This window comes from Pantoea rwandensis, assembly GCF_002095475.1.
Taxonomy (GTDB): domain Bacteria; phylum Pseudomonadota; class Gammaproteobacteria; order Enterobacterales; family Enterobacteriaceae; genus Pantoea; species Pantoea rwandensis.
Map to the genome: position 1 here is coordinate 115,150 of NZ_MLFR01000001.1, position 461,373 is coordinate 576,522.

At 51.3% G+C, this 461,373-nt stretch carries 407 protein-coding genes, 21 pseudogenes and 1 riboswitch (2 of these 429 cut by a window edge); of the genes and pseudogenes, 196 read left to right on the forward strand and 232 right to left on the reverse strand.

Going from position 1 to position 461,373, the window contains the following annotated elements; all coding sequences use genetic code 11:
* The 7 genes from HA51_RS00570 to HA51_RS00595 all read left to right on the forward strand — a co-directional run.
* Positions 1–408 carry the 3' portion of a hypothetical protein gene (locus HA51_RS00570; protein WP_084931179.1) on the forward strand. It extends 135 nt beyond the left edge of the window, so the window shows 408 of its 543 coding nt (coding positions 136–543); the start codon falls outside the window, past its left edge; its stop codon occupies positions 406–408.
* A 41-nt stretch (positions 409–449) separates the two neighbouring features.
* A complete protein-coding gene (locus HA51_RS00575; protein ID WP_158087344.1) occupies positions 450–743 on the forward strand; it encodes a helix-turn-helix transcriptional regulator in 294 nt (97 codons plus the stop codon).
* Between the two features lie 203 nt (positions 744–946).
* Entirely contained in the window at positions 947–1,360 is a 414-nt protein-coding gene (locus tag HA51_RS00580; RefSeq protein ID WP_169718763.1) for a hypothetical protein, read from the forward strand.
* Positions 1,347–3,104: an ABC transporter ATP-binding protein gene (locus HA51_RS00585; RefSeq protein WP_084931182.1), complete on the forward strand. Its 1,758-nt coding sequence runs from the start codon at positions 1,347–1,349 to the stop codon at positions 3,102–3,104. The genes HA51_RS00580 and HA51_RS00585 overlap by 14 nt, the downstream gene beginning before the upstream one ends.
* A complete protein-coding gene (locus HA51_RS00590; RefSeq protein WP_084931183.1) occupies positions 3,091–4,806 on the forward strand; it encodes an ABC transporter ATP-binding protein in 1,716 nt (571 codons plus the stop codon). Before HA51_RS00585 ends, HA51_RS00590 begins: the two co-directional genes overlap by 14 nt.
* A 372-nt stretch (positions 4,807–5,178) precedes the next feature.
* Positions 5,179–5,355 (forward strand): hypothetical protein, encoded by a 177-nt coding sequence (locus HA51_RS27080; RefSeq protein WP_158087345.1) that lies wholly within the window; start codon positions 5,179–5,181, stop codon positions 5,353–5,355.
* 128 nt (positions 5,356–5,483) lie between these two features.
* Positions 5,484–5,807 carry a hypothetical protein gene (locus tag HA51_RS00595; protein WP_084931184.1) on the forward strand — a complete coding sequence of 108 codons (324 nt, stop codon included), beginning with the start codon at positions 5,484–5,486 and terminating at the stop codon, positions 5,805–5,807.
* A gap of 444 nt (positions 5,808–6,251) precedes the next feature.
* Here HA51_RS00595 and HA51_RS00605 read toward each other — a convergent pair whose 3' ends face one another.
* From HA51_RS00605 to HA51_RS00625, 5 genes are all read right to left on the reverse strand, one after another.
* On the reverse strand, positions 6,252–7,283 hold the full coding sequence (locus HA51_RS00605) for a methionine synthase (protein ID WP_084931186.1): 1,032 nt from the start codon (positions 7,281–7,283) through the stop codon (positions 6,252–6,254).
* Positions 7,284–7,310: 27 nt separating this feature from the next.
* Positions 7,311–8,288: a DUF1852 domain-containing protein gene (locus HA51_RS00610; RefSeq protein WP_084931187.1), complete on the reverse strand. Its 978-nt coding sequence runs from the start codon at positions 8,286–8,288 to the stop codon at positions 7,311–7,313.
* A 289-nt stretch (positions 8,289–8,577) separates the two neighbouring features.
* Positions 8,578–10,038 (reverse strand): MFS transporter, encoded by a 1,461-nt coding sequence (locus tag HA51_RS00615; RefSeq protein ID WP_084931188.1) that lies wholly within the window; start codon positions 10,036–10,038, stop codon positions 8,578–8,580.
* 122 nt (positions 10,039–10,160) lie between these two features.
* Positions 10,161–10,853 (reverse strand): RraA family protein, encoded by a 693-nt coding sequence (locus HA51_RS00620; protein WP_084931189.1) that lies wholly within the window; start codon positions 10,851–10,853, stop codon positions 10,161–10,163.
* A gap of 3 nt (positions 10,854–10,856) precedes the next feature.
* Positions 10,857–11,834: a hydroxyacid dehydrogenase gene (locus tag HA51_RS00625; RefSeq protein ID WP_084931190.1), complete on the reverse strand. Its 978-nt coding sequence runs from the start codon at positions 11,832–11,834 to the stop codon at positions 10,857–10,859.
* Positions 11,835–12,322: 488 nt separating this feature from the next.
* Between HA51_RS00625 and HA51_RS00630 the strand changes: the two genes are divergently transcribed.
* The 9 genes and pseudogenes from HA51_RS00630 (at position 12,323) to HA51_RS00670 (ending at position 22,114) form a co-directional block, all read left to right on the forward strand.
* Positions 12,323–12,721 (forward strand): DoxX family protein, encoded by a 399-nt coding sequence (locus HA51_RS00630; protein WP_084931191.1) that lies wholly within the window; start codon positions 12,323–12,325, stop codon positions 12,719–12,721.
* A gap of 40 nt (positions 12,722–12,761) precedes the next feature.
* Entirely contained in the window at positions 12,762–13,238 is a 477-nt protein-coding gene (locus tag HA51_RS00635) for a GlcG/HbpS family heme-binding protein (RefSeq protein ID WP_084931192.1), read from the forward strand.
* Between the two features lie 2 nt (positions 13,239–13,240).
* Positions 13,241–13,897 carry a sugar dehydrogenase complex small subunit gene (locus HA51_RS00640; protein WP_084931193.1) on the forward strand — a complete coding sequence of 219 codons (657 nt, stop codon included), beginning with the start codon at positions 13,241–13,243 and terminating at the stop codon, positions 13,895–13,897.
* Positions 13,898–13,918: 21 nt separating this feature from the next.
* Positions 13,919–15,511 carry a GMC family oxidoreductase gene (locus tag HA51_RS00645; RefSeq protein WP_084931194.1) on the forward strand — a complete coding sequence of 531 codons (1,593 nt, stop codon included), beginning with the start codon at positions 13,919–13,921 and terminating at the stop codon, positions 15,509–15,511.
* Complete coding sequence (locus HA51_RS00650; RefSeq protein WP_245840113.1) at positions 15,511–16,908, forward strand: c-type cytochrome; 1,398 nt, start codon at positions 15,511–15,513, stop codon at positions 16,906–16,908. Before HA51_RS00645 ends, HA51_RS00650 begins: the two co-directional genes overlap by 1 nt.
* A gap of 59 nt (positions 16,909–16,967) precedes the next feature.
* Positions 16,968–17,435 (forward strand): GlcG/HbpS family heme-binding protein, encoded by a 468-nt coding sequence (locus HA51_RS00655; RefSeq protein ID WP_084931195.1) that lies wholly within the window; start codon positions 16,968–16,970, stop codon positions 17,433–17,435.
* 188 nt (positions 17,436–17,623) lie between these two features.
* Positions 17,624–19,564 carry a methyl-accepting chemotaxis protein gene (locus HA51_RS00660; protein ID WP_084931196.1) on the forward strand — a complete coding sequence of 647 codons (1,941 nt, stop codon included), beginning with the start codon at positions 17,624–17,626 and terminating at the stop codon, positions 19,562–19,564.
* A 198-nt stretch (positions 19,565–19,762) separates the two neighbouring features.
* A pseudogene (locus HA51_RS00665) lies at positions 19,763–21,702 on the forward strand (methyl-accepting chemotaxis protein).
* 58 nt (positions 21,703–21,760) lie between these two features.
* A complete protein-coding gene (locus HA51_RS00670) occupies positions 21,761–22,114 on the forward strand; it encodes an MmcQ/YjbR family DNA-binding protein (RefSeq protein WP_084931197.1) in 354 nt (117 codons plus the stop codon).
* Here HA51_RS00670 and HA51_RS00675 read toward each other — a convergent pair.
* The gene (locus tag HA51_RS00675) at positions 22,098–23,096 is read right to left on the reverse strand and encodes a methyltransferase domain-containing protein (protein ID WP_084931198.1); all 999 of its coding nucleotides are present in this window, start codon (positions 23,094–23,096) and stop codon (positions 22,098–22,100) included. The genes HA51_RS00670 and HA51_RS00675 overlap by 17 nt on opposite strands.
* A 111-nt stretch (positions 23,097–23,207) precedes the next feature.
* Between HA51_RS00675 and HA51_RS00680 the strand changes: the two genes are divergently transcribed.
* Positions 23,208–24,050, forward strand: coding sequence for an AraC family transcriptional regulator (locus HA51_RS00680; protein WP_084931199.1), 843 nt, complete (start codon positions 23,208–23,210; stop codon positions 24,048–24,050).
* Here the strand turns inward: HA51_RS00680 and cybB are convergent.
* Entirely contained in the window at positions 24,047–24,586 is a 540-nt protein-coding gene (gene cybB, locus HA51_RS00685) for a cytochrome b561 (protein ID WP_084931200.1), read from the reverse strand. The genes HA51_RS00680 and cybB overlap by 4 nt on opposite strands.
* A gap of 91 nt (positions 24,587–24,677) precedes the next feature.
* Positions 24,678–25,171, reverse strand: a pseudogene (locus tag HA51_RS00690) (MarR family transcriptional regulator).
* Positions 25,172–25,292: 121 nt separating this feature from the next.
* Here HA51_RS00690 and HA51_RS00695 point away from each other — a divergent pair.
* Positions 25,293–26,441 carry an MFS transporter gene (locus HA51_RS00695; RefSeq protein ID WP_084931201.1) on the forward strand — a complete coding sequence of 383 codons (1,149 nt, stop codon included), beginning with the start codon at positions 25,293–25,295 and terminating at the stop codon, positions 26,439–26,441.
* 209 nt (positions 26,442–26,650) lie between these two features.
* Here the strand turns inward: HA51_RS00695 and tnpA are convergent, their stop codons facing one another.
* Positions 26,651–27,073 (reverse strand): IS200/IS605 family transposase, encoded by a 423-nt coding sequence (gene tnpA / locus HA51_RS00700; protein ID WP_425435678.1) that lies wholly within the window; start codon positions 27,071–27,073, stop codon positions 26,651–26,653.
* A gap of 102 nt (positions 27,074–27,175) precedes the next feature.
* On the opposite strand from tnpA, the gene HA51_RS00705 reads away from it, so the two are divergent.
* Genes HA51_RS00705 through HA51_RS00715 form a run of 3 tightly spaced genes read left to right on the forward strand, consistent with a single transcriptional unit; the run spans position 27,176 to position 29,507 of the window.
* A complete protein-coding gene (locus tag HA51_RS00705) occupies positions 27,176–28,561 on the forward strand; it encodes an RNA-guided endonuclease InsQ/TnpB family protein (RefSeq protein WP_084931202.1) in 1,386 nt (461 codons plus the stop codon).
* Between the two features lie 15 nt (positions 28,562–28,576).
* Positions 28,577–29,029 carry a DUF1543 domain-containing protein gene (locus tag HA51_RS00710; protein ID WP_084931203.1) on the forward strand — a complete coding sequence of 151 codons (453 nt, stop codon included), beginning with the start codon at positions 28,577–28,579 and terminating at the stop codon, positions 29,027–29,029.
* Positions 29,030–29,078: 49 nt separating this feature from the next.
* Complete coding sequence (locus tag HA51_RS00715; RefSeq protein ID WP_084931204.1) at positions 29,079–29,507, forward strand: nucleotide triphosphate diphosphatase NUDT15; 429 nt, start codon at positions 29,079–29,081, stop codon at positions 29,505–29,507.
* Here HA51_RS00715 and HA51_RS00720 read toward each other — a convergent pair.
* The 3 genes from HA51_RS00720 to HA51_RS00730 all read right to left on the reverse strand — a co-directional run bounded on the left by HA51_RS00720 (position 29,494) and on the right by HA51_RS00730 (position 31,164).
* Positions 29,494–29,865 (reverse strand): RidA family protein, encoded by a 372-nt coding sequence (locus HA51_RS00720; RefSeq protein WP_084931205.1) that lies wholly within the window; start codon positions 29,863–29,865, stop codon positions 29,494–29,496. The genes HA51_RS00715 and HA51_RS00720 overlap by 14 nt on opposite strands.
* Entirely contained in the window at positions 29,852–30,340 is a 489-nt protein-coding gene (locus HA51_RS00725; RefSeq protein WP_084931206.1) for a GNAT family N-acetyltransferase, read from the reverse strand. Before HA51_RS00725 ends, HA51_RS00720 begins: the two co-directional genes overlap by 14 nt.
* 74 nt (positions 30,341–30,414) lie before the next feature.
* Positions 30,415–31,164, reverse strand: coding sequence for an SDR family oxidoreductase (locus tag HA51_RS00730; protein ID WP_084931207.1), 750 nt, complete (start codon positions 31,162–31,164; stop codon positions 30,415–30,417).
* Positions 31,165–31,263: 99 nt separating this feature from the next.
* Between HA51_RS00730 and HA51_RS00735 the strand changes: the two genes are divergently transcribed.
* On the forward strand, positions 31,264–32,166 hold the full coding sequence (locus HA51_RS00735) for an AraC family transcriptional regulator (RefSeq protein WP_084931208.1): 903 nt from the start codon (positions 31,264–31,266) through the stop codon (positions 32,164–32,166).
* On the opposite strand, the gene HA51_RS00740 is transcribed toward HA51_RS00735, so the two are convergent.
* Positions 32,163–32,585 carry a DUF2000 domain-containing protein gene (locus tag HA51_RS00740; protein WP_084931209.1) on the reverse strand — a complete coding sequence of 141 codons (423 nt, stop codon included), beginning with the start codon at positions 32,583–32,585 and terminating at the stop codon, positions 32,163–32,165. The genes HA51_RS00735 and HA51_RS00740 overlap by 4 nt on opposite strands.
* A 217-nt stretch (positions 32,586–32,802) precedes the next feature.
* Between HA51_RS00740 and HA51_RS00745 the strand changes: the two genes are divergently transcribed.
* On the forward strand, positions 32,803–33,264 hold the full coding sequence (locus HA51_RS00745) for an Lrp/AsnC family transcriptional regulator (RefSeq protein ID WP_084931210.1): 462 nt from the start codon (positions 32,803–32,805) through the stop codon (positions 33,262–33,264).
* A 238-nt stretch (positions 33,265–33,502) separates the two neighbouring features.
* On the opposite strand, the gene HA51_RS00750 is transcribed toward HA51_RS00745, so the two are convergent.
* Positions 33,503–33,739 carry a hypothetical protein gene (locus tag HA51_RS00750; protein ID WP_084931211.1) on the reverse strand — a complete coding sequence of 79 codons (237 nt, stop codon included), beginning with the start codon at positions 33,737–33,739 and terminating at the stop codon, positions 33,503–33,505.
* A gap of 658 nt (positions 33,740–34,397) precedes the next feature.
* On the opposite strand from HA51_RS00750, the gene HA51_RS00755 reads away from it, so the two are divergent.
* Together HA51_RS00755 and HA51_RS00760 are read left to right on the forward strand one after the other, a co-directional pair.
* Entirely contained in the window at positions 34,398–35,666 is a 1,269-nt protein-coding gene (locus tag HA51_RS00755; protein WP_084932007.1) for an HlyD family secretion protein, read from the forward strand.
* A pseudogene (locus HA51_RS00760) lies at positions 35,659–37,784 on the forward strand (peptidase domain-containing ABC transporter). The gene HA51_RS00755 and the pseudogene HA51_RS00760 overlap by 8 nt, the downstream one beginning before the upstream one ends.
* A 45-nt stretch (positions 37,785–37,829) precedes the next feature.
* On the opposite strand, the gene HA51_RS00765 reads toward HA51_RS00760, so the two are convergent.
* Together HA51_RS00765 and HA51_RS00770 are read right to left on the reverse strand one after the other, a co-directional pair.
* Positions 37,830–39,266, reverse strand: coding sequence for an NAD(P)/FAD-dependent oxidoreductase (locus HA51_RS00765; RefSeq protein ID WP_211282877.1), 1,437 nt, complete (start codon positions 39,264–39,266; stop codon positions 37,830–37,832).
* Positions 39,267–39,592: 326 nt separating this feature from the next.
* Positions 39,593–39,952 carry a cupin domain-containing protein gene (locus HA51_RS00770; RefSeq protein ID WP_084931212.1) on the reverse strand — a complete coding sequence of 120 codons (360 nt, stop codon included), beginning with the start codon at positions 39,950–39,952 and terminating at the stop codon, positions 39,593–39,595.
* 319 nt (positions 39,953–40,271) lie between these two features.
* Between HA51_RS00770 and HA51_RS00775 the strand changes: the two genes are divergently transcribed.
* Complete coding sequence (locus HA51_RS00775; protein WP_084931213.1) at positions 40,272–41,600, forward strand: NAD(P)/FAD-dependent oxidoreductase; 1,329 nt, start codon at positions 40,272–40,274, stop codon at positions 41,598–41,600.
* Positions 41,601–41,619: 19 nt separating this feature from the next.
* Here HA51_RS00775 and HA51_RS00780 read toward each other — a convergent pair whose 3' ends face one another.
* The 3 genes from HA51_RS00780 to HA51_RS00790 all read right to left on the reverse strand — a co-directional run bounded on the left by HA51_RS00780 (position 41,620) and on the right by HA51_RS00790 (position 44,118).
* Positions 41,620–42,186, reverse strand: a complete 567-nt coding sequence (locus HA51_RS00780; RefSeq protein ID WP_084931214.1) for an NADPH-dependent FMN reductase — start codon at positions 42,184–42,186, stop codon at positions 41,620–41,622.
* Between the two features lie 109 nt (positions 42,187–42,295).
* A complete protein-coding gene (locus tag HA51_RS00785) occupies positions 42,296–42,715 on the reverse strand; it encodes a DUF3224 domain-containing protein (protein ID WP_084931215.1) in 420 nt (139 codons plus the stop codon).
* A gap of 116 nt (positions 42,716–42,831) precedes the next feature.
* Complete coding sequence (locus HA51_RS00790; RefSeq protein ID WP_084931218.1) at positions 42,832–44,118, reverse strand: methyl-accepting chemotaxis protein; 1,287 nt, start codon at positions 44,116–44,118, stop codon at positions 42,832–42,834.
* Between the two features lie 513 nt (positions 44,119–44,631).
* On the opposite strand from HA51_RS00790, the gene HA51_RS00795 reads away from it, so the two are divergent.
* Positions 44,632–44,853, forward strand: coding sequence for a hypothetical protein (locus HA51_RS00795; RefSeq protein ID WP_084931221.1), 222 nt, complete (start codon positions 44,632–44,634; stop codon positions 44,851–44,853).
* Positions 44,854–45,038: 185 nt separating this feature from the next.
* Positions 45,039–47,004 (forward strand): annotated as a pseudogene (locus HA51_RS00800) (autotransporter outer membrane beta-barrel domain-containing protein).
* Positions 47,005–47,042: 38 nt separating this feature from the next.
* Here HA51_RS00800 and HA51_RS00805 read toward each other — a convergent pair.
* The 9 genes from HA51_RS00805 to HA51_RS00845 all read right to left on the reverse strand — a co-directional run bounded on the left by HA51_RS00805 (position 47,043) and on the right by HA51_RS00845 (position 55,959).
* On the reverse strand, positions 47,043–48,314 hold the full coding sequence (locus HA51_RS00805) for a TonB-dependent receptor (protein ID WP_084931223.1): 1,272 nt from the start codon (positions 48,312–48,314) through the stop codon (positions 47,043–47,045).
* 106 nt (positions 48,315–48,420) lie between these two features.
* Positions 48,421–49,809, reverse strand: coding sequence for an FAD-binding oxidoreductase (locus HA51_RS00810; RefSeq protein ID WP_084931225.1), 1,389 nt, complete (start codon positions 49,807–49,809; stop codon positions 48,421–48,423).
* 56 nt (positions 49,810–49,865) lie between these two features.
* Positions 49,866–50,663 (reverse strand): ABC transporter permease, encoded by a 798-nt coding sequence (locus HA51_RS00815; protein ID WP_084931227.1) that lies wholly within the window; start codon positions 50,661–50,663, stop codon positions 49,866–49,868.
* Positions 50,663–51,496, reverse strand: coding sequence for an ABC transporter ATP-binding protein (locus HA51_RS00820; RefSeq protein WP_084931230.1), 834 nt, complete (start codon positions 51,494–51,496; stop codon positions 50,663–50,665). Before HA51_RS00820 ends, HA51_RS00815 begins: the two co-directional genes overlap by 1 nt.
* Positions 51,493–52,464, reverse strand: coding sequence for an ABC transporter substrate-binding protein (locus tag HA51_RS00825; RefSeq protein WP_084931232.1), 972 nt, complete (start codon positions 52,462–52,464; stop codon positions 51,493–51,495). The genes HA51_RS00820 and HA51_RS00825 overlap by 4 nt, the downstream gene beginning before the upstream one ends.
* Before the next feature lie 13 nt (positions 52,465–52,477).
* Positions 52,478–53,356 (reverse strand): creatininase family protein, encoded by an 879-nt coding sequence (locus tag HA51_RS00830; RefSeq protein ID WP_084931235.1) that lies wholly within the window; start codon positions 53,354–53,356, stop codon positions 52,478–52,480.
* A 14-nt stretch (positions 53,357–53,370) separates the two neighbouring features.
* Positions 53,371–53,826: a RidA family protein gene (locus tag HA51_RS00835; RefSeq protein ID WP_084931238.1), complete on the reverse strand. Its 456-nt coding sequence runs from the start codon at positions 53,824–53,826 to the stop codon at positions 53,371–53,373.
* Complete coding sequence (locus HA51_RS00840) at positions 53,816–55,012, reverse strand: amidohydrolase family protein (RefSeq protein WP_084931240.1); 1,197 nt, start codon at positions 55,010–55,012, stop codon at positions 53,816–53,818. The genes HA51_RS00835 and HA51_RS00840 overlap by 11 nt, the downstream gene beginning before the upstream one ends.
* Positions 55,009–55,959: a PDR/VanB family oxidoreductase gene (locus HA51_RS00845; protein ID WP_211282878.1), complete on the reverse strand. Its 951-nt coding sequence runs from the start codon at positions 55,957–55,959 to the stop codon at positions 55,009–55,011. The genes HA51_RS00840 and HA51_RS00845 overlap by 4 nt, the downstream gene beginning before the upstream one ends.
* 146 nt (positions 55,960–56,105) lie before the next feature.
* Here HA51_RS00845 and HA51_RS00850 point away from each other — a divergent pair, with 146 nt between their 5' ends.
* Both HA51_RS00850 and HA51_RS00855 read left to right on the forward strand, forming a co-directional pair.
* Positions 56,106–57,044 (forward strand): LysR family transcriptional regulator, encoded by a 939-nt coding sequence (locus HA51_RS00850; protein WP_084931244.1) that lies wholly within the window; start codon positions 56,106–56,108, stop codon positions 57,042–57,044.
* Positions 57,045–57,258: 214 nt separating this feature from the next.
* Complete coding sequence (locus HA51_RS00855; RefSeq protein WP_084931246.1) at positions 57,259–58,296, forward strand: Abi family protein; 1,038 nt, start codon at positions 57,259–57,261, stop codon at positions 58,294–58,296.
* Here HA51_RS00855 and HA51_RS00860 read toward each other — a convergent pair.
* The gene (locus tag HA51_RS00860; protein WP_139810604.1) at positions 58,293–59,633 is read right to left on the reverse strand and encodes a glycoside hydrolase family 10-like protein; all 1,341 of its coding nucleotides are present in this window, start codon (positions 59,631–59,633) and stop codon (positions 58,293–58,295) included. The two genes, HA51_RS00855 and HA51_RS00860, sit on opposite strands and share 4 nt — an antisense overlap.
* A gap of 131 nt (positions 59,634–59,764) precedes the next feature.
* Between HA51_RS00860 and HA51_RS00865 the strand changes: the two genes are divergently transcribed.
* Entirely contained in the window at positions 59,765–60,091 is a 327-nt protein-coding gene (locus tag HA51_RS00865) for a hypothetical protein (RefSeq protein ID WP_084931248.1), read from the forward strand.
* A gap of 35 nt (positions 60,092–60,126) precedes the next feature.
* Here the strand turns inward: HA51_RS00865 and gabP are convergent, their stop codons facing one another.
* Both gabP and gabT read right to left on the reverse strand, forming a co-directional pair.
* Positions 60,127–61,521, reverse strand: coding sequence for a GABA permease (gene gabP, locus HA51_RS00870; protein ID WP_084931251.1), 1,395 nt, complete (start codon positions 61,519–61,521; stop codon positions 60,127–60,129).
* A 102-nt stretch (positions 61,522–61,623) separates the two neighbouring features.
* The gene (gene gabT, locus HA51_RS00875) at positions 61,624–62,886 is read right to left on the reverse strand and encodes a 4-aminobutyrate--2-oxoglutarate transaminase (RefSeq protein ID WP_084931253.1); all 1,263 of its coding nucleotides are present in this window, start codon (positions 62,884–62,886) and stop codon (positions 61,624–61,626) included.
* 109 nt (positions 62,887–62,995) lie between these two features.
* Here gabT and pdxR (HA51_RS00880) point away from each other — a divergent pair, with 109 nt between their 5' ends.
* A complete protein-coding gene (gene pdxR / locus HA51_RS00880; RefSeq protein ID WP_211282879.1) occupies positions 62,996–64,510 on the forward strand; it encodes a MocR-like pyridoxine biosynthesis transcription factor PdxR in 1,515 nt (504 codons plus the stop codon).
* On the opposite strand, the pseudogene HA51_RS00885 reads toward pdxR (HA51_RS00880), so the two are convergent.
* Positions 64,507–65,363 (reverse strand): annotated as a pseudogene (locus HA51_RS00885) (aldo/keto reductase family oxidoreductase). The gene pdxR (HA51_RS00880) and the pseudogene HA51_RS00885 sit on opposite strands and share 4 nt — an antisense overlap.
* A 97-nt stretch (positions 65,364–65,460) precedes the next feature.
* On the opposite strand from HA51_RS00885, the gene HA51_RS00890 reads away from it, so the two are divergent.
* The gene (locus tag HA51_RS00890; protein ID WP_084931255.1) at positions 65,461–66,378 is read left to right on the forward strand and encodes a LysR family transcriptional regulator; all 918 of its coding nucleotides are present in this window, start codon (positions 65,461–65,463) and stop codon (positions 66,376–66,378) included.
* On the opposite strand, the gene HA51_RS00895 is transcribed toward HA51_RS00890, so the two are convergent.
* Positions 66,353–66,961, reverse strand: coding sequence for a TetR/AcrR family transcriptional regulator (locus HA51_RS00895; RefSeq protein WP_084931257.1), 609 nt, complete (start codon positions 66,959–66,961; stop codon positions 66,353–66,355). The genes HA51_RS00890 and HA51_RS00895 overlap by 26 nt on opposite strands.
* Before the next feature lie 128 nt (positions 66,962–67,089).
* Between HA51_RS00895 and HA51_RS00900 the strand changes: the two genes are divergently transcribed.
* Positions 67,090–67,482 (forward strand): RidA family protein, encoded by a 393-nt coding sequence (locus HA51_RS00900; protein ID WP_084931259.1) that lies wholly within the window; start codon positions 67,090–67,092, stop codon positions 67,480–67,482.
* Positions 67,483–67,517: 35 nt separating this feature from the next.
* On the opposite strand, the gene HA51_RS00905 is transcribed toward HA51_RS00900, so the two are convergent.
* The 9 genes from HA51_RS00905 to HA51_RS00945 all read right to left on the reverse strand — a co-directional run bounded on the left by HA51_RS00905 (position 67,518) and on the right by HA51_RS00945 (position 77,611).
* Positions 67,518–67,718, reverse strand: coding sequence for a hypothetical protein (locus tag HA51_RS00905; RefSeq protein ID WP_084931261.1), 201 nt, complete (start codon positions 67,716–67,718; stop codon positions 67,518–67,520).
* Positions 67,719–67,756: 38 nt separating this feature from the next.
* Positions 67,757–68,371: an ANTAR domain-containing response regulator gene (locus HA51_RS00910; protein ID WP_084931263.1), complete on the reverse strand. Its 615-nt coding sequence runs from the start codon at positions 68,369–68,371 to the stop codon at positions 67,757–67,759.
* The gene (locus tag HA51_RS00915) at positions 68,368–69,522 is read right to left on the reverse strand and encodes a transporter substrate-binding domain-containing protein (RefSeq protein ID WP_084931265.1); all 1,155 of its coding nucleotides are present in this window, start codon (positions 69,520–69,522) and stop codon (positions 68,368–68,370) included. The genes HA51_RS00910 and HA51_RS00915 overlap by 4 nt, the downstream gene beginning before the upstream one ends.
* 146 nt (positions 69,523–69,668) lie before the next feature.
* Positions 69,669–71,375, reverse strand: a complete 1,707-nt coding sequence (locus HA51_RS00920) for a nitrilase-related carbon-nitrogen hydrolase (protein ID WP_084931267.1) — start codon at positions 71,373–71,375, stop codon at positions 69,669–69,671.
* On the reverse strand, positions 71,375–72,868 hold the full coding sequence (locus HA51_RS00925; RefSeq protein ID WP_084931269.1) for a purine-cytosine permease family protein: 1,494 nt from the start codon (positions 72,866–72,868) through the stop codon (positions 71,375–71,377). The genes HA51_RS00920 and HA51_RS00925 overlap by 1 nt, the downstream gene beginning before the upstream one ends.
* Positions 72,869–73,266: 398 nt before the next feature.
* Positions 73,267–74,733: a pyridoxal phosphate-dependent decarboxylase family protein gene (locus HA51_RS00930; protein WP_084931271.1), complete on the reverse strand. Its 1,467-nt coding sequence runs from the start codon at positions 74,731–74,733 to the stop codon at positions 73,267–73,269.
* 12 nt (positions 74,734–74,745) lie between these two features.
* Positions 74,746–76,128 carry a diaminobutyrate--2-oxoglutarate transaminase gene (locus tag HA51_RS00935; RefSeq protein ID WP_084931273.1) on the reverse strand — a complete coding sequence of 461 codons (1,383 nt, stop codon included), beginning with the start codon at positions 76,126–76,128 and terminating at the stop codon, positions 74,746–74,748.
* Between the two features lie 215 nt (positions 76,129–76,343).
* On the reverse strand, positions 76,344–77,108 hold the full coding sequence (locus HA51_RS00940) for a prepilin peptidase (RefSeq protein WP_084931275.1): 765 nt from the start codon (positions 77,106–77,108) through the stop codon (positions 76,344–76,346).
* Positions 77,109–77,401: 293 nt separating this feature from the next.
* Entirely contained in the window at positions 77,402–77,611 is a 210-nt protein-coding gene (locus tag HA51_RS00945) for a hypothetical protein (RefSeq protein ID WP_084931277.1), read from the reverse strand.
* Positions 77,612–78,140: 529 nt separating this feature from the next.
* On the opposite strand from HA51_RS00945, the gene arnB reads away from it, so the two are divergent.
* From arnB to arnF, 7 genes are read left to right on the forward strand one after another with little or no spacing between them, the layout of a single operon-like run.
* Entirely contained in the window at positions 78,141–79,277 is a 1,137-nt protein-coding gene (gene arnB, locus HA51_RS00950) for a UDP-4-amino-4-deoxy-L-arabinose aminotransferase (RefSeq protein ID WP_084931278.1), read from the forward strand.
* A 5-nt stretch (positions 79,278–79,282) separates the two neighbouring features.
* Complete coding sequence (gene arnC, locus HA51_RS00955; protein WP_084931281.1) at positions 79,283–80,269, forward strand: undecaprenyl-phosphate 4-deoxy-4-formamido-L-arabinose transferase; 987 nt, start codon at positions 79,283–79,285, stop codon at positions 80,267–80,269.
* On the forward strand, positions 80,266–82,245 hold the full coding sequence (gene arnA, locus HA51_RS00960) for a bifunctional UDP-4-amino-4-deoxy-L-arabinose formyltransferase/UDP-glucuronic acid oxidase ArnA (protein ID WP_084931283.1): 1,980 nt from the start codon (positions 80,266–80,268) through the stop codon (positions 82,243–82,245). The genes arnC and arnA overlap by 4 nt, the downstream gene beginning before the upstream one ends.
* Entirely contained in the window at positions 82,242–83,126 is an 885-nt protein-coding gene (gene arnD / locus HA51_RS00965; RefSeq protein ID WP_084931285.1) for a 4-deoxy-4-formamido-L-arabinose-phosphoundecaprenol deformylase, read from the forward strand. Before arnA ends, arnD begins: the two co-directional genes overlap by 4 nt.
* Positions 83,127–83,156: 30 nt before the next feature.
* Entirely contained in the window at positions 83,157–84,818 is a 1,662-nt protein-coding gene (arnT, locus tag HA51_RS00970; RefSeq protein WP_084931287.1) for a lipid IV(A) 4-amino-4-deoxy-L-arabinosyltransferase, read from the forward strand.
* Positions 84,815–85,147 (forward strand): 4-amino-4-deoxy-L-arabinose-phosphoundecaprenol flippase subunit ArnE, encoded by a 333-nt coding sequence (gene arnE, locus HA51_RS00975; RefSeq protein WP_084931289.1) that lies wholly within the window; start codon positions 84,815–84,817, stop codon positions 85,145–85,147. The genes arnT and arnE overlap by 4 nt, the downstream gene beginning before the upstream one ends.
* On the forward strand, positions 85,144–85,518 hold the full coding sequence (gene arnF, locus HA51_RS00980; RefSeq protein WP_084931291.1) for a 4-amino-4-deoxy-L-arabinose-phosphoundecaprenol flippase subunit ArnF: 375 nt from the start codon (positions 85,144–85,146) through the stop codon (positions 85,516–85,518). The genes arnE and arnF overlap by 4 nt, the downstream gene beginning before the upstream one ends.
* A gap of 90 nt (positions 85,519–85,608) precedes the next feature.
* On the opposite strand, the gene HA51_RS00985 is transcribed toward arnF, so the two are convergent.
* Positions 85,609–86,766: an alpha-hydroxy acid oxidase gene (locus HA51_RS00985; RefSeq protein ID WP_084931292.1), complete on the reverse strand. Its 1,158-nt coding sequence runs from the start codon at positions 86,764–86,766 to the stop codon at positions 85,609–85,611.
* Positions 86,767–86,910: 144 nt separating this feature from the next.
* A complete protein-coding gene (locus HA51_RS00990; RefSeq protein WP_084931294.1) occupies positions 86,911–88,254 on the reverse strand; it encodes an MFS transporter in 1,344 nt (447 codons plus the stop codon).
* Between the two features lie 422 nt (positions 88,255–88,676).
* Here HA51_RS00990 and HA51_RS00995 point away from each other — a divergent pair, with 422 nt between their 5' ends.
* From HA51_RS00995 to iolG (HA51_RS01005), 3 genes and pseudogenes are all read left to right on the forward strand, one after another.
* Positions 88,677–90,128: a sugar porter family MFS transporter gene (locus HA51_RS00995; RefSeq protein WP_084931296.1), complete on the forward strand. Its 1,452-nt coding sequence runs from the start codon at positions 88,677–88,679 to the stop codon at positions 90,126–90,128.
* Positions 90,129–90,279: 151 nt separating this feature from the next.
* A pseudogene (locus tag HA51_RS01000) lies at positions 90,280–91,100 on the forward strand (TIM barrel protein).
* Between the two features lie 32 nt (positions 91,101–91,132).
* Positions 91,133–92,143, forward strand: a complete 1,011-nt coding sequence (gene iolG, locus HA51_RS01005; protein ID WP_084931298.1) for a bifunctional inositol 2-dehydrogenase/D-chiro-inositol 1-dehydrogenase — start codon at positions 91,133–91,135, stop codon at positions 92,141–92,143.
* Between the two features lie 16 nt (positions 92,144–92,159).
* On the opposite strand, the gene HA51_RS01010 is transcribed toward iolG (HA51_RS01005), so the two are convergent.
* The 3 genes from HA51_RS01010 to HA51_RS01020 form a co-directional block, all read right to left on the reverse strand.
* The gene (locus HA51_RS01010) at positions 92,160–93,056 is read right to left on the reverse strand and encodes an alpha/beta hydrolase (RefSeq protein WP_084931299.1); all 897 of its coding nucleotides are present in this window, start codon (positions 93,054–93,056) and stop codon (positions 92,160–92,162) included.
* A 73-nt stretch (positions 93,057–93,129) separates the two neighbouring features.
* Positions 93,130–93,477 (reverse strand): glutathione S-transferase C-terminal domain-containing protein, encoded by a 348-nt coding sequence (locus HA51_RS27720; RefSeq protein WP_139810605.1) that lies wholly within the window; start codon positions 93,475–93,477, stop codon positions 93,130–93,132.
* A gap of 146 nt (positions 93,478–93,623) precedes the next feature.
* On the reverse strand, positions 93,624–94,652 hold the full coding sequence (locus tag HA51_RS01020) for an MDR family NADP-dependent oxidoreductase (RefSeq protein WP_084931303.1): 1,029 nt from the start codon (positions 94,650–94,652) through the stop codon (positions 93,624–93,626).
* A gap of 56 nt (positions 94,653–94,708) precedes the next feature.
* Between HA51_RS01020 and HA51_RS01025 the strand changes: the two genes are divergently transcribed.
* Positions 94,709–95,347: a TetR/AcrR family transcriptional regulator gene (locus tag HA51_RS01025; protein ID WP_084931305.1), complete on the forward strand. Its 639-nt coding sequence runs from the start codon at positions 94,709–94,711 to the stop codon at positions 95,345–95,347.
* Positions 95,348–95,351: 4 nt separating this feature from the next.
* Here HA51_RS01025 and betA read toward each other — a convergent pair whose 3' ends face one another.
* The 3 genes and pseudogenes from betA to betI all read right to left on the reverse strand — a co-directional run bounded on the left by betA (position 95,352) and on the right by betI (position 99,138).
* Positions 95,352–97,031, reverse strand: coding sequence for a choline dehydrogenase (gene betA / locus HA51_RS01030; protein ID WP_084931307.1), 1,680 nt, complete (start codon positions 97,029–97,031; stop codon positions 95,352–95,354).
* 25 nt (positions 97,032–97,056) lie between these two features.
* A pseudogene (gene betB, locus HA51_RS01035) lies at positions 97,057–98,528 on the reverse strand (betaine-aldehyde dehydrogenase).
* A gap of 13 nt (positions 98,529–98,541) precedes the next feature.
* The gene (betI, locus tag HA51_RS01040) at positions 98,542–99,138 is read right to left on the reverse strand and encodes a transcriptional regulator BetI (RefSeq protein ID WP_084931310.1); all 597 of its coding nucleotides are present in this window, start codon (positions 99,136–99,138) and stop codon (positions 98,542–98,544) included.
* A 253-nt stretch (positions 99,139–99,391) separates the two neighbouring features.
* Here betI and HA51_RS01045 point away from each other — a divergent pair, with 253 nt between their 5' ends.
* Positions 99,392–101,422 (forward strand): choline transporter, encoded by a 2,031-nt coding sequence (locus HA51_RS01045; RefSeq protein WP_084931313.1) that lies wholly within the window; start codon positions 99,392–99,394, stop codon positions 101,420–101,422.
* A gap of 34 nt (positions 101,423–101,456) precedes the next feature.
* On the opposite strand, the gene HA51_RS01050 is transcribed toward HA51_RS01045, so the two are convergent.
* The gene (locus HA51_RS01050) at positions 101,457–102,875 is read right to left on the reverse strand and encodes a carbohydrate binding domain-containing protein (RefSeq protein WP_084931316.1); all 1,419 of its coding nucleotides are present in this window, start codon (positions 102,873–102,875) and stop codon (positions 101,457–101,459) included.
* A gap of 343 nt (positions 102,876–103,218) precedes the next feature.
* Here HA51_RS01050 and uvsE point away from each other — a divergent pair, with 343 nt between their 5' ends.
* Complete coding sequence (gene uvsE / locus HA51_RS01055; protein WP_084931318.1) at positions 103,219–104,178, forward strand: UV DNA damage repair endonuclease UvsE; 960 nt, start codon at positions 103,219–103,221, stop codon at positions 104,176–104,178.
* A 43-nt stretch (positions 104,179–104,221) separates the two neighbouring features.
* Here uvsE and HA51_RS01060 read toward each other — a convergent pair whose 3' ends face one another.
* The 6 genes from HA51_RS01060 to ascF form a co-directional block, all read right to left on the reverse strand.
* Positions 104,222–104,719, reverse strand: coding sequence for a hypothetical protein (locus HA51_RS01060; protein ID WP_084931321.1), 498 nt, complete (start codon positions 104,717–104,719; stop codon positions 104,222–104,224).
* Between the two features lie 186 nt (positions 104,720–104,905).
* On the reverse strand, positions 104,906–105,376 hold the full coding sequence (gene yfiB / locus HA51_RS01065) for an outer membrane lipoprotein YfiB (RefSeq protein ID WP_084931324.1): 471 nt from the start codon (positions 105,374–105,376) through the stop codon (positions 104,906–104,908).
* A complete protein-coding gene (dgcN, locus tag HA51_RS01070; RefSeq protein ID WP_084931326.1) occupies positions 105,373–106,587 on the reverse strand; it encodes a diguanylate cyclase DgcN/YfiN in 1,215 nt (404 codons plus the stop codon). The genes yfiB and dgcN overlap by 4 nt, the downstream gene beginning before the upstream one ends.
* Before the next feature lies 1 nt (position 106,588).
* Entirely contained in the window at positions 106,589–107,161 is a 573-nt protein-coding gene (yfiR, locus tag HA51_RS01075; protein WP_084931328.1) for a regulatory sequestration protein YfiR, read from the reverse strand.
* A 187-nt stretch (positions 107,162–107,348) separates the two neighbouring features.
* Positions 107,349–108,782, reverse strand: a complete 1,434-nt coding sequence (locus HA51_RS01080) for a 6-phospho-beta-glucosidase (protein WP_084931331.1) — start codon at positions 108,780–108,782, stop codon at positions 107,349–107,351.
* A 16-nt stretch (positions 108,783–108,798) separates the two neighbouring features.
* Positions 108,799–110,238 carry a PTS cellobiose/arbutin/salicin transporter subunit IIBC gene (gene ascF, locus HA51_RS01085; RefSeq protein ID WP_084931333.1) on the reverse strand — a complete coding sequence of 480 codons (1,440 nt, stop codon included), beginning with the start codon at positions 110,236–110,238 and terminating at the stop codon, positions 108,799–108,801.
* A gap of 245 nt (positions 110,239–110,483) precedes the next feature.
* Here ascF and HA51_RS01090 point away from each other — a divergent pair, with 245 nt between their 5' ends.
* From HA51_RS01090 to HA51_RS01105, 4 genes are all read left to right on the forward strand, one after another.
* Entirely contained in the window at positions 110,484–111,506 is a 1,023-nt protein-coding gene (locus HA51_RS01090; RefSeq protein ID WP_084931335.1) for a LacI family DNA-binding transcriptional regulator, read from the forward strand.
* Between the two features lie 223 nt (positions 111,507–111,729).
* Positions 111,730–113,796 (forward strand): TonB-dependent receptor, encoded by a 2,067-nt coding sequence (locus HA51_RS01095; protein ID WP_139810624.1) that lies wholly within the window; start codon positions 111,730–111,732, stop codon positions 113,794–113,796.
* Between the two features lie 9 nt (positions 113,797–113,805).
* Entirely contained in the window at positions 113,806–114,813 is a 1,008-nt protein-coding gene (locus HA51_RS01100; protein ID WP_084931339.1) for an ABC transporter substrate-binding protein, read from the forward strand.
* A 317-nt stretch (positions 114,814–115,130) separates the two neighbouring features.
* A complete protein-coding gene (locus HA51_RS01105; RefSeq protein ID WP_084931343.1) occupies positions 115,131–116,189 on the forward strand; it encodes an acyltransferase family protein in 1,059 nt (352 codons plus the stop codon).
* A gap of 38 nt (positions 116,190–116,227) precedes the next feature.
* On the opposite strand, the gene HA51_RS01110 is transcribed toward HA51_RS01105, so the two are convergent.
* Positions 116,228–116,551: an AzlD domain-containing protein gene (locus HA51_RS01110; RefSeq protein ID WP_084931347.1), complete on the reverse strand. Its 324-nt coding sequence runs from the start codon at positions 116,549–116,551 to the stop codon at positions 116,228–116,230.
* Between the two features lies 1 nt (position 116,552).
* Positions 116,553–117,293 (reverse strand): AzlC family ABC transporter permease, encoded by a 741-nt coding sequence (locus HA51_RS01115; RefSeq protein ID WP_211282880.1) that lies wholly within the window; start codon positions 117,291–117,293, stop codon positions 116,553–116,555.
* Positions 117,294–117,397: 104 nt separating this feature from the next.
* Between HA51_RS01115 and HA51_RS01120 the strand changes: the two genes are divergently transcribed.
* The 10 genes from HA51_RS01120 (at position 117,398) to HA51_RS01165 (ending at position 130,318) form a co-directional block, all read left to right on the forward strand.
* A complete protein-coding gene (locus HA51_RS01120) occupies positions 117,398–118,234 on the forward strand; it encodes a helix-turn-helix transcriptional regulator (protein ID WP_084931349.1) in 837 nt (278 codons plus the stop codon).
* Between the two features lie 14 nt (positions 118,235–118,248).
* A complete protein-coding gene (locus HA51_RS01125; RefSeq protein WP_084931350.1) occupies positions 118,249–119,301 on the forward strand; it encodes a GlxA family transcriptional regulator in 1,053 nt (350 codons plus the stop codon).
* A 378-nt stretch (positions 119,302–119,679) separates the two neighbouring features.
* Positions 119,680–120,981: a serine hydroxymethyltransferase gene (glyA, locus tag HA51_RS01130; RefSeq protein WP_084931352.1), complete on the forward strand. Its 1,302-nt coding sequence runs from the start codon at positions 119,680–119,682 to the stop codon at positions 120,979–120,981.
* Between the two features lie 41 nt (positions 120,982–121,022).
* The gene (locus HA51_RS01135; RefSeq protein WP_084931354.1) at positions 121,023–122,273 is read left to right on the forward strand and encodes a sarcosine oxidase subunit beta family protein; all 1,251 of its coding nucleotides are present in this window, start codon (positions 121,023–121,025) and stop codon (positions 122,271–122,273) included.
* Positions 122,274–122,295: 22 nt separating this feature from the next.
* Positions 122,296–122,655 carry a sarcosine oxidase subunit delta gene (locus tag HA51_RS01140; protein ID WP_084931356.1) on the forward strand — a complete coding sequence of 120 codons (360 nt, stop codon included), beginning with the start codon at positions 122,296–122,298 and terminating at the stop codon, positions 122,653–122,655.
* Entirely contained in the window at positions 122,652–125,690 is a 3,039-nt protein-coding gene (locus HA51_RS01145) for a sarcosine oxidase subunit alpha family protein (RefSeq protein WP_084931357.1), read from the forward strand. Before HA51_RS01140 ends, HA51_RS01145 begins: the two co-directional genes overlap by 4 nt.
* Entirely contained in the window at positions 125,683–126,321 is a 639-nt protein-coding gene (locus HA51_RS01150; RefSeq protein ID WP_084931359.1) for a sarcosine oxidase subunit gamma, read from the forward strand. The genes HA51_RS01145 and HA51_RS01150 overlap by 8 nt, the downstream gene beginning before the upstream one ends.
* A 102-nt stretch (positions 126,322–126,423) precedes the next feature.
* On the forward strand, positions 126,424–127,290 hold the full coding sequence (gene purU / locus HA51_RS01155; protein ID WP_084931361.1) for a formyltetrahydrofolate deformylase: 867 nt from the start codon (positions 126,424–126,426) through the stop codon (positions 127,288–127,290).
* A gap of 12 nt (positions 127,291–127,302) precedes the next feature.
* Positions 127,303–128,331: a GlxA family transcriptional regulator gene (locus tag HA51_RS01160; protein ID WP_245840115.1), complete on the forward strand. Its 1,029-nt coding sequence runs from the start codon at positions 127,303–127,305 to the stop codon at positions 128,329–128,331.
* A gap of 826 nt (positions 128,332–129,157) precedes the next feature.
* Complete coding sequence (locus tag HA51_RS01165) at positions 129,158–130,318, forward strand: YbfB/YjiJ family MFS transporter (protein ID WP_425435679.1); 1,161 nt, start codon at positions 129,158–129,160, stop codon at positions 130,316–130,318.
* Here HA51_RS01165 and HA51_RS01170 read toward each other — a convergent pair.
* Complete coding sequence (locus HA51_RS01170) at positions 130,308–131,195, reverse strand: LysR family transcriptional regulator (RefSeq protein ID WP_084931365.1); 888 nt, start codon at positions 131,193–131,195, stop codon at positions 130,308–130,310. The two genes, HA51_RS01165 and HA51_RS01170, sit on opposite strands and share 11 nt — an antisense overlap.
* Positions 131,196–131,287: 92 nt before the next feature.
* On the opposite strand from HA51_RS01170, the gene HA51_RS01175 reads away from it, so the two are divergent.
* The 5 genes from HA51_RS01175 to HA51_RS01195 all read left to right on the forward strand — a co-directional run bounded on the left by HA51_RS01175 (position 131,288) and on the right by HA51_RS01195 (position 136,998).
* Complete coding sequence (locus HA51_RS01175) at positions 131,288–132,346, forward strand: NAD(P)H-dependent flavin oxidoreductase (RefSeq protein WP_084931367.1); 1,059 nt, start codon at positions 131,288–131,290, stop codon at positions 132,344–132,346.
* A 371-nt stretch (positions 132,347–132,717) separates the two neighbouring features.
* Positions 132,718–134,235 (forward strand): BglG family transcription antiterminator, encoded by a 1,518-nt coding sequence (locus tag HA51_RS01180; RefSeq protein WP_084931369.1) that lies wholly within the window; start codon positions 132,718–132,720, stop codon positions 134,233–134,235.
* Positions 134,225–134,698, forward strand: a complete 474-nt coding sequence (locus HA51_RS01185; protein ID WP_084931371.1) for a PTS sugar transporter subunit IIA — start codon at positions 134,225–134,227, stop codon at positions 134,696–134,698. The genes HA51_RS01180 and HA51_RS01185 overlap by 11 nt, the downstream gene beginning before the upstream one ends.
* A gap of 22 nt (positions 134,699–134,720) precedes the next feature.
* Positions 134,721–136,175: a PTS fructose transporter subunit IIC gene (locus HA51_RS01190; protein ID WP_084931373.1), complete on the forward strand. Its 1,455-nt coding sequence runs from the start codon at positions 134,721–134,723 to the stop codon at positions 136,173–136,175.
* Positions 136,138–136,998 carry a ketose-bisphosphate aldolase gene (locus HA51_RS01195; RefSeq protein WP_084931374.1) on the forward strand — a complete coding sequence of 287 codons (861 nt, stop codon included), beginning with the start codon at positions 136,138–136,140 and terminating at the stop codon, positions 136,996–136,998. The genes HA51_RS01190 and HA51_RS01195 overlap by 38 nt, the downstream gene beginning before the upstream one ends.
* Before the next feature lie 42 nt (positions 136,999–137,040).
* Here HA51_RS01195 and HA51_RS01200 read toward each other — a convergent pair whose 3' ends face one another.
* Positions 137,041–137,427, reverse strand: a complete 387-nt coding sequence (locus HA51_RS01200; RefSeq protein ID WP_084931375.1) for an acyl-CoA thioesterase — start codon at positions 137,425–137,427, stop codon at positions 137,041–137,043.
* A gap of 202 nt (positions 137,428–137,629) precedes the next feature.
* Here HA51_RS01200 and HA51_RS01205 point away from each other — a divergent pair, with 202 nt between their 5' ends.
* Complete coding sequence (locus HA51_RS01205; RefSeq protein WP_084931377.1) at positions 137,630–138,886, forward strand: chloride channel protein; 1,257 nt, start codon at positions 137,630–137,632, stop codon at positions 138,884–138,886.
* On the opposite strand, the pseudogene HA51_RS01210 reads toward HA51_RS01205, so the two are convergent.
* The 6 genes and pseudogenes from HA51_RS01210 to HA51_RS01235 all read right to left on the reverse strand — a co-directional run bounded on the left by HA51_RS01210 (position 138,883) and on the right by HA51_RS01235 (position 146,534).
* A pseudogene (locus HA51_RS01210) lies at positions 138,883–139,601 on the reverse strand (dienelactone hydrolase family protein). The gene HA51_RS01205 and the pseudogene HA51_RS01210 sit on opposite strands and share 4 nt — an antisense overlap.
* A 128-nt stretch (positions 139,602–139,729) precedes the next feature.
* A complete protein-coding gene (locus HA51_RS01215) occupies positions 139,730–140,944 on the reverse strand; it encodes a multidrug effflux MFS transporter (RefSeq protein ID WP_084932030.1) in 1,215 nt (404 codons plus the stop codon).
* A gap of 63 nt (positions 140,945–141,007) precedes the next feature.
* Positions 141,008–141,745 carry an SDR family oxidoreductase gene (locus tag HA51_RS01220; protein WP_084931381.1) on the reverse strand — a complete coding sequence of 246 codons (738 nt, stop codon included), beginning with the start codon at positions 141,743–141,745 and terminating at the stop codon, positions 141,008–141,010.
* A 95-nt stretch (positions 141,746–141,840) separates the two neighbouring features.
* The gene (locus HA51_RS01225; protein WP_084931384.1) at positions 141,841–144,987 is read right to left on the reverse strand and encodes an efflux RND transporter permease subunit; all 3,147 of its coding nucleotides are present in this window, start codon (positions 144,985–144,987) and stop codon (positions 141,841–141,843) included.
* Entirely contained in the window at positions 144,987–146,147 is a 1,161-nt protein-coding gene (locus HA51_RS01230; protein ID WP_084931386.1) for an efflux RND transporter periplasmic adaptor subunit, read from the reverse strand. The genes HA51_RS01225 and HA51_RS01230 overlap by 1 nt, the downstream gene beginning before the upstream one ends.
* A gap of 36 nt (positions 146,148–146,183) precedes the next feature.
* Positions 146,184–146,534: a helix-turn-helix domain-containing protein gene (locus tag HA51_RS01235; protein WP_084931388.1), complete on the reverse strand. Its 351-nt coding sequence runs from the start codon at positions 146,532–146,534 to the stop codon at positions 146,184–146,186.
* Positions 146,535–146,866: 332 nt separating this feature from the next.
* Between HA51_RS01235 and HA51_RS01240 the strand changes: the two genes are divergently transcribed.
* A complete protein-coding gene (locus HA51_RS01240; protein WP_084931390.1) occupies positions 146,867–147,760 on the forward strand; it encodes a LysR family transcriptional regulator in 894 nt (297 codons plus the stop codon).
* A 7-nt stretch (positions 147,761–147,767) separates the two neighbouring features.
* On the opposite strand, the gene HA51_RS01245 is transcribed toward HA51_RS01240, so the two are convergent.
* Positions 147,768–148,457: a type 1 glutamine amidotransferase domain-containing protein gene (locus tag HA51_RS01245; RefSeq protein ID WP_084931392.1), complete on the reverse strand. Its 690-nt coding sequence runs from the start codon at positions 148,455–148,457 to the stop codon at positions 147,768–147,770.
* 13 nt (positions 148,458–148,470) lie between these two features.
* On the reverse strand, positions 148,471–149,895 hold the full coding sequence (locus HA51_RS01250; protein ID WP_084931394.1) for an aldehyde dehydrogenase family protein: 1,425 nt from the start codon (positions 149,893–149,895) through the stop codon (positions 148,471–148,473).
* Between the two features lie 99 nt (positions 149,896–149,994).
* On the opposite strand from HA51_RS01250, the gene HA51_RS01255 reads away from it, so the two are divergent.
* Entirely contained in the window at positions 149,995–150,906 is a 912-nt protein-coding gene (locus tag HA51_RS01255) for a LysR family transcriptional regulator (RefSeq protein WP_084931396.1), read from the forward strand.
* Positions 150,907–150,954: 48 nt separating this feature from the next.
* Here the strand turns inward: HA51_RS01255 and mqo are convergent, their stop codons facing one another.
* From mqo to HA51_RS01270, 3 genes are all read right to left on the reverse strand, one after another.
* Positions 150,955–152,601 carry a malate dehydrogenase (quinone) gene (mqo, locus tag HA51_RS01260; protein WP_084931398.1) on the reverse strand — a complete coding sequence of 549 codons (1,647 nt, stop codon included), beginning with the start codon at positions 152,599–152,601 and terminating at the stop codon, positions 150,955–150,957.
* A gap of 282 nt (positions 152,602–152,883) precedes the next feature.
* Positions 152,884–154,272 carry an APC family permease gene (locus HA51_RS01265; protein WP_084931400.1) on the reverse strand — a complete coding sequence of 463 codons (1,389 nt, stop codon included), beginning with the start codon at positions 154,270–154,272 and terminating at the stop codon, positions 152,884–152,886.
* Positions 154,273–154,421: 149 nt separating this feature from the next.
* Entirely contained in the window at positions 154,422–155,252 is an 831-nt protein-coding gene (locus HA51_RS01270; RefSeq protein ID WP_084931402.1) for a helix-turn-helix domain-containing protein, read from the reverse strand.
* 230 nt (positions 155,253–155,482) lie between these two features.
* On the opposite strand from HA51_RS01270, the gene HA51_RS01275 reads away from it, so the two are divergent.
* From HA51_RS01275 to HA51_RS01305, 7 genes and pseudogenes are all read left to right on the forward strand, one after another.
* Complete coding sequence (locus tag HA51_RS01275; protein ID WP_084931404.1) at positions 155,483–156,622, forward strand: ornithine cyclodeaminase family protein; 1,140 nt, start codon at positions 155,483–155,485, stop codon at positions 156,620–156,622.
* 27 nt (positions 156,623–156,649) lie between these two features.
* On the forward strand, positions 156,650–157,072 hold the full coding sequence (locus tag HA51_RS01280) for a RidA family protein (protein WP_084931406.1): 423 nt from the start codon (positions 156,650–156,652) through the stop codon (positions 157,070–157,072).
* A 16-nt stretch (positions 157,073–157,088) separates the two neighbouring features.
* Positions 157,089–158,392, forward strand: a pseudogene (locus tag HA51_RS01285) (NAD(P)/FAD-dependent oxidoreductase).
* Positions 158,393–158,529: 137 nt separating this feature from the next.
* Entirely contained in the window at positions 158,530–159,951 is a 1,422-nt protein-coding gene (leuC, locus tag HA51_RS01290; protein WP_084931408.1) for a 3-isopropylmalate dehydratase large subunit, read from the forward strand.
* A 1-nt stretch (position 159,952) separates the two neighbouring features.
* Positions 159,953–160,582, forward strand: coding sequence for a 3-isopropylmalate dehydratase small subunit (gene leuD, locus HA51_RS01295; RefSeq protein ID WP_084931409.1), 630 nt, complete (start codon positions 159,953–159,955; stop codon positions 160,580–160,582).
* Positions 160,575–161,489 (forward strand): alpha/beta fold hydrolase, encoded by a 915-nt coding sequence (locus HA51_RS01300; protein WP_084931413.1) that lies wholly within the window; start codon positions 160,575–160,577, stop codon positions 161,487–161,489. Before leuD ends, HA51_RS01300 begins: the two co-directional genes overlap by 8 nt.
* A gap of 30 nt (positions 161,490–161,519) precedes the next feature.
* Positions 161,520–162,479: a LysR family transcriptional regulator gene (locus tag HA51_RS01305; RefSeq protein WP_084931415.1), complete on the forward strand. Its 960-nt coding sequence runs from the start codon at positions 161,520–161,522 to the stop codon at positions 162,477–162,479.
* Between the two features lie 26 nt (positions 162,480–162,505).
* On the opposite strand, the gene HA51_RS01310 is transcribed toward HA51_RS01305, so the two are convergent.
* Entirely contained in the window at positions 162,506–162,811 is a 306-nt protein-coding gene (locus HA51_RS01310) for a YdgH/BhsA/McbA family protein (protein ID WP_045815559.1), read from the reverse strand.
* A 279-nt stretch (positions 162,812–163,090) separates the two neighbouring features.
* Positions 163,091–164,959, reverse strand: coding sequence for a low affinity potassium transporter Kup (gene kup / locus HA51_RS01315; RefSeq protein ID WP_084931417.1), 1,869 nt, complete (start codon positions 164,957–164,959; stop codon positions 163,091–163,093).
* A 351-nt stretch (positions 164,960–165,310) separates the two neighbouring features.
* Between kup and HA51_RS01320 the strand changes: the two genes are divergently transcribed.
* Complete coding sequence (locus HA51_RS01320) at positions 165,311–166,420, forward strand: SDR family oxidoreductase (RefSeq protein ID WP_084931419.1); 1,110 nt, start codon at positions 165,311–165,313, stop codon at positions 166,418–166,420.
* 120 nt (positions 166,421–166,540) lie between these two features.
* On the opposite strand, the gene HA51_RS01325 is transcribed toward HA51_RS01320, so the two are convergent.
* Complete coding sequence (locus tag HA51_RS01325) at positions 166,541–167,341, reverse strand: MetQ/NlpA family ABC transporter substrate-binding protein (protein ID WP_084931420.1); 801 nt, start codon at positions 167,339–167,341, stop codon at positions 166,541–166,543.
* Between the two features lie 403 nt (positions 167,342–167,744).
* Between HA51_RS01325 and HA51_RS01330 the strand changes: the two genes are divergently transcribed.
* Positions 167,745–167,951, forward strand: coding sequence for a hypothetical protein (locus HA51_RS01330; protein WP_139810607.1), 207 nt, complete (start codon positions 167,745–167,747; stop codon positions 167,949–167,951).
* Between the two features lie 17 nt (positions 167,952–167,968).
* On the opposite strand, the gene HA51_RS01335 is transcribed toward HA51_RS01330, so the two are convergent.
* The gene (locus tag HA51_RS01335; protein WP_245840116.1) at positions 167,969–168,544 is read right to left on the reverse strand and encodes a TetR/AcrR family transcriptional regulator; all 576 of its coding nucleotides are present in this window, start codon (positions 168,542–168,544) and stop codon (positions 167,969–167,971) included.
* Positions 168,545–168,630: 86 nt separating this feature from the next.
* Between HA51_RS01335 and HA51_RS01340 the strand changes: the two genes are divergently transcribed.
* Positions 168,631–169,527, forward strand: a complete 897-nt coding sequence (locus HA51_RS01340) for an ABC transporter six-transmembrane domain-containing protein (RefSeq protein ID WP_084931423.1) — start codon at positions 168,631–168,633, stop codon at positions 169,525–169,527.
* A 3-nt stretch (positions 169,528–169,530) separates the two neighbouring features.
* On the opposite strand, the gene HA51_RS01345 is transcribed toward HA51_RS01340, so the two are convergent.
* Positions 169,531–170,319, reverse strand: coding sequence for an MBL fold metallo-hydrolase (locus tag HA51_RS01345; RefSeq protein WP_084931424.1), 789 nt, complete (start codon positions 170,317–170,319; stop codon positions 169,531–169,533).
* Positions 170,320–170,390: 71 nt separating this feature from the next.
* Here HA51_RS01345 and HA51_RS01350 point away from each other — a divergent pair.
* Positions 170,391–170,588, forward strand: a pseudogene (locus tag HA51_RS01350) (DUF2157 domain-containing protein); the annotation flags it as partial.
* Positions 170,589–170,677: 89 nt separating this feature from the next.
* Entirely contained in the window at positions 170,678–171,745 is a 1,068-nt protein-coding gene (locus HA51_RS01355; protein WP_084931425.1) for an LLM class flavin-dependent oxidoreductase, read from the forward strand.
* Here HA51_RS01355 and HA51_RS01360 read toward each other — a convergent pair.
* Positions 171,705–172,037, reverse strand: coding sequence for a gamma-glutamylcyclotransferase family protein (locus HA51_RS01360; protein WP_084931426.1), 333 nt, complete (start codon positions 172,035–172,037; stop codon positions 171,705–171,707). The genes HA51_RS01355 and HA51_RS01360 overlap by 41 nt on opposite strands.
* A 259-nt stretch (positions 172,038–172,296) precedes the next feature.
* Here HA51_RS01360 and HA51_RS01365 point away from each other — a divergent pair, with 259 nt between their 5' ends.
* Positions 172,297–173,214, forward strand: coding sequence for an MBL fold metallo-hydrolase (locus HA51_RS01365; protein ID WP_245840117.1), 918 nt, complete (start codon positions 172,297–172,299; stop codon positions 173,212–173,214).
* Positions 173,215–173,247: 33 nt separating this feature from the next.
* On the opposite strand, the gene HA51_RS01370 is transcribed toward HA51_RS01365, so the two are convergent.
* Both HA51_RS01370 and HA51_RS01375 read right to left on the reverse strand, forming a co-directional pair.
* The gene (locus HA51_RS01370; protein ID WP_084931429.1) at positions 173,248–173,796 is read right to left on the reverse strand and encodes an RNA polymerase sigma factor; all 549 of its coding nucleotides are present in this window, start codon (positions 173,794–173,796) and stop codon (positions 173,248–173,250) included.
* A 5-nt stretch (positions 173,797–173,801) separates the two neighbouring features.
* Positions 173,802–174,233 carry a hypothetical protein gene (locus tag HA51_RS01375; protein WP_084931431.1) on the reverse strand — a complete coding sequence of 144 codons (432 nt, stop codon included), beginning with the start codon at positions 174,231–174,233 and terminating at the stop codon, positions 173,802–173,804.
* 212 nt (positions 174,234–174,445) lie between these two features.
* Here HA51_RS01375 and HA51_RS01380 point away from each other — a divergent pair.
* Positions 174,446–175,017 (forward strand): annotated as a pseudogene (locus HA51_RS01380) (flavin reductase family protein).
* A 29-nt stretch (positions 175,018–175,046) separates the two neighbouring features.
* Here HA51_RS01380 and HA51_RS01385 read toward each other — a convergent pair.
* Positions 175,047–175,490, reverse strand: a complete 444-nt coding sequence (locus HA51_RS01385) for a DUF4174 domain-containing protein (protein ID WP_084931432.1) — start codon at positions 175,488–175,490, stop codon at positions 175,047–175,049.
* A gap of 349 nt (positions 175,491–175,839) precedes the next feature.
* Between HA51_RS01385 and HA51_RS01390 the strand changes: the two genes are divergently transcribed.
* The 3 genes from HA51_RS01390 (at position 175,840) to HA51_RS01400 (ending at position 179,085) form a co-directional block, all read left to right on the forward strand.
* Entirely contained in the window at positions 175,840–176,586 is a 747-nt protein-coding gene (locus tag HA51_RS01390; RefSeq protein ID WP_139810625.1) for a carboxymuconolactone decarboxylase family protein, read from the forward strand.
* Between the two features lie 624 nt (positions 176,587–177,210).
* Entirely contained in the window at positions 177,211–178,137 is a 927-nt protein-coding gene (locus tag HA51_RS01395; RefSeq protein WP_084931434.1) for a substrate-binding domain-containing protein, read from the forward strand.
* 69 nt (positions 178,138–178,206) lie between these two features.
* On the forward strand, positions 178,207–179,085 hold the full coding sequence (locus HA51_RS01400) for a helix-turn-helix transcriptional regulator (RefSeq protein ID WP_084931436.1): 879 nt from the start codon (positions 178,207–178,209) through the stop codon (positions 179,083–179,085).
* 131 nt (positions 179,086–179,216) lie between these two features.
* On the opposite strand, the gene HA51_RS01405 is transcribed toward HA51_RS01400, so the two are convergent.
* The gene (locus tag HA51_RS01405) at positions 179,217–180,176 is read right to left on the reverse strand and encodes a sugar phosphate isomerase/epimerase family protein (protein ID WP_084931438.1); all 960 of its coding nucleotides are present in this window, start codon (positions 180,174–180,176) and stop codon (positions 179,217–179,219) included.
* Positions 180,177–180,186: 10 nt separating this feature from the next.
* Positions 180,187–181,182: an inositol 2-dehydrogenase gene (iolG, locus tag HA51_RS01410; RefSeq protein WP_084931441.1), complete on the reverse strand. Its 996-nt coding sequence runs from the start codon at positions 181,180–181,182 to the stop codon at positions 180,187–180,189.
* Between the two features lie 662 nt (positions 181,183–181,844).
* On the opposite strand from iolG (HA51_RS01410), the gene HA51_RS01415 reads away from it, so the two are divergent.
* Together HA51_RS01415 and HA51_RS01420 are read left to right on the forward strand one after the other, a co-directional pair.
* Positions 181,845–183,278: a sugar porter family MFS transporter gene (locus HA51_RS01415; protein WP_084931443.1), complete on the forward strand. Its 1,434-nt coding sequence runs from the start codon at positions 181,845–181,847 to the stop codon at positions 183,276–183,278.
* A gap of 149 nt (positions 183,279–183,427) precedes the next feature.
* Positions 183,428–183,751 (forward strand): PTS mannitol transporter subunit IIA, encoded by a 324-nt coding sequence (locus tag HA51_RS01420; RefSeq protein WP_084931445.1) that lies wholly within the window; start codon positions 183,428–183,430, stop codon positions 183,749–183,751.
* 167 nt (positions 183,752–183,918) lie between these two features.
* Here HA51_RS01420 and HA51_RS01425 read toward each other — a convergent pair whose 3' ends face one another.
* The 4 genes from HA51_RS01425 to HA51_RS01440 all read right to left on the reverse strand — a co-directional run bounded on the left by HA51_RS01425 (position 183,919) and on the right by HA51_RS01440 (position 188,975).
* Positions 183,919–185,235, reverse strand: a complete 1,317-nt coding sequence (locus tag HA51_RS01425) for a c-type cytochrome (RefSeq protein ID WP_084931447.1) — start codon at positions 185,233–185,235, stop codon at positions 183,919–183,921.
* A gap of 10 nt (positions 185,236–185,245) precedes the next feature.
* Positions 185,246–187,018 (reverse strand): GMC family oxidoreductase, encoded by a 1,773-nt coding sequence (locus HA51_RS01430; protein ID WP_084931449.1) that lies wholly within the window; start codon positions 187,016–187,018, stop codon positions 185,246–185,248.
* Positions 187,019–187,032: 14 nt separating this feature from the next.
* Positions 187,033–187,770: a gluconate 2-dehydrogenase subunit 3 family protein gene (locus tag HA51_RS01435; RefSeq protein WP_084931451.1), complete on the reverse strand. Its 738-nt coding sequence runs from the start codon at positions 187,768–187,770 to the stop codon at positions 187,033–187,035.
* A gap of 179 nt (positions 187,771–187,949) precedes the next feature.
* The gene (locus HA51_RS01440; RefSeq protein WP_084931453.1) at positions 187,950–188,975 is read right to left on the reverse strand and encodes a LacI family DNA-binding transcriptional regulator; all 1,026 of its coding nucleotides are present in this window, start codon (positions 188,973–188,975) and stop codon (positions 187,950–187,952) included.
* Between the two features lie 605 nt (positions 188,976–189,580).
* Between HA51_RS01440 and HA51_RS01445 the strand changes: the two genes are divergently transcribed.
* The 3 genes from HA51_RS01445 to HA51_RS01455 all read left to right on the forward strand — a co-directional run bounded on the left by HA51_RS01445 (position 189,581) and on the right by HA51_RS01455 (position 192,748).
* The gene (locus HA51_RS01445; RefSeq protein WP_169718764.1) at positions 189,581–190,600 is read left to right on the forward strand and encodes a GlxA family transcriptional regulator; all 1,020 of its coding nucleotides are present in this window, start codon (positions 189,581–189,583) and stop codon (positions 190,598–190,600) included.
* A gap of 141 nt (positions 190,601–190,741) precedes the next feature.
* Positions 190,742–192,394 (forward strand): methyl-accepting chemotaxis protein, encoded by a 1,653-nt coding sequence (locus HA51_RS01450; RefSeq protein WP_084931455.1) that lies wholly within the window; start codon positions 190,742–190,744, stop codon positions 192,392–192,394.
* 27 nt (positions 192,395–192,421) lie between these two features.
* On the forward strand, positions 192,422–192,748 hold the full coding sequence (locus HA51_RS01455) for a hypothetical protein (protein ID WP_084931457.1): 327 nt from the start codon (positions 192,422–192,424) through the stop codon (positions 192,746–192,748).
* 633 nt (positions 192,749–193,381) lie between these two features.
* Here HA51_RS01455 and HA51_RS01460 read toward each other — a convergent pair.
* From HA51_RS01460 to HA51_RS01525, 14 genes and pseudogenes are all read right to left on the reverse strand, one after another.
* Positions 193,382–194,458 carry an oxidoreductase gene (locus tag HA51_RS01460; RefSeq protein ID WP_084931460.1) on the reverse strand — a complete coding sequence of 359 codons (1,077 nt, stop codon included), beginning with the start codon at positions 194,456–194,458 and terminating at the stop codon, positions 193,382–193,384.
* 19 nt (positions 194,459–194,477) lie between these two features.
* On the reverse strand, positions 194,478–195,218 hold the full coding sequence (locus HA51_RS01465; RefSeq protein ID WP_084932037.1) for a DeoR/GlpR family DNA-binding transcription regulator: 741 nt from the start codon (positions 195,216–195,218) through the stop codon (positions 194,478–194,480).
* A 227-nt stretch (positions 195,219–195,445) separates the two neighbouring features.
* The gene (gene fliB / locus HA51_RS01470; RefSeq protein ID WP_084931461.1) at positions 195,446–196,651 is read right to left on the reverse strand and encodes a flagellin lysine-N-methylase; all 1,206 of its coding nucleotides are present in this window, start codon (positions 196,649–196,651) and stop codon (positions 195,446–195,448) included.
* A gap of 260 nt (positions 196,652–196,911) precedes the next feature.
* Positions 196,912–198,231 carry an NTP/NDP exchange transporter gene (locus HA51_RS01475; protein WP_139810609.1) on the reverse strand — a complete coding sequence of 440 codons (1,320 nt, stop codon included), beginning with the start codon at positions 198,229–198,231 and terminating at the stop codon, positions 196,912–196,914.
* A gap of 71 nt (positions 198,232–198,302) precedes the next feature.
* On the reverse strand, positions 198,303–199,196 hold the full coding sequence (locus tag HA51_RS01480) for an SDR family oxidoreductase (protein ID WP_084931463.1): 894 nt from the start codon (positions 199,194–199,196) through the stop codon (positions 198,303–198,305).
* Between the two features lie 277 nt (positions 199,197–199,473).
* Complete coding sequence (locus HA51_RS01485; protein ID WP_084931465.1) at positions 199,474–200,463, reverse strand: aldo/keto reductase; 990 nt, start codon at positions 200,461–200,463, stop codon at positions 199,474–199,476.
* A 39-nt stretch (positions 200,464–200,502) separates the two neighbouring features.
* Positions 200,503–201,354, reverse strand: coding sequence for an aldo/keto reductase (locus tag HA51_RS01490; protein WP_084931467.1), 852 nt, complete (start codon positions 201,352–201,354; stop codon positions 200,503–200,505).
* Positions 201,355–201,478: 124 nt separating this feature from the next.
* Positions 201,479–201,883 (reverse strand): annotated as a pseudogene (locus HA51_RS01495) (alpha/beta hydrolase family protein); the annotation flags it as partial.
* A gap of 11 nt (positions 201,884–201,894) precedes the next feature.
* Positions 201,895–202,485, reverse strand: a complete 591-nt coding sequence (locus HA51_RS01500) for a flavodoxin (RefSeq protein ID WP_084931469.1) — start codon at positions 202,483–202,485, stop codon at positions 201,895–201,897.
* Between the two features lie 29 nt (positions 202,486–202,514).
* Positions 202,515–203,267 carry a carboxymuconolactone decarboxylase family protein gene (locus tag HA51_RS01505; RefSeq protein WP_084931471.1) on the reverse strand — a complete coding sequence of 251 codons (753 nt, stop codon included), beginning with the start codon at positions 203,265–203,267 and terminating at the stop codon, positions 202,515–202,517.
* A complete protein-coding gene (locus tag HA51_RS01510) occupies positions 203,245–203,724 on the reverse strand; it encodes a (R)-mandelonitrile lyase (RefSeq protein ID WP_084931473.1) in 480 nt (159 codons plus the stop codon). Before HA51_RS01510 ends, HA51_RS01505 begins: the two co-directional genes overlap by 23 nt.
* Before the next feature lie 67 nt (positions 203,725–203,791).
* The gene (locus HA51_RS01515) at positions 203,792–205,249 is read right to left on the reverse strand and encodes a heavy metal sensor histidine kinase (protein ID WP_084931475.1); all 1,458 of its coding nucleotides are present in this window, start codon (positions 205,247–205,249) and stop codon (positions 203,792–203,794) included.
* 3 nt (positions 205,250–205,252) lie between these two features.
* Positions 205,253–205,951, reverse strand: coding sequence for a heavy metal response regulator transcription factor (locus HA51_RS01520; RefSeq protein ID WP_084931477.1), 699 nt, complete (start codon positions 205,949–205,951; stop codon positions 205,253–205,255).
* 62 nt (positions 205,952–206,013) lie between these two features.
* A complete protein-coding gene (locus HA51_RS01525; protein ID WP_211282881.1) occupies positions 206,014–207,198 on the reverse strand; it encodes an aldo/keto reductase in 1,185 nt (394 codons plus the stop codon).
* A 246-nt stretch (positions 207,199–207,444) separates the two neighbouring features.
* Here HA51_RS01525 and HA51_RS01530 point away from each other — a divergent pair, with 246 nt between their 5' ends.
* The 4 genes and pseudogenes from HA51_RS01530 to HA51_RS01545 form a co-directional block, all read left to right on the forward strand.
* Positions 207,445–208,497, forward strand: coding sequence for an alpha/beta hydrolase (locus HA51_RS01530; RefSeq protein WP_084931479.1), 1,053 nt, complete (start codon positions 207,445–207,447; stop codon positions 208,495–208,497).
* Positions 208,498–208,767: 270 nt separating this feature from the next.
* Positions 208,768–209,022, forward strand: coding sequence for a YdgH/BhsA/McbA-like domain containing protein (locus tag HA51_RS01535; RefSeq protein WP_084931481.1), 255 nt, complete (start codon positions 208,768–208,770; stop codon positions 209,020–209,022).
* Between the two features lie 144 nt (positions 209,023–209,166).
* Positions 209,167–209,502: a helix-turn-helix domain-containing protein gene (locus tag HA51_RS01540; protein WP_084931483.1), complete on the forward strand. Its 336-nt coding sequence runs from the start codon at positions 209,167–209,169 to the stop codon at positions 209,500–209,502.
* Between the two features lie 68 nt (positions 209,503–209,570).
* Positions 209,571–209,978: pseudogene (locus tag HA51_RS01545) on the forward strand (efflux RND transporter periplasmic adaptor subunit); the annotation flags it as partial.
* Positions 209,979–210,005: 27 nt separating this feature from the next.
* On the opposite strand, the gene HA51_RS01550 reads toward HA51_RS01545, so the two are convergent.
* Positions 210,006–210,749: an SDR family NAD(P)-dependent oxidoreductase gene (locus tag HA51_RS01550; RefSeq protein ID WP_084931487.1), complete on the reverse strand. Its 744-nt coding sequence runs from the start codon at positions 210,747–210,749 to the stop codon at positions 210,006–210,008.
* Between the two features lie 260 nt (positions 210,750–211,009).
* On the opposite strand from HA51_RS01550, the gene ompC reads away from it, so the two are divergent.
* Complete coding sequence (gene ompC / locus HA51_RS01555) at positions 211,010–212,140, forward strand: porin OmpC (RefSeq protein WP_084931489.1); 1,131 nt, start codon at positions 211,010–211,012, stop codon at positions 212,138–212,140.
* 44 nt (positions 212,141–212,184) lie between these two features.
* Here the strand turns inward: ompC and HA51_RS01560 are convergent, their stop codons facing one another.
* Together HA51_RS01560 and HA51_RS01565 are read right to left on the reverse strand one after the other, a co-directional pair.
* Complete coding sequence (locus HA51_RS01560; protein ID WP_084931491.1) at positions 212,185–213,078, reverse strand: LysR family transcriptional regulator; 894 nt, start codon at positions 213,076–213,078, stop codon at positions 212,185–212,187.
* A gap of 197 nt (positions 213,079–213,275) precedes the next feature.
* Positions 213,276–214,250, reverse strand: a complete 975-nt coding sequence (locus HA51_RS01565; protein WP_084931492.1) for an XdhC family protein — start codon at positions 214,248–214,250, stop codon at positions 213,276–213,278.
* Positions 214,251–214,681: 431 nt separating this feature from the next.
* Between HA51_RS01565 and HA51_RS01570 the strand changes: the two genes are divergently transcribed.
* The 6 genes from HA51_RS01570 to fhuE (HA51_RS01595) all read left to right on the forward strand — a co-directional run bounded on the left by HA51_RS01570 (position 214,682) and on the right by fhuE (HA51_RS01595) (position 223,578).
* Positions 214,682–216,913 carry a xanthine dehydrogenase family protein molybdopterin-binding subunit gene (locus tag HA51_RS01570; protein ID WP_084931494.1) on the forward strand — a complete coding sequence of 744 codons (2,232 nt, stop codon included), beginning with the start codon at positions 214,682–214,684 and terminating at the stop codon, positions 216,911–216,913.
* A gap of 15 nt (positions 216,914–216,928) precedes the next feature.
* Positions 216,929–217,405, forward strand: a complete 477-nt coding sequence (locus HA51_RS01575; protein WP_084931496.1) for a (2Fe-2S)-binding protein — start codon at positions 216,929–216,931, stop codon at positions 217,403–217,405.
* A complete protein-coding gene (locus tag HA51_RS01580; protein ID WP_084931498.1) occupies positions 217,402–218,703 on the forward strand; it encodes a cytochrome c in 1,302 nt (433 codons plus the stop codon). The genes HA51_RS01575 and HA51_RS01580 overlap by 4 nt, the downstream gene beginning before the upstream one ends.
* A gap of 535 nt (positions 218,704–219,238) precedes the next feature.
* Positions 219,239–219,547, forward strand: coding sequence for a helix-turn-helix domain-containing protein (locus HA51_RS01585; protein ID WP_084931500.1), 309 nt, complete (start codon positions 219,239–219,241; stop codon positions 219,545–219,547).
* Positions 219,548–219,552: 5 nt separating this feature from the next.
* Positions 219,553–220,818 (forward strand): type II toxin-antitoxin system HipA family toxin, encoded by a 1,266-nt coding sequence (locus tag HA51_RS01590; protein ID WP_084931502.1) that lies wholly within the window; start codon positions 219,553–219,555, stop codon positions 220,816–220,818.
* A 552-nt stretch (positions 220,819–221,370) separates the two neighbouring features.
* Positions 221,371–223,578, forward strand: coding sequence for a ferric-rhodotorulic acid/ferric-coprogen receptor FhuE (fhuE, locus tag HA51_RS01595; RefSeq protein ID WP_084931503.1), 2,208 nt, complete (start codon positions 221,371–221,373; stop codon positions 223,576–223,578).
* A gap of 70 nt (positions 223,579–223,648) precedes the next feature.
* On the opposite strand, the gene HA51_RS01600 is transcribed toward fhuE (HA51_RS01595), so the two are convergent.
* A complete protein-coding gene (locus tag HA51_RS01600; protein ID WP_084931504.1) occupies positions 223,649–225,142 on the reverse strand; it encodes an aminotransferase-like domain-containing protein in 1,494 nt (497 codons plus the stop codon).
* A gap of 36 nt (positions 225,143–225,178) precedes the next feature.
* Between HA51_RS01600 and HA51_RS01605 the strand changes: the two genes are divergently transcribed.
* Entirely contained in the window at positions 225,179–225,946 is a 768-nt protein-coding gene (locus HA51_RS01605) for an arylamine N-acetyltransferase family protein (protein ID WP_084931506.1), read from the forward strand.
* Here HA51_RS01605 and HA51_RS01610 read toward each other — a convergent pair.
* From HA51_RS01610 to HA51_RS01620, 3 genes are read right to left on the reverse strand one after another with little or no spacing between them, the layout of a single operon-like run.
* Complete coding sequence (locus HA51_RS01610) at positions 225,939–227,441, reverse strand: DHA2 family efflux MFS transporter permease subunit (protein ID WP_084931507.1); 1,503 nt, start codon at positions 227,439–227,441, stop codon at positions 225,939–225,941. The two genes, HA51_RS01605 and HA51_RS01610, sit on opposite strands and share 8 nt — an antisense overlap.
* Positions 227,431–228,459 (reverse strand): HlyD family secretion protein, encoded by a 1,029-nt coding sequence (locus tag HA51_RS01615; protein ID WP_158087346.1) that lies wholly within the window; start codon positions 228,457–228,459, stop codon positions 227,431–227,433. Before HA51_RS01615 ends, HA51_RS01610 begins: the two co-directional genes overlap by 11 nt.
* Positions 228,456–233,879, reverse strand: a complete 5,424-nt coding sequence (locus HA51_RS01620) for a non-ribosomal peptide synthetase (protein ID WP_158087347.1) — start codon at positions 233,877–233,879, stop codon at positions 228,456–228,458. Before HA51_RS01620 ends, HA51_RS01615 begins: the two co-directional genes overlap by 4 nt.
* Before the next feature lie 279 nt (positions 233,880–234,158).
* Here HA51_RS01620 and HA51_RS01625 point away from each other — a divergent pair, with 279 nt between their 5' ends.
* The 5 genes and pseudogenes from HA51_RS01625 (at position 234,159) to HA51_RS01645 (ending at position 256,066) form a co-directional block, all read left to right on the forward strand.
* Positions 234,159–246,524 (forward strand): non-ribosomal peptide synthetase/type I polyketide synthase, encoded by a 12,366-nt coding sequence (locus HA51_RS01625; RefSeq protein WP_139810610.1) that lies wholly within the window; start codon positions 234,159–234,161, stop codon positions 246,522–246,524.
* A gap of 57 nt (positions 246,525–246,581) precedes the next feature.
* Positions 246,582–248,042 (forward strand): annotated as a pseudogene (locus HA51_RS27390) (beta-ketoacyl synthase N-terminal-like domain-containing protein); the annotation flags it as partial.
* A gap of 944 nt (positions 248,043–248,986) precedes the next feature.
* Positions 248,987–252,583, forward strand: coding sequence for a KR domain-containing protein (locus HA51_RS01635; RefSeq protein WP_139810611.1), 3,597 nt, complete (start codon positions 248,987–248,989; stop codon positions 252,581–252,583).
* Positions 252,580–253,698: a Gfo/Idh/MocA family oxidoreductase gene (locus tag HA51_RS01640; protein ID WP_084931519.1), complete on the forward strand. Its 1,119-nt coding sequence runs from the start codon at positions 252,580–252,582 to the stop codon at positions 253,696–253,698. The genes HA51_RS01635 and HA51_RS01640 overlap by 4 nt, the downstream gene beginning before the upstream one ends.
* Positions 253,691–256,066 (forward strand): alpha/beta fold hydrolase, encoded by a 2,376-nt coding sequence (locus HA51_RS01645; protein WP_084931521.1) that lies wholly within the window; start codon positions 253,691–253,693, stop codon positions 256,064–256,066. Before HA51_RS01640 ends, HA51_RS01645 begins: the two co-directional genes overlap by 8 nt.
* Positions 256,067–256,123: 57 nt before the next feature.
* Here the strand turns inward: HA51_RS01645 and HA51_RS01650 are convergent, their stop codons facing one another.
* Complete coding sequence (locus tag HA51_RS01650) at positions 256,124–257,446, reverse strand: D-serine ammonia-lyase (RefSeq protein ID WP_084931523.1); 1,323 nt, start codon at positions 257,444–257,446, stop codon at positions 256,124–256,126.
* A 190-nt stretch (positions 257,447–257,636) separates the two neighbouring features.
* On the opposite strand from HA51_RS01650, the gene dsdC reads away from it, so the two are divergent.
* Positions 257,637–258,569 carry a DNA-binding transcriptional regulator DsdC gene (gene dsdC / locus HA51_RS01655; RefSeq protein WP_084932050.1) on the forward strand — a complete coding sequence of 311 codons (933 nt, stop codon included), beginning with the start codon at positions 257,637–257,639 and terminating at the stop codon, positions 258,567–258,569.
* A gap of 212 nt (positions 258,570–258,781) precedes the next feature.
* Complete coding sequence (locus HA51_RS01660; RefSeq protein ID WP_084931525.1) at positions 258,782–259,774, forward strand: sugar phosphate isomerase/epimerase family protein; 993 nt, start codon at positions 258,782–258,784, stop codon at positions 259,772–259,774.
* Between the two features lie 141 nt (positions 259,775–259,915).
* Here the strand turns inward: HA51_RS01660 and HA51_RS01665 are convergent, their stop codons facing one another.
* A complete protein-coding gene (locus HA51_RS01665; RefSeq protein WP_084931527.1) occupies positions 259,916–260,308 on the reverse strand; it encodes a tautomerase family protein in 393 nt (130 codons plus the stop codon).
* Positions 260,309–260,410: 102 nt separating this feature from the next.
* Here HA51_RS01665 and HA51_RS01670 point away from each other — a divergent pair, with 102 nt between their 5' ends.
* Positions 260,411–261,289 (forward strand): LysR family transcriptional regulator, encoded by an 879-nt coding sequence (locus tag HA51_RS01670; protein WP_084932052.1) that lies wholly within the window; start codon positions 260,411–260,413, stop codon positions 261,287–261,289.
* Here the strand turns inward: HA51_RS01670 and HA51_RS01675 are convergent.
* Positions 261,286–262,524 (reverse strand): aromatic amino acid transporter, encoded by a 1,239-nt coding sequence (locus tag HA51_RS01675; protein WP_084931528.1) that lies wholly within the window; start codon positions 262,522–262,524, stop codon positions 261,286–261,288. The two genes, HA51_RS01670 and HA51_RS01675, sit on opposite strands and share 4 nt — an antisense overlap.
* A 264-nt stretch (positions 262,525–262,788) precedes the next feature.
* Here HA51_RS01675 and HA51_RS01680 point away from each other — a divergent pair, with 264 nt between their 5' ends.
* The 4 genes from HA51_RS01680 (at position 262,789) to HA51_RS01695 (ending at position 268,572) form a co-directional block, all read left to right on the forward strand.
* Positions 262,789–264,882 carry a TonB-dependent receptor gene (locus tag HA51_RS01680; protein WP_084931530.1) on the forward strand — a complete coding sequence of 698 codons (2,094 nt, stop codon included), beginning with the start codon at positions 262,789–262,791 and terminating at the stop codon, positions 264,880–264,882.
* Between the two features lie 220 nt (positions 264,883–265,102).
* Positions 265,103–265,939: an undecaprenyl-diphosphate phosphatase gene (locus HA51_RS01685; protein WP_084931532.1), complete on the forward strand. Its 837-nt coding sequence runs from the start codon at positions 265,103–265,105 to the stop codon at positions 265,937–265,939.
* A 440-nt stretch (positions 265,940–266,379) separates the two neighbouring features.
* The gene (gene fdhA, locus HA51_RS01690) at positions 266,380–267,567 is read left to right on the forward strand and encodes a formaldehyde dehydrogenase, glutathione-independent (RefSeq protein WP_245840119.1); all 1,188 of its coding nucleotides are present in this window, start codon (positions 266,380–266,382) and stop codon (positions 267,565–267,567) included.
* A 387-nt stretch (positions 267,568–267,954) separates the two neighbouring features.
* Complete coding sequence (locus tag HA51_RS01695) at positions 267,955–268,572, forward strand: response regulator transcription factor (protein ID WP_084931534.1); 618 nt, start codon at positions 267,955–267,957, stop codon at positions 268,570–268,572.
* 206 nt (positions 268,573–268,778) lie between these two features.
* On the opposite strand, the gene leuE is transcribed toward HA51_RS01695, so the two are convergent.
* Entirely contained in the window at positions 268,779–269,417 is a 639-nt protein-coding gene (leuE, locus tag HA51_RS01700; RefSeq protein ID WP_084931536.1) for a leucine efflux protein LeuE, read from the reverse strand.
* Between the two features lie 220 nt (positions 269,418–269,637).
* Here leuE and HA51_RS01705 point away from each other — a divergent pair, with 220 nt between their 5' ends.
* Both HA51_RS01705 and HA51_RS01710 read left to right on the forward strand, forming a co-directional pair.
* A complete protein-coding gene (locus HA51_RS01705) occupies positions 269,638–270,708 on the forward strand; it encodes an ABC transporter substrate-binding protein (RefSeq protein WP_084931538.1) in 1,071 nt (356 codons plus the stop codon).
* Complete coding sequence (locus HA51_RS01710) at positions 270,677–271,390, forward strand: molybdate ABC transporter substrate-binding protein (RefSeq protein ID WP_084931540.1); 714 nt, start codon at positions 270,677–270,679, stop codon at positions 271,388–271,390. Before HA51_RS01705 ends, HA51_RS01710 begins: the two co-directional genes overlap by 32 nt.
* Here the strand turns inward: HA51_RS01710 and HA51_RS01715 are convergent.
* Positions 271,387–272,175 (reverse strand): sulfite exporter TauE/SafE family protein, encoded by a 789-nt coding sequence (locus HA51_RS01715; RefSeq protein WP_084932056.1) that lies wholly within the window; start codon positions 272,173–272,175, stop codon positions 271,387–271,389. The genes HA51_RS01710 and HA51_RS01715 overlap by 4 nt on opposite strands.
* A gap of 109 nt (positions 272,176–272,284) precedes the next feature.
* Here HA51_RS01715 and HA51_RS01720 point away from each other — a divergent pair, with 109 nt between their 5' ends.
* Entirely contained in the window at positions 272,285–273,052 is a 768-nt protein-coding gene (locus HA51_RS01720) for an AraC family transcriptional regulator (protein ID WP_084931542.1), read from the forward strand.
* On the opposite strand, the gene HA51_RS01725 is transcribed toward HA51_RS01720, so the two are convergent.
* Positions 273,037–274,377, reverse strand: a complete 1,341-nt coding sequence (locus HA51_RS01725) for an HdeD family acid-resistance protein (protein ID WP_084931544.1) — start codon at positions 274,375–274,377, stop codon at positions 273,037–273,039. The genes HA51_RS01720 and HA51_RS01725 overlap by 16 nt on opposite strands.
* Positions 274,378–274,693: 316 nt before the next feature.
* Complete coding sequence (locus HA51_RS01730; protein WP_084931545.1) at positions 274,694–275,581, reverse strand: LysR substrate-binding domain-containing protein; 888 nt, start codon at positions 275,579–275,581, stop codon at positions 274,694–274,696.
* A gap of 91 nt (positions 275,582–275,672) precedes the next feature.
* Here HA51_RS01730 and HA51_RS01735 point away from each other — a divergent pair, with 91 nt between their 5' ends.
* Entirely contained in the window at positions 275,673–276,647 is a 975-nt protein-coding gene (locus HA51_RS01735; RefSeq protein ID WP_084931547.1) for an AEC family transporter, read from the forward strand.
* On the opposite strand, the gene pdxR (HA51_RS01740) is transcribed toward HA51_RS01735, so the two are convergent.
* The gene (gene pdxR / locus HA51_RS01740) at positions 276,613–278,046 is read right to left on the reverse strand and encodes a MocR-like pyridoxine biosynthesis transcription factor PdxR (RefSeq protein ID WP_211282882.1); all 1,434 of its coding nucleotides are present in this window, start codon (positions 278,044–278,046) and stop codon (positions 276,613–276,615) included. The two genes, HA51_RS01735 and pdxR (HA51_RS01740), sit on opposite strands and share 35 nt — an antisense overlap.
* A gap of 214 nt (positions 278,047–278,260) precedes the next feature.
* Here pdxR (HA51_RS01740) and HA51_RS27730 point away from each other — a divergent pair.
* Positions 278,261–279,390 (forward strand): annotated as a pseudogene (locus HA51_RS27730) (MFS transporter).
* Here the strand turns inward: HA51_RS27730 and HA51_RS01755 are convergent.
* From HA51_RS01755 to HA51_RS01765, 3 genes are all read right to left on the reverse strand, one after another.
* Positions 279,391–280,530: an alpha/beta hydrolase family protein gene (locus HA51_RS01755; RefSeq protein WP_084931554.1), complete on the reverse strand. Its 1,140-nt coding sequence runs from the start codon at positions 280,528–280,530 to the stop codon at positions 279,391–279,393.
* 64 nt (positions 280,531–280,594) lie between these two features.
* Positions 280,595–281,278, reverse strand: a complete 684-nt coding sequence (locus HA51_RS01760) for an O-methyltransferase (protein ID WP_084931556.1) — start codon at positions 281,276–281,278, stop codon at positions 280,595–280,597.
* Between the two features lie 60 nt (positions 281,279–281,338).
* Positions 281,339–282,226 (reverse strand): LysR family transcriptional regulator, encoded by an 888-nt coding sequence (locus HA51_RS01765; RefSeq protein ID WP_084931557.1) that lies wholly within the window; start codon positions 282,224–282,226, stop codon positions 281,339–281,341.
* A 119-nt stretch (positions 282,227–282,345) separates the two neighbouring features.
* Between HA51_RS01765 and HA51_RS01770 the strand changes: the two genes are divergently transcribed.
* A complete protein-coding gene (locus HA51_RS01770) occupies positions 282,346–283,197 on the forward strand; it encodes a Vmh family MBL fold metallo-hydrolase (protein ID WP_084931559.1) in 852 nt (283 codons plus the stop codon).
* A gap of 54 nt (positions 283,198–283,251) precedes the next feature.
* Here the strand turns inward: HA51_RS01770 and HA51_RS01775 are convergent, their stop codons facing one another.
* The 6 genes from HA51_RS01775 to HA51_RS01795 form a co-directional block, all read right to left on the reverse strand.
* A complete protein-coding gene (locus HA51_RS01775) occupies positions 283,252–284,649 on the reverse strand; it encodes a purine-cytosine permease family protein (protein ID WP_084931561.1) in 1,398 nt (465 codons plus the stop codon).
* Between the two features lie 330 nt (positions 284,650–284,979).
* Positions 284,980–286,446, reverse strand: coding sequence for an aldehyde dehydrogenase (locus tag HA51_RS01780; RefSeq protein WP_084931563.1), 1,467 nt, complete (start codon positions 286,444–286,446; stop codon positions 284,980–284,982).
* Positions 286,447–286,457: 11 nt separating this feature from the next.
* Positions 286,458–287,495, reverse strand: a complete 1,038-nt coding sequence (locus HA51_RS01785) for an LLM class flavin-dependent oxidoreductase (RefSeq protein ID WP_084931565.1) — start codon at positions 287,493–287,495, stop codon at positions 286,458–286,460.
* A complete protein-coding gene (locus HA51_RS26815) occupies positions 287,492–288,433 on the reverse strand; it encodes a flavin reductase family protein (protein ID WP_139810613.1) in 942 nt (313 codons plus the stop codon). Before HA51_RS26815 ends, HA51_RS01785 begins: the two co-directional genes overlap by 4 nt.
* A 3-nt stretch (positions 288,434–288,436) precedes the next feature.
* A complete protein-coding gene (locus tag HA51_RS26820) occupies positions 288,437–289,264 on the reverse strand; it encodes an alpha/beta fold hydrolase (protein ID WP_139810614.1) in 828 nt (275 codons plus the stop codon).
* Positions 289,236–289,838, reverse strand: coding sequence for an amino acid synthesis family protein (locus HA51_RS01795; RefSeq protein WP_084931567.1), 603 nt, complete (start codon positions 289,836–289,838; stop codon positions 289,236–289,238). The genes HA51_RS26820 and HA51_RS01795 overlap by 29 nt, the downstream gene beginning before the upstream one ends.
* A gap of 517 nt (positions 289,839–290,355) precedes the next feature.
* Here HA51_RS01795 and HA51_RS01800 point away from each other — a divergent pair.
* The gene (locus HA51_RS01800) at positions 290,356–291,033 is read left to right on the forward strand and encodes a GntR family transcriptional regulator (RefSeq protein WP_084931569.1); all 678 of its coding nucleotides are present in this window, start codon (positions 290,356–290,358) and stop codon (positions 291,031–291,033) included.
* On the forward strand, positions 291,033–291,323 hold the full coding sequence (locus tag HA51_RS01805; protein WP_245840120.1) for a DUF1330 domain-containing protein: 291 nt from the start codon (positions 291,033–291,035) through the stop codon (positions 291,321–291,323). The genes HA51_RS01800 and HA51_RS01805 overlap by 1 nt, the downstream gene beginning before the upstream one ends.
* Before the next feature lie 347 nt (positions 291,324–291,670).
* On the opposite strand, the gene HA51_RS01810 is transcribed toward HA51_RS01805, so the two are convergent.
* From HA51_RS01810 to purU (HA51_RS01845), 8 genes are read right to left on the reverse strand one after another with little or no spacing between them, the layout of a single operon-like run.
* A complete protein-coding gene (locus HA51_RS01810) occupies positions 291,671–292,288 on the reverse strand; it encodes a helix-turn-helix domain-containing protein (RefSeq protein ID WP_084931573.1) in 618 nt (205 codons plus the stop codon).
* Positions 292,285–293,088, reverse strand: a complete 804-nt coding sequence (locus HA51_RS01815; protein WP_084931574.1) for an IclR family transcriptional regulator — start codon at positions 293,086–293,088, stop codon at positions 292,285–292,287. Before HA51_RS01815 ends, HA51_RS01810 begins: the two co-directional genes overlap by 4 nt.
* 46 nt (positions 293,089–293,134) lie before the next feature.
* Positions 293,135–293,719, reverse strand: a complete 585-nt coding sequence (locus tag HA51_RS01820; protein WP_211282883.1) for a sarcosine oxidase subunit gamma — start codon at positions 293,717–293,719, stop codon at positions 293,135–293,137.
* Positions 293,719–296,631: a 2Fe-2S iron-sulfur cluster-binding protein gene (locus HA51_RS01825; protein WP_084931576.1), complete on the reverse strand. Its 2,913-nt coding sequence runs from the start codon at positions 296,629–296,631 to the stop codon at positions 293,719–293,721. The genes HA51_RS01820 and HA51_RS01825 overlap by 1 nt, the downstream gene beginning before the upstream one ends.
* The gene (locus HA51_RS01830; RefSeq protein ID WP_084931578.1) at positions 296,628–296,945 is read right to left on the reverse strand and encodes a sarcosine oxidase subunit delta; all 318 of its coding nucleotides are present in this window, start codon (positions 296,943–296,945) and stop codon (positions 296,628–296,630) included. Before HA51_RS01830 ends, HA51_RS01825 begins: the two co-directional genes overlap by 4 nt.
* 11 nt (positions 296,946–296,956) lie before the next feature.
* Complete coding sequence (locus HA51_RS01835; protein WP_084931580.1) at positions 296,957–298,198, reverse strand: FAD-dependent oxidoreductase; 1,242 nt, start codon at positions 298,196–298,198, stop codon at positions 296,957–296,959.
* Between the two features lie 11 nt (positions 298,199–298,209).
* The gene (locus HA51_RS01840) at positions 298,210–299,109 is read right to left on the reverse strand and encodes a bifunctional 5,10-methylenetetrahydrofolate dehydrogenase/5,10-methenyltetrahydrofolate cyclohydrolase (RefSeq protein WP_084931582.1); all 900 of its coding nucleotides are present in this window, start codon (positions 299,107–299,109) and stop codon (positions 298,210–298,212) included.
* Positions 299,109–299,972, reverse strand: coding sequence for a formyltetrahydrofolate deformylase (gene purU / locus HA51_RS01845; RefSeq protein WP_084931584.1), 864 nt, complete (start codon positions 299,970–299,972; stop codon positions 299,109–299,111). Before purU (HA51_RS01845) ends, HA51_RS01840 begins: the two co-directional genes overlap by 1 nt.
* Positions 299,973–300,518: 546 nt before the next feature.
* On the opposite strand from purU (HA51_RS01845), the gene glnT reads away from it, so the two are divergent.
* From glnT to HA51_RS27630, 6 genes are all read left to right on the forward strand, one after another.
* Positions 300,519–301,853, forward strand: a complete 1,335-nt coding sequence (glnT, locus tag HA51_RS01850) for a type III glutamate--ammonia ligase (protein WP_084931586.1) — start codon at positions 300,519–300,521, stop codon at positions 301,851–301,853.
* 28 nt (positions 301,854–301,881) lie between these two features.
* A complete protein-coding gene (locus tag HA51_RS01855; protein ID WP_084931588.1) occupies positions 301,882–302,802 on the forward strand; it encodes a class II glutamine amidotransferase in 921 nt (306 codons plus the stop codon).
* A gap of 2 nt (positions 302,803–302,804) precedes the next feature.
* Positions 302,805–303,485: a GltB/FmdC/FwdC-like GXGXG domain-containing protein gene (locus HA51_RS01860; RefSeq protein WP_084931593.1), complete on the forward strand. Its 681-nt coding sequence runs from the start codon at positions 302,805–302,807 to the stop codon at positions 303,483–303,485.
* Positions 303,486–303,499: 14 nt separating this feature from the next.
* Positions 303,500–304,825 carry an FMN-binding glutamate synthase family protein gene (locus HA51_RS01865; protein WP_084931594.1) on the forward strand — a complete coding sequence of 442 codons (1,326 nt, stop codon included), beginning with the start codon at positions 303,500–303,502 and terminating at the stop codon, positions 304,823–304,825.
* A 61-nt stretch (positions 304,826–304,886) separates the two neighbouring features.
* Positions 304,887–305,648 (forward strand): ammonium transporter, encoded by a 762-nt coding sequence (locus HA51_RS27625; protein WP_211282884.1) that lies wholly within the window; start codon positions 304,887–304,889, stop codon positions 305,646–305,648.
* Positions 305,633–306,184 (forward strand): ammonium transporter, encoded by a 552-nt coding sequence (locus tag HA51_RS27630; protein ID WP_211282885.1) that lies wholly within the window; start codon positions 305,633–305,635, stop codon positions 306,182–306,184. Before HA51_RS27625 ends, HA51_RS27630 begins: the two co-directional genes overlap by 16 nt.
* Before the next feature lie 41 nt (positions 306,185–306,225).
* Here the strand turns inward: HA51_RS27630 and HA51_RS01875 are convergent, their stop codons facing one another.
* The 3 genes from HA51_RS01875 to HA51_RS01885 form a co-directional block, all read right to left on the reverse strand.
* Positions 306,226–307,545 (reverse strand): NAD(P)/FAD-dependent oxidoreductase, encoded by a 1,320-nt coding sequence (locus HA51_RS01875; RefSeq protein WP_084931595.1) that lies wholly within the window; start codon positions 307,543–307,545, stop codon positions 306,226–306,228.
* Between the two features lie 295 nt (positions 307,546–307,840).
* Positions 307,841–308,797 (reverse strand): GlxA family transcriptional regulator, encoded by a 957-nt coding sequence (locus tag HA51_RS01880; RefSeq protein WP_084931596.1) that lies wholly within the window; start codon positions 308,795–308,797, stop codon positions 307,841–307,843.
* A gap of 91 nt (positions 308,798–308,888) precedes the next feature.
* Positions 308,889–309,665, reverse strand: a complete 777-nt coding sequence (locus HA51_RS01885) for an MBL fold metallo-hydrolase (protein ID WP_084931597.1) — start codon at positions 309,663–309,665, stop codon at positions 308,889–308,891.
* A 266-nt stretch (positions 309,666–309,931) separates the two neighbouring features.
* On the opposite strand from HA51_RS01885, the gene HA51_RS01890 reads away from it, so the two are divergent.
* Positions 309,932–310,555, forward strand: a complete 624-nt coding sequence (locus tag HA51_RS01890) for a TetR/AcrR family transcriptional regulator (RefSeq protein ID WP_084931598.1) — start codon at positions 309,932–309,934, stop codon at positions 310,553–310,555.
* A gap of 535 nt (positions 310,556–311,090) precedes the next feature.
* On the forward strand, positions 311,091–311,759 hold the full coding sequence (locus HA51_RS01900) for a DUF3313 domain-containing protein (RefSeq protein WP_084931600.1): 669 nt from the start codon (positions 311,091–311,093) through the stop codon (positions 311,757–311,759).
* A gap of 95 nt (positions 311,760–311,854) precedes the next feature.
* Here HA51_RS01900 and HA51_RS01905 read toward each other — a convergent pair whose 3' ends face one another.
* A complete protein-coding gene (locus HA51_RS01905; protein ID WP_084931601.1) occupies positions 311,855–312,436 on the reverse strand; it encodes a nuclear transport factor 2 family protein in 582 nt (193 codons plus the stop codon).
* Between the two features lie 172 nt (positions 312,437–312,608).
* Here HA51_RS01905 and HA51_RS01910 point away from each other — a divergent pair, with 172 nt between their 5' ends.
* Positions 312,609–312,821 (forward strand): DUF6434 domain-containing protein, encoded by a 213-nt coding sequence (locus HA51_RS01910; protein ID WP_084931602.1) that lies wholly within the window; start codon positions 312,609–312,611, stop codon positions 312,819–312,821.
* Between the two features lie 67 nt (positions 312,822–312,888).
* Here the strand turns inward: HA51_RS01910 and yajD are convergent, their stop codons facing one another.
* A complete protein-coding gene (gene yajD / locus HA51_RS01915; RefSeq protein ID WP_084931603.1) occupies positions 312,889–313,236 on the reverse strand; it encodes an HNH nuclease YajD in 348 nt (115 codons plus the stop codon).
* A gap of 247 nt (positions 313,237–313,483) precedes the next feature.
* Here yajD and HA51_RS01920 point away from each other — a divergent pair, with 247 nt between their 5' ends.
* The 3 genes from HA51_RS01920 (at position 313,484) to HA51_RS01930 (ending at position 314,808) form a co-directional block, all read left to right on the forward strand.
* Complete coding sequence (locus tag HA51_RS01920; protein WP_084931604.1) at positions 313,484–313,753, forward strand: hypothetical protein; 270 nt, start codon at positions 313,484–313,486, stop codon at positions 313,751–313,753.
* A gap of 81 nt (positions 313,754–313,834) precedes the next feature.
* The gene (locus tag HA51_RS01925) at positions 313,835–314,185 is read left to right on the forward strand and encodes a DUF1304 domain-containing protein (protein WP_084931605.1); all 351 of its coding nucleotides are present in this window, start codon (positions 313,835–313,837) and stop codon (positions 314,183–314,185) included.
* 83 nt (positions 314,186–314,268) lie between these two features.
* Positions 314,269–314,808 carry a DUF2058 domain-containing protein gene (locus tag HA51_RS01930; RefSeq protein ID WP_084931606.1) on the forward strand — a complete coding sequence of 180 codons (540 nt, stop codon included), beginning with the start codon at positions 314,269–314,271 and terminating at the stop codon, positions 314,806–314,808.
* Between the two features lie 15 nt (positions 314,809–314,823).
* On the opposite strand, the gene HA51_RS01935 is transcribed toward HA51_RS01930, so the two are convergent.
* Entirely contained in the window at positions 314,824–315,522 is a 699-nt protein-coding gene (locus HA51_RS01935; protein WP_084931607.1) for an RluA family pseudouridine synthase, read from the reverse strand.
* Positions 315,523–315,710: 188 nt separating this feature from the next.
* Between HA51_RS01935 and HA51_RS01940 the strand changes: the two genes are divergently transcribed.
* Both HA51_RS01940 and HA51_RS01945 read left to right on the forward strand, forming a co-directional pair.
* The gene (locus tag HA51_RS01940; RefSeq protein ID WP_084931608.1) at positions 315,711–316,193 is read left to right on the forward strand and encodes a cold-shock protein; all 483 of its coding nucleotides are present in this window, start codon (positions 315,711–315,713) and stop codon (positions 316,191–316,193) included.
* 15 nt (positions 316,194–316,208) lie between these two features.
* Positions 316,209–316,454 (forward strand): DUF2543 family protein, encoded by a 246-nt coding sequence (locus HA51_RS01945; protein WP_084931609.1) that lies wholly within the window; start codon positions 316,209–316,211, stop codon positions 316,452–316,454.
* Positions 316,455–316,516: 62 nt separating this feature from the next.
* Here HA51_RS01945 and HA51_RS01950 read toward each other — a convergent pair whose 3' ends face one another.
* Complete coding sequence (locus HA51_RS01950) at positions 316,517–317,455, reverse strand: LysR substrate-binding domain-containing protein (protein ID WP_245840121.1); 939 nt, start codon at positions 317,453–317,455, stop codon at positions 316,517–316,519.
* Between the two features lie 94 nt (positions 317,456–317,549).
* On the opposite strand from HA51_RS01950, the gene HA51_RS27635 reads away from it, so the two are divergent.
* Positions 317,550–318,482, forward strand: a complete 933-nt coding sequence (locus HA51_RS27635) for an MFS transporter (RefSeq protein WP_211282886.1) — start codon at positions 317,550–317,552, stop codon at positions 318,480–318,482.
* On the forward strand, positions 318,479–318,934 hold the full coding sequence (locus HA51_RS27640) for an MFS transporter (protein WP_211282887.1): 456 nt from the start codon (positions 318,479–318,481) through the stop codon (positions 318,932–318,934). Before HA51_RS27635 ends, HA51_RS27640 begins: the two co-directional genes overlap by 4 nt.
* A gap of 45 nt (positions 318,935–318,979) precedes the next feature.
* Here the strand turns inward: HA51_RS27640 and HA51_RS01960 are convergent, their stop codons facing one another.
* From HA51_RS01960 to HA51_RS01970, 3 genes are all read right to left on the reverse strand, one after another.
* Positions 318,980–319,675 (reverse strand): GntR family transcriptional regulator, encoded by a 696-nt coding sequence (locus HA51_RS01960; RefSeq protein ID WP_084931610.1) that lies wholly within the window; start codon positions 319,673–319,675, stop codon positions 318,980–318,982.
* Positions 319,676–319,900: 225 nt separating this feature from the next.
* On the reverse strand, positions 319,901–321,397 hold the full coding sequence (locus HA51_RS01965) for an aldehyde dehydrogenase (protein ID WP_084931611.1): 1,497 nt from the start codon (positions 321,395–321,397) through the stop codon (positions 319,901–319,903).
* 9 nt (positions 321,398–321,406) lie between these two features.
* Positions 321,407–322,306 (reverse strand): dihydrodipicolinate synthase family protein, encoded by a 900-nt coding sequence (locus tag HA51_RS01970; protein ID WP_084931612.1) that lies wholly within the window; start codon positions 322,304–322,306, stop codon positions 321,407–321,409.
* Between the two features lie 387 nt (positions 322,307–322,693).
* On the opposite strand from HA51_RS01970, the gene yddG reads away from it, so the two are divergent.
* Both yddG and HA51_RS01980 read left to right on the forward strand, forming a co-directional pair.
* Entirely contained in the window at positions 322,694–323,608 is a 915-nt protein-coding gene (gene yddG / locus HA51_RS01975; protein ID WP_084931613.1) for an aromatic amino acid DMT transporter YddG, read from the forward strand.
* 310 nt (positions 323,609–323,918) lie between these two features.
* Positions 323,919–325,294 (forward strand): annotated as a pseudogene (locus HA51_RS01980) (MFS transporter).
* 23 nt (positions 325,295–325,317) lie between these two features.
* On the opposite strand, the gene HA51_RS01985 reads toward HA51_RS01980, so the two are convergent.
* Together HA51_RS01985 and HA51_RS01990 are read right to left on the reverse strand one after the other, a co-directional pair.
* Entirely contained in the window at positions 325,318–326,346 is a 1,029-nt protein-coding gene (locus HA51_RS01985; protein WP_084931614.1) for a GlxA family transcriptional regulator, read from the reverse strand.
* Positions 326,324–326,758, reverse strand: coding sequence for a MarR family winged helix-turn-helix transcriptional regulator (locus tag HA51_RS01990; protein WP_245840122.1), 435 nt, complete (start codon positions 326,756–326,758; stop codon positions 326,324–326,326). The genes HA51_RS01985 and HA51_RS01990 overlap by 23 nt, the downstream gene beginning before the upstream one ends.
* Before the next feature lie 139 nt (positions 326,759–326,897).
* Here HA51_RS01990 and HA51_RS01995 point away from each other — a divergent pair, with 139 nt between their 5' ends.
* Together HA51_RS01995 and HA51_RS02000 are read left to right on the forward strand one after the other, a co-directional pair.
* Positions 326,898–327,470 (forward strand): non-oxidative hydroxyarylic acid decarboxylases subunit B, encoded by a 573-nt coding sequence (locus HA51_RS01995; RefSeq protein WP_084931615.1) that lies wholly within the window; start codon positions 326,898–326,900, stop codon positions 327,468–327,470.
* Between the two features lie 10 nt (positions 327,471–327,480).
* Entirely contained in the window at positions 327,481–328,941 is a 1,461-nt protein-coding gene (locus HA51_RS02000; protein ID WP_084931616.1) for a UbiD family decarboxylase, read from the forward strand.
* A 61-nt stretch (positions 328,942–329,002) separates the two neighbouring features.
* On the opposite strand, the gene HA51_RS02005 is transcribed toward HA51_RS02000, so the two are convergent.
* Positions 329,003–329,959 carry a GlxA family transcriptional regulator gene (locus tag HA51_RS02005; protein WP_084931617.1) on the reverse strand — a complete coding sequence of 319 codons (957 nt, stop codon included), beginning with the start codon at positions 329,957–329,959 and terminating at the stop codon, positions 329,003–329,005.
* A 114-nt stretch (positions 329,960–330,073) separates the two neighbouring features.
* Here HA51_RS02005 and HA51_RS02010 point away from each other — a divergent pair, with 114 nt between their 5' ends.
* The 4 genes from HA51_RS02010 (at position 330,074) to HA51_RS02025 (ending at position 332,217) form a co-directional block, all read left to right on the forward strand.
* A complete protein-coding gene (locus HA51_RS02010) occupies positions 330,074–330,715 on the forward strand; it encodes an HD domain-containing protein (protein WP_084931618.1) in 642 nt (213 codons plus the stop codon).
* A gap of 107 nt (positions 330,716–330,822) precedes the next feature.
* On the forward strand, positions 330,823–331,140 hold the full coding sequence (locus HA51_RS02015; RefSeq protein ID WP_084931619.1) for an antibiotic biosynthesis monooxygenase family protein: 318 nt from the start codon (positions 330,823–330,825) through the stop codon (positions 331,138–331,140).
* Positions 331,133–331,528 (forward strand): amino acid-binding protein, encoded by a 396-nt coding sequence (locus HA51_RS02020; RefSeq protein ID WP_084931620.1) that lies wholly within the window; start codon positions 331,133–331,135, stop codon positions 331,526–331,528. Before HA51_RS02015 ends, HA51_RS02020 begins: the two co-directional genes overlap by 8 nt.
* A complete protein-coding gene (locus HA51_RS02025; RefSeq protein ID WP_245840123.1) occupies positions 331,504–332,217 on the forward strand; it encodes an ArsR/SmtB family transcription factor in 714 nt (237 codons plus the stop codon). The genes HA51_RS02020 and HA51_RS02025 overlap by 25 nt, the downstream gene beginning before the upstream one ends.
* Positions 332,218–332,443: 226 nt before the next feature.
* On the opposite strand, the gene HA51_RS02030 is transcribed toward HA51_RS02025, so the two are convergent.
* On the reverse strand, positions 332,444–332,986 hold the full coding sequence (locus HA51_RS02030) for a DUF924 family protein (protein WP_084931621.1): 543 nt from the start codon (positions 332,984–332,986) through the stop codon (positions 332,444–332,446).
* A 116-nt stretch (positions 332,987–333,102) separates the two neighbouring features.
* Between HA51_RS02030 and HA51_RS02035 the strand changes: the two genes are divergently transcribed.
* Positions 333,103–333,564, forward strand: a complete 462-nt coding sequence (locus HA51_RS02035) for a YlaC family protein (RefSeq protein ID WP_084931622.1) — start codon at positions 333,103–333,105, stop codon at positions 333,562–333,564.
* 107 nt (positions 333,565–333,671) lie between these two features.
* On the opposite strand, the gene HA51_RS02040 is transcribed toward HA51_RS02035, so the two are convergent.
* Positions 333,672–333,923 carry a YdgH/BhsA/McbA-like domain containing protein gene (locus tag HA51_RS02040; protein WP_084931623.1) on the reverse strand — a complete coding sequence of 84 codons (252 nt, stop codon included), beginning with the start codon at positions 333,921–333,923 and terminating at the stop codon, positions 333,672–333,674.
* Positions 333,924–334,150: 227 nt separating this feature from the next.
* Here HA51_RS02040 and HA51_RS02045 point away from each other — a divergent pair, with 227 nt between their 5' ends.
* Together HA51_RS02045 and HA51_RS02050 are read left to right on the forward strand one after the other, a co-directional pair.
* Positions 334,151–334,861: a response regulator gene (locus tag HA51_RS02045; protein ID WP_084931624.1), complete on the forward strand. Its 711-nt coding sequence runs from the start codon at positions 334,151–334,153 to the stop codon at positions 334,859–334,861.
* Positions 334,862–334,863: 2 nt separating this feature from the next.
* On the forward strand, positions 334,864–335,901 hold the full coding sequence (locus HA51_RS02050; protein WP_084931625.1) for an ATP-binding protein: 1,038 nt from the start codon (positions 334,864–334,866) through the stop codon (positions 335,899–335,901).
* Between the two features lie 65 nt (positions 335,902–335,966).
* Here HA51_RS02050 and HA51_RS02055 read toward each other — a convergent pair whose 3' ends face one another.
* The 5 genes from HA51_RS02055 to HA51_RS02075 form a co-directional block, all read right to left on the reverse strand.
* Positions 335,967–337,046, reverse strand: coding sequence for a porin (locus tag HA51_RS02055; RefSeq protein WP_084931626.1), 1,080 nt, complete (start codon positions 337,044–337,046; stop codon positions 335,967–335,969).
* A 222-nt stretch (positions 337,047–337,268) separates the two neighbouring features.
* Positions 337,269–338,153 (reverse strand): LysR family transcriptional regulator, encoded by an 885-nt coding sequence (locus HA51_RS02060; RefSeq protein WP_084931627.1) that lies wholly within the window; start codon positions 338,151–338,153, stop codon positions 337,269–337,271.
* A 68-nt stretch (positions 338,154–338,221) separates the two neighbouring features.
* Complete coding sequence (locus HA51_RS02065) at positions 338,222–339,376, reverse strand: MFS transporter (RefSeq protein ID WP_084931628.1); 1,155 nt, start codon at positions 339,374–339,376, stop codon at positions 338,222–338,224.
* Between the two features lie 124 nt (positions 339,377–339,500).
* Positions 339,501–340,697 (reverse strand): FAD-dependent oxidoreductase, encoded by a 1,197-nt coding sequence (locus HA51_RS02070; RefSeq protein WP_084931629.1) that lies wholly within the window; start codon positions 340,695–340,697, stop codon positions 339,501–339,503.
* 152 nt (positions 340,698–340,849) lie between these two features.
* Positions 340,850–341,356: a GNAT family N-acetyltransferase gene (locus HA51_RS02075; protein ID WP_084931630.1), complete on the reverse strand. Its 507-nt coding sequence runs from the start codon at positions 341,354–341,356 to the stop codon at positions 340,850–340,852.
* A gap of 55 nt (positions 341,357–341,411) precedes the next feature.
* Between HA51_RS02075 and HA51_RS02080 the strand changes: the two genes are divergently transcribed.
* Positions 341,412–341,993 carry a helix-turn-helix domain-containing protein gene (locus HA51_RS02080; RefSeq protein WP_084931631.1) on the forward strand — a complete coding sequence of 194 codons (582 nt, stop codon included), beginning with the start codon at positions 341,412–341,414 and terminating at the stop codon, positions 341,991–341,993.
* Between the two features lie 3 nt (positions 341,994–341,996).
* Here the strand turns inward: HA51_RS02080 and HA51_RS02085 are convergent, their stop codons facing one another.
* The gene (locus tag HA51_RS02085; RefSeq protein WP_084932065.1) at positions 341,997–342,908 is read right to left on the reverse strand and encodes an AraC family transcriptional regulator; all 912 of its coding nucleotides are present in this window, start codon (positions 342,906–342,908) and stop codon (positions 341,997–341,999) included.
* Positions 342,909–343,043: 135 nt separating this feature from the next.
* Between HA51_RS02085 and HA51_RS02090 the strand changes: the two genes are divergently transcribed.
* The 4 genes from HA51_RS02090 (at position 343,044) to HA51_RS02105 (ending at position 345,722) form a co-directional block, all read left to right on the forward strand.
* On the forward strand, positions 343,044–343,880 hold the full coding sequence (locus tag HA51_RS02090) for an oxidoreductase (protein ID WP_084931632.1): 837 nt from the start codon (positions 343,044–343,046) through the stop codon (positions 343,878–343,880).
* A 269-nt stretch (positions 343,881–344,149) separates the two neighbouring features.
* Positions 344,150–344,395 carry a regulatory protein YcgZ gene (ycgZ, locus tag HA51_RS02095; RefSeq protein WP_084931633.1) on the forward strand — a complete coding sequence of 82 codons (246 nt, stop codon included), beginning with the start codon at positions 344,150–344,152 and terminating at the stop codon, positions 344,393–344,395.
* 125 nt (positions 344,396–344,520) lie between these two features.
* Entirely contained in the window at positions 344,521–344,811 is a 291-nt protein-coding gene (locus tag HA51_RS02100; RefSeq protein WP_084931634.1) for a hypothetical protein, read from the forward strand.
* A 374-nt stretch (positions 344,812–345,185) separates the two neighbouring features.
* Positions 345,186–345,722 (forward strand): cysteine hydrolase family protein, encoded by a 537-nt coding sequence (locus HA51_RS02105; protein ID WP_084931635.1) that lies wholly within the window; start codon positions 345,186–345,188, stop codon positions 345,720–345,722.
* Positions 345,723–345,755: 33 nt separating this feature from the next.
* On the opposite strand, the gene HA51_RS02110 is transcribed toward HA51_RS02105, so the two are convergent.
* The 3 genes from HA51_RS02110 to HA51_RS02120 all read right to left on the reverse strand — a co-directional run bounded on the left by HA51_RS02110 (position 345,756) and on the right by HA51_RS02120 (position 347,931).
* The gene (locus tag HA51_RS02110; RefSeq protein ID WP_084931636.1) at positions 345,756–347,183 is read right to left on the reverse strand and encodes an alpha,alpha-trehalose-phosphate synthase (UDP-forming); all 1,428 of its coding nucleotides are present in this window, start codon (positions 347,181–347,183) and stop codon (positions 345,756–345,758) included.
* Positions 347,184–347,295: 112 nt separating this feature from the next.
* Positions 347,296–347,646, reverse strand: coding sequence for a DUF3147 family protein (locus HA51_RS02115; RefSeq protein WP_045832441.1), 351 nt, complete (start codon positions 347,644–347,646; stop codon positions 347,296–347,298).
* Positions 347,647–347,655: 9 nt separating this feature from the next.
* A complete protein-coding gene (locus HA51_RS02120) occupies positions 347,656–347,931 on the reverse strand; it encodes a metal/formaldehyde-sensitive transcriptional repressor (RefSeq protein ID WP_084931637.1) in 276 nt (91 codons plus the stop codon).
* Positions 347,932–348,105: 174 nt separating this feature from the next.
* Between HA51_RS02120 and HA51_RS02125 the strand changes: the two genes are divergently transcribed.
* Positions 348,106–348,282: a DUF1289 domain-containing protein gene (locus HA51_RS02125; protein ID WP_034829866.1), complete on the forward strand. Its 177-nt coding sequence runs from the start codon at positions 348,106–348,108 to the stop codon at positions 348,280–348,282.
* Here the strand turns inward: HA51_RS02125 and HA51_RS02130 are convergent, their stop codons facing one another.
* Positions 348,283–349,155 (reverse strand): LysR substrate-binding domain-containing protein, encoded by an 873-nt coding sequence (locus tag HA51_RS02130; protein WP_084931638.1) that lies wholly within the window; start codon positions 349,153–349,155, stop codon positions 348,283–348,285.
* A 178-nt stretch (positions 349,156–349,333) separates the two neighbouring features.
* On the opposite strand from HA51_RS02130, the gene HA51_RS02135 reads away from it, so the two are divergent.
* Together HA51_RS02135 and HA51_RS02140 are read left to right on the forward strand one after the other, a co-directional pair.
* A complete protein-coding gene (locus HA51_RS02135; protein ID WP_084931639.1) occupies positions 349,334–350,875 on the forward strand; it encodes an MFS transporter in 1,542 nt (513 codons plus the stop codon).
* 57 nt (positions 350,876–350,932) lie between these two features.
* Positions 350,933–351,475 carry a YbhB/YbcL family Raf kinase inhibitor-like protein gene (locus tag HA51_RS02140; RefSeq protein ID WP_084931640.1) on the forward strand — a complete coding sequence of 181 codons (543 nt, stop codon included), beginning with the start codon at positions 350,933–350,935 and terminating at the stop codon, positions 351,473–351,475.
* Between the two features lie 35 nt (positions 351,476–351,510).
* Here HA51_RS02140 and HA51_RS02145 read toward each other — a convergent pair whose 3' ends face one another.
* Both HA51_RS02145 and HA51_RS02150 read right to left on the reverse strand, forming a co-directional pair.
* A complete protein-coding gene (locus HA51_RS02145; RefSeq protein WP_084931641.1) occupies positions 351,511–352,374 on the reverse strand; it encodes a substrate-binding domain-containing protein in 864 nt (287 codons plus the stop codon).
* Positions 352,375–352,493: 119 nt separating this feature from the next.
* Entirely contained in the window at positions 352,494–353,135 is a 642-nt protein-coding gene (locus HA51_RS02150) for a LysE family translocator (protein ID WP_084931642.1), read from the reverse strand.
* Between the two features lie 243 nt (positions 353,136–353,378).
* On the opposite strand from HA51_RS02150, the gene HA51_RS02155 reads away from it, so the two are divergent.
* A complete protein-coding gene (locus tag HA51_RS02155) occupies positions 353,379–353,774 on the forward strand; it encodes a VOC family protein (protein ID WP_084931643.1) in 396 nt (131 codons plus the stop codon).
* 34 nt (positions 353,775–353,808) lie between these two features.
* Here HA51_RS02155 and HA51_RS02160 read toward each other — a convergent pair whose 3' ends face one another.
* Entirely contained in the window at positions 353,809–354,162 is a 354-nt protein-coding gene (locus tag HA51_RS02160; protein ID WP_084931644.1) for a DUF1428 domain-containing protein, read from the reverse strand.
* 178 nt (positions 354,163–354,340) lie between these two features.
* Here HA51_RS02160 and HA51_RS02165 point away from each other — a divergent pair, with 178 nt between their 5' ends.
* Both HA51_RS02165 and blc read left to right on the forward strand, forming a co-directional pair.
* Positions 354,341–355,024 carry a RipA family octameric membrane protein gene (locus HA51_RS02165; protein ID WP_084931645.1) on the forward strand — a complete coding sequence of 228 codons (684 nt, stop codon included), beginning with the start codon at positions 354,341–354,343 and terminating at the stop codon, positions 355,022–355,024.
* Between the two features lie 100 nt (positions 355,025–355,124).
* On the forward strand, positions 355,125–355,652 hold the full coding sequence (gene blc, locus HA51_RS02170; protein WP_084931646.1) for an outer membrane lipoprotein Blc: 528 nt from the start codon (positions 355,125–355,127) through the stop codon (positions 355,650–355,652).
* 95 nt (positions 355,653–355,747) lie between these two features.
* Here blc and HA51_RS02175 read toward each other — a convergent pair whose 3' ends face one another.
* Positions 355,748–357,517 carry a sensor domain-containing phosphodiesterase gene (locus HA51_RS02175; RefSeq protein ID WP_084931647.1) on the reverse strand — a complete coding sequence of 590 codons (1,770 nt, stop codon included), beginning with the start codon at positions 357,515–357,517 and terminating at the stop codon, positions 355,748–355,750.
* A gap of 430 nt (positions 357,518–357,947) precedes the next feature.
* On the opposite strand from HA51_RS02175, the gene HA51_RS02180 reads away from it, so the two are divergent.
* Entirely contained in the window at positions 357,948–358,496 is a 549-nt protein-coding gene (locus HA51_RS02180; RefSeq protein WP_245840124.1) for a hypothetical protein, read from the forward strand.
* 64 nt (positions 358,497–358,560) lie between these two features.
* Here the strand turns inward: HA51_RS02180 and HA51_RS02185 are convergent, their stop codons facing one another.
* The 6 genes from HA51_RS02185 to HA51_RS02210 all read right to left on the reverse strand — a co-directional run bounded on the left by HA51_RS02185 (position 358,561) and on the right by HA51_RS02210 (position 364,419).
* Positions 358,561–359,445: a polysaccharide deacetylase family protein gene (locus HA51_RS02185; protein ID WP_084931648.1), complete on the reverse strand. Its 885-nt coding sequence runs from the start codon at positions 359,443–359,445 to the stop codon at positions 358,561–358,563.
* A 4-nt stretch (positions 359,446–359,449) separates the two neighbouring features.
* The gene (locus HA51_RS02190; RefSeq protein WP_084931649.1) at positions 359,450–360,196 is read right to left on the reverse strand and encodes an SDR family NAD(P)-dependent oxidoreductase; all 747 of its coding nucleotides are present in this window, start codon (positions 360,194–360,196) and stop codon (positions 359,450–359,452) included.
* Positions 360,193–361,206 (reverse strand): ketopantoate reductase family protein, encoded by a 1,014-nt coding sequence (locus tag HA51_RS02195; RefSeq protein WP_084931650.1) that lies wholly within the window; start codon positions 361,204–361,206, stop codon positions 360,193–360,195. Before HA51_RS02195 ends, HA51_RS02190 begins: the two co-directional genes overlap by 4 nt.
* 16 nt (positions 361,207–361,222) lie before the next feature.
* Positions 361,223–362,593, reverse strand: a complete 1,371-nt coding sequence (locus HA51_RS02200; protein WP_245840125.1) for an MFS transporter — start codon at positions 362,591–362,593, stop codon at positions 361,223–361,225.
* Positions 362,594–362,848: 255 nt separating this feature from the next.
* Complete coding sequence (locus HA51_RS02205; RefSeq protein WP_158087349.1) at positions 362,849–363,604, reverse strand: IclR family transcriptional regulator; 756 nt, start codon at positions 363,602–363,604, stop codon at positions 362,849–362,851.
* A 116-nt stretch (positions 363,605–363,720) separates the two neighbouring features.
* The gene (locus HA51_RS02210; RefSeq protein ID WP_084931653.1) at positions 363,721–364,419 is read right to left on the reverse strand and encodes an alpha/beta fold hydrolase; all 699 of its coding nucleotides are present in this window, start codon (positions 364,417–364,419) and stop codon (positions 363,721–363,723) included.
* A gap of 349 nt (positions 364,420–364,768) precedes the next feature.
* On the opposite strand from HA51_RS02210, the gene HA51_RS02215 reads away from it, so the two are divergent.
* Positions 364,769–366,484, forward strand: coding sequence for an ATP-binding cassette domain-containing protein (locus HA51_RS02215; protein WP_084931654.1), 1,716 nt, complete (start codon positions 364,769–364,771; stop codon positions 366,482–366,484).
* Positions 366,485–366,542: 58 nt separating this feature from the next.
* Here HA51_RS02215 and HA51_RS02220 read toward each other — a convergent pair whose 3' ends face one another.
* The 4 genes from HA51_RS02220 to HA51_RS02235 form a co-directional block, all read right to left on the reverse strand.
* Positions 366,543–367,346, reverse strand: coding sequence for an anti-sigma factor (locus HA51_RS02220; protein WP_084931655.1), 804 nt, complete (start codon positions 367,344–367,346; stop codon positions 366,543–366,545).
* Positions 367,343–367,810, reverse strand: a complete 468-nt coding sequence (locus HA51_RS02225) for a sigma-70 family RNA polymerase sigma factor (protein ID WP_425435680.1) — start codon at positions 367,808–367,810, stop codon at positions 367,343–367,345. The genes HA51_RS02220 and HA51_RS02225 overlap by 4 nt, the downstream gene beginning before the upstream one ends.
* 75 nt (positions 367,811–367,885) lie before the next feature.
* The gene (locus tag HA51_RS02230) at positions 367,886–368,422 is read right to left on the reverse strand and encodes a tetratricopeptide repeat protein (protein ID WP_084931656.1); all 537 of its coding nucleotides are present in this window, start codon (positions 368,420–368,422) and stop codon (positions 367,886–367,888) included.
* Positions 368,422–369,018, reverse strand: coding sequence for a cytochrome b (locus tag HA51_RS02235; protein ID WP_084931657.1), 597 nt, complete (start codon positions 369,016–369,018; stop codon positions 368,422–368,424). Before HA51_RS02235 ends, HA51_RS02230 begins: the two co-directional genes overlap by 1 nt.
* Positions 369,019–369,191: 173 nt before the next feature.
* Between HA51_RS02235 and HA51_RS02240 the strand changes: the two genes are divergently transcribed.
* Both HA51_RS02240 and HA51_RS02245 read left to right on the forward strand, forming a co-directional pair.
* Positions 369,192–370,367, forward strand: coding sequence for an efflux RND transporter periplasmic adaptor subunit (locus tag HA51_RS02240; protein ID WP_084931658.1), 1,176 nt, complete (start codon positions 369,192–369,194; stop codon positions 370,365–370,367).
* Positions 370,364–372,297, forward strand: a pseudogene (locus tag HA51_RS02245) (MacB family efflux pump subunit). The gene HA51_RS02240 and the pseudogene HA51_RS02245 overlap by 4 nt, the downstream one beginning before the upstream one ends.
* Before the next feature lie 40 nt (positions 372,298–372,337).
* Here HA51_RS02245 and HA51_RS02250 read toward each other — a convergent pair.
* Positions 372,338–373,165, reverse strand: a complete 828-nt coding sequence (locus HA51_RS02250) for a MurR/RpiR family transcriptional regulator (protein WP_084931659.1) — start codon at positions 373,163–373,165, stop codon at positions 372,338–372,340.
* Between the two features lie 174 nt (positions 373,166–373,339).
* On the opposite strand from HA51_RS02250, the gene HA51_RS02255 reads away from it, so the two are divergent.
* Positions 373,340–374,896: a maltose/glucose-specific PTS transporter subunit IIC gene (locus HA51_RS02255; RefSeq protein ID WP_084931660.1), complete on the forward strand. Its 1,557-nt coding sequence runs from the start codon at positions 373,340–373,342 to the stop codon at positions 374,894–374,896.
* Entirely contained in the window at positions 374,893–375,582 is a 690-nt protein-coding gene (locus HA51_RS02260; protein WP_084931661.1) for an N-acetylmannosamine-6-phosphate 2-epimerase, read from the forward strand. Before HA51_RS02255 ends, HA51_RS02260 begins: the two co-directional genes overlap by 4 nt.
* Before the next feature lie 57 nt (positions 375,583–375,639).
* On the opposite strand, the gene HA51_RS02265 is transcribed toward HA51_RS02260, so the two are convergent.
* The 4 genes from HA51_RS02265 to HA51_RS02280 all read right to left on the reverse strand — a co-directional run bounded on the left by HA51_RS02265 (position 375,640) and on the right by HA51_RS02280 (position 378,077).
* A complete protein-coding gene (locus tag HA51_RS02265; protein ID WP_034829885.1) occupies positions 375,640–375,855 on the reverse strand; it encodes a YdgH/BhsA/McbA-like domain containing protein in 216 nt (71 codons plus the stop codon).
* 281 nt (positions 375,856–376,136) lie between these two features.
* Entirely contained in the window at positions 376,137–376,448 is a 312-nt protein-coding gene (locus HA51_RS02270; protein WP_084931662.1) for a cupin domain-containing protein, read from the reverse strand.
* A 173-nt stretch (positions 376,449–376,621) separates the two neighbouring features.
* Positions 376,622–376,837, reverse strand: coding sequence for a YdgH/BhsA/McbA-like domain containing protein (locus tag HA51_RS02275; protein ID WP_084931663.1), 216 nt, complete (start codon positions 376,835–376,837; stop codon positions 376,622–376,624).
* 109 nt (positions 376,838–376,946) lie between these two features.
* Positions 376,947–378,077 (reverse strand): MFS transporter, encoded by a 1,131-nt coding sequence (locus HA51_RS02280; RefSeq protein WP_084931664.1) that lies wholly within the window; start codon positions 378,075–378,077, stop codon positions 376,947–376,949.
* A 129-nt stretch (positions 378,078–378,206) separates the two neighbouring features.
* Between HA51_RS02280 and HA51_RS02285 the strand changes: the two genes are divergently transcribed.
* Positions 378,207–378,956 (forward strand): IclR family transcriptional regulator, encoded by a 750-nt coding sequence (locus HA51_RS02285; RefSeq protein WP_084931665.1) that lies wholly within the window; start codon positions 378,207–378,209, stop codon positions 378,954–378,956.
* 51 nt (positions 378,957–379,007) lie between these two features.
* On the opposite strand, the gene HA51_RS02290 is transcribed toward HA51_RS02285, so the two are convergent.
* The 4 genes from HA51_RS02290 to HA51_RS02305 all read right to left on the reverse strand — a co-directional run bounded on the left by HA51_RS02290 (position 379,008) and on the right by HA51_RS02305 (position 381,991).
* Entirely contained in the window at positions 379,008–379,217 is a 210-nt protein-coding gene (locus HA51_RS02290) for a YdgH/BhsA/McbA-like domain containing protein (RefSeq protein ID WP_084931666.1), read from the reverse strand.
* A 274-nt stretch (positions 379,218–379,491) separates the two neighbouring features.
* Positions 379,492–379,860 (reverse strand): non-ribosomal peptide synthetase family protein, encoded by a 369-nt coding sequence (locus tag HA51_RS02295; RefSeq protein ID WP_245840126.1) that lies wholly within the window; start codon positions 379,858–379,860, stop codon positions 379,492–379,494.
* A gap of 99 nt (positions 379,861–379,959) precedes the next feature.
* Positions 379,960–381,213, reverse strand: a complete 1,254-nt coding sequence (locus HA51_RS02300) for an enolase C-terminal domain-like protein (protein WP_084931667.1) — start codon at positions 381,211–381,213, stop codon at positions 379,960–379,962.
* Between the two features lie 76 nt (positions 381,214–381,289).
* Positions 381,290–381,991 carry a FadR/GntR family transcriptional regulator gene (locus HA51_RS02305; RefSeq protein ID WP_084932069.1) on the reverse strand — a complete coding sequence of 234 codons (702 nt, stop codon included), beginning with the start codon at positions 381,989–381,991 and terminating at the stop codon, positions 381,290–381,292.
* A 278-nt stretch (positions 381,992–382,269) separates the two neighbouring features.
* Between HA51_RS02305 and HA51_RS02310 the strand changes: the two genes are divergently transcribed.
* The 4 genes from HA51_RS02310 (at position 382,270) to idnD (ending at position 386,813) form a co-directional block, all read left to right on the forward strand.
* Positions 382,270–383,037 carry an SDR family oxidoreductase gene (locus HA51_RS02310; RefSeq protein WP_084931668.1) on the forward strand — a complete coding sequence of 256 codons (768 nt, stop codon included), beginning with the start codon at positions 382,270–382,272 and terminating at the stop codon, positions 383,035–383,037.
* A 70-nt stretch (positions 383,038–383,107) separates the two neighbouring features.
* Positions 383,108–384,406: an MFS transporter gene (locus HA51_RS02315; RefSeq protein WP_084931669.1), complete on the forward strand. Its 1,299-nt coding sequence runs from the start codon at positions 383,108–383,110 to the stop codon at positions 384,404–384,406.
* Entirely contained in the window at positions 384,403–385,764 is a 1,362-nt protein-coding gene (locus HA51_RS02320; protein ID WP_084931670.1) for an MFS transporter, read from the forward strand. Before HA51_RS02315 ends, HA51_RS02320 begins: the two co-directional genes overlap by 4 nt.
* A gap of 8 nt (positions 385,765–385,772) precedes the next feature.
* A complete protein-coding gene (idnD, locus tag HA51_RS02325) occupies positions 385,773–386,813 on the forward strand; it encodes an L-idonate 5-dehydrogenase (protein ID WP_084931671.1) in 1,041 nt (346 codons plus the stop codon).
* A gap of 58 nt (positions 386,814–386,871) precedes the next feature.
* On the opposite strand, the gene HA51_RS02330 is transcribed toward idnD, so the two are convergent.
* The 3 genes from HA51_RS02330 to melA all read right to left on the reverse strand — a co-directional run bounded on the left by HA51_RS02330 (position 386,872) and on the right by melA (position 390,041).
* Complete coding sequence (locus tag HA51_RS02330; RefSeq protein WP_034829885.1) at positions 386,872–387,087, reverse strand: YdgH/BhsA/McbA-like domain containing protein; 216 nt, start codon at positions 387,085–387,087, stop codon at positions 386,872–386,874.
* A 131-nt stretch (positions 387,088–387,218) separates the two neighbouring features.
* Positions 387,219–388,646: a melibiose:sodium transporter MelB gene (gene melB / locus HA51_RS02335; RefSeq protein ID WP_084931672.1), complete on the reverse strand. Its 1,428-nt coding sequence runs from the start codon at positions 388,644–388,646 to the stop codon at positions 387,219–387,221.
* A 90-nt stretch (positions 388,647–388,736) separates the two neighbouring features.
* Positions 388,737–390,041: an alpha-glucosidase/alpha-galactosidase gene (gene melA / locus HA51_RS02340; RefSeq protein WP_084931673.1), complete on the reverse strand. Its 1,305-nt coding sequence runs from the start codon at positions 390,039–390,041 to the stop codon at positions 388,737–388,739.
* Between the two features lie 219 nt (positions 390,042–390,260).
* On the opposite strand from melA, the gene HA51_RS02345 reads away from it, so the two are divergent.
* Positions 390,261–391,100, forward strand: coding sequence for an AraC family transcriptional regulator (locus HA51_RS02345; RefSeq protein WP_084931674.1), 840 nt, complete (start codon positions 390,261–390,263; stop codon positions 391,098–391,100).
* A gap of 17 nt (positions 391,101–391,117) precedes the next feature.
* Here HA51_RS02345 and HA51_RS27180 read toward each other — a convergent pair whose 3' ends face one another.
* The 13 genes from HA51_RS27180 to HA51_RS02405 form a co-directional block, all read right to left on the reverse strand.
* A complete protein-coding gene (locus tag HA51_RS27180) occupies positions 391,118–391,267 on the reverse strand; it encodes a hypothetical protein (RefSeq protein WP_166934474.1) in 150 nt (49 codons plus the stop codon).
* Between the two features lie 91 nt (positions 391,268–391,358).
* Positions 391,359–391,574 (reverse strand): DUF1471 domain-containing protein, encoded by a 216-nt coding sequence (locus HA51_RS02350; protein ID WP_084931675.1) that lies wholly within the window; start codon positions 391,572–391,574, stop codon positions 391,359–391,361.
* Positions 391,575–391,701: 127 nt separating this feature from the next.
* Positions 391,702–392,595: a dihydrodipicolinate synthase family protein gene (locus tag HA51_RS02355; RefSeq protein WP_084931676.1), complete on the reverse strand. Its 894-nt coding sequence runs from the start codon at positions 392,593–392,595 to the stop codon at positions 391,702–391,704.
* Between the two features lie 71 nt (positions 392,596–392,666).
* Entirely contained in the window at positions 392,667–393,995 is a 1,329-nt protein-coding gene (locus tag HA51_RS02360; RefSeq protein WP_084931677.1) for a cytochrome c, read from the reverse strand.
* Positions 393,988–395,592, reverse strand: a complete 1,605-nt coding sequence (locus HA51_RS02365; RefSeq protein ID WP_084932072.1) for a GMC family oxidoreductase — start codon at positions 395,590–395,592, stop codon at positions 393,988–393,990. Before HA51_RS02365 ends, HA51_RS02360 begins: the two co-directional genes overlap by 8 nt.
* Positions 395,593–395,612: 20 nt before the next feature.
* On the reverse strand, positions 395,613–396,113 hold the full coding sequence (locus HA51_RS02370; RefSeq protein WP_084931678.1) for a sugar dehydrogenase complex small subunit: 501 nt from the start codon (positions 396,111–396,113) through the stop codon (positions 395,613–395,615).
* Positions 396,114–396,170: 57 nt separating this feature from the next.
* Positions 396,171–397,550, reverse strand: a complete 1,380-nt coding sequence (locus tag HA51_RS02375; protein ID WP_084931679.1) for a c-type cytochrome — start codon at positions 397,548–397,550, stop codon at positions 396,171–396,173.
* Positions 397,551–397,552: 2 nt separating this feature from the next.
* On the reverse strand, positions 397,553–399,181 hold the full coding sequence (locus HA51_RS02380) for a GMC family oxidoreductase (protein WP_084931680.1): 1,629 nt from the start codon (positions 399,179–399,181) through the stop codon (positions 397,553–397,555).
* Between the two features lie 20 nt (positions 399,182–399,201).
* Positions 399,202–399,741, reverse strand: coding sequence for a sugar dehydrogenase complex small subunit (locus HA51_RS02385; RefSeq protein ID WP_084931681.1), 540 nt, complete (start codon positions 399,739–399,741; stop codon positions 399,202–399,204).
* Positions 399,742–400,139: 398 nt separating this feature from the next.
* Positions 400,140–401,081 (reverse strand): sugar phosphate isomerase/epimerase family protein, encoded by a 942-nt coding sequence (locus HA51_RS02390; RefSeq protein WP_084931682.1) that lies wholly within the window; start codon positions 401,079–401,081, stop codon positions 400,140–400,142.
* A 27-nt stretch (positions 401,082–401,108) separates the two neighbouring features.
* Entirely contained in the window at positions 401,109–401,537 is a 429-nt protein-coding gene (locus HA51_RS02395; RefSeq protein WP_084931683.1) for a PTS mannitol transporter subunit IIA, read from the reverse strand.
* A 31-nt stretch (positions 401,538–401,568) separates the two neighbouring features.
* Positions 401,569–402,582 (reverse strand): Gfo/Idh/MocA family protein, encoded by a 1,014-nt coding sequence (locus HA51_RS02400; RefSeq protein WP_084931684.1) that lies wholly within the window; start codon positions 402,580–402,582, stop codon positions 401,569–401,571.
* 15 nt (positions 402,583–402,597) lie between these two features.
* Positions 402,598–404,007: a sugar porter family MFS transporter gene (locus HA51_RS02405; RefSeq protein ID WP_084931685.1), complete on the reverse strand. Its 1,410-nt coding sequence runs from the start codon at positions 404,005–404,007 to the stop codon at positions 402,598–402,600.
* Positions 404,008–404,762: 755 nt separating this feature from the next.
* Here HA51_RS02405 and HA51_RS02410 point away from each other — a divergent pair.
* Positions 404,763–405,641: an AraC family transcriptional regulator gene (locus HA51_RS02410; RefSeq protein ID WP_084931686.1), complete on the forward strand. Its 879-nt coding sequence runs from the start codon at positions 404,763–404,765 to the stop codon at positions 405,639–405,641.
* A 172-nt stretch (positions 405,642–405,813) separates the two neighbouring features.
* On the opposite strand, the gene HA51_RS02415 is transcribed toward HA51_RS02410, so the two are convergent.
* On the reverse strand, positions 405,814–406,905 hold the full coding sequence (locus tag HA51_RS02415) for a YncE family protein (protein WP_084931687.1): 1,092 nt from the start codon (positions 406,903–406,905) through the stop codon (positions 405,814–405,816).
* 445 nt (positions 406,906–407,350) lie between these two features.
* Here HA51_RS02415 and fhuE (HA51_RS02420) point away from each other — a divergent pair, with 445 nt between their 5' ends.
* Positions 407,351–409,528, forward strand: coding sequence for a ferric-rhodotorulic acid/ferric-coprogen receptor FhuE (gene fhuE, locus HA51_RS02420; protein WP_084931688.1), 2,178 nt, complete (start codon positions 407,351–407,353; stop codon positions 409,526–409,528).
* A 40-nt stretch (positions 409,529–409,568) separates the two neighbouring features.
* Here fhuE (HA51_RS02420) and HA51_RS02425 read toward each other — a convergent pair whose 3' ends face one another.
* Both HA51_RS02425 and HA51_RS02430 read right to left on the reverse strand, forming a co-directional pair.
* Positions 409,569–410,120, reverse strand: a complete 552-nt coding sequence (locus HA51_RS02425; protein WP_084931689.1) for a C40 family peptidase — start codon at positions 410,118–410,120, stop codon at positions 409,569–409,571.
* Positions 410,121–410,383: 263 nt separating this feature from the next.
* The gene (locus HA51_RS02430) at positions 410,384–411,901 is read right to left on the reverse strand and encodes an MDR family MFS transporter (RefSeq protein ID WP_084931690.1); all 1,518 of its coding nucleotides are present in this window, start codon (positions 411,899–411,901) and stop codon (positions 410,384–410,386) included.
* Between the two features lie 79 nt (positions 411,902–411,980).
* Here HA51_RS02430 and HA51_RS02435 point away from each other — a divergent pair, with 79 nt between their 5' ends.
* Complete coding sequence (locus tag HA51_RS02435; RefSeq protein WP_084931691.1) at positions 411,981–412,646, forward strand: TetR/AcrR family transcriptional regulator; 666 nt, start codon at positions 411,981–411,983, stop codon at positions 412,644–412,646.
* Between the two features lie 60 nt (positions 412,647–412,706).
* Complete coding sequence (locus HA51_RS02440; protein ID WP_084931692.1) at positions 412,707–413,171, forward strand: SRPBCC family protein; 465 nt, start codon at positions 412,707–412,709, stop codon at positions 413,169–413,171.
* A gap of 29 nt (positions 413,172–413,200) precedes the next feature.
* Here the strand turns inward: HA51_RS02440 and HA51_RS02445 are convergent, their stop codons facing one another.
* Positions 413,201–413,743 (reverse strand): chorismate mutase, encoded by a 543-nt coding sequence (locus HA51_RS02445; protein ID WP_084931693.1) that lies wholly within the window; start codon positions 413,741–413,743, stop codon positions 413,201–413,203.
* A gap of 144 nt (positions 413,744–413,887) precedes the next feature.
* On the opposite strand from HA51_RS02445, the gene HA51_RS02450 reads away from it, so the two are divergent.
* The 5 genes from HA51_RS02450 to HA51_RS02470 all read left to right on the forward strand — a co-directional run bounded on the left by HA51_RS02450 (position 413,888) and on the right by HA51_RS02470 (position 417,677).
* Complete coding sequence (locus HA51_RS02450; RefSeq protein ID WP_034830263.1) at positions 413,888–414,460, forward strand: peroxiredoxin; 573 nt, start codon at positions 413,888–413,890, stop codon at positions 414,458–414,460.
* 15 nt (positions 414,461–414,475) lie between these two features.
* Positions 414,476–415,705 (forward strand): protein-disulfide reductase DsbD family protein, encoded by a 1,230-nt coding sequence (locus HA51_RS02455; RefSeq protein ID WP_084931694.1) that lies wholly within the window; start codon positions 414,476–414,478, stop codon positions 415,703–415,705.
* A gap of 17 nt (positions 415,706–415,722) precedes the next feature.
* A complete protein-coding gene (locus HA51_RS02460) occupies positions 415,723–416,274 on the forward strand; it encodes a sigma-70 family RNA polymerase sigma factor (protein WP_084931695.1) in 552 nt (183 codons plus the stop codon).
* The gene (locus tag HA51_RS02465; RefSeq protein ID WP_084931696.1) at positions 416,267–416,896 is read left to right on the forward strand and encodes an NrsF family protein; all 630 of its coding nucleotides are present in this window, start codon (positions 416,267–416,269) and stop codon (positions 416,894–416,896) included. The genes HA51_RS02460 and HA51_RS02465 overlap by 8 nt, the downstream gene beginning before the upstream one ends.
* Before the next feature lie 166 nt (positions 416,897–417,062).
* The gene (locus HA51_RS02470; protein ID WP_084931697.1) at positions 417,063–417,677 is read left to right on the forward strand and encodes a hypothetical protein; all 615 of its coding nucleotides are present in this window, start codon (positions 417,063–417,065) and stop codon (positions 417,675–417,677) included.
* A 118-nt stretch (positions 417,678–417,795) separates the two neighbouring features.
* Here the strand turns inward: HA51_RS02470 and HA51_RS02475 are convergent, their stop codons facing one another.
* Positions 417,796–418,182: a winged helix-turn-helix transcriptional regulator gene (locus tag HA51_RS02475; RefSeq protein WP_084931698.1), complete on the reverse strand. Its 387-nt coding sequence runs from the start codon at positions 418,180–418,182 to the stop codon at positions 417,796–417,798.
* Positions 418,183–418,279: 97 nt separating this feature from the next.
* Here HA51_RS02475 and HA51_RS02480 point away from each other — a divergent pair, with 97 nt between their 5' ends.
* From HA51_RS02480 to HA51_RS02490, 3 genes and pseudogenes are all read left to right on the forward strand, one after another.
* Complete coding sequence (locus HA51_RS02480) at positions 418,280–419,116, forward strand: tyrosine-type recombinase/integrase (RefSeq protein WP_084931699.1); 837 nt, start codon at positions 418,280–418,282, stop codon at positions 419,114–419,116.
* Between the two features lies 1 nt (position 419,117).
* A pseudogene (locus HA51_RS27735) lies at positions 419,118–421,215 on the forward strand (tyrosine-type recombinase/integrase).
* Positions 421,216–421,347: 132 nt separating this feature from the next.
* Positions 421,348–421,749, forward strand: a complete 402-nt coding sequence (locus tag HA51_RS02490; protein WP_084931700.1) for a VOC family protein — start codon at positions 421,348–421,350, stop codon at positions 421,747–421,749.
* A 167-nt stretch (positions 421,750–421,916) separates the two neighbouring features.
* On the opposite strand, the gene crcB is transcribed toward HA51_RS02490, so the two are convergent.
* The 6 genes and pseudogenes from crcB to HA51_RS02525 form a co-directional block, all read right to left on the reverse strand.
* A complete protein-coding gene (crcB, locus tag HA51_RS02495) occupies positions 421,917–422,291 on the reverse strand; it encodes a fluoride efflux transporter CrcB (RefSeq protein ID WP_211282889.1) in 375 nt (124 codons plus the stop codon).
* Positions 422,292–422,293: 2 nt separating this feature from the next.
* Entirely contained in the window at positions 422,294–423,001 is a 708-nt protein-coding gene (locus tag HA51_RS02500) for a 2,3-bisphosphoglycerate-dependent phosphoglycerate mutase (protein WP_084932075.1), read from the reverse strand.
* A gap of 115 nt (positions 423,002–423,116) precedes the next feature.
* Positions 423,117–424,333 (reverse strand): annotated as a pseudogene (gene eno, locus HA51_RS02505) (phosphopyruvate hydratase); the annotation flags it as partial.
* Between the two features lie 15 nt (positions 424,334–424,348).
* Positions 424,349–424,774, reverse strand: coding sequence for a universal stress protein (locus HA51_RS02510; protein WP_084931702.1), 426 nt, complete (start codon positions 424,772–424,774; stop codon positions 424,349–424,351).
* Positions 424,771–425,679: a DHHA2 domain-containing protein gene (locus HA51_RS02515; RefSeq protein ID WP_084931703.1), complete on the reverse strand. Its 909-nt coding sequence runs from the start codon at positions 425,677–425,679 to the stop codon at positions 424,771–424,773. Before HA51_RS02515 ends, HA51_RS02510 begins: the two co-directional genes overlap by 4 nt.
* 78 nt (positions 425,680–425,757) lie before the next feature.
* A riboswitch (Fluoride riboswitch) is annotated at positions 425,758–425,827 on the reverse strand.
* 489 nt (positions 425,828–426,316) lie between these two features.
* Positions 426,317–427,384 carry an SDR family oxidoreductase gene (locus HA51_RS02525; protein WP_084931704.1) on the reverse strand — a complete coding sequence of 356 codons (1,068 nt, stop codon included), beginning with the start codon at positions 427,382–427,384 and terminating at the stop codon, positions 426,317–426,319.
* Positions 427,385–427,484: 100 nt separating this feature from the next.
* Between HA51_RS02525 and HA51_RS02530 the strand changes: the two genes are divergently transcribed.
* A complete protein-coding gene (locus tag HA51_RS02530) occupies positions 427,485–428,387 on the forward strand; it encodes a LysR family transcriptional regulator (RefSeq protein WP_084931705.1) in 903 nt (300 codons plus the stop codon).
* Positions 428,388–428,521: 134 nt separating this feature from the next.
* Here the strand turns inward: HA51_RS02530 and HA51_RS27270 are convergent.
* The 7 genes and pseudogenes from HA51_RS27270 to HA51_RS02560 form a co-directional block, all read right to left on the reverse strand.
* Positions 428,522–429,016 (reverse strand): annotated as a pseudogene (locus tag HA51_RS27270) (methionine ABC transporter permease); the annotation flags it as partial.
* Positions 429,008–429,877 (reverse strand): annotated as a pseudogene (locus tag HA51_RS27275) (methionine ABC transporter ATP-binding protein); the annotation flags it as partial. The pseudogenes HA51_RS27275 and HA51_RS27270, both read right to left, overlap by 9 nt.
* Before the next feature lie 2 nt (positions 429,878–429,879).
* A complete protein-coding gene (locus HA51_RS02540; RefSeq protein ID WP_084931707.1) occupies positions 429,880–430,680 on the reverse strand; it encodes a MetQ/NlpA family ABC transporter substrate-binding protein in 801 nt (266 codons plus the stop codon).
* Positions 430,681–430,700: 20 nt separating this feature from the next.
* Positions 430,701–432,062, reverse strand: coding sequence for an LLM class flavin-dependent oxidoreductase (locus tag HA51_RS02545; RefSeq protein ID WP_084931708.1), 1,362 nt, complete (start codon positions 432,060–432,062; stop codon positions 430,701–430,703).
* Positions 432,059–433,261: an SfnB family sulfur acquisition oxidoreductase gene (locus HA51_RS02550; protein WP_084931709.1), complete on the reverse strand. Its 1,203-nt coding sequence runs from the start codon at positions 433,259–433,261 to the stop codon at positions 432,059–432,061. Before HA51_RS02550 ends, HA51_RS02545 begins: the two co-directional genes overlap by 4 nt.
* A gap of 9 nt (positions 433,262–433,270) precedes the next feature.
* A complete protein-coding gene (locus HA51_RS02555; protein WP_084931710.1) occupies positions 433,271–434,476 on the reverse strand; it encodes an SfnB family sulfur acquisition oxidoreductase in 1,206 nt (401 codons plus the stop codon).
* A 331-nt stretch (positions 434,477–434,807) separates the two neighbouring features.
* Positions 434,808–436,229, reverse strand: a complete 1,422-nt coding sequence (locus HA51_RS02560) for a hypothetical protein (RefSeq protein WP_084931711.1) — start codon at positions 436,227–436,229, stop codon at positions 434,808–434,810.
* A gap of 208 nt (positions 436,230–436,437) precedes the next feature.
* On the opposite strand from HA51_RS02560, the gene HA51_RS02565 reads away from it, so the two are divergent.
* Both HA51_RS02565 and HA51_RS02570 read left to right on the forward strand, forming a co-directional pair.
* Positions 436,438–437,832, forward strand: coding sequence for an amidase (locus HA51_RS02565; RefSeq protein WP_084931712.1), 1,395 nt, complete (start codon positions 436,438–436,440; stop codon positions 437,830–437,832).
* Positions 437,833–437,950: 118 nt separating this feature from the next.
* A complete protein-coding gene (locus HA51_RS02570) occupies positions 437,951–438,886 on the forward strand; it encodes a helix-turn-helix domain-containing protein (protein ID WP_084931713.1) in 936 nt (311 codons plus the stop codon).
* A 13-nt stretch (positions 438,887–438,899) separates the two neighbouring features.
* On the opposite strand, the gene HA51_RS02575 is transcribed toward HA51_RS02570, so the two are convergent.
* From HA51_RS02575 to HA51_RS02600, 6 genes are all read right to left on the reverse strand, one after another.
* Positions 438,900–439,493, reverse strand: a complete 594-nt coding sequence (locus HA51_RS02575) for an ANTAR domain-containing response regulator (protein WP_084931714.1) — start codon at positions 439,491–439,493, stop codon at positions 438,900–438,902.
* A 151-nt stretch (positions 439,494–439,644) separates the two neighbouring features.
* Entirely contained in the window at positions 439,645–440,349 is a 705-nt protein-coding gene (locus tag HA51_RS02580) for an ABC transporter ATP-binding protein (protein WP_084931715.1), read from the reverse strand.
* Positions 440,342–441,073, reverse strand: coding sequence for an ATP-binding cassette domain-containing protein (locus HA51_RS02585; protein WP_084931716.1), 732 nt, complete (start codon positions 441,071–441,073; stop codon positions 440,342–440,344). The genes HA51_RS02580 and HA51_RS02585 overlap by 8 nt, the downstream gene beginning before the upstream one ends.
* Complete coding sequence (locus HA51_RS02590) at positions 441,070–442,101, reverse strand: branched-chain amino acid ABC transporter permease (protein WP_084931717.1); 1,032 nt, start codon at positions 442,099–442,101, stop codon at positions 441,070–441,072. Before HA51_RS02590 ends, HA51_RS02585 begins: the two co-directional genes overlap by 4 nt.
* Positions 442,102–442,213: 112 nt before the next feature.
* The gene (locus HA51_RS02595) at positions 442,214–442,969 is read right to left on the reverse strand and encodes a branched-chain amino acid ABC transporter permease (RefSeq protein WP_245840129.1); all 756 of its coding nucleotides are present in this window, start codon (positions 442,967–442,969) and stop codon (positions 442,214–442,216) included.
* Between the two features lie 12 nt (positions 442,970–442,981).
* The gene (locus HA51_RS02600) at positions 442,982–444,223 is read right to left on the reverse strand and encodes an urea ABC transporter substrate-binding protein (RefSeq protein ID WP_084931718.1); all 1,242 of its coding nucleotides are present in this window, start codon (positions 444,221–444,223) and stop codon (positions 442,982–442,984) included.
* Between the two features lie 420 nt (positions 444,224–444,643).
* Here HA51_RS02600 and nthA point away from each other — a divergent pair, with 420 nt between their 5' ends.
* The 7 genes from nthA (at position 444,644) to HA51_RS02635 (ending at position 450,864) form a co-directional block, all read left to right on the forward strand.
* Positions 444,644–445,228: a nitrile hydratase subunit alpha gene (gene nthA, locus HA51_RS02605; RefSeq protein WP_084931719.1), complete on the forward strand. Its 585-nt coding sequence runs from the start codon at positions 444,644–444,646 to the stop codon at positions 445,226–445,228.
* Between the two features lie 13 nt (positions 445,229–445,241).
* On the forward strand, positions 445,242–445,544 hold the full coding sequence (locus HA51_RS27740; protein WP_084931720.1) for an SH3-like domain-containing protein: 303 nt from the start codon (positions 445,242–445,244) through the stop codon (positions 445,542–445,544).
* 9 nt (positions 445,545–445,553) lie between these two features.
* Positions 445,554–445,922: an SH3-like domain-containing protein gene (locus tag HA51_RS27745; protein ID WP_084931721.1), complete on the forward strand. Its 369-nt coding sequence runs from the start codon at positions 445,554–445,556 to the stop codon at positions 445,920–445,922.
* The gene (locus HA51_RS02620) at positions 445,915–446,367 is read left to right on the forward strand and encodes a nitrile hydratase accessory protein (protein WP_084931722.1); all 453 of its coding nucleotides are present in this window, start codon (positions 445,915–445,917) and stop codon (positions 446,365–446,367) included. The genes HA51_RS27745 and HA51_RS02620 overlap by 8 nt, the downstream gene beginning before the upstream one ends.
* A 16-nt stretch (positions 446,368–446,383) precedes the next feature.
* On the forward strand, positions 446,384–447,376 hold the full coding sequence (locus HA51_RS02625; RefSeq protein ID WP_084931723.1) for a HoxN/HupN/NixA family nickel/cobalt transporter: 993 nt from the start codon (positions 446,384–446,386) through the stop codon (positions 447,374–447,376).
* A 184-nt stretch (positions 447,377–447,560) separates the two neighbouring features.
* Complete coding sequence (locus tag HA51_RS02630) at positions 447,561–449,855, forward strand: TonB-dependent siderophore receptor (RefSeq protein ID WP_084931724.1); 2,295 nt, start codon at positions 447,561–447,563, stop codon at positions 449,853–449,855.
* A gap of 91 nt (positions 449,856–449,946) precedes the next feature.
* The gene (locus HA51_RS02635; RefSeq protein ID WP_084931725.1) at positions 449,947–450,864 is read left to right on the forward strand and encodes an alpha/beta hydrolase; all 918 of its coding nucleotides are present in this window, start codon (positions 449,947–449,949) and stop codon (positions 450,862–450,864) included.
* A gap of 169 nt (positions 450,865–451,033) precedes the next feature.
* Here HA51_RS02635 and HA51_RS02640 read toward each other — a convergent pair whose 3' ends face one another.
* The 8 genes from HA51_RS02640 to HA51_RS02675 all read right to left on the reverse strand — a co-directional run bounded on the left by HA51_RS02640 (position 451,034) and on the right by HA51_RS02675 (position 458,559).
* Positions 451,034–452,143, reverse strand: coding sequence for a lactonase family protein (locus HA51_RS02640; protein WP_084931726.1), 1,110 nt, complete (start codon positions 452,141–452,143; stop codon positions 451,034–451,036).
* Positions 452,144–452,338: 195 nt separating this feature from the next.
* Positions 452,339–453,358, reverse strand: a complete 1,020-nt coding sequence (locus HA51_RS02645; RefSeq protein ID WP_084931727.1) for a C45 family autoproteolytic acyltransferase/hydrolase — start codon at positions 453,356–453,358, stop codon at positions 452,339–452,341.
* Between the two features lie 21 nt (positions 453,359–453,379).
* On the reverse strand, positions 453,380–454,102 hold the full coding sequence (gene glnQ / locus HA51_RS02650; protein WP_084932077.1) for a glutamine ABC transporter ATP-binding protein GlnQ: 723 nt from the start codon (positions 454,100–454,102) through the stop codon (positions 453,380–453,382).
* Between the two features lie 2 nt (positions 454,103–454,104).
* On the reverse strand, positions 454,105–454,761 hold the full coding sequence (glnP, locus tag HA51_RS02655) for a glutamine ABC transporter permease GlnP (protein ID WP_084931728.1): 657 nt from the start codon (positions 454,759–454,761) through the stop codon (positions 454,105–454,107).
* Positions 454,762–454,812: 51 nt separating this feature from the next.
* Positions 454,813–455,565 carry a glutamine ABC transporter substrate-binding protein GlnH gene (glnH, locus tag HA51_RS02660; protein WP_084932080.1) on the reverse strand — a complete coding sequence of 251 codons (753 nt, stop codon included), beginning with the start codon at positions 455,563–455,565 and terminating at the stop codon, positions 454,813–454,815.
* Between the two features lie 128 nt (positions 455,566–455,693).
* Positions 455,694–456,248, reverse strand: coding sequence for a carboxymuconolactone decarboxylase family protein (locus HA51_RS02665; protein ID WP_084931729.1), 555 nt, complete (start codon positions 456,246–456,248; stop codon positions 455,694–455,696).
* Positions 456,245–457,573, reverse strand: coding sequence for an aspartate aminotransferase family protein (locus HA51_RS02670; RefSeq protein WP_084931730.1), 1,329 nt, complete (start codon positions 457,571–457,573; stop codon positions 456,245–456,247). The genes HA51_RS02665 and HA51_RS02670 overlap by 4 nt, the downstream gene beginning before the upstream one ends.
* Positions 457,574–457,701: 128 nt before the next feature.
* Complete coding sequence (locus HA51_RS02675; protein WP_084931731.1) at positions 457,702–458,559, reverse strand: MurR/RpiR family transcriptional regulator; 858 nt, start codon at positions 458,557–458,559, stop codon at positions 457,702–457,704.
* Positions 458,560–458,757: 198 nt separating this feature from the next.
* On the opposite strand from HA51_RS02675, the gene HA51_RS02680 reads away from it, so the two are divergent.
* A complete protein-coding gene (locus HA51_RS02680; RefSeq protein ID WP_084931732.1) occupies positions 458,758–459,396 on the forward strand; it encodes a LysE family translocator in 639 nt (212 codons plus the stop codon).
* Here HA51_RS02680 and HA51_RS02685 read toward each other — a convergent pair.
* The 3 genes from HA51_RS02685 to HA51_RS02695 form a co-directional block, all read right to left on the reverse strand.
* Positions 459,367–460,167: an AraC family transcriptional regulator gene (locus HA51_RS02685; RefSeq protein ID WP_084932082.1), complete on the reverse strand. Its 801-nt coding sequence runs from the start codon at positions 460,165–460,167 to the stop codon at positions 459,367–459,369. The genes HA51_RS02680 and HA51_RS02685 overlap by 30 nt on opposite strands.
* Before the next feature lie 175 nt (positions 460,168–460,342).
* Positions 460,343–461,143: an inositol monophosphatase family protein gene (locus tag HA51_RS02690; RefSeq protein ID WP_084931733.1), complete on the reverse strand. Its 801-nt coding sequence runs from the start codon at positions 461,141–461,143 to the stop codon at positions 460,343–460,345.
* A 14-nt stretch (positions 461,144–461,157) separates the two neighbouring features.
* Positions 461,158–461,373, reverse strand: the 3' portion of a protein-coding gene (locus HA51_RS02695) for an ABC transporter ATP-binding protein (RefSeq protein WP_084931734.1). The gene runs 846 nt beyond the window's last position; only the last 216 of its 1,062 coding nucleotides appear in the window; its start codon lies off the right edge, out of view; it ends in the stop codon at positions 461,158–461,160.

A 461,373-nucleotide genomic window follows, 5' to 3' on the forward strand; every position in this document is an offset into this window, starting at 1 on the left:
TCATTGGTGATTATGCGTGAAGGTAGCGGTCACTTTTCTTTGCAAAAAGGCGTTGTACAGCCTTTTCAACCCGGTTCATTACTGCTCTCCAGTTCGCAATTCCCTTGCGAAGGCGAAGACTTCTTCCCGCGTAACTATCTGTATGACCTGCAGATCATAAATTATCCAGTGCAATTCCTTGATGCGCTACTGGCCTTGGGTTTGGATTGCTCAGGGGTGAACGGACAGATCTATCGCGCCAATCTTAATTCGGCAATGTTGGAGAGACAGAGCGAGGTTGATGATGCCTGTCGGGATCAAAGTGCCTTCGGCCAGCTGCGCCTTGAAGGCCTTCTGTTGCTGATGTTGTGGCAAAGCTTGAACAAATTCAGCAAGGGGAGTGCTATCAAGCGGGTGGCACGAAACTGATGGGGCGTGACCGTCAGCGGCTGATCAAGGCACGGAATTATATGCGTGAACATGCTTGCAGCAGCTTAACGTTAGAGCAGGTGGCTCGCGCCGCAGGATTAAGCCAACTGGCATTCAAGCGCGGTTTTCGCGCCATGTTTGCCATCACCCCTTGGAACTTTATCATCGAATGCCGACTTGAACAGGCATTGGGTTTAGTCAAAGGTTCCAGTTACACATTAGATGACATTGCCACTCGGTGTGGCTTTTCCCATGCCAGCCATCTTACCCGTTATTTTCAGCGTCGCTACGGCCAGTCTCCGGGGCGCTATCGTCGACAGATTTCCTTAGATTAAGTGTGAATCAAATCCCGCAATCTTAGGCGCAGTTGTTCATTTTATCGTCTGTCGTGGCGATTTCAGGCTGAAATTTTCACTTGCGGTGAGAATTATAATGATTATTATTCGCATCAAATTGCCGAAAAAACAGTCTTAGGGTCGAAGGATATTTCCCCTAAACCCGCAAGGCGCGTGGTTCACGAACAAGGAGTGCCGTCATAGTGGAATCCGTCATTGATATCAGCCGTTGGCCATTAGTGTATTACGTGATGCCAGAACAAGTAGGCGCGGAGGATGCGCACAAACATATTGCTGAACTGCAGGCCATTCTTGAACGTCAGCAACCTTTTGTGTTGATTTTCAGTGGGGTAGAGCTGCCCCAAAATTCCGCTGAATTCTTCCGACAATATAAAGCCTGGGGAAAACGTACACGCACCGTTCAGCAACGCTTCTGCTGTGGCGCGGTTCGCGTAGAGACCGATGCCGCCAAGCGCCGCTCTTTCTGGCGTAAAGCGCTACGTTATCTGACTCAAAGTACGATTCCCTATCCCTACCGGGTTGTGGCAACTGAGATTGAAGCGCAGGAACAAGCTCAACACTGGCTGGCCGCAGGGGCAAAACATGACGCATGCTAGGGCCAGCTCGCCGCTGCGCGATACCTTAAGCCTGCTCAGAGGCGAGAGCAGCACGTTTTTGTTGGCGCTGTGTCTGGCTGCGATGGCAGTGATGCTTGAGCTAGTACCTTATGTATTGTTATGGCAGGCCGCTGTCGCCGTTGATCCCGCGAATACCCTGATAACCCTGGCGGGTTGGTTACTCGCGGTGTTAGTTGGCAAATATGTGTTGTTGTCACTGGCGGGTTATTTCAGCCATCTCACGGCTTTCCGAGTGCTCTATCAAACGCGATTGCGCCTCGCGCAGTCACTGGCACGCATCGCATTGCTGCGGCTCAGCCCCTATAGCAGTGCTAGTCTGCGTAACATCATCTTGAATGACGTCGAGCGTGTTGAAAATTTCATCGCACACCATAGTGTAGACATGATTGGCGCGCTGTTGAGTCCCTTGATCGCCGCGCTGTTCCTGTTCTGGCTTGACTGGCCCATGGCGCTTGCGGCACTGGCTACCGTTCCCTTGGCGTTGCTGGCGCAAAAGATATTTTCTCGTGGCATGGCGGAGCGCACGGCACAGTATCATCGCGCTTCCGCCGAACTCGATAGCGCACTGGTGGAATATGTCCGTGGTGTGCCGGTGATGAAAGCATTTCAGCAATCATCACGTGCATTTCGCCTGCTGAATCAGCGGCTGGATGCTTACCATCAGCTGGTGGTGAATTTTACTCGCCACGCTGTGCCAGCATGGTCAGCTTTTGTCGTGATCCTCAATGCGAATTTATTCATATTGCTACCGATAGGCTTATGGCGGGTGGCGCACGGCAGCCTCACTATCGGGACATTGCTGCTAGTCCTCATTCTCGGTAGCGGCTTGCTCAAGCCTTTACTGCGCGTAACATTTTTAAGCTCAATGTTGCGGGAAATTTTTTCCGGTGTGGGAAGAATTATGCCGTTGCTGGATTGCCCACAACCGCAACCAGAAACAGCGTTGCCGATTTCCAACGTATTACAAACGCATCAACTGAGTTTCGGATATGACGACACAAATGTGGTGAAATCTGTCTCGCTTCGGTTTGAGGCGGGGCGTTTCTATGCGTTGGTTGGTCCCTCAGGCGCGGGTAAGTCTACGCTCGCCTGGTTACTAGCGGGATTGTTACCGCCTTCACACGGCGATATCACGCTGGGTGAGGTCAGTGTTCAACAACTGCATGATGCAACGCGCGCACAACGGCTGGCATTAGTATCGCAAGAGGTATTCCTGCTACAGGGAACCCTGGCTGATAACTTACGGCTTGGGAATCCGCAGGCCAGTGAAGCTGAATTGTGGCAGGCGTTAACTTTGGCTCAGGCCGAAAACTGGGTGCGTAGTTTGCCACAAGGACTTCACAGTACCGTGGGTGAGCGAGGTGTAACATTGTCAGGAGGCGAGCGGCAACGGATAGCGATCGCCCGCGCACTGGTTGCCCATACCCCGATCTTGATCCTTGACGAGGCCACCGCGTTTGCCGATGCCTTAACCGAAGCGGCCTTTTATCGTGCGCTCCGCTTGGCGCGTCCCGATACCACACTCATCAGCATCGCGCACCGCTTGTTTGCCGTGCAGCAAGCGGATTGCATCGTCATGATGGCGCAAGGCGAAGTTGCTGTGCAGGGGCGGCACGAAACCTTACTAGTCAGCGACAAGGGATATCAGATGTTATGGCACAGTCAGTTTGATTTAGCACACTGGCATATTCGTGCAGAGGAAACCACTTATGTCACTGATTAATCGGGTATTGAGCCAGCCCTCCGCCGGACGTTCACAATTACTGACCGGGATGTTATGCCGCTTCCTGGCACAGTTGTGCATGGTGTTACCGTTCTTCATTGCCTGGTGGGGCATTGCTAAAGTGACGACGTCACATTTGGATGCGCTCTTTTGGGGGCAACTTTCGGTGGCTCTGCTCCTCTGCCTTGCTGGGCAACTGGTGTTTTCGCATATCGGACAATTACGTTGTTTTTTAGGCAGTTATCAACTGATGCACGATGTGCGTGAAACCACTACTGACAAACTACGCCACCTTCCGCTTGGTTATTTTCAGCGCAAAAGATTGGGTGAAACCAGCACATTACTGACGGATGCCATGCGTCGCGTCGAGGAGATCTTCTCACATTTGCTCCCGGAGGTGATTGCGGGACTGGCGACGTCGCTGATTTTCCTGCTGGGTTTAGCCTGCATCGATCTGCGTTTAACATTGGCGTTGGTGGTGACATTGCCACCCGCAGTGCTGCTGATGTGGTGGATGGGAAAACGATTGTTAATGGGTACACAGCAGCAGGGTGCGCGCTTCGTGCAGGCGTCAGGGCTTCTGCTAGAGTTTATTAGCGGAATCAGAACGTTACGCCTATATCATCGCGCAGGGCCAATGGTTCAGCGACTTGATGAGTCCTTTGCTGCGATTCGCCGTGCCAGCATGGGAATTGAAGCTTGGGGCGGTGGCAGTGTGCAGCTTTTCCGTTTGCTCATGGAATCCGGTGTCGTGTTGCTCTTTCTGACGGCTGCGCATCTTTTCCAACTGCAAGAAATTAGTCTTTTGACATGGTTATTGTTTGTGCTGGTCGCGGTCAAAGTCATTGACCCTCTGCTAGAAGCGGCAGCCTATTTCACTTTACTGCGTGTCATGCAGCAATCGGCCTCGCGTATTGATGCACTCATGGCGCAGCCAGGCATGCCGGAACAAGGTACGCGCGATTTAACACCGCAGAATGATATTACCTTTGAAAAGGTTAGCTTTGCCTATCAGGACGATGAAGTGGTGAAGGACATCAGCTTCCGTGTACCAGAGGGGAGCGTTACGGCCATTGTCGGCACATCGGGCAGTGGCAAAAGCACGTTACTGCATTTGTTGGGCGGTTTCTGGCCCATCACCGCAGGTGAAATCACCTTGGGCAGCGTGCCACTCCAGTCGCTCGGAAGTGAGCAAATATACAGCCGTATCGGTTATGTATTCCAGGACGTGCAACTCTTTGATGGCAGCGTGATGGATAACGTACGTATAGGTCGCCCTGAAGCCAGTGATGAAGCAGTGCGGGCGGCCTGTCATGCTGCCTTTTGCGACGATTTTATCTCGCGTCTGCCTCAGGGTTATGACACCCCGTTGGGTGAGGGTGCCCAGCGCTTGTCAGGCGGCGAGAGACAGCGTTTGTCGATTGCCCGAATGATGCTTAAAAATCCGCCCATTATCGTACTGGACGAGGCGACGGCATTATTAGATCCCCTGTCTCAGGCACAGGTTCAGCAGGCGTTAACGCAGCTGGCGAAAGGGAAAACGGTCGTCATGGTGGCGCACCGGTTGCGAACGGTTGAATTTGCTTCTCAGATACTGGTGCTGGAACAAGGGCGTATTGTGCAATCTGGGGTACACCAGGAACTGGTCAGCCGTCCAGGATTGTATCGCGAGTTGTGGACAGCACAGGAGGGTGAAAGCTAATCGACTTGGCAAACTGTCCGTTGTCGGCTTGGCGGCATATTACCAATATGGCTGGTGCCTTTTGTCATCACCAACGAATAGCAATGACCGCTATTTCTCAGAAATAGCGGTCATTCAATATGAGATAGAATTAACGTTGAAACGCAGCACCTAATGCGTAAACAGTGAGAATGTACCTGAGTAATAACTCACCATCCACGCGACATACACCAGCCACACCAATAACAATCCCGCCAAGCCCATTTTACCTGTCATGCTGAAATCCTCTTGTTATGCGGCGCTCTACGCCTGTAGGAATAAGCTGACAGCAGTGCAGGTTAGCGATCTTGCGCTAGATCAAAAAGAGTGTTTTTTGCGTGAGAAAAGAAGCAGATGAAATGTGCTCAAAACGGTGAAAAGTTGATTGTTGCCGTCGGGCATCACTTTATGGAGACCCCAGAGGGTGATTATGTGATGGCGTACGCATTACCAGAAAAAATAAATGAAAATGAGATGCGGCGTGATATGGGAGGTTTTGCCAATATCACGCCTTATTTTTCTTATAAATGAATAGCTCGAAAGTTAATGTTGTCTGTTATTTTAAACTTTCCACTTTACTGGTTCAGCTAATGACAGATAAATGAAATCAGATACTCTTGCGCCACCACGCTGCGTGGTGTTGAAAATAAGGGTATGACATGAAAACACTCAGTGCTGAAGAAATGATGATGGTATCCGGTGCAGGAAATTATGCTGATAAACATGGAATGGGGAATCCAAAAAGTAGCGGTAATTCGAACAACAAGGGAAATCCACGTTATAACGATCCCGGTGTAGCGAACTGTAATAAAGCGATTCTCATTGGCGGTGTATTAGGCGCAGCAGGTGGAGGCCCGGTGGGTGCAGCATTGGGAATGGCCGGTGCCGCCTTGGGTAGTGATTGCTCAACATCTTCATCGTCCAACAACAACAGCGGCAGCCGCAATGGCAGTAGTAGCATTGGCGGCCAATGCAGTTGGTAAATTAAATCAATGAGCCTGGCCTGTGTGTCAGGCTTTCAGGGAAGATTATGGGTAATCTAATCAAAGGTCTTTGCGTTTTTTTCGGCATAATGGTGGGCAATTTATTCCTTAATGGCGCATGCGTGGGAAATGGAGAATATGCGGCCCCTGCTGAATTATCACGATTGATGGTGACCATTTTGACATGGTGGGGAACAATGAGCGTTTTTCTAAAAATTACATCTTTCATTATTGGCAGGAAGCGCAGAACCAAATGACGCATTCAAGCTCGATTTTAATATTTACAGGACGCTAATATCCAGTGCTTGACCTAATTTATAAATATTGAGGTGAACGGATGGCTATCATTCAAAATGTTTTGTTCAATAGCCAGTCCGGCTGAGAGATGTGAGTCTCGCTCACATCTCTCAAACACAGACTGAGGTTGGCTATCAGCTGTTGCGATTATTTGCCCAGCAACTCATTGCGAACAATCGCAGCGCCAGCGCTCAACGCATTCAGTTTACCACGCGCAATTTCACGAGATAATGGCGTCATACCGCAGTTGGTCGAAGGATAGAGTTTATCAGCATCAACAAACTGCAGTGCTTTACGCAGCGTGTCAGCGACTTGTTCCGGTGTCTCAATGTCATTGGTTGCCACATCAATGGCTCCGACCATCACTTTCTTACCGCGAATCAGCTCAATCAGATCCATTGGCACGCGCGAGTTCTGGCATTCCAGTGACACGATATCAATAGAGGACTGCTGCAGTTTAGGGAAGATCTCTTCATACTGTCTCCACTCTGAACCCAACGTCTTTTTCCAGTCAGTGTTAGCTTTGATGCCATAGCCATAGCAGATATGTACGGCGGTTTCGCACTTAAGGCCTTCTACAGCACGCTCAAGAGCAGCGATACCCCAATCATTCACCTCATCGAAGAACACGTTAAAAGCAGGCTCATCAAACTGAATAATGTCGATGCCCACAGCCTCTAACTCTTTGGCTTCCTGGTTAAGGATTTTGGCAAATTCCCACGCCAGTTTTTCGCGGCTTTTGTAGTGATTATCATAAAGCGTATCGATCATGGTCATTGGACCTGGCAGAGCCCATTTGATGGGCTGCTTGGTTTGCTGACGCAAGAATTTGGCATCTTCAATGAACACAGGTTTCATACGTGCTACCGCATTAATAACGGTTGGCACACTCGCATCATAGCGATTACGAATTCTCACAATCTCACGTTTTTCAAAATCAACGCCGTTGAGGTGTTCGATAAAGGTGGTGACGAAATGCTGGCGTGTTTGTTCGCCATCACTCACGATATCGATACCGGCCTGAATTTGATCATCCAAAATTAAACGCAGCGCATCTTTTTTGCCGTCAACTAATTCCTGGCCTTGCAATTTCCACGGGGACCACAGAGTTTCTGGTTGTGCCAGCCAAGAGGGCTTCGGCAAGCTGCCAGCGGTGGAAGTGGGTAACAATGTTTTCATAATAAATGACCTTGTATTTTCGGTTAATCAAAAAGCGTAATTAGCAGACCATTGCTCAAGAATGGAATGGTAAGGTTTAATAAAGTTCTCTTCCGTGAACTTACCCTGTTCAACTGCTAACAAGCTACGCTCTTCGCGATCATAAACAATGCGAGTTAAAGAATGATCCTGATTGTTCAGGCTTGGCTGGAAGCATTGTCCTGCCGCAGAGTTAGCATTATAAATCTCTGGGCGATAAATCTTTTGGAATGTCTCCATGGTACTAATGGTGCTGATCAGCTCAAGATCGCTGTAATCACGCAGCAAATCACCGGAGAAATAGAATGCCAAAGGCGCAACGCTGTTAGCAGGCATGAAATAGCGCGCGCGCAGCCCCATTTTATGGAAATACTGATCGGTCAATGAGTATTCATCTTGCTGGTATTCAATGCCCAACACAGGATGTTGATTGCCGGTACGGGTGTAAATATTTTTACTAGAAACGCTGAGGCAAATCACCGGCGCTTTGCTGAAGTTCTCTTTAAACTTGGCAGAATTGACGAAGCTTTTAAAAATATTGCCGTGCAAATCGCCGAAGTTATCGGGGGTGCTGAACCCCGTGTTGCGCTTATTGTGATCTGCCAGCACGACGCTGAAGTCGTAATCACGCACATAAGAAGAGAAATTATTGCCGACGATGCCTTCAATACGCTCGTGGGTTTTCTTATCTACGATGTTTGTTTTCAGGATTTCAATCACTGGGAACGTGGTGCCATTACCTTCAATATCCACTTCAACAGAAATGATATCGAGTTCAACAGAGTAACGGTCGCTCTTAGGGTTATCCCATGACGCCAGAGAGTTGAATCGATTGTCCATCATCTTTAACGCGTTGCGCAGATTCTCTTGGCGATTCTTGCCGCGAGCCAGATTCGCAAAGTTCGTGGTAATACGCGTACCTTCGGCAGGGTTGTAGTTCTCGTCGAAAGTCGTTTTTTTAACGCTAAAGATAAAGTCTGTATTCATTTGTTCTGGCACCCTAAGTTCTGACAGCTAGACCTGATATCAATTTTACATTGAGAAGGCTTTGCGTTCGGTAGACGTTTAGCCGTCTAAATCAATCTCGTTGCACAATTTATGCCAGAGCCGGGGCATGAGGAAAAGTGATTTAATTTCATTCCTCATGAAGCATCTTCATGATCAGAGAAGTTGATTGAATATTTGGCAATGAAAAGGGGATGCACCCGGTGCACCCCCTGCGGATATATCGTCGTGGCGCGCCCAGAGTGCCGGCCCCACTAATGGTCAGCACAGATTAAGGGTTCACCTCTTCGAGACGGAGATTCAGCGTGCGCGGGCCAAACACACCAATGGTGAAAACCACAATCGCCATCGCGCCTGAAATGACCGCAAACACGGAGCTCACACCCATTTCACTCAGCACCCAAGCGATCGTGAAGCCTGACAGCATGCCGCTGATGCGACTGACCGAATACACCATACCGATGGCTTTGGCGCGAAAACGAGTTGGGAACAACTCGGCCTGATACGCACGGTAGGAAAAGGTCATGCAGGTGCTGGCCAGTGACAACAATAGCCCCAGGGTCACCAGCATCACCGGTTGTGACTGCCATGAGAAGACAGTGCCAACCACAGCAATGGCCAGTGCTGATCCGCTCACCAACCATTTTCGCTCGATGCGATCGGCGAACGTCATTGCGACTAAGGGCCCCAGCGGGCTGGCAAAAGCAATCAGGAATGAATAGAGCAGACTATGGGTGAATGTCACACCTTTTGCCGCCAGCAACGTCGGGATCCAGCTGGCGAAACCGTAGTATCCGATTGACTGGAAGAAGTTAAACACCAGCAGCATGATCGTGCGACGACGATACGGTGGACGCCACATCTCATTTTTTTCCGCAGGTTTAGCTTCAACCGGGATGAGCTGTTGCGGATCGACGGCAGGTAACGCTGAACCGGTAGACTTAGCCACCCGCGTTTCCAGGCGACGCACCACATCTTCAGCTTCTTTGTAACGCCCTTGCTCCACCAGCCAGCGCGGACTTTCCGGCAGGCCCATGCGGATAATCCACACCAACACCGCGCCGATACAGCCGAACAGCACCACCCAACGCCAGCCACTCAGACCGAGAATTTCTTGCGGCACCAATTGCCAGGAAAGAAAGGCGATGGTTGGGATTGAAGTGTATTGAATCGCCTGCACAAACGCATAAGAACGCCCACGCAAACGTGCGGGAATAAACTCTGACACATAGGCATCAATGGTGACCAACTCAGCGCCAACACCAATGCCAGAGATAATCCGCCAGAACACCACGGCAAAAGGATGGTGCTGGAAAGCCATGATGCCGCTTGCGACTGCATAGATCAGCAGCGCGATAATAAACACCTTTTTACGTCCAATGCGGTCAGCAAGATTGGCGATCAGCAAGGTACCGATAAAGACGCCGAGGAACATGGCGGCGACAAAGGCGCCCAAGCTATTGGGATCGAAAAAGTTATGGCTACCGTGGGAAAAGATCCCTTCGCGGACCATGCCGGGACCGATATAGGCGGTCAAGAAGACGTCGTAGACTTCAAACCAGCCACCAAGAGCCAGTGCAAAGATGATTAACCATAAAGGACGTGCGGCAGGCAAACGCTCTAGTCGCGCAGAGAGTTGCGCGCCAAAGGCTTTACCTTCATCTGGTGTGAAATTGTCGCGCCAGGTGATAGGCGGCGGTATCGACTCGCTCAGCGAAATTTTCTTCAGCACGGTAGGGTACTCCGTAGTTTTATAATATTTTTCAATGCAGGCACGTAGAGATCGCATCAATGACGACCCGACATATTGCGATAAAGTGATGGTGGGTGCGCATGGATGCGCACCTAAATTCATTACACCGGGCAGCCCTTGGCACGCAGAATCGCGTTAAAGCGTTCTGGGTCATTGTTGCCAGCGATATTGCTCGCGCGAATCTTGTCTTCGCGCTGGGCGTGTTGTTGTACACGTGGCAACAGAACACTTAGCTCGTTTTGTGGGATGGCAATCACACCATCGGCATCCGCAACGATCAAATCACCCGGCGACACCACTAATCCGGCGCAGTGTACGGTGGTATTCACTTCGCCAGGGCCGTCTTTCGACGGACCGCGCAAGGTGTTACCACGTGCCCAACAGGCAATTCCCCCTTCCGCCCATTCGTTGAGATCGCGTACGGCACCATCAATCACGAAACCGGCAATCTTTTTGGCGACGGCAGAGGTACGCATTAAACCGCCAATCAACGCCTGAGTCAGATCGCCAGAGCCATCAACCACAATGACATCACCGGGTTGAGCCATCTCGATCGCTTTATGAATCATCAAGTTATCGCCAGGGCGCACTTTCACCGTGATCGCCGGGCCGCACAGCACCAGATTGGCGTCGTTGTGATACGCCTGCAATCCGATGGCACCTACACTGCGGCCCATGGAGTCACCAATGTTGGCGGCAGGCAGGGCGCGAAAGGCATCAATGACGCCTGCATCAATCGGTGCACCGCGTTCCCCAATGAAATAGCCAATCGGCCAGTCTTTATGAATAGTCATGTGTTAGCTCCGGTTAAGCACCTGCGGATTGACGCAGGCTGAGAGGTTGATCTGCTGGTTGTCGAGAAATGCCAGGCATTGACGTGCGGCACTTTGTGCCACGGCATCCAGGGCCTGTGGGGTCGAACCACCAATATGGGGAGTGATAATTAGGTTGTGGAGCGCGCGGAAAGGGTGGTCCGCAGCCAAAGGTTCATGCGTTACGGTGTCCAGTGCGGCGGCACGGAGCTGTCCGCTTTGTAGCGCCGCAAACAGCGCATCTTCATCAATCAGCTCGCCACGGGCGGTGTTAATTAGGGTTGCGTTCGGTGGTAATAATGTCAGACGTTCAGCGTTGATCATTAGTTGGGTTTTCGGCGTCACCGGGCAGTGCAGACTCAAGACGTCAGACAGGGGAAGCAAGGCTTCCAAGGTTTCGCAGCGTTGAGCGCCGTCAAAGTCACCGTCTGTCGGTGCCGCAGGATCGAAAAAGGCGACCTGCATACCGATGATGCGAGCAAAGCGCGCCACGCGACGACCAATTTCACCGAACCCCACCAGACCTAGCGTTTTGCCCTGCAATTCTTCGCCATCGCCGGTACGTGTCCAGCGTCCGGCGGTCACTTCCTGTTGGAAAAAGGGGAGTCGGCGTGCGCCGTTCAGCATTAAAGCGAGCGTTAATTCAGCGACCGATTGTGCATTGGTCGCTGGCGTGGTTAGCACCGGAATGCCGCGCTCAGTCGCCGCAGCAACGTCGATATTTGTCACGCCCACACCATGTTTGCAGATGATTTTGAGCGTCGGGCAGGCATTAATTGCCTTCGCATTCAACGCCACAGTGCGCGAAATAACCGCGTCATAGGCAACGCTGCTCATACGGCGTTCAACTTCAGCCACGTCATTGGCGTCATCGAGATAATCCACCGTGCAGTCAGCCTCAGCAAGAAGTTGACGGCCTCCTTGGCCGAGGCTCGTGGTGGTCACGAGAAAGCGATAAGTCATGTCGGTTCTCCGATAGGGTTTGCATCATCCTGGCATCGACAACCGATAAAAAATATTCTGCGAAGGTTATAAATTCATTCCTGGCAGGAATCATTGACTGAATAATCAGCGGTCAGGCTAATGGCAAAGTCACTCTTTTATGTTGGTAAATTGTTAAATTTTTGATCGTGTATTATCTAAATCAAAGCCCGTCTTACTCTTTAAGATTTTTACTTAAAAAACCGTAACAAGCGCTGTGCTAGCAGAGTCTGCCAGCCCTATATTTGCAGGTTAAAACCCGCACCAATAGTGTGATCCACTTCAAAAGTCGCTCTCATCCCCCTGATGCAAAGCAGATATTTTATCGTTGTTGTTTTAAGCGAAACGCGCTGCAATGTTGAGCGGGGCAAGGGCTGAACGATTTTAGCCGCACAAAATGATAAAAGTAACTAAAGTTATAGAGTGTACCTTTTGGTTCATTAACAACTACATAATAGAACGGTTACATCATGTCCCAATCCAAAGATTTGCTCGCCGTACTTGGTCGCGTTATGGCGGTCGGTCTGTTCTTCACATCTGGTCTCGACAAAATCACGCACTATGCCGACAACCTGCAAACCATGGCGGACAACGGTGTGCCAGCCTTTTTCCTGCCGTTAGTGATCCTGTTGGAAGTGGGGGGCGGCGTGGCTGTTGCGCTCGGTTTTCTCACCCGTTTCACCTCGATATTTATGGCAGTGTTCTCCGTGATAGCCGGTTTCCTGTTCTATCAAGGTTACAGCCATGCGCACCTGATGGTGTGGTTGAAAAACATCTCCTGCGCAGCGGGTTTCCTGATGCTGTGTTTGCACGGCGGTGGCAAATGGAGCCTCGATCATCTGATTCAGCAACGTTTCGCACGCAACTGAGTTATTCCCTCTAAGTCATTCATTCTTTAGGACAACATCAATGAAAAAACTTCCGACAGTGCTGCTGTGCGGCGGACTGCTCTGTGCCACGGCACATGCTGCCGAACCGGTTAACCAAATTGCGGTGTTAACGCATGAGCAGGCGCAACAGCTGGTGGCAAAAGCCGAGCAAATTATTGACCGTCATCACATTGGTGGCGCAATTGCCGTGGTTGATCCCTTTGGTCAGCTGATTGCCTATGAGCGTCTGGATGGCGCGACCTTGGCAAACAGTGAACTGGCACCGAAGAAAGCCCACTCAGCGGTCGCCTTTGGCGTGCCGACTGCCAGCTTTCAGCAGAAAATTGCTGCGGGAAATATGGGTCTGCTGGGCAATCCTGCGGTTGTGCCACTGCCTGGCGGTGAGCCAGTGAAGGTGAATGGCGTGGTCGTAGGGGCGATTGGTGTGAGCACGCCAGATGGCAACGTGGATGCAGAAGCCGCTCAAGGCGCGCTGTCGGCGTTGAAAGCAGGTTAGCCATGGAAAGGAGACGTTTTTTACAACTTATGATGGCTACCCCAGTCATCGTCTCGATCCCGATGCAGCCGCTGCTAGCAGCACCGGGGGATGCCTCCCAGGCACTGTTACTGCGCGCCAGTGAATTGCTGACTGGACGTCGTGGCCTCGATGTGGGGATTACTGAACGTTTATGGACACTCCTGTGTCAGCAAGATGCCGCGTTTCCTGCGCAGCTGGCACGCCTGATGACCCGCCTGAATGCCTTACGCAGTGAAGATCGTGAGCAGATTGTCACACAGCTTGATGATGAGGATGTCAAAACGGCGCTAACCATTATTTCCCCGTGGTATCTCGGCTACACCGGACATCCTTCGACCACTAAAGCCGTCGATGACGCCCATTTTGTCACCTTCCTGTCGGCGTTGATGTATGAACCCACTCGCGACCACACCATTCGTCCGAGCTATGCCAGAGCAGGCGGTGATTACTGGGCTGAAGTGCCGGCAGGCGTGACCGCGCCGCCGATGTCGGCACAAATTCGTGAATGGGGCGACCTGTCGCCCATTGCCGCTAACACCATTAAACAGCCTGATGCACCTTGGTTACTCATGGTACAGGGCAAAGCCAAAACCCTCGTGGAAGCCGAGGCGATGTTGGTGCAGCACAACAACACATAACAAGAATAGAGCAGGTATATCATGAGTGAATTTGATGCTGACGTTGTCATCGTCGGATCCGGTGCGCTGGGCGCCAACGCCGCATATCAACTGGCGAAAGCAGGCAAATCGGTGATTATGCTGGAAGCAGGACCTTATATTCCGCGCTGGAAAGTCGTGGAGAACTACCGTAACGGTGCAAGTAAACGTAACTGGTGTACGCCTTACCCTAATTTGCCGTGGGCACCCAACTCCTATACCGAAGGCTACATCGACGCCAAAGGTGACGAAGATTTTGCATACGTCACCAGTTACTTGCGCGTAGCGGGTGGCAGCACGCGTCACTGGGCTTCAGCCTGCTGGCGTCTCTTGCCAAACGATTTCAAACTCAAAAGCGTCTATGGCGTGGGACGTGACTGGCCGTTCGAATACAGCGAGCTGGAACCTTGGTATGTCAAAGCCGAGCGTGAGGTCGGGGTGGTGGGTACCGGAAATGAGGATCAAAGCGGCCAGGGACGAGGCCACTACCCGCCGCGTTCTGCCGAGTATCCACTGCCGCCGGAAGCCAAGCCGTATATGGTGCAGCGCATGCAGTCGAAGCTGGGACCGATGGGCTACCAGGTGATTCATGAGCCGCATGCCCGCGTTTCCCGTCCTTATGACGGTCGTCCGGCCTGTGCAGGCAACAATAACTGCGAACCGATCTGCCCAATTGGCGCAATGTATTCCGGTGATATGCACGTTGATAAGGCCGTGGCGCTGGGCGTGCAGCTGCGTACGGAATGCGTGGCATGGAAACTGGAGAAGGGTGCTAACAATAAAATTGTCGCACTGCACTATCGCACGCCAGAGGGTAAAGACACCCGGCTCACGGCAAAAACCTTTGTGATTGCCGCACACGGACTGGAAACGCCAAAACTGCTGCTCATGAACGATGTTGCAAACAGTTCTGACCAGGTCGGCCGCAACTTGATGGACCATACCGGTTTGAGCCTGACGTTCCTCGCCGACGAACCGCTGTGGACCGGACGCGGTTCGGTGCAACACGGCACCATCGCCAATCGCCGTGATGAAGCCAGTCGTGCCCAGCACTCGGCAATCCGCTATTCGCTGCGCAATTTGGTGCCAAATGTCGATGTCACAGTGCCATTGCTGAAACAGGGCATGATGGGTCAGGCGTTGGATGATGCAATTCATGATCGCGCTTCGCGCATTATGAACATCAGCACCATGAGTGAAACGCTGCCAAGCCCTACCAACCGCGTCACGCCGAACTATGACCGGAAAGACTCCATCGGCCTGCCGATGCTCAACGTCAATTACCACCTTGATGATTATGTGCGTGGCATGCGCCCGCAGGCCTACAAAGACTTCGCCAATTTCTTGCAGGCGTTTAACGGTGAAGTGATTGAAGCGCCGACCGGCTGGCGTAACCAGTACCACATTATGGGTACCACCATTATGGGTGATAACCCGCGTGATTCTGTGGTGGATGCGCATTGTCGCAGTTGGGATCATCCCAATCTGTTCCTCGCGACGACGGGCGTGATGCCAACGTCGGCGACGGTCAACCCAACGCTTACCGGCATTGCGCTGGCGTTGCGTATGGCAGACACCATTGCGAGGGAGATTTGATGATGCGCAAACACTTTTGGCGTCTAGCGGCTGCCAGTGTCTTATTCGCGGGATTAGCACAGGCACAGGATGCCTCACCCGATTTGGTCAAGCGAGGGGAGTATCTGGCGACCGCCGGTGACTGCTCTGCTTGCCATCGCGATCCCCATAGCGGAAAACCCTTCTCCGGCGGCTATGCGATTCAGTCCCCGATGGGGCTGATTTACGGCTCTAACATCACTCCCTCGAAGACAGCAGGCATCGGTGATTACAGCCTCGCGGACTTCACGGATGTGATGCGTAAGGGGAAAGCACCGGGCAATCACTATCTCTATCCGGCAATGCCTTACACCGCCTTTGCCGGTTTGTCCGATGAAGATATTCACGCCCTTTACTCTTATCTGATGTTGGGCGTGCCAGCCGATGACCACCCAGCGCCGGAAACCGATCTGCCGTTCCCGTTTTCTTTCCGTCCGGTGATGGCAGTGTGGAATCTGATGTTCCTCGACAGCAGCGCCGTGCCGGGCAGTGACGCCGCCGCAGGCAGTGCTGAGCGCGGCGAATATCTGGTTCGCACGCTGGCCCACTGTTCCACCTGTCACACACCGCGTAACGGCATGATGGCAGAACAGGGCGAGCGCTTCCTGTCCGGTGGCAAAGTCGGCAGCTGGACCGCACCGAATATCACGCCGGATGCACAAGCCGGTATTGGTGACTGGAGTGAGGCAGAAATCGTCACTTATCTGCGCACCGGTGCGCTGCATGGTAAAGCCATTGCAGCCGGGGAGATGGGGACTGCGGTGCAGAACTCATTCTCTAAAATGCAACAGAGCGATCTTGAAGCAATGGCGCATTACCTGAAGCAGGTGCCGGCGATTGGTGGAGCAGGCCGTAAATCACCCGCATTAGCCGCGCAGCCAACACCGCTTTCAGCCATTGAAACCGGCATGAAAGATGACATCAAGGATTATGTCTCAGGTGATGCGATGAGCGGCGCGCAGCTTTACAACGGCGCTTGCGCCACCTGCCACGCGAGCGATGGACGCGGTACGCATGATGCGCAGCGTTTTTATCCGTCATTAGTCGGTTCCTCTGCGGTGCTGTCGGACGATCCTGCCAATCTAATCATGACGATTGCAGAAGGCGTAGACCGCAAGACTGAGGGGGATCATGCCTTTATGCCAGAGTTTCGTACCCAGCTTACCCAAGCTGAACTGGCGAAGGTCGCAGATTACGTCTCAACCAACTTCGGCAACCCACATCACGCGATAACCACCGCAGACGTTGAAAATACCTTGAAAGGTGAAAGCGGTAGCTGGCTGGTGCGTTACGCGCATGCGCTGAGCATTATCGGCGGGATTGTGGCGCTGTTGGTGATAGTAGTGGCGTTGGTCATTGTGTTGCGCCGCCGAAAATAAAGGTACGGGCGACCGGTGTCGCCCTTTTTAAACAGCACCACTGTTATATGGAGAGTTACATGAAAAAGGCTTTATCTTTGGCACTGCTGAGTGCAGCCCTGTTGGGTTCTGCAGCGGCAAACGCGACCCTGACACAAACCATTCTGTCGCAAGGTGATGCACAGAAACTCATTGCAGCAGCGCAGGAAAAAGCCCACGCGCTCAACGCCAATGTCTGCATTGCGGTATTGGATCAGTCTGGTCAGCTGTTAGCGTTTAATCGTATGGATAATGCTCCGGTTGGCTGCATCGATTCCTCGATCCTGAAAGGCCGTGCTGCTGCGTTATATCGCACCCCAACGGACAAATATATGGATCGTGCGAACGGTAAAGAACCTGCGATTGCTACTTTACCCGGCGTGATCCCACTGGGTGGCGGTTCACCGGTAGTTTGGCAAAACAACACGATTGGGGCGGTGGGCGTGAGCGGTTCGGCTAACCCGAATGAGATTGCCATCGCTAAAGCGGCCAGCGACAGTTTCAAATAACCGTACCCGCGCAATATAGCGGGCCGCATCAGTTCCTACTCGTTTATTACAGCGCGATTTATCGCGCTGTTTTGTTTTTCCCTTCCATCAAGTTCCTCCGTCGCCCGCCGATAGTCTCTTCTGAGGGATGTACGCGCACAGGGAGTGGTTCTTTTAACCGAAAAAGTGTCAACTCCAGGAGCGCCATAATGGCCAAACACGCATCATTTAAGAAAACAATGAGCATCCGCACACAAATGCTGCTGACGGGCGCCATCACCATTACCCTTGGCTTCGCCGTCACTATTGGCGTACTAAGCTGGCAGTCCAGCAGCGAACAGAAATCACTGGCAGAAAATTATCTCCAGCAAATTGCCCAAACTCAGGCGCTGCAAATTCAGCAGGAACTCAGTTACGCCCGCGATGTGGCACATAACCTGGGACACAGTTTGATCGCTTTGCCTGCTGCAGGGATCGCGGATCGTAAAGTGGCGGATAAGGTGATGGAGTCCGCATTGCGCGACAATCCCGATTACCTGTCGATTTCTGTGATATTTGAGGAGAATGCCTTTGATGGTCGGGACTCCGAATTCGCCAGCCAGCCTGATGCCGCACCAAAAGGGCGCTATGCCTATTTTGTCGACCGCGACCAGTCAGGTAATTTCAAAATGCATCCTCTGACCTCGATTTTCACGCCGGGGCAAGGCGACTATTATCTGCTGCCGCAAAAGAGTCAGAAGGACACGCTCATTGAGCCTTACAGCTATGCCTACAACGGTGTTCCCACGTTGCTGACCTCCGTCGCTGCGCCGATCCTCAGTAAAGGTAAGTTATGGGGCGTAGTAACCTCAGACATTTCTCTGGCTTCATTGCAGGAGAAAGTGAACAAAATCAAACCTTGGGAAGGTGTGGGTTACGCCATGCTGCTTTCCAGTGCGGGAAATGTGGTTTCCTACCCGGATAAAAATCAAACCAGCAAACCCTGGAAAGGCGACACCCATCATTACAGTTCATCGGTGATCGAACAGCATGACACTGTTCTCGGCGAAGATGCGCTGGTGACCTGGCAACCGATTGTGATCGGCAACAGCGATCAAAAATGGTATCTCGGTGTCGTCGCCCCCGTAAGCAAAGTAATGGCCGCCGCGCATCGTCAATTGATCAATGCGTTGATTCTGATGGTGATCAGTATTGTCGTGGTGTGCGCGCTGTTGGCAGTATTGTTTAGCCGCAAAGTCCTGAAACCTATTGGTGGCGAGCCACTTGAGGCGGCAACTATTGCGTTGGCGGTGGCCGACGGCAAACTGGATAACGTGATTGCATTGAAAGCGCGTGATAACAGCAGCCTGTTTTATGCGTTACACACCATGCAGAACCAATTGCGCGACATCGTCGGCCAGATCCAGGATGCCAGTTCGTCGGTGCGACAAGGTGCGGGTGAAATTGCCAGCGGCAACCTCAATCTCGCATCGCGAACTGAGCAACAGGCGGCGGCGCTGGAGCAGACGGCTGCCAGCATGGAGCAGATCACCGCCACGGTGAAACATAACGCCAGCAACGCGCATCAGGCGACGGAACTCACCGAAAATGCCACGCAGATTGCCAGCCGGGGCGAATCACTCGTTGGCGAAGTGGTGCAGACCATGGCGCAGATTGATGACAGTGCCAAGAAGATCGGTGATATCACTGCCATCATCAACAGCATCGCCTTCCAGACCAATATTCTGGCGCTGAACGCCGCCGTAGAGGCCGCGCGTGCGGGTGAACAGGGGCGTGGTTTTGCGGTGGTGGCCTCCGAGGTGCGTAATCTGGCGCAGCGCAGTGCTAACGCAGTGAAAGAGATTGCTGCGTTAATTGAAGAGTCCAGCCAGCGTGTCGGCAGCGGTGTCAAACTGGTGCAGGATGCTGGGAAAACCATGCAGGATATGACGCAGGCGGTCAATTCTGTGCGCACCATTATTGGTGAGATTGTGGTGGCGTCGGATGAGCAGGCGCGCGGTATCAGTCAGGTCACGATTGCGGTCAACGAGATGGATGGTACTACGCAGCAAAACGCCGCGTTGGTGCAAGAGATGTCAGCTGCAGCCAGTTCGTTGGAGGATCAGGCGTCCCAACTCGCCTTAACGGTGGGGCGTTTTCAACTGAGTTAATGCACGTTGGCCGCCTTGCTGCGGCATATTTCTAAAGGTGCACGGTAAAGTGCACCTTTTTTTATGATGCTCGTGTTCTGGTCGGTCCTTATCACCCATCAAGTTCCCCGCCAACAGGCCGATAGTCCTAATGAAGGATGTTACATCGCGAGGATTCGCTCCTCTATACCTACATGTGTTGAGACCAGGAGAGCCGGAATGGCCACGAGCACATTTCATAAGAAAACAATAAGCACCCGCACTCAGGTTTTGCTGACGGGCGCGGTCACTATCACCCTTGGCTTCGCCATCACTATTGGCGTACTCAGTTGGCAGTCGCGCAGCAACAACAATCACTGGCAGAAGATTCCCTGCAACATATTGCGCAAACCAAAGCGTTGGAGATTGAGAAACAGTTCAACCATGCGCGTGATGTTGCCAACACGTTAGGCCACGGCTTGATTGCCCTGCCGCAAACCGGCGTTACCGATCGTAAAGTCGTCGACAAAATGATGGAGACGACACTACGTGACAACCCCGACTACATGTCGGTGTCGGTGATCTTTGAAGAAAATGCGTTTGATGGCCGCGATGCCGAGTTTGCGGGCCTGCCGCATCAGGCGCCAAAAGGGCGTTATGCCTTTTTTGTTGATCGTGACAGTGCGGGCAAATTCACTATGCATCCGCTGGACTCGATCTTTACCCCTGGTCAAGGCGACTACTATCTGGTGCCGCAAAAAACGCATAAAGACACACTGGTTGAACCCTATACCTACGCGTTTAACGGTGTACCTACCTTATTTACCTCAATGGCTGCGCCAATAGTGAGCGAAGGCAAGTTATGGGGTGTGGTGACATCGGATATTTCGCTGGCGTCGTTGCAGGAGATGGTCAACAAAATCAAGCCTTGGGACGGTGCGGGTTACGCCATGCTGCTCTCCAGCGCGGGTAACGTGATTTCTTATCCCGATAAAAGCCAAAACAGCAAACCGTGGAAAGGCGATACACACCATTACAGCAGCGCAGTGGTAGAAAGACCGGATGCGGTGTTGGGTGAAGAGGCGTTGGTGACCTGGCAGCCGATTGCCATCGGCAACAGTGATCAAAAATGGTATCTCGGCGTGGTCGTGCCCGTTAGTACTGTAATGGCGCCAGCCAACCGACAGCTGATCAACGCAGTAATCCTGATGGTGATCAGTATTCTGCTGGTGAGTGCGTTGCTAGCCGTGGTGTTTAGTCGCAAGGTTCTCAAGCCGATTGGCGGTGAGCCGCTGGAAGCGGCAACCATCGCGCTGGCCGTGGCTGACGGCAAGTTAGATAACGTGATTCCCCTAAAAGCGCGCGATCAGAACAGCCTGTTTTTTGCGTTGCACACCATGCAGAACCAACTGCGTGACATCGTCGGTCAGATTCAGGATGCCAGTTCGTCGGTGCGACAAGGTGCAGGAGAGATTGCTGGCGGTAACCTGAATCTTGCTTCGCGCACCGAACAGCAGGCTGCCGCGCTGGAGCAAACCGCTGCCAGCATGGAGCAGATCACCGCCACGGTAAAACACAATGCCACTAATGCGCATCAAGCCACAGCATTGACGGAGAACGCGACACAGATTGCCAGTCGTGGTGAATCGCTGGTGGGCGAAGTGGTACAGACCATGGCGCAGATTGATGAGAGTGCGAAAAAGATTGGTGACATCACCAATATGATCAACAGCATCGCTTTCCAGACCAACATTCTGGCGCTGAACGCCGCCGTTGAAGCTGCGCGCGCAGGTGAACAAGGTCGTGGTTTTGCCGTGGTGGCCTCCGAAGTTCGCAATCTGGCGCAACGCAGTGCGAACTCGGTGAAAGAGATTGCCGCCTTGATTGAAGAGTCGAGCCATCGCGTGGGCAGCGGCGTTCAACTGGTGCAGGATGCAGGAAGAACCATGCAGGAGATGACGCAAGCGGTAAACTCCGTGCGCACCATTATCGGTGAAATTGCGGTGGCATCGGATGAGCAGGCGCGGGGTATCAGCCAGGTAACCATTGCGGTGAATGAGATGGATGGCACTACGCAACAAAACGCGGCATTGGTGCAAGAGATGTCTGCTGCTGCCAGTTCACTGGAAGATCAGGCGGCACAACTGGCCCATACGGTAGGGCATTTTCAGTTGAGTTAAGAGTCGTCCAGAGTAAACTTTGTAGCAGCGCGAAAAATGCGCTGCTACAGGAGTCACAATGAATCGCCAGCAACTGCTCGACCACGTCCTTCACACCTACCAGGTTGAACCCGATTTTCCATGGAAAAAACACAGTGACTATGCGGTATTGCGGCATCCGCGCCACCGTAATTGGTTCGCGCTGGTTTTTCCCCTTGAGAGCCATAAACTCGGTTTAGCGAATGGTCCGGTTGTTGAGGTGATGAACATTAAGACCCGACCGGAGCTCACCGGCTCGCTGCGTCAGCAACAGGGTGTTTATGCCGCTTATCATATGAATAAAGAGCACTGGCTCAGTCTGACGCTTGAAAATGGCTTGCCGGACAGTGACATCATTGCACTGCTGGACGACAGCTTCAGTTTGACGTTTTAGGTCGTCGCGCCAGAATCACATTAAGCGGCGACATGGGAAAAGGTTCCTGCCGCTGAATCCGCTCAATCACAAAACCGGCTTGCTCTAATTCGAACGCTAACACGCCTTCGTTAGTGACGCTGTAACCTCTCATCATCAACGGTGTGAAGAAGGGCAGTATCCGCCGTGCCTCGCTGGGATTATCTGGAATTTCAGCATGGGCACTGATCAGCAGTCCACCGGGCTTCAGGCGATCAAACCACTCACGCAGCACTGCTTGACGGTCCTCGACGAAATAGAGGAACGATGAACTCCAGATAATATCGACCTGGCGCTGCGCTGGAAATTGAGCCAATGCGCAGCAGCGAGCAGTCAGACCTGCCTTTTCAATATTGCGTTGCGCCACGGTGGCAGTTTGTGGCAAATCATAGACGATAGCCGAAAGCTGGGGAAAACGTTCTGCTAACGCAATGGCGATCAATCCCGGTCCTCCGCCCACATCAAGTAGCAGCGCCGGGCGCTGAAAATCTGCCAGTTTTTCGGCTATGGCACAGGCCGTGTAAGAACTGAGCGCCCGCTGCTCTTGGGCAATTTGATGCAGCGCAGCATCGGCCCATGCGCTATCAATCTGCAGTGGATCCTGCCAACCAGGAGACGTCTGAGTGAGCAGCTGCGGTAGCCGCTGAACAAACTGCTGTAAAACCTGATGGCGGTAGCGCCAGGCATCGCCGATGTAGCGTGAACTTCCCGAGCACAGAAACAGATGTACGTCAGGCGCTAACACGTAACAATCGCCTTCTCGCGTCAGTAATTCACTACTCCATAAAAGACCTAACAGGTGATTTGCCTGCTGGGGTTGCCAGTCAAAATGGTCTGCGACCTGGTGAGCCGTTGCAGGCAATGCCATAAAATCAAACAGTTGATGTTCAAAAGCCAACGCTATAGCCCCATTGAGTGCCTGTTGGGCCAGCAAAGAATCGAGTGTGGTGAGTGGCGAGCACATAGATAAATCCTGTGTAACGAGTGTGGACTCCAGACTAGCCTTTCATGCGAATGCAATTTATTCTCATTTGTCTGCGAGACGGTGATTTAACTCTGCGTGAAGGGGAAAGGGATGAAACAAGCAGGAGAGCCAGAGGTGCGGCATTACGCGTTGGCTCAGGGTATGCGAATGGTGCGATCCGATTATTCGCCGTTGCAGGCGTTAACCGAATCATCCATCAACTGCCACGATCAGCCGCAGCTGGTGCTGACCTTTGGCATACTGGGTGCTTCACGTTTTCGTGAAAGTCAGGGACGCGAGATTGGTTTTAATGCCGGGCATCTTACCGTAACCAGTTTCCAAACCAGCAGCGGCGAGCGCTTGTACCGCGCAGGTGAACGCGTACAGCAACTGCGGTTGGTACTGAATGCCTCCACCACTCGTCATTATTTTGGTGAACAGCAGGCCGAACGCCTGTTACAGCACAAACTGCAGCGCCATTTGTTCTGCCGTTTTGGCCAGGCAACGAATGCGCAGTTAATCCAGATGCACAATGATCCACTGCAGTTAGAGATACAGGCACTGACGTTATTGGCCTTGCATCGCCATCAGCTGCAACCCGATATCCATAAACACAGCGTTCATCCGCAGCAGGTGGAAAAACTGGAACGGGCGCGAGAGTGGATGCGAGACCATCTGGCCGAAGCCTACTCGTTAAACACGCTGGCACTGGCTGTCGGCCTAAGCGACTATCAATTGAAAACCGGCTTTCAACGCCATTTCCACTCAACACCCGGAGAAATGCTGTTACAGATGCGGATGGCGCACGCGCACAGATTGTTAGAGCAGGGATATCAGGTGGCGCAAGCGGCATGGCAGGTGGGGTATCAACATCCACGTAATTTTAGCGTGGCGTATCAGCGCTATTTTGGTCGCCCGGCAAGCTCAGTTACCGGGCGAAAAATGAAGGATTAACGCGAACGGCGTGAAGGCATCATGCGCAGCAAGGTATTGTCTTTAAATAGATAGTGGTGCGCCAGTGCAGCAACGGCGTGAATACCAATCAGCCAATAACCATAAGGCGCGAGCGTTTCATGCCAGTCGGCAATGCTGTCAGCAAAGTCAGGATCGGGATTGCTGCTTACCGGCATTGGGATGCCAAAAATCCACCAGGTACGGCCCATATAGAAGCGCGACAAAATACCCAGAGTCGGGAGCACGATAAAGAACAGGTAGATCGCCAGATGCATCAGATGCGCCAGGCCGGTCTGCCAATGTGGTGGTTTAGGAATGATCGCCGGACTGCGGTGACGGAAGCGTAACAACACGCGCGACAGCATCAATACCAGCACACAACTGCCCGCGCTGAAATGCCCGATAATCATGGCAAAGCCTTGCCATGATCCACGTGTCGCCAGCCCGCGAAACTCCATGGTGCAATAAGCGGTGACCACCAGTAAAAAGGTCAGCCAGTGGAGAAAAATCTGCGAAGGGGCGTATTTCGTGCTCATGTTCAGTCCGTAAAATGCGTTGCGGGAGCATAAAGATAACGGAAAACACGCTGAATTAATTCATATTTTGACACATTCATCGCCGTATTCTTTACCTGGCAACTTCCGTTGCCCGCAGGAGTTGGCTAAGTAATGTTTGTAACTGCTGTTGCTGTTCGCCACCAAGCGTGGCGAGGAGATCATTCTGCGTCTGCGTGTGGACCTGCAAAGCCTGTTCAATCTTCTCGCGACCGGCTTCCGTTAAGGTCACCAACATGCTGCGCTTATCGTTGGGATCAGCAATGCGCTCAATCGAACCCACGTCGCCAGTCGATTGAGACGATTGGTCATCGCACCTGATGTCACCAGCAGCGACTTATAAAGCTGTGTGGGGGTGAGGCGATAAGGTGCGCCGGCGCGACGAAGCGTAGCCAATACATCAAATTCACCGTCACGGAAATGAAACGGGGCCAGCGCTTCAGCCCGAATTTTTGCAAGGTGCTTCATGATGCGCAGCATACGGCCAAAAATGGCCATGGAAGAGGCATCCAGCTCAGGCATGGCGCTGGCCCACTGCTCAGTAACAAAATCGACGTGGTCGGTCATTTTTTCCTCTTTTGCTTCGGGGCTAAGGCTAAAACATTTGTTGCTTTGTGCGCATCCCTCTACCGTAATCCGAAAAATTATCTTAACGTTAAGATACTTTTGATGCGCAAGGAGATGCAAAGTGAATCGTACCTTACCTGCAATAGGCATGTTTACCTTACTGGTTTTTATTATCGCACTGAATTTACGGCCGATCATGGCGGCGATGGGACCGCTGTTTCCTCTGCTACAGCGTGATGCGCAGTTGAGCGCAACACAGCTGAGTTTACTGACCACGCTACCGGTTTTCATGATGGGATTGGCTGCACTGGCCGGACCCCTGCTGCTGCGTACGCTGGGGGAAATTCGGGGGATCGCAGCGGGTCTGGTTTTGTTGGCGCTGACATGTGTAGTACGGGGTGTAGTGCCATCATCTTCGGTTTTGATTGGCAGTGCTTTGGTCGCTGGAGTTGGGATTGGATTGATTCAGGCGTTAATGCCCGCGCTGATTAAACGCCACTTCGCGGCAAGTGCGGGCACCTTAATGGCGATATTCACCACCGGAATCATGGCGGGCGCGGCCATTGCGGCAGCGACTGCGGCACCGCTAGCAGACGCACACGGACTTGGCATCACGCTGGCACTTCCCGTGGTTCCCGCGGTGATCGCAGTATTGTTATGGTTAATGACTTTAAACAGCGTTGTGTCGGCTAATGCGCAGCATCCTTCAGCAACCGCACGCAACGGTCGGGCTTGGTTGCTGATGGTGTTCTTTGGTATTGGAACCGGTGCCTACACTCTGGTTTTAGCCTGGCTACCACCGTTCTACATGCAGCATGGCTGGTTGCCACAGCAGAGCGGGTACGTGCTGGGTGCGCTGACGTTAACAGAGGTCGTCGCGGGTTTTGTTTTGTCTGCGTTTATTCATCGTTTTCACGACCGTCGTCGCCCGCTGCTGATCGTGCTGAGCGCGATTTTACTCGGGTTGATTAGCCTAATGTGGTTTGGCGGTGCGCAGGCATGGCTGCCGACATTGTTACTGGGGTTGGGCATCGGTTCGCTGTTCCCGCTTTCTCTCATCGTTACCTTGGATCATGCTCATTCACCGGAACAGGCGGGGGCGTTGTTATCTTTTGTGCAGGGTGGCGGCTATTTGCTGGCAGCCTTAATGCCGCTGATTGCCGGTATCGTGCGTGATCGTGCGGCTTCATTGGACAGTGCCTGGGCGATCATGAGTGTTGGGATTGTACTGCTGATGGTGATGGCGCTGCGTTTCAAACCTCATCAGTAATAGGGTTGATTGCCATAAGAAACGGTTGTGCCGCTATGTATCTTGCTTTATAACGCGGATCTTCTCTGTCAATCACAAGGAAATGACCACGTGAACCTGTTTATCTTTTACGTTGGCGGTAATGCCGGAAAATCCAACATTTAACATAATGTCCGCGCAATCCCCGTCTTTAGGCGGGGGTCAAGCGGGTGTTAACTGCGTAACATGTTTTATTTGACCTTACGCAAGGCCAGCGACTGCTTTACAGATTTTTCAGACGGTGGGGCTTGCTGCTGTTCGATATATGCTTTCAGTACATCAAGCGATGTCCCGCCGTAACTGACCACGCAATAAGACGGACTCCAGAAATGGTTTCCCCATAGCTTATGGCGCACGTTTTCCCAGAAGTCACGGCGCAGCACGTAGGATGATTTCCCTTTCAGCTTACTGACCAGGTTACTCACCGCCACTTTGGGGTGAACGGCGACCATCAAATGTTTATGGTCGTCCTTCCCACCAAACTCCAGCAACTCACAATCCATCTGTTTACAGGTTTCGTCCATAACGCCTTTTACGCACTCCAGCATTTCGGCAGTAAAAACGTTTCGGCGGTATTTCATAGAAAACACTAGATCTAGATGATTTTTATAAATACAACTTTACCGATTCTCCACTCAGACATATCAGTCTCGCACTAGACAAAAATAAAGCCCGATGGTGATAATATCACCACACATAAATAAGGGTAATCAGCGATGCTGACCGGAATAAAACTGCGATCGAATCCTACAGCTTCCCAACGCGAGAAACTATCGCGCTGGATGGGCTGCGCACGCGTTATCTGGAATGCAAAGTGTGATGAGGAACGGTACTACCGGACGTTTGCCCGCAAGTATTACCCTGTCGGTACGTATGCGCCGGTAGACCAGACGGCAGCGCATTTTAAGGACGCGGAGTTAACACCGTGGCTGTCGGAATGCCCAAGCCAAATCATCCGTAACACCGCCGTTAACTGGTACAACACGTACCGGAAATTCCTCAAAGGTGTTTGCGGCAGACCGAAGCGCCACCCCAAAACAGACCGCGCCAGCATCTATCTGACGCGCGAGCTGTTCCGGTTTGACCATTGCGCCGATGGCGTTACACGGCTGTTTATCGGTACGAAGACAAACAATATTGGCTATCTGTCGATCAAGAATCACGCGACCTATAACCTGCCTAACTCCCTGTATATCAGGAAAGAGCGAGGCCAGTATTTTGTGTCTTTTTGCTATGAAGATGGTAAGCCAGAAGCGGCGAGCTATACCGATGATCTGGCAATGCTGGCGGGTGCGGATCGCACCTGGCTGGAAGAAAATACCATCGGCGTAGACCGTGGTGTTGCCGTGCCTGTCCAGGCGGGTGATCTGGCGCTGGACTACCTGCCATCCCAGAAACATCATACCGCCCGTGCCGGGCGCTACATAAAGCGCCTACAGCGCCGCCTGGCACGTCAGCAGAAGGGCAGCAATCGCCGCAACCGTTCCAGACAGCGGTTATCCGGCTACCACGCCCAGCGAGCCAATATCCGCACTGATTTTGCACACCAGACCAGCCGGACGCTGGTAAACGGTGCGCGAGTCATCGTATTCGAAGCCCTGAAAACCCAGCGCATGACGCGCAGGGCGAAGCTAAAACAGGACGAATCCGGGCGTTACCTGCCGAACCAGCGCAAGGCAAAAAGCGGCCTCAATGCGGCGATTCTCAACATTGGCTGGCATCGCATAGAGTTATTCACGAAATACAAAGCGAAAGCAGAGGGTAAAGCCTGTTTTCGCGTTCCTGCCCCGTATACAAGTCAGGAGTGCGCCACGTGCGGCTACACTCACCCCGACAACCGCCGGACGCAAGATGCGTTCGTGTGTGTGTCGTGTGGACATTCTGACAACGCAGACCGCAACGCGGCGCGTATCATCAAAAAACGGGCAATAGAGTTAATACTTCACCCTGGAACGGGGTTAACCAACGATAACGAACTGGTTACTGGACGTGGAGATCAACGTAAGACGAGCAAGGCCAAAAGCCCTGCCCGCAATGGTCAGCGAAGCGTCAAAAAAGAAAAAGGCAGCACTACGCTACCTTTGGAAGCCCTGCCCCTTTAGGGGCGGGTAGTTCACGTGCATGATATTCAGTTCGTCGCCGCTGAGCAGCCGGAAGAGGCTTGGCCTGTACTGCGCGAAACCTGGTTTGGTGATGCGGATAAAATCCATGTTGATGGTTATGCGCGCATCACTTGGGCGGACGGTTTTCGTGTATCGCTGTCTGATAAACCTGCAACGGGCAGTGAAAAGCTGTTCTTTGTGAATGCCGGTGCGTACCATCCTTCGACGCTGGCTGAGTTGCATGCTTTTGATCTGTTCGTAGCAAAAGATGTGAAGGAAGCGAAAGCCAAAGGCTTAGCCAACTTGCTGCCGGGTGCCGATCACCAGCACAAAGATAATCTCAAGGATGTGGATGATTGCCTGCTGCTGGAAAAGGTGGGAGACCTGTATATCCATTTGACGCCAGATGCCCAGGGTGAACCCTTCCGTCCAGAGTGGCAGGGCTATCAGCCGATTGGTATTGAATAACCGTGTTGGGTCGCCTTCCGAGGCGGCCTGTTACACAACAGGAGCTGTTATGTCACCACAAGTAGGCGTGGGCGTGTTGATTTTCCGCGACGGTAAGTTGCTGCTGGGGCGACGTAAAGGGAGCCATGGTTCAGGCGACTGGTCAGCGCCTGGTGGCCATCTCGAATTTGGAGAGTCACCGGAAGCCTGCGCTCAGCGTGAAGTGCTGGAGGAAACAGGTTTGGTGCTGGGTGAACTGCAAAACGCCGCGTTTGTCAGTGATATCTTCCCGGAGGTCAATAAGCACTACATTACACTGCTGCTGGTGGCGCATGGGTCGCAAGGCGAACCGCAGTTGATGGAGCCAGAAAAGTGCGAGGGGTGGCAGTGGTTCGAACCAAATGCTTTACCGCAGCCGCTATTCTCGCCACTGCGGACGTGGATTGAGCGTGACGGCGTCACGAATCTACTGCAATTAGCGAGAATTACAGCGCCATAATGGCTTCAATCTCGACTTTTAAATCCGGCGAGAACAACTGGCTAATCTGTACCAGTGAGCTGGCGGGCAGTGCATCGCCGTAATGTTTAAAGAGCACCGCACGCAGTGCATTGATCTCTTCGAACGAGGTAATAAAAATCGTTACCTTAATCAAATTCTTGAGTGATGTGCCTTCAGATGCGGCAATAATATGCAACTGCTGGAAAATGGCCTCAGCTTGCCTGGCAATATCACTTTGTTGCGCGGGTGTTCCAAAGGCAGTTAAACCTGAAACATACAACGTGTCACCATGCTTAACGGCATGAACGTACGGGGCTTTCACTTCACCTAATTCTGAGTAGTTCTTACGCGTTAACATCGATGTCTCCTTCATCCAGTTTTAACACCATGATCGTCACTGATTCATCGGCAACATCGCGCTGTTCCACATCCTGCCAGCCGTAACGGCGATACAACGCCTGCTGGTCTGGGGTATACAGCCAGAGCGCGGGGATTGACCTCTGCCGCGCTTCAGCAATTAATCGCGTCACGAGCGCACTCGCCAACCCCTTACCGCGATGTTCGCTGGCGGTGACAACCTCACCCAACCAGAATTCGCGCTCGCTGATATCACCTAATTCGTAATGGATAATGCTGGCCGTTGCCATCAATGCGCCGTCGGCACCGGTTGCCACCAAAGTGAGGGTTTGGGCATCTGCTGCATTGCGCAGATTGAGGCGCTGGCGAATCACGTCCGCATCGTTCCAGTTCGGCAATTCCGACCATTCGTGATGCAGCATATGAACCACTGCGGAGATCAGTGATGGGGACTCTCTCAGAGTACTTATCTGCATGCTTGCTCCTCAAAGGCTAGCAGGTGACTATGACACCTTAACAGCTAGCCTAAAAGGGCATCTCTGAAGTTTTATCAATAACCTACTTCATTCGCCACGGCCACTGCATCTTCCCCTGCCGGAATTCGCATCGGTGCGTTCGGGTCGGTAGCGGCTTGCCACACGGCAGCGGCAACATCTTCAGCTTTGGTGGTGGGTTGAGGTTGCTGCATTCCCGCCATGATCCCATCAAGCATCGGCTGATAAGCGGCTAAGAAGGTCTCTTCCATACGTGGCATGGCGTTTTTACCAAAATCGGTAGTTGGCGCAAGGCCCGGCAACACCAAATGCACCTTGACGTTAAACGGCTGTAGCTCTATTGCCAGTGATTCGGTAAAGGCATTCACAGCGGCTTTACTGCCGGTGTACACCGCCAGCAGCGGCAGTGATTTCAGCGTCACAGTTGACGTCACGTTAATCACCGTACCGCTCCGTTTAGCGCGGAACTGCGGCAGCACGGCCTGGGTCATGGCGATAGTGCCGAGCGTGTTAGTCTCAAACACCTCGCGGACCGTCGACATCGGCGTGCCTTCCAGCGATGTCAGCACCCCGATGCCCGCGTTGTTCACCAGCACATCAATATCACCTGCCTCGGCAATCGCCTTTTTGATGCTCTCGGCGTTACTGACGTCCAATGGCAGCAGTCGCAAATGTTCTGACGCAGGGAACAACTCGGGACGCGGATGGCGCATGGTGGCAATCACCTTCCAGCCGCGATCAAGAAAATAACACGCTGTGGCGTAACCAAAGCCGGAAGAACAACCGGTGATTAGAATCGTTTTCATCTTTCACTCCTGCATTGCATTGGGTAGACGCTCACTATAGAGTCAGCGTGATGGACTCACTACAACGCAAAGTCCAAGTTTCATTCGCAGGAGTCCATAATGATCGATCCTTTAGCGGAGATGGTGTCGCTGCTGCAGCCGCAGGCCGCTTTTTCCAAACGCGCGCGCGCAAATGGTCGTTGGCGTGTAAATCGCAGTGAAACAGGACAGCCTTTCTACTGTCTGGTACTGGAAGGCCGCGGTCAGCTCAAGATGAAAGGTCATGATCTCATCGCACTTGAGCAGGGCGATTTTGTGCTGATCCCGGCTGCTTGGGAGTTCTGCATGACCAGTGCTGAGCCGCCCGCCAGCGATGCGCCGGAAACGCTTCCGCAGATGCTGGGCCCCGGCGAATTCTGGATAGGTGACTTGCAGCAACCGGCCGAGGTGCAAACGCTGATTGGTTACTGCCAGTTTGGAGCACCCGACGCGGGTTTAATCGTCTCGCTGTTGCCGCAGTTTATTCACATCCGCGGTGAATCACGCCTCGCCACCTTAGTACAATTGGTGATGGATGAGTGTCGCGCCCAGCGTCCTGCACGTCATGTCGTACTGGAGCGGTTGTTGGAACTGCTGCTGATTGAGGCATTACGCTCGATGCCCATCTGCAATACTTCCCCCGGCGTGATGCGCGGGTTGGCAGATGAGCGCCTCGCCTCTGCTATCCGTGAAATGCACGCTAACCCGGCACATTCCTGGACGGTTGCGCAGTTAGCCAAAGCCGCTGCGCTGTCACGATCTGCCTTCTTCGTGCGCTTCCGTGAAGCCGTAGGTGTCGCGCCGATGGTTTATCTGCTCACCTGGCGCATGGCGCTGGCGAAAAACTTGTTGCGCGGGAAAAACATGGCGGTGGCCGATGTCGCTGAACGAGTGGGTTATCGCTCGGCGAGTGCATTTAGCGTGGCATTTACGCGCTACGTCGGCCAGCCCCCGGCTTGGTTTGCTGCAGGGCAGGACCTTTAACGATAAAGCTTCAGATTGCCCGTCAGTCGTGTGATTTTCTTCTTCGGGCCGATCAAGCCAATCGCCACCAGTTCAATATTGTCACTGATGGCGCTGGCGATACGTTCGCCGTATTCGTCATAGGTTTTGCAGGATTGTGCTAATGCGCTGAATGGCATGGCAAAAATCTCTGTATCCGCGCTGCTGATCTTTTGTAGTTCACGCAGAGTGTTCCCCTCGGCTAACAAGACAGGGAGCGGCGCATAAATGACACCGGGATAATTTAATCCATCCTCACTTTGCCGGTCCGGTCCCACTAAATTCTCAATCAGCTTACCGAAACTGATGCCGATAACACTGGCCGCATTCATTGCTAGCCCTGCAGGCAGTTGGTTATCGATAACGATGGTACAGCGATGGTGGTTGGCATCAAATTGCATGTATTAACTCCATAAGGGGTGAGAATTTCCACCACGCGAGCGCTTGGTCGGTCGTGGCTCTTGCCGGCGCGCAGTGTCACGGCGCATTTCACTGTGCCTGGTAGGGAAAATTATGTGGCAGTTGAGGAGAAAAGTGCTTGCTGAATACCTTGAATAAAGGATGAATTAGGGATAAACCATTCTAAAACGTTCAATTAAGAGAAAGGAATATCCAGTTATGAGCTTAAGTAAGACAGACGTTAAAATTCTTGAGCATCTGCAGCAGGATGCACGTATTACCAATCAACAGCTCGCCGATGCCATCGGCCTCTCTGCTTCCCCCACCTGGCGCAAAGTGCGTAAGCTCGAAGAAGATCAGGTGATCCAAGGGTATCGCGCCGTGCTCAATCGGAGAAAGATTGGCCTAAATGTGATGGTTTTCGTGCGCGTGACCATCGACAGCCACAGCGAAACTGAAGCGAGAAAATTTGAAGCAGAAGTGACGGCGCTGGAAAATGTGATGTCCTGTTACAGCATTGGTGGCGATGCCGATTTCTTATTACAGGTGGTCTCTGCCGACATGGATGCTTATGCAGAATTTGCCATGTCAGTGATCCGTCGATTGCCCGGCATTAAAGAGATGCAGAGTATGTTTGTATTGAAAGAGGTGAAGGGGGTGACCGGCTTGCCTTTGTCGTGATCAGGAAGCGCCCTCGGATACCCAAGTCGTCTGTTGAACGGTTGCTGCACGGAAAGAGTAAAGCTATTACCTCATGGCACTGCCGCTGGAAAAATGACGAACATGCGTCTCTACAGGCATCAGATATGACCAGGCATTATCCTGTTCAGAGGCAAAAGGACATAAATCCTCAGCCACTTTGCAGGGAGTCATAACAGAGCTTACTTAACATTAAAGAGATCAACAGCTTATTTAGGCTTTAACCTGTGATATACATTAACCATCCCATGATGCTTAAAGCGGATGTGAGAATATATCCCACCCCTTCACCTGTCATATAGCGGCGCATCGTCATATCTAACTGACCTATTTTGATTTTTTTGCGTTGTTCATCATCAGTTGAATTGAGGACGGTACGAAATGCCGCTATGCCATTGGTCAGAAAAAGCGCGCAGACTGAGGCGACAGTGAGAGTAAGGACATCATGAATTTGCATCGGAGTAGCTTCTGGTGATTAAAATTGAAGCTTGATTTTAAGGTATTGGCTTAATCGCTTCAGTTCAAATTTATCTATTATTGCTATCGCTTGAAGGTAACATACGACGGCCTAAACTTTGTCGCTATGAATAACTTTGGCTATGCGCAGCCCCCTTTTCCAAACCTTTTCAAAAACAACTGGCTGATTTATTGGATAAAGTTGATTTTGAAAAGGGTGCTTAAATCTCATCGTAGTTATCAGCGTTAATTGTTTAATATAAGTAATAATTATGTTATTCAACTGTTTCTAGCTATCGTAATGCCGACACTCGTTACTTAGCAACCGCCATTCCGCGTAGTTCTATTATCATGACTGCTTTTACGACAGGGAGTCAGCTTACACAATACTAGATGACAAGATGGCTAAAACACCTCGCATTTAAATAATTTGAATAGATTTTCTCTAATATGCGGTTTTTTTATTTGATGCTGTTACGCATTAAGTTAAAAATATAAGATAATTGAAATCGAATCTTAGTGATCCTCCTCCAAAAAAAACGCTTTCCCATAGGCTTTCTTTGCTATTTCATCAATTAGAGAATACCTTTCCAGCGAATCTCTTTGTTGAGAGGTGTTGATAGCGTTATCTTGGTGTTTTGTTTTATGGGATTGTTATGATATTCAGAAAGGAAGCTGTTAATAATAAAATCTGGCAGGGGCGGGCTATTGCCATTCCGGGAACACCTTTGTGGCTTGTTATGTCAGTGAGTGTTCTTTTTATCTTTGTGCTCTTCGTCTTTTCCATAACAGGAAATTACACCCGAAGAATTAAAGTTGAAGGAGAGGTTTCTAGCTATCCCCGAACGGCGTCTTTATATTCAAGCGTGCAAGGTGTGGTGGTAGAACAGTATGTCAGCGTAGGACAAAATATTAAGGCAGGTGAGCCCATCTACAAAATTGATGTGAACAAAACCAGCCAAAGTGGTGTGATGAGCCTCAATCAACGTCAGGAAGTTAAGTCACAACTAGCACGCATTGATCAAATTATACAACGACTAGAAAACAGTAAGAAAAACACTCAGGAAATGCTGGAGCGGCAGAGAGTGCAGTATGTCAAGGCTTACCAGCGTTCCAGTGAAATTCTGGAGCATGCGCAGGAGGGGATTCGGATTGCGAAAAAAGACATGGACAACTATCGGGATTATCAACGCAAGGGATTCATTAATCGTGATCAACTCAATAGCCAAGTGGCGATGTATTATCAGCAGAAAAACAATTTATTGAGCCTCTCTGGTCAACATGAACAAAATGCATTGCAAATTATCACTCTGGAAAATCAGTTGAAAATACAATCTGCTGATTATGATAATCAAATCCATCAAATGGAGCTGCAGCGGTTTGAACGGCAAAAGGAGCTACTGACCATTGATGCCAGTGATAGCATTATTGTCCGGGCATTATCTGACGGTCGCATCGATTCACTCAGTGTGACTGTGGGACAAATGGTCAATGTTGGCGAGAGTTTGGTGCAGTTATTACCTCATCGTATTGACTTCTATGCGCTGGTTATGTGGGTACCCAATCATGCGATACCCTATTTATTGGTAGGAGACCGCGTCAATATTCATTATGAAGCGTTTCCCTCACAAAAGTTTGGGCGCTTCTCGGGTACGATTGCACTGATATCCAAATCCCCAGCGTCAGCACAAGAAATGTTGACATGGCATGGCGCGCCTAAACCCTCCCTCACTGACCGCAGCACTTGGTATAAGGTCACTGTCAAACCCGATAAGCAGACGCTTTTTTATTCGGGTAGAGAAGTTAGTCTCGAGAATGGTATGAAAGCAGAGAGTACATTATTTTTGGAAAAAAGACGTATCTATCAATGGATGTTTTCACCGCTCTACGATTTAAAACTAAGTGCGACGGGGCAGATTGATGGATAGAATAATCGTTAAGCGCATAATCGAAAAGTTGGATATTAAGCTGGGCCGCCATACCCCTTTAATACAGCAGAGTGAATCTGCAGAATGTGGACTCGCTTGCCTGGCGATGATTTGCCGCCATTATGGTAAAAATGTTGATCTAATGAGTTTACGTCACCAATTTAATCTTTCGGCGCGGGGCTCCTCTCTCAGTGTACTGGCGCAAATTGCTGAGCAATTAGGACTGGCCACTCGTCCACTCTCTCTTGATATTGATGAACTGAGTGCTTTACGGACACCATGCGCACTGCACTGGGAATTCAATCATTTTGTCGTGTTGATAAAGGTACAAGGTAAGCAGGTCACGTTACATGACCCCGCGATGGGCCGACGTAAGATGACCTTAGAAACCCTGTCGCAAAGTTTTACCGGGGTTGCACTAGAAGCATGGCCAGACAGCACCTTCAGGGCTGAAGCACCTCGCCATCAGTTCAGTGCCAGCAGACTTATACGCGGTGTACACGGCATTAAGCGCGCTTTAGGAAAAATATTATTCCTATCGTTGGTGCTTGAAACCATCAATCTCTTATTACCGATCGCCACTCAACTGGTTATGGACCATGCCATTCCCGCGAGCGATTCAGGATTACTGACGCTGATCTGCTGTGGGCTTATGATCTTCATTTTGCTGCAGGCGGCGGTAAGTATGCTTCGCGGCTGGTCATCGTTGGTTCTCGCTACGCTGATCAATGTGCAGTGGCAGGCGAAACTGTTTAAGCATCTCCTCCGTTTACCTTTGGATTATTTTGAACGCCGAAAACTCGGCGATATCCAGTCCCGTTTTGGTTCTCTCGATGTACTGCGAAGTACTTTCACTTCAAGCATCGTGGGCGCCATGATGGACAGTATCATGGTCATTAGCGTCCTGATGATGATGAGTCTCTACGGCGGATGGTTAGCGTGGATTGTGGTGGGGTTTACCACAATTTATGTGCTGATGAGGATTGCCACCTATGGCTATTATCGTGAGTTATCTGAGGAGTCATTAATTAAATCTGCACGTGCAAGTTCCTATTTTATGGAGACACTCTACGGTATCGCTACCGTGAAAATGCAAGGAATGACCACTCGGCGCGGCAATCATTGGCTCAATCTTGAAATCGACAACATTAATACCGAGATTCGAGTCAGCAAGATGGATATGTTATTTGGCGGAATTTACACTTTCATCGCGGCATGTGATCAGATAGTCATATTGTGGATAGGAGGGCATTTGGTTATCGGTAATCAAATGACGCTCGGCATGTTTGTTGCTTTTGGCGCATTTCGCAGCCAGTTCTCCGAACGCGTCAATTCACTGACCACTTTCCTGTTACAGCTTAGAATGACTAGCTTGCATAATGAACGTATCGCAGACATTGCGCTTCATCCAAGCGAAAATCGCCAGCCCGAGCTTGCTCCTCCGCTTGCATTTAAGCCAATTGCAATCACAACCCATGATCTTTGTTATCGCTACGATAATCACGCACCTTTCACATTTCGTGACCTCAACATCACCGTAGATCACGGCGAGAGTGTGGCGATTGTTGGGGCATCAGGATCAGGAAAGACGACACTGATGAAGTTACTCTGTGGGCTGTTTACTCCGGTGAGCGGAAAAATTGAAGTCAACGGTATTGATGTCCAACAACTCGGGATGAATAACTACCAATCAATGATTGCCTGTGTCATGCAGGACGATAAGTTATTTGCAGGGTCAATCAAACAGAACATCAGTGGATTCGTTGATGAGATAGATGAAGCCTGGATGCAAGAGTGTGCGCAGATGAGCTTTATCCATCAGGTGGTCATGGCGCTGCCCATGGGATATGAAACGCTCATTGGCGAATTGGGGGAAGGGCTATCCGGTGGGCAAAAGCAGCGACTCTTTATTGCCCGTGCACTGTATAAAAAACCGGGGCTGTTGTTTATGGATGAAGCGACCAGCGCACTGGATGTTGAAAGTGAAAAGCGTGTCAATGAGGCGGTAAAACAACTCGCCATCACTCGCATCATCATTTCTCACCGAGAAAGCACCATGCGACTGCAGACAGGATCATCGTTCTAGATGATCACAATGGGACGGCAAGAGTTGATTGATCCCCTAAAACAGGCGGCGCTGAGGCCACCTGTACAGTTGACGTATTAAGCCTCTAATCCCGCATTATGCATGCCGCGGCGGAGTGTGAAGTTCACACCCATTGTCAGGAACGGATCCGGTGGATTCCATTCTGGTTTAGGTAGCGAATGCAGATAATCAATGGTGTCGTTGCTTTTGCCCGCCAGCCAATCGGCCAGCATGGTGCCCATTGCGGTGCAACGCACGGTGCCCAAACCATTACAGCCTAGCGCGCCGTAAACATTCCTGCGCAATTCGCCCCACAAGCTGGAGCCGTTGCGCGTCATGCCCAGACCGCCGCCCCAGGTGTGTTCAAACGGCACGTCTTTCAAGGTTGGGTAACGACGCTCAAACGATTGGCGATGCGTCTGGCGATATTTTTCGGTAAAGCCAGGCTTGTGGCGTCCATCTTCGTTAAAGCTAAAGCTGTTACGGATCAGAATACGATTGTCGTGGGTGCGACGTGACGTCGTACCGAACGGATCTGCCGGGATGATGCCCCAGAAATCTTCACCGCCGATGCTGTCCTGCTCAGATTTGGTCAGAGGACGGGTCAGACTACCGTAGGTAAAGATAGGGAAAATCGTGCGCGGACCGAAGCCAAAGTGGGTGCCAAACGCATTGTTCGCGAGGATCAGCTTATCGGCGGTAATGCGTCCGGTAGCATGATGCAGCACGATCTGAGGTTCATACTCAATGGCCGTAATCGGCGTTTCTTCATACAGAGTGACGTTGGCTGGCAAGGTATCGGCCAGGCCTTTCACCAGGCCGGATGGCTGAACCAGAATGGTGCCCGGCGTGTACAGCGCTTTACGATAGAAGCTGGTGCCGAAGATATCTTTCAGCTCGTCACCTTCAATCAGTTTGCACTTTTCACCCAGCGCTTCAAGACCACCACGATAGGCATTCAATACCGCAATGCCACTGTCTTCCACCGCCGCCTGATATTTACCGGAATGGCGCATGTGTGCGTCGGTGATATTATGTTCTTCCACAAGGTCTTTCAGGATACGCTGACCCGTCTGATTCAGGTTTAAGATGTTACGCGCGACCGCTTTATCACCAATGTAGTCCGGCGCGCTGATGTCATGCGGCACATCAATCAAGAAACCGGCATTACGCCCGGAAGTCCCAAAACCAACCTGCTGCGCTTCGACCAAAATCACCTGATCGTCAGGGAAGTTCAGCGCCAGACGACGCGCCGCGGCCAGACCGGCAAACCCTCCACCAATCACCACCCATGGTGCTTTGGCATCACCGACCAGCGCCGGTTTGGGAATGCGCTTTTGGCTGGTATGGAACCAGCCAGGCGTAGGATCGTCTGAAGGCAGCGCATCAATACGCAGCAGCGATTCAGGATCGCTTGGCACACTGTCTGTCAGCAACGTTGCGCCACCGCCAGCGGCAATCACACCGGCACCGATTCCTGTGCCAACCAACAATTTCCTTCTGGAAATACCCATTTAAACAAGACTCCATGATGTAGATGAAAAGAGTGAATTGCCCGCTACGCCGGAAACCTGCTGTTGCAGCGACGTAACGCATTGCCATAAACGTTGTCATTTTTGTTTGTTTGTATACTTGAAGTATACATGGTGTATGCGGATTATTTCGATTTGTAAAATCTGTGTCAACCCGTTTGTTGATGAACGGGCTAAGTGAGGGGGAGAAAGGGTGCGTTGTTAAGTGTGTGACTGAAGAAAGGGTGGATAAGGGAAGAGGCTAAGGTTAGCAGACAGTATTTTTGTAAGATGCGCATGGCTGCGCATCTTCAGTAACAGCACTCGATTCAACTGGCATCAAAAATCACATACAGCTTGCGCATCGTGGACTCGATTACCCAAGTCCCCTCTGTATTGGCTTCAAAGAAGAATGAATCACCCGGCTTGAAGGTGAGGGTGGTTTCTCCATCGGGGGTAAAAGATCCAGAGCCGTTGAGGAAGTGCATGATTTCGGCTTGTTTTACCGAACGGCGATACGAACCCGCAGCACATTCAAAAATCCCGGTGTCGATGTCCTCTTTACCTGGAATAACTTTCTGGATACCGGAGAGTGCGATAGCGCCACTGCCGGGTAAGCCTTCTACGGTCCCCCAAGGTTCCATCTCTTTAATCGCGGCGGCTTGTTCAATTTTTTGCACTTTTGTCATGTCATTTTCCTGTGAGTGAAGTCTTTCACGCGCTGATGAGTCGCATGATGTTGATGATTTACCCCAAGATTATGGCAATGTGTAAAAGCACGAAGAGGTATATCTGCGGGTAAAAAAAATATTCGCGTGGTTCTGACTTCGCCTTTGGCAGAATCTTTTGTAATGAAGAAATGCACGGGCTGGCAGTGACTTAAATATTCGGTAAAGTCATAGTGGTAATGGATCGCGAAAACAACGGCTGCAAAACAGCGATGCTCCAGCCCTGGATACCTACAACCTTCTCCCTGGACAACATGTTTAATTGGCAGGATTTAACAAGATGCGCATTCAAATCAATAAGGTTATAGACAGCGAAACTTTCCCTTCAGCTGTCGATGTCATCGTTATCGGCGGTGGGATTATCGGTACCTCAGTGAGTTATGAACTGGCAAAGCAAGGTGTTTCGGTTGCGCTGTTTGAGAAAGGCGTGATCGGCGGTGAACAGTCAGGACGCAACTGGGGCTGGGTTCGTCAACAAAATCGCGATCTGTACGAGTTGCCAATGGCGATCCGCAGTTTACAGCGCTGGGAGGCGTTGAGCGAAGAAATCGGCCTTGACCTTGGCTTCAGTCGCCAAGGTATCACCTATGGCACAATGAGTGAGACTGATGTCGCGCGCTGGGAAGCATGGGGAAAACAGGCGAAACAGATTGGATTCGTCAGCCATCTTATGACGGCGAAAGAGACGCGCGATCGGATTGGTGATGACACACCTTGGGTGGGCGGCGTGTGGTCACCGAGTGATGCGCGCGCTGAACCCTCAATGGCGGCTCCGGCGATAGCCACCGGTGCCAAGAATTTAGGTGCATCTGTGCATCAAAACTGTGCGGTGCGCGGGCTTGATATCAGCGGTGGTCGTGTTACCGGCGTGTGGACAGAGCGTGGATTGGTAAAAGCCAATCGGGTCATTTGCTGCGGCGGGGCCTGGAGTTCGCGTTTCTGCAAGCAGTACGGTATCGAGTTGCCTGCCGCGAATATTTTAGGTTCGGCGTTTAAAACCACTGCTGCGCCCGAAGTGATTAAGGGCAGCCTCAGCGCGGGTGGCTTGTGCATCCGTCGACGTCAGGATGGTAGCTACACCGTCGCGTTGTCGGGACGCGGACAGATTGATTTGGCACCACAAAACATCCGTTATGCCACCAAGTTCTACCCGATGTTTCGCAGCAAAATTGCTAAAAAACTTAAGATGCGTATTAACGGATCCTTCTTTAACGGCCCCGAGGCGGCAGGATCCTGGTCCAACCAAGGCATCTCCCCATTTGAGAAAATCCGTGTATTAGACCCGGCAGCGGACAATGCAATTGTGCAGGAAGCGATGCAGATGTTGGTCAAGCTCTATCCTCAACTCAACGGGATCAAGGTCGATCATGCGTGGGGTGGCTGGATCGATACAACACCCGATTTGGTGCCGGTGATAGATGAAATGGCGAGTGTACCGGGTCTGTTTATTGCTTCTGGCTTCAGCGGACACGGTTTTGGTATCGGCCCCGGCGCAGGTTTGCTATGTGCGCAGATGGTCAACAACCAACCGCTGTATACAGATGCCTCACCATACAGCTTGACGCGTTTTGCGAAGGGTAATGCGATTCGCGAACCGCAGATGATGTGATGAGCATAAAAAAACGCGGTCACGACTTAACGGTCGTGGCTTGCAGATGTGCGGTTATGTTGCCCCACAACTGTTGAAGTCTCTCAACTACCGCTCTGTTTTCGAGTAACTTTTGTTCAGATATTTCAGGTAGAACAAGCGGTTTCGAGAGAGAAGCGTGCGGGCTGCATTCTTGGATTAATTGACCCCCCATCACTTTTAACGTCTCAGCCAGTTGCTGCCAGGCGAGATCGGTACGGACAGAGAGGTTAGGAAAGGCCAAGGGTTTATCGGTAAGTTCACCACTGCTGACTATCCAGTCCAATGCATTCTTCATCACGCCTGTGACACCATGTGCATACTCAGGGCTGGCCAGTAGGACCATATCGGCACGAAGTAGCGACGTACGCCAAAACAAAACAGACTGCGAAGGTGCTCCGCTTTCATCCACATCAGGGCTGAACAGGGGAATTTCATGCAAACCGGGATAAATATCGAGCGAATATCCCTCCGGGCATAGACACTGCATAGCGCGTAAAAAGGTTGTATTAACAGATGCTTTACGCAGGCTTCCCGACACCCCGAGGATTTTAAATGGTTTCTTCATTGGGACGTGTTCCTTGTCTCGCTCATCTCTTTGTCCTGCTATGTTCAATAGCAAGTAAAACGGTGCACCCTAACTTACCGGCGTGAAGGGTTAACTTAGAGCGCACACTTCATATAATCCAGTAGGTTAATGTGTAGAAATGTTTGCCAGCATCACGGCGTATTTGCAAATGGCCGCGAATACCCGTCAGCTCACCGTCACCTGAACCCGGCACAATGTTGACCTTGAGTATTTCACTGCCATTATCCATCTCGCCAAAGTGTGCCAAGGAGAAACCGCCCGTTTGACCACCCAATGAACCCGTGAACGATTCAATCGCGACGTACGAAGCCTGACCATTCTGCGGCTGACCCGCTGACAGCATTTCACCGCTGGCACGGCCTTGTAATCCACCTTGGTAGGTCTTGCTTAATGTATGACGGCCAGAAGTCGGTGCTCCTTCATGAAGAACCGCTTCTGGTGCAGAAAGGGTGACTAAAAATTCACCGGTGGCGACTAATGGTTTTTTATCCGACAGTGTGGAGTTCATATTCCCTCTTCAGCGCATTCTGGAGAGGGCGACCTAAGGCGTTGTCGCCGACCCATTTTCATTAACGCTTAATCTTTGACCAGAAAACCTATACTGTCGCGCAAAAAATCGTAATGTCACACGTCCAGACGATGAATCACGTTCACAAATTCGTGTACGCCACTGTTAATCTCGCGCAGGCTGCGTGATAGCACGCCGATTTTATCCTGTTCAGTGACCACAAACTGTTTCACTTCTTCCAGTTGTTGATCCATTTGCTGAATCAATCGAGCATTATGCTCCACCACTTGGGTAATTTTCTTGGTGGCGCTGGAGGTCGACGCCGCCAGTCTTCGGACTTCATCCGCAACCACGCTGAAGCCACGTCCAGCTTCACCCGCACGTGCTGCCTCAATGGCGGCATTAAGCGCCAGAATATTGGTTTGCGATGCGATCAAGTTAATCGTTTCGACCACTTCATTGATACTTTTCGCTGATTCATTAAGCTGCACACCAATTTCTGAAGCCGCATTCACCTGCACGCCAACCAAGCCAGAATTACGAATCGTCTCTTCCAGCACTTCGTTGGCGTTATCGGTGATTTGCGATGTTTGTCCCGAAGTAGTGAGGGCGATATCTGCCACACGCTTGGCGGCTTCAACGCGCGCGGTAATGTCCGAGGCAATTTTGATTACCTTATAGACTTTGCCCTCTGCATCTAACACCGGGTTATAGCTGGCTTCTAACCAGATGCGCTCTCCACCTGCGGTTTTGCGCTCGAAGCGTCCGACAAAGTGCTGACCTTTGCCGATCTTGCGCCAGAAATCCGGGTTTTCACGATAAAAATTGTCGAAACAGAAGAGGCGATGGTGCTGACCGACAATCGTCTTCAGCTCATAACCCATATGGGTGAGGAAATTGGCATTGGCCGTGAGGATATGGCCATCGGGCGTAAATTCGATCACCGCCATGGATCGATCCAACGCGGTAATCACCGCCTCTTTTTGTTCCAGTTCCTGATGACGTTCGGTGATGTCGGTGGCGACTTTAATCACCTTGTACACTTTGCCTTTGTCATCACTCACCGGGAAATAGGTGGCGCTCAAATAGAAACGCTGACGCTGTTTGTTATAGCGTTCAAAAATGCCGGTTGCCGACTCACCTGACGCCAGATTTTGCCAGAAAGCGTAATATTCAGAGGATTGCGCATAGGCTGGGCTACAAAAAATGCGGTGATGCTGCCCTTGAACTTCATGCAGCGTGTAGCCAGTGACGTCGAGAAATTGCTGATTGGCGCTGAGAATTTCGCCTGCAGGCGAAAACTCAATCCATGCCACATGCTGCTTTATCGCATTGATATCCTTAATAACATCGCCACTTTTATAAAATGGCAGAGAAAGGCTGGATTTCTTCACCCCAAACATATGTGACCTCAGGCAAGATTATGTCGTTGAACATAAGGCGTGCAGCTTTAGCTGCTCCGCTGGATTTCCCTTAACCGGACACTTCACCTTGCGATGGTGCCTCTTTGCGCGAGCGCAGGTCGGGTTTGTAATGGTTATGCTTTGCCTGATGTTGTCATAAACGAACCGGCGCTGGCTCGTATCGTACTGTGCACCTTCAGTTATCGGCGGAGTGTTTAAAAGATTTAATTAAAATGCATGTCATCAGATTAAAAAGAGGGCAATCATGACAGCGCCCCCATATTCTCTTTAGACCATTCGATGCGAAAGTTCCACATCAAAATGGTGCGCACCATCGCCGGGTAACGGCACAAAGCGGCCTTTTACACGGAAAACCTCTTTAATTAATCCGGTCCTGGAAACGGTTTTAAGTACGACATCAAAACATAAACGCCCCTTGTTTAATAGGTGATGCGATCCGCTATCGACATCGCCTGAATTTCGGGACAATCGCTGTTTATCAATGAGAGAACCATGTTGCAGAGCCTGATGGAGCAGGGACAGGATTGGGGGTTTTTACCCATTCATTTTCAGGCAGAGAAATGGGATCTGGTGCAGGCACTGTCCACGGAGATCGGCCACCAGGGACTTCACCTTACGCTGGTGACACTCTGGGCACCAGGCGCGAAAAAGCATGAATGGGTTAGTGAAACGATTATTAAGATGCAAACCCTCTGGGGGCGACGAGCGACTTAACAAATTTAACTTAAGTCACTGGTGTTAACGCCTCTCCCTGTCTAAACCTTAAACGTCCTTGTTATCTCTTTTGCACCTTTCCGCATATTTAATGCGACTTTGCTGGCTTACGTTGCTGCTGTGACCAAGCGTAAGCCCATCTTTTAGTGTCCAGACGCTCTCGTCTGGCCATCACGGAGTTGATGATGAAGAACTGCAAATACGCGTTTTCTGCTATGGCTGTGGCTGCTTCGCTCGCTTCAATACCTGTCGCACAGGCGTGGGATAGTCTCACCGTGTTTGGCGACAGCCTGAGTGATAGTGGCAACATTGGCCGTTTCACCGCCGATGGCGCGCAACACTCGCTTTATGACGAAATTCTCGCGGCTCATCTGGGTGAGAATTTACAGGCATCGAAATTCGGCGGCAGTAATTATGCACAGGGGGGCGCGGTGGCCGTACCGGCACTCGATCCTTTACTGAATACTCAGGATCAGTTGGCGGCGTATTTGCAATCCACGGGGGGGGCGTGCTGACAGCAACGGTTTGTACATTCACTGGGTCGGGGCCAACGATATCGCTGCTGCGGTAACCAATCCGCTGACGGCCACCGCCACCATCGCTAATAGCGCCAATTCTGCTGCCTCCCAAGTGAAAACATTGTTGGATGCGGGGGCTGGCGCAGTGATTGTGCCAAATGTGCCGCAGCTGGGCTTAACACCTTATATGGTGCAGTTGGTGCTCAGCGCATTGGGTAGCTCAGCGACGGCGGCGGCATTCCAGTCACTGGATAACGCGGCGACACCGGATACGACGGCACGCCAGCAAGCGGTACTAGACGCTTTCACAGCAGCCGCGGGGCAAGTTTCTAACGTTCCCGCCGTAAAGGAGGCGTTAGCGCAGCAACTTTATAAAGCCTGGCAGGAACTGAGTACCCAGGTCACAGCTTTATCCGATGGCTATAACCAGCAAGAAGAGGCGCAACTGGCAGTCTTAAAAGGCAATATTGTTCGCGTGGATATCGCCGGATTATTTAATGAGGTCATTGCCAACCCTGGACAGTATGGGCTGAGTAATACTATCGGTATGGCTTGTCCGGTCGGGACCTCAGCGGATGAGTGCCAATCTTCCGATGCCGGCTTTAGTACGGCACAAAACTATCTGTTTGCCGATCGTCTCCATCCCAGTCCTGCAGTCCATGCGATGCTGGCCGACTATATCCAGTCAATCCTCGATGCTCCCGCGCAGGTCTCGGCGCTATCACAATCCACGCTGATGATGGCGCGGGATATGCACAACACACTGGACGGACATTTACAGCAACAGCGGCGAAAACCGGCCAGTGCCGGTCAGTTCACGGTCTTTGGCGGCTATGCCGGGCAGCATGTTGATTATCAGGGGGATGAGTGGCAGAACGGGGATGCCAATACCACGAATTTGACGCTGGGTATTGGCTATCAGCTCACCGAAAACTGGCAAACCGGCCTGTTGTTCTCCAACAGTAATCAGCGCATGGAACCCTCGTCAAAATACGACTACAAGCTTCGTGGCAATCTGGTGGCTCTTTACAGCCAGTTAACCCTGTTTGATCAAGGCTGGATAAACGCGGATTTACACTATGCCGATCTCGATTTCGACAGCATTCAGCGCAGTATCAACATTGGTCCGGCAACCCGCACTGAGCAGGCCAATAGCAGCGGTAAATTGCTCGGCATGCGTGTGCAAACTGGCTGGGATTTGCCCTTGGGCCGCTATATCACTACGGGTCCGATTGCCAGCTATGCACTGGACTATGGTCGTGTAGGAAGCTACAGCGAGAACGGTAACAGCAGTACTTCGATGCGTTTTTCCGATCAAACTCTGCATTCGCAGATTGGCGCGATCGGCTGGCGTATTGATAGCCAGGAATGGCTGATTAATCCTTGGGCGCAAGTGACCTACAATCATCAGTTTGGTGATACCGAATCCACCGTGCGTGCGGGACTGAAATCAACCCAAACATCGTTTGCGGGAACGGTTGCATCCGGCGATAAAAATTGGCTGGACATGTCGGTAGGCGCGAATGTGCCGCTGGGGGATACGTTCAATGCGTTTGCAGGTGTATCTACCGTTGCCAGTAACAATGATTACCACCAAGTGACATGGAATGTCGGGGTGAACGCCACGTTTTGATGAGGGAGCCAGCAATCCCAGATTGCTGGCGCTTGTCTTTAAAAGTCGTACTGCAAACTCAAACGGTTCTGCCAGAAGTGCGAATCATACAACGGTGATGTCTGTACCCCGGCAAAATCGGTCACACTCAAACCTTTCAGCACGCCACTGAATGCCCAGGTGAAATAGACCAAGTATTCTGACTGGTTAATGCTCGCGGACTGTGCCGATGGTTTCAAATCCATAAACGAATATTGCGTACCCAGAGAGAGATTCTCATTGAGGACGTAGTTCAGGTTGGTCATATAGGCGTTACCGCTGCCCAGATCTTGGGTGCTGGTGAAGAACGGCTGCGCGAAGTAGGGACCCGATGAACTGTTATGCGCATACGGCACCACCAGTGAACCGTTACCCCAGCTGTTGGGACTGGCCGCGATGTGATCGTAACCCAGCTTCCAGCTCAACGTGGGGGTGAAACTTAACGCGAGTTGCGCGCCATAAGAGGTGCTGTTGACCTCACCAGCCAGCGCTTTGCCTAAACTGGTGCCGCGAATGAACTGCACTGCCACATCTGGCTGGAACAACGTGTCCTGCCACTGTAAATGGCTTTCGCCATACACCACGCGGGAATAATCAGCATATTCCTGATACCACAACTGTCCGGTGAGTTTTTTATTATCCCACTGCATGCCGCGCCCACCGCCAATCGCCCACATGCCGTTGGTGCGCTCATCAATATCGGTATAGGCCGTTGTATTCAGGAACTGATCGTCGCCCCAGGGTTTATAGCGCCAGACTTTAGTGGCATGGAGATAATTGGTGCTGTCACCATAATTGGCATCGACACCGCGGAACAGAATCGGCGTAATACGCCAGTCGTAGTCACCCACGAAAGGAATATTAATGCGCTGGTCTCCCGCTGTTATTTTAAAATCTTCTTGCTGCCAGCTTAAATAAGCCTCACCAACGTTGGTCTGGTTGTCGCCAATATCACTGATGGTATGGGCTTCATCGGGATGATCGATACCGCGCAAAAAAATAGCACTGACGCCAGCGCGGAAACCATACACCGGTGCCGTTTCATATTTCACACTGCCGCCGTAGCTGACGGTGTCTTGATTAAAACCCTTGGAGAAATACGCATTATGTGTGGAGTAGTAAAGTGTACGTAAACTTCCGCTCACTGTCCCGCAGGTAAATATATCGGTGAAACTGTCAACGCCGCTGGCATCGTACTGACAATCGCTAATATTGCTCTGCGTGGCGGCCATTGCTGCTGGCACTAAGGGGAAAAACAGCGCAACTAATCCCACACTTTTTAGTGCTCTCATTGCATGATCCCTAATTAAATACACCCGTCTCAAGAAAGCAAAACGTCGCCCACTGGGTGAGGTGATCACCCAGCGTTCAGCTTTGCATTAAATAAAATAATATTAATTAATTGACGCCTGGAATATGCACTGGCGGCAATGTTTCACGTACTTCCCAACCGCGCAATTTGCCAGGATTTAATAAATTATGGGGATCGCAAGCGCGTTTCATGGCGACGACATCGGCACGTACCATGCCTTGTTTACCATCCTCAATATGAATCACATGCGGGTTATTTATTTTCACTCCCTGACTGCGATAAATATCCATAATGGCATTAAGGCGTTCTTCACTGGTGTAACGTACCAATGGCAGGCCGCTACAGGTGAGAGTTCCGTTCATATCGCGCAGGAACTCAATATGCGACATCACTTCATCCGATAACTCAGCCTCCATCGTTAAGGCTTGCTGATGATAATTCTCTGTCGCATAAGCGGTTTGCAAATAGGTCAGGGTCTTATCGATCTTCAGGGCCTGTAACGTGGTGTGGTTCCAGCAATACTCAATCAGGGAATGACCGCTGTTTTCGCCTTCAGTAAAATGCAGCGCGTTGCGGCCTTGGTGTTGGTTCAACATCTCGGGCAACAGGGGATCGCTCTCACTCCCCACGACCGAAATGACACCGTGCTGGCCGCTGACCTGTGCGTCGGCTAAATCGCTGAAGTAATCCAGCACCGGTGCGGCAAATACCGCGATTTGGCGTTTAACCAGCCCCGGCGAACGCGCCAGCGCATCGGCAAACGCCATCGCAGAGGCAAAATCGGCGAAAGTATCCAGACGCTCGATCCAGTCATGGCAAGGGGCCAACGCCAGTTCAATCTCCAGCACCACCCCGTTGCTGCCGTAGGCATGATGCAACAGCAGCGCATCCGGTGCTTGCAGTGTGATGATGCGCGGCGTCTCTTCCATGGTCATCATGCGTACTGAAAGCACATTGCCCGGCGCAGCCAGCGGGCCATAGTTAATCGATCCCACACCGCCAAAACCGCCGCCAAATAAACCGCCTAAGGTGGCGAGTTTCCAGGTGGAGGGCATGCAGCGCAGTTCCCAACCATGTGGGCGCGTGTGGGCTTCGAGGTCGCCCAGGCGAATACCGGCCTGCGCGCGCACTGTGCCGGTGCCCATCGCCGTCACGCTGTTCAGGCGCGTCATGTCAACCATCACGCCGCCGTTCAGCGGAATGAGCTGCCCGTAGTTGCCGGTACCGCCACCACGTAGATTAAGAGGGATGCGCGCCTTCGCACAGGCGGCCACCACCGCCATCAGTTCATTCTCATCGCGTGGACGGACGGCCAGCTCGGCAAACTTCTCTTCCAGCTGCGGTTTCAGCACCGGGCTGAACCAGTGAAAGTCACGTGACAGACGTTTAACTTTCGGCGCTTCTTTAATCCAGTCAAGTTCAGGCAACGCCGCGACCAGCGCCGCCAGTGCAGACTGGCGATCGAGTTCAGACATGTTGTGTTCCTATCAATGTGGGGCGTGTTGGGCGGTGAAGAATCCGCCCATTTGCATTAACTCGGGCTTAACTCACTCTCGTGCCATGCGGCCAATACGCGGCGCGTTAGCCACGACATCAGGGCAAAGAGCAGGAAGCCCGCCAGGGAAATCAATAACAAGGCGGCAAACATCAGCGGAATGTTGAGCTGATAGCCCGCCTGTAAAATCTGATAGGCCAGCCCGGTATCGGTGCCCCCTGTTCCCGCCACAAACTCCGCCACCACCGCACCAATCAGCGACAAGCCGCTGGAGATGCGCAGTGCGCCAAAGAAGTAGGGCAACGCGGAGGGAATACGCAGGCGTAACAAGATTTGCAGACGCGAGGCATGGTTCAACTTGAAGTAGCTCAGCAGGCCCGGTGATACGCTGCGCAAACCTTGCGTTGTGTTTGAGATGATCGGGAATACCGCCATCAGCGTGGCGCACACCACCAGCGACAAGGTGGTGTCTTTTACCCAGATAATGATCAACGGTGCAATCGCGACAATCGGGGTGACTTGCAGAAAGACGATGTAAGGAAACAACGCCGTCTCGATAAAACGATTTTGTACCAGCAAAAACGCGATGATCGAGCCGATGATCGTTGCCAGCGCAAAAGAGATCACCGTGATTTTCAGGGTGTAGAGCAATGACATAAACAGTGACGGAAAGTTTTGCGCCAGGCTTTGTGCCACCAGCAGCGGAGAAGGCACCAGAAAAGCAGGGACCTTAAACGCGGTGACCAGAAACTGCCACAACAGCAGCATGGCAATCGCCACCACGGCCGGAAACAGCCACTGTTGAAATTTGAGGTTTGCTGCGAGCGGTTTCATTACTTTCTCTCCTGACTGGCTGCCAGCAGTCCGCGCTGTAACAACTGCGCATACTGGGTAAACAGCTGACTGACCCGAAACTCATCATCACGCGGTTGGCTGGCTTCAATGCGAATGTCATCGACCACGCGACCCGGACGCGCGGCCATCATGATCACGCGTTGCGACAGGAACACCGCTTCCTGAATCGAGTGGGTAACAAACACCACTGTCAGTTTTTGCTCCTGCCACACATCCAGTAGGTCGCTGTCCAGTTTGTTGCGGGTGATTTCATCCAGTGCGCCAAAGGGCTCATCCATTAACAGCACCTTAGGACGCGTGACTAAACCACGGGCGATGGAAACACGCATCTGCATCCCACCGGAAAGCTCGCGGGGCAAAACATGACCAAACTGACCCAGGCCAACCAGTTCCAGAATCTCCCGTACGCGGGTATCGGCTTCCGCTCGCGGCACGCCCGCTAAGTCCAGCGGCAGGCGCACGTTTTTGTGCACGCTGCTCCAGGGCATCAGCGTGGCTTCTTGAAACACAAAGGAGAGCGGCAGGTCACGTTGATTCTCACGGCGATCGCGGCGGAACAGCATTAGCTTACCGTCGCTCGGTTCAATCAAACCGGCAATCATCTTCAGCAAGGTGCTTTTGCCACAGCCAGAAGGACCCAGCAGGGAGACAAACTCACCCTGACGAATAGTCAGATCCACCGGCAGCAGCGCACGCGTCCCGTTAGGGTAGATTTTCTCGGCTGAGAGCACTTCAATTGCCGGCGGCGCGGCAGGCAGCGGCACCGGTCGGTTATCAGGCGCGATCAGCGTCATTTTGCTGGCGGTGTTCATGGCATGACCTTGACGTCTTTGATGAACTGTAAGGTGTAGCTACCGGCAAACGGGACTTTGGCCGGATCGATCAGCTTGTTATCCACCAACAGTTGCCAGGTTTGCTTCAGCCGAGGCTCGGTGATGATGCCGATGCCCGCCGTTTGCGCATCACCACCGGTAAGCATCTGGTATTTCTTCATCTGAGCAATACCGAAGGCTATCTGTTCGTCGCTCATCTGCGGGTTCTCTTTCTTGATCAGCGCATTGCCTGCGGTAGGATCTTGCAGATAGTTTTTCCAGCCCTGCATTGAGGCTTTAACGAACGCGGCCACAACTTGCGGGCGTTTCTCAATGGTCGATTTCATACACACAATGCTGTTGCCGTACGGCGGGTAGCCCCAGTCGCTGATGGGAAAGACATTGGCTTGCGCATTGGCTTTCTGCACCGCAAATGGCTCAGAGGTGATATAGCCCTGCTGTACCAGCGTGTTGTCCGCCAGGAACGGCTGAATACTGAAGGTGTAAGGACGCACGCGCGCGTTTTTCAGATTGAGCGCGCTCTGCGCCCACGGCCAATAAGAGGTATAGGCCTCAGCCGCCAACAGGAAGGTCTTGCCCTGTAGATCCGCTTTGTCTTTCACATCCGGATGGGTAAGAAACGCAATCGCTGAATGCTGGAAGGTGGTGGCAACCGGGACGGCTTCAACCCCTTGCTGCCAGGATTCCAACGCCTGCATGTTATCGCTGATGATGCAGTCCGCCTGACCGGCGGCCATTAACTGCATGGTGTGGACCTGTGGACCCCCCATTTTGATGGTGACGTCGAGACCGGCATCTTTATACAAGTTTTGCGCCTGCGCCTGATAAAAACCGCCATGCTCCGCTTGCGCATACCAGTTGGTCATAAAGATAAATTTCTCAGCCGCCATGCTCTGGGCCGACAGCGCCAGCGAAAGTGCGGCAACCATGCTCAATTTTTTATTCATCGTCGATCCCCGTTTAGCGCGGTTGTAATAGTGATGCTGCGTCGTGGTGGTCTAGCATTTTGCCCTGCCAGTGACCGGTACCCCATGCGGGTTCTGCGCGGGTGACCCAGGTCATTTGATGCACTTCGGTAATCACCTGTGCCCAACTTGCTGCCAGTGAATCCAGGATGGCCGCCCCTTGCTCAGGGGTGGAGGGCAGAGGATCGCCAATCACGCCGCTGGGGCCGAAGTCATAGGAAGCCCACGCCGCCATCGGCTTGTTGGCGGAAAGCGTCGGGCAGGGGAATTCCGGGGGATAATTGGCGACGGCTTTGCTCATCTGCACCGTATCCGGTGCGAGTGCCATCATGAGTGCGGTTTCCGCGTGGCCTGCGTGCATCGCCATCTGACGCTCTTTGTCTTCCATAAAGCTTTCGGCACAGTTCGGCACTTTGAAGGTGTCCTGCATGATGATGATCATGTCACCATGACGCAGGCGCAGTTCGCGCGCCGCCATTTGCAGCGGCTGCGGCTGGCCTCCATGGCCATTTACCATTAAAAACTTACGGAAACCTGCGCGATAAAGGGATTCGCCAATCTCCAGAATGGTGTGCAGCAGGGTTTCCCCCGTCAGCGTCAGCGTGCCGGGAAAGTGCAGGTGCTCATCGGATTTACCGTAAGTGATGGGCGGAATGGCGTAAGCGGGGATCTCCGCGGGCAAACGGGCCAGGGCATGCCCGACCACACCGGATGAAATCACACTGTCTACTGCGCAAGGCAGATGTGGGCCGTGCTGTTCGATAGCGCCCGTAGGCAGGACAATCACCGTGTTGGCTTTGTTTTCCAGGGTGGCAATGTCGGTCCAGCTCAGATACGGCAAAAAGCGGTTTGCCGGAATATAACCATGCAACATACTGTTTCCTCTTGTTATTGCGGCAACCACGCCGTGGCTTCAACTTCGATTAATACCTCAGGGCTGGGCAGCATCTCACTGACCTGCACCACCGTGGAGACTGGCGGTTCGTCCGGGAAGAACTGTTTGCGCACCCGACTGTAATGCGGGAAATGGTCCAGATTGCGGAAGTACTGCACCAGTTTGAAAACATCGCTCATCTGCCCACCGGCGCTCTCAATGGTGGTGCGGATACTCTCCAGCACATACCAGCTCTGCGCCAGAATCGGGCCTTCTTTGAAATCCGTCGAGAATTCACCGCTGCGCCCCAGCAGCTGTTGGGCCGCTTCGGGGATATCGCCGTAACCGCGCACGATCGTCGCGGTTTGCGGGTTCACCGGAATAATGCCGGAGAGATAAATAAAGTCGCCGACGCGTCGCCACGCCGCATATTTAGCCAGCGGTTTACCCGCACCTTCATCAAGCGTCATTTGTTGTTTCTCCATAACGCACGCCCTGTTTAAGCCGATAGCGTTGGCGCTGGCGCAGTGGCCAACTTGCGGTATCGGCATGCGGAAAAATCACCATATCGTTGCGATAAAAAGCCTCGGCCCGGCAGATAAGCTGCGAGGCCTCATCAAAGGCGGCACCCAATTGCAGGCTGAGTACGCCGCTGAACAGCGTATCGAGCGGGTCATAACTGCCGAGGGGGCAGAAGGCGTCTTGCACGTTATCGGCCCCGAGCAGCAGAGGAATGCCTCGGATTTGCGCTTCTTTCACCAGCGTCAGTCCGCGCTGGCGCGGGGTGCGACCGGGCACTGCATCTTGCAACAGCAAATTGGTCAACGGCAGGGCAATCAGGGTTACCCGCTGCTGGGCTAACCGATCGAGGATCTGCAGCGCATCTTCCTGTTGTGACAGTGCGCAGCTGTGGCTACAGGTAATCTGGCCGCTGAACGGATGGCGTTGCAGGGTGTTCGCCAGCCACCGCATACCTTGCGCCTCGGTATTGAGCTCTTCATCAATGTGGAGATCGATATCCAGCTGATGCTGTTCGGCGGCCTCAAGCAGGTTTGAGAAGGCTTGTGCATCCCAGTTGCTGCTGTGAATAAAACCGCCCAGTAACGCACCGGGGCCGCTGGCTGCCACCTGAGTAGCAATATGCTGAGCGTCTTCCGGATTGGCGAAGAAACTCAGCGGCGCGAGCGCCACGCGTTCGATACGACATAGCGGATGCTGCATTTCGCCGATCACCTGCCACGCCAGCGGCGCTTCCGGGGTGAACCAGTCGACATGGGTTCGCAGCAGGCCAACTCCGCTCTCCACCGCCCAGAGCAAAGCTTGCTGGGTGCGCCGCTGAAGATCTTCACGACTCCAGTGCACGCGATCCTGATGCATTGCCGTGATGGCAGCCAGCAAGCCAGGCTGTTGCGCCGGACTGCGTTGAATAGTGAACGTTTTGTCCAGATGCGCATGCGGCTCAATCAGTGCGGGCAACACCAGTGCGCCATTGAGCGGCAGATAATCGGCATGTTGCCCCTCATCAGGGGCAAATTGCAGGCCGTCGGAATGAAAATGTAAGGTCGCCAACTGGGGCTGGTCGCTCTGCATTGGCCAATGGTCTGGCAATAGCCAGCGGGGTAAGCGTGCACCGGTTGCACCCGGATAGGTTTTCATAGGTCGAGTACCAGAACCGGAGAACGTGCGCGTGAGCAACACAGCACGATGCAGTCATTGGCAGCTCGCTCTTTCTGACTTAACACTTCATCGCGGTGATCGGGTTCACCCGCCAAAACACCGGTAATGCAGGCACCGCACATCCCCTGTTCGCAAGAGAGTTCGATGTCGATACCGGCGGCTTCCAGCACCTCGGCGATACTTTGTTCCTCACCGATGATGAAACGCGCGCCGGAAGAGGCAATTTCTACCTCGAAGCTGTCGCCTGCGGTGATGGGGGCGTTATCGGATTTGAACCGTTCACTGTGCAACTGGTCCTGCTGCCAGCCCTGTTCCAGCGCCCGTTGCTGTAGGCTGTCCATAAAGCCAGCGGGCCCACAGGCCACCAGGACGCTGTTTGCAGGCATGCGCAGATCGGCGGGGATCTGTGTACGCAGGCTGTCGCCTTCACTGCTGTAATGGATAACAACACGCTCACCCAGTGCGGCCAGACGCGCCGCAAACGCCAGCTCATCATGGCATTTGAGATAGAGATGCAGCATGAAATCGGCTTGTTTCTTGGAGAGTGCTTCCGCCATCACCAGCAGCGGCGTGAGGCCAATCCCGGCCGCGAACAATAGCGTGCGGGGGGCATCCGGCAGCGGAAAGTGGTTGCGCGGTGCGGAGAGGGTTAACCTGTCGCCGATCAGGAGCTGTTGATGTACCCAACGTGAACCGCCAGTGGAAGCGGGATCAAGACGAACGCAGATCTCATAGGCAGACGCATTGGTGGCTGAACACAATGAGTACTGACGCATGCCTCCCGCTGGAAGGTGTACATCAATATGCGCGCCCGGTGTGAAGGCCGGGAGGGGGTGGGCGCTGGTACTTTCCAGCGTCAGTAATAGATTGCCAGCACCGTTGGACTGCTTTGCGATGACGGTGACAGCCAGGTGTGTTGATTTCATAATCAGCCTGTCTGAACAGGGCTGTCTTCAGCATTAACGCCGCGCATACCCTTGTTTTTATCATGGCTGCGATTATTATTTTGCAGTTGTGTAAGCGTCCATCTGTTTAATTCGCATGATGCGTTGCAAAAAAGAGAGCACCCACTATGTTCGCCTTCTCACGTTTTCTTATTTATTTCACCGAAGTGGCGCGTCAGGGTTCGCTGCGCAAGGCTTCCGAGGTGTTGCATGTCTCTGCCTCTTCTATCGACCGGCAGATTTTAAGGGTGGAAGAACAGCTTGATATGCCGCTGTTCGAACGGCATCCATCAGGATTACGTATGACGGCTGCAGGGGAGATCCTGCTGAATGCGGCAAAAAACTGGCAGCGTGAGTTTGGCCGTGTTTGCACACAGTTGGACGATCTGCGTGGTTTACGCCATGGCCATGTGCATATCGCCACCATTGATGCCATTAACCGCGGCTTCTTCTCATCGATTCTGCAACGCATTCGCGAAGAGTATCCCGGCATTTCCTTTACGCTCACGACCATGAGCAACATCCATATCGCCAATGCGCTGACCGCCGGTGATGCGGATTTTGGCATCATGCTCAATCCGCAAAGTTCGCGTGAACTGTTGGTGAAGTCATTTGCCGATCTGCGCTTGGGGATTGTGGTCAGCAGTCAGCACCCTCTGGCGGAACTGGAGTCGATTCGCTTCAGCCATTGTGAACCTTGGCCATTTATCGTGCCCGCAGCGCCCTTAATGTTGGCCGATCCGCTGGAGGCGCTGGTTAACAGTTCCGGGATACGTCTGAAGGAAGTGGGGCGCACCAATAACATCCACATGCTGCGATCTTTAGTACGTGATGACGTGGGGATCAGCCTGATGTGTTGGCTGGATATTGTTGACGAATACCGTCGGGGTGAACTGAAGTTTATTCCGCTAATCGACACGGTGTTAAAGCCCTTTACCTTGTCGCTGTGTGTGGCTCCGCAGCGTCAGCTATCCATTGCTGCGTCAATGATGTTACGAGAGCTGGAGTCGTTTTTCGCCCTGATGCAGAGTGAAGAGGCGTTAGCGGGAGTCAGTCCGAAGATTTAAGCGTTGTTGGTCACTTAAAATAAGAAGCCCCAGCAGAACTGGGGCATTGATTCTTGCGCTTTATGTCTTAGATCTGACACCGTACAAGCCGGGAGAAGAACATCGGACTAGCTACGTTGTGAAGTGTATGCGTATTTTAAAATGAATGCAATCGAACTGTTTATCGTTCTGTAGTATAACTTTCAGCTTAAAAGGAACTTTGGATATTGATTGCATGCCAAATAATTTTGACTTTACTGATATGGTGAAACTCATTTCTCCGGCGCGGTTAGCTAGTTATCACTCTGCATTTTCTATCGAGAATAAAGCCGAGCTTTTTGGTTTGTATGGATGGAATCTAGAATTATCGGGCGCTTTAGGCAGTTTATTGCAATTGGTTGAAGTGGCGTTACGAAATGCAATTAATGATGCAGGTAAAAACAGTATTACAACTTTACCTAATCAGCACTGGTTTGAATTGCTACCTTACCACTTAATCGAAGACGTAAATGCACTTCCGAATTCAGCGGGTATTAAACCGATGGTAAAATCACCACAGGTTAGAGACTTTGAAAACGGTTTGGCCAAAGCCAAAAGGAGTGCGCAGAAGCTTCTTAAGAAGAAACTGGGGTCGGATACCGCTGCGGCACCCACGTTAGATCAAATCATCTCTCAAACTGACTTCAGTGTTTGGGAATATGTAATGGATAAAAGTTTCTACGATGGAGACGCCAGTAAGGGCTTTTTGTGGCCTAAAGGGTATTTGTACGCGTTCAAAAAATTGCCCTTAGTTACTGGGAAGAACAAACAATTTCAGCAACGCGATATTATCAGACGACGCATTGAATCGATAAGAACGCTGCGCAATAGAATTGCGCATAATGAACCTGTCTGGAAGGGAACAGGATTTTATGATAAGTCAAAAACTATCGAAGGGTTGGAAGAGAAAATTAGTGAGGTGATCGAGCTTACCTACTGGATTTCACCGAGTTTGAATGTATTTGTTCGACATAGTGCGCTAATGCAACGTCTTAGAATGATCGTGAGTGAGCATGAGATCAATAATGCAACATATCGGAATGCGACTGTAAATGTCTCAGATTTCAAATCATTATTGGATTGCTTTGATGAAAATAAGACGACTTATCGTAAAACATTAATCTCAAGTGGAAATTTTACGGGTTTTATTTATAGCAAAAACATAGATTCAACTGATGATACATTCACAGCACGTTTTACCCAACCTGCTGTGAACGTAGAAAGCTGTAATTAATTCCCCCAACGGCTACGCAGATAATTCACCGCTTGCTGGGTTTGCGGTTGGTTAAGGTAGTTCTCGCGGAAAAGAATGGTGCCGTTGATTTGTGGCACTGATTCATTCAAATCGAGTTGCTTCTTCAACTCGGGAACACCGCCGTTAACAGTCCAGTCGGGTTCCATTTTCGAGGCTTCACCAATTTTATACAGTGCGACACCAATGTAGAGACGCGTGTGGGTAGGTTTCACTACGTTAGCCCACCAGTTAGCCAGCACATCGTAGCGCGCCGCCTGGCGTGCAAACGGCCAATAAAGTTGCGGGGCGATGTAGTCCAGTAATCCCATTTGTACCCACTTGCGTGTATCCGCGTAGGCTTCATCGTAAGCCGCGGCACCGCGCGTATCCGACCCCGCAGGATCATGTGAAAGATTGCGCCATACACCGGCTGGACTGACACCAAACTCAACATTCGGCTTGAGCTGTTTAATGGTGCGTGAAACTTGCTCAATCAGTTGTTGCGTGTTGTGGCGGCGCCAGTCGGCTTTGGAGGCATAACCTTGCCCATATTGGCGGAAAGTCGCGTTGTCGTTAAGCGTTGAACCGGGTGATTCGGTGTAGAAATAATCATCAAACTGCACACCGTCAATCGCATAATTCGAGACCACTTCAGCAACGATGCTGGTGATCCAGTCTCGCGCATCGGGGATGCCGGGATCGAGCACGAAACGATCGCCCGCGGTGCGAATCCAATCACGATGCAAAACAAACACACTGGCTGGATGCAGAGACAAGGTGTTGTTCAACTCATTGACGGTGGAGGGCTTCACGTTGGTTGAAACGCGGTAAGGGTTAAACCATGCATGCACTTTCATGCCGCGCTTGTGCGCCTCATCCAGCATAAATTGCAACGGGTCGTAACCAGGGTCTTCGCCAATTTTACCGGTCATCATATCGGACCATGGCAAAATTTTTGAGCGCCACAGCGCCGTGCCATCCGGCTTGACCTGGAAAAACACCGTGTTGATGCCGAGGCTCTTCAGCTTATCCAGTTTATCGATCAGCGCCTGCTGCTGCTGGTTAATACGATTTGCCGGGCTGGCGTTTACAGAGGATATCGGCGGCCAGTCGAGGCGGGAAACAGTGGTCAGCCATACGCCACGCACCGGTTCATGCGGCTGGGCTGGCGAAGTCGGCAGCGGTTTCGACGTCACGGTAGGCAGCGGAGTGACCAGTGACTTTGGCGGCTCAGATGAGCAACTGGCAAGAAACAGTGCGGCAGCCAAGAGAGTGGCAGACTTTTTCAACGTCGCAACACGGGGAGAATGCGCTGAACAGGCTATGATAAACTCCATTTCTTTCAATATTACTGTTCGAAGAGCCTCATTCTCTTCTCATGAGTAATAAAGTCAATAAGAGCGCTCGGTAACGTGGCGGCGCAATTAACTGCGACGCCAGTGCTCACCAAAAATGGGAATTCATTGCTATGACCTACGAAGATCTTTACCGCCGTATCGCTCAAATCGTTTTCAGTTGCGGGCCAAAAGGGGCGCGAGAACTGATCGTCAAAGCCGAACTTTTTGCCGATGACGAAGGTGGCGAATATCAGTTCGATTACCTGGATGAAAACGGTGAACCGGATTGGTTTGAACCGGATGCCCAGGCTATCGGCGATCTGACCGAAGCGTTGAAAGATTTCCAGCAATATTTTGTGGATAACGAGATGACGGAAGGCAAACCGGTGTGGAATAAGTGCATTGTGGTGATTAACGTTCCGGAAGAATCTATCAGTATCGATGTGCAATATGAGTAAGGCTTCCGGGCATCCTTGCCCGGAAATCTCTGGCGTTATGAACGCACTACCACTAACGCCTCGCGCTCGCGCAAAGCGCGTTTACGATGCACGATACGGCTGGTGATCAACACCGCTAAAGTGAGTAAACCGGTAGCGATGATTTCAGAGCGATGCGCTGGCATAAACAACATTGAGATCAGTACACCCACGATGAACACTATGGTTGCCCAGGTTAAGCCTGGGAACAGCCACATGCGATAACTTAACAACTCACCCCGCGCTTCGCGCTTTTTGCGCAATACCAGATGCGAAGCCGCTATGACCAGATAAACCAGTAACGCAATCGCGCCGGAACTGGCCAGCAGGAACTCAAATACCGCTGCTGGTGCCAGATAGTTAGCGAACACCGCGAGAAATGCAGCGGCAGTTGAGGCGATGACCGCAACCCAAGGGGTACCGCTGCGAGTGGTTTTTGATGCAGAGGCAGGGGCATCCTGACGACGGGAAAGTGAATAAAGCATGCGTGAAGCAGTATAAAGCGCAGAGTTAAGACAGCTACACACCGCGATCAGCACCACCACATCCACGATTTGTCGCGCGTAAGGGATGTTCATCATCTCCATTGCGGTTTGATAAGAACCGGCTTTCATCAGCGATGGGGTATTCCACGGCACCAGTGCAATAACGATGAATATCGACAGCAGGTAAAACAACGCAATACGCCAGATGACGGAATTGGTGGCCTGTGTAATCTGCTTTTTCGGTTCACGTGACTCCGCTGCAGCAATGGTGACGATTTCCGTTCCCATAAAGGAGAACATGGTCGTCAGTATGGCGGCCAGCACGGCACCGATTCCGTTTGGCATAAAGCCATGCGTGTCATAGAGGTGAGAAATGCCTTGCGTGCTGCTGCCCGGCAGCATACCGAAAATAGCCAGACTGCCGACAATCAGGAAGGCAACAATGGCGACCACTTTCAGCAGAGCAAACCAGAATTCGAACTCACCGTAATTCTTTACGCTAAACAGGTTGCTCACCGTCAAGAACAGGGTGATCGCTAATGTATATTCCCACACGTCAACCTGCGGAAACCAACCATGTAGAATCGTACCCGCGGCATTGGCTTCAAGCGGGATCACTAACACCCAAAACCACCAGTAAAGCCAGCCAATGGTGAAACCGGCCCAGCGACCCAGCGATTTGTCGGCGTACGTTGAAAATGATCCGGAATCTGGCGAGGCGACAGCCATTTCAGCCAGCATGCGCATAATCAGCACCACCAACGTACCGGCGGCGATATAAGCCAGTAACACGGCTGGGCCTGCCTCAGCAATGGCATGACCGGAACCCACAAACAGGCCAGCGCCAATTACGCCAGCAATGGATAACATACGAACATGACGCGGCTTTAGGCCTTGCGCCAGCGCATCGGCATTTTGTGAACTCATTATTATTCTCCAGATCGTCTCTCGGGCTGTTGATCGCACAGCCTTGCTACAGCAGGTGAGAAGCCCAGCCCGTAATGACGGACCGGGAAAACTGAGTAACAGCTACGAATCCAAGTGCTGGCTTAGCACGTCACTAAGGATGTCCAGAGCCTGGCTAAATTGCGCATCCGGAATAGTGAGCGGATAGAGGAAACGAATGACATTACCCTGCGGGCCGCAGGTCAGCAGCAGTAAACCGCGAGCCATCGCGTCTTGCTGAATGGTTTGCGCCGTTTGCGCTTGGGCAAACTCCACCGCGACCATCGAACCAAGTCCGCGAATGTCGGTGATGGCGGAGCAGTGCGTGCGGGCTTGCTGCAAGAATGTCTGAAGCTGCTCACCCAATTGGGCCGAACGTTCACACAGCTGCTCTTCGGCAATAATGTCCAGCACAGCATGTGCTGCAGCAATCGCCAATGGATTACCGGCATAGGTGCCGCCTAAACCGCCGGGGCCTGGGGCATCCATGATTTCAGCGCGACCGCTCACGGCTGACAGCGGCATGCCACCTGCAAGGCTTTTCGCCATGGTGATGAGGTCAGGTTTGACAGCATAATGGTCCATCGCAAACAATTTGCCGGTGCGACCAAAGCCAGTTTGCACTTCGTCGGCAATCAGCAAAATACCATGTTCATCAGCAAGTTGACGCAGGCGCTCCATGAAGGCTGGCGGCGCAACATGGAAGCCGCCTTCACCTTGTACCGGCTCCAGGACAATCGCTGCGACATCTTGTGGGGCGATATCTTGCGTGAAGATATCGTGCAGGCTGGCAAGCGCATCTTCAACGCTGATGCTCGTGACGCTGTTGGGATATCGGGCATGCCAAACCGATGCGGGCATCGGACCAAAATCACGCTTGTAAGGTGCCACTTTTCCGGTCATCGCCATGGTCATAAAGGTACGGCCGTGGAAAGCGTTGCCAAAAGTGATGATGCCGTGACGACGTGTTGCGGCGCGCGCCACTTTAACGGCATTTTCTACCGCTTCGGCACCGGTTGAGAAGAAGGCTGTTTTAACCTTACCGGCAATCGGCACTACGCCATTGATGCGTTCAGCCAGGGCGACATAACTTTCATACGGCGTAACCTGAAACGCGGTATGCGTGAATTTTTCTAACTGTTCAGCAATGGCCTTAACGATGCGTGGATGGCGATGACCGGTGTTGAGTACCGCAATCCCGCCAGCGAAATCAATCCAGCTATTACCTTCAACGTCACGCAATGTGGCGTTCTCTGCCTGCTCAACGTACCACTGGCACAGATTCCCAGTACCGCGTGGCAGGGCATCATCTTTACGTTGTTGCAACTGGCTGTTTTTACCTTCCATAACCTTTCCTTAGCGATAAGCGTCTTTACAAATCACAACAAACACGCTTATTTATCCCTGCGCTAAGGTTAGTTGCCAGAGCCACTTTTAGAGAAAAGGAGGGAGCCAATTGCGAAGTTTGTACGCCGATCATGTATTAGAACGTTTGCAGTTTATGCCGGAAGGGACGTTGCAGCAGCGTCTGCTGGCGTGTATGCAGGCGGCGATTGCTGAAGGGATTTTTCCGCGCGCCACGCGATTACCGGCTACGCGCGATATGGCACGCGAGTTGTCAGTGTCACGCAATACCGTACTCAACGTTTATGAAAATTTAATGTCACAAGGCTATGTCACGGCGCGAACCGGCAGCGGTACATGGATCGCTGAAACATTACCGGAAGGGTGTCTGAACAGCCCGCGCAGTGGCGACTTGAACATGCCGCTGGTCGCCAAAACCGCGGCAATCTCTAAGCGCGGGGCTTCGTTGTTGGGACACGCCAATGCCTCGCCTTATCAATGGGGCGCGTTTGTACCCGGTGCGCCAGACGTCACCCAGTTTCCGCATAAACTGTTTAGTCAGATTCAGGCTCGTCTCAATCGAGAGCCGGATGTTGATCGATTGATCTACAGCAGTAACGGTGGCTGCCCGCACCTGCGACAAGCGTTGGCGGAATATCTCAGCGTGGCGCGTTCGGTACATGCTGATGCTGACCAAATTATCATCACGGAAGGCGTACATCAGGCGGTGGATTTGGTGACGCGCGTATTGTGCGATCCCGGCGATCCGGTATGGATCGAGGAGCCGGGCTATTGGGGCACGAGAAACTTATTGCGCATTAACGGGCTAAAAATTCAGGCGATGCCCGTGGATGAGCAGGGGATCAGGCCCGAAATAGCCTCGAGATCACGCGCACCAAAAATGATATTCGTGACACCGTCACATCAATACCCATTGGGCGTTCATCTGAGCCTGGAGCGGCGTAAGCAGCTGTTGGATTTGGCGCGAAAGCATAAATCCTGGCTGGTGGAAGATGACTATGACAGCGAGTTTCGTTTCGCCGGTCAGCCTTATCCGTCGCTGCAAGGATTTGAAACGGATGCGCCAGTGATTTACATGGGTACCTTCAGTAAAACGCTTTATCCAGCGCTGCGACTGGGCTATCTGGTGGTGCCTAAAGCACTGGCGCAGCCCTTGCGTGTAGCGGCCGCTGAACTGTATCGCGGAGGGCATCTGCTGGTGCAGCGTGCGCTGGCAGAGTTTATTCAGAAAGGGCATTACATGGCGCATATTCGTCGTATGCGCAAACTCTACAGTCAGCGTCGCCGCTTTTTGGTCAGTTTGATTGAGCGTTATCTGGGCCAAGATTTCATGCCGTTAGTGAATCATGAAGCGGGACTGCATCTGGTCATGAATCTGCCTGTTGGCTGCGATGATGTGGCGATTGCAGCGCTAGCGCTGCGACGTGGTGTAAAAGTTCGGCCGCTTTCTCAGTATTACATGCACCCCCAAGAGCGACGTGGCTTGCTATTAGGTTATGCCTGTGTTGATGAGCGTCAGTGTCAGGATGCGTTTGGCGTATTGAAGGCGTGCTTGATTGAGGCGGGGATTTTGGCGCGGCCCGAAAGCCGCACCGTTCAGATCTAAGCGATGCTGTTTAAGCACTGCACGATTTCTGCTGACAGCACCACCTCTCCGCTCGCCAGGTTCTGTTTGAGATGCTCTGGTGAAGAAGTACCGGGAATCAGCAAAATATTAGGTGAACGCTGTAGCAGCCAAGCCAAAGCAACTTGCAAGGTGGTGGCATTTAACGCTTGTGCCACTGCGGTAAGTTGTTCTGATTGCAAGGGTGAAAAGCCGCCGAGTGGGAAGAAGGGCACGTAAGGAATCCCTTGCTCAGCCAGCTTATCTACCAGTGCCTCATCCTGACGGTTAGCCAGATTGTAGAGGTTTTGGACGCAGGCGATCGGCGTCATTTTCTGCGCATCCGCCACCTGTTGGGGCGTCACATTACTCAAGCCAATATGCTTTACCAGACCGCGTTCTTTCAGTTTAATCATCGCCTCAACCTGCGGTTCCAGTGAGCCTTCTGCGGGGCCATGGACATCCAACATCGAGCGAAGATTCACCACTTCCATCGTCTCCAGGCCGAGATTGCGCAGGTTGTCCTCCACCGCCTGCGTCAACTCATCAGGCGAGAACGCGGGTAGCCAACCCCCTTTATTATCGCGACGCGCGCCCACTTTTGTGACGATGATTAAATCGTCGGTATAAGGATGTAGCGCTTTTTAATCAGCTGATTGGTCACATGCGGACCGTAAAAGTCGCTGGTATCAATGTGATTCACGCCAGCAGCAACCGCGTCGCGCAGAACCTGGAGCGCACGGATTTCATCAGCGGGTGGGCCAAACACACCAGGCCCCGCCAGTTGCATAGCGCCGTAGCCGAGACGGCTGACCTGACGATCACCCAAGGTGTAGGTATTTACGTTGTGAGACATGGAAACCTCCTGCATCGATGTGTGATCAGATTGTAATAGCCAAATCGCTGTGCAACTATCCGGTGAAATCAGGACACAGTGTACGGAGTGGCGAACAATGGCATTAGACATCGCATTGCTGCACGCAGTCGTCGCAGTGGCTAAAGCGGGTGGGTTTCGCGAAGCGGCGCGGATGACCGGCAGCAATCCTTCACGTTTGAGTGATGCCGTGAGACGAGCGGAAGAACAGCTAGGCGTTCGGTTATTTAACCGCACCACACGCACCGTGGCGCTCACCGAAGCGGGCAGAGCGTTAATGTCGCGCTTGATGCCAGCGATGAACGAAGTGGATGCAGCTTTGGATGCACTGAACAATTTCCGTAATACGCCGGGAGGGACGCTGCGTTTGAATGTCCCGGTTAGCGCCGCCCGGTTGGTGCTGCCCTCCATCGTGCCCGGCTTCCTTGAGCGCAATCCCGACATTCAGTTGGAAGTGGTGGCAGAAAGCAACGTGCAGGATATCTTCCGCGATGGCTGTGATGCTGGCATACGTTACGATGATCATCTGGAGCAAGATATGGTGGCTCTGCCGATTGGTCCACGCGTGCAGCGCTTTGCCGCAGCTGCTTCGCCCGTCTATTTAGCCGAATTTGGCACGCCACAGCATCCGCGTGATCTGTTGCAGCATCGCTGCTTGTATGGACGCTACGCCACGGGTGTTGTCGCTGATTGGGAGTTCGAGAATGGGGGAGAGGTGGTGCGTTTACAGCCAAAAGGTCCATTGATTTGCAGTATTGGCGCGGCAATGGATCTCACGGTTTCTGCTGCTGTTGCAGGCGTGGGTGTGGTCTATTTGTTCGAAGACTGGATCAAACCCACCTTGAATGACGGTAGTTTGCAGCCGATTTTACCCGAGTGGTGGCTGAGTTTTTCAGGTCTGTGGCTTTACTATAACGATCGCCGGCTGATCCCGGCACCGTTACAAGCCTTCCTTGATTATGTACGCGAACTCAATGTGCAGCCGCAGGTGGGTTAACCAGCAGTCCGGACATCAATACGCGGAACGCATCCACTGCGCGCGGAAGCGCTGCAACCGGCTCGCTGGAGGCGGCAATCCACAACGCGGCATTCAAGGCGGCACCGTTCACCAGATGAGCCGCCGCTTCAGTATCCATTGGCTTTACTGTGCCTTCTGCAATCAGCACTGATAGCATGTCTGCCGTGGTGCGCAGACAGGCAGTTTGATTGGGCCACTGTGAAGGATCGCCGAGCACAGCGGGACCATCAAGCAGCATGATGCGCTGCACCTCTGGCTCCAGGGACATCTCAATGTAGGTAATCGCTTCCGCCAGAAAGGCATGCCACTTTGATTCAAACTGCTGCCCAGCGGCACGCATCTGCACCAAAATCTCTGCGTCGATCTGGTCGATAACGGCTTGCAATAGGCCCTTTTTATCGCCGAAATTGTGATAAAGCGCACCTCGTGTTAGCCCCGCTTCAGCGGTCAGATCATCCATTGATGCAGCGCTATATCCTTTCTCTGCGAATGCCCTTCGAGCAGCCCCAATTAATTTTGCCCGTGTTTCTTCTACCTGTTCTGTTCGCCGTTTGGCTGCCATAGCAACTCCAAAAATTTGCATTGACATACGCTGCGTATATTATCCATATTAATACATACGCGGCGTATGTTAAAGCGATAACCGGCTTAGCTACCCGGTTTCACCCTTTTTCCATCAGGAGAGCGATTATGAACAAACGTGATGCCATTTTTCCAGCGGGACGTCAGGCGCTGTATGAAATTAATCAATATTCTGCCGCAATACGTTCTGGAGACCTGTTATTTGTCTCGGGCCAGGTAGGAAGTCGGGATGATGGTTCTGCGGAACCTGATTTTGCACGTCAGGTCAATCTGGCGTTTGAAAACCTGCAGGCCGTGCTGAAAGCAGCGGGATGTACGCTGGGTGATGTGGTGGACGTCACCAGTTTTCATACCGATCCTGAAAACCAATTTGCCATCGTGAATGAGGTGCGTTTACGGCATTTTGGTGAACCGCCGTACCCAAACTGGACGGCAGTGGGGGTAAACTGGTTGGCAGGTTTTGATTTTGAAATCAAGGTGATCGCGCGAATCCCCCAGTAATTTAGCGTGCCGCACAGGGAGGTGTGCCTGTTAAATCAGCGCGTCCGGCGAACAATCTGCAATACTGCGAGGGCAATGATTGCAGAAATGGCTGCCTTAATCAGAAGAAGGGTGAAATCGTATTTATCCATCGCTGTTTCACCATCACCGGATACGCGAACAAAATGCCCAACCAGGCTGTCAGGTATGAGCAATACACCAGCGATCAAAATGGCCAGGAAAATCACAATTTTCATTTTATTCCACACGCTTTCCAACGAGCCACAACACGACGTTAAATTTTATCAGTTGCTAACGCTTTAAGAATGTTTAACCAGGATGTTTTGTTGTTAAGGAATTCGCAGCTGAGATTCTCAATCGTCATATGCTGTGCCATGGCTGCAAGACGCAGCAGATTGTAAGCCTCATCTTCCCCTAATTGTAGTGCTTGCATCACCTGTATTTGGGCGGAGAACAAGTACTTGCGGGCGCGCAGACGCTCATCTTGGCGCCTTAATTGTTGTTCCAGTTGAGCGAAACGTGCAGCACTCTCAAGTGCCAGCGTGAAGGCGGTCATCACCCCATCGAATCGCACCGGTTTGCGCATATAGCTGTCAATTTTCTGCTCGGTAATCCACTGAAGTCGCGAGGGCGTTTCCATGGCGGTTAGCGCGATTTTGGGTAACGCAGGCCAGGGTAATGTGTTGGTGGGATGAAACAGTGCCGGATTGTCGCCATCAAAGACCAGCAATTGTTGCCCAGAGAGTTGCGCTTCGTTTGGAAAGGTCGCGCAAAATTCACCCTGAATCCCCATGCGGGAAAATTGTTGCTCGAGGTGATGATTATCACGGTCCGCGCAGCCAATCACGCACACTCTGAGCCCGCGCATTTGCACATTTTTTCGGCTCATGTGCGCTCCCCATCCTGATTCCGATCATCGAGATCGGTCCATGCCAACCAGGGATCGGGCTTTACAGGCTGGAGGGCTTGCCAAAAACTTTCTAACTTGCCATCGTGACAGCGCGCCAGATGCGGCGTCAGCCAGCTGTGATTATTGTCAGCATCAATACGGATTGATCCAGCGGGGGAATCCATCTCATCTTTAAGCACGGCAGCCCGCACGCCCTCAACGTCAGCATCACCGTGACGGGTGATCGCGCGCGCCAGCAGGTGCCCAGCCAACCATGCGCTTTGGCTGTCGACGGAAGGCGACACGCCTTCGCCAAATCGCTGGCGGTAGCAGCGTAAAAAATCACGGTTGGCGGCATTGTCGATGGACTGAAACCAACTCGCTGAGACCAGATATCCTTCAAGGGCTGCCGCGCCTATCATGTCCACTTCCGGTTCGCACAGCGTTAGGCTTAATTTTAATACATCGTTGAGCCAAGGGTGCTGTAGGCTGGCTCGATGCCAGGCACGATAGAAACTATACGCACTTTTGCCCACCATGGTATTGAGCAGCACCCTGGGCCGCTGCGTGATGATATCGGTAATTAGCTCATCGACATTCTCTTCACCAAGCGGCAGCAACTTGCTGGCTAAAACCTCGCCACCCGCCGGAATCACGGTTTCACGTGTTATGCGATCCATCTCCCATGACCAGACGTAATTTGATCCTACGTGATACATCGCGACATCCTGCTGCTGCAACAGCCAGTTCAGGAGTGGTAACACATGCTGATTGGGTGTCGCGCCCAGATAAATAACGCTGTTACTGCTTTCGAAACCCTCATAGCGTGCAGAGTGCCACAGCAGAGCGTTGGCGGCTTCGATCAGCGGTAAGATGGTTTTGCGCGCCGCTGAAGTGTAGCAACCGATCACATGACGTACGCCGTGGCGATACAGTAAGTCCTGGCAGTGGTCATAATATTTATCCAGTGAACCGCCTGGGTCGCGCACCACTGGCGCGAGGGTAAAGTGGTAATCAGCGTTGGCGTTGATTTCTTCAATCGCCAGCAGTATCCCGTTCAGCATTTCGCGCCCGATCACCGCATAATCGCCGGAGACGGAGTAAAGAATGCCAATCGGAATGACATTTTTTGGGGGTGGTGTGGCAGACATAGTGACTCCTGATGAATAGACGCTTTTCCTGACTGTTCTGGCAGCATGATCGCCGCCAGAACATAACTCGCTACTGGAGATTAAACGAGAGCGACTTTTGCACCGATGTTAAAACCGCTGCAAACATAAATGGTCGCTCGTTGTGATTACTGGTTGGTGGGCATGACCAGCGGGGTGTAATAGTGCGGCTGACGCATCAATACCAGATCTTTTCGTCTCACCACATGATTAGGATAGGCCGTCTCTGGCGACCCGGTTGTCATATCCAGTACCGCTAAGCCATCTGTGCATGGCACTTTGATTTCGATGCGAGGAAAGGCAAAAGTATCAGGGCCAAATACACCGCTTAAACCAAAACTCACTCCGGTTGATGGCGCCCAGTTGGCAAAGGCCAGCCAAACATTATTCTCGCCTGCACGTACACGAGGTAACAGCCAGTGATACGGGTCGGCACCGCGCGGAATCGGCCAGGCGTGAGAGATTGCTGTCCCCGCATGCGCCAGGGGGATTGGCGTATTGAGCTGAGCGGGACAGGCGATGATGTCACATCCTTCTAATGCCAGAATACGTGCGGCCTCAGGCACCAGTAAATCTTCACCAAGCAGGATTCCCACTCGCCCACAAGGTAGATCGCAGGTCACCCATTTATTGCCCGGGCTGGCCCATTGCTGATCGCCTCCGCTAAGATGGATTTGCCGATAGTGCGCACCCAATCCTGCGCTGCTCACCAGTAGGGCACTGTTGTAGTATTGCTGACCTTCGCGCTCGGTAAATCCAGTCAACAACGCGATATCCAGTTCAATCGCCAGTTTTAACAGGCTCTCAATTGGCGCATCGTTTAGCCTAAGCGCATTGTGCTTACCTTCACCTCCTGTCAACGCACGTTCTGGCAATATCAGCAGTTCAGCACCGCGCGATTTTGCCTGCTCCGCCCATTGACGGATCACCAACAAATTTTCAGCGATGTCATTGGCCGGATGGAACTGCGCGACAGCAATGCGCGAATCTTTGGCAGCAGGCAGGGGATCGCCGCCGTACAAGCCAAAGAAATCTTGAGGATTCCACATAAAAGTGTTGGTCATCAGGCGCTGATACAGCTCAGGACGCCGTTTGCTCAGTGAGGGATTGTCAGTAGACAGCGTTAACTCGGCACGGATCACGCCATCGCCACTATCACAACTGGCCAGAATGCAGCCGTTTTGGTCGACAATGCAACTGCCGCCGCTGAACTGTACACCGCGCTCCCAGCCCCAGCGATTACTTTCAATCAGGGCGCAGCCGTTTTCCCAACCGCGAGTTAACCAGTAGGGTGCCGGTGTCCGCTCCGCCAACCAGTTACTGATATGACAGATAATTTGCGCGCCGCCCAGCGCTGCCAGGCGGGCCGTTTCGATAAAGTGGATATCCATACAAATCAGCAAGGCGATATTGCCAATTTCGGTGGCAAAAACCTGATGCCCGACATCACCGTTGGCGGCCCACTTGGGTTCAGAGATATAAGGGTGGGTTTTACGATGCACGCCAATCACACCTTGTGGGCCGACTAAAATAGCGCTGTTGTAATAGATGTCTGTGACAGGGTCATGCTCGGGCATGCCAAACACCAGATAGCAATGGTACTCCCGCGCGATGGCGGCAAAAGCCTGACTGGTTTCGCCATCAGCTGTTTCTACATAGGGCGCAACTTCCGCACGATCCTGCCAGCAATAGCCGGTGGTGGCCATTTCCGGCATCACTATTAGTTGGGCGCCATCACGTGCCGACTGACTGGCAAGTTGCAGCAGACGGGCGACGTTTTCATCTTTACGAAATTGTGTGGGTTCAAACTGAATAGTCGCAACGTTAATTTTCATTACTCAGCCTCCTTGCTCATTAATGGTTGGAAGACTGGCTTAGGCCCCTGATAGGCATCAGAAGGTTTCCAGTTGGTCTGCATATCATCAGGGAATGTCTTAAAGTAATAGCGTCCACGCGTGGCGACACTGATAGCGACGTGCAGCACCGGCCCCACCAACATGGCAATGAACGACGCGTAAACCATAGGGTAAACACCGAGCACACCTGCAGCACCAATGGCTACCGCAACGCAAAGGGCAATGACGCCGCTTGGGTTCCACATCCGCAGATACTCTTTGCGAAACTCAACAAAATCGGACGGCGCAAGGTGTAGCATTTTGCGGCAGATGTAATAGTCAGCAAGGATAATAAACACCCAAGTATTGGTGAGAATGCCGGTAATCGAAAGGAAAGTACCGGTGTACTGCAGAATATTGCAAACGTAGAACACCACGCCAAGCAACCAGACCAGCAGCATCCACCATTGACGCCCCGGACGATAGTTAAACGCCATATCCATGGTATTCGACAGCGCGATAGAACCGGAATAGAGGTTCAGTACGTTGATGCGAATCTGCGTGATCACTGCAAATAGCACGCCAGTCAGTCCAATAATCAGCGGGAAGACAAAGCCAGGATCTAAAGCCAGTGACCAGACATCCTGCCCATGAATGTGCGGCATCAAGGTATAGGCCATAAAGGCGCCAAACAGCATTACCACCACAATGGGAATCAACATCCCCAGCATAATGGTCGCCGTGCCTTTATGACTCACGCCAGGACGAGCGAAGCGGCCATAATCGGTGGCCATCAAGCCCTGAAACACGATCTGTCCATTGGCCATATTCATCACCAGCCACAGTGCATTGCTGTCGACTTCCGCTTTCGGCTGCCAGCCTCCGAAGCCAACCGTGGGATAATGGTGGGTGAGTTGCCAGATGCAGAAACCGAATAGCAAGATGAAGATCGGCACGCCCCAGGTTTGCAAGAACTGCATTGACGACATGCCTTTCCATACAAACCAAATTGCCGCCAACCCCATCAATGCAAAAATCGCGATACCAGTGATGGAGTTAACCGGCACACCTGCGTAGTTTGCGATGGCATGTGACACGATGGTGCCTTCAAACAAGAAGTAAAAGATAAAGTTGATGGCATAGATCAATGAGGTAAAGGCCGACCCCATATATCCAAAGCCTAAACCTCGCGTCATCAGATTGAGTGACAGGCCCTCTTTACTGGCCATTTTCATAATGCAGGAGCCAATGAGGGTGGCAAACACCACCATATACCCGATGGGTAACAGCAGCAGCGGCCAGCCGACCTGATAGCTGATATCTGCGCCGAGGCTGAACCAAAACATGGCGGTTGAGTTGCCCAGTAACACTAAAATGATGGCCGGGATTGGCCAGCGATAGTGGGAGGGAACACGCCCAACGGCATAATCCTCGACCGCTTCCGCTTCGGTGATGTCTTGTGGTCCCTGAAACCACGCTTTTAACTTGCTCATAAATTTACTCCAATAAAAAAAGCCCCGCCGACAGCATTGCCGGTGGGGCTTCTTCGCCTGAATTCGATGTATTGGAGTGGCACTGTGCCACAAACCGCTTACCAGACTACGGCGCCTGTTCCTGACGTGCAGGATGCGGTATATGGAGAAAAGCAATTGTCGTGCCAGATTGTAAGTATCTGGTATCCATGCCCCTACAAGTAAAATTCGACATAATGAAGCTTTATTACGGTGCAGCTTGCACCGTGATTGATCGTATGGGGTCCGTTCAGTCACGAATAAAATGGAGGTTTATTGGATCGGGAGTAATGGCATTACTTACAGGCACAGCGCAATCATCAGGCAATAAAAAAGCCGATGACTGTTTTCAGTCATCGGCTTTATCGAACACAGCAGAATTACGCGTTCAGCAGCTGATTAGCAGTCTTCTCAACCAGCGCCAGCAGGACTTTGATGTCTTCCAGCGTCACGGTTGGGTTCAGCAAAGTCAACTTCAGGCAAGTCACACCCTGGTGCTCCGTCACACCTACGTTGGCGCGGCCAGAATCCAGCAGGGCATCGCCGATACGCTGGTTGAACAGAGCAATCTGCGCGATATCGGTCAGTTGCTCTGGACGGTAGCGGAACAGCACGCTTGCCAGTTGTGGCTGCATCACCAGCTCAAGGCGTGGTTCTGAAGTCACAAACTTCGCCACTTCCTGTGCCAGCGTCACACCGTGATCGATGATCGCGGCATACTGTTTCTGACCCAGAGCTTCCAGACCCATCCACAGCTTCAATGCATCGAAACGACGCGTGGTCTGCAGAGATTTGGATACCAGGTTAGGAACACCGGCTTCTTCATCGAACTCAGAGTTCAGGTAAGCCGCCTGATAACGCATCAGCTCGTAGTGACGCTCATCTTTCAACAGGAATGCGCCACAGCTGATGGTCTGGAAGTACTGTTTGTGGAAGTCCAACGTCACGGAATCCACTAACTCCAGGCCATCAAGGTAGTAACGATACTTCTCAGACAGCAGCAGTGCGCCGCCCCAAGCTGCATCGACATGCATCCAAATGTTGTGCTCAGCCGCGATGCCCGCGATTTCGCGCAGGGGATCAATCGCGCCTGCATCGGTAGTACCTGCAGTCGCGACAATCGCCAGAATCTGCTCGCCATTGGCTTCGGCCTGCGCCAGTTTGGCTTTCAGGTCGTTAACGTCCATCCGTGCGAACTGATCAGACTTCACCTGCACCACAGAATTGTAACCGTGGCCAAGCAGCGCCATGTTTTTCTGTACCGAGAAGTGCGCATTCTCAGAACACAACACTTTGATCTTACGCAGATCGCCAGTGATGCCGTCCAACTGCACTGAATGACCTTGACGCTGATAGAACGCATCACGCGCCAGCATCAAGCCCATCAGGTTGCTTTGTGTGCCACCACTGGTGAACACGCCAGCATCGCCTGCTGGGTAACCCACCTGTGCACGCAACCATTCGATCAGTTTGACCTCAATGATGGTGGCAGAAGGGCTCTGATCCCATGAGTCCATACTCTGGTTGGTGGCGTTGATCAGCACTTCTGCGGCCTGGCTTACCACCAGGCTTGGGCAGTGCAGGTGCGCCACACATTGTGGGTGGTGCACTGACAGGCTGTCTTTCAGGAAATACTCAATCGCGCGTTCAATCGCGGCCTGGTTACCCAAGCCGTTTGGATTGAAGTCGAGCGTGATACGCTCGCGCAGTTCGGCAACACTTTTGCCTTGATACATCTCAGGCTGTTGCAGCCACTGCACAACCGCGGCGCTGCTCTGGGCAATCGCCTGCTGGTACGCCTCAATGCTCTGTGCTGAGGCGGCCAGAATCGGGTTTACTTCAGACATTTACTCTTCCAATCAAACAGGTTTGATGCCAGCGCCAATCAGCGCCTGCTCAAATTTATCCAGGAAAATCGCCAACTCTTCATTGGTGATCAGCAGTGACGGCAACAGACGCAATACTGCACCATGACGTCCGCCACGCTCCAGAATCAGACCTGCTTCGAAGCACTTCTTCTGCAGCAGCGCAGAAAGTTCGCCATCAGCCGGCAGGCTACCCATATGGTCAGCCGCTTCGTTTGGTTTAACAATCTCAATACCGATCATCATACCCATGCCGCGAATGTGACCGATGACTGGGAAGCGCTTCTGCATTTCAGCCAACTGCGCTTTGAGCCATTCGCCTTGCTCTGCCACTTTCCCGGCAATGTTCTGCTCGGTCAGGACTTTCAAGGTTGCCAGACCGGTTGCCATCGCCAGCTGGTTGCCGCGGAAGGTGCCAGTGTGGTGGCCAGGTGACCAGGCATCAAACTGCTTTTTAATACCCAGTACAGCCAGTGGCAGGCCGCCGCCGACAGCTTTTGACATCACGATGATGTCTGGCTGAATGTCAGCGTGTTCGAAGGCGAAGAATTTACCGGTACGCGCAAAGCCAGCCTGTACTTCGTCCAGGATCAGCAGAATGCCATGTTCCTGAGTCACTTTACGGATGCGTTGCAGCCACTCGACCGGAGCCGGGTTCACGCCGCCTTCACCCTGAACTGCTTCCAGGATGACAGCCGCAGGTTTACGTACGCCGCTTTCAACGTCGTTGATCAGGTTTTCGAAATAGTAGGTCAGTGCTTTAACACCGGCTTCTCCACCGAGGCCCAATGGGCAACGGTACAGGTGCGGGTAAGGCATGAACTGCACTTCTGGCATCATGCCATTGACCGCTTCTTTCGGCGAAAGGTTGCCGGTAACGGCTAACGCACCATGGGTCATACCATGGTAGCCGCCTGAGAAGCTGATTACGCCACTGCGACCAGTGACTTTCTTAGCCAGCTTCAGAGCCGCTTCAACGGCATCAGCACCGGAAGGACCGGTGAATTGCAGGCAGTACTCTTTACCCTGGCCAGGCAGCAGCGAGAGCAAAGACTCAGAGAATTGATCTTTCAGAGGTGTCGTCAGATCAAGAGTATGTAACGGCAAGCCGCTGGTAATGACATTTTGGATGCTCTGCAGAACATCAGGATGGTTGTGACCAAGTGCCAGCGTCCCTGCGCCAGCCAGACAGTCAAGATATTGTTTATTCTCAACATCTGTGATCCACACGCCATTGGCTTTGGCAATCGCTAAAGGCAATTTGCGCGGGTAACTCCTGACGTTTGATTCAAACTCAGCCTGACGGGCTAAGAATGCGTCGTTGTTTCCGTTGAATGAATTGGCACCAAAAGTATCAATACGGACTTTATCCGTCATCATATCTCTCCTTCAACCGGGGCTCACACAGGCTGGCCGATTGACTAGTTGAACAAAAAAGTATCAGTGGTTTAAAAAACGCGGCCAATATAGAGCCTTTTGACCTACATCACAATGATTAATTTTGTTTAGAATTGTTTATTCTTTTCATATAGGAATCAGGGCGTTGGCCACTAATTGGCCGGCTATTTTAGCGCCAGCCTATGAACTGGTTATTAAATAATCGTGTTAATAAAAAGACTTATGCCCGCCAGGGCGATCCAGGGGCCAAATGCGAGAGGCTGATTAAGGTCACGTTGCCAGCAAATTTTGGCGAAAAAAATCGCTAACATCGCGCTACTACAAGCAAAAAAAAGCATCAAAGGCAAAAGCTCCCACCCCAGCCATGCGCCCATGGCCGCGACCAGCTTTACATCCCCCATGCCCAACGCAGTTATCCCTTTAATCCATTGATAACTATGAAGGAGAATCCAGAGCGAACCATAGCCAGAGATGGCACCGAACACCGCATCAGACAGTGAACCGGGTATCCACTCCATCGCTTTAAAGCACAGTCCCCACCACAGCAGTGGCAGGGTGATCACATCTGGCAACAGAAAATGCTCGTAATCGATGATCGCGACGGTCAGCAGCAGCCAAAACAGCAGAAGTACCGCGAGTAATGACTTTTCAACTGGAAGCAATGCAACGAACAATAGGCTAATTGCTGCACAGGCAGTTTCTATTAGCGGATAGCGCAGGCTGATAGCACATCTGCAAAAATGACACCGACCTCGTAATAATAGCCAACTCAATACGGGTATATTGTCTCGCCAGCGCAAACACGTTTTGCAAACCGGACAGTGTGAAGCGGGTCGCCGTAAACCCACACTGATTCCTGGCTGTAAAATCTGTATAGGCAAGCGATGAATAACAACATTAATAAAGCTACCGATGCTTAAGGCTAACACCGTTGCCAGCAACCACAGTATCCACTCCATGTTGACCTCTTGTTCCTTTCCGGATTTATCGAAAAGAAACCTACGCCTCATAGGGAAAGGAGGCGAGTACCAGCGAGGTATTACCGTGTTTTTCATCGCGTTTTATGAGCGGCGTTCAGGCGATGAGGAGGATATACCCGTCCCGACTGACCTCCGGACTGATTCACCATTGGTAAGGTACGCAACAGCAGCGGGTGAAAAGAGGTGTTGCAGAGTGGCTGGGATGAGGCGGAGTTTGTGATGAAGCTAGATGCGCATAACGAAAAACTTAAGGTACTAAAGCAGTCAATGGATCATGACTGCTGTTTGAACATCTGGATGGCTTCCTGCACGTTACTGGTCGCCAGTGACATCACGCGGTCATTATTGAGAAACACATCATAGTGTCCTGAATTGTAGCGGAAGACATAGAGATCCCCGCGGAAGCGTAACCCTTTAGTTTTCACGCCAATATGATGGCGACGTAGGGCAGCCTGCGCCAGTCTGTCAGCTCCGGTGTTCATCTTAATCTCCCCTCCATTCGTTTAAACGCCAATATCCCGACATAGAGTATGGTTTGAAGCTTAGCTTAACCTTAAGAACAGTGCTGTGACTTTGCTAACAGACTGTTTCTTTGTCATTTTTCCATCATCTTCACGCTTCAACTTTTGGCGTTCAAAAAAACAGCAAACGAAATGTTTCATGTTTCTGGTCATCTTGATGAAACTTTGGTGACGACTAAATAGTGAGACGAAACGGTTGAGCGGACATCTTCTACCAATCCTCAACATTTAAGAGAAAAGCCAACTTGCGCGTCACCCATTTAATGTTCAGTTAAGTTTTCATCCGTATTTTGTTCAACAGGCAATAAGACAGGTGTGCTTAAGTTTTTTGCTGTAGGTTAAAAAATTAACACTTAGTGCTATCAAAACTTTTATGTGTAATCTAAGTTTAAACAGCAAGTTACTGAATGTTGTTATGGATCTGAATCACTGCACACTGCAATTGGTCCTATTGCAGGCAATTTTAGGTGTCAAACGTTAAGGTAAACTTATGACTTTTCTTCCATTCTCGCGCCCCGCTTTGGGCGAGGAAGAGTTAGCGGCAGTAAAAGAGGTTTTTGAATCAGGTTGGATCACCACCGGCCCCAAAAATGCGGCCTTGGAACAAGCCTTTTGCCAGTTAACCGGCAATCAACATGCGATTGCTGTCAGTTCCGCCACGGCAGGCATGCATGTCACCCTTCTCGCGTTAAACATCCAGCCCGGTGATGAGGTGATCACGCCTTCACTGACGTGGGTGTCCACCATCAACATCATTACGCTGCTGGGTGCAACGCCAGTGATGATTGATGTTGACCGCGATACGCTGATGGTCACGCCTGAGCAAATTGAAGCGGCCATCACGCCGCAGACGCGTGCCATCATTCCGGTGCATTATGCCGGCGCACCCGCGGACATTGACGCCATTCGCGCCATAGGCGAACGGCATGGCATTGCAGTGATTGAAGATGCGGCGCACTCTGCAGGCTGCTATTACAAAGGGCAGCATGTCGGTAATAAGGGCACGGCTATCTTCTCTTTCCATGCCATTAAAAACATGACTTGCGCGGAGGGTGGCTTAATTGTAACCGATGACGCCGAGTTGGCCGATCGCATGCGCAGTCTGAAATTTCACGGCTTAGGTGTTGATGCGTATGACCGTCACACGCATGGCCGTAAACCGCAGGCTGAAGTGATTATGCCTGGATTCAAATACAACTTACCCGACATCAGCGCTGCCATCGCGCTGGTTCAGTTGAACAAACTGCCCGCCATCAATGCACGCCGTGCAGAGATTGCCCAACGTTATTTAAACGAACTGGCTGATACGCCGTTCCTGCCATTGTCCCAGCCGACATGGGCGCATCAGCACGCCTGGCATTTGTTCATCATTCGCGTAGATGAAGCGCAGTGTGGACTGAGTCGCGATGCCTTGATGGAGACGCTGAAAGCGCAAGACATCGGCACCGGCTTGCATTTCCGCGCGGCACATACCCACAAATATTATCGCGAACGCTACCCACAGCTTTCCCTGCCCAACACGGAATGGAATAGCGATCGTATCTGTTCAATACCGTTGTTCCCTGATATGAGCGATGAAGATGTGACAAGAGTCATTCGCGCACTGCGTCAGATCGCTGGAGTTTGATTGAGATGTTGGAAGAAAAAGCCATTCGTAAAGTCTCCGTGGTGATCCCGGTCTATAACGAACAGGAAAGCCTGCCTGAGTTGGTGCGTCGCACTGATGCAGCCTGTGCGGTGCTTAACCTTGAGTATGAAATTTTGCTGGTTGATGACGGCAGCAGCGATCGCTCAGGCGAGATGATTACTGAAGCCGCCGATATGCCAGGCAGTCATGTCGTGGGAGTTCTGCTGAACCGTAATTACGGCCAGCACTCCGCGATTATGGCGGGTTTTAGCCATGTCTCGGGTGATTTGATCATCACTCTGGATGCTGACTTACAGAATCCGCCCGAAGAGATTCCCAATCTGGTGAAAGCCGCCCAGCAGGGATATGACGTGGTAGGTACCGTTCGTCAGAATCGGCAGGACAGTTGGTTCCGCCGTCGCGCATCGCGCACGATTAATCAGCTGATTCAGCGCGTCACCGGCAAAGCGATGGGCGACTATGGCTGCATGTTGCGTGCTTATCGCCGCCACATCGTCGATGCCATGCTCAACTGCCACGAGCGCAGCACCTTTATTCCCATCCTCGCCAACACTTTCGCACGCCGAACCATCGAATTGCCGGTGGCGCATGCAGAACGTGAGTTTGGTGACTCTAAATACAGCTTTATGAAGCTGATAAATCTGATGTATGACCTGGTCACCTGTCTGACCACCACGCCGCTGCGTCTGCTGAGTATTGTTGGCAGCCTGATTGCTCTGGCGGGTTTTGCCTTCTCATTGATTTTGATTGTCTTACGACTGTTCCTCGGTGCCGACTGGGCCGGAGACGGTGTGTTCATGCTGTTTGCGGTGCTGTTTATCTTTGTCGGCGCGCAATTCATCGGCATGGGCCTTCTCGGCGAATACATTGGCCGAATCTATAACGACGTACGCGCACGTCCGCGCTACTTCATTCAACGTGTTATTAACTCGCAGAAAGATGCCTCATCTGTACAGGAAATTGAGCAATGAAAACTATCGTCTTCGCCTATCACGATATGGGCTGTGCAGGCATTACTGCGCTGTTGAATGCAGGTTTTGAAATCAGTGCGATCTTTACTCACGCTGACTCGGCTGCGGAGAATCACTTCTTTGGTTCAGTGGCGCGTCTGGCGGCTGAGCAGGGCATTCCCGTCTATGCACCGGAAGATGCTAACCACCCTCTGTGGGTGGATCGTATTAAAACCATGGCACCGGATTACATCTTCTCGTTCTACTACCGCAATCTGTTGAGTGACGACGTTCTCAGCAGCGCGCGTCTGGGAGCCTTTAATCTGCATGGTTCATTACTGCCAAAATACCGTGGTCGCGCTCCGCTGAACTGGGTGTTGGTGAACGGTGAGAAAGAAACTGGGGTGACACTGCACCGCATGGTGAAACGCGCGGATGCTGGCGACATCGTTGCCCAGTTAAGTGTTGCTATCGAAGAGCAAGACAATGCGTTAACGCTGCATCGCAAATTGGTGACCTGTGCGACCCAGGTGCTGGAGCAGGCGCTGCCCGCGATGAAACGGGGTGAGATCGCGGCAACACCTCAGGATCAAAGCCAGGCTACGGTTGTAGGACGCCGTACGCCAGAAGATGGTCGTATCCAGTGGGAGCAGTCCGCACAATCGATAAACAATCTGGTACGTGCAGTTACCGACCCATGGCCGGGCGCGTTTGCCTTTGCTGGAACCGTGAAATTTGTGGTGTGGAAAGGGCGTGTGCATGCCGATGCGCCGCAGGCTAAACCGGGTACGGTTATCTCGGTGGAGCCTTTCCTGATCGCTTGTGGTGAAGGTGCATTGGAAGTGGTCACCGGTCAAAGTGAAAATGGCGTTTACATGAACGGCAGCCAACTGGCACTAAGCCTGGGCATGGTACCGGGCGCGCTGCTGTACTCACAGCCAGTCGCGGCGATTAAACGTCGTACCCGCGTACTGATTTTGGGTGTCAACGGTTTCATCGGTAACCATTTAACCGAGCGTCTGCTGCAAGACGATAATTTCGAAGTGTATGGTCTTGATATTGGATCTGATGCGATCAGCCGCTTCCTTGATCAGCCACGTTTCCACTTTGTTGAAGGCGATATCAGCATTCACTCTGAGTGGATTGAATACCACATTAAGAAATGTGATGTGGTATTACCGCTGGTGGCGATTGCGACCCCGATTGAATATACCCGTAACCCGCTGCGCGTGTTCGAACTCGATTTTGAAGAGAACCTCAAGATCATCCGTGATTGCGTGAAATACAAAAAACGTATCATCTTCCCATCAACGTCTGAAGTGTACGGTATGTGTACCGACAAGCATTTCGACGAAGATCACTCCAACCTGGTGGTAGGTCCGATCAACAAGCAGCGTTGGATTTATTCGGTCTCTAAGCAGTTGCTGGACCGCGTCATCTGGGCGTATGGCGAAAAAGAGAACCTGCGCTTCACTCTGTTCCGTCCGTTTAACTGGATGGGCCCACGTCTCGACAACCTTAACGCTGCACGTATCGGCAGTTCACGTGCCATCACCCAGCTGATTTTAAATCTGGTGGAAGGTTCGCCCATTAAACTGATCGATGGCGGCGCTCAGAAACGTTGCTTCACCGACATTCGCGATGGTATCGAAGCCTTGTTCCGCATTATCGAAAACAAGAACAACAACTGTGACGGTCAGATCGTCAACATCGGTAATCCTGAGAACGAAGCAAGCATTAAAGAGCTGGCAGAGCGTTTGCTGGCAAGCTTTGAGCGTCATCCTCTGCGCGATCGTTTCCCACCATTTGCGGGTTTCCGCGAAGTGGAGAGCAGCAGCTATTACGGTAAAGGTTATCAGGACGTAGAGCACCGTAAACCGTCGATCAAAAATGCGCGTCGTCTGCTGGATTGGACACCGACCATTCAGATGGATACCACCATTGATAACACGCTGGACTTTTTCCTGCGCACCGTTGAGTTGCAGGATAAGCCATGAAGAAAATTGGTTTGCGCGTAGATGTAGATACCTGGCGTGGTACTAAGCTCGGTGTCCCAGCCCTGCTGGAACAGTTCAGCATGCATCAACTGCAGGCCAGTTTCTTCTTCAGCGTAGGGCCGGACAACATGGGGCGCCACTTGTGGCGTCTGATGAAGCCGCGCTTCTTATGGAAAATGCTGCGCTCACGCGCAGCATCACTCTATGGCTGGGATATTTTGCTGGCAGGCACGGCGTGGCCAGGACGTGAGATTGGCCGTGGACTGGAAGAGATCATCAGCGCCACTGCCGACCATCATGAAGTCGGTTTGCATGCGTGGGATCACTTTGCTTGGCAAACATGGGCAGGCGTGTGGCCCGAAGAGAAACTGCATGAGCAGATTGCACGTGGCAAAGCGGCGCTGGAGGCGATTATTGGTGACAATGTCACGTGTTCAGCCGTGGCGGGATGGCGTGCCGATGGTCGAGTAGTGGCTGCTAAACAGAAATTTGGCTTCCATTACAACAGCGATTGTCGTGGTACTGGACCTTTTTTACCGCGACTGCGTGATGGCAGTTTAGGCACCGTGCAAATCCCTGTGACATTGCCGACATGGGATGAAGTGGTCGGCCAATCCGTTAGTGCCACGGGATTTAACGATTACATCCTTGAGCAAATGCACGCGGCGCAGGGTTCGCCAGTCTATACCATTCATGCCGAAGTCGAAGGGATTGTCGGTTCGCATGCGTTCGGCGAATTGTTAACGCGAGCAGAGCAGCAAGGTATCCACTTCTGTCCGCTCAGTGAGCTGCTACCCGATGATCTCAGCACGCTGCCAGAGGGCAATCTGGTTCGTGGGCACATTCCCGGACGTGAAGGCTGGCTGGGCTGTCAGAACTGAGTATCACAGGAAATTTTATAGGAACCACGGATGCGTACAGGTACCAAAACAGCGCTATTGCTGGCGCTTTTCGCGCTTTACTATCTCATTCCAGTTGAATTCCGTGCTTTATGGCAACCGGATGAAACCCGCTATGCCGAGATCAGCCGTGAGATGCTGGTGAACGGTAATTGGGTGGTGCCGCACTTCTTTGACTTACGTTATTTCGAAAAACCCATTGCGGGATATTGGGTCAACAATATTGGACAGATGTTGTTTGGCCACACCAATTTTGGTGTCCGTGCGGGATCGGTATTCTGCACGACGCTCAGTGCGGTGTTGATTTACTGGCTGGGTAAACAGATGTTTGCCAGCCGGAAAATCGCGCTGACAGGCAGCGTCATCTTCCTGACTTCTCTGCTTGTTTACGGTATCGGCACTTATGCTGTGCTTGACCCGATTCTGTTGCTTTGGCTGGTGGCCGCGATGTGCAGCTACTGGTTAGCAGCGCAGGCGACCACTACGCAACAGCGCCTGTGTGGCTATGTCTTGCTGGGTGCTGCCTGTGCCATGGGCTTTATGACCAAAGGCTTCCTCGCGTTGGCGGTGCCGGTGCTGGCCATATTGCCATGGGCAATCTGGCAACGCCGCTTTGGCGAACTGCTGCGCTGGGGGCCCTTAACGATCGTCGTCGCAGCCCTGTTAAGTGCACCTTGGGCACTTGCGATTTATCGTCAGGAAGGCGATTTCTGGCACTACTTCTTCTGGGTTGAACATATCCAACGTTTCGCCGAGAAAGATGCCCAGCACAAGGCACCTTTCTGGTACTACCTGCCGGTCTTGTTGGCGGGCTGTTTGCCTTGGTTAGCGCTGCTGCCGGGTTCGCTGATGGGTGCCTGGCGCCAGCGCAGTCAGCATACGGGTGCTGTGTATCTGCTGAGTTGGGTGTTGCTGCCGCTGCTGTTCTTTAGCATTGCCAAAGGGAAACTGCCGACCTATATCCTGCCATGCTTTGCACCGCTGGCTCTGCTGATGGCGCACTATGCACACAGTGGGACAGCGCAGGTGGTTAAAGCGTTTAAAGTGAACGGGTGGATCAATCTGCTGTTCGGTGCGATCACGACGATAGTCTTGCTGGTGGTTATCGCCCCCTGGGGTCTGTCGCACCGTCCGGTTTATGCCAGTGATGAAACCGTCAGGGTAATTTGCGGTGCGGTGGCGTTTGCCGGTTGGGGGGTGATGGGATGGCTGAGTCTGAAGCCAGGTCGTCGTCGTTGGCAGTTGGCGGCACTTTGCCCGTTAATGCTGGCACTGCTGGTGGGTTTTGCCATTCCACAGAAGGTGCGTGATTCCAAACAGCCTCAGAGCTTTGTTAGCGCGGTACACAATCAATTAGTGGATAGCCGTTATCTGTTGGCTGACAATCCCGGTGTTGCGGCGGCGGTGGCATGGGAAACAGAACGTAGTGACATCACGTTTTACGATGCCAAAGGAGAGCTGGAATATGGTCTTAGCTATCCTGATGCACAGACGCGTTACGTTGATGGCGCCGCTTTTGCAGACTGGCTGCGTGAGCACCGTCGTCATGGCAAGGTATCCTTAGTCATGATGCTAACGTCGGGAGAAAAAGGCCCGGATCCTTCAATGCCCGTTCCGGATGATGTTTATCGCCAAGGGCGATTGGTTTATTACGGTTACGACGCTAAACCATGAGTTTATTACTCATTCTTCTGGTGAGTTTGTTGAGTTGCGCCGCCCAGCTGTGTCAAAAGCAGGCGGCGTATCTCGGCATGCGACACGGCAAAAAAAAACTGATCATGTGGATTGGGCTCAGCATTATGTTGCTGGGCGTTGCGATGCTGTTGTGGTTGCTGGTACTGCGTGTCGTTCCCGTCAGTGTTGCCTATCCAATGCTTAGCCTTAACTTTGTGTTGGTGGCGATAGCGGCAAGATTGATCTGGCGCGAGACCTATAGCTTACAGCAATGGTTTGGCACGCTGGCGATAGTGGCGGGTGTGGCGCTGATGGGGAGCCACTTATGAAAGGGGTGCTGCTTGCGTTGTGCAGCGTGTTGCTGGTATCGCTGGCGCAACTGGTGCTGCGCGCGGCGATGCAACATTTCCCGCCGCTGGCTGAGATACTGAGTCCACAAATAGGGCAGCACGTTAAACCTCTACTGCTGCTATGTTTGGGACTTGGCGCTTATGCACTCTCCATGCTGTGCTGGATGCTGGCGCTGCGTCATTTGCCACTTAATCGGCTCTATCCGCTGCTGAGTCTGAGCTATGTGTTGGTGTGGCTCGCCGCTATCTCTTTGCCGATGTTTGGTGAACCCTTTCGCTGGAGCAGTTTTGCAGGTGTACTGCTGATTGTTTTCGGTCTGCTTTGCGTATCGTTACCACGCAAAAAATAAGGTGCCATTGGGCGGCGTGGTCATCATCTACAACTTCACAAAAGCGGTCTAAGACCGCACTTCATGGGCTGGTTAGATTAGGTGACAACGTCACTCTGTCAGGCGTAAATGGTGTAGATGGATGTCAGCCAACGTTGGAGCGCCCAGCATGCCAAGGTCGCGGCTGACTTCATTGACGATCAGATCAATTGCCCATTCAACGCCCGCTGTGCCTGCCACTGCGCAAGCATAGTTAAAGGGGCGTCCTATAAAGCAGGACGTTGCCCCCAGCGCCAACGCCTTAATGACGTCAGTGCCGCGCCTGATTCCGCTATCGATCATCACTGTCATCTCACCTGCCGCCTCGACGATCTCCGGTAACACATGGATGGGCGAGATCACTGTGTCCAACTGGCGGCCGCCGTGATTTGACACCACAATGCCGTCAATGCCCATGGCCTTACAGCGCTGAGCATCAGTGCGACTGAGAATCCCTTTGATAACCATCTTACCCGTCCAGCGCTGGCGGATATGCTCAATGTGCTGCCAGCTAAGATGGCTGCGGCCGCTAAAATCACGTACTGCATTATTTGAAAAAAGCGGAGCACCGCGTAGGGCTTGGTTATTTTCAAAATAGGGCATGCCGCTGGTCAGCAGCGTTCTCATCAAGGTGCCAGCAAACCAGCGCGGGTGGGTTACACCTTGCCAGGCCAGAGACAGACTGGGACGAAATGGCGTGGCAAATCCGGCACGGACATTATTTTCACGGTTGGCTTTAACGGGAGTATCAACGGTCACCACCAAAACGGGAATTGCCGCACGTTGCACACGATCCACTAGCGCATCGATCTCTTGCAGTGTTTTGGGCAGATAAGCCTGGAACCACATATTGGCATTAACTGCCGCAACATCTTCTAGCCGAATTAACGATGAACCGCTCATGATAAAGGGCACATTTTTCTGTGCGGCAGCACGTGCCAGCGCAATATCACCTTGGAAGCCGGTTATCGCCGAGATGCCCATGGGAGCGATCCCCACAGGTGCAGCGTAGCGATGGCCAAACAGTTCAACCTCGGTATTCCGCTTTGAAACATCCACCATATTTTCTGGAATCAGGCTGTAACGTGCATAAGAGTTGCGCGTTTTGTGCAGCGCAATATTGTCTTCAACACCACCGGAGACATAGGCATACAACGGATGAGGTAGCCGTTTCACGGCATATTTTTCAAAATCATTCAGAGCAAGACAACGCTCAAGCAGTTTACGCATAGGGAACCCATCTGGCGGGCGAAGATAACATGATGAAAAGCATGCTATTGCACAGGAGATATTTAGCAAATGCTGAAAATGGAAAAGGTTTTGCGAGAATTGCATATAGAAAAAGAGCGGCATCCCGCCGCTCTGATAAGAAGATTAGTGTTGCTGCCAGGGATGATATTCGCCATTACGGCGACCCGGCGCTGTTTCGGGCAAGCGCAGCAGGCCAATCACCGAAATCACGCCCAGCACTGCTACATAAAGCGCTAATCCATACCAATGCCCGTCTGTGACTTGCAGAATTTTCACCGCGACCAAGCCAAGTACACCGCTGCCAATCAGGGAACCAACCTGCCAAATCACTGCAATACCGCTGCAGCGGATATGGGTCGGGAACAACTCTGGGAACCAAGACGCCTGTGGGGCATAACACATGCTGTGACCGAGGGTCAGGGCGACAATCATGGCGATCTGCGTTAACCAGTAGCTGTTCTGTGACAAGGCATAAAAGAACGGCACAATAGAGAGAACAATCATCAATGCACCCATCATATAAACCGGTTTTCGGCCGATTTTATCTGACAGCGCGCCCATTAACGGGATGGCGAAGACTTCCAGAATCACGGCGACAATCATGCTGTTCATCAGAATACCGGAGTCGAGATTATTGGCCTTACCCCACGCCAGGATGATCACGGTAAACAGCGCAAACGCGCAGGCTTCAATCAATTTTGCTGCTACGCCATTGACGACCAAGCGTGGATTGCCGCTGATGACCTCTTTCAACGGACGCGATTCCGCTGCTTTGGTTTCACGAATGGCAGCGAATACCGGCGACTCATCAATTCGCAGACGAATAAACAAGCCAACAATCACCAGCACCGCGCTCAGCAGGAAGGGGACACGCCAGCCCCAATCCATCATTTGATCGGCAGATAAGGTGGCGTTGAGGATAGCAAACAGTGCCAGCGGCAGTAAGAAACCCACCGGTGCGCCAATTTGCACCCAGCTAGCAAAGAAACCACGGCGTGAGGCTTGCGCATATTCGGCGGTCATCAAAACCGCACCAGCTTGTTCACCACCAACGCCAAAGCCTTGTAACAGTCGAATAGCAATCAGCAATACAGGGGCCCAGATACCAATTTTTTCGTAAGTGGGCAGTATGCCAATACAGAAGGTACCGAGACCGACAATTAAGATGGTAGCCACAAGCGCTTTTTTACGACCGACTTTATCGCCGATGTGCCCAAACACAATCCCGCCAATCGGACGTGCCAGGAAGCCCACCGCGTAGGTGGCAAAAGCGGCGAGGGTGCTGATTAACGGATCGTGGCTGGGGAAAAACAGATGACCAAAAAACAGCACGGCAGCGGTGCCATAAGCAAAGAAGTCATAATATTCTGCCGCTGTACCAATTGCGGAGGCGCTGGCAACCCGACGAATGAGTGAGGTGTGGTTTCCCTGATCGGTCTGTGTCTGGGTAAGGGTGGAAGATGCCATAACAAAGTTCCTGCCTGTTTTATAATGTTAGACTACCATACAAGAAGGTTTGTTGATTTGTTGCGCGAACGATCACAAATTTAAGCTCACAGCAAGCAAACTGGAGCCATAGAAGACCTGGTTAATTTCAGTATTTCCCTCTCTGATGGGTAAGTCTGCATATCATCCAGATGATTAAAACTAAGGCGCAATCAATTTAATTGGAATTGGACATTATTGAAATCCCCATTCAGCTAACTACTATTTTATAAAGCAACCTTTCATACTGATGTTAATCCATCAAAATATAATATTAAAAATGCTTGATCTCACAACTTGGATTTATGGTTTCAAATAATGATTAACATGAAATAAAAATACCGTTAGCGTGAGGTTCTGTTTTGTTCTGCTGTATTTCCTAATGCGTTTTACCAGGAGGGGTTATGGAAAAAGAACTTTATATATCGACTAATACGGCGTCCGGTCCGAATAGCGTGACGCGGACTGAACCTTTTGTGAAGATCATTGCCTTGGTCGCCACCTTAGGCGGTTTATTATTTGGTTATGACACGGGCGTGGTATCCGGTGCGCTGTTATTTATGCGCGATGACCTGCAATTAACCCCATTCACCACTGGCCTCGTGACCAGCTCGTTGCTGTTTGGTGCTGCTTTTGGTGCCTTGTTGGCAGGGCATTTCGCCGATGCCATGGGACGCCGTAAAATCATAATCATGCTGGCGTTTATTTTCGCTCTGGGTGCCGTGGGTTCTGCCTTCGCGCCAGATGTCGTTTCTATGATTGTTTCGCGCCTGTTTCTGGGAATTGCGGTAGGCGGCGCGGCGGCCACCGTACCGGTCTACATCGCGGAAATCGCGCCTGCCAATAAACGTGGCCAACTGGTCACCCTGCAAGAGTTGATGATCGTATCAGGTCAACTGCTGGCCTACGTATCTAACGCCACTTTTAATGAGATCTGGGGGGGAGAACATACCTGGCGCTGGATGCTGGCGATCTCAACCGTGCCTGCGGTGCTGTTGTGGCTCGGGATGATTTTCATGCCCGAAAGCCCGCGCTGGCATGTGATGCGCGGGAACACGGGTGAAGCGAGGAAAGTGCTGGAGAAAACCCGAGCGGCAGACGATGTCGAATGGGAGTTGGAAGAGATTGAAGAGACCATTGAAGAAAATCGCCAGAAGGGTAAAGGTCGACTGCGTGACCTAAAGACGCCGTGGCTGCGCAAGGTGTTTCTGCTGGGCATTGGTATCGCGGCTATCCAGCAATTGACCGGCGTGAACACCATCATGTATTACGCACCCACCATGCTGACGGCGACAGGGTTGAGTAATGATGCGGCACTCTTTGCCACCATTGCCAACGGCGTGATTTCCGTGTTGATGACACTGGTAGGGATTTGGATGATTGGTAAAATCGGCCGCCGACCGCTGGTGCTGGTTGGACAGATGGGCTGCACAGCTTGCCTGTTTTTTATTGCCGCTGTGTGCTTCTTCATGCCGGAATATCATGTGGGTGGTGAGGTTAACCTGGTGCGTGCCTATCTGGTGTTAACCGGTATGTTGATGTTCCTGTGCTTCCAGCAAGGTGCGCTTTCCCCGGTGACCTGGCTGCTATTATCGGAGATTTTTCCCGCCCGCCTACGTGGGATCTGTATGGGAGGTGCGGTCTTTGCGCTGTGGATGGCTAACTTTGCCATCTCTATGGCCTTTCCAATTTTGCTCGCCGCTTTCGGACTGGCAGGTGCGTTCCTGGCCTTTGCGATAATTGGCATCGGTGGCTCGATGTTTGTCTTGCGCACCATACCGGAAACGCGCGGTCGCAGCCTTGAACAGATCGAACACTACTTCTATGAGTTGTATGACGGTAAGCCATCAAGGTGACGTGGAACATATTTGAGTGGTGTTGATGTAAATCACTCAACGTTCACGCAGTGCGGAACAAAAAGATAATTTACTATCAAAACCAGTTAATGCGTTGCAGCAAAACAGAACATCTCTACGTAAACGGCTGATTATTATCCCAGGAAAAATCATGACGTACAAAATAAGTAATGACCGTCTCTGTGTTAACCGTAAAATTGCACCAAACTTGAGTGTTAATGCGTTTTTTAGTTTGGTGAAGGGTTTGGGTTTGAATAAAGTTGAAATTCGCAATGATATGAAAATTGGTAGTGTAACAGACGGCTTGGGTGGCGAAAAAATACGTGATCTGGCTCGCCAATATTCGCTTTCAATTGAGACCATTAATGCCGTCTATCCGTTCAACCAATTAACGGATGAAGTGCTAGAAAAGACCCGTTGTTTATTAAATGACGCGCGTGAAACGGGAGCAAAAGCATTGGTACTGTGCCCGCTGAATGATGGCACCGATATCTCCGATGAACAGACTGTTGCCGCGCTGAAAACTCTTGCCCCCCTGTTTGCGGAATACGGCGTTCAAGGGCTGGTGGAACCGTTGGGCTTCCCACAAAGTTCATTGCGTTCTGCCGCGCTGGCGCAGCAGCTCATCAAGCAAGCGGCGCGCCATTTAAAATCGTGCTCGATACCTTCCATCACCATCTGTATGAAGGGGCTGAACAGGACTTCGCGGGGGGCGTGGATGTTAACAATATCGGACTGGTGCACCTCTCGGGTGTGACCGATACGCGTCCTACCGCTGAATTGACCGATGAAGAACGCATCATGCTCAGTGCCGAAGATCTGCTGAAATCCCGTCAGCAAGTGCAGCGGCTTGAAGAGCTGGGCTACACCGGTGTTTACGCGTTCGAACCTTTCTCGTCAGTGATGGATGCATGGAGCGAAGAGGATATCGCCCGTGAAATCCGTACCAGCATTGACTACCTGAACCATTAATTTCACCTGTACAAAGATCGAAGGAACTCATCATGACGCTCAATATTGGTGTAATCGGCACGGGCGCTATCGGCCGCGAACACATTCGTCGTTGCAGCCAGGTGCTGCAAAATTCACGCGTTGTTGCACTCAATGATATCAACCGTGCTAACTGTGAGCAGGTGATTAACGATCTTGGGCTAAAAGCGGAGATCTATGACAATGCCCATGATCTGATTAATGCACCAGATGTGCAGGCTATTCTGGTGACATCCTGGGGGCCTACGCATGAAGAGTTTGTGTTGGCGGCTATCAAAGCGCGTAAAGCGGTTTTCTGTGAGAAACCACTGGCGGTCACAGCCCAAGGTTGTATGAACATTGTCGAAGCTGAGATCGCGGCAGGTAAAAAGCTGGTGCAGGTTGGCTTTATGCGTCCTTACGACAGCGGCTATCGAGCCTTGAAAAAGGTGATTGATAGCGGCGAAATTGGCGAACCTCTGATGCTGCACTGCGCGCACCGTAACCCAGAAGTGGGCGATTCATACACCACCGACATGGCCATCACCGATACGCTGATCCACGAGCTGGATGTGCTGCGCTGGCTGCTGAAAGATGATTACGTCAGTGCGCAGGTGATTTACCCGCGTAAAACCCGTAAAGCCTCTTCGCATCTGAAAGATCCGCAGATTGTGCTGCTGGAAACGGCCAAAGGCGCGCGCATCGACGTGGAAATCTTCGTTAATTGCGAATATGGCTATGATATTCAGTGTGAAGTGGTGGGGGAAACCGGTATCGCCAGTCTGCCTGAACCGATGTCTGTTCAGACCCGCAGCGCGGCAAAACTGTCAACCAGCATTCTGACTGACTGGAAAAAACGCTTTATTGATGCCTACGACGTTGAACTGCAAGATTTCATCAACAACGTGCTGTCTGGCGATATGACCGGTCCATCAGCCTGGGATGGTTATGCGGCGGCGGTAGCGGCGGATGCCTGCGTTGCTGCGCAAAACAACGGTGAGATTGTGCCGATTAAAATGCCACCGCGTCCGGCGTTCTATCAATAATACGATTTTTAGCAGGTTAGCTGCTTAACCAGTGCAGATAATGTCCAGGCCACTCTACAGTGGGTGTGCCTGGTTTACCTAAACCAAACCCGTGACCACCGGTAGCATAACGATGCATTTCAACCGGAATATGCTGTTGCTTACATGCTTCAGCCATGATCAGGGTATTGTGCGGATCGGATATGGGATCGTCCTCTGACTGTACCAGGAAAAACGGCGGTGACTGCGGATTAACATAAGCCTGTACCGACCAGGTTGTATCCGCCTCTAGCGAGGCATTGCTCCCAACCAACACTTTGTGGGTAGAGGTATGTGAGTAGGGTGGTTCCAGTGTGATGATCGGATAAATGAGTGCGGCGCGTTCAGCGGATGCCGGCAGATTATCTAATGCATCGGTCGCCTGATAAGAGCGGAAGTCCGGGCGATTGGCCGCCATCCCCAACAGATGTCCTCCAGCAGAAAACCCCAAAACGCTAACATGTTTCTCACGATGACGAACCATACGCAGTGCGCGTTGCGCATCCTGCAGCGGTGCTAACGCGCCATCTTTCCAGCCTTCCTGTGGCAGTCGGTAGCTCAGTACGTACGCGGTGTAGCCATGAGACGCCAGCCATTCTGCCGCTGGCCAAGCCTCTTTTCCCATCTCAATGCGTGTGTAGCCACCGCCCGCCGCGATGAGTACCGCCTGCCCATTCGGAGCGACGGGTTGAAGCACGGTCAACGTGGGCATTGCGATATTGCTTTGCGCTCCCTTGGCAGTGAAATGCATTGCCCCCAGTGGGCCGCCGCCACCGGGTGGTTGTTTCGGCCACAGCGGGAGAACCACCGGTTTAGCCGTCACAGCCTGGCTTAAACCACTGTGCACGACAAAGGGTAAGAGAGAAAGACAGGTGAGAAAATGGCGACGATTCATAGCCGATCCAAGCTGGGTCAAAGTAGGCTATTGAAACAGAAGAATCGGCAGAGAAAATGAAGAAGATGTTCAATTATATGTGCAAACGCGTCATTTCTTGCTCGGCTAACCACGCGGCTTGAGTGGCAGAGCGTGCGTGGATAGCTCGATGATGGCAATCCAGCGCCGGCCAACCAGCGAGGTCAATACCGAAGACATTGCACCAGCCGCACAGGACATAAAGATAGATGTCCGCAATGCTCATCGTCTCACCCAGCAAAAACAGATTGTCCTTTAACGCCGCCTCCATTTTGGTCTGGTACGTGTAACGGATGCATCGGCTACAGCGGCTGTGAATGCCTTTTGGGATTTTACTGCTCGTACTTTTAAGTGAATCAACGCTTTTCAGTTGACTAGTTACAACATACTGTAATCTACTCATGCAATCACACTGGAAGCTTCAGCGTGAATTTCGCTGTACAGCGGATAATTTTCATTACGAAATTGCCGAAGAAGATTAGAAACACCAACGGTGTGGAATCGCAGAGGAGAGCAGAGCACATTGGATGCTCTGCTCTGTGCAAAAATTTACAGCGCCACTAACACCACCCCACGCGCCTTGCCGGAACAGGCATCGGCCAACGCCTGTGGTGCTGAATCTAACCCCTGATAAAGGCTTGATGCAAAGTGTATATCTTGCCAGTCAGGATGCCCAAGCTGGTCTATCCATCTGTTAAACACTTCTGGATTCTCATCAGCGCTATAGCCCTTAAGCGTGACGCCTTTCACGATCAAGGCAAAGGAGTCGATTTCGACTGGCGCGATTTTTGTTGATTGCTTATCTGCCAGTTCGGCCGAAAGGGCACCAAGCAAAACGTAACGAGCATGTTCACGCGCTTGTGACACGGCGGCTTCCAGCTGTTCACCACCGACAATATCAACAAACACATCAATGCCTTGTGGCGCACTCACCTGCAATTGCGCGGCAATCGTGCCTTTACCACGTTCAATTGTGGCGTCGTAACCCAACTGTTCACGCATCCAGTGAGCCTTGTCTGCCGAACCCGTGCTGCCTATGAGTTTCGATGCGCCGAGACGGCGTGCGATCTGACCCGCCATCGAACCAATCGCGCCGGCACCACTGGACACAAATACGGTATCTCCTTTGCGCACCTGAATGCCCTGCGTCAATGCGGCGTAGGCGGTCCATCCGTGGCCAAGATAGGCCGCCGGGTCATGAATCTCTTTTCCGAGTGCGACACATTGCTGAGAATCAACCGAGGCGAATTCGCGCCAGCCATAGGGATGCATCACAAAATCACCCGGCGTTAAACCACTCTCAATGGGTGCCTCAATGACTTGACCGATGGCTGCATCGGCTAAGGTGTCGCCGATTTTTAGCGGTGGGAAGGGAATGCCTTTTACCTCTTCGGCTTCTACGCTCATCATCAGACGCGTTGAGATGGAAACACGAAACCAACGATTTTTCACCAGCACCTTATCTGCTTGAGAAGCAGGCAAGGGAAGCTCAACCAGAGCAAAGTTGTTTTGGTTGGGCATGCCATTGCTGCGCTGGCGTAAACGAATTTCCCTGTTGTGAATATTTTCAGGTAACATCACGGTTTTCCTCGATATGTGAGTGAATACTCGTATTATCGTTCGGAGGTACACTGATGAATACTCGTGTTACGGACCCCGCGCGCTCGATGCGCAAAGCTCCGCGCCAGCGGCGCTCACAAGTGATGGTGGATGTGATTTTGCAGGCGGCGGCTCGCGTCCTGGCAAAGAATGGCTGGTCAAAATTTAACACCAACGAAGTTGCGCGCATCGCGGGTGTCAGCATTGGTTCGCTTTATCAATATTTCCCCAACAAGTTGGCGCTGGCTGAGGCGATTCGTCAGCAACATCTTGATGCGATTCTGCAGGTTCTTGCGGCAGCAACGATTGAAGAGGGGGGTCTGACCAAGCGGATTGAACGCTTAGTTGACGGGGTAATTGCCGTGCATTTGATCAATCCCAGTCTGCATCGGGTTTTACTGGATGAGGTGCCACTCTCTGAACGCAGCGCACATGAAGATTTTGAACAGCGCTACGCACAATTTTATCGACAGTTTGTCGAACAAAATTTACAGGCAGATGAGATTCGCACGGCGATTGCGGCCAAAGTATTGGCTTCTGCTGTAGAAGGCGTGGTGCATGATGCTTCCAGGCGCAATGAGCTCAACTCGAATGAATTAAAACAGGAATTGCAGAGGTTGATACACGCCTATCTGGAAAGCAAACAGGGTGACAAGATTGCCACCCCAAAATAAACGCTTAGGCGCGCTTCGGCTCGCCACGAACCGGCAGGTCACCCGCAACAAAATAATCCGCTTTGCTGCGCGCTAATGGCTCACGACCTCGAATATTATCCGCGATCTTTTCACCAATCATAATGGTGGTGGCATTGAGGTTGCCGGTGATGATCAGCGGCATAATAGAAGCATCGACTACGCGCAATGCTTGTAATCCGTGAACACGACCTTCGCCATCGACAACCGCCATCTCATCACTGCCCATTTTGCAGGTACCGCAAGGGTGATAGGCGGTTTCACCGTGATTACGCACAAACTCATCCAGCTGCTCATCAGTTTGGCAATCCAAGCCTGGGCTGATTTCTGCGCCACGATATTTATCCAGCGCAGGCTGGTTGATAATCTGACGCGTGATGCGGATAGCATCGCGGAACTCATGCCAGTCCTGCTCATGTGCCATGTAATTGAACAAAATGGCAGGATCGCGACGTGGATCGCGTGACTTAATGCGCACGTGACCGCGGCTAGGTGAACGCATTGAACCCACATGGCACTGGAAGCCATGGGCTTCAACCGCATTCGAGCCATTGTAGTTAATCGCCACCGGCAGGAAGTGATACTGAATATTTGGCCAAGTAAACTCTTCTCGACTGCGGATAAATCCACCGCCTTCAAATTGGTTACTGGCACCGATACCCGTGCCGTTAAACAGCCACTCGGCACCAATCTTCGGTTGGTTATACCATTTCAGTGCAGGATAGAGCGAAACCGGTTCTTTGCACTCATACTGCAAGTACATTTCGAGGTGGTCCTGTAGGTTCTCACCCACGCCAGGCAAGTCATGCACTACCGGAATTTCAAATTTCTCCAGCAGCTCTGCTGAACCCACACCTGAGCGCTGCAAAATCTGTGGTGAGGCGATTGCACCAGCACACAGTAATACTTCACGTCGCGCATGCACCTGATGTGAGGTATTGCTACCGCCTTGTAAGTACTGCACGCCCACTGCACGTTTACCTTCAAACAGAATGCGGTCAGTAGTCGCATGGGTCACGATTTTCAGGTTCGGACGCACTTTTGCGGTATCAAGATAGCCGCGTGCGGTACTGGAACGGCGACCTTTTGGCGTCACAAAACGATCCATCGGGCCAAAACCTTCCTGCTGATAACCGTTCAGATCTTCCGTGCGCGGATAGCCCGCCTCCACGCCGGCTTCAATCATCGCCGCGAACAGTGGATTGTTATCAGGTTTACAGGTGGTGATGCTCACCGGGCCTTCGCTGCCGTGGTAATCATTGGCGCCAATATCGCGCGTCTCTGATTTGCGGTAGTAGGGCAGGCAATCCAGATAACTCCAACTTTCTAAGCCGGGCTGCTGTGCCCAGTTATCGAGATCCATGGCGTTACCTCGGATGTAACACATACCGTTGATCAGCGATGATCCGCCCAGCCCTTTACCGCGTCCGCACTCCATGCGGCGATTGTTCATGTGCGGTTCTGGCTCAGTTTCATATGCCCAGTTGTAGCGTTTGCCCTGTAAAGGGAACGCCAGTGCCGCAGGCATTTGGGTACGGAAATCGAAGCGGTAGTCAGGACCACCGGCTTCTAATAGCAGCACGTTTACGCTGCTGTCTTCGGTCAGTCTTGTTGCCAAAACGTTCCCTGCGGATCCGGCTCCGATAATGATGTAATCAAATTCCATTAGTCGCTCCTCAGGTTAAGCTCAATTAAAATACGGACTGAAAACGGGTTAATTCGACCTGCACTGATTTCACCTGGGTGTAATTTTGCAGTGTCATCAGGCCATTCTCACGGCCAATTCCCGAATGCTTGTAGCCACCCACAGGCATCTCGGCGGCAGATTCGCCCCAGGTGTTGATCCAGCAAATACCCGCTTCAATCTGGTGAATCACACGATGTGCGCGGTTAAGATCTTGCGTTACCACACCGGCAGCCAGACCGAAATCGGTGGCATTGGCGCGGCGCACCACTTCTTCTTCGCTCTCGTAGGTCAGGATTGACATCACTGGCCCAAAGATCTCTTCACGTACAATAGTCATCTCATCACGCAGTCGGTGAACACAGTAGGTTCAACCCAGGCACCGTTATCAAAATCCGCGCCGCTCAGACGTTGACCGCCACACAGCAGACGAGCGCCTTCTTTAAGGCCGGTTTCGATGTAGCGCATCACGTTATCGCGATGTGGGAAGCTCACCAGCGGGCCAAAGTTAGTGGCCGGGTCGTTGACATCACCAGCTTTGATGCGCGCCACGCGCTCGGCGATTTTTGCTTCAAAGGTGGCCTGGAATTTGGCAGGGATGAACACGCGCGTGCCGTTGGTGCACACCTGACCAGAGCTGTAGAAGTTCGCCATCATGGCAATATCAGCGGCCAGATCGAGGTCGGCATCTTCAAAGATGATCAGCGGAGATTTACCGCCCAGTTCCATGGTCACTTCTTTCAAGGTTGAACCTGCGGCATTGGCCATCACTTTTTTGCCACTGGCCACGCCACCGGTGAAAGAGACTTTGTCGATGCCAGGATGGTCAGTAAGCAACTGACCGGTTACCGCACCGCGGCCGTTTAACACGTTGAAGACACCAGCTGGCACACCGGCTTCGGTGTAAATTTCAGCCAGTTTCAGTGCGGTGAGGGGCGTCACTTCGCTTGGTTTGAAGATCATGGCGTTACCGGCCGCCAGTGCAGGCGCGGACTTCCACAGGGCAATCTGAATCGGGTAGTTCCATGCACCGATGCCCGCGACCACACCGAGCGGTTCGCGGCGGGTGTAAACGAAAGCGGTGTCACGCAGTGGGATCTGTTGGCCTTCCAAGGTCGGAATCAGACCGGCGTAATACTCCAGTACATCGGCACCGGTCACGATATCGACATACAGGGTTTCGCTCAGGGGTTTACCGGTATCGAGGGTTTCAAGCGCGGCTAATTCGTCATTACGTTCACGCAGAATATCAACGGCACGACGCAGAATGCGCGAACGCTCCATTGATGTCATCGCTGCCCAGACTTTCTGGCCTTTTTGCGCGGCAGCAACTGCACGATCAACATCAGCGCGCTCCGCTTCATGAACTTCGGCCAGTACTTCGCCATTCGCAGGGTTGATGGTCTGGAACGTATTACCTGCGGCAGCGGGCACTAATGCGCCATCGATGTACAGGTGCTGCTCGGTGAATCGGGACATAGTTTCTCCTTCCTCAGTGATTCTGATGGCCAGCAAGCTGCTGGCTGATGAATTGAGTGGTCAGCGTGCGGGCAATACCCAGATCGAAGGGTTTACCGCTCAGTGCTGCACGTAGCCAGAGTCCGTCGATTAACGATGCCAAGCCGTGAGCGGCGAGTCGGGCATGTTCGCGCGGCAATTCGCGACGAAATTCAGCCGCCAACGTGGAGAACAAGCGTCGACTACTCACGCGCTCAAGACGGCCCAACTGCGGCTGATGCATGCTGCTGGCCCAGAAATCCAGCCAGGCTTTCATCGCGGCACTGTGCACCTGCGTGTCATCAAAGTTACCTTCAACAATGGCCAGTAAACGCGCTTCGGTCGTCGCTGCTGCCAGCGGTTTCAATCTCGCGGCAACCGCATCGCGTAATTGGCGCGTGACATCCCGCATGGTGGCTTCCAGCAGACCGTTTTTGTCTTTGAAGTAGTGACTGATGATGCCGGTTGAGACGCCCGCACGGCGCGCAATTTGCGCAATCGTGGCGTCATTAATCCCGACTTCGTTAATGGTATCGAGGGTTGCATCAATCAGTTGCCGACGACGAATCGGCTGCATTCCCACCTTTGGCATGACTCCAGCTCCACCACAATGTAAGGGCACCATTAAAACTTTTTTTGATTGCACGTTCAATATAAAAAAGAAATTTGTTAGGATGCTGTGCTTCGATTGTTACAAAAACGCAGCGGTGAACCGGGCTATGCGGGATATCGCCAGTAGAAAGCACCAAATGGAGGGAACACAGGGGAGTAAACAACAACAAGACCAGGCGAACTGGTCACGCTAATTCATTGAGTCATTACAGGAAATTAACCAGAGGTAACCGATGATTAATCCACCTGCCAGTGAAAAAGACAGAATCAATCCCGTGGTGTTTTTTACCTCGGCCGGACTGATTCTGACATTTTCACTTGTCACTATCTTCTACAGCGAGCTGGCTGCGAGCTGGATTCAGACCGCAGTCAATTGGGTCACATCCACGTTCGGCTGGTACTACATGCTTGCCGCCACGCTCTACATTGTTTTCGTGGTGTACATGGCCTGCTCGCGTTACGGCGCGATCAAACTCGGGCCAGAACAGTCCAAACCTGAATTCAGCTTGCTAAGCTGGTCTGCCATGCTGTTTGCCGCCGGTATCGGTATCGATTTGATGTTCTTCTCGGTAGCTGAACCGGTTACGCAATATATGCAACCGCCCGAAGGCGCAGGCCAAACCATGGAAGCGGCGCGTCAGGCCATGGTGTGGACGCTGTTCCACTACGGCGTGACCGGTTGGTCGATGTATGCGCTGATGGGCATCGCACTGGGCTACTTCAGCTATCGCTACAATCTGCCGCTGACTATCCGTTCTGCGCTCTATCCTATCTTTGGCAAACGCATTAATGGGCCGATTGGCCATACTGTCGATATCGCGGCAGTGGTCGGCACCATCTTCGGTATTGCCACCACGTTAGGTATTGGCGTGGTGCAGCTCAACTACGGCTTGAATGTCCTGTTTGATATCCCGGAAGGCTTCACCGCGCAGGCAGCTTTGATTGTGCTGTCCGTAATTATTGCCACCATTTCGGTGACATCCGGTGTGGATAAAGGCATTCGTATTCTGTCGGAACTGAACGTAGCGCTGGCGCTGGGATTGATCTTGTTCGTGTTGTTTATGGGCAAAACTGATTTCCTGTTGAACGCGCTGGTGCTAAACGTCGGTGATTACATCAACCGCTTTATGGGCATGACGCTGAACACCTTTGCGTTTGATCAGCCGAGAGAGTGGATGAACAGTTGGACCCTGTTCTTCTGGGCATGGTGGGTTGCCTGGTCACCCTTTGTTGGCTTGTTCCTCGCACGTATTTCACGTGGCCGTACCATTCGTGAGTTTGTACTCGGGACGCTAATTATTCCGTTCACCTTTACCTTGTTGTGGCTGTCGGTATTCGGCAATGCGGCACTGTATGAAATCATTCACGGTGATGCGGGCTTTGCACAGGAAGTGATGGCGCATGCTGAGCGTGGTTTTTACAGCCTGCTGGCACAGTATCCTGCCTTTAAGTTCAGCGCGTCTGTTGCCACCATTACCGGCATGCTGTTCTACGTCACCTCAGCAGACTCAGGTTCGTTGGTATTGGGTAACTTCACGTCAAAACTGAAGGACATCAACAGTGATGCGCCGAACTGGCTGCGTATCTTCTGGTCGGTAGCAATTGGTGTGTTGACTATGGGTATGTTGATGACCAACGGCATCTCAGCACTGCAAAACGCCACGGTAATCATGGGCCTGCCATTTAGCTTTGTGATCTTCTTTGTTATGGCCGGATTGTATAAATCGCTGAAGGTGGAAGATCATCGTCGCGCCAGTGCCAGCCGAGAAACCGCGCCCTACATTCCGGCCAGTAACGATCGTTTAAGCTGGAAGAAACGCCTGTCACGTCTGATGAACTATCCCGGCACGCGCTATACCCAGCAGATGATGGAGAGCGTTCTGTTTCCCGCGATGCAGGACGTAGCAAAAGAGCTGGAATTGCGCGGCGGACGCGTGTCTCTTGAACGTATTGAGGCGGAAGAAGAGCATCCGCTGGGCTATCTTGATCTGCGGGTGATGCTGGGCGAAGAGCAAGACTTCGTTTATCAAATCTGGCCGCAGCAGTATTCGGTGCCGGGCTTTACCTATCGTGCCCGCAGCGGTAAATCGACCTATTACCGACTCGAAACGTTCCTGCTGGAGGGTAGCCAGGGCAATGACTTGATGGACTACAACAAAGAGCAGGTGATTATCGATATTCTCGATCAGTACGAACGTCACCTTAACTTTATCCATCTCCACCGCGAAGCGCCTGGGAGTAATATTACTTACCCAAGCGTGTAAACAGAGGGGCGGCCAAAAGGCCGCCTTAAAAGTATTAAAGCGTTAACGCCGCGTTGCCCGGATTGGCAATAACCAGTCGGCCAACGTGGTAATCATTGCCGTTACTGTCATTTTCATGGCTCACCACTTCAAGTTTCGCAGTCGATGCCACTGCAGTGAATTGCCCCTGCAACGTCACCCATTGATCTTTGACGGTCAGCTCTACAACATCCGTGATGTCTTTGCCATCGACGCGCAGTGACAATTTTGGCGTTGTCAATTTTGCAATCACGCGCTTAGTCCGAATCATGAAGATGTAATCACAGTTAGGTTGCAAACCAGATAGCGATTTTTGCAGGATCACCCCTGCATGAGGTTTGCCTGGTGCGGTTTTGAAATAAATGCCTTTAGTTTTATTGTCTGGATAATCCACCATATCGAAATCGTGACCGACTTCACCGGCTTGCCAGTTATTCCAGTTGCCGTCTGTAAACAGCGTTGCATCGACAAAGTCTGGTGCGGTCGGCTGAAGTTGTGCCTCAGAGGTGGCGGTGGGCGGAACGTGACGGTGTGGCGCGGCGTTTTCACTATGGTCATGGTCGTTACAGCGGCACCCCCCTGATGAACCTGCATCACCTTTGGGCCCACAGGCATCAACCAATTTGTCGAGAATACCTGCCAGGGTATTTACTGCGCGTATAATTTCTGGCGCCTGCTCGCAAATGCTGCTGCCTTGATGATTCTGAGCGCCGCTATCAGTTGCCGTCGTCTTACCCTCTAACCGATCGGCCTCCGCTTGTTTCTCGGCGATAGCTTCTGCGGGTGGAACTAGCCCGGCGCAAATGGTGTCTTTCAAGACTTGGGTAAAATCTGCTACACCTCGCGTATAAATATAGTGCTCACCGCCGGTACGCAGCGCCAAACGCTTATATTCCACAATCATTTTTTGTTCGTCGTCATCAGATGGGTAGGGGGTGCTTTCGTGAGGTGTACCCAGGTAGGTGTGTACTTTGACGCTTTGAGCAATGGCGGTTTTTATAGCGTTATTGCAGGCCTCAATCCGTGCGTTATTCAGCACCATATCGCCGCCTTCCAGACTCTCATCACCCAGTACAAACAGGTTGCGTTCTGCGCCATCACGCCAGTCAAAGTATTGGCTGACGTCCTCTACCGCGCGAGCCACATCTTCTTGCGCACCGGCACGCGCCGCCGTGTTATAAACGCGGCCTTTTAAGCTGTTTCCTGCCACGCCAAGGGTGTTTAGATAGCTGCGCACCGATTGTTCGAACTTACTGTTTTTGAATTGCCCTTCAATACCAAGAAATTCAACGCGCAAATCTGAAGGGCAAGATGCTGTTGCCACTTCAATCGCGCGGTTAAGTGCTTCACTCAGTGCCGTCGCTTCGTCCGCCATTGAGTTGCTGGTATCAATGACAATAACCAGATCAACTTTTTTGGTTGCTGAAAAACTCATTTTAGATCCTTTTATGGGTAGAGGTTTGTTGATAAAAATTAAGTAAAGCTACTCAATTTAACAAAAGGCTAGAAGTAAAATTAAGAAGTTGCAATGCTTGTCATCCAGTGTAATGCATATGACATATTGTATTTTATATATTTATCAATATGATAATTAACTGATGGCTAAAATCCTAAAAATTAAACACATTAGTTATGTTGACGTTATGGGTGTTTAAAAAATGGTTTTTGCACTTTTTATTGGTACTGATCTGAGTATCAGGCATCGTCAAGGTTGTATGACTGCTCACGTGCAGCAGATTGAGAGCTAGACTAACAAGCTGCTCTTAAGAGGAAAGAAAATGAAATTGGGTTTCGCATGCAAGTATTTGGATGCACAGGCTAAGCAGCCTTTTCCGTTTAAAACCACCACACGCACTCGTTTTCTCGGTCTTGATCGCGAAGCGCAGGCCAGTTTGTTAGCGCTGTTGGCTACTCACAATCTCGAAAACCAACTCCACATGTTGAATCAGCTGGCGCAACTGCCCGATGAGCTGCGTATGATGCGCATTGGCAGCGATCTGCTACCGCTCTTTACCGTGCCAGAGGCCACAGCCATTTATGCGGAGTTAATGCCCGACCTACAGCCACTGTTAAGCCGCTGCGGCGATGTTGCACGAGCCAATAACATCCGCCTCTCATTCCATCCCGGACAATATTCGGTGCTGGCCTCAGACAATGAAGGGGTGGTGGATCGTGCGATCGACGATGTGGAGTATCACGCCCTGTGCGCGGTGGCGATGGGCTATGGTCGCCAGTTTCAGGATTTCAAAATTAATATTCATATGAACGGGAAGAAGGGGATTGAGGGTTTTCGCGCGTCCTTCCAGCGACTCTCTCCTGAAGCACGTAACATGCTGACGGTAGAAAATGATGAAATATCCTGTTCGATAGATGATGTGTTACAGGCACGCGATCTCTGCCCGGTGGTATTGGATATTCACCATCATTGGGTGAAAGAGAATCTGTATATTCAGGCGAATGATCCACGTGTACCACTGATTATTGAATCCTGGCGCGGTGTCCGTCCGGTGCTGCACTATTCTATTGCGCAGGAGGGCATTATCCCCGATCACGGTTTTCCTCATCAGCAGGATTTAGCCGTGAATAAAGTGAAGTTGCGCGCCCATGCAGATTATTACTTCAATCAAACGCTGAATGACTGGGCTTTGTCATTCAGCGATTTCGATATCATGTGTGAAGTGAAAATGAAAAATCTGGCACGCGATAGATTGTACTTTTATTCACTGTCACGAAGCTAAATAAATGAAACGGGTGAATATACTCATTACTCACCCCTAATCACTATTTTCTTGCGGCAGCCATTCCTTGCTGAGTGGCCTCGATCGCTATTTTATAGCCAGCCGCGGTGGCCTTATCGTTGGTGGTTTGTGCCGCGGCTTCATGATCTTTTACTGCCTTAACCAATTGCGGCTCCATCTGCTTATCCATGTCATTGATGGTCCAGTTGGCCCCTTTATAACAGGTGAAGCTTATCACTTTGCGGTACTCTGTTTCGCTGTAGCCTGTATCTTCAAGGGACATTTGATGACCCAGAATTTCTTGTGTCATTTTATGGAATTTATTGACGGCATCCTGTGGCGCAATCACATCACAGATGTGCTGCACTTTTTTACTGAATGACGCACGATCAATTTTGGCTTCATTAAGAATTTTCTGGTGAGATTCCAGGTTTTTGTGTGAGTCTTGGGTAAATTGATTGTCAGGTTTCCCTGATAGAACGACTTCAGCATGAGCCGCGGTTGAAAGGAATAGCGCAGCAAGGACAATGGTTAATTTCATAATGACTCCTGTCGTAGTGATGAAAATATTAATTGTAATGGATGCTGAATGATGAAAGTTTTCACCGGCTGGGCGTGGGTTTATTTAAACCGAAACCGTGAATGGGTCGGATAGTATTAGAGTTAAAAATAAGAATCAATTTATTTAGGGCAGAATAGACTGCCCTATTAATAACGAAGGGGAAGCTTAAGGCGAGGTGATGATAACGGCCACACGGCGATTCTGTGCTCGACCTTGCGCGGTATTATTGCTGGCAATCGGGGCGGTCATGCCCAAACCGCGCGTAATAATATTGGCGCGTGGCACGGCGGCTCCTTGTGCCCATTGCGCAGCGACCGCATCTGCGCGTTCCAAAGAGAGCTGTTGGTTGTAATCTGCTTTGCCGTAATTATCAGTATGCCCATCTATGCGGACATGCTGAAGACCGGTCGCCGCGAGGCTCTTTGCCATATTGGCAATCGTGGTTTTGCTCGTGGGAGTCAGCTCTGACTCGTTAACACCAAACAGAATTTTTTCTGACAAACCCAGGCCCCAGCCTTCGCTGTTCTCGGTAAAGCCAGCATTTTGCATGGCTGCAATCTGTGCCGCACTAAAACGTCCCTGAGACTGACAGCCAGCGCAGACCAGAACACACATCAACAGAAAAATCTTTTTCATATCCTTACCTTATTTATCCCTTTGTTTTTGTACATGTTCATATCTGCACGCTCAAGAATCGACTCTACGCTATCGCCATGCTGTGACCAGGCGAAACCAATGGTCACAGAGGTGGTGATGGGTGTGCCTTCAGCAATCATGATTTTTTGTGCGATGGTTTCACGAATCTCTTCGGTGAGCTGTTGCAGTTGCGATTCCGTCGCACGGCTGGTGATCAGCATGGCGAACTCATCACCGCCAAGTCGGGCAACCAAATCCTGTTTATAGGCCAACGCCAGCAAACGTGAGCCGATAGCACGTAACACCTCATCGCCTGCTGCATGTCCCCAGTTGTCATTGATACTCTTAAAGCGATCGCCGTCGAGGAACAGTAAAACAAATCGTTCCTGCGCGAGTTGCGCATCCAACAATGTGGTCAAGCGGGCGACAAATGCGGCGCGGTTTGCTAATCCAGTCAGCGGATCTTCCAGCGCTTTGGCCGCTAACGACCGGTTATCACGCAGCAAAGACGTTTGCAGTGACTGCATCTCTGCTAATAGCGAATTAAGGTCTTCTGAAAACAGCTGAAATTCTTTGGTAGGGCTTTCAGGAATACGCAATGAGAAATCACCAGAGCGGATTACATAGTGAATCGAGCTGGTGATATTACGTAATGAAACCAAAATACCGCGATGTAGCAATGCACTCAGCAGGGAAGCGACGATCAGCACGCACAACATGCCACTGGTTAAAATCATCACAGAATAACGAATAAAATCAGCGGCACCTGTCACGGTGCCCACCAGCGTCAACGTACCCACGGTGTTCTCGGCATGAACGATATTCACGCTGAACGGACGGGCGTAAATCCATTCACGTAGGAAATTTTGGTACCAACCGCTTCGCTGTTGCTGATCTTGCCAGTCAACCAAGACGGTTTGGTCATCGGTGACCAGTTTTGCCGAGGCGAACATACCTTCATTCCCCAGGGTGGCAATTTTCTTGTGCGCGTCATAGCTGTCTTCAAAAACCGTGGCAGCCGTCAGACTGTTGCTCAACGTGGCGGCAATCAGCTCTAGATTCCTTTTCTCGTAACGTTTAATAAACAGTAACGATGTGGAAGTGAGCAGTAGCCAGCACAGCAATAAAATAACCGCTGAATTAATGATGCTGATTTTGCGTAGTTTGATGCGGATAGATGATTTTTCATTTTTAATTTTATCTATTTTCATCTTATTGGCTTCCTTTGCGCGACAGCAACAACACATCCGGGCTAACGCGAACACCACTACGGGCCAGCGAATCGAGATTAACGGCAAACATAGGATGATCGGTATTCAATATCAGGCAAAACGCGGCACCCATTGCGCAATCTGGATTATTTTCTGCCAGCGACAGCACGGCTCTGTCTTTTTCTAACGCCAGCAGTTCAGTCTGTTTCTGTGGCGACTGGTCACCGAAATAGATGGCATCACAGCGGGTGCTCGCCAAATCGCTCTCTGTGTTGAGATAAACCACGCTAAAAGGCAGTGAGGTCGCGATGGGACTGGCAGGGAAAGCAATATGCTGTGCAGAAGAGAACACGCAGAGTTGCGGGGCATCCTTTAGGGCGGGCCAGCGCGTAAAGCTGATGATACCGCTGACAATACGATTCGCTTTGTCATCTTTTCCCGTGGCCAGGGCAGGAGATGAAAACGAAAAGAGCAACAGCACGCAGGCAGTCATGCAGATAAACGCCGCTTTAAGCTGAGCAAAAAGCAGAAAAAACACTTCACGTAGGTGAAGACGAGGTTCGAAACGTAACATGCCGCAATTCCGCTGGATTAATCGCGGAAATAGTACCATTGCCATTTATAAAAGAGTACTGGTGATCACGACACCAAAATTCTTATTTTTTAATACAGTTGGATAATCAGATCCATTTATTCATAGAGATTGAAAAATACGGTCTAAAGATTTTGGGCGCAGTAAAATGCGCCCAATAAAAATCGGGCTATTCGCTTAAGTCCTTCCCGTTGCTGGCTATCACTTTTTTGTACCACCAAAATGATTTTTTGCGTGAGCGCGCTAACGTGCCATTACCTTGGTCATCACGATCAACATAGACAAAACCGTAACGCTTGCTCATTTCACCCGTGGAGGCGGCCACCAGGTCGATGCATCCCCATGTGGTGTAACCGATCACGGGAATTCCGTCACTTATCGCTTCGCCCATCGCCTGAATATGTTGCCGCAAGTAGCTAATGCGGTAATCGTCATGAATCTCGCCATTCGCATCGACGTCATCGCGCGCGCCCAGCCCGTTTTCGACTAAGAACAACGGCTTCTGATAGCGGTCATACATCATGTTCATGGTAATGCGCAGGCCCAGCGGGTCGATGCCCCAGCCCCATGCACTTCGCTCAACATGGGGATTGGTGAGTGATTTCACCACATTGGCGGCGCTGCTGTTGTTTTCATTCATATCCGCCGAAGCACAGCGTGAGGCGTAATAGCTAAAAGAAACAAAATCGACGGTGTTGCGCAGAATCTCTTTATCGCCATCTTGCCAGGCAATCTCGACGCCTTTTTCGCGGAACACGCGCGCAGCATAAGAGGGGTAAGCGCCACGCGCTTGCACATCGATAAAGAACAAGTTTTCGCGATCTTTCTCCAGCGCTGCCCAGACATCTTCCGGTTTGCAGGACCACGGATAAAAATTCCCCCCCGCCAGCATGCAGCCCACCTGATTATCCGGATTAACCTCATGAGCAATTTTAGTGACCAACGCGCTGGCCACCAGTTCATGATGTGCGGCCTGATATTTGACCTGTTCGGGATTATCTTCGGGCTCGAACACCAATCCAGCCCCTGAGAACGGGCTGTGCAGCAGGATATTAATCTCATTAAAAGTCAGCCAATACTTCACTAACCCATTGAACGCTTCGAAACAGGTCTTTGCGTAACGCGCAAAGAACTCAATCATTTTGCGATTGCGCCATGAACCGTATTCAGTCACCAGATGCATCGGTACATCGAAATGGCATAAGGTCACCAGTGGGGTGATGCCATATTTTTGACACTCTTCAAACAGGCTGCGATAGAAGGCAATGCCTTCCGCGTTGGGCGTCATCTCGTCACCGAGCGGATAAATGCGGCTCCAGGCGATGGATGTACGGAATACGGTAAACCCCATCTCCGCCATCAGTGCGATATCTTCTTTGTAACGGCGATAGAAATCGATGGCGTCGTGGCTCGGGTAGTACTCATCATCATGCAGTGTGAAGCGTGGCTCCAGACCTAATTTAACGGGCATGCGATGTGCACCGTGTGGAATCATATCCACGGTGGTTAATCCTTTACCGCCAGCGCGATAGCTCCCCTCGGATTGGTTGGCGGCCAATGCGCCGCCCCACAAAAATCCCTCTGGAAATGTCACTTCAGACATAAAAAACCTCAATTCATCAATTAGCATTAACGGTTTTGGCGGGTTCAGTGACCGGTTTGGCAGGAGCCGTATCACTGACCGGGATATCTTCAAAACCTAAAATCAGGGTAAGTACAAAAGAGAGCACGACGGACAGCACCATCACACCGCCGACCCACACGATGCTCATTGGATTGGCAGGGTCAAAGAACTGTACGCTGGTGAATAAGCCTGGTGAGGCCATCGAGTGGCTGGCTAACCCGCCTATTCCAGCGACCGCGCCGCAAATAAAGCCGCTGATTAAACAGGCGATCAATGGGCGTTTCAAACGCACTGCCACGCCGTACAACGCCGGTTCAGAAATCCCGGCGACAATCGCCGAAGCGGCTGCAGCAAAGGCGGTCTGACGCAGTTCTGGATTTTTGGTTTTGAAGGCAACCGCCAGGGAAGAACCACCAAGCGACAGATTGGCACCGATTTCTGACGGCATTACCATGCCTTCTTTACCGGTTTCAGCAATGGTCTGAATGATGGTAGGCGTGAACACGCGGTGCATACCGGTCATCACCAGCAGCGGCCATAAAGCGCCCATAATCGCCACTGACAACCAACCTAAATAACCATGAATGGTGTACACCAACGCAGAAATCCCGCTACCAATCCAGATACCGATTGGACCAATGAGCACGATGGCAATTGGCGCGGCTATCAGCACAATCAGCATCGGCTTCAGGAAGTTTTTGGTGACGGCAGGGGTGAAGCGATCAACCCAATATTCGATGTGCGACAAAATCCACGTCATCACCAGCGCGGGGATGACCGTGTAGGTGTATTTCACCGCCGTCACCGGAATAGCGGCAAACTCCACCACCTGGCCTTGGGCCGCTTTTGCCATCAAATCAACAAAGTTGGGATGAACCAACACGCCTGCGATAGCAATCGCCAGCGACATATTGGTTTTAAATTTCAAGGCAGCCGACGCGGCCACCATAATGGGCAAGAAGAAAAATGCGCCATCGCCAATGACATTGAGGATGATCAGCGTGGAAGATCCTTTCGGCAGAACCCCACTCATTTCCAGCACCATTGCCAGCAGCTTTACCATCGAACCGCCAATAATGGCGGGGATGAGTGGAGACATGGTGCCGACCAGTGCGTCGAGGATCCCTGCGCCAATGCTGCGCAGCGTGATTTTACGCTTCACGGCTACCACATTGTCACCATTCGGTGAGCCCAGCTTGAGCACTTCCTGATAGGCAAGGTTGACGTTGTTGCCGATGATCACCTGACATTGCGTATCGGTGTGCACTACCCCCATCACACCAGGGATCGCTTTAAGGGTGGCATTGTCGATAACCGCACTGTCTTTAACCACAAAGCGCAATCGCGTCATGCAATGGGTGACGGCTTCGATGTTGGACCAGCCGCCGAGCGAAGCCACGATAGCGCGTGAAACGTCAGCATAGTTTTTAGCCATGGATATTGGGTCTCTGATTATTTGAGTAGGGTAGAACTGTCAACACGTGACTTATGAGAAACCGGTTTCACAAAATCATGAAGAGGCAGGTTTAATCAGGCAAGTTATTTAAAATTTGATGTTCATAAATGTGATATCGATCGTTTTCAGCCGAAAAGGACGTTCATTGCTGCACAGAGAAAAACTCCCGTGCAATTCGCAGCTTAGGTACACTGCTGTTATCAGAAGGCAAAGTTGAGTGAAAAATGGCGACCATAATTGAGGTGGCGAAGGTTGCGGGCGTATCTAAAGCCACAGTTTCGCGGGTACTGTCGGGCAAGGGTTACGTTAGCGAGGAAAAGCGCGAAAAGGTGTTCCAGGCCATCGCTGAAACCGGTTTTCGTCCCAATCTTTTGGCGCGCAATCTGGCAACCAAGTCGACACAGACCATCGGATTGGTGATCACCAACACGCTGTATACCGGGAGCTATTTCACTGAGCTGATGCAGCATTCAGCGCGAATGATGGAGCAACAGGGTCGGCAACTCATATTGGTGGATGGCAAACACAGTGCCGAGGAGGAGCGGGCTGCGATTCAGTTTTTACTCGATCTCCGTTGCGATGGTGTGATCATCTATCCGCGTTTTCTCACTATTGATGAGATGGATGACATTGTTGCTCAGCACAAGCATCCGATTTTGGTGATCAATCGTCGTTTGCGTCAGCATTCCAGTTACTGCATCTACGCCGATCAACAGCTCACTTGCTCAAAGGCGGTGGAACAGCTGATTGCCCTTGGGCATCGCGACATTGCTTTTATCACCGGTTCACTGGATTCACCCACCGGACGCGAGCGTCTGGCGGGTTATAAATACGCGTTGGCACAACATCATATTCCGTTGCAGGAAGCCTTGATCGTGGAAGGAAAATGGCAGGCGCAAAATGGCGTGACGGCGGTGGAAACCCTGCTGGCGCAAGGCAGTACTTTCAGTGCGCTGGTCGCCAGTAACGATGAGATGGCGGTGGGGGCGCTTAAGGCACTCTCGACTCAGGGTATTGCCGTGCCCGCTCAGGTCGCGGTGCTGGGATTTGATGATATACCGCTCGCGCCGTTTACCATTCCTGCACTGTCGAGTGTCAAAATGCCGGTTACCGCGATGATCGAGGAAACCCTCGAAAGGCTGATATCGATGCTTGATGGCGGCGAAATGCGCAACCGTAAAACTTTCTCGGGCGAATTAGTGGTGCGGGAATCCATTGGACCGGGGCCACACCGAACCGAACCCTGATATCACCCAAGGGTAGCAAACCGCGGCAATGCATTGCATTTGAAGAGATTTTAAAGTTACGGCCTAACAATATAACGCTGCTAAACAATAGGTTAACGAATCCTATCGATATATAATCGAAAACATAGCGCTAGCTTTACGCGCAACGTCCTTCGTTAGCCATTCTGGAAAAGTCATGTTTATCAAGCGTATTACCCTGGTGAAAACGGGTTTCACCAGCGCGATGTTATTGTCCAGCGTTCCGGTGTATGCCGCGACTGAGCAGCCAACCCTCACCGTTAATGCCTCTCCTCATTCAGCACCCGTCGAAACCGAAAAAAAGGCCACCCTCGGTAATCTTGGCAAGCAGGAAGTACGAAACACGCCGTGGTCGGTACAGACCGTTTCACCGCAATTGATGAAGCGTCAGCAGCTGAAAAGCGTTAGCGACCTCTATCGTTACATGCCCTCCGTACAAGGTGATGGCGCGCGTCCGCAAACGCGCGGCGTGCAGGGCAGTGTGGTACAAAACAGCATGATTGATGGGTTGAATGTCGTATCAACCACCGATTATGCAGCTGAGCAATTCGATCATATTGAAGTGCTCAACGGCCTTGCGGGATCGTTATATGGGCCAGGCAATCCCGCAGGATTATTCAACTTCGTCAGCAAGCGGGCCAGCGACACCCCACAACATAGCCTCACTGTCGGCGCGGGCACAGGATTAAGCCATCAGGTAGCGGGAGATTTCAGCGGCCCGTTGGACAGTAGCGACCGACTGCGTTATCGCCTCAATCTGTTGGACGACGAAGGCGAAGGGTATGTCAAAGACAGTAAAAAACGCCGCCAACTGTTCAGCCTGGCGCTCGATGCCAACCTCACCGACCAAACCGTGCTGGAGACGAACTTCAGCTACTACCACTTCTATGACAAAGGTCTGCCGGGTAAATTTGCCCTGGGCAACGGCTTATCATTTCCTGCCGCGCCGAATCCCAAAACTGCGCACCTTGGTCAATCTTATGCCGGGGATAATAACCACACGCTCACTGCTGGTGTGCATCTAAAGCATGATTTTGATGGCAACTGGCAGGGTGAAGTGGGCGTGCTGCGTCAGATTGCGGATCGTGAATCGACCGCTGTGACCAATACCTTCACCAATAACAAAGGCGCTTACACCACGACGACGTCATCGGCTACCGCCAGCCGCTTCACCATTAATAGCTATATGGCAAACTTGAATGGTGAAGTCGATACCGGATGGATTCATCATCAGATTGCGACTGGCGTGCGCGGCTTTGTCTGGAAAAACTACAACCCTCGCAGCGGCGGAACCTCTACGCTCGGCAGCGCTTCATTGGATGACCCTCAAGCGTTTGCTGAACCAGACTACCCCGATTTCACTGACCGCTATCATTCCGCTACTGCCACCCAGCATGCATTTTTACTGAGCGATAACCTGCAATTTTCACCGCAATGGAGTGTGCTGCTCGCGGGCAGTGAAAGTTTGCTCAGCTCAGCGAATTACAGCAAAACCGGCAGCCGTAGCAGCGACTCTTCGAATAGCGGATTTAGCGGTTCTGCCAGTCTGATGTACAAACCTGTCGACCCGCTGACGCTGTATGTCACTTACGCTGATAGCCTGCAGCAGGGCGATACCGCGCCGGCCACGGCAAACAATGCCGGGGCGATTTTGGCACCGTATCGCAGCCGCCAGATTGAAGTGGGCAGCAAAGTCGCCATCGACAAGTTATTGCTAACCGCCGCGCTATTCCAGATCAAGCGTCCATTTGCCTACACCAATGCCAGCGGTGATTATGCCGTAGACGGTGAGCAGCGCAACCGCGGCCTGGAGTTGATGGCAGACGGTGATGTTACCGATCGCTTGCATGTCTTTGGCGGGATGACATGGCTTGATCCCCGTTTACTGGATACCGCCAGCACACAGACTGATGATAAGCAGATCGTCGGTCTGCCACGCTATACCGCCAGTTTGTTTGCCGCCTATGATTTACCGATGCTCAGCGGCACCGATATTCACGGAGGTATTCACTGTGTGGGGCGCCGCACAACAGACAACCAAAATGATGGCTGGGTTAGCAGCTACACCACGCTGGACGCGGGTGCCGCTTACAAAACGCAGTTGTTTGATACCGCCACCACTTTCCGTCTTGATGTCACCAATCTGACGAACCGTCACTACTGGACCAACATTGTGCCGGGCGGTTTGAATGGTTACAGCGGCGCCGGTTATGCCAGTGCTTCACTGGGCGAACCGCGCATGGTGCAGGTTTCCATGCAACTTAATTTCTAGGGGCAATTGATGATTAACAGCTGGAAATGGGCACTGCCGTTGCTATTGGTTAGCACAATGGCAACGGCACAAACAGTGACTGACGATAGCGGTAATCAGGTGGAGATTCATCCACCGGCACAGCATATTGCGGATGCCTGGTTTGCCCATCACTCATTATTGATGACGCTGGGGGCGGGTGATCGCATCGTTGCAACGGTGAATCATCCCGCTGATCGACCCTGGATGTTCAAAGTGCAGCCGTCGTTGCATCAGGCGCTGCAAGTGCATGGCAAGACTTTTGCCAGTGAAGCTTTAGTGGCGCGCCATGTCGATGCCGTTTTCGTCCCCGCCAACGATCCTGATGCCGAATCCTATCGGCTTGCCGGAATTCCAGTGCTGGCGATGAACTTTGATAACTTCGAATCAATGAAACGTTCGCTGATCACCACCGCGCAGGTAGTGGGTACACCGCAGGCCGCATCCCGCGCGCAAGCCTACAATCGCTATCTGGATAGTCAGATAGCCGCCATTCAGGCAAAAACCGCTGGACTCAAACAGGCGCAGCGCCCGCGGGTGTTACACATCCAATCGCTGCATCCGTTGAAGGTAGATGGACGCAATACGCTGATTGATACCTGGATCAAGCTTGCCGGTGGGCGCAACGTGGCCGATAGCATCAATGGCAATATGCAGCCGATATCACCAGAAGAGGTGATTCGCTGGAATCCGGATGTGATCATTATCGGTGCAGGGGCTGGAACGCTAGCGGACTCGGACTACAAGACGCTGTTTGCCAGCGTTAAAGCCGTGCAGCAGCATCAGGTTTTGCAAAACCCCTCCGGCGTATTCCCTTGGGACCGCTACGGCACCGAAGTGGCGTTACAAATCCAGTGGGCCGCGAAACAATTGCACCCGGCACTGTTCCCGCAACTGGATATGGTGAAAGCGACGCAGGACTTCTATCAGAAGTTTTATGATTATTCGCTCAGCGCAAACGATGCACAGCGCATTTTGCAGGCGTTGCCACCGGAATAAAAAAATGGAAAGCGCAGTCTTGCGCTTTCCATTCATTAGTGCGACTGACCGTTATTGCCACTAGCCCCGTTATTACTGTGTTAATGACTGGCTTTATTTAATGGATAAAATAAAACATCAATGCATGGGTAATTAGATGTTTAATCTATTTTTTATTAGATGAGGCATAAGGCCAAGGATTGCAGGGTGGAGTTGGGTTTAATTATTAATTAAAGTGTCTTCGGTATTTATTTTAATCAGATTAAGTCTTATTGTGGGTAAAGATGTGTCAGTGCTAATTTGGCTTTACATATCCGGTCATCTTTCCTGAGGGAATTATGCACGCTCGTATTCGACATCTTGATGGAATGCGCGGTTTAGCCATCCTTTTAGTCATTGGTTACCACGCTTATGCACGTTGGCCAACACTGTTACCTTATGCGAATAGCACACAACATATTCCAGTTTTCTCTTATGGCTGGCTTGGGGTCGAGCTATTTTTCATGATTTCCGGTTTTGTCATATTTATGACACTCGATAAATCGGAGAGCTATGTGAGCTTCCTTAAGAAACGCTGGTTACGCTTATTCCCCGCGATGCTGATTGCTAGTTTACTGCTTTATTTTGTCGGAGGGTTATTCCCTGAATGGTCAGCAATGACGCCGCACGTCAAGAACCTGTTGCCTGGATTGATCTTTACCAATCCAGAGACGCTGACGCAGATCACTGGCATTGAGTTTAAATCGATGGCCGGTTCATTTTGGTCATTGTACGTTGAAGCAGTATTTTATCTGATCATTGGCGCCATCTATTTTACGCTGGGCCGAAAATATTGCCTGCCAGGCTTGTTGGTGCCGATGTTACTGTTATCAGCGTCTTCAGTGTTAAAATCTTTAGGTCATCCTGTTTTTATTGATATTATTTCTAGGTTTGGCTTTATTCATTATGCGTGGTTTATGGTGGGTTGTCTGGTTTATGAAAGAATGCACGGGCGAGACAAAGTATTACATTATGGGGTTGTGGTCTTCGCGCTGCTGATTAACTTCAGTTACTTCATTAAAAATGCTGGGATTGTCACCCTGATTCCATTACTGATCGTTATGCTGTTCTTTATTGGCAGTTTTTATTCCAAACAGCTGGAGCGAATGTTATCTCTGCGCTTCCTGACCGCGATTGGCTTTGCCAGTTACGCCTTCTATCTGATTCATGAAAACCTGATGATTGCCACGCTGATTAAACTCAACGTTCATATTAAAAATGAGTTTGTGATGATGCTGATGCCGATAGTAGTGGCCACCGTGCTGTATTATGTCGCGTGGTTTATTAGCAAATACGCGGAACCGGCATTAAGACATCTATTGAAAGGCAAGCGCGTACCCGCTCCCGAAGTGGGGTGACGTCCTGGGCGACGGTGAGGCCGCCCAGGACAGTCATGCTAAAGCCCGAAGAAGTAGCGCAGCGCGGTATAGGCCACCATTCCGGCCAATACCGTGGCAAAAAGACCCCGTGTGATGATGCCAACCACTGCGGCAATTAAAGCTGCCAGCAGTGACAAACTCAGGCCCGAAGCGGTGAGCGCTGGCTTTTCTACTAATTCAGCAGTGACAATCGCTGCCATGATGGCGGCGGGGATAAAGCTCAGCCACTGTTGTGCCAGTGGAGCCAGACGAAAACGCGACAACAGCAGAATGGGGCCCACGCGCATCACAGCGGTGACTAGCGCCGCCACCACAATGGTCAGCAAGACATTACGTTCCATTTCACACACCTTCCTTAGACTGGATACGCAAAACCAGTGTGGCCAGGCTTGCGGCAATGGAGGCTGCCACAATCACCACGACGCTAAGGTCAAGATGTCCGGCGGAGAAGAACGTCACCAACACCGCGACGACAATCGCCAGCGTCTCCAGCCATTTGCGTCGGCTGGCAAACCACGTCATTAATATCAGCCCGAGAAACATCGACACCAGACTGAAGCTTAAACCGGCCATCAGTGATTCTGGAACAGCTGATGCGGCATAGGCACCAATAACACAGGCAAGAATCCAGTTAAGCCAGGCGGGCAGGTTCAGACCAAACATCCAGGCAAAGCCGATTTTTCCATGCTGGCTACCCTGCTGAACGGCCACTCCAAACGTTTCATCAGTGAGCAGCAGGCCGCTGACCACCTTCTGCCAGCCCGTTTGTCCACGGAAGAAGACGCTAATCGCCGAACTCATCAGCAAATAACGCAGATTGACCAAGATTACGCTCAGTACCACAGAGGTCATTTCTGCCCCTGATGCCCAAAGTGAGTAAAATAAAAACTGCGCTGAACCGGTATAAAGCAATGAGGCCAGCAGCGCGGTTTGCAGAACTGAAAAGCCCGCTAGCGTGCCAATGGCACCGGCGGCAAAGCCAATACTGAGATAGCCCGGCACTGTGGGCAAACAGGCGATAAATCCCGCGCGGAAGTGCTGATATTCGCTGTGTTTCGCGAGGGGATGACTCTTCAACGACATGACAATTTTCCAAAACCTTCTCAACAGAAGCAGCAATTTTAAGCCAGGATGCGCAAGGCTATAGTAAAATCCTGCTCCCGGAGAGATTAAGCGAAGGATTTGTGATGCAGGAAAAACGTGATGACATCAAATTGTGGCGCGATCAGGGTATGCACGGCGGCATGGAAATCCTGCGCGCGCGTTGCTACGAGCATAGCTATCCGCCGCATTTCCACGATGAGTTTGTTATCGCGGCCTTTGCACGTGGCGCGCAGCGAACGCGCATTTGTCGTCAGCAGGGCATTGCGGCGGCGGGGACGGTCATGGTGATTATGCCGGGGGAGGTGCATACCGGTGAAGCGGTCGAGCGTGATGAAGGATGGGATTATTGCGCCTTTTATCCTTCGGCTGCTTTGGTTAATGAGATAGCGGATACGGTGATTGGTGGTCAAGGCGAACTCAATTTTGGTCAGGAAGGGATGCGTTATGACCCCTTAATGGCACAGCAGATGCTTCAGGCATCAGCCGTGATGCTGCAAAGCCCGGACGCGGTGGAAAAAGAGTGCGCGCTGTTTCACGTTCTCAACGTGTTGATTCGCCAGCATGGTGAACGAACGGTAAAAGGCGGGCTACCGAGTGCGATGCGCGCCGAGATTCGCCATGCCGTTGACTTCCTGCACAGCGAGTTTCATCAGCCGCTCGCGGTGAGTGAGATTGCCGCCGCCGCTGGCTTGAGTGAATTCCATTTCATGCGCACGTTTCACAAGCACACCGGCTTATCAGTGCATCAATACCTGACGCAAATCCGCCTGACGCGGGCCAAGCATATGTTGTCACTGGGGCGGGATGCCGCGCAGACGGCAAATGATGTCGGCTTCTTTGATCAGAGCCATTTCATTAAAAAATTCCGTGCTCATTTTGGTATTACGCCTGGCGCCTTTGCGGCGGCATCGCTGCAATAAATTAAGGAGCTCACATGATCGCCCGCAGTAAACCTGTCGAACACGCCACGCCACTTTCTGTGGGTTTCATTCTATTGAACCGGTTTACGCTGCTGCCGTTTGCTGCCTTTGTTGATTGCCTACGTCTTGCGGCCGATGAGGGCGATCGCAGCCGTCAGCTACGCTGTAGCTGGACGTTTATGTCGAGTCACGGTGGCGCGGCCACCTCCAGCTGTGGTGCGGTGATTTCACCCTGTGAGGAGCTCAAAAATCCCGAAAGCTTTGACTATCTCGTGGTGATCGGCGGTGTTCAGGATGAAAAAGACAAAATCGATCACCGCGCGCTGGATTATATTCGTCTGGCCGCGCAGTTTGGCACGCCGCTGGTTGGACTCTGTACTGGCGTATTTGCGCTGATTCAAGCGGGCGTGATGAAAGGAAAACAGTGCTGCGTCAGTTGGTATCACCATGGCGATTTGCAGCGGCGTTTTCCGGATATCACCCCGGTTGCCGATCGTATTTTTGTCGATGAAGGCAAACTGATTACCTGCGCGGGCGGAATCGCGGCGGCGGACGTGGCGGCATATCTGATTGAACGACATTTAGGCCGCGCCTGGGCGATTAAAAGTCTGCACATTATGCTGATAGATGAAGCACGATCCACTCAGCATCCTCAGCCACAGCCAGTGATCTTCGAAAAAGTGAAGGATCGTTTGGTGCGCAGCGCCGTCGATATTATTTCGCAGCATATGGGCGAAGTGATTTCTGTTGAACAGTTGTCCCAGCGCTTAAATACCTCAAGGCGTAATCTTGAGCGTAAATTTCAGGATGAACTGGGTGTGAGTCCGCAACGCTTCGCCCGCGACCTGCGTTTGCGCTACGGATTGTGGCTGCTGATGTATAGCGCCAAAACGGTAACGGAAATTGGCGAACGTTGTGGTTTTGCCGACACAGCCCATTTTTCCCGCCATTTCCGCGAGGCGTTTGGTTATCCGCCGAGCCTGGCGAGAAAGCAAAACAATACGCGCGACCAGCAGCATGTGGATCCATTCTTTATTCATATTGATAGCCGGATAGAAGGGCGTTGATATTTGTTGCGTATTCTGCTGGTTAATCCGCTTCAGGTTAATTCCTAGGCGAAAATAGCGGTTGCCAGCAGCCATTAATAAATCCCGCTTTATCAAGCTGGAATGGTTTTTCTGCCTCAACACTCCCATTCAACTCCTCCTCAAACGCAATGTGGTCCTTTTTATTGACCCGCATCACATTCATCATTTTTTCTTATTCATACGTGACCGCTATCAAACAATTCAATCGTTAATGAAAAGTTAATTCATTGATAAATAAGGATTGTCGCGAAGTTACCGTATCTATTGTCGCAAACGTTCAAGATTATGCCCGCTTATTTTCAGTAGTTTGAATGTGTACTGAATCCGGCAACTAAACCTGATGATGAGGGTGAGGCAATGAATGCAAATAACTTAAACAGTGCAGATCCACAGCTGTTTGCGGCAGTCGTAGGCGAGTTGGTCAGGCAGGAAACTCACATTGAACTTATCGCCTCTGAGAACTACGCCAGTAATCAAGTGATGTCATTACAGGGCAGCCAGCTGACGAACAAATATGCAGAAGGCTATCCGGGCAAACGTTATTACGGCGGGTGCGAACATGTGGATACCATTGAACGGTTAGCCATTGAACGTGCCTGCATGTTGTTCGGTGCCGATTATGCCAACGTTCAACCGCACTCTGGTGCGCAAGCTAACGCAGCCGTGTTTATGGCGTTGATTAAACCCGGTGACACAATATTGGGTATGAGTCTTGCGCACGGCGGCCATTTAACTCACGGCGCCGCGCCAAATGTCTCCGGCAAGCACTATAACGCGGTGCAGTATGGATTAGATCCGGAAACCGGCGAAATCGATTATCAGGCAGTTGAACGGCTGGCCAAAGAGCATCAGCCCAAGCTAATTGTCGCGGGTTTCTCTGCCTATTCACGCATCGTTGACTGGAAACGCTTCCGCGAAATCGCTGATAGCGTAGGTGCCTGGCTGATGGTGGATATGGCACACGTCGCCGGTCTGGTTGCCGCACGTTGCTATCCGAGCCCATTACCCCATGCTCACGTGGTCACTACGACGACCCATAAAACCCTGCGCGGTCCGCGTGGTGGGTTGATTCTCTCTGCTCTGGGTGACGAAGCGCTGTACAAAAAACTCAATTCAGCCGTTTTTCCTGGTCAACAGGGCGGTCCACTAATGCACGTGATTGCGGCTAAAGCCATGGCATTCCGGGAGGCGATGGAACAGGACTTTATCCACTATCAAGCCAAAGTGATCGATAACGCGAAAACCATGGCGAAAGTGTTCATCAAGCGTGGCTATGACGTGGTTTCTGGCGGCACTGATAATCATCTTTTCCTGGTTTCGCTGATTCATCAGGACATTACCGGTAAAGAGGCTGATGCGGCACTCGGCCGTGCGCATATCACCGTGAATAAAAACTCCGTTCCTAACGATCCGCAAAGCCCGTTTGTCACTTCTGGATTGCGCATTGGCACGCCTGCGGTGACTACCCGTGGTTTTGGTGAGAAAGAGTGCGAAACCCTGGCCGGCTGGATTTGCGACATCCTCGATGTGCTGGCGGTAAAACAGAACAGCGACAACATCGAAGCCTGGGTGCGCTTCAACGTTTCTGAGCTGTGCGCCAAGCATCCGGTGTACGGCGAGCATCCCCAGCAGGTCATCGCCAAAAAAGCCATTGCCTGACATTTTTTCCCGGTGCGAACCGGGAGTTTAAGGAGACGAGTATGCAACGTTTTTCCGGCTTCGGGCTTATCAGCCACGGACTGAGTTATCACGAGAATTGGCAGCGCATGTGGCGTAACCCTACGCCGAAGAAGTCTTATGACGTCATTATTATCGGCGGCGGCGGACACGGTTTAGGCACGGCATATTACCTGGCGAAAGAGTTTGGTATTCGCAATGTGGCCGTGATTGAAAAAGGCTGGCTGGGTGGCGGCAATACCGCACGTAACACCACCATTGTGCGATCTAACTACCTGTGGGATGAAGCGGCAGCCTTGTTTGAACACTCAATGAAGTTGTGGGAAGGGCTCACGCAAGACCTCAATTACAACGTGATGTTCTCACAGCGCGGCGTACTGAATTTGGGTCATACCTTACAGGACATGCGCGACATTCAGCGCCGTGTCAACGCCAACCGCCTGAACGGTATTGATGGCGAGGTGCTGGATGCGCGCGGCGTTCAGGACTTGGAACCGCTGCTCGACTGCTCATCTCGCGCCCGTTTCCCCATCATGGGCGCCTCATGGCAGCCACGCGGTGGCGTAGCCCGTCATGATGCCGTGGCGTGGGGCTTTGCACGCGGTGCCGACGCCCATGGCGTGGATATCCTGCAACAGACCGAAGTCACCGGGCTGATGATCCGCGATGGACAAATCTACGGGGTACACACCAACCGTGGCGACATCGAAGCAAAAACCGTGGGCTGCGTGGTGGCGGGTAACTCTGGCACGCTGGCAAAAATGGCAGATATTCGCTTACCGCTGGAATCCCATCCCTTACAAGCGCTGGTCTCCGAACCCCTCAAACCGGTGGTGAATACGGTGGTGATGTCTAACCATGTGCACGGTTACATCAGCCAGTCCGACAAAGGCGACTTGGTGATCGGTGCTGGCATCGATGGTTACACCGGCTATGGTCAGCGTGGTAGCTATCCCGTTATCGAACATACCCTCCAGGCGATTGTTGAAATGTTCCCGGCTTTCTCACGAGTGCGGATGAACCGTCAGTGGGGCGGTATCGTTGACACCACGCCGGATGCCAGCCCGATCATCTCGAAAACCAAGGTTAACGGTCTCTATTTCAACTGCGGTTGGGGCACGGGCGGCTTCAAAGCCACACCGGGTTCAGCGCACGTGTTTGCCGCCAGCCTGGCGAAGCGCGAGATGCACCCATTGGCCGCTCCGTTCTCGATTGATCGATTCCACACAGGCGCACTGGTTGATGAACACGGCGCTGCGGCGGTCGCGCACTGATTTCCGTTCGGGAGAATACGACATGTTTCATATTTATTGTCCGTGGTGCCAAGAGCATCGTGAAGAAGAAGAGTTCCATGCCAAAGGTCCAGCGCATTTGGCGCGGCCAAAGAACCCGGAAAACTGCAGTGATGAAGAGTGGGGCGACTACCTGTTCTTCCGCGATAACCCGCGTGGTGTGCACCACGAGCTGTGGGTACACGTCGTTGGCTGCCGCAAGTTCTTCAACATCACGCGAAACACGGTGACCTATGAAATTCTGGAAACCTACAAAATTGGCGAGCAACCGGCGAAGCGCGCGCAAGCCGATGTGGTGTCGTTGCCTCTGCGCCAGGATGCCGCAAATGAGAGTGTGAAAATCAAACTTGGAGGCGCGTCATGAGTCAGGTTAATCGTCTCACCAGCGGCGGCCGCATCGATCGCACGCGCAAAATCAACTTCACGTTTAACGGCAAAACACTGGAAGGTTTCGCAGGCGATACGCTGGCTTCCGCATTGATTGCTAACGGCATTGATGTGGTGAACCGCAGCTTCAAGTATTCCCGTCCGCGCGGCATTGTGGCTGCAGGCGCGGAAGAGCCGAATGCTGTGGTACAACTTGGCGGCGCGGAACAAGAGCAGATCCCGAATGTGCGTGCGACCCAGCAAGCGCTCTATCAGGGACTGGTCGCCGCCAGCACTAACGGTTGGCCGAATGTCGACCGCGATTTAATGGGCGTTGTAGGGAAAATCGGTGGCCGTTTTATGCCACCAGGTTTTTACTACAAAACCTTTAAGCAACCGGCATCAATGTGGAAAACCTACGAAAAATACATTCGTAAAGGTGCCGGTTTAGGCCGCAGCCCAACCGTGGCCGATCCGGATATATACGACCATTTCAATCAACACTGCGATGTGCTGGTGATTGGCGCGGGCGCCGCAGGCTTGGCCGCAGCGTTAACGGCAGGTCGCAGTGGCGTCAGCGTGATAGTGGTGGATGAGCAAGAAGAGATGGGCGGTAGCCTGCTAGACAGCCGCGAAATCATCGATGAAAAAGCGGGGGTGCTGTGGGTGAATAAAGTGCTCAGTGAGCTGCAAACCCTGCCGAACGTGCAGCTGTTGGCCAAAACCACCGCCAATGGCTATCACGACCATAACTTCATCACGCTGATTGAACGCCGTACCGACCACCTCTCAATTACCGCTGCGCAGAAAAACGGGCATAAGCAGGCGCGTCAGCGTATGCATCGCGTGCGTGCTGGCCGGGTGGTGTTAGCAACGGGCGCGCATGAGCGTCCGTTGGTCTACAGCGGCAACGATATTCCAGGTAATTATCTCGCCAGCGCCGTCTCAACCTATATCCATCGTTACGGCGTGGTACCGGGTAACAAACTGGTGGTGTCTACCAGCAACGATGACGGCTATCGTGCCGCGCTTGACTGGCTGGAAAATGGGCGCGAAGTGGTGGCGATTGCTGATGCACGCTCTGCGCCAGAAGGTGAGTTGGTTAAGCAAGCAAAACTCAAAGGGATCCGCGTTATCACCGGTAGCGCAGTCATTGAAGTGCAGGGCAGTACGCGTGTACGTAGCGTCGATATCGCACGCATCAATGTGGAAAACTTTACGGTAGTGGGCAGCGCCAGTCGCTTTGCCTGCGATACCGTAGCCAGCTCCGGCGGCTTCAGCCCAGTTCTCCATCTTTCATCACACTGTGGCGGTCGCCCACAATGGCGCGACGATATTCTTGGCTTTGTACCGGCACAAGTGAAAGGAATGATAGCGGTTGGCGGCGCGCAGGGCATTTACAGTTTGCCTGAGGTGTTACGCAGTGGCTTCGAGGCTGGCAATCGCGCTGCAGTGGAAATGGGGGCTTCGTCCCAGACTCTGGCATTGCCACAATCGCGCGCGCGGCGTGATGGTCCGGCAATAGCGTTGTATCAGGTGCCGCACCTGAAAAGCACCATGCGCGCGCCTAAGCAGTTTGTTGATTTGCAAAATGACGTGACGTCGGCGTCAATTGAACTGGCAACGCGCGAAGGCTTTGAATCGATTGAACATATCAAACGTTACACTGTCATGGGCTTCGGCACCGATCAGGGTAAACTCGGTAACATCAACGGACTGGCGATCGCCGCACGCGTGCTGAAACGCACCATTCCAGATGTGGGTACCACGGTATTCCGACCTAACTACACGCCGGTCACTTTTGGTGCCATCACGGGGCGTCACTGCAATGAATTGTTCCAACCGGAGCGCTACACCGCGCTGCATCAGTGGCATGTTGAGCATGGCGCGATGTTTGAAGATGTTGGGCAGTGGAAACGTCCGTGGTATTTCCCGCAGCGCGTTAAAGGGCAACTGGAAACCATTCATCAGGCTGTGGTCCGTGAATGCCGAGCGGTCCGTGAAAGTGTTGGCGTGCTGGATGCCTCAACGCTGGGAAAAATCGACATTCAAGGCCCGGATGCGCGTGAGTTTCTGGAACGAGTTTACACCAACAAATGGGCAAAACTGCCGGTAGGTCGTGTGCGCTACGGCTTGATGTGCCGTGATGATGGCATGGTATTTGACGATGGCACCACCAGCTGCCTGGGCCAGAATCATTTCCTGATGACCACCAGCACCGGCAACGCGGCAACCGTGCTGGAGTGGCTGGAACTTTGGCATCAAACAGAATGGCCAGAGCTGCAAGTTTATTTCACCTCCGTGACCGATCACTGGGCCACCATCACGCTGACTGGACCAAAAGCCCGCGAGTTGCTGGCAGAGTTTTGCGATATCGACCTGGCTCGCGATAGCTTTAAGTTTATGGACTGGCGTGAGGGCAAGGTCGCGGATGTTCCCGCGCGCGTTTTCCGTATCTCCTTTACCGGTGAGTTAGCTTACGAAATTAACGTGCAAGCCAACTATGCGCTGCATGTCTGGCGGGTGCTGTTTGAACACGGCGCAAAATACAATCTCACACCTTATGGCACTGAAACCATGCATGTGCTGCGTGCCGAGAAGGGCTTCATTATTGGGGGCCAGGATACCGATGGCTCGATGACGCCGCATGACCTTGGCATGGAGTGGTGCGTGGGTAACGACAAACCGTTCTCGTGGATCGGTAAGCGATCCCACACTCGATCCGATGTGCTGCGCGAAGATCGTAAACAGCTGGTGGGCCTGCTGCCGAAGGATCCAAAAGTGGTGTTGGAAGAGGGGGCGCAAGTGGTACTCGATCCGCATCACGCCGTGCCCATCCCCATGTACGGCCATGTTACGTCAAGCTATTACAGCCCAACGCTCGACAGCGGTTTTGCGCTGGCGGTAGTGACGCGTGGGCACCATCGTATGGGCGAAAGCGTGTGGCTTGCCAGTTCAGATGGCAAGTTCACCGAAGCCGAAATAGTCAGCTCGATCTTCGTCGATCCTAAAGGAGAGCGCCAGAATGTCTGAGACCACAACCTGTAGTCAATTCGATGCACATCCTTCCGCTGCGGTGGCCGCCGAATCACCACTGGTGTGGAGCTATCAGCAAACTGGCGTGCCTCCGGTGACAGGTAAACCGAACATCACCCTGCGTGAGCGGCCTTTGCTTGGCCATCTTACGCTACGTGGAGCCGCCATCGAACTTGATAAAGCACTGCGCGAGGTGCTGCAACTCTCGCTGCCAGCCCAGCCGCTCACGCTGACGCAGCAGGGCGATTACAGCGCACAGTGGTTATCTCCCGATGAGTGGCTGCTGATTGTGCCGCCAGGTGAAGAGTTTGCCGTGGAACAGCGTCTGCGTGCCGCACTGGGTGACGCACATTACGCCATTGTTAACGTCAGCGGCGGACAAACGCTGCTCGAACTGAGTGGGAAACACGCCGCTGAACTGCTGAAAAAATCGGTGGTGTATAACGTTCATCCACACAATTTCCCGGTGGGAAAAGGGGTGATGACCTGCTTCGCCAAAGCATCGGTGATTTTACGTCGTCCCAGTGAAGATCGTTGGGAGTTAGTGGTACGCCGTAGCTTTGCCGATTACAGCTACCGCTGGTTGCTGGATGCCGGGGCTGAGTATGACATTGACGTGCTGAGCTGAAGTTTATTCCAGGTGCGCTTCAATGCGCACCCTTTGAAAATCGTCGTAGGGTTGCTCTTCATTCATGGCGACCGCTTATTCAGATATCTCGAGGGTTTTACCATGAGTCGTCATCACGCAAACTGGATTTTAACCGCACAGTGCCCAAGCAAGTTGGGCAGTGTTGATGTGGTCACGCGTTTTCTCAAAGAGCAGCGCTGCTACATCAATGAACAGCACAGCTTTGATGACAAGTGTGCCAAGCGTTTCTTTATCCGCACGGTGTTTGAGCCGCAGACGGAAAACTTTGATCCGGTCGCCTTTCGCGATGAATTTAGCCTGCGTGCCGCCGATTTCGCCATGTCCTATGAGCTGACGGAACCGGATTATAAAGTGCCGGTGGTGATTATGGTGTCGAAAACCGACCATTGCCTGAATGACCTGCTCTATCGTCATCGCGCGGGAAAACTGGCGATCGACATTAAAGCGGTGATTTCCAACCACCCGTTGCTGGAGCCCATCGTCGCCTGGCACGGTTTGCCCTATCACTATTTCCCGGTGACCGCTGCGACACGTGAAGAGCAGGAGCGGAAGATCTGGCAGGTGGTGCAGGAAACTGGCGCTGAACTGGTGGTGCTGGCACGTTACATGCAGGTCATGTCGGCTGAGATGTGCCAAAAGCTGGCAGGCCGAGCCATCAATATTCATCACTCATTACTGCCAGGTTTTAAAGGTGCCAAACCCTATCACCAGGCCTATGACAAAGGGGTAAAACTGGTTGGCGCCACTGCGCACTTCATCAATGAAGATCTCGACGAAGGGCCAATTATCAGCCAGAAAGTCGAAGTGGTGAGCCATTCGGATTACGCTGATGATCTGGTGGACAAAGGGCGTGATATTGAACGCTTAACCCTGGCACATGCGGTGTCTTGCTACGCTGAGCGCCGGGTGTTTCTGTATGAAAACCGCACTGTGGTATTTTCGCGGTAAGGTGCGGTGCAAATGGATAATTATCCCACTCCCATGAATGATCAGGACGCACCACTGCGTCCTGATATCCGCATTGGGTTGGTGTTGATCAATCACTTTACGCTCAACTGCGTGTCCGAGTTGATTGAACCCATCCGCTTCGCAGCCGACATTTCCTTTCTCAGCCGACAGATTTTTTGTCAGTGGGAATGGATGAGCTGCGATAACCAACCCGTTACCTCCAGCTGCGGTTTGCACATTGTGCCAACCGCTGAATTCAATCTGCATAGCAACTGGGATTACGTGGTGTTTGCCGGCGGTTTATTAGATCAAACTCGTGATGTGCCAGCTTGGTTACTGGAGGCAATGCGTGATTTACACGCCAGGCGCGTCCCTATCATCACCTTATGCAGTGCGACCTTTATGGCAGCACAAGCGGGCTTGTTGGAGGGCAAGAAATGCGCGATTCATTTCACCACCCGTGATGAATTTCGTGAGCGCTTTCCGAATGTGTCACCCGTTATCGATCAAACCTATATTAGCGATGGCGGGGTGATCTCCAGCCCGGTAGGGACGGCACGTGATTTGGCGATGGATATCATCCTGCAGCACTGCGGCGAGCTGCGCGCTAAAAAAGTGCAAAAGTATTTGCTGATGGATGAGGGTAAGCGAGGGCAAACGCGGTCGCGGGTTGCTCATCCGCTAAAAACCTATGATGATGAGTTGGTCCAGCGCACTATTGCCTACATGCAACAGCATTTGGCCTCACCAGAACCGCTGCAAACCCTGACTACGGCGATGCAGATTAATCTCCGCCAGCTCAATCAAGCTTTCCTACACAGCACGGGAGATACGGCTGCGGTCCATTGGCGAAAGATGCGTCTCGAACATGCGCGCAAATTAATGATCGCCAGCAACGTCAGCATCAATAATGTGGCTAAGTCCTGTGGGTTTTCTGATGCTTCACACCTTATTACTTGGTTTCGCAAACAATATGGCGAAACACCCAGCGATTATCGTAAACGTCGCCGTGATGTTGAAAGACTGATTGCGCCTAATTAAATAAATCCACGACTTCACCTCTTGTTAATTCAGAAGGTGGTTTTGATTTTTTCATTACCCTATCTCATTTTTATTGTTCTCATTTAAATAATTATACCCCACGAAACTTGTTGAAGTGGAAGTGTTTTATCAATCAATAATGGGGCCATTTCACAAAAATAAGAAAAGGATATGAATGAATTGTTAATTGCACAATTCGTTGATATTTATGAAGAATTCATAATGTTCCTGCTTAAATATTATAGATTACTGCCTTTTTGTATTATTCCGCCTTTAGCTGAATGTTGACCAAATGTTAGATGCGGTGCAATTATTAGGTTACGGATTCACGGATATACTGTGAGGCTTAAATGAAAGGGTCAACCTGTAGTCTGATAGCACGCACGGCACTTCCCCACAAGGCTTATGGCAGACATCGTGTCAGCGGCGAGGGGGATAACATAGATGTGGTATTCTGTGCAGTGAGTAACGGTATTGTCGATGCATCATATATCAAGCCGGGTAAAACAATCGTTCGCATCTTTAAAATGTGTTGGGAATTTATTAGCGCACCCAATACACGTAATCAGCAAAAACGTAAATTTCATTATTAATTCTTCAGAGGGCTAAACTCGCCCTCTCTGTTTTATCTGCCATCCACTTTAGTTTGTACCTTCCTAAAGTCGTCCGACGCCGGTTTCCTCCCTCTCTGCAAATAACAGCCCTTGTCAAATCTGTTGGCTGGCCTGTAACATCTCAAATAAAGATGCATATTAAATATATGTTCTCAAGATGAGATTCACCGACGAGGTTCTCGTCATGTACAGGCAATAACGGAGCTTAAATGATCACGGTATTAAAACATCCACCGCATATTCGCGCATTCCTGCTGTCCATGGCCGGAAGCGTGGTGCTGATTATCGGCATGGGATACGGGCGTTTCGCATTTACTGGCGTATTGCCGGTGATGCTGAAAGAAAATCTGCTAACGCTACAGCAAGGTAACTGGGCGGCATCCGCAAATTATGCCGGTTATTTGTTGGGCGCACTGTTGCTATCACGTGCACGCCCTACGGATTCACGGCGGCTCTGTTTTACCTCCGTGCTTGCCACACTGTTATCGATAGTTGCCCTCGCATGGCTGCGATCGCCGCTGGCGATTATTGTGCTGCGCGGTCTGGCAGGGCTTTTCAGTGCTGTGACACTGATTGCGGCCTCACTATGGTTGTTGCAGCATATGCAACACACGCAAGGGGCACCATTGCTGTTTTCGGGCGTGGGTATGGGCGTTTTTCTCTCTGCAGAGATGGTCGCGGTGGGCAAATCACTTGCACTGCCCAGTGCGACGATTTGGCTTCTGTGTGCTGGCAGTGCCGCCGTGTTGTTTTTGGTGTTTTTCCGCCTGCTTAACAGTCCCCCAGATACGTTAGTGAACTATACGCTTAAGGCCCAAACATCCACACGTTCACAAACAGCAACAGCGGCAGAGGCGTGGAAATTGCTGCTGATTTACGGATTGGCAGGTTTTGGCTACATCATCACAGCGACCTATTTACCGTTGTTTTTAACCGGATCGCTAACCGGGGTTGATCCCGTGCAAATCTGGGCGTTATTTGGGCTTGCAGCCGTACCGTCCTGTTTCTTCTGGCATCGATTAGCTGTTGCACGTGGCTACCGATTCACGTTGTTGCTAAACCTGATATTACAGGCGGTGGGAGTAATCCTGCCAGCATTCAGTCACGCCTTACCCTTCTGTCTGGCCAGTGCACTATTAGTTGGTTTTACGTTTATGGGCACCGTCACCGTGGCGCTGCCTGAGGCTCGACGTCTCGCTGTCGCGGTCAGTTTCAACATGATTGCTGCAATGACGGCGCTGTATGGGTTTGGCCAAATTGCCGGCCCCTTGGTGGCGGGAGAACTCTACGCATTCAGTGGGTCATTCAATCCTTCACTCTGTGCGGCAAGCACCGCATTGGTGCTCGCGGCTGGATTAGTGGCTAAGCGCTGACATTCGCATCGCTAGCGAGTAATTGACGCAGATGATCCAGAGCGGGCGAGCGGTAATCCTTACGCCAGATCAGCTGCGTCACTGCATGTCCGGCATGCAGCAACGTCAATCCAGCAGGTATTTGTAACAGTTGCAGCACGCTTTCGGGCAGCATGCACATATAAGTTCCCGCTGCCACGCAGGCCAGCATGGCGTGATAAGAGCTGACCTCCTGGACCTGAATGCGTCTGCCACTCGCACCCATGTTCTGAAGCATCTGCATTGCTAACTGACGGTAAGTGCAGCCCACGGCAAAGGCCGCTAACTTACCCTCGTCGATGTCGCTCAACTGGCGGATATGGCTCATTGTGGTCGGTAATACCAGCAACAGTTGTTCATCATAAAGCGGTTGATAACGAAGATCGTCGGGGCAGAGGGGTTCACCTGCGTCATCGACTGGCAGCGCAACCAGCGCACAGTCGAGATCTGATTGCTGTACGCGTTCGATGAGTTGGCCTGTTGGTTGGGTCGAGAAAAGCAGGCGTACTTCAGGACAGGTTTGGCTGAATTCGGCCAAAGGTTTCGTCAAACGGCTTGCGGCGGCGCACTCCATTGATCCCAATGCCAGATCGCCATTCGGCGTGTGTGGATGCAGGCTCTGCCGCGCCTCTTCTCCAAGACTCAATAATTTTTTGGTATAGCTGAGGAACAGTTTGCCCTGAGGTGATAACTTCAGACGCTTGCTATCCCGGATAAACAGCTCGGCATCCAGCTCTTCTTCCAGTTGCTGTATACGCGTGGTGATATTCGATTGTACTCGCCCAAGACGTTGCGCTGCTTTCACCACGCTCAGTTCTTCTGCCACCACGCTGAAGATTTCCAGTGAAGTATGGTTCATGATTCATTCTCTTTTAGGGAATGTGATTGATTTATCTTTCAGGGAAAGAGATTTTAAGGCAACGACAGCGATCACATCAACGGAATAACCTCATGACTCACGTTCTCTGCCAGGCACTTAATCTGCAATATCCCGTTATTCAGGCGCCGATGGCGGGCGTATCGACACCAGAAATGGCTGCCGCCGTCACTGAAGCAGGGGCGCTGGGATCGATTAGCATTGGCGCGTCAACGCCGGAACAGGCGGCGGTGATGATCGCCAAAACGCAATCGCTCACCCGTGGGCCATTTAACGTCAACGTGTTTTGCCATGCGCCCGTGCAACGAAATGCTGAAAAGGAGCAGGCATGGATTGCGCGTTTCCGTGAGCTGTTTGCGCGCTATGATGCGGAACTGCCCGCTGACTTGCAGGAGATTTATCAGACTTTCCACGCTAATCAGCCGATGCTAGACGTCATTGAACAGGCGAAACCGGCAGCGGTGAGTTTTCATTTTGGTATTCCTGTTCCACAGACGATTCAACGACTCAAGCGACTTGGTATTGTCACACTGGCCACGGCGACCAATGTTAAAGAAGCGCTGGAGATTGCGCGCAGTGGCATTGATTTCATCATCGCACAAGGTATTGAGGCGGGCGGTCATCGCGGGCACTTCGACCCCAACGCGTTTGATCAGCAGTTGTCGACTTTTACACTGGTGCAGGCTATCCGTCAGCAAACCTCTCATCCGGTGATCGCTGCGGGAGGCATCATGGATGGATCAGGCATCGCTGCCATGCTGCAGTTAGGCGCAGTAGGGGTGCAATTAGGTACGGCATTTGTGTTATGTCCAGAGTCAGCAGCCAATCCAGCCTACAAAGACGCACTGAGGCAGGCTCACGAATCGGCCACCGTGATCACTGCGGCTATTTCTGGTCGTCAGGCGCGTTGCCTGCGCAATGCCTTTTGCGCCTTTAGCGGTGAGTTTCTGGCTGAAGATATCCCTGACTATCCATTAACCTATTCGCTGGGCAAAGCACTGGCGGCGGCTGCCGCTGCTAAAGATGAACACGGCTTTGGTGCACAGTGGGCAGGTCAAGGGGCGGCGCTGGCACGCGAGATGCCAGCAGGGGAGCTGATCAAGGCTTTAGTGCATGAGTGGCAAGGTGAATAATTTTGGTGGGGGGCCGCAGGTGGCGGCCTGCACTTAACTAGCGCAACTGAAACTTTATCAAAATTTATGTTTATATCTTGGATACTATATCGTTTCATTTAGCAAAACGAAGAAGTGCCACTCTAACCGTCACATTTTTTAAAATTTCCCACCCCGCACCTTAACTTTTATTTAAAAAGTGCAAACCTCGTCATTTTTTATCTGAAAAAAAATTCCGTCTAAACATGCTATTTAGCCGCAGAGGACTATTGCCAGTGCAAACCCGTTGAAGTGTTCACTGATATGTCCACATTCTGTCCATCATTTAGTATTTAATCCGGTCTTAAAAGATTTTATAACGCTACTCATGGATGAGTCGAAAGGCGTGAATCATGGTGCTGCTCAATAAAAGGCAAAATGAAATAGTTGCCTATCTCGCTACAGAAAATGACTGGATAGCAGCAAATCGTATCGCTGAATCATTTGACATTTCAGTGAGTACTTTACGACGCGATATTGAAGTCATCAATGAATCTTTTATTGAACAGGAGAGCCAAGTTATCAGTAAACCGGGACTTGGTCTCCGATTTACTATCGGCTCACATTTTACCGGCTTACATGCTTGCTCGGCAGGGCAAAGGAATGAGATCTTTGCGACGAAACGTTTGGTAGGAATAGTCACCGACCTCCTAACGCAAGCACCTCAACCCTTATCGATTAGCACACTTTCAGAAAAATATTTCGTTAGCCGTTCTTCTATCGTAGAGGATCTTAAGAAAGCGGAAAGTTGGCTCGAAAACTTTTCATTACACATGTTTCGAGACCATACAGGTACCTACATAAAAGGCGATGATCTAAATATACGCGTGGCAATGAAAGAAATTATTGCGCATAGCTTTTTTAGCCGACACCAAATAGCGGATAGTCGCATAGACAGATTTTCTCATACTGAGTTAGTGGAACAGTTTGGCAAGGTGAACGTAGAGAATTGTATTTCTCTGATGAGTTTGATTGAGAGAGATCTCTCCGTGGCGATCAGTGAGCCTTATTACACAAATTTGTTTTCCCATTTACTTGTGACTATCAAAAGAGCTGTAGGTCTTGCCGCTCAATCGGAGATTGAAACATTCAATCGTTACATGAGTCGGGAGTGGACAATTGCCGAGAAGGCCGTAAGTTGGTTGGAAAAAGAGTACAACTTATCTCTCCCAGAAATCGAAGTGAGTTATATTTATCAATATATTATTTCATCTGGCCATCATACTTTGGCAAAGGATCCTCAAACGCCATTGTCACCGCGCAGTGAGGCCGATGAATATGCTGATAAATTAATTTCCTGCTGCTCTCACGAACTTGGACTGAATCTTCGTCTGGATAAAAAATTGCATGATGGTTTGGCTCTGCACATTAAGCCAATGCTTAACCGATTAGCTTATGGAATAGCGATACACAATCCTTTATTGGATGAGATTAAGCATGAGTTTTTAACAGCGTTTAGCGCGGTCACCAGGGCAGTAGAAAAACTTGTAGGGTGTCATGCCACCTCAACAGTGTCAGAGGACGAAATAGCGTATCTCACACTCTATATTCAGGCTGCTCTTGATAAATTCAGTGCCAAAAAGAAGATTATTATTGTTTGTTCCAGTGGAGTGGGAACATCACAACTATTAGCCAGTCGTATCAATCGCGCTTTTCCAGAGTGGGAGATCGTCGATATTGTTCCTGGCAGCCAACTTGATGTCACGTTAGCAGTAAAAGCATGTGATCTCATTATCTCCACGATTAAGTTAGAGGGGATGGAATTACCCGTTGCATATGTATCTGCACTTTTTTCGAAGAAGGATATTGCCAGGATTTCTGAAAAAATTATTTTTAATGAAAATATGAAGGAGAAAGATAATGCTCGATAAAGTGGTGATTTCAGACATTCTCAGTCGCTCCTGCGTTGTAACTGATTTGGTGGCGACCAATAAAGTCGAAGTAATCGAGTATCTCTCAGCATTATTGCTGGCTGAAAATATCATCAACGATAAATCTGGTTTTGTTCATGATGTACTCGCACGAGAGGAATTAGGACCAACAGGTTTTGATAACCAAGTGGCTATACCACATGGAAAGTCAAGCACAGTGAACGAAACACGTATGGCGGTGGCCCGATTGCGTGACCCAGTGGACTGGGAAACCGAGGACGAGGTGGCAGTAAGGCTTGTCATTCTTTTTGCCGTAAGAAATGCGGACAGCAGTATAGGTCATATCAAAGTATTAGCCAGTGTTTCAGTTGCCCTTGGCGATGATGAGGTTGTTGAGCAATTAATGCAGGCGGAAACGAGTGAGGCGTTATACCGATTAATCGTCAACAATACCGGAGTATAAACTTTTAATCTGGAGTTTATCAATGAGACTAATTGCGATCACTGCCTGTCCAACAGGTGTGGCACATACCTATATCGCTGAAGCTAACCTTAAAAAGAGCGCAGCCAAAATGGGTATTGATATTGTGGTTGAAACCCATGGCGCTGTAGAAAGTGAATATCATTTCACTGATGAAGATATTCATAACGCTGATGCAGTTTTGATTGCCGCAGATAAGGTCATCGACACGCGGCGGTTTAAAGGTAAACGAATTTTTAAAGTCCCGGTTGCACGTGCGGCTAAAGACGCCACAGGATTATTGAACAATATCCTTAGCGGTGCGCTAAAACCTGAAGCGACGGGCAATGTGTCAACCACACAGAATGTAGACACGCCGGCTAACGCCAGCGGTAAGTCTATTGTCTCTCAACTTTATATTCATCTTATTACCGGCGTTAACCTGATGATCCCTTTTGTGGTCGCAGGGGGAATTCTGATTGCCTTAAGCTTCTCATTCGGCATCACTGCTGCAACACCAGGGGATGCGAATTTCAGTCCGATTGCCAAAATGCTCTCAGATGTCGGGGGCGGGGCCGCATTTGCTTTGATGCTTCCCATTTTGTCATTGGGTATCAGTAAATCCATCAGTGGTAATCTTGGTATTGTCTCTGGAGCAGTGGGAGGGATGCTCGCCGTGCATACTGGCGCTGGCTTTTTAGGCGCACTGTTTGCGGGATTCCTTGCCGGATATATCACCTTAGCCGTGGTGAAATATATTCAGTTGCCAAAGGTATTAGCGGGTTTGAAACCCATTCTTATTGTTCCCTTGCTAACTGTTCTGCTCACCGGAGCATCAATGATTTTGGTGATCGGGCAACCCATTAAAATGTTGCTTGAAGCTTTAACCAGCTTTTTGCAAAGCATGGGAAATATGAATGCAGCCGTTATGGGGCTGATGATTGGCGTAATGGTGGCGTTCGATATGGGCGGACCACTTAATAAAACCGTCTGCATGTTCGCTATTGGATTAATGTCTACAGGAATTTATGAACCCATCGCGGCCTGTATGGCGGCAGGTATGGTGCCACCGATTGGCATAGCCCTGGCGACGACACTGTTCAAACGAAAATTCACCGCTCAAGAACGTGAAACAGGCAAAGTCACATACGTATTAGGGTTGTCGTTTATTACTGAAGGGGCAATACCTTACGCCGTCTCCGATCCCTTGCGTGTTATTCCCGCTATTTGTGCCGGCTCTGGACTGGCCGGCGCACTCTCCATGGGTCTAGGCTGTGCTTCGCGAGCACCGCATGGTGGTGTTTTTGTCCTGTTTATCCCAAATGTCATTACCCACGTGCTGGCTTATATCTTTGCTATCGCGGCTGGTGCGTTGTTAACCGCAGTCATCCTGCGTGTGATTAAAAAAGACGTTAATCAAACCCTAACCGAAGGAGTGAAAGATGTTAATCAACATGAAGAATCTTTTGAGCGTGGCTAAAGATAATAAGTTTGGTGTGGGTGCTTTTAATATTGCGTCTGCTGAATTTGCTCGCTTGGTGATTGAGGTGGCGGAAGAGTTGCATTCACCCGTTATTCTGGAAGTGCATCCGGTTGAGCATGATTTTTGTGGCGATGCCTTTATCGTGTATTTACGTGAAATAGCTGAAAAGGCGAGTGTCCCTGTGGTGATTCACCAGGATCATGGTCAGACACTGGAACACAATATTAAAGCCATCCAGACCGGTTATACCTCAGTGATGATTGATGCTTCTTTGCTCGCATTCGAAGACAATATCGCATTGACCCGCAAAATGACGGAGATAGCCCATGCCGCAGGCGTTTCAGTCGAAGCCGAGTTAGGGACAATTGGTGTTGCCGAAGGCAGTGCTGAGGGGGGACATAGCGAAATCCTCTATACCGATCCCGATCAGGCTGCTCGTTTTGTCGAAGAAACCGGTGTTGATACCCTTGCCGTAGCTATTGGCACGTCACATGGCTTATATCCCGCAGGCAAGCAGCCTCAACTGGACATCCCACGACTTAAGGAGATAGCGGCGCGCGTGGATATCCCGTTGGTATTGCATGGTGGTTCGGGAAATAAAGACAGCGAGGTTGCGGAAGCCATTCAAAATGGTGTGGGGAAAATTAATATTTCAAGCGATATGAAGAAAGCCTTTTTTGTCGCACTGGAAGATGAAATAAAACGTGGGGGACATGAACCCAGCGAGTTATTTCTTAAGCCTATGGCTGCGGCTAAAGAGGTGGTCGCACATAAAATGCGGCTATTCTCTTCGGCAGGCAAAGCTGAACTCTATGCTTGAGTGATAAGTTGTATTAAAGGGCGATAGGTCGCCCTTTATTTATTATGGTGCCAAGGCATTCAACACCGCTTCAGGCATAGAAGGGCGTCCATTACTGAGACAGGTGGCAACAAAAGTCGCATCGGCGTAAACCACGTCATTGACCTTAATCTGTTGGACAAAATTCACCCGGTTACGCTTTTCATTTTTTTCCAGCGCGCACGTCACTTCGACTTTGTCACCTTTCAGCAAACTTTTACGAAAGCGCAAAGAGTATTCAAGAACCATGTACAGTTTGCCCTGTTTGAACTCTGCTTCAATATCAATCCCGAGCGCTTCACGCATAAATGCATGGCGAGTCCATTCCATATAGAACGGATAATAAAGGCCATCTACCACGCCCTGGAAATCAATATGGTTTTCATCAACGTCATAGTGTTTAACGAACATTTCTGCATCCTAAACTGAGGGTTACATTGGTCAGAAGTGTATATAACGCAGAAGGACCGCAGGGTAAATGCGTAGATGTATCAAAGTGATGCTGGAGCTGAAGTTACCGTATCATTCGGTCCGTGTTGAGCAGGTGTGTATACGTCGGGTATTACCGTTATGTCTTATGCTTTTCAGATGAAGCTCATAAGGAACAAACGGGATGAACAAGGACACATCAGTTACTCAGCCATTACGCTGGGCACTGGCCCTAATATTTACCGGTATCGTGGCAGGGATTTGCGGCATGCTATTGGCATTGCTGTTGCATTTTATCCAGCACATAGCGTTTGGTTACAGCCTGGATGCGGTGATCAGCAATGAGTCATTTTTGTCCGGTGTCACTGCGGCCACAGATTGGCGTCGATTCTCCGCCATTGTGTGCGGTGGCCTTGTCGCGGGTTGGGGCTGGTGGTTACTGGGGCGCTACGGCAGTCAACGCGTCTCAATCAGTCAGGTCGTCAACAATCCTAACAAGCCGATGCCACTTTTCACGACAGCCATTCATGCACTACTGCAAATCATTACCGTGGCGCTCGGCTCTCCACTCGGTCGTGAGGTGGCACCGCGTGAAGCTGGTGCGTTAGGTGCAGGGCTGATTGCCAACGGATTAGGCCTCGATGCCGATGCACGCAAAGTGTTGATTGCCTGCGGTGCTGGAGCCGGACTCGCGGCGGTCTACAACGTGCCGCTGGCGGGTGCGCTTTTCACGCTTGAGGTGCTGCTGGTGACCTTTCGTTGGGAGTGTGCCGTCGCGGCATTAATCACCTCAGCCATTGCGGCAGGTGTCGCCACTTTGGGACTCGGCAATGAAGTGCAATATCACTTTTTAGTTGGCGCGGCACCGGCATCTATCATTGCCTGGGCGATCGTATGTGGGCCCATTCTAGGGGCCGCGGCGATGCTGTTTCGCAAGCTCACGCAGCGGGCGCGAAGTAAGGTAAAAACCTCACTTCAGATGCCGCTGTTTTGCCTGTTGTCATTTGCCTTACTCGGCGGACTGAGTGTGATCTTCCCGCAACTCCCCGGTAACGGCAAAGGCCCGATGCAACTGGCGCTGGACGGCGCAATGCCCATGGCGTTGTTCATTAGCCTACTCATTCTCAAGATGCTGGTCATTTTGGCGGTGCTGCGCAGCGGCGCAGAGGGCGGATTACTGACGCCGGGATTGACGATTGGCGCACTGTTCAGCCTGATTCTTTGTGCCGTCTGGCAGCATCTGGTTCCGGGAGGCAATAGCGGGAGTTTCGCCCTGATTGGAGGAACCGCTTTTTTGGCAGCGTCAATGCAAATGCCGTTGACCGCTGTGGCATTGCTGCTGGAGTTTACGGGGATGGATCACAGCTATCTGGTGCCTGCCATTCTCTGCACCAGCGGCTCATTTTTAATGTGCCGCTGGTTGGAGAAAGATAAGGGTTAGAACACTTCATCCAGCAGCTGATACATGCGCTTAAAGGCACGCTGAGTCACTTCCGGGTGATATTGCGCCACACCCGTGTTATTCGCTTTCGGGTCAGTGAACGAATGCACGGCACCGGCAAAACTCACCAACTGCCAATCCACGCCTTTGCTGTTCATTTCACTGGCGAACGCGGCCAGCTGTTCGCGCGGGACTAACGGATCGGCAGCGCCGTCCAGCACCAGCAGGGAGGCGTTAATGGTGTTGCCATTGTAAGCACCTTGGGTGTCCAGGGTGCCATGGAATGACACAGCCGCTTTAATATCTGCGCCGCTGCGAGCGAGTTCCAAGGCGCAATGCCCACCGAAGCAGAAACCAATCGCGGCAACCTTGTCTGTCTGCACTGGCGCGCTGTTCTGCGTGCGTAGAGCAGTTAATGCGGCCTGCATACGGGCGACTTCTGCCGGTTTATCTTTCACTTCCATCATCATTGCGCCGGCTTCATCACCGCTGGTTGGGCGCTTGCCCTGACCATAGAGATCGCAACCAGCACCACATAACCCTTTGCCGCGATGGCTTTGGCTTGTTCTGCGGCATCTTCCGTGGCACCCATCCAGTTTGGCGCAATCACGATACCGGGTTGCGGCGCGTTATGATCTGCGTTGTAAATTAAAATACCGTCGAAAGTATCATTGCCCACGGTGTAAGAAAGGGAAGTTGAATGGATATTGCTCATTAATTAAACTCGCTTGGTTTTATTAGCAGATGAAAACGAGACGTTACCGACTTTATTTTATTTCACAATGAGTCTAAGAGTTAACCGCACCAAATGTTTAGTGCGGTAATAAATGATTCACCTATTGTTTAAATTTGTGCCATTTCTGCGTGCGGTTTACTGCTACCCAAGGTGATAAGAAAACTCAGTAGGGTAAACACCGTCATAATGCCAACCATAATCCATGGAGTGCCATTACTCAGCCACGCCAGTAACAGGGAAGAAATAATCCCACTGCCGTACTGTAGCGAACCAATCAGAGCAGAGGCTGAACCCGCTGCATTGGGCACCGCATCCAGTGCTGCCGCCGTTGCGGAAGCCGCAATGATGCCATTCATAGAGAAGAAAATGAAAATGCAGATGACTAGCGTAGCAATGGCCGTTGGGTGGGTTTTCAACATCAAACACATCACCAGCGTCATTATTGCGGCGACAAAGGAGGCTACTTTTAGCAATGTTTCCAGCCTGACGCGCTGCACGAGCTTTTTATTCACTGTACTGATGGCCACCACGCCAACGATATTAATCGCGAACAGCCAACCATAATGTTGCGGATCGATGCCAAAATAGCTGATATAGACCGCCGGTGAACCGACGATAAAGGCATACGCGGCGACATAATAAAATGTCACACACAATGTAAAACGCATGAAGTTCTTATTTTGTAGCAAAGCACGATAATGAGAAAAGGCGTGCCCCAATGATGTCTTTACACGTTTCTCCGCCGGTAACGTTTCTGGTAGCCACAGCAGAGAGCAAAACATAAGTATCCCCACAATGGCTAAAAACCAAAAAATCGTCGGCCATTGTGAATAGCGAATAATTTGCCCACCCAGCAGTGGTCCCGCAATTGGGGCGATGGCCATGACAATAATCAGTGTCGAAAGCATCTGCGCAGCACGGGTCCGAGTAAACAAATCGCGAATCATCGCACGGGCCAGCATCGGCCCCGTACAGGCGCCTGCAGCTTGCACCACGCGCCAGAAGACAATCTGAGACATCTCAGTGGAAAGGGCACAGCCAGCGGATCCCACCGCAAAGATGATCATCCCGATATACAGCGGTTTTTTTCGTCCTAGCTGATCACTGATCGGTCCCCAAATTAATTGCGCAATCGCGAAGCCGATCAGGAATCCGGTGACCGTTAACTCAGAATCGCCGTGTAGCGCGGCAGACATGACGGGCATCGCCGGAAGGTAAATATCAGTCGAGAGCGAGGTGAATGCCATCAACGCGCTAAGAATGACGATAAAAGCGATGCCGGTTTTCAAATCAGGGGGATGCGTGGCGGTTTTGATATCCATAGAGCCTTTAGTGTGTGCAAAGGTGAAAAGACTGCCAGGTTTGGCAGTCTTAGTGTCAGTCAATTACAGTTCCTGGCGTGTCGGGCGGAACAGAATTTCGTTGATATCAACATCGTCCGGTTGGCTTATCGCGAAGGCCACTACGCTGGCAAAAGAATCCGCTGAGATGGCATAGTCGTCGTAAAACTGCTTAATGCCGCTCGCCACATCCTTTTCAGTGATGCTTTCCACCAATTCACTCTCAACGGCACCCGGTGAGATGATGGTGGTACGGATGTTGTAAGATTTAACTTCCTGGCGTAAGCCTTCCGAGATCACGCGTACCGCCGTTTTTGTTGCGGCATAAACCGCACTTCCTGGTCGCACTTTGTGTCCAGCTACCGAAGAGGTGTTGATGATGTGTCCGCTTTTTTGCGCTTGCATATGCGGCAGGGCTGCGGCGATGCCATACAGGACGCCTTTCAAATTGACGTCAATCATCGCGTTCCAGTCATCCAGTTTTTGACGTTCCAACAATGAGTGCGGCATTAACCCGGCGTTATTGACCATCACATCAATACGGCCATGTAATGTAACGGCTTTTTCCACCAATGCCTTTACCTGATCTGGCTGTGTCACATCGGTTTGAACCGCGGCTTCGATGGGCAGTCCGAGTTGTTGCGCCAATGCTTGTAAGCGATCGAGGCGACGCGCGCCCAGTACCACTTTGGCACCTTCCTGCACCAGACGTTTTGCAAGGGCTTCACCAAGCCCACTACTGGCTCCGGCGATCACCACCACTTTGTTTGCGATATTGTTCATGTCATGTGCTCCTGATTAGGGTCCGACTGAGCGTATCAAAGCCGGACTGTCGTGATTAGTCGTGATAATTCGCTAGAACCTATGAGTCAAAATCATTAATTAAGCGAGCGCTCCTCCTCGTCTTCCTCCTCGTACTTTTTGCCCGCAAAACGGTTGCGAACCACCACGAAGAACACTGGAACAAAGAAGATAGCGAGCAAGGTGGCCGCCACCATGCCGCCAATCACGCCGGTACCTACGGCATTTTGCGCGCCTGATCCGGCACCTGAACTCAGTGCCAGTGGGAGAACGCCGAGAATAAATGCCAGTGACGTCATTAGGATTGGGCGCAGACGCATACGTGCAGCATCCAGTGTGGCTTCGATAACGCCTTTGCCTTCGATCTCAATCTGATCCTTGGCAAATTCCACGATCAAAATGGCATTCTTAGCCGACAGACCAATAGTGGTCAGCAAACCCACCACGAAGTAGACATCGTTGCTGAGGCCGCGAAGCAGGGTAGCAAGCAAGGCTCCCAATACGCCGAGTGGCACCACCAGCATCACAGAGAACGGAATCGACCAGCTCTCATACAATGCCGCCAGACACAGGAACACCACGATGAGAGAGAGTGCGTACAACGCGGGGGCTTGTTCACCGGTCATGCGCTCCTGGAATGACATGCCCGTCCAGTCGAACCCGATACCCGCAGGCAGTTGCTGCGCCAGCTGCTCCATTAATGCCATGGCCTCACCAGAACTTTTCCCTGGCGCAGGTTGTCCGAGAATTTCGAGTGAGGACAAGCCGTTATAGCGCTCCAGTCGTGGCGAACCGTAGACCCATTCCGCCGTGGAGAAACTGGCGAATGGCACCATTTTTCCGTTGCTGGCTCGCACGTACCAGTCATTGATGTCTTTTGGCATCATGCGGTAAGGTGCATCACTCATCACATAGACTTTTTTGACGCGCCCGTGATCAACGAAGTCATTGACGTAGCTACCACCCCAAGCGCTGCTTAAGGTGGTGTTGATATCGGAAAGATCGACACCTAACGCAGTAGCTTTTTCTTGATCAATATTGAGCTTGAACTGCGGGCTATCTTCCATGCCGTTAGGGCGCACGGCGGTGAGTATGTCCGGGTGCTGGCGCGCCAGTTCCAATAGCTGATTTCTTGCCTGCAACAGCTTGTCGTGACCTAAACTGCCTTGATCAATTAATTCAAAGTCAAAACCAGTGGCATTACCCAACGCAATAATCGGCGGCAGGTTAAATGCCACGACATTTCCATCAAGGATCTTGCTGAATGCTTTAGCTGCGCGGCTGACGATCGCATCCACTTTATTCCCGTCACCAGGACGCAGTGACCAATCTTTCAGGCCGATAAACGCGATACCCACGTTTTGACCACGCCCGGCGAAGCCAAAACCGTTCACCGTCAGCACGTTCTCAACGTTGTCCTTCTCCTGTGTGAGGTAGTAGTCATTGACCTGATCCAGCACCGCTTGGGTACGTTCCTGGGTTGCGCCTGCCGGGAGAATGGCTTGAGTCGCCAATACGCCCTGATCTTCAGACGGCAGGAATGACGTTGGCAGGCGCATGAACAGAATCGCCATGCCTGCAACCAGTAGCGCATATATCAGCAAGAACCGCCCGCTGCGGTGCAGCATGCGAGCCACCACATTGCTGTAATGGTGACTACTTTGATCAAATTTACGGTTAAACCAGCCAAAAAATCCGCGATGTTGAGTGTGGGTGCCAGGTTTTATCGGTTTCAGGATGGTGACACACAGCGCAGGCGTCAGGATCAGCGCCACCAACACCGATAACACCATGGCTGAAACGATGGTGATCGAAAATTGGCGATAAATGACACCCGTGCTGCCGCCAAAGAAGGCCATGGGTACGAATACTGCCGAAAGGACCAGTGCAATACCCACTAAGGCGCCCTGAATCTGCCCCATGGATTTACGCGTAGCGGCTTTGGGTCTTAGCCCTTCTTCCGCCATCACGCGCTCGACGTTTTCCACCACCACAATGGCGTCATCGACCAGCAGCCCAATCGCCAGCACCATGCCGAACATCGTCAGGGTGTTAATCGAGTAACCAAACGCGCTGAGAATCCCAAAGGTGCCCAACAACACCACCGGCACGGCAATGGTGGGAATCAGCGTGGCGCGCAGGTTTTGCAGGAACAGGTACATCACCAAAAACACTAATACGATGGCTTCAAACAGCGTTTTTACCACCTCATGAATCGAGATGCTGATGAACGGAGTGGTGTCGTAGGGATACACCACTTTCAGCCCTTGAGGAAAATAAGGCCTGAGCTGGTCAATACGAGCACGAATCGCATTCGCCGTGTCCAGCGCATTGGCGCCACTTGCCAGTTGGATACCCAATGCTGACGCCGGTTTGCCATTGATCTTCACCACGAAATTATAGTTTTCGCCACCGCGCTCAATGCGAGCGACATCGTGTAGGCGTACTTGCGAACCATCACTGTTCACTTTCATCAGGATATTGCCGAAGGCTTCAGGTGAAGTGAGACGCGTTTGGGCGATGATGGAGGCATTCAGCTGCTGGCCTTTAACCGGAGGCGCGCCACCCAATTGCCCGGCGGCTACCTGGGCATTCTGTGAGCGGATCATGGTCATCACATCAACGGGAGTGAGTTGATAAGTGTTGAGTTTGTTCGGGTCAAGCCAGATGCGCATCGCATATTGCGAACCGAACAGGGTGGTATCGCCAACGCCATTTATGCGGCTAATAGGATCTTTAAGGTTTGCCGCCACATAATCGGCGATATCTTCCATGCTCATACGACCGCTTTCATCAACAAAGCCCGGCACGAGGAAGAACACGCTGGAGGATTTACGTACTGTGATGCCTTGCTGCTGCACTTCTTGAGGCAATAACGGCGTGGCTAACTGCAACTTGTTCTGCACTTGCACCTGTGCGATATCCGCATTGGTCCCGTTCTCAAATGACAGCGTCAATTGCAGCGTACCGGAGGAGTCACTGGTTGATGACATGTACATCAGGCCATCCAGCCCGCTCATGTTCTGCTCTATGACCTGCGTAACACTGTTCTGCAGGGTAGTGGCATCAGCACCAGGGTAGGTTGCACGGATTTGTACCGCAGTAGGGGCGACATCGGGATACTGTTCAACCGGCAATTTAAGGATTGAAATCGCACCCGCGAGCATCACGATAATGGCTAGCACCCAGGCAAAAATGGGGCGGTCAATAAAAAATCTCGACATCAGTGAGTGCTCCCTGCGAGTTTAGACATCGTCACGGGGTGCACCACCATGCCGGGCTGTGCGCGTTGCAGGCCCGCAACAACCACGCGTTCACCAGATTTGACCCCTTCGGTGACACGCCACTGATCGTCCACGGCTTCTGCAACCGTAATTGCACGCACTTCAACCTTATTATCCGCGCCGACAACCAGCGTGGTGGCTTGCCCACGCGGGGTGCGGGTAACAGCTTGCTGTGGAATCAGGAGTGCATTGGGATCCTGACCTTCATCCAACTGGGCTCGCACAAACATACCGGGCAGCAATTGATGCTCGGGGTTCGGAACAATGGCACGCAGCGTGATTGATCCGGTCGTGGGATCCACTGTGACATCTGAAAACGCCAGCGTGCCGCTGTGCGGATAACGTGAACCGTCACTTAACAGCACATCAACACGCGCTTTGCCGGTATTTTGTTGCAGGTGACCACTGGCAAAAGCCTGCTGCAGATGCAGAAATTCATCGCTGGATTGAGTGACGTCGACGTACAGGGGATCGAGTTGTTGTACGGTGGCGAGCGCCGCGGTTTGTCCGCTCTGAACTAAAGCACCTTCAGTAACGGATGAGCGACCAATACGGCCACCAATCGGCGACTTGAGCGTGCTCCACGCCAGGTTGATGCGCGCCGATTCACTGGCAGCAAGGGCTGCATCCACTGCCGCCCGTGTTTGTGCTGCGGTTGCTTCTGCCTGATCGACATCCTGACGGCTCACATATTGCGTGCCTGCCAATGCGCGATAGCGGGTTAACGTCAGCTGTGCCATACGGGCATTGGCTTCTGCCTGAGAAAGTGCAGCACGCGCGTTATTGTAACTGGCGCGAAACGGTGCAGGATCGATCTGATACAGTGCCTGGCCAGCGGCAACATCACTGCCTTCGGTAAAGTTGCGTTGCAACACAATCCCTGAGACTTGTGGACGCACTTCGGCCACGCGAAAGGCTGAAGTGCGGCCAGGCAGTTCTGCGGTGACAGGGATCGAAGCCGATTGCAGCGTGACGACCTGCACATCCGGTGCTGATGTCGTGCTGGATGTGGGGGTTGAGGCCGCATCACAGCCGGTTAATAAAAAGGTAAATGACGCGCATAGCAAAGCCAGCGGCTTAATTGCCACAGTGTGGGGCATTCTGATTTTCTCCCGGAGGCCGGTCGTAGAGGTGAATTACACCTGGGAAGGATATTTCTGCGTATTTAATCTCCGCCAGGTTGCTGGCGGTATGTGATATTTTCTGACGAACGATCGGCTGAAAGACTGCTGCGAGTCGTAGCCGTATTTCACCGAGATTTCAATTACCGCTTCATTGCTGCTAATCAAATCCTCAGCGGCCGAAGCCAGTTTTTTATCGCGAATATAATTGCCTAAACTAATATGCATAGTGCGCTGAAATAGGCGCTGCAAATGCCATTTTGAATACCCCGCGCGCTGTGCCACATCTTCTATTTTCAGTGGCTGACGCAGATGGTCATCAATCCATGTAATCAGGTCGTGAATGAGGATCTCATGTCTGTCCATTATGGCTGCCCTGTTGACGTAGAGTCAGTCCGAACGCGATGCGTCCGCCACGATCTCTATGATGTTCGCCAGTTGACCAACACACTCAGAGACAGGCTAACAGTATCATTACAAAGTACATTTTATTAGTTGCCGATTCACGATAGGCTTTATGAAATCCACTCATCAATGGCGCTGAAATAGATCATGACAATAGAGGGCGCAGGAGACAGGAGTTGATGCTTGTCACAATTTAACGCTTTGTGCCGTAGGACTCGTGAAATATCCACATATATTGCAATGTATGTATATTGACCCTGCTTTTGATAGTCAAAAAATGAAAGGAATAGGTCATGCTAAAGGAAAATTTTAACGATCTCACCTATCTGGTAGTAGTGGCGCGTGAGCAAAGTTTCACGCGCGCGGCGGCAAAGTTGGGTGTTTCCCAATCGGCATTGAGTCATGCGATACGCGGTTTAGAAGAGCGCCTCAATACCCGTTTATTAACCCGAACCACACGCAGTGTTGCGGCGACAGAAGCCGGTGAGCAGCTGATTAAAAGCGTCGAGCCGATGATTATCGATATTGAGAAAGCATTGCAGGATCTGGTGGCGAATCAAGGTAAGCCCACTGGAACCATCCGCATTACGGCCGGCGAACATGCGCTCTCTACCACCTTGTGGCCGTTGCTCAAACCGTTCTTGTTGCAATATCCCGAGGTGAAGGTGGAGCTTTCGGTCGATAACACGCTGACGGACATCGTCAGCGGTCGTTTTGATGCCGGGGTGCGCTTGGGAGAGCAAGTTGAAAAGGATATGGTAGCGGTGCGGATTGGGCCGGACTGGAGCATGGCAATTGTCGCCACCGATGCCTATTTTGCCGAGCATGGTGTGCCTCAAACGCCTTATGAACTGCAAAACCACAACTGTATTAATATGCGCTTGCCAACCTTAGGCGGGTTATATAACTGGGAATTCACTAAAGACGGCAAAGAAATTCGTGTCAAAGTTGAGGGGCAGTTAGTTTTTAATAACCTGGCCTCGCGCATTGATGCTGCTCTCTCCGGCATGGGTATCGCTTGTGTGCCTGAAGATGCCGTACGCCAGTATATTGAAGCGGGGCATTTGCGACGCGTATTGCAGGATTGGAGTGAGCCGTTTAACGGTTATTACCTCTATTATCCTAGCCGTAAACAGCACACCGCCGCCTTTGCCAAATTACTGGAAGCGGTGCGCTATCAGGGCTGAATTGCGTTTATGGACGCTGCGCCGCCAGTTGCAGCAGTAGGGCTTTCGCCACGTCTTCAGAGCTTGCTGGGTTTTGGCCGGTCACCAGATTGCCATCTTCTACGACGAAAGGAGCCCAATCCGCGCCTTTCTGATAGTGCGCACCGAGCTTGATGAATTCATCTTCAATCAGGAATGGCACCACGTCGGTGAGTTCGACCGCCGCTTCTTCACCATTGGTAAAACCTGTCACCTGTTTACCTTGGATCAACGGCGCGCCATTTGCCGCTTTCACATGACGTAACGCACCAGGCGCATGGCAGACAAAGCCGATGGGCTTACCGGCACGGTCAAAGGATTCGATCAGTTGAATGGAATCCGCTGACTCGGCCAGATCCCAAAGAGGACCGTGACCGCCAGGGTAAAACACCGTGTCGAATTCCTGCTGGTGCACGCTGGCTAATTTCACGGTATTCGCCAGTGCTTGTTGCGCCGCTGCATCCGCTTTGAAACGCGCGGTCATTTCAGTCTGGAACTCAGGCAAATCACTTTTGGGATCGAGCGGAGGTTGACCACCTGCAGGAGAGGCCAAGACAATTTCTGCACCCGCATCTTTAAACACGAAGTAAGGTGCAGCGAACTCTTCCAGCCAGAATCCGGTTTTTTTGCCGGTATTACCCAGTTCAGCGTGAGACGTCAGAACCATCAAAATTTTCATTTTCATTCCTCAATTAATGTTGGTTATTCAGTAATTCGTTCAGTGCGGCGCTTTTGTCTTGATAAGGCGCGCGCAAACGTAAATTCACCGTGCCTGCCTCATCTTGGATCACAATCGGCTTAGCGTGGCTAAAACGACGGAAACCATGTATTCCGTGATATGCCCCGATACCGGATGCTCCCACACCGCCAAAGGGCAGGCTGTCGAGAGAAGCATGGGTCATGACATCGTTTATCACCAGTGCACCGGAGGTCGTTTGCTGGGCGATCATCTGCTGACGCGACGTATCGCTACCGAAATAGTAGGCCGCCAACGGTCGCGGATGCGCATTGATGTAGTTAATCGCTTCCTTGACATCACCGCTGTAGCTTTTAATTGGCAGTAAGGGACCAAAGATCTCTTCCTGCATTACCGCCATCTCTTCGGTGACTTTCAGAATCAGATGAGGCGCGATTTTGCGGCTATGTGCATCAAAGTCAGGCTCACCAATCGGTGCCAGGCTGATTATGCGTGCCCCTTTAGCACGCGCATCCTCAATCAGGTTGATCAGTCGCTGATAGTGACGGTCGCTGATAATGGCGGTGTAATCGGGGTTAGCCTGTAGGGTTGGAAACGCCTGTTGGATAAACTGCTGTGCGGCAGTGATAAACGCAGCTTCAGCCTCCTGCGGCAGCAGCAGATAATCGGGAGAAATACAGATTTGCCCGGCGTTAAAGGTTTTGATGGTCAGCGTTCTCGCCGCAGCCATCGCGACATCCGCATCGCTATCCACGACCACCGGAGATTTGCCGCCCAGTTCTAGCGTCACGGGCACCAGATTTTCTGCCGCAGCGCGCATAACGTGCTTGCCAACGGCGGTACTGCCGGTGAAGACCAAGTGGTCGAACGGCAGGGCGCTAAAAGCTTGTCCTACGCTGGCGTCTCCGAGCACTACGGTGAGTTCATCAGCGGCGAAGTAACGTGGCACGAGTTCCGCCAATAATTCGGAGGTTTTGGGTGTCAGCTCCGAGGGTTTCAACATCGCCGTGTTGCCAGCAGCAAATACGCCAGCCAGCGGACCAAATGCCAGGTTAATCGGGAAATTCCATGGACTGATGATGCCGACCACGCCCAGCGGTTGTGACTCAATTCGCGCCTGCATGCCTGCCACCGGAACCTCGGAGATTTCAGGCTGCATCCACTGCTCCAGATGTTCAGCTGAGTGCTGCAACATATTGATGGTGGTCATCAGGTCCGCAGCCTGGGTGTGATAGGCGCTGCGATGACCGAAATCGGCGCTTATCGCGGCTTCCAGGGCAACATGGTTGTCGCGAATCAGTGCCACGCTGCGCAACAAACGGTCGCGACGCATTGCAGCTGTTGCGGGTGCGTTCTGGAGATGTGCCTGCTTCATAGTTTGCAGTACACGTTGTAAATCCTGCTGAAGTGACATGTTGATATTCCTGTGCGTTTCAAGATGCAGGCAGCTTACTCGCGCTAGCCTTTGACGGCTAACAAGGCTATTTTGGTAGGGGTATAAAATAATTTATGGGGCGCTATGTCACTGGTTCGGTTACGTACGTTTATGGAAGTCTATCGCCAGCGTTCTATTTCGGGTGCGGCGCGTGCCTTAAACCTGACACAGCCTGCGGTGTCGCAACATATTAGCGGTTTGGAGGTGGCGGTAGGACGTCCTCTCTTCGAACGACTGGTGCATGGCGTCACGCCGACGGCGGTGGCTGATGATTTGGCTGCCGACATTGGCAACGCGCTGGATACTGCTGAGTCCGCGCTATCTTCGGCACGTGCCCGCTCTATGGATGTCAGCGGTACGTTGCAGATCATCGGACATGCCGATTTTATGGCAGAGAAACTGTCAGGCGAGTTATTGCCACTGCTGGAGAGCGGTATTCGCGTGCATATGCACACCGGCGATGGTCCCTTGGTGGCGCAGATGGTGATTGAAGGCCATTGCGATCTCGGGATCACCGCGCATCCAGTGACGGACCCGCGTTTAAAAGGGGAAGTGATCTTCCGCGATCGTGTGGTCGCCGTTGCCGCGCCAGCCGTCGCCGCGCGCTTGCAGCAGAGTGAGGATTTTACCGCCAGTTTGATTAAAGAACCGTTGCTCGCCTATGACTTAAAACTGTCCCTGATTGATCATTGGCTGGATAAAAATCGCGTCAAATACCAGGCGCTGCTGCCCGCCGTAGTGGGTCAGGATTTGCGTGGTCAACGCAGTTTGCTGTGTCGAGGATTTGGCTGGTCGGTGATGCCCGCATTCTTGTGTCAGGAACAGCTGGAGCAGGGGGAATTAGTGAGTTTACCCGCTCCAATCGGCGATACGGAGATTCGCTATAACCTGATCTGGCTACCTAGCGCTCTGCGGCAACCGCGAGTGGCGCATGCACGGCAAGCGTTGGTTTGGGGGTTGGGTAACACAGGCCATGATTTAGTCACGCGCAAATAAAAAAGCCGGACATTGTCCGGCTTTGCTTCAATCATTCGCGCGTAGTGATTACAGCGCCATGTCCTGCTTCGCAGACTCAGCACGCGGTTTCGCTTGCGTCGGTGCAACTGACTGCTCACCCATGTTGATGACAGGCGGTTTGGTCAACTGCAGTGTCTCTGCGGTGTTGTCCCATACTTGCTGGGTCAGGGCGGTGTTGCCGTTCAGTTTCTGGCCAAAGCTTGGGATGATCGCACGGATCTTCTCTTGCCACTCTGGTGAAGCGAACTGCTCTGGGAACAGCTTCTTCATTACATCCAGAGTAATTGGCGCAGCGGTAGAGGCACCCGGTGATGCGCCCAGCAGAGCAGCAATAGTTTTCTGCTGATCGGTCACGATTTCAGTACCCAGTTTCAGCACGCCACCTTTATCGGCATCTTTCTTGATGATCTGAACACGCTGACCTGCCTGGATCAGTTTCCAGTCTTCTTTACGCGCGTTTGGATAGTACTCTTTCAGCGCGGCGAAGCGATCGTCGTCGTTCAGCATCACCTGACCAATCAGGTATTTCACCAGATCAAAGTTATCAATACCGACGTGGGTCATTGGCATGATATTGCTGGTGGTGGTAGCGCTCAGCAGATCAAACAGCGAGCCGTTTTTCAGGTATTTGGTTGAGAAGGTCGCGAACGGCCCAAACAGCACTACGCGTTTACCGTCGAGGTTACGCGCATCGATGTGGGGAACCGACATCGGTGGGGCACCTACAGAAGCCTGACCGTACACTTTTTCCAGGTGGCGGTTAGCAATTTCTGGATTTTCCGTCATCAGGAAAGAACCCCCTACCGGGAATCCGCCATAGTTGTCTGCTTCTGGAATACCGGTTTTTTGCAGCAATTTGATGGCTGCGCCGCCTGCACCGATGAACACATATTTTGCGTCTACCGCACGGTTTTCACCGCTCTTCACGTCTTTAATCGTGACGTGCCAAGAGTTGTCACTGTTACGCTTGAAATCGGTAACTTCAGAAGAGGTTTCCAGCTTGAAGTTTTGATCTTTCTTCAGGCTGCCGATCAGCTGACGGGTGATTTCACCGTAGTTAACGTCGGTGCCCACTGGCGTCCAGGTGGCTGCAACTTTCTGATTCGGGTCACGACCTTCCATCACCAGCGGCGCCCACTGCTCGATCTGCTTGTGATCGGTTGAGAACTTCATGCCCTGGAACAGGGTGGTTTTCTGCAAGGCATCGTAACGCTTGGTCAGATATTCAACATTTTTGTCGCCCCAGACAAAGCTCATGTGTGGCGTGGAATTGATGAACGAGCGTGGATCGTGCAACACACCGCGCTGTACCTGCGAAGTCCAGAACTGGCGTGAAATCATGAAGGATTCGTTGATTTCCAGCGCTTTGCTAACGTCGATTGAACCGTCTGCACGCTCTGGCGTGTAGTTCAGCTCCATGTTAGCAGAGTGACCGGTACCCGCGTTGTTCCAGCCGTTTGACGATTCCAGCGCCACGGCATCCAGACGCTCAACCATCAGCTGTTTCCAGCCCGGTTGCAGCTCTTGCAGCCATGTGCCAAGCGAGGCGCTCATGACGCCGCCGCCAATCAACAGAACATCGGTTTTTTCTGGTGCATTTTCAGCGTGGACCACTGAAGAGACCAGCAGCGCTGCCAGGCTAAGGGCAGGTACGATTTGTTTGATGTGAGTCATTCTGATCCTGATCTTTATACTTTGCAGGTAAACGTTAAAAATTCGGTTTGCAAATTAAAAGATTGTTACGAAAAGATTAACTTGTTTTTAGTTAATAAAGTATTGGTGTTAATTACTTAACTTACATAAAAGCGAAGTGATGAGAATTTAGGCGAGAAATAGAAAAGTAGGGAGATATATCCGCTTATCCGACGCGGTTATTCTTTATATCTGGCAACGCCACTTAGGTCAAATTAAACGCTTGCTGATGTTGAGGTTTTATTCAGCAAGCGTTTGTTTTTTTTAGGCGTGGACCTTCACGCCACGTTTCATCGACAAGCCATAACCTGCTAACGCACAACCAGCAATAAACCAGGGAATCCACTTAACGATACCCGAATCGCTGCCGCTCAAAGACTGAAGGTTATTCACCACCAAAATAATGGTGATAGTCATACACATCATGGAAAGCAGAGGTGCCCAAAACACGGTAAAACGGCTATTGCTGCTCTTTGTACGACGAAAGAACAATACCACTGCAGCCGAGACGCCTAATTGCAAGACCAGGATGCACAACGTTGCCACCGCCGAGCCAATGGCGAAGATATGGATCATAGGGTCCAACCCTGCGCTGCCCATACCCGCGAGTAGCATCAGCATAATGACGCTGTGAACGTGGCTGGCATTATGCGGTGTACCGTTGGTGGGATGTGTTTTGCACAGCTCTTTCCAAATCAATCCATCGCGGCTGATGCTGAAGAGATAGCGTGAGATGTTGTTATGAAAGGCCAATGCAGCTGCAAACAAGCTGGTAATCAACAATACGGACATGGTTTCAACCGCCCATTGTCCGACGTACTGCCTGGTGATATTAAAAACGAAGTTGCCGGGATCTTTGCTGGCAATGGCCACAATCTGGTCGAATCCGTAGGCCTGCACCAGTGACCAACTGGTGAAGCAAAAGAAGGCGGTAATCAGTAGCAAAGCGCAAACCGTCGCGCGGGGAACGGTTTTATGCGGATCACGACACTCTTCCGCATAAATAGCGGTGGATTCGAAACCAATAAAGGCTGCAATAGTAAAAATAAACGCGATGCCCAAATTACCCTGCATAAACACCGAAGGTTCAAAGGATTGAAAGGTATAAGGCCCGACTTTTTTGATTAACAGCATGACATCGGTTAACAACACGATCGCCACTTCAGCCAACATCAATACGCCCAGCAGTTTTCCGCCAACTTCAACGCGTTTAATACTTAATATCCAGCAGATTAAAACAAATAGCATGCTGAGCGCCCACCAAGGAATATGGGTGGAAAAATGCGCTTCAATAAAGAGTTGAGTAAAGAATCCCAGCATCGCCACAATTGCAATCTGAATGGAGATATAGGCCATAACGGCCAGCACCGATGCTGACGCTCCCCAGTTTTCCCCCATTCCTTTAGAGATGTAAGTGTAAAAAGCACCGGCATTATTCACGTGACGGCTCATGGCAATAAAACCCACCGCGAACAACATCAGAATGATGCAGGACAGGATATAGAACACCGGAATGCCACCGCCGTTGCCGGAGATAATGGCCACCGGTAAACCACCCACCACGCCGGTCAGCGGTGAAGCTGCCGCGACAACAAAAAAGACCAGAGAAAACAAACCCAACGTATTTTTGCGTAAGCCGGAATCCGTATTCATCGCCAATGCCCTCAACCGCTGATAGAAATTTCCCAGGCAATCTGTGCCGCCTGAGGCAGGTAACGTAGCGGCATCATTTCTCAGCCTTGAGGCTGGCGGATAGAAAAAATCGGACAAGGGCACAGTGCATCACTGCACTCTTTTAGTGCTCAGTGAAACTGTAGACGATGGAAATAGTCATCATGGGTAATACGGCGCTGGTAGTCACAGGGCGTGGTGCTCACGAATTTTTTAAATTCACGCAAAAAGTGGGATTGGTCACTGAAGCCAAGATCAAATGCCAAATCGCTAAACGACAGATCCTGCCTTAAATGGATGCTGTTGATGGCAGACTGACACCGCAAAATACGGCTGAATGCCTTGGGCGACATGCCGGTATCCTGACGAAACTGGCGCTGAATAGTGCGGCAGGTGTAGCCGGTCAGCGCTTCCAACTGATCGATGCGAATGTTGCCCTGCAGCTGGCGCATCGTCTGGATAATCATTGAGGTCACCGCTGAGGCTTTACGCACCAAGCGCGGCGTGAAATAAGCGTTAAACAGCGCAATCTGGCGGGTAAAATCACGCGCTTGCACAATCTGTTCGAACGCTAAGCGCGCATCGGGTACCACATCGAGAAAACTGAATTCTCGATCGGGTATCTCTTCCGCCATCACATCCAGGAAATCGGGAATGATCCCCGGTGCAAAACGCACACCAAAATAGTGATGATTGTGTTGCATATCAGCGCCACGCGCCTCCAGCGTTGTACCGCATACGCGCGCGCGGGGATGTTGCGCATCGCAATCAAACACGATATCCACGCAACCATCCGGTATAGCCAACGTCATGCAGGCATTCTGCGCCACTTCAAAGCTGTAGAAATGTGAAATCGCCGGGTTATCCGATGCGATCACTGAATAGTGTCGTGCGGCATTAAGCACAAACCAAGGCTGTTCGGGTTGGAAACCACTGTGGCGGTACAAAGGAAGTTGTGTCATGGCGTGCTCCGCAACGGGCTAGATAGAGCCTGAGTGATGCAAGCGCTGTGCCACGCCTGCGTTTCGCCATGTCGCAAATATTCAATACAGCCGGACATCTGACGCGTTATTTCTATTTCACACAGCGAAAACCCCCGTTAATACGACGGTGTAAGCCTGTGACATCGCTATATATGGCAATTTTCGCGGCAGCGGGACATCGACCAAAAGACTGATTGAAGAGGCGACCTATGAGTGATTCAACCCGAATCGATTTTATTTACCTGTCGGAGCAAGACATGATTCGTGCAGGCGTGACCGATATGTCCGCCTGCGTGGACACCATGGAAGAGATGTTTGGGCTGCTGTATCACGGCGACTATCGTATGGCGGGCGCAAATAATGACTCGCATGGTGCAATGGTGACTTTCCCAGAAAACTCACCGTTTCCAACCATGCCAAAACCCACTGCTGACCGCCGCATGATGGCAATGCCGGCATATTTGGGCGGCAATTTCTGTACCGCAGGCGTGAAGTGGTATGGCTCCAACATCGCTAACCGAGAAAAAGGTCTGCCACGTTCGATTCTGATGTTCACCCTGAATGATGCTGAAACTGGCGCCCCTCTGGCGCACATGTCCGCCAACCTGTTGTCCGCGTATCGCACCGGCGCCGTGCCTGGCGTGGGGGCACGCCATCTGGCACGTAAAGATTCGCGGATAATTGGTCTGTTGGGACCGGGAGTGATGGGCAAGACCGCCGTCGCCGCTTTTATCGCCGTATGTCCGCATATCGACACCATTAAAGTCAAAGGACGTGGGCAGCGGAGCCTCGATAACTTCCTGACTTGGGTGCAAGAAACCTATCCACAAATCAAGCACGTCGACATTGTTAATACGCTAGAGGAGGTGGTTCGCGGGAGTGACATTGTCACTTATTGCAGCTCTGGTGAAGTCGGTGACCCGAATACTTATCCATTGGTGAAACGTGAGTGGGTCAAGGCGGGAGCGTTTTTGGCGATGCCGGCATTGTGCAACATTGACGAAGGCATGGAGCAGCCGGACGTTCGCAAGGTGCTGGATAACACTGGCTTATATCACGCCTGGTTTGAAGAGGTGCCGAAACCGGCGCATCGCACCATTCCCATTATCGGAGTGCGCTTCATGGATATGGTGGCCGAGGGACAGCTGCAAGCTGAGCAGTTGGAAGACATCGGCAAGATCGTCGCCGGTGATGCGCCCGGACGTCAAAACGATCAAGAGATCATCATCATGTCAGTCGGAGGTATGCCGGTTGAAGACGTTGCATGGGGCACGGTGCTGTATCGCAATGCGATTGAGAAAGGCATCGGCGTGAAGCTCAACCTGTGGGAAACACCCGTTTTAAGCTAAAACCAACCAATTAAAAGAGAGCACATTATGACGCATATCATCAAAGTTAAAACCGGTTCCAAGTTTGAAGAGCAAGCCAGTTATTCACGTATTGTAGCAGTCGATAACTGGATTTATGTCTCCAACACCGCAGGACGCAACCCGCTAACCAAAGAAATTCCCGCTGATTTGCGTGAACAGACCTTACAGGTATTTGCCAATATCGAAGCGGCCTTAGCGGCAATTGATGCTTCACTGCAGGATGTGGTGTGCTCGCGCGTCTTTATTCAGAACCCGGATGATGTTCCCACCGTGATGGCGATCATTGGCGAGAAGTTCCGCGGTATTAACCCGGCGTCAACCGTGACCTGTCCTCCACTAGGCTCGACCGTCTACAAAGTCGAACTGGAAGTCACAGCATACCGCGGCGCAGGTAAAGCCGAGGTTCAGGAAATTACCGTGGCCCTGTAAGGGCGGGAGATACGCTATGGCACCTGTTATTACGCCCGTGGTCACCTCGCCAATGATGCCGGATACCAGCACTGTGGTGATCATTGGCGGTGGCATTGTAGGGTTAACGGCCGCACTGACGCTCGCGGAGCGCAACATTCCAGTGGTGGTGCTGGAAAAAGGGCGTATCGCGGGCGAGCAGTCATCACGCAATCTGGGCTGGATCCGTAAAACCAGCCGGGCGCTGGAGGATATCCCTCTGGCCCAGGCCGCTGACCGTTTATGGGCGCAGATGGCCACGCGTGTAGGAAGCGATGTGGCTACCGCCAGGCCGGCATTATGTTTATCGCCCGCAATGAAACGCAGATGGCGATGCATGAAAAGTGGCTAAAGGGCGTAAGCGCCGCTGAAATGGACACCCGACTGCTCAGCAATAGCGAGATTGCGATGCGCGTGCCCGGTGGCGCAGAAAAATGGGCGGGCGGTATTTTTACCGCCTCTGATGGACGTGCAGAACCCACGCTCGCAGCCAGCGCCATTGCTAAAGCGGCCATGGCAAAGGGCGCGATTATCATTGAGCACTGTGCTGTGCGTGGTTTAGCCACCAGCAACGGCAAGGTCAGTGGCGTGGTAACGGAGCGCGGTGAGATTCGTTGTGATCAGGTGTTACTCGCTGCCGGTGCCTGGTCACGTCGCTTCCTCGGCAATCTCGGCATTAATTTGCCAACCTTGCCACTGATCTGCTCGGTCATGCGGACCAAACCGCTGCAAGGACCCGCCAACATCGCAGTAGGTGCGCCAGATTTTTCATTCCGTCAGCATCAGGATGGCGGTTTCATCATCACGCAACGCGGTGCGCTGGATGCCCCCTTGACGCTTGACCATTTGTTAATTGGGACGCGCTATATGCCTCAATTACGCCATGCACGCGACAACTTACGCATTTCACTGGGTAAATATTTCCTCAAGGATCTGGCGATGGCACGTCGTTGGCGCAACGATCGACGTACACCTTTTGAGAAAGTCCGTACACTCGACCCGCTGGCTAATCCGGCATTGAACGGGGAGGCAATGCGAAATCTCAGTGCCGCCTGGCCGGTGTTTCAGCAAGCCGTCATGGCAGAGTCATGGGCGGGCGTCATTGATGTGACGCCGGATTCCAACCCGGTGATTGGCCCTGTGGCGTCAATGCCGGGATTAACGCTGGCCACTGGTTTTTCAGGCCACGGTTTTGGCACATCACCGGCTGCAGGGCAGTTAGCGGCCGATTTGGTGACTGGGCATCCACCGCTCATCGATCCCACGCCTTATCGCTTTGAGCGTCTGATTTCTTCCCATTAACTCAGGGGCGGCTGGTTAGTCGCCCATAAGTTACATTTCATAGATCATTACATCACGTACCGTGTTCATTAACTCGCCCGCTTCTGTATTACCCTAATGTCTCTAATGACTTGTTAATACTTTATGTGGGCAATCGCATGGCTAACAAAACACTGTATGAAAAACTGATCGATCAGCATGTCGTACGCAAGTTAGACGATGAAGGACATGTGTTGCTCTATATTGATCGGTCTATTTTGAATGAATACACCAGCCCGCAGGCATTCAGTGGCCTGCGCGAACATCAACGCCCTGTGCGACATCCCGCCACCATCTTGCTCAACGTGGATCATGTGAATCCGACCAGACCGGAACGTGATGAAGCCATGACCGATGCCGGTGGACAGTTGCAAGTCGACTATTTCCGTCAGAACGCCGCCCATTTTGGTATCGAACTGTTTGATGTGATGGACCCACGCCAGGGAATTGAACATGTGGTCGCACATGAACAAGGATTGGTGATGCCCGGCATGGTGATTGCTGCCGGTGACAGCCACACCACCACCTACGGCGCGTTCGGCGCATTGGGCTTCGGTATCGGCACCTCTGAAATTGAACACTTGCTGGCGACACAAACCCTGATTTATCGCCGATTAAAAACCATGCAAGTGAAGGTCGAAGGCGAACTGCCTTATGGTTGTTCCGCTAAGGACATCATTCTGGCGCTGATTGAACGTATTGGTGCCTCAGGTGCGACCGGGTATGCGATCGAATTCTGTGGAGCAACCATTGATGCACTGAGCATGGAAGGTCGCATGACCCTGTGTAATATGGCCGTTGAGGCAGGCGCTCGCGGTGCGATTATCGCGCCGGATGAAAAGGTGTTTGCCTATATTGAGGGCAAACCGCAAATGCCGACTGGCGATTTGTGGCAGCAGGCAAAAAGTGAGTGGCTTACGCTGCGAAGCGATGAAGAGGCGAAATTTGACCACGCGTTGACCCTGGATTGCAGCAATCTCGAACCGAAAGTCACTTGGGGCATCAGCCCGGACCAAACCAGTGCAATCAGTGGGCGCGTACCGGATCCCGCACTGGAAAAAGATTTAATCAAACAGCAGGCGCTGAAAACTGCGTTGAAATATATGGGTCTGGAGCCCGGCGCGCCGCTGGAAAGTATCGCCATTACCCATGCGTTTATTGGCTCCTGTACCAATGGCCGAATTGAAGACCTCCGAGCTGCCGCTGCGGTGATTGGTGAACGTAAAATTGCCCGCCACGTGCGCGGTATCATTGTGCCGGGTTCGACTCAAGTCCGTCAGCAAGCGGAAGCTGAAGGGTTAGCCCGCATCTTCATCGATGCCGGATTTGAGTGGCGTCAGTCAGGGTGCTCAATGTGCCTTGCAATGAATGAAGATGTCTTGGCACCCGGCGACCGCTGTGCCTCTGGCACTAATCGCAACTTTCCCGGCCGACAAGGGGCGGGTGCTCGCACGCATTTGATGAGCCCAGCGATGGTGGCCGCTGCTGCATTAGCCGGCCATCTGGTCGATGTTCGCAGTTTGATGACAGTAGAGGGTTAAAATGGAAGCATTTCACAGTATCACCGGCAAAATCGCACCTTTACCCGCCGCCAATATCGACACAGATGTCATCATGCCCAAGCAATTCCTCAAGGGCATTGACCGCCAAGGGCTTGATCGGGGCGTATTCTTCGACCTGCGCTTCCTGGCTGACGGCTCACCAAATCCTGATTTCATACTGAATAAACCCGGTTGGGATCAGGCTGCATTTCTACTGGTAGGCGCCAACTTTGGCTGTGGCTCCAGCCGTGAACACGCCGTGTGGGGACTGAATCAGCTGGGGATTCGTGCCCTTATTGGCACGAGCTTTGCGGGTATCTTCGACGACAACTGCCAACGAAATGGTGTGCTGACACTGACACTCAGCGAAGAAGCGTATCAACAACTGAGCGAGGCCACTCTCGATGCCGCACATAATGAAATCACGATATCGCTGGAACATCAGACCCTCTGCTTCAATAATCAAACACTGCACTTTGAAGTCAGCGCATTAAAACGCGAGATGTTGTTGGGTGGAGGCAGTGCAGTTGACTGGACATTGCAGTACGAGCCTGACATTGCGCAGTTCGAAAAACAGCATTTTGCTCAACGTCCGTGGTTGCAGCGGGTAAAAGGACAACAAGATGAGTGAAATGACGGATCGAGGAGCATCACCGTTTATCGACGGTTTTGCTTTAAAGGATGTAAAACTCGCTAATGGTGTGACACTGCGTGTTGCCACTGGCGGCGAAGGCTCGCCGTTACTGATGTTGCATGGCCATCCACAAAACCATCTGGCATGGCGTAAAGTTGCGCCAGAGCTGGCGAAAAAATACCAGGTCATACTGCCGGATTTACGCGGTTACGGCGACAGTGACAAGCCGGCCAGCGATGAACAACATCTTACCTACGCGAAACGCAGCATGGCGGATGACATCAGCCTGCTGATTGATGCGTTGGGATTGGATCGTGTGGCTTTCGTGGGGCATGATCGCGGCGCTCGGGTTGGGCACCGTCTGGCGCTCGACCATCCTGAAAAGGTCACGTGTTGTACTTTTGTCGATATTGCGCCTACAGCGACCATGTATGCGAAAACCGATAAAGCCTTTGCCACCCGCTATTTCTGGTGGTTCTTCTTGATCCAACCTTATCCGCTGCCGGAAACCATGATCGGCCACGATCCGGCATTTTTCCTGAGAAAACATATCGAGGGTCAGTTAAAAACACCGGGTGCTACATCAGAAGCGGTTTTTAACGATTATCTGCGCTGTTATCAGCAACCTGAGATGATTCATGCGGTGTGTGAAGACTATCGCGCTGCTGCGACCATCGATTTAGCGCATGATTCGCAGGACAGCGAGAAACGTATTGCTTGCCCACTGCAGTTGCTTTGGGGCGAGAAGGGCACAGTGGGTCAATTATACGATGTCGTTTCGACCTGGCAGGATAAAGCCGTTGACGTGCAGGGTGCAGCACTGCCTTGTGGGCACTCCCCGCAGGAAGAGGTCCCGAATGTGTTCCTGGCGCAGCTACAAGGCTTCCTCGATTCTGTGCTATAACCCTGCGATGCCCGTTAACAGTGTGATGCCATGAAGCGAGAGCTTGCCGGAAAAAACGTCCAGAAACCCTTGCAGGGCTGGCCTGCTATCGAAGATCTCTATGTTTTCATCAGTGTGGCGCGCCATGACGGTTTTGGGCGTGCCGCAGTTGAACTTGGCCAGTCTCCTTCCTATATCAGTAAACGTATTGCGATTTTGGAGAAGCAGCTGGAAACCCGACTGTTTTTTCGTACCAACCGTGTGATGCGCCTGACACCAGAAGGTGAGAAAGCGTTGGAAGGAGCACAGCAGGTGCTTCAGGAAATGGATGCCTTCCTCAGCAATTTCCGGCAGTGGCGTGGGGAATTGTCCGGCGATATGACTGTGGGCTGCTCGATGGGGTTTGGGCAGGATTATCTCTCTGACGCCATCTCTGCCTTTATCTCTCAGCACCCTTCATTGAATATCAAGCTGATCCTCAGCGACCGGGAAATTGATTTAATGCAGTCGGGGACCGACGTGGATATTCAGGTTGGAGACGACCTTAATCACGCCTACATTGCACGCAAACTGGCCGCCAACCGGCGAATTCTCTGCGCATCTCCTGACTATTTAATCCAATCAGCGCCACTCAATTCGTTGGATGAGTTAATTCATCACAGCTGTCTTATCATTAATGAAAAGCACAGTACGTTTGGCAATTGGCCACTCACTGACGGGGAACAAAAGATATTGTGTCGTCTGAATAGTCATTATTCATCGAACAGTGGCAAGGTTATTCTTAATTGGGCTCTGAAGTCGCACGGTATTGCTCTGCGCTCTGCATGGGATGTCGAACCCTATCTGGCGCGGGGAGAATTGGTGCATGTATTACCGCAGTGGTATCAGGAAGCGAATATCTGGGCGGTGTATACGCAACGGACGTCAGAATCGCCGCGCATAAAAGTCTTTATTGATTTTTTGGTGCAATACTTTTCAGAAAAAAGCCTGTCACGGGAGTGGCAGGCTTAATTTAGGCTTGAATGCGTAGGTTAACATCAGCCGTATGCCACTTTGCTGTTGATGTGGTACAGCGTGGCAGTCGCCGCCATCACATGCTGACCATCATGGCCCGGTTCATGCGATTCGACATCAGTAATGTGATAACCGACAGCGCCGGCAGCAAGCGTCTTTTTCACTATCGCATCCGTCAACTCTTCCATCGACGTGGCCCAGCTCACTGAAGTGAAGCCGACGGGGTGAATGGATGAAAGTTCGCGATGAGTGAGGTCAGCACGGACTAATACTGGTTTAACATTTTGCGGTGTGAAAATAGAAATCACGTCGTTAATAAGTTCTTTCATGGTCTTACTCCTCAAAATAACAACTGAGCCGATTTCGAAGCGACACGTTTTATTGTTGATGATTGGTTTATTAAACCCGGCAGTTGCGCACGGCAGGTAATCGGCGCCGGTAGGCTTAATAAACACCTTTTGAGGTTATGCGTTTTAGCTTTAATTGCTAATTAGTTGTTAAGAAAAGTTCAGCCACAACTCTGATAAACTTTAGGGAATATTTTTTCATCTGCTTACATTTAGGGCGGACTATTTAATCAGTTGGGGCGCACCAGGCGCCCCATTTTGTTAAAACTCGCGTTGCCCACCTAACTCGATCACTCGATTCGGTGGAATGTTGAATTGTTCATGTGCCCGTAACGCATTGCGTTGGCAAAAGTGGAAGATGCCACCCTTGACTCGTGACAACCCTTTACGTTTTTTCATCACCAGTGTGTCATGGGAAGTGAAGAACGAAGCTTCATTGACGGTACAACCAAAGCCCTCTAACCCACATAAATGCAGCACTTCAGCCATTGAAGGAACCTCACGCCACCCATAGGCCGCCGTGACTTGCCAGAATGACGGTGACAGCTGCGTAATGGTGATGCGTTGCTGGTTGTGCACGCGCGGGGTATCGGTGGTGCGAATATTCAGCAACACCACGCGTTTGTGCAGCACACGATTATGTTTGAGGTTATGCAGCAGGGCTTGTGGGATCTCAAACTCTTTACGAGCGAGGAAAATCGCCGTACCCGGCACGCGACTCGGCGGGTTGGTTTCCAGCGACTTCACCAGAGCCTGAAGGCTTTCCGGGTCGTTATTCAACTTCTTAATTAATCGATTACGCTCGGTACTCCAAATCAGCATTAACCCCATCATGGTCAGCGCCATGACTACCGGCACCCATCCGCCGGATAACAATTTCATCAAGTTGGCGGCGAACAGGGGGATATCGATGGTCAGCATACAGATGAGAAATACTAATGCCAGCGGTAGCGGCCATTTCCAGTTACGTAACGCCACCACGCCAGCCAGACAAGCGGTTATCACCATGGTGCCTGTCACCACAATACCGTACGCCGAGGAGAGGGCTGAAGATTGGCGGAACGCCAGCACGATCACGGTGACTGCGACAAAAAGCAGCCAGTTAACGACCGGAATATAGATCTGCCCGGATTCGGTATGTGAGGTAAACACAATACGCATCGGGGGGAGGAAGCCTTGGCGAATCGCCTGATGCGTCAAAGTGTAAACGCCAGAAATCACAGATTGTGCCGCGATAACGGTGGCGAGCGTAGAGAGTACGATGAGTGGGATCTGTCCCCAGCCAGGTGCAAGGTTAAAGAACGGGTTATTAATGGCTTGAGCATCGGCAATAACCAGTGCGCCCTGTCCAAAATAGTTGAGCACCAACGCGGGCATCGCTATCACCAGCCATGCCATACGAATGGGCGCTTTACCAAGGTGTCCCATGTCAGCATACAGTGCTTCGGCACCGGTCACTGCCAGTACCACCATACCGAGCGCAGCAAAGGAAAGCGCCTTATGCGTCAATAAAAACGTCAGCGCGTAGGAAGGACTGAGGGCGTGGAGCACTGTGGGATTGAGTGCGATCCCGCGAATCCCTAATAAGCCAATCGAAACAAACCAGATAAACATGACGGGGCCAAACACTTTACTGACTTTCTCAGTGCCATGTTTTTGGATCATAAACAGCAGTGTCAGAATCACGACCGCCAAGGGGACGACAAACTTGTCCAGGTGCGGTGAAACGACTTCCATCCCTTCAATCGCGGATAACACGGATATCGCTGGGGTGATAATCCCGTCACCGTAAAAGAATGCCCCACCGGTAAGACCGGCTAACACAATAATATGGCCGATTTTCGGGCTGACATTGCGGCGAGCCAATGACATCAGCGTCAAAATGCCGCCTTCGCCGTCGTGGTCGGCCCGCATGACAAAACAGACGTATTTCAATGTTACGATTAGCGTGAGCGCCCAAAAAATCAGCGATAAGAAGCCCATCACGGCGACGGTGGATACAGAGCCATCGGGTAAGATGGAAAGACACTCTTTCAAGGTATATAGCGGGCTGGTACCGATATCACCAAACACGATCCCTGCGGCGGCCAGCATGCCAGCAGGCAGAGATTGTTTCTCGGTCTGACTCATAAATTTCCTGTTTCTTTTCAGCGTGGAGCAGCGATGGCTGTGTATGACGGCGAACATACCTTTTTCCCTGCCTGGTGAATAGCAGGTGGCGATTTTATGCACTGCATTTTTACGCCAGGCAATGAAATTTTTACGACATTTTTATATCTCGGTTTACTTTTTGATCTCAGAATAGTCGATAAATAAGAAGCAAACTGACGACTGGCGACCATAAATTCGCCACAGTTAAACGGTTACTAACTGGAGCGTATTTTTCTCAACACCGCCGAAACGCATTTATCCGCCATTTATCTTGCCTGATCTACATTCGACGCAATCCTTTTGATCAAAACCGACTTGTAGATCGACATTATGAATACGATTCTTGTTACTGGCGCGACTGGCTTCCTGGGCGGTGCGGTTACCGTGAATTTATTAAAGAAAAGAGAAAACAACTCTCTGCTACTGTTGGTTCGTGGTGATTCACCAGCCGTGGGGCTGGCCCGCCTCCAAGGGAATTTGGCCAAGTTCGGTGTGGATGCCAGTTTACTGAGTACGCTAACCACAGAAAATATTTTAATTGGCGATTTGGCTGAGCCAGAACAATTCGCGGACGATCCGCGACTAGACGCGGTGACACATGTGATGAACTGCGCCGCCGTCGCCTCATTTGGTACCAACCCTTACATTTGGAAAGTGAACGTAGAAGGGACATTCCAGTTTGCCCGCCGTATGAGCCTGGTGAGGGGTTTGCAGCGATTCATTCACGTGGGAACCGCCATGTCTTGCGCCCCCGAAGCCAATACCTTGGTGACCGAGAGCGAATTGAATACGCTGCGCGATCAGCACATCGTGGAATATACCTGGAGTAAAGCCACGGTAGAAAAAATGATGACCGAATCGCTACCGAATCTGCCACTGGTCATTGCTCGGCCTTCAATCGTGGTTGGCCATTCCGATCACGGCTGCACCCCTTCACCGAGTATTTTCTGGGTGTTCCGCATGGCCCTTACGCTGGGTAAGTTCATGTGCGAATTGGAGGACCGCATCGACGTAGTGCCCGTCGATTACTGTGCAGATGCATTGGAGTTATTACTGACGGCCGAGAACGTCGACAAGAGCATTATTCACATTTCTGCCGGCCTCAACAGCAGTGTGACTTTTGCTGAAATTGATAAAGCGATGGCGAAAGCTTCAGGTCAGGTTCCGGTGGCAGAGACATATCAAAAGGTAAACTACCGTGAGTTAGCTGAAAGTAAAAAAAGCTTCTCGTCTCTGTTTGGCCCCTGCAACGAGCGTATTGTGCTTCGGGCGATGAATCTCTATGGCCACTTTTCAAAGCTCAATGTGGTTTTCAGCAATGAGAAGTTGCTGGAGTTGGGCATGCCGCCATCGTCGAAATTCACTGACTATCTGCACCGCTGCGTCACCTCGACGAAAGATGCAACCATTGCGGAATTAATGGAAGTGGATTTTAAATAATCTTAACGCGCAATGCTGATATGACATGATGTTTGTTAGTTGAGTTGTCTGGCATTATGGCCTTGCCAGACAACTCATTGAAAGGGTGCCCTGAATCAAGGACGCCCCTCAAATAGGCGATTACCAGCCCTTAATAATATCGCCTTTATAAATCTCGTTAGCTTTATCCAACACCTGCTGTGACTGGAAGGCTTCTTTCAATTTCTGCACGTTGGCGCTGTCTTTATTATCTTCACGCGCCACAATGGCATTCACGTATGGCGAGGCTTTGCCTTCCATAAACATGCCGTCACGCGAGGCGGAAAGATTCACCAGCGCAGCAAAGTTGTTATTGATGATCGAAATATAAACCTGCGGATCATCCAGCGTGCGTGCCAACTGCGGGGTATCGACTTCAACGATTTTCAGCTTCTTAGGATTGTCTGTGATATCCAGTGTAGTGGGCAGAAGACCCGCCTCTGGCTTCACTTTGATCAAACCTTGCGCTTGTAGCAATAACAAGCTGCGGCCCAGCGTGGTCGCTTCGTTAGAAATGGTGACAGTGGCACCTTCGGGTAATTCGGCCAGGGTTTTAATCTTGCGCGAGTATCCTGCAATCGGGAACACGAAGGTGTTGGTGACGACAGCAAATTTATAGCCGCGCTCTTTTGACTGCATTTCCAGGTAAGGCAGGCTTTGGAAGGCGTTGACATCAACATCTTTATTGCGCAGCGCCTCGTTTGGCTGCACGTAATCGTTAAATGCAACGACATCGACATCCAGATGATACTTATCATGCGCTACCTGCTTCACGGTCTGCCAGATCGCCTCATCAGGGCCGGTGTTAATCGCAACTTTGATGGCATTATCTTTTTGGTTATCGCATGCGCTGAGCAGGGAAACGACGGCAGCGAGCAGGGTGGAAAGCACAATTTTTTTCATGACACAGGTCCCTTAGAAACGTAGGGTAAGGACTATAATATACGTCTGGACGTCTGTACATCCATTGGAAGCGCGTTCGCTTGAATTTCATGCAGCTCAAAAAATCGCTCAATCATACTTTTTAGTAATTAATACCCGTGACTGACATTGTGTTTTGCTGATATATCCAACAGGAAATAATTTAGAAAAACAGAAGCTTTCAGGCTCGGAGTTGCGAGCTGAGGCTTGTTCTCAACTTGAGATCGATCTCATTTATCAGAATTTTTGCGGGTTGGCGGGGTGATGGTCGTCGAATGTCATTGGAATTTTCGCAGAACGTAATATTAATATAACTGCATTGTGCGTCCTGATACTTACAAGATAATCTGTTAAAGCAGATTATCTTGTTATAGATCGGGAGAAGATGATGGAGTCTGTTAAAGCGTTGAATATGGAGCAGTTGAACAAGTTTCTCAGTAGCGGCAAGCACTCTTCAGTTATTATTGGCTTCAATCTCACCAGCGATGCGTTCTTCAATATGGCAGCTTATTGGCGCGATCGCGGTGTTATGATTGAAAAACGTGACGCCTATTTTGTCGCCATCACTGATCATTCAATAACCACTTCTTGAAACAGATTTTTCAAAAATCAAAGCGCGAGTTTAATAAAGGTGCGTAGATCGTCTATCGCCTGTTCTCGCGCTTTAGTTTCTTGCACCACAATCAGTAAATCCGCATAGCCATTTAGCATCGCGCTGAGTTGGCGTGCCACCTGCTGGGCATTCGCTTCACGAAATGCACCGGCACAGATGCCATCCTCTATGATGCCCGCCATCAGTGCTTGCCACTGCTGTGTTAGTTGCGTCGCCAATTGCGCATAGGCCGCTTCAGTTGTCGCTTTACGCCAAACAGAGCTATACAGCTGCCAGACCGCATCCGGCTCCTGCGGTAAATAGCTACTGATAAACGCTTCCAGGCGTTCAGTGAAGGGCAGTTGTTCAATATCCTGGGTAAATATCAGCAAATCACGCTGTGCAAATCGGTTACAGGCTTCCAAGCACAGAGTCGCCCAGTCGGGAAAATAGTGATATATGTGGCTGCGCGACAGGCCGAGTTGTGTCGTTAACTCGCGCGTTTTCACATTCTCCAGTCCCTTTTCAATAAACAGTGCAACCGCTGTGTCCAGGATCTTTTCACGCAACTCCGCTGTTGTTTCTTTCATCATCACCGCCGTTGACTTTGAGCAAATGCTCAAATACAATTTTACCACTTTTGAGCAATCGCTCAAAAGCTCAATTTTAACCTAATCATATGCAAATCATACCTGAAAACCTCGAAAACGTGGCGTCACACAGCGCCCTCAATACCCTGAAAGTATTAGCAAAACGAAACAAGAAAAAACTACTGCTGACGCTCATGCTGGTCATCGCTGAGAATGTAGTTTATCTGCTTTATCCGCTGCTGGCGGGTTTCGCCATCAACGCCATCATGCACGGTCACGCACTGCATGGGCTTTTCTATGCCGGTTTGGTATTGGTGATGTGGATGATTGGTGCCGCACGTCGCACCATGGATACGCGCACTTTTGCGCGCATTTACGCAGGTCTCGCAGTGCCGGTGATCCTTGCGCAGCGAGAAGAGGCGCATAACCATTCTGCCATTGCGGCCAGAGTGACACTGTCACGACAATTCGTAGATTTTTTCGAAACGCACCTGCCTATGCTGATCACTTCTACCGCATCTATATGTGGCGCTGTAGTAATGTTATTGACCATAGAACCCTGGGCTGGCTTGGTTTGCCTGATTATTTTGGTGTTGTTTGCTGGCTTTCTGCCAAGGTACACGCGCACCAACGAAGCGCTCATTGCGCGTATGAACGACCGGCTTGAGCGGGAAGTGGGCTTTGTTAGCAGTGCTGGAGAACAAAAACTGCATCGGCATTATCATTTCCTTGCTCGAGTGCGCATTCGTCTGTCCGATCGTGAAGCGATGAGTTATCTATCGATTGGTGTTGCATCAGCACTGCTGTTTGGCATTACGATTACGGTGATGGCGCTAAAAGGTGGGATGAGCGCAGGACACATTTATTCCGTGATGACCTATTTATGGATGTTTGCTATGAGTCTTGATGATGGCCCAGCGCTGCTTGAAAAATATTCGCAGCTCAAAGAGATTGGCAAACGCGTTAATACCGGATCAGCGAGATAACCCTCACCGCAGGCAGTGGATATAGCGCGCCGCTGCCTGCCTGACAATCTGCTGAGCATCCTGGGTAATTTCTCGTCCGGCAAAAGCACCATAGATTTGCGAGAAACTCACCTTATCGAGCCGGTGAACCAGTGTGCTTACGGTAGAGGCTGATAGTGGCAACATATTGGGGTAACTCCACATAAAGGAAACCGTGTTGGCGCCAGGTGCCACCTGCACAATATCGCCACTCAGCAATATGCCACCACGATCTGCCCAGTGAAGTACCGATCCGCCGGCGAAATGTCCGCCCAGCCGCATGAGTTTCACCTCCGGTACCATCTCCAGCTCGTCGCCTTGCCAGTACTTGATATGTGGGCTTTGACGCATAATCCATTGCCGATCATCCGCATGCAGGTAGACCGGCGCGTCAAACGTTTCTGCCCAATCCTGCATCGTACTGTAATAGTGAGGATGCGAAATCGCGATAGCGTGAATACCCCCTAAAGCCTGAATCAGCGTTTCTGTTGCGGAGTCTAAATTGGCAATACAATCCCACAGAATGTTGCCATGCGCGGTTTGTAATAAAAATGCACGCTGATTGATGGCAAAAGCAGGGACTGTTTGTAAGCTGAATAATCTTGGCTGATGTTGCTGCCATTTATTTTGGTGGGTAGCGCATAAATCAGAGAGTGCCAGCCAATGCTGCCCACTCACAGGCACAAATTGGCGCTCGTCTTCGCAAATCTTGCAATGTGTGATGCTTTCATCATCTTCGTAGGAGGTGCTACAAGCGGTGCAAAGTTTAATCATCTCAATGCTCCATCACGCGGTTTGCATTAATTTTAGCCTGGCGTGATACGTGCTAATGTGCGGCAACCGCCATAAAAACCGATGACAGCATGCTGCGTCGTTTTGGCATCACATTTCTGGCGATTAATTTATATACCCGTTATTTCGAATATTTCTGGGATGGTTTACACAAGGTTGTATTCTTTCTGGTTCTCGCGGCCTCACTCGCGCTGATTGGCCGTTATGCAGAGAAAATCTGGCATTTGGGAGAGCGTGAGATGAGTGAATAATCAGATAACCAATGCTGAATAGGTTATTTCTTCCTTAAAAGGGTCACCGCCATAATTTGTGGATGTTGATCGAAAAAGGAAGAATAGTCATGCCGTCCGTTAACATCTCACACCTTTCATTTCTCACGCCAGGCAACTATGCGGATGATGCGCCACAGCAGGGGCTGGAAGAGACCTTACAATTAATCGTTTTGGGTGAACAACTCGGTTATGACGGCGCTTGGGTGCGTCAACGTCACCTGGAACATGGCGTCTCTTCCGCCAGCGTATTTTTAGCTGCCGCCACGCAACGGACGCGAACGATTGAGTTAGGCAGTGCCGTGATTCAAATGGGCTATGAAAGTCCACTTCGCCTGGCGGAAGACCTTATGACCGTGGAGGTTCTATCCGCTGGCAGGCTGAATGTTGGGCTCAGTGCAGGTACGCCCAATCACGTTGAACTGATTGGCGATGAGGTGTTTCACGGTGACTGGCAGCAGCAGGACTTCAGCTATGAACGCCTTAAACGATTACAACTCAACATCCGTGGACGTTACTTTGGGGATGATGAGACGGTTATCCTTTCACCCGGTAATCGCCAGCGGCCCAGAGTGCAGCCCGCCGCACCTCAACTCGCACAGCGCCTGTGGTATGGCGGCAACTCACATCGTTCTATTCAATGGGCCGCTGAAAACCAGTTCAATTTGCTGATCGGAAATCTCACATCAGCAGAAGTCAGCCTCGATTATCATGACGCTCAACTGGCCTTAATTCGTACTTTTAGACAATATTGGGCAGCGGACGCTATCCATCGACCGCGCATTGCAGCTGGCCGCGTTATCATCCCTACCGACAGTGCCAGGCCATCCACCATCAAGCGCTATCAGGATTTTGCTGCCAGCCGCTATCAGCGCACACTGGAGCCACAGGGGCCGAAGCGCATTCTTTTCTCACAGGATATTGTGGGCAGCAGTGAGGAAATTGTCGCGCAGTTAATTAACGATCCGATTCTGCGCGAAGTAGACGAGTTCCGCGTAGAGCTGCCTTATGAATTCAGCCACGCCGAGTATCAACAAATTATCAGTGACTTTATCGTGGGAGTGGCACCCGCGCTAGGTTGGAAAAGAAGAGGGCAGATCAACGCTGCTGTGGCTGCAACTGATAAATCCACGCTGTAACTTTCTCGCCTTCTAGGGTGGTGACTTCGACATCCACTCGATCGTAACCGTCCTCGAACGCGTCCAGCATTGGCAAATGCGACGTAAGATTCTTCGAGCAGAACAGCGAACCATTAACGCGCCCGGCGTTGTTATCCAGTACGATGCCGGGAAAATCTGCAGCTGCCCCCCAACCACGTTCGTAAAAGATGCCGTTGACTGTACCGGTCAGCCACTCGCCACCGATCTCTTCGAGAATATGGGCATTTGAGTGACCGGGTTGTAAGGTGCCATACACAAATAAAGGTTTCATTTTCCCTCGCAAAATCAATCAAAAGAGAAACTTTAACTCTTGAGAGTTCAAATGTCATCTCAAGGCGTATATTCAAAACCAGACCGCCAGTTATGCCATATATGATTCACTAAAAACCGCTATTCTGAACCACCCAACACGGCCAGGTAAAAGATCAATGTTGAATTGTTCAAGCATTTCCCGCGCTGCCATCAAGGGCTATCCGCAATCCGCGCAGTTTGATGGCAAGCGTTTTACCAATGTTGCGCCACGTCAGCCCTTGAAGTTCAGTGAATATTTAAAGATGTTCTGGGATTTGGCGTTCAATAAACCGAAAGAAACCGTACCGCAGCAGCAATTACCTGTGCAGCCGATCACGGCCGAGACACTTGCTGCGGCAGCTGATAACAGTGTGTTTCGTCTGGGGCACTCATCATTACTGCTCAAATTGAAAGGCAAATATTGGCTTACCGATCCGGTCTTCAACTTGCGCGCTTCTCCATTCCAGTGGCTGGGGCCTAAGCGCTTTCAACCTGCGCCTATTGCACTGGATGCGTTGCCGACCATTGAGGGTGTCATCTTATCCCACGACCATTATGATCACCTGGATTACCAGACGATAATGCAGCTAAAAGATCGCGTGCGTTACTTTCTCACTCCGCTAGGCGTCGGCGATTTACTGGCCAAGTGGGGCGTTGCTGAAGAGAAGATTACGCAATTGGATTGGTGGCAATCTACCGATGTGGGTGAAATTCATTTTGTCGCCACGCCGTCGCAGCATTTTTCTGGGCGGGGCTTATTTGATGGCAATAAACGCCTGTGGTGCTCTTGGAGCATTATTACGGATGAGTTTCGTCTGTTCTTTGGCGGGGACTCCGGTTATTTCACAGGTTTCAAAGAGATCGGCAACAAATACGGTCCTTTTGATGTTGCTTGCCTGGAAAATGGAGCCTACGACAGTCGCTGGGCGGATATTCATATGTTGCCAAGTGACACCATACGGGCTTTTCAGGATCTGCAAGGTAAATGGTTATTACCTATCCATAATGCTGCCTTTGATTTGGCCTTCCACCATTGGAACGATCCCTTCAAGCAAATCGTCACACTGGCCAGTGAACAGCGAGTCAAATTGTCGTTACCTCAGATCGGGCAGGGAGTAAACATTTTGCAGCCTCAGGAAGAAGCCGCTTGGTGGTAATAAAATAAACCCGATCATCATGATCGGGTTTATTCATTCTACAGTGAGTTCATCATAGAGACTGCGTAAGCGTGTTCGCAGGTACAATACTGCTTTATGTTTCCGCGATAGCAGCGTCTGTACGCTGACTCCCATCTCCTCAGCTAACTGGTTATAGCTGTAATCCAGCAGTTCAGTTTTCTCAAACACTTCTCGCTGCACTGCGGGTAACTCTGCCAAAGCCTGTTCCAACTCGTCCCATAACAGGGTTTTGAGATAGTCGTCTTCCGGCGTTTGCGGCACACCGAACAAGGTTTCAGCTAACTCATCTTCTGGAAAATCTTCTTCATCACTACCGGTAAATAGGTCGCCAAAGGGAAGTTCACGCTTTTTACGCGCCCGGTCGGTCATTTCGTTACGTGCCGCCTTAAATAACCAAGCGGCGACATTTTCAACCGGCTGCTCAACTTGCATGAGCTTGTAAGTGACTTCCTGCAGAATATCATCGGCATCTTCACGCACTGCCGTGCGGCCACGGATAAAAGCACGCAATGTGGCTCGGCAGGCGTTTAACGCGGATATCAGCAGTGAATCCTGCGCCATCAGTGTCACTCAGCTTCGGGTGGTTTTGGGGTGTTTTCATCATGCTGGCTGCGGTTCTCATCGCGACGACCATGCCAGTCACAACGCTCACGGCGTCCATGTCGAAAACGTTCCCGACGATGCTGCATAAACTCTTCACGCTGTTCCGGTGTCATCTGCATCCAACGCTCATGCATGCGACGACGTGCCATGCCAAACATCCCCGGACGGAAACCTAAACCGCCAAACAAAATGCGACACAGTACCAGTAGCCCAATCGCCTGCCAGAAGCCAATACTCTTAACGCCGATGATCGCCGGAAGAATGGCATTCCAAAGTGACATCACCAGCAAACCTAGCGCCGCAATAATCACTGCGCCGATCAGCAGGGGCTTAATCATACGATGGCCACCAAAAGGGTGACCACGGTGGTGTCCGAGCATATCAAAATCTCTCATTGTGTTGTTCCTCATTACAGTAGCGGAAATCGCCTTGTAATGAGGAAGACGAATGAGCGAAGAAAATATTGCTGAGAAAAATGAAAATTTTTAGCGTTTCGCTTTAGTCGGCCGCAACCGCACATCCTATTCACTGGAACTTATGTGCTAATGTGCCTGATTTCACTAAGCGACAATAATTCTCTGTATAACTTAAGCGATGGAAGCAACCCATGAATCCTCATATTGAATCTGTTGAGCTGGAAAAAGCCTACCGACTAATCAACCATGGCCCCACCACATTGGTGTCTTCGCGCCATGACGGGATTGATAATGTGATGTCCGCTTCCTGGGTGTGTGGATTAGAGTTCAAGCCGGCAAAACTGACCGTGGTGCTGGATAAATCAACGTTTACCCGCAAGCTGATTGAACAAAGCCATAAATTCGTTATCCATGTTCCCACGGTCGGTCAGGCTCAACTCGTACACTACCTCGGTACTCACTCACGTACAGATGAGTCAGAGAAGTTGGCCGCTGCAGGCGTCCAGTTCTTCCAGTTACCTGCGAGTGAACTGCCTTTGGTGGAGGCTGCGCCGCGTGGCTGTATTGCGAGTTAATTCCTATTGAGCAGAATCAAAACGATCACGACCTGTTCATTGGTGAGATTAAAGGGGCCTGGGCGGATAGCCGAGTTTTCAAAGAAGGGCGCTGGTTATTCGAAGAGGCCCCTGAAGAGATGCGCAGTTTGCACTATATTGCGGGGAAACGTTTCTATAAAACGGGCTCACGACTGGATGTTGAGTAAGCGTAAGCCCGTGCTATGAGGACAATGGATTAATCCAACCGGGCTTGACGTATTGGCATTCTATCAATGGTCGACAGCAACACCTCAGTGCTAAGGGGTGTTGTTTCACGCAGCTTCATCCCCCCATCTTTACCGACCAATACCACTTCAAACCCATTAGGATTGAGCTGCTTACGCAACGTTCCGTTCTCATTGGGTGAGGTATCACTCAGTACGATAATCTCGCGCTCTGCCAGTTCTGATTTGTGCTTTTCCAGCATCGCCATCTGCTCAACATAAGCAGGATCAGTTTTAGACGGTGCAAAAATGACTAAAGGGCGATTGTGCCAGCGATACTGATTGAGATCGGCAGCTTTAGGCGATAAAGGCTGGAATAGCGGAGTTTGGGTGGCCTGAGCCGTGCTGGCAACCAGCATCAGGCAAAAGGTTAACAGCAGCACTGGTATATTCAGGTGTAGATGAGGCATCGACATGATAAATTCCCCCGTCAAATTTGAGATGGCGTACTACCAAGGGTAGCGAAAAGGGGAGAGAGTGTTGCTCACTTCACGTTTCTTTACCGTCAATGGCGGGAAGGGGGAATCACTGGCGCATGTTCTGCGCTTCTATGCGACGAGAAAGTACCTCATGAAAGGTTTTCGTGGCCATTGAAACGGCAAGCCAAGACCCGCTTTTCCCAACCCCATCCCCGAATCACTAAATTTTCTCAAACGATTTATTACTGAATTCTGCTCATAAACCCATCCCTATTTCACTCTCTAATCAAGACTCAACGGCCGTTATAGACTGGCAATACGTCACTGTGAATAAGTCGAGAAAATGATGAAAAACATCAGCACCGCGTTAATGGTTTGTGCAGCAATGGCTGCATCAATCACTGTTACTGAAGCAGCGAGTGAAGACGATAGAAAGAAAATTGAAATCCAGTTGTTGAAACAAACTCATCCGCTCACCAATCAGCAAAAAAATACTGCGTTAATTGCGGCTTACGCTGCTACCGGTGAGATGGGCGGATTGCAATCGTCACTGGAACAGGGTTTGGATGCTGGGCTAACCGTGAGCGATTGCCGAGAAGTCCTGGTCCAACTTTACGCTTATGCAGGATTTCCCCGCAGTCTCAACGCTCTGGTAGAGTTGATGAAAGTTGTTGAAAGCCGTAAGCAACGTGGCAAAAAAGATGTGCAGGGTAGTCAACCCGGCCCGATGCCTTCACCTGAAGAGATGCTGGCGGCTGGCACACGCAATCAAACAGCACTGGTCGGTCAGCCGGTAAAAGGCCCTTTATTCGAATTTGCCCCTGCAATCGACCAATATCTAAAAACGCATCTCTTCGGCGATATATTTGTACGTGACAATCTAAACTGGAAAACCCGCGAATTGGCGACGGTCGGTGCGCTTTCTGCGATGAGTGGCGTTGAGTCGCAGTTGAAGTCTCATCTGACAGTGAGTATGAATGTAGGGTTGAGCACAGAGCAGTTGGCTGAGTTAGTGCCTTTTTTCCTGTCACATCATCTGGACAAGGCGGCAGAGCAATTGCAATCGGCTCTGAAAGTATTGACCCAAGATTAGATGATGACTCAATAGAAGCCGGCATCCAAGATGGAGCGCCGGCTTTTATATTTAGAACAATACTGAATAATTTAATCTGAATGTTCTGCCCCTTCCTTCCGGCGTCACCGTAAGTTAGGCTATATGTTAGTAAATATGCAGGTTTTAGGATAACTATTCCAGCCTTCCGACAATCTTAATGCTCATTCAATTGATGAGTTTGATTACCTTAACCCCTCCTTATTACCTTGACTTAAATAATCAATTATAAAATTAATGATAAAAAACCAGGTAATTGATATTTTTATTATCCCGCCATCACCTTTAATATTTTTCACTTATTTCATTTTAATTCCATGAATCATGGTCAAAGCATGATTCATAGCAGGCTGAGCAGAACAATGGCAGGAATATGTGATTGTTGTCACTTATAAGCAACTTTTAGGAGCCCGTACTACCCACCGAAATTTAACTATATGTTTTTAATGTATTTAGTGATTCTCATTAAGCAAGTTAGAGCCTTGCTAGTTTTTTGTATTTTGCAAAAATAACGTTACCATGTTTTAAGGCGTGGTGAAAAATCAACTCGAAACGTGTTTAGTTCTATAAAGATACAGGCCTCAGCCTAAGCCTACAGGTGACAGTATGAAAACCAGTAAACTCGTTATTGCAGGATTAACAGCAGCAGCCATATTTTCAGTTCAAGCGAAAGAGATGAAAGTCGGTGTGGCACTGGCCAACTTTGATCTGAATTTTATCTCTATTCTTAAAGGCCAGATGGAAACGGAGCTTAAGAATGAGCATTTAGGCGGGCAGTTCGTCGATGCAAAAGGTGATGTGGCTGTTCAGGTTCAGCAAGTGGATGATTTTATTAATCAAGGTGTTGATGCAATCATATTAAACCCTGTCGACACGCAGGGAGTATTACCCATGATGAATGCTGCTAAAAATGCGGGTATCCCACTCATCTTTGTCAACCGCAAACCTGAGGTTAAACTTTCAGGAAACATGGCTTATGTGGGTTCTGACTCCGCATTGGGTGGGGAGATGGAGATGGAAGCACTGGCTAAAAAAATGAACTACAAAGGCAACGTCGCTATTCTGATGGGGGCGCTGTCGAATGAAGAAGCCCGTGAGCGCACCCGTGCGACTGAAGCGGTTATTGCAAAATACAAAGATATGAAAGTGGTCGAAAAACAGACCGCAAAATGGCAGCGTAATGAGGCGGTAGATGTAGTATCGAGCTGGCTTTTGAATGGTACCCCGATTGACGCGATAGCCGCAAATAATGATGAAATGGCAATTGGTGCAGTGATGGCGTTGAACCAGGCAAAAAATACCAAGGTACTGGTAGCTGGCATTGACGGCACGCCGGATGGTGTGAAGTTTGTACAAAATGGGGGGATGGCACTTACCATTTTCCAGGACGCTCGTGGACAGGCAACAGGATCGGTTAAAGTTGCACGTGCATTGCTCGATAAGCAAAAAATTGATGCCTACACCTGGGTGCCTTACAAAACCATCACACCTGATAACGTGAAAGATTTTGTTGTTACCTTACAGAAAAAATAAGACCTTCAGCCCGCCAAATGGCGGGCTTTTGCATTACATTATCTACAAATAGAAATTTCTGAGGTTGTTATGTTGCACCACTGCCAAGACGATGTTGTTCTCTATCCCGAATATTCCAGGGGCACTGCTCCCAAACTGCTCTTTGTGTGTCGTACAGAAGGGGAGGAGTCAGCCATACCGCGCGTCATGCATAAACATGATGACCGTCTCGAGATAATGTTTATTGCTCAAGGCAGTGGTCAGTATTTAATTGATGGTAGGCAATATCTGGCTCAGGAAGGCGATATCTTGGTATTTAACCAAGGAGTGGTGCACGATGAACGGCCGCATGTTAGTTCAGATTCACTGATTTACAGTTGTGGGGTCAATGCGCTTCAGTTGGAAGACCTAAGGGAAAACCACTTAATCAGTCGTGACAAAAGTGCTGTGATTGCAAGTGGAGACTATTACACGGCCTTGCGTGGATTATTTGATACATTGTGCTCACAAGTCTTTGATAAAGAACGCCATCATGGCGCAGTAACTCATCATCTACTCAACGCGATAATTATCTTATGTCGAAACATATCACTGGCCCGACATGATGAACTCAATAAAACCGAGACATCACTCGGAATGTCGATCAAGGAATTCATTGATGAGCATTATAAAGAGCCCATAAAACTTGAATCCATCACCAATGAACTTGGGATAACCCAGTTTTATCTGATACATGTTTTCAAACGCTTTTCAGGCTATTCACCAAAACAGTACATTATCAGACGCCGGGTGGGTGAAGCACAGTCGCTGCTGCTAAATACGTCTATGGATGTCACCACCATAGCTGGCATGGTAGGGTATGAAAGCGTGAATAACTTTCATCGAGTCTTTAAGATGATAGTTGGTATCCCGCCTACGCAGTACAAAAATCGCTGGATGGAAGGCATTCGCTCCACCGCTTTAAATTGATATCCGCCCAGTTCAGCGGGCTTTATCTGTCTTCCGATTTTCATCTGTGCATCTCAATTACATGAGAAAGTTATGATGGTGTATGGGGAGTGCAGACGTTAGCACTGGCCATTATGGCCAGTGCTGGTGGATCAAATAGCAGGCAAAACGTAATCAGATTTTTCGATAGTCGCCGTGCGTTTTAGTAGATTAACCGACTTGATCACACCTTCCATACGTGAAAGATTCATATCTTCATGTTCGATGCTAAGCGTCAGCTCTGGATTAGCGAAATGAGCCAGGGTGTAGCAGAAGGCATTCCACCAAGGCTCAGTTTGACCGTAGCCTAAGGTCACATAAGACCAACTGCGGTCACGGCTTAAGGTCATCGGACGGTTATCGAGTGCTGTCGCTGTGGCACGATTCACAGTATCAATGAACGTGTCCTTAGCATGAACGTGATAGATCATACTACCTGCTTGGCGAATGAAAGCTAACGGATCACCCCCCATCCACATTATATGGCTAGGATCAAAGTTCAGCCCAACCACATCTCCAGTGATTTCACGCAACTGCAGGAAAGTTGGCATATTGTAAGCCAGCTGTTGGCCGTGTAGTTCTATGCAGATGCGCACGCCATTATCGCGAGCGGCTTGAGCGGTTTTAGCCCAGTATTCTTGAGCAACTTCCCATTGATGCTTCAGAATAACCTGTGTTTCTGGCGGCCACGAGGTGACGATCCAATTTGGAAAACTGTCACCGGGTGCGCCTGGCAGGCCAGACATGGTGATGACATTCTCAACTTCGAGCAAACTTGCCAGGTTGAGAGTCTTATAAACGCAATCGGAGTGAACTTTTCCCGTAGGCCCGGGATGCATTGGATTGCCATTGGCGTTCAGTGCTGAAAGTGTCAGACCATGATCGTTTAGCTTGCTTTTAAATTCTGCTCTGGCACTGGCGTTTGTTAGCAATTTATCAAGGTCGAGGTGTGGTGCTGTAGACCAGTTACCGGTGGCGAACTCAATGCAATCCAACTCTAACTGCGAAGCCGTTTTAATCACATCATCAACGGACATATGCGCCAGGCTGTCAGAGACTAATCCAATTTTCATCGTGTTATCCTTACAGAGAAATTGAAACGACTTTTTTCGTTTTGAAGGATTCCACTGCGGCCTCTGCCAGCAGAAGTGCTTTTAAACCATCATCAGCGTTAGTCGGTACTGGACGATTTTCCTTCAGCGCGGCGACAAAAGCTTTCCACTGCTCGCTAAACGCTTCCTGATAGCGCTCAAGGAAGAAGTGCAGAGGCTTTTGTGCCTGCGCGCCAAATTCCTCAGTGATCTTAACAAGTGTTGTGGTGGGTACGTTGTGCACGGACAGGCAGCCTTTCTGGCCGTGTGCTTCAATGCGTTGGTCGTAGCCGTATCCTGAACGACGGCTGTTGTTAATTACTGCAATTTTTCCAGATGCTGTTTGCAGGGTAATCACTGCGGTATCAACGTCGCCGGCTTCTTTTACCGTTGGGCTAACCAGTGCCGCTGCAGTTACCGAGACAGATACCGGCTCTTCACCTAACTGAAAGCGCGCCATGTCGAAATCATGGATAGTCATGTCACGGAACATACCGCCAGACACCAGCAGATAGTCATCCGGAAGCGGGGAAGGATCGCGAGAACTAATCTGAAGATGCTCTAATTCGCCAATCTCACCGGCTCTCAAAGCACGATTTAAATGCGCGTGATTTGGGTCAAAACGGCGGTTGAAGCCAATCATAAATGGCACACCCAGTTGCTTGATTTCAGAGACGCATGCTTTGACTCGTTCAATATTCAGATCGATCGGTTTTTCGCAAAAAATGGCTTTACCCGCCCGTGCTGCCTGGAGTGAAAAATTGGCATGTGTGTCCGTTGAAGTTGCGACCAACACAACATCAACTTCAGGGTCAACAATTGCATCATCTGCAGTTAAAACCCTTGCTGAATACTTTTCAGCAAGGGTTTTCGCTGCGTCTTCATAAATATCTGAAACTGAATAAAGGATAGTGTCCGGATGATCGTGAATATGACGCGCATGAACATGAGCAATACGGCCAGCACCTAACAACGCAACTTTTAGCATTATAAACCTCAACGAGTATGTATGAGTGCGATTAGCACTGTCTTCAAAGCAATTTTTGATAGTGGTGGGAAATGAACCTTACAAATCCTATTTCAAGAAACCCACTCGTGAGAATGAAAGTATCGACTTAACCTTTTCGTTTCAATATAAATTTTAGTGAAATTTTTATTTTGTTATAGGGTTAACACTTTCATCCGAGTGCTAAAAATTGCTACTGATTAAATCATTGATTTTTATGTTTTATATTGATTTTATTGCACTAATTTGATTGATTACCCCTACTATGACTGTTGTTAATGGGTTGTTTATACAGTGTCGTTATAAAGTTTTTTACAGGTGTGCGTGTGAAGAGATATATTTTTATTCATCAAAAAAGATCAATCATATCAGCAAGATGATTTAAAATTTAATGCGTTTATTTTTTTAAGAGTAATTAGATCTTTGTGAAAGGTCTCACAGCTCTTGTCGCCGAAGGAAGGCAAAACAAGTTTTAGTATTGGAATATAAATTTCATTCATGATTAATAATAAAACGAATTACGTAAATCCTCTTGAGGGATAGCCCGCAAGAGACATTACCGCTAATTGTGAAACCTATGAGTGGGCAGTTCCTATTCTAAAAAAGCTGCCTGAATTTCTGACTACCAGGATGAGATAATCACGATGGAAGAAAAACTGACTCGACAGGCAACTGCTGTGCAGAGCATTGCGGCCAGTCCAAATATGAAGCGCATAACGCTAGTCTCAACTATCGGAGGCCTGTGCTTTGGCTATGATACTGGCGTGATATCCGGCGCGCTGCTGTTCATGACGAAAGACCTCGGTCTTAGCCCGACTTCAGAAGGTATTATTACCTCATCATTACTCTTTGGTGCGGCGTTTGGCTCGTTGTTCGGTGGGTTGCTTTCAGACCGCCAGGGACGCAGAAAAAATCTGCTGTGGGTGGCGATCATTTTCATCTTTGGCGCACTGGCAACAGCAGTGGCGTGGGATATCACTTCCATGTTGGCCGCGCGTTTCATTCTCGGGCTTGCTGTCGGTTGTGCGTCAGTCACTGTGCCGGTTTACATAGCGGAACTTGCCCCCGCGAATCAACGAGAACGACTGGTGACAGTGAACGAGTTAATGATTGTCACCGGCCAGTTCCTGGCCTACTCAGTTAATGCGGGTATTGTTAATGCTTACCCAGAATTAAGCCATAACTGGCGAATCATGTTGGCTATCCCGGCGATTCCGGGAGTGTTGCTCTGGTTTGGTATGATGATGATGCCTGAGTCTCCACGCTTCTTCCTACAGCGCGGGAAGGAAAAAGAGGCACGCCATGTTCTGTCCGGTGTACGTGAACCGGGTGAGATTGATAAAGAGATTGAGGATATTCGAAACATCATCGCTTTGGATGCTAGCCAGCCTAGTTTAAGGCAGGAGTTGAGTAAGAAATGGGTCATTCAGCTGATCTTAATTGGACTTATGATTGTTCTCGCGACACGTGTAACGGGTGTTAATACCATCATGTACTATGCCCCAACTGTTCTTAAGTCTACCGGGCTGGGAGATGCCGCGGCAGTCACTGCAGCGGTTGCCAATGGCTTAATTTCGATCCTTGCTACCATACTGGGGATGGCCCTGATTGGTAAATTCCCGCGCCGTAAGATGTTCTTGAGTGGACAGATAGGCGTCACCGTGGTGTTGGTGATGATAGGACTGGCTTTCAAAATGTTCTTCCACACCGAAATACGTGACGGGGTTTCAGTGCTTCAGGGAAACTTTGAGGGCGCCAGCTATATCATACTTGGGCTGATGTCACTGTTCCTGGTGTTCATGCAAGGTTGGATTGCGCCGGTGTTCTGGTTGATGTTGTCAGAAATATATCCTCTTAGAATCCGCGGGTTGGGGATGGGAATTGCCGTGTTTGGGTTATTTGCATTCGATTTCGTTATTCAGTCACTTTTCCCGATCATGTTAAACGCATGGGGGGGTGGGGCAACATTCGGCATCTTTGCGGGATGTAATCTGGTCATGCTGGCTCTTCTATTTAAATTCTTGCCGGAAACGCGTGGATTATCATTGGAAGAGATTGAACGAAAATTCAGGCAGTAAAACACAATATTCATTGGTGTATAGGCTGTTTTGATTCACTGAAGGATGTCCTAGATGAAAATTACTGAAGCAGATGTCACCCTGAAGTGCAGGGCAAAAAATCGCGATGGAGCGTTACAGTTAGCTGACTATGAGCTAGCAAAAAAAGATTGGTTGTTGCTGGTTTTCTAGATGCACTGATCGCGCGAGAAAAAGAGCTCTCAACCTGGATTGGGGCAGGTGTGGCAATGCCGCACATTAATCGCCGCGATAGCGCACTGGTTAGGAAAAGTGGATTTCACATCCTGCAATTTCCTGATGGTGTGAAGTGGGATAATGGCCACGTTGCGTTTTTAGTAGTAGTTGTAGCCGCGCAAGATAACGAACACCTTGAGATCTTATCAGGGTTGGCAGCTTTACTTGATGATGAGTTGTTAGTAGATCGTCTCTCCAAGACAACAACGGCAGCCGAGTTCATTAAGTTGATTTCCTGATAAATCTAATAGGCCGGTAAAAGCCGGCCTATTAGAAGGCGTTCTATATACTGAGGATTAAGGAATAAGATGCCTCACCCCTTTTGGCCGGGATGTTGGCTTGAGCTATAATATAATGAAGAAATAGCACTTCATAATTTAATGAAGTGCTATTTTAATGCAATGCGTTATTTTACGACGTGCATCGAATCACCTTGCCATGGTTGAGCCTGAAGTTCTTTTCTTGCTTTACCAATCTGACTTGCAGACACTGGTTCGGCGGAATTCCCCCAGCTGTTACGAATGTAAGTCATGACATCAGCAATATTACTGTCAGAAAGTTTTTGAGCAAACTCAGGCATACCTGCTGCTGTTGGGTTTGTATGTGTTAATGGCCCTTCTGTACCATTGAGAACCACATTAATCAGGCTGGATGCATTAGGTGAATTAACCTGAGGATTTCCCGCTAGTGAAGGAATCATATTTCGCACACCGGTGCCATTTGAAACATGACACGCGCCACATTGAGATTCATACACTTTCTTCCCCGTTATCATGGCTGTATTTTCGCTTGAGAGCGGAGTGGGAATGGGTTTATCAGACGCAGGTATTGATTTTAAATATTGCGCAATAGCTTTCAAATCCTCATCGGTCATGTACTGCGTCGAGTTTTCAATGGCTTCAGTCATTGGGCCTGATGAGGCAGTAATTTTATTCGTACCTGAGCGAAGATAAGACACAATATCCTCCTCGCTCCATTTCCCTAAGCCTGAATGTGGATTTGAAGTGAGATCAGCTGCATACCAGCCCTGCAAAGCTCCCCCCTGAAGATATGCTGAAGAATCTCCGCCCAACAGGTTTTTTGCGGTATGGCATGAAGCACAATGTCCCGGTCCATCGACAAGGTATGCACCGCGATTAAATTGCTCGCTGGCAGTAGGTTGGGGCTTAAACACCTGGTCTTTGAAAAACAGAAGGTTCCAGCCGGCCAGTGTCCAACGTTGGTTGAACGGGAAAGGCAGTTGATTCTCGACCACTTCATTATCTACCGGTGGGATCGTTTTTATATAAGCCCACAGATCTGCTAAATCCTGGTCAGTCAGTTTTGCGTAAGCATTGTACGGCATAGCGGCATACAAATAACCATGTGAGCCGATCCCATGGCGTACCGCGCGGTCAAACTGTTCCTGAGTCCAGTTACCGATGCCGGTTTTAGGATCCGAGGTAATATTTGAAGACAAGATGTCCCCAAATGGCGTTTTGAGCGTATAGCCACCCGCAAAGGGTTGTCCACCTTCAGCAGTGTGGCAGGCAGTACAATCCGACAACCGCGAAACATATTCACCGCGTTTGATTTGTTCTTTTAAAGCATCGCCGCTAGAAAGTTGTACCGTTGGAGGATAACTTTTATGTAATCCGTACTGTACCAGTGCGGTATAGCCAATCGCCCCTGCCACAGCCACGGCTGCTACGCTATAGGCGGCGCGTCGTAATTTTTTACCCATGATGTTCTCCTTATCGCACCAGTGAACCCGGATTTTTCAGATAGTCATTCACGATGGCGTGAGCAGTCCAAAGCGTGAGCGCGCTAAGGGTAATGGTTGGGTTATATCCGCCGTTATTTGGGTAAGAAGAAGCACCCAGAACAAACAAGTTATGCGCATCCCAATGCTGCTGGTAGCGGTTAAGTACGGATGTCGCCGGATCAAGTCCCATTACTGCCCCGCCAATGGTGTGTGAACTGTCATAGGCACGGAAAGGAGAGTTATGCTTATCCGGGAAAGCTTCGGTTTCCCAAGATGAAGCACCAGATACCTTGCAGATATCCTCGATACGATCTCGAATAAAGCGAGCCATCAATCTGTCGTTTTGGTTGTAATCAAACGTCAGACGCAATAATGGCTGACCATTTTCATCTTTGTAATTAGGATCAATTGACAGATAAGAGTCACGGTGCGAGTAGGATGTGCCTTGACCCTGAATTTTGGCGTAGTTTTGGTAGCTCTTCTGGAAAGTTTTTTTCCATGCGGAACCCCACATTTTACTGTTCGGAGGCAGGCGGTCCGTCATGCTTAACGGTGTACCCTGGTCTGAAAGTGCCTGGATTCCGGCACCGCCGAGGAAGCCAAGCCCAGTATGATCAAAGTTATCACCATTGAAGTCATCTATCTGGGTTGACAATGCCCCTGTGGAAATGAACGGGTTCATTTGTTCATTTTCATAATACAGGTAACCCATAGACATGGTTTGATAGTTGTAAGCACGTCCCAGCGTACCCTCACCGGTAGCATGGTCGTAGGCCTTACCAATTTTGGACAACAGTAATAAACGCACATTATCTAACTGATAAGCAGACAGGCAAACAATATCAGCAGGCTGGAAGCCAGTGTTGCCATCGGAATCACGGAAGGTTACCCCAGTCACGGTTTTCCCATCTTCCGCTTTGTCGATGTATAGTGCTGTACATTCAGTCAACAACGTAAAGTTGGTGCGATCCATCAGAGCGGGGACGACACAGATGTTTGGCGAAGATTTTGACCAGTTGCCACAGCCATAGAAGCCGCAGTAGCCGCAGTAGGTACAGGGTGCAAGATTTACGCCCAACGGGTTAGTGTAGGGTGCGCCGATCGTTCCCGCTGGGATAGGGAAAGGATGGTATCCCATCTTTTCCGTCATCTGATGAAACTTATCATTCCAGTGCGAACGAATAAGAGGGGGGGTGGGGTATTCGCTGCTTCGGCTACCTTCAAATGGGTTTCCGCCAGCCTCAACACGTCCATTAATGACACCAGCCTTACCCGATATTCCTGCGATTTTTTCAACGCGGTCGTAGAATGGTTCAAGTTCAGCGTAACTGATCCCCCAATCCTGAACGATCAATCCATCTGCCAACTTCATATTGTGGTAGCGATCGCGCAGACGGGTGGCCATTTCAAAGTCAGAAGGGTTGAAACGCCAGGCATTTGCCGCCCAGTGCTTACCCGCTCCACCAACACTGTATCCCATCTGGAAGGCATTCCAGTCACGAGCAGGCAGCGCTTTCTGGCTGCTGTCGTTACGGAAGGTCAGAGTTTCAACGCGTGGGGGTTTTAATATTTCGCGTCGTACACCGTAACGCAGTTCATCCGCTGCAATTGCGGGAGAGAAATTGGTCTGAGTCTGTTCCCACGGGCCGCGTTCAATTGCGACAACATTTAATCCTGCACGGGTCAGCTCTTCTGCCATAAGCGAGCCGGCCCATCCGAGGCCGATAATAACGGCATCAGCTTTAGGTCTGGTGTAATTCATAATTTGCCTTGTTTTTAAGCTTTCAGGAGTTGAATAATACTGATTGGCTCAATATTTAATTTTTGGCCTTTCAAAGGTGCATAATCACGGTAATCGTAACGTGCGCCAGGGAAGCCAATCATTTTCCAGCCATCCATATTTCGATTTCCGCCATAAATTGGATCGGCAAGGAAACCTTCCTGAACATTAGATAAAAACTGTTTAAACAAATCATCCGAATTGAAAGTAGGGTATTTTAATTCACCTGACTCCATTTTTTCCAGATAGCTATCCTGCTCTTCATGTGACAATTCAGTGAATGATTTGTTGAACATTTCAAAACAATGCTTATCTATCTCAGCCAGACCTTTTCGATATGTTTCTGCTGGCGTGTAAGGGCTTTGAATACCCTGCGACTCAGTACCGTTCTCAAACGGCCCCTGATTGTAACGCCAGCTGGCTTTACCATAATCACCGGCCAGTTGATTATCTATAAACACGACACAGCCGGTATCTGAAGCACTCGGGCTCAGTTCATCTGCTGGAATGAGCCTGTCAAAAATTGCTGTGACTAGGGCATATTCATGTTCATTAAAGTACAAACGCTTTGTGGGATCGGCGGGCGTAGGTAGTGGGGTTTCTTTCGCCTTCCAGGTTTTTCCACCTGTTAAAATATTATGATTTTCAGCCGCGCCTGCGGGTTTAAATACTGATGCGGCCGTTCCTGTTCCAGCTAATACAAGACCAGCTTTAATAAAACGTCTACGTTCCATACGATGCTCCAGACAATAAGAGTCACCGACTACATGAACACGCTCACTGAAAAACTCAGAAGAATGTCTTAATAGACAGTGGATATTAATTATTAGAAGTTTGTTGCGAGTAAAAAATTAACTAATTAAATGCTCCCCCCTTGTTATAATCGCCATGTGAAACATGGCGAGAAATAAATTTAAGTTTTAATGTGAGAACGACGTAAACATAGTTCTCCATATTGCCATTCGCCTTGATCATCTGCGCGGTTTTCAAGCAGTCGATTGATGGCCTCTGAAACCTGCAAGTCGGCTCGCTGATTCCACGTGGTTAACTCCCAGGTGCTTGAATGTGCTTCATCAATATCATCAAAACCAACTACACCGATTTTAAGTTCGTGGTCAAAATCTCGGATTGCTTGGATTGCTCCAAATGCAAGGACATCGTTTTCACAGAACAATGCTTCAATTCGCTCATCGGCAGTTGATTCTTGGAGATATTGCATCATACAACTGTACGCAAGATCGCGATCATAGTGCCCGGCGACCAAGACAACGTCTAATTTTTTACTTTCTGAAATTAGCGCGGCCTCGTATCCTTCTAATCTCAACAAATGATTAGAAGAAGTATCTGGCCCTTTCATGTAACCAAAACGTTGATAACCTTCTTTCAACAACACCTTACCTAGGGTCTTTCCTGCTTTAAAACCATCAACGTTGACAACCTCAACATCGGCACTGTCTGTATTCCTGAAAACATGAATAGCCCGGATATGATGCAGAGATTCAGCTGTAACCAGTAACTCATCACTGACGATAGTTGCCAGATAAATCAAACCATCAACATGGAGTTGGCCTGCCATCTGCAATACAGACTGGTAATTTTCTGGCGACTCGATGTTAAGTAGCAAGGTCATGTAGCCACGTTCATTCAGGCGCTGCGTGACCTCCCTGAGCATCCGCAGCGTGTGAGGGTTGTCGAATTCATCAGCGACTACCCCAATAATTTTTGTTGTACGTTGTTTCAAACTGCGTGCCAGTAAATTAGGTCGAAATCCTAGCTGCGAGGCAGCGTTAAGTACCGCCTCTCGCGATTCAGCTGAAATCGATGCATTGTCTTTGAAAGCGCGTAACACTGTCCATTTTGAAACGCCTGCCAACTGTGCAACGTCATCAGCTGTCGCTTGCTGAAACTTTCTCTCTGGGTTGCCTTTTTTTTCTTTCATGCTGATTCACACTTATACGAACGCGTCATGTGACATAGCATAAGTTATTCAGGCCCGCACCCCTAATTCTTAGAGAAATTAAAGGCGTATTTGTTAACCCACAACGACCTTGTTGAATTTGATGTTGCGATTATGTTTTCCTTTGCTACCGTTGGCAACAACCATTGCCAACGGTAGCAAAAGATGCAAGCATGATCCCCGTCACGTTTTGTGCAAAAGCTCTTTAAAACCATAGTGTTATTGCAAGTTTTTGGCAGTGTTAAAATTAAAGCTTGGAATTGTTAACAATTGTAACCTGCGTGGTAATTAAGGATTTCTAAAGTTCGGGGGATCACATCATCCTGACAAGTTGTGATATGCCTGGTTCTTGATGAGTAATCATGGCCATTCTGAATGATATCTAATCATTTAGCCCTGAATTTATCTAACAAAACTGAGCAGAACAGATGCTGCGAGAGCGGTAATCATCGTGCACACTGCAATAAATTAAGTTAACGTCACATAAGATTAAATAATGAATAACACAATAACAACCGCATATAACCAAGTTAAATGAGTAACATTTTTCATGCAAATGACGACAAAATTATATCAGGGAGATAGTCATGCGTATTGCCATACTTGCTTTAGAGGGTAGCGTTCTTTCCGCTATAGCAGGCCTCACCGATATGTTCTGGATTACCAATAAGGCAATTGCCGCGTCACCAGCACATGCATCAAGATTTCCTCCGAAAGCCTTCGAAACCTTAATTGTAAGCGCTGATGGCGCTCCCGTCTGGGATGCAGAAGGAAGGCTCATTCATATTGATAGCTCATTTAAAACAGCCGGTCTGCCTGACGTGGTTATCGCACCAGGTATGTTACTTGGACATGACCTACAGCCACTCAATATGGGAAGTATCCGCATCGCAGCCGACTGGATGAAGAAGCTTTACGACAATGGCACGCTGGTGGCTGGCGCGGGAACTGGAGGCGTCATTCTTGGAGAGGCTGGTTTGCTTAAAGGAAGGTCTTATTCAACCACTTGGTGGGTCAGTCATATGTTGCAGGAGCGTTATCCGGATGCAGTTTCTACAAGAGGAAAAAATATTGAAGAGGATAGAGGAGTCATCACTACGGGGGGGTGTTTTTCCTGGATATCATTGGCGTTGTATCTTGTTGAAAGAGAGGCTGGGGCAGATGTGGCCAACCTAACTTATGAAATGTCGCTAAAGGATAATGTTCTTCTAAGTCAGGCCCTTACTCCTAATCCGGCAACCATAGACAGAGGTATGTCACTTCTGGTGCGCGCGGAGGAGTTCATCCGTTTCCATGATCCATCCACGAATATGGTGCAACTGGCTTCAGCACTGAGCGTAACTGAGCGCACACTGCAACGCAGGATTAAAATGCTGTCTAAGGAAACCCCTAAAGAATTTATTACAAGGGTACGCATCGAAATGGCCTGTCCAATGCTCATCAGCACAAATGTTAGTATCCGCCAGGTGGCCCACGATTGCGGATATTCTGAAGATACCGCTTTTCGTAAGGCGTTTAATCAGATTATGGAAATGTCACCGGCACAATATCGTCAGTGGATGAGAGACAAAACAACACGTGGCGAAATTCCCCCGACTAAAAATTAGCCAGCATCGAACCCTGCCCATCAGATTTAATGAAAGAAAATGTGAAATTCATTCAATTTATTTGATCTGTTGTTTATATGTTGTTTGCCGATAGTTGCGTAGTGATACGCAACTTATTTTAACTTCTACCAGGCAAAAATGATGAATATAACTCAAAGGCTAATGTTGGCTTTCACTTCACTCGCAACTTCACTTGTGATCGTTGGCATAGTATCTATTAGTCTTCTTTCAGGATTTCAGGAACGTTTCGAATACGTACAGATTAATGCGATTACGTCCATACGAGATCTTGGCGAGCTTATCGATCGTAGTAACTTACTTTCACTTAGGCTCTATAAGCACCAGAGTCAGACAGACAATTCACGCATGCCTCCAGTTGAAAACGAAATTGCTCAGCGTATTACGGATATTCGTGCGCTTACAGAAAATTATCTGAAAAATAATATATCCAACGTTGAAGATAAAGCGATGACGGAGAAGGCGCTTGCTACGCTCAAACGAGTTGATTCAATGCTTCCGGCATTTATTAGTGCTTCCAGAGCCCACGAGGATCATGTATCACTTGGCCTGATTGAAAACGAAGACGGCGTTGGAGGTGCCATTCGTGAACTCAAGAACGGCTTCAGGAACCAGTTGGCGTTAAATATCTCCCTTTCTAACAAACTGCGCAACGTCAACCAGACTATCTATCAACGCGCCATTTGGGGAATGTCACTAGGTGTGATACTTGCTATTGTTTTTCTAGGAGCATTGACTGTATTTACCCTTCTGTATATCCGCAAAAGCCTTAAGGATATTAGTGAAATAATGGTTCATGCTGGCGAAAGTTTAGATCTGAGCGCCACAGCAAATGATAGTCGCCAAGACGAAATTGGTAAGATGGCGAAAGCATTCAACCAGTTGCTCTTTCGGGTTGGCACAGCTCTTCATTCCGTTAGCACAGCATCGCATGCAGTTAGTTCAGCTTCAGCTCAGATTGCAGCCGGTAATGAAGATTTATCTTCCCGTACAGAGCAGCAAGCAGCGTCACTTGAGCAGACGGCAGCAAGTATGACTGAACTGAGTGAAACTGTCCGGCAAACAGCCGAAAATACCCGTCAGGCTAGCCATTTGTCAGGCACTGCTACTAATTTATCAAACGCCAGTGCCGTATCTTTGGGTGGCATGCTTAACACCATGGCAGAAATCAGAAGCAGCTCAAAAAAAATCACTGATATAGTGACTCTGATTCAAGGCATTGCCTTTCAGACTAATATTCTGGCTCTAAATGCGGCGGTAGAAGCGGCCCGTGCAGGTGAGAATGGTAAGGGGTTTGCTGTTGTGGCAGGGGAGGTTAGGAACCTTTCACAACGTTCTTCTCAGGCTGCTCGCGAGATAAAACAACTCATTGATTCATCTTATAATCTGGTGGAGTCTGGGGCTGCTCAGGCTTTAACTGTTGAAGGAAACATGGAAGAATTGAAAGCTGCATTCCGTCAGGTTGATGACCTTGTAAATGAAATTGCGGCTGCGGCAGAAGAACAGAATACTGGTATTAAGCAGGTACATCTTGCTATCAGTCAGATGGATGACGTTACACAACAGAATGCGGCATTGGTCGAAGAAGCTTCAGCTGCTTCAGCTTCTCTGCAGGAACAAGCTCAGTCGCTTTCTGGTTTGGTTATGCAATTCTCATTGCCTAAATTTACATCAGCGAAGGCTATGCCAGCGAAACGTATCCCGCCTGTTGAAATTTTACCCATCTCATCTCGGTCTGTCATGAATGAGCCGGAATCGAACTGGAAAAGCTTCTAATGAGTGCTTAACTTCTGAAGGTATAATATGGATATCAATAAATTTCTTATTCATGGAAAGGATCATCGGGAGCTGATGCTTAGGTTCGAACAGATGAATATGCTTCTCCATCAGTTGACGGATGGGGAATATCATTCGCTGGATGTATACATGAACAATTGTAATCATCTTAGGGAACAAGTCAGAATTGCAATGGCGTTGCTTCGGAACAGTGAATTTGAGGAGTATCTCATTCAAAATGATGCTGCTTTATTTTACAATCTTCAGAGCGTCATGTTGGCAGTTAGCATGTTAAAAAATTTTCTGGAAAACCTATCTGGCACGATGAGGCGGTCTATTTTAGAGTCTGTATAATTATTTAAGTGGTAAACCTGAATCCTAGGAGCATCTTTTGGATTCAGGTTTTCCGGTTTTAAATTTAATTCATCTACTCTTTGTTTGAGTGCCTTGTTGATAACACACATAGATGCTCCTGCCAGAAAGAAAGAACTCAGGCTGTCTGCGAGCTCAACAGCCGTCGTGCTTCACGCTGCAGCAGAGTGTGGTCGTGAACGCGCTGAATGATGCCGAGCCGGTATAGATCTTTATCTGTCATGGTCACCAACATAAAGTCTGCATCCTGAGCTGAGCCTGAGGAGATCTAAGGTTAGTTCAGGGACGACATCTGAATTTAGCCATTACACAATAAGTACGCATAATCATGATTATGTTAAATAAGGTATTCAGATGCGAACGAGTGGCCGAACCAAGTTATCACCTGCTCTCGTCCGCCCTCTATAGACAGCTATCAATTCAGTTGCTTTGTGAAAATCTGTCGAATCCTTCACTTCATGCGATGCTGAATTCTTCAAACTGCAACGTGATCCCATTAAGTTGAATACATGACGCATCGCTACGTGAAAACTCTCGGGTAATTCCTCACACCCCTTCGCAGAATTCATGTAGCAACGCCTGAGAAAACTTCAGAAATCACCACTGAAAATGGAGTTAACTTAAAAGATAAAAACTCTCTTTTTCAGCCTTAGTGAGTTCTAATTTCTGAACTGTTCCCAATTGAGATGAACGAACAGCCGATTCAAGAACAGCCATAACCGCGATTGCCTGTGCTGGAGGAACAGGATTAACATTAACGCCTTGTATAGCATCCCGAACCCGCATATAGAACTGACGTTGGTCGCCTTTTGGCGTTTTAATGGTCGTTGCTTTTGAATGACTGTCGAACACAGTAAGGTCATCACTGTCCTCACCCCATGCCTCTGACCCCGGCAAAATACCTGCTATGAGTTGGCTTTCCTGCTGATCGGCATATTGTTTAACAACACTGCCTTTATCACCGTGCACAGTAAAGCGTGCTACTCCTCCTGCGGCAAGCATTGTGGCATGGAGAATCACTTTATGTTCAGGATAAGTCAACGTGACATGCGCCCAGTCATTTATCTTGGCTCCACAGCGCAGCGTGGTTATATCACCCGAAATGGTTTCAGGCAGCCCGAACAACTGTAAAGCCTGATCGATGATATGGGGTCCAATATCGAACCATAAGCCACTCCCCGGTAGATCATGCTCTCTCCAACGGTCACGCACTTCTGGTCGGAATCTGTCCATATGAGACTCAAAATGTTTTACCTGACCTATCGCACCGGAATTAATAACTTCAGTTATGCCAAGATAATCGGTATCCCATCGACGGTTCTGAAATACAGACAGGAGTAATTTTTTTTCACTGGCCAATGCTGCCAGCTCTCTGGCTTCATCCAAGTCCAGCGTGAAAGGTTTATCAACCACGACATGCTTACCGGCATTCAAAGCCAGTTTGGCCAGAGGCGCATGTGTCGCATTCGGTGAAGCAATGACAACCAGATCAACCTCTGAATCTTGGATAGCTTTTTCAGGTGAATCAAATACGATCGCGTCAGGCAGATCGTTCTTAACCTTTTCCTCATGACCAGAGGAAACCGCGAATAAATTCAAGCCGGCAACAGAATTGATAAGTGGTGCATGAAACGTTTTACCAACGAAACCGTATCCTATAAGTGCAACATTGATATCTTTTTGAATACTCATAACTATCTCCTTGCCGTTACTAATGTGTAATGGTGATCTGAGTAGAACCTGCTTCTTCCAGCTCGTTCCAGGGGGAATCGAGGAAAAGTTGATGGATGTTCGTCAACGATGCGACCAAATAAGGTTCGCAGCGGTTGAGTTTCATATGGTCGGCGACCACCCAATGCTCATTACTGGCAGCCAACATGGCACGTTTAATTTCAGCATCCCCCTCCTGACTGGCACTTAACCCAAATCTGGGATGTAATGCACAAGCCCCCAGTATGGCAATGTCAGCCCGGTAATTATTGAGGAGAGACATTGTCGCGCTTCCTGAAAACAACCGCTGCTGCTTATCCCATTTCCCGCCCAAAAGAATGAGTTCGATATCAGGTTTGTCGCTGAGGTGATATGCAATATCCAGCGATGTGGTAATCACAGTTGCAGGTCCTTTTAGCATCGCTGCCACGGCCAAGACCGTGCTACCCGCATCAAGAAAAAGAGTGCAACCAGACGGAATTTTTTCTGCAACCAGGGTACCCAAGTTGACTTTGACGTCCGGAATTAGCGTGCTCCGTTCATGCCTGCTCATCACTGAAAGGTCTAAAGCCACAGCCCCACCATGGTTTTTCTGGGCAAGACCTTTCTTTTCAAGAAAGGCTAAATCGCGACGGACGGTATCTGCAGATACCTGAAGTTTATCTACTAATTCGCCGATCCCCGCCTGACCTTCTTTGAGAAGCAGCTCCATTAGCAGTTTCTGTCTTGCTGTTTTATGCATGATAATCTCAAAACCGCAAAATATCGCAACAAGCAGCATAATACAGCAAATTGCTGCTGTCTGTGATTTGTTTACTACTTTGTTCGATGGGAAGAAATGTGGTTTAAATGAGAAAGTAGAATCGCATGCGGATATGGCACTCAACACCTGCAGCTTCGTCGCAAGCAAGCTGCTTTGATGTCGTACACCTGAATGGGGCAGCTCTAAGGGCTGCGAACCTGTTCTGTTTATTTTAAAATGCAGAGTAAATTTAGGCCATGACTAAAATTGCTTTTATTAACCTCAGCCAAGAGTAAATCTTCAGCATTTTTGTCATGCCTGGTCACACTATGATAACTATAGATAATATTAATCACATCAGCTTCCTCCATACTGGTGTCAAGTTCAACGGAAGCAGTGATCAAACATTTTAATAAGAACCATTCTGAAAGTAAAAAATGAAGGTTCGAGATTGGACTTCTTCCTTTTTTAAATGGGAAGAAATCCTCATAAATACGATACTGCATGTAATTACTGAGAAGGAAATGGCGTTCACGTAGCCAAGATGCAGCTTTCTCATGCCAGATTTTATTTAGCTGCTGAAAGGATTGAACTGCGGTGTTCGCTCCAGAATCTTCATCTTTATGAAGCAGGTTAAGTTTTTGAACGTAGGTAAGAAGAATATTTCCACCCCTCCCTTCTTCTTTAGTACCAAGATACTTTTGTAAATGCAGCAATAGATTAGACTGAAGATGATAATCAGTGGGTAAATCTTCAACTTGCCTTCTGATTACGCCATTTTTTATTGCGTCCTGAACACCCTCAAAATAAACCATAAGGTTTTCAACGAAGCCATCACCTTCTAATATCTCCTCACGATATTGAATCAATTTAATTATGCCGTATAAACCCTCTTCAATATTCTCATCGCAACTGTTTATAATATGAGAACACATCAGATTTAGCAGGCGATCTTCTTGAAAAATTTCTGGTGAATCAAGTGCGTGAGGGTTTTGTTTGATTTTTTCACTGAAAAGCATCGCATCAGGTGTTGTTAACAGTAGTCTTGCCGCTTCTGGACAAGACAAGGTCAGATTACTTCTAATTTCATATTTATAGCTGGCATAAATACGGGGATAGAGAGCACAGGTAGTACTTAAGGATTTTTCCCCTAAAGTCTTGTGCACTTTGCACAATCTGTCTTTATCTAGAAAAGCGCAGTTTCCATTACTTTGCCGCAGGATCTTTCCCCAACTAGTATGACTCGCTTGAGTTGTTACGATTTTCTCTGCTGCAATATGGCGAATTTCAATGTTTTCACTTGTCATGTAACGAGTTACGGTCGGTTCATCGAGTTCTATCTCCCAGCCCTTGCAACAATGATCGATGCAAGCACTCCCCACACATTGAAACTGGTTGAGAAATGCGGGTTCAATAATAACTATGTCTTCCATAAATCTGCTTACCATTAAGATGATGAAAATTTTAAAACTAAGATAACCAATTTAAATGGTGTCTATGGGGTTAAAAGAAAACTAAAACGCATCTTATTTTTCTTATTATTATTTTATTTAAATAAACAACTAATGTTTCGCACAGATTGGTTAGACTTTAGCAGTCAGATTAAATCATCATCAAGTCAGATCTCATTATCACTGCATTAATTAAATGGCCTCTGTAAACATCTGCTTCATTTCCAATCCTAGCCTTTGAATTATCGGTAACGCTCCCAGCGTTGCTGGGCGGAGCCTAACCAGAAACTCAACGCCAGCCACGCAACTGATAAAGGAACAGCAACCATAGCAATACCACTCATGCTCAACCCGGCAGCGAGCAAGCCTGCACAACTCCACGCGGCTAATTGATCACCGGCACGGTAGACAACGGTATCAATGAAATTCTTGGTCTTAAATCGATCCTCTCTTGTTACCGCAGTAAACAGAATTTCCCTTGCCGGTCGCGTAAGTGCATAGTTACTTACATTCCGAATGGCCTGAAATATCACAAACACCACGATCCCCGGATAAATGGATAGCATTGAAAAACCAGCAACACTCATCAATGGCAACGCGCAAAGGGTCAGGGCAAGACCGGTCCAGGCGATAATCCGGCCAGTAAGAAATATTTGAACAATTAGCGTTAACCCGTTAACCAAGAGGTTAATGTTTGCGAAAAACGCTGTGCGCGAAGCTCTGTCAGGAAATTGCTGTTCAGCAATCGAAGCCTGATTGAAATAAAGGATTGTCGATGTGAGCGAATAGAAAAGAATAAACCCCGCAATCCCGAGAAGATAAGGAGAACTAAAGGTATTTGAGATGCCACTGAGCAGCCCGCCTCCAACAGGACGGTGTGCTTCCTCCCGTTCTGCTGGAATGTGAAACGCATCACTAATGACTGAGAGACGCCTCGCTGAATAAACTGCAAGTTCTAACAATATCAGAGAGATAAATAACAATCCCCCTTGCCCAACAATATCTACCAGTCCTGATGTCATTGCAGACCCCACAATGCCTCCGGTTGTGGCACCTGTTGCTAAAAAACCAAAAAGTCTACGTGCCTGGGCTGCGTTGAAAACATCCACAACAAATGACCAAAATACGGAAATAACAAACAAATTAAACACTGAGACCCATATAAAAAAAGCACGTCCTGTCCACACCCTGTCTTGAGGCGATGCCAAGGCAAGTAACAACATGAAGATCAGTAAATTGACCATAAAAAAGCGGTAGGTAATCTCAATGAACTTTTCTCGCGGCCAGCGCCGAACAACCCAGGCAAACAGTGGATTAGCCACCACCATGGCGACAAGGGTGCCGCTGAATAGCCAAGGGAGGTTCCTTACACCACCCGCTACGCCTAACTCTTCACGTATTGGGCGCAAAATATAATAGGCAAGGAACAGGGCAAAAATGTACAACCAAGACCAAGCCAGTGCAGCCCCTTCACCCGATGAGGAAGAATCTACTGCGATAGTTTTGATGAGAAAACGCCGTCCTGAAGACGCCAGTCTACGAACCGATGCTACGTCATTCATCGCTGGCATCCTTTGCTATTAAGTTTAAATAAGGGGAACAAAGTGAGGATGTTGTTTGATTTCATGGGATGTCAGCGGTTAAATCGGCCACGAAGTGCATTCAAATCTTCTTTTACTCTTTGAGGTTCATTACCCGCAGGCAGCGTATCCTGGTCTCCTGGGCCATTATCACTACCTGACTCATCGGTGGTGAGTGCCGCATAGAGAGGATCGAGATCAGATTGAGTAGTTCCTTTCACAGCGACCAATTCAAAGGTTTTTTTATTCGCTGAGGGGGCAGTAATTGCATCAACCAGTACCTGAGCGAGCTGATTGCGTGAGATGACACCATCTGCAGGTGAGCCTGACCAGTGGGTGTCCCCCTGGCGCATCACGAGTTGATGCTCATTGCTACTGTTATAGTCGAACCATCCGGGCCTGACGATGGTGTATGGCAAACCACTGGCTCGAACCAATCTCTCACCGCGTCGTTTCCAGTCATGGCCAATGGAAGGTTTAGTTACGCCCACGGTTGTCATCAGAACAATGTGGGCAGGTTCTTCCAGCACACTCAACACATTTCTCACAGCACCATAGTTAACTGCTTCAGCCCCTTGAGCGTCATTACCACTGATACCGTGCGTAAATATTACAGCTGTAACCCCTTCCAGTGCGGTGTGGAGAGTATCGGCTTTAGTCAGATCGCCAGGAACCACGGCCACGCCCTTAGGGAATAGACGCGCCTGTGCTAAATCACGTACTGAAGCGCGCGTTTCGTAGCCTCTTCTGAATGCCTCAGCCACGACAGGACGACCTATGCTTCCACTTGCCCCAACCACTAGAACAACAGGCGTATTTCGCTGCCGTTGTGAAGCAGGATTTTCGTCACGGCTTTGCTGTTGTATTTCACTGGCACCGACACCGGAAGCAGCACAAAGCATCATGAGCGCAGATAAGGAGGCCGGTATACGGCGAATGCTAAACATAATATCAATTCTCCAGAAGAGGGATTTATTTATACCTACGGTCCATCTGAATTTTCATATAACTATATTAAGCTTCAGCTGTCGGCAGGATGACAGGTGGATAACAATTTTGTCAGTTTTAATTGGATAAAAATAAATGACCGATTCATCAGTAACTGACAAAATCAACCATATTCAACACCAACTAAATAGGATAGTGAGCTCGAGAAAAAATAACAATCTTCTCTTATCTGTAAAATAAGAGAAGATTGGTTTTCTCACCGAGTAATATTGTATATCAGCGGCCTACACGAGACTGCAGCGATGCCGGATAGCGATCCCCTACTACACTGATAGTTTCCAAGGCTTGGGATATTTTCTGAATTTCGTGCTGGTCAAGATCAACATCTACAGCTGCGAGATTTTCCTCAAGACGGTGCAATTTCGTGGTACCTGGAATCGGAACAATCCAAGGTTTTTGTTTAAGTAACCACGCCAGTGCTATTTGTGCAGAGGTGACAGATTTATCTGCCGCGATTTCCGTTAATAAACTCACGAGTTTCTCATTCGCTTCCATAGCTTCTGCAGCAAAGCGCGGAACTTTACTCCTAAAATCATCTGCACCGAATGCTGTACCAGATTTTATTGCGCCGGTCAGAAACCCTTTACCCAACGGACTGAAGGGAACAAAACCAATGCCCAGTTCTTCCAGAACAGGCATGATTTCTTGTTCGGGTTCTCGCCACCACATTGAGTATTCACTTTGCAGTGCGGTCACAGTCTGAACTGCATGAGCCCGACGAATCGTATTTACGCCAGCTTCAGAAAGGCCAAAATGTTTAACCTTTCCTTCCTGAATGAGTTCTTTAACAGTCCCAGCGACATCTTCAATAGGTACATCGGGATCAACGCGATGTTGATACAGAAGGTCGATAACATCCGTCTTAAGCCGCCGCAATGAACCTTCAACGGCGAAACGAATATGCTCTGGCCTGCTGTTAAGAATCTGCTGTTTATTGTCATCACCAAATGTGAAGCCAAACTTAGTCGCAATTACAACTTTATCTCTGAATGGTTTTAAAGCTTCACCAACGACTTCTTCATTGAGGTAAGGACCATAAACTTCAGCAGTATCAAAAAAGGTTACCCCACGCTCTACTGCATCGCGAATCAACTTCACTGCCTGCTGAGTATCTATTGCCGGTCCATAACCATGGCTTAATCCCATGCATCCCAGTCCCAGCGCAGATACTTCAAGACCGGAAGTGCCAAGATAACGTTTCTGCATGACCTAATTCCTCCTGCTGAATCTCAAACGATTGATGGTTTAAACATCGAGTTTACGGCCTGTCAGCCATTCAACCATTGCTGGGTCACGATGGGAAAAGAACGCACTGGTTGCGCTGTCAAGCGCCGCGATTTTCATCATTTCTTCTTCATTAAGAGAGAAATCCAGCACGTTGATGTTTTCTTCCATACGCTCTTTACGTACAGATTTAGCGAGTGACACGATACCGCGTTGCAAGATCCAGCGCAGTACAACCTGCCCCACGCTTTTGCCGTATTTCTCACCGATAGCAGTAAGTAATGGATGATGGAATAAACCGTTACGACCTTCAGCGAACGGAGCCCATGCTTCTGGTTGAATACCACGGCTTTTCATCCAAGGCACAGCATGCAGTTGCTGATTGAACGGGTTAACTTCAATCTGGTTAACGGCTGGAACAATCTTGTTAAACGCTACAAGATCTGCAAGGCGATCAGGATGGAAATTACTGACGCCAATGGCACGAATTTTTCCAGCCTGTTGTAATTCTTCCATGGCACGCCACGCACCATGCACATCACCATAAGGCTGATGGATAAGATACAGATCAACATAATCCATCTGGAGGCGATTTAAAGAGCGTTCAAATTGTGCTTTCGCGCCTTCATAGTTGGTGTCCTGCAACCACAGCTTAGTTGTAACAAACAACTCATTACGAGCAATACCGCTATCCTTAAGCGCATTACCAACTTGGGTTTCATTTTGATAAGAAGCTGCGGTATCGATAAGACGATAGCCCGTTTCGATGGCATCAATGACGGCGCGCTCGCACTCTGCTGCGTCTGTCATCTGGAAAACACCAAAGCCCAACAGGGGCATTTCAAGGCCGTTGTTTAATTTTACTGTTTGCATGAGGCTCTCCTCTAAGTGGGTGTAGAAGAAGCATAACGCGGATATGACTATTCGATTAGAGGGGGAAATACGCTAGGGTTTATTAATGGGGTTCATCAATCCGATGGCCCCATCAGGATTCACCTTATTGCGGGTTTTTCTCTTTCAAGAAATGGCTGACTTGATCGGCAATCTGTAGATTGTTTAGATCTGAGAATGGAAAATGTGTATTACCCTTTATTCCAATTTCAGGTAAATGGATAACCGTAACATCGCCCCCATGCTTGTTGGCTACGTCACGCCATTCACGCGCCATTGCCAGCCTTACCCGCCAACTGTCTTGCGCCGGCAAACTCACTGGCTTAGCTGGGATGTTGTCCCCATAAAAAATCAGTATAGGAATTTTTGTCAACGCCATGAATTTATCGATGGCAACGGGTTCACCTTTTAAAGTATCGAATGCACTGGGCATAGGTGCTGGCACCTCGTCGGAAGGGAAAACGAATCCGCTGCCAGGCTCAAAGGCAACAATAGCTTTAACGTTGCAATTGCATTCATAATTCAAATCTTCAACGATGCCAGCCAGTTCGTCACTGTTTCAGTCGTTTTTCTTTCCTGATCGCATTCCATTACCAGTGGTTGTTCCAACTGACTGTGCGGCGCCAGGCGCGCGAGGACATCAGTACAGTCGCCGGTTCCATATCCACCATGAGTAATAAACGGAATAATTTTTTTATTTTCCAAATTGTGAGAAGCAAGAAACGATTGCACCACTGGCGGCATACTGGCCCCCCAAACCGGATGTCCTAAATAGACCGTCTGGTAACGCTCCATATCAGCAACCATGTGTTTAAGTGCTGGCTTTACTCCCTGATCACGCTGCTGTTTAGCCTGTTCAACCGTTGCAAAGTAATCCTCTGGATAAGCATTTTCAGGTTCAATTTCGAATATAGTAGCGTTAAGGGTGCGATGAATGACACCCGCGAGTACCCGCGTATTACCGCTTCTGGAAAAATATACGACCAGAACTCCATTGTGACTTTGGATATTTTTGGGGCTTGCTACTGCCGTATTAATCGAAAGTTTTGTCAACGTTAATCCAGCGAATGCGGCTAGCAGCATTCTGCGAGTAGCATCATGTTCTTCAGACATAAATTGACCTTATTGAGAATGAACAGGAATTAATTCATGCTGGCAAGCGCTCTCTTCAGTGCATTTTCTGCTCGCATGGCTGCGTCTGATGCACCATTAGTCTGCAACACATTAACAACTTGTTGTAGCTGCCCGGCACTCAAGCCGACCCGCAAGCTGGCGCGCATATGAGAAAGCAATTGTGCTTCAACTCCTGACGTGGCGGCCAAGGCCCCTACCGTCGCCAGTTCGCGACTCTGCCAGTCAAGGTTGTCGCGGGCAAAAATATCACCGAATAAATGAGTCTGTAAAAACTGATTTATTACCGGTGCAAAATCAAATAACGGCCCCTGAACGGGTGCCCCTGATATCTTAGTTTGATTTGCTAAACCTAAACGTCGCAGTTCTTCACCCACGGGTATCGCAGCTACAGGCTCTTTTCCTTCAACATCATGAATACCTTTTAGACGGCGATTGTCGACAACCTTTTTCAGTTCACTCAAAGCATTCAGACTGCGCGGAAATCCGGTGTAAGCATAAAGCTGGACCAAAATCTCTTTTGACTCACTTACCGTCAACCCGGCATCCAGCCCTTTATTAAGAGCATTGTTGAGCTGCTCCATGTTGCTTGTTGCCATAAATACGGCAATGAGCGGAATCGCCGCCTGCCGGGGCGAGAGTGTAGCTGAGCCGTCAACTGCCTTCGGTGGCGTGACTTCTGTCGAAGCCTGTAAAGCATTAATGCCCCCCAGAACAAGCAAGGCTGCCAAAATGATCGTCTTAATGTGCGTGATATTGCGCATCAGTCACTTTCTCCATCCATTCAACAGTTTTTCCGTTAACGTTTCCGGTAACAGCCAGATGAGTCATTGCACTATTCGCTGCAGCACCATGCCAGTGTCTCACTCCAGCAGGACAAATAACGACATCCCCTGGCCTGATGATGCGAATAGGCTGTCCTTCCTGTTGAGTCAAACCGACTCCCGATGTCACAACCAGACGTTGCCCTGCAGGATGGATATGCCAGGCTGATCGTGCTCCTGGTTCAAATGTCACATAGGCCGCTGAAACGTTTATGTCCTTATCTGCTGTAAATAAGGGATCAACACGAACACGTCCGGTAAAATTTTCAGCCGGCCCGGCGATGGCCTTTTGGCTACCGGCCCGGAGAATATTGGTGTTGACACTATTCTCAGCCGAGAGAGAGGGATATGAGATGAAAGGAACTAACAGCAGGAATACACCGTGTTTTCTGATCATGTTAACGCGTCCTTTTCGCGAGAAGCAGTCGCTTCAAAGCGAAGATTTTAACCAACGCATCATGTCTTCAAACTGACGGCTCCCTGACAATTCTGTCAGCTGTAGCGGAATCACCAACATGCACTGATGCTTTAGAAGCGCGTTGAGTGCTCTGAGGCATAGCAAAAGTGAGACCGAAAGTATTTGTACCTGACTCACTATGGGCAAAAACGCTGCCTCCGTGCATGATTGCAACTGCGCGGACGATTGAGAGTCCCAGCCCATGGTGTGTGTCACTCTTAGCACGTGATGAATCAACTCGATAAAAGCGTTCGAAAAGACGTTTTAAATGAGCAGGTTCAATCTCTTGACCGGGATTTGAAACTGCTACGCAGGCATGACTGCCAGTTGCACTGAGCCTGACGGAAATAACACTATGCGGCAACGAGTGCCTTGCACTGTTCTCAAGTAAATTAGCCAGAGAGCGATGAAACAGGCGACGATCAATATGCGCAATGACATTGCCTTCGACTTTTAAACTCAGGTGTTTTTCAGCAAAAGAGGGTTCAACATATTCAGCGGTTTTAAAGGTTTCCTCCCGGAGTGAAACCTCAGAGAGTTGTGAGGCATGTTCTCCGGCATGGGCATGCGAAAGGAACAGCATATCGTTGACGATGGAAGTCATTCGCTCAAGCTCTTCAAGATTTGAACCGAGTAAGTCCTCAAGTTCTTCCTGTGACCTTCTTCTCGAAAGCCCCAACTGCGTCTGACCGATTAAATTAGTCAGCGGGGTGCGCAGTTCATGAGCCACATCCGCATTGAAGCTTTCAAGCTGCCGCCAGGCAACTTCCTGCCTTTCCAACACACCATTGAAGGAGTTTGCCAGTTGCTGCAATTCGTCAGGCATAGCATTGGTATCAAGTCGTTGGCCATGATCACCAGGGGCCAATTGGTGTGCCTGGTGACTCAACCGCCCTACCGGTCTGAGGCCAACTTTTGCAACCAAATAGCCGATAAACGCGACGATTAAAACACCCAGCAAGGTGATGATTATCAACGTCCGGGTGAATGCATTGAGTGTTCCCATGTAAGGTGTTGAATCAATAGCAACAACATAACGAAGTGCTGGCCTTTCACCGCTTGCAGGGATGGTTTTCACTAATAAAAACAGCGAGCAGGCATCTTCAGTAGCACCAGGTACTTTGTTGATACCCTCTTTGAGAGAGGACCAGTTAACACCGACCGGCGGCACACCACCGATATTGAAACGTGCATCATCGCTAAGGATCCAATACCTTACTCGCTCTCCTTCTGAGTTAGCCAGATCGGTAAATTTGTGCGCAAGAGTCGACCATCCCTCAGCTGACGTTCGGGCAGTTATCCATGGATTCATCAATGACTGGCGAAAGAGAAGTTCATTATGCATTTGCTTTTGCAATGAATCGTGCAATGAACTGCGCAGCACAACACCGACTGTGGCAACAATGAGTACTGCACTCAACGCAAAAAGCAGCGCCAGATGCCCGGATAGGGAACGTTTAAACATGGGTTAACTCTCCTGCTCACGCTGAGGCAAACGCATTTCCAATACATATCCCATACCACGAACGGTATGAAGTAATTTTTCATCGAATGGAGCATCAATTTTGGCTCGCAGACGTTTTATCGCCACCTCTACCACGTTAGCATCGCTGTCAAAATTCATGTCCCAAACCTGCTCTGCGATCATCATCTTTGACAGTATTTCTCCCTTATGTCGCGCCAGCAGGCTAAGCAGGGAAAATTCTTTTGCCGTCAGTTCGAGCCGCGTACCTGCGCGAAAGACACGTCGGGCTAACAGGTCTATTTGAAGATCGTGAATATGTATTTGAGTGATATCAACACCATCATTTGTGCGCCGGCGCACCAAAGCCTGTATACGCGCGACGAGTTCAATAAGTGAAAAGGGTTTAGGTAGATAATCATCGGCTCCCAAACGAAGCCCTTTGACGCGCTCATCTACCGACCCCCTTGCTGAGAGCATCAGCACTGGCGTTTGCTTCACTGCACGCAGATTTTCAAGTACACGGTAACCGTCCATTCCAGGCAACATCACATCAAGAATGATTGCGTCGTAGTCATATTCCAGGGCGAAATGCAGCCCTTCAGCCCCATCAGCAGAAACATCAACAGTAAAGCCCGACTCACTCAATGCGCGGCTGAGATAAGATGAAGTTTTCAGCTCATCTTCGACTAATAACAAGCGCATAGCCTATCTTCCTTATTCTGAATATCACATTTACCACATCACTGAGTAAGTAAGGGAATCACTTATGATCTCACCGGTGCTTCTACATCAGAAAATACCTGAACAGCATCTGGCAATCTTTGACCAATGATGGTGATTAGCTGCAGATCACTGTTCAATTGTGTCAGTTCCGCGGTTGTCAGGTGAAGATCTGCAGCGGCTGTGTTCTGACGCATATGCTCTAAATTAGTTGTGCCAGGAATAGGGACGATCCATGGCTTTCTGGCTAAAAGCCATGCCAGCGCAATTTGACCCGGTGCCACATTTTTTTTCTGTGCCCACTCTTTCAATAATGTTACTAACTTCAGGTTATGAGGCAAATTCTCGGGTGAAAATCGTGATTCAATTGCACGGATATCACCTGCTGCAAACCGGGTATTTTTATCAATCCAACCCGTAAGAAACTGCACGCCCAGGGGGCTCCAGGGAACGAATCCAATACCCAGTTCTTCACAGATGGGCAATATTTTCTCTTCAGGCCCACGCCATAGCAATGAATACTCGCTTTGCACCGCAGCGACAGGAAGCTCCTTATGAGCCCTTCTTAATGTATTGCTACCCATTTCAGACAGCCCCCAGTGTAGGACCTTTCCTTCCTGGATAAGGTCTTTAATTGCACCTGCCACATCTTCTATGGGTACTTGAGGGTCAACTCTATGTTGGTAGAGCAAGTCAATACGATCGGTACGCAGGCGCTTCAGCATTCCTTCTACCACCAACTTTATGTGCTCAGGTCGACTATTTAGACCGGGCAGTCGCGTCCCTGTTTGTTGGTCGATATTCCAACCAAATTTAGTAGCGATAACGATTTTATCGCGAAATGGCGCAACGCCCTCCCCTAAAATTCTTTCAACTTCAAAAGGACCGTAGGCTTCCGCTGCGTCAAAGAAAGTGACACCATCCTCAAACGCCTGCCGTATCACATTAAGCATCTCGGGACGCCAAGGCACACTCGTATCGTATTTTCGACTCATATTTTGTACGCCAAGCCCGACCGCCGAAACTTCAAGTGAGCCTAGCTTTCTTTTTTGAGCCCTGATTTTATGTCCAGACGAGCCTGGCCCACCTGGACTCACCGACTTAACAGTCGCAGCAACATGGGGAACAATGGATGCTGCGGCAATGCCCGCTCCAGCGATCATCAACTTGCGGCGGTCTGGCATTTTTAAGGCATTGCTGAGAATTTCAGGCGCTGACTTTTTACGCATAACATCACCTTCTGATTGAGAAACCGTTTAAGTGTCACCAGCGACAAACAGTTAATTCTATCCTCAAGAATCCAACAGCAGCCTGACAGATTCCTGTCAAAATTGTCAGGAATGGGGGGGTGGCATCCAACCCATTATTTCTGGCTGACAATATTGTTATTTTGTCGTCACCTACATGTCAGCCACGCTTATATACAGTGGGTCAGAACAGTTCATTCTTTAAACCCACTTAATTAGGTGAATCTCATGAAATTCAGTGTACTAAATGCAATGTTGATTACTGCAATGGCGGGATTTTCTACTGTTACTTCTGCCGCCGATTATCGCCAGAATTCCTTTACTCTAGTTTATGATGGTGCGATTAAAGAAAACATCGCAGGAAAAGTAAATATTCATCCGGTGAAGTACGATCTTCATGGCCTACAAATCACCGCTAACGTATATACGCCCGCAAATTATGATCCAGCTAAAAAATATCCAGCAATCGTCGTTGCACATCCCAACGGGGGCGTAAAAGAACAGGTTGCAGGGCTTTATGCCCAGCGTCTTGCTGAGCATGGGTATATCACCATCACCGCGGATGCTGCTTATCAGGGAGCAAGCGGTGGTATGCCACGCAGTGTTGATATTCCATCAAATCGTATTGAAGACATTCACGGTATGGCGGATTATATCAGTCAATATCCTGGCGTAGACACTAGTCGTATTGGTCTCCTGGGAATATGTGGTGGCGGTGGATACTCAATAAAAGCTGCCCAGACCGATAAGCGCTTTAAAGCACTGGCCACATTGAGTATGTTTAACTCCGGGCGCGTTCGTCGTAACGGTTATGAGGACTCCCAGATTTCAACTATTCAACAGCGCTTGCAGGTTGCCACAGATGCCCGTGCCAAGGAGGTTGCCACCGGTAAAATCGAATATTCCGGCGATGCTGACCTTTCTGATGAGCAGATCGCTAAATTACCCTATGACCTTTACCGACAAGGCTATGAGTATTATTGGAAAACACATGCACATCCGAACTCAACGTTTAAGTACACTACCAGCAGTTTACTTGACCTGATGAGATGGGATGCCGAATCCAATATGGATCTCATCAATCAGCCTCTACTCATGATGGCAGGTACGAAAGCTGACTCCCTTTATATGACACAGAGTGCATTCGCTAAAGCCACTGGAACCAATAACAAAGAGCTATATCTGATCAATGGAGCCACACATATAGAAACCTATTGGGTTCCTCAGTATGTTGATCAAGCGATGAGTAAGCTCGATATCTTCTTTGATAAAAATATCTAAGAGATAGGTAGGTAACACGAGAAGTCAGTGCAGCGTTTATAAGACCTCTCGTCCAGGATAACAGGCAGCCCATTTAAGACTGCCTTTTCCTTGTGCCGCTCTGGTTCGATTGTCGTTAAAGTTCTCCTCAACACCATTTTTAGCAGCATTGATGAAATGCTTGCATAAAGCCTATCAGGATAGGGTGTCTAATAAATTGCAATTTGTAATGATACTATTATTTGGCGATCAGAGATCCTACTGACCATTCCAATATCTAACGAGGTTATTATGAAAAAATTCGCTGCTTCAATTATCGTTTTATCAGGTTTTTTTGCCATCAACTCTGCTTTTGCAGTTGACGTCATTCATGACACAACAGGAAAACAAAAAATGGGTGTTGTCTCTGCATCAGGTGCTTACTCTCTGGATTCACTAACAGATAAATTATCTGCAGAGGCCAAAGCTGAAGGTGCCACATCTATTAAGATTGTTGCAGCTGGCGGTGAAAATAAAATGTATGGCGTGGCTGAAATATACAAATAGAGACTCACCAAGACGAAATATAAATTTACAAGTTTTCAGCAAAATTATTCTAACATGGATTTCGCTTGAACACGCTCCAACACCTCCTTGTATTTTATTTCGTCTTTCTTCAACTTGCTCTATACCTGATCTAAAGGTGCGGGAATGGATAGACATGAAATTATCATTCATGAACTGATAGACTGGATAGATGACAACATTAGAAGTCCAATTAAGATAGAAGACGTGGCCCTACGCTCTGGTTACTCAAAATGGCATTTACAAAGAATGTTTCAACGGATTATGAAAGTCAGCTTGGGTAATTATATTAGAGATAAAAAACTCGAACTTGCCGCTATCGATTTAATCGCCAGCACAGAAGCTGTCATCGACATTTCTTATAAATATGGCTATGACTCTCAGCAATCTTTTAGTCGTTCATTTTCCAGAAAATACAAAATGCCACCTGCAAGATTTCGCAGGCTAAATCACTGTTATTAAAATCGAAATTTCTAATACAAAATTTGGGGGGAAACAATGCCAGTTTATACGGCACCTAAGCCGCTAGCTACCAGATTGATCCATCCCAATTTAGAGCCAGTTATAACAATGCCAAAGCGGCACTCTTCAAAGCTAAGGCAAACGCAAAAATGGCACAGGTCACTCTCGCTCGCTATCACACCTTAGCCAGAACAAACTTTATCATCCGTCAGGAACTTGACCAGGCCGAAGCCATATCAGCACAAAATCACGCAGCGGTTGATGCAGCGAGCGCTGCACTTGAATTAGCTCGTATTGACCTTAACTGGAGCACCATAAGTTCGCCTATCAGCGGACGAATTGGTCGTTCTTCAGTGACAGAGGGGGCATTAGTCCAGAATGGCCAAAATGACTCACTGGCAACAGTGCAACAACTCGACCCGATGTATGTCGATATCACCCAATCGAGCCAGGATTTCATGCGATTAGAGCAAGAAAACCGCAGATTAAATGCCGCACTGAGTTCAATTTAATATAAGTCTTTTAGATATCATCTCGCCAGACACGAAATCTGAGATGGATTTGGCTCTCCATTTATTTTCCATTTCCATTTCTTGTGGCTTGGTCAGTAAAACCTTGCTAATTAAATCATGTGACTCACTAATATCGTAATCAGACATTAGATTTGCAATGGTCATTTCCCCAGTTAGAACCGGCGTATCGTTACGACCTATGTTTATAATGGACGTTTCCACCCCAAAAACCGACATCTCGTCTGAGACGGAATTGATAAAGTGCTCAAGCGCGTAACTCGTTGCAGAAAAAACAGAGGCTCCAGGTTGGGATTTCTCACCTTGTGAGGATGAAATATAAACAATTCTTCCACGACGATTTGACCTAAAAAGAGATATTAAACCCCTCACCAAAAGAATTGGGAAGGTTAATCCGGATTCTATTGCCTTAGAGATTTCAGAAGTGCTTGTCTCTTCAACTGAACCTAGTAATGCGCTGGTTTCGCATAAAATTAAACCATCCACAATGAAGGTAACATTCAAAAGATCCGTCATAAACTTACGCATAAAATGATTCGTATAAGATTCCAACTCTTCAGCAATAAATCTATCCTTAAATCGAGATGTTAAATCTGTTACTTTATTGTAATCGAGCACCAGTGCAAACACACGATGCCCACTTTCAAGTAATTCTAAAGCGATCGCCCTACCTAATCCAGTATCGACACCCATTACTACCCAATTCTTGACAGCCATTGAATTTCCACTAGAAAAAGGAATTAACCTGTTAATATTAATTTATATCACTGAATAAATAACACAATTACACAGGGTTGTTTCTTATCATAGTGTGCTCAATATAAAATCCCGTCAAAAAAGACACTAATTTACCTAAGTGTGCCCTATTTTTTTCACCAAGATTTACACAAATAGCAATGAATGATAAATAGCTATACTGCGGAAACAGTTATCCCGCAAATTCAAAAAAACAGACAGTGGTAAACCTGAGGACTAATATGATTACTCATAAGAAAAAGCTATCGCTTGTGGTGGCAGGGCTTATTTTTGCCGGTACTACTCATGCAGCAGAAGTTTATAATAAAGACGGGAATAAGCTTGACCTATATGGCATGGTTGTAGGTGAAAACTACATCAGTAACGATCAAAGCCAAAATGGTGACCAATCATACATGCGCTTTGGCCTTAAAGGTGAAACGCAGATTTCTGACAGCCTAACAGGTTATGGTCAGTGGCAAAGCCAGTGGAATTTAAACACTGCTGAAAATGAATCGGGTGGAATGTTCACGCGTATTGGATATGCAGGTCTGAAATTTGGTCATTACGGCACCTTTGATTACGGCAGAAATTCAGGGGTTATGTATGACGCATTAAGCTATACCGATATGCAGCCTGAATTTGACGGATTGACCTATAACTCCGATCAGTTCCTGTTCCATCGCGGGAATGGTATGGCTACATATCGCAATACTGATTTCTTTGGCTTAGTTGATGGCCTTGATTTTGCTCTCCAGTATCAGGGCAAAAATGACGGAGGCGGCGAGCCTGGTGTTCGTGACGTCTTGCGTCAGAATGGCGATAGTTATGGTATGTCAGCAAGTTACGATCTTGGAGCAGGTTTCAGTTTAGCTGGTGCCATGATGAGCGCCGATCGCACCAACGAGCAAAACAGCCTTACCAGTGGAATTATGGGCCACGGTAGCAAAGCTGAAGCATATACAGCTGCTGTGAAATACGATGCAAATAATCTCTACTTAGCTTTGATGTATACTAAGGCTTATAACGCTTCACGATTTGGTTCCAGCTCCAGTGACGGAGCTTATGGTTATGCAAACCAATCTGACCTGTTTGAAGCTTATGCAGGCTACACATTTGACTTTGGCCTTGTTCCATTCATTGGTTACAACCAAACCCGTGCAACTGATTTAGGTACCGCTGCAGACGGAAGAACCTACGGCAGTCAAGACTTGGTTAAATTTGTTGATATCGGCACCAACTATAATTTCAACAAGAATATGTATGCTTATGTTGATTACAAAATTAACCTGATCGATAGCAGTGAATTCACAGAGTCTGCGGGAATTAGCACAGACGATATTGTTGCTCTTGGGATCGTTTACCAATTCTAAAACCATGGGCGAGTTTACTCGCCCATTTCTTTATCTTACTCAACTTAAGACTTATGTCTGAATGCTTCAATCATAAGAGAGAAGGCAACTGTATGTTGACGACGACTTGGATAATATAGATAGTATCCTGGAAACGTCTGGCACCAATCATCCAAAACAGAAATTAATTTTCCTTTATTCAGCGCATCCTGAACCATATCCTCAGGCACACACGCCAGACCAAAACCAGCCAGTGCAGCCTCAAGCCTTTCGTTTAAATGGTTAAATGTCAGTTGACCTTCAACTCTGACGCGAATTTCTTTATCATCCTTTTCGAATTCCCATACATACACACCACCATTCGTAGGCAGCCGCATATTTATACATTTATGGTTTTGCAAATCATGTGGCTCTAAAGGAGCTGGGTGCGCGTTGAAGTATTCAGGACTACCAATGACTACCATACGAAAGTCAGGCCCGATTCTTACAGCAACCATGTCTTTATCCAGCCGCTCTCCCAATCTTACGCCAGCATCGAATCGTTCGTTGACGATATCTGTTAACGCATTATCAACAACCACTTCTACATTAATGTCGGGGTAATTATTTAGGAAACCCAGAAGTTTTGGCCAGATAACCGACTTCACCGCATGCTCCCCGGCAGATAGACGAACATTCCCGGTGGCAGAACCGCTGAGTTGAGTAAGTAACGCCATTTCATGCTCAATGTCGGCAATGCGAGGAGTTAGGCAATTTATTATTTTTTCTCCTAACTCAGTGGGTGCAACACTTCTGGTAGTTCTCGTTAGCAGACGAAGATTAAGTCGATCCTCAAGGGATTTCATCGCATGGCTAAGTGCTGACTGAGATATTCCAAGCCTGGCTGCTGCTTTAGTAAAGCTTCGCTCTTGTGCTACAACCATAAATGACATCAATTCATTAAAGTTCTCTTTCAGCATAATCCTCTCCCTCTGTTCTCGTCACATCATAACGATCAATCAGGTCAGATTACATCACCGAGACTTAATGAAGCACAGTTAGTATAAAAAAGGTGATAAATTCATGAGAATAACTCATAAGGGAATGCAGGCGACTGACTGCAAGACAAAATTCATACCAATATCAGATACCCATAACCTATACCAATTGATGCTCATCAAGGTTTCTGGTGAATTTCATTCTTAGCACGAACGATGTCGGCCATAATTGACAATCCTATTTCAGCTGGAGTCTTACTTCCGATACTTAACCCTACAGGTGCATGTATTCTGGAAATCTCTTCTTCATCCAGCCCCCCGATATCAATAAGTCGTTTAAGACGCACCGTGCTTGTTCTTTTAGACCCCATCACTCCCAGATAAAAGGCTTCTGTGTTGACTGCCTCCATCATGGTTAAATCATCAAATTTTGCATCATGAGTTAATGCAACAATAGCAGTATTACTGTGTGCGCCGTGTAACTCGATATACCTGGCTGGGAAAAGCGGTTCAATCTTAATCTCCGCTCTAATCTGCTGCTGAAATTCGACAATCTTTTCTTTCCTGCTTTCACAAATTATCACTTCGAAACCCAAAGTTGCCGCAAATTCTGCACAATATGCAGCTACAGTAGACAAACCAGCAATGATTATTTTGGGTGCGTTTGCAATGTTGATCGTTACACTCTTATCGGTGTAACTGACTTGCGTATTACTTATCCATTTATGGTCTACAATTGAAGCACAGGCCTCAGGTAATTGGATGTGTTTTACAAGCGAGGTGAAACCTAGTAATGCTGAATGTATCTTATCTAGATGAGCTGAACTTTCTTCAGTGACAGATAATCTTTCAACCAGTATGTCTATAATTCCACCACAAGGCAGTTTTTTATCTGGCGTAAGTCCCCCCTCACCGTAACGCACAATCTGACTGAATTCCTTCAACTCTCCACTTTGAATTCTCGTTATAAAATCTTCTTCAATACACCCACCTGAAAGAGACCCAGCAACATGCCCAGAAAGGCTAATCACCATCATGGTTCCAGGAGGGCGCGGTGAAGACCCAAATGTACTTAGTACAGTGCAAAGCCAAATAGGTTCAACTCGTACCCATCTTTTAGCGGACACGATTAATTGCACATCAAGATGTTGCATCAGAAACTCTCGCAATAACGACAAGAATGATCAAAAAAAATGAAAACCTACAGTCATCAATCAGTTATATCAGCTTTGTGCAGTGTTAATTAATAATGTAAAACGTAGGCAAATATAAAAAAACTGTCTAAACAGTAAAATAGTCAATTTAGAATAAAACATTTATTATCACGCAGTTCAATACATCATTAATACAGTCTGTTCATAGGGCTTATCAGATATGCGGCATAATCATCTTTGAAGTCTGTGATAAGTTGAGCAGTGCATGTATTAAGTCCGTAAAACAAGATCATTAACATGCCACAAGTGATATTGATAACCATTATCACCCTAATCTACTTTGTTCAAACTTATTATCTGACTCGCTTTTTCTAATTGATTTTTAAAGTCGGACAAATAAAAACCATTCCTGGGTACCTGGAGCAAAATTAATGAGTAATGCGGACATTCACCATTCCCGAAGACGTTTCATCATTGGCGCAACTGCTTTAGTTGTCGGCACCTGGCTTCCTGTTAAATCATCTAGAGCTGCGCAGAACCTGGCTAATGGTGCAACGCCTTCACTTGCCGGGGGAAATAGTAGGCTGCATGCAAATGCATTCGTACAGATTGATACTGATGGTACGGTGACGGTCTTAAGCAAGCACACGGAAGTTGGTCAGGGTATTTATACTGCCATGGCAACATTAGTTGCTGAAGAACTTGATGCTGACTGGTCCAAAGTTCATGTTGAAGCAGCACCTGCCGACACTGCCGTCTATAAAAATCTTAAAATGGGGATTCAGGGTACCGGTGGATCGAGTTCAGTGGCGAATGCATATATGCAAATGCGCCAGATGGGCGCAGTTGCGCGCTACTTGCTTATCACTGCCGCAGCAAAACAGTGGCATGTACCCTCAGGGGAGCTAGTTGTCAAAGAGGGAATCATCTCGCACGAACTGAGTGGCCGCTCGGGCGGCTTTGGTGAATTCGTTTTAACCGCAGCAACTTTACCTTCTCCCGACATCTCAAAACTGGTGTTAAAAAAAACTGAAGATTTCAGATTAATTGGCAAAGTCAATGGTCCTCATCGGGTCGACTCTGTTCAAAAAACCACTGGAAAAGCCTATTTCCCTCAAGATATTCATGAGCAGGGAATGCTTACGGTAACGCTGATAAAATCTCCGCTGTTCGGCGGAAAACTCAAATCATTCTCGGCCGATGAGGCATTACGTATGCCTGGCGTAAAAGACGTCCGGGCGACCGATAGTGGAGTGGCCATTTACGCAAAAGACAGTTGGACAGCTATTGAAGCCAGAAAAAAGGTCAAAGCCGAGTGGGATAATTCCTCTGCCGAAACGCGCAGCAGTGAAGAGATTTTTGCAGAGATGCGAAAAGCGGCGGAAAATCCAGGGGTTATTGCCGCCAGGAATGGCAACCCGCTTGAAGCTGTGGCGCAAGGTAATTCAGATAAAATCATCGAAGCTGAATATCTCTTTCCCTATCTGGCACATGCCCCAATGGAACCACTCACTGGTTATCTCCTTTGGGATGGAGATAGTGTATATGCGAAATATGGTTGCCAGATTCAGACCATAGATCAGATCCAACTCAGCAAGATTTTCAACATCCCAGTGGAAAAGGTAACAATTGAAACCGTGCTTGCCGGCGGTAGTTTTGGTCGCCGAATAGATCTGGGTAACGAGTTTCTTGGCCCCGACCTTGCTGCAGATATGGCCGCAGTGGCAAAAGCTATCGGACCAGGCCAAGGCATCAAGCTGATTTCCACTCGCGAAGACGACATTCGCGGCGGATGGTATCGGCCAATGATACTTCACAAGTTTCGCGCAGCGATTCGTGACAACAAGATCATTGCCTGGATGAACACCATTTCCGGCCACTCATTCGCCGCAAACAGCGTTTTTGCGGCAATGATTAAAGATGGTGTGGACCGCACCATGGTCGAAGGAAGTAAAGAGCCCCCCTACTCTTTTGAACACTTCCAGTGCGATGCCCACATTATTCCGGGCAAAGTCCCGACCTCTTCCCTCCGTTCAGTAGGCAGTACTCATTCAGGGCATGCCGTTGAGAGTTTCATTGATCAATTGCTGGAAATGACAGGCCAAGATCCTGTAACTGGCCGACTTGCACTGATGGAAAAAGCGCCAAGAGAGGCGGCAGTGCTCAAGGCTGTTGCTGCGGCAGCAAACTGGAAAGGCTCTGATGCAGGCAACGGAAGAATGAGAGGTGTTGGCGTAGCCAAAGCGTTTGGTACCAGCGTCGCCCAGATCGCGGAGGTTTCAATCGGAGAAGCGGGTATTCCCAAAGTTCACAAAATCTGGTGCGCCGTAGATTGTGGTGTCGCGGTTAATCCGGATGTCATTAAAGCACAGATTGAAGGCGGCATTGGTTACGGCCTGGGAATTGCGCTCTACGCTAACGTTTCCCTGAATAAAGGATTCGTCGAACAATCAAACTTCAATAATTATCGCCCTCTTCGCATCAATGAAATGCCAGAGGTCGAGGTCATTATTGTCCCTTCTTCTGAAGCGCCAAGTGGTGTTGGTGAATTAGGCGTCCCCACTATCGCTCCGGCCGTAGGTAATGCTCTTGCCAAACTCGGACGATCGCGTTCAACACTCAGCCTTCCGTTTCATCGCCTTGGAACACCTGACAAAGCGTAACTGCGAGCTAACAATATGATTAACCTAAATATCAATGATAAATCAGTTCAATTTGACGGCGATGAAAACATGCCGTTGCTTTGGTATCTACGCGATGATCTGCGTTTAACAGGCACGAAGTTTGGCTGCGGAATCGCTATGTGTGGCGCCTGTACAGTCCATTTGGATGGAAAACCCGTGCGTTCATGCCAGACGCCCATGATTCAGACGCAAGGCAAAAATGTCACCACTGTTGAAGCTGTCAATGCCATTCAGGTCGGAGCCCAAATTCAACGAGCATGGCAGGATTTAGATGTCGTTCAATGCGGCTACTGTCAGTCCGGTCAAATAATGTCAGCGACTGCTCTCTTAATGGAAAAAATTGCCCCATCTGATGCTGATATTGACGCGGCAATGGGAGGAAATGTCTGCCGTTGTGCAACCTATGTGCGCATCCGGGCGGCCATTCATCTGGCTGCTGACCGGCTTCAAACCGAGGCAGGGAAAAAATGATAAAATTTAAGCACATTCTCTGGGTTGTAAGTTTATTCGTGGTACTCGCACTGGCATGGATCGGCTATAAGCTCATTCAGCCAGTAGGATCTGAACCGACTGCCGGTATCTCCGGAGCCCCTGCAGACATAAGCGATCCCGTTAAACGTGGCGAATACCTGACTCGAGCTGCTGATTGTGTTGCCTGTCATACCGCTACAGGCGGAGCACCTTTTGCGGGAGGTTTTCCGATCCAACTTCCATTTGGCACCATTTATGGTTCCAATATAACTGCAGACAAGGAAACCGGAATTGGAAACTGGACTGACGAACAGTTTATCAATGCAGTGCGCAAAGGTATCAGTCCTAATGGCAACCTTTACCCGGCGATGCCTTATACCTCTTATACCGGTATGAGCCGAGACGATGTCCTGGCTGTTAAAGCCTACTTAATGACCCTGCCTCCGGTTAATAAGCCGACCCCGGAGAATGTATTGCCGTTCCCGTTTAATCAGCGCTGGGGGATGAAGTTCTGGAATCTTGCCTTCTTTACTGATCAAAGGTTTAGTTCTGATCCCAGCAAGGATGCCGAATGGAACCGCGGAGCATACCTCGCCACTGCACTTGGGCATTGTGGAGAATGCCATACGCCAAGGAATATCGGCTTTGCTGTTATTCAGAGTAAAGCGCTTAGTGGGGAAAATATCCAAGGCTGGTTTGCTGGAAATATAACCCCGGATGCAGAAACAGGCATCGGAAGTTGGACGGAAAAACAGCTGTCGCAATTCTTGGCTGAGGGGCATGCTGCGGGACGTAGCACGGCATCAGGCCCAATGGCCGAAGCCGTTGAAAACAGTCTGCAATATCTGACCCCAGCTGATAATGCTGCATTGGTGAAATATTTGCGCAACATTGAGCCGATCAAACAACCGTCACAGTCAGTTGTGAACACCAGCCCCAAAGATGCAATAAACTCCAGCGCTATTTTACCTGCTGAAGGACCGATTCAACCGGGGCAGCAGTTATTTGCGAATGATTGTAGTGGCTGCCACCAATGGAACGGGATAGGTCGTCAATCTGATTATGCCAATCTTGCTGGCAGTTCAGCCGTAAACGATCCGCAGGGACGTAGTGTTGTTCAGGCTATCCTAAAAGGTACCAAACTCAAGATTGGTTCAAGAGAATATTTTATGCCAGATTTTGGTAATAAATATTCCGATCAGGAAGTGGCCGATGTCGCGAATTATATAATTAAGCACTTCGGCGATAAGACAGGTCAGGTGACAACGGAACAAGTGGCATCACAAAGAAAACAGTAATTTAAGAAGCCACTTAATGTGGCTTCATTCTTTTTGATGGCTAAGCGGTCTCCATATCCAACATTGTTAACCAAGATATCAATGACGCCGAACTTATCCAGTGCTTTGCGCACCACTTAAGAAACCTGTAGGTAATGAGTGACATCTAATGAACAAGCCAGAGCGGGTTCAGGTTATTGTTCCTCCAAGGGCTGTAGCAGAGTGTTTACAATTAAGTACACCGGTGAGATTCGCGTTAATCTGCGTCGCCTAATCTTCAGATTTCGAGTTTTTAAATTCACCATAAATTCCTATCCCTGCATTATTGAAGAGCAAGTCCAGGCCGCAAAATGCTTCTTAAAGAAACCATTTCATAACAATTAAAAGTCTTTAAAACACCTTTTAAAGCCATAATTATTCATCTAGAGGCTATTAAGCACCCCTTATAAAAGCACCGCTCGACAATTTCAATGAATGGCTTTATTATAACCCCTTAAAGCGATTTTGGTTGTTCAGGAGCCCTTATTATGTCTCTTAAATTGTTTTCCGATCTGCGATGATGGAAGAGCTAGGGCAGCGCCTCAAATCACATCGGCTAAGACGCAATATGCTGCAAAAGGAGCTGGCGGACAAAGCCGGGATATCGGTATCGGCACTCAAGAAGCTCGAGAATGACGGCAAGGTAACGCTGGAAAACTTTGTGAAAGTCGTTTTTGCACTACGTCTTGAGAGAGAAATGATGAATTTGTTCGTACAACCTGCACTGAGTATCTCTCAGGTTGAAGCGCTCAAAGCACCGGCGAGACAACGCGCTGCTAAACGGAAAAAATCTTCATCCGCGTTAAACACGAAGCGCGAGGAGTAGAATTAATGAACTTGAATTATCGCCCTCTGCAACGGCTGGATGTTATCTATCAGGGCTGGGGAGAACAATGGACTATGGGGGTGTTGGCTGCGGGTAGACAACGCGGTGAGTGGTTATTTGAATATTCAGAACAGAGCATTCAACGCGGCCTTGAATTCTCTCCATTATTGCACCCTCCCGTTAATACCACATACGCAGATTTTGAACGTCATCAAGAAAGCATTCCTGGTTTTATTGCAGATTCACTGCCCGATGGCTGGGGGCGACTACTGATGGACCGTTTACTGCGTCGCAATGATATCGAACCGGCAACACTTTCCCCGCTGGACCGTCTGGCAATGTTGGGCAATAACATGATGGGAGCCCTGACTTATCGTCCAGTCGTTGACATGCCAGGCCATGATGATCACCCTCAAAGTATTGATGACCTGATTTTACTCGCCCGCGAAATACAAGTCGAAGTGGCCGGGCTGGACTCCGAAGTGTTGCCCGAGTTGGTACGTTTGGGGGGATCGCCACACGGTGCGCGTCCGAAAGCATTGCTTGAATTTAATCCCGCGACCAACAGGATAAGTTCAGCACCTGCTTCGGGTAGTGATCCATGGTTGATTAAATTTCCAGCAGCTCAAGAGTCAGCTTGGGTCTGTGAGCTAGAGCAAGTGTACGCGCTTATGGCACGAAAATCGGGTATCGAATTTCCTGAAAGCCGTTGGTTTTCACTGGGTAATGGCCTGTCCGCTTTTGGCGTTAAACGATTCGACCGTTTCGACGGAATGCGCGTGCCTATTCTGAGTATGTCGGGGGTGTTACAGGCTGACTTTCGTCTGCCCTGCCTCGATTATAGCGACATCTTACGTGCGACCGCGATGGTGACACGCTCCGCAAAAGAGCGGGAAGTTCAGGCTCGTCGCATGGTATTCAATGTGATCATGAACAATCAGGATGACCATGCCAAAAACTTCGCATTCATCCTCAATGAAAATGAAGAATGGCAGGTTTCTCCTGCATATGACCTGACCTTCCAAAACGGTCCGGGCGGCCAGCATCAATCATCCGTTGCAGGTTACGGCAGCCGCATTACGCGAAAAGCGCTAATGAAAGCCGCGAAATCGGCAGATATCAGTGAGAAAAGCCTAAACCTGATTATTGAAGAAGTCAGCGAAGTCGCTAATTCATTTGCAGCTACAGCAAACACGTTAGGTGATTCAATTCCTAAAGCAATAATAAAAGATGTTAACTCACACATTCAGGCCAACCTAAAATCGCTATGATGTTTATTTATAGGCATGACTTAATGACTCAAAAAATAGTCAACAACAAAACTTACTCACTCCCTATCGTTTAACAGATCCGGGGATTGACTGGCAACTCTCGGGTTAGGCATTAATCATAAGTCAGCTTCCATATTCAAATCTTCTGATCACATCTTCCATAGGGCACTTATCTGATCCGAAATAATTCAATAACCATAAGAAACCATAACCCTGACAAACCACAATGGTTGAAGAAAATGCGTCAGCAGAACAGCAACACATGAACCACCTCTGAAATACATAGCCACGCCTAATGACGATGTCAGTCTAAACAACCATAAAACCCAATAAAATCAACATAAGCATCTAAAGCTTAGAGGTTATCTATGATCGTGAAACTTAAATGATTATAATTATCATTGTGATTCATGATGCGTTGCCGTGTAAAATTGTATTAATAGTTCAGTTTGAATTTTATTCATAATATTTAGGTCATAAAAACATCTAAAAACAATATTTTTATCATCCTGTTGCTTTCCAAATAATTTATCCTTTAACAAGGGAACCAAGATGTCCGCTCTTTCAACGTTAAGCAATAATCAATTCCATCGTTTGAAAAAATATAGTCAGCCAGTTTTTTCACTTTCATTACTGGCTTTAGTCATCGCCTCCTCTCTTCATTCACAAGCGGCAAATGCAGAAGCCAGCACAGATAAAAATCAAACTTTACTGGTGACTGCTGCTCAAAATAATAGCGATGACAATGCAAATACGGACTACAGTGTTCCGGTCACGCGTGCGGCAACGAAAATGGCTCTCACCGTGCGCGACACGCCACAATCCGTAAGCGTCATTACTAAGCAGCGCATGGAAGATCAGAAACTTCAAACGCTCAACGACGCGCTGAAGAATACAACTGGTATCTCAGAATATAATTCAGGGTCAAACAGGAGTAATTTCTACTCACGCGGCTTCATGATTGATAATTATCAGATAGACGGTGTGCCAACCCTGATCGATTCCCAATGGAATGTGGGTGATACGCTATCAGATACTGCGGTGTACGATCGCATTGAAGTCGTCAGAGGCGCCACCGGCCTGATGACGGGCGCTGGCAGCCCCGCGGCTTCGATCAACATGATCCATAAACACGCCGACAGTAAAGAATTTCAGGGCAATGTTTCAGCCAGTTACGGTAGTTGGGACACCCAGCGTTATGTAGGTGATATTTCCGCGCCATTGACTGAGTCAGGTAATGTACGCGGCCGTGTTATTGCGGGTTATCAAGACGGTGATAGTTGGCTCGACCACTACCACACGCGCAAAAAGTTTATTTATGGCGTTGTCGATGCTGATTTGAGCGACAATACCACTGCGTCGATAGGTTACGATTATCAGGAAACGAACATCTCAGGCGCAACCTGGGGTGGCTTGCCCACCTTCTATCTTGATGGCAGTAAAACCAATTACAGCCGCAGCACCAATCTCGCGCCAGATTGGGCCTACAACAACAGCGACTCCAAAAAAGTCTTTGCAAACCTGAAACATACATTCGATAACGGATGGCTGGTTAATCTGAGTGGCTCTCATACTGAAGCCACAATGGACAGCAAGTTGCTTTATATTGATGGGTATTTCGACAAGTCCACCGGAATCGGCATCGGCCCATATGCAGGCTATGACCTCTTAGGCGGCACCGGATATAACAGCGCGAAACGCAAAGCAGACTCGCTTGATGCCTATGCCACCGGTCCCTATGAACTCTTTAGCCGTCAACATGAGTTGATGTTGGGTGTCACTTACCTGCGTCAAAATGACCGTTACTTTAGTGCATCCACCAGCTTCACCTCAGCAGATGTAGGTGATTTTAATGATTGGGGCAACTACCCAGAACCCGATTGGGATGACCAGAGCTTATCTCAAGATAATACCATCCATCAGAAATCAGCTTATCTTGCGACACGTATGTCTTTGGCAGAGAAATTAAATCTGATATTGGGTGCGCGCTACACCCAATATACTGCCGACACCTTGACGCAGAATATGGAGAAAAATAATGTCACGCCTTATGCAGGGCTGGTTTACGACATTAATGACACCTACTCCGCCTATGCCAGTTATACCTCGATCTTTAAACCGCAGACCTATCGCAATGCCAGCGGTGCCTATCTGTCCCCTGTCACGGGTAAAAGTTACGAAACAGGGATCAAGGGCGACTGGAACAATAGCCGTGTAACAGCATCGTTGGCGGTATTCAGAATCGAGCAAGACCACCTGGGTGCCACTGACTATGCTCTGGTGTCAGGCAGCACCGATTACGCTTACTATGAGCAAAATGGCACAGTAAGTAAGGGTATAGAGTTTGAGATTAACGGTGCGGTAACGGATAACTTGCAGATGACGTTCGGCGCCACCCGATATGTCGCCCACGATGGCGAAGGTGAAGCACTGAACCCGACTCAGCCGACAACCTCTCTGAAACTGTTTACCAGTTATCGCTTGCCGATGCTTCAGGACCTGACGGTCGGAGGGGGCGTCAACTGGCAGAATCATACGTGGGATAACGTAGCAGGACCTGACGGCGCAAGTACTCTCTATGCGAATCAGGGCAGCTATGCTCTGGTTGATTTGTTTAGCCGTTACCAGGTTAGCAAGCAGATGTCAGTGCAGGTTAATGTTAATAACCTCTTTGACAAGACTTACAATGTTGATGTCGGCAGAAACACCGTTTACGGCGAGCCGAGAAACATTTCAGTATCAGCGAACTACCGTTTCTAATTTCAGGAAACGATTCGCTTAGCAGTGAAACCTGCACGCCAGACTTCAAACTGGGGTGCAGGTTAATAGCTTACCCTACCCTGACCAGTTCATGGCAAAGCGCGCCAATCTGCCCCACCGCATTCAATAAGTGAGGCGTGGGTTCGTTCGCACAGTTTAACCGTAGATAATTCTGGAGTTCTGCCGCTGGCGAAAACAGCGGGCCAGGGCTGACGCCAATACCTAACGCTAGCGCACGACGATGCACTTCCAGTGCATTAATCGGTTGTGGCAACTCGACCCACAACAAGAATCCGGCGGCTGGCATCGCCACACGTGAACCTGGCGGAAAACTCGCCTCGACCCTTGCAATCACCGCTTTCACCCCTTCAGCAATCCGTGACTTCAGTCGTCGTAGATGGCGATCGTAATCGCCGCTGGAAAGAACCTCACTCATCGCCGCTTCCAGCAGTGGCGCGCCGGCCCACTCTCCGGCCATACGAGCCTGCAACACCTGCGCGTGGTAGCGTCCGGCCGCAATCCATCCGATCCGCCAGCCCGGAGCAAGCGTTTTGGACAACGAACTACAGTAAATAACATTTCCGCTCCGGTCGAACGCCTTGCAAGCGGGAGGTCGTTGCCCCTCACCAGCCAGATCACCATAGACGTCATCCTCGATTAACGGGATCCCCGCACGTGCGAGTAAAGCAACAAGTTCCTGCTTGCGCGCCACCGGCATGCTGGCACCAAGCGGGTTTTGAACAGTCGGTGAGGCTAAGACAGCAGCAGGACGGTGGTGTTGGATGGCCTCAGCCAGCGGTTCCAGCATCAAACCCTCAAGAGGATCGGTGGGGATCTGCAAAGCCTTCAGACCTAAATCTTCCAGCAGTAAAAGTGTACCGAAATAGGCGGGTTGTTCAATGGCAACGGCATCGCCTGGCTGGCATACGGCCCGGAGCGCAAGACGCAGTGCCTGTGTCGCACCTGCGGTGATGACCAGCTCATCTGCTGCAAAACGGGCCCCCCATTGTGCAGCACGCGAGGCAATCTTATTCCGCAAGTCTGCCCGCCCAGGCGGCAGGCTGTAGCTCTGCCCGCGCGCATCAAGTCGACGCCCCGTTGCCAGCAACGCACGCTGCAGTGCCTCCGTGGGCAGCCATTCGGGATCGGGCAGCGCAGCTCCTAAGGGCACGAGACGGGTTTCGGCACTGCTGAACAGAGAACGGGCGACGGCTGACATCGCCACAGGCACCGGGCCAGACAATTGGCGATCCACCTGCATGCTTGGGACGGCATCTGCCTGACGGACAAAATAGCCCGAGCGAGGTCGGGCAAAAATGAGCCCTTCGGCCTCAAGGCAGCGAAGCGCTTCCAGCGCCGTTGGCAAGCTGACTTGCTCTCGCTCGGCAAGTTTGCGTGCAGAGATCATCCGGTCACCGGCTCGCAACGCGCCTGATGCGAGGGTCATTCGCAACATATCAGCGATCCGACGGTAATGGGGAGATGGCAGGGTCGAGAGGGACATGTCGTTCTGTACAGTCTGATTTTCAATAAATCTGACTATACAGACGATGCCAAGCGCCATCTATAGTGCCAGGCACGATCACACCAAGGAGGCCGTATGCACAGCAATAACTTTAATCTTTCCAGTTACCTTCACCGCATAAACTATACCGGGCATATCGCCGCTGATAGCGCGACGCTACACACCCTTATGCGCCATCAACTGTTTACGATTCCCTTTGAAAACCTGGATGTCCAGGCGGGCAAAGTCGTATCAATGGCTCCCGATGACATTGCCGATAAACTGCTGCAACAGGGGCGCGGAGGTTACTGTTATGAGGTCAATGGTTTGTTTGCCATGGCGCTGGAAGCATTAGGTATACCCTACCGTTTTGTCGCCGCACGGCCGATGTTCTACCCGGCTCGCCGCCCCAAAACCCATATGGCGTTGGTTGCTGAAGTCGAAGGTCGTCAGTGGCTTTGCGACTTGGGTTTTGGTAGCTATGGTATCCGCGCGCCGATGGCCTTAGACCTGCTAGATACCGACATTAAGCAGGATTTCGACACTTTCCGACTCAGCCATAACGCGCAAAGTGGATACCTGTTACAAGCAAAAGTGGAAGGTGAATGGTCCAATCAATATGGCTTCGACCTGTCACCTCAGGAGTGGGTTGATTTTGTTCCGGCCAACTATCTCAACTCCACCCATCCTGATGCCATCTTTGTTCAGAAACTGCTGGTCATTCAGCATCGCCCCGAGGGGCGGCTGATATTACTGGGAGATATGCTGAAGTCAGTCACCGCATCTGGGGTTGAGAAGCAGCAATTGACGGAAGAGGAAATTGTTCATGTGCTGAAAAGCCGTTTTGATCTGTGGGTCAGTTAACCTTCGCTGTCTTGTGGAACAAGAGAGGAAGCCAGCACGCCAGTAATGCCATCATCCCCAGCAGCCAGTAAATATCGAGATAAGCGATAAAACTGGCCTGCTGCCACGCGGCTTCCGCCATGGTTTTGACGGAAACCCTGTCATGCAAAGTGACAGCCTCATTTAAGCGCTCATAATGCAGGTGGCTTCGTTGATGTAACGCGTTTGCCACCCAGGCGATACCGATACTGCCTCCAAGGTTACGCAGCAACGTTGACATGGCAGAAGCTTCGCTGCTTTTGTCTGCGGGCAACCCGCGGTAGGAAAGCGAGGCAACTGGGATCAAAATGAGTGGGATGCCTACCATTTGTAATACCCGCGCCCACATCAGCGTCGAGAAATCGACCTGCAGCGTCAGCGTGGAAAAATGCCACAGCGCCAGGCCGCTCAGCAGTAATCCAATCACCACCAGTAACTGTTGATGCGCCATTTTGCTGGCAATAGCACCGGTTATCATCATTGACAACAAAATGAATAACCCGCCCGCCCCCAGCGTCAGGCCTGATGTCCATGCATCATAATTCATTAACTCTTGCGTCATCTGTGGCAGCAACTGCGTGGTGCTGATGACCAGCAGACCAATCAGAAACATCAGGGCTGCGCCAAGCGTGAAATTACGATGGCGGAAGAGTTTAACATCAACAATCGGCGCGGGATGAAACCACTCCCAAAGGGGTAAAAAGCTCAGGCAGATCAGCGCAATCAGGGCGGTAGCAATAATAAAGGGTGAAGAAAATCCATCGTAGCGCTCAAAGCGATCGAGGCAAAGTTGCAATGACGCGAACCCTATGACGACCAACAACACTCCCTGCCAATCAAGCTGTATACCACGCTGACGACGTGCGCGTTGCTCTTGCTGCAGTAGCGGTGGCTCATCAATAAAACGCCAGGAGAGGAGGAGTGAAATTATGCCAATCGGCACATTAATCAAAAACACCCAGTGCCAGCTCAGCGCATCGGTAATTACACCGCCGACTAAAGGGCCGATTGCCGGGGCAAAAAGAATGGTGACGCCGTAAAGCGCAAACGCTTTAGGGCGGGCTTTTTCATGAAACGAATCAACTAACATAGATTGTTCAATGGGGGCCAGGCCGCCACCGCCTATACCCTGTAGCACGCGTGCCAGCAGCAGCCATTCTAGTGTCGGCGCCACGCTGCACATTAACGAAGCCAAAGTGAAGAGCGCCACGCTCCCCATGTAATAGCGTTTGCGACCAAACCAGTTTGCCAGCCAGCCGCTCATCGGCAAAATTAACGCATTCGCCACCAGATAACTGGTGATCACCCACAACCCTTCCTGATAGCTCACGCCCATACTGGCAGAGATATGCCAGAGCGATACGCTGGCCACCGTGGTATCCAGCACCTCCATGAAGGTCGCGATAGACGCGATGCAGGCCATCAACCAAGGATTATGCTTGCCCGCGGCGGACCGCGGCAGCGTCTCAGCGGACATCGACTTCAGGTACCACAGACATCCCCGGAGAAAGCGGTGAATCGCTTGGCAGTGGCGGATCGAAAACAATTTTCACGGGGACACGCTGTACGACTTTGACGTAGTTCCCCGTGGCATTTTCCGCAGGGAGCAGATTAAATACCGAACCGGTTGCACGCTGCATGCTATCAACACGAGCAGTAAAGCTTTTCTCAGGATAAGCATCAATATCGACCTGAACTTTCTGGCCGGGACGCATATATCGCAGTTGATTCTCTTTGAAGTTGGCTGTCACCCATCTTTCAGTGGACACCAGCCGCATGATGACCGTGCCAGCGGTAATATAATCGCCCGCCTCCACATCCCTTCGGGTGACGAAACCATCAAACGGGGCGTAAAGCCGGGTATACGTGAGCTGCAACTGGGCTTGCGCAATGGTGGTATCGTCCTGTTTTAGCGTGGCCTGCGCTGCCGCTAATGCTGCCTGCAGCTTATCCAACTCTGCCCGGCTGTAATCCGCGTTCTTTTGCGCGGCGAGCAATGAAGCTGCACTGACTTTTTCGCTGGCGGCTTTGCTGTCGAGGTCGCTCGCCGTTACCGCTAGGCTTGAGTTACGATAGCGCTGATGATCTCTACGATCGCGTACCAGATTCGCTTCCGCTAGCTGCACATTCGCCAGATTCTGTTCCAGCGTCGCTCGCCCAGCACTAAGGCTGGCTCTGGCCTGTGCCAGGTTCGCATCGTCAACCTGACGAGCGGCGAGCGCTTTCTGCAACGTAATCTCGTTATCCCGTGAGTCCAATATCAACAGCAAGTCGCCCTTTTTCACCTGCTGATTATCCTGAACCACGATCGACGTTACTCGTCCTGCAAGCTGTGGTGAAATTTGCGCGATATGACCATCAACAAACGCATCATCGGTGCGTTCAACACCGCGCCAACTAAACCACCACCACCCTATCAATAGCACCAACACAACCAGCAAAATCAGTAAATAAAGAGAGAAAACGCGCTTTCGCGCCTGCGCTTCACTGTTCAACGCGGCCTCCCGCCACAAATACGTTGCAGCACATCGCTGCACTCAGGACGCGTCAACAATGTCCAATGGTTTGCATCGGCAATACGTTCAATCACGCTGCCTTGCGGGAATTGAGGTGCCAGCCATGCAAAGTCATCACCCCACTCAACCGCACGCGTATCAGCCGCGATGATATTGACAGTGAGATCGGTGATCTGGCGAACAGGAGCCATGCACATCGCCTGCACATTACTCTGTACGACCGCAATTCTGCGCTCCAGCGCGTGGTCATCCCCCTGGAAATCCGCTGGCAATATACTGCGCCACGCCTGCATTCGCTGCGCGCGGTCCATGCCTGCGAAACCGCTAATCTCCTGCTGCTGGGCCTGACTCGCCATCGACTGCCACAACCCGTATTCATCCGCTGCACAGGCTTGCATCGCCTGGGGTGGCAGCGGATCGACCAGCGTCAGCGAAGCAATGCGTTCACCTTCCTGCTGTAACTGCCAAGCCATTTCAATTACAACTGCGGCTCCCATCGACCAACCCGCCAGATGCCACGGCATCTTGAATCCCTCTTCACGCAGGGCATGCAACGCACGCTTTGCCTGAGCAGAAATATCATTTAGCGGCATTTCATCAGCAGTTAAACCGGCCGACTGCACTCCAACACAGTGTACTTGCTGCAAACGTGCAGCCACTTGCCCCCAAGCCGCGCTGTCACCATCACTGGCATGCAGGCAGATAAGCGTCTGTTCACCGCCGCTGTTAAGCGCCAGCAACGGATAATTCAATGCTCTACTGGTTAGCGCCTCGATCGCCTGCGTCATATCACACAGTTTGCTGTGAGAAAAAATTAAACCGATAGGCACTTTTATGTCGTAATGGCGACTCAGGCGCGCGGTGAGTTGTGTGGCGAGCAGGCTATCACCGCCGCTGCGGAAGAAATCCTCATCGGCATTAACCTGCTCAATACTTAACAGCGCCTGCCAATGGCCCGCCAATTCGGTTTCCGCAGGCGTCAGTGGACGGCCCTCAGCACTCTGTTTCGCCTCCTTAACCAACGTGGGGCGCGGCAGAGCGGAGAGATCATGCTTACCGTTCACGCTCAGTGGAATACGTGGCACAAAAATCAGCTGTTCCGGTAGCATGTAACTCGGCAGGCGGTGTTGGATGTTGGTTTGCAAGGTCACTTCATCCGTTGCACTCGCGGGACGACGGATCATAAACACCTGTTGTCCGGCAAAGGCGAGTGGCATATCAGCCTGTGGCCATTCGCCAACCTCAACAAATCCATTTCGCTGAAATGCCTGCTGCCAGACGTCACGTGCTAAAAGCGGTGAATCTTGCTGACTATGGTCCTCTGCCGCTTGCTCCAGCACGGCGGCGGCCGTGACCCACTGCAACGCTTTATCCTGCGTTGCTTCTAACACAATCAAAGCACCGCCAGGTTTCAATAATCGCCAGATATCACTCAGCGTGGTATCAAGTCGATGTGCGTTGTGCAACACATTGGCAGCCAGCACGGCATCAAATCCAGCGGGTTGCCAGCCTTGCTCATCGAGTGGTTGGTTAATATCGTAACGACCGGTGCGTAAAGCGCTATATTGGCCAAATCGTTGTTCTGCATAGCGGGAGAACCACGGACTGACATCGGTGTGATAGTAATGTCCTGTTCCGGCAGCATTAAAGGCCGGCAATGTACTGGCGGTCAGACCGCCGATGCCAGCCCCAATCTCTAACACCTGCGGTTGCTCGTTATTCTGTACCGCGGCTTGCAACAGCTTGGCAGCAATATGTCCAAGGTAGTCCGCCAGCTTGTTACGTTGATAAAGCGCTTCTGAGACCGAGCTTTCCCCATCGGGGAACAGCAGGCTGTTCGCCAGTCGCGGTTCGCGCATCACTTCGATCATGGTGTGCTGGCTGGCAAACAGCCAATGAAGGAAGGTTTCCCCCTGAGCGTGCCACGCAAGGCAGCGGCCCAGTCGCGTTTTTCCATCATCAATGCGCTGCTCAATCGAAAGCAGGCTGGGCGCACAGTCGGCAGCGAACCAGCGCTGTCCCCGCAGCTCAACGATCCCTTCCTCCTCAAGGATATTGTGCCAACGCCCGAGCAGACGCCCAAAGCACGCGGCAATACCGGCCTTGTGACGTGCTTCTTCGATCATCCAGCCTTCCGGCACAATAAACGCCATCTCATGCAGCAACTGCCAAATCATCAGCGGCGCCAGTGATTCACTCTCAGCCTGAAATGCCGCAAGTGACGCGATTTCCGTGGCGGAAGGTAACTGTTGCGCGGCCATATCCCCCGCCTGACGCCACTCCGGGTTCTGTGAGTGCGCGTTTTCACCGTGAGGAACAACCCAGGCAAGCAGTTGTGCAGCACCGGACTCGCGCTTCACAATATCCACCGCAACGTTGCTGACCGCTTGGTGGGAAATCAACGCCTGTTCGATCTCGCTTAATTCAATACGATAACCATTGAGCTTTATTTGACGGTCACGACGCCCGAGGAATTCAATACAGCCCTTGTCGTCATAGCGAGCCAAATCACCCGTACGATAGAAACGCTGCTGATGTCTGTGCGACCAGAAAAAGGCTTGCTCCGTGCGCGCACTGTCTCGCCAGTAACCTTGCGCCAGACCTGCGCCAGCGATGCAGAGATCCCCTGCGACTCCCGCCGGACGATCGCGTCCCTGTTCATCCAAAATGTAATAACGCTGGTTGCTTAACGGATAGCCATATGGCACCGCATGCCAACGCGCATCACAGTGAGTGGCATCCATAAGATTCGACCAAATTGCGGCCTCAGTTGCGCCGCCCAGCGCCAGAATACGTGTCTTCGGCAAGACGTTAGCAATTCGCTCAGCCAGTTCGCGCTTGAACCAGTCGCCAGAAAGCATAATCACCCGCAAATGCAGCCGCGTTTGTTCAGTGACCTGCTCCAACAGCATCGCCATTAAGGCCGGAACGGAATTCCACACCGTAACCTGATGTGCGGTGAGTTGTGCCAGCCAAGCGCTGGCGTCACGCAGTGCGCTGTGATGCGGTAACACCAACGTTGCTCCGGCACCCAGCGTGGCAAAAAGATCGAATATCGCGAGATCGAAACTCAGTGATGAGATACCAAACACACGATCGTCTGGCCCTAGCGATAAGCGTTGGCAGAGATCAGCCAGCGTATTGGCTGTTGCGCCATGCTGCATCGCGACCCCTTTCGGCGTTCCTGTCGATCCGGATGTGTAGATGATATAAGCCAGTTGATCGAGAGAAGGCATGATCGGTGCCGCCTGAGCGGGTGGGAGATCCTCAAGGATCAGCACCGGCACCTCTGCAGCTAACAAAGGATCGACGCCGTCAAGAATGACCGCTCGCGCTTCAGCATTGTTGATAATCTGCAACAATCGAGCGCGTGGCCAGTCAGATGCAGCAGGCACCAGAATCGCACCGGCGGCCATCACACCCAATGCGGCGATAATTTGCTCGGCACTTTTCGGCAAGGAAACCACTACCGGATGGTTTTCGACTTTGAATGGATTGAGTGCAGCGGCCACCTGCAACGCTTTCTGAGCCAAATCAGCATAGCTAAACGTGCCATTCGTTGTGATGAGAGCACAGGCTTCAGGTCGCAGTTTTGCCTGTTGGAAGAAACCGGCATGGAGTGGCTGCAGTAGCAAGGGTTGATGCGTGTGGTTTACTTGCTGACGTATTACCGCTTGCTGCGATGACAGGAGATCGCCCAATGGTTGCTGCCAGTTTTCAGCGTGACACAGCGCATCCAGCCGCTCGCCATAGACCCTGAACATTTCGTCAATCATGCCTGCGGGGAACAGGTTATCAATCACAATCCAGTTATATTCCAGCGTGCCTTTGCGCACCATCACCTGATGGTCAAGCCACACTTGTGGCGTGGCCGTGTAAAGCCACTCCGGTTCGCCAAGCAGATTGGCCCCCTCCACCAGGCGATCCAGATCCATTCCCAGCAAACTGGTGAAAACCACCGGCATTAGCGTGCTTTCGCTCAGGCTGTCACGTTTAGCTTTTTCACGTAACAGATCGATGCCACCGAAGCGACTGTGAGCCAGTCGCTCACGCAGCGCCTGCTGAATGCGCTGTGCGCGTTCAGCAAACGGCATGCTCTGGCTACAATCGACACTCAGCAGCAGCACGGCGGTAAAATCACCGACCATCTCAGCGACATCCGCATGCCAGGGATGGCGGTTAAAGTGCGTCAGGTTCAGGGTGAAACGCCCTGACTCCGCCCAGCCCGTTAACACTTCGCTAAACACAGCCAGCAACATAGCAGAAGATGTTACGCCGACCTGCGCAGCATGCTGTGTGAGACGCTGCCAGTGTTGGCTGTCCACACGGCGCTGCAAACGGCGAAATTCCGGTTTAGTTAACTGGTCTGGCTGACAAGCCAGCGGCAAAATCGGTGCGGGTGAAATTTCATCAAGCCGTGCCAGCCACCAATCGCGGTCATTACGCCAGCCGAGCGACGCTTTATCACGAACCTCTGCCAACTGATAGTCGCGGAAAGTCCAGTTAAGCGGCGGCAATTGGCGCTCAGGCTGATGATAATTACTCTCCAGTTCCGCCAGCACGATGTGAAAACTTTGCACATCGAAAGTCAGTAGGTCGAGATCCAGATGCACCCTGGTTTCACGGTCGCTAAAGCGCGTGGCCTGCAAGTCAAACAGCGGCCAACAGCTGGCATCAAGCACTTGCTCACTCAATAGCCCACGTTTTTCCAGCAGCTTTTGCTGTTGTAAAGAAGGGGCATCGTCGCGCCAGTCACTGACGCGAATAGTGTACCAGGGCACTTCTGGCAGGATATGTTGCAAACCATCATCGTTGACGCAGGCGCGCATCATGGCGTGTCGAGTAATGACGTTGTTCCAGGCTTGTTCGAAGCGTGCAATATCGAAATTATCGATTCGCCACTCAAAGCAGACATGACAACTGATGCCGCCCAACGCTAACGTGTGCGTGCGGCCAAGCCAGTAAGCATGCTGGATGTCGGTAAGGGGGAAAGGTTCACTGCCGCGCTCATTGCGCCAGCATAGCCAGTCGTCACCGTTGTCATACAGCAACCAGCCACCCGGCTTAAGCACATCACGCCACAATGCGGTTTCACTGGCAGAATTGGGCAGAATCACCCAATCAAATCCCGGTTGGCTGATACGCTGCCGCGATAGCGCGTTGTGAATATCAACCTGCTGCCAATCGGCTAGCGGATCGCGTTTGCGCAGGGTCAGTTGTGCCAAACGTGAACTGACAGCACGCGTGTAACGTGTCGCCTGCTGACGCAACTGCTCTCGCACTGAACAGGTTGTGGGTATCGCATCACAGTGCAGCAGCAGGACATCGCAATCACCGTGATTTTTTTGGCTGGCGATCAGCGCCAGCACCTTTTCATTCGCAACTCTTTCCCCATTCATAACGGCTCCAGCCATAGAAACGCGTGAGAATTAACCGCTCACATCGTAGGGTTTCATTAGGATTGTTTATGCAATTTTCAAATATAATTATTTATAATGTTGCAAATGATAATCATTATATTTACGGTTGCAACTGAAAATTTTACGATAAATCATCATAGTCCTTACTTTTTTTGGGTTTAAATGCCCATTTTTGAATCCATGTTTTGGCAGGGTTGATTTTTTTGCTGGTGTGACGTGAGCGGTAATATTAATAAACGCTTAACGTTTGAGGTTAAAATGGCTGAGCAACGCCAGAAAAGCTATGGCTGGAACACGCTGACGGCAGCGATCGATCAACATGCGAAAAAAACGCCGGATCGCCCCGCGCTGCGTTTTCTCTCTCTCGACGGTCAGATGCAATCGCTGACCTTTGCTGAAGTTGCGTCCAGAGCGCGAACGCTGGCCGCCAGACTTCAGCAGCAGGCTGATCCCGGCGCCATGGCGCTGATTCTTCATCCTTCTGGACTCGACTATGTCATTTCGCTGCTGGGCTGTTTCTACGCAGGGATCGTCGCGGTGCCGGTCAACCTTTCTGGCGCCGCCCGCGTAAAACGTGTGTTGGGGAAACTGGAAGCGATAGCACAGGACTGCCAGCCACAGATGATTCTCACCGGGCGCGATATCGCCCAGGATTCTGCTGAGGCTTTACAAGCGTTTACCGCTAAATTCAAACTCGGCTGCGTGTTAACCGATGAAGAAACACTCTCCGAGAACATAAGCTACGTTGCACCCGATATTAAGGGGACCACGCTGGCGTTCCTGCAATACACCTCTGGCTCAACCGGTGAGCCCAAAGGGGTCATTAATCGTCATGCCAACTTGCTGGCCAACCTTGAGTTCCTTACCTGTCTGACCCTACCTGATGAAGGCTGTGTGGTGGCCAGCTGGTTGCCGCTTTATCACGATATGGGCCTGATTATGGGCATCCTCTCGCCGTTGGTGTATGGCAACACTGCGCTATATCTGCCGCCGGTCGCCTTTGTGCAAGACCCGCTGCGCTGGCTGGAACTGGCCAGTGAATATCACGCTACGGTTTTACCCTGCCCTAACTTTGCCCTACAGCGCTGCCTTGACGCCGCCGAGCGTGAACCACATCGCCTGACCCATATTGATCTCAGCAGCGTGAAGAGTCTGGTGCCGTCTGCTGAACCGGTTTCGGCACAGCAGATGATGAATTTCTGGCAGCGCTTCGCCGACTGCGGGCTGGCACTCTCCGCCATTAAGCCCTCCTATGGCCTTGCGGAAGCCACACTGATCGCTGCCGGCAATCGCGCTCCTGAGCCAGTGCTATTGGATATTGACCGCGACGCGCTGCTGCGCAATGAGGTCATTATTCATGCCGCTCCTGGCCCGAATACGCGCCGTTACGTCGGCTGCGGCAACGATTTTGGTCAACAGCAGCTACGTATTGTGCAGCCTGACGAAGCGCGTTTCTGTGGCCAGAATGAAGTGGGTGAAATCTGGCTCAGCGGTGCGGCAGTAGCCGGTGGTTACTGGCAGCGTGATGCTGAAACAAAGCACACCTTTCAGGCCAGGGTCGCAGGTGACGATCATCACTGGCTGCGTACAGGCGACCTGGGGTTCCTGCACCAAGGACAGCTGTTTATCACTGGAAGGCTGAAAGACAGCATCATCATTCGTGGAGAGTGCCATTACCCGAACGATATTGAAGCCACTGCGGTCGCCGCCCACCCACTGGCGGTTAGCGATGGCGCAGCCGCATTTTCACTGCCTGCCACTGAAAAGGATGACGAACGGCTGGTCGTGGTACTGGAGTGCCAGCGATCGCAGCCCGAGGAGCTGACTCAGCTGATTGATACCGTGCGACAGCGCATTGCCGAAGAGCATCAGCTTACCGCCTGGCAAATTATACCGCTGCGCAAAGGCACACTGCTGAGGACAACCAGCGGCAAAGTACGCCGCCACGCTCTGCGCGAGGCACTGCTGCAAGATCAGCTACATCGTCTGCTGCCGCAACAATCTGACAACGCACCGTCATCACAGGCCAATAGCGACGTAACACGTTGGCTGACACAACAAGTGGCCGTGTTATTGGGCAACGTCGCCGCGCGTCACATTGACCCACAACGTTCTCTGTTCGGTTATGGCCTGGATTCACTCGGCGCCACGACACTGATGGCACGCATTCGTCAGCACTATGCTGTCACGCTTCAAGAGGGCGATCTCTATGAAGCGCCAAGTGCGGAGGCACTGGCAGCTCGAATAAAAGGCAAACTCTCTTCAAGCCCAGACGACGCGAAACAACCCGAAAGAATAACTGCTGACGAGCCTATCGCCATTATCGGCATGGCCTTCCGCTTACCGGGAGCCGAAGGCGAAGAAGCACAGGATGATGACGCCTTCTGGCAGTTACTTTCAGAAGGGGCATCTGCCATCCGCCCAATGCCAATTGAGCGCTTCCGGCGGAGTGAGGCAATTCCAGGTTTCGGTGCCTATTTGAACAACCCTGCAGACTTTGATGCCAGTTTCTTTGGCCTTTCACCCCGTGAAGCGATTAACACCGATCCGCAACAGCGCATGCTGTTGGAAGTGAGCTGGCACGCACTGGAAGATGCGGGGTTACGCCCTTCCCAGCTTAAAGGCGGCGATGTCGGCGTCTACGTCGGCATTGGCACCGGCGACTATTCGCACCTGCCGTTTATTACCGGCGAAAAGAGCCATCTTGATGCCTATTACGGCACTGGCAACTCCTTTGCCGCAGCCTGTGGTCGACTCTCCTACTTTTATGGCTGGGAAGGTCCGTCGGTTGCCGTTGATACCGCCTGCTCGTCTTCACACAGTGCGTTGCATATGGCCTGTCAGGCGCTGAGGCTGGGAGAGTGCGATTTGGCGATGGCGGCAGGTGTGAAGTTGCAACTGCTGCCAGAAGTGGATGAAGTGCTGCATAAAGCCGGCATGCTGGCTGCTGATGGACACTGTAAAACCTTTGACGCCGCAGCCGATGGATATGTGCGCGGCGAAGGTTGCGTCGCGTTCCTGCTCAAACCGCTGTCTCAGGCGCTGGCGCAAGGCGATGATATTCGTGCGGTAATCCGTGGCAGCCTGGTGCGCCAGGATGGTGCCAGTAGCAGCCTCTCAGCCCCTAACGGTGAGGCGCAGCGTCGTCTGCTTCAGCGAGTATTAGTCCGTGCGAATCTGAAACCCGACGATATTGATTATCTGGAGTTGCATGGTACCGGTACGCGTCTGGGCGATCCCATCGAGTATCAGTCGGTGGCAGCCGTGTTTAACGGAAGGCAGGCATGTGATCCACTCTGGCTGGGTTCGGTTAAGACCAACATTGGCCATCTTGAAGCCGCTGCTGGGGCATCGGGTTTGGTCAAAACTGTATTGGCGTTAGAGAAAGGGACGATTCCACCGCATGCCGGTTTAAAACAACTCAATCCGTTGATTGACCTTGCCAGCATCCCAGCGGCGATTCCCAGCGAAAATCAGCCATGGCCACAACGCGCAGCCCCAAGGCGTGCGGGTGTGACGTCATATGGCTTTGCTGGCACGCTTGCACATGTCATCCTGGAACAAGCGCCACACCGCACAACAACTGAGCTGGTAGCAGACCAACAGCCACAGCTCTGCCTGTTCTCCGCCCGCTCCGCCGAGGCACTGGAACAGATACGCCAACAGTGGATTGAGCAACCGGACGATGCATTACCACTGAATGCGGTTGCGGCTAGTCTGGCGCGTCAACGTGATCACCATCCGTTGCGTCTGGCAGTGGTCGCGCATGACGCCGCTGAGTTACGTGCCAAGCTTCAACAAGCCCCTACTGCCGAGGCCATCGTGCAGGCACCTCGCGTCGGCTTCCTGTTTACCGGCCAGGGCGCGCAATATGCTGGTATGTCGCGTGAACTTTACGCGCGAGAACCGGCGTTTCGCCAGGCTCTGGACGAAGCTGACCAGGCACTGGCCCCTTGGTTGGGTGAATCGCTGATCAGCCATCTACATGATCCGTCATGGCGTGACATTGATCAGACCGAATGGACACAGCCCGCGCTCTTTGCCGTGGGGTATGCACTGGCACGCATGTGGCAATGCTACGGCGTGCAGCCTGTTGCCATCGCCGGGCACTCGATAGGTGAATTTGCTGCACTGGTGATCGCGGGCGGTTGGACGCTGGAGAACGCGGCACAGCTGATTGTGACACGCGCACGTCTCATGCAGGCTCTTCCCACTGGCGGTGGCATGCTGGCCGTTCGCCTGAGCGCCGAAGCCTGCGAGCAACGCCTGGCCACATTTGACGCCACCCGTATTTCTATCGCCGCCCTTAACGGCACTGAAGATACAGTGATTGCAGGAGATGCCACGCTGCTGGAGACGCTGCGTCAGCAACTGGCCGCTGACGATATCAGTGCACGGCCCCTGCAAGTGTCACACGCTTTCCACTCACCGCTGTTGGATCCGATGCTGGAGGACTGGCAGCAAGCCTGTCGCCAGGTCGCCAGCAAAACACCATCTATTCCATTTGTTTCAACCATGACAGGTGAAGCACTTACCCAACCAGCAGATGCGGATTACTGGCGTCGCCATGCGCGTCAGCCGGTACAATTCTGGCCGGCTTTAGACCATATGGCAGAGCAGTGCGACCTCTTACTGGAGATTGGGCCGCACAGCATCCTCACTGCGCTGGCACAGCGTCACCTGTTACAACACCCCGCTTCGCATCCCATCAGTGTGGTGGGCAGCTTGCGACGGGGTGCCCATGAAGTGCTGACGCTACGTGAAGCGATGCAGACACTCTATCTGCAGGGCGTCGATTTCCACTGGGATGATCCGCAGGCGGCTACCTTCTCCTCACCCATGCTCTCGCCGCGTAAGATGCCGCGTTACCCGTTCCATCGACAAACCTGGTGGCTGGAGTACGATGGCGATGCACCGCGTGAGCCGCTTCCCCTGCAGCCACAGCCTTCACACAGCCGCGCGGAACCGGTACCGCTTTACACCCAACAATGGGAAACGCTGGATCTCGCAGAAAACCATAACTCAACCGCACGCTATTGGCTGTTCGGCGAAGAACCCTTGGCCACCGACTTATTACCCGCCTTCACCGGCAAGGGATTGACTGCGGCATGGTGCCCTAACAGCGCTGCTATCCAGGCAAACTGGCGCGAGGGCGATGTTGCTGTCTACCTCCCAGGAAGCGATGTCTGGCCACTGATCGCCACCCTCAAACAGCTGCAAAAACAGAATGTCGCACTGCGTATTCTGGTACTGAGTGAGGAGGCACAAGCCACCGCGAATGAGGGTTGCGATCCCGATCAAGCTGCTGCATGGGGTGCCGCGCGCGCGCTCGCCATCGAATATCCGGCTTGCAAATGGTTGCTGCTGGATGTCTCGCGACTGACCACAGCAGAGGTGCGCGTTGCGGCTCTGCATCGCGCCGCCGCCCATTTCGGCAGTGATGATGCCCTGATGCTGCGCGACAACCAGTGGCTACGGCCCTGCCTGACGCCCGTTCAGGATGAACTCCTGCACACTGAACAATCATTCAACGTCTCCTCCGAAGAAACCGTGCTGGTGGTGGGCGCATGGGGCGCACTCGGACGTTATATCAGCGAATGGCTGGTGGATAACGGAGCACGGCATCTGGTGCTGTCCGGTCGCAAGCCGCCTGGCTCCCATTGGCAGCCTTGGCTGAACTGGCTGCGTGGAAGGGGTGTAGAGTTGTTCTGCACTGAAGCTGATATTAGCAACCCACAGCAGGTTGATGCCTTGTTCCAGCGTATCGATGCACTTGAACGCCCATTAGCCGGAGTGTTCCACTGCGCAGGCGTGGGCCGTTTTAATCCGCTAGAGGAAATTACCGAAGAGGACTATCACGCGGTCACCAGCGCGAAAATGACCGGCACGGCGCTGTTGGATCGCGCCACACGTCATCGTGCGCACCGCTGGTTCGTCTGCTTTACCTCCATTGCCGGTGTGTGGGGCAGCCGCTTACAGATTCACTATGGCGCGGCCAATGCCTGGCAAGACGCACTGATGCGCCAGCGACGTCATCTCGGCTTGCCGGGCATGAGTGTCTCTTGGGGTCCATGGAGTGGCGGCGCGGGCATGTCAGAAGTCGATGCCTCGCTGCTGAATTATCTGCGTATCGCGGGTATCTATCGTCAGTCACCGTCCCGCTACTTGGCCACCCTCGACCGCCTGTTTGCCGCGGGCGAACGCGCAAACGCCCATGCGGCTGTCTGGCTGGCGGCTGAGGTTGACTGGGGCAAATTCGTGCCCCTCTTTGGCCTCTACCATCCGACACACCTGTTCCGCCGCTGCCTCGAACAGCAAACCCAGGCGCTGCCGATGGAAGAAGCGCCTGATTTGAGCGAATTGACTCAGCTATCGGCGGAAGCACAACATCTGGCGATTGAACACTTCGTACGCAACGAGCTGGGGCGTACCTTGCGTATGTCGCCGCAATCAATAGAACCCGATGCTGAGTTGCTGGCATTGGGCATGGACTCGATTTTAGTGATGGACTTTGCGCGCAGTTGCCAGAGCCAGCTGGGTATCCGTTGTGAGTTAAAAGCACTGTTTGAGCACAGCACACCTGCACGATTGGTGCACTACCTGAAAACCCAGCTGCCTTATGTGGCACCCGCACAGAGCGCCATGGATGCGGAAGTGCTGCTACAGCACGATGCACCGGGCCGTTTCTTGCCGTTCCCACTCACTGAACTGCAATACGCATACTGGATTGGCCGTCAGGATCACTACGCGCTTGGCGGCGTGGCGTGCCACGCTTATCTGGAGGCTGATGCCGCCGAACCACTGGATATCTCGCGACTGGAGCGCTGCTGGAATCTGCTGGTTGAGCGCCATGATGCCCTCAGACTCATTATTGAAGAGAGTGGACAACAGCGCGTACTGCGTGAAGTGCCGCCGTACCGTATTCAGGTACTGGATCTGCAAGATTGTTCAGCTGAGGAGGCCGAGCACGCCAGCCAGCAGTGTCGTGACACGCTGTCACATCAGGTACTCCCCTGTGACCGTTGGCCGATGTTCGATTTGCGTCTGGCGCGACTCCCCAGTGGCGGCAGCCGTCTCTATATCAGTATCGACATGCTGATCAATGATGCGACCAGCAGCCAGATCCTGTGGGAAGAGCTGGTGGCGTTGTACCGCGCGCAAGGCGATATGCATGCCGCGGGGCTGGAACCTTTTACCCTGACGTTCCGCGATTACGTATTGGCTCGGCAGGACCGCCAAGGCACAAGACTGATGCACTGGCAGGAAGACCGCGACTATTGGCTGGCGCGTTTGCCGACACTTCCAGCCGCACCACAATTGCCGCTGCAGAGCGATCGGTTGATGCAGACGCATCCCCGTTTCACACGCCGCCAGCAGACCCTGTCGGCAGAGAAATGGCAAACCCTGCGTGAACGTGCCGCCAAGCAGGGCATCACCCCTGCTTCGCTGTTAATCGCCGCCTTTGCACAGGTGCTTGCCGCCTGGAGTCGCGAGCCACAGTTCTGTCTCAATCTCACCATTTTTGATCGACTGGGGAGTCACGAAGACGTACAGCGCATGGTCGGCGATTTCACCGCTGTCACGCTGTTGGCACTGGATAATCCGGCACAGCTCAGTTTTGCTGAACAGGCACTCCGAGTGAACGGCGAAGTGCTGGAGAGTTTGCAACATCGTCAGTTCAGCGCAGTTGATGTGCTGCGAGAATGGAATCGCGGTCGTGAGCAGCAGTCACTGGTGAGTATGCCGGTGGTGTTTACCAGTCAACTGGGCGTTAGCGATCCGACCAAGGGTGCAGCGGAAATCCCACTCGGTGAGATCCGCTATGGTTTAAGCCAGACTCCTCAGGTGTGGTTGGATCATCAAGCCAGCGAGCAGGAAGGTGCGCTGGTTTACAACTGGGACATGGTGGATGACCTGTTTCTCCCTGGTGTAGCTGAAGCGATGTTTAGCGCTTACGCACAGCTACTTGAGCAACTCGCGGGGGAAAGTCTTGATTGGCATGCACCGCTCCCCGCACTGCTCCCCGCTGACCAGTTGCAGGTTCGCCAACAGATCAATGCCACTGAACAGCCCCTGAGCGAGATGACGCTGGATGGCTTGTTCTGGCGTCAGGTGGCCTGCACGCCAGCGGCCCCTGCACTGGTGACGGCTGAAGGTCGCTGGAGTTATCAAGCCTTAGCTCGCTGGAGCCAGGGGATTACCCTTGAGCTACAAACGCTGGGCGTGACCCATGGCGACCGCGTGGCCGTGGTTATGCATAAAGGGGCGGCACAGATCGCCGCTTGTCTGGCGATTCAGTCACTTGGCGCAGCATGGGTTCCTCTCGCCGATGATACGCCTGCACGCCGTTTGACCACGATCCTGCAGGGTAGCGCGATTCGCGTGCTGTTAGTGCAACCAGAGAATCTCGCGGCCTTTAGCGAGTACGCCACGTGCGTCGTGGTTGATGCCGCCGCACCGGTGACTTCTGATGAGGTCATCATGCGCACCCATCATCCTGACGATGCCGCCTACGTTATTTACACATCAGGTTCGACCGGGACCCCAAAAGGGGTGTTGATCAACCATCGAGGCGCCGTCAATACGGTGCTGGACGTAAACCAGCGCTTTGGTGTTGATGCGTCAGATCGTGTGTTAGGCCTCTCGTCACTCTGGTTCGATCTCGCGGTATATGACCTTTATGGCACCTTCGCCGCGGGCGGCACACTGGTTCTGCCTGAAGCGGAAGCGATTCGCGATCCGGCGCGTTGGCTGCACTGGATAAAACAGGAACAAGTTAGCGTGTGGAACTCTGTACCCGCGCTGTTGGATCTGTTGTTAAGCGAAGCAGAACATCATACGCAGCCTCTGGCCGCTTTGCGCAAGGTATGGCTGAGTGGTGACTGGATCCCGCTGAGTTTACCGGCTCGCCTACAACATGCGGCACCGCTGGCACAGCTGGTGGCGATGGGTGGTGCAACGGAAGCGTCAATCTGGTCAAACTGGTTTGCCGTGGAGCAGGTTGAGAGCAGCTGGAGCGCGATCCCTTATGGCTATCCCCTCACTAACCAGGCATATCACGTACTGGATGACGCACTACGCGATCGTCCCGACTACGTCACGGGTGATTTGTACATCTCCGGCGCAGGGCTGGCCGCAGGGTATGAAAACGATGTACAGCGCACCGCTGAGAGCTTTATCACTCACGGCGAGCAACGCCTCTATCGCACAGGCGATCTGGCTCGCTATTGGAAAGATGGCACACTGGAATTCTTAGGTCGCCGCGACTTCCAGGTCAAAATTGCGGGTAACCGCATCGAGTTGGGTGAAATTGAATCGGTGCTGTTGCAGCATGCCGCAGTAAAAGAAGCGGTGGTTGATACGCTGGGCGAAGCGCGGGGTGAGAAGCGCCTCGCCGCATGGCTGGTGTTGCATAAAAATACGCAGCAGGCCCATCAGGCGCTGATCGCGGAAGTCAGCCCTGCTGACTGGCAAGCGCAACTTGAGGCGGCGCGTTCCCCGCTGGCCCGTCACTCGTCCACCTCATCTTTGACGCTGTTCTGGCAGCTGATCGATCAGCTAGGTTTACGTGCTATCGCGGATGTATTGGACGCGGCAGGTGACGCGCTCCTCTCTGCCAGTGCGGAGTTTACGACGCTGGTGAGCCGCTGGCAGGCTTTGACGCAAAATGCATTGCCAACCTGGCCACAGCTGGCCCAGCAAGCCGCGATGTTCGGCCTTCCTGAAGCGGCGCTGATCCGACTGCAACAGGGTGCCACCGAACGCTTACAGGTGCTACGTGGAGAGAAAAATGCGCTGGAACTCTTCTATAGCGATGACGATGGTCTTTCACCTGAGCAGCTTACTCAGGCCCATCCGCTTAATGCATCACTGATCGCTGCATTAGCTGAAGCGGTCAAAGCCTTCAATCACCGCACAGGACGTGCGCCGCGTATTCTCGAACTGGGTGGTCGAAGCGGCGTGTCCAGCCAGTCACTGTTACAGGCGCTAAAAGGCATTGCCGTCGAGTACCACTTCACGGACGCGTCCCCCTTGCTGGTCCAGCAGGCCGAGCGGCGGCTCCCGGCGGATGAATATCATCAACTGCAATTCAGCACGCTTGATATCGACAAACAGCCACTCAGTGATATACCGCGCGTCGATATGGTGGTCGCTTTCAATGCCCTGCACCGCAGCAAAGCGTTGCCGCAGCTGTTAGCACACCTGCAAAATCTGTTGTTACCGGGCGGTAGCCTGTGGGCCGCAGAAATGACGCGCAATAGTCCGTTCCAGCTGGCGACCGTTGCGCTGCTGGAGGGGGGATACAGTCACTTTGATGACCTACGCGCGGTTGAATCACTGCCGTTGCTGAGCGCGGTACAATGGCAACAACTCTGCCTGCAACAAGGTTTTGCTACCTGCGAAACGCTTAGTACCAGTGATGACAGTGGCTTCCACTTGATTGTGGCGCAAATGCCACACACCTTGTGGCAATTCAGTCCTGCCTCACTGATAGACGTCATGCGCCAGCAGCTACCCGGCTACATGATCCCGCAACAGTTCTTCTGTCTGGATGCCCTGCCGCTTTCCCCGACCGGGAAAGTGGCCCGCGCCGCGCTGCCGCGACCGCAATCACAGCGGACGGTATTGCGTACAGAACGCACAGAATGGCACGGCGAAACAGCGCTGCTTGCCGAGATCTGGAGTGAACTGCTCGGCGGTGCATGGCCTGCTGCTGAAAGCCACTTCTTTGAGGCCGGAGGCGACAGCCTGATGGCGGTGCGTCTGGTAGAAAAAGTACGCCACCGTCTGCAGCGCCAGGTTGCTTTACGCGATCTCTTTACCGCCGCGCGATTTGCGGAGTTTGCTGCGCTGGTCAGTGCAGCAGCGCAAGGTGAAGAGCAGGCATTAACCTTAATCGTCGATCCTACGCAGCGCGAGCAGCCCTTCCCACTCACCGATGTACAGCAAGCGTACTGGATTGGCCGTCAAAGCGGTCTGCCGTTGAGCGGCGTGGCAACGCATCTTTATGTTGAAATCGAGGTGACTGACATCTCGGCTGCTGCACTTGAACACGCCTGGCAACAGCTTATTCATCGCCATGAGATGCTACGCGCGGTGATTGACGATCAGGGCTATCAGCGCATTTTGTCGCAGGTGCCTGACTACCCGCTGTCCTGTGTCGATTTACGGTCGGCCTCTGCAGACGAACGCCACGTTTGGGAACAAGAGACGCGAGAGCAACTCGGTCATGAGGTGCATGACACCACCCAATGGCCGCTGTTTACCCTTCATGCTGCTCAGTTAGATAACCAGCGCCTGCGTCTGTGCGTCAGTCTGGATAATCTGATTTGCGATGGCCGCTCAATGGTGATGTTGCTGTCTGAATGGGCGCTGCTGGCGCGTTCGCCTCATCACCAATTGCCTGCACTAGAGATCAGCTTCCGTGATTACGTGATGTCGCAACCGCAGTGGCAACAGCAGCCCGCCTGGCAACGTGCTCTCGACTACTGGCTTTCCCGTATCGATACCTTACCTCCTGCCCCGCAGTTGCCGGTTAACGAGATGGCACTGACACGCGTGAAGCCTCTCTTCACGCGCTATCAGGCACAGCTGGCACCTACGGAGTGGCAACAGTTACGCCAGCATGCCGCGCAAGCGGGCATTACCCCGAATGCACTGCTGCTGACGGCCTGGGGTTACGTGCTGGCGAACTGGAGTACCGAGCAACAATTCACGCTCAACCTCACGCAATTCCAACGTCCCGATGTCCATGCGCAAATGGCGTCACTGGTCGGCGACTTCACCTCCCTCAGTCTGCTGGCCTGTGATTACCGCCATCCAGCCTCATTCGTGCAGCACGCACAAGCGTTGCAACAACAGCTCGGTAGCGATCTCAGTCATAGCGACGTCTCTGCCGTCCGGGTATTACGCGAAGCCGCACGACGTTTTGGTCGGGTGGATGCAATGGCGATGCCCGTGGTGTTTACCAGCGGATTAGGCGTGGATAACCGGGGCAGCGACGCCAGCGTGGCGGCTGACTGGCTAGGCGAGTTTGGCTGGAGCGTGAGCCAGACACCGCAGGTGTGGATCGATCACCAGGTCGTTGAACGCCATGGTTCGCTGGCATTCAGTTGGGACTGCGTGGATGCGCTGTTCCCGGATGGATTAATGCAAGAACTCTTCAATCACTACCAGCAGATCCTACAGCGTCTGGCGGGCGATGAAGCGTCCTGGCAACAAGATGTCGCGACCTGGCTTCCGGCCCAAGTCCAGCAGCAGACTGCGAAACCAAAATCTGTAGCCGTGACATCTTCAGTCGCAGCCATCACGTCGCAGGCCGACGAGGGATTAACCCAGCAGATTTGTGCATTGCTGAGCCAGATCACCGGCGAAAGCAGCGTGTCACCAACGCGCAACTTTTTTGAAGCTGGCGCGACCTCACTGCATTTGATCCGCCTACGTCAGCAATTGCAGCAGAAGCTGAAAATCGACTTCCCGCTGGTCACGCTCTTTGACGCGGCAACACCGCAGGCGCTAGCGGCTCGGTTAATGCCGGGCAATAGCCCAGTGATGCAAGAGAGCAGCAGCGGTGAGTTGCGCTTACAGGCACGTCAGCGCCGCCGTCACCAACGTCAACGTTAATGAATCAGACGCGTCATGACTGGCGCGCCTGCTCAACCAAGAGAAAAGAGAAACATGATGACCGACTCATTAGCAGAACATTACGGCGACACGCTGCCCATTGCGATTATCGGCGCAGGATGTCGTTTCCCGCAGGCCAACTCACTGTTTGAGTTTTGGCGACGCATCGCCGATGGTGAAGAGCTGATCTCTCGTTTCGATGCGGCGGCCTTAACGGCTGCGGGTGTCGACCCCGCTCTGCTTCAGCGTTCGGATTTTGTTCCCGCGGCCTCCGTGATCGAGAATGCAGAGCGTTTTGAGTGGCAGTTCTTTGGTTACTCGCGCCAGGAAGCCGAGAGTATCGATCCGCAGCAGCGCCTGTTTCTGATGTGTGCCTGGGAAGCCTTGGAAATGGCGGGTTACCAGCCTAATACATTACAGGATCGTGTCGGTGTGATTGGCAGTTGCCGCATGAGTACCTGGCAAACCGCCACGGCGGCCGATGCGCAAAATATCGTTACCCCCGCGACGTTCCAGAAACTGATGGGGAATGACAAAGATTATCTGGCGACGCGCGTTGCCTATAAACTGGGCCTGCGTGGACCGGCCTACACCGTGCAGACCGCTTGTTCAAGCTCACTGATTGCCACCCATTTAGCCTGTGAAGCCATCGCCAGTGGAGAAGCAGATATGATGCTGGCTGGCGGTGCCAGCCTAAGCTTCCCTCAACAGGCGGGCTACTTCCATCGCGAGGGCATGATTTTTTCCCGTGACGGCCACTGTCGGCCATTCTCAGCAGACGCCGATGGCACGCTGGTCGCAAATGGCGCGGGCGTCGTGCTGCTGAAGCGTCTCGATCGTGCCGTTGAAGATGGCGATGCCATTCTGGCGGTCATTCGCGGCACCGCCACTAATAATGACGGGAGTGATAAAGCCGGCTTTACCGCCCCCTCGTTGAGTGGACAGCGAGAAGTCATTCAGGATGCGCTAGCGATTGCTGGCGTTAGCGCAGACACGATCGGACTGGTCGAGGCTCATGGCACCGCCACACCGCTGGGTGATCCGCTGGAGATCGCCGCGCTTACGGAAGCCTGGTCGCCTGCTTCACCGACTGCAGGCCAGGCAGCCATTGGCTCACTTAAAAGTAATTTGGGGCATCTGGATACGGCAGCAGGCGTCGGTAGCCTGATCAAAGCCAGTCTGGCGCTGTGGCAGCAGCAAATTCCCCCGACGCTGCATTTCTCTGCGCCAAACCCGGCCATTGATTTCAGCAAAACGCCGTTTCGCGTACCGACCCATCTTGAACCTTGGCCCGTGCCCAAACATGGCTGGCATCGCGCAGCAGTCAGCGCCTTTGGTATTGGCGGCAGTAATGCCCATACCATTCTGGAAAGTGCGCCTGTGCGACAAAACCCGCCGTCGCAGGCTGGGGTCTATCCGCTGCTGCTTTCTGCCCGCACGCCTTCGGCGTTGCGAGCCTTGGCACAACAACATGCTGCTCGCCTGAGCGATCGTGAACCCGGTTTTTCGACTAATGAATATGCGGCGACCTCCCTTTACCATCGCTCGCTATTCCCGTGCCGCGTGTTGTTGCTCGCCAGAGATGCCGATGGTTGGTTAGCCCAGTTACTGGATCTTCTCGAAGTACCCGAAGGTGATGCCGCTAAGACGATGTATGTTGCCGAAGCGGTTGCGCTCAGTGAAACACAGCGTCAGGGCTGGCAGCAGCAATTATCTGCCGATAAACCTGACTGGCAGAGGCTGTTTGCAGAGTCTGCACGTCGTTCACTGCTTCCGGTTGCACCTTTTGAAGGCGAACTCTGTGTACCGCCGCGTGCGGCTGTAAGCGAAGCAAAATCGCCTTGGCTGACTGTCATCGAGGCTGGTCATAACCAAGCCAATACGCTGAGTGCTGAGTTGGACCTCAGCGTATTAGATGAAGAGAACCGATGTGTTGATGCGTTACACTGTCACTATGTGAGTGCCCTGTTCGATCAGATCCCATTGGAACAACCGCTAGGCGATTGTCACGCCATTATGGCCTTGCTGAACATTCCTGCGCGTTACAGTGATTTGATGCAGCGTATGCTGTGCGATCTGACCGCGGCTGGCGTACTGGTGACGCTACCGGATGGCTATTTACTGCGGCATCGCCCGGAAGTAGATGCCGCAGGCTGGCTTAAACGTATGCGAGAGGTGGGTTACCATCATCTGGCTGCGTTGATAGCACGTACCGGCCCGGAACTGGGTAACATGCTGCGTGGCACTGTTGATCCCGTCAGTGTGGTGTTTCCTGCCGCCGCGACCGATGACGTCGAGCATATGTATCAAGAACAACCTTGGTCACGCTACTTCAATAGTCTTGCCTCCTCCGTGTTGCAAAAACTGGCAGAAAATCACACTGCCCCTATTCGTGTGCTGGAGATAGGCGGCGGCACCGGTGGTACCACGCGAGATATGCTGCAGGCACTCCCGCCAGGCCGTTGTTCGCGCTATACCTTTACCGATCTTGGTCCACTCTTTTTGCAAAAGCCCAAGAGAAGTTTCGAGATTATGACTTCATCGATTATCAGACCTTTGATATGGAGCAATCGCCCGAGAGCCAGGGGTTATCGACCGATCACTATGACGTCATTGTGGCGGCCAATGTATTGCATAACAGTGCCGATCTGCGTCAGCTGTTTCGACGCCTTGCGCCGCTGCTGAAGCCTGAAGGCGCGATTTTGCTGCGCGAAATCACCGCGCCCAAGAAACTGTTTGATTTTGTCTTTGGCGCGCTTGTGCCACCGATTGCCGATACGGCACAGCGCCACGGCGAACTTTTTGCCTGCGCAGAAGATTGGCAATCCGCGCTCAGTGAAGCCGGATTAACCCAATTCGCTGCATTTCCCGCCAAACACACCCCTGCCTTTGCGCTCGGTGAACAAATCCTGCTGGCGCAACGCCCCGCACAGCAAACTGAAGCGTCAGCCAGTACGCCAGGTCTGTTGAGCCTGACCGTTACAGCCGAAGAGGGAAATCGCTGGCCCGCAGAACATCTGTTACAAGCGCTAAAACAGGCGCTGCCGTCGCAGCCCGACCAACAACTCTGTGTGACTGAATGGTATTGCAACCCCGTCGGAGCCCCCTCGCCGCTGACGCTCACCGTCGCGCAGCATGGTAAACATCTCACTGTACAGGCGAATAACACACCGCTGTTGCAAGCACGCTGGCGCAAAACGCGCACTCAGCAACCGATCCACTCCGCTTTCAGTCGAAAATTACCGCAGCCTTGGCAGCCAAAAGGTGAATTGTGGCGCTGGCAGTGGCAAAGCACGACGTTAAGTACCGCGGATACGGCAGCGCCGAAAATCCTGCATGTCCCTGATGATCAGTCAGCCCAAGAGCGTTTCTATCAGACGCTACGTGACGAGTTGCCGCAAGCGAATGAAAATCAGCCGCTGCTGTTGCTTGCTGATCGACTCTTTGATGACAACCACCATCATGCCGCCGACTGGCTGCCCGGTTTTCTTACCGTGGCACGTCATGAGTATCCGCAAAGCCGCCTGATATTGGCCGATGGTGATCCTGCTCGCGGTGAGAAAGATGCAGCCCGACTGACCGCCCCGGTTTATCGCTGGCATGAAAATAGTTGGCAGACTCAGACACTGACCAAAGTGCCGCACGAATCTACCGCACATCATATGGCAAGCGGCTGCCATCTGTTTATCGGTGGCCTGACACCGACAGGTTTGGCTGTGGCGAATCAGCAAATCGATCAGGGCGTGCAAAAGTTGCTTTTCCTGGTGCGCAGAGAACCGCGCCCTGCTGAAGCTGATCAGATTGCACGCTGGCGTGCCTTGGGAATTGACGTGGTTATCGATACCGCTGGCGATGCCACCCAACACGAGAAATTTGATGCTGCATTAATCCGTATGGCTCAACATGGCCCGATCGATACCGTCTGGCATCTGGTGGGGAATATTGATGACCGACCCATCAGCGAGTTGGACTGGTCTGCCTTGCAGCAGGTTTATCAGCTGCGCATGACGACCGCCCATCGCCTTGCGGCACATCAGGCGCAACTGTCGCCGAATTGCACGGTGTACTTCTCCTCTGCCGCCAGCGTGATGGGACCGCGTGGTCAGGCCGCGCATGCCAGCGCCTGCTGTGCGCTGGAGCGCATGGCGAGTGCACGTTGTGCGCAAGGCTATGACACACTGGCAGTGGCTTGGGGCTTGTGGCAAATCACTGAATCGCTCTCTCAGCAGCAACAGGCTGCACTGGCGCAGCGTGGCATGTTGCCACTGGAAACCGATGCGGCACTCAACCTGCTTGATCAGGCGCTAGCCGCTTCGTGGTCTACCGTCGCAGCCATGCAGTTGGACGGCATACGCCTGCAGCAAGCCGGTATCAGCGAGGCCGATCGTCTCCAGTTTGCTGAGTTGCTACCTGAATCGACTATCACCAACGCGTCTACTGCACCCGCAGGTGATGACCTTGATCGTTATCTGCGTGGCGTGCTGGCCAAGCAGCTCAACTGCACCATTGAGACCATCCACGACCAAAGCAATCTGGTACAGCTTGGGCTGGATTCCCTGCTGTTCCTTGACCTGAATGAAACGCTGGCGAGTGATTTAGGTATCAAGCTCAATGCCGAGAGCGTGCTAAAAGCAGGTACCGTGTTGGAACTCAAACAAGCGATTCAGGCTGCCACCGCGCCTGCAACAGAAAATGAGAGTGTGCTACGCCAACGCCTGCAGCAGCTTGAAGCGCATCAGCCAGGCTGGCTTGATGCACGAGGAGATGTTATTGACCAGCCTGCCACCTCCGTGACGTTGTCACCACTGCAGCGTGCTCGCTGGCAGCAGTTTGCTAACCAGCCCCAGCTACTGTATGTCGAGTATGATAAGCCTGCGTCTTTCCCGGTTGAGGCTTTTGTTGCTGGTTGGCAGATGCTGCTTAATCGTCACGCTCTGCTGAATAGCAGCATCAATGCGGAGGGTGAAATCGTTACCTCGCTGACACCCGCGAAACTGAATCTTTCGCGATATGACTGGCGTAATGAAGACGTGCAGGAGAAACAGCGTGCGCTGAGAGTGACAATGTCACGTAAACGCTTTGACCTGAGCCAACCTGCGCCGTTAGAAATCGCGTTAGTGCGCCATGAATCGGGATATCGCATTGCTATTGTTATCAGTACATTGCTGATTGATATTGAGAGCTTCCGCGTCTTACTGCGCGAATTACATCAGTCCATCACCTCACCTGGTGGTTCTCTACCTGCGCTGACCTTCTCGCCACAAAGCTATCAACGCACCTTGCTGGCACTCGCGCAGCTGCCGTCTACCAAGGACACAATGTCGTTGATACCTCCTTCGCTACCATGGAAAAAAGGAGACGAGACGGCCGCATTTTCCATTTGGCGTGATGCACTGCCCGCCAGCCAATGGCTGACGTTAAAACAACAAGGCGATGCGTTTGGGGTTTCAGGTAGCGATATTCTGTTGGCAGCCTGGGCGTTGACGCTACGCGACTGGCTGCAACAGCCTGCGTTGCAACTGCGTATGAACTATACCGACCGCTTGCCGCTGCATCCTCACAGTTCACAATTAGTCACGGATGCCAGCACGCTAATGCCGGTTGCGCTCACTCTGGCGAGCCGTGGTAGCTTCCTGCAATTGGCGGAAGCCGTGGCGCAGCAGCGTGAACAGCATCTTGAACAGCATTTACCGGGTAGTGCCGGTGAAGTGGCCTGCCTGACTCAGCTTCCAGTGGCATTTACCAGCTTGCTGGGCGTTCGCCAGGCTTACTCGATCCCGGAAGTTTCCGACCCGCTGTTAGGTATGCCTGACTACGAGTATGCCGCACAAGCCTTTACCCCTCTCCACCTACAGGCGCTGGAGGAGGAAAGCGCCCTTTTATTCAACATCGATCAACAAGAGGGTTGGTTACCGGATGCGCTGGGTGAAGTTGCCATGTTGACCTTGCGGCAATTGTTGGAAACGCTGGCGGCCGGTGAAGAAGGCTGGCATGCATCGCTGGATCAGCTGTTGCCACCGGATAATGACATTCTTGCAATGCTCAAGGAGGATGCATGATGATTTCACGCCCTTCTGCTGTGGTATGCGGCACGCGTTTTGGCGAGCACTACTTAGCCGCACTAGCCCATCCTGATTCTCCTTTACGACTGGCAGGAATTCTGGCGCGCGGCAGTGAGCGATCGCGACTGCTGGCTGAGAAGTTTAATGTCCCGCTGTGGCGTAGCGTTGATCAAATTGATGACTCTGTCACCACCGCCTGTGTGGCGGTACGCAGCCGTATGGTCGGCGGTGAAGGTAGCGCCTTGGCCGAGGCGCTGTTGCGCCGTGGGCTGCGGGTCGTGCAGGAGCATCCTCTTCATCCGGGTGAAGCCGCGCGTTTGCAAAGCCTCGCCAGCGAACAGGGCACCCGCTATCACATCAACAGCTTCTATCCGCAGTTGCCTGCAGCACGGCGTTTTATCGATTATGTGCAGGCATGGCGCAAACAACAGCCTTTGCAGATCATCGAGATCACCACCAGTTTGCAGCTGCTCTATTCAGCGCTGGATGTAGTGGGTCACGCGTTGGGAACGCTGCATGCCAGCCATTTTGTGGCGGCCCCGGCACCTACGCGCAGTGACTGGCCAATGCGTCAGTTGCACGGTGAAATCGACAACATCCCGGTATTGATCAACCTGCAAAACACACTCGATCCGCGCGATCCGGATCATCATAGTCTGGTGATGCATCGCATCTCTTGCGGCAATACCTCTGGCAATCTCTGCCTCACCGGCAGCTTCGGCCCGGTAGTGTGGAGCCATGCCATTTACGCGCCGGATTATCATCGTGATGATGCGCAGTCTTCATGGCTGCTGGCACCAGAGCTGCATCAGCAGAGTCACTATAACCAACAGCCCGGTGCATTGGTGTTTGGTTCACCACGCGGTGAGAGCCTCAACGAGCTGGTGCAAGATGCTTTTCCTCATAGTCTACATCGCGCCTTTGCGGAACTCCTTGCCGATGAATCGCCCGCGTGGCAGCAGCCTGAATGGTGGAAAAATCAGGGTGCACTATGGCTCGATATCATGCGCCAGGTGGGGCAACCGGTGACGCAACAGTTCGACGCGCCCGCCAGACCAAATCCCGATCCACTCAGCTGGGCTGCTGCCATCAAGGAGGAGAGCCATGACTGAATCTGATGACGTATACCGCGAATTGGGGGCATTACTGGAACAGGCGGGTTTAGCCGAGCACGCGCTGTTTCTCAACTGGGGCTATCAGGATCTCGCGGCCAGCCCATTGAATGCGAGCGAAAGCCAGCGACAACTGGTGCTGCAGTTAGTCGGCGATACGCGGATTAATGGGCGGCAGGTACTGGATGTTGGCTGCGGGCGTGGCGGTGCCGCGGCATTGCTGCTGGAGACGTTCACACCGGTCAGCATCACCGGGATTGATCTCAGTCCCGGTAATATCGCGTTTTGCCGTCAGCGCCATCCTCACCCGCGCCTGCGCTTTCGCGTCGCAGATGCCTGTCAACTTCCGCAGGCCGATGCCAGCATCGATGTGGTGCTGAATATTGAATCCTCCGGTGCTTACGAGAAGATTACCCATTTCTGGCGCGAAACCTGGCGGGTGTTGAAACCGGGAGGCGATTTTCTGTATGCCGACTTGTTCACGGCGGAAAGCCTGAACGATGTGTTCAGCGCTTTAACCATGCTGGGTTTTGAAATGAGCGTGCAGCGCTCAATAAGCCGCGAGGTACTGGCGGCACGACGTCAAAACAGCGATCGTTTAGTCCAGCGCTTGGTCGCGACACAGCATAAAGGGCTGAGCGATCAGCAATTGCGTGATTACTTTGCTCTACCCGGTTCAGCGGTGTTTAACGCCATGGAAAGTGGCCGGGTGGAGTATTACATTCTGCGCCTGCATAAACCGCTCCACGCCATCACCGTCAATACCTTGCCCGATGAGCTGGAGGCGCGCCTGCTGCAACGTGCTGCCCGTTTGGCTGCCGCCGTCGAGGGGCAAGCTGAGGCAACATCAGCAGATTATTTCCCATTGCAGGCCCCCAGTGCTGACGCAAAAATTAACGTTTTTGCACTGCCCTATGCGGGCGGCGGTGCGTCGATTTATCGCGAGTGGGGGCGTGACGCACACTGGCCCTCCCACTGGCGTTTCTGCGCGTTGCAATTGCCGGGTCGTGAGAATCGCATTGATGCAGCAGGTTGTTCTGACATGCACGAGTTGGTGGCGTCATTGGCTGAACAGATTGCGCCCTATGCAGACCGCCCTTGGGCGCTGGTGGGATGCAGCTTAGGTTGTAAAGTTGCCTACGAATTGGCGCGCTGGTTCGCCAAGCGGCAGCAATCACCGCGACTGCTGTTTTTGATGGCTTGCCCTGCGCCGCATATTCCAATCACACATCGTCTTTCGCAACTTGACGAAAGGCGCTTTGCTGCTGAGGTTGAACGCTTGGGCGGAACGCCAAAAGCAGTGATGCGCGACGAGGAGATGATGCGCACCGTGGGGAAAGCACTGCGCGCGGATTGTGCGCTGGCCGAAAGTTATGTTGCGGCAGACCTGACACCGCTGCCCATCCCGGTCGTGCTAGTGCAAGCTGAAGATGATGCACTGGTCAGCACCGAGCAGATCGCTGCGTGGCGCCAGCACTTTTCGGCACCGGTCAGTGTTATGACGGTTCAGGGTGGACACTTTTTCCTGCGACAGCATCGTGCCGCCCTTGAGCAGCGGCTGGTTAACGCGCTCAGCCAGTGGCTAGAACCGCCGGAAAAGCAAAAATGGTTTCCTTTCGCCGTGCCTGAAAAAACACATTCAGTTATTTGTTTCCATCATGCCGGTGGCAGCGCCGCCAGTTGGCGCGAGTGGCTGGAGCCGGCACGACAGGTTGGGCTGTCATTCTGCCCGGTTGAATTACCGGGACATGGCACGCGCTTTGCTGAAAACTGTATCGATCAACTGGACAAACTACTGGATGAGTTGTCGGCGTTGATTGCACAGGTGCCTCACCCAGTCACCTTGATGGGGCATAGCCTCGGCGCGTTGATCGCCTTTGCACTGGCGCAACGGCTGCCAGCTGACTGGATTAATGGCGTGATCGTCTCTGCGCGACGTGCACCTCAGCAAGCAACACCTCATCCCTGGCGTCATGAGATGTCGGACGAAGCATTGATGGCAGAACTGGGATCGCTCGGCGGCACTCCCGCTAGCGTCATGGCGCAGCCCGAGCTATTGGCGTTGTTTCTGCCTGTGCTGCGCGCAGATTTCAGTTTGACCGAACGGTACGTGCTGGATGACTGCGTGCCTCATCGGGCACTGCCGTTGATGATTCTGGGCGGAGAAAGTGACAAAGAGGTTCCGATCAACAAGCTTGAAGCGTGGCGTCGATGGGGAGATGACCAGAGTGAATACCATTTGCTACAGGGCGACCATTTTTTCCTGCATCAACATAAAACGGCTCTTTTGGCGCGAATCAGGAACTGGCTGACGCAGATGCAGGGTAGCAGCGTTAAAGCTCGCCCTGTGGTTGAGAAAATCAGCTGATTAACCCTGCTTGATAAACGGCAATGCTACCGTGGCATTGCCGTTTTCACCGCTATTTCAGCGCGCCAGCCCCTGCGCCAGATACTGCTGCATTTCACTCTCTGGAACCATCCCTCCGCCGGTCGCCCAAACCAGATGGGTAGATTTTTCCATTATTTCTGCGGAAAACCCTTGCTGCGCCCAATAAGAATGATCTGCAGATGTAATGTGTGGACCACGCATACCCGCCAGCGCTGAAGGCTCAAGCTGCAACCCTTCGCTGCGGTCAAGCATGGCCAGCAGGTCGTACATTGATTGATCGCTAAGGGTATAGCAGCCATCGATCAACTGCTCCATAGCGCGCCCCACAAATCCTGAAGCACGCCCGACCGCCAGACCGTCCGCAGCCGTCTTGTTATCGATACCGATATCCTGAACAGCAATGCCATCATGCAATCCTGTGCTCATGCCCAGCAGCATACAGGGTGAGTGAGTAGGCTCGGCGAAAAAGCAGTGCACATGGTCGCCAAACGCCAGCTTAAGCCCGAACGCCACCCCGCCGGGGCCACCGCCCACTCCACAAGGCAGGTAAACAAAGAGTGGATGATCAGCATCAACGATGATGCCTTTGTCCTGCAACTGCTTTGGCAATCGCAACCCTGCCACTGAATAGCCGAGGAACAGCGTGCGGGAGTTCTCATCATCGATGAAAAAACAGGCAGTATCGGATTCTGCTGCCTTTCGCCCCTGCTCCACAGCCACACCATAATCCTGCTCATACTCCATCACGATGACACCCTGCGAGCGGAGTTTATCTTTCTTCCACTGCCGTGCATCCGCTGACATATGAACGGTCACCTGAAAGCCCAACCTGGCGCTCATGATACCGATGGAAAGCCCCAGATTTCCCGTAGAACCCACGGCAATTTTGTGCTGGCTAAAAAACTGACGGCTCTCAGGTGACAGCAAAATACTGTAATCCTCTGAAGGAGTGATAAGTCCCGCTGCCAAAGCGAGTTTTTCAGCATGGAACAGCACTTCATAAATGCCACCCCGCGCTTTGATGGAGCCCGATATCGGCAGATGACTGTCCTTCTTGATCCAGAGTTGGCCTAAAATCGGGGCCATTTTCTCCAACTCGGCTTGCATGTGCGGCGCGGCAACCATATCAGACTCAATAATTCCGCCGGTGTTAGCCGTCTCGGGGAAAGCTGCAGCCAGCAATGGTGCGAAGCGTTGCAGCCTTGCTTCAGCATCTTCCGCATCCGCTCGCGTCAAACCGACAGGTTTCAGCCCTTCTTCTGCTGATGTTACGTTTGGATTAAACCAAGCGATTTCCCGCAGGGACTGCAATTCAGTCACTATTGGCAAAGCACATTTCGCGTTAGTGGATTCCGTCATAATTCAACCTCATGGTCTTTTTCAGGTATTTAACAACAGCTTCCAACAGGCTGACAAACGATGGATTTTCATCTTTACATGAAATCAGCTAACACGAAGAAGCCCGCTAGTCGTGCTAAAAATGCGATCAATAAATCACTTTTATACATTATCCCTCAGTGAGATAGCTCTATAATTGGCGCTACTACCTATCAATGATAAGGACCACGGCTTGCGTGAAATAAACGGCGGTCAACTGAGTCGGCTTTATACCTTTGAAGTCGCGGCCCGCTGCGCATCGTTCTCGGTGGCAGCGGCAGAACTTGCTCTCACACCCAGTGCAGTCAGTCATCGCATTAGTCAGCTGGAGAGCGAGTTAAATATCCGCTTGTTCAACCGTTCCCACCGGAAAGTCGAGCTCACGCTGGAGGGTGAGCGCATTTTTGCCGCAATGAACACCTCGCTAAACTTTCTCAATCAGGAAGTGCAGAGCATCAAGAATCAGGGGTTTTCGGGACGATTAACGGTGTACTGTCGGCCCTCTTTTGCTCAGTCGTGGCTTAGTCCTGGCGTGGCCTCTTTTCTTGAGGCTTATCCGCAAATTGATCTCGTCATCCTAACGGGGAATGAAGAGATTGACCTTCACCGGATGGGCGTTGATTTATCCATTAGCTTTGATGATGCCCTTGCCGGAAGCTTTCACCAGGAACATCTCATGGGTGAAACCATTGTTCCTGTGTGTAGCCCAGAATATGCCCAACGTTTTGAGCTCATCGACCAACCTCATAACCTGTCTTCATGCCGTTTGCTGCATGACAGAAAAGCCTGGAGCATGAATTCAGGTGGCGGCGAGTGGCAACTGTGGGCGGAACACTACACTATCGATATCACGGCAGCACGAGGAACCGAGTTTGACCAGGCAGAGTTGGCCGTGACGGCCGCCGTTCATCACGCAGGCGTCGCAATCGGCCGCAAAAGGTTGATCGGAGAAAAGCTGCGCTCAGGTGAACTCATCATGCCTTTCCCCAATACCGAGCTTCAGTGCGCCCAGCACTATTACATCAGTACCCATGCTGACAGACGCTGGCCAAAAGTTGAGGCATTTATTGGCTGGCTAAAAGCGAGGGCTGCGGCTGACCAGTAAGACGAAATTTTTAATCTCAGATTTCTGTTTCTGCTCTGCTTAATGGGTTGAGTTGCCAGAAGGATTAGTGTGATAGCGCTTCCATTTTCGCCATCTATCGCTGGTGAAAAGAGGATGACGAGGCGCAGAATGGAATATATAACCATGTATGAATATATATTCAGTCACTTTGATTCTAACGCTAAACTCTACCGATTTGAGGAGAATGTCTAATGAGTAGCTACACCTACCCAAAATTTGGTGCCGGATTGTGGCATTTTGCCAACTATATCGACCGTTATGCCGTGGATGGTTATGGCCCCGCGCTCAGTACGCTGGACCAGATAAAACTCGCCGGTAGTGTTGAAGACTTGTCCTATGTTGATGTGCCTTATCCTTTCACTGAAGGCGTGACCGTCGAGCAAGTCAAGCAGGCTCTGGCAGACGCGGGATTGAAAGCGATTGGTGTGACACCTGAAATCTATCTGCGCAAATTTTCGCGCGGTGCCTTCACCAACCCCGATGCCGCCATACGCCAGCAGGCCTTTGAATTGATGCACGAAGCCGCCACGGTGGTGCGTGAACTGGGCGCTAATTACGTGAAAGTTTGGCCCGGTCAGGATGGATGGGATTATCCGTTCCAGGTGGATCATAAAAACCTGTGGAAGATGGCGGTCGACGGTATGCGTGAGTTGGCCAGTGCCAACCCGGATGTCAAATTTGCTATTGAGTACAAGCCGCGTGAACCGCGAGTGAAAATGACCTGGGATTCAGCGGCCCGTACCTTGCTGGGAATCGAAGATATTGGTCTCGATAACGTCGGCGTATTATTGGATTTCGGCCATGCCCTGTTTGCCGGGGAGTCTCCAGCTGATTCCGCCCAGTTGATTATTGATCGTGGCCGTCTGTTTGGGATGGATGTTAACGACAACCTGCGCGGCTGGGATGATGATTTGGTGGTCGGTACCGTTCACATGACCGAAATTTTCGAATTCTTCTACGTGCTCAAGATCAATAACTGGGATGGTGTGTGGCAACTGGACCAGTTCCCCTTCAGGGAAGACCATGTCGAAGCGGCCAACCTCTCCATACGCTTCCTTAAGCACATCTATCGCGCCCTGGACAAACTCGACATCGCTGCACTGCAAGAAGCTCAGCGCGAGCAGAATCCATTAAAAGCGCAGAAAATTATTCAAAACGCATTGCTGACAAGCATTGAAGTCTAAGTGCAAGCGCCCGGCAGTAATGCCGGGCATCAACATCAAATGACTGAATAGCCTTCTAGCAGCACCATAATGACATTTCGCACTGTTTTGAGTACTGAAAACTAAATGTATGTTGTAACGATAACGAGTAACTCATCAACATTACGCATGCTGATGGCGCCACTCTTGGGTAACGCCACCGTATCCATAGGCTGCTGCACGCGCATCAATCAGATGCACATAGCTCTCCTGATGCAGATCACCGCGCAGTGCGGCCAGCGCCTGATAGATCTCCCTTAGGTAGCGAGCCTTCTGGGCTTTGGTATTGGTTTCATCCGTAATACTGATATCGAGATGGAACGCACTGCCTCCGGTTTCTGACAGCGCTTTTCCTGCAATAAACCATTGGTCTGCTGGGATAAACTGCACGGTGGCGGCGGTCACCCCACGCTCTTTACCCAATACCTCGGCTGTCAGGTCTTGGATCACTTGAACGGATTTCTGCATCAAATCAGCGTCTCGTTCACCCGATAACTGCAAAACAATATGTGGCATGTGATTTCTCCTTAGTTGGGGTCCACAGCACTATCGCGCATTGCAATCCATCGGTAAAACGGGAATATATAATGACATCCAACCAAAAAACCGATGGATTATATGAACAGCTTCGATATGGAACAGTTACGCAGTTTTGTCACCGCCGTCGATGCTGGCAGCCTTACCGCCGCCGCACCGCTGCGCTGCCTGTCGCAATCAGCACTGAGTGAGCAACTGCGCAAGTTGGAGCTGCGCGCCAATCAGACGTTACTGTTGCGCAGCAAAAGTGGCGTCATCCCTACCGCTGCGGGCGAAAAGTTGTTGCAACACGCCCGCCATTTACTGGCACTTGCGGATCTGGCATGGCGGGATTTACAGGGTGTAACGCTCAATGGGGAGGTTCGATTAGGAATTACTGATTACTGCCGCCCTGCAGATATGGTCACGATTCTGGCGCGTTTTGCACGTGATTACCCGCACTTGAGGCTGCGCACAATGATGGGGAAAAGTCGCGACATTGAAAACGCCTGGCAGCAAGGTGAAATCGATCTCGCCATTGTGATGCGTATCCCCGGCATCCATCCACCCGTTTCAAATTCACGTGAAACCCTCCTGCTGCGTGAACACATGATGTGGGTGGGAAATACTCCCACGTCTCAACATGAACCCCTGCCGCTGGCACTGCTTCCTGAAGGCTGTTCCCTGCATCAACTTGCCTGCCACACCTTGAAGCAACATCAGCGATCGTATCTGATTCGTCATATTGCTTCAGGTGTACGGGGACTCCAAACGGCTTTGGTCGCAGGACTGGGTGTCGCATGCCTCAATCAATCAGCGATTCCCGCTGAGTTACAACACAGGAGTGAATCGCTCGGCTTACCCTCGCTACCATTAGCAGAGTTTGTATTGCTGCGAGGGCCCGAAGACAGCAGCGAAACCTCAAAAACCTGTGTTGCGTTTGGTGAGATCTTACACAGTACTTTGTCCGGCATGACTTAAGCGTTGCCAAAGGTCGGTAACCAACCTAACCAGCTCAAAAGCCATGCCGAAATATTTAACACACCAAAGAGCAATACCAGTGTGATCAGTAACCGTGAACACGGCATCGTGGCAAAACGTTGTTGTGCCTTCCACGCCAGTAATGCCGGGACTATCACTGCCCACAAGGTTGCAAACAATCCTGCAAAGCCGATGGCGGCAACAAAACCGTGCGGCCAGAAGAGCGACGCGATAAGCGGTGGCAGGAAGGTTAAACATGCTGTCTTAAAGCGTGCTGTGGGTGAATTTCCCCACCCTAATCGGTCGGAGATAAAATCGAACAACCCGGCGGTGACACCCAGAAAGGATGCGATGACGGCGAAGTGAGAAAAAACAGACATCATAAACGCCAAGGCACTGACGTGCAGATGGTCGCGTAAAGCGGCCATTAAGGCTGCGATGTCTCCGCCTTGTTGCACAATGGCGGGAAAAGAGGTTCGCGGTAGGTTACCCATGGTGCAGATGATCCAGAACAGATACAGCGCCAGTGATAATAGGGTTCCGAGAAACAGTGCGCGGGTAATAAGCGATTTATTCCCGTTGTAGTAACTCACGAGGCCGGTGATATTGCCGTGATAACCAAAGGAGGCCAGACAAAAAGGCAGCACGCCAAGCGCATACGGCCAATAGCTTTCACCTGCCGGTGCGGGGCTGACCAGCGACGGTAAGTTAACCTGGGTGAGTAGACCGCCGAAAAGCAGAATTAATAAAAGGATCTTTGCCAGCACGCAGAAAGTCATAATACGGCTGACGCCTTGGGTGCCAAGCCAAACCACCGCCGCAACACCGACCGTTAATGCGATTTTTGCCCCCGCAGTGGACAACGGAATTCCAGCCTGATTCAGCGAGTGTTGGTACACCGGGCCACTCGCAGAGATATAGGCGTAAGTCAGAATCCCCAATACAAACAAAATACTTAAGCCGTTGAGTGCCGCCCAGCGGCGGCCCAGTAGATCTTTGGTTAGCGTGTCGTAGCCCGCCCCCGTTGGATAATGCAAACTGGTACGCATAAACAATAAGCCTGACAGCAGCATCGCCCCCCAACTGACCAGCAGCAACAGCAATGCCCAGCCAAACCATGCGCCAGCCATCACCACCGGCAGTGTGAACATGCCCGCACCCACCACAGTGCCGCAAATAATCATTGCGCCCCACCAGACAGAAGGCTGGCGGCGGCTCATTAACGTGTCCGTCATTTAGTCATCCCTACACCACATCAAAGGCGGCGATATTACATGGAATGCAACGTGATGCAGAGACGAAGGCGGCAGGAAAAGGCGACTGGAGTGTCAGCCTGGAGTGACAGGGTCACTGTCAGAGCAGATATATACGCGGACAACAGAGTGAAAGTAGAGTTGCAATAATATTAATGCGAATCGTTATCGTTTACATTGCGTTTAAATTCTATTGCCTATTGTGTCCACTTGTAAACAGGACTCGATAATCAACGGATAATGTAAGTGAAAATCAACACGATAACTTTAGCGCTCCTCGCCACATTTGCCGCCTCTTCGCACGCCAAGGACGAAACCTTGGTGGTGACTGCCAGCGGCTACGAGCAAAAACTGACTAATGCGCCAGCGTCCATTTCTGTCATTGACCAAAAAGAACTCCAGCAAAAAAATTATACCGATCTGGGTGAAGCGTTGAGTGGCGTTGAAGGCGTCGATGTGCGTGGAGGAACCGGTAAAACGGGCGGGCTTGATATCAGCATTCGTGGCATGCCCAGCAGTTACACGTTAATCCTGATTGACGGTGTGCGTCAAAACGCCAGCACAGACGCCACACCAAACGGCTTTGGTACGTTAGATACCGCCATGATGCCCCCCCTTTCCGCCATTGATCACATTGAGGTGATTCGCGGTCCGATGTCCACGTTGTATGGTTCAGATGCCATGGGTGGCGTGATCAATATCATCACCAAGAAAGGCGGTGATGCATGGCACGGCGGCATTAACATCGGCCATTCGGTGCAGGAACACAGTAAATGGGGTGATTCGTCTCAGATTGGTTTTTACACCAGCGGCCCGCTGGTGAGCAAAACCTTGGACCTGGCCCTGCGCGGCAACTTCACGCATCGCCAAGGCTCGAGCGTCACCAGTTTAAGTGATAGCGGCAGTGATACGCGTGTGCCTTATCCTACCCAGTCTGATAATTACAATTTTGGCGGCCGCCTGAGCTATAAAACCAGCGATAAGAATACATTGTGGATCGATGGTGAAACCGCACGCCAGACCTACGATAACCGTAACGGACAACTTGGCCCCGTTGGCACCAGTGGCGGAGGCTATACCGATGAGCTGCGTTACCAGCGCCAAAAAATTATGCTCGGCCATGATACCGATTTGTCGTTCGGCCGCTGGAGTTCAAGCCTCTCTTACGCTGTCACTGAAAACAAAGGGCGCGTGTTGACCGGACGTTCACTCTCAGCCGCCAATCAGTCCCTTTCAGGTAACGACCGTGAACTCAAGAACACCAACACTATCCTTGATTCCAGCCTGATTGCTCCCCTTGGCGATGATCATCTCTTGCAGGTCGGCGGGCAGTATTGGGATGCACGCCTAAAAGATGGCATCGTATTAGCGAATAGCGGTGAAACCTTCCAGCAAAAAACCTGGGCGCTGTTTGCCGAAGACGATTGGCAGCTGTTAGAACCCCTGTCACTGACCTGGGGCGCTCGCTACGAAAAGCACGATAGTTTTGGTGGCCATCTCAGCCCTCGCGCCTATTTAGTGTGGAATGCCTTCGACAACTGGACAGTGAAAGGTGGCGTCAGCACCGGTTATAAGACGCCATCGCTCAGCCAGTTGCACAATGGCGTGAGTGGCGTGGCGGGCAATGGTTTGGTGAGCACTATCGGCAACCCAAACCTCAAGCCTGAAACCAGCGTTAACTACGAAACGGGCATCTACTATGAAAATGAAGCCAATGTGAAGGCAAACGTCACTGGCTTTATTAACAATTACCGTAATGCCATTGAATCAGAAACCATTGATGACACAACCAACTCGTATCGCAATGTGGGTAAAGCGATCACGCAAGGTATTGAGTTCGCCACCAGCTTCCCGGTGTGGACACCAGCGCTGACGATGAATCTCAACTACACCTATACCGACAGTAAGCAGCGCGGTGGTGATAACCCAGGCGCGCCGCTCACCAATACTGCACGTCAGATGGCAAACGCACGTCTGAACTGGGCCGCGACAGAAGATCTAAACACCTGGCTGGCAGTGGAATATCACGGTAAAACCCCCCGTTACACCACGGGTTACAGCAATCTCAGCGCGGTGCAGAAAGCGGTGTATGACGACCGTGGCGCTTACCTGAAAGCCTGGACAGTGGTGAATTTGGGAGCTTCTTACAAGTTGACGCCGCAGCTCACGTTGAATGGCACGGTAAACAACCTGTTTGATAAAGATTTCTCTGGCGTGGAGCTGTATCGCGTGGGCAACAGCAGCACCTATGCAGGGGATTATTTCCAGACGCTGGCATCAACCACCGGTTATGTCACGCCGGGGCGCAACTACTGGTTATCACTGAACTACAGTTTCTAATCTCTACGACAAATGAAGTGACGCTATTTTAAAAGGAATAGATAGCGCCGCCTCATTAATAAAATTGTCATCTTCGCCCTACTCTTCTTTATTTCACTAAACACTTCATCAACGGAGATTCAAATAGGATAAAACTCATCACCATCATGAAGAAAAATGTGTCAGGGTGAGAGCGCTAATATTACGCAGGCTTTCTGATGACTTTTTCGAGGACGAACGGGTGAACTATTTCGATGTCTCCATTCTCGCCATCATTCAAGGGCTAGCTGAACTGCTGCCTGTTTCCAGCTCCGCGCATGTCATCATGACGGAGAAACTTCTGGGGCTCGATCCCAGCTCACCGCAGATGACCTTGTTACTGGTTATGCTACATACCGGCACCATGTTCGCTGTGATCGTTTATTTTTGGCAAAACTGGCGAGACACTTATTTCAGCTCGGCAAGAGCATTTAAGAAAAATGTATTATTCATCATTATTGCCACCTGCGTAACCGGCATTGTCGGGCTAACGCTGATGAAATTAATAAAAACTTTTTTCGCAGCCAATGCGGATACCTTCGAGATTGAATCCCTTTTCAGCAACAGCAAAATTATCGCCACGGGTTTAGCCGCTGCTGGCTTGTTAATCATTGCCTCCTCGCGCTTAAAAGAGAAAGATCAGGGCGAACTCTCGCCGCTTAGCGCTGCGGGTATCGGTTTGGTTCAAGGGTTGTGCTTGCCGTTCCGTGGCTTCTCACGTTCAGGTGCAACAATCTCAACTGGGCTCACACTGGGTGTCGCACGTAAGCGTACTGAAGAGTTCAGCTTTGCGCTGGCCGTCGTGCTCACACCTGCCGTTATAGTCAAAGAGGGATTACGCGCTTTCACCGTCAGCCCCGCAGGCAGTGCCACGATGACCAGCGGCATCTTGTTGCCAAGCGTAGTGGGCATGGTGCTCAGTTTTGCAGCCGGATTACTCGCGCTACGCTGGCTATCTCGCTGGTTAGCACATGACCGTTGGCACTTGTTTGGCGGCTATTGTCTTTGTGCTGCAGCGCTAATTGGCTGGCTAGGGTAACTCTGCGATCCGGGGAGTTTACTCTCCGGATTATATTGCCTGGGTGTCTTCTTATTAATTTTTACCTGTCTATTTTTCAACCTACGGCCATGACTTTCACATTTAATGAGGTTATTAGCGCCTTGAATGTGATGCCCCTACTTTCCCTGCGACAAATCTATCCATATTTAATCCCACCAGCACAGTTAAAGGTGGAATTGAATGACTTTCACTTACATCGCGCATTTAACTACTTGCTATTAATCACTCTTAGAAACCTTTATCTACGTTTACGCCATTCCATGACCTTCCTCACAACTTACAATAAAGTTCTCGCTTCGCCATTGCGCTAACCCTCTGATGTGGCCTTATATTTATTAGGCCACATTGCTGGCCGCTTACCCCATCGATAATTCCGTATTTTGTTATTAATCAAACCCAGCCAATCTAATGGAGGATGCATGGGTATTAATTCAAACAGAGGCGTTATATATCAAGGTCCCGGTAAAGTTGAAGTACAGGATATTGCCGATCCGACGTTTACTAATCCCGCCGGTAAAAAAATTGATCATGCGGTGATTCTTAAGGTGCTATCCACCAATATATGTGGCTCTGATCAGCACATGGTTCGAGGACGAACAACCGCCCCCGCAGGTATGGTACTCGGCCATGAAATTACCGGTGAAATTATCGAAAAAGGCTCAGATGTCGAGATGCTCAATGTCGGCGATATTGTCTCTGTGCCGTTCAACGTCGCCTGTGGTCGCTGTCGCTGCTGCCGTGAGCTAGATACCGGCGTCTGTTTAACCGTTAACCCTGCACGTGCTGGTGGTGCTTTTGGCTATGTGGATATGGGTGGCTGGGTGGGTGGACAGGCGAAGTATGTCATGGTGCCCTATGCCGACTTTAACCTGTTGAAATTCCCTGACCGCGATCAGGCTCTGTCGAAAATCCTCGATCTCACCATGCTCTCAGATATCTTGCCAACCGGCTTCCACGGTGCAATTAAAGCCGGCGTAGGCGTTGGCTCCATTACCTATGTCGCCGGAGCAGGACCCGTCGGCTTAGCCGCTGCCGCCTCAGCACAGATCCTCGGTGCGGCGGTGGTGATGGTGGGTGATTTCAACAAAGAGCGTTTGAATCATGCTGCTAAGATGGGATTTGTGCCCATCGATTTGAGCCAGCACGATCGTTTAGGCGAGATGATTGCCCAAGTCGTCGGCGTACCGGAAGTGGACTCTGCTATTGATGCGGTAGGATTCGAGGCACGCGGCCATTCTGGTAAAGAGCAGCCGGCGGTGGTACTCAATCAGATGATGGAAATTACTCGCGTAGCTGGCAACATTGGTATCCCGGGTTTATATGTCACTGCGGACCCCGGTGCACAGGAAAAAGCCGCGAAGGAAGGATCACTCAGCCTCAAATTTGGCCTGGGTTGGTCGAAGGCACAATCGCTGCACACGGGACAAACCCCGGTACTGCGTTACAACCGCCAACTGATGAACGCGATTCTGCACGATCGCTTGCCGATCGCCAAAATCGTTAACGCCAAGGTGATCCCTCTGGAAGAAGCTGCACAAGGCTATGCTCATTTTGATGCAGGCGTGGCAGCCAAGTATGTTCTTGACCCACATGGTGTGATTGGCTGAGCCATTGGTGGCTCGGCCTTTACTTGCTGAGCTGCCCTCTCAATCCCTATAATCCGCTTTCCAACATAATAAAAGTAACCCTCCCTTACTTTTGTAAGTAAAAAACGCACCGAGACACAATTAATTACACCCTGAAACCTCTAATGTTATTAGGGGCTTTATTTCAATCTTATTTCCGCTCCGCTTGATACTGTGCTGTTTTATTCATCGATATGGATTAATTAACAGCGTTCCACCCTCTTGTTCGATTATCAGAAGTGAAACCATTGTTTACCTCAAGCGGCTGTGCTATTAATCTGAAAAAAATTTGCAGCGCATTATTTACCAACCATTTTCTTTTTTTAAATCCTTTTTTCGTTCATTTAGGTCAAACAATCAGGCAAATCCATGAATCCAATTATCTATATCGTAGATGATGATCCAGCCGTCAGAAGTTCGCTTTGCAGTCTATTACACTCCGAAGATTACCAAGTGCAGGATTTTTCCACGCCAGAAGCTTTTCTTGTAGCAGCACGCAACGACGTGCCCAGTTGTCTGATACTGGATTTGAATATGCCAGGCAACGATGGCTTGCTGGTTATTGATAAAATGAATACCCTAATGATGCACATTCCCACGGTCTTTCTCACGGGATTTGGCACCATTCCAGCCACCGTTCGCGCCATGAAAGCCGGTGCATTCGAGTTTTTAACTAAACCTGCCGATCCCGAACGTCTGTTAAATGTGGTCGCGGAAGCATTGCAACTTTCACAAAGCAGTCTCAGCCAGCAGCAAGAGCTGCACGAACTGACACAGCGTTACAAATCCCTCACCGTTCGCGAGCGCGAAGTGATGGAGCTGACCATCAAAGGTTTAATGATCAAGCAAATCGCCATGGAGATGAGTGTCAGTGAAATTACCGTGAAAGTGCATAAACGTAATTTGATGGATAAGATGAAATCACGCACCGTTTCGGATTTAGTGCGCGCCTCAGAACGTCTGGTATTAGTCCGTGCACAACAATAATCGATTTCTAACTTAATTAATCAAAATGCGTCATAGCTGATTGGAGAGTGAAAACTGTCCTGTCAGCTATTTATCTATCAGCATTAGTATTCAAGCGAACTTAATATGGTGGCGAACGCTGTTACCATTGGACGGACAGTTGTTTGCCTATGTGGACGACCGTGAAGCTATTTGGCGCGCCAGGATGCGCGCCGGATCAATTAAACTTAGCTCTGCGCACTGACCAGACGTACCGCAAAACCAAAGAACAGCATACCCGTCAACATATTCGCCAGTTTCACCAAGCGCGTCCGATTCTTAAGGAAACGCACCATCACGCTCCCTGCCAGCAACAGCACGGTGTAATAACTCAGGCTGATCATCTGAATCATAGAACCCAGTACCGCAAAAGCGGGTGCCGTATGGGTGACGGCCGGATCGATAAACTGTATAAAGAACGACACATAAAACAGAATTGATTTTGGATTAGTAATACCCAACAGAATAGCGCGCAGGAAGTAGTTTTCTTCTTTAACGGGCGCTACGGGTTCACTGGCGCCACGCTTACGGAAGGCCGCCATGATAATTTTTGCTCCAAGATAGAGCAGGAACATCGCGCCCATGTATTTCACAATCATGAAGATATGTGGACTGGTGCGAATCAGGGTCGCTACGCCGGCCCACGCGAGCAGAATCAGAAAAATATCGCCTAACAGCACGCCCGCAATGGCACGTGTTGCCGCTTTCGCTCCGCGACTCATACCGGTACGCAGCACATACAGACTATTCGGACCAGGTAATAAAATAATCACCAGCGCGCCCGCCAGAAACGTCCATAAATTGATAATACCCACTTCGTGCAGCATAACGACATTCACTCCACAGCCATGCCGGCTAAATAGCCAACTGACGGTTGTTATTGATTTGACAGGTGAGAAGCAGCAGCGGATCGCACTGCTGATGGCGCAATATCTTAGCAGATGGTCCTGAGCGATGTCGCAAACAACCTGCAGTTTATCGAATCCGTCATATCCAGCCACCCTTAAGCGCTATATAATCCGCTGCATTACGCTTTAGGGAATCCCTATGAACATCAGATTGAATCGCCTCGTTCTTGCCGGCTTGCTCACTTTTACCTCCTTACACAGCTACGCCAACCGTGTGGTCACCGATCAGATTGGTCGTGAAGTGACGATTCCCGATCGGGTTGATCGTGTGGTGGTGCTCCAGCATCAAACCCTGAATTTATTGGTACAACTGAATGCGACCGATAAAGTCGTTGGTATTCTCGCGAACTGGAAACAGCAGTTAGGCGATGGCTATGCGCAGTTGGTGCCTGAACTGACCCAAAAAGCGATGCTGGGTGACTTAACCCATGTTGATTTAGAAAAGCTGGTGGCGCTGCATCCGCAGGTGGTGTTTGTGACCAACTATGCGCCAAAAGAGATGATCGATCAGATCTCTGCGCTCGGTATTCCGGTATTGGCGATATCATTGCGCCATGATGATGCCGGGCAGCAAGGCAAAATTAACCCGAGCATGCAGAATGAGGATCAGGCATACGATCTGGGCATTAAAGAAGGCATCACGCTGATTGGTGAAGTAGTCAATAAGCAGCAACAGGCCAAGGATCTCATCGCCGCCGCTTTTGCCGGACGCAAGCTGGTCAGTGACCGTCTGAAAGATATCCCAGAGCAGCAACGCGTTCGTGCCTATATGGCGAACCCCGATCTCACCACCTACGGCTCCGGCAAATATACCGGTCTGATGATGGCACATGCTGGCGCACTCAATGTCGCCGCCGCCACGATTCAAGGCTTTAAGCAGGTCAGCATGGAACAGGTGGTGGCATGGGATCCACAGGTAATTTTCGTGCAGGATCGTTATCCGCAGGTGGTGCAGGAGATTAACCAAGACCCGCGCTGGCGCACCATCGCCGCTGTAAAAAATCATCAGGTATGGTTAATGCCCGAATACGCTAAAGCCTGGGGTTATCCGATGCCGGAAGCCATCGGTTTGGGTGAATTATGGATGGCGAAGAAACTTTATCCGGAAAAATTCCGCGACATCGATATGCAGCAGCAGGCTGACCGCTGGTATCAACGTTTTTATCGGACTTCCTATCATGACAACACTGCAAATACTGGCAGCCGGTAGTCTGCGTGGCGTGTGGCCACAACTGATTGCGGAATTCAGCGCGCAATCTGGCCTGAGGGTGGAGACCCAATTTGGTCCCGCCGGACTATTACGCCAGCGTATTGAACAAGGTGAGGCGTGCGATTTGTTCGCCTCAGCCAACTTGTTGCACCCAAAAACATTGCTGCAACAAGGGCGTGCGCAAAATGTTGGTCGCTTTACGGCAAACACGCTGTGTTTAACCGCTAAACGTGACGTTGTCACTGCCGGAGATGATTGGCTGTCATTGTTGTTTCGCGCGGATTTACGCTTAGCCACTTCAACCCCGCTTTGCGATCCATCGGGTGATTATACCTGGCAACTGTTCGACAATATCGAACTGCGCCATCGCGATTGTGGCGACTTTCTCCGACAGAAAGCGCGCCCACTGGTGGGAGGTCCAGACAGTCTTGCCATTCCCGCCGGCGAACTGGCCGCACAATGGTTAATCGACAACGACCATGCGGAGCTGTTTATTGGCTATGCCAGCTACGCGCCGCGACTGACCCACTGTTCTCAGTTACAAGTCTTGATGATTCCTGCCGCCTACAATGTACAAGCCGAGTATGGCTGGGCGACACTCTCCTCAAGCGCCCAGCCATTGGCGAACTTCCTCATGTCAGACACCGCGCAAGGCATATTACGACAGCACGGTTTTACTTAAACCACCATTGCCAGCAATACGCTGCACAACAGCATGACATAAATGCGTGCATGCCACCTATCAGGCACTGCGGGCAGGTAACGCCGGGTGAATATAATGCCCAACCAACCTGCCCCTACCAGCAATCCAAGACTCCTCAAACTGATAAAACCTAGAAAGCCACTCATCGGAATCTGCTGCCAGCCGCTGATGGCATAGGTCACACTGCCACAGAGTGCCACCGGCAGTGAAAGTGGATTTGCCGCACTGACGCATTCCTGCATCGTATAACCATGGCGTCGCAAAAGCGGCACAGTCATGACGCTGCCGCCCACGCCAAGCATCGCCGCAATGGTGCCTATGATTATTCCTCCGCCTCTCACGGTTCTGCGCAACAAGGGGCGCGTCGTGGTGCCAGTGAAAAAACCTTTTCGTATTAGGCAATCGCCAATCGTGATGACCATATAGAGGATAAACAGCGTGTGAACCACACCATTGCCCAGTAATCCCGCCAGCCAGGATCCCAGTACAGCTCCGAGCGCAATAAACCACAGCAGTGGAAACAGCACCTGTGTGGGCAACTTGCCTGATCGCCAGTTTTGCCAGCTTGCCCATCCCGCATTAAAGATCATGACGGCTGTCGATGTTGCGACGGCAATATGCATAGCTTGAGAAGCTACATTTGGCTGATGTGATAGCAATTGATAGACAAACGGCACCACTACAAAACCGCCCCCGAAGCCAAAGAGGACCGTGGTGATGCCAGTGGTGAAACCGGCTAAAGTAATAATAACGATATCGTTCAATGGTCTATCCCAATCAGTGAAGAGGCTACGCAGCATACGTTCTCTGCGCCCTGCTTCCCATTTGCGCAGCGCTCAATTACCCTTGCAAACCGGTCAATGGGAGGAAAAAGTGCGTAACGTTCGAATAGAGGATGTTGATCATTTGGATCGTGAGGTGATCGCGCTGGGTAACGACTATCCGCAGGGGTTTGTGTTACCCGCTCACCAGCATCGTCGTGCACAGCTGTTGTATGGCATCAGTGGGTTGATGCACGTTTCCACGCGGGAAGGTGAATGGGTAGTCCCCCCTCAACATGCGGTGTGGATCCCACCTGAAACGATACACAGCGTGAAGTTTGCGGGCGTTTCGACGCGCAGCCTGTACATCGAGCCAGCACTTGCCGCCACCTTGCGTGAGGGAGAGTGCTGCCGGGTGATCGGTGTGTCCCCCCTGCTGCGACAACTGCTGATGGACGCGGTGGACCTGCCTGCACTGTACGAAAGTGAACGAGATCGCACGTTGATTAAATTAATGCAGCTTGAACTCGCACTGATGCCAGCTCGTGAGTTTGATATTCCGCTGCCGCAGCATCCGGCGCTGCTGGCGCAGTGTCAGTCCTTTCTGCTGTCGCCCTCCATTCATGATCCTGCTGAACGCTGGTCTAGTACCTTATTTATGAGTGCCAGCTCTTTCCGTCGTCTCTTTCTGCAGCAGACCGGCATGTCCTTTTCCACGTGGCGCCAGCGCGCTTGTGTCGTGAGCGCACTGGCTCTGTTAGTGGCAGGAAAATCGGTGAATGAGGTCGCCCTCTCGCTTGGCTATGATAGCGGCTCATCGTTCGCGACGATGTTCCGTCGCGTCACAGGCCAGCCGCCCTCATTTTATCGCCACGCATAACGCAGCAAATTTCGCACCGCCATACCGGCTTCGAGCTTCAAGCGATGGGCGGCTTTCTGGTAGCGACTTTCGCGTTCAGTGGCGGCCAGTACGCGACGCAGTAACACGCAGTAATCCATCACCAGGCCCGGCGTCCAAGTCATCCCCTCTGCCCGGCTGCGCACTAAGCTTAACAACCAAAAATCAGGGTTGAGCAGCACCCAAAATCCCTTCAAACCGCGTTCACCCAGCAACCCTTCCGTCGCCACGTCGAGCGCCTGCATCACGCTGGTTGAACAGTTGCGTGATGTCAGGTTATAACGCGTATCAGGGGCGTTGCTCAGCCAGTAATTACGCAGAGCGACTTGGTTATAGTGCGGTAAAACCAGACGTTTATCGGGACGGCACCAGGCTTTGATCTCTTTCTCCAGTGAGGGTTGATAAAAGCCTTCAACGTCAAATTCCTCTTTCGCGCGCAGCGTCTGCAGAAAGCCCCGTAAACTGCGCGATACATCATCAACCGGAAACAAGCTGATATACAACTCATCACCCATTTCCAGTGAGGTATGCCCGGTGGAAACTTCACCTCGATGGTCAATCGCCGCTACCCAACGATCAAACCAAGGGCGGCGTCCTGACACATTGCCAGAACCGATAGGCGTCCATATATAGATATTCAGCGGCTCACTCACTGGTGCCGCCTTAAGAGGAGGATGCACGTAATCTAACCCGTGTGGCGCACGTAGGCCTTTCCGGGTAAACAACGGCAGCGCCGTTACACTGGAATTTTCCGGCAATGCATGAATCTGCGCAGCCATCGTCAGCAGATTAATGCCCCAACCCGCAAGCAGCAACGCAAAACACAGCGGCACAATTACGTGCGGTGACAGCGGCCAGTCGGTCGCAATCATCATGCTGAACAGAATTTCTGCGCTGCCTAACGTCAGCTTGTGCATCCAGCGACGACATCGCATCAGACAACACGAAATGATGCGAAAACCGCCGTCTAAAAGAAAGATCGCTGCAAAGGCCAGCGACATGCCCAGTCCGCTGTCATGCGGTGCGAGGAAAACCACACCCCCGACTGACATTAATACCCCAGCCTTTGCCAGCAGAGGCCAACCGATACCCGCTGGTTGGTAAATCGCCCCTACGGCTTCCGCCAAACCTTCCACCACCATAAATACGCCCAGCACATGCAGCGGGAAGGATAAACTTCCATGTTGCAGCAGATCCATCACGATCCCACTACTGGCTGCCACACATAACAGGCCAAGTGCCGTTAAATAGGGCCAACCCGCTCTCAATGCCGGCCCACCCATCAACAGAAATAATAATCGCAGCAAAGGAACTCTCCAGCGGATAATGCACCATTCAGTACGTTCTGTAGACGCGTGTTAACAACAGGAGTTCTGTTGTGTTACGGCAATCCTGAGTTCGTTTACTGATGGTTGTGACTGTGAGGGCACTCTACGTGGCGAAGATTAAAATTGGCTTAATGGTCAGGTAAATATTGGCTGAAATTTTGAGCAGTTAAATTTGAAATCTGTGGCGATTTCAGGCTGAAACTGCGCTTCACCACAAAGTTACGAGCTAATTAAATACATGAAAAATAATGTCAAAATGGCTCAGACACAGAATATTATGCGGCTGGCGTGAACACTATTGCGGCAGGTGACGTTGAATCAGTAGTTTTAAAAAACTATCCAGACAAGGATTTCGATTGTCGCTGCTCCATGCCACGGCCAGGTTAACCTGAGGCACATCGGCCAAAGGTTTAAACACAATGCCATCCATTTTAAGCTGCTGAACTGAGGCAGGCACCAGTGCCACGTAACTGGCATCGTTCACCAAGCTCAACATGGTGTGTTGCAGACTTACCTGCAGACTCACCATCGGCTCAAAACCGTGGGCACGACAATAATCCATAATAACCGCCGTCAGTCGACTACCGGCACTGGCGGCGGTCATGACAAAAGGATCGTCACGCAGATCTTCAATCTTTAAATTACGGCTTTTTGCTTTGGGATGGGTACGGGACAGCGCCACACATAAGGGTTCGGTCAACACCGTCAGCGTTTGCATCCCCACGCGTGCCGTCCCTTCTACCAATACGGCCAAATCCACTTCACCTGCCAGGATTTTATCGGGTAGATCTTCGGTCACCGCTTCTTCCAGCTCCAACGCGATATTAGGGAAGTGATGGCGAATCATCCGCACATATTCTGGAATGACGCTGTGTGCAGAATACATGGTGAAACCCACGCGCAGAGAACCGGATTTACCCAATGCAGTTTCACGCGCGAGGTTTTGCGCCTGTTGCAGTGATTCGAGGATTTTTCGCGCATCGCGGTAAAAGCTTTCGCCTGCTGGTGTGAGCATCAATTGCCGGGTATTTCGTTCCACCAACAAAGTGCCGACCGCTTTCTCCAGCGCAGCAATATGGCGGCTGAGTGACGGTTGAGACAAATGTAGACGTTCCGCGGCACGGTGGAAGTTTTTCACTTCGGCTAGCGCGATAAAGTAACGCAGCGGCTTAATATCCAGCATGATTCATTTTTCGCATCAATCCCGGTCAGATTTGCTATTGGATCTGTATCGGGAAACTCTTTACAGTCCTCCAGCTTAACGGGAGGACCTGATGATCGCTACATTTCTGATTCTTTTGCCGGTGTTCGGCTTGATAGTGGCAGGTTATGCCTGCCGCATGTTTGGGGTGCTGGGACCCACTGCTGCGACAGAACTGAATAAATTCGTGGTGTGGCTGGCGCTGCCTGCGCTGCTGTTTGACATTATGGCGCATACGCCGTGGCACACTATCTATCAGCCTGGCTTCTTCTGGGCGTTTGCGCTCTCCTGCGCGGCAGCGTTTGTGATTGTATTTGCGTTTCAAAAACTGAAGGGTAAATCCACCGCCGATGCCAGTGTAGACGGTGTGGCCGCTGCCTATCCTAATACCGGCTACCTTGGCTTCCCCCTGTTGCTGCTGATTTTTGGTAAAAGCAGCCTGATTCCTACCACCACCGCCACCATTGTGGTTGCCTGCATCCTTTTTGCGATTGCCATCGCCATGATTGAAATCGGTTTGCAGAGTGAACGTGAGTTTCATCGGGTGGCAATAAAAGTGCTGCGCGCCATTTTTAAGAACCCGCTGATCATCTCACCGCTGCTGGGTGCGGCCTGCTCCAGTGCAGGCCTCACGATGCCAGGCAGCGTCGAGACATTTCTCAAGTTACTCGGCGGGGCCGCCAGCCCTTGCGCATTAGTCTGTTTAGGGGTGTTTCTCGCCAGCCGCCAGAAAGCCAAAGCCACCGAATTGCCTTCTAGCGCGAAAATGAGCCTGACGACAGTGGGATTGGTGGTCATCGCCAAACTGGTGTTGCAACCACTGCTTACCTGGATACTGGCTGTGTGGTTATTCCATCTGCCTGACGACCTGACCAAAATGGCGATTCTGTTGGCCGCGCTGCCAACCGGCACCGGGCCGTTCATGCTGGCCGAATACTATCGCCGCGATGCGCAGATCACTTCAGGCGCGATATTGATTTCAACGGTGCTATCGATTGTCACCTTAGTTGCCATCATGCATGTGATGCAGGTGACACCAGTAGCGTAGCCAACGACCGAGCCGATACCTCAATTTGCGCCAGCGTCAATGCGGCATATCCAAGAATCACCGCAGGCGGCAGCGTGATGCTGCGGCAAAACAACGACAAGGGCTGCAACTGCAAGCCATGCTCTGCCGCCTGCTGACAAAATGCCGACTCATCGCGATCTGCTGGTAACCACAGCACCAGATGCAACCCCGCTTCATGGCCGCTGACGCGAAATTTTCCATTCGCATGCTGCGTGAGAATCTCCAACAGTCGATTGCGTCGCTGGGCATAAGCCTGGCGTGCGGTGCGCAAATGTCGCGCAAAAGCCCCGCTGCGCATAAACTCCGCCAGCGCCAGCTGTTCATGGAATGCCACAGCGCGTCCATGAATGGCTACTACCTCATTTAAGCGTGCAAGTTGAGCGCCCCTGGCGACTAGAAAGCCCACACGTAATTCCGCTGAGAGCGTCTTGTTAAAGCTCCCGCAATACAGGGTTTGCGCACTATTATCATGTGACATCAGGGCGGGTAGCGGCGAACCGCTGTAGCTAAACTCACTGTCGTAATCATCTTCGATGATTAGTACTCCCTGCTGCTGCGCCCAATCAATCACCGCCAAGCGCTTAGTTATCGACATCACACAGCCCAAGGGTGATTGATGTGACGGCGTCACATAGAGTGCACGAACTTGCTGCGCTTTAGACAGCGCCTCAACATCTATCCCCTGTTCGGTTATCGCAATATCAATCAGTTTCGCCTCAGCGAGTGCAAAAATGTCACGACCAAACGGGTAACCGGGGTCTTCCATCGCGATATTGTCACCCGGACGCAAAAAGGCACGGCTGATTAATGCCAGCGCATGACGAATGCCTGTGGTGATGATCACCTGATGCGGTTCACAAACAATGTTGCGATGCTCGCGCAGATACTGCGCAATTTGCTGCTTGAGGGGCAAAAAACCCGTCACTTGATTGCTTTCCGCTGCGATTTCTCCCGCCTTGTTAATACAGCGCAGCACATGGCGAGCCCAGTCTTGCAACGGGAATAGCGCCGGATCGGGCAAACGCGCAACAAAAGGCTGACCGACTTTCACATGGCTTTCATGATGCCGCGGTTGCATCGCTACGGATGGCGTCATCATCGGCAAACCAGGCTGTACCTGAAGGTAGCTATCAGGAAGTTCGGCGCTTACGAATGTGCCCGCTCCTTGACGCCGCGTCAGGTAACCTTCGGCGCACAAGCGTTCATACACCACTTCTAGCGTACCGCGTGAAACGGCCCAACGAGTAGCCATCGCGCGCGTAGACGGCACTTGGGCTCCCACTCGCAGCACACCATTGAGTATGGCATCGCGAAGCGCGGCATAAACGATCTCTTGTTTACTGCGATCCTGATTGGGATGCACCAGTGCAGCGGGCATAGGTAATTCAAGCGCAACAGCCGTTCGGCCCTGAGTCAAAGTGGTCTACTCAACATAATGATTTTTGGTTCTTTAGATTTGACCAGAAAAACGTAATCTGCTCAATCAAACGGAGGTACGGCAAGGATAAGATGTGAGCAAAATACAGACCAGCCAGCAACGGTTAACGCTGGCTTTAGTATCGGCAGTGGTGGTACCGCAATTGGGAATGGGCATGATTGTGCCTGCGCTGCCCGAACTGGCAGCATCGTTAGCGCTCTCAACATCATTGGCGCAGGACACGTTAATTGTCTACATGATGGGTTATGCAATTTCGGTTTTGCTGGCGGGATGGCTTGCCGATCGCTTTGGCCCAAGACGTGTGCAGATCGGCGGCCTCATCCTGGCAGTGCTCGGCGCATGTATTGCTGCGCAGGCGCACAGCATATTGCTGTTGATGGTGGCGCGCTTTATTCAGGCTGTAGGCGGATGCGCAGGCACTGTCACCGCGCGCTTAATTGTCAGTCGCGAATACGCACCGCAACAGCGTATGCCGATACTCACCACGCTTTCATCAGCAATAGCCATCACACCGTGTCTGGCACCTTTGGCTGGCAGTGCACTGCTGCCGCTGGTGGGATGCGCGGTATATTTGGAATGATGGCGTTGCTGACGCTGATGATCCTGGTGTTTTTTACTTTCGCCAGTCGCCACCTCGCTGCCGCCCCGTCAAATGCAGTGCCGCTCCATCGACTGGGCACTATATATCGGCGTAATCTTCGCTTGCCCCGTTTCCGCCTTTACGCGTTATCCATCTGCTTTGCCTGGATGGCATGGTTTGTATTTGTCTCGTGCTCATCAGGACCCATGCAGCAGCAACTCGGACTGACGCCGCAGCAGTATGCCGTCCTGTTGAGCGCCTCCGCTATCGGCTATGTGGCCGGCAGTATGCTGGCCCGGCGTATGGCGATTCGACGTGATATCGACCAGATCATTCGATGGGCAGCAGGTATTGGCGCTTTGGGTGGGGTGTTATTAGTGGCCCTGAACCTGATACTGACGCCAACGTCTCTGACGCTGATGGCGCCGATGTTGATCATTCTGCTGTCAGTGGGCATGGTTATCCCCGCGACGCAGGCAGGATTACTGCGCAGCGTGACGGAGGATGCGGGGGCTTCATCTGGGCTGTTTTTCTTTTTGCAGATGATGGCGGGTGCAACCTGGGCAGCGATCAGCAATCTGTGGCAGCCGATGTCAGTGACTTTGCTGGCTATCCTGATTGCGACACCTGCATTGCTTTTGCCATTCCTGTTTCACCGCGTGCAGGCGCGCCTTCGTGTAGAGGAAAAAGGTCTACAAGGGTAATCAATGATTGACCACAATGCGGTCTCCGGCGGCGTATAGCTTACAAGCCGCCTCGCCTTTTTCACGATAGTGCTGGCAAAACGCCACTGCCCGGATATTGGCTTCCTGTTGGTCACGCGCCCAAGCCGAACGCCCCCATACGCCTTCGCCGTTGGTCGCAAAGGCCTTCTCATAACCCCGGTCGGCCAGATAATGTTTGAATACCTGCCGATCAGTAGTGTTTAGCCCGGGTGGGTCTGGCAGGTGGGGAACGGGCGATGCGCTGATAGCGTTAACAGGAAGATCATTGCTTTGCAGGAAGGTCGAAACGCGGCTCCACCAGAAGGACTCTGGTGCGGAAATCAGCAGGTCGTGCCCATCATGACCGAATTCGGGCAGATTGATCAGCTCGCCGCGTCCTCCGGCATGGCGATAAGCAGCGAACATCTGCTGACCGAGTTGAGGTGGGAAAGATTGGTCATTGGCAGTGTAGAGCCACAACGTGGGGATTCGCGCCTTCTCGCCATAAGATGTGAGCGCGGCTAATAACGCCTTCTTGTCACACACCAAACCATCATGAATGGCGCCGCGCCCACCGGAAAAGCTGATAATGGCCTGCACGCCGGACAGATTGAGGGCGCTCGCGGCGATAACGCTAAACCCGCCAGACGATTGTCCCACAAGTACCGCTTGTCCATGGGATGCCCAGGCATATTGTCGAATCGCCGTTAACGCCGCGAGGATATCCGCGCGGGCCATTTTACCGGCTCGGGCATGTTTGGGCTGGTCGCAACTGTTACCCTGATAATCAGTGTGACCGCTGGAATGACCATACCCCTGACGCAGTACCACGACAGCAGCATAGCCGTGGCGTGCAAAACTTAGCGCAGCGGCTGAAAAACGATTGGGGGTGAGTTGATCGCGATCGCTGTGTGCTGTGCCATCGGTGCCATGTGTGATGAAGGCAATCGGAAAATGACCGGGCAGATTCGGGCGGGTGACAAACGCATCCAGTGTTGCCGTTTGCCCGTCAGGCAGAGTTACTCTCAATATCAAGGGTTCGCGGATGAGCCCCGCAGGCTGCGAAAATTCTGCCGCCTGTAATGCTGAGGCAACCACGATCCCCAAAACGACAAAAACATATCTGATCCAGCGACGCATCAGTTAACACTCCCTTATTAACGTTCCGTGATATTTGCCGCTGGATACTAACACTTATTTTTGCTTATAGACTCTTCACCAGCGCCATAATCAGGCCATCCCAGCCCTTCTCACCCACGGTTTGCAGCGCTGTGGCGTCTAAACGGGCATCGTCACTGATCATCTGTACAAATTCACGCAGACCACGCACGTTGGCATCATGGCTGTCGGCTTCCACCACCGCACCGCCGCGCACCACATTGTCAGCAATGATCACCGTGCCAATGCGCGCCAGTTTTAACGCCCATTGAAGATAGTGCGGATTGTTCACTTTATCTGCATCAATAAAGATAAGGTCAAAAGGTGCCGCCAGCATCGGTAGCGTATCTAATGCCGCGCCCACAAGCACTTCTGCGCGATCCTGTACACGCGCCAGCGCCAGATTATGGCGGGCGACTTCAGCATGATGCGGATTGAACTCGAGGCTAATAATTTGACCCTGCTCGGGTAAAGCACGCGCCATCCAGATGGTGCTGTACCCCCCGAGGGTACCGATCTCCAGTACACGTTTAGCACTGGTTAATGTCACCATTAGCGCCAACATTTTCCCCTGCAGCGCGGACACATCATGTACCGGCAAACCCTGCGCGGCATTGTGTGCCAGAGCGGCTTTCAACGCCACATCTTCCGCTGCCAGCGCATCAGCAAAGTAGTGATCGACCTGTGCCCACTGTTCGGCATGTTGAGAGGGATAATCTGGGGTACGCATGTTGTCTCTCCTTGAGTATTGGCTTAATAGAGAAATAGCACACCCGTGTGACGCTCAGGTTTAACTTGCTGATTCACTCAACTGCTGCTGTACCGCATCCAGAAATAAGCGTAACGCAGCAGGTTGGCGTTCTCGCGACATATACAGACCATAAATTCCCAACGATTTCGGCGCAAAATCAGAGAGTACGCACTGCAACTGCCCACTGGCTATGCCCGTCTTCGCCTCCATCTCCGGCACCATCGCCAGCCCGCATCCCGCAATGGCTGCATCACATAAAACCGACGATATCCCGGCGCTAAAATTGCCACTGACTTCAGCTGTTACTGCCTCACCCTGCGCATCCTTAAACTGCCAACGCTGTCCGGCAAAGCGGCTGTAGTGCAGGCAATTATGTTGTGCCAGCTGCTGGGGCGTAATGGGGGTGCCGTGCTCTCGTAAATATTCCGGTGAGGCGCACACGACGGAAACACATTCACCCAGTCGGCGTGCGATGGCACCCGGTTCTGGATCATTAGTAATGCGTACCGCCACATCAATACGCTCACCAACCAGACTCACCGGTTGGTTATTGATCTCCAGCTCAATACGCACTGCTGGATAGCGCGCCAGAAATGCCGGGATCATTGGGCCGAGAATGTGCGTTGCCGTGGAGTGCGCGCAAGCGATACGCAGCGTGCCCTGCGGTACACCGGGTTCGCCCTGCTCGCTGATCTCCTCCGCTAACCGTGCTAACAAGCGTGTTTTTTCAAGGGTTTTCTCTCCTGCAGGCGTGATGGTGAGGCGACGTGATGAGCGGTGCAACAGCCGAGAACCGGCCCACTTCTCCATTTCATCCAGGTACCGACTGACCATCGGACGAGAGATATCCAGCGCACGCGCCGCTGCGCTCAAACTGCCAAGTTCGCAAATGCGATTAAACACTGTTGCTGCTGTCACTCTGTCCATCTGACCCCATCTGATCGTTTTATGAAACTGACCATCTCTAATTGCGGGAATTCTAACAGACGCGGATATGCTTACAATGGCTCTGTTACCGGCCACATTGCCGATGAAAGGAAAACGAGATGAAGATAAAAACATTGGCGCTGATGATGGCGCTGACAGCCACCCCGGTGTTGGCTGCTCCGCTGCATTTAGCGGTATATAACCCACAGGAACAGGGCGTATTTCCCGTTTCCTCTACGTTAGTTTCTGGTGCGCATGAAGCGATGTTATTCGATGCCCAATTTAGTCCTAAAGATGGCGAAAAGTTGGTGCAAATGATCAAGGCTAGCGGGAAGAAGCTGACGCAGATTGTCATCACCTCAGGCGATCCTGACTTTTACTTCGGCCTGGAACCGATTGTGAAAGCCTATCCGCAGGTGAAAATCGTAGCCTCACCGCTGGTGGTTGAGCATATTGAAGCCACCAAAGCGGCTAAGTTGGAATATTGGGGACCGAAAATGCCGGGAGGTGCGCCCGCACAGCTGTATGTCCCGCAGGTTACCCATCAAACCACCTTTAACGTAGATGGCGAACGCATCGAGTTACGTCACGCGGATGATAAATCCGCCTACGTGTGGATTCCTGCTAACAAGGCGGTATTGGGCGGAACAGCGATTGCCTCTGGCATCCATGTCTGGACCGCAGACACTCAAACCCCGGCCAGCCGTGAGCAATGGCGCAACGTGCTGAGTGAAATCCAGCAACTGAAACCGAAAGTCGTGATTCCGGGCCATTATATTGGTGCCCGTCCAACAGGCGATCAGGCGGTGACCTTTACGCTGCACTATCTGCAAACCTTTGAAAAAGCGTTGCAGCAGCACAAAGCGTCTTCTGCGGTAATCCAGGCGATGAAAGCGGCTTATCCAAACCTGCCAGATGAAAGCTCGTTGGAATTAAGCGCCAAAGTGAATACCGGCGAGATGAAGTGGTAGTTGACGGGATGTAATCAGGTGCGCATCCGTGCGCACCTTTAGCGATTTCAATCTTTACGCTTTGCTGTTGCTTGTCTGCGCGAACGCGGGTTCAGTTTTGCGATGAAACAGCGGATAAGCAATGCTGGTCACCACCAAGCTGATAATCCACGAGATATCCACGCCAGGAATCAAATTAGCATACGGACCGGAGAAGAAGGCATTTTCCACAAACGGAATCTGCACCACAATGCCAGCAAAATAGACCAGCAGCGCTTGGGTATTCAGCAAACCATAACGGCCTCCGTCAGCGCGGAATATGGCTTCAACATCATAACGTTGTTTATTCACATAATAGAAATCCAGCAGGTTAATGACGATCCACGGAATTAACACCGCAATCAACGCCAGAATTAAATTAATAAAGAAGGAGACGAAATTCTGCGATGCCGCTAACGCTACTAATACGCTGCCCACTAATACCAGCGCTGAAACCACTAACCGAACTGCCGCGCCTGGCGTCCAGTGAGGACGGAAAGTTTGCACTGCGGTGATCAGTGATAATACCGCGCCGTACAGGTTCATCGAGTTATGGCAGATAATATTAATCAGGAACAGCACCATTAAGATCGGGCCGAGCCAACCGGTAGCATGACGAACTGACATCATGGCATCACTGGTTGGCGCGATATTGACCGCCATCATGCCGAAAATAAAGGCCAGAATAGTACCACCGCAGGCACCCAGATAGGTGGCAATAAACGGGCGTGCAATACCGACATTGGCGGGCAGGTAGCGCGAGTAGTCAGAGGTATAAGGCGAGAAGCTGATTTGCCATACTGCGCCGATACAGAAGGTGCCGAACCAGCCTGCGGCACTCATGCTGCCACGGGACCAAAAGTCTGCCGGTAAAGGTTGTGACACCATCAATGCCAGGCCTAAAATCAGCGCTGCGCCCATGATCCATGCACCGACTTTATTGATACGATGGATAAAATGGTAACCGACAATACCAATTGCGGTGGCAAGAATAGCGCCTATGACCGTGGCACTGCTTACCGGCATCGACGGAAAGACGTTGTTGATGACTTTACCGGAAAGCGAAATATTCGAGATAAAGAACCCGAGATAAATCACCGTCGTAAAGCTAATCACCAGCAGCGAGCCGTAACGACCAAACTGCGCGCGGCTCTGCACCATTTGTGGAATGCCGACTTTCGGCCCTTGCGCAGAGGTTAACGCAAGGAAAATCCCGCCAAACAGATGACCGGCAATAATCGCGGTTAAAGCAGAAATAACATTCAGATGAAACGTTTCGGTGGCAATTGCGCCGCTGACAACGGCCAGAGGTGCAATGTTGGTACAGAACCACAAGGTAAATAGACTGTGCGATTTACCGTGGCGTTCCGATTCTGGAACATAATCCACCGACTTATTTTCTATAATTTGACTCTGACGTGGTTGTGTATTCACCGTACCCTCCAATTCTCAAAATGGGATTGTTTTTTAATGTGGGTAAAACCTTCCTCGCGAAAAAAAGCCACAGCCATCCCGACGAATTAATTTTCGTCTTCTTATTAAAGAATTGGCGGTAAGACTCCCGGTGCTAATTAATGCTTAACAACTGTACATGTGACGGTCGTCATAAATGACGCCCCTACATATTCCAAACCTGCTTCCCGTAGTGCGCATTTATGCGTACCGATAAGTGCAAAAATAATTCCCATAGGCTGCAAATCTATGCGCACCGATAAGTGCAATGGTCATTTCCGTAGGGTGCGCATTTATGCGCACCTCAATCAATCAGCGCATAATAAAGGGATCGCTAATTGGCTCATCGCTGGTGCGCAGCCACACTGTTTTGGTGGTGGTGTATTCCAGAGCGGCGTCAATACCACCTTCACGTCCGAAGCCAGACTTACCGTAGCCGCCAAACGGCGCCAGCGGTGAAACCACGCGATAAGTGTTCAGCCACACAACGCCACTGCGCAACTTGCGTGTGACACGATGGGCACGCGTCAGGTTTTGGGTGAATACACCGGCCGCCAGACCATACTCTGTACCATTGGCTAAGCGAATCGCTTCGGCTTCATCTTTAAAAGTCAGTACCGACAAGACCGGACCAAATAGCTCCTGCACCACGCTTTCTGCATTTGGCACCGCACTGCAATCCAGAATGGTTGGCGGATAATAGAATCCTGGCCGATCAATCGGCTGATTGCCGATCACCAGTCGCGCACCCTGCTCAATACTGCGACTCACTACCTGCTCGATATTGCTTTTCTGCCGCTCGGTACAAAGTGGACCAAACTGCGTCTCCTGCTGCTGCGGGCAACCTATAACAATACCGCGCACTTTACTGGTGAGCTTTTCAATAAAGGCATCTTTAATCTGCTCATCCACCAGCAGGCGCGAGCCAGCAACACAGCTTTGTCCTGAGGCCGAGAAGATGGCGGCCACCTGCGCATTGGCGGCACTTTCCAAATCTGCATCGGCAAACACGATAAACGGTGACTTGCCGCCTAATTCCAGTGAGGTGCTGGCCAGGTTTTCCGCACTGTTGCGGATGATGTGACGTGCGGTATCCGCACCGCCAGTAAAGGCGATGTGATCGACCTGCGCATGCTGGGTCAGCACTGTGCCACAGCCTTCCGCAAAACCGGTGATCACGTTTATGACGCCCGCAGGGAAACCGGCCTCATGCACCAGTTCAGCAAATCCCAGCAGCGGCGTCGGTGCGACTTCAGCCGCCTTCACCACCACCGTACAGCCGGCGGCAATGGCCGGGCCAATTTTCACCGCAGAGAGAAACAGCTGGCTGTTCCAGGGAATAATCGCGGCAACCACGCCGACCGGTTCACGCTTTATCCAGGTTTCCATGTCGGCTTTATCGATGCTGAGCGTGGTGCCGTCCATTTTGTCGGCCAGCCCAGCATAAAAGCGATAGTATTCCGCCACATAGGCGATCTGCGCCTGGGTTTCACGGATGATTTTGCCGGTATCAAGCGTCTCAAGACGTGCCAGTTTTGCTGCATCGCGTTCAATCAAATCCGCCAGCTTCAGCAGCAATTTGCCGCGCGCACCGGCGGTCAGGCCACGCCACGCATCGGATTCAAAAGCCCGGGCCGCCGCCTGCACTGCGCGGTCGGTTTGCTCGCTGCGTGCTTCGGCAATCGTGGCCCACGGCTCAGCGGTGGCCGGATTCAGCGAGGTGAACGTCGCGGCTCCAGCGTCAAATTGGCCGTCGATGTAGAGTTTGAAAGATTCCATGACGTCTCCGCTTAGTGAAATGCAGGTGCAACGTGTTTAATAAAGCGTTCCAGCGAGGCCTTCTTACGCTCAAAGGTCATGCCGCTATCCAGCCACAGCGCGTACTCATCGTAGCCCATCGCCTCATAGTTTTTCAGGCGGGCGATCACTTGGTCAGGATTACCAATCGCCAGATTTTTCCGCATCCCTTCCACGCTGTAATAGGTATTCGCTGCCATCTCTTCTTCGGTTAATGGCTTGATCAAACCCTGCTCCACCGGGCGCTCATTCTTGAACCAGGCACCGAAGTAGTTGTAGAAGCGATTAAGTTCTACCGCCGCTTGCTGCGCATCGGCCTCGTCTTCAGCCACAAAACCGTGCTGTAACAGCATGATTTTTAATGGCTGCTCAGGAGAATACTCCTGACAGGCTGCTTTGAAGGTGGTGATCAGGCGTGTGATCTCTTCTTCACCCTGATGCAATGGCGTGCACTGCACGTTACAACCGTTTTTCACCGCAAACTCATGACTGTTCGGGTCACGCGCGGCCACCCAGATTGGCGGATGCGGCTGCTGTTTTGGCTGTGGTGAGGAAGTTGTGGACGGGAAATTCCAAAACTCGCCTTTATGTTCGTAGTCGCCTTTCCACAAGGCTTTCACCGCAGGCACCAGCTCACGCATCCGCTGACCCGCTTCCCAGGCATCCATCCCCGGCATCAGGCGCTCGTATTCATATGAGTACGCGCCGCGTGCAATCCCCAAATCCAGACGCCCTTTGGTGATCAGGTCTGTCATGGCCGCTTCACCCGCCAGACGGATCGGATGGGTAAACGGCGCAATAATGGTGCCGGTGCCCAGACGAACGTTTTTGGTTCGGCTGGCGATATCGACCAGGTTGATAAATGGATTCGGCGCGATGGTGAAATTCATGCCGTGGTGCTCGCCAGTCCAGATAGCATGCAAGCCACCTTTATCTGCGATTTCACACAGTTCCATCATCTCATCGTACAGCTTGTCCTGCGCGTCATCCGCTGACACGCGCTCCATGTGCAGGAACAAGGAAAGTTTCATACCACCTCCTGATGAGACGGGGCGAAGAAGTGACGAACCGATCCTTCTGCTTCATCACCGTAATAGAGGCCGTAATTGCCCACCGCATTTTCGCGAATGAAGCGATCCACCAGCGATTTCAGCGCACTATCCGGCACCGGCAGTTGCGCCAGCGTGTGGACATCGACCCATTCGCCCTGCTGCACCGCTGGCAAGGTGCTGCCTGTCGGCTGTGCACAGAGGAACACGATATGCTGCTGTTTCTTCTGGCGGTCTTCCCAGATGGAATAGACAAAACCCGGACTGGCTTCGATGTTGAGTCCATCGAACACCTGCTTCAGTGTTTCACTGACGCTGCGGTTGTTCACCGTTTGCGACGGTAAGCCATAACCGCTTTCTTTCTTCACCACCAACGCCTGACCCGCTGATTCAATCAACGCGCTGACCACCACGTTAGGCCCGGCAATCAGGGATTCGGCATTTTGATAAGGCGTGAAGTACGCGCCGCGATAGTAGCCCAGCCCCGGCGTTCCGCAGGAATCGAACTGCTCGACTTTACCGATCAGAATTGCGTGGTCACCCGCATCGATAACCTGATGCATCGCGCATTCAAACCAGGCGGAGCTGTCATCCAGCAGCGGCGTGTTGAACTCGCCTTTACGCCACTTCACCAGCGAGAATCGATCGGCCACTTTCTGCGCAAAGATATTCGATGTCTCTTTCTGCTGCTCCGCCAAAATGTTGATGGCGAAATGCGGACATTGCGTGAAGTTCTCGAAATTAGCAGAGCGCTTATCGATGCTCACCAGCAGTAGCGCGGGGTCAAGTGACACCGACGAGAACGAGTTCGCGGTGAAGCCAATCGGCTGCCCTTGTGCATCGTTAGTAGTGACCACGGTGACGCCGGTCATGAAGGCGCCAAAGGCGTCGCGTAACTGTCTGCGTTTATCTGCGTCCATAAGTTACTCCTTTACAGGCTCTTTTTGCGTGACGGCGGCAGCAACCGGCTTGAGAAACGATAAGATTTCCTCGTTCACTCGGTCAGCATCCGTCAAGTTCAACATGTGTTTAGCGTTAGCGACCACCACCGCATGCCCCTGGCGTGCAGCCTGGGCCATCTGGCGTGTCATGTCTGGATTCGAATTAGCATCCAGCTCACCGGTCATCACCAACACCGGACATTGCATTTCATTCCAGCGTTCTGAATAGAAGCGATCTCCCGCCGCAAACGCCTGATAGGCGCGGGCATAGCCGTCGAGATTCACCTGCTGCAACCACGTTCCCACTTTTTGACGCAGGGGTTGTTCGTGGTGGTCGTCACTGAACCAACGATCCAGTGGCGCATCGAGGCGCACATTACCGCTGGCCAACTCTTGGGCGCGTTTCAATACCGCATTACGCGCACTGTCGTTACGTCTGAACACGCCGCTCATCACAATCGCGTGATTCACCAGCTGCGGATAATCGATAGCGATACCCGCGGTGATCAGTGCCCCCATCGAGTGTCCCGCCACAGCAAAACTGCGCTCGGGTTGTGTCTGCAAGAACAGGGCCAGCCACTGCACGTAATCCTTTAAGGTGGCGGGATGGCGAAAACCGCTGCTTTCACCATGGCCCGGCATATCCAACGCGATAACGCGGAAGTGGCGGCTTAGCACGTCCATTTGCGGAAACCAGGCGTCGGCATTCATGCCAACGCCATGGATTAATACCAGCGGCGCGCCCTGTCCTGCCTCCAGGTAACTGACCTGGAGACCTAACTCAGATAGCTGCTGGATTTTTCTGGTCATGGCCTAACTCTTTCAGGTCAAGATAACGGTTGCCGATACGATGATGTGGACGGCCGCCCAGTGCCGCACCCAGCGCGATCACGATCTCATCGCTGAATGGCGCATCGTTGATGTTGAACTGCATGGTGAGGTAGTGCTCACGAGTACCTTCATCATCCGTACCCATCATCGGAACCAGGATGGGTGTATTGGCTGGACCACGGGTGTTATTGAAGGCCAGATAAGTTTTACCCTGCACAGCAGAGCGATAATGGTTGCCGAAATGCAGGGTATGAATCAGCGCTGAGGCGTGTTCCAGTTCGCCGTTCAAGCCCACCACTGCGCTTTTACCGTAAGCCACCACCTTGTCACCGCCGCCCGCTTCTTTCACGATTAAACCCGTCAGCAGTTCGCCCAGCACCGGTGCCATTTCGCGAATCTTCGGCGCGAGGTCTTCAACGAAGCCTTCGCCTGCCCAAGGATTTTTTACCACGGCAGCCGCCGCAATCATCACCAGCGGCGTGGTGGCCGCTTTGCCGCCGTCGGAGTAGAGGGTTTCGGTGGTAACGAACGTCTTGCGTATATCTGGATGCATGGTTAGAGCCTCATTCAAGTTAACGGTTTGTTAATCTGGTGTGTCGAGAAGGGATATAACATTGGAATTTATGGTATGTCAAAAGTTGGTATACCATCATACGGTGTTCTTATGCGCTGGCTTTTTTGCTATGCTTTTAGGGCGGGAAACCCCGCTGTATCAAGGGAATTAGCCCATCACCTGGCATAAATCTGAATCGCCGTGAGCACACTCTCGCGATGTGACTGACGTCATAAAATTCACTGATACTGGGTGAGGGATACTTTGTTAACGATATGATTTAAATCGGATTAATTTTTCTTGGGCGTAAGGTGTCAGATCTAAGACTTGGTGCATGATGAAACTGTGAACCAACGCCAATTTCAGCAGGATGGCTCTCACCACACCAGAGGGGGTAACGATCACCGCTAAATCAGGCAGCGTTGCTTTCGCGCGGCAAACAGTGCTAATAGTAAAAAGGTTGCTGAATTTTAAATTAATACCCAGCTGAATTTTTTATTTCAACGTAGAGACGATTATGGTTGCGAGTCACTCCTTAAAAATTGAAAACACGCCAGTGACCCTTCGCGAACTGGCATTGGCAAAAGTGCGCCAGGCGATTATCTCTGGCTATTTTAAAGCGGGCGATCGTTTGGTTGAACGTAGCTTGTGTGATGAATTAGGCGTAAGCCGCACCGTAGTGCGCGAGGTGATTCGTTATCTGGAAGCGGAAGGCTTAATTGAAAACTTGGCGAAAAAAGGACCGATTGTCGCGATATTAACCTGGGAAGTCGCCGAGCAGATTTATGACATTCGACTGTTACTGGAATCCGAGGCGGCGAAAGATTGTGCTAAAGCAGCCACCAGTAAAGATAAAAAGGATCTGCATCAGAAACTGCTGCGCATCGCGAAAGCCTCACACGATCACGATGACATTGAGCGTGTTGAAGCCTCTCAGGCGTTCTACGAATCTCTGTTTTCCATTGCAAAACATCACATTGCATGGGAGATCGTGCAGCGACTTAACAGCCGAATCAGCCGACTGCGTGCGCTGACGCTGCGTAGCCCTGAACGCCAGGTGGCTGGTTTTGAACGCATGTCACGTATTTATGAAGCCATTGAAGAAAACAACCCGGAACACGCGAAAGAAGCAGTGAAACAACACCTGACTGAAGCCGCAATTCTGGCTAAATCTATTCTGACTGCCGAGGAGTAATGATGTCTGCTTATTGGATCGCACACGTTAATATTAATGATGCACAGCAGTACCAGAATTATATCGATTTGGCGCCCTTGGCATTTAAAAAATACCAAGCGAAGTTTATTGCCCGAGGGGAAAATGCCACTTCACTGGAAGGCGAAAAATTCGCCAAGCATGTGGTTATCGAATTCCCTGATTATCAAACAGCATTAGATTGCTACCATTCTGAAGAATACCAATTAGCAAAAAAACAGCGTGAACAGGTGGCAAGAGCGATGATTACTATTGTGGATGGATTGGCGTAAATAAAACTAACTTTATTTAACATTCAAAATACCCATAAAAAATCGCAATTAACCGGTGGCTTAAATAAGCTGCCGGATAAATTAACCTCATAATTATTTCCTATATCAAGCCGCTGATTTTCATACTTAAAGCATCAGATTTAGATTTGATAATAACTGTTTCAGTTTAGTGCAGCAGTGCATCACGCACCACTCGGCAGCGGTGCGATTTATCGTGGAAGTTTGAATTTTAGAATTCGACAGTGAAATTGCTGCGGGATTGCGCAATACATTGCGCCGCTACCAAGCGTGAACTTTTTTTAGCATCGTCTTTCATCATCAATGTCTTATTGTACGGGTTGGCGCAATTAACCCTCTTCACTCTCATCATAGTGAATAATCGACAGTAAGCGGATTGGGACCTGGAGTAATTTTTCAGGACCGTGCGGCACGCCGCCGTCAAATGACAGGCTATCACCCGAAGACATCGGGTAAAGGCGCGTGCCATGGCGATAAATCAGTTCGCCTTCAAGTAAATAGAGAAATTCATGCCCCGGATGGCAAAAATTGGGAAACTCTTCACTGGCATCGTCCATGGTGACCAGAAAGGGTTCGTACAGTTTTTGTGGGCCTTGCGCGTAACTCAGCAAATGATAAGAGTGGCCGACTTCCGTTCCGGTGCGCACCACCTCCATGCCCTCACCCGCTTTTATTAACTGGGCACCGCGCTTGGCCACATCATAGTCGCTAAATAACTTAGAAACCGGCAAACCAATGGCGTCACACAGCCGATTGAGAATATCGAGACTGGTTGAAACGTGGGCGTTTTCCACCTTGCTGACCATGCCGACGCTGACACCCGCAATACGTGCCACATCTGAGATTTTATAACCCTGTGAAATACGCCGCTGCTTCAGCGAGCGCGCGATATGCTGCTCCAGACTCAACGGGCTCTCTCGCTGACTGGTGGTGACCGATTTGCTCATCGAGGCTTAATTTTCTCCGACATTTTGCGCAGGTTCCCCAGCTCAAATGAAATACGTTGCGCGGTGGCTAGTAACGCATTGCGCACTACCTCTTTCTGATGTGGGTCTTCCATCAGCGCATCAGGTCCTGAGACGTTGATCGCCGCCACAATCTGGTTGTGATGATCGCGCAGCGCACAGGCAATCGCGGTGGCGAAATCGGACTGATGCTCAACCCAGCCCTGCATGCTGTCCTGCTGCACGGTCTGCTTCAGTTCCGGTAAGGTGCGCGGCGCTGAAACAGAATAGCCATCGAGTCGCACATGTTGATAGAGGCTATCCAGTTCTGCATCATTTAAGCCGGTGAGCAACACCCGCCCCATGGCGCTGCAGTGACAGGGAATACGCGTACCAATAGGCACATTAACCGACAGGCGTTGCGAAGCAAATGAGCGATAAACGTAGACCGCTTCCTGACCTTCGCGAATGCTGAGATGGCACGACATGGAAACCGTATTACGCAGTGCATTCAAATGTGGCATGGCGATATCCACCACATCACGGCTGGCAAGGTAGCTGAAGCCGTTTGAGATCACCTGCGGGCCGAGTTGATAGGTATTCTTGGCCACTTTATCGAGATAGTTCATCTCGGTGAGAGTGGTGACAATACGATAAATAGAGGAAGTTGAGACGCCAAGATGATCGGCAAAATCTTGCACTGTCAGCACGCGATCGCGACTGTTGAACATTTCAATAATGGTCAACCCGCGAAATAACGCGGGCACCGTGTAGTCATTTTCAGTGATAGCAGCCAGAGACATACACACCTGCATAGATGAAGCCGGGCCGTGGCCCGGAGAGTGAAAATCAGCGAGCAAACTCCGCCGTGGCATCAAGCAACACGTCCCAGAAATACGCAGCCATGGAGTAATCCACCAGCAACCAAAACTGTTCTTTATTCGGCAACGAGGCATTGATGATTAACGCATTGGCGCGCGCGACAGAAGTTTGTGCCACTGCGCCAGGCAGGAATTTATCCGACGAGAGGTCAACCGCACACAGCTTCGCCATCACTGCTGCTTGCTGATCGCCGCTTATCGCCAGCCACGCGTGCGTGTCCTGGCGCGGCAGCATAAAGCAAGAAAGCTCGTTCATTTGCCATGACTGCTCCTCGTGTTGAATTCGCGAGGGTGCATCTACGGAGGCCAGCAGCAAGAATTCAGTTTGTGATAAACGCGCGACCAGCGAGCCGTCGTTTTGCCAGCAGCACTGATTTGGCTGATCGGGCAGCACAAAGCCACGTTGTTGTAGATACCAGGCAGCGTGGCGTCCGCGAAAACCCACGCGCGCCTGATGCGAGCAGTCGTGGAGTGCGATAGCGCCGTTATCAATAGACGCTGACTGAAGATGGTCTAGCGGTCCTGCCGCCAAAACGTGCATGTTTTGCATCATTACAGCTCCTGTCGCTGGTTTTCAGCATCATAAAAGGGCAACTTCACCACTAACGCGGTGACTTCCCTGCCGCCTTCAGTGCGAATGGTAATGCTATCGCCTGGAGTTGCGCGATCTGCTGATGCATAGGACATGCCAATTATCGCGTTCAGCGTGGGGGAATATTCACAGGACGTGACATTGCCGGTGATCCGTTCGCCTTCTAAGACTAAATGACCTTCCAGCGGAAGCGGCGATGCAGCGGGCAGTGTGAAAGCCACCAGTTTACGCACCGGCGGATGAGCATCGAGAATATCGATGGCGCGACGGCCAATAAATTCCGGTTTGGCTCGATTGACCGCCCAGCCCATGCTGATCTCCCCCGGATGGCTCATGCCGTCGGTATCCTGCCCGATAATCACGTGCCCTTTTTCCAGGCGCAACAAACGCTGAGCTTCCACGCCAAAGGGTTTGATTCCGTAAGCGGCCCCTGCTCGCATCAGCGCATCCCACAACGCCTGACCATAGCGGGTCGGCACATGGATCTCATAACCCAGCTCGCCAACAAAGCCCACACGTAACAGGCGCGCGGGTATACCGGCCACCTTGCCTTCACGGCAGGCTAAATAGGGGAAGGCTTCGGCACTCAAGTCGAGCTCGTCACATAACTGGCTCAGCACCTGACGCGAGTTGGGTCCCGCCAGATTGACCGCCGCCCACGCAGAGGAGACGTTGGCGATATCCACATCCAGCCGCCAGCGTGTGTTCCACTGCAACATCGATTGATACACCCGCGCCACGCCACTGGTGGTGGCGGTGACATAGAAGTGGTTCTCCGCCAAACGGCAAGCCACGCCATCGTCAATCACTACGCCCTGTTCATTGGTCATCAGCGCATAGCGCGTGCGTCCCACAGGCTGTTTGATAAAGGCAAACGTATAAAGACGGTTGAGGAACTCTGCGGCATCCGGGCCGCGCAGCTCAATACCGCCCAAGGTCGAAACGTCAATCAGTCCGACGTTATTACGCACATTGAGCGCCTCTGCCTGCACTGCTGTTTTTTTGTCGGAGGCAGGCACCGTTTGATACCAGCCAGGACGCAGCCAGTTGCCTGCTGGCATCATTTGCGCCTGCAAAGCCAGATGGCGTTGATGTATGGCCGTGACGCGCCACGGATCAAAATGCCGGCCCGCCAGATGCGCCAGGCTTTCTGCACTGAATGGCGGGCGCGCGGTGGTGACGCCGGTTTCGCTCACGCTGCGTGCGGTGGCCTGTGCCACTAACCGCGCGGTCGGTAATGCCGAATGACGCCCTTGTGACGGCCCCATGCCGACGGTGGAAAAGCGCTTTACCAGTTGCACATCGCGATAGCCGTGTTTGGTGGCATTAATGATGTCGTTAATTTGCAGGTCTTCGTCAAAATCGACAAACTCTTTCCCTTTCGGATGAGCGAAGATTGGCCATGGATGATTAATACGCGGTTTTTCTCCCTGCTGTGGTGGCAACGCGCTGATATTGTGATTGATTCCCAACTGTTGCAGCACCATACGTCCGGCGTGGGTGCCATCCTGCACCACCTCCTCCAGCCCGTGCCAGCCGTTGATCGAACCGGCGGTGAACATGCCCGCAGGTAAATGGCTCAGCGTAAAACTGGCGCTGGCATCGTCATAGCTGAGTTTGCCACCTGCCTGACACGGCAGTTGCCAGGCAGGCATATACCCCGCAGACATGCAGAGCAAATCGCATTCAATAACTTTACCGTTCGGTGCCACTTTCCCCTGACCGATAATGCTGCGCACCTCCACCGAAGAGACGCGCCCAGTGCGGTCAGCAAAGGCTTCATAAACTGCGCTATTAGCTATCAGTTCTATGCCCGCATGTTGCAACGGTTGCGTCATCGCCCCATCCGGCAGTTGGCTGCGCAGGTCGACAATTGCGGCGACTTTAACACCTTGCTCATATAACGTCAGTGCTGCCAAATACGCATCGTCATTGCCGGTCAGTAATACAGCTCGCTGACCCGGTTTCACACCGTAATGCTGCATCAAACGCTGGGCAGCACTGGTTAACATCACACCTGGCAGGTCGTTATTGCGGAAAATCACCGGCTGGTCGTAGGCACCCGCAGCGATAACACAGCTGGTTGCACGTACTTTGTACATGCGCTGCCCCTGAATCACCGGTAAATAGTGATCTTTAAACCAACCATTGCAGGTCGCATTAAGCAGTACGCGAATGTTCGGGTGCGTTTCCACGCGGCTGGTTAAAAACTGCAACACCTGTTCAGTCTGTTGCGCCTCGGCGGCCATCCTTGCCCAACTCAGTGCGCCACCGAGTAGCGGAAGTTGCTCAACTACCATCACCTGCGCACCGCTGTCCGCGGCGGTCAGCGCAGCCTGTAATCCTGCCGGGCCACCGCCGACCACTAGCACGTCACAAAACAGATACGCCTTGTCGTAATACGCTTCTTCGATGTTGAGATTCAATACGCCCAGACCAGCTTTACGGCGAATCAGCGGTTCCCAGCGTTTCCACATGCCCTTGGGTTTGTAGAACGCGCGATAGTAAAAGCCCACTGGCATAAAGCGTGAAAACAGCTGCATTTTGGCGTCGCGATCGTTATCCAGCGATCCGTTGTAGTTCTGACCGGTGACGGTGAGTCCCTGGGTTATTGGTTGCACATCGGCCAGCACATTGGGTTCATCCGGCAACTGCACCAGCGTATTGGCATCCTGACCAAACATGCTGAGTACACCGCGTGGACGATGGTATTTGAAGGAACGCGACAAAAGTTGACGCCCGCTGGCAATCACCGCGCTGGCAATCGAATCACCGGCAAAACCGCTCACCGGCTCACCTTCAAAAGTGAATTGTAGCGGTTGTCGCCGATCGATCAGGCGCCCCATGGGAGCCGCCAAGCGTTTCTGACTCATGATGTCACCTCCATGGCTGCGCTGATGCTGGCGGGTAACGCGCTGCTGTGAGGATTGGGAAACACTTCGCTGGCGTCAAAGGTACGGATCACTTCATCGGATAGTGTATTGCGCTGTGCAAGGAACCAGTAACTCGACGGCGTGTGGAACCACCATTCGGTCACCACACCAGCCTGGTTGTCTTCATAAAACACGTAATCCGCCCATTCACGATCGCTACAGCTCAGCTGGTCTGGCACGGTTTTCAACTCGCCACCGTAGGCGAATTCAGTGATATTGCGCGGCCCGTTAAGCGGGCAATGCATAATTTTCATCTGGCTTTCCTTTAGTGGCTGGCCGCCGTAGCGCCCATTTCATTAACCTGCTGGAAGCGTGCAAAACGCTCCAGCTTAAACGGGGCGATCAGTTCCGGCGTTTTACCGCCGCTGGCGACTAACTCCGCCATGGTTTTGCCGCAAATTGGCGTGGCTTTGAAGCCCCACGTGCCCCATCCAGCATCGAGGTAGTAATTCTTGACCGGGCTTTCGCCCATGATTGGGCTGTAATCGGGTGTCATGTCGGTGATCCCCGCCCACTGACGCATCAAGCGCGCTTTCGCCAGGAACGGGAACATCTCAATACCGTGAGCGATCAGACTTTCTTTCAAATCCAACGTTGACCGGGTGTTGTAGAGCGGATAAGGATCAGAACCCCCACCGAACACCACTTCGCCACGGCTGGTTTGCTGCACGTAACAGTGCAAGGCCGACGAACTGACCAGCGGATCAAGAAACGGTTTCACCGGCTGCGTCACCATGGCCTGCAAGGGATACGACACCACCGGTAAGCGAAAACCGGCTTTTTGTGCCAGTAGCGAGCTGTGCCCCGCCACGGCCTGCACCGCACAGCCGCAGCCCACGGTGCCGCGGTTGGTTTTCACCGCTGTAATGCGTCCCTCGGTGATCACCAAATCTTCCACCTCGGTCATTTGATGAATTTCCACACCGCGCTTTGCTGCCTCTTTGGCATAGCCCCAGGCCACCGCATCGTGGCGCGCGGTGGCGCCATCAATATGCCAGAGCCCAGCCAGCACCGGCAGATTGCCGGGATCGAGGTTAAGGGTGGGTACCAGCTCTTTGATCTGCTGACGATCAATCATCTCGGTGCGACCACCAAAGTGCTTATTGACCTCAGCACGCTGTCTGAAGGCGCGTACCGTGCTGTCGGTGTGCGCCAGCGTCAGCTGTCCGCGTTCGGAATACATGATGTTGAAGTCAAATTCGTTCGACAGATTCTGGAACAGCTTCACCGACTCGCTGTAAAAACGCACGCCTTCAGAGGTGAGATAGTTAGAGCGGATCACTGCGGTATTTCGCGCCGTATTACCCCCTGCCAGATAGCCTTTTTCCAGCACGGCCACATTGGTGATACCGTGGTATTTCGCCAGATAATAGGCAATGGCTAAGCCATGGCCGCCCCCGCCGATGATCACCACGTCATAATGTTTTTTCAGTTCACGCGGTGCGGGGATATCCACTTCTGCCGGATATTCTGACGACAGCCCGTATTTCAATAACGCTAATGGCATCTTCGCTCTCCTTAACCCGCCGCTTGCTGAAGTTGCAACTCAGCCGCCAGCACGGTGTTTTGCATCAGACAAGCGATAGTCATTGGGCCGACACCGCCGGGTACAGGGGTGATCGCTTTTGCCACCAGGCTCACGCTGTCGTAATCCACATCCCCCACCAGTCGGCTGCTGCCGTCTGCACGGGTTATGCGGTTAATGCCGACATCAATCACCAGCGCGCCGGGTTTTACCCAGCTGGCATCAATCATCTGTGGCTGGCCTACAGCCGCAATCAGGATGTCTGCCTGACGCGCCAGTTGCGCGGCATCCCGGCTGCGCGAATGCAGCGTGGTGACCGAACAGTGTGCATGCAGCAGCAAACTGGCCATCGGTTTACCCACAATGTTGGAGCGACCAATCACCACTGCGTGTTTACCGCTCAGATCGCCGCCGTACTCCTGCAACAGCAGCAGGCACCCCAGCGGCGTACACGGTGTGATCACCCGTTGGCCTTGAACCAAGCCGCCGGCATTTTGCGGATGAAAACCATCCACATCTTTCACTGGTGAAATGGCCCGTACAATCGCGGCTTCATTAATCTGCGGTGGCAACGGCAGCTGCACTAATATGCCGTGTACCGTGGGATCATTATTTAATTCGGCAATGGTAGCGAGTAGGCGCGCTTCCGTTAGTTGTGCATCAAAACGTAACTCAATCGATTTGATACCGACTTGTTCGGCGGTACGTAATTTATTACGCACATAAACCTGGCTAGCGGCATCATCCCCCACCAGCACCACCGCTAAACAAGGCCTTATGCCCTGCTGTTTTAACTGGCTTACTTCTTGGGCGGTGTTTTCCAGTAATTTGGCCGCACTTTTTTTGCCATCGATATTGATGGCTATCGGTTGCGAGGTCAGAGTGGTTGTCATCAGAAAATCACCGTTTTATTTTCGTCGAGGAAGACACGATGTTCAGTGTGATATTTCACCGCACGCGCCAGCGCAATGGTTTCAGTATTTCGTCCTACCACGATCAGGTCATTGGGACGATGTGTGTGATTTACACGTTGCACTTCTTGATCGATAATCGGTCCTTCATCTAAATCAGAAGTCACATAATGCGCCGTGGCCCCAATCAGTTTTACGCCACGCTCATAGGCCTGATGATAAGGCATCGCCCCCTTGAAACCGGGCAGGAACGAGTGATGAATATTGATGGCCCGGCCCGCCAGTTGTTTACACAGGTTATCCGAGAGAATCTGCATATAACGCGCTAACACCACCAGTTCTGTTTGCGTTTCCTGCACGATTTTTATCAGCTCGGCTTCTTGCTGTGCCTTGTTTTCTTTGTTCACCGGCAGGTAAATAAAGCGGATACCTTCTCGCTCTGCCATGGGCCGCAAATCCAAATGATTGGAGACAATGGCGGTGATGTTAATATTCAGTTCGCCCTTATTACGTCGATAGAGCAGATCAGTCAGACAATGGTCAAACTTACTCACCATCAGCAACACTCGCATCGGCTCAGACGTATCGAAAATATCCCACTGCATGTTTAAACGCTCGGCTATCGCGGCGAAATCTTTTTTTAGCGTGACAATATCTGCGCTGAGGTTTTCATTAAAACGAAAGCGCGCACGCAGAAAGAAATGCCCCAGGTGCTCATCGTCATATTGTGACAACTCGCTGATGTAACATTGACTTTGACTCAGAAAACCCGTCACCGCGGCGATAATTCCCGAAGTCGCAGGACAGGTTGCAGTAATAATGAAATCACGGACAGATGCAGACATAGCCACTCCACACAGGTGAATGAATTAATTGATGAGTGAATGAATATCAGCTTTATGACAACCAAAAAGCCATATTGCGATTCTTATTTAACACAATTAATTCATCTCGCACTGCTTGTCTAGCGACATTTTATAAATCACTCAAATTCATTCATTGCTCATTAATTATTGATATATGAATCTTGATTTTCATATTTGAATAATTAGTTGGATTTTATTTGCCGGTGAAGAGCCGCATTTAAATCACGATAGTTAAGTGCCATGACCAAGCCCCAAATTGGGGAGATTTACCCCGACAAATATTCATTGCTGATGACGGCTGTTAACGAATTGAGGCTGTCGCCCTAAGCAATCCATTCAAACTTATAGATTAAATTAACGTAATGAATTGAAAAAATTGAACATTATACTTTTCATCCAACAACCCAATCATTCTGGCACGGCTCCTGCATTTTCCTGACAGTGAAAAAATATTCCTCACGAGAATACAACACGGCCCACGCACTCAAGCAGCGTGCTCCATTTCATCGCGGTTAAGAGGTAGTTATGTCACCTGAACAGGCCAGGCAGTTTTTGCAGGACAACAACGTGCGTTATCTGCTCGCACAGTTCGTTGATATTCACGGCGCGGCCAAAACCAAATCGGTGCCGGTTAAGTGCTTGATGGATGTGGTGGAAAAAGGCGCGGGCTTTGCCGGTTTCGCCATTTCAGGCATGGGTATGGAGCCGCAAGGACCCGATTTCTGCGCACGTGGCGATCTCAGCACCTTGTCACTGGTGCCATGGCAGCCGGGCTATGCCCGTATTGCCTGCAACGGTTACGTCAATAAGCAACCGCACCCTTATGACAGCCGTGTGGTATTGATGAAACAGGTTGAGCGGCTGGCTGAAAAAGGCTGGACGCTCAATAGCGGCCTGGAGCCGGAATTCTCTCTGTTCACGCGCGGCGAAAATGGCACCCTGCTGCCTGCCGATAGCAGCGATACGCTGGCAAAACCCTGCTACGACTATAAAGGCTTGTCCCGCGTGCGCCCGTTCCTGGAAAAACTCACCGAGTCGCTGCAGGAAGTCGGTTTTGATGTCTACCAAATCGACCATGAAGACGCCAATGGCCAGTTCGAAATTAATTATACCTACAGCGATGCACTCACTTCCGCCGATCGTTTCACCTTTGTGCGCATGGCAGCGGCAGAAATTGCCCATGACCAAGGTTTGTTGTGCTCATTTATGCCGAAACCCTTCGCCGACCGCCCCGGTAACGGTATGCATTTCCATCTGTCGATGGCCGATCGTGACGGCAATAACATCTTCCATGATGCCAGCGATCCACAAGGGCTGGGCTTGTCGAAAATGGCCTATCACTTTATGGCAGGCATGCTGCATCACGCCAAAGCCCTGTGCGCTTTTGCCGCGCCCACCGTCAACTCTTACAAACGCTTAACCAGTGGCGGTTCTGCCACGGGCGCAACCTGGGCGCCGGTGTTTATTACCTACGGTGACAACAACCGATCCGCCATGGTGCGAATCCCTTATGGCCGCCTTGAGCTGCGCCTGCCTGACACCGGCGCAAATCCTTACCTGGTGCATGCGGCCATTATCGCTGCTGGACTGGACGGTGTGGCGCGTCAACTTGAACCCGGCAAAGCGCAGAACGGCAATTTGTATGCCCTTTCTGCACAGGATTGCCAACGAGAAGGCATTGAACTGCTGCCGCAAAACCTGAAAGAAGCGCTCGATGAACTCGCAGCGGACGCGATCTTGCGTGAGTGCATGGGCGCGGAGATTGTTGACGAGTTCATTAAGGTTAAGCGCCAGGAGTGGCACGAATATCACCGTCATGTCAGCGAGTGGGAAACCCGTCGCTACCTCGAATTCTTTTAATGTAACCCTGCAAAGCAAAGGAAATTCTATGTGTGGAATTGTCGGACTCTATTTTAAAAACGCGGCGATGGAGCAGCAGTTGGGCGATCTGTTCCGCCCAATGTTGATCTCGATGACCGAACGTGGCTGCGACAGCGCTGGCTTTGCCGTGTACGGCGACGAATACGATGCAGGTATCAAACTGACATTGCGCAGTGATGATGCCAGCTTTAACTGGAACGGCTTGGCCGACCGCCTGGCGACCGACTTTGGCAAGGTTGATGAGTGGTTCCAGAACAACAGCGTCGCGGTGTTTAAGCTGCCCACCGATGAAGCCAGCGCACTAACGTGGTTGGCGCAGCATGCACCGGAAATTGATGTGATGAGCGCCGGACACAGTATCGAAATCCTTAAAGGTGTCGGTCTGCCGGCAGAAGTCGCCGATCACTTTAATCTCGGCAAGATGAAAGGTAGCCACGCAATTGGCCATACCCGTCTTGCCACTGAAAGTGCCGTGACGATCCAAGGCAGCCATCCGTTCTCCACCGGTATGGATCTTTGCCTGGTGCACAACGGTTCTCTCTCTAACCACAATCGCCTGCGCGAAAAACTTAAGCGCACCGGGATTCAGTTTAAAACAGAGAACGATTCCGAAGTGGCTGCGGGCTATCTCGCGTGGCGCCTGGCGCAAGGGGATTCATTGCAAGTGGCGCTGGAGAACGCGCTTAAAGATCTCGATGGCTTCTTTACCTTCACCATCGGCACGCGTGATGGCTTTGCGGTGCTGCGCGATCCGATCGCCTGTAAACCAGCGGTGATCGCAGAAACTGATGACTACGTGGCGATGGCCTCCGAATACCGTGCGCTGGCAAATTTGCCGGGCATCAAGGACGCCAAGGTGTGGGAGCCGGAACCGGCAAAACTTTACGTGTGGGAGCGCAACAGCACCCAGACCGCAGGAGCAGTGTGAATATGAAAACTTACGACTTAAGTCACGGCGTGCGCGAACTGAATCAGGCATTGCACGATGCCAACCTGACTAAAGAGATCAAAAGCTGGCAGGTAATTAATCCGGCCGGTGCGCACAACATCGCCTGCGGCGTGAATGATGAAGTGGATATCACCATTGACGGTCATGCCGGTTATTACTGCGCGGGAATGAACCAGAAAGCGGCGATTACCGTGCAGGGTAACGTTGGGGTCGGCGTAGCGGAAAATATGATGTCCGGTTCAGTACGCGTAAAAGGTGATGCCTCGCAATCTGCGGGCGCGACCGGCAACGGTGGTTTGTTGGTGATTGAAGGTAATGCGGCCGCTCGCTGCGGCATATCGATGAAAGGCATCAATATCGTGGTGAAAGGCGATATCGGCCCGATGAGCGCCTTTATGGCACAGGCCGGGTGTCTGGTGGTGTGCGGCAATGCCGGTGAAGCACTCGGCGATTCGCTGTATGAAGCACACATCTATGTGAAAGGCAGTGTCGCCTCATTAGGTGCAGATTGTGTGCAGAAAGAGATGCGCGCGGAACACATCGAAGAACTCGGTTTGCTCCTGCAACAAGCCGGCTTCGATGAGTCACCAACCGCCTTTACGCGCTACGGTTCGGCCCGTCAGCTTTACAACTTCAAAGTGGATAACGCGTCAGCGTATTAAGAGTGGAGAACACCATGAGCGATAAATACAATCCGGCGTTGCGCGAATCCGCCACATATACCCGTTCGGTGATTGCCGAAATCCAGCGTGCCGCTGAGACCGGTATCTATGATATCCGCGGCTGGGGTGCCAAACGTCAGGTGCCGCATTTCGACGATTTGCTGTTCCTCGGTGCCAGCATGTCACGTTATCCGCTGGAAGGTTACCGCGAAAAATGCAGCACTGAAGTGGTGCTCGGTACGCGTTATGCCAAAAAGCCGCTGGTGATCAGCACGCCAGTGACGATAGCGGGCATGAGTTTTGGTGCTTTATCGGCACAGGCCAAAGAGGCCTTAGGTCGCGGTGCATCGGCTGTGGGTACCTCAACGACCACCGGCGACGGCGGTATGACGCCGGAAGAACGCGGGCAATCAAGCAAGCTGGTGTATCAATATCTGCCATCACGTTATGGCATGAACCCGGACGATCTGCGCAAAGCGGATGCCATCGAAGTGGTGCTGGGCCAGGGCGCAAAACCCGGTGGCGGCGGCATGTTACTGGGGCAGAAAATCTCTGAGCGCGTGGCAAAAATGCGCTGCCTGCCGCAGGGCATCGACCAGCGTAGTGCCTGCCGTCATCCTGACTGGACCGGCCCGGACGATCTGGCGATTAAGATCGCGGAACTGCGTGAGATCACCGACTGGCAAGTACCGATTTACGTCAAGGTGGGGGCAACCCGTACTTACTATGATGTGAAACTGGCGGTGCAAGCCGGTGCTGACGTGGTAGTGGTTGACGGCATGCAAGGCGGGACAGCGGCAACCCAAGATGTGTTTATCGAACATGTGGGCATTCCGACCATGGCAGCGATCCCGCTGGCAGTACAGGCATTGCAGGAGCTGGGCGTGCATCGCGAAGTGCAGCTAATCATCTCCGGCGGTATCCGTAATGGTGCGGATGTCGCCAAAGCTATCGCCTTGGGTGCCGACGCGGTGGCGATCGGTACCGCTGCGCTGATTGCCTTGGGTGATAACAACCCGCGTTATGAGGAGGAGTATAAAAAGCTGGGCTCAGCCGCTGGTTTTTATGACGACTTCCAGGAAGGCAAAGATCCAGCAGGGATCACCACCCAGGATCCCGAGCTGAGCAAACGTCTCGATCCTGAACTGGCCGGCAAAAAACTCGCCAATTATTTGCGCGTGCTGACACTGGAAGCGCAAACCCTGGCGCGTGCCTGTGGTAAATCACATCTGCACAATCTGGAGCCAGAAGATTTGGTGGCATTAAATGTGGAAGCGGCGGCCATGGCACGCGTGCCGCTGGCAGGCACCAACTGGATTCCCGGCCAAGATCTAAAATAACTCCCCTCCACGCCTCTGCTTTGCGGAGGCGTTTCTTTGTCTGCTACTGCTGAGGTGCGTAATGAACCGAACGATGCTATTCGCGTTGCCTGTTGTGCTGTGCAGCTTTCCGGCGTTTGCCGCACCGACATTAAACAGCGGCGACGCGGCTTTTATGTTTGTCACCGCGCTGTTGGTGCTGCTGATGACCTTACCAGGACTGGCGCTGTTCTATGGTGGCATGGCGCAGAGTAAGAATGTGTTGTCAGTGTTGATGCAGGTGTTTAGCGTCACGGCGCTGGTCGCGATTCTGTTCACTCTGTATGGCTATAGCTTCACCTTCACCGATGGCAAAGCGTTTAACAGCGTCATAGGCGGCAGCGAAAAAATCTTCCTGAAAAATATCACGGTTGATTCGCTGGTCGGCACGGTGCCGGAATACGTCTACATCTTCTTTATGATGACGTTCGCGGCAATTACGCCTGCATTGATCACCGGCTCGTTCGCTGAGCGAGTCAAATTCAGTGCGGTTTTAGTATTCATGGTGATCTGGGCCACCATCAATTACATCCCTTTGGCGCATATGGCATGGGGCGGCGGTTGGATGGCGGCTTTGTCGGTGCAAGATTTTGCCGGTGGCAACGTAGTACACATCAATTCCGGAATTGCGTCTTTAGTGGCCGCGCTGATGATTGGTCGTCGCCAGAACTTTGGTAGCGTGGCACTCACCCCGCACAACATGACGATGACCATGACCGGCGGTGCGATGCTGATGTTAGGTTGGCTGGGTTTCTGCGGTGGCTGCGCGCTGGCGATTAACGCTACGCCATGCTGGTGGTGCTGAACACGCTGTTAGGTGCCTTCGGAGGAGCGGTGGCGTGGATGTTCATTGAGTGGCGGCTGCAAAAACGCCCCAGCTTGCTGGGTATCGTCAGCGGCGCGGTAGCCGGGATGGTAGGCATTACACCCGCCTGCGGCTATGTTGGGCCGGTGGGCGCCATTTGTGTTGGCATCTTGACCGCGCCCTGCTGCATGGCGTTCGTCACGCTGATCAAACATCGCTTGAATTTGGATGATGCTTTCGATGTGTTCGCCATTCACGGCATCGGCGGTATTGTGGGTGGCCTACTGACGCCCATTTTTGCCCTGACTGCCTTAGGTGGCAGCGGGTTTGTGGCTGGGCGCGTGATGGGTGAACAGTTGCTGATCAACGCGGGCGTGATCGTCTTTAGTATTCTGTTTTCCGCCATCACCAGTTGGATGGCGTTAAAACTCACCGGCGTATTATGTAATGGCTTACGGGTAGACCGCGAAGACGAATTTGATGGTTTAGATCTCACGACGCACGGCGAAGTGGGTTATCGCAACAGCAACGTTTAAACGCTCGACATCCCGGACACACCGGGATGTCATCTCGCTGCTTAAACTTCCATTCCCGCGCGATATTGCCCCCACTTCAGCACCGAGTTCACGCCAATCGACAGGAAAGGTTCCGGTGGCGTTTGGTTCGGGCCTGGCGACTGGGTGAGAAAATCAATCAGTTCGTTGCGTTCGCCCGCGATCATGTCGGCAATTAACTTACCGGTCGCCGTACCACGCGTAATCCCCAATCCGTTGCAACACAGCGCACCGTAGACGTTGGGTGCCAGTTTACCGAAGAAGCCTTCGTGGTTTTCCGACAAGCAAATCGCGCCGCTCCAGGTGTATTCGAAATCGACTTTGGGCAGCATCGGGAAACGACGCTCAAAGGATTTGCGATGGTTCTCCAGATACTGTGCCAGGTACTTCTCTCGCGGGCGTCCATCTGGATGGAAACTAAAGCTGTTGCGCACCAGAATACGGTTATCAATCGTGCGACGAATGGTGCTGCCAAAAGGATGCGCTGGAATCACCCCCCACACCGCTTTACCACCCAAACGTGTTTGCTCCTCTTCAGTGAGTTGACGCGACAGGCTGCCATACAGGAAGGTCGGCAACAAACGGCGCTGCAGGAAACCAAAGTGCGAGGCAAATCCGTTATTGGCGAGAATCAGCGTATCGGCGGTGATGCTGCCTTTGTCGTGCACCAGCGTCACTTTTTCACCGTAATCAATCGAGGTGATGGGCGTGTACTCATAGAGCGTGACGTTGGCCGGTAGATTGTTCGCCAATCCTTTTACCAGCGCTGACGGCTGCAACAAGACCGTGCCCGGAATATAAAGCGCCTGCTTGTAGTAGGACGTGCCGATGTGATCGGGCAAATCTTTACCCGAAATCATCTCAGAATCACGACCAATCTTTGCCAAGCCACTGCGGTAGGCTTCAAGGATCGCCGTGCCCTCTTCGCCCACCGAAGCCTGATATTTGCCGGATTCAGTCATCTGGCATTCGATACGATGCTCTTGCACGATCTGGCGTAGGTAGTTCTGGCCCAGCGTGTTGAGCTTGAGAATTTTGTTGGCGATGGTGACATCACCAATGTAGTCCTTCGCGCCAATATCGTGCGGCACGTCGATAGCAAAACCGGCGTTACGCCCTGCCGAACCGAACCCCACCTCCTGCGCCTCAATCAGCACCACTTCATCGTGAGGGAAATTCAACGCCAGCTGACGCGCTGCCGCCAGGCCGGTTAAACCCGCTCCTACAATGGCGAAGCGCGCTTTCTTCTGGCCAATATGCGCCGGACGCGGGGTGCGCGCTGCGCTGGTATGAAACCAACCCGGCATCGAATCATCGGCGGGCAGAGAGGTGATCTTTTGCAATTCCGTTACTCCAATACACTTTTGAGTGATGACCGCTCTTAAGCAGGCACCTTGTAGGGTTTGTTATGGGTATAAAGCGTAAAGCCGACATGCATTTTCAATGTATATTTCATGTATACTTGATGTATCAAAATTTAATGAACATGATGAAATGTTGTCAACGCGAGTAGTGCAAGGATGCGTAGTAGATCGCAAAATTTACGGAAGTGAGGGCTGATGATCGGAGTAAGAAAGGACGTTTGCTGATAGATGAAGGATTCAACTGGCGAATAAATGTGGCTGGGTCAGCCAAAAGCTATTGCCTAGGCCCCCGAAAGGTGCGGCGCCATTCGCTAGGGCTGACGTTAAAACGTGCCTTGAAACTCTGGCGAAATGAAATAGGCGACTGATACCCCGCCAGTGAAGACACCGTTTCAATGCTGTGATCGGTAGTTTCCAGTAGTTCCTGGCTGCTTTGCAGGCGTTCAGCATTGAGCCACTCTCCCACCGTCATCCCTGTCGCTTTGGTAAAATGGCGACTGAGCGTTCGCCTGCTCATACTCACCAACGCGGCAATCGATTCAATGTCATGCCTTTTATCCAAATTGCGTCGCAAGTGGTCGATAAGATCATTGATCTGCGTGTCCCGCGTTGTCTCTGGAATTGCCCGTTCAATGTATTGAGCCTGCCCACCTTCACGATATGGTGGCATGACCATTCTTCTTGCGACGCGGTTCGCCAACGCCGTTCCATAATGTTCACGCACAATATTGAGACAGCAATCAATGCCAGCAGCCGTGCCTGCCGAGGTAATCAGGCGCTCGTCGCTGGTATAGAGCGCATTACTGTCGAGCCGGATCTCAGGAAAGCGGCGAGCAAAGTCGCTTTCAAACTCCCAATGCGTCGATGCGCGGCGGTTATTAAGCAAACCAGCGTAGGCGAGTACGTACGCGCCCAGACACAACCCAACCACTTCAGCACCACGTTGCCACGCCTCATAAAGCGCTTTAAGCAATCCAGCAGCCGGTTTGGTTGCGGGATGTTCCCAGAACGGCACGATAATGATGTCTGCCGTATCTAGCAATTCAAGTCCGTGCTCGACATTGATGGAAATGCCGATATCCGATTCCACCAGGCCAGGCTGTTCAGCACAAATCGCTACGCTAAACAGTCCCGGTTCCGGCATCGCCTTGTCAAACACCATGGACGGAACCGAGAAGTGAAACGGACTGAATCTTCGGGTGGCGACAACAGCCACGTGCAGAATGGGCATAATGATCACCTGAACTGATGGAGTCTTCAAACGCATTCCACCAGCTTTAACGGGTGGAGTATGTGTCTTTAAAATGAACGGGTTCTGACCTTTAGAACATTAACGTCTCACCGTCTTCAGGTACTAACAGGTTCTTATCAATGCCGTTCTCTGCCGCAAAGTTCCGTAGCTCGCTGCGGGAAAGCAGGCAATGGTTTATCGCTTCCATATGCGAAGCCACTAGGGTAGCGGATGGCAAAGCCTCAATCGTACGCAAGGCATCCTGTTTACCCATGATGATCGCCCCAATCCCATCGACATTGGCAAACCCTATGTTCAGGACAATGACGTCAGGTTTATGGGTGAACAGGCTTTCTTCAAAGGGCTTGACCCAGATGGTATCGCCAGCAATATACAGCGTTTTTTCTGTGCTATGGGAAAATACCAGCCCACATGCATCGCCCAAACGTTCAGCAACTTCAGGTATGGCATAGGCTTCGTCGCTTCCGTGTTGACCATCGGTTTTAACGACCTTGATCCCCGCTATCACATTGGTATCAGACAAAACATTCACGTTGCTAAATCCCTGTGAACGAATCAGGTCTGCATCACTGTCATTTTGCGTGTAAATCATGCTGTCTTTAGCGATCTGCTGCTGTGCTGCCTCATCCCAGTGGTCGAGATGAGTGTGGGTCACAATGATAGCGTCAACATCCAACAAGTCGGCAATCGGTAATGGTAATTCCACCATCGGATTACGCAGATGAGATCGTGCCGTTCCGGTAAAACCAGGCCAGGACTCTTTATCCGACAGCATCGGGTCAATAAGGAAACGTGTACCCGCGTATTCCAGTTTCAACGTTGCGTTGCGTATTTGTGTCAGTTTCATTTTCTACTCTCTTTTGTGAGCCCACCCTGATAGTGAGCACACAGTATAGAAAGCTGACAAGATGGGCGTGAGATGTCCTTAGGTCATTCTTCGATGAAATAAGGTCATATCCATGATGTTACCTTAAGGGCTGCCACTTTGGCGTTTCGGTTGGCTTTTCACGGTTCAAAAACTCAAAATAAAATTGGGCGATAACAAAACTGGGGTCTTCCTTTAATGAACCATATGGTTTTGTTAATATCTAATGCCTCATAAAGGAGAGACCGATGCGCACGCTGACTGAACAGAAAAAAAACGAGATCCTTACCTCTGCATCATCCGTATTCCTTGAACAAGGTTATGAGCGGGCCTCAATGGATGGTGTTGCAAAGCAGGCGGGCTGTTCAAAAGCCACGCTTTACAACTATTTCCCTTCAAAAGAGAGCCTGTTTGAAGCCGTAGTGAGATCGTTCAGCACCCACTATCTCACGCGGGCAGCCGATGAGTTGAGATCCAGTGACAATGCTGCTCTCGGTTTGACCGACAAACTACAGCGCTTTGGTGAAGGCATGCTTGGCGTCATGATGTCTGACTGGAAGGCTTTGCAGCTTTACCGGATTGTGGTGGGAGAAGCAGGACACTCAGATATTGGTGAACTGTTTTACGAATCTGGCGTCCGCGAAAGTATGAACGCGCTGACGGCGGTGATGGCGCACCATATCGAAAATGGCGAATTGAGCGGGAGCAACGCTGCACAGCGTGCAAAACAATTTTCTGCTCTGGTAAAAGCGGAAGCTGATGAACTTTTTCTCCTACGTAAGCTGCCTGTATACACACAAAGCGAAGTGATCACCATGGTTGAAAGCGCTGTTGATCTGTTTCTCAAAGGAGCCGGTAATCACCGTATTTGAGACTAATGCCAAGCCACAAAAGCTGATACTAAATTGATGCGCTCTCTAGGATGACGAGTGTCAGCGCACCCACAATAATCACAACCACACTTTCAATGAATAGCAGCAGCAGAACGTCTGCTGGATGTGCTCTCCAGACCCTGACGGTATAGTCTCGGCGTCTCCTCAACCTAAGTCCCATGATATGCACCGCCTCCCTGATATTGATTGCGATCCGACAGATAATCAACAGCAATAGCGTAGCGCTGACGCCTTGCCACATAGGTCCTTTGAAAGTGATGACCTCATCCAACCCCAGCAGCCTGCTAATCATCGACATGGCTCCAAGAGCAGGATGGCGCGATCCTCCGTTCACTCGAATCCTCTTCTCTCAAGGAGAAGGTAAACAAGACCGTTCGCCATCCCGCATTTCGCATTCGTTATTGCCTCACCCCAGTGGAGAAACTCGCTGAAACATCTTCTTGACAGAAATAGACTATACGATCTTAACTATACCGTACAGTTCATTTATGATCATTTTGATGGAGAATAACCCATGTCCTTGAAGCACCGTTTATGGTTTCGCCCCCTTCTCATCGTTTCAGCCATTGCTGTTGCAGGTTGTTCGTCAACGGCACCGGTTAAATACGCCGGTATCTCGTCTTCAGCACAGATGTCGCCCAATTCCGCAGAGGATAGCGATCACATTCCTTACCGCTATTCTGCGCCCGTAGACTGGAGCAAATATCGCAACATCACCATTGAACCGGTAGCGATCTACAGTGGCAGCGATGGCCAGTTTAACGGGCTGACACAAGACGATCGCCGTCAGCTGGCAGACTATATGGGTAAAAAATTTGAGGAAACGCTTGCCGAGAAATTTGTCACGCATGCCTCTGCCACCAATGGCCCAACATTAAGACTTAAACTGACGTTGACCGGAGCCGACACCACACCTCAGGTGATTGGCACCTTTACCAAATTTGATCTCGCTGGCGGCCCTTATAATATCGTCCAGTCTGTGCGCGGCGGGCGGGGTCTGATGAGTGGATACGTCAACTATGCGGTGGAATTGGAGGATGCAGCAACGCATCAACTGCTACTGGCTTACGTTGCGGAACAGTATCCGAATGCCATGAACGTCGGCGCTACGTTTGGATCCCTCAGTGCCGCGGAAACCGGCATCGACAAAGGTGCAGACCAACTGGTTAAGACGTTGCGCTGAGTAGAGAGAGCCTGCTCGATGCTGAGAGAATCCCGTTGAGCAATGAGATCGTAAGAATCGGTAGCTGAAGATTCAGCTACCGTCATTAACATTAATCAGGCAGACAACCATCGTGCCGCTTCCGCTTTCATTTTGGCTTCGAGCTCACTGCCACGCGTCGCAAATATCCGCCCGAGGGGAAATCCGCTTTGCTCCAACAGATAGGCCAGTGCGGCATATTCACGCGGATAATTCACCACCACGCTCTGATCTATCTCGACCAGACCTAATGGGAAGATAAAGGTACCTACATCATAAATGCTCTGGCGGCGGAACAATCTCCATACGCCATCCCTTTTCTCTGCCAGGTCATAAAACCGGTTATGACATTCGCAGCCCAGGTTGAGTTTGATGTTCTCGGCAATGATCATCGCATTAGTTTCGAGGATGGCTTTATCACCACGGGCGTTAAAAGTTACCACGGGAGCAGCGATGAGGTGCTTAGTGCGCAAATCCGATTGCCCCATCCGCATTGAACCCTCAACAAAATCGCTCCCCAGCCCTTCAAACCACGTGATTTCGATCGTGCCATCGGGATGAAACAGTTCGCGTAACGCGTCCCACTCGCCTAAGTCGCGATGCATCCAGCAATTCATCAGATCATTGAGTTGCTGGCGATCCTGAAGTTGATTTTGCATGAAGGAATTTCCTGTTAGTTGATGTCCGAAGCGGGTACGACACGTCACTTAAGAATAGCGTAGAGGCGAATATGGCGTAGCATCGTATGAATGAATGTGGCTTGGCGGCTTGTGCAGCGCTATAAAGATTCAGACAGTAGCAAGTGATGGGCACTCAATGAGGAGTTTTAATATGGCTTTCGACTGGCATAGCGCAGAACTAACACGCTCAACGCCCGTGGACGCAAACTACAAAAATAGCCAAAACGTCCGTCGTTTTATGCTGAGCGAATGCGGGGAAGGGTTTCGTTTTGATCGTGATTTCATGGCATGGATTCGTAACGATACGCCAAAAACCTTGGGAGATGTCGTCGAGGAGTGGAAGCGCAAACAGTGTTCGATTTAAACGAATATCCGCTCATGGCAGCAATCAATCCTGCTTTAACCAAGGGCGCCAGAGCGGATATCAGCGATTACTTCTTCTTAGTCAGCATCGACTTTAAGTCAGCAAACGGATTGTAGGTCGCCTCACCCACATCTTTTTGCGCGTCTTCGCCCGCGACCACGCTGGTGCCGTACTGATCGGCTTCCGTGTACTTCGAGTGTTCGTGGTCATGACAATACAGGCATAACAGCTCCCAGTTACTGCCATCTTCCGGGTTGTTGGTATGGTCATGATCCATATGGTGAACCGTGAGTTCACGCAGATTTGAATAAACGAACTCGCGCGCGCAGCGCCCACACACCCAAGGGTAGATTTTCAGTGCTTTTTCACGGTAGCCGCTTTCCAGCCGCGCGTAGTTTTTGGGAATCAGAGCCATTGCCGTTGTTACCTGCTACAGATTGATATTTTCACGATAGTGCTGCCAATATATCTCATAATCGAACAGAAGTGACATAAGCTTTAGGGTAATGCTAACTGCTGTTTCACCTGTTCAGACAGCGCAATTAAGTGGTCTGTGACGGCTTTCACTTTTGCAGAGATCAATATGAAAATACCTGGCAACTTGTTTGTCAGCTTAGACTGCTGATAAATTACCCAATCATCCTCTCGAATAGGGACATCGAATGACGGATTATTGTTTTTTCACCAAAGATAACCAAACTGTGGCACTGGAAAAGTCAGATGTAGATGGCGCTGCTCAGTTAACAAACCTGGGATATAAACAACAGTTTGAGGAGGTTAGCGCCTCTAACAAGCAGCGTGCCCTTTCGCGCTTTAATGATATCTGTAAAGAAAAACGGATAGATCAGCATAACTTTCGTGCAGGTGCGTTCGCCTTTCCGCTGATTGGTGTTTTAACCGTTGTAGCAGGTTGGTTTTTCCGAAAAAAATAGCCTTAATAAGGGTGCCGCCAAACATACGTTACGACCCTTATCCTGACGACTCTTAACCTCACGATTCGATTAAGGACTGCCGTGTTAGCCAATATCCTCGTCGCACTGGTTGCCGTGATTCATATCTATATCCTGGTGCTGGAAATGTTTTTGTGGGAGAAACCAGCGGGCCGAAAGGCATTTAAATTAACGGCCGACTTTGCCCGTGATACGCGGGTTTTAGCCGCTAATCAGGGTTTATATAATGGTTTTCTGGCAGCTGGTTTGCTGTGGGGTTTATGGCTGGGTGAAAGCGGCGTTCCTGTTACCCTCTTCTTCTTAAGTTGCGTATTGATTGCGGGGATTTTCGGTGCCGTCACCGCCAGTCGTAAAATCCTCTACGTACAGGCGCTGCCGGCGCTAGTGGCTTTGATTGCCGTAATGCTTCGGTAGGCCATCATTTATCACCTCATCGTGATCAGACCCGCTATTACAGGTATAATCCCGCGCATTATTCATCGGGTTTAGGAACGAAAATGACAAAGCTCACCTTACAGGAGCAGATGCTCAAAGCCGGATTGGTCTCCAGCAAAAAAATGGACAAGGTCCAGAGAACCGCCAAGAAGTCACGCGTGCAGGCTCGTGAAGCCAGAGAAGCGGTTGAAGAGAACAAGAAAGCGCAAATTGAGCGTGATAAATTGCTGAGCGAACAACAAAAGCAGGCGGTTTTATCTAAAGAGTACAAGGCTCAGGTGAAACAACTGATTGAAATGAACCGCATCACGATTGCCAAAGGCAATATCGATTTTAACTTCACCGATGACAATTTAATCAAAAAGATTGCGGTTGATAAACCCACCCAAACCCAGTTGATTAATGGCCGCCTGGCCATTGCGCGTTTAACGACTGATAGCAGTGGCAAAAGTGAGTACGCGATTATTCCTGCAATTGTTGCCGACAAAATTGCGCAGCGCGACGCCGACAGTATTGTCTTAAACAGTGCGGTCAGTCAGGACGTTGAGGATGAAGACGATCCGTACGCTGATTTCAAAGTGCCAGATGATTTGATGTGGTAATGCACCCAGCCGGCCTTAGAACGGACTGGCATTGCGCGCAACAGTAGCTTCTTGGCTGGCGGGATGCACAAAATGCAACTCGCTGGCATGTAACATTAGACGCGGCGTCCTTTCAGTACCCGGTAATGTCAGGCCACTGTACAAGTCGCAGCCTAAAATCGGATGTCCAAGCTGCTGGCAGTGAATGCGTAATTGATGGGTGCGACCGGTTTCTGGGAATAATTGCACCCGCGTGACTGGCAGCATCCGCCCATCTTCCTGCTCGCGCATAAACCGTTCCACCACCTGATAGCGCGAGCGAGCGGGTTTGCCATTGATGGCGCAAATCGACATCAATGGAAACAGCGCGGGGTCTTTCGCAATGGCAGCATCGATCACCCCTTCGTCGTTCAACAGATGCCCACAAAGTAACGCACTATAAATTTTAGTCACGCTGCGCTCGCTGAACTGCCGACACAAGGCGGCGTTGATGGCTTTGTTGCGCGCAATCACCATCAAACCTGATGTGCCAAAATCCAGGCGATGTACCAACGTGCAGCCAGGGAAATCTTTGACCAGACGATAATGTACCGAATCGAGATTTTGCGGATTTTTTCCCGACAGGCTGAGCAGCCCAGAAGGTTTGTTGATCAGCAACAGATCCTCATCCTGATAGAGCATTTCAATCTGATCTGCGCACGGCGGAGCAACAAAGTTATCGACGATCGGGGACATCAAACGTACCGATTGGAAAAAGGAGGCGGATGATAACCAATTTTTACCCCCGTGACGAATTTGCCCCTCGACTCGCACTGGAGAAATTTCTCGTCCAGACTTGAGGTAAAGACGTGGTCTGCGCAGCCATTGTGCTTTACACTGCGCGCTGCAAAAAACTGAGCAAATAAACGATTAAGTAGGCGGTAATGGCGATGAACGGAACAATCACAACCTGGTTTGAAGACAAGGGTTTTGGATTTATCAAAGATGAGAACGGAGACAACCGTTATTTTCATGTGATTAAGGTCGCCAACCCTGATCTGATCAAGAAAGATGCGGCGGTAACATTTGAACCCACCACCAATAACAAGGGTCTGTCCGCCTTTGCGGTGAAAATCGTACCCGATAGCAAATACATCTTTATTGCTGGCGAGCGCTTAAAGCTCACCTCAATCAAGTCTTACGTGGTTTACAGTGAAGAAGAACCTGTTGATACCCGTATTGATAAAGAAAACACCGTGCTGTCTGTCGGCATCTTGATGAACAATATCAAGCCGAAATCAGATGTGAAGCCTGATGAAATGCGCTCAGTGAAAAAACTGGCAGTCACCACCTTCCAGGGCACGACCTTGATTTTCACGGAAGATGAAATCGACATCAATGCCGCAGTTAAAATGCTCAAAGTCTAAATTGAGGATCAAAGCATGAACTATGAAATACCCTTGAAATTTTATGACATCGCCGAAGAATACGCCTCCGAATCAGAACACGATGTTAGCGAAGAGGAACTGGATTCGTTAGCACATTATTTCCAGCTATTACTGACTCGCCTGACGAATAACGAAGAGATCAGCGAAGAGTCACAGCAAGAGATGGCCAAGGAATCAGGAATTCAGGAAAAGCGTATCGATGAAATCGCTAACTTCCTGAACCAGTGGGGCAACGAGTAATATCCTCATCCGGTCACCTGCAAAGGGTGACCGACCTATGGTTGCGTAAACACATCACGCTTTTATCCGCGGTGCTCAGTACCAGAAAATAACTGCGCTTCGTTCAACAACCATTGGACGAAAACCTCTCTTGCTGGATCAGCAATCTCAGTGGCCAAGGTCACAACGTTAACTCTATTTCCTCTTGCAGAATGGGTCCAAGGTACATAGAGCAATCCCGATGCTAATTCAGATTCAATGTAAGCGCTTGGCACCAACGCAACGCCCATACCAGCAACGGCGGCTTCGATCAGCATTGAGAAAAGATCAAATCTTGGGCCCGCTACCGCATTCAAAATATCCAACTCGCTAGAACTAACGAAATCCCGCCATGCGTTCGGGGTATTACGTTTATGAAGCAAGACTAAGGGTGAAACGCCACTAGCATGTTCTGCAATGAGTCTTGGCCGACAAACGGGGACCAGCCTCTCTTCGAACAGCCATTGCGTCTCGTGGCCAGCCCACGCAGGATGATCAAAATGCACAACGACATCAAAACCACTGCCCGCCATCGGAAAAGGTTGTGTCCTCTCAGAGAGGTTCAGGATGATATTTGGATGTTGTCTCTGAAATCGTCCCAGTCTGGGAATCAGCCAGCGACTCGCGAAAGTCGGCATGACGGCTAACTCCAGTGTTCCCCCATCCTCTGGCTGTGCAATCAAACGCAAACTTTCCTGCTCCAACCTTCCAAGGATATCCCTTACCTGCGAAGCATAGTTCAGTCCTTGTCGGGATAGCTCAACACGATTTCCGCGACGGATAAACAGTGTGGTCCCAAGCTGCATTTCCAGGCGCGAAATCTGTCGACTGACCGCCCCTTCTGATAGGTGAAGTTCAGATGCTGCGCGGGAAAAACTGTTATGGCGTGCGCTTGCTTCAAACGCAATCAGAGCAGAAATACCAGGAAGAACTCTTCTCAAAGTTGGGCCATTGAGTTGATGAACGGAAGTTAAGAATAACATTTGATCAAGCTGAGGTGTCAAAAAGTCGTTTTTCAGCCTTCACAGTTGTGGTTAAGGTCATTGGGACAATGTTGAGTAATAAAAAGTAGGGATAATGGAAAAGGTTAATCGCACAACGATATTAACGATAATTTCGATGGGTTTTTTTATGGTTTGTCTGGACACAACACTGGTGAATGTTGCACTAAGCGAGTTGAAACTTAGCCTGAATGCAAACTTAATTGGATTGCAGTGGATAGTGGCATCTTACACCATCGCATTCGCGTCAATTCTTTTGAGTGCAGGATCTTTGGGAGACCTTATCGGACCAAAGAAAGTCTTCTGCAGCGGCTTAATTCTGTTTACCTGTGCATCGTTGCTGTGTGGTATTGCACACTCATTATCGTTTTTAATTTTTTCCAGGACGCTTCAAGGCATTGGCGCTGCGCTCTCCGTCGCTAACTCTCTATCACTTTTGCAGGGGGTGTTTAGTGACCCTGCGGAACGAGCGAAAGCCTTTGGTGTATGGGGCGGATTGGGTGGCGTAGCAACCGCCATCGGTCCGGTCGCGGGAGGCATACTCATTGCGAAATTTGGCTGGCCTTCTGCATTCTTACTCAATATTCCTTTTGGCATCTTAGCCATATTCATGACATTAAAGCACATCCCTGAAATCAATGTGCTACCGCATAAAATCAAACCACTTTCTCAATTACTGACCGCTAGCGCATTGGGTGCTCTGGCGTTTACGTTCATTTCCGCAGGTTCTACTGGGTGGTTTTCGGCGCGTGTTATTGTAGCCGCCATTATCTTTATTCTTGCTGCCTTGAGTTTTTTACTTATTGAGCAATTATCAGCCTATCCGATGCTGCCTAAAGGGTTGTTTCGGATGAGAAAATTTACTGCTGCGACGATGGTAGGTTTGATAATTAACCTAGGTTTCTATGGTCAACTTTTTATAATGAGCCTGTACTTTCAACAATTAAAACATTTTTCCACCATGCATCCGGTCTTGCCCTCTTGCCACAAGCCATCGTTATGGCCATGACTGCGTTCTATTGTGGCAAAGTCACAGCAAAAACAGGGCCGGGTATGCCTATGGCAGTGGGACTCACCACGACATTGTTGGGGACTATTGGGTTGGTTTTCACATCGGCAACAAGCACGTATCTCGCGGTGCTTATCCCTATGTTACTGGTAGGATTTGGTATGTCAGCAACAGCACCTGCTACGGTTGCCGCAGGCATGTCATCCGCGCCGCCAGGCCAAGGAGGCATTACATCGGGAATAATTAATGCCGCTCGCCAAAGCGGGAGTGTTATGGGCGTCGCTATTCTTGGCAGTTTCTTAGGAAATAAAGATTTATCTCTTCACAGCATGCACATGGCACTCACGGTGACTATACCTTTATACGCTATCGCTTTAGGTTTTACCGTTTTTGGGATTATGCCAAGCTATCAGTGGTTTAAACAGCCCGATACAAATGAACGACCCAATTGATTTAATTCACATAACGGTCGTCACGATTGACGACCGTTACATTTGTTATTTCCCTTGCGGAGACTGCACCAGGTCATCCGCTTTCAAACCCTGCGGCGCGATAAAGATTTCCATGTTTTCGCGTGACAGCTCCCAGTGCTCAAATACCAAGTCAACCACCTTCTGCTCATCGCGTGCTTCAATCGCGGTGATGAAGGCGTCATGGTGCTCTGCAGCCAATTGCAGGCGGCGCTCCATATCCTCATTCTGCGGGCGGAAGAAGGTGTGGCCGATGCGGCAATGATCAATCAACAAACGTCCCAGACTGGGCTGCAAATAGGGATTACTCGCCATTTCACCCATGATTTCATGGAAGCGATTGTTCTCTAACGCCAGCGCTTCGGCATCTCGCGTCTGTACGGCTTTACGAAAACGCTTTTGCGTCTCTTTCAGCGATTTAAGCTGTGAGGGTTTGCAGTTCTGTACAGCCAACCGCCCTGTCGCAGCATAGATCATCGGAGCAACCAGGAAGAAATTGCGCAATGTGGAATGGCTCATGGGAATAACACGAACACCGCGCTTCTCAACTATCTCCAGAAAACCCTCACCGGCTAAACGCTGGAACACTTCGCGCACGGGCGTGCGTGAAAGACCGTACTGCCCGGTCAGGCTGGCTTCATCCAACAGTTCGTCAGGATCCAGTTCCATGGTCAAAATAAGGCGTTTCAAATCTTCATATAACGCTGCTTTTCCCGATCTCAATGTGACCTCCTGTGATGAAATCCAGCACGTAATTCCTGCTTAACCTACAGAAAAAGTGTGTATACAGCAAAAATAATTGTGGGATATTTTTCGCATTCTGCGGTGGATCACAGTTCGTAGATAAGATGAATAACAATGAGTTAGAGGATGTATAAGAGCAGACTTACTTGAGGGAATTATTCTATTTGGAGGAACGCCCGCCATCCTTGACGGGCGTAAATCAGGTTACTCGGCAGGCACGTCTATCCAGATAGTTTTCAATTCAGTGTATTGATCGAGTGCATACACCGACTTGTCACGGCCACCAAAACCAGACTGCTTGTAGCCACCAAAAGGTGTGGTCGCATCGCCTTCACCGAAGCAGTTAACCGTCACGGTTCCTGCACGTATTGCGCGTGACACACGAATTGCACGGCTAAGCTTGCCGGTATAGACCGACGCTGCAAGTCCGTAATCGGTATCATTGGCCAGTGCAATGGCTTCCGCCTCGGTTTTGAAGGTGGTCACACACAACACCGGACCAAAAATCTCTTCACGGAACAAGGCGCTTTTCGGCGTAACACCATCCACAATCGTGGGCTGTACATAGATGCCACGATCGGTGAACCCACCCTGAATAATCCGTAAACCTTCTTTGCGCGCCGTTTTCAGGTAGTCGCTGACTTTGCAGAAATGCTCGGCGGTGATCATCGTACCAAGACGGTTCTCAGGGTCGAGTGGATTGCCCATACGCCAGTCGCCGATCTGCTCAGCGATCAACGCCAACAGTTTATCTTTGACGTTTTCATGCACCAGCAGACGTGAAGTGGCTGAGCAGTTTTCGCCCATGTTCCAGAACGCACCACTCAGCACATTCGCCGCAACACTGGCCAAATCATCGGCGTCATCGAATACCACCGCCGGGTTTTTACCGCCACACTCCAGCACAATCTTTTTCAGATTGGATTCAGCAGAGTAATGCAGGAAACGACGCCCCGTCGCGGTTGAACCGGTGAAGCTCACCATATCGATATCAGCATGCAAGCCAATCGGCTCTCCGACGTCTTTACCGGTGCCCGTGACGATATTCAGTACACCCGCTGGAATACCAGCCTCATGCGCCAACTCTGCCACGCGCAGCGCAGTCAGTGACGTCTGCTCTGCGGGCTTCACAATCACTGAGCAGCCGGCAGCCAGAGCTGGACCGATTTTCCACGCCAGCATCAGCAGTGGGAAGTTCCAAGGCAGCACACAGCCCACGACACCAATCGGTTCACGTACGATCATCGCCATCGCCCCGCTCCCGGCAGGCGCGGTTTGATCGTACAGTTTGTCGATAGCTTCAGCATGCCAGCGGATCACGTGAATGGTTTCTGGCACATCTACCGCCAGACATTCGCTCACAGGTTTGCCACTGTCGAGACTCTCCATCACCGCCAGTTGGGTGACTTCGTTTTCTAACAGATCAGCCAGTTTCAGCAGCACGGCTTTACGCTCGCCAGGATGCAGTTGACTCCAGCTTCCGGACTCAAACGCACTTCGGGCGCCCTGTACAGCGGTGTTAACGTCATGACCATTGCAAGCAGCAATATGCGCCAGCACTTCGCCGGTCGCCGGGTTAGTGGTCTCCAACGTATTACCGGATGCCGCTGGGGTAAAACGTCCGTTAATGAACGCTTGATTTGGGAACCGAAGTTCCCGCGCCACACTCACTACGTCGCTTAATGTCTGTACTTGTTTCATACGCACTCCTTACAGCACGGCAACCGCAGCCACATCGCGTTTCACACCGTCAATCACTGCCTGCAACTGAGCTTTTTCTTCTTCATCCAGGGCTTGCAACGGCGCACGAACGGGACCGGCTTTCAGACCCGCTAATTCCGAACCGTACTTGATGGATTGCACGAATTTGCCACCATCGAGGAAGTTCATCAGTGGCATCATTGCAGCCATGATTTTGCGACCTTTATCAAAGTCTTTCTCTACTACGCAGGCGTTGTAGAGCGCCACGTGTTCGCGTGGAATAAAGTTAGAACCTGCGCAAACCCAGCTACGTGCGCCCCAGGCAAAGAACTCCAACGCCTGATCATCCCAACCACAGGACAGCGCGATATGTGGGAATTTGCAGGCCAGCAGGTGCAGGTTGTTGAAATCACCAGAGCTCTCTTTAATCGCTACCACGTTTTTCGAGCGGCTTACTTCACGGAAGTAGGTTTCACCCATAGTGATACCCATACGGCCAGGATAGTTGTAAAGCATGATCGGCAGTTGCGCGGCTTTATCTACAGTCAACGCGTGATGCGCATTTTCCAGTTCGGTTGGCAGTGCATACGGCGGTGAAGTCACCAGGATAGCATCCGCTTTGTGGTCACGAGCATGGGTTGCGAAAGCGACTGCATCTTCGGTGCGGATAGCGCCAGTACCCACGATTAAAGGCAGACGATTACCTATCACCTTACGTGCATGTTCAACCAGTGACAGACGCTCTTCCGCGCTTTGTGCATAATACTCACCGGTAGAGCCACCAATGATGATGCCGTGTACACGTGCTTCAATCAGTGATTCCAACACGGTAGCAAACGCAGCGTAATCGATGCTGCCATCTGCAGCGTAAGGGGTAATGGCTGGGGTGTAGATACCTTCAAATGTCATCGCGAGACTCTCCAGGGTGAATTCAGGACCAAATGCAACGCCGTTAGGTTGCGTTTGTTAACAATTTGCATAGGGTGTGCAGCGAGGTCAACCGATGTGAAATTTTTGTATACTTTAAAAATACAAAGGAAATACTAATGAATGGGATATTCTTACATGCTTTATTTTTTTAATTCTTATATTTCAAAGAGTTAATTTATTTTAATTTGCGTAATATTTTTCTACATGAATTCAGATGGCGATCACATTACGCAACTATCATCCTCTATGACGTATTTACACTGTGCGTCAGGGAGCATAGTTTTATGCTGGTTTTAACCTGAATTTAACAGGTAAGCTTTCACCCTCAGTTCGGGTGAATATTCAGTAAAAAAGAGGTAGCGGGTTATGCCCCAAAAGAAAGCGACGCTCATAGGTTTGATTGCCATCCTGCTGTGGAGCGCGATTGTTGGGTTAATTAAAAGCGTCAGCGAAGGCTTTGGCCCGATCGCGGGCGCAGCATTAATCTACAGCTGCAGCGCCATTCTGCTGCTGTTCACGGTGGGCTTCCCCAACCTGCGCAAATTTCCCCGCAACTATCTGATTATCGGCAGCGTGCTGTTTGTCTGCTATGAACTCTGTCTGTCGCTCTCACTGGGTTTCACCCATAACGGTCGACAGGCGATAGAAGTTGGCATGGTCAATTATCTCTGGCCGAGTATGACGATTGTGCTTGCCGTGATAGTTAATCGACAAAAAGTCAGCCCACTGATTATTCCTGGCGTGATTTTAGCCGTGGCAGGGATTTGTCGTGTGTTGGGGGGCGACCAAGGGTTTTCATTAACTGAAATGACGCGCAACGTCATGGATAATCCCCTCAGTTACGGTTTGGCATTCACTGGCGCGATTATTTGGGCAATATATTGTGTTGTGACGAAAAAAATTGCCAACGGCAGCAACGGAATAACCTTATTCTTTATTTTAACGGCTCTGACGTTATGGGTTAAGTTCCTGTTTTCACCTCAGCCGCCCTTTGTTTTGTCTTTCCCGGTGTGGATCTCTCTGGCATTGGCAGCGATGGCAATGGGCTTCGGATACGCGGCCTGGAACGTGGGTATTCTGCACGGCAACGTCACGGTATTGGCGGCAGCATCCTACTTTATTCCGATTATTTCCTCGATCTTAGCGGCGTTCATCCTGAGTTCGCATTTAACGATGTCATTCTGGCAAGGTACTGCCATGGTGAGTCTGGGATCGTTGGTGTGCTGGTGGTCAACGCGCACAGTTGAAAGCAAAAGTATGAGTAGTAAAGTCTCTGAATAATGAAACGGGAGGTTAATCCCCTCCCGCTATAAAAAAGCCACAACATAACGATTTATGACAGCAAGGTTTTTATTTATCCGACTATCCTGCACCGGAGGAATCTGCCTATGACGCATCTAACTTGAAACACGTTAATCACTCTTAACACATCACGATCTTAATATCTGTTCTGGATAACGTTTTAACGATCGCTACAGGTTTATATTTATTTCGGCGCCCTGATGAAATAAGGCACCCATCGCTTATCGTGCTTATTTCCGTCGCTTTGGCGACGCTGCTGTTCAGCGCGTAGGAAAGACAGGAGTACAAAATGTCGAATAACATTTCTGTTGAAGATGTTCCTTTAAATCGCTTTCATCGTTTGTTAACCGTGCGTTCCGGTGGCGGCTCTTTCGTCGATGGCTATGTGCTTAGCATCATTGGTATAGCCATGACGAAAGTGTCGCCTGCACTAGGCCTCAGTCCCTTCTGGGAGGGGTTAATTGCTGCCTCAGCACTGATTGGCATCTTCTTTGGCGGTTTTTTAGGTGGCGCGCTGACCGATCGCCTTGGCCGTCGAATGATTTACTTCGTTGGCCCTACACTGTTTATCGTCTGTTCGATCGCGCAATTTTGGGTACAAAGCGGTGAGATGCTGTTTGCGTTACGCTTCCTTAATGGCGTGGCAGTGGGGATTGAATATCCCGTCGCAACGGCTTTTTTAGTTGAATTCATGCCAAAAAATCACGTGGACCTTGCCTCGCTACGCTGACTATTTTGTGGTTTGCCGGGGCTGCCACCGCCTACCTGGTGGGCGATGCAATCCTTAATTTTGGCGGCGCAGATGCCTGGCGTTACACCCTAGCCAGTACTGCAGTGATCGGCGCGTTGCTTTTCCTGGTGCGCTTAGGCACACCCGAGTCACCTCGCTGGTTGATCAGTAAGGGCCGCCACAAGGAAGCGGAAGCCATTATTCGTCGCGTCTTTGGCAGTGGTTTTTCTTTGAAAAATTTGCCTGAACAGGCAGAGAGTAAGAATTTATCCTTTGCCAGTTTGCTCCACTCTGGTTATGGCAAACGTATGGCCTTCGTGACGATATTCTGGATGTGTTCTGTGACCCCGGTATTTGCAGTTTATGCCTTCGCGCCTAAAGTGCTGGAAGCGCTGCATCTCAGCGGAGATTGGGCCTCTTACGGTTCTATTGCGATCACCCTCCTGTTTGTGGTCGGCTGCATTATCGCCACGCGACTGGTCAATACCTTGGGACGCCGTAAGTTACTGCTGCATAGCTTCCTGTGGTCTGGCCTGGCGCTGTTATTGCTGGGAGCATTACGCGATGGGCCTTCGATGATCATCCTGCTGATGTTTGGTGCCTACGCGCTGTTTATTGGTGGTGCACAAGTGTTGCAGCTGGTCTACCCGAACGAGATCTTCCCGACCGAGATCCGCGCTGGAGCGGTGGGCGTCGGTACATCCATGTCACGTATTGGTGCAGCAGTGGGAACCTATTTGGTACCGATCTCGCTGCAAAGCATCGGTATTGGTTCTACGATGTACATCGCAGCAGGCATCACCTTCATTGGTTTGATTGTGTCCTGGTTCCTCGCGCCAGAAACGGCCGCACGTGACCTGAATGATGCGGCATCGCTGGATAGTGACGTCTCGCAGCAGGCAATATCGGGCACATTTTCCAAGCACTCACGTTAAAAAAAGGAGCCCGTATAAGGCTCCTACTCTTTTACTAACCTTTCCACTACTCGCCGGCGTTTACGGAACGAGCTGGGTGTTTCGCCATACTGCTTACGGAACCAGGCAATCAAATGTGAGGCATCAGCAAAACCGGTGGCGGTGGCTATTGCGTTAATGCTGTTGCTGGAATCCGCCATCAGTTTACGCGCCTGTTCAAGCCGCATGCGCCGCCAGTACACCGCCGCTGAATAGCCGGTACACTTGGTAAAAATCAAGTTGAGCTGGCGGAAAGTGACGCCTGCGAAATCGGCCACATCGGCCAGTGGCACCGGGGAATCGAGGTGATGTTTCATAAACTCGATCACCTTATTCACCAGCTCATTTTCATACACATCGGGTTCGTTAAGATTGCTCTTCTGCTGCGACTTCCTTACCGGTGCAGCAGGCTCTTCCACCAGCAGATATTTGAGGACTTTCTGTGAGCGTACCAGCCCACAATGCTGGCGGATAAGATCTGCCGCGAGATCAATCGCGGTCCCGCCTGGGCAGGAGATAATGCCACCATCTTTAATGTAGGTTTTATCGATCACCGGGATGGCTTTCGGAAAACGTAAACGGAATTCATCGCGCGTGGTGAAGTGAATCGCGCAGTGCCGCCCATCCAATAAACCCGCGTTTCCTGCAACAAAAGCGCCGCTACACAGGGTGATAATCGGTACATTGCGCGCATGCAACGCCTTCAGCGCCTCAAGCAGCCACTGTGGCGGCTGGCGCGTCTCTTCCAGCAAACCACCCGCCACCACGAAGTAATCCCATTTTTTAGTGAAGTCGAGATCGGCGGTGGGTGACACCGGCAAGCCGCAGCTGGCGGTGACTGGCTGGTTGTCACAGGTCATCCATTCCCAGCGGCAAAAAATCTGTCGACTGGTGAAAGATTCGTCAGCCGCAAAACGCAACGACTCCACCAAACCGGCCACCGAAGCCAGCGTGAAGCTTTTCATCAACAGAAAGCCGATGGTGAGATCCGGCTTCGGTTCACTGTGCTGATCAGCGAGGGTTGTTTGCGGCATCGTCTTCAGGTTCCTGCAATCCGCCCAGTTTGCTCAACAAGCGTTTTAGATCGGCAATATCTTGCATATCGAGATGGGCGGTAATCATCTTCTCGGCACTTTTTGCCTGCTCGACCATCAGGTTCAACATGGTTTCCCCTGCAGCGGTCATCGTGACCAATTTACGGCGGCGGTTTGTTGCATCTGTTTCCACCTTCAGTAGCCCGCTTTTACTCATGCGGTCAATCACGTAGGTACCCGTCGCTTTATCAAATCCAGCGCGGTTACCCAACGTTTGCTGATCGCAGACTGTCTCCTCGGCCAGCACAACCAAGATGGCGTATTGCACCGCTGAAAGCCAGTATCCACACACTGCGACCAGCAGAATGTCGAGTGTTGCCCAGCACGGCGTACAAGGTGCATTAACGAACAATCGCCGTGCGGCCACAAGGGGGCAGCGAGAATTAAGTCGGGATTTTGTGACATAGATGCACTTGACTCCTTAAATCGTCAAACTTATAGTTCGAACACAAACAGTTTGAACTTAAACTATACTGCAATATGGATCACTTATGAAGCTTGTTGTAGGGATGACCGGCGCAACGGGTGCGGCAATTGGCGTACGCATTCTCACGGCATTACGCGAACTTGAAGTCGAAACTCATTTAGTTATTTCTAAATGGGCGCGCGCCACCATCCAGATGGAAACGCCGTACAGTGTACAGGAGGTCACGTCTCTCGCGACCAAGACTTATAGCGAACACGATCAAGCGGCAGCCATCTCCAGCGGTTCATTCCGTGTCGACGGCATGATGGTGGTGCCGTGCAGCATGAAAACCCTTGCTGGCATTCGTAGCGGCTACGGTGATGGACTGATCACGCGCGCTGCTGACGTCACCCTGAAAGAACAACGCAAGCTGGTGTTAGTGCCGCGTGAAGCGCCGCTGAACGCGATTCATCTGGAGAACATGCTGGCGCTTACTCGTGCTGGTGCACTGATACTGCCGCCGATGCCCGCCTTCTACAACAACCCGCAAAGCGTTGACGACATCATCAATCATACCGTTTCCCGCATTCTCGACCAGTTCGGCCTGGAGAACAGCCTCACCCAGCGCTGGGCCGGTCCACGTTCCACCACGGCTTAAGGAGAGCCTGATGAAATATTACGGCGATTTACGCAGCTTTATCACTGCCCTCGACGAAATGGGCGACATCATGCATGTGCATCGCGAAGTCGATGGCGATTTCGAGCCTAGCGCCATGACCAGGCACAGCTATGAAATCCAGTCACCCGCCCCACTGTTTCACAAGGTCGCGGGCGTGGCAGCCGGTTTTCGTTTGTTCGGTGCGCCAGCGGCACTCTCATCACGCAGCGACATGCCGTATGCGCGTGTGGCCATGTCACTGGGTTTAGCACCAGAGTCCACCGGCCCGGAAATCATCGAAGCCCTGTCTGCAGCCCGCTTTAAACCCGGTATTCCCCCTGTACGCGTTGAGTCCGCTCAAGCTGAATGTCAGCAGAACATATTGCGTGGCGATGAAGCCAACCTCGACCGCTTCCCCATTCCTTTCGCCCATGACAAAGATGGTGGCCGCTATGCCAATACCTGGGGCACGCTGATTGTTAAGACGCCAGACGGCAAGTGGGTTAACTGGTCGATTGCACGCGTGATGAAGGTCGATGGTAAACGCATGGTCGGCTTGATCGTGCCGAGCCAGCATATCGGGCAGATTTGGACGCAGTGGGTGGCGCGCGGTGAACCCATGCCTTACGCGCTGGTGCAAGGTCCTGCTCCGGCAATTTCCTGCGTCTCCGGTATACCCATTCCAGCCAATGCGGATGAAGCCGATTACATCGGCACGCTTGCGGGTGAACCGGTTCCGGTAGTGAAAGCCATTAGCCTCGATCTTGATGTGCCTGCCACAGCCGAGATCGTGATTGAAGGCCACGTTTCCATTGAGCGTGACTGCCAGGAAGGCCCTTATGGCGAATATGGCGGCTATCTTGGTGAAGGCTCATCGGCGCAACCTACGTTCCACGTCGAGACTATTACCCATCGCAACGATCCCATCTGGCCGATGTCGATCACTGGCCGTCCGACCGATGAATCTCACACCCTATGGGCGATGGGCTTGGCCGCCGATGCGCTGACCTATTTGCGTGAAGCGGAATTGCCGGTGAAAACCGCCTGGATCCCAGAAGACTCCACCGTCCACTGGCTGCTGGTCGTGATGCCGGAGAACTGGCGCGAGCTGTTGCCGGGTGTCAGCAGCGAAGAACTGACCCAGCGAATCGGTGAAGTGTTGTTTAAAACCGATGCCATGGTGTTTATCCCTAAAGTGTATGTCGTGGATGATGACTTTGACCCCACTAACCTGCGCGAAGTCGTCTGGGCATTGTCAACTCGCGTACACCCGGTAGGCCGTCGTGCGGTGTTTGAGGATCAACGTGTCATTCGTCTGCCACAGTGTTATGACGAGGCAGAATACGTTGCCGGGAAAGGCGCCAAAGTCGTGTTTGACACCTTACAGACTAAACGCCATTTGCATGCTTCGTTCGCGCAAGGTTACCCGGAAGAAGTGCGTCAGCGCATTCTGGATAACTGGCCGGAATAAGCCTGGTGCGCATGAATGCGCACCCTAAAACAGTATTATGAGGTCGCCCTTGGTGGCGACCTCAGGTTTTAAAGAACATCTTGCGATACATCGAAGGCGTCATGCCCGTCACCTTCACAAAAGCCCGTCTTAAAACATCGTTGCTGCGATAACCACAAGCGGCCGGAATGGCTTTCAGCGGCATGGAACCTGCTTCCAGCAACTTTCGCGCTTGATCAATTCGCGCATTCTCCAGCCAATTGCCCGCCTGTAAGTCCATATGCTGACGGAAAAGCCTCGCCAAGTGCCTTGTGCTGATTTGCATATGTGCGGCGAGATCGTCGAGCGAATTGACCTGTGCCAAATTCGCCAAAGCCCATCGCTGCATCTCTTGAAACGCACTGCGACCACCCAGGGAAAGTTGCTGTTTGCGAACAAAATGCCCCTGATTCACTGGCCGTTGAAAGAACATCACCAAATTGGCGGCGATATCCTGTGCCAATTCGCGTCCCAAATCTTCTTCCACCAATCGCAGCGCCAGATCGAGCCCCGACGTGACGCCAGCGGCGGTACGCAATCGCCCATCTGCGATGTAAAGCGCATCGGCCTCCACCTGCGCATCCGGTACCTGTTCCACCAGTGCATCAGCGCAGGCCCAGTGGGTCGTCACTTTTTTACCACTCAGCAACCCGGTTTGTGCCAGCAGCAGCGCACCGGTGCAAATCGAGCCAAAGCGCTGACTTTCATGGCATAGCTCAATCAGACGTGCGGTTTGCCGTGCAGTTAATTGCATATCCCGCGCCTCGGGTGCCCCCGCGATCAGAAACGTGTCAGTTTGCTGGATATCTTGTAGTGTGACATCCGCCATCAAACGCACACCTGACGAACAACGAATGCTGGCCCCTTCCAGTGACATGACTTGCAGCTGGTAAACGGTGCGATTGAGCAGTCGATTAGCTTCAGCAAACACATCCAACGGGCCACAGACATCGAGCAATTGCGCCCCCGGCACCGCTAAAATCGCAAGATGGTGATTCATACGCTATTCCCGTCTGTAAAAGTCTTAATGTCTTAAAAGGTCGTTAAAAGTCTATTTAAGACATTCTGCCTCGGTATTAAGCTGGTTGCAACTTAACCGAGCGGAGAACCTCCCATGAAATTTTCCATTAACGGCATCACTATTCCCGATACTGCAATGACCCGTGACGCGACGACTTTTGTCCGTGATACCGAATCCGATTTGCTGTTTCACCACTCCAGCCGCGTCTATTACTGGGCCGCACTCGCAGGACGCCGCTTAGATCTTAAGGTGGATGCTGAGCTGCTTTATGTCGGCTGTATGTTCCATGATGTTGGTCTGACGCACGAACACTGCAGCTGCGACAAACGCTTTGAAGTGGACGGCGCCAATGCGGCGCGCGATTTCTTGCAACAATATGGTGTAGAGCAGGCCGATATCGATAAAGTCTGGACCGCGATTGCGCTGCATACCACTCCGGGCATTCCGCAATTTATGGCCCCGGAAATTGCGTTAGTCACCGCTGGCGTGGAAATGGATGTCTTGGGCATCAACTATGATCACTTCAGCGATGCGGAGCGTGAAGCCGTGGTAGAACAGCATCCACGTCCTGCCCAATTCAAGGAAGAGATTATTCAGGCATTCTACGATGGCATTAAAAACAAACCTGAGACCACCTTCGGCAATGTCAAAGCCGATGTCATTGCCGACAAGCAGCCTGACTTCTCACCAATGAACTTTTGTAGCGTCATCCGTCAGTCACGCTGGGTGGGATAAGTGGTGTGGCGCAGCGAACTCGCGCTGCGCCATACTTCGTTGTTCGCCGAAGCATCCTCATCTCCACTCGCTACACTGCTGCCATCACTGACTGATGGAGCAGAACCATGATTGCCGTCCTGTTTGAAGCACTTACCCAACCTGAGCACCAAGCCCGCTATCTTGAACTCGCCGCGCAACTGAAATCTCAACTGACCAGTTTGCCTGGATTTATTTCAGTTGAGCGATTTTCAAGCCTCAACGATCCTGGCAAGATTCTGTCCCTCTCTTACTGGGAAAATGAAGAGGCGGTGCTGGCATGGAAGAAGAATATGTCGCACCAACAGGCTCAACAGGAAGGCCGAAACCGTTTGTTTTCTTTCTACCACATCCGTATCGCCGCTGTACTGCGGGAATATGCCCACGAGGCAAGCCAACATGTTTGATATTCACGTGATACTCAATAATGTTCCGGGCGAGTTGGCCGCATTAGGTTCGACCCTCGGCAAGCATGGTGTAGGACTTGAAGGAGGCGGCGTGTTCACGGTGGGTGAACAAAGTCACGCGCATTTTTTAGTTGTGCATGGGGAGCAAGCCAGACAAGTGCTAATAGCGGCCGGTTTTCAGGTGGTTTCAGTACAACAGCCGCTGATCCGCAAGCTTAAACAGGATCGACCAGGACAGCTTGGCGAAATTGCTGACGTGCTAGCACGCAATGGCGTTAACATTCACCTTCAATACAGTGACCACAGCAACCAGTTGATCCTGATTACCGATAATCCTGAGCGTGCAGCAGAGGTGACCACCGCATGGCAACCCGTAGCAGCCCCATAATCACCGATGAGACGGCGGAACAAGGCTTGCAGCAGGCGATGTCTGCTGTGGCTGCCGCTTTGGCCGACCCTTCGCGTGTCAGCATTTTGTGCGCGCTGATGGATGGCCGTGCCTGGACAGCCACAGAATTAAGCGGCGTCGCCGATATCGCCGCCTCCACCACCAGCGGACATCTGGGCAAACTACTGGATGCCCGTCTTGTGACGTGTTTATCCCAGGGACGCCATCGCTATTTCCGTTTGGCGGGCAGCGATATTGCGCACCTGCTGGAAACCCTTATGGGGGTATCGATGCAGCCACAGCGAGCGTTGGTTTCCGCTACACCCAGCCATCTGCGCCATGCCCGCACCTGTTATGATCATCTGGCGGGTGAACTGGCGGTAGAGATATACAATTTTATGCAAGAAAAAGAGTGGGTTGTAGCCGATGGTAGTGCACTGACCGCCTTAGGTCAGCAGCAGTTAGAAAGCATCGGTATGCAACGAGATCTTCGTAGTAAACGTAAACCTTGTTGTGCCTGCCTCGACTGGAGTGAACGCCGCATGCATCTCGGTGGCGCAGCGGGAGCCGCGCTTCTTAGCCTGCTAATTGATAAACAATGGCTGAGCCGCACAGCAGGTTACCGAGAGATAAATGTCACACCAGCCGGGACAAAGGCACTTCAACGCCTGTTTTGCGTGCAGTTGTAAACATCAAAATAACACTCTCGTCACAAATATAACCTTTATCAAATCAGCAAAATTTAATCATCGAACATTTTCTGTACTGGAAGCAGAACGTTGCTAATATAGCGACGCAACACACAGCAATGCGTTGCCTACGAGAATTTTTTCCTTGGTTTAATTACCCCGCCCGCTTAGCGGGCATTTTTTTATCCATTTACACCCCATCCATGTATCAGAGGTAGATGCTGAGTCAATAAAATGAGCGTTGTTTCTCACTAAGGAATGCCAGTTCTTCCGGTGTGGATGGACGATTAAGCCGCTGATTACGATGTGGATAGCGACCAAATGCCTCGATAATCTGCCGATGCTCTAACTCACTCTGATAGTAAGACGATCCTTTCAGCGCATCGAACAACACTTCGGCTTGTTGATGGACAACACGAGACTCGGCATGCATCCAGGGCATCAAGAGAAAGCCTTTTTCATCCAGGCTCAGTGATGCATAGCCCGGAATTTTCACCGCTTCCTGCGCGAGCAATAGCGCCATGCCATCCTGCTGCCAGGCGAGAGCACTGTTCCGGTGGAGATTGCGGGAGAATTGATCCAGCACGATGATTTCTGCCAATCGCCCTCGAATGTCTTTCCGCCAAGCCGATAGCTCACCGCGACGAGCCGCTTCCCAACAATCATAAAAACCACCTTGTATAGCTTCATCAAACCCGTCGTTCTGCTTGAACCAAGAGTTTTCATGGCGCGCGTTAAACCAGAATGCCAATACGGTTTCATACTCCATCCTATTCCCCACAGATAATTCCCCTAATAACCATCAAGGTTAGGCTAAAATCGTGGTGGTTATCTGTTAGACTCGCGCGGGCGAAGTATGGATAAGGAAACCACTGAGGTGAATGCATGAGTAATCAACTGGATGAGCGACTACAAACCGAGCTGGATAGAATCAACGTAGAAGAGCAGCGTAATGACCGCCCCTACTTTGATATCTCCTTTATCAAAAATTATCCCGGTTTATTCAGCCTGATGTGGATACTGTTTGTTCTTACCATGGCGCTGCTGTTGTACTCCGACTCTTTCGGCACCATCGAATATGTGGTCTGCATCCTGATTTTTGCTGTATGTAATTTTTTCTTCTTCTTCCACGTTAATCCGTCGTACAAAGCGAAGGATATCGATAAAGGTGCCTGGAAGAATTGCTACACCGGTGACTGGTATATGGAAGTCCATGTCCGGGACGCTTTTGTCGATGAACTGCTGGACAGTACCATTCTGACCGAGAGCGAAAAAACACGTCTGAACGAGATGCGCGCCAAGAAAGGCTACCTGTACTTTGCTGATATCTATCGTTTAAGGCATTAAACCCGAGCGATTAATAGAGTTCTGATATTTTTATTAGCCCTCGCAGTGATAGTGAGTGAAATGTTAAAAATGGCAGGCAGTTTGTCAGAAACTGCCTGCCATTTTGCTTAGTTTTTCAGCACCTCAGCTGTGGCAAACAGTTTATTCTTGCCGCCCATGCTGGTGATATGGATAGCATCGCCACCCATCGCACGGGCTTTGTTATTGAGCATCTGTTCTGCCTGATCCAATGTACCCGCACCGATAACCGAGACTTGGCCAATCACTGTTCCCGGATTAACGGACGAGGCTGCGGCCATCAAAGGGGCGGAAACGACCAAGCTAAATACCATGGCAGCGCTGAAAATAGACTTTTTCATAAAATACTCCTGGAAACTTAATTTGTCAGTGAATCAATTTGTTGTTCACTATCATCGAATAAAAAATGGAGATTATTGTTATGGGTAAAAATAAACGCACGCTCGGGTATAGGAACTTATCTATCCAACCGTTAATATAGCCCCAACGTTTGATGCAGAGATGTTATCGCCCATTTTTATCTTCTGTGTGGAGGTTATATGGAGATTGCATGGAGAAGTGTGAATAAATGAAATTACCCGCCAGTGACGCTGTAAAAATTGTATTTGCGGAAGATGACAAAGATATCGCCAGCGCATTAATAGCCTATTTACATCGTGAAGGGTTTATTGTTTTTCACGCAGATGATGGCGTAAAAGCGGTCAACTACGTACAAGAGCATGAACCCGACTTTGTTATCCTCGATATTAAGATGCCGCGTAAAGATGGCTGGGCCGTGCTGGCTGATATTCGCCACTTCACTGACGCGCCCGTGATGATGCTCACCGCGCTGGATACCGATGCTGACAAAGTCTATGCACTGCGTACCGGCGCCGATGATTATGTGGTCAAGCCCTTCAATCCCAGCGAGGTCATTGCCCGAATCCATGTCATTCTGAGACGCTTACGCCATCACGTTAAAGATGAGGTCAGGCAGATTTATGAAACCAAGCACCTCTATATCAACCAGATGACGCACCAAGTGCTCGTTGGACCGGAGCGAGTGGATATCTCCAATCAGCTCACCTCCACCGAATATCGCATACTGCTGCATCTCATCCGTTACCCTAAACGTGTCTTTAGCCGTGGCGAAATTCTTGATGCCTGCCTGGCAGAAAGTGGAGCAGGTGAACGCACTGTCGACAGTCATATCAGTAAATTACGTAAGAAGCTTGAGAAGTCAGGCATTAATTTTGTCCCCGAAAGCATTCGCGGCTTTGGTTATCGGTTAGGAGATTGAGGGTGAAGAAACACAGTATTCGCTATCGGCTGTTTTTCCTGTCGGCCAAGGTCACGGTGATCGGTATGATCATCTCGTTTATCGTTTGCTATCTCTATTCATTGATTGCCAATGGTGCCGAGCTTGAAACTTTTAATTTCAGCGACTATCTCAACGCACTGATTTCGACTTTTTTGGCGATCACCGTTGCACTCGGCCTGTCATTGCGCTTTACCAGCGGCATGATTACGCCCATCGCCTCCATTATTGAGAGCGCACGTAAGATTGCGGAAGGCGAACTGTCAGCCCGAGCCAGCGGGGGTAAATATCGCATCACGGAGATGGACCATCTGGTGAGCGATTTCAATTTGATGGCGGAAAAACTCGACCATATGTCTCGGGAAATGAAGGTGTGGAATGCTGCCATTGCACATGAACTTCGCACCCCGGTCACCGTGTTGCGTTCCCATTTACAGGGCATTCATGATGGTGTGATCCAGCCTGATAGCACCAACATCGCTGGATTGATCAAACACACCGATAGCCTGACTCACATGATTGAGGACTTACGGGTCATCAGCTTGGCAGATACTGGGCAGCTGCGCCTGTTCCGAGAGTTTGTTGACTTAAAAGTGGAGATGCGCGCCCTGCTGAGCACTTTAGCGCCGCAATTTGCTGAGAAAGGCAAAGTGTTGGTACAGCAGTTGGAAGATGTGAATTGTTATGTTGATGCACATCGTATTAAACAAGGCATTTTGGCCCTGCTGCATAACGCGCTGGATTATTCCTCTCAAGGGAAAGTGGTGGTTTCTTGTCGTGAGCAGGCAGGTAATGTCGAGATCGTGGTGGAAGATGAAGGTCCTGGCATTGCTCCCGAGGAGCGCGAAAAGATCTTCGATGCGTTTTACCTTGCAGACAGTGAAAGACCCTCGCACGTCGGTGCTTCCGGATTAGGGCTTTCTGTGGTTCGCGCCATCGTTTTAGCGCACGGTGGCGAGGTGAAATGTGAACCCAGTTCATTAGGCGGGATTAGCTTTCGCATGACGTTGCAAGCGGGATAAGGCGTCAGGCATCTGCACATTGTGGGGCTGCCTAATGGCAGCCCCTATGTTATCACCCTTGCGGATTAGAACTGGTAAGTCAGTCCCAGCCCTAACTGATCATCAGATGCAATGCCCAGGTTGTTGTCACTGTCGATGCGGTTAAGTTTATAGTCCGCATAGACTGACATGTTTTTGTTGAAGTAATAGGCCAGCGAGAAGTCCCAGTAATTGAGCAGATCCTGATCGCCTGTAACCTGCAGATTTTTGGCTTTGGAACGGAAATAACCGACTTCAGGTGCGAAACCACTGTCGAACAAGTATTTCGCCACCAACTCAATATTGCTGGTCTTATTGGCGTAACCAAAACTGCGTACAGGTGTCAGGTTGTGTGCTTCTGCATAGGTTGCGGCGAGATAGACGTGACCATCGTCGAATTTCGCGCCCGTTGCCCAGATATCCGCTTTGTCGCCTTCTCCCAACTGCATCCGGTTCTGCGCCGTGGTGCGTTTGGATGAAGCATAGGCCGCTAACAGGGAAATATCGTATCCGACATCATAGCTGGCAGAGATACCATAGCCATCGCCGTTAGCACGGTTGGTAGGACGCAGTGAACCATTATTGGTGCTATCGCTGTTGGCGCCCTGATATTGCAACGCAAAATTCAGTCCATCAACCTGACCAAAGAAACCTTTGTTGCGGTAAGTCAGCATGCCGTTGCCACGGCCAGTCAGGAAGTTGTCCGAAGCGCTAAAGGTTTCATCATCAAAGATGACGGGAGTATCGGTTATCGCTGCAACATCATAGATCACGCCGTAGTTACGACCGTAATCAATTGAGCCCCATTGGCCCCATTTCAGTCCAGCAAAGCCAAGGCGCGTCTTATTCCCGTTTTGCGCATCACTGCCTTCGGAGTTGTTGGCCTGTACGTTATATTCCCACTGGCCATATCCGACCAGCGAATCATTGATCTGGGTTTCGCCTTTAAAACCAAAACGAATATAGGTGTTATCACCATCAACACTCTTATTATCGCTAAAGTAATGACGCGCAACGGCCTGACCGTAAACATCTAACTTATTACCATCATGATTATAGATTTCTGCCGCCTGCGCGCTCATTGCACAATTTGCCGCGATGGCTAATACGAGAATTTTCGCTTTCATTTATTTCATCTCTTTAAGTGATATGCCAATGCTGTTGTGGTTTTTATTTATCCACTTCTAAAAATAGATTGAACAAAAAACCACAGCGGCAGTCTCACTAAATAGATTTATTCGAGCAAGAACATTTCGTCATATTACTGTCACAAGCTGAAAGTTATATTGCGATTAGATGGATTATCGGTGTGCAATTAAAAATTCTCACAAATCGAAACTTGATGATGATTAAATCTTCCAGTGTTTCAAGCCAAAATCGATAATGGCCTTTAATTTGGCGCTGGCAAAACGGTCCTGGCGATAAACCATATTGACCGCTCGATTAGGAATGGTGAAATCCGTCAGTAATGGCACTAGAGCACCGCTGGTAAAGTCCTGTTGCAACAACACCTCGGGCTGCATGATAACGCCGGCCCCTGCGAGTGCCGCCTGCCGGAGCGCTTCGCCGTGGTTAATACTGATGCAGTCATCAACGCTGACACTCACCTTTTCCTCACCGCGTTGGAAATGCCAATGCCGTTGCGCCTGTTTGAGCCTAAAGCCCAGACAATGATGGTCTGCCAGCTCTTCCGGGCGCAGTGGCATCCCCTGCGCAGTCAGATAAGCAGGCGCCGCGGCAATCGCCATGCAGTAACGCCCTAAGGGACGAGCCACTAGCGATAAGTCCTGTAAACTGCCGATACGAATCGCCACTTCGACTTCATCTGACTGCAAATCCATCACGGAATCAGTCAGAAAGAGATCGACTTCAACACCTGGATGATGCAGTCGAAATTCACCCAGCGTTGGCGCAATCACCCTTGCTCCAAAGGTGGCAGGAGCAGAGAGGCGCAACAGCCCTTTAGCCTCCACGTGTAACTGATTGATCACCTGATGAGTCTCACCGATCAGCCCCAACACTTGTTGGCAGTGCTGATAAAACACCTTACCTGCTTCGGTCAGGCCGATTTGGCGCGTGGTGCGATGAAGGAATGTGACGCTAAATTGCTGCTCAAGCGCTTTGATATGCATGCCGACCATCTGCGGCGTCACGTCAGATTTCGCTGCCGCTGCCGTCATGCTGCCCTGATCGACTACATCGATAAAAATGGCCATGCTTTTGAGTAAATCCATTTGCGACTTTCCGTCCTTGTGCCCAAGGTATTGATCCTTCGATCAATACCTTGTGATGTCAATGCGCTTCACCGGGTGTTTTTTGTCGCCACCCCAGCGCGAGTAAAGTAGGCAAACAATAATCCGACAGTTGTCACCGCCGCCGCAACCAGAGGAAGTTGAGCCACTTTAACGCCTTGCTCTAACATATAACCGCCCAGCCATGCGCCGCCTGCATTACCAAGGTTGAATGCCGCGATATTAAACGACGACCCCAGCACAGGCGCATTTTGGGTGGCATGCATTGCCTGGACCTGTAACGGGGTAATTGCAGAAAACATCGCGGCACCAAATAAGAAAACCAGCAGTGCGGTTATCGCTTTGAATCCGGCAAACAACCCCAGCGCAACCAGCACGGTCAGGACTATCGCCAGGGTCACAAGGATGCCAAGTCGCAGATTAAAATCAGTGAGACGCCCGCCTAACGGATTGCCCAGTACCATCCCCACACCAAACACCAGCAGTAGCCAGGACACCGCACTCTCAGGGAAACCAGTCACCTGAGTCAGCAAAGGCCCAATGTAAGTTAATGCGGTGAAAATCCCGCCAAATCCAATAATCGTTATTAACATGGCTTTGAGCGCCTGGGGTTGCAGTAGCACCCGGAACTCTGACGCCAGATGTTGAGGTTTGGCATTTTTGATGTCGGGTACAAACACCATCATCGCCAACATCGCCAAAACACCCAGTGCGGAACAACCAATAAAAGTACTGCGCCAGCCAAAGTGCTCGCCCATTAACGTACCCAGTGGCGTACCGAAAACATTGGCTAATGTCGCCCCAAGGAACATGGCCGCGATAGCGCTGGCCTGTTTCTCTTTGCTGACTAGTTGTGTGGCAACGACCGCGCCCAATCCAAAGAATGATGCATGTGCCAACGCAGCAATAACACGCGCCAGCAGCAAATATTGATAGCTGGTTGCGACAGCACAGGCAAAATTTCCTGCCACATACAGCAACATCAACATCACCAGCGCATTTTTACGTTTAAAGCGCACCATTAAAGGTGTCAGCAACGGAGCGCCTATCACCACACCCAACGCATAGGCCGTCACCAACATCCCTGCCGAAGCAACGCTAATTGACATGTCGTGGCTGATGTTGAGCAGCATGCCAACAATGACAAATTCAGAAGTACAAATAGCAAACGCACCCACCGTCAGCGCAAATAAAGCAATCGGCATATTCACATCCTATTCATAGGTTTAGCAGACAACCCACTGTTGTCTGCTGCTGTGAATCTATTGTTGCCGCTGGGGGCGTCGGGATAAATGGAAGAAGGCTTTCAGGATTAGAAAGCTAAACTTTCTAATTGAGATGTTCCGGTTTTTCAGTTCTAAAACCCAAGCCAATTAAACGACCAAACAGATGGCGTAAGAACGGGAAGCGGCTGATCATCTGCGGCACTTTACTCGGCGTAGTGCGCTTACGTTTATTACTGCTCATTTTAATTTGCAGGAATTGTGTGGCAACCGTGGGAAACTGTCGGCGCTGTTGCACTTTCTGCAGGTCACGTACTGTGACATGGCCTTTTTTCAGTGGAAGAGTGAGGCAATTGGCCGCTGCCACCGCATCCTGAATAGCCAGATTCACGCCAACGCCGCCAATCGGCGACATCGCATGGGCGGCATCACCAATGCACAACACGCCCGGCTTCATCCACTGATCCAACCGGTCGATGCGAATCGACAACAGCTTCAATTGGTCCCAACCGTCGAGCTCCACCATGCGCTCAGCGCTGAAGGGTGCCACTTCAGCGATAGCCTGTTTTAGCGTCTCCAGACCGGCGAGCTTTAACGCGTCAAACTCTCCTTTTTGGATGGTGTAGCCGCACTGCCAGTAGTCACCGCGATCAATCACAATGAAATTCTGCTTTGGCCCTTTATGACCCATACCCCATTCGGGATCGATTTCCTGTTTGCTCAGCCGGAACCACAGCACATCACGGGATGAGCCAAAGCTTTTACTCTGTAATCCGGCTTTGGTACGTACCTGCGAGTTACGCCCATCCGCGCCAATCACCAACGAGGTATGAATGATGCGCGCATCGTTACCCTGTAACGTTTTAACACCCGAAACCACACCGTCTGCATAGATAAAATCATCAAAAGCGGTGGATTGTAAGAGCGTGAAGCCGGGAAAAGCGGCCGCTTTGCTCGCGAGAAAATTGAGGAAATCCCATTGCGGCATAAAGGCAATAAAGCGGCACTGCACCGGCAAGCGCGAGAAATCAGCCATCGTGATCTCCTGACCGGCTACTTCCGCCTGTAATTTTTCGGCTCGCTGATGCGGTAAGGTCAGTAGCTCATCCAGCAACCCGAGATGGCGCATGATCTCCAGCGTCGAGGGATGGATGGTATCGCCACGAAAATCGCGCAGGAAGTCGGGATGTTTTTCAATCACCACGACGCTTAATCCTGATCTCGCCAGTAAATAACCCAGCATTAATCCTGCTGGTCCGCCACCGACGATACAACAGTCGGCGGTGAGTTCTGTTGGTTGCATCCTGACCTCAGCACAAAATAATTGATGATAATCGTTATCATTTATATAGCATCGTGTTGAGGTTTAAGTGGGAATAAATGCCGCAGAATTTTCACGTGCATTTATCCGAGGTGCGCCGCACAGATCTTAGTGCTTTTATCAGAAACACTAAGTTAAGGCTGCGGCCTGGCATCAAGCTTAAGCTGCAAAAAGGTCAGGTCGAGCCAACGGCCAAATTTGCAGCCTACCTGATTTAATCTGCCGCCATCACTGAAACCCAGCTTCTTGTGCAGCGTGATTGAAGCGATGTTCTCTGACTCAATCCCTGCAATCATCATATGTTTGCCCTGCTCGCGCGCCCGCTCAATCAAGGCGACCATGAGCATGCCGCCCACCCCTTTGCCGCGCCCGTTTTTATGGACATAGACTGAATGTTCAACGGTATGGCGGTAGCCATCCCAGGGACGCCAGTCACCATAGGAGGCGTAGCCAATGACCGCTTGCTCCTCAACCGCCACCAATACCGGAAACCCTGCGGCCTGGCGAGCAGCCATCCACTGGATGCGGTTAGCAATATCCACGGTATTCTCATTCCAAATCGCGGTGGTGTTGAGTACTGCGTCGTTGTAGATCTCCGCGATCGCCCCTGCATCGCCCTCTTCTGCTGCACGTATTTGCATGATGTCCGCCTCGTCACTATAGTGGATGATTCGTTTACTATCGTAGTTATCCATTATGTTAGATAAATTGTCTAGTAAAGAAGATGACATCAATGCACGCATTGGTCAGAATATTAAAGTCGAACGAGAAAAGCGCGGCTGGTCGTTAACCGACCTGGCAGAACAATCCGGTGTTTCACGGGCAATGATTCACAAAATAGAGCGAGGTGAAAGTAGCCCTACCGCGACTTCACTGGCGCGCCTCGCCGGTTCATTCGCAATGAGCATGTCACAGCTAATCGCGCTCACCGAGGTGCAACCTGGTACATTGCTGCGTCATGCACAACAACCAGTATGGCAAGATCCAGAAACCGGCTACATTCGTCGCCATGTCTCACCTGGCGATATTCCGTTGGATGTCGTGAGTGTAGAACTACCGCCGCGTACAGACGTGCCCATGCCAGCCATTTCCTACCTTTCACGTCGCCAGTTAATTTGGGTGCTGGAAGGCACTTTATGTTTTCAGGAAGGCGATAATCTGTTCGAAATGAATGCGGGTGATTGTCTGGAGCTGGGCGATCCCATGGATTGCGTGTTTAGCAATGCTAGCGATGACATTTGCCGCTATGCGGTATTGGTGCTGAAACCGGCAGTATGAGCTTTAATGCGAAGAGACAAACACAGCAGCTTGTTGTGCAGGCGGCACCGCGAAATTGCGCTGCATGCGTTTTATCTCCTCCGCCGGTGGCAGCCCGAACAGACGTTTAAATTCACGGTTAAACTGTGAGGCGCTTTCATAGCCCACCGCATGACTCGCCGCCGCCGCTGTCATCTCTTGACGCACCATCAGCATACGCGCCTGATGTAGGCGAACCGATTTCACATATTGCATCGGTGACTGCTGCGTGATGGTTTTAAAATGCGCGCTGAACGTCGGCACGCTCATGCCTGCCTCACACGCCAACTGCGCGAGATTGAGCGTCTGTGCGTAGCTGGCATGAATATGGCGCAGCGCTTTGCCCACCTTGCCGAATTGCCCCTGCAATGTCAGAGCGGCACGCAGTGCCTGACCTTGTGCACCCGTCAACACACGATAATAGAGTTCACGCACCAGTGAGGGTCCGAGGATCTGTGCATCCAGAGGATGATTCAGGGCCGTCAGGAAACGTAACACTGAATCACGTAGCGCTTGATCCATTGGGCTCGACATCATGCTCTGCGCAGCTTTAGCGGCAAAAGGCACCTGCTGCTGCTCTAATTCCAGCAACAATGCTGTCGCCACACTGAAGTCAAGGTGCATGTAGATCGCCAGCAGCGGGTTTTCTGCGCTGGCCGCGGTTTCCATGGTAAAGGGAACCGGCACAGAAACTGCCAGATAATGTTGCTCATCGTAGAGATAGACCTGATCACCGAAGAACCCACGCTTACTGCCCTGACAGACAATCACAATACCGGGATCGTAAAGCACTGGCGTGCGCGCTAAAGGGCGATCTGAACGCAAAATACGCACATCAGTCAGTGCCGTCAGGTTGTAACCCTCGTGTGGTGCGAGATTTTTGAGCAATTCCACCATGCTTCGTTGCACATCTGGATCTACCACCACTCCCCCTCACTCATAAGATTAGGCAATAAAAACAGAAGATACGGCCTTATAGCGCTAACTTCCAGAGAATATTATGCATGCATCATTCATGTCGGGAGAAAAACGATGACTACTTCTAAAACGCTTTTGATTACCGGTGTCAGCAGCGGATTTGGCCGCGCTCTGGCGCAGGAAGCCTTAGCAAACGGCTATCGTGTGATCGGTACAGTGAGAAATGCCAAAGCAAAAGCGGCATTTGAACAGCTTCATGAGCAAAACGCGCTGGCTTTTGAATTGGATGTCACCCATTTCGCCGCTATTGATGCGCTTATTGCCGACATTGAGGACCAGCAAGGTCCGATTGATGTTCTGGTGAACAACGCGGGTTATGGACACGAAGGGATTATGGAGGAGTCTTCACTGGAGGAAATGCGCCGCCAGTTCGACGTCAATGTGTTCGGTGCCGTGGCGATGACCAAAGCAGTGTTGCCTTTCATGCGCCAACGCCGTCGCGGGCATATCCTTAACATCACTTCAATGGGCGGATTTATCACTATGCCAGGCATTAGCTATTACTGCGGCAGTAAGTTTGCGCTGGAAGGGATTTCAGAAACCCTCAGTAAAGAACTTTCGCCCTTCAATATTCATGTTACCGCTGTTGCTCCCGGCTCATTCCGTACTGATTGGGCCGGTCGCTCCATGGTGCGCAGCGCACGCAGCATCAGTGATTATGACGCGCTCTTCGATCCTATTCGTCAGGCACGTGAAGAGAAAAGTGGTAAGCAGTTAGGTGACCCACAGAAAGCCGCCCGCGCGATGCTGGCTATCATTGAAAGCGATAACCCCCCTGCGCATTTGCTGCTCGGTAGCGATGCATTGAAGCTAGTGCAGGGTAAACTTGCGGCGATGAGTGCAGAGATTGAAGCGTGGGAAGCGCTGACACGTTCTACCGATGGGGAGTAGCTGCATGGGAAAGTCAGAAGCTATCTCACTCATCACTCGGCCTAACACTTAGCTTCATTCTACCTGCTCCCTTAGATGGGGAGCAGTTTTCTAACGCCATACAGTTGTGTTTTAGAGACGCTTAGAATCATAAGCATCTGTAATTAATGGACTAGCACTTTTTGCAAAAACAGCCTTCCTAATGTTTGGCCAAATTCCTGTACAACTGGCTTTTGTTTGTATAACTTTACTGGGCCTTGTGCTGATTTGTTAACCTGGAGGATGGAACCATGCGTCAGGATAAAAACCTCGCATCAACGTTGGATGCGATTGCACGTTACTTTAATGAAGCCTCTCTGCCTTCTCAGCAGGAAACCTTGGGGCAAATAGTGGTAGAAATACTGAGGTCAGGGCGATCTCTTAGCCGCAAGACATTGTGTACCAAGCTTATTTGCCGGTTGGAGCAAGCCAATAGCCCGGAAGAAGAGCTGCATTTGCAACAGCTTATTGGCCTGATGTTTACCTCCGAGCGATAACCCAGAGAATATGCGCGCCGACCTGACATCGGACAAAGTGGCTTCCGCCTCATAGGTCATTTCACGTTAGACTGAATCCACTTTGTTACCTGTCGCGGGTCTGTCGCGGTAACCAGAGAACGTGTATGAACAGAAGTGATGAAGAAAGATTAACGGATATCGTCATGGGCGATGCCGTACTGCAACTGTTGCAGAAAGCGGGTCCCGTCACCAATAGCGCCCTGTTGGATAAGCTGCGCTTTATGGCGTCCATGGAATCTAATTCAACCCGCCAAAAAGCACTGCAGCGTGCCATGGCAGAAGTGATGAACAACATACAATCATCTAACACCGAAGGCGTAACGCTTAAAGATACTAACAACGTCACACACATTTTTCGCAATCGCGATAATACGGGCAAAGACACACAGCATTAAATCCGGGCCATAAGGCCTCATTAAAAATAAAATTGGCTTCATTCATGGCTGCAATTCTAATCTTTGCAGCCTTTTCTTTTGGCTCAGGGCGGCCTATCACACCTATAAACGTCGGCACTCTGAAGTATTTTCTTCTTCGTGGATAAAATTGCAGGGATTCTGTTCGATGTTGTGGTAACGTCAAATTTCTTCCCAAATCTGCCGCGAGCCTATTATGTCTTGGTTCATTACGTTGACCACAGAGACCACCACCACCGCATTCGGCGGCGGCGTGGATGCATCTGTAGCGAAAACGTAAGCGTACAGAATCCTCACCCCGTCAGCCAATGGACGGGGATTGTCTCCGTTCATCACCCAGTGAAAGGAGACACACCATGCCATCCTCAAGTAAAAAAGCGCTATTGATTGTCGATATGCAGCACGGCTTGTTTTTTGCGCCGCAGCAGCCTTTTGCCGCTGAAGCTCTGCTCAACAATATCAACAGGTTAATTGCCCGGGCACGCGACGCAAAAGCCCCGGTCTTTGCAGCCCGCCATACCGGGCCTGAGGGATCGCCTCTTGCGGAGAGCAGTCCGCTTACACAGCTTATTCCACAGTTGGCGATAGATGCCGAGTCGGATGGCGTGTTTGTGAAGCGCTACCCCAACTGTTTCCGTGGCACGACGCTATTGGCTTCGCTACAACTCGCCGGAATTGAAGAGTTGGTGATTTGTGGCATGAAAACAGAATATTGCGTGGATACGACTTGTCGGGCAGCGGCGGATTTAGGCTTGCGCGTGGTATTAATCAGCGATGCACATAGCACGACAGACAACGGGCTAATCAGCGCATCCCAAATCATTGCCCATCACAACCAAACGCTCTCGGGTCCGTTTGTCCAACTGGCGGCAACGGCTGACGCTCTATTTTGAATGTTCGGGCGCGGTCAATACCGCGCCTTCGCCTCAGTATCGCGCGCGCCCGCTGAATCTAGCACCTAGCACAATACTTTGATTAACCTGGGTGTTGGATTCTCCCTCCTCATTCATCAAGTGCGAGATAAATCGATCTGCCCACCAATGGCAATCATACAGATGGATGTTTTTCATTAGCCGCGCATGTCGGTTTTGTCGTTCTCTGAGCGGCAATTTCAGGGCGGTATGGATCGCATCGGCAATGGCATCCGGATCGTAGGGGTTAACGATCAGTGCGCCGTCCATATGCTCGGCGGCACCCGCAAATTGTGAAAGGATCAACACGCCCGGATTCGCAGGATCTTGCAGTGCGGCGTACATTTTTGCCATCAGACTCATCCCTGCCATGAGCGGCGTCACCAACGCCACACGCGACGCACGGTACACCCCAGCTAACTCTTCGCGGCTGTAGTGATGGTTAAGATAGCTAACGGGATACCAGTTGAGCATCCCGTGTACGCCATTGACTTCCCCGCAGATGTTTTCAAGATCGTGGCTGATCTCCTGCTGACGGTGCGCATGGCCGCTGGCAGATGAAGCCAACTGCAACAGCATGACGTTACCCGCATAGTGATTGTGTTGACGTAACAACACTTCGATAGCACTGATGCGATAAGGCAAGCCAGCGCTGTCATCAAGATGGCCGCCGCTGAGAAGGGTATTTTCCGGTAGCCGTTCGCGACACTGCTGCTCCATAAACTGGCAGCTGTTGCTTTCCTGCAGTGCCAGTACATCATCCAAATCAATGCCAACCGGGAAGACACCTGTCGAGATCAGGCGACCATGAATGCGGAACAGGGTTTTGCCCATACGTTCTGCGCGGAATTCGCTTTCAACCCACAACAGAAAGTTATTCATATCCTGCGCGGTTTGAAATCCCAGCACATCGCAGCACAACAACGATTCCACCAGCCAGCGCCAGTCGGGGATCGCTTCAAACATCTGCCCCGACGGAAACGGTTGGTGGAAAAACAGGCCAATGCGCTGGGTTAACCCGGCATCGCGCAGCATTTTTGCCACGGGGATAAAATGGTAATCCTGAATCCAGATCGCATCATCAGGCATCGCGTATTCCGCGATAGCACGTGCATACTCCTCATTGAGCTGGCGAAAGCTGTGCATACTCTGTGGCGTGAAATGCGCGAGGTCGGGCCGTTGATGGAATACTGGCCATAATCCCTGATGGATATAACCGCGATACCCCTCCTCCAATTCACTACAGGTTAATGGGAAGCTGAGAGTGTCGTAATCGTTGCCATGTCGGAATGCCAGATCACGTGTGATTTCCGAATTCGGCGGTGCTTTTTTACCGTCCCAACTGATCCACAATCCTCCGCGCCGCGTCAGGATGCGATCGTAAATAGAGGCGAGCGTCGATAATTGATGCTGATTGTGTGATACGAGAATGAGGCCGCTCATGCTTTCTCCTGATTATGCCTTGGCATCCGGCGATGCTCTGATTTAACCGCTCGCCATATAAAAAAGGCGTAAAGAAAACGGGAACAGGCATAAAAAATCAGGAAAAATCAGACTACATCAACTGTATGCCAAAGCGCTTTAGCAACGTTGCCCACAGGACGAAAAGCACGATCGTTAACAGGCAACTCGCCACCAGCGTGGGCCAAAATCCCCAGCGCTGATAGAGAAATGGGAAGGCGACAAACATAGGCAGAGTCGGTACCACGTACCAGAAGGTATACCAGGCGTGGCTGGCGATCTTTGCCTGACTCTGGCCTTCCAGCTTCATCCAGATCAGGACCAATACCGTCACTAATGGCAGCGCAGCAATCAATCCTCCGAGACGGTCACTGCGTTTCGCAACTTCAGAGATCAGCACCACCATGCCCGCCGTGATGGCGTATTTTACGATGAGCCACAGCATGGTTTGCTCCTACTTCAGATATGAACGAATAACGCTGACAATCTCTTCCAAATCCTGACTGCGCTCCGCTTCGGTGGCCGAATCATTCATCAGGTGCTCTTTGATATGCCCCTCCAGCAGTTCTGCCATCAGGCCATTGACTGCCCCGCGGACCGCAGCTACCTGCTGCAACACTTTTAGGCATTCCTCACCTGATTCCAATGCGGTCTCTAGCGAAGCTGCCTGCCCTTTGATACGGCGTACGCGGGTTAACAGGCTTTTCTGATTTTTGAGTGTATGGCCCATTTTCGGCTCCTGTTGATCTCGATGTATACTGGGGTATAGTATATTTTCTTTGAGTTTTTTGATTTTACGGCACTGCAATGCCGCTTTCAACTTATCACGACACGAGATGCACATCATGAATGATATTGCAGCCTTAACCGGCTGCAGCGGCCACACTGCTGAGGAATGATCCCCATGTCTGTAAAATCACCCTGTACTGATGTCTGTATTTTTGAAGGAAAAAATGGCTGGTGTCGTGCCTGCGGCCGCACGCGTAAAGAGGCTCAGGAGTGGCGGAAAATGTCACCTTATCACCGTAAGGCGATTGAGCGCGCATTGAAAGATCGCGTTGCGACGTTGCAAATAAAATAGTTAGACGTTTCGTTCAATCATGCGCACCAACTTATTCACTGCGGGAGTTCGTTCGCGTTTACGATATAAGAACCATATGGATGAAGGAATAACAGCACCGGGTATTTCGCGATAAGTAATACCCGGTAATTTTAATTGATTCATCAGGATAGCCGGTATTACCGCAACACCATTACCTAATGCGACATTTGCCAGCACTTCATTTAAACTGCCAGCCGACCAGCTGCGGCTAAGAATAAAACCACCACGTTGGGCAAAGGTAATGGTGCCAGAAACTTGTTCGGGCAAAATAAAGGTTTCCCCTTTAAGTTGCGCAGGTTCGATGGGTTGTTCTTGCACAACCAGCGGGTGGCTTTCAGGCAGTGCCAGCGCGAAGTGATCTTGTTCGACCTCAATGTATCCGACATCGGCAGGCAACGGCACAGGACCGCGCACGAAGGCAACATCAATTGTGCGCTCGCTGACCTGGGTGGCCAGTGTATCCATGGCTGATTCACGTGCATTGATTGAGATATCCGGCGCGCCTGCGCTGAAGCACGTCAATAAACGCGTTAAAACACCTGACAACAGCGCTGATGCAACATAGCCCACGCGGATATAGCCGCGTTCGCCGCGTGCGGCACTACGCACTCGGGCTTTGGCCTGTTCCGCATGTTGTAGCGTTTCCCGCGCCTCCAGTTGGAAAATTTCGCCAATCTGCGTCAACTCGACTTTACGTTGAGTACGGTAAAATAACGGCGCACCTAACTCTTCTTCCAATTGATTAATCTGCACTGACAGCGTCGGAGTGGATATATTGAGATTCTCTGCCGCCACACCATAATGCAGCGTTTTTGCCAGTTCCAGAAAATAGCGTAGATGGCGCAATTCCACGTTTTAACTCCTACTTGTCTCGGGTGATGAACATATCGATCATTACCTGAAACCAAAACTCCAGCAATATAAATGTTGTTAGGTTTTGCCTAACAATAACTCCAGTGCTGTTTATTGAATGACTGCATTGATGGATTCAAGCTGTAGTGCATTCACTACCTTGCTCGCTGGAGAAGAGATGTCCACTGCTACAATCACACTCGACCACCGCCGTCTGAATCGTGTTTTACTCGTCGCCTCAACCGGGTGCGCATTGACGGTGATCGACACCAATATCGTCGGCGTCATGTTACCTACCATCGCTAAAGGTCTGCATGCTTCTTTTGCAGACATGGAATGGGTCATCGGCGCTTACGTGCTGAGCTTTTCTTCACTTCTTTTGCCGGCAGGGTCGCTGGCAGACAAATTTGGCCGACGCCGACTCTTTCTCGGCGGCATTTTACTTTTTGCGCTGGCCTCACTCGCCTGTGGCATGGCGACCAGCGTTTTAGCACTCAATATTGCTCGTGCGGTTCAAGGTATTGGCTCCGCATTGCTGCTGGCGCCAGCGCTGGCAATTATCGCACACAGCTTTCGTGATAGTGATGCACGTAACCGCGCATGGGCGATTTGGGGCGGTGTGATGGGGTTGACCATGGTGCTGGCACCGTTGGCTGGCGGCATGATCAGTACGTTGCTCGGCTGGCGCTGGACATTTTTCATCAACATTCCCATTTGTGCCCTACTGATGTTGGCCGTCACACGCCACATTGAGGAATCCAAACATGAACACGCGGGTAAACTCGATTTACCTGGCATCGTGCTGTTTATAGCAAGCATGTTCTGTTTAACCTGGGCGTTAATATTAGCGCCGCAGCACGGCTGGTTGAGCCGTGAGGTGGTGGGCAGATTGTGTCTCGGCGCGTTATGGTTTGGCCTGTTTATTCGCGTGGAAAGTGGCAAAAGCAGGCCGATGCTGAATCTGCAACTGTTCCGCTCGTTCCCCTTTATTGGGACGGTATTGGCGATGTTTGCTTACGCTGCCACCGCGCAAGTCATGACCTCATTGCTGCCGCTGTTATTACAGAATGTTGAGGGAATGACGCCGTTAATGGCCGGAGCAGGCATGCTGCCTTTCGCTTTGGCAATGCTGGTGTTTCCTGTTATGGCGCGCTGGCTCGGCAAACGCCTGCATGCCGCAACTTTGCTGGCTCTTGGCCTGGCCACTGTTTCCTTTGGCAACATGGTGATTGCGACTGCCGTGTTCCACCACCAACTGCTGCTGAGCCTGGCGGGAATGGCCATACTCGGCAGCGGCGGTGGGCTGCTCAATGGTGAAACCCAAAAGGCGATTATGGCAACGGTGCCTCCGCAACAGGCAGGAATGGCATCCGGCATCAGCACCACAGCCCGTTTTTCCGGCATTTTATTAGGATTTGCCACGCTGGGTGCGATTCTGGCGGCCAGCACACAGTGGCATTTACAATCAGCAATGCTACACGCGCAGTTGCCCCTTCAACCCGGTTTTAGCACACAGGTTATCGCCGGTGATTTCAGCCATGCATTTGCAATGTATGACGCCGCTCATCAGGCCTCGTTACAGCCACTCGTCATCACCAGTTACGCCGATGGGTTTGCCAGCATGTTGCTGTGCGCTGCCGCATTTGCCCTGTTTTCTGCCATCGTCGTGCTTTATTCGGCGCGTAATACGCGTCAGCCAACGACGCTACCCCAGCGTTGATTTTTACGCGTGGGATCGACTGTCGCACGCACAACCCGTCCTTGTTGAGGAACAATAATGAAGAAGTTAATCACCGTACTCTGCTTAAGCAGCCTGCCACTGTTTGCCCATGCGGCGACGTTTTCGCTTAAGTCGGCAGACTTTGCCGACAACGGCGTGATGAAGAAAGCATTGGGTGGCAATGATAAGAACAACCTCGCCTGCAGCGGCGAAAACCTTTCACCCGCACTCAGTTGGGCCAATCCGCCCGTGGGCACCCAGAGTTATGTGCTACTGCTGACCGATCCGGCTGGCGCCAAAGGCTTGGGTGTGACGCATATGCTGGCATACAACATTGATGCGACGCGTAATAAATTCCAACAGGGTGAGTTAAGCAAAGGGGGAGATTTTAGCTATGGCACCAACACGCCCGGCACGCAAAACTATTATGGCCCTTGTCCACCCGCGGGCGCGGGCTATCACCACTACAACTTTGTGCTGGTGGCGACCGACCTTGCGAAAGGTAGTTTACCCGCAGGACTCAGTCACACTGAGTTAGTCGCAAAATTGAAAGGCCATGCGCTAGGTTCTGCAAGCCTGGTCGGGCGTCTAGGGAATTGATTGCAGCGGGTCGCCAGGCAGGCGACCCAATAACATTAGTGTCGAATCGCACAACCACACTGCGACATTTCACCCGGCACATATTTACCGTGATGGGAGTGGCGCACCTGCAACTCACCTTGCTGCCAAGCGTTGCCTGTATCAACTCGGTTTTCCAGTAAGCGATTCAGTGCTTCATTAACCAGCAAGTCACGACGCTGCGCCCAACTGGTCAAGTGCCAGGTTGAAGCACGCGCTTCATCCACATCGTCAAAGCCTACGACCGCCACGTGTGCGCCTTGGCCAAAATCACGCACTGCCTGCAATGCGCCAAAGGCCAGCACATCGCTTTCGCAGAACAGTGCATTAATGCGCTCCGCTGCACGCGTTTTCTTCAGGTAGGTCATCATGGCCTGATAAGCCAATTCGCGATCGTTAGCCCCTGCCACCAGCTGAATGTTCAGAGTTTTGTGTTCTGCCTCAAGACTGGAAACCAGACCTGTCATTTGACGCGTGGGATCGGCATGTTCCTGGCTGTGCATAAAGCCAAAGCGTTGATGTCCTTGAGACAGTAGCAATGACCCCATCTCAGCCCCCGCATCAAAACCATCAGCAATGACAACCTCAGCACCTGCTTCACGGCTTTGGGTTAAATGCACCGTTGCCACGTCAGGCAATAGTTTTGCTGCGGTATGCAATTCATCCTCAAAAAGGGATGTCAGAAACACCAACCCCGCCAGCGGCAAAGATGCGGCATTCTGCAACATACGTTGATAGTTTTCTGCTGAATCGACATTCAGCAACAGCGTCACTAAACCACGCGCGTTTAGCTGGCGCGTCATTTCATTCAGCATCGTGACGGTGTTTGGGTTGGTGAATTCATCGCTGACGATACCGATGATATTGGGATTAACGGCCATGAAAGAGCTCTCCTGCAACTTAGCGTGCGGTCATTATTTTGTAGGTAACGTAAGACACTTCACGTTACCCGATTAAATCGCTATCGCCAATCATCAGACTTGCTGTCTCTTCTGCATTTTTAACGTCGGGTCAGGGCCAGGCGAATCCCCAAGCCAATGAATGTCATACCGACGATACGATCTAACAGCTTTTGCAGCGTAATGTTGCGCGATACCGCACTCGCAGCACCGCCCGCCAGCAGGGCAAATGTCACATCAGTGATCAACCCAATCACTGCATAGGTCAGTCCCAACAGCAGGAAGGAACTCGCATGATAGTTACCATCTACCACCACGAATTGTGGGAAGAAAGAAATGAAAAACAATAATACTTTGGGGTTAGTAATGGAGGTAATAAAACCTCGTAGTAAGAGATTACGCGTATTGGTGCGCGGAGCCGCAATTTGCTCCTCATTACACCGAGATTTAACGACAAAGGTTTCCCACACCATCTTACTGCCCAAATAAATAAGATATGCAGCACCGATATATTTAATGACTGTAAATAACATCGGCGAAGCGGTAATTAATGCCGTTAAGCCTATTGCACTAGCCAACGCATGGGTACAACTGCCAAGCGCCACACCCGTTGCTGATATCACCCCGCTACGACGGCCATTGGCCATGCTTTGGCCAACAACATATGCGAGGTCCGGACCCGGTGTGATGCATAAGAGAAATACAGACGCGAGGAAAAGAGGGAAATGAATAATATCCAGCATATTAACTCCTTGTCGATATGAGATGCGCTGACAACATGAAACTTTAAGTCATCAACTCGTTTTCAATAAGTAACACAAAGTTCGACGTAAATCTCGCCCCGCACCTCATTCCTCCTGCATGAATGATACAACTCACACTCTCTATGGCTCTTTCTGGCATTAGCACGTATTGCGCCATCACGCGTTTGGGTCAGCTAGAGTCAAAGCAGCAGGAAATACATTTAACAGCCAAGGAGTTTATTTATGACAGCACTTACCCTTCGCGTGGCGCGCCCTGTTTCAGACCTGGAACGGAGTCGGGAACTTTACCGCCTTGGATTAGGAATGGAGATTGTAGGGGCCTTCGAAGATCATCAAGGTTTTAATGGCGTGATGCTGGGTCAAGCGGGCGTGCCGTGGCATCTTGAGTTCACGCAATGTACTTCACATCCGGTAACGCCCAGCCCGACCCCCGAAGATTTGTTGGTGTTGTATCTACCCGACCGCGACTTATGGCAACAGACTTGCCAGCAGATGATACAGGCTGGATTTAAACCGGTGGATTCGTTTAATCCCTATTGGCAGCAGCAAGGGCAAACCTTCCAGGATTATGATGGCTATCGCACGGTCCTTCAGTGTCAACAGTGGCCTCAGGCGTGAGATTGTTAAGGGCGCCAGCGCGCCCTTAACAATCTCACTCTTCGAGTAGTATCGAGAAACCGCCGTAAATCATTCTTTTGCCATCAAAAGGCATGTTTTCGCCCATCTCTTTCATACGCGGATCGGACATCATTTTTTGATTTGCCGCATCGCGCGCTTCTCTTGAGGGATATTCAATCCAACTGAATACCACCGTTTCACCCTCTTCCGCTTTTACCGCCATGTAGAAATCAGTCAGTGTGCCCTCGGGAACATCATCCGCCCAACACTCTACAATGCGAGTGGCTCCAAACTCTTTGAAGAGCGGTGCGGCTTTCGCTGCCATGGCGCGATATTCTTCCTTGCTGATCTCTGGGACCGCGACCACAAAACCGTCAACATACGACATAGCGTTGTCCTCCGTCGTGCGTCACGCGGCCGACGTTGACCGCACAGTAAAGTGTACGAATAACACCCAACTGGTGAGCTGATGACGAGATTAAAATGCGGTCTGTCTCGCAGATTCCTTTTTCCATCCTGATTTAAGTTACACTGTCGCCCACGATAGTTACCCCATCAGGATAGTTATGCGCATTACCATTGATTCCTCCGATCAGCCGTTTATTCATCGTTTGCTGGGTGAAGAGATTGAACAGGTTGATACCACCTCAACGGATTTGCGTTTACAGCAAGCGTTGCAGGTTGCTCGCCAGCAGAAAAATCATGAAGCGAGTCTCGACTGGAGACGCAATGCACTGTTCCTTGTGTTGTTTATTTTTCTCTATGCTGCGATAGGCGCATCATTGACGCTAGATCTCACCACGCAGGCACCCAGCCACAAGAGCTTGGTTTACGCGCTGGAAGCCGTGCCGGTATTGATTGCTTTTTCTGGCCTTTTTGTTTCGCTGCTATTCTTGTTTTTCACCCGCAGCAGCGCGCGACGTTTACGCAGTTGGGATCAAAGCATTTCTATTTTGGAAAAATATACTGGCTCAACACTCTATCGTCAGATCAACGAAATGGGTGCGCGCACAACAGATTACTCTCAGTCAGCGATTAATGTCGCGCTGGCGCTGTTTATCTGTGTGACGTGGGTGGTGATGTACAACTACTTCACCTTTACCACCAGCGGCGTTATTGGCAGCGTGATTTCACTGTTTATCACTACCATGACCTATGTGATTTTGGATATCCAGCTGTTGAAGTCAGATACATCCATTGCGGTCGACGAACCGCTTATTCCTGCAGATGAAGATAAAGACAAAAAATAAACGTTTTGATCAGGCGGTTTAAAACCGCCTGTGAAAATAATGCCTATAATCACACTGATATTTTCATGATCAACGGATTCAGTTTGATTAAGGAGCAGTGATGAAGTTATGGCCTATCGCCGCAATTGCCGCGTTATCTTTGACGCTGGTAGCCTGTAAATCTCCAACGCCACCAAAAGGTGTCACGCCGATCTCCCCGTTCGATGTTAATCGTTATCTGGGAAAATGGTACGAGATTGCACGTCTCGATCACCGCTTTGAGCGCGGTAAAGATCACGTGACTGCCACCTACGCGAAACGCACTGATGGCGGCATTAGCGTGCTAAATCGCGGTTATGATCCAGTGAAAAAACAGTGGAACGAGAGTGATGGCAAAGCGTATTTTACCGGGAAACCTGATATCGCCGCGCTGAAAGTCTCCTTCTTTGGCCCCTTCTATGGTGGCTATAACGTTATCGCTCTAGATGAAGATTATCAGTACGCACTGGTCAGCGGTCCAAATCGCGATTATTTATGGATTTTATCGCGCCAACCTAAAATCCCCGACAACGTGAAACAGCAATATATTACAACGGCTAAACGACTGGGTTTCGCAGTTGATGAGCTAATATGGGTCAATCAGGACTAATTGTCGTTCCACTTCTTTGCCAAGTCCCAGAAACTGACATCGTCCAGAGAAGGATTCCTCTGGACGTTTTGATAACTGGAAGGGTTTTTAACCTCTCAAACTTTCATTTTCCAACTTAACCAGCGGTCAATTTCGTCTTCGGGTAAAGGGCGAGAATGGAAAAAGCCTTGAGCCTGATCGCAACCTAATTCTTTTAAGGCTTCCAGCGTTTCGCTATTTTCCACCCCTTCCGCCAGCACCACGTAATCCAGTTCTTTTAACATGGTGACAATGCTTTTAGTAATGATGCGCGAGGCGGTATCCGTGGTGAGTCCACTGACAATGGAGCGATCGATTTTAATCACATCCAGAGGCATCCGCCGCAAGTAACTGAAGTTACTGTAACCGGTGCCAAAATCATCCAGCGCGATACCAAAACCTCGCTGCTTCAGCATTTCAAGTCCCCGGATGGCGGCAGGACTCTCAAGAATGCGTTCAGTTTCAAGACATTCAATGCCCAAAAGACTCGTTGGAAGCCGGGCTTTCGTCATTTTGGTCTCAATCCTGTTGGCAAAATCTACATTGCTGAAATCGCGTACGCTGACATTCACCGTTATAGGTAGCTGTATTCCTTGCCCCTGAAGCCTTTTTAAGCGTTCGATGGTTTTATCAATCACCCATTCGGTGATCTCTTGCAAAAGGGAGGTTTGTTCAGCAAGCGGGATGAAATGAGCCGGTGACAGCTCTCCTCTGGTGGGATGCCGCCAGCGAATTAACGCCTCAAGCCCAATCGGCAATCCGGTCATGAGGCAAATTTTGGGTTGATAAACCAGATAGAGGCCGTGATTGTGGCGAACAGCGGTGACCAGATCATTCACTAGAGTAAAATCATCAGTGCGTCGCTCATCATTTTGTTCACTAAAACTCATGCAGGGAACACCGCGGCAAATGGCTTCGTGAAGAGCGCTGACTGCACGACGCAGCACTTCCTGAGCGGATATTTCATTGGGTACAAAAATGGCTTCACCCGTGTGTGTGGTGAGGTCCACTGACAAGCCCTCGCCTATTTCAGCCCGAACGCCCTCCATTCTGGCGGCTACCCATTCCGCATCAAAATGATGACTCTCAATGGAAAGCAACGCGAACCGCCCCGTTGCCACGGTATAGAGAAATTCGTTTTTACCAGGACGTAATCGCAGTGGTAGCAAAGTCGCCATATCTCTTAGCAGCCCTTCAACAGGCCCCATGCCGAGTGAGCGCGCCAGTTCATAGGCTCGCGGCATATCAATGCAATCGATGAGCACTAATCGGTGGGTTTGACCACCGTCCACTGCACGAAGAGTTTGCAAGTCGCGCAGCAGCTGTTGCCGATTGGGTAAGCCTGTCACAAGATCGGTGTAGCCAACCGAATGCCAGGCCTCAAGGAACGAAATCACCAGTTGTGAGAGTAATGTCAGGGTGGCCAGTTTTTCTTCGCTAAATTCACGCGGTTGATTATCCACCACGCACAGCGTACCCAGTACCGTACCTTCCTGGCTCGTTAGAGGAACTCCGGCGTAAAAACGCACGAAGGGTGCACCCGTGACAAAAGGGTTGGTGGCAAAACAACTGTCTTGCTGAGTGTCATTAATAACGAGCGGAGTGTCACCTTCGAAAACGTATTGGCAAATCGAGTCGGTGCGTACTGAATCAGCAACAACAAAATTATGGGCTGCTTTTATGTACTGAAAATCATCGTCGAGCACGGAGATAAAGCTACTGGGTACGTCCAGCGTGGTGCTGACAAGATGCGTAAATCGACTGAGTACATCATCACGACAGATATCAGGAGCGCGAAGTGCTTGCAGTGTAATCCGCCCAGAAACAAACTCTTCCACAACGCTCATACATAGCCATCCATATGATTTTGCAGGGATGGAAAATGTAAATTCAAAGAAACGAGTTCATTGTTCGTTACAAAATTACCCATGATCGCTGCGCTTATTGCATCCAACATTATTTTTCGTAAGCGCCATAGTATGCCTGAAGCCAGAGTTTGTCATGCTCATTTGCTTGGCCTAATGTCCGCATAAACAACATGTTAAAGACATTAGTTCAGCTTACATTGGCATGGTAGTAAATAACTGAAGACACTCCGAGTTTTTATCGTCATTTGTAAAACATGCTAATATGAATAGCTAATTTCTTGTTTTCAGGTGGTGCTAATCCCACCATGAAAAGAGTTATTAATTTTTCCCGTTAATCTCAATAAGTTAAATCTTTCAAACAACGCTGTTGCCTCTAATTTCATAGTCTCATTCTTAAGGTGAGGGAAATATGAATGGTATAACAGAACATAACGCCACAAAAAACACCGAATTATTATGGAGTTTCGTAGCATTCTCTTTTTTCCTATCATTCTGCTGCCACGCGAGTGAAATTAATCTTTATTCAATAAACACTGGGTCCTTTGTCTATCATTTAACAGGGAACCATGGCCAATACACTGAAAATTTTGAAAATAATTTCTTCTCTGTAGAACGTAAACTTTCCGAAGACTCAAAGTACAGTGTTCTGGTAGGAACCATGAAAAACAGCTTTGATGACCGCTGTATCGCTATCGGTGTTCGCAGAGACTGGGAAAAGTGGGACAACGGATGGACATTTAAGGGAATATACGGCTATACCGGTGAGTTTTTCTTTGATGCGTTTCAAAATTGCGGGGATCATGGTTCTTATCATGACTTTAAGAAAGCTACAGGGATTGGTTTCTCACCCTATATCTACCATGGGTTTCAATATAACTTCACACCTTATTTCGGTATAGAATCAGGCATTATCATACCTTCAGTTTTTGTTATTACGGTGCAGTGGAGTTTCAGGTAATGAATAAATAAACCAGAGCATGAATTGCTCCGGCTTACTATCCCAACGGCAAATGACTGCGTTTTCAGCTATTTGCCTTTACCCAACGAGCAATATCCTCATGAGTAGCAAACCACGCATTATAGGATTTTCCTAACTTAATAATCTCTTCAAGAATCCAAATGCGTGAACGTGCTGAAATAATATGCGGGTGCATGGTGAGCTGGAACAATCCGCCCTCCTGGTGTGCATACTCTAATTCACGACGAAAAATATCAAATACCGCTTCCGGTGGAGTGTAAGGACGATGAGCCTGAAACCGGTTCATCATAAAATACACTGCATCATCCCTTATCCACTCAACCGGCAGTTCTACCACGCCTGTCGGCTCGCCATCCAGCATCAGCTCATAGCAATTTTCATCCGCCATCAGTGAAGAGTCATAGATCAACCCCATTTCCTGAGCGATCCGTAACGTGTGGGGGCTAAAATCCCACGAGGGTGTGCGCATCCCGACAGGGCGCTTACCCAATACTTTTTCCAGCGTATCAGCTGACTTCAGCATCAGCGCGCGTTCATCTTCATATGAGAGCACGGAATTCAGCTCATGAATCCACCCGTGTAAACCGATCTCATGTCCTTGTGCACTTAAACGCGTCTGCTCCTCTGGGTAGAGTATCGCGCACACAGCGGGCACATAAAAACTGGCAGGCACCTGATATTTATTCAATAGTGTCTCTATGCGTGGAATCCCCACGCGCGTACCAAATTGCCCCCAACTCATACGGCCAAAAGATTGGCCACCATCGCGTAATTCGTTTGATTCATGATCACTGTCGAAAGAGAGTGCCACTGCAAATTCGGCCCCGTTAGGCCATTGCTTAGGTTTAAGCGCTTTGCCTGCACGTACATGGTTGACCTTTTCCTGCCAGACAGAGTCTGGCCACTGCCAGGGTTGTTGATCTTGCATCTGTTTAACTCCCGCCATCAACTGAGATGATTTGTCCGTTTATAAATGACGCCAGATCCGACGCCAGAAAAATCGCGGCATGGGCAATATCCTGAACCGTGCCAAGGCGGCGCAGCGCAATACCGTTTAAAACCTGCTGTTGACGTAATACGCCAAAATTATCCCACTGCTTTTGCGTTGCCTCGTTTGTAAAAACAAAACCTGGAGCAATAGCATTGACCTGGATGCCTTCTGGACCTAACTCATGAGCGAGCTGACGGGTGAGGCCGAGCATCGCGTGCTTGGCGGCACAATAGGCTTGCACGCCCGTCAGCGAGGCTTTCAGAGCCGCCCCCGAACAGATGTTGATTATCCGTCCCCGGCCCTGCTGTTTCATCGCAGGCGCAGCAGCTCGGCTCAGTACAAATGCAGCGCTGAGGTTAATATCAATGATGCGATTCCACTCATCATCACTGACTTGTTCCAAGGGTTTACCTTGTTGACCCGCGACACCCCCGGCATTATTAATTAAGACATCCACGGGGCCTGATGCGCAGATGCCAGCCATCCATTCGGCTGTCGCCTGGCGATCGAGAAGATCCACCACCGACGTCGCGATCCCTGACTGCGCTAAATCCGTCATTGACTCTGCACGGATATCACACAGATGGACTTCGGCGCCCAGGGTTTGAAATTGCTGTGCCATTTCACGTCCAAAACCAATAGCTCCACCGCTAATAGCGATGCGTTTACCACTAAATGAAATCATCATGGCAGTAACTCATTGAGGTTGTGATCGGCCTGTAGACGCTGGCCCGTTTCGATTTGATGAATCATCGTGATGAGTGCTTCAACCATTGGACAGGCCATTCCCTGTTCTGCCGCAATCCTGGTGACAATACCCAGTTGACCATCCACTTCAGTGACACGCTTACGCACGGCTAAATCCCGCCAGATGCCAGAATGTGTTTTACTGTTCGGACGATTGAACGCCACCATCGCTGCAAAGGTATTGTCTCTTTCCCTGCCGCTGGCAGCCTGTAGGAAGGCAGAAGGCTCAAAACCATTAAAGCCTTTGAGTGGGATTCGCAGCACTTCAGCCAGTTGCACGATTTCTGCTGCTAGTTGCGTCAATACGGGCCGGATATCCTGCCTTGCCAGGCAATCCGCGATACCCATTTGACCTGTCGCCTGTGCAAACAATAGCGATCCATAAGCCAGCTTGCCCCATAACCAACTATTGAGGTTTTCGGTCTGGATGACATCAGGCTCAAAATGGCGCAGATCCCGACACAACTTGTCCAGTCGCGTCGTCATGTTCCCATCCAATTCCCCTATCACTGCGGCACCACGGTTAGAAAAATGGATCTCGCCCGGCGCTATCCAGTCGGCATAAAAGTTGACGAACGCGCCCAAGGTGCGATCGGCTCCAACAACTTGCGCGATTGTCGATTCACATAAGCCATTTTGTAATGACAACACATAGCCATCTTCTGCCAGGAAAGGCTGCAGCAGAGCGGTGGCTTGTGCAGTGTGGTGTGACTTCACAGCCAGAAAAATACGTTTCCAACGCCCTTGCAGTTCGTCAGGTAAGAACGCGGGTGCGACCACATTAAAGTCCTCCAATCCCGTAATCCTTAACCCCCGCTGCGGATCGCGAATCTGGGTGACATGGTCTGCGTCTATATCAACAAAAGTCACAGATAAGCCTGCACGCGCAAGATAAGCCCCTACGGTGCCACCTATGGCACCCGCGCCCCAGATCAATATTTTATTGTCCATAACACTCACCTCCAGGTTATTGCAGTGACGCTTTAGCGGTTTCACGTAAACGCATAATGACCAGCCCAGAGGCCAATCCCGCGAGCATTAAATAAAAAGTTGGCGAGATGGCCATGCCGGTCAGGTCAATCAATCCCGTTGAGATGAACGGAGCGAATCCACCAAAGATCGCTGTGGAAAGGCTGTAGCCAATTGAAAGCAACATGGTGCGTGAAGCCGTGGGGAATATCTCGCACAGTGCCGCCGGCGCAGCACCTGAGAAGGCGGCAATAAACAGATTGAAAATAATCTGGACCGTCAGCACAACCGCCAAGGTCTTACTCGTGAGTACCCAAAGAAAAAGGGGGTAGGAAAGCACGACGAACGCCAGGCAGCAGGCTAATAACAGAGGTTTTCGGCCAATGCGATCGGAAAGCGCGCCAAAGAAAGGAATCGTCGCGACCATAATCGTCAGCGCAATTGCATTGGAAAAAAGCGCCTGAGTCTGGGTGAAACCCACTTGTTTGTTAAGGAAAGTCGGCATCCACGAAAGCATTACGTAGTAGGAAACTGTCCAGATAATGGCAAAACCAAATGTTTTTCCCATCAGTTGCATGGCGATACGAGTAGGCATTTTTTCTACTGGAGCAGGATTATTTTTCGCGGCAATAAAGGCTGGCGTTTCCTCCAGGTTGCGACGCATATATGCGCCAACAGGTAATAATACTGCTCCTAACAGGAAGGGAATGCGCCACGCCCATTCAACCATTTGGTGTTCAGTGAAGATCAGCGTGATCACCGCTACAACCAAACTTGTGACCAGCTGTGCGGAGGCAATAGCCGCCTGACCTAAGGCACCATAGAATCCACGTTTTCCCATGGGGGCTGATTCCACAACAAAGGTGGTCGCAGTCCCCCACTCTCCTCCAGCAGCCAAGCCCTGAATTAAACGAATAATCACTAACAGGATGGGTGCGATGATTCCGGCAGTTTCATACGTTGGCAGTAACCCGATACCCACGGTGCCCAATGCCATGCCATAGATGGTGATCTTCAACGCCAGACTACGGCCATATTTATCCGCAATCCGTCCTATTACAGCGCCTCCTAGCGGTCGCGCCAGAAAGCCTACGCCGAATGTAGCGAAACTGGCCAATAAACCTGTTGCACCGTCTCCCTGATAAAAGTTTTGCGCAATCAGCGAAGCCATGTAAGCGAAAATTATAAAGTCATAATATTCGAGCACATTGCCGATCATTGCAGCAAACAGCTGCCGCCGCTTCGGGGCAACAACTTGGCCCTGTGGGTAATCATTTAACGCCTGGGTGAACTGGTCTTGGCTCATAATGTAACTCTCAGTCAGGACGGCAGAAAAAGGAGGTTCACATATGCGAACAACAGTTCTCATATATGAATTACGCTGACATAATTTATTCAGGAGATAAAGAGGGGCTATCGCACCGGAAGTACCGCGACAGAAAAGGAGCATCCCCGCAGATAACGGAAATGACCGGAATTAAAAACTAATGAACATGTATATGGCGATAATTATCGCTATTTATGTGATTAAAACTGCCAGTTTTGCAGCTTTGAAAAGGAGAAACTTAACGTTAAAAATAAGAAGTTCGTATCATAACTAAAAAATTTCTCTTCTCAGAAAACACTATGCCAAGAGATCGGAAAGCTTTTTTCCCTCTTCAAGGACTGATTTAATAATGCGACTCTTCTTGTCACTAAACCGGGCAGAGACACAGGAAACATTAAGCATTGCCACCACTTCGCCCTGCGCATCTAAAACTGGCGTACACACCCCCGTCCCCCCGATATCAACTTCATCAGCAGAAATGGAATAGTGACGTGCAGCAGCCTCCGTTAATAAGGACTCAAGCTGTTGGGGGTCGGTAACCGTATATTTAGTCCACGGAACAATGGGATAACGAGCCAGTAGCGCCTGCCGCTCTTCTGTACTTTTCATTGCCAGATACATGCGCCCCATGGCGGTACAATGCACCGGCAATTGAGTTGACATCGCCATTTCATAGCGGATGGTCTGTGAGGCTAATGCCTGATGTACAAGCCGAATTTTACCTTCGGCAGACAACACTCCAAGTGTAACCGTCTCTTCAAGCTCACTTGCCATATTTGCCATCACTGGCCGAGCCTGCGACAGTAACTTTGTCAGTCGTGCCCCTCCCCAGCTAAAACCATGGCTGCGAAATGCGTCATTGAGTCGATAAACACCCTGTTCTGTCTTATCCAGGTAGCCACGTGCACATAACGTACGTAAAAGCCCTAAAGCGCTACTTTTAGGTAGATGAAAGGTTTGCGAAATAGCGGCCAGATTGGCCTCTTTGCCGCTTTCACTAAAGAATTCCAGCAAATCCAAAACACGGGCGGCAGAACGGACGACTTCACTCATAGAAAATCCATATAGGTACACATGTTCGTATATGCGAACACTATACGACGTTCTGAGCATGGATGCACGACGGCCCATAGCAGAGAAATGCGCTGAGCCGCGCTGTAACGCCTGTATTAAAGGTGGTTATTGTTAAACCAGACTGAAAGCGTTCGAGCCAATATCAAAGGCTGCTCCAGAGGGAGCATATGGCCACTATCACCGAGGGTGACGAAATCACCACCCAAGAGTGCGTTGATCTCGCGGGATTCGTTAAGACCACGCATGCCATCCCCTTCCGAAGCAATGACCAAAAGAGGACAAGCTATGGGACTACGCGTGATATCACGACGGTCTAATAATGCCTGCGCTCGGAAAACCTCAGCGCCAAGGTGTTTACCCATATCCCGGATTTTTTGGATAAGGTCCTGATCATTTTGGCGCAAGGCGTGTAACGCCGGTTTTAATACGGCGTCGCTGAAACCCTTAAAATCTCCCTGAAGCGCCGTTAGCGAAGCCTTATCCAGTAGTGCCTGCTGTTCGGGCGTATCTTCGCGCAGTGAAGTCGCGATCAGTACCATACCTGCGGTGCGTTCTGGGAAAGCCTCTGCAATGGCGCGCGCAACGTATCCACCGAGGGAAAAGCCGACCAAGATAAAGCGGGGTGGCAGATTTTCAACGATTTGACTCGCATACTCCGCGATGCTTTTACCTTTGCTTAGACTGGCTCGGATAAAAACGCGGTCTTCAGGATAGTTGTGCACAAAATCATCCCAGAGCGTTTCATCCAGCATGAAACCCGGGATCAGAACAATCGGTAATGGGGCGGTGTTCATCAGTTACTCCTTTAACTTGTAGGATTCGCTAGGGTATTTCAACGATACGGAGACATCGGCCTCACGGAATATAGAATCTTTTCTGGATAGTGCCTGTAAGGGTGGCTATCATCAACCCACCCTACCACCCATTGATAATTAAGGAGGATTACTATGTCACCGTGTGAGTTGTTTGTTTACGCACACTTTTATAGTAATTGGCCGCGCTCAGCTATCTCTGCATTCGTGCTGCGATAATCCGCCTGAGCGAAGTTAACTGAAAATCTAATCCCTTCCTCCGGCTTACCGGGTTGTCGTCAGCGATTAATGACGTCAGGCTTTTTTGCGCCTGCAACTTATGAGTAAGCACATGAGCACATTACTTTCCGCCCAGGCTGTCGGCTTCGATAATGCCTTCGGTACACTTTTTCATAACATTTATTTCAGCCTGAAAAAAGGCGATCGTATCGGTTTGCTGGGAGACAACGGCACCGGTAAAAGCACCCTATTGAAGATCCTGAGTGGTGAGATTGCCAGCAGCCATGGCAGCGTTACACTGGCGAATCAATGCTTGCTGGCGCGTATCGAGCAACACTTGCCGCCGCAGTTGCAGCAGGCTACGTTGCTGGAGGGCGTTACCGCTTTGCTGCCAGAACAACAACAGCTTAGCGAAACCTGGCGTGCCGAAGCATTACTCTCCTCGCTTGGGTTTAGCCCAGAGCAGCAACATCAATCGGCTGACACGCTCAGTGGTGGCCAGCATATGCGCCTGTTGCTGGCACGCGCACTCATTCTGCAACCTGATCTGCTGTTGCTGGATGAGCCCAGCAACCATCTCGATTTACCCACCATGCTGTGGCTCGAGCAGTTCCTGAACAACTGGAACGGCAGTTTTATCCTTGTTTCACATGACAGTACCTTGCTGGATCAGGTCACCAACTGTAGCTGGATTCTTCGTGATAAAAGCCTGCAGTTTTTCCGTCTACCCTGCACCGCGGCAAGGCGCGCATTGGCCATGCAAGATGAGGCAGATGCGCTGCGCTTTCAGGCTGAACAGAACGAGATTGATCGTGTCGAGAAGAGTGCCAAACGGTTGGCTATTTGGGGGCGCAATTACGATAACGAAGGATTGTCGCGTAAAGCGCAGCAAATGGAAAAACGCGCGGGCTGGTTAAAAGAGGCGCAAACCACCCTCACCGAAGGCAACCTTTGGCGGCTACAGTTACAGGGAGAATCACTGGACGCTGACCGTGTGCTGGCGCTACCGGAGATGACCGTTCATCCCGCTGAACATGCTCCTGCACTGTTTGCTTTGCCGGCATTGCAGGTGAAAAGCGGCGATCGTGTGGCGATCGTTGGACGCAATGGCAGCGGCAAGTCCTCGCTGCTGCGTCAGCTCTGGCTCGATTACCAATGCGAAAACACGTCGCTGTTTCATCCCCGCGCGCGTCTAGGTTACTACGACCAAAGTCTCTATCAGCTGCGAGATGAAGAAACATTAAGTGAGGCGTTGGCACATTTTGCCCCACTGAGTGACGAGCAGCGCAAAATGGCGCTAATTGGTGCAGGGTTTCCTTATGTGCGTCATCAACAACGGGTCGGTTCTCTTAGCGGTGGCGAACGTTCGCGCCTGCTGTTTGTCGGCTTAACGTTGGCACGATATTCCTTGTTGTTGCTGGATGAGCCGACCAACCACCTGGATATGGTCGGCAAAGAGGAACTGGCTGAGGCACTGAATCAGTTTGCCGGTGCCGTACTGTTGGTATCACACGATCGCAGTTTGATTGCCAGCAGCTGTAACCGTTTCTGGCTGATACAGGATCAACAGTTGAGTGAATGGCATGATGTCGACCAGGCTACCGAGAAAATGCGCGCCGAGCAATCCATGGAGGCCATAACCTCAATCACCCAAGCGGTGTCTCCTCAATCATTAGACGATGAGGATGCCTTGCTGCTGGCGTTATGCGAACTGGAAAGTAAGCTAGATGAAGATCTCGCGCGCAAACCTAAGCACCAAAAATCGGGGGTTCAAGCGCAATGGCGGGATGAAATTGCACAGTTGAAACGGCAGTTAGGGCTAGCGTAATTTGCTGAAAAGGACGGCAGCGGCGCGATGAATCGCGCCTCTGCCACTCAGTAGCAATTTACACCTGAGCAGCGCTCAGAGCCTGCGCCGCTCTCTTCAACTGGTCCGCCGGGTTACGCCCAAGCAAAACGTATTGATAACCGTTGCGGTGCCACCATACCAGATTCATACCATGGCGTTTTTCCTGTGCCAGCTCGCTTTGGTGGGGATGATCCTCACGCGAAATACACAGCGCCATGGGGCCGTAACTGTGATGATTCCACGCAATTTGCGTGATCAGCGCATCGTCATAGCGCAGCATGCGCACGCTCTTCAAGCTCGCTTCCGGCAGCGTCAGTTGTGCTGCAGTCAGATGCAGATCAAGATCGCGCGCTGTGCGCTCAAGTGAACGCGCCAACACCGGGGCAGAACTATCAACATCCGCCAAGGTTTCAGGGCTGTAGAGCGACATGTACTGTGCTTCCAGTTCACGAATGCGCTCGCTTTCACCTTGTTCTGCTTTTGCCACCGGGCGAGCCAAAAAGCCGACACCACTACCCACCAGCAGAAAACTTACTGACGCGGCGATCAATGCGCGACGGCTGACTTGCACAGGCGCGTTAATCGGTGCCGATGGCGTATTAGCCAACAAATATTCGAGCCGTGGCTCCATGCGTTCTAGCGGCGCGTCATTCAACATCGGCGCGAATGCATCGGCAAAAGGTTGGTTGCTTTTCATGAATTCAGCGGTACGTGCTGACAATGTTTCACTGCGTTTCAGTTCGGTCTCAAACGCCTGCGCATCTTCCGCACACATCTCACCATCCAGCCAGGCCACTATCGCCTCATCGGCATAGGGCGACGTAAATCGAGGGGCATTCACAAACGTTTCTCCTGTACCGCGGGCTGTGCCGTCACTGCGCTGGCTAAAGTGGTGCGTGCCGCAGCAAGGCGGCTCATTATGGTGCCAATCGGTACGGCCAGCGTGTCGGCGGCTTCCTGATAGGTGAAGCCTTCAACATAAACTAAGAATACCGCGTTGCGTTGCGCTTCGGGTAACTGCCCCACGCGCTGCATCACTTTGGCGTACTGAATGCGTTGCTCATTTTGAAGTTGGTGATCGGGGGCCAGAAGCTCATCGCTTTCGACGAATCCCTGCCCCATACGCACTCGCTGCGCGCGCAGTTCATTGATCCACACCGAATGCAACACAGTGAACAGCCAACGGTCGATGCGCGTACCCGGTGTGTATTGGGCGCTGCGTTCCAGCGCCCGAACACAGGTGGACTGCACCAGTTCTTCGGCCACATCGCGATTACGCGACAACAGCATCGCATAACGCCACATGCGCGCCAAATGTGCCGCCAGATGCTGACGAACTTCAGTGCTAGTAATTTTTACGTCCCCCTTCAACGGTGATCATCAGGTTTCTGGGTGACCATTGATGGCTGCATGCAAATCGCGATATTCCTCGCAGTTAACCCCACACAGCGATTTAATAATGGTCAGTTGCTCCTTCGCCAGATCGGGGCGTCCTTTAATCATCCACGCCTCGCCCAGATATTCACGGACCTTAGCGTATTTGGGATCCAGCGCGATAGATTTCTGATAGTAAGCCATACCTTCATCGGTTCGGCCTAGTTTGCGCGTAGCGTAACCACGGTAGTTCCAAGCCTCTTTGGTGTTTTGATTGTGCAACGTATCCAGTAGGTTGAGCGCAGCTTGGTACTCGCCCTTTTTCGCCAGATGATAAGCATAGTTCGTCTTATCTTCATCACTCAGCATGCTGGTTTTTTCCGGCATACAGGACTTCGTTTTGCTGTCATACACTTGCCCTTTCGGGCAGTCCGGGGTTTTCTTGTCGCTGTCGTCATCACCCATCGCCAATGCAGCGGGTGCATGCAGCACCATGAGCAGCACGGGCACGGCAAACCAGCGAACCTGATTGATCGTCTTCATCATTTATCCTCACGGAGTGGCATTGAATCGCGCAACGGCAGCATACGGCGCAGCACGTTGTCACGCAGAACGTAGTGATGGAGCAACGCCGCCAGCGCATGCGCGCCCGCCAGGATAATCAGCGCCCAGGCAACGTTATTATGCAAATCCGCCAGCGTGTGGCGTAGCGCAGTATCGACATGAATAAAGGTCGGTACATCGAACAACCCAAAGAAGCTAAACGGTTCCTGTTGTGACCAGCGGAACATAAAACCTAACGCGACCTGAGTGAACAGCAGCAGATACAACAGGCCGTGCACCGCATGCGCCATGATACGCATCAGCGCACTGTTTTCGGCGGGCGCGACAGCCAGGTGCGACTGACGTTGGCAGTAAAACCGCCACAGCGGACGCACAATCATCACCAGTGCCAATAAAATGCCAAAAGAGATATGCCATGCCTGCAATCCTTTACGCAGCGGCGTCCCTTTCTCCAGTTGTTCCCAGATATGCGCGGAAGCAAAAAGAAAAATCACGCTAAAGGCGGTTATCCAGTGCAGCGTCATGCTGAAAGCGTCATAGCGCTGACGCGGTTTTTGGCGGGTTGAAACAGACATAGCATTTCCCAAAAAGTGAATTATTTAAGGGGTAAACAACTCATCAACACTTTCTATTCGGAAAATTTTCATTTTTTTCTGAACGCGACCTGTTTAGTGGAAAAATCCTGACGAATTTTCTCCTGTTTGTTGCATTTAGTGATTATTATTCTCGCTTCATTAAAGGGACGATTATGTTGAATACCTCTAAAAAGCGGCTTTTAGTCGCTATTGCAACGTTGGTTATTATTCTTTTGGTCTGGGCATACAGCAGTTCACGACCTAAACCCAATTCACTGGTCACTGCCGTCGTGCGCCAAGGCAGTATTGAAAACGTGATTGCCGCTACCGGTAAGATGGACGCCATCGAACGCGTGAATGTCGGTGCACAGGTGTCCGGTCAGGTCAAAAAGCTCTATATCAAAGCCGGTGATGCCGTAAGCAAAGGTGAACTGATCGCGGAAATTGACGATCAACCGCAGCGCAGTGATTTACGTAATGCGCAGGCGGCATTGAGCGTTGCCCAAGCCGATTTAGAGACGCGTGAAGCAGCACTGGTAAGGCAGGATGCACAGTTCAAGCGACTGCAACAGATGCTAAAAACCAACGCGGTTTCTCGCCAAGATTACGACGAAGCTGCTGAAGCCTGGAGCACCGCGCGCGCGGAATTGACAGCCCAAAAGGCGCGCGTCATTCAGGCGCAAATTGAGGTCGATAAAAAACAGCTCGATCTGAGTTATACCCGCATCATGGCGCCGATGGATGGCACGGTCATCGCCATCGTCACCAAGCAGGGTCAAACCGTCAACGCCGCGCAGAGTGCGCCGACCATCGCCAAGCTGGCGCAACTCGGCACCATGACCATCAAAGTGCAGATCTCCGAAGCGGATATCAACAACGTCAAACCCGGCCAGCAGGCATGGTTTACGACGTTTGCGAATCCGGATAAACGCTACAACGCCACCTTGCGCAGCATTGAGTTGGCACCCGAATCGGTGATGAAAGATGACGCATTGATGGGCAACAGTGAAAGCACGCCCACCAGTAGCACCAACGCGGCCATTTACTACAATGCCCTACTTGATGTGCCCAACCCAGATAACGCGTTGCGCATTTCGATGACTGCGCAGGTCAATTTATTACGGGATGCGGCCAAAGACGCACTGTTGATTCCGGTTCAAGCCACCAAAAAAGATGCGGACGGCAAAACCTTTGTTGAAGTGACGGATAAACAGGATCAGCCTGAGAAACGTATCATCACCACCGGGATTTCTGACAGCGTTGATATTCAGGTGTTAAGCGGCTTGAAGGCCGGTGAAAAAGTGATTCTTGCCACCCAGGCAGTCGGCGCTGACAAGGTGGTGATGTGAGTATCATCGAACTGAAAAACATTCAGCGCAGCTATGTTAACGGTTCGCAATCTCTGCATGTGCTGAAAGACATCAACCTGCAAATCGCCAGCGGTGAAATGGTGGCGATTATTGGCCCGTCCGGTTCGGGTAAATCAACGCTCTTAAATATTCTCGGCTGCCTGGACGCTGCCGATAGCGGTGACTATTTTATTGATGGCAAAAACACCGCGTCACTCTCACACGATGCGCTGGCCAAAGTGCGCCGCGAACATATCGGCTTTATCTTCCAGCGCTACCATTTAATGCCAGATCTTACCGCGTTGAGTAATGTCGAGATCCCAGCGATTTATGCCAATCTGCCCGGCCCGTCACGCCGTGAACGCGCCGCTCAGTTACTGGAACGGTTGGGGCTACGGGGTCGAGAGCACCATAAGCCGGGCGAACTCTCCGGTGGCCAGCAACAACGCGTCAGTATCGCACGTGCGCTGATGAACGGTGCGGAGATCATCCTCGCCGACGAACCCACCGGTGCGCTGGATTCGCACTCCGGTGAGGAAGTATTACGTATTCTGCACGACCTGAATCGTGAAGGTCATACGGTGATTATCGTTACACACGATATGAAGGTGGCTCAGCATGCTGAGCGCATCATTGAAATTCAGGATGGGGAAATTTTTGCCGACAGCGGTCGCCAGCAAAATGCCGTGCGTGCGCGTTATATCCCGGCGCCACGCAAAAGTCAGAGCAAGCTCAGGGGCTTTGTTGACCGCCTGCGCGAGTCGATGAGCATGGCACTGAACGCCATGAATACTCATCGTTTACGCACTGCGCTGACCATGACCGGTATCATCTTTGGCATCGCCGCCGTTGTCACAGTGGTGGCATTAGGCCAAGGCGCGCGTGAAAAGACCTTGGAAAGCATTTCCGGTCTCGGCACTAACGTGGTGTCTGTCTATGCGGGTGGTGATTTTGCCGAGGATGATGCGCATCCTGTTTTGACGCTCGTGATGGCCGATGCCGATGTGATTGCTCGTCAGCAGTTTGTCGATAAAGTCAGTCCTGAACTGCTCTCAACTCAGCCTATTCGCTACCTGTCGAATCTTCGAAAGCATCGGTATCGGGTGTCGGCAAAGATTATTTTGAGATTCAGGGCATCAAACTCACTGAAGGCAGCAACTTCAGTGACGAGCGTCACGCACAGCAAGAGATCATCATTGATACCAATACGCGCAACAAGCTCTTTGCCCCTCATGAGAACCCCATCGGCAAGATGATTGTATTGGGCTCCGTGCCGGTGCGCGTCATTGGTGTTGCGCACGAAGATAACGGTATCTCCCCTAATCGCTTAAGCGTTTGGCTGCCCTGGAGCACCATGATGTACCGCATCAGCGGGCAAACCGCGCTCACCAGTATCAGCATCAAACTCAAAGAGGATGTGGTAAGCGGCCCGGCGGTGGAGTCACTGACGCAATTACTGACCGCGCGTCACGGAACCAAAGACTTCCTGATGTTCAATCGCGATAAGTACCGTAAAGCCATCGAAGGCGCGGCGGCAACGTTGACCTTGTTGATATTAATGGTGGCATCGATCGCGCTGATGATTGGCAGTATCGGCGTGATGAACATTATGTTGGTGTCCGTTACCGAACGCACGCATGAGATTGGGGTGCGGATGGCGGTAGGTGCACGGCGTGGCGACATTATGCAGCAGTTTATGATTGAAGCAGTGCTGGTGTGTTTGGTGGGCGGATCGCTCGGTGTCGCGCTCTCTTTGGTGATCGGTCCACTGATTAGCCTGATGGCGGGCGGCGTGCTGACCGCTATCTACTCCTGGGAATCAGCGGGCGCGGCCTTTGCCTGCTCCACCATCATCGGCATGATTTTTGGTTATTTGCCGGCTCGCAAGGCCGCTCGTATGGACCCGGTGGCAGCGCTGGCGAGCGAGTAACCCTTAGCAGGTCGCCAACTGCAGGCGGCCTGACTAATAATCAAATCAGCATGGGCAAGGTCGCGCTCGCCGTTTGCTGGCTGGCGGTGATGTAATGGGCATCGTGCGTCATCAGCTCCCCCATTAACACTTCCACCACTAACATCGCACCGACTTTCCCGCTGAGCGTTCCGGCGTTCAGCGGTCCTTCTGGACGTGCAGCCACCAAGAGCATATCGGCCAGGTTGCCCATTGGGCTGCGTAGCGTGTTACTCAACATCAACACCTGTGCTTTACGCTTCTTCGCAACGTTCACAACATGCATCAAGTCTTTGGTCGAGCCAGAGGCAGAGATAGCAATCACCAAATCACCCTCTATCAATGTCGAGGCGTTCATAGCAGCACGATGCATATCCCCAAACAACTGGGCGGATTTCCCCAGACGCAGCAGGCGATAATGCAGGTATTCACCCGTTATTGCGCTGGCTGCCACACCGTAGATCTGGATAGAGCGAGCCTGATGCAACGCAGTTGCCGCCTGCTGAAGGACGTCACGATTGATAAATTTTCCGGTATCACGCAACGCCTGCACAGACTCCTCGACCAAGGCATCGATGCTGTCACCGTCGTCAGTTACGACAGGCTGATTTTGCTGAACGTTCAGTGCCAGCGCCATCTTGAACTCGGTGTAGCCTTTGCAACCTAAAATGCGGCATAGACGCGTCACGCTGGCTTCACTGGTATCCGTCTCTTTTGCCAGGTCTGTAATAGTGAGATACAGCACTTTCTGAGGTTCGGTGAGGATAAAATCGCCTAGCTTTTGTAGCGCCGGACTGAAGCCCGGCAGTCCCTGGCGTAAATGCAGCAAAATGTTTTCATTGTCCGTCATGGCATCCCTCCGTTGACCAATTTCGATGGCGCTTAGTGTGCGTAAAGGTCCCACGTTAAGCCAGCAGATTCGATTATAAGTGAAAGCCATCACACAAATGGTAGTAATTTTCATCTCATGAATTAGATTATGATAATAATTTTTATCATAACAACACATCGGGGATGAAAATTTATGTCAATATTGAGTGGTGCCTCCTCAGGAGGCTGGTTTGAAAAAGCACAGCGCTTTGGTAAATCCTTTATGTTGCCCATCGCTGTATTGCCTGCCGCGGGCCTGCTGCTCGGCGTCGGGGGCGCGCTATCCAATCCCAATACCGTCAAAGCCTATCCGTTTCTCGATGTCGGCTGGCTGCAAGGTGTGTTCACCGTGATGGCAAGTGCAGGATCAGTGGTCTTCGCTAACCTTGCCGTGCTGTTTGCGGTGGGCGTGGCGGTAGGATTAGCCAAAAGCGATAAAGGCACGGCAGGTCTGGCATCACTTCTGGCCTATTTGGTGATGAACGCCACCATCAATGCACTGTTAACACTGACCGGCGTGCTGGCCAGCAGCAATCTCAGCGCGGTAGGACAAGGGATGGCGCTCGGCACACAAACATTGGAAACAGGTGTTTTTGGTGGCGTAGTGATGGGTTTGGTCACCGCACTGCTGCATAACCGTTACAACAAAATCGCGCTGCCGCAGTTCCTCGGCTTTTTTGGCGGCTCACGCTTTGTGCCTATTATCAGTTCTTTTGTGGCGATCGTGGTCGGCACGGCAATGACCATCATCTGGCCTCACTTCCAGAAGCTCATCTTTGGCATGGGTGGCCTGGTCGATGCCACAGGTTACTTGGGAACCTTTATCTACGGCTTTGTACTGCGCATGCTCGGGCCTTTTGGCTTGCATCATATCTTCTATTTGCCGTTCTGGACCACCGCCTTAGGTGGCAGCGAAATGGTGAATGGTCATCTGATTGAAGGCACACAGCGTATCTTCTTTGCTCAGTTGGCCGATCCCAACACGCAACAGTTCTACCTCGGCACGGCACGATTCATGTCAGGTCGTTTTATTACCATGATGTTCGGGCTATTAGGTGCCTGTCTGGCGATGTATCACACAGCTAAACCCGAGAACCGTAAACGCGTGGCAGGGTTATTGCTGTCCGCAGCCCTCACCTCGTTTTTGACCGGGATTACCGAACCTATTGAGTTCTCATTCCTGTTTGTCGCTCCCGTGTTGTATGTGATTCATGCTGTATTCGATGGGCTGGCGTTTATGATCGCCCATATGCTCCACATCACTATTGGGCAGACATTCTCGGGCGGCTTGATCGATTTCATTCTGTTCGGCGTGTTGCAAGGTGAAGATAAAACACACTGGCTCTCCGTGCCGCTGGTTGGTGTGCCGTGGTTCCTGCTCTATTACTTCACCTTCCGCTTTGTGATTACCCGTTTCAATTTCAAAACGCCCGGTCGGGAAGATGTCAGCGCAGAGAGTCCGCTGATTGCTGTAGGAGAACGCCCTTTGCAGGTCATCGAAGCGTTGGGGGGTAAAGCAAATATTGCTGAACTTGATTGCTGTGCCACGCGTCTGCGTATCACGCTTCACGACAGCGCTAAACTTAATGAAGCCGCATTAAAAGCCACTGGAGCACGTGCAGTGATCCAACGTGGCAAAGGCGTGCAGGTAATCTATGGCCCACACGTCACCATAATCAAAAATGAAGTTGAGGAGTTACTCGCGCTATGAAAGCAAACATGCTGCAGCAGATTCAGGGAAAATTGGTGGTGTCCTGTCAGGCACTGGAGAATGAACCGCTGCACAGTCCATTTATCATGTCTCGGATGGCGTTAGCGGCGAAGCAAGGTGGCGCGGCCGCCATCCGCGCCAACAGTTTGGTCGATGTGCAACAGATAATGCAAACCGTCGATCTGCCGATCATCGCGATCGTCAAACGTGATTATCCGGGCAGCGAGGTGTATATCACAGCAACGCTGCAAGAAGTGGATGAACTGATGGCTGCTGATCCAGCGATGATTGCCCTAGACGCTACGCAGCATCACCGACCGGGCGAATTGCAGCTGCCACAGTTGGTAGCGGCAGTTCGTCAACGTTATCCACAATTGTTGCTGATGGCAGATATCGCCACGGTGGAAGAAGCACAACTGGCAGCAGAACTCGGTTTCGACTGTATTGGCACCACACTACATGGCTATACGTCAGAAACCCAAGGCGCTTATCTGGCAGCGGATAATTTTGTCTTCTTGCGTGATGTAATCGCCGCAGTCAAGGTGCCGGTGATCGCAGAGGGAAATGTGGAAACACCTGAAATGGCGTCTCAGTGTTTACATCTCGGTGCACATGCGGTGGTCGTCGGGGGAGCTATTACACGGCCTCAGCAAATTACGCAGCGCTTCGTGAAGGCAATAAGCTGAAGACAAAAACAGCAAAGCCGCCCGGAGGCGGCCTTAACGCTGAAGCGGAAACTGAACTTATTTGTACAGTTCTGCCGTCATGTGCACACGGTTATTGGTGTTCGCTTCAGTGATTTTGTACTGTGCGCCCTGCTGCTGTGCCACTGCAGCCACTTTAGCTTCTGCACCGTCCAGGGTAGAAGACTCAACGGAGATGCTCTGGGCAAAGCTGGCAGCAGACATCAGTGAAAGAGCGGCAGCAGCGGCGATGGTCAGTGTTTTAATGGTTTTCATGGTCTTATTCCTTTGGGTTGTTTATGAAGGCTGTGTGCCTTCGATAAGAATAATAATACCCTGAGTTATCATTTCATTATTAACCATTAGTGCGATCATCATGATCTCACTAATCATAACCACCATTACAATAACTGCATTAATTGGTTGATCCCCATCTTATCCACATTTCAAGTGAAAAGAGCGCTCGCTAACCTGTGGATAAATCAGCTTTTCCCGCCGGGAATGCCTGCTGCAGCGCTGTGCTGTTTTTTTGTTCGCTTTCGCGAGGTTGTTGTCGGTTAAACTGAATCTTCTTTTTCAATCACCAGCACGCGTGCCGCGCCTTGGGGATGGGCAACATGCTCGGTACCCACGCTGGCAAAGAAAATGTCGCCTACGTTGAGCATCACTTTATGCACTTCTCCCCGCTCGCGATAATGCATCTCAACCACGCCATCTAACACCACAAAGACTTCTTCACCGTCATTGATGTGCCAACGATAAGGCTGATCAGTCCAGTGCAATCGCACGCTGGTGCCATCAAAATTGGCAACATCGAGAGCCTCCCATGCGCGTGTAGGAGAAAAGTTTTTGCTAACGATGATTTTCATTTGATGCCTGTTTTTTGCTGAGTGAATACGCAACATGCTACAGGTCAGTGAGTTGAGGTGAGAGACAAGTCAGGGACATTTCCGGCCAGATTACCGTCCCAAGTACAGACTCCAGATTCCAGAAACAGCAAAGCCGCCCGAAGGCGGCCTTAACGCTTAAGCGAAAACTGAGCTTATTTGTACAGTTCTGCAGTCATGTGCACACGGTTATTGGTGTTCGCTTCAGTGATTTTGTACTGTGCGCCCTGCTGCTGTGCCACTGCGGCCACTTTCGCTTCTGCACCGTCCAGGGTAGAAGACTCAACGGAGATGCTCTGGGCAAAGCTGGCAGCAGACATCAGTGAAAGACCGGCAGCAGCGGCGATGGTCAGTGTTTTGATGGTTTTCATGGTCTTATTCCTTTGGGTTGTGTGAGAAGGCTGTGTGCCTTCGATGAGAATAATAATACCCAAGGTTACCATTTCATTATTAACTATTAGTGCGATCATCATGATCACACTAACCATATCTTACAGAGACCTTACTCATCGCAATGATGTTGATTGCAGCTAACACGGCGGCGGCAATAAAGGCCATCGATAAGCGCCCTGGAAGGTATGTCATGAACGCCGCCATGAATTGTCCGCCAAAAATGGCCATTGATAAGCGCGCCAATTGGCGCCCACGCTCATGAGGTTGACTGATTTCGACTGTCATGTGATTCACCAAAGGCACTGACAGGCCAAACCCCATGCCTAATAAGATGCCGCCAGGCAGACACAACACGACATTGGGGGCTGCTGCAAATTCAAGATGTGCCAAAAGGTAGCAAATGAACGCCATGATCAACGTCGGATAGTGGCCAAATTGCAGCACAACATGCGGCATCAGTGCTGCTGCCAGCACCGCCACCAGTGAGACAAATGAGAGAAAATAGCCAATATGTGCGGCATTAACACCCATCAAAGCGAACCGTTGCGGCAGCATAATGACGGCGGTGAAAAAACAGATCATGGAACAGAACGCCGCCAGCCATACCGGCCGCAACCGTCGATCACTATCCGTTACACCCTCTTCTATTGTTTCCGCTCTCATCTGCTGCTGTGGGCGCGGGATACAAATGAGCACTAATACCAGCAGCAACCAAGAGAAGAGATAAAGCCCATACGGATAACGCCAATTTGCGGAGGCCAGAATCCCACCCACAAAGAGAAACACTACGCCACCCAACTCGATTGCCATGCCTTGACGCGCGATCATCTTTAATCGGGCTTCGGCCTGATAAAAACTGGCAATTAAGCTGGTCCCGGCAGACATCACCACCGCTGTTGCGCAACCCAGTATGATGCGGTCAATGATTTGAGGCACTGCGCCAGGCAACCAAATGCCTGCCACGCCCAATCCGCCATAGCAGAAAAGCCCAATCAGTAGCATTGAATAGGCACCAAAACGATCTATCGCTCGGCCTGCTAACGGCCCTGCCAATATCACTCCCAGCGCAGGCAGCGTCACCAACCAGCTTGCAAGATAAGAAACCTTTAATTGCGCGGCGATGTCACTTAATCCCGGCACAATCACGCATCCCACCATGATAGTCAGGCAACTGACAGCCAGGAGCGTGATAGAGCCTGCGGGTTTAATTGGAGTCATGGTTTTAATTTATCCGAATAGTGGGATTTATATCCATTTAACGGACGTGAGTGTTACGGCATCGGCAAATATTGTCAATGGCTACCATGCTATAGTGGCGGCCATTAAAATCGATAAAGCGGAAGAATGATGGCTGCAGACACAGAAGCTAACGGTTCGCAGGTTATTGCACGTGCCGCGACTATTTTGCGGGCGTTAGAAAATCGACCAACGGGATTAAGCATGTCCGAGCTGTCAAAACTGACAGCGCTACCGCGCACCACTGTGCATCGGTTAGTCACTTCGTTGATTTCGCAGCAGTTGCTACTGCAGGGCAGTGAAGGCATTAAGCTAGGCCCGGCACTAGCAAGGCTTGCCGCTTCAGCACATACCGATATTATCGCGCTTTCCCAACCGGCGATGGAGACACTTGGACGTCGTTCGCGAGAAACGGTCGATTTATGCGTCTGGCGCGGTAGCCATACGGTTCTGGTCAGTCAATATGCCTCCGATCAGGAGTTACGCGTCGTCTCACCCATCAGCACAGCCTTTCCCACGCACTGCGCTGCACATGGAAAAGCCTTATTGGCTGAACAAACGGATGATGTCGTCTCGGCATTACTGCCGCAATTGAACGATGTGTGCACCGTAAATACTTTTCGAGATCCTCAGCTTCTCTTAAAGGCGATTCAGCAGGTTCGTGAGCAAGGTTATGCGGTAGATCGCGAAGAGCATGCGCGTGGTGTATGCGGTATCAGTGTCGCCCTGAATACCGGGTCAGGAGAGCGTTATGCGCTGGCCATTGCGGTGCCATCATTACGCTTTGATGAGCAGTTTCCACAACTTCTCGCGGCTTTACTGCAGGCAAAAACTGAAATCGAGTCGCTGCTTGTCGGTTAGCACAAATGACAAAGCCGCCCGTAGGCGGCCTTAATATCGTGGGTGGCGAGCTTATTTATACAACTGAGCCGTCATGTGCACGCGGTTGTTGGTGTTGGCTTCAGTAATTTTGTACTGAGCGCCCTGCTGCTGAGCAACGGCGGCGATTTTCGCTTCTGCACTGTCTAGAGTGGAAGCATCAACAGAGATACTTTGTGCGAAGCTCGCGGATGAAACCAGAGTAAGAGCGACAACTGCAACGAAAGTTTTGATAGATTTCATGGTCATTTCCTCAGAGTGCTTTTCAGTTTGTGAAGCGTTTCGCCTCGATGTGAGAAATAATAGACCTGCTTATCGTTGAGTAAAAGCTGAAGGTTTTGCTGATAAAATTCAAAATATTTGAATGATATTAAAACAACCTTTTCTTAGGTTACATCGGTTAAAACTCGGAAATTTTCACCGTCACAATTAAATCGCGCCACCTCCTGCATGCCAAGATGCTGGTGCGCACGTAACGAGGGAATATTGTTGGATTGGATGAATAATACCGGAGTTTTTAAACCATAATGTTCCCGCATTGCCGCATATAATGACCGCAATATTCCCTGACCACGTTCACTTGCTGCAATACATACCGGACCATACAGCCAACACTGTCTCCCGGATGGCCAGGCATCCAACATGGCTGATACCACAGGGGGGAATGTTCCGCGGATAACGCACTTAATAAGACACCCACCACCGTTCCCTCGCGTTTAGCCACCAGCGTATAGGCAGTGGCGCGTTCGAGCATACCGGCCACTCGCTCTGGCGGATAATTCCCGTTTAAAGCACCGCCATTACCAGCGGCATTCTTTTGAAGCAATGCAACGATTGCGTCAAAGTCTGTAGGCTGTGCGGTGGTAATACGATAATCACTCCCCATCAAAGTTCTCCTTTGCCATTTCGCTGTTTTTTAAAGCATAGCGAAAAACTCTCACAAAGAAGAACGCGGGTCTTCAATGCCGCCCGCAGGCGGCCATCTTTAAGGCCTTGCTGCTGAGCCATCTGGCAAGCGCGCGTTCGTCCACTCTGGCAGGTCGCCTTTTACAGGATACTTAGCCGCTTGAGCTTCATCGATATCTACCCCCAAGCCAGGGCGGTCACTGAGATAAGCGTAACCACGATCAATTTCTGGGCAGCCAGGGAAGACTTCCTGCAGAGCATCATTAACCGGGGTATATTCCTGGATGCCGAGATTGGTAATACTCATGTCGATATGCAGATTTGCCGCCACCCCAACCGGTGAAATATCACCTGGCCCATGCCAGGCGGTTCTTACGCCATAGAGTTCAGCAAAAGTCGCCAGCTTTTTGGCAGGCGTAATCCCGCCGATGGTGCTGACATGGCAACGAATATAATCGATTAGTTGGTTTTGGATCAGGGGCTTCCACTCATTGATTTGGGTAAACAACTCACCCATCGCTATCGGTGTGCTGCTCTGTGTACGTAATGTTTTAAGCCAATCAATGTTCTCAGGGGCGACAGGATCTTCGAGGAAAAACAGCTGGAACTCTTCCAACGATTTCGCCATTTGGATTGAGGCAATCGGTGTGATTCGCTCGTGTACGTCATGGATAAACTCCACACCAAAACCAATTTTATTGCGCAGATGATCAAACAAACGAGGTACTGCACGCGCGTAAGCTTCGGGGTCGAAATAGACGCCCGGCGTCTGACTACGCGGTGACACCTTCGGCTGAATATTACGAGCCTTAGCCAACTTACCGGCGATCAGTCGTAAATCATCTGTACCGGCACCGCCATACATGCCCACCTGACAGCGTACATATTGATAACCCTCTTCCATACGCGCCCGAATATTATCTTCAACTTCAACTTCATCTGCACCGTCACAGTGGCGGTAAAGAGCAATACCATCACGGCATTTCCCACCCAACAGTTCGTACACTGGCAGCCCAGCCACTTTGCCTTTTAAATCCCACAAGGCCATATCGACGCCAGACAGTGCGTTGTTCATGACCGGGCCATTTCGCCAGTAGCCACTCACGGCTGCCGATTGCCAAATATCCTCAATTCGCGCGGGATCCTTACCCATTAAAAACGGTTTCATATAGTTGTCGATGGCAGAGGCGACGGCATGAATACGCTGAGTAAAGGTTGCACAGCCCAAACCGTATAAACCAGGTTCGCTGGTTTCAATTTTAACCACCACCAGGTCAATACCGCCTGGTGCGGTGAGAATGGTTTTTACGTTGGTAATCTTAAGTTGGCTCATGCTAATCCTCATTAATCTTGTATGATGTCCTACATGTTAAAGGAATAAAAAAAGCCGCAATGGGCTTTTCCTATGATCAGTTATGGCGTACATCCTCGATGGCGTGCACGTTATGGGTCATCGCACTGTTGAGCGTCTCTGTTGCCAAATCTGCATCACGATTTTTCAGCGCCATGAATACCTTAATGTGGGCTTCAACGCTCTCAAGCGTAATGCCCAGCACACGGTTTAACTCTTCGAGATAATGCACATAGATGCCTTTGAGTGACTCCATAACATGAATAAAAATTTTGTTATGCGAGGCTTTCACTATGGCCAGATGAAAGTCATAGTCTGCCAGGGAGTACTTCTTGTAATCTTCCCGATTGACCAGCATACGATTGAGTGCACTCTCTAACGCCTGAATGTCTTCATCAGTTGCATTCTCTACAGCCAACTCCATGCAACGAAACTCAACGGTTTGGCGAAACACTCGCATATCGTCAAACTCTTCCTGAGACAGATGCAAAATCGGCTGATTGTCACTGAATGCCCCGTAGCGCGCGACATCCCGAGTAACATAAGTCCCCTTGCCCTGATGCGTGATGACGATACCTAAATCACGTAGTTTTTGCACTGCACTGCGCACGCTGACTCGGCTGACCTGGAAGGTGGCAGTGAGTTCTGCTTCAGAAGGCAACTTACAGCCCGGCTCCCAGATGCCATCTTGAATGTTCTGCTTCATCTGCTCGTAGATCACATCCACGATATTGTGTTTTTGAATACTTGCCAGCGCCACGTTGCTCACTCACTTGTCCTACATGTTGGCCTTTTTAACTTTTTCACTGTCTTGGCACAAGGCGTTTTTTCATTTATCACCCTTTACACGTTTAATTCACAAGATGTAAATACTTTAAATTCATTAGCTTATAATGCTTTTGATGCTTTCATGGTTTGCTACCAGATCCCATTTTTGTGAAACAGTCTGCAATTTGTTAATCATGTGATTGCTGCTACCTATAACCTCACGTACAACTCTCACATCAACTTGTTAGTCATGTTACATGAGGAGTTATCATGCACCCCCTTTTCGATTTAACGGGAAAAACAGCCTTAATTACCGGTTCAACGCGCGGGCTCGGTTTTGCCTACGCCACAGGATTAGCGCAGGCTGGCGCTTCTGTCATCCTGAATGGCACCTGCGAACAACACATGCATCACGCGTTGGCACAGTTAGAAGCACAGGGATTTAATGCGCGGGGCTTTCTCTTTAACGTCGCAAATGAAGATGAGATAGAGCACGTTTTCACGCAGCTTGATGAAGAAAATGTCCACGTCGATATCGTCATCAATAATGCCGGTATTCAGTTCCGTAAACCTATGCTGGAACTGGCCTTAAGTGACTGGCAGCGCGTATTAGATGTCAATCTCACCAGTGCCTTCCTGGTATCTCGAGCTGCAGCGCGGCGTATGGTGGCGCGCAACAGCGGTGGCAAAATTATCAACATCGGCTCACTCACTAGCGAAGCCGCTCGCGCGACCGTTGCCCCTTATACCGCAGCAAAAGGCGGTATCAAATTACTGACGAAATCGATGGCAGCTGAATGGGCTGTCCATAACATCCAATCGAATGGCATCGGACCGGGCTATATCCTCACCGACATGAACAGTGCACTGGTAGAAAATCAGGAATTCAATCAATGGGTTTGCAATAGCACTCCCTCAGGGCGCTGGGGTAAACCTGATGAGTTAATTGGCACGGCGGTGTACCTGGCCTCCTCGGCTTCTAACTACGTTAATGGACAAATGATTTATGTCGACGGTGGTTGGCTCGCCACACTTTAGACCACCGTTAATTAAAAATGCATTTCCAGACTCACTGTATCCTCCCCATAAAACGATAAGAGGTCAGAACATGAATCAGACCATTTCAGGGACACTCTCTAATAAACGTTGGGGGCGGCTCATTCCCATCGCCTTCATCACCTATAGCCTGGCCTATTTGGATCGAGCAAACTACGGTTTCGGCGCTGCAGCTGGACTCGCAGAAGACCTTAACATCACACCGGCAATATCTTCGCTGCTGGGTGCACTATTCTTCCTGGGTTATTTCTGTTTTCAAGTGCCCGGCGGTATCTATGCAGAGAAACACTCAGCCAAGCGATTGATTTTTTGGAGTCTCATTCTTTGGGGGGCGCTGGCTGCTGCAACAGGCATGGTTCACAATGTTGCACTTTTGGCGGCCGTACGTTTTCTTCTGGGTGTGGCCGAAAGCGTAGTCATGCCCGCGATGCTGATATTTCTCAGTCACTGGTTCACAAGAGAGGAGCGTTCTAGAGCGAATACCTTCTTGTTTCTAGGTAATCCCATCACAGTGTTGTGGATGTCGATCCTTTCTGGTTACTTAGTCAATGCATTTGGTTGGCGCGGGATGTTCATTATTGAAGGTGCGCCAGCCATCATATGGGCCGTCATTTGGTGGGTGATCTACGCTGATCGACCAAAAGACGCCAAATGGTTAAACGATACGGAAAAACGTGCCATCGAGAATGCGCTGGCAGAAGAACAACAAGCCATAAAACCCGTCAAAAATTATCGTGAAGCCTTTCGTTCACCCAAAGTACTGGCCCTGGCTTTCATCCACTTCTTTTGGAACATAGGCATGTATGGCTTCATCATGTGGCTGCCTTCAATGCTCAAAACGGCATCTGGTTTAGGCATAGTAGCAACCGGCTGGCTCTCTGCTGCCCCCTATCTGGTTGCCGTTCCACTGATGTTAACAGCATCTTGGTACTCGGATAAATTCCAGCAGCGTAAAGCTATCGTTGTGGCTTTCCTCGGACTGGGGGCCGTCTGTTTTATTGCCTCCTTCACTCTCGGCGCATCTCATTTCTGGATCTCTTGGTCACTGCTGGTCATTGCTGGAGGAGCAATGTATACGCCTTATGGCCCATTCTTCGCCGCCATTCCTGAAATGATCCCTCGCAACGTAGTAGCCGGTGCAATCTCATTTGTCGTTTGTTTCGGCGCTTTGGGATCATTCGTCGGCGCCTGGATTGTGGGCTACTTAAATGGTTTGACCGGAAGTCCAGCTGCTTCATATGTTTTCATGGGCGCGTCCCTCGTGGTTGCTGTGCTCTTAACTGCACTGACCCGTTTTAGTAATGCATCGAACACGTTAACCCACTCCGCACTGAGAAAGGTTAATCCATGACAGCTAAACCCACCCGTACCCGATTCTCCGTGCTGGCGATGTTATTTGTTGTGACGGCCATTAACTATATGGACCGTGCCAACCTTTCCGTTGCGGGTTCTCACATTCAGGGAGACTTGGCGCTCTCCCCGACGCAGCTCGGATTACTGTTCTCAATGTTTACCTGGTTCTATGCCATGAGCCAAATCCCAGTGGGATATCTTTTGGACCGTATCGGCTCCCGCTGGTTGTATGGCAGCGCGATTGTGTTGTGGAGCGTGTTTACCCTGTTGATGGGCCTTGCTTCTCACCATCTTTTCGCCACCGCCACCGCTTCTTTTATGATGCTGCTGGCTTGCCGTGCTTTGGTGGGGATCGCTGAAGCCCCCTCTTTTCCTTCGAACACCAAGATCATCGCGACATGGTTCCCGGATCATGAACGTGCCCGTGCAACTGCGACCTACTCCAGTGCGCAATACATTGGCCTGGCGCTACTCACCCCGCTGCTTTCCCTGATTGTGAGCAAGTGGGGCTGGGAGATGTCGTTCTATATTTCTGGCGCGGTCGGCATCGTATTTGGTATTTACTGGTTGATTCGCTATCGCGATCCGCAACACAGCACGCAGGTCAATCAAGGGGAACTGGAAATTATTCGCCAAGGCGGTGGCTACGGTTCTGAAGTCAAAGGGGCAAATACGCGGGTGAACTGGCCTGAAGTACGCTTCATCTTGCGTCAACGCACCACCTGGGGTCTGTTTATTGCCCAATTCGCGGCTTCGTCCACCCTCTACTTTTTCCTGACTTGGTTCATTGTCTATCTGGAAAAAGGGTTACACCTGTCGATCGACAAAGCAGGGATTGGCGCCATGTTCCCTTACCTCATGGCCATGGCTGGTGTGTTATGCGGAGGCACATTAAGTGATCTGCTGCTGAAGCGCGGTCGCAGTCGTACCTTTGCGCGAAAACTTCCTGTGATGTCAGGCATGCTACTGACTTGCTCAATTGCGCTGGTAAATTTCTTCCAGGACCAACCTGTCATAGCGATAGGTATTCTCTCCATCGCCTTTTTCGCCAATGCTTTCTCCAATCTCGGTTGGGTGGTGTGCAGTGATGTCATACCACGCCATCTCATTGGCACTATTGGCGGATTTCTCAATATTTTCGGCAACTTATCCGGCATCGCCAGCCCGATCATCATCGGCATAATTCTGCAACGTACGCAAAACTTCCAATATGCGATGTGGTACATAGCGGCGGTCGCACTGGCGGGTTTCCTCGCTTATCTGTTCCTGGTGGGGAAAATCGAAGTCATGGTTCCTCCAGATGAACAACCTACCCCGCGCGACAATGAAAAATATAAGACGCCTTCAAATGCTTAGGAGCAATCATGCAGCATAAAACGGTTAAAGCCGTCATGGTGGCGGGAGCCCATGATGTACGGTATGAGAATCAAGACATTGCCTGGAACAGCAATCAAGTGCTGGTAAAAGTGGAGCGCGGAGGAATCTGTGGTTCAGATATCCATTACTTCTTGCACGGCCGAGCAGGCATGTCGGTGTTGAAGTCGCCGATGGTACTAGGTCATGAGTTTGTTGGCATCGTTGAGCAAGCGCCACAGGAGAGCAACTTGTTGGCTGGACAACGCGTGGCTATCAATCCATCGCAACCCTGTCAGCAGTGCGACATCTGCCGCTCAGGTAAACAAAATCTCTGCCGCTCGATGCGATTTATGGGAAGCGCGCAATTTTATCCCCATGTGAACGGTGGTTTTGCGCAGCATGTGGTGGTCGCCCCAGAGCAGTGCATCCCTTATGCCGATAATGTTGAGGCCAAAGTGATCGCCTTTGCCGAGCCGCTGGCGGTTTGTATTCACGGCATAAAGCAGGCTGGAGATTTAACCGGCAAGCGTGTTTTAGTCACTGGCGCAGGGCCGATTGGATGTTTGGTGATTGCTGCTGCGTTGGCCTCAGGCGCGACGGAAGTGATAGCGACCGATCTCAGCGAACGTTGCCGCGCGTTGGCATTAAAAATGGGCGCAGCTTCGGTCTGGGATCCACGCGATGAAGAGGTCGTTGCCGCTTGGCGTGAGAAGGGTGGCAGCTTCGACGTCTGCTTTGAAGCCTCTGGCGCTGCCGCTGCCGTCGCCTCAGTCGTTGCCTATACTCGACCTGGCGGAATTATCGTGCAACTTGGTATGGGTCAGGCTGAGATCACCTATCCCATCGGCCCTCTTTTGGTTAAAGAAGTGCAGTTACGCGGCTCGTTTAGATTTGTCGATGAATTTACCACCGCTGTGCGTTGGTTGGAGACGGGCAAAATTGATCCTCTGCCGTTACTGTCGGCAGAACTGCCTATGGGCCAGGCGGTTGACGCACTCGAATTGGCCGCTGATAAGGAGAGGGCCGCAAAAGTACAGTTAGTGTTCTAGGTTTCAGAAACAGCAAAGCCGCCCGGAGGCGGCCTTAACGCTGAAGCGGAAACTGAACTTATTTGTACAGTTCTGCAGTCATGTGCACACGGTTATTGGTGTTTGCTTCAGTGATTTTGTACTGTGCGCCCTGCTGCTGTGCCACTGCGGCAACTTTAGCTTCTGCACCGTCCAGCGTTGAAGACTCAACGGAGATGCTCTGGGCAAAGCTGGCAGCAGACATCAGTGAAAGAGCGGCAGCAGCGGCGATGGTCAGTGTTTTGATGGTTTTCATGGTCTTATTCCTTTGGGTTGTGTGTGAAGGCTGTGTGCCTTCGATGAGAATAATAATACCCAAGGTTACCATTTCATTATTAACTATTAGTGAGATCATCATGATCGCACTAATAGTATTCAAGTTATGGATCAAATCGAACTACGTACCTGCTGAGCAGGCAAGGTACCTTCTGCTTCAGGCGTGACCTCAGCTGCAGGTTGCGAACCATACTTATTTTGTAACCACTGTTGCACCTGGTCCAACAAATGCCCATCCAACGCGTAATAGCGCAGATAAACGCCAACGGTAACCGCGAAAAAGAGTAACGGCGCGCCCACCATAATTGCCTGCATACCTAAGAGAGTTGATGCACTTTGCTGCACATTTGGCACATAGCCAATCAGGCTAAGCACCATACCGATAAACAGCCCGGCAAAGGCAGCACCTGCTTTTACCACCATAGTTTGGACAGAATAGGCAATGCTCTCAATGCGGACACCCAGCGCGTAGTCACCGTAGTCCACGGTGTCCGCCACCATAATCACTAACAATACCCAGAAGAGTGCATTCCCAATATTCACCAGTACTCCGGACAGTGAGATAAGCACTGCGCCTTGCGGCGCCCAAACAGCAATCGCGAACAGCATAAAGCAACTCAGCACAGGCAGCACCGACGCGCTGAGCCACAATACCCGACGAGAAAAAACGCGCACTAAGCGCGGGAACAACACAATGGTGATGAGGTTAGCCACACCGGCAAACGCCATATACCACGGGAAAAGATCTTCACGTCCAAAAACATATTTAAAGTAATACACGGCGAATGCTGTGATGATGCTGTAAGCCAAGTTCCACGCCAATGCCATGATTAACAATACAAATAATGGTCGATTGCGGGTGATCATACTGAGCACGGTGCCGAGACTGTGTTGTTCGCTGTTTGCTGTTTTTTGCGACGAGGAGTACCTCTCATGCACATTCAGCAGCGTCACCAACGTAGAAAGGATGAAGAAAAATACGATGATGTAAGTGAAGTAGAGAAAACCCTCACCTTGGTTACCGCCACCTAGCCAGCGGATGGCGGGTAATCCAATCACCCCCGTGAGATAGCCTGCACAACTGGCAAAAAATCGCGGCCAGGGAATCAATGCTTCTCGCTCACGTTTATCCAGCGTAATGCAAGGTACCAGTGACCAAAATGGCACATCCATGATGGTGTAAGTAAATCCCCACAGCAGATAGGTTATCCAGATCCACACAATCTGCTCGGTACCATGAAAATGGTGAGCATGAAACACGGCAATCAACATCACTGAATTCACTAACGTACCAAGCAAAATCCAGGGTTTAAACTTGCCCCAGCGGGACCGGGTGCGTTCGACGACCCATCCCATAACAGGATCGGCTAACGCATCGAGAAATCGCGCCACCAGAAATAACGTAGCGACCATGCCCATCGAAATCCCGGCCACATCGGTGTAGTAAAACATCAGATACATATAGATGATGCCTATGGCGAAATCTTTGCCGAATGCACCCAGGCCATAGCTGATTTTGGTCTTCAGTGACACACTCATGATTGACTCTCCTCCTTGAACGGGTGGCAACCGACAGCCATGAAGCAGTTGCCTACACGCACAGGTAATTTAGCAGAAATGCTCTGAATATCAGTGATATGAAGGCAACCAGTCGCCATGTGCCGCAATCAATTCGTCACACAGGCGTATCGTATCGTCGATGGAGAGCTCCGCAGAGGTATGAGGGTCGAGCAGAGCTGCATGATAAATGTGCTCTTTCTTGCCGGTGACCGCCGCTTCGATGGTCAGGAGCTGCGTATTGATATTGGTGCGATTTAGCGCCGCGCACTGTGGCGGTAAATCACCGACGTAGCAGGGCGTAATTCCTTGAGCATCCACCAGACAAGGCACTTCTACACAGGCCTCGCGGGGTAAATTAGTGATTAAACCGTTGTTAAGTACGTTCCCGCCAATCTTATAGGGTTTATCAAGCATCATGCTTTCAATGATATATGACGCATATTCCAGGCTGCGGGTATGGGTGAGATTTTCATTTAGGGTTAATTGCTCACGTTGCATATCCCAGCGTTCAATTTGCTCAATGCAGCGACGCGGGTACTCATCGAGCGGAATATTAAACTGCTCGATTAATTCCGGATAATTTCGCTTGATCCAGTAAGGCATGTATTCCGCATTGTGCTCGGAGGACTCAGTGACGTAATAACCGAATTTATGCATGATCTCATGTCGCACCCTATCATCATGTTGCTGTGTCAACGCCCGTGAACGGCGCCGAATCTCAGGATAGAGATCCTCACCATTCCGTCGAATATCTAACAACCATGCCATATGATTGATACCGGCAATATTGAACACCACATTGTCAGTTGGCATATCAACGCTCTTTAACAACGTTTCTGCACAAACTTGCACGCTGTGGCATAAGCCTACCGTTTTAATGCCGGTATATCTGAGCATTGCGCCCGTCAATGATGCCATGGGATTGGTATAATTGAGCAGCCACGCATTTGGGCAAACCTCTTCCATGTCTCGTGCCAGGTCAAACATAACGGGTAAGGTGCGTAAGGCGCGGAAAAGCCCACCGACGCCCAAAGTATCCGCAATGGTTTGGCGTAAACCGTATTTTTTTGGAATATCAAAATCAATCACAGTGCTGGGTTGATATCCCCCCACCTGAATGGCATTGATCACAAAGTCTGCTTGCTTTAATGCCTCACGTCGTAATTCAACTCCCGCATATTGATGAATGCGTGCGCGGTTTTGGTTAATATTGGCATTAATGTTTGTCAGCATTTTGTAAGACTCATCGAGTCGCTGAGCATCAATATCATACAGCGCAATCTCGGCATCAGAGATATGAGCAGCAGCCAGCACATCACCCAGCACATTTTTGGCAAAAACAGTGCTCCCCGCTCCAATGAACGTTATTTTCATTTTCTCACCTTATATTCCAGCACGACTGTGTTGATAAAAGATAAACAATGGCCGGGATAAGCGATATGTACAAATGTGACATCCTTATAGCAGAATGACATTGCCGTTGAGGAAGTGTGATGAATATCTCACATTGCTTTTTATCAGGTAAATCGGCGTGCTAGCCGATAAAAATGTGTGATAGAAAGTTTAGAAATTCTCTTCCACCATTGATTGAATATGGAAAAATATTTACTTCCTGAACATATGTTGCATTTTGGTTTAAATATTTATCAGTTTGGCCACGAGGCTTGTGCACCTGCTCATACTTTTGGCCCGGCTGTTCGCCAACATTATTTATTGCACTATGTTCTGGCTGGCAAAGGGAGTTTGCTTTCTGAACAGGGACGCTGGGATATTTCAGCCGGTGAAGTTTTTTTAATCTTCCCGCATCAGATAACCACCTACTCCGCCGATAAGAAAAAACCGTGGGAGTATATGTGGCTCGAGGTAGATGGATTGATAGCGCAGCGCACCTTTGAGCTTTGTGGGCTTAACCGAGAAACCCCCGTTTGGACGGCAGCATTACCACGAGGTCATCAGGCGCTGGAGGAGGTATGGAAATTATTGATTGCTGAAGACGCCGATCGTCCGATTAAACTGGCTGGATTAACCTGTCTATTATTCGATGCATTAATCAGTGGCGGGAAAAATAGTGCTATCCCCACCAGCAATGATAACAAGCAGTTGGATCATGCCATTGCCTTTATCGAACGCAACTATCAAAACCCAATTGGGGTCAGTGATATTGCAAACCATTGCAGAATTGACCGCAGTTATTTGAGTCGGATGTTTCAAAAAGCGTTGGGTGTAGGGCCTAAACAGTATTTATTGCGTACGCGTATGAACATGGCGAAAAATTTACTGCAAGATGCATCATTGCCCATCAAAGTGATTGCCTATTCGGTGGGTTACAACGATCAACTCCACTTCTCTCGCGCTTTCAAACAACATTTTGATTTACCGCCGACAGAATGGCGTAAGCGTTACCCGCCAAACAGCGATTGTATTGAGCTTTAACATCATCGACGCCAGATTCAGGATTTTGCCATCAGTGATTTTACCGTGGAGATAAAGTGCGGCCACTGGTGGAAACGCATAATCGGCATATGGGCCTGGCGTTGCGCTCTTAACGCATCGACAAATGCGCTGGCTTGCTGATCAATATCTTGATGATTCTGTTTCATGAGACTGCCCCTTTTGAGGAAAGTGTTAAGACGGAAAAAGCCGCCTCGTAAGGCGGCCTTTTCCGGCACTTCCGTGTGCAACCATCCGATATTATTTGTACAGTTCTGCGGTCATATGCACGACGTTACCGTTGCTGGCTTCAACAATTTTGTATTGTTCATTTTGCTGATGAGCCTGTGCTGCGATCTTCGCTTCTGCACCATCGAGAGTCAGTGAAGTTGCGGTCACAGTTTGTGCAAAGGTGGCAGCAGACATCAGTGAAAGAGCGGCAACAGCGGCGATTGACATAGCTTTAATAGTTTTCATGGTCATATTCCTTGGTTTGTTTGATGAGAAGGCTGTGTGCCTTCGATTAATGTTATAATAACCAAGCTAACTATTTACATCTTAACTATTAGTGCGATCATTATGATCGCACTAATAGTTAATGGAATCAGGATAACTCAAGCGTTTCAATTACCTGCCGCACTTCACGCTGTTCTTCACTGGACAAAGCACGCAGTGGTCTCGGCAAATTGTTCTCATCAGCCAAGCCGAGGATCGCTGCCGCAGCCGACATCACACGAATGCTGCCACCATGTTGCCGGAACAGCGCCCAGAGCGGCTCAAGCCGACGGGACTGCGCTGCCAAGGTGGCAAAATCGCCTGCCTGCGCAGCTTGCGTGAACAATAATGCCGTGTTGGGAAACAAGCCGCCGCAGACGGAAAACCAAACGTCACAACCGGCCATCAAACCATTGCCCGCTGCGGCATCACCGCTCACGCCAATACGGATATGATCGGGTAGATGCGCACGCAAGGTGTTCACGCGCTGCTTTGCGCTAGCTATCTCATCAGGCACTCCGGGGATTTTGATTGAAGCAATGTTGGAAAGCGCGGCTATCCGTGCGTAGAGCGGGTTCGAAAAGTCGGTATGCGTGGTGCCTGGGTTATCATAAACGCAGATGGGCAGCGAAACATTCCGCGCGACCTCGGCATAGAAGCCAAACACTTCTTCTTCAGTGAGCTTTTGGTAGGAAACAGCAGGTAATAACAAAGCGCTTACGTCTGCATGCTGCGCATCTTCCGCCAGTCGCAACACCTCATCTGTGCTGGTTGCGCCAATACTGACCATAACCGGAATGCCATCCGCGTGTTGAACCGCCAGGGTCGCCACGCGCTGACGTTGTTCACGGGTAAAGTAGGCATAGCTACCGGTTGAACCCAGCACGCCCAGTGAATCGACTTTTGCCGTTGTTAGACGTGCGAGAAGAGAGAGGAAGGATTTTTCATCGATGCCTGTCGCATTGACCGGGGTCAGTGGAAAGGCACTAAGACCTGAAAACATAGCCAGCTCCTGTTAGATAACGTAAAAACGCATCTTAACAACAGCTGACTATTTGGCATAGGACAAAACTTTTAACGTTTGGCCTTTCTTCTGAAACCTAGCCAGAATAGCGCCAGCACCACGATGAGCCCGGCAGCGGCCATGCCGATGCGCGACACCAGCATCAGCGGCGAAGCATCACCACCAGCACGTAGCGATTTCACCCGATCCTCGCTGATCTGTACCTTGCTGTGCCCGATATCCTGCATCACATAGTTAGTCAGGGTTGCGATTTGGTGGTCGTTGAGTTGACCGGCAAAGCCAATCATCCCTTGCCCCTTTTCAGGCCAAACGCCTTGCAGGACTGCCATCGCCACATTGTCTGCATTGGGCTTATTCAACACCGGATGATTTTGCAATGCCGGTAATCCATTCAGCCCTTCGCCCGTCAGGTTATGGCATGACGCACAATTATTACGATAAATCTGTGCGCCTTCGCTTAACCCCGCCTGCGGCGTATCGTCACCTCTTACCGGCGTCCAGCGATTGGCCTGGGCAGGTTCAGCTGTGGCGCTATCCTGTGGTAACAAATAAGTCGCAATCGCTTGACGATCTTCTGGCGTCATACGCGAGAAGCTCTTATCGATCGCTTCCAGCATCGGACCGCCCGCCGTTGCCCCGTTGCTGGCGTGGCCAGTCGCAAGATACTGCGCCAACATTTCACGCGTCCAATGCGGTTTGCCCTGCAAAGTTGCAGCTGTGATGTCAGGTGCAAACCAAGTACCAAGTGACGCGCCCTGCAAGTTTTTGTCCTGCTGTTCCGCCATCAAGAAATTACGTGGTGTGTGGCACGTGCTGCAGTGGGTTAACCCCTGTACCAGATACGCACCGCGATTCCACTCTTCTGACTGCTTTTCGTCCGGCTGGAAGGGCTTGCTGTCCATAAACAACAAATTCCAGGCTGCCATGCTGAAACGCAGATTGAAGGGGAACGGCAATGCCGTTTTCTCTGGCTGAATATCTACCGGCTGCACACCGTGCATAAAGTAGGCATACAATGCAGCGACATCCTCATCGGTAAGCTTCGCGTAAGCGGTATACGGCATCGCCGGATAAAGCTGGCTGCCATCACCGCGAACCCCTTTACGCAACGCATCGGCAAACTGCTGCTCATTGTATTGGCCGATCCCCGCCGTTTTAGAGGGGGTGATATTGGTACTAAAGATCGTGCCCAACGGGCTGGCAATGGCGTGGCCGCCACTGAAAGGCGCTTTACCCTCTTCGGTATGACACGCGCCACAGTCACCGGCTATCGCCAGATACTCCCCGCGCTTAATCAGTTGCTGATCCGCTGCATGCGCTTGTGAAACAGCCAACGCCAACGTGCCTGCTGCAAGCAGGGCTTTCCAGTGCTTAGCCATGTTGCGTCTCCTGCAGGATTTTGTCGGCGGTACGAAGAGCCAGCGCCATTGCCGTGAGCGTGACGTTACAGGTGCCCACTGTTGGCATCACACCGGTGCCAACCATAAACAGGTTCTGATGATCATGTGCGCGCCCCCATGCATCGGTCACACTGGTCGCCGGATCGAGGCCCATAGAGAGCGTGCCGGTGATGTGCTGGCGATTAGAGAACTTGCCGGTTTTGCTGTGCTTGATGTTGGTTGCGCCGAGTTTGGCCGCAATCGCGTCATAGCATTCACGCGTTTTTTCGGTGCCTTTGGTGACGTAATCGCTGACGTCCCAATACAACGAAGGTGTTGGCAAGCCCAGCTCATCTTTGTTGCTACTTAAAGTCACACGGTTGTTTGGATCGGGTAACTGTTCCAGCGCATTCTTAATGCTGAGTCGGCGGGCAGCACGGAAGCGAATCTCTTCTTCCAACTTCTTGCCGAATAAACCTTCAGCCAGCACTTCTTTCGTGACAGCAGCGACTTGAGACGCGTTAGAAATATCGATGCGGAACGGAGCATGTTCACTACGGAATTCGCCGTCACGGAATTGACCAATTGAGCACGGGCTAACAGGACCACGGCCTGGCCAGATCTCTTCATCGACATCAAAGGTGACACCAATCGCCGGGTGATCGCACAGGTTACGGCCCACATTGTCATGCACATTCGCAATGCCGTTAGGGAACTTGTCACTGACCGACATCAACAGCAGTTTCGGTGTTTCAATCGCGTTAGCCGCCAGCACAAAGGTTTCTGCCGTCACGCGGTGGCTGACTTTGTTCCAGTCATAATAATTAGCCGCCACGATATTGCCTTTAGCATCGTGCTCGAGTTGATACACCACCGCTTCAGTAATGACTTTCACGCCACTGTTCTCTGCCTGCTGTGCCGCAATACCGCCATGGTATTGCGCATCAATAGGACAAAGCGGCATACAGTTGTTATTGCCGCAGCATGCCGGACGACCGTCATAGCTGTGGCTATTACGACCGGTACTGTCATCCAGCACGGTAAAGTCTGGCGCAAGGCGGGCCGTCACACGCTGTTGCAGCCAGGAGGCTGGCACGCGTTCCATCGGATAGGGTTTACTGCGCGGTGAACCATTGTCGGGTGAGCCGCCTACCCCCGCGATCACTTCGGCCTGATAGTAGTAATCTTCCAGGTCCTCATAACCTATCGGCCAATCTTTACCCACGCCATACTGGCTGTGCTGACGGAAATCGTTGGGAACAAAACGCCACAACTGCGCCGCCCAGTGCCAGCTGGTGCCACCAAACATACGGATATATTGCGCAGCAAAGGGATGTGGCCCCGCCTGATGCAGATAATCATTGGACTCCGGCGTATAGCGCGGATGAGGCGCCTTTGGCGAGAACGGATACGGTGACATAAAGTCAGATTTAAACGCCGACGCGCGGAAACGCTCAACGAGTTGATCGCGTCCGACTTTCGGACCCGATTCCAGTAACAGCACCGATTTCCCGGCTTTTGCCAGACGTGTCGCCAGCAGCGAGCCATTAACGCCCGCGCCAATCACGACCACATCAGCGGAATTATTATTTTTCATAACCGACATTTCTCTCTGAATCAGGGCTGTTGTGCCCAGCTACCACACTCGCCGTAAGAAAAGCCCGGCGGCACTAATTTGTCATCCACCAGCAGATTGGCGAGTGTATTCACGTAAGTGACGTAAAGTGCGTGATTGCCTTTGCCGACCACACCGTTATACCAACCCCCCAAGATCGCTTTTGCCAGCTTTTCGCTGTCTGCATCAGCGGCAAATGTAAGATGATCCTGTTGCAACAGCTCTGGCTGATTCTGTAACAGCGTTTTCAACTGCGTTAGCGCCTGAAGAAAACCTTTTTGCGTTTGGGTAAGGGCGAGCAACAGCGCACGACCCACCGTGGCATTGAGGTTTTCTTGTTGCGTCAGCAACTGTGAGACCTGCATAAAATCGTCCAGCCCAGTCACATTAATCAGTGATTGCGCGGCATTCAGGCGCGGCAACGGTAAAAGCTGGCCTGCGGCGCTGGCTATAGTCACCAGGCCGACCATCTTCAACACGCGGCGGCGTGAGTAGTGCGTCATAATGTCTTCCAGTAAAAGCGTCGCCCGCGATGACAGGCGACAGAGTAAAAATCGAATCTATTTTTTATATCTGCGGCGCATTAGCCACCACACCAGCAGCGCAATAACGATCAATGCACCCACGCCCACGCCGACCTGCGCCAGCATCACCAGCGGCGAAGAGGGGCCGCCACGGCGGATCTCAGCCACTTGCTCAGGTGAAACTGTCACTTCCACGTTACCGTAATGGTGCAATATCCAGTTCGATAGTGTGGCAACTTGTTGGTCATCAAGGTGATTGAGCGCATTCGGCTGGGATCCGAAGGGTGGCATAAAGACATCACCTTTTGCGGTAGGACGCTGTACACCGTAGAGAATGGTGGCGATCAGGTTCGAAGGATTGCGCTCCGCTGTAGCACTATTATGGAATAGGCTTGGATAAAATGCGTCTTTTGTTCCTTCACCGCTGCTGCCATGACATGACGCGCAGTTTCCAGAGAACAAACGCGCCCCCTCATCGCTGGTGGGTGCGGTAAACGCATCCCCCCGGAATGCCACTAAATTCTGTGCAGCCTTGCCCTGTTCGAAACGCGATGCACCGCTAGCAGGTGCATTTTCATCCGTCACGCTGCTCATATATTCGGCTATCGCCGCTAAATCTGCGTCGGATAAATGCTGGAAGCTGTGGGTAATCGCTTCTGCCATGCTACCTGCGGCTTGGGCTTTATCCGCAAGACGCCCCGTTTTTAAGTAGGTCATCAGATCCTGTTGCGACCACTGACCAATCCCGCTCACTGAATTAGCGGTAATGTTCGGTGCAAACCAAGGCCCAACCTGCGCACCGGTAAAGGCATCCCCCTCTTTCTCTTGCATCAGGAAACCACGCGGCGTGTGACAGGTACTGCAGTGTGCTGCACCATCAACCAGATAACGACCGCGATTCCAGCTCGCCGATTGAGAAGCATCCGGTGTGTAGCCCGGCGCTTTTAAGAACAGCGCGTTCCAAAACATCATTGAGAAGCGCAGATTGAGGGGGAATGGCAGATGCGTCTCTTCGGTGCTCTTATCCACCGGCTGAACACCAGACATGAAGTAAGCGTAGAGCGCGTGGACATCATCATCCGTCAACGTAGCGTAGGCGGTGTAAGGCATCGCCGGGTAGAGATTGGCACCATCGGCACGCACACCTTTGCGCACGGCGTCAGCAAATTGCTGCTCGCTGTACTGGCCAATGCCCGCGATTTTAGACGGCGTGATGTTGGTGGCAATGATTTCACCGACCGGTGATTCGATGACTTTCCCACCCGCAAAAGGCTGTCCATGTTCTGCGGTATGGCAGGCGGTACAATCTGAGGCTACCGCTAAATATTCGCCTTTTTTGACCAAGGCATCATCAGCGGCATGAGCGGCGCCACTTGTCAGGGCGAGAAACAGCGCGATCTGTTTTAGCTTTAACATGATTACGCCTCCTGTGCCTGTTTAACGATGGCATCAGCGGCTTTAAAGGCGAGCGCCACCATCGTCAAGGTGCTGTTACCGCACGCGGTACTTGCCATCGCCCCGCCGCCCGGCAGGAACAGATTGCGGTGATCGTGAGCGCGACACTCGTTATCCACTACCGAATTAGCCGGGTCGTTACCCATGATGGTGCCACCCATAATGTGCTTGCTCTGGTTGTATTGTTTAGAGAACTTCTTATCGATCGCGCCCATCGCTTCGGCAATCTTGTCAGCGATCGGTTTGGAGTAGCTCTGGTACGAACGGCGAACATAGTCGCCCACATCGTAGTGAATGGCCGGTTTCGGCAGACCGAGCCAATCCTTTTTATCACTCAGCGTCAGGCGGTTATTGGCATCAGGCAGGATCTCATGCGCCAGCACGATATCGGCGGTACAGGCGGTCATGCGGCGGATCTCTTCATCCAGTGCTTTACCCACCAGCCCTTTCTCCAGTGCGCCAAAGGTGACGAAGCGGTTGCGCGCAAAGTTGTTGAAGCGGAAGTAAGCACCAGCATGCTCAGAACGGAAATCGCCTTGCGAGGTTTCCATAATGCCGCTGTTCACCACCGGGCCTACGCCCGCCCAGTAAGGCTCATCCAGCGTCACGGTCATGGTGATTTGTGGATGGTCCATCATATTGCGACCGACCTGGTCGGAGCTATTCGCAATGCCGTTCGGGTTGCGAGAGTCCGTAGACATCAGTAGCAGCTTTGGCGTTTCCAGCCCGTTACATGCAATGATGAACAGCTTGCCGCTGACACGATGGGTTTGCTTGTGATGATCGTAGTAATGCACCGCTTCAATTTTGTTGCCGGCATTGGTTTCAATACGCCACACCACGGCGTTATCAAGAATGGTGGCACCTTTGGCTTCGAGCCGGGAAAGTGCAGTCGCACCATCATACTTCGCACCAACCGGACAAACCGGCACACAGTTGTTATTGGCGCAGCAGGCTGGGCGATCGTCATAGGACATGCCGCTGTTACGGGCCTGCGCGGTAGGGATGTTGTGCAACCCCAGCTTCTCGCGCACCACTTCGGTAAAGCGTGCTTCACCTGGTCCAAACGGGAGCGCGGGCATCGGATAAGGTTTCGAACGCAGCGGTGGCCATTGCAGTGCCGGATCGTCCGGTCCGCAAATACCGAGTTTATATTCAGCACGGGCGTAATAAGGTTCCAGCGTCTCATAATCAAACGCCCAGTCACGGCCAACCCCGTAGCGAGAATGCAATTGCATATCCGCAGGCGTTAAGCGCCAACATGTACCCGCCCAGTGCCAGGTCGATCCGCCCGCATAGCGCACATAGCTTTGCGCATAAGAGTCTTCGCCGCTTAATTGCAGATACCCTTTGCCCGCCCCGGCGGGTTCCGGATGCGGAGCCCAATCGCGTGACGGGTAGCACTCAATCGGGTTGCCTTTGGCCGCCAAGGGTAGATTGCGATAATTTTCAACGATTTCGGCACGCGAAACGCGCGGGCCGGCTTCCAGCATTAATACCGGAATGCCGGCATCAAGCAGTTGCTCAGCGATCACCACACCGACCACGCCGGTGCCAACGATCACCACGGGTGACTGAGAAGGAGCTGCCATTTTTTATCTTCTTTTATAGGTCAGAATTGCGGTACGGGGAGAACCGGTGTGTTGGTGCGCTGCCAGTTATTTGGCCCACTGATGCCGTAAGACGGAATCGTGATGGTGTCCATCGTGGTGTGCCAGGTCAGCGCCTGTTCATAAGCGAACGCTTTTGCCGAACGTTTCGGTTCGAGGCAGCCGGAGTACCAGCCAAAGATGATCTTGTGCGCCAGTTGCTGCAAAGCACCTTCTGGAATCGCCGGGAAGAAGTCTTCAACGATCTGTGCCTTATTGGCGTTGGCAATCGCCAGCAGATGATTGAGATTTGTCATTAAATCCGGCTGTTCGAGCTCCAACAGCGCCAACATGCGCTGCCCGACCGCATCATCCAGTTTGTGATTGACCAGAAGACGTGATATCTGCATGAAAGGAATGAAATTTTTCGACGAGTCAGCAAACGCCAAACGCGGAAGCGCCGAGGTGATCAGGCCGCCAGCCACGATCACAACGCCGGACAGTAACACTCTCCGACGTGACAACTGGACCTCGCCAAGCGGCAGGTCTTGCAACTTACTCATGGTGTATCCCTGGTTAGTGACACGGCTCAAAACCCATCGCAAGGCGAAGGTAAAAAATCTAATTATTTTAATAACGTAACAGCACCGTCAGTTAACAATCACATAACGCAACGTTAATCAGATGCCTTATAACGACACGGACTTTTAATATAATAAATGGTTCTTAAACAAAAGCCATACGTAATGATGTTTTAAAATCAAAAATGAGCGAAGTCGGGCATGAAAAGCTAACAACTAATCACTTCGGGTGATATAGGTCGCAATAAAGATGAGAGCAGAGCGATGTGCGATGTGCGATGTGCGATGTGCGATGTGCGATGTGCGATGTGCGGAATTATATTGACCCTAAAAAAAAGCCGCCATCCCAAAGAGACAGCGGCTTGTAAAACAGCAGAAACCTACTTGCTCAACGTTGCATTCAGCGCATCAATTGAAGTCTGCAAGCCTGCTTCCACGCTCATGGTAAGATCTTCCATCTCCAGCGACACGTCGCCGTTGTAACCGGTCATGCGCAGTACAGAGAAGAACTCTTTCCACCACTTCAGATCCTGACCGCAACCGACTGCAACGTAGTTCCAGGTACGGGTTTTCGTGTTAGTCACCGGTTGATACTCCATCAAGCCGTCAACGTCTGCCAAACCACGCTCAATGCGCGCGTCCTTGCCGTGGACGTGGAACACCGCCCCTTCCAGCTTACGAGCAGCAGCAATCGGGTCCGCGCCCATCGCGATCAGGTGCGAAGGATCGAGGTTCATGCCGATCATGTCATCCACCTCGTGACGCAGGCGCAGCAATGTCGAGGGGTTGTACACCAATTGACATGGGAACTCTTCAATCGCGATTTGTTCGACGCCATGCTGTTTAGCGTGCTGGACAAATTTTTTCCACCATGGAATGGCCACCTCATTCCACTGATAGTCGACCACACCCGGCATATAATCTGGCCATGAAATCGTAGAGGTAATCCAGTTTGGCACGCGGTCTTCTGGCCCCCCACCTGGCAAGCCACTCATCATCACGATCTTTTTCACGCCCAACTTGCCTGCCAACTCAACCGCGCGATAGCTGCTTTTAGTGTGTGTCTCACCTAATTCACCCGGCGCCAACGGGTTCCCCGAGCAGTTTAGCGCCACAATGCGCATTTCACGTTCAGCCAGTTCTTGCTTGAACTTCTCCAGTTTTTCTGGCGATGCCAGCAGTTCCTCTGTTTTCACGTGCGGGCACGGTGACCATCCACCCGCCGTCATTTCTACGCCCTCAATACCGTAGCTTTTAACTTTATCCAGCATCGCCGCGAAAGGTAAATCCGCCAGAACGTCAGTACATAATGCAAGCTTCATTGTTTAATCCTTCATCTGGTGCGTAAATCACGCTTTCTCAAATTGTTCGATAAATTCTTGTTTGGTTTTTGCATTGGCTAATAACGTCGTTTTCACTTCATCGCCAAGCAAATTGGCAATATCAGCCAACAGTGGAATATGTTCATTTTCGGTTGCCGCTACAGCAACGACGACAAACACCACTTTTCCAGCACCCCAACTCACACCATTTGGAAATTGGAAAACCTGATATCCGGTTTTAATCACTTGATCGAGGTTCTCTTTCGCACAATGAGGGAAAGCAATACCCGCCCCAATATAAGTAGAGATGCTTCTTTCACGCGCTAACATGCCATTGATAAAACCCGGTTTTACATAACCGGCCTGCTCTAACGCCTTTGCGGCAATCTCAATGGCTTGGTTTTTATTGGCTGCCCGACATTGCAAATGCAGCGCATCTTCCGTCAGTTTCAACATCGTCATTCCTCACTTTCCGCGAGAAGTTAGGTTATAAGCGATAAAGCGCTGGCTGCTCTGGAATCACCACGCCATGTTTTTCGCCATCTTTCAGGGAGGCCAGACCGGCATCACAGACCAGCGCGACGACGTAGCCATCCCAGGAGGAAGGGCCGCTCATTTCGCGTCCATCACGCACGCTGTCAACAAAGTGCTGAACCTCACGATCGTAAGCCGTTGCAAAACGTTCCATGCAAGATTGCGCAATGTGCTGGGCATTGCCGTTAAGTGAACGGGTGCTGATGAACTGTTGCTCCGTCAAGGCGGCAATAGCATTTTCGCCGATCACCTCGCAGCGGATGTCGTAACCGTAGTGGCAGTTCACAAACAGTTCATCGTCAATACGAACACCGGATTCGGTTTCGAAGATCACAATCAGCGGATCCTGCAAGTGCGGCAATGCCCGGCTGGTTTTCTTACGCGGCTTGTCTACACGCACAGACGTGATGTTTTCGTTCAACAAATAGCGAATGATGTCGATTTCGTGAGTGGCGGAGTCGTTAACCGCCATCTCAAGCGTGTAGCTCTCTGGCACAGACGGATTACGGTGAGCACAGTGAATCAACATGATGTCGCCCAACGCACCACCCTCAATTGACTGCTTCAGCGCCTGATAACCCGGGTCAAAACGACGCATAAAGCCCAATTGTAAAAGGCGCTTACCCGCTTTAACTTCTGCATCAATAATTTCTTTCGATTCATCAGCCGTTGGTGTCAGCGGTTTCTCGCAGAATACTGGCTTGCCCGCTTTAAAGGCCGCCAAAATTTGCGCTTTGTGTACCGGACCAATTGAGCAGATAAATACTGCATCGACCAATTCGGAATTGATCATCTCTTCCGCATCATAAAACGCGGTGGCACCATATTCGTTGGCCACAGCATCGGCTGTTGTGTGGTTAATATCGCAAACAGCGGTGACTTGTGCGCCGGAAATAACATCGTGGAAGCGTTTCAGATGGTCCCGGCCAATCATGCCCAGACCAATTAAGCCGATTTTGACTGTCATTTATCTATCCTCAAGTTAAAAACGAAATTTCTTTTCAATCTGTTCTAAAGTCAGGCCACGCGTTTCTGGCAAATATTTCACCAGTAGAATAAGCATGATGACGTTGGTAGCACCGAAGAAGCCGAAGGTCATGCCGCCACCGTAATGGCCAAGCAAATAAGGGAAGATCGATTGGATCATAAAGTCGAAGATCCACAGGCCAAATACCGCAAAGCCCATGCCGACACCACGCATTCTTAATGGATAGATTTCCGCTAACATCAGCCAGAATACCGGCGCAATCCAACCCTGCATAAACACCAGGAATACCAACATCAAGCCAAGAATGACGTAAGGTGCGTTAGCGAAATTGGCATGCAGCGTATCAACGCCGTTAATGGTTTCAGTGTGGAAGAATAATTTGAACGCCAAGCCAATCAACACCAAGCTTACGGTGACCCCTGCCTGACCGGTGAAAAACATTTTACGGCGTGAATGCTTACCTATCAACGCCATGCCCAGCAGCGTCGCCAATACCGAAATAATACCGTTTGCCACTGCGCCGGTTACCGCTGCAGCGTCACCCAGCCCCGTGGCTTTCAGCACGGTGGGTGCGTAATACATGATGGTGTTTACCCCAGTCACACGCGTGGCGAGGACGATCATCAAACCAATCAATACCAGCTGTATCACCCAACGGTTTTTTAATTCGGCGAAGAGATTAAATTTCACCTCGTCAGCTTTAACGATCTGCTGAATTTCCTTCACTTCACGATCGACCTCTTCAGGCAGACGTAATGTCTTCAATACTTTGACCGCTTTTTCAGTTTCTCCACGGCGAATAAAGAAGCGTGGTGACTCTGGCATCATTAGCATGCCGAACCACAACAAAGCACCCGGCAGTGCGGGAATCGCCAGCATGATGCGCCAGTTGTGCTGCATCTCTGGATAGAGGTTCACGATCGCCGCATTAACGGAATAGGCCAGGAATTGACCGGTCACGATCATGAGTTCATTAACCGTCACCAAGCGTTCACGCTGGTCGGCTCGCGCTAACTCGGAAATATAAATGGGAACCGTTACCGAAGCACATCCCACCGCTAAGCCCAGAATAAATCGGGCCACGATCATCGAGGGTACATCCCAGGCAAATGCCGTTCCTAATGCGCCAAACATAAAGATAGCGGCGACCCATAACAGATTTTTGCGCCGGCCCTGTTTATCCGATAAATAACCACCAAACAGTGAACCTAATGCTGCGCCAAATAACAGGAAAGAGGTGATAAAACCTTCCTGTGTTGGCGTCAGATTTAAATCATATTTCATAAATATCAGCGCACCTGAAATAACGCCGGTATCGTAACCGAAGCATAAACCACCAATCGTTGAAACGATGGTGATTAACCGCATACGCTGAGGATTTTGCAGGTTAGTTTTATTATACATAGCTGTTCCATCTGGTTGTAAGGTAACACCGTTGCAAGCCGTATTTTTGGTCAGTTGTCGCTGAGGAATTTTACGCAGCCTGAATCAGAACATTTATTTAATGCACAACATAGTTATTGTTATTTTCCTGGCCTCGCTGAACGCGCTGCCAGTCCCCTTCTCGTTACGACAACGTTATATCAAAGTGAATTTCAAAAACCAGCCACTCTCAGTTTCGAGATTTAACAGCGTGCGAGAGATCATATATTCCACTACAAAATCACCTAAACAAGTGATTGGCATCACGTTGTAGGTATTGTTTGTTGACATAACAAGAATAGAGACAAGGAAAATCAGTCTATTTTTCATCTTTTTGTTAATTTGCTTCACATCGTCTATGGCACACCTTCAATGGCACTTATCGTCAGTGCTTTCGCTACTTTTGTCTTTCAATCTTATTGGATACCGCAATTTTGATGATATTTTCATTTTAGCTGCCAATTTATCCTTAATAAGTGAAAGTGCATGAACCTCAGCGCATCATCATGCATCGCTGGCATTTAATGCTCGAATGAATTTTGATCAAAATAAAAGTGTGATGGCGATCAAGTTTGTAGTTAAGCCAAACGTCATCAAAGCAAAAACCAGCACTCGGCACAGTCTTTAACTTTTCAACGCCTTATCAGTCAATGAGTTAAATAACGGTAAAAAGCAAAATTGATGATTACGAGGCTGAAAACTAATGCAAGAATAGCGCTATAACAACAGGAGCTACCATGATTACCTTTTGCATAAATCAACATCCCTCCGCCCGCGGTTTCGACAATAGTTTGCGTCCGCGCCTGGCGTTTATGTGCAAAGCAGAAGGTAAAGAAGAGGCCATTCCTCGCGTCATGCACAAGCATGATGACCGCTTTGAAGTGATGTTCATTCGCTCAGGCAGTGGCATCTATAACATTGATGGCCGTGGCTATAACGTTAAGCAAGGCGATATCATGTTGTTCAACGCGAATGTCCTCCATGACGAAAGCCCTGATGCATCAGAGGATTTATTGATCTTCAGCTGCGGTGTCGAACAACTTAAGGTTGATGGCTTGCCTCTCAATGTTCTCACCACACGAGCCCAACCTGCCGTGATGCCCAGCGGTGAGTTTTATGATGAAATTTGCCAGTTATTTGATCAGATGTGGGCGCACGTTAACAGCAAACGTCTCTACAGTGCCGAAATCGGCGATAACTTACTGAGCGTACTGTTATTACTGTGCCGCAATATCTGGATGGAAAACAAACAAGAGCAGGAGAGCAATAACACCCTGCTGGGACAACGCATCAAAGATTACATTGATAATCACTACAAAGAAGATATTGCTCTGAGTTCGATCACCGCTGCCTTAAATATGAATCAATTTTACCTGGCGCACGTATTCAAAGACTACTCGGGTTATTCCCCCAAACAATATCAGACGCGTCGCCGAATTGGCGAGGCGCAAAATTTGTTATTGAGCACCAGTCTGGGTGTCACTGAGGTGGCTAACGCTGTCGGTTACGATAACGTCAATAACTTCCATCGCATCTTTCATAATCTTGTCGGCATTCCACCTGCACGCTATAAAAAATTCTGGCTAACGGGAGAAATGACACAGATTAAACAGTAAAGGAATACATAATTACTGCAATATCTTCCCGTAAGGCAACTGATGAGCGGGCTGTCAGACTTCTCTCGGGTGTACAGATTAAAAAGGCTGCCTTTCGTAAAGAAAGACAGCCTTACTTTAACAGGACGTTACTTGATAAGTCTTAGATCAAACAACCTCCCCTGTTTAACATTTATTTCAGAGCAATACGTGCAATACCGTCCGCGCCTTTGGTGCTCGAGTCTTTATTGAACTCGGCCTTCAAGGTCACATACAGCGTATTATCATCCGGGCCAATCAGCAGGCTGTTTGGATTCTGATCGAACGACCAGCTGTTTTTCACCGCGTAAGTGGTGGCATCCAACTGCAGCACTTTCTTCGACTCACGCTGGCTGATGTAGATTTCATTGCGCTTGGCGTTGAATTTGATGCCTAAAGAATCCCCTTCGATACGTTTGATAACCTTGCCGGTATGCTCATCAAATACCAAGGTGGCTTTCCCTTTGGAATCATCCGTCACGAACAGACGACCAGTAGATGGGTCTTCTGCCATGTTGAGGAACAGATATTCTTTACCATCACCTGCAGTCCAGCGCTTCTCGATTTTATGAGTTTTTGGATTAATCACCAAGATCTCACCAGAACCGTTAGCTGCATAAATACGCTCAGTCACAGGTGAATAGATGATGCCCGTTACCCATTTGCCAGCGTTCTTGATCTCAGTTTTCAGCTTGAAGGTTTTGGTATCCACCACTGAGATGTAGCCCGGATCGGCCACGCGGCCTACGTAGAGTTCATTGCCGTGCCACAGCACTTCACGCGCACCCGCTGGGTAACCTTCTTTGCTGATCTTGCCTGGGAACACTAAGCGCTGCAGAACTTTTCCACTCTGAGCGTCAACTTTTGAGATTGCGCCATCCAGTGAGTTGGTGGTGTAGAACACGCTCCCTTTCTCATCGATCGCAGCACCGAAGTTTTTCAGGTCAGTATGAGTTTCGCCTTTGGTCGCCAGGGTGGCGGGATCCAGACGGTAAATCATGCCGCCGTTCACATCTTTAAAGGCCTGTGCGCTGGCAACAAATAGCCCTTTAGAATCCTGCGAGTAGACCATTTCATACAGACCGTCGCCCAGTACGCGTTGCGTCACTGCGGTATCAACCGGTTTTACAGTTTGAGCAACAGGTGCTTCGGCTTTTTTGGCAGGCGCCTGACAAGCAGTCAAGCTAAATGCAGCGATGACCGCCATGGCAACAGCGGCTTTACGCGGGCTAAACAACGATTTCATGCTGAACTCCATCAATGGATGATCGGCTCCGGCCGACTTAAAACGGCCGAAAGAATACAAAAAGAATGAGAATCATACTCATTAAGATGAAGTAAGCAAATTTTCGCTTAGATTTGTGTGCTGACGCTTCGGTGGAAGACGGTTTTTTCAACACTTCTGATGTACTGCTTTTCTAAAACAGCCCTGTTTCTACCAAAAAAAAATGAAAACAACAGTTATCATCGGGTTTTATTAACGACTAATAATATGATTATTAATGAATTTACATATTATTACAGTTTGTTTTGAATCCTTTGAAGATTCTATAAAGCAAATGATTATCATTGGCGTTCTTAATTAGATTCATATTGCGCCCTCTCTGCCTGAGACAATAGGTGGCCAAGCGCAAACATTACGCCCGAAGCGAAATGGCTTCACATAACAATCATTTATAACGGTAACGATTATGTCTTCAACAGGCAGGGATTCAGGCATCCGGAAAACATTCAGCGTCTCATTATTAGCAGTGGCTGTTCATGCACTAGTTAATCCTTCTGTCGCGCAAGCGGCGACAAATACCCAGCAGGATATGGTGGTCAACGCCACCAGTACTGACAGTAATGGTGATAATGAGAAGCAGGATTACGCAGTAAAAACCACCCGAGCAGGCACTAAGCTGTTGCTGACTCCACGCGATGTTCCACAATCGGTCAGTGTTGTGACCCAGCAACGCATGCAGGATCAGCAGTTACAGACTGTGACCGACGTGCTGAATAACACCACGGGTATCAGCAGTAATCTGGTCGATTCTGAACGCTCCGAATATTATTCACGCGGATTCAAAATCACCAATTTCACCTTTGATGGTATCCCCACTTCTACAGGTGATAGCTGGAACTATGGCGATGCCGCCTCCGATACGGCTATTTATGACCGTATAGAAGTGGTGCGCGGTGCCACCGGACTGATGACTGGTGCGGGTAGCCCTTCGGCTTCCGTCAACATGGTGCGTAAGCACGCAGACAGCAAAGACTTTACGGGTTCCGTCAGTGCCAGTTACGGTAGCTGGAATAAACAGCGTTATGTCGCTGATGTTGCCGGCCCCCTGAACAGTGACGGTTCAGTACGTGGGCGTGTTGTGACGGGCTATCAGGACCAGGATAGCTGGTTAGACCGCTACCATAAAAACAAGAAGTTTCTTTATGGTGTGGTTGATGCTGATGTCACCGATAACACCACGGTGTCACTCGGATATGACTATGAGAAAGCGGATACCCGCGATCCCACCTGGGGTGGCTTGCCGATTTTCTATAGCAACGGCTCCCTCACCCATTACAATCGCAGCCTAAACTCCTCAGCTGATTGGACTTACTACCACACTGAAGTCCAGAAAGTGTATGCCGATCTGGTGCATAACTTTGACAACGGCTGGAGCTTCCACCTTAACGGCACGCACGCCAAGAACACTTTCAGCGATAAGCTGCTGGATATTTACAGTGCTTACCCTGATGAGACCACCGGCGAAGGCACGACGGGTTACGGCAGCCTCGACAGGGGAAAACGCGAGCTGACATCGGTTGATGGCTATGCCAGTGGGCCGTTTGAGCTTTTTGGTCGTCAGCATCAGTTAATGGCAGGCGTAAGCTACAGTCGACAACATAACCAAACCTACAGCCAGGATGGCGTGACAGACCTGGATGAATATGACATCACCTCAGCCGATATGGGCGCCTTCAACAATAACTGGACCGGGAATATTGCCGAGCCAGATTGGCAAGGATGGTATCTGAATGCTAATGACGTCATCCGTCAGAAATCAGCCTACACGGCAGCGCGTTTCTCGCTGTTGGATCCGTTGTCATTGATCGTTGGCGCACGCTACACCCAATGGAGCACTAACGGCAGCAGCGGCAACATGACCAAAAACAACACCACACCTTATGCAGGTCTGGTGTATGACATCAATGATACCTGGTCCGCGTACGCCAGTTACACCTCCATTTTCCAACCGCAGACCTATCGCAACAGCGCGGGTAGCTACCTTTCTCCAGTGACCGGGAAAAGCTATGAAACCGGCCTGAAATCCGCTTGGTATGATGGTCGCTTGACGGCAACCTTCGCTATCTTCCGTATTCAACAAGAGAATGTAGGTACGCAAGAAACGGGCGTCTACGTTAACAACAGTAGTGAACAGGCTTACGTCGCCACCAAAGGCGCACGCAGTAAAGGCGCTGAGTTCGAATTAAACGGCGCACTGACGGACAATCTGCAGTTAACCTTCGGCGCTACACGTTACGTCGCACGTGACTCCGATGGCCGTTATAACTCAGACCAACCGCAAACGCAGTTTAAGCTGTTTACACGTTATCAAGTCCCGATGTTGCCTGACTTGACAATCGGTGGCGGACTCAACTGGCAGAACCGCGTCTTTGAAGATGTCACTGGACCCGATGGCAATACACAACGCGTGTATCAGGGAAGCTACCCTCTGGCAAACCTGTTCGCCCGATATCAGGTGACTAAGCAGGTTGCCGTACAGGCTAACATCGATAATTTATTCGATCGTGAGTACTACACCTATATGAGCAACTATGTCTACGGTGAGCCGCGAAACTATTCAGTTAGCGTGTCCTATCAGTTCTGATAAAAAAATCCCCGGTACTAGGCCGGGGATTCTTTTTGCATCAGACTTTATTTTTGTAATTGAAACTGATCTGCGAATTCTGCTCACGCGGTAAACGCCGCGCTTCCAAATACACCGATTTCCAATAAGGATTATTCAGTGACGAACGCATCACACCCTGACTAACCGAAGCATGAAGGAATTGATGATCGGTATCATAAAAGCCGACGTGTAACTCATGTTTGATGCGAAAGAACACTAAATCACCGGGTTGTAGATGCGCTTTATCCACCGGCTGCCCCATCGAAATTAACTCGCGGGTCGTGACGCGGTCCATCGGAATATTGAAGCGGTCTTTGAGGGTTCGCCAGACAAACCCAGAACAATCCACGCCGGTTAATTGAGTGCCGCCCCACTGATATTTGGTCCCTTCCCATGAGTGCATTTGATCGTGCAATGCTGCAATCACAGGAATCAAATCGGGTTGCTTACCACCATCGGCTGAAGTATCGACACTCTCATCCGCTGGAGTGTGGGAAGATTTGGATGAACATCCTGCCAGGGTGAATAAAAACAGGCAGGCGATAATCTTGCTGGCCGCAGAGTTGATCATGAGATGACGTTTTCGCTGAGGGAGACAGTGGTTAGAGACTTATACCGCAAAAAAGTTGCAGAAATAAATAGCTGACCGCTGAATTCTTTTAATCTCCTGATTTTTTACCTAAGTTTACGGAAAGGTAACATCATGTATTTGAGATAAAAATTATATATTCTTTCACCAATTTTCGCTGCAATGGTTATTTGTTCGCCCAACTCTGCTGCTATTTCATCCCACCTCCGGCGTCATCGCGCCGGGGCAGGAAAGAAGGGTTCTTTTTATTGTTTGGCTTTACTACGCAACGGGGACTCTGGCAAGAACAGTGAGAGGACGAATGCCACCGCCATCACAACAGCCGCCATCTGAAATGCCGCATGTACCGCTTCGCTAAATACCTGCAAATAAGCCTGCTGCACATCATGGGGTAATTGATGTACGGCATTCGGATCCAAGGTGGCAGGCAGCACGTCGCCCTGCTCCACAAGTTTGGTCAGTCCCGATTTCAGCACATGGCTAAACATGGCACCAAAAAGCGCCACGCCAATTGAACCTCCAACGGAACGGAACAGCGTTACCGATGACGTTGCCACGCCCATACTATCTGGCGCCACGCTGTTTTGTACTGCCAGTACCAACACCTGCATCACCATACCCATCCCCATGCCTAAGACACAGGCATAAAGGTAAATTTGCCACAGCGGTGAATTGAGCGTCAGCGTGGTCATCAGCTCCATCCCCAAGGTGGCCAGCAGCGTGCCAGCAATCGGGAACATCCGGTAGCGACCGGTGCGACTAATGATTCGACCACTGATGATCGAGGTGACCAACAATCCGCCCATCAGTGGCAACAGTTGCAAACCGGCTTCCGTCGGTGTTGATCCTTTAACTACCTGCAAATAGAGCGGCAAGAAGGTCACACTGCCAAATAGCGACATGCCCACAATGAATGCCATCAAACTGGAGAGCGAAAAGCTACGATTGCGGAACAGAGAGAGCGGGATAATGGGTTCCCATGCACGACGTTCCTCATAGATAAAGCCAATCACACCGACCAAGCCAAACGCCAAAATGCACCACAGTTGCGGGTCGCCCCATGCGCGGACAGTGCCTCCCTCACTGGTAAATAACGTAATACCTACCAATGCAACGCTAAGACAAACGGCACCAGGATAGTCAATCTCATGCGGTTTACGCTTGGTATTCGCTTTAAATACCGCATTGATGACCAGCAGCGCGAACAATCCTAACGGTAAGTTGATGTAGAAAATCCAACGCCAGGATGCATGTTGCACGATAAAGCCACCGAGTAATGGCCCCACCACCGTCGCCAAACCGAACACCCCACCAAACAAACCCTGGTATTTGCCGCGATCGGCAGGCGGAATAATATCGGCTACTGCCGCCATGCTAACCACCATCAGCCCGCCGCCGCCCAGCCCTTGCAGTGCACGCGTGAGAATCAACTGCTCCATGTTCTGCGCCAGCCCACATAGCACTGAGCCAATCAGAAACAGCACCACCGAAATTTGCAATACGGTTTTACGACCAAACAAATCGCCAAATTTGCCATACAGCGGCACAACGATAGTCGATGCCAGCATGTAGGCAGTGACAATCCACGACAAGCGGTCAAGGCCGCCCAGCTCGCCAACGATGGTCGGTAACGCAGTTGAGACGATGGTCTGGTCAAGTGCGGAGAGCAGCATCACCAGCATCAATGCGCCCATCAGCAAGCGAACGGAAGGAGGACTCTCTTCCCCGCGGCCCAATGGCGGCGCCAATTCTTTAGATTTCATGTCAGACACCAATTGAAATTAATTAAATACACAATTAATATTGATCTAAGTCTGACATGAAACAAGTGAGCGCGTAAAGATGACCGCACAAAAAGTCCCTGCTGATGATAAAAGCCCCACTGACAAACCACGCCGTCCAGGCCGTCCGCGTGGCGGTGCGATAAACGCCCAACAGCGTGAACATCTGCTAGATATCACGCTGGCGTTGTACGCCGAGAGCGGCATTGCCGAGACGTCACTGAACGCTATCGCGCGAAAAGCCGGCGTAAGTCCAGCGATGCTCAATTACTATTTCCAGTCACGGGAATCATTGCTGGATGTGGTTGTAGAGGAGCGTTTCTTACCGTTGCGCCAGCGTCTTGAGGCCCACTTCGACAGCGATGATAGTGACCCTGTCACAACTTTTAGTGGATTTATTCGTGAAATCGCCGACATTGTGCTGAGTAATGACTGGTTCGCACCCCTGTGGATGCAAGAAGTGACCAGCGGTTCGCATGGATTGGGTCAGCACATCAAATCACGCTATGGTCACGCGGGCCGCGATAAAGTCCGCGCTTTGATTTTGCGCTGGCAGCAACAGGGCTTATTAAATGCTGAACTCAATCCCGACTTACTGATGACCTCAATTCTTAGCATGATTCTGGTGCCCTTTACACGTTTCGCCAATGAACCGGGATTCAGTACAGAGATCATTGTTCAGCACACGTTAAGTCTGTTCTGTCACGGTATTCGCCCGGTCAGTTAACCGGTTTTCTGGGCCGCAACTACACTTCTAACGTTGATTCCACGCGTTCAGGAGAGCCTTGTGATTCTCGATGCCGAAACCGATCTACAACTGGAACGTACGATACAGCTACCCGCTGATGTCATTTGGCGTTGCTGGACCACGCCAGAACATCTCAAGCACTTCTTTGTGCCAAAACCTCATCAGTTGGTAAGTTGTGAGATCGATTTGCGTCCTGGCGGCCGTTTCAACACGGTATTTGAAGTCGAGGGCAACGAGATGCGCAACGATGGCGTTTTCCTGGAGTTAATCCCCGGCCGCAAACTGGTTTTTACTGATAACTATACTGAGGGTTGGAAACCCGCTGAAAACCCCTTTATGACCGCTATTCTGCTGCTGGAACCGCTTAACCCAGACTGCAGGCGCTACGTGGCTATCGCACGCCACCGTAATGCTGAAGCAAAAGCGGAACATAAAAAAATGGGCTTCCATACCGGCTGGGGGATCGTTGCCGATCAACTTGAGGCTTATGCGCGCCAACTTTAATTCAATGTTGCCCCGCTTCTTCATCACTACTACTGCTTAAGACGAACTTTCTGTAAAGCTTCCCACAACCGCGCTTTATCACCCTCTGCCAAATGCGTTTGATTAAGTGCGTGCAGAAAGGTGGCTTTATCGGAAAAGTGTTCGCCTCGGGCTAAATCTGCGCGAATACCACTGAGAATGCTGACGCTGAGCACATTAATTTTGGTCCTGACCTGATCCAGCGGTAAAGGTTGCCAGCCCTGTTCAGGCGTTGAGAGCCAATCGGCGCGATAGCGGTATTGGATGGCTTTTGCGGCGTCCATCTGTGCCTGTACGAAAGGTTTAACCGACTCACCTTCCAGGCCTAACTTTTCAGCTTGTTGCACCGCACTGGACAGCACCTTTTCTTCTTGCGGCAGATCTTCAATCGCAAGATGGTTGGCCGCTTTGTAACCGGCGACATCTTTCATATAGGACAACCGTTGGTTAATCAGTGAAGCAACATCACTGTTTTTCGCCGGCGCCGCCATAACAGTAGCAGAGCAAGACAGTCCAATTAACAAAATGATTTTACTGAAATAATTCCGATTCATCTCTCTTTGCCTCTTTTTCCATGAGTCACATTGCGCCGATAATTTAACTTTTTTCTTCTGGCACCGAAACTTTTCCAACACCTCCAGCGAACTGAAGTATTGAATCACCAAAACCGGACCTCCCTTACATCGCAGGAGCAGATAATGAAATCGTTCAAAACCCTCGTTTGTACCCTGAGCATCACGGCCGCATTGGGCCTCTCTGCCACCGCATTTAACGCCAGTGCCGCATTGCCTGTGGGTGCCAAAGCGCCGAACTTCGAGTTACAAGGTGCATTAGCCGGCAAACCGCTGACCTTCTCACTACAAAAAGCGCTGCAAAAAGGCCCTGTTGTGCTGTACTTCTTCCCTGCAGCATTCAGCGCGGGCTGTACCATTGAAGCGCATGATTTTGCCGAAGCCACCGATAACTTCACCAAAATGCACGCCACCGTTATTGGTGTAACCGCCGGGAATACCGATCAGGTCAGCGACTTCTCCAAACTGGAGTGCCGAGACAAATTCGCGGTCGCTGCGGATCCGGGTGCCAAAATTGCTGCTGAATACCAGACCACCATGCAAATGAAAGGGAAAACGCTCTCCGATCGTACTTCCTATGTGATTGCGCCGGATGGCAACATCCTGCTGAGTTACACTGATAGAAACCCGGATACGCACATTGAGAAAGCCCTCGCCGCCGTGAAGCAGTACGACGACGCACATCCGCAAACTAACTAAGCAAAGAGGCCAGCGATGTTAACCGCCATGCTGGCCGCCTTCATTGGCGGCATCATTCTAAACTTAATGCCCTGCGTTTTTCCGGTCATCTCACTGAAAGCGCTGGGTTTATTACGCCACACGGACAACGCCGCCAGCGCGCGACGCGAAGGTTTGGGCTTCCTGCTTGGTGTGATTGTCACCATGATGGCGCTAGCTGGGATTCTATTGGCCGCGCGCGCTGGCGGGGCGGCGGTCGGCTGGGGCTTCCAGTTGCAATCGCCTTTGGTTATCGCCCTGCTGTCACTGGTGATCCTCGCCGCTGCACTCAATTTGCTCGGCGTATTTGAAGTAGGTTTGTCTGCTCAGCGTGTTGGCGCCATGGAAATTAATCGTGGTGCATTCTTACGATCTGCACTCACCGGTGCGCTCGCGATTATCGTTGCCACCCCCTGCGCCGCGCCCTTCATGGCCAGTGCCATTGGCTATGCGCTGGTGCAACCTCCAGCAGTGGCCTTGGTGATCTTCTTTGCACTGGCACTGGGTTTTGCCGCGCCCTTCACGTTGGTTTCCTTGTTCCCGCGTCTGGCAATGTTCCTGCCACGACCAGGTGCATGGATGGATGTGTTGAAACGCGGTCTGGCCTTCCCGATGTTTGGGGCTTACGCCTGGCTGGTGTGGGTATTAGCGCAACAGGCGGGCAGCGCGGCATTAGCTACACTGTTAGCTGCGTCGGTTGTGGTAGCCTTCGCGGGTTGGCTGTATGGCATGGCGCAATACCGCCGTTTTGCCGGTAAGGGCCATAAAGTCCTGTTCGCCGTCACCGCGGTATTGATTGTCGCCGTACTGGCACCTTTGCCGCAGTTGATTAAACCGGGCGAAGGATTAGCTGGCGATCAGGTCACCGCACAGCTCTCCAAAGAGAAATGGACGCCGCAGGCCGTTGCCTCACAGCGCGGACATGGCAAAGCCATCTTTGTCGATTTCACGGCATCATGGTGCATCACTTGTCAGGTAAATGAAAAAACCTCACTCTCGACGCAAGCGGTTAAAGACGCGCTGGCTAAAACCGGTACGTTGTATATGGTGGCAGACTCCACCAAATTTAACCCCGATGTCGATGACGCCATGAGCGAGTTTGGCCAAGGCGGATTGCCGATGTATCTGGTTTACCCGGCCGATGGCGGACCGCCAAAAGTGCTGCCGCAAGTGCTGACCCCAAGCATTGTGGTCAATGCACTGCAGGCGGCCAGCAGCAAGGCGTAATAGCAACAAGGCGGAATATGCAAACAAGCGATAGCGCGCGTGAAAGTTGGCCCGCGCTAATGGAACGGGCGCAGGCGGGCGATCAACTCGCCTACACCCGACTGCTGAAAGCGCTGGTGCCGGTGATACGTGGGCAAATACGTAAGCAACTCACCGAAGAGGCATTAGTGGATGATGTGATACAAGATGTGCTGCTGACAGTGCATAGGGTGCGTCACACCTACGATTCTGCATATCCGTTTTTACCCTGGTTGATGGCTATCATCTCGGCACGCGCCGTGGATGCGTTGCGGCGTCGAGGCCGCCATCAGCAGTGGGAAGTCCATGAAGAGACATTGACTGAGGCCGCCATCGCGCCGGAAGCCCCTTCTCTGGAGACCCAAGAGGAGCTGGCGGGATTCCTGCGCCAGCTTCCCTCGCGCCAACGTGAAATCGTTGAACATGTTCATTTGCGAGAGATGAGCCTGACGGAAGCGGCAGAACATAACAATTTAAGTGTGGCAGCGGTGAAATCGCTGTTGCATCGCGCGCTGAGTAATCTGCGTCGCTTTGGAGCACACCATGAATAATCATGATTTGTTAATCGAAAAACTCGGGCGCGACATGCAGCCAGTTAAACCGCCGCGCCCCACCGGATGGCGTGTGCTGATGTGGCTGTTACTGGCGCTGCCTTGTGGCATTGCCGCCAGTTTTCTGGTGCAGCGTACGCTAACCGATTGGTCGCAACCCGGCGCGATGCGCGCGGCGGTGCAGTTAGCTTTGGCCTTTACTCTCGGCCTGCTGGCGATTCGCAGCGCATTTAATATGAGTATCGCAGGACGTCGCAGTTTAAGCTGGAAAGCATTATTACCATTGGGGTTGCTGTGGCTGGGTTTGAGTTTAAGCAGTATTCCGCACGCGGTCATTGAAGCGCACGATGACGACAGCACACGCTGCTTCACGTTCCTGCTGGTGGTCAGCACCCCGATGATAATGTTGATGATCGCCAGCCTGCGCCGCACCCGCGCCCTCCACCCGGTACGCAGCCTGGCAATGGCCGGATTGGGTGTCGCCTGCATGGCCGTCACGTTGCTAGCGTTTTGTCATCCTGTGCATTTGCATGCAATGGATTTCGTCATGCATCTGGCCGCTATCGCCGTGATTGTGACCATGACGGTGTTGCTGGGCAAACGCTGGGTGAAATGGGGGTAATCTGCTGGTTGAGATAATATGCTTAATCAATTAATGTTTAATTCTGGAAACTGGCCCTCAATAAATTGGCGGCATCAATAATCCGTGCTGTGATAGGTTAATACAAGGAGAGTTTATATTGAGTAAGGGAAAACCTATGCCGGTACTGAATAAGGGTGACTAAAATATGGCGATTATGCCGATGTCATACAGTCCAAATACCCTTCAACGCCGTTTTGATGTTATTGATGAATTTGAGTTGGGTAGCACAACGTATTGGATCATTTATGATCGTAAGACACCTTTTGCTGCTGTCGTCGATGCCGGACCCGTATTAATCGAAAATGATATGCGCCACCGTGTTATTGCCACCTTAGAGCTTGCTCGAGTCGAAAACTTCTCGGGTTTTAGCGTTAAAGCCTTCTGGCAAGACGCTTCAGCACTTCAAGTCGAAGGGATTGTCGTACAGGAGATCATGCAAGGGTTTGGTTTGGCAACCCGTATTTATGAAACCTTAGTGGTCAAAGAAAACATTACTTTGATGAGCGATCATCATCACTATGAAGGTGGCAAAGCACTGTGGAAATATATTGCGCAAAAGTCTCGTCTGTTGCAGGTTTTTGTATTGAATACAGAAGAAGGCAAGTTTTACCCCTATGATGGTACAAAAATACGTTATGACGGACTCTCTATTCCTGAAAATAAAATCTGGAGCATACATCCCGATGACTCATTAAGGGGAGTGATTTTGATTGCTGAAAATAGCTCCAAGGTTCCTGAGTTATCTAAACCTGTTATTTAAACAGTTATAAATCAGACGCGTAAACGGCCGTGATGTTATTACTAACCCTCATCAAAACTTAACGGATGAGCTTAAGTATTAACTATGGCGGGGAGCTAAATCCATGCTCCCCCGGCTATCACGCATCAACTTCTGTTTCTTTTCGCGTAAGGTCGTAGGCGGCCTGTGCCCTCTCCATCTCCGGCCCGTACTCCATCGCCCAACTCGCCAATGCCATAAAAGGCTGCTGTAGAGTTTGTGCCAGCGGCGTGATGCTGTATTCAACACTCACCGGTGCAGTAGGCAACACTTTTCGGTTTACCAGCCCATTGCGCTCTAACCGTTTAAGCGCGTCTGCCAACGCTTTATGGGTTATGCCGTCCAACCGGCGACGAATTTCATTGAAGCGAGAAGGCTGAGTACAAAGCACCGTGAGAATTAATATTGACCATTTATTGGTGATATTTTCCAAAACAGGCCGCGTTTTACCTATATCAATCAATGGTTTGTCAATAACTTTTTGCATGGCGATATACCCTTATATATCTGATAGTAAGTTAAGTGGAATGCAACATTAGCTGAGTAAACTTTGAGCAGCACAACTGCTGACAGAGGTGAATGCAATGCTGATCCCACCGAATGAACACGTCCTGTTGCTGGCAGAGCGCTGGCTGAAACTGTTATCCGATCTGGGCCGGGCGCAGGCCACGCTCCAGCTTCGCCTGTCTGCAATCCGCCTCTGGTATGACTTTCTCATTTACCTGGACCTCTGCACGGTCAATCCGCTGCCCCGATCCGGCACGCCCGGCATGCTGAGTACCGGCCGGGGGCTGGTTCCCCGCGTCGTAAAGCTGCCGCGCATTCCTGACGATGCGCAGTGGCAGTCTTTTCTCTTTTGTGCCGCCGCTTCCCCGCTGCGTGACCGCCTGATGCTGGCATTAACCTATTACGGCGCGCTGCGCCGGTCTGAGATCACCTCGCTGAATATTGAAGACTTCGATTTCGCGCACCGGCTCATCCGCATCCGGGCTGAAACCACCAAGAGCCGGCGCGAGCGAATTGTCTGTTACAGCCCGGCAGCCGTGCCTGTGCTGGCAGCCCATCTTATGCAGATGAAGCAGAGCGGGGTCGCCCGGGGTGCCCTGTTCCGTTCCGCGTCCGATCGTAATCAGGGCGCGCCGCTTTCTTTCTGGACCTGGAGCAAAACGGTGCGGAACTGGGCGCTGGGGTCAGGAATGCCTGACATTTCAACCCATACCTTCCGGCACCTGCGGCTGACGCATCTGGCCCGCGCAGGCTGGAAGCTGCACGAGCTTGCGACCTATGCGGGGCACCGCGATCCGGCGACCACCCAGGTTTATATCCACCTGTCGGGACGGGATCTTGCCGCCAGGATGGCCGGTGCCATTGAGACGGCAGATATCAGGATGGCGAACCTTATTTTCAGCCAGGAGAAATAACATGAGCTCACACGCACCGATTGAAAGCAGCTGGCGTCCTTTCGACATGAATGAATACCGGCCTGGAAGGTCATTGACTTCCGCTGAACGGACGATGCTGGCCAGCTCCGGCAGCCGGTCCGCTATGCTGCGGATGAAGCCTGCGCCTGACCTTATCAGACCGCTGACAGACATTGCCTCCGGAAGCGGATCCGGCAGCAAAGTCACCGCACTGATCATAGCCAGACTGCTGCGCGAGATGCATGCAGCCGGCCTGCCCTGCTGGTGCTGGCCGCAGGAACGCTGGCTGACGCTCTGCCGGGAAGTCCGGGAGGGCCGCCCGTTAATGGCCGCCTTTACATGGCATCTGGCGGGATTTCATGATCCGCTCAGCCTCCCCGATATACGCAAACCCGCCCTCTACGCCTCTGCCATCTTCGGCCAGGATTTTTATCATCAGGAACTGGACCGTCTGACGGATACGCTGACGTCGCTGGGTTATGCCCCGGCCAGCCAGAAAAATCATGTCTCAGGCATACTGGCCACGCTGATGATTATGAACCGGGATCCGCGTCTGGAGACGTTTACGCCTGAACTCCTCTGGCGCGCGGGTATCCCGTTACGTCGGCCGCGTTTCACACGCACTTGCCGCGCTGGGCATTTTCAGCGCTCCGATGAGAATGCGAAACTACACATGATGGTATGAAAAGCCGGTAGAAGGCATCGATCCGGCCTGGGTGCACTGGTGCCGGCGCTGGCGGGAAACGTCAGTGCTCAGGCCGCGCACCCGCGAAACCCAGTACAGCTTTGCCCTGCGCAGTGGTCTCTGGCTCGCCCGTGAGCATCCGGAGGTGCGGGAACCTTCAGACTGGACGATGGAGACCTGCGCCAGCTTCATCGCGGCGGTAGGCCGGATGAACGTAGATGAGCTGCAGCTGGGCACGGAAAGGGGCACCCGGAAGTCGGTTCGCTCCGGCGAGCCCATGATGCCGCATTCCAGGGCGAATTTTATCTATTCACTGCGCCGTTTTATGATCGATTATGAAAACTGGGGCTGGGGGCGCCTGCGCTTCAGCCCTGCCCGCCATCTTTCCACACCGGATACGCCCCTTTTCCGTCGCGGCGTCAATCCCCGGGTTATCGACGATCCGGTCTGGCTGAAGCTCATCTGGGCCAGCCTGAATCTGCGTCAGGAAGACCTTCTCACTGAAATACACTATCCGCTTGCCATGCTGCAGGCGATGGCCATCATCTGGACCCATGCGGGGCTGAGGAAAAGTGAGCTGCTCCGCCTGACCACCGGGTGCATTGCGCCGCAGGCGGACGACATTGTAAAGGAGGACGGCAGCATCATCATGGCCGGTACTCTGTGCTACCTGCATATCCCAGCCGGAAAAACCTCAAAAGCCTTTGTGAAACCGGTGGCCGCCGTGGTGAAAAAATACGTCGACCTCTGGCTGGATGAGCGTCCGGCAGAACAGGCCATGCTCGCCGATGAGCGAACCGGTGAGAAAGTCCGGCTTCTGTTTCAGTACCGCGGTAAGCCCGCCGGCGGTGACATTCTTAACCGTACGGTGATACCAATGCTATGCGCAAGGGCGGGCGTACCTTCAGAAGACAGCGGCGGAACGATAACCAGCCACCGGGGGCGGGCCTCAGCGGTAACCGCCCTGGCCAGCGTCCCACAGGGCATGTCGCTGTACGAACTGATGCAGTGGACGGGGCACTCAACGCCGCAGTCCACCATGCATTACCTCCGTATCCGCCCGACGCAGCTGGCCGCCTCGTTCGTCAAAGCAGACAGGGTCGCTCACATGATAAGCGTGCTGATTGATCACGATCCTGAAGCCGCCAGCCTGACCGGTCCCGCGACCTACTATGATTTGGGCGATTCGTATTGCACAAATCCTTTCTGGAGCAGCTGCCCGCACCGGATGGCCTGCATCGGCTGCGATTTTAACCTGCTGAAGGACAGCGCGCGCGGGCTGATACTGGAGAGTAAAGCATCCATCCGGCGTTACCTCGAAGAGGTCCCGCTCACTCCCGATGAGAGAGCCATACTGGATCAGGATGCTGAAAAGGTTGAGCAGGCTCTCACAAGACTGGGCCCACCATCCTGACGGATCAGGGTTCAGATGCTTACAATGTCCGGCCTGAGGGAATCAGTGCAGAATCAGTACAGACAACTGAACGCCGTATTTGATATAAATCTGATTATAGAGGGCGAGATGCCGTAACTGATGGAGCAGCAGATGAGAAAACAGAAGCGATGTATGGGATATGTGGCTGTCGTGGTCGATGACTACGATCGTGCAATTGAGTACTACACCGATAAGCTGGGCTTTACCCTGATTGAGGACACGCCGCAGCCGGGTAAGCGCTGGGTCGTGGTGACGCCGAGCCCTGACAGCGACTGTGCTATTCTTCTTGCCCGCGCGTCGAACGACCGGCAGGAAGGCTTTATCGGCAATCAGTGCGGCGGACGGGTTTTTCTGTTCCTGCAGACCGACGATTTCTGGCGCGACTACAATGCCATGAAGGCAAAAGGCGTCCACTTCTGTCAGGAGCCGCGGGAGGAAGAATACGGAATGGTTGTCGTGTTTGAGGACATCTATGGCAATCGCTGGGACCTTTACCAGAACAGGCAGACCTGAAACTCTGTCACGACAGTGCCTCGGATTTACGCGAAGCATTACAAGAGTAAACCCTGTCGGGTCAGGCCTGCAGAGAGTGCTTCTGAACAATATACTGAACTGTCTGACCTCAGTGCAGCGACCGCTACACTGAGGTCTCCCCTGGATTAAAGGCCCTGCGGTCCGGGTTAACCACACAGCGTCATGATATAAAATCCGGCCGCCGTCATAGCCAGCGAACCCAGCACGTGTATCAGCACCGAGGCGGCTGCCCAGGCATAGCTGCCTGACTGCAGCAGGGCAAAAACCTCAGCTGAGAATGTGGAGAAGGTCGTCATTCCGCCACACAGCCCGGTGGTAATGAGCAGCCGCCAGGCCGGATCGAGGCCGGGATGGCGCAGAAAATACGCCAGCGCCGCCCCGATGATAAATCCACCCAGCAGGTTTACCAGCAGCGTCCCCGGCGGCAGGTCCGGAAAAAGCGCGTTCAGGCGCGCGCCCAGCTGCCAGCGGATAATACACCCTAAAGCACCGCCGGTGATGACGGCAAAAAGCTGATTCACGTTCACTCCTTTATTTTAATATTCAGAACATAACGGCACACGACCTGTGCGGTCGCATCCATCTGGTATACGGCCGGCACGCCGGTCGGGATATGCAACTGTGCCACACTGTCGTGGGGCATGCCGTCCAGAAAGGCGGTCAGGGCGCGCAGCGTGTTGCCGTGCGCCACGATCAGAACGGTACTTCCGCAGCGCAGCTGTGGCACTACAACGTGGTGCCAGTACGGCATGACGCGGCGCAACGTCATTTCCAGGCTTTCCGTTGCAGGTAGGTCGGCCAGCGCAACGCGGCGGTAGCGCAGATCCCGACGCAGCTGCGCCGGAGCCTCTGCGTCCGCGGGCGGAATGCCGCTGAAGCTTTTGCGCCAGAGCCGGACGGTCTCTTCCCCCATCATCCGGGCAGCGTCGTCCTTGTTTAGCCCCTGCAGCGCACCGTAGTGGCGCTCGTTCAGTCGCCAGCTCTTTTCCACGGGCGTCCAGCTGCGGTCAAGACGGTCCAGCACCCGCCAGACCGTGTGAACGCAGCGCGTCATAACCGAGGTGAAGACCCGGTCGGGCATCAGGCCCGCTACCCGCATCGCGTCACCGGCCCGGTCGGCCTCCTGCTGCCCCCGGACCGTCAGCGGCACGTCCGTCCATCCGGTAAAACGGTTTTCCCGGTTCCACTGGCTTTCGCCGTGGCGCAAAAGGATCAGCGTTGCAGGTGCCACAGGCATTCCCTTTGTGCCGGACGTTCCCCGTCCGGCGGATGTGTTACTTGCGGCGCACAAACGCATGAAGCCCCGCGTAGTGAGCATCGTCACCCAGCGCCTGCTCAATGCGCATCAGCTGGTTGTACTTTTCCACGCGTTCGCCGCGGCACGGCGCGCCGGTTTTCAGGTGTCCTGCGCGCAGGGCTACGGTCAGGTCGGCAAGGAACGTGTCCGTCGTTTCCCCGCTGCGGTGGGACATGAACGCGCCCCAGCCGTGCCGCTGGCAGAGCGCCACGGCGTCCAGCGTTTCGCTGAGCGAGCCTATCTGATTGAGCTTAATCAGCGCGGCGCTGGCGAGGTTTTCGTCTATGCCGCGCTGAATGTACTTCACGTTGGTGACAAACAGGTCGTCGCCAACCAGCTCGGCCCGGCCCGCGAGCTGCCGGTGCAGATGCTTCCAGCCCGCCCAGTCGTCCTCGGCCAGACCGTCTTCCAGCAGGATGATCGGAAACTGGTCCATCAGCTCGCCGTAGTACGCCGTCATTTCCGCCGCGCTCAGCGCGCTGCCCTCGGTGCGCAGATGATACTGACCGTCTGCGAAAAACTCACTTGAGGCAGGGTCCATGCAGATGCTGATGTCCTCTCCGGGCCGGTATCCCGCCTTCTCAATCGCCTGCACGATAAACGCCAGCGGGTCGCGGTTTGACGATACGGCGGGCGCAAAACCACCTTCGTCGCCCACTGCCGCTGAGAGGTTTTTGTCCAGCAGGATCTGGCGCAGCGCCTGGTAGACCTCGCTGCCCTGACGCACGGCCTCGCGCAGCGTGGGCGCGCCGTGCGGGGCTATCATGAACTCCTGAAAGTCCGCGCCCTGACCGCGGGCGTGCACGCCGCCGTTAATTATGTTCATGCACGGCACGGGCAGCAGGTTTGCCTGCAGGCCCCCCAGGTAGCGCCACAGCGGCTCGTGTGAGGCCTGAGCCGCCAGCCGGGCCACCGCAAGCGACACGCCCAGAATGGCATTGGCACCCAGCCGACTCTTGTTCTCCGTGCCGTCCAGCGCCAGCATGATGTTGTCCAGCTGCCGCTGCCCGCGCACGTCGCTGCCGCGCACGGCCTGGCAGATTTCCGTATTAACCGACCTGACGGCATCCAGTACGCCTTTGCCGCCAAAACGGCGGGCGTCGTCGTCGCGGCGCTCTGCGGCCTCGCGCGACCCGGTGCTGGCCCCGGAAGGCACCGAGCGCGCGCCATCATCCCGTCCGCGGTCCGGGCTTCGACTTCAACGGTGGGGTTGCCGCGCGAGTCAAGAATTTCACGGGCGGTCACGTTATCCAGTGTAAAGCGCATAGTGTTTCTCCCGGTTCAGTCAGTCAGGTGAGTGATAAGCACATCCACCGTGAGGTGGTTGATGTATTCCGCCGAGCGGGAGGTGAGCATTCCCATAAAGCGGTTGCGGTGCCCGGCAAGCACGAGGTCCACGCCCAGCTCCGCGATGCACTTCTCCACGTCCTCAAAACGGTGCATGGTGACCAGCTCCCGCGTATCGACCTTCTCAGGCACGGAGGCCGCCAGCTCGCTCAGAAACGCCTTGGCCTTCACCACTTCCTCCGACACGACGTCGTCCATCAGGCTGTCGGACACGTAGTTCATCTCCCGGTAGTCGTCGCTGATGTGCGCCAGGGTGATTTTCATGCCGAGCGGCTGCGCCAGCGCGACCGCGCGTTTCAGCAGGAGGATGCCGTCATCTTTATCGTTCACAAGGATCAGTGCGTGGGTGTAGCAGGTCATAATGAACTCCCGTTCTGGTTAAGGCGGGACTCAAGCCACGGCAGAAGCTGCTTTTTGCGGCTGAGCATGCCCGGTACGGAGCAGGAGGCGGCGTTGACGCTCTCCCGCCCGGCGAAGTAAAGCGTTGAAAACCCGGCGCGAATGTCGGTCAGCATCAGCACCGCCAGGGCGGCACCCGACTGGTCTGCCAGATACGCCAGGGCTGCGAGCAGGTCGTCCATCACGGGGGCAACCTGTGACAGTGAGCTGACCTCAATCTGGGCGATGCGCACGTCGGTGCCGGCAATGACGAAGGCCTTGAGGTCCCTGTCCAGCAACTGCTGTGCGCCGAGGCCGGTGACGTCTGTTTTTGCGGTAAGGAGGTCACGGGCGAAGGTTTTGCGGTTCACGCCGGAAAGAACGACCAGTTCGGTAACCGAGCGGATATCGTCTTCGGTCGTGGTGGGCGAGCGAAGATTCACGGTGTCGCTCAGGAGTGCGCCCAGCAGAAGAATGGCGAGCGTCGGGGGGAGCGTGCGGTGCGCTTCAGCGTTCATCAGCAGCCAGAGCAGCGTGGCGCTGCTGCCTACCGGGCGAATGTGCACCTCCGGCGGCAGTTGCGTTATCAGCCCGCCCAGCCGGTGGTGGTCAGTGATGCCCACGACGTTGCTCCGGAGCAGGTCGTCAGGCCCCTGCGCCGGCTCGGTGAAATCGACCAGCCAGACCTGTTCATCCTGTAAAGGAATATCAAGCAGCGGCGGCAGCGTAAGTCCGGCGGCGTCAAAGATAAAGCGGGTTTCGCGGTTAGCCTCGCCGAGACGCCATGCGCGGGCGTCCATGCCGCGCCCGGTAAGCCAGTGCGCGGTGACGACGGCCGTACAGATAGCGTCGCTGTCAGGATTGATGTGGCCAAAAACGTGTATCAAGGGTATCTCCCCATAAAGGGAAGTACGCAGGCCGGGAAGAAAGTATGGACGGCCTGACGCACCTCATGAAAATCAAGAGTCGCATCAGGCGTCATCAGCTCCGGAACGGAGCGGTTGGGAAAGGTGGAACGCCATCACCCTGTACTCTGAGTATAGAACCGGACGGAAAACCTGTCAGTATTATTCTGCTGACGCCCTCGGCCCGCCAGCGCAGCGTGTGCCTTGTGGAGCATCCGGCGGATGTTTTCCGGCACCACCGGACTCGTGCAGAGCGACAGCGGGCTGGGGTTCGGCATTACCAGCACCGTGACGCCGGGGCGCAGGTGACTGACCGTCCAGCGGGTCTGAGCCGCTACGGCACCGGCCAGTACCACCACGCGCAGTGCGGGCAGATACGCCAGAACGTCCTCAAGTCAGACGCAGCAGCCGGTACGGATGACTGCAGCAATTTAAGGCTGAATAAGTGAAGCTCTGGATTCCAGCCCATGAGGTATAATTGCTCATTTTTTTGTTTAAATTGCATTCCACATAAATTGGAATACGTGTAAACGGTCGCCACGAATGGCGACCCTACTGCGAAATGGTACAGATTTGTCGTGCGCGCATTGCTCCACACAGAGTGTTAAAAATCAAAACGTCACTGTGGAATCACTTTCTCTGCTTTCAGCTTTTCGAACAAGCTGATAAACGAATCCAGCGTTGCGCGATAGCCGGTAAATCCGGCTTTGCGGCTTTTGCTCATATCCGTGAACGCTTCCATCGGGCGTCCCAGATCGGCATCAGTGTGCCACCAGGAAGCCAGCTTGTTGATGTCCGCCTCAAGTAAATTCTCGCGTGCGGCAATCTCACGCCATGCCTCTTCCGCATCCTGCATGCGTCCCTCCAGCGGCATAATCTGCGCCGGATAGGCTGCGGCCTCAATGCCGAAATACGCTGCCAGACGCGGCCACAGCCAGTTCCAACGGAACACATCACCGTTCACCGCATTGAAATCTTGATTGGCGGCTTCCTTGGCAGTGGTCGCCCAAAATAACTGTTCTGCCAGCAGACTTGCATCAGTGACGTCGGCCAGACCATTCCACTGCTCTGGTGAACCTGGGAAGATAAATGGCCAGCCTTTCTCACGGCACAGGTTGGCATAAACCGCCAAGGTCTGGCCCATATTCATGGCGTTGCCCAGCGCATAGCCAATAATGGTGTGTGGACGATGCACGCTCCAGCGATAGCCGTATTGCTCTGCTCCCGCGAAAACCTCATCTTCCTGTGCGTAATAGAAGTTATCGACCGGCTGACGCCCCTGCTCTTCACGGAAAGGTGTCACCGGGACCGCGCCTTTGCCGTAAGCTTCGAATGGCCCAAGATAGTGTTTCAGACCAGTCACCAGCGCCACATGTGCACCGTTTAAACGATCGCCCAAGGCTTCAATCACATTGCGCACCATGCCGCCGTTCACACGGATATTCTCTTTTTCATTCTCCTGGCGGGACCACACGCTGAAGTACAGCGCATCCGGTTTCTCTTTTGCCAGCACAGCACTCACGGCATTCGCATCAGTGAGATCGGCAGTCAGGCTACGGCAGCCCTCAGGAATCGCTCCGCGTCCACGCGAAAGTCCTGTCACTTGCCAACCCTCTTGCTGCAGTTTCTCTGCCAGCGCACGCCCAATAACCCCACTGATGCCCACAATTAACGCGTGTTTTTGCATTTCAATTCTCCTCTGTTTCAGTAATGATGAGCTTAATAGAGAATTGAGTTCTTATCTCTGGCGTAAATTCACATCATTCATAACCTGGATTCACGAATCAATGCACGATCAGCGTCTGAAAGACATCGTCCCCTTTGTAGCCAGCGTCGAGAGCGGCAGTTTTGCAGCAGCGGCAGAACGTCTGCATCTCACGGGTTCGGCAGTCAGTAAAAGCGTGACCCGGCTTGAGACTCGCCTCGGTTCACGCCTGCTGGAACGCACCACCCGCAGCCTGAAGCTCACGGATGCCGGTAACGCCTATTATCAAACCTGCTTGCGCATCATGGAAGAATTGGCAGAAGCAGAAGCGGTGCTGGCAGCGCAGCGCAGTATTCCTTCTGGGCGCTTGCGCGTTGCGGTGCCCAACACGTATGGCCGTCTCGGCGTGATGCCAGTGTTAATTCCTTTTTGCCAGCAACATCCTGAGCTGGAACTCAACCTGACCTTCTCCGATCGCTTTATTGACTTGTTTGATGAGGGGATTGATGTGGCGGTGCGCATCGGTGGAGCACCCGATGTCCCTGCGTCTCTCGGCTGCCGACAGATGGGCCGCGAGCGCATGGTATTTTGTGCAGCGCCAGACTATTTAGCGCGTGCTGGCCGTCCAGCGAGTGAAAACGAGTTATTACAGCATCGGGCCATTATGTATGAACGCGTGGATGGCAGCACCAAGCCGTGGCTGTTTACCACCGCCGACGGGCACCCGCACTGGCGAGAGGTGCCACACCGCATGGCGCTGGGCGATGTCGATGCGCAAGTGCAGGCAGTGTGCGGCGGTTTAGGCGTGGCGCAGATGCCATCGTGGCTGGCGCGTGAGCCGCTGGCGCGCGGTGAACTGGAGATCATTCTGCCCGAGCAACAGCCCGATGGATTGGCGCTGACGCTGATATGGCCGCGCCGAAAGCAGCTGTTACCGAAAGTCGATGCGTTGCTGGCGGCGTTGGAAGGATTGCAGATTCGTTAGCAAGCGAGATAAATCTCGCCGCTACAGACCCATTGCGCATTGCATTAATGGCGTCAGTTCTTGCGCGAGTATGGCCTTCGTAAACCCCTACGCATTGCCTCAACAGCGCAAATGATTACGTGATGCCAAAAACATTAACGATGATTCAACCGCCGCGACAATCGGTCACCACAAAACTGCAGCACGGTCACAAGCGCCACCAGCACCACAATTACCGTCAGCATCACCTGCATATCAAAGCGCTGGTAGCCATAGCGATAAGCCAGATCGCCCAAGCCGCCTGCGCCAATGGCACCCGCCATCGCCGACGCATTGATCATTGTCACCAACGTAATGGTAAAACCACTGACAATGCCCGGACGCGCCTCCGGCAGCAGCACATGCCAGACAATATGCCAGCGGTGAAATCCCATCGCCTGCGCCGCTTCGGTCAAGCCTTTGTCCACTTCTCGCAAACTCACCTCAGCGATTCGAGCAAAAAAAGGCGTGGCGGCAAGCGTCAACGGCACCACTGCCGCCCAAACTCCATAGGTGGTACCGACAATCCAGCGGGTGAAGGGGATTAGTGCCACCATCAGTATCAAAAAGGGAATCGAACGAAACAGATTCACTACCCAACCCAATACGCGCGAATCCTGCCGCTGACGAGTGGGTGATAACAAGGTTTGCAGCGCTTCGGGCAGCGTACCAAATTGAGGGTTGAGCAATTGGCGCGTGGTTTCCTGCTTCGGATCGCTATACACCTGCCATACCGGGCCACGCTCAATGATTTCGCCTTGATCGATAACTGCTACCTGGTGACACAGATGGTGCACCACATCCATTTCATGGGTGATCAGCACGATAGTAATGTGTCGCTGCTGATTGATTTTCTTAAGCAGCGCCAGAATGGAACGCGTGGTCTCAGGATCGAGCGCGGATGTCGCCTCATCGCACAACAACAGTTCTGGATCATGCACCAGCGCACGCGCGATACCAACACGCTGCTTCTGGCCACCGGAAAGTTGCGCTGGCCACGCATGTTGACGCTCTTCCAGCCCCACCAGCGCCAGTAACTCATCAACCTTTTGCCGCCGTTGCGGTGCGGGCACGCCCGCTACTTTTAACGGCAACTCGATGTTTTCTCGAACCGTTTTGGCCGAAAGCAAGTTGAAGTGCTGAAAGATCATCCCGGTGCGGCGACGCCACTCAACCAGCTCACGCGCACTCAATTGGCCGAGATCAATCCCATCAATCACCACCGACCCCTGTGTGGGATTTTCCAACCGATTGAGACAGCGGATCAGCGTCGATTTCCCCGCACCACTGCGACCAATAATGCCAAAGATTTCACCGCGCTTGACCTGTAAATCAATGGCTTTCAGGGCATCTTGAGCCTGGCCTGGGTAGCGTTTATTCAGATGGCGAATCTGCACATGAACGCTGCTATGGCCCTGCTGGGCGGGCGTTATCAGCGCATCACGCTCTCCGGGAATCGTCAGACTCACCATGTTTACTGGCTCCAACCCGGCTGATACAGCTTGCCGTAGAACTCATCCAATTTGGCGCGCACCACAGGCGAATGCTGATAGATTTCCACAAATTGCTTCAGACGAGGATCATTCTGATGGCCGTCACGAATCACAAATTGGATCACATATTCTGGGTGCTCCAGGCCATCAAACAGCAATGCATTGTTCGGATCGATGGTTTTGGACAAACGCAGATAGTGTGGATAGCCTTGAGCCAAATCAACCTCATCCAGCGAACGTGATAGCTGCACCGCCTCCACTTCGATGATCTTCAAGTGTTTTGGGTTGCTGGCGATATCATCAACCGTCGATTTCAATCCAGCACCGGGCTTGAGGGTGATTAATTTAGCTTTCTGCAACAGCAATAGGCCACGCGCACCGTTGATGGGATCGTTTGCAATCGCCACAGTACCGCCGTCTGGGATTTGATCCAATGCCGTGTGCTTTTTCGAATAAAGCCCCACGTTATTAATGATGGCAGGTGCATAAGGGACTAAATGAAATCCGCCCTGCTGATTGGCATTCTCTAAAAACGGTTTGTGTTGAAACAGGTTAACGTCAATGTCGCCGTTCTCAACGCTGACATTAGGTGCCGTCCAGTCGGTGAACTCTACCAGCTGTACTTCCAATCCCTGCTTTTTAGCTTCGGCCACGGCGGTTTCCAGCGGCGGCGCGAAAGCCGCCGTGGTGCCCACTTTCAGCGGGCCGCTGTAATCGTTGGCAGCAAAAGCGCTGGCGGTAAATATCGCGGCACTGAGTGCCAATAAGTGTGCAATCTTCATGTCGAATCCCTGAGGTTAAATTAACGAAGGTGAGGAGCCGGCCGCCAGCGTGCTGCCGGATGGCGATCGGGCAAACGATCTTGCTGTTGGAAAATTTTTTGTCGCAGGCTGCCGGGTTGATAAGCCGTCTTATAGCGGCCACGCTGCTGTAATTCAGGCACCACCAAGTCGATAAAATCGCGGTAGCTTTGCGGGTTAAGGATGCGAGTCAGATTGAAGCCATCAATATCACCTTCGTCGATCCACTTGATCAGTGCATCCGCAACCTGCGAAGGGTTGCCGACAATCAGCGGATAACGACTGCCCATGGCGTGCTGTTCCAGCAAACGGCGCCGTGTCCAGCCGCTAAAAGCTTTACTGACGGATTCGATCGCGCGGGTATCACCCGTTTGTATCGGTTCATCCAGACCAAAGGCCGCGAGATCGAGACCAATAGAGCTGGAGAAATGGGCAATGCCCGCTTCGGGACTGGCATATTCGAGATAGCTACGCTGCTTTTCCTGCGCTTCCCTTTCGGTGGGCGCCACGATCACGCTAACGCCCATAAAAATGCGTAGATCGTCAGCATGACGCCCCGCTGCCACCGCAGCTTGTCGTAAGCGCTGAGACTGTTCCCGCATCGCCGTAGGGGAAGCCGCATTCACAAATGAGCACTCAGCATGACGCGCGGCAAACTGCACGCCACGCGCTGAAGAACCGGCCTGAAACAGCAGCGGTGTGCGCTGTGGTGACGGGCTGCTCAAGTGATAGCCCTGCACCTGATAAAATTCACCCTGATGGTTGATTTCATGGATCTTGCTGGCATCAGCGTAGAGCCGTTTAGCCTTGTCCGCTTGCAAGGCATCATCCTGCCAACTGCCTTCCCACAATTGATAAGCCACGTCGAGAAACTCATCAGCCTGGTCATAACGACGGTCGTGGGCCTGCAGCTGATGCTGCCCCATCGCACGTGCGGCACTATCGAGGTAACCGGTAACGATATTCCAGCCAATGCGACCCTGAGTGAGGTGGTCCAAGGTGGAGAAACGGCGAGCGAAAGGATATGGCGCTTCATAACTCAGGTTTGCTGTCACACCAAAACCAAGATGTTGCGTCACGCTAGCCATGCCTGATATCAGCATTAATGGATCGTTAACCGGTAACTGAATTGACTCACTTGCGGTCAATCCAATCCCCTGTTGATACACGTCATAAACACCAAGAATGTCAGCAATAAACAGGCCATCAAACAGGCCGCGCTCCAGCAACCGCGCCAAATCCAGCCAATAGGACAGCGAATTGAAATCCACGGAGCGATCTTGTGGATGCGTCCACATGCCATGATGGATGTGCCCAACACAGTTCATGTTAAAAGCATTAAGTAAGATCTGCTTCTGACTCATATTGTCCCCCGACGCGGCGGCAGGACACCGTTAAGCAGGTAGTTACCGATCGCCGGATATTTCCAGCGCACCGGATCGTGCAGCGTATGGGTGCGCGCATTGCGCCAATGGCGATCCAGATTGTGCTCACGCAAGCTGGAGCGCGATCCGCCCAACTCGAACAGTAAATTCCCCGCTTCCAGCGACACGTCTGTGGTCCAGGCCCGTGCTTTCGCCACCTCCACCGAGGAAAGCGCAACCTTTTCAGCGCTGCTGTCTCGCTGTGCGGCATCGACGGCATCTCCGGCGATAGCCAGGAGGGCATCCCCCGCGCTGAGTCGTGCGGCCAATCGGCCAATGCGATCAAGCGTTAAGGGGTCCTCGCTTGCCTGCGTCACCCCACTGTCCGGCCATGGGCGAGCACGTTCACGCACAAAGGCCAACAGATCGTTAAAAGCTTCACGCGCAATCCCTTGATCAACCGCGGCGTGCATGATTTGCGCAAATGGCCCCACGGTAGTTGGCCGCTCGAAGGCAGTCTGAAATGGCACGACGTCATCAGCAGCAATCTCAACCTCGCGGAATTGCACACTACCGCTGCCCGTGGTGCGTTGCCCAAAGCCGCTCCAGTCATCTATCACCGTGACGCCATCCTGATAGCGCGGCACAAAGACCAGTTGCTCTTTACCTTCATCAGCCAATGCCAGAGTAGGAATGCGATCGGCAAACAGCGCGCCTGTGGCATAGAACTTGTCACCGTTAAGACGCAAGCCCTCTGGCTGCTGTGTGATGGCGGTTGATCGTTGGTGCGCGGCAGAAGAGCTGAACTCGGCTAACGCATTGCCGAGATGGATGCCCGCCAACACCTCTGCATATAGCCGTTTTTTCTGTGCTTCACTGCCGTTGATACGCAGCACTTCAAGGGCATAAAAGTGGTTTTGTGGCACCTGACCAATCGAACCATCCGCAGCGCTGAGCAGGACGAAAATGGCGGCAAGATCGGCGCAAGAAAGGCCAATGCCACCAAATTCTTGTGGCACGGTCACTGCGCCCAGGCCAGATTGAAAATAGCGTTGTAGTTCCGCATGCGGCAGCTCACGCGCCCGATCGCGTCGTGCAGCACCACTGCGGAAAGCGTCGGCCAGTTCATGCGTCACCTGTAAGGCTTGCATTGCGTTGCTGATTCGCTGTGCGGGATGTTTGGGGGAAACCTGCGTCATAAACTCTCCTTAAATCCAGGCATGACGCGCAGGTTGCACGCCGTTCAGGTAGTAATTTCCGATGGCATGATTTTTCCAGCGCAGCGGATCGTGCAACGTATGCGTCCTCGCATTGCGCCAGTGGCGATCGAGGCCATGGCGCAGCAACGTGGCGCGACTGCCTCCCCATTCAAGTAATTTCTCGCTAGCGCGTAGTGCAATCTCCGTAGTCAGCACTTTAGCTTCGGCGACAGCAATCGAAGCACGAGCACAGTCGTCAGCGGTAAACGACTGTTGATCAATGCTGTCGAGAATGCGTGCGGCACGTCTCAGCAACGCATTCGCGGCGCTGAGCTCGGTGCTGATACGTCCAACATCAGCCAGAATGTAGGGATCATCCGCATTGCGGCTAACTCCGGCATCCACCCAGGGTCGTGAGCTGCTGCGCACAAATTCGAGTGCGTCGTCCAGCGCACCTTGAGCAATCCCCGCATCAATTGCAGCCTGAATCAGTTGAGAAACCGCTCCGCGCAATGTGGGTTTATCACTGCTGGGTAATGGCATGATGAGGGTGGGATTCACCGCTACCTGCTGCAATTTCACCGTGCCGCTGGCGGTCGTGCGCTGCCCCATGCCTGACCAGTCATCCACAATCTCTACCCCTTTCGTGGGCAGTGGGATGAACACCATCACAGGTTGTTCTGCCTGCATTGCGGTGGTTACCAGGATGTCCGCAAACATCGCGCCAGTTGAATAGAATTTTTCACCTGAGAGTGTAAGACCATGTGACGTTGTCACTAACTGTGTTTGCACATCACGCGTATGTTTGCTGTTTTTTTCCGGTCCGCCGTTCCCAAGACGTTGTCCTTGCACCACGGCACTGAGTAACTGCTGCTGTTGTGAAGGTTCTCCTTCTCCGAGGATGAACTGAATTAAACCAAAGTGGTTTTGTGGAATTTGTCCCAGTGAAGGATCGCTCGCAGAGATCACACGAAACACTTCCGCCACGGTCTGAAAAGAGAGTCCTGCACCGCCAAATTGCTTAGGCACACTGATGCTGCCTAACCCCAGCAGTGTGAACTGGTTGAGCAGCGTCAGCGGGTAAATGCGCTGTTGATCGCGCTCCACCGCACCGGACTTAGCTTGCTCAGCAATATGATGCGCAGCGGCAATCGCCTGTGCATCACTGGTCAATACCGTAGCCTGTTGCTCAGGGGAATGATTATTTTGTGTCATCGTTGATTTCACTTTTAACGGCGTAGTGAATAACCCGCCAGCACGGAAATAAAGCGTGCGGCGCAGCGTGAATAACTATTTGAAAGGGATGATAATCAGGAGGAGTTAATTAAGTAAATAGTGCGGTTATGCTATATCCGGCAATAATTTTCCATTAATTATCTATGGGATATCATTCACCATGATTCAAGCCTCATGGGGCTTTGCGAGGGAAGATAAAGAATTAAAATCACTTAAAAACGCGTAATATCAATAAACGCTAACGAAGAGTAAAAAAAGCAAAAAGAAGGAGGAAGGCTCAGTGAAAATAAATCATCACTGAGCCGATAGTTTAAATTGCCGATTCGAATAACGCTCGTGCGTATTGATGCGCAGTGACAGACTTCTCGCTATGTGGAATCTCTACGCTGTCGATAAGTTTAGCCTGTTGGTAGCTTTTCACGGTTTCATGCTGAGTGATCTGCTGTGTGGTCTGGGCGGCCAACTCACCCTTCTTGTTCTGCGACACCGAGGTCTGACTGCGTTCTTCATCGTTGATCAGGTGATAACGGTAATTTTGCGATGACTTGAGTGCCGTCAGTTTCGCATCCCCATCAGAGTCCAGTGCGGTGTGGAAACTGGCCTTGAGTTTGAACAGCGTATCCTGTGTGAGATCCTGGGTGTCGCTATGCTGTTGCGAACGGGTTTGCTGCGCCACATCCAGGGAGAATGTGTCCTGTTCTTCTGGCTTGTAGGGATTACCGGATCGCGGTGTTTGCTGATAGCTGGCAGAGAAATCAGCCAAGCCGCTAATCGCGCCGTTTTTAGCCGCATTAGCATCAATGGAAATCACGCGCTGGGTGTTAACGCTGTGACTGGCCTGTCCCTCAGTGGTGTTCAGGGCACGGAAACTGTCTTTGAACAGATTCAGCATGGTGCGATCGCCGTGGCCGCGTGCAGCCGCCTGATCAAATTTCGTTGACCACTGGTCCAGGGCTGCCGCCTGCTGGTCGGCACTCCCCGCCTGGGTGAGTTTCGACACGTCGGTATCCAGTTTGATACTGACATCGCCATTGTGGAAGCCCAGCCAGCGCTCTTTATCGTCAGCATGGAGATTGAGCGACTGGGTGACATTATCGCCATTGCGCAGATCGGTCTTCAAATCGACGCTTTTCAGTTGCGAACTGTCGAACTTCATCAGGTCGGCAATATCCAGCTGCGTACTACTTGCATCTAAACCGTCTAAGGCTTTTTGCAAACCGTCAGAAAGTTGGCTGATGGCAGTGGCTTCGTCATTGCTTAACTTGCCACCGCTGGTGTTTAACTCCACCACCAATCCGCCCTGCTGGCGTGTCATTTGCAAGCTAACCTGAATCCCTGATTGTGTAGTCACCGTAAGCGCCACGGCACTTTGGCTTCCGTTCGTCGCGCCAGAAGATTCAGTGGCAGGCACACTTAATGTGACATTGTCACGATTTTGCAGCACATTGCTCAGCAAGCTGCTGCCGATACCACTCATGCCGACACCGCCTGCCTGCGCGGCAGCGTTCAGTTGTGCCTGAATATTGCTGCCAATCGCTCCGCTGTTCTGCACTTGCGCGGGCACGATTTTATAGATTGCCGCGATCGCCTCGCTGGCCTCACTGAAGGTGACTTTCGTTGACGCTTCAGCCTGCAAGTTGCTCTGCGTGGCCTTACTGTTCACTGCCGTGTTCACACTTGAACCTGCAGAAATCAGGTTGCGTAAAACGCTGCTGCCAATCCCATTTAGCATCAAAATAATCCTCTGTATGAACTATTGCACAAGGTTATCGGCACACTGGCATAACACTTTAGTTTTGTTTAACTCTGAGGGACCTGACATTTTTGGCACAGCATCTGTCTGCTTAAACACAGCCAGATAAGAGCGTCTGATTTACGTTGTTGATCAACACATTGTCTGCCCAACGAGCAGTCAGCATTTCATGAGAGGTAAAGTCGCGATGAACAATCTGCATTACAAAAGCTTGCTGGAAATTGGACGCCTGATTCAGTCTGGCGACATCACCTCCGTTGCGGTCACTGAAGCTCTGCTAGCTCGCATCGACACGCTCGACAGCGACCTGCACAGCTATTTTTATGTGATGCGAGACAGTGCATTAAAACAGGCAGCGGAAGCGGATGCTGAAATTGCCTCTGGCAAACAGCGAGGCCCGTTGCATGGCGTGCCTATTGCGTTAAAAGATCTGATTTGGACCAAAGATGCGCCCACCAGCCACGGCATGATCATCCATAAGGATCACTATCCGGCTGAAGACTCTACTGTAGTGGATCGTTTCCGTGCGGCGGGCGCTGTGATTCTCGGTAAACTCACACAAACGGAAAGTGCCTTTGCCGATCACCATCCTGAAATCACGCGCCCCAATAACCCTTGGGGCAGCGCGCTCTGGACCGGGGTTTCATCAAGTGGTTCCGGCGTCGCCACAGCCGCAGGACTTTGTTATGGATCAATCGGTACCGATACCGGTGGCTCAATCCGCTTCCCCTCCAATGCAAACGGTTTAACCGGCATTAAACCCACGTGGGGACGCGTCACCCGACACGGTGCGTGCGAACTGGCCGCCTCACTGGATCATATTGGACCGATGGCTCGCTCCGCTGCGGATGCCGCGGCGATGTTACAAGCGATTGCCGGACGTGATGATAAAGATCCTACTTCCAGCAGCGAACCCGTACCGGATTATCTGGCCTTGATGACGCGTGGCATCAGTAAAATGCGTATTGGTGTAGATAAAGCATGGGCACTTGAAAAAGTGGATGCAGAGACCCGTGCCGCGCTGGAAGCCGCCCTGGCCACTTTAATCGCTTTGGGTGCGACAACGTTAGACATCACCCTGCCCGATACCGAGCAAGCCGCTGCCGAATGGAGTGCGTTGTGTGCGGTGGAAACGGCACTGGCGCACGAAGCCACCTATCCTGCGCAGAAAGATCAGTACGGCCCTGGACTCTCAGGCTTGCTCGATCTGGGACATCAGGTGACTGCCTTGGAATATCAACGCTTACTGCTGAATCGAGCGGCCTTGCGCGGCGACATCTCCGCGTTGTTCACACATGTTGATTTGATTCTCGCGCCGGCCACGGCTTATGCCGGTTTAACATGGGATACCATGACCCGTTTTGGTACCGATCAGGCACTGTTTAACGGCGTCCTGCGCTATACCAGTGCATTTGATGCCAGCGGACATCCCACCATCACTCTACCGTGTGGTATGACTGCGGCCGGTGCGCCCATTGGTTTCCAATTAGTGGCTGCGCATTTCGATGAAACCGCGATGATCCAAGCTGCTTGGGCCTTCCAGCAGATCACTGAATGGCATAAAAAACATCCAGCCCTGTAAACCCTACCTATGAAGCCGCACCGACAAAACGGCGCGGCTTTTTTACCTCTTTATGGCCTGAATATTGCTTTGTTAATTGCGATTTCGCCCTTTTTCGCCATGTTTAGGGGACGTTGCTATGAAAGAAACTTTCACCACGGATCACTTAGATAATCGCCATCGCTTTGACGCCTGGCGCGACGCTGTCTGTTCGCGCTTGATCAAAGCTGAAGCCCGACAGGTTCAGTCAGGCGCGTTTTCCGGCAGTTTTGGCTATTCCATGCTCGGACACGTTGATATTGCGCACCATGTTTCACAAACAGCCCTGGTTTGGCAACGCACCCCGGAGTGCATTCGTCGTCATCCCAATCATGATTTATATCTTGGTTATGTTCGCTCGGGTCAGGGCACGCTGCGACAGAATGAAAATCAATCTCGTGTAAGTGCCGGGGATGTGGTGATCTACGATGCTGCGACCCCTTTTGATTTCGCGATGGACAACGTGGCGATCAATATCGTGCATTTACCGCGTCAGATGATCGAAAAGGAGGCGCCGGCGATTGCCAGACTGGCGGGTAAAACGCTGGATCTCAGCCGTCCGGGCATGACCTCGCTTAAGCAACTCTTACAAGAGGCGTTTATTTTCAATGCCGAATGTGAAAAGGGTTTTCTTGCGGAACAGTTCGCCAACACCTTGATTAACATGATTTCCGTCAGCGTCAATTTGCAGAAGAGTGATGACGTATTAAAACCCGATCTTTATTCGCGCGTAGTGAGTTACTTGCGGCAGAACTTACAGGAAGCAGACTTAACCATGGCGCAGATTGCCAACGCACACCATGTCTCTCCGCGTACCATCAGCCGGGTGTTCGCCGCGCATGGCACCACGCCGATGAATTTTGTCTGGCAGGAGCGATTACTGGCATGCCGCAAAGCACTGGCTGAAGGTAAAGCGCGTAACATCACGCAGGTCGCGTTAGATCATGGTTTCAGCGATATGTCTCACTTTAGCATGGCGTTTCGCAAGGCTTTTGGCTGCACGCCGAGTAGTCTATTGCGTCAAACAGAATCGTGATTTCTGTCCGTGCTCATGACAATTTTTGCAACTGATTAAGCACACGCTCAGCAGTGAACTCCAGGCTGCTGCGCGTGTTCATGGCCTCAGTACGCATAAAGTGATAGGCACCCGACTCATCCAGCCCGAAGGTTTGCATCAGTACCCCCTTAGCTTGTGCAAGACGTTCATTTCTCACCTTGCGTTGGTGACGAGCCGCATGTTCAATTCGCAGTTGCGAATTCTGTTGCGCTGTTTGCCAACTCCCAATGATTTGCACGATCAAGGCGAAGGGATTCAGCTCTCGTTCTGCGATGGCGGCGGGTTGTAACTGCAGTAAAAGCGGGAACAACCGCGCATCATGGCAATCCGCTAAGGCAATAGCAGGGGTATGTTGGTGTTTAATCGTCTCAAACAGGCGCAGTAGCCGTGTTTGATAATGGGTTTCAATCGCCACTAGCAGCACTTGAGTTTCAGCAGGGAACGACGCCTCTGGCGGCCAACTGTGCTGCACTTGGCAACCTAACTGAGTCAGTGAAGCGCAAAAAGCCCGCACGCTTTGAGAATCAGGATGGAAGATGTGCAGCCGAACGCCCGAAAGTGTGGCCAGCAGTGATTGCTCATTCATATTTCACCTGTGTGCTGCCTGATTGAGGAAGCCTCACAGTAGAAGAGTTCAACGATTCGCGCTGTGTTGGCGCTGCCGGGTGCTGTGTCAGCCGGGACATGAAAGCGCCTTAACCCTCTCCCGCAGGAAAGGGTTAAGGGGGCGGGCAATCCTAAGCATGAAACCCTAAATACTGTTCCGCAACACTGGCGCTGGGTTGGATTCGCGGGTCAATCTGCTGCACGATCTGCCCCTTTTCGATGACATGGATGCGGTCCGAGAGTGCATATAAAAACTCAATATCCTGCTCCACCAGAATGATCGAGATATCCATTTCATGACGCAACCGCTGCAAGGTTTCAATGATCTCCTCACAGATATTGGGTTGAATCCCTTCCGTTGGCTCGTCTAATAACACCAGTTGTGGCTGCCCGCACAGGCAGCGTGCCAGAGCCAACAGTTGCTGTTCACCGCCAGACAGTGCACCACCGGGTTGCGTCAGTAACCGCTTAAGTCGTGGGAAAATTTCCAGCATCTGCTCAATGATCGTTCCTGCACGGGAAAAGTGCTTCACACATCCCATGCGTAAGTTCTCTTCGACCGTTAGCAGCGGGAATATTTGCCGCCCCTGTGGCACAAAACCGATACCTGCTACTGCGCGCTGGTGCGCTTGATAGCGTGTAATATCAATGCCATTCAGCGCAATTGAACCTTGCCATGCTGGCAACTCTCCCATGATGGTTCTCAATAGCGTGGTTTTACCCATGCCGTTTCGCCCTAACACGCCAGTGAAGGATTTTGCGCCAACAAACAGCTCGGATAAGTGCAATACCGGAATTTTGTTATATCCCGAGACCATCTCTTTAATTTCAAGCATGTTTAATCTCCAGATTGCCGAGATACGCCTCTTTCACCAATGGGTTTTGCGTCACCTCGCGAAAACTCCCCTCCGCCAGCACCGCCCCCTGATTAAACACCGTGACCCGTTGCGCGATCATGCTGATGAACTCCATATCATGTTCCACTACCACTACCGTACTCTGCTGGTTGATGGCTTTAATCAGCTGTGCTGTTTTGCGGACTTCCTGATGCGTCATCCCTGCGGCAGGCTCGTCGAGCAACACCAACTGCGGACGTGAAATCAGGATCATCCCCAATTCCACCCACTGCCGTTGGCCGTGGGCCAGTTCAGACAGCACCGCATCTTGATGGTCACTCAACCCAATGTCCTGTAGTACCTGGTCAATCGCCGCAGGCAAGGCCGCTTTCGACAATTTATTGGCGGCGGCCTGCCATAGATTCTCCCGCACGCTAAGCCCCTCAAACACACTTGGAACTTGAGTTTTAATTCCAATACCCAAGCGGGCAATGTCCCAAGGACGCTTGCCGGATATCACCTGATTGCGATAGCGACACTCACCCCGCGTCGGCGTCACCTGACCACTGAGCATCTTAAAAAAGGTACTTTTTCCCGCGCCGTTCGGGCCGATCAGGCAACGTAATTCACCTTCATGCAGGGTAAAGTCCACTTCTTTCACCGCATGAACGCCACCAAAGCTGACGCCCATCTTGCGGGTTTCCAGCAAGATCGTTGCTGTCATGATTTCACCTCACTCACTGATGCACGCGGTGATGTCGCAGTGGCCGATCGCTTACGCCGCAACAACTTTTGCAATGTTGGCAGAATACCGCCCGGGATCAGCAGTACGAACACCGCCAAAATCACACCCAACACCAGATTGACGTCGACGGTCTGCTGCGCGCCCAACCGTGTGACCATCCACTGCAATAGCACGCAGCTGATGACAGGACCGATCAACGTGCCGCGCCCCCCGACAATTACCCAGATGATGATCTGCGCTGACTGACTGATACTGAACACGCCGGGACTGACAAACGCGCCCCAGTTGACATAAAGACACCCTGCCAAACCTGCAATCGCCGCACCTATCGCGAAGGTTGCCAGTTTATGAGCAGGCACGTTATAGCCCAGAAGACCTGCACGCTGTTCGTTTTCACGAATCGCCACCACTGTTTTGCCGAAACGGCTGAGCAGTACGAACTTCAATAGCGCATAGCAAAGTGCCAACGCTCCTGCCGTCACCATGAAAATGGCTTCCGGTGAGAGGATTGCATCAGGCTGGAACGGCATATTTAAGGTCGGTACTGAGGGTATCCCATTGAAACCGCCTAACAGTGCGTCACCAATATGATATTCGCTGCCCGAGGTGGAGTTGACCCAGTTAAACAACACCAAACTCACCGCTAACGTAATGGCCCCGAGATAGACATCGCTGACGCCGCCATAGAAAATGACATAGCCCAATAACAGCGAGAACAGGGTGGGTAGCACAATCGCCATCACCACTGCCCAGGTTGAATCGCCCCAGTTAATGGCGCACACCGCGTAGGTATAAGCACCCAAGCCAAAAAATGCGGCCTGACCAAAGCAGAGAATGCCGCCGTAGCCCCAGATAAACGCCAGACTGAGCGACAGCAATCCCATCACTAAAAATACGGTGATGGAGAGCAAGGTATAGAGTTCAATGGCACCTGACAGCCAGAACGCCAGCAGCACCATCACGGCCGTACTGAGCAAGATGCGAACGTGTTCTGAAAACAGTTTCATTACAACGATCTCCTGAAGAAACGGCCGGTAATGCCCTGCGGCAGCAGGCGCAGTAGCACGATCGCACTCAGCAGCAGAGCAACGGCGCCAAATACCGGTGTGGAGAGGTAGGTCACCAGTTGGGAAATGGTGCCAAAGAGAGTAGAGGATGAGAGCGTTCCGGCAATGATCGCGCTGCCCCCCCAATTACCGTGATAAAGGCTTTGGCAATAAAGCTGACGCCAATGGTCGGAATTACCCCAGTTATAGGGGCCAGCAGTGCCCCACCCAGTCCCGAAAGCGCCGCTCCGAGACCAAAAGTGAGGCTGTAGATTTTACCCGGGTTACTGCCTAATGCTGCTGCCATACGCGCATTTTGCATCGTGGCACGTGCGCACAATCCCAGCGTGGTGAAGCGCAGCAATAGCCACAGCGCCCCCACCAGACACAGTGCAAACACAATCATGAAAAGTGAGTAGCCGCTGGTGCTGTAGCGGCCGATATTGACGCTGGGCAGCGGCGAGCTGATGCCCAGCGTGGTGTTACCAAACAACATGGTTGCCGCACCAATCAACGCCAGGCTCAATCCCCAAGTCGCCAGCATGGTGTCAATCATGCGGCCATAAAGATGGCGAATGATAACGCGCTCAATAACCATGCCAAATATGCCAACGCTTGCCGGTGCAATCACCAGCATCGAAATCCAGATCGGCACGCCAAAATGATTGGTAGCGAGTATGGCGCTGTAACCGCCCAGCATCATAAACTCGCCATGCGCCATGTTGACGATTTTCATCATGCCAAACACCACCGCTAACCCCAGGCTCATGATCACCAATACCGCGATGGCATTGAGCACTTCAATGCTGTAGATAATTGACAGTTCCATGCCTATCTCCTGTCAGAGCTCGATCTGATATTGTTTGGTATCACGCGGGTTTTTCTTGAGATCGCACACCATCGCGGTATCGACCGGTGCCTGATCGGTGAACGTCTCCAGTATCTTCATCTGATGGTTTTCCACCTCGGCGATGTGCACATCCAACGAACAGTGGTGTGTGGCCGGATCGACGCTCAGTTTCCCGCTCGGTGAGGTAAGAGAAATGCCGGATTCCAAGGCTTCAATCACCTTCATACGATCGATATCCCCTGCCTTGCGCACCCCTTCGGCCCAGATCAGCATGCCCTGATAGGCGCCCATCGCCAGATCGCTGATGTAGGGAGTATTGGCGCCATAACGCGCATGGAATTTTTCGACAAACGCCTTATTCTCGGGCGACGGGATCTCCTGCATATAGTTGGCACACACCAGGATACCGTTGCTCTCTTCCGGTGACAGGATGATATGTTCGTTACCTCCGCCGAACACCGTAGAAGCAATTGGGATCTTGCTGCTCATACCCGCAGCATGCCATTGGCGATAGAAGGAGATGTGCGCGCCGCCAACCAGAGCCGACCACACCATGTCGGGTTGTGCACTTTGGATTTTGGAAATCGCTGCACCAAAATCGGTCACGTCCAGCGGGAAAAATTCGACCGTCATCACCTCTCCACCATTGTCATGGACCGACTTCTTCACCCATGACGAGACGATCTGGCCGTAGTTGTAATCGGCTGCCAGCACGTAAACCTTCTTACCCCACTTTTTCATTGCATAGGGCACCAGCTTTTCCACGGTTTGTGCTGGGGTCGAGCCAGAGGAGAAGTAGTTACGATCGCACACGCCGCCTTCATACTGCGCAGGATAGAAGTAGAGAGAACGAAAACGATCCAGCACAGGTCGAATCACTTCACGTGAAGCGGAAGTAATGCCGCCGTGAACCACCGCGACTTTGTCTTTCAGGGCTGCCTGTTGGGCATATTGCGCATAGAGTTGCATGTTAGATTGCGCATCATAATTGATGATTTGCAGCGGCCGACCCAACAATCCTCCTGCGGCGTTGATCTCTTCCGCCGCGAGGTTAATCGCATTCGACATTGGTTTGCCGTAGATATCCAATCCACCAGACAGGTCAAGAATACTTGCCACTTTAATGGCGTCTTTGCTGTCTGCGGCCAACGTTAATTTCGGCGCGATGCCCGCGGCTAAACCTAAAGCTGAAACAGCAGATCCCTGAAGAAATGAACGACGACTAATAGCCATAGCACCCTCGCAATGAAGTTAATGGATTTAAAATTGGAATATTCCGGAGGTCGGAAGGAAAAAACTGAGAACAGCAGACAACACTGGCTGCATTTACTTAAGAAAAGGGCCGCAACGTTGGGGCACATTTAGAGATTAGCAATATGCGGGCCACATTTATCTTCTCATTTAAAATAATCATAAAATGAGGTTCAAGGCGCAGCACTCATAACCTGTCGGCATTTGAATTTATTAACCCCCCAAAATATTCTGCACTCTTAAATAGCACCGAGCACTCATTCAGTGCAAATGAGTAACGTTAGAGCATCCTGTCTGATAAAACACAGCAGATGGCAGTTTGAACAAAGATATAAAAACCAGTTTGATTAACGTCAATAGTGCAGCCAGTTTTTTATTTTTTCTTAATATTGAGGAACCGCTATGTCGGACCATTCGGTATTACCATCTGAAGCCGCGTTGAAAATTCGCGCTATCCAATCGCTATTATCTGAAAAAGGCTTTCTGAGCCAAGACATCACTGACACTATCGTTGACTACTTTGAAACCAAAGTTGGTCCTCGAAACGGTGCACAAGTCGTTGCCAAAGCCTGGCGAGATGCCGATTTCAAAGCTCGCTTACTGGAAAATGGGCGCGATGCTGTTAATGAACTGGGCTTTTCTGGCTTCGAGGGTGCAACCCTGCATGTTCTCGAAAACACAGATGAAGTACATAACGTGGTGGTATGTACACTCTGCTCCTGTTACCCCTGGCCGGTACTGGGTTTACCTCCTATATGGTTCAAATCGACCCCCTATCGTTCACGCGTGGTAATCGACCCGCGCGGCGTGTTGGCTGAATTCGGTACGGAGATTCCTGCCAGCAAAGAGATTCGCGTCTGGGATAGCAACGCAGAAATTCGCTATTTCGTGCTCCCGCAACCGCCTGCAAACAGCGAGACTTTAAATGAAGTTGAGTTGGCAGCACTGGTGACGCGCGATTCTATGATTGGCACACGTCTTCTCTAAGAGGATTACAGTAATGAATAATATCCATGATTGTGGTGGCATGCAGAATTTAGGCCCAATTGAGATTGAAATCGATGAACCTAATTTTCATCACTCTTGGGAAAAAGATATTTTCGCCACCACGCTGGTTTTTTTCATGAGTGGAAAGATCGTGCTTGACGATTTTCGCTACGAGATTGAAAAAATGCCGGTCACTGAATACTTACAATCCACTTATTACGAACACTGGTTATTCGCCATTGAACAATTAATGTGTAAGACCGGTGTATTTACCGCACAGGAATTACAGCAACGTCTCGCCGAACTCTCTGCCTGAGGACAAAATATGAATACTTATACACCACAGGGGTATCTTGATTTAATTACCACGCCACCAAATTATCATCGCCCCGTCGATATTGCGCCAGAATTCCAGCCCGGTGATTCTATAGTGACTCACAATCTTAATCCGCTGCTGCATACGCGTTTGCCCCGTTACGCGCGCGGCAAGAAAGGGGTCATTGTGGCTAATTATGGTGCCTGCGTATTTCCCGATGCACTAGTAGCCGAACAGCAGGAAAAACCGCAGTTTGTGTATTTAGTGAAATTCAGCAGCAAAGAACTGTGGGGCGAAAGCAGTGAGAATTTTAGCGTCCATCTTAGTATTTGGGCCGACTACATTCTTGGAAAAAGCGAGGGGGCTGCACATGGATGAATTGAACGCAATTATCACCCAAGTCAGTGAGGCCGATCCGAGCTTTGCAGAGCCATGGGAAGCTGATGCTTTTGTCATCGCTGTGGCACTTTCACAGCGTGGATATTTCACCTGGTCGCAGTGGGTAGAGCAATTTGCCAGTGAAATACGTGATTTCCCTCAGCGCAGTGATGAAAATGCGCATACTGCTTACTATCGTCAGTGGCTGTGCTGCCTGGAAAAAATCCTCGCACAGCATCACCTGATTCAAATGTCAGAACTTTTGATTCGCGAAGAGCAGTGGCGCCAGGCCTTTCTCAACACACCACACGGCAGCCCCGTTGATTTGGCCGCCGCCGCTTGCCCGCCCGAACATCCGCACACTCACCATCATCACCATCATGATCATCACCACGACTCGCAGCCGGTGATTCAGCCCCTGCGCGTGTTTAGCGCACTTTGTTGATTAATCAGGAGCATTTATGAAGGTGATGAGTAACCGGCAAAAGGGGCTGGCAGTCATTGGCAGTGCGGTATTGTTTAATATAATGGTCATCGGCACGGCCCTGATGACCTTTCAACAATCAACCACCGCATTGAGTGTTGCGCTGCTGGCATACCTGTTTGGTTTGCGCCACGCTGTTGATGCCGACCACATTGCTGCTATCGACAATGCCACCCGAAAATTGAGCAATGAGGGTAAAGGCGCTTTCACTGCAGGTATGTGGTTTTCACTCGGCCATGCCTCAGTGGTGCTGATTGCTTGTCTGGTCTTCGCGTTAACTACCCAACCCTTGCAGCAGATGTTTCCTGGCATAAAGGAGATTGGCGGCTTAGTCAGCACGCTGATATCCGGTGCTTTCTTGCTGTTGTTAGCCTGGGCTAATAGCCGGACATTATGGCTGTGCTTTAAAAAGCGCCAACGGCTGATAAGCAACCTGCTGCCACTGCCAGATGAAAGTCACCATCATGGTGTTCTGACCCGCCTTTGTGCTCCGCTGTTCCGTCTGGTGAATAAAAGCCATCATCTGTTTTTGATCGGTTTCCTGTTCGGCATCGGTTTTGACACGGCCACCGAAGTCGCGATTTTTGGTATATCCGCTAACCATGCTGCTGGAGGGGAAGCCATGTTACACATCATGTTGATGCCCCTGTTATTCACCGCGGGCATGATGTTGATTGACAGCACCGACGGCGTGATGATGTTGAAGCTATATCGCTGGTCGACGTTTGATCCGTTGCGAAGCGTCAACTACACGATAGCCATCTCATCCCTGTCGATTTTGGTCGCCTTCGCGATTGGCTGCTATGAGGTCTCGACGGTATTTCAATTCAACAGGTTATTCTCACCTGCGCTGGATAGCATGATGGAATTAGTGATAAGTCAGATGGGGTGGGTACTGATAGCCAGCTCAATTTGCGTATGGCTGCTTTTCTTACAGCGAGCCAAACGACAACCTCTGGAAACAGATTGAAGCCCAGCAACACCTTGTTAACAGGATGTGTTCAGGTAAAAGCCGCCATGATTTAGCAAACATCCTGCTAAATCTGCTTTTACCGAAACATGATGCCGAATAGCAAATACACCATTGAAATTAAGAATCATTCTCACTAAGGTATTTTCCACTTTTTATCTCTACAAGGAAGTGGTTGAATATCATGGTAAAGTACAATTGTGCCCGCTCGCTGTTGAGCACATTAATCGCCACGGCGTTACTGATTCCCGCCGTACAGGCTGATGAAACCCAGACGAAAGAAAATCCCACGAGTGAAGTAAAGCAGCAGAAACCTCTTAAAATTTCAGATAAGAAAAGTGATAGCGAAAACACCTTACTGGTCACCGCCAGGGAGCAAACATTACAGGCTCCGGGAGTTTCTACCATCGACAGTTCAGCCATAAAAAAACACCCCATCCAGCGTGATGTTGCGGAAATCATTCGCACCCAACCCGGTGTGAACCTCACGGGTGACTCCAATAGCGGCCAGCGTGGCAACAATCGCCAGATTGATATCCGCGGTATGGGACCGGAGAACACCTTAATCATGATAGACGGGATGCCGGTGAGCAGTCGTAATTCGGTACGCTATGGCTGGAGTGATGAGCGAGACACTCGCGGCGATACCAACTGGGTGCCACCTGAAATGATCGATCGCATTGAAGTGATTCGCGGTCCTGCTGCTGCGTTATACGGCAATGGTGCGATGGGTGGTGTGGTCAATATTATTACCAAACCTGCGACAGATGAGTGGCATGGCAATTTTAATACCTACTTCAACGCACCTCAGCATAAAGAGGAAGGCGCAACCAAACGCTACAACGCCAGTTTAAGTGGCGCGCTGGCAGATAATCTCACCTTGCGGTTATACGGAAACTGGAATAAAACCCAAGCCGATGCGCAAAATATTAACGAAAGCCATACCACTCCGCGTATTGGTTCTTATGCTGGCAGTTATCCCTCTGGTCGTGAAGGGTTTATCAATAAAGATATTCACTCTGCCCTACGCTGGGAATTTATGCCGCGTCAGGCACTGGAACTGGATACGGGGTTTAGCCGCCAGGGTAATCTGTATGCAGGTGATACACAGAATACCAACAGCAATGCCTTGGTGAAAAAGTATTATGGCAAAGAGACCAATGTACTTTACCGCCAGACCCTGAGCCTGAAATATACCGGCGCGTGGGATAACGGTGTCACGACAAATAACTACGTGCAGTTTGAAAAAACGCGTAATACGCGACTCAATGAAGGTTTGTCTGGTGGCATCGCGGGGATTTTCAGCCCGTCGAATGAAGGCTTCTCGACCATTACGCTGTATGACACCAACCTGCATTCCGAAGTCAATATTCCGTTCGATGCGTGGGTCAACCAAACGCTGACGCTCGGCGCGGAGTACAACCATCAGGCGATGAAAGATCCCTCCTCCAACACGGAGTCCACCAGTTCAGGCGGCTCAATCATCGGCATCTCAGATACCAATCGTAGCCTTTACAGTTCTGCGGATATTTATGGTGTGTACGCCGAAGATAATATTGAGCTGACCGATACCACGCGATTGACCCCAGGCCTGCGTTTTAATCATCAAAGCATCAGCGGTAGCAACTGGAGCCCAGCACTCAACCTCTCTCAAGAATTGGGTGATGATTTTACGCTCAAGCTAGGTGTTGCCCGCGCCTGGAAAGCACCTAACCTCTACCAAACCAATCCTAATTACCTGCTGTTCAGTAAAGGCCAGGGGTGCTACTCCGCAGGCTCGGGTTACTGTTATCTGCAAGGTAACAGTGATTTGAAAGCAGAAACCAGCGTCAACAAAGAGATCGGCATTGAATATCATCACAATGATGTGCAAGCCGGTATAACCTGGTACCGCAATGATTATCACGACAAGATCGAAGGCGGCTATAACCCGGCATACAACAACGGCACCGCCAATGTCTATAAATGGGAAAACGTGCCGAAAGCGGTGGTGCAAGGTCTGGAAGGCACGCTGAACTTCCCGATTACTGATTCGTTGAAAATGAACAATAACTTCACTTACATCATTGATAACGAAAATAAATCCACGGGTGATTATCTGTCGATCATCCCGAAATACACCATCAATTCGACGCTGGATTGGCAAGCAACGGAAGATCTCTCCTTGCAAGGAACATTGACCTGGTACGGCCGTCAGAAACCGAAAAAACTGAACTACCAAGGAGAACCCACTTCAGGCAGTGAACTTCGTCAGGTGTCGCCTTATGCCCTAGTGGGGATGAGCGCGACCTATAACGTGACGAAATATCTCGATGTCACCGCCGGCATCGATAACATCTTCGACAAACGCCATTTCCGAGAGGGCAATGCGCAAAGCACCGGCAATGCCACCACCGGGGCTTATCTGTGGGGCGCGGGCGCAAACACCTATAACGAGTCAGGACGGACATATTATATGCAACTGGGCATGCACTTCTGATTCGTCACTCAGCGGCCACCCTTGAGGTTGGCCGATACCTTTTTGTGGTGCGCATCAATGCGCACAGTTAAACCAAAGCATTAGGATTGCAATGCGACATCGATTTTCTTTTGTGAGCCGACACGCTACGTTGCTGCTGCTGTTTGTCAGCGCCAGTTTCAGCGTCCACGTATTTGCCCGCCCAGATATGACGCCGCTGGGGCCGAATATCGCGGATAAAGGCTCAGCGTATTACCATTTTTCAACCCAGACGTTTGATTCTGCGGATGACAATCGACACTACAAAGTGTGGGTCGCTCAACCCAATAAATCGCCCCCCTCTGCGGGCTATCCCGTCATCTACATGCTGGATGGCAATGCTGTCATGAATAAGCTGTCAGAACCCCTGTTGCAGAAACTGTCTGAGGGTAATCCACCTTTGCTGGTGGTCGTCGGTTATCAAACCACGCTGCCTTTTGATGTGAAGTCACGCACTTTTGATTACACACCGCCCGATAAAGAGCATGGCAGCGTCGGCTATACCTTCAGTCGAGGGCGAGCGGGCGGTGGCAGTGTGGCTTTTCGTACCCTGCTTGAGCAAAAAATTGCTCCTGCCGCAGAGAAAGGCGTGAAGATCAACCAACAGCAACGCGCGCTGTGGGGGCACTCCTACGGCGGTTTATTTGTATTGGATAGCTACCTTACTTCGCATTTTTTCACTCACTTTTATGCCACCAGCCCCTCAATTGGCCAAGGCTATTTTTCATTGCTAAGTCAGATGCAGGCGCTGGCGCTAAATCAAGTGGGGGCAAAACAGCTTACGCTAATGGAAGGCAACGGAGACCGTCGCCGCGACAACAACACCGCTGAACCCGATGTACTGCGCGCGGTTCGATCCACGGTGAACCGAATGGCGTCTAACGGCATAGCGGCACAATATCAACTCTATCCAGGACTGTCGCATGGGCAGATGTTCGGCGCATCTCTGGAACACACGTTAAACACCGTTGCGCAGCTAGAGTCGCCATAAACGGCGACATGGGGACGTAATGGCGCTCACTTAAGCCATGCGTGCGTATTTGACCCGGTACGCATCAATGCGCATCCTACGAAAACCGCACTTAACCTCGTAGGGGCGCCATTTATGGCGCCCAAAACAGTGCGCTGAACCTTGCAGGTGCGCATTTGCGCACCTGGCCTTAATTAAAGAACTTAATATCCGTTGGCGTGGAAATTTTCGCCGCATCACCTGCGGCTTTCAGTTCACCGCTATTCGCATCGAAATGGAACAGGGAAATATTGTTAGTAAACACGTTCGTCACGTAGAGATATTTGCCACTGCTATCGAATGCAAACGCACGCGGCTCAATACCGTTGGCTTTATAGCTCATCGGCTTACCTAACATGCCATCTGCTTCAATTTTAAACACCAGCAATTTATTATCTGAGCCACGGTTCGCCGCAATAACAAATTTACCGTTCGGGCTTAAAATAATCCCTCCACCGCTACGATACGCCTCGCTGTTATTCTCGCTATTCAGCTTGATATGGGCAGCAGGTTCCAGACGATCCTGTTTAACGGCAAACACCACAATTTCACCTGCCATTTCAGTGGTGACATAGGCGTGCTGACCATTCGGCGCAAACACCATATGGCGCGGTCCTGAACCTGCGGTGAAATTCACATCACGCGCACTGTCAGCCTCAAGCGGTTGTGCTTTGTCAGCGTGATAGCGGTAGGCGTGGAGTTTGTCGCCACCGAGGTCGGCGGCGTAGAGATACTTACCGTCATGAGTAAAGGTAGTGGAGTGTGCATGTCCACCGTCCTGACGCCCTTTAACTGCTCCGGTGCCGTGCTCAAAGGCAAAATGCTGAACCTGCTCGCCCAGTTTGCCATCGTGATGAATCGGGAAGACCGACACACCTGCTCCGCCTTTTGCCACGGAGTAGTTCGCCACAAACAGGAACTTGCCGTCCGGACTGATGGTCGCATGCGTCGGCTGCTGGCCGTGACTGTCCACCACATTCAGCACCTGCACCTTGCCACTTCTATCAATGCTCAGCGCGGTCACCGCACCGGCGTTCTCTTCATTAGTGGTATAGGCAAAACGTCCATCGCGGGATTTCACAATCCACGACGGGCTTTTCATTTTGATCACATCGAGTGGTGTCAGCGTACCGTCGCTGTTCACTTTTAGGCGGTATAAACCTTCGCTGGGATGATCGGGTTTCTGTTCTGAAGGCGCATCTGGAATCGACGTCCAGGTCCCCACTAATGCTGTTTGATGATGTTCCGCGGCATTTGCCATAGTGCTCCCCGCCAGTGAAAAAACAGCTAGGGATAATGCCATGGTTATGTTTGTGGCTAAACCGCTGCGTACGGTTTTTTTATTTCTATTCATTTTAGTACCCCACCATAATCGGAATGTTTAACGACTATAGTGGGATTGATTTGAATAGCGTCCGGCTTAAGTGACCGGGTTCACAATATAGCAGATTAAAATTTAGGAAATCGTGCCGTTTAATTCTGCCTCATGTCGATCCAAGGTAAATATCTGCCAGATCACCTGATTGGCATGCAGAGTAAATACCGCCGTCGCCAGAGTATTCTCTTCATCTGGATCACAGGGCGAGAGGCGATAAATCGGCAACACGGCATCATGCTGATCGGAAAGAATCTCTGTTGCCTCCGCCCCATCAAGATGAGATTGCGTCTCCAGCCATGCGATTAACCGTTGTTGGCGTGAGTGGGAACTGTCTGTGATCACCTGCTCAACCGCATCAAGTTGCGGGTGGATCAGGTGATTAGCATGGGCAAAAACTGCGTTCAAGGGTGTGACCGAACAGCCTGAACCTGTGGCTTCCACGCTGAACAGGCGGCTGTCGCCCATCTGCCCTAACGTATGGTGAAAGGCCCCCGCTCTCGGTGCCGCCGTCAGAATGGTGATGGCCTCGTCTAAGGTCGCTGCATTGAGCGCGGCACGCGCCAGAATCTGGCGTGGCATTCCACTCGGACGGTACACGGCGCGAATGTTATTCACCGTATTCACCACGCCTTTTTCGTTAACGGCAAAGGTATGCCCGCAAATCGAACCCGGATAAGCAAAACTGGTGAACGCCAGACCCTCATCTGGGGTGATAGTCACGATGGCGCAGTCATCACGCAGCTGTGGGAAACCGTCTTCATTGTGCGCAATAATCAATTCCCCCTCAGTGCTTCTTCCCGCGACCGTGGTACAGCCATCAGAGGTTGAGCGCACCAAATCGCCACGACAGTTCCAGGCAAACACCTCATCAAGCGGTGCTCCCAAGCCCTCGGCTAATCCCTCTAGCTCCTGCCAGATGAGCGGATACTGCGACTGCACGAGCGATCGCATGCTCTGAGTCTGTGCAGTGTCTTTCATGGCGGTCACAGTTTGCCACAACATCGTTTGCGTGAGTTTGGCATGCCAGGCCTCACGACCAAACGCACCAAGTTGCTGACCGATTGCAAAAGCGGAACCACGGATTGCGAGTTTTTTCATATTGTTATCATTCACTTCTGTTCAGGATACGTGTTGCAAAAATTCTTTCAGACGCGGATTACTACTGGCAGTGAGCAGCATATCAGGTGAACCATCTTCGGCAATGGTGCCGCCATCAATAAAGATCAAGCGTGAAGCGACATCGCGGGCAAAGCCGATTTCATGGGTCACAATCACCATGGTCATGCCCTCTTCAGCCAGCGAACGCATCACCTTTAAAACTTCATGCCGCAGTTCAGGGTCCAGCGCTGAAGTCGGCTCATCGAACAGCATCATTTTCGGTTTCACCGCCAATGCACGCGCAATCGCCACGCGCTGCTGCTGGCCGCCAGAAAGTTCTGAAGGATAATGATTGGCGCGCTCGCGCAAACCAACACGATCTAGTAGCGCCAGTGCCTGTTCACGCGCCGCCGCTTTGCTCTGCTTGCGAACGCGCACCGGGCCGAACATCACATTCTCTAGCGCGGTCAGATGGGGGAACAGATGGAACTGCTGAAACACCATGCCTGCTTCGCGGCGAATATCACACTCATTGGCGTGCGGATCGGTAATATGCATTCCCGCCACCAGCAGCGTGCCGGAAGAGATCTCCTCCAGCTTATTGATGCAACGCAACAGCGTCGATTTTCCCGAACCAGAAGGCCCGATGATCACCACCACTTCGCCTGATTCAATTTTTAAATTGATGTTATGCAGTACCTGAGTGGAGCCGAAATTTTTCGACACCGCGCTAAATTCAACCATGCTCATAAAATATGGATCCTTTTCTCCAGTTGCTTTAGCAGGAAACTCAGGCACAACGTGACTATCAGATAAATCATTGCCACCGCCGTCCAGACTTCCAGCGCACGAAAATTACCGGCAATAATTTCTTGCCCTTGACGCGTCAATTCCGCCACACCAATAACAATAAATAGCGAAGTATCCTTAATACTAATAATCCACTGATTGCCCAATGCAGGGATCATCCGGCGTAATGCCAACGGCATGATGACATGCCATACGGTACTGCGCTGTGACAATCCCATCGCCAGACTGGCTTCTTTAAAGCCTTTATTGATAGAGAGGATTGCACCGCGAGTAATCTCAGCAATATAAGCCCCTGAGTTAATGGTGATGGTCACAATGGCAGCCGTAACAGGATCAATACGAATTGGCATGACCATCGGCAGCGCAAAGTAAATAAACATCACTTGCACCATAATTGGCGTACCACGAATTAACTCAACAAACACCAGTGAAACTATCTTTGAAATTCTTCCACCCAGTGCACGACAGGTTCCCGCCAACAGTCCAATCACAAAACCGCCCAGCAATCCGGACAAAGAAATAATCAGTGTGAGCTGTAATCCTTGCAAAAGCAGCGGCAGGGATTCCCAAATATATTTACTTTCAAAATTCATCATTCTACCCGTAAAAAAGAAACGAGGTCGGATTGCTCCGACCTGGCGGGGTTATTTCGGTTGCTTAGCAAACCACTTCACGTAAATCTTGCTGTAAGTACCGTCGGCACGCAACGCCTGCAGTGCGGCATTAACCTTTGGCGTCAGGCTGCTGTTTTTCTGCATCGCAAAGCCATACTGTTGTGGCAGAATGCTGTCCGTCTCGCCCGTGGATTTTACCTTGCCATCACCAGCCGTTTTTACGTAGAAGAGCACATTAGGTGAATCATGAACGACGGCATCGAGATTACCTGCCTGCAAATCAAGATAAGCGTTATCAATATTTGGGAATTCAACATAGTTTGCCTTGTATTTGCTTTTCATAAAACTGGCTGCCGCAGTTCCTTGCTTCAGGCCCACTTTCTTCCCGGCTAAATCACTGAACTTGGTAATAGTATTGTCGCTACTTTTTACCGCCATCAGTAAATCGGCGTCATAATATCCTTCGCTGAAATCGACTACCTGTTTACGCGCATCGGTAATCGTAATACCCGCCATTGCGACATCCAGATTGCGTGATTGCAAACCAGGAATCAGCCCGCCGAAATCCATCGGGCGTAATTCGTAGCTGACATTCATTTTCCTGGCGATGGCATCCCATAAATCAATATCAAAACCGACGTATTTATCGCCTTGCTTAAACTCAAAAGGTACAAAAGCGGTATCAACGCCAACGGTTAATTTATCTTGTGCCGCCGCAACAAAACTGGCGGAACATGCCACCAGTGCTAATGTAACTTTCAGTTTCTTAAATAATGAAGACATAATAACCCTCAGCGTCAGTGAAATAGCGTGCATGAATGTCATCCGGCGAAATATATCGACGGTAGTTGAAAATGAAAAAGTGTTGTTATTTAGGGCACACTATAATGCGCCCAAATTAAAACGAAATATTATGCGGGGATAATATCATCCCAGGTGTTGGGTACCGGCGTCTGTGCGCCGTTCATTATCATCGAGAGAAAACTGTAATAACCATTGATGCCGATCAGATCCACTACGCCCTTTTCGCCCCATAAATCGATGGCTTGTTGCCAGGTGGCATCACTGACCTTTTGCTGCTGATGTAACTGTTGGCAAAAGTGATAAATCACCCACTCATCCGCTTGGAGATCCTCGGGTAGACGCTTCTCATTGATCGCCTGCACCGCGGTGGCAGAAACGCCCTTTTCACGGGCTATCGGCGCATGAATCGCCCATTCAACCGGCTGCGACCAGTGCCGGGCGGTCATCAAAATCGCCAGCTCAGAGAGGCGCTGTCCCAGCGCACTGCGATAACGTAGGTATTCCCCCATGCGCTGTGCGTGTGCCATCAACTCGGGGCTGCGCAATAGCGGCTCGAAGGGTGGCAGCAGCGCACCGCGCGGCCCATTGATAATCTCTTCGGCTAATGCGCGCTGCTGATCGTCCCACTCATGTTCCGCCAGCGGTGGCAAACGATTGTTCATAATTTACTCGTCTCTTCGCGAATCACGGTGTTCAATGTGTCCACCACGAAGTCGAGTTGGCTGGCGGTGATGATAAACGGCGGTGCGATTAAAATGTGGTCGCCATATTGCCCGTCAATCGTTCCCCCCATCGGGTAGACCATCAACCCACGTGACATACAGTTGGCTTTAATCGCCGCATGCAGTTTCAGATTCGGATCAAACGGCGTTTTGCTAGCTTTGTCACGCACCAGTTCAACACCGGCGAACAAGCCTCGTCCGCGCGTATCCCCCACATGCGGTAATTCGCCCAGCACTTCATGCAGTGTCTTTTGCAGGTAATCGCCCTGCTGCTGGACGGCCTGTAGCAGGTTATCGCGCTCAATCACCTGCTGCACTGCCAGCGCGGCGGAAGCGGCGGTGGCGTGACAAATGTAAGTGTGACCGTGCTGGAACAGCCCGCTGCCAGCTTGCAGCGCTGAGACAATTTTCTCGCTCGCCAATACGGCGCCGATCGGCTGATAGCCGCCCCCCAGCCCCTTAGCGATGGTCACCAAATCGGGCACGACGTCATCTTGTTCGAATGCATACAGTGTCCCGGTGCGTCCCATGCCACACATCACTTCATCCGCGATATACAGGATGCCGTATTTGTCGCACAGGCTGCGTACACCCTTCAGATAGCCTGGCGTGGGTGGCGTAGCACCGGTAGTCGCACCGACCACCGTTTCAGCACAAAAGCCGATAATGGTGTCTGGCCCCGCCTCAACTATCGCCTGCTCCAACTCGGTCAGCAGACGTTCAGTATATTGCTGCTGGGTTTCGTCAGCGCGACGATCGCGGTACTCATTGCAGGCTGAAACACGAATGACGTCGATCAGCAAGGGGGCAAACTGGCGGCGACGCCATTCGTTGCCACCCACGGCTAACGCGCCAAGGGTATTGCCATGATAGCTCTGTTTGCGGGCGATAAATTTGGTACGTGCCGGCTGACCAATCTCAACGAAGTACTGGCGCGCCAGTTTGAGTGCGGTTTCAACCGCTTCTGAACCACCGGAGACGAAATAAGCGTAATTGAGATCGCCAGGCGCGGTGCGCGTCAGCTGTTCTGCCAGTTGCTCGACGGTGTCACTGGTGAAGAAGCTGGTGTGGGCATAAGCCAGTTGATCGATCTGACGGTGCATCGCCGCCAGTACATCAGGATGCGCGTGACCTAAACAGGAAACGGCGGCACCACCACAGGCATCAAGATACTGTTTTCCTTGTGCATCATAGATGTACGCCCCCTGCGCGCGAGCTGCCACGACGGGTGTGCTGCGCAAACTGCGGTGAATGATATGGCTCATGCTGGGTCCTGCTCCTGAATACACTGTGTTAATGAAGTGCATCTTGCAGGATTCATTTGGATCACGTCAACGCAATTGTGATTCAAATGCATTCTGTTTTCTTATGACAGATACAAATGAATCATTTGTCAGGATTTGCCTGGCACCACGTAAGCTCCGGAATCAATCAAATAGCGTTCGGCGTTTTCGATTTTGGTGACAGCATCACGACCGTGGCGAGCCACCAGCATCGCCAGCAGGCACTCCGCCAGCCCCATACCGGAAACCACTGAAGGGAAAAACGATGGGCTGTCAATGGAGAACAGCAACGTGCAGTCGGCTGCTTGGGCTAACGGCGAGACCGGCGAATCCGTGATGGCAATGATCGTCGCACCCGCTTGCTGGGCCGCGTGCAAGACATCCAGCGACTCACGCGAATAGGGTGCAAAGCTAGTGAGTAAGACGCAATCTTGTGCGGTTAACTCACGGGTGAATACCTCAATGTTGCTTGCCAGTCCATCGATCAACGACACCTGCCGATTGAACAGTCGATAGACATAAAACAGTGACCAGGCAATAGGAAAACTGGCGCGGAAGCCGCAAATGTAGACATTATCTGACGCGTCCAGCAGTGAAACAGCCTGCTCCATCGCCTGATGGTTTTCATTCTGTGTAAAGGCCAGATTCGCCTGATGCGCCTGAAACACCTCTTCATACAGCTGTGGCTGGGTGCCTTTGGCAATCAGTTTCTCGGCTTTGGATACGTATGTATCATTACGCAGTCCAAGATCATCAATGAAAGCATCTTTCAGTTCGCCCCAGCCGTTGTAACCCAAGCGTTGCGCTAAGCGCAGTAGCGTAGCCGGTTTCACCCCGGCTTCCAGCGCGAAGGCTCGCATCGATAGCACCACTAACTGATTGGTATTTTGCAGCGAGAATTCAGCGGCGCGTTGCAATTCAGGCGATAGCTGACTGAATTGGCTGACGATATTTTCCCGTAGGTTCATGGTGTTTGGTCTTTAGTCACAGTTGAATGCATATAAACATAATTGCAGCGATGAGAAAACAAGGCCGGGTAAATCGAGCCTCCTTACACGCATGATTTTCACGGCAACGGCGTACGGTATTGCGCAATTCTTTCCAATACCCCCAAGGCCATGTCGTGGTTAAATGCCGTCAACCTATAAAACAACACTGGTTTCTCTATGCTTCAGTTTTCAAATGGGTTTTTGTTGAGCTTATCGCTGTGTCTTGATATCGGGCTGGCAAATATTGCTATGATCACGTTGGCCATGCAGCGCGGTTACTTCCACGGTTTTTGGCTGGGGATTGGCACCTGTATAGGCGACTTGATTTACGCTGTACTGGCACTGGCGGGTATGGCTGTGGTGTTGCAATTTACCCCTGTACGTTGGGTGCTGTGGATCGGTGGAGGAGTATTGTTACTGTGGTTTGCGGGAAAAATGTTGATCGCCGCGTTGCGCAAAGACGCCGCGCTACCTCCGACTGAGCAACAGCCTTATCGTTCTCTGCTGCGTGAATTCAGTCGTGGTGTGGTACTGGCGATGTCATCACCGACGGCGATTCTGTGGTTTGCCAGCGTAGGAGGTGCGCTAATTGCACGGATGGGACACGGCAGCGTGACGGCAACGTCTTCTTTCCTCGGCGGTTTTTTCATTGCGGGCGTGGTTTGGACCTGTGTGCTGTGCCTGGTTGGCAGCATGGGTGGAAAACTGCTCGGCCAGCGTCTGCTGAAATATTCCTATCTCGCTTCAGCGCTGATTTTCTGCTATTTCGCGGCGTACGTGATGGTGTCAGGCTATCGGGAATTTGTTCTGGGTTGAGGCGATCTGTTGTGCATAGTGATGTGGCGTGGTGCCCATCACTTTGCGAAACGCGTTGATAAAGTGACTCTGATCGTAAAATCCCAGCTGCAGTGCCGCGTCCTGTGGATGCACCCGCTGGCGCAACAGTTCTCGAGCCCGGTTGAGTCGCAGCTGCATATGATACTGCAACGGCGGTAAACCGGTCAGCTGAGTGAAACGACGCACCAGATGATATTTACTCAGCCCGGCCAACTGCGCTAACGCATCGAGCTGTGGCTTTTGACTGAGATGGTTTAGCAAAAATTGTTTCACCTGCTGAATGATCTGCATATCACCCTGCTGCAAGCTGGCTTCATCTTCCAGTAACTCACCACACAACCACAGGAGCTGTTGCTCCAGCAGTGTTTCACCCGCTTCACGCGCCACCTCGTCGAACCGACAAATCGCCTTAAATAAGCGTATATCATTGAATACCCCTTCACGCAGTGCCGGCGCCTGCGTGCCACCCAGCAATTGGGTTAAGGTGGATTGCGGCAGATGAATACTGACAAAACTCACCGCTTGATGGCTGAAATGTGAGGATTGGATTGACGTTGGGTTATAGAGAGTGACCTGTCCGGCGAACACGTCGCTGACCTTGCCATCCAGCCAGATCTCTTCGCGCCCGCTCAGATTGGCGCAGATGACATACTCATCATGCAAATGACGTGGAAAGCGGCTGCCGCTGGCGTTTACGCGAGAACATTCAATGCCGTTATGGCTAAACCAGTCAGAAGATGAGAGCGACACGTTATAACCCAATGAAAAGAGCAGGAAGTTATAACAGCATCGCTCCGTAAGAATTGCAATGCCGCCGATGACGTAAACGGTAGCGACAGGGTTTAACACGCGTCGGTTTATCTGCACGCCGCTGACTGATGCGCAATAAATTGCGCTGCTGCAGCAGCGCGAGGATTGTGATCTTTTAAAGTCCGGCAATACGTTTTAAATCAGCTTCTGCACCAGGCGCAACCGCCAGTACCTGCGCCCCTTTCAACAGACGCTCGCCTTCAGTGTTGAACGGGTGATACCAACCGCCCGCCTCTTTCACCAGGCAATAACCCGCCAGACAATCCCACGCATGCATGTAAGGTTCGTAGTAACCCACCACACGGCCCGCCGCAACCCACGCCAGCATCAAGGCACCCGAACCAATGCGGATAAAGTTGCCACCAGCTTCAAGCAGTGAAGCCAGAATATTGCCCACTTCAACGGGACTGACGTAACTATTCGCGCCAAATCCGGTGACGTGATTCTGCAAGGTGCGGCTGGGATCAACCTGCAAACGACGGCCGTTCAAGGTCGCACCTTGGCCGAGCGCTGCCACATAGCACTCCTGATAGGTCGGTGCGTAGATGACACCAATCACCGGCACGCCATCATGCAGCACCGCCACTGACACGCACCAGTTTGGCATGCCGTTGAGGAAGGGGCTGGTGCCATCAATCGGGTCCACTACCCACGTGTAGCCTGAAGTGCCCACCTGCAAACCGTACTCTTCGCCGAGAAAACCGTCTTCGGCAAACTGTGCACGAATTTGCTGGTCGATCATCTGTTCGACCTCGCGGTCAGCGCGGGACACCACATCCTGCAGATCATGCTTGGTCTCCACCACCAAGGTGTCGCGATGATGGAAATATTCCAACGCTTTCTCGCCGCCAGCACGCGCGACTTTCTCCGCCAGAATCAGGCGTGATAGCAGGGCTTCATTTACCGTGTCACTCATTATCTATCCTTAATTTAACCGGCAATCAGGGCTAATCCCTGAGGTTTAAAATCAATCGCCACCGCTGAGTTCAGCGGAAGTTGCTGTTCCATATGCGCATCAACAATGAACAACGAACCCAATTCTGTTGCCACTTCGTATTCAATATGGTCGCCAAGCCAAGTGCAGTGCGTCACTTCACCGCGCAGGGCTCCAGCACCCTCTTCGCGCAAAGTAATAAACTGCGGCCG

Coding starts and splice junctions, on each gene's coding strand:
- HA51_RS00630 (WP_084931191.1), top strand. CDS start 12,323: ATGTCCCAATCCAAAGATTTGCTCGCCGTACTTGGTCGCGTTATGGCG.
- HA51_RS00715 (WP_084931204.1), top strand. CDS start 29,079: ATGTCACCACAAGTAGGCGTGGGCGTGTTGATTTTCCGCGACGGTAAG.
- HA51_RS01120 (WP_084931349.1), top strand. CDS start 117,398: ATGCAGGAAAAACGTGATGACATCAAATTGTGGCGCGATCAGGGTATG.
- HA51_RS01305 (WP_084931415.1), top strand. CDS start 161,520: ATGAAGCGAGAGCTTGCCGGAAAAAACGTCCAGAAACCCTTGCAGGGC.
- HA51_RS02370 (WP_084931678.1), bottom strand. CDS start 396,113: ATGACGCACTACTCACGCCGCCGCGTGTTGAAGATGGTCGGCCTGGTG.
- HA51_RS00625 (WP_084931190.1), bottom strand. CDS start 11,834: ATGACTTATCGCTTTCTCGTGACCACCACGAGCCTCGGCCAAGGAGGC.
- HA51_RS00990 (WP_084931294.1), bottom strand. CDS start 88,254: ATGGCATCTTCCACCCTTACCCAGACACAGACCGATCAGGGAAACCAC.
- HA51_RS01810 (WP_084931573.1), bottom strand. CDS start 292,288: ATGAGCAAATCGGTCACCACCAGTCAGCGAGAGAGCCCGTTGAGTCTG.
- HA51_RS01355 (WP_084931425.1), top strand. CDS start 170,678: ATGCCGTCCGTTAACATCTCACACCTTTCATTTCTCACGCCAGGCAAC.
- HA51_RS02225 (WP_425435680.1), bottom strand. CDS start 367,810: ATGTGGCGTTATGCGATGCTGTTGTCGCGTAATCGCGATGTGGCCGAA.
- purU (WP_084931361.1), top strand. CDS start 126,424: ATGAGTCGTCATCACGCAAACTGGATTTTAACCGCACAGTGCCCAAGC.
- HA51_RS00845 (WP_211282878.1), bottom strand. CDS start 55,959: ATGAAATCAACACACCTGGCTGTCACCGTCATCGCAAAGCAGTCCAAC.
- HA51_RS01985 (WP_084931614.1), bottom strand. CDS start 326,346: ATGCCGCAAACAACCCTCGCTGATCAGCACAGTGAACCGAAGCCGGAT.
- HA51_RS02470 (WP_084931697.1), top strand. CDS start 417,063: ATGGCGATTATGCCGATGTCATACAGTCCAAATACCCTTCAACGCCGT.
- HA51_RS02160 (WP_084931644.1), bottom strand. CDS start 354,162: ATGTCGTATGTTGACGGTTTTGTGGTCGCGGTCCCAGAGATCAGCAAG.
- HA51_RS02090 (WP_084931632.1), top strand. CDS start 343,044: ATGACTACTTCTAAAACGCTTTTGATTACCGGTGTCAGCAGCGGATTT.
- HA51_RS02165 (WP_084931645.1), top strand. CDS start 354,341: ATGCGCATTACCATTGATTCCTCCGATCAGCCGTTTATTCATCGTTTG.
- HA51_RS00725 (WP_084931206.1), bottom strand. CDS start 30,340: ATGCAGATAAGTACTCTGAGAGAGTCCCCATCACTGATCTCCGCAGTG.
- arnF (WP_084931291.1), top strand. CDS start 85,144: ATGAAAGGGGTGCTGCTTGCGTTGTGCAGCGTGTTGCTGGTATCGCTG.
- HA51_RS00675 (WP_084931198.1), bottom strand. CDS start 23,096: ATGTGCTCGCCACTCACCACACTCGATTCTTTGCTGGCCCAACAGGCA.
- HA51_RS02410 (WP_084931686.1), top strand. CDS start 404,763: ATGATTACCTTTTGCATAAATCAACATCCCTCCGCCCGCGGTTTCGAC.
- HA51_RS02560 (WP_084931711.1), bottom strand. CDS start 436,229: ATGCTAAATGGGATTGGCAGCAGCGTTTTACGCAACCTGATTTCTGCA.
- HA51_RS01145 (WP_084931357.1), top strand. CDS start 122,652: ATGAGTCAGGTTAATCGTCTCACCAGCGGCGGCCGCATCGATCGCACG.
- HA51_RS02200 (WP_245840125.1), bottom strand. CDS start 362,593: ATGAGAACTGTTGTTCGCATATGTGAACCTCCTTTTTCTGCCGTCCTG.
- HA51_RS01995 (WP_084931615.1), top strand. CDS start 326,898: ATGAAGCTTGTTGTAGGGATGACCGGCGCAACGGGTGCGGCAATTGGC.
- HA51_RS00935 (WP_084931273.1), bottom strand. CDS start 76,128: ATGACGGATAAAGTCCGTATTGATACTTTTGGTGCCAATTCATTCAAC.
- yajD (WP_084931603.1), bottom strand. CDS start 313,236: ATGGCTCTGATTCCCAAAAACTACGCGCGGCTGGAAAGCGGCTACCGT.
- HA51_RS00605 (WP_084931186.1), bottom strand. CDS start 7,283: ATGAAAACATTGTTACCCACTTCCACCGCTGGCAGCTTGCCGAAGCCC.
- HA51_RS02105 (WP_084931635.1), top strand. CDS start 345,186: ATGCCATCCTCAAGTAAAAAAGCGCTATTGATTGTCGATATGCAGCAC.
- HA51_RS02185 (WP_084931648.1), bottom strand. CDS start 359,445: ATGCAAGATCAACAACCCTGGCAGTGGCCAGACTCTGTCTGGCAGGAA.
- HA51_RS01770 (WP_084931559.1), top strand. CDS start 282,346: ATGAAGATAAAAACATTGGCGCTGATGATGGCGCTGACAGCCACCCCG.
- HA51_RS02425 (WP_084931689.1), bottom strand. CDS start 410,120: ATGATCAACTCTGCGGCCAGCAAGATTATCGCCTGCCTGTTTTTATTC.
- HA51_RS01525 (WP_211282881.1), bottom strand. CDS start 207,198: ATGCGTAAAAAGTCAGCGCCTGAAATTCTCAGCAATGCCTTAAAAATG.
- HA51_RS01760 (WP_084931556.1), bottom strand. CDS start 281,278: ATGCGTACCCCAGATTATCCCTCTCAACATGCCGAACAGTGGGCACAG.
- HA51_RS26820 (WP_139810614.1), bottom strand. CDS start 289,264: ATGACCAGAAAAATCCAGCAGCTATCTGAGTTAGGTCTCCAGGTCAGT.
- HA51_RS01125 (WP_084931350.1), top strand. CDS start 118,249: ATGATCGCCCGCAGTAAACCTGTCGAACACGCCACGCCACTTTCTGTG.
- HA51_RS02540 (WP_084931707.1), bottom strand. CDS start 430,680: ATGAAGATTGCACACTTATTGGCACTCAGTGCCGCGATATTTACCGCC.
- blc (WP_084931646.1), top strand. CDS start 355,125: ATGAAGTTATGGCCTATCGCCGCAATTGCCGCGTTATCTTTGACGCTG.
- HA51_RS02275 (WP_084931663.1), bottom strand. CDS start 376,837: ATGAAAACCATCAAAACACTGACCATCGCCGCTGCTGCCGGTCTTTCA.
- HA51_RS01645 (WP_084931521.1), top strand. CDS start 253,691: ATGACTGAATCTGATGACGTATACCGCGAATTGGGGGCATTACTGGAA.
- HA51_RS01100 (WP_084931339.1), top strand. CDS start 113,806: ATGATTAACAGCTGGAAATGGGCACTGCCGTTGCTATTGGTTAGCACA.
- HA51_RS01060 (WP_084931321.1), bottom strand. CDS start 104,719: ATGAAATTAACCATTGTCCTTGCTGCGCTATTCCTTTCAACCGCGGCT.
- nthA (WP_084931719.1), top strand. CDS start 444,644: ATGTCGGACCATTCGGTATTACCATCTGAAGCCGCGTTGAAAATTCGC.
- HA51_RS02075 (WP_084931630.1), bottom strand. CDS start 341,356: ATGCAAATACGTGCAGCAGAAGAGGGCGATGCAGGGGCGATCGCGGAG.
- HA51_RS27625 (WP_211282884.1), top strand. CDS start 304,887: ATGAACCGAACGATGCTATTCGCGTTGCCTGTTGTGCTGTGCAGCTTT.
- HA51_RS01485 (WP_084931465.1), bottom strand. CDS start 200,463: ATGCAGAAACGTTATCTTGGCACTTCCGGTCTTGAAGTATCTGCGCTG.
- HA51_RS01405 (WP_084931438.1), bottom strand. CDS start 180,176: ATGAAAATTGGATTAGTCTCTGACAGCCTGGCGCATATGTCCGTTGAT.
- fhuE (WP_084931688.1), top strand. CDS start 407,351: ATGTCTTCAACAGGCAGGGATTCAGGCATCCGGAAAACATTCAGCGTC.
- kup (WP_084931417.1), bottom strand. CDS start 164,959: ATGAGTCAGACCGAGAAACAATCTCTGCCTGCTGGCATGCTGGCCGCC.
- HA51_RS02080 (WP_084931631.1), top strand. CDS start 341,412: ATGTTAGATAAATTGTCTAGTAAAGAAGATGACATCAATGCACGCATT.
- HA51_RS02110 (WP_084931636.1), bottom strand. CDS start 347,183: ATGAGCGGCCTCATTCTCGTATCACACAATCAGCATCAATTATCGACG.
- glnH (WP_084932080.1), bottom strand. CDS start 455,565: ATGTCTTCATTATTTAAGAAACTGAAAGTTACATTAGCACTGGTGGCA.
- HA51_RS01825 (WP_084931576.1), bottom strand. CDS start 296,631: ATGAGTCAGAAACGCTTGGCGGCTCCCATGGGGCGCCTGATCGATCGG.
- HA51_RS01340 (WP_084931423.1), top strand. CDS start 168,631: ATGCAAATCATACCTGAAAACCTCGAAAACGTGGCGTCACACAGCGCC.
- HA51_RS02195 (WP_084931650.1), bottom strand. CDS start 361,206: ATGGACAATAAAATATTGATCTGGGGCGCGGGTGCCATAGGTGGCACC.
- HA51_RS01200 (WP_084931375.1), bottom strand. CDS start 137,427: ATGTTCGTTAAACACTATGACGTTGATGAAAACCATATTGATTTCCAG.
- HA51_RS01110 (WP_084931347.1), bottom strand. CDS start 116,551: ATGGAACGTAATGTCTTGCTGACCATTGTGGTGGCGGCGCTAGTCACC.
- HA51_RS01230 (WP_084931386.1), bottom strand. CDS start 146,147: ATGCCCCACACTGTGGCAATTAAGCCGCTGGCTTTGCTATGCGCGTCA.
- HA51_RS01835 (WP_084931580.1), bottom strand. CDS start 298,198: ATGCCATTAGCGTTATTGAAATACGGGCTGTCGTCAGAATATCCGGCA.
- melA (WP_084931673.1), bottom strand. CDS start 390,041: ATGAAAATAACGTTCATTGGAGCGGGGAGCACTGTTTTTGCCAAAAAT.
- HA51_RS27720 (WP_139810605.1), bottom strand. CDS start 93,477: ATGAGTAGATTACAGTATGTTGTAACTAGTCAACTGAAAAGCGTTGAT.
- HA51_RS00705 (WP_084931202.1), top strand. CDS start 27,176: ATGCTGACCGGAATAAAACTGCGATCGAATCCTACAGCTTCCCAACGC.
- HA51_RS01570 (WP_084931494.1), top strand. CDS start 214,682: ATGAGTAATGCGGACATTCACCATTCCCGAAGACGTTTCATCATTGGC.
- HA51_RS01390 (WP_139810625.1), top strand. CDS start 175,840: ATGAAAAACATCAGCACCGCGTTAATGGTTTGTGCAGCAATGGCTGCA.
- HA51_RS00775 (WP_084931213.1), top strand. CDS start 40,272: ATGCGCATTCAAATCAATAAGGTTATAGACAGCGAAACTTTCCCTTCA.
- HA51_RS00840 (WP_084931240.1), bottom strand. CDS start 55,012: ATGAAAACCTATCCGGGTGCAACCGGTGCACGCTTACCCCGCTGGCTA.
- HA51_RS02620 (WP_084931722.1), top strand. CDS start 445,915: ATGGATGAATTGAACGCAATTATCACCCAAGTCAGTGAGGCCGATCCG.
- HA51_RS02210 (WP_084931653.1), bottom strand. CDS start 364,419: ATGAACACCGCCCCATTACCGATTGTTCTGATCCCGGGTTTCATGCTG.
- HA51_RS00745 (WP_084931210.1), top strand. CDS start 32,803: ATGAGCTTAAGTAAGACAGACGTTAAAATTCTTGAGCATCTGCAGCAG.
- pdxR (WP_211282882.1), bottom strand. CDS start 278,046: ATGCCCGCTGCACTGGTGCATCCCAATCAGGATCGCAGTAAACAAGAG.
- HA51_RS01335 (WP_245840116.1), bottom strand. CDS start 168,544: ATGATGAAAGAAACAACAGCGGAGTTGCGTGAAAAGATCCTGGACACA.
- arnA (WP_084931283.1), top strand. CDS start 80,266: ATGAAAACTATCGTCTTCGCCTATCACGATATGGGCTGTGCAGGCATT.
- HA51_RS02070 (WP_084931629.1), bottom strand. CDS start 340,697: ATGCAACCAACAGAACTCACCGCCGACTGTTGTATCGTCGGTGGCGGA.
- HA51_RS02290 (WP_084931666.1), bottom strand. CDS start 379,217: ATGAAATCTATCAAAACTTTCGTTGCAGTTGTCGCTCTTACTCTGGTT.
- HA51_RS02525 (WP_084931704.1), bottom strand. CDS start 427,384: ATGCAAAAACACGCGTTAATTGTGGGCATCAGTGGGGTTATTGGGCGT.
- HA51_RS01675 (WP_084931528.1), bottom strand. CDS start 262,524: ATGACGGACACGTTAATGAGCCGCCGCCAGCCTTCTGTCTGGTGGGGC.
- HA51_RS01575 (WP_084931496.1), top strand. CDS start 216,929: ATGATTAACCTAAATATCAATGATAAATCAGTTCAATTTGACGGCGAT.
- HA51_RS01905 (WP_084931601.1), bottom strand. CDS start 312,436: ATGCAAAATCAACTTCAGGATCGCCAGCAACTCAATGATCTGATGAAT.
- HA51_RS02625 (WP_084931723.1), top strand. CDS start 446,384: ATGAAGGTGATGAGTAACCGGCAAAAGGGGCTGGCAGTCATTGGCAGT.
- HA51_RS00895 (WP_084931257.1), bottom strand. CDS start 66,961: ATGGCAGCCAAACGGCGAACAGAACAGGTAGAAGAAACACGGGCAAAA.
- HA51_RS01500 (WP_084931469.1), bottom strand. CDS start 202,485: ATGTCTGAAGAACATGATGCTACTCGCAGAATGCTGCTAGCCGCATTC.
- HA51_RS27635 (WP_211282886.1), top strand. CDS start 317,550: ATGGAAAAGGTTAATCGCACAACGATATTAACGATAATTTCGATGGGT.
- HA51_RS01115 (WP_211282880.1), bottom strand. CDS start 117,293: ATGTCGTTGAAGAGTCATCCCCTCGCGAAACACAGCGAATATCAGCAC.
- HA51_RS01605 (WP_084931506.1), top strand. CDS start 225,179: ATGCACAGCAATAACTTTAATCTTTCCAGTTACCTTCACCGCATAAAC.
- HA51_RS00585 (WP_084931182.1), top strand. CDS start 1,347: ATGACGCATGCTAGGGCCAGCTCGCCGCTGCGCGATACCTTAAGCCTG.
- HA51_RS02490 (WP_084931700.1), top strand. CDS start 421,348: ATGAGAAAACAGAAGCGATGTATGGGATATGTGGCTGTCGTGGTCGAT.
- HA51_RS02015 (WP_084931619.1), top strand. CDS start 330,823: ATGATTGCCGTCCTGTTTGAAGCACTTACCCAACCTGAGCACCAAGCC.
- HA51_RS02590 (WP_084931717.1), bottom strand. CDS start 442,101: ATGAAACTGTTTTCAGAACACGTTCGCATCTTGCTCAGTACGGCCGTG.
- fhuE (WP_084931503.1), top strand. CDS start 221,371: ATGTCCGCTCTTTCAACGTTAAGCAATAATCAATTCCATCGTTTGAAA.
- HA51_RS01795 (WP_084931567.1), bottom strand. CDS start 289,838: ATGCATCCAGATATACGCAAGACGTTCGTTACCACCGAAACCCTCTAC.
- HA51_RS01170 (WP_084931365.1), bottom strand. CDS start 131,195: ATGAACCATACTTCACTGGAAATCTTCAGCGTGGTGGCAGAAGAACTG.
- HA51_RS00795 (WP_084931221.1), top strand. CDS start 44,632: ATGTTGCAGAGCCTGATGGAGCAGGGACAGGATTGGGGGTTTTTACCC.
- HA51_RS00780 (WP_084931214.1), bottom strand. CDS start 42,186: ATGAAGAAACCATTTAAAATCCTCGGGGTGTCGGGAAGCCTGCGTAAA.
- HA51_RS01215 (WP_084932030.1), bottom strand. CDS start 140,944: ATGGATATCAAAACCGCCACGCATCCCCCTGATTTGAAAACCGGCATC.
- HA51_RS01515 (WP_084931475.1), bottom strand. CDS start 205,249: ATGTTTAAACGTTCCCTATCCGGGCATCTGGCGCTGCTTTTTGCGTTG.
- HA51_RS00740 (WP_084931209.1), bottom strand. CDS start 32,585: ATGCAATTTGATGCCAACCACCATCGCTGTACCATCGTTATCGATAAC.
- HA51_RS01140 (WP_084931356.1), top strand. CDS start 122,296: ATGTTTCATATTTATTGTCCGTGGTGCCAAGAGCATCGTGAAGAAGAA.
- HA51_RS27740 (WP_084931720.1), top strand. CDS start 445,242: ATGAATAATATCCATGATTGTGGTGGCATGCAGAATTTAGGCCCAATT.
- yddG (WP_084931613.1), top strand. CDS start 322,694: ATGCCCCAAAAGAAAGCGACGCTCATAGGTTTGATTGCCATCCTGCTG.
- HA51_RS00910 (WP_084931263.1), bottom strand. CDS start 68,371: ATGAGCCGAAAAAATGTGCAAATGCGCGGGCTCAGAGTGTGCGTGATT.
- HA51_RS02570 (WP_084931713.1), top strand. CDS start 437,951: ATGAAAGAAACTTTCACCACGGATCACTTAGATAATCGCCATCGCTTT.
- HA51_RS02350 (WP_084931675.1), bottom strand. CDS start 391,574: ATGAAAACTATTAAAGCTATGTCAATCGCCGCTGTTGCCGCTCTTTCA.
- HA51_RS01735 (WP_084931547.1), top strand. CDS start 275,673: ATGATCGCTACATTTCTGATTCTTTTGCCGGTGTTCGGCTTGATAGTG.
- yfiB (WP_084931324.1), bottom strand. CDS start 105,376: ATGAAAAAGATTTTTCTGTTGATGTGTGTTCTGGTCTGCGCTGGCTGT.
- HA51_RS01970 (WP_084931612.1), bottom strand. CDS start 322,306: ATGACATTTGAAGGTATCTACACCCCAGCCATTACCCCTTACGCTGCA.
- HA51_RS01400 (WP_084931436.1), top strand. CDS start 178,207: ATGTTGCACCACTGCCAAGACGATGTTGTTCTCTATCCCGAATATTCC.
- HA51_RS02155 (WP_084931643.1), top strand. CDS start 353,379: ATGACAGCACTTACCCTTCGCGTGGCGCGCCCTGTTTCAGACCTGGAA.
- gabT (WP_084931253.1), bottom strand. CDS start 62,886: ATGGAAGGTAAAAACAGCCAGTTGCAACAACGTAAAGATGATGCCCTG.
- HA51_RS01830 (WP_084931578.1), bottom strand. CDS start 296,945: ATGAAAATTATGCATTGCCCGCTTAACGGGCCGCGCAATATCACTGAA.
- HA51_RS00765 (WP_211282877.1), bottom strand. CDS start 39,266: ATGGGTATTTCCAGAAGGAAATTGTTGGTTGGCACAGGAATCGGTGCC.
- HA51_RS00850 (WP_084931244.1), top strand. CDS start 56,106: ATGTTCGCCTTCTCACGTTTTCTTATTTATTTCACCGAAGTGGCGCGT.
- HA51_RS00620 (WP_084931189.1), bottom strand. CDS start 10,853: ATGACTATTCATAAAGACTGGCCGATTGGCTATTTCATTGGGGAACGC.
- HA51_RS01880 (WP_084931596.1), bottom strand. CDS start 308,797: ATGCCCATTCTGCACGTGGCTGTTGTCGCCACCCGAAGATTCAGTCCG.
- HA51_RS02390 (WP_084931682.1), bottom strand. CDS start 401,081: ATGAAGCTTGCATTATGTACTGACGTTCTGGCGGATTTACCTTTCGCG.
- HA51_RS01560 (WP_084931491.1), bottom strand. CDS start 213,078: ATGCTGAAAGAGAACTTTAATGAATTGATGTCATTTATGGTTGTAGCA.
- HA51_RS02555 (WP_084931710.1), bottom strand. CDS start 434,476: ATGACACAAAATAATCATTCCCCTGAGCAACAGGCTACGGTATTGACC.
- HA51_RS00855 (WP_084931246.1), top strand. CDS start 57,259: ATGCCAAATAATTTTGACTTTACTGATATGGTGAAACTCATTTCTCCG.
- HA51_RS01600 (WP_084931504.1), bottom strand. CDS start 225,142: ATGGCGCTTGGCATCGTCTGTATAGTCAGATTTATTGAAAATCAGACT.
- HA51_RS02675 (WP_084931731.1), bottom strand. CDS start 458,559: ATGAACCTACGGGAAAATATCGTCAGCCAATTCAGTCAGCTATCGCCT.
- HA51_RS01050 (WP_084931316.1), bottom strand. CDS start 102,875: ATGAGTTTTTCAGCAACCAAAAAAGTTGATCTGGTTATTGTCATTGAT.
- HA51_RS00830 (WP_084931235.1), bottom strand. CDS start 53,356: ATGTTGCATGGTTATATTCCGGCAAACCGCTTTTTGCCGTATCTGAGC.
- HA51_RS02100 (WP_084931634.1), top strand. CDS start 344,521: ATGAACAGAAGTGATGAAGAAAGATTAACGGATATCGTCATGGGCGAT.
- HA51_RS02320 (WP_084931670.1), top strand. CDS start 384,403: ATGACAGCTAAACCCACCCGTACCCGATTCTCCGTGCTGGCGATGTTA.
- HA51_RS02395 (WP_084931683.1), bottom strand. CDS start 401,537: ATGTTGAAACTGACGGAAGATGCGCTGCATTTGCAATGTCGGGCAGCC.
- HA51_RS02690 (WP_084931733.1), bottom strand. CDS start 461,143: ATGAGTGACACGGTAAATGAAGCCCTGCTATCACGCCTGATTCTGGCG.
- HA51_RS00930 (WP_084931271.1), bottom strand. CDS start 74,733: ATGTCTGAAGTAAACCCGATTCTGGCCGCCTCAGCACAGAGCATTGAG.
- leuD (WP_084931409.1), top strand. CDS start 159,953: ATGGAAGCATTTCACAGTATCACCGGCAAAATCGCACCTTTACCCGCC.
- HA51_RS01780 (WP_084931563.1), bottom strand. CDS start 286,446: ATGGAATCTTTCAAACTCTACATCGACGGCCAATTTGACGCTGGAGCC.
- HA51_RS01370 (WP_084931429.1), bottom strand. CDS start 173,796: ATGGCGCAGGATTCACTGCTGATATCCGCGTTAAACGCCTGCCGAGCC.
- HA51_RS00645 (WP_084931194.1), top strand. CDS start 13,919: ATGAGTGAATTTGATGCTGACGTTGTCATCGTCGGATCCGGTGCGCTG.
- HA51_RS02190 (WP_084931649.1), bottom strand. CDS start 360,196: ATGATGATTTCATTTAGTGGTAAACGCATCGCTATTAGCGGTGGAGCT.
- HA51_RS01520 (WP_084931477.1), bottom strand. CDS start 205,951: ATGCGCTTGTTATTAGTCGAAGATGAGCTGAAAACTTCATCTTATCTC.
- ycgZ (WP_084931633.1), top strand. CDS start 344,150: ATGCGTCAGGATAAAAACCTCGCATCAACGTTGGATGCGATTGCACGT.
- HA51_RS02010 (WP_084931618.1), top strand. CDS start 330,074: ATGAAATTTTCCATTAACGGCATCACTATTCCCGATACTGCAATGACC.
- HA51_RS27745 (WP_084931721.1), top strand. CDS start 445,554: ATGAATACTTATACACCACAGGGGTATCTTGATTTAATTACCACGCCA.
- yfiR (WP_084931328.1), bottom strand. CDS start 107,161: ATGTTACGTTTCGAACCTCGTCTTCACCTACGTGAAGTGTTTTTTCTG.
- HA51_RS01940 (WP_084931608.1), top strand. CDS start 315,711: ATGGCGATGAACGGAACAATCACAACCTGGTTTGAAGACAAGGGTTTT.
- HA51_RS02140 (WP_084931640.1), top strand. CDS start 350,933: ATGAAGAAGTTAATCACCGTACTCTGCTTAAGCAGCCTGCCACTGTTT.
- HA51_RS02055 (WP_084931626.1), bottom strand. CDS start 337,046: ATGAAAGCGAAAATTCTCGTATTAGCCATCGCGGCAAATTGTGCAATG.
- HA51_RS02600 (WP_084931718.1), bottom strand. CDS start 444,223: ATGGCTATTAGTCGTCGTTCATTTCTTCAGGGATCTGCTGTTTCAGCT.
- HA51_RS00730 (WP_084931207.1), bottom strand. CDS start 31,164: ATGAAAACGATTCTAATCACCGGTTGTTCTTCCGGCTTTGGTTACGCC.
- HA51_RS01900 (WP_084931600.1), top strand. CDS start 311,091: ATGTCCTTGAAGCACCGTTTATGGTTTCGCCCCCTTCTCATCGTTTCA.
- HA51_RS00670 (WP_084931197.1), top strand. CDS start 21,761: ATGAATCGCCAGCAACTGCTCGACCACGTCCTTCACACCTACCAGGTT.
- HA51_RS01395 (WP_084931434.1), top strand. CDS start 177,211: ATGAAAACCAGTAAACTCGTTATTGCAGGATTAACAGCAGCAGCCATA.
- HA51_RS02475 (WP_084931698.1), bottom strand. CDS start 418,182: ATGCAAAAAGTTATTGACAAACCATTGATTGATATAGGTAAAACGCGG.
- HA51_RS02630 (WP_084931724.1), top strand. CDS start 447,561: ATGGTAAAGTACAATTGTGCCCGCTCGCTGTTGAGCACATTAATCGCC.
- HA51_RS02125 (WP_034829866.1), top strand. CDS start 348,106: ATGTCTGTAAAATCACCCTGTACTGATGTCTGTATTTTTGAAGGAAAA.
- HA51_RS00820 (WP_084931230.1), bottom strand. CDS start 51,496: ATGAACACCGCCAGCAAAATGACGCTGATCGCGCCTGATAACCGACCG.
- HA51_RS01270 (WP_084931402.1), bottom strand. CDS start 155,252: ATGACACAACTTCCTTTGTACCGCCACAGTGGTTTCCAACCCGAACAG.
- HA51_RS02545 (WP_084931708.1), bottom strand. CDS start 432,062: ATGAGTCAGAAGCAGATCTTACTTAATGCTTTTAACATGAACTGTGTT.
- HA51_RS02635 (WP_084931725.1), top strand. CDS start 449,947: ATGCGACATCGATTTTCTTTTGTGAGCCGACACGCTACGTTGCTGCTG.
- HA51_RS02280 (WP_084931664.1), bottom strand. CDS start 378,077: ATGACTCCAATTAAACCCGCAGGCTCTATCACGCTCCTGGCTGTCAGT.
- HA51_RS02255 (WP_084931660.1), top strand. CDS start 373,340: ATGTCAATATTGAGTGGTGCCTCCTCAGGAGGCTGGTTTGAAAAAGCA.
- HA51_RS01255 (WP_084931396.1), top strand. CDS start 149,995: ATGTCACTGGTTCGGTTACGTACGTTTATGGAAGTCTATCGCCAGCGT.
- HA51_RS01535 (WP_084931481.1), top strand. CDS start 208,768: ATGAAAAAATTCGCTGCTTCAATTATCGTTTTATCAGGTTTTTTTGCC.
- arnC (WP_084931281.1), top strand. CDS start 79,283: ATGTTGGAAGAAAAAGCCATTCGTAAAGTCTCCGTGGTGATCCCGGTC.
- HA51_RS00575 (WP_158087344.1), top strand. CDS start 450: ATGCGTGAACATGCTTGCAGCAGCTTAACGTTAGAGCAGGTGGCTCGC.
- HA51_RS00985 (WP_084931292.1), bottom strand. CDS start 86,766: ATGCGTAAACTGCTTGAGCGTTGTCTTGCTCTGAATGATTTTGAAAAA.
- HA51_RS02240 (WP_084931658.1), top strand. CDS start 369,192: ATGTTGAATACCTCTAAAAAGCGGCTTTTAGTCGCTATTGCAACGTTG.
- HA51_RS01590 (WP_084931502.1), top strand. CDS start 219,553: ATGAACTTGAATTATCGCCCTCTGCAACGGCTGGATGTTATCTATCAG.
- HA51_RS01765 (WP_084931557.1), bottom strand. CDS start 282,226: ATGGACAGAGTGACAGCAGCAACAGTGTTTAATCGCATTTGCGAACTT.
- HA51_RS00790 (WP_084931218.1), bottom strand. CDS start 44,118: ATGTTTGGGGTGAAGAAATCCAGCCTTTCTCTGCCATTTTATAAAAGT.
- HA51_RS02645 (WP_084931727.1), bottom strand. CDS start 453,358: ATGAAAAAACTCGCAATCCGTGGTTCCGCTTTTGCAATCGGTCAGCAA.
- HA51_RS01475 (WP_139810609.1), bottom strand. CDS start 198,231: ATGAATGACGTAGCATCGGTTCGTAGACTGGCGTCTTCAGGACGGCGT.
- HA51_RS02435 (WP_084931691.1), top strand. CDS start 411,981: ATGACCGCACAAAAAGTCCCTGCTGATGATAAAAGCCCCACTGACAAA.
- arnT (WP_084931287.1), top strand. CDS start 83,157: ATGCGTACAGGTACCAAAACAGCGCTATTGCTGGCGCTTTTCGCGCTT.
- HA51_RS01855 (WP_084931588.1), top strand. CDS start 301,882: ATGTGTGGAATTGTCGGACTCTATTTTAAAAACGCGGCGATGGAGCAG.
- HA51_RS00940 (WP_084931275.1), bottom strand. CDS start 77,108: ATGGAGTGGATACTGTGGTTGCTGGCAACGGTGTTAGCCTTAAGCATC.
- HA51_RS01640 (WP_084931519.1), top strand. CDS start 252,580: ATGATGATTTCACGCCCTTCTGCTGTGGTATGCGGCACGCGTTTTGGC.
- mqo (WP_084931398.1), bottom strand. CDS start 152,601: ATGACTCACATCAAACAAATCGTACCTGCCCTTAGCCTGGCAGCGCTG.
- HA51_RS01800 (WP_084931569.1), top strand. CDS start 290,356: ATGGTTGCGAGTCACTCCTTAAAAATTGAAAACACGCCAGTGACCCTT.
- HA51_RS00815 (WP_084931227.1), bottom strand. CDS start 50,663: ATGAAACCGCTCGCAGCAAACCTCAAATTTCAACAGTGGCTGTTTCCG.
- HA51_RS02355 (WP_084931676.1), bottom strand. CDS start 392,595: ATGTTTTCAGGTCTTAGTGCCTTTCCACTGACCCCGGTCAATGCGACA.
- HA51_RS02175 (WP_084931647.1), bottom strand. CDS start 357,517: ATGAGCGTTGTGGAAGAGTTTGTTTCTGGGCGGATTACACTGCAAGCA.
- HA51_RS02295 (WP_245840126.1), bottom strand. CDS start 379,860: ATGGGGAGTGATTATCGTATTACCACCGCACAGCCTACAGACTTTGAC.
- HA51_RS02120 (WP_084931637.1), bottom strand. CDS start 347,931: ATGGGCCATACACTCAAAAATCAGAAAAGCCTGTTAACCCGCGTACGC.
- gabP (WP_084931251.1), bottom strand. CDS start 61,521: ATGAGTTCACAAAATGCCGATGCGCTGGCGCAAGGCCTAAAGCCGCGT.
- HA51_RS01045 (WP_084931313.1), top strand. CDS start 99,392: ATGATTAATCCACCTGCCAGTGAAAAAGACAGAATCAATCCCGTGGTG.
- HA51_RS01080 (WP_084931331.1), bottom strand. CDS start 108,782: ATGTCTGAAGTGACATTTCCAGAGGGATTTTTGTGGGGCGGCGCATTG.
- HA51_RS01890 (WP_084931598.1), top strand. CDS start 309,932: ATGCGCACGCTGACTGAACAGAAAAAAAACGAGATCCTTACCTCTGCA.
- HA51_RS01885 (WP_084931597.1), bottom strand. CDS start 309,665: ATGAAACTGACACAAATACGCAACGCAACGTTGAAACTGGAATACGCG.
- HA51_RS02360 (WP_084931677.1), bottom strand. CDS start 393,995: ATGGCTAAGCACTGGAAAGCCCTGCTTGCAGCAGGCACGTTGGCGTTG.
- HA51_RS01025 (WP_084931305.1), top strand. CDS start 94,709: ATGAATACTCGTGTTACGGACCCCGCGCGCTCGATGCGCAAAGCTCCG.
- HA51_RS01480 (WP_084931463.1), bottom strand. CDS start 199,196: ATGTTTAGCATTCGCCGTATACCGGCCTCCTTATCTGCGCTCATGATG.
- HA51_RS02300 (WP_084931667.1), bottom strand. CDS start 381,213: ATGAGCCAACTTAAGATTACCAACGTAAAAACCATTCTCACCGCACCA.
- HA51_RS01360 (WP_084931426.1), bottom strand. CDS start 172,037: ATGAAACCTTTATTTGTGTATGGCACCTTACAACCCGGTCACTCAAAT.
- HA51_RS01860 (WP_084931593.1), top strand. CDS start 302,805: ATGAAAACTTACGACTTAAGTCACGGCGTGCGCGAACTGAATCAGGCA.
- ascF (WP_084931333.1), bottom strand. CDS start 110,238: ATGGCTAAAAACTATGCTGACGTTTCACGCGCTATCGTGGCTTCGCTC.
- HA51_RS02000 (WP_084931616.1), top strand. CDS start 327,481: ATGAAATATTACGGCGATTTACGCAGCTTTATCACTGCCCTCGACGAA.
- HA51_RS01665 (WP_084931527.1), bottom strand. CDS start 260,308: ATGCCACATATTGTTTTGCAGTTATCGGGTGAACGAGACGCTGATTTG.
- HA51_RS01865 (WP_084931594.1), top strand. CDS start 303,500: ATGAGCGATAAATACAATCCGGCGTTGCGCGAATCCGCCACATATACC.
- HA51_RS01670 (WP_084932052.1), top strand. CDS start 260,411: ATGAACAGCTTCGATATGGAACAGTTACGCAGTTTTGTCACCGCCGTC.
- HA51_RS01185 (WP_084931371.1), top strand. CDS start 134,225: ATGCTCGATAAAGTGGTGATTTCAGACATTCTCAGTCGCTCCTGCGTT.
- HA51_RS01705 (WP_084931538.1), top strand. CDS start 269,638: ATGAACATCAGATTGAATCGCCTCGTTCTTGCCGGCTTGCTCACTTTT.
- HA51_RS01205 (WP_084931377.1), top strand. CDS start 137,630: ATGAACAAGGACACATCAGTTACTCAGCCATTACGCTGGGCACTGGCC.
- iolG (WP_084931298.1), top strand. CDS start 91,133: ATGACGCTCAATATTGGTGTAATCGGCACGGGCGCTATCGGCCGCGAA.
- HA51_RS27640 (WP_211282887.1), top strand. CDS start 318,479: ATGACTGCGTTCTATTGTGGCAAAGTCACAGCAAAAACAGGGCCGGGT.
- HA51_RS01265 (WP_084931400.1), bottom strand. CDS start 154,272: ATGAATACGGATTCCGGCTTACGCAAAAATACGTTGGGTTTGTTTTCT.
- HA51_RS02085 (WP_084932065.1), bottom strand. CDS start 342,908: ATGGTGGAATTGCTCAAAAATCTCGCACCACACGAGGGTTACAACCTG.
- betI (WP_084931310.1), bottom strand. CDS start 99,138: ATGCCAAAGGTGGGAATGCAGCCGATTCGTCGTCGGCAACTGATTGAT.
- glnQ (WP_084932077.1), bottom strand. CDS start 454,102: ATGGTTGAATTTAGCGCGGTGTCGAAAAATTTCGGCTCCACTCAGGTA.
- HA51_RS01195 (WP_084931374.1), top strand. CDS start 136,138: ATGTTAATCAACATGAAGAATCTTTTGAGCGTGGCTAAAGATAATAAG.
- HA51_RS01425 (WP_084931447.1), bottom strand. CDS start 185,235: ATGGGTAAAAAATTACGACGCGCCGCCTATAGCGTAGCAGCCGTGGCT.
- HA51_RS02365 (WP_084932072.1), bottom strand. CDS start 395,592: ATGAAAAATAATAATTCCGCTGATGTGGTCGTGATTGGCGCGGGCGTT.
- HA51_RS02580 (WP_084931715.1), bottom strand. CDS start 440,349: ATGCTTGAAATTAAAGAGATGGTCTCGGGATATAACAAAATTCCGGTA.
- HA51_RS02400 (WP_084931684.1), bottom strand. CDS start 402,582: ATGACAGTCAAAATCGGCTTAATTGGTCTGGGCATGATTGGCCGGGAC.
- HA51_RS02330 (WP_034829885.1), bottom strand. CDS start 387,087: ATGAAAACCATCAAAACACTGACCATCGCCGCTGCTGCCGCTCTTTCA.
- HA51_RS01910 (WP_084931602.1), top strand. CDS start 312,609: ATGGCTTTCGACTGGCATAGCGCAGAACTAACACGCTCAACGCCCGTG.
- HA51_RS01460 (WP_084931460.1), bottom strand. CDS start 194,458: ATGAGTATTCAAAAAGATATCAATGTTGCACTTATAGGATACGGTTTC.
- HA51_RS00995 (WP_084931296.1), top strand. CDS start 88,677: ATGGAAAAAGAACTTTATATATCGACTAATACGGCGTCCGGTCCGAAT.
- HA51_RS02510 (WP_084931702.1), bottom strand. CDS start 424,774: ATGACCTGCTACACCCACGCACTGATCCTTGTGAACGATAAAGATGAC.
- HA51_RS02035 (WP_084931622.1), top strand. CDS start 333,103: ATGAGTAATCAACTGGATGAGCGACTACAAACCGAGCTGGATAGAATC.
- HA51_RS01330 (WP_139810607.1), top strand. CDS start 167,745: ATGATGGAGTCTGTTAAAGCGTTGAATATGGAGCAGTTGAACAAGTTT.
- HA51_RS02285 (WP_084931665.1), top strand. CDS start 378,207: ATGGCTGCAGACACAGAAGCTAACGGTTCGCAGGTTATTGCACGTGCC.
- HA51_RS01785 (WP_084931565.1), bottom strand. CDS start 287,495: ATGAAACTTTCCTTGTTCCTGCACATGGAGCGCGTGTCAGCGGATGAC.
- HA51_RS27180 (WP_166934474.1), bottom strand. CDS start 391,267: ATGAAACAGAATCATCAAGATATTGATCAGCAAGCCAGCGCATTTGTC.
- HA51_RS00650 (WP_245840113.1), top strand. CDS start 15,511: ATGATGCGCAAACACTTTTGGCGTCTAGCGGCTGCCAGTGTCTTATTC.
- HA51_RS02150 (WP_084931642.1), bottom strand. CDS start 353,135: ATGCTGGATATTATTCATTTCCCTCTTTTCCTCGCGTCTGTATTTCTC.
- HA51_RS01840 (WP_084931582.1), bottom strand. CDS start 299,109: ATGACAACCACTCTGACCTCGCAACCGATAGCCATCAATATCGATGGC.
- HA51_RS01510 (WP_084931473.1), bottom strand. CDS start 203,724: ATGATCAGAAAACACGGTGTATTCCTGCTGTTAGTTCCTTTCATCTCA.
- fliB (WP_084931461.1), bottom strand. CDS start 196,651: ATGGAAGACATAGTTATTATTGAACCCGCATTTCTCAACCAGTTTCAA.
- HA51_RS01935 (WP_084931607.1), bottom strand. CDS start 315,522: ATGTCCCCGATCGTCGATAACTTTGTTGCTCCGCCGTGCGCAGATCAG.
- betA (WP_084931307.1), bottom strand. CDS start 97,031: ATGGAATTTGATTACATCATTATCGGAGCCGGATCCGCAGGGAACGTT.
- HA51_RS01435 (WP_084931451.1), bottom strand. CDS start 187,770: ATGGAACGTAGACGTTTTATTAAAGCTGGTCTTGTATTAGCTGGAACA.
- HA51_RS01950 (WP_245840121.1), bottom strand. CDS start 317,455: ATGTTATTCTTAACTTCCGTTCATCAACTCAATGGCCCAACTTTGAGA.
- HA51_RS02005 (WP_084931617.1), bottom strand. CDS start 329,959: ATGAATCACCATCTTGCGATTTTAGCGGTGCCGGGGGCGCAATTGCTC.
- iolG (WP_084931441.1), bottom strand. CDS start 181,182: ATGCTAAAAGTTGCGTTGTTAGGTGCTGGCCGTATTGCTCATGTTCAT.
- HA51_RS01660 (WP_084931525.1), top strand. CDS start 258,782: ATGAGTAGCTACACCTACCCAAAATTTGGTGCCGGATTGTGGCATTTT.
- HA51_RS00750 (WP_084931211.1), bottom strand. CDS start 33,739: ATGCAAATTCATGATGTCCTTACTCTCACTGTCGCCTCAGTCTGCGCG.
- HA51_RS01490 (WP_084931467.1), bottom strand. CDS start 201,354: ATGCAAACAGTAAAATTAAACAACGGCCTTGAAATGCCCCTGTTGGGC.
- HA51_RS01565 (WP_084931492.1), bottom strand. CDS start 214,250: ATGCAACATCTTGATGTGCAATTAATCGTGTCCGCTAAAAGATGGGTA.
- HA51_RS02550 (WP_084931709.1), bottom strand. CDS start 433,261: ATGACGCAGGTTTCCCCCAAACATCCCGCACAGCGAATCAGCAACGCA.
- HA51_RS01695 (WP_084931534.1), top strand. CDS start 267,955: ATGAATCCAATTATCTATATCGTAGATGATGATCCAGCCGTCAGAAGT.
- HA51_RS01445 (WP_169718764.1), top strand. CDS start 189,581: ATGCGTATTGCCATACTTGCTTTAGAGGGTAGCGTTCTTTCCGCTATA.
- HA51_RS00905 (WP_084931261.1), bottom strand. CDS start 67,718: ATGAAAATTGTGATTTTCCTGGCCATTTTGATCGCTGGTGTATTGCTC.
- HA51_RS01430 (WP_084931449.1), bottom strand. CDS start 187,018: ATGAATTACACCAGACCTAAAGCTGATGCCGTTATTATCGGCCTCGGA.
- HA51_RS02180 (WP_245840124.1), top strand. CDS start 357,948: ATGAATGGTATAACAGAACATAACGCCACAAAAAACACCGAATTATTA.
- HA51_RS00805 (WP_084931223.1), bottom strand. CDS start 48,314: ATGAGAGCACTAAAAAGTGTGGGATTAGTTGCGCTGTTTTTCCCCTTA.
- HA51_RS01240 (WP_084931390.1), top strand. CDS start 146,867: ATGCTAAAGGAAAATTTTAACGATCTCACCTATCTGGTAGTAGTGGCG.
- uvsE (WP_084931318.1), top strand. CDS start 103,219: ATGAAATTGGGTTTCGCATGCAAGTATTTGGATGCACAGGCTAAGCAG.
- HA51_RS02145 (WP_084931641.1), bottom strand. CDS start 352,374: ATGGCCGTTAATCCCAATATCATCGGTATCGTCAGCGATGAATTCACC.
- HA51_RS02065 (WP_084931628.1), bottom strand. CDS start 339,376: ATGCCGATTGCTTTATTTGCGCTGACGGTGGGTGCGTTTGCTATTTGT.
- HA51_RS01090 (WP_084931335.1), top strand. CDS start 110,484: ATGGCGACCATAATTGAGGTGGCGAAGGTTGCGGGCGTATCTAAAGCC.
- HA51_RS02020 (WP_084931620.1), top strand. CDS start 331,133: ATGTTTGATATTCACGTGATACTCAATAATGTTCCGGGCGAGTTGGCC.
- HA51_RS01580 (WP_084931498.1), top strand. CDS start 217,402: ATGATAAAATTTAAGCACATTCTCTGGGTTGTAAGTTTATTCGTGGTA.
- HA51_RS02430 (WP_084931690.1), bottom strand. CDS start 411,901: ATGAAATCTAAAGAATTGGCGCCGCCATTGGGCCGCGGGGAAGAGAGT.
- HA51_RS00890 (WP_084931255.1), top strand. CDS start 65,461: ATGGCATTAGACATCGCATTGCTGCACGCAGTCGTCGCAGTGGCTAAA.
- HA51_RS01610 (WP_084931507.1), bottom strand. CDS start 227,441: ATGTCCGCTGAGACGCTGCCGCGGTCCGCCGCGGGCAAGCATAATCCT.
- HA51_RS02530 (WP_084931705.1), top strand. CDS start 427,485: ATGCACGATCAGCGTCTGAAAGACATCGTCCCCTTTGTAGCCAGCGTC.
- HA51_RS02135 (WP_084931639.1), top strand. CDS start 349,334: ATGTCCACTGCTACAATCACACTCGACCACCGCCGTCTGAATCGTGTT.
- HA51_RS01225 (WP_084931384.1), bottom strand. CDS start 144,987: ATGTCGAGATTTTTTATTGACCGCCCCATTTTTGCCTGGGTGCTAGCC.
- HA51_RS02480 (WP_084931699.1), top strand. CDS start 418,280: ATGCTGATCCCACCGAATGAACACGTCCTGTTGCTGGCAGAGCGCTGG.
- ompC (WP_084931489.1), top strand. CDS start 211,010: ATGATTACTCATAAGAAAAAGCTATCGCTTGTGGTGGCAGGGCTTATT.
- HA51_RS01465 (WP_084932037.1), bottom strand. CDS start 195,218: ATGCATAAAACAGCAAGACAGAAACTGCTAATGGAGCTGCTTCTCAAA.
- HA51_RS02415 (WP_084931687.1), bottom strand. CDS start 406,905: ATGAAATCGTTGTTTAGCCCGCGTAAAGCCGCTGTTGCCATGGCGGTC.
- HA51_RS02565 (WP_084931712.1), top strand. CDS start 436,438: ATGAACAATCTGCATTACAAAAGCTTGCTGGAAATTGGACGCCTGATT.
- HA51_RS02595 (WP_245840129.1), bottom strand. CDS start 442,969: ATGGAACTGTCAATTATCTACAGCATTGAAGTGCTCAATGCCATCGCG.
- HA51_RS02260 (WP_084931661.1), top strand. CDS start 374,893: ATGAAAGCAAACATGCTGCAGCAGATTCAGGGAAAATTGGTGGTGTCC.
- HA51_RS02215 (WP_084931654.1), top strand. CDS start 364,769: ATGAGCACATTACTTTCCGCCCAGGCTGTCGGCTTCGATAATGCCTTC.
- arnD (WP_084931285.1), top strand. CDS start 82,242: ATGAAGAAAATTGGTTTGCGCGTAGATGTAGATACCTGGCGTGGTACT.
- HA51_RS00735 (WP_084931208.1), top strand. CDS start 31,264: ATGATCGATCCTTTAGCGGAGATGGTGTCGCTGCTGCAGCCGCAGGCC.
- HA51_RS01010 (WP_084931299.1), bottom strand. CDS start 93,056: ATGAATCGTCGCCATTTTCTCACCTGTCTTTCTCTCTTACCCTTTGTC.
- HA51_RS02205 (WP_158087349.1), bottom strand. CDS start 363,604: ATGAGTGAAGTCGTCCGTTCTGCCGCCCGTGTTTTGGATTTGCTGGAA.
- HA51_RS01280 (WP_084931406.1), top strand. CDS start 156,650: ATGACGCATATCATCAAAGTTAAAACCGGTTCCAAGTTTGAAGAGCAA.
- HA51_RS01815 (WP_084931574.1), bottom strand. CDS start 293,088: ATGTCTCTGGCTGCTATCACTGAAAATGACTACACGGTGCCCGCGTTA.
- purU (WP_084931584.1), bottom strand. CDS start 299,972: ATGTCTGCATCTGTCCGTGATTTCATTATTACTGCAACCTGTCCTGCG.
- HA51_RS00680 (WP_084931199.1), top strand. CDS start 23,208: ATGAAACAAGCAGGAGAGCCAGAGGTGCGGCATTACGCGTTGGCTCAG.
- HA51_RS02030 (WP_084931621.1), bottom strand. CDS start 332,986: ATGGAGTATGAAACCGTATTGGCATTCTGGTTTAACGCGCGCCATGAA.
- HA51_RS01730 (WP_084931545.1), bottom strand. CDS start 275,581: ATGCTGGATATTAAGCCGCTGCGTTACTTTATCGCGCTAGCCGAAGTG.
- glnP (WP_084931728.1), bottom strand. CDS start 454,761: ATGAATTTTGAAAGTAAATATATTTGGGAATCCCTGCCGCTGCTTTTG.
- HA51_RS00640 (WP_084931193.1), top strand. CDS start 13,241: ATGGAAAGGAGACGTTTTTTACAACTTATGATGGCTACCCCAGTCATC.
- HA51_RS02680 (WP_084931732.1), top strand. CDS start 458,758: ATGCTTCAGTTTTCAAATGGGTTTTTGTTGAGCTTATCGCTGTGTCTT.
- HA51_RS01450 (WP_084931455.1), top strand. CDS start 190,742: ATGAATATAACTCAAAGGCTAATGTTGGCTTTCACTTCACTCGCAACT.
- HA51_RS01530 (WP_084931479.1), top strand. CDS start 207,445: ATGAAATTCAGTGTACTAAATGCAATGTTGATTACTGCAATGGCGGGA.
- HA51_RS01930 (WP_084931606.1), top strand. CDS start 314,269: ATGACAAAGCTCACCTTACAGGAGCAGATGCTCAAAGCCGGATTGGTC.
- HA51_RS01245 (WP_084931392.1), bottom strand. CDS start 148,457: ATGAAAATTTTGATGGTTCTGACGTCTCACGCTGAACTGGGTAATACC.
- HA51_RS02040 (WP_084931623.1), bottom strand. CDS start 333,923: ATGAAAAAGTCTATTTTCAGCGCTGCCATGGTATTTAGCTTGGTCGTT.
- HA51_RS00920 (WP_084931267.1), bottom strand. CDS start 71,375: ATGAAAATTAACGTTGCGACTATTCAGTTTGAACCCACACAATTTCGT.
- HA51_RS27080 (WP_158087345.1), top strand. CDS start 5,179: ATGAAATGTGCTCAAAACGGTGAAAAGTTGATTGTTGCCGTCGGGCAT.
- HA51_RS02585 (WP_084931716.1), bottom strand. CDS start 441,073: ATGACAGCAACGATCTTGCTGGAAACCCGCAAGATGGGCGTCAGCTTT.
- HA51_RS02465 (WP_084931696.1), top strand. CDS start 416,267: ATGAATAATCATGATTTGTTAATCGAAAAACTCGGGCGCGACATGCAG.
- HA51_RS01220 (WP_084931381.1), bottom strand. CDS start 141,745: ATGAACAATATCGCAAACAAAGTGGTGGTGATCGCCGGAGCCAGTAGT.
- HA51_RS02345 (WP_084931674.1), top strand. CDS start 390,261: ATGGAAAAATATTTACTTCCTGAACATATGTTGCATTTTGGTTTAAAT.
- HA51_RS01275 (WP_084931404.1), top strand. CDS start 155,483: ATGAGTGATTCAACCCGAATCGATTTTATTTACCTGTCGGAGCAAGAC.
- HA51_RS02460 (WP_084931695.1), top strand. CDS start 415,723: ATGCAAACAAGCGATAGCGCGCGTGAAAGTTGGCCCGCGCTAATGGAA.
- HA51_RS00915 (WP_084931265.1), bottom strand. CDS start 69,522: ATGTCTGCCACACCACCCCCAAAAAATGTCATTCCGATTGGCATTCTT.
- HA51_RS01160 (WP_245840115.1), top strand. CDS start 127,303: ATGGATAATTATCCCACTCCCATGAATGATCAGGACGCACCACTGCGT.
- HA51_RS02250 (WP_084931659.1), bottom strand. CDS start 373,165: ATGACGGACAATGAAAACATTTTGCTGCATTTACGCCAGGGACTGCCG.
- HA51_RS02405 (WP_084931685.1), bottom strand. CDS start 404,007: ATGTATAATAAAACTAACCTGCAAAATCCTCAGCGTATGCGGTTAATC.
- HA51_RS01620 (WP_158087347.1), bottom strand. CDS start 233,879: ATGAATGGGGAAAGAGTTGCGAATGAAAAGGTGCTGGCGCTGATCGCC.
- HA51_RS02670 (WP_084931730.1), bottom strand. CDS start 457,573: ATGAGCCATATCATTCACCGCAGTTTGCGCAGCACACCCGTCGTGGCA.
- HA51_RS01135 (WP_084931354.1), top strand. CDS start 121,023: ATGCAACGTTTTTCCGGCTTCGGGCTTATCAGCCACGGACTGAGTTAT.
- HA51_RS02665 (WP_084931729.1), bottom strand. CDS start 456,248: ATGAACAATCGTTTGCCACCGCTGGCGGAACATGAGTGGGACGATCAG.
- HA51_RS01710 (WP_084931540.1), top strand. CDS start 270,677: ATGACAACACTGCAAATACTGGCAGCCGGTAGTCTGCGTGGCGTGTGG.
- HA51_RS00860 (WP_139810604.1), bottom strand. CDS start 59,633: ATGGAGTTTATCATAGCCTGTTCAGCGCATTCTCCCCGTGTTGCGACG.
- HA51_RS00835 (WP_084931238.1), bottom strand. CDS start 53,826: ATGACGCTTGATGAAGGTGCGGGTAAACCGCTGGCTAAATATGCGGCG.
- HA51_RS02640 (WP_084931726.1), bottom strand. CDS start 452,143: ATGGCAAATGCCGCGGAACATCATCAAACAGCATTAGTGGGGACCTGG.
- HA51_RS01385 (WP_084931432.1), bottom strand. CDS start 175,490: ATGTCGATGCCTCATCTACACCTGAATATACCAGTGCTGCTGTTAACC.
- leuC (WP_084931408.1), top strand. CDS start 158,530: ATGGCTAACAAAACACTGTATGAAAAACTGATCGATCAGCATGTCGTA.
- HA51_RS00590 (WP_084931183.1), top strand. CDS start 3,091: ATGTCACTGATTAATCGGGTATTGAGCCAGCCCTCCGCCGGACGTTCA.
- HA51_RS01415 (WP_084931443.1), top strand. CDS start 181,845: ATGGAAGAAAAACTGACTCGACAGGCAACTGCTGTGCAGAGCATTGCG.
- HA51_RS00655 (WP_084931195.1), top strand. CDS start 16,968: ATGAAAAAGGCTTTATCTTTGGCACTGCTGAGTGCAGCCCTGTTGGGT.
- HA51_RS01150 (WP_084931359.1), top strand. CDS start 125,683: ATGTCTGAGACCACAACCTGTAGTCAATTCGATGCACATCCTTCCGCT.
- cybB (WP_084931200.1), bottom strand. CDS start 24,586: ATGAGCACGAAATACGCCCCTTCGCAGATTTTTCTCCACTGGCTGACC.
- HA51_RS02060 (WP_084931627.1), bottom strand. CDS start 338,153: ATGGATTTACTCAAAAGCATGGCCATTTTTATCGATGTAGTCGATCAG.
- HA51_RS01235 (WP_084931388.1), bottom strand. CDS start 146,534: ATGGACAGACATGAGATCCTCATTCACGACCTGATTACATGGATTGAT.
- HA51_RS02045 (WP_084931624.1), top strand. CDS start 334,151: ATGAAATTACCCGCCAGTGACGCTGTAAAAATTGTATTTGCGGAAGAT.
- HA51_RS01505 (WP_084931471.1), bottom strand. CDS start 203,267: ATGCGCAATATCACGCACATTAAGACGATCATTTTGGCAGCCTTGCTT.
- HA51_RS01190 (WP_084931373.1), top strand. CDS start 134,721: ATGAGACTAATTGCGATCACTGCCTGTCCAACAGGTGTGGCACATACC.
- HA51_RS01755 (WP_084931554.1), bottom strand. CDS start 280,530: ATGCGTCGCTGGATCAGATATGTTTTTGTCGTTTTGGGGATCGTGGTT.
- HA51_RS00660 (WP_084931196.1), top strand. CDS start 17,624: ATGGCCAAACACGCATCATTTAAGAAAACAATGAGCATCCGCACACAA.
- melB (WP_084931672.1), bottom strand. CDS start 388,646: ATGAGTGTGTCACTGAAGACCAAAATCAGCTATGGCCTGGGTGCATTC.
- HA51_RS00610 (WP_084931187.1), bottom strand. CDS start 8,288: ATGAATACAGACTTTATCTTTAGCGTTAAAAAAACGACTTTCGACGAG.
- HA51_RS02230 (WP_084931656.1), bottom strand. CDS start 368,422: ATGAAGACGATCAATCAGGTTCGCTGGTTTGCCGTGCCCGTGCTGCTC.
- HA51_RS02115 (WP_045832441.1), bottom strand. CDS start 347,646: ATGCTGTGGCTCATCGTAAAATACGCCATCACGGCGGGCATGGTGGTG.
- HA51_RS01325 (WP_084931420.1), bottom strand. CDS start 167,341: ATGAAAAAAATTGTGCTTTCCACCCTGCTCGCTGCCGTCGTTTCCCTG.
- HA51_RS00595 (WP_084931184.1), top strand. CDS start 5,484: ATGAAAACACTCAGTGCTGAAGAAATGATGATGGTATCCGGTGCAGGA.
- glyA (WP_084931352.1), top strand. CDS start 119,680: ATGAATGCAAATAACTTAAACAGTGCAGATCCACAGCTGTTTGCGGCA.
- HA51_RS00945 (WP_084931277.1), bottom strand. CDS start 77,611: ATGAACACCGGAGCTGACAGACTGGCGCAGGCTGCCCTACGTCGCCAT.
- HA51_RS01180 (WP_084931369.1), top strand. CDS start 132,718: ATGGTGCTGCTCAATAAAAGGCAAAATGAAATAGTTGCCTATCTCGCT.
- HA51_RS00925 (WP_084931269.1), bottom strand. CDS start 72,868: ATGAGCAAGTTAAAAGCGTGGTTTCAGGGACCACAAGACATCACCGAA.
- HA51_RS02380 (WP_084931680.1), bottom strand. CDS start 399,181: ATGGCAGCTCCTTCTCAGTCACCCGTGGTGATCGTTGGCACCGGCGTG.
- leuE (WP_084931536.1), bottom strand. CDS start 269,417: ATGCTGCACGAAGTGGGTATTATCAATTTATGGACGTTTCTGGCGGGC.
- HA51_RS00720 (WP_084931205.1), bottom strand. CDS start 29,865: ATGTTAACGCGTAAGAACTACTCAGAATTAGGTGAAGTGAAAGCCCCG.
- HA51_RS01585 (WP_084931500.1), top strand. CDS start 219,239: ATGATGGAAGAGCTAGGGCAGCGCCTCAAATCACATCGGCTAAGACGC.
- HA51_RS02265 (WP_034829885.1), bottom strand. CDS start 375,855: ATGAAAACCATTAAAACACTGACCATCGCCGCTGCTGCCGCTCTTTCA.
- HA51_RS00900 (WP_084931259.1), top strand. CDS start 67,090: ATGAACAAACGTGATGCCATTTTTCCAGCGGGACGTCAGGCGCTGTAT.
- HA51_RS00865 (WP_084931248.1), top strand. CDS start 59,765: ATGACCTACGAAGATCTTTACCGCCGTATCGCTCAAATCGTTTTCAGT.
- HA51_RS01375 (WP_084931431.1), bottom strand. CDS start 174,233: ATGAGAGATTTTGATATGCTCGGACACCACCGTGGTCACCCTTTTGGT.
- HA51_RS01095 (WP_139810624.1), top strand. CDS start 111,730: ATGTTATTGTCCAGCGTTCCGGTGTATGCCGCGACTGAGCAGCCAACC.
- arnE (WP_084931289.1), top strand. CDS start 84,815: ATGAGTTTATTACTCATTCTTCTGGTGAGTTTGTTGAGTTGCGCCGCC.
- HA51_RS01965 (WP_084931611.1), bottom strand. CDS start 321,397: ATGAAACAAGTACAGACATTAAGCGACGTAGTGAGTGTGGCGCGGGAA.
- HA51_RS01455 (WP_084931457.1), top strand. CDS start 192,422: ATGGATATCAATAAATTTCTTATTCATGGAAAGGATCATCGGGAGCTG.
- HA51_RS01945 (WP_084931609.1), top strand. CDS start 316,209: ATGAACTATGAAATACCCTTGAAATTTTATGACATCGCCGAAGAATAC.
- HA51_RS02455 (WP_084931694.1), top strand. CDS start 414,476: ATGTTAACCGCCATGCTGGCCGCCTTCATTGGCGGCATCATTCTAAAC.
- HA51_RS02375 (WP_084931679.1), bottom strand. CDS start 397,550: ATGTTAAAGCTAAAACAGATCGCGCTGTTTCTCGCCCTGACAAGTGGC.
- HA51_RS02315 (WP_084931669.1), top strand. CDS start 383,108: ATGAATCAGACCATTTCAGGGACACTCTCTAATAAACGTTGGGGGCGG.
- fdhA (WP_245840119.1), top strand. CDS start 266,380: ATGGGTATTAATTCAAACAGAGGCGTTATATATCAAGGTCCCGGTAAA.
- HA51_RS02235 (WP_084931657.1), bottom strand. CDS start 369,018: ATGTCTGTTTCAACCCGCCAAAAACCGCGTCAGCGCTATGACGCTTTC.
- HA51_RS02575 (WP_084931714.1), bottom strand. CDS start 439,493: ATGAATGAGCAATCACTGCTGGCCACACTTTCGGGCGTTCGGCTGCAC.
- HA51_RS02385 (WP_084931681.1), bottom strand. CDS start 399,741: ATGAGTAAGTTGCAAGACCTGCCGCTTGGCGAGGTCCAGTTGTCACGT.
- arnB (WP_084931278.1), top strand. CDS start 78,141: ATGACTTTTCTTCCATTCTCGCGCCCCGCTTTGGGCGAGGAAGAGTTA.
- HA51_RS01805 (WP_245840120.1), top strand. CDS start 291,033: ATGATGTCTGCTTATTGGATCGCACACGTTAATATTAATGATGCACAG.
- HA51_RS00810 (WP_084931225.1), bottom strand. CDS start 49,809: ATGTCTGAACTCGATCGCCAGTCTGCACTGGCGGCGCTGGTCGCGGCG.
- HA51_RS00825 (WP_084931232.1), bottom strand. CDS start 52,464: ATGAATAAAAAATTGAGCATGGTTGCCGCACTTTCGCTGGCGCTGTCG.
- HA51_RS01300 (WP_084931413.1), top strand. CDS start 160,575: ATGAGTGAAATGACGGATCGAGGAGCATCACCGTTTATCGACGGTTTT.
- HA51_RS01820 (WP_211282883.1), bottom strand. CDS start 293,719: ATGATGCAAAACATGCACGTTTTGGCGGCAGGACCGCTAGACCATCTT.
- glnT (WP_084931586.1), top strand. CDS start 300,519: ATGTCACCTGAACAGGCCAGGCAGTTTTTGCAGGACAACAACGTGCGT.
- HA51_RS01345 (WP_084931424.1), bottom strand. CDS start 170,319: ATGATTAAACTTTGCACCGCTTGTAGCACCTCCTACGAAGATGATGAA.
- HA51_RS01020 (WP_084931303.1), bottom strand. CDS start 94,652: ATGTTACCTGAAAATATTCACAACAGGGAAATTCGTTTACGCCAGCGC.
- HA51_RS01175 (WP_084931367.1), top strand. CDS start 131,288: ATGACTCACGTTCTCTGCCAGGCACTTAATCTGCAATATCCCGTTATT.
- HA51_RS01920 (WP_084931604.1), top strand. CDS start 313,484: ATGACGGATTATTGTTTTTTCACCAAAGATAACCAAACTGTGGCACTG.
- HA51_RS01440 (WP_084931453.1), bottom strand. CDS start 188,975: ATGAAAGAAAAAAAAGGCAACCCAGAGAGAAAGTTTCAGCAAGCGACA.
- HA51_RS02445 (WP_084931693.1), bottom strand. CDS start 413,743: ATGAATCGGAATTATTTCAGTAAAATCATTTTGTTAATTGGACTGTCT.
- HA51_RS01320 (WP_084931419.1), top strand. CDS start 165,311: ATGAATACGATTCTTGTTACTGGCGCGACTGGCTTCCTGGGCGGTGCG.
- HA51_RS00635 (WP_084931192.1), top strand. CDS start 12,762: ATGAAAAAACTTCCGACAGTGCTGCTGTGCGGCGGACTGCTCTGTGCC.
- idnD (WP_084931671.1), top strand. CDS start 385,773: ATGCAGCATAAAACGGTTAAAGCCGTCATGGTGGCGGGAGCCCATGAT.
- HA51_RS00770 (WP_084931212.1), bottom strand. CDS start 39,952: ATGACAAAAGTGCAAAAAATTGAACAAGCCGCCGCGATTAAAGAGATG.
- HA51_RS02450 (WP_034830263.1), top strand. CDS start 413,888: ATGAAATCGTTCAAAACCCTCGTTTGTACCCTGAGCATCACGGCCGCA.
- dgcN (WP_084931326.1), bottom strand. CDS start 106,587: ATGAAAATAGATAAAATTAAAAATGAAAAATCATCTATCCGCATCAAA.
- HA51_RS01105 (WP_084931343.1), top strand. CDS start 115,131: ATGCACGCTCGTATTCGACATCTTGATGGAATGCGCGGTTTAGCCATC.
- HA51_RS27630 (WP_211282885.1), top strand. CDS start 305,633: ATGCTGGTGGTGCTGAACACGCTGTTAGGTGCCTTCGGAGGAGCGGTG.
- HA51_RS26815 (WP_139810613.1), bottom strand. CDS start 288,433: ATGGACGCAGATAAACGCAGACAGTTACGCGACGCCTTTGGCGCCTTC.
- HA51_RS01550 (WP_084931487.1), bottom strand. CDS start 210,749: ATGGCTGTCAAGAATTGGGTAGTAATGGGTGTCGATACTGGATTAGGT.
- HA51_RS01310 (WP_045815559.1), bottom strand. CDS start 162,811: ATGAAAGAACTTATTAACGACGTGATTTCTATTTTCACACCGCAAAAT.
- HA51_RS01625 (WP_139810610.1), top strand. CDS start 234,159: ATGGCTGAGCAACGCCAGAAAAGCTATGGCTGGAACACGCTGACGGCA.
- HA51_RS00785 (WP_084931215.1), bottom strand. CDS start 42,715: ATGAACTCCACACTGTCGGATAAAAAACCATTAGTCGCCACCGGTGAA.
- HA51_RS02310 (WP_084931668.1), top strand. CDS start 382,270: ATGCACCCCCTTTTCGATTTAACGGGAAAAACAGCCTTAATTACCGGT.
- HA51_RS01540 (WP_084931483.1), top strand. CDS start 209,167: ATGGATAGACATGAAATTATCATTCATGAACTGATAGACTGGATAGAT.
- HA51_RS02270 (WP_084931662.1), bottom strand. CDS start 376,448: ATGAAAATCATCGTTAGCAAAAACTTTTCTCCTACACGCGCATGGGAG.
- HA51_RS02025 (WP_245840123.1), top strand. CDS start 331,504: ATGGCAACCCGTAGCAGCCCCATAATCACCGATGAGACGGCGGAACAA.
- HA51_RS01650 (WP_084931523.1), bottom strand. CDS start 257,446: ATGACGGAATCCACTAACGCGAAATGTGCTTTGCCAATAGTGACTGAA.